The organism is Corynebacterium glutamicum ATCC 13032, from assembly GCF_000011325.1.
Lineage (GTDB): Bacteria > Actinomycetota > Actinomycetes > Mycobacteriales > Mycobacteriaceae > Corynebacterium > Corynebacterium glutamicum.
The window spans coordinates 1670147-2131519 of sequence record NC_003450.3; the positions used below are offsets into that span (position 1 = coordinate 1670147).

Consider the following 461373-nt stretch of genomic DNA (forward strand, 5'->3'; position numbering starts at 1 on the left):
TATCCAGCGCCTGGAGATCGTTCGCACCACCGGCTCGATCATCATCACCATCTATGACGCTCATACCCTTCAGGTAGAGATGCCGGAATCCGGCAATGCCCCATCGCTGGTGGCTATTGGTCGTCGAAGTGAGTCCGACTGCTTGTCTGAGGAGCTTCGCCACATGGATCCAGATTTGGGCTACCAGCACGCACTATCCGGCTTGTCCAGCGTCAAGCTGGAAACCGTCTAAGGAGAAATACAACACTATGGTTGATGTAGTACGCGCACGCGATACTGAAGATTTGGTTGCACAGGCTGCCTCCAAATTCATTGAGGTTGTTGAAGCAGCAACTGCCAATAATGGCACCGCACAGGTAGTGCTCACCGGTGGTGGCGCCGGCATCAAGTTGCTGGAAAAGCTCAGCGTTGATGCGGCTGACCTTGCCTGGGATCGCATTCATGTGTTCTTCGGCGATGAGCGCAATGTCCCTGTCAGTGATTCTGAGTCCAATGAGGGCCAGGCTCGTGAGGCACTGTTGTCCAAGGTTTCTATCCCTGAAGCCAACATTCACGGATATGGTCTCGGCGACGTAGATCTTGCAGAGGCAGCCCGCGCTTACGAAGCTGTGTTGGATGAATTCGCACCAAACGGCTTTGATCTTCACCTGCTCGGCATGGGTGGCGAAGGCCATATCAACTCCCTGTTCCCTCACACCGATGCAGTCAAGGAATCCTCCGCAAAGGTCATCGCGGTGTTTGATTCCCCTAAGCCTCCTTCAGAGCGTGCAACTCTAACCCTTCCTGCGGTTCACTCCGCAAAGCGCGTGTGGTTGCTGGTTTCTGGTGCGGAGAAGGCTGAGGCAGCTGCGGCGATCGTCAACGGTGAGCCTGCTGTTGAGTGGCCTGCTGCTGGAGCTACCGGATCTGAGGAAACGGTATTGTTCTTGGCTGATGATGCTGCAGGAAATCTCTAAGCAGCGCCAGCTCTAACAAGAAGCTTTAACAAGAAGCTCTAACGAAAAGCACTAACAAACTAATCCGGGTGCGAACCTTCATCTGAATCGATGGAGGTTCGCACCCGGATTTTTGGCTCAGCGTTAGATTCTCACCCTAAAACCGCGCACTTAAAAAGGTTAGCTTTCTATACGTGCACCGCCTCTTTGATTGGTTCATGCGAGGCGATCCGAAAGTCTTCGCTGTACAGCGGCGAGGTGTTTCCGACCGCTAGTTGTGCTGCGAGTTCGCCATAAGCTGGAGAGAGCTTGAAGGCGTGTCCGGATCCTCCGGTGAGCACAATGACATTGTCAACCGCGTCGATAATTGGAGATTTGTCTGCAGTGTAGGTGTCATAGTGGACGCTGAAACGGTTGGGCTCTGGGTTGACCCCGGGGAAGAGTTCGTGGGTTTTCCGACCAAATTCAGAGACTGCGTCCCGGTCGAGGCGGAGATCTTCATCTTCTACATGTGCGCTTAACCTGGATCCACCGATGTGATTCAGGTGTAACGGCGTGGGAAAATAGGAAATGCCCTCCTGAACTGGAAGAATCAAGCTTGCTTAGAGTCCTGATTCACCTGCCAGAAAGGCACCTCACAGGTGCAATTATTACACAACCCCACAGCGATGTCCGCATCCTTTGATGACCCCAACCTCATCTCGCTTGCTGGACTGGTTCCAACCATGCACTTAGCCGATGCTGCCAGCCTGTCCACCTTGGCCCAGGACCGGTTGAGCATCACCGGTGATAAAGGTGCCAATGCTGGTGCGAAGATCGCCTCCCTAGTCGCGGGCATGGTCGCCGGTGCTGATTCCATCGATGACATGGATGTACTCCGCCACGGAGGTATGCGCCGACTTTTCGACCGGATCTACGCCCCATCCACATTGGGGTCTTTTCTGCGGGCCTTCACTTTCGGCCACGTACGCCAACTCGATGCTGTGGCCTCCCGATTCCTGGTCAACCTGGCCAGGCAGGCACCACACCTGGTGCCACCACCACCGGCAGGCAGTGGCGGTAACGGGTATGTGTTCGTTGATGTTGATGACACCATCATTGAAGTCCACGGCCACACCAAACAAGGTGCCGGCTTTGGTTACTCCGGTATCCGTGGACTCAACGCCTTGCTGGCCACGGTCACCACCGCACAGTCCGCCCCCATCATTGTGGGCCAACGATTGCGGAAAGGATCGTGTGGTTCCCCACGAGGGGCCCACCGCCTGATCGCCGATGCGATGACCACCACCAGGCGCCTGCCCGGGATGGAGGATAAGAAAATCCTCGTCCGGGCAGATTCGGCGTATTATGGTCATCCCAGTGTCAGTGTGGCCCTAAGGTCCGGTGCGGATGTGTCCGTCACGGTGCGGATGACCCCGAACGTCAAGAAAGCGATCGTCGCGATCCCGGAAGATGCGTGGCAGACGATTCAGTACACCGATGCGATCTTCGATGAGGCATCACAATCGTGGATCTCCTTAGCCCAGGTCGCCGAAGTGCCTTTCACCGCGTTTACCTCCCGGAAGAAGGCCGACCATGTTCCCGGACGCTTGGTGGTACGCCGGATTCCTGAGCTGAATAAGAAGGATGTGTATCAGCCGGGCTTGTTTGATCTTCACCGCTTCCATGCGGTCTTCACCACCGCCGACCCAGGCGTGCTGGATACTGTTGCTGCGGATAAAACCCACCGTCAGCACGCGATCATTGAACAGGTCAACGCAGACTTGAAGGCAAGCGCGTTGGCGCATCTGCCGTCGGGGACGTTCACCGCCAACAGTGCCTGGCTCGTATGCGCGGTCATGGCGTTTAATCTCACCCGTGCCACCGGGGTTATCGCTGCAGGCGGGATGGCCAAGGCCACCACCGCGACGATCCGGCGGACACTGATGGCCGTTCCAGCCCGGGTCGCCCGCAGGTCCCGCCGACTGGTGCTCCACCTTCCCGAGGGGTGGACGTGGCAACCACAGTGGCAGAAACTGTTTGATCACGGCCATTCACCACCGTAACCGGTAGCTCCCTGACCACCCAGCCGAGCTTTCGGCGTGAGATGACAACAATTCGTGGAACAACCAGAACAAGACGTGATCTGGCGATCACCCCTACCCGAAAATTCCGGACCCGCCCGGAACCGGGATCAGGACATCACCGAGGGCACATCGGTGGATCGAGGCTTAATGGAACGCCCCACTCATCCAATCCGGCAATTTTGATGCTGTACCCATCGACGCATGGTGCTCCAAATACGTGGAAGCCATCACGGTCACGGATGAAGCATGGCAGGTTTTCCGGTTGGAAGTCCACTGGATTGTTGGGCAGGAACCAGGTGAGCACTAGGCGTCGCACTTCAAGCAGTGGCGCGATGGAGGGCACGAGCTCGCTTGTCCAGCTGCCGGTGGTGACGATAACGCGGTCCACGATTGTGGTTTCTTCGCCTGCTTGGATGACTACGTGATCGCCGTTGTCTTCGATGCTGGTGATTTTTTGGTGATCGCGTACTTGGGCACCATTTGCCTTGGCTGTTTCGATTGCACTGAACACTGCTAGTTCGGGGCGCAGGGCTCCACCTTGAAGATCAACAATTCCAGCTTCATCATCGCGGAAGTCTAGACCTGGGTAACGCTTGCGCATCTGCGCGGCGGTAAGTCGTTCATGTGGCAGCTCATAACGTTCCACTGATTCCACCAGGCGTTGGAAGGGTGCTTCGTCTTCCTTGCCGGTGCTTAAGACACCGAAGTTGTGGAAGAGTTCGCGTCCGGAAATCTCGCTCAGTGATGACCATAGTGCTCGTGCGCGTTTGAGCAACGGAACGTAGGTGCTGCCTTCGTGGTAGGCCATGCGAAACAGTCGGGACTCCCCTGTGAATGCGCCGTAGCCATGGGAGATGCCGAATTGTTCAAAGCCGATGGCCTCTACACCTGGGATGTTACTTAAGTGCCACAGTGCCATGGAGCCGGTTGATCCAAGGCCGATTACCGCAATTTTCATTGTTGTTTCTTCTCTCAAGCCAGTGCGGGTGATTCCCACAGGTTCAATGTGGTGCCGACGCCTTTTTCCAGGGCGTTTTCATACACTTGGGTTGCCCAGGCGACGTCTTCTACTGGCATGCCGCCGACGGAATAGAGGATGATTTCCTCATCGTTGGTGCGTCCGGGTAGCTTGCCGGAGCAGATATCGCCAATCTGGGAAATCTTTGCAAGGTCGAGTTTTCCTTGCAGCGCCAGGTCGTACCAGTGGGTTCCTGGAATGCCGAGTAGTTGGTAGGCCTGTGGGCCGTATTCTTCTGCCCAGGCTTCGTAGAGCCCCATGTAGTCAACAACGAGGCGGGCGTCGTCAAGCAAATAAGCGTCGTCGAAGCGACCGGCGGCTGGAAGCAGCAGCAATGCGCCCGGCTTGAGCCATTCTTTTTTGAAGTATGGGAAGGCGGAGGAGCCGGCGGCGTCCGTGGTGGTGGCGGCGATGACGATGTCGGCGTCTTTGACCACGTCTTCTTCAGATCCGACGGCGACCACTTCGATCTCGGGGAATTTTTCCAACGCCCATGTTGCAAAGGCGTTGATGCCGCGTTCGCTGCGTCCCTTGATCTTGATGGTGGTGATTCCTGGGCGCTCTGCGATGCACGCTTCGGTGATGGTTTTCGCCATGACACCAGGTCCGACGACAGCCAAGGTTGTCGCGTCGGCGACCGCTAAGTGCTTCACGCCCACGCCGGGAACCGCGCCGGTGCGGTAGGCGGACAGCAGGTTCGCGGACATGATGGCCTTCGGTGCACCGGTGACCGTGTCGTTGAGGACGAAGGTGTGGATCGAGCGAGGCAAGCCTGAGGCCTTGTTTTCCGCGTTGGATCCGTACCACTTCACGCCGGTGTTTTTGAATCGCCCGCCGAGGTATGCGGGCATCGCCATGAATCGGCGGTCGGGGCCGTCCTTGGGCATGCCTTCAAATTCTGGGTTTTCCGGGAAGGTGATCATCGCGCCATGCGAGTTGGAGTTCAAACCGGCCATTTTGTAGTCGCCCTGCGCCAAGAGCACGAGCGTTTCCTCCATGACATCGACGCATTGCGCGACGTCTTTGACTCCGGCCGCGATCATGTCCGGTTCGCTCAAGAACAAGAAATTGATGGCGGTTTCAGTGGTGTAGGTTGCGGTCATTTTGAGGCCTTTCGAGTATCAGCGATTTTTTGCTTATCGACGCCCACCTGCACGGCGTCGGGCACGGTTTCCTCGGGGATTTCAGGTCCGAAATTGGTGCGGGTTGCCATCCCAATTCCGTTGGAATTGAGGTGGTAGGCAGATTCTGCGTGTTCTGCGCGGTCAATGCCTTCATATTCGGCTTCGGAGGTGATGCGCAGAGTCATGAACTTGTTCAAGATCGTGGCAATCAACCAGGTCACGCCGAATGCGTATGTAAGGGTCACGATGATGGCCAGTGGTTCCCTCCACAGCAGGGAGAGTTCGCCACCGAAGAAGACTCCGGAAACTCCCGCTGGTGCTAGTGGATCGCCAAAGAGCATGACAAACAGTGCACCTGCAATGCCGGCCATTCCGTGGACTGCGAACACATCGAAGGAATCATCGACTCGGTGTCCCTTCTTCCAGCTAATTGCCCAGAAGGAGACAACTGCGCCGAGCGCTCCGACGGCGAATGCTCCGAGCGGGCTCACTGCATCCGCGGCCGGGGTGATAGCCACAAGGCCTGCGATTGTGCCGGTTGCCGAGCCAAAGAAAGTGGGTTTTCCGCTGAACACACGTTCAACGAGCATGAAGCCCATCATTCCGCCAGCTGCAGCAATGAGAGAGGTAACGACCACGTAGCTTGCGAGGAAGTTGGCACCACCTGCGGTACCACCATTGAATCCGAACCAGCCCGCAACGATCAGTCCTGCACCAATCAAAATCAGTGGAAGGTTGTGTGGACGCACAGCCATGGAGTGGCGGCGTCCCAGCACTATTGCCAGCGCGAGTCCAGACGCACCCGCATTCATGTGCACTGCCGTTCCACCAGCAAAGTCGTGGAACTCAAGCACATTTTTCATCCAGCCACCCACGTAGCCGGACTCAGGATCATCGATAGCGAAAACCCAGTGTGCCAGTGGCGCGTACACAAAGGTGAACCACAGGACACCGAAGACCAGCCACGCTCCAAAGCGCATGCGCCCCGCTGCACCAGATGAAACAAGTGCGAGTGAGATTGCAGCGAACAGAATGTAGAAGCCGGCCCACATGAGGTCTCCGGTGCCGTCATCTTCCATAATGTTGCGGAAGCCGAAGTATTCAAGGGGATTTCCGATAATTCCCCACCCACCGATGGAGTTTCCTAAGACAAGTCCGTGTCCATAAATGATGTACACAAGGCTGATGATTCCAAGTGAGCTCATAACCATCATGAACGTGTTAAGAACGTGTTGCCCACCCAGCATGCCGCCGTAGAGCAGGGACAATCCGGGGAACATCAGGCTTACCAACGCAAAAGCTGCGAGAATCCAGGCTAGATCTGAGGGGTCCATGTTAAAGGCCTTTCAGCTAAGTGATGCTGTCGAGCGGAGTATTTTCTATTCCGCTATAGATAAACCTAGTCCAGTTTTTACCTATCGTTCTATAGATTTCTGTTTTTATAACGAAGGTCACGTTTTTAACCCGCACTTACACCACGTCTCCCCAGCCGAAAAATCCCCTATGGCAGCGTTTTAACCTGCGGTTTTATAGACTCCACGTTCCGTCGGGAAACAGTTCCCCTTTAAAGATGTCCTTAGGGAAAATTGGAATGTATGTGAATTAGGCACCAAGATTTTCCAATTTTGACCACCACTTTGCCGAAATCTTGGTGTCGAAAGTGCACACCGAGGAACAGTGGGGAGACAACAGGTCGACAAAACCCAAAAAAGCGGCTCCCCTATGAAAAGGGAACCGCTCTTTTTAAGCTCGTGTCTTATGAATAAGTCTGGATGAGGTTGAGTGCGACAATGCACACAATCCAGATAACGGCAACCAAAATGGTGACGCGATCCAGGTTCTTTTCAACAACAGTGGAGCCCGAAAGATTGGACTGCACACCGCCACCGAAGAGGCTGGAGAGTCCGCCGCCTTTGCCCTTGTGCAGCAAGACGAAAACCGTCATGAGCAGGCTGGCGACGACGAGGATGATTTGAAGCGTCAATGCCATGTGGAAAATGTTCCTTTGCCGTTTGAGAACCCAGGTGAACCTTATGCCCACCTGATTTCGAATAACTTTAGACAGTATACACGAGTACTACCCAGCCGGCTGGACTAGCCGGAGTTGCGCAGCGCAGTGGAAAGACCGTTCATGGTCAGCTGAATGTTGCGGGACACTTGCTCGCTTTGGTCGCCTTTTCGGTAGCGTCGCATCATCTCTACCTGGATCACGTTGAGTGGAAGCAGGTAGGGGTATCGGCGCTGGACAGAGCGTGCGAGAAGTGGGTTGTCATCAAGCAGATCATCAGAGCCGGTGATTACGCAGAACATCTTCTTGGTCAGGAAGTACTCCTCGCGGATGACGGAATAGACTCGCTCGGCTACTTCCGTATCTGGGATCAGGTCTGCGTAGAGCTTTGCCAAACGCAGCTCTGCCTTGGACATCACCTGAGCCATGTTATCCAACACTGAGGTGAAAAATGGCCAGGACTCATTGAGTGTTTGCAGCTCGGCAATGCGTTGGGTGGCCTGCTCCCCTTCGCCAATCCACTGCTCTAATGCGGTTCCGACACCAAACCAGCCTGGCAGCATGACACGAGACTGTGACCAGCTGAGCACCCATGGGATGGCTCGCAAATCTTCCACCGAGGAGGTCTGCTTGCGTGAGGAAGGCCTGGATCCGATGTTGAGGGATCCAATCTCCTGCAGCGGCGTGGACTGGGTGAAGTAATCGATGAAGCCTTGATCCTCGTGCACCAAGGAGGCGTACTTCTTCAAGCTGAGCTCAGAGATCTCACTCATGATGTCGTACGCGCGTTGGTGATCGGTGAGTTCGGAGACGTCGAGAAGCGATGCCTCAAGCGTGGCTGAGACCAGGGCTTCGAGGTTTCGGCGCGCGGTTTCGGGGTTGCCGTACTTAGCGGAGATGATCTCGCCCTGCTCGGTGATGCGCACGGAACCTTGGACAGCCCCCCTGGGCTGGGCAAGAATCGCGTCGTAGGAAGGTCCGCCACCGCGGCCGACGGTGCCACCACGGCCGTGGAACAGGCGAAGCTTGACCCCGGCTGATCGGCATAGTTCGACGAGCTGCAGTTCCGCGTCGTAAAGCGCCCAGTTTGCGGAGAAATATCCGCCATCCTTGTTGGAATCGGAGTAACCGAGCATGACTTCCTGGACGTTGTCGCGCTGCAGGAGGTAGTTGCGGTAGAGATCAATTTTCCACAGTTCGTCGAGGATTCCGGCGCCGGCCTGGAGATCTTCGATGGTTTCGAACAGTGGGATGACATCGACGGTGCCGCGTGGGTTGTCGCCGTTGGCTGCGATGAGTCCGAATTCCTTGAGCAACACCATCGGCTCGAGCACATCGGTGACCGATGATGCCATGGAGATGATGCAGTGAGGCACCATCCGTGGCCCGAATTTCTTAACAGCCTCCGACGCGGTGCGGAAGATGCCGAGCTCGCGGTCGGTGACCTCGCTGTATTCATCTGAACCGTGCGGGATCAGCGGACGAGGGCTGCGCAGTTCCTTCAGCAGCACCTCAAGCTTCTCTGCTTCAGACAGCTCGCGGTAGTTTGCGGTGACTTGGGCGCGTTCGAAAAGCTCGGTGAGGACGTCCTCGTAGCTTTCGGAGTTTTGGCGCAGATCCAGTGCGTAAAGGTTGAATCCAAAGCTCTCGATGGCAGAAATCAGCACAGACAAACGATCATCGGCAATGAGAACGTCCTTGGATTCACGCAGAGAATGATCAATGGTCAACGCATCGTTTAAGAATTCTTCCGGAGATGCGTATGGAGTAAAGACCTTGAACCACACGCCCTCAACGGCGTCCTCGCCGATCAGCTCGGCCGTCGTCGCGAGGATACGTCCGCGAACGCCATGGACGGCGCGTCGATAAGGCTCATCCACGCGGCTTGGCACGTCGTTGTGCCCTGCATCTGCCAGCGCAAGCAGCTGCGGGGTGACCTTATTCATGCGGTCCGACAGGCTGAGCTCATGCTCGAGGGAATGCAGCTGGCGTGCATAGTACTTGAGCACGGTTTCCGCAGCGCGGTGAGTGGAATACTCAACTGTTTCCGCGGTGACATAAGGGTTACCGTCGTGGTCTCCACCAATCCAGGAACCTGGCTTGACCACGGGCTTCAAAGGAACACCCTCGCCGAAACGCTCACGAAGCTCAACAGCCACATCACGGTTGATACGTGGAATCTCTTCCAAAAGGCTCAGCTTGTAGTAGCGCAGCCCTACTTCGATCTCGTCCTCGATACGTGGGCGGGCCACACGAATCAACGCGGTCTGCCACAAAATGGTGATGCGACGGCGGATGTTCTTCTCGATCTCATCCAACTTGCTTTGCGTACGAGCGGTAGGCTCCGCAGACTGCAAAGCGTGGCGTTCACGCATGTGGGTGGTGATCCACTTTTGCGCATCAAAAACAGTGCGGCGGCGAGTCTCAGTTGGGTGCGCAGTCAGAACCGGCGCCACCTCAGCATTGCGCAGCACATCGGCCACAGCTTCTGCGCCAACATTGCCCTCATTGAGTTTCAGCCAGGTGGCATCAAGAGTGCTGTCCGGAGGGGTGTCGCCTGCATCGAGAGCCTGTTCACGAAGCTCTTCATCGTAGAGGTCTTCCGCCAGGTTAGCCAGCAGAGCGAAGTGGGAAAATGCGCGAGCAATCGGTGTTGCCTTGGCTGGAGTAATGCCGTCGAAAACCTGAACCAGGCTATCCATTTCGGCGTTGCCCTTGGCGATATCAAAAGAAGTCAGGCGCGCTTGTTCGACCAGTTCATAAACCTCCTGGCCTTCTTGTTCCGCAATTACCTCACCGAGGATTTGACCGAGGAACCTGATGTCATCGCGTAAAAAATCAGTCATAACTACTTTAAACACTCTTTCACATTGAGGGTGTTGGCGTGCATGAGATAAAAAATCACCCAGCAAAACAGGTGTTTAGCTGGGCGATTGATTTCGATGGCTTTCATGGGCTCATCAAAACCGCACTTCTACAGTGCTTGTGCTTTAAGGCTGTGCTTTAAGGCTGTGCTTTAAAGCTCTGTACTTTAAGCAACGCTCGCAGCGTTGGCAGCCAGCTTGGCGAATGCTTCACCGTCGAGGGAAGCGCCACCGACAAGTCCGCCGTCGACGTCAGGCTGACCGACGATCTCAGCGACGGTTTCTGCCTTAACAGAACCACCGTAAAGAATACGCAGGCCCTCAGCGACCTCGTCGCCTGCAAGCTCCACGATCAGACCGCGGATAGCCTTGCACACTTCCTGAGCGTCAGCTGCGGAAGCAACCTTACCGGTGCCGATAGCCCACACTGGCTCATACGCGATAACGGTGTTGGCCAGCTCAGCAGCATCCAGGCCAGCAAGGGACTTACGGGTCTGCTCGACGACGTACTCAACGTGGGTGCCAGCTTCACGGATTTCCAGTGGCTCACCAACGCAGACGATCGGGCTGATGCCGTTGGACAGAGCTGCCTTTGCCTTCGCAGCAACCAACTCATCAGACTCGTTGTGGTACTCGCGGCGCTCGGAGTGTCCAACGACAACCCAAGAGCAGTTCAACTTTGCCAGCATGCTTGCAGAAACTTCACCGGTGTACGCACCGGACTCGTGCTGGGAGACGTCCTGAGCACCGAAAGTGACCTCAAGCTTGTCGCCCTCAACGAGAGTCTGGACGGAGCGGATGTCAGTGAAAGGAACGGTGACTGCAACGTCAACCTTCTCGAAGTATTCCTTTGGAAGGGCGAATGCAAGCTTCTGAACAGTGCCGATTGCCTGCTGGTGATCCAGGTTCATCTTCCAGTTACCAGCGATAAGTGGCTTACGTGCCATGTGTGAAACACACCTTTCTTAAAAAAGTTTCCCGGTGGCCCTTTATGTTTTGTTTTCTAACAAAGGGCCGTGTCGGATTTACTGAGCGAGAATTGCAACGCCTGGGAGTTCCTTGCCTTCAAGGTACTCGAGGGATGCGCCACCACCGGTGGAGATGTGGGAGAAGCCGTCTTCGTTCAGGCCGAGCACGCGAACGGATGCTGCGGAGTCGCCACCGCCAACAACGGAGAATGCGTCGTTGCCTGCAGTTGCATCGATGATGGCCTGGGCGATGCCGCGGGTGCCTTCAGAGAATGCTGCGAACTCGAACACGCCCATTGGGCCGTTCCAGAAGATGGTCTTAGCGGTGCTGAGAACCTCACCGAAGTTCTTGACGGACTCTGGTCCGATGTCAAGAGACATCCAGCCTTCTGGGATGGAGTCCAGGTCAACGATCTGCTTCTCTGCGTCCTTGTTAAATTCGGATGCTGCAACCAGGTCAACTGGGAGAACGATCTTGTCACCGAAGCGTGCGAGCAGGTCGGTGCAGGTAGCCTTCATTTCTTCCTGCAGGAGGGACTGCTGAACGTTGTGTCCCTGAGCTGCGAGGAAGGTGTAGCACATGCCGCCACCGACGATGATCTTGTCAGCCTTGGCAGCCAGCGCCTCAATAACACCGATCTTGTCAGAGACCTTGGATCCACCGAGAACCACTACGTATGGTGCCTCTGGTGATTCTGCGATCTTTTCCAGAACGGAAATCTCGGTCTCTACCAGTCCGCCAGCGTAGTGTGGCAGCAACTTTGCAATGTCGTAGACGGAGGTCTGTGCGCGGTGGACAACACCGAAGCCGTCAGAAACGAATGCGCCGTTGTCTGCTGCAAGAGCTGCGAGCTCCTGAGCGAAAGCGGTGCGCTCTGCCTCGTCCTTGGAGGTTTCGCGTGGGTCGAAGCGCACGTTCTCCAGGAGCAGGATGTCGCCCTCGGTCAGGCCGTTTGCGCGCTCGTGTGCGTCTTCGCCAACAACGTCTGCGGCAAGTGCAACGTACTGGCCAAGCTCATCGGAGAGTGCCTCAGCGACAGGTGCGAGGGAGTACTTCTCGTTGACCTCGCCCTTTGGGCGGCCAAGGTGAGCCATGACGATGACCTTTGCGCCACCTTCGCTCAGTGCTTTAAGGGTTGGTAGGGAGGCAATGATTCGGCCCTTATCGGTGATCTCGCGGTCATCGTTGAGGGGAACATTGAAGTCAGATCGAACGATGACGTGGCGTCCGTCTACGCCTTCGTCGAGCAAGTCCTTGAGGGTCTTAACAGCCATGCCGTACTCCTTGGAGATTTGATTGTTTAAAAAATTCTTCTGGTGCAATGTGATGCACTGTCCCAGATTGCCACACATTGTGTGGCGCTGGCACCGGTATTCAATTGTATTGATTAAAGACACAAAATAGCCCGGGGTGCGCCGAGGCACACCCCGGGCTATTGGGATGACACATCACCGTGAGCATCGATCGCCCACGTTAGCGATGTGAACTAATTAGAGCTTGGAAGCTACGAGCTCGGTCAGACGCAGGAGCTGGCAGGTGTAGCCCCACTCGTTGTCGTACCAGGAAACAACCTTGACGGTGTTGCCGGAGACCTTGGTCAGGCCAGCGTCGAAGATGGAGCCGTGGGAATCGTGGACGATGTCGGTGGAAACCAGTGGCTCTTCGGAGTAAGCCAGGGTCTCGCCGAACTCGCCGACTGCAGCTTCCTTGATTGCAGCGTTGATGGACTCAACGGTGACCTCAGACTTGGTGTTGAAGGTCAGGTCGGTTGCGGAACCGGTGATAACTGGAACGCGAAGTGCGTAGCCGTCAAGCTTGCCCTTGAGCTCTGGGAGAACCAGAGCAACAGCCTTAGCTGCACCGGTGGAGGTAGGAACGATGTTGACTGCTGCTGCACGTGCACGACGCAGGTCGCGGTGAGGTGCATCGTGCAGGCGCTGGTCGCCAGTGTATGCGTGAACGGTGGTCATGAGGCCGTTCTCGATGCCGAACTTGTCGTTTAGGACCTTTGCCATTGGTGCGAGGCAGTTGGTGGTGCAAGATGCGCCGGAGATCACGTTGTGGTTCTCAGGATCGTAGGACTCGTGGTTCACACCGTAAACGAAGGTTGCGTCTTCGTTGCTTGCTGGTGCGGAGATGATGACCTTCTTGGCACCTGCTTCGATGTGAGCCTTAGCCGCGTTTGCATCGGTGAAGAAGCCGGTGGACTCGATCACGATGTCAACGTTGTGTGCAGCCCAGTCCAGGTTCTTTGGATCGCGCTCTGCGTAAACAGCGATGCGCTTGCCACCAACGGTGATGGAGTCATCGTCGTATTCAACTTCCTGGCCAAGGCGGCCCATGATGGAGTCGAACTTGAGAAGGGTGGAAAGGGTCTTGTTGTCGGTGAGGTCGTTGACTGCAACTACCTCGAGATCGTCGCTGCGCTCCAGAACTGCGCGGAAGAAGTTACGTCCGATACGGCCAAATCCGTTAATACCAACACGAATGGTCATGTTGTGTCTCCTCTAAAGATTGTAGGAAATGCAATGTGTCAAGCAGTTAGGTCAATCAGAGCATCGGTCACTCAAGAATTCTTGAGCTGACAGAACCCAAGGGCGAGTATGGCGAATTTTTCCAACTCACGCACCAAACCTACTCACATTGGATAATTCGTCGAGTCAACTCCGTGTCAACCTGTCCTCAACTTTAGCGGGGAAACAAAGATTTCGCAGCAGATGCAAAATCATACAGACACATTCAAAAATGGACATTGACCCCAAACGGGGGCATTTCCAACACTTGCGCTAAATAGTTTTTGCAGGGAACGAACCTGAAATCGTTCGCACTACGATCTGCTCCCCCGAATGGGGTTAATTATGAACTACATTACACCCCCGTGAATCCACAAATTAAAGTCTCAGATTTGAAGCCAATGTGATGCAACTCACACTGGCTTCAATGGTAATCCCAATAGGCTCGGTCGTTTTTAGGCTTCAATCATCTAAATTTCTTCCAACAAATCTTCCGTCACAACAGAATTTGTATCAGGAATCTTCAGATCTTCGGCGCGCTTATCTGCCATCGTCAAAAGACGACGAATACGACCGGCCACAGCATCCTTGGTCATTTGAGGATCAGCCAACCGGCCCAACTCCTCCAACGATGCCTGACGGTGCTGCACACGCAGCTGTCCAGCCTCAGCCAAATGCTCAGGAACATCATCACCAAGAATCTTCATGGCGCGTTCTACCCTCGCTGCAGCGGCAACTGCTGCTCGGGCTGACCTGCGCAGATTGGCATCGTCGAAGTTGGCCAACCGGTTTGCCGGAGTTCGACTTTCCCGCTTGATGCGTTTTTCTTCCCACAACATGCGAGTTTTCTGTGCACCCATTCGAGTGAGCAGTGCCCCAATTGCTTCCGCATCACGAACATTGACGCGATCAAATCCTCGAGAATCTTTCGTTTTCGCCGCGATCCCAATTCTTCGAGCACATCCAACCAGTGCCAATGCTGATTCTTGACCAGGACACAACACCTCCAACGAAGAGGAACGACCTGGATCACTTAAAGATCCATTGGCTAGAAACGCACCGCGCCATGCAGCTTCAGCGTCACTGATTGTTCCGCTGACCACAGAAGGCGCTAGACCTTTAACCACATGTCCAGACCTGGTGACCAGTCCGGTGCGTCGCGCAATTTCATCGGCATTGTCAATGATGCGCACCAAATACCGTGGCGTTTTCCTGCTCACAGTCGGGTTCACGGTGTGCACATCGACTCGAGAGTTGTACAAACCTTGGATAAACTCCTGAAGCCTCATACCGACTTGCATGCTGTCCAAATTTGCTTCGATGACCAGCTTGCCGCCGACAGCTTGCATCTCACCAGCAAACCTTAAAATTGCAGACACTTCCGCAGCACGAACACTGTTTTTGGCCACATGGACCTGCGCCAATTCTTGTTTGATATCACTCGTCAGTGACACGCCTACTCCTTAACGCTTTCGTGCTCCAGCAAAACTTGCCAGCAACGCTGCACACAGCTTTGCTGGATCGTGAATACTGGTGAATCGACCACGGCCATCTTCAGCCTGGACATCATGGAAGGAGACTTCTGCACCAAGGGTGCGAGCAGCTCGTTCTACATGATTGCGTTCGGTTTGTGAGGACAGTGTCTTGGCATCGACAATGACTTGGTCAACCTGAAGGTTTCGAGCATGCTGGCGGAGCACATGGATGTGTCGTTCTGCAGAGAATCCCGCGGTCTCCCCTGGCTCGGACGTCAGGTTTAACACCACGGTTTTGGTTGCTTTTGTCTGCGCCAAGGCATCAACGATCCCTGGGACCAAAATGTGTGGAATCACAGAGGAGAACCAGGAACCTGGGCCAAGGGTGACCAAATCTGCATCGAGAATGGCCTCGATGGCAGCGGGGTTCGGTTCTGGATTGTCCGGAATGATTCGAACGCGTCGCACCTGCCCGGGGGTTGCAGCTACCGCCACTTGACCACGAACTTGACGCATGACTCGAGCATCAGAGTCTAGACCTGATACTTCCGCTTCAAGATCCAAAGGTTCAGCACATACCGGGATGATGCGTCCTTTGGCTCCAGCGAGTTGAGCGATTTGATCAAGCGCATGCTGGGAGGTGCCCAAAATGTCGGTCAACGCCACGATCACGAGGTTTCCCAAGGCGTGACCAGCTAGCGCACCATGTCCACCGAAGCGGTGCTGCAGGAGGTTTTCCCACAATCCGCCTTCTTCGGCATCGGCGATCAAAGCTGCCAACGCCATGCGCAGATCTCCTGGAGGGATCTGCCCCAGCTCACGGCGAATACGGCCTGATGAGCCACCATCATCAGCAACTGTCACCACAGCGTTGATGGTTGTCGGTGAGCAGATTTGAGCTGCTCGAAGGGTCTGAAAAAGACCATGTCCACCGCCCAAGCTGGTGATTACACGTGGTCGCTCAAGTGGAGCTTCTTCTGGTGTGCCATTTGGGGCATCGAAGAAGGTTGTCAATTAGTTGGCCCCTTTCCTAGTGGCGGTTAATATCGCGGTGTACTACAGACACGTCGAGCGTGGTCTGATCTGCGATTCTTTTGGCTAGTTCTTCAGACACCGCAACTGATCTGTGGTGTCCACCGGTGCAGCCGACACCGATTGTGATGAAGTTTTTTCCTTCGTGGCGGTATCCCGGAAGCATGTCTTTGAGCATGTCCACAAAGTTGTTCAAAAATTCTTCTGCGCCTTTTTGGGAGAGCACATAGTCAGATACTGGCTTGTCCACTCCCCTAAATGGGCGCAGCTCTGGAACCCAGAATGGGTTCGGCAAGAAACGCACGTCCACAACAAAGTCGGCGTCGCGTGGTGAGCCGTGTTTGAAACCGAATGATTCAATGGTGACGTGCTGGGTGCGCGTGGCGATTGTCCTAAACGAGGATTCGATGGCGCGGCGCAAATCATGCACGGACAGATCCGAGGTATCGATGACCACTGAAGCGTCTTCCTTCACAGGAGACAGCACGGTTCGTTCACGTTCAATACCCACCTGAAGGGTTTGGCTGCCCTGCAAAGGATGGGTGCGGCGCACATTATCGAATCGCTTGATCAGCACCTCATCGCGTGCTTCCAGAAATAACACCGTGGGATCGAGCTGCTTATCACGCAGCTCTGAAACAACCTGGGTGAGGCTTCCGCGGAATTCACGGGAGCGCACATCGCACACGACTGCAACTTTGTCGACGGGAGAATCTTCCCGAGCGCACATATCAATTAATTCCAGGATGATCTGTGGTGGAATATTGTGCGCCACATACCAACCCAAGTCTTCGAGGACTCGGGCTGCTGTGCTCAGACCTGCGCCTGACATACCGGTGATGATGACAGGTGTGAAATTGTCCCTGTACTTCACAGGATTTTCTTGTGCAGACTTATCAGTGTGCGTGACCCCAGTGGATTGAATCATGGTTACATCCTAGCGATCTACTTATTTTGACGCGTGAAGACCTTCATAGACAGCCTCCGCAAGTTTCGGGCCGAAGCCTTTCACTTGGGAAATGTCCTCAACGCTTGCCTCTTTCAGTTTTGCCACGGATCCAAAGTGCTTGACTAGTTCAGTGCGACGGCTCTGGCCAAGGCCCTTGATGCTATCTAGCTCGGAAACACGCATGCGCTTGGATCGTTGCTGGCGGTGGTAGGTGATGGCAAAGCGGTGGGCTTCGTCACGGATTTGCTGGAGCAAAAACAGTGCTTGGGAGTTTCTCGGCAAGATGACGGGATCGGGGTCGCCGGGCAGCCAGATTTCTTCCAAGCGCTTGGCTAGGCCAATGAGCACCACGTCAACGATGCCTAATTCATCAAAGACTTCTTGGGCTGCAGCTACCTGCGGGGCACCACCATCGACGATAAAAATCTGAGGAGGGTATGCAAAACGCCTGGCGTCGGTGCTCATTTCCTCGACTTTTTCATCGCTGAAGGTCGAGCCGTCAAACTCTTCGGCTTCGGGAACAGCAAGTTTGTCTTGGTTGTGGCGCAGGAAGCGGCGCCTGGTGATTTCCGCAATGGATGCCACGTCGTTGGAATGTCCATCGCCTGCGGCTTCTTTGACTCGATAGCGTCGGTAGTCCGATTTTCGAGGCAAACCATCTTCAAAAACCACCAGGGATGCCACCACATCGGTGCCCTGAATATGGGAAATATCGGTACATTCGATGCGCAGCGGAGCCTGCTCCATGTCCAGCGCTTCCTGCAATTCCTGCAGTGCAGCTGAACGCGCGGTGAGATCACCGACACGCTTAAGCTTGTGTTGTTTCAGCAGCTCTTTGGCGTTGCGCTCCACAGTTTCCATGAGCGCACGCTTGTCACCGCGCTGTGGCACGCGGGCATCAACGCCAGCACCGCGCAATTCCTCCAGTACTTTCAGGGTTTGCTCAGCTTCATTGGGCGCAACTTGCACGAGGATTTCACGGGGCACGACCGAAGCGCGCGTCACTGGGGCTGCCTCTTCAAAAGAATGCTTATCGACGCCACGTCGCTCGATCACCGCAGCATCTTCCTTAGCCTCAGTTTCAGCACGCTCGACGGCGTCGCCATAAAACTGAACGAGGAAATCTTGCATCAAAAATGGCAGTGCGGGATCTGTTTCCGGGGCATCACCCTCAGGTTGGGTCGTAGCGTCGACAAGCAATCCGGCGTAGTCGCCGGGCTTTTCCACAACCCAGCCGCGCTGGCCGCGGATTCGGCCACCTCGGATGTTGAAGACTTGCACGGCGGCTTCTAGCTGATCGGTGGCGAATGCGATGATGTCGGCGTCGGTGCCATCGCCAAGGACGACGGCCTGTTTTTCCATGACCTTGTCAATGGCTTCCAGATCATCGCGCAGGCGGGCCGCGCGCTCGAAATCGAGTTCCTCGGCCGCAGCCATCATGTCGGCGTTGAGTTTGCGAGTGACTTTGTCGGTGTGACCAGCCATGAAAGAGGTGAAACCGTCAACGATTTCGCGGTGTTCCTCTTCGCTCACGCGGCCCACGCACGGGGCCGCACATTTATCGATATAGCCCAACAAACACGGCCGGCCGAGGCTTTCGTGGCGGTTAAACACACCCTTTGAACAGGTGCGCATGGGGAAAACGCGGGTGAGAAGATCAAGGGTTTCCCGCACTGCCCACGCGTGGGAATACGGTCCGAAATAGCGCACACCTTTGCGGCGCGGACCTCGGAAGAAGAACGCGCGCGGGAACCTCTCCCCTGTGGATACTGCCAGCATGGGATAGGTTTTATCGTCGCGGTATTTTACGTTAAACCGCGGATCAAAACGTTTAATCCAGGTGTATTCCAGCTGCAGCGCCTCGACTTCGCTGGACACCACGGTCCACTCCACAGACGACGCTGCGAACACCATTTGGCGGGTGCGCGGATGCAGTTGGGTGACATCCTGGAAATAGTTCGACAACCGCGAACGCAAGTTTTTGGCCTTGCCCACGTAGATCACGCGGCGGTTTTCGTCCCTGAATTTATAAACACCCGGCTCCGTTGGAATTGTTCCTGGAGCCGGGCGATAAGTTGTTGGATCAGCCACAGCTTAATTAGTCCTCTGGCATGTACTTGTTTTCGAGGTCGCGGAAGGTCGCAACCGCGCGCACCACATCTTCTCCATCGCGGGACTGGAAAGCCCACATGGGAACGAATTCAAAGTCTGGAAGCTCCAAACGTGCCACGCTGCTGCCCTTGGGGAAAGACATGCCGTAGATGACAACCCATGGGTAGAAACGAGTTCCGATGAAGTTACGCACCTCAACGCCGTCTTCGTTGGCACGCACGCGAGGGCGAGTCAGTCCCAAGAACACAAGAACGGAGAAGATGATGCCCAACGCTGGGAATGCCAGAGTGTCAACAAAGGTGACCGCTGCACCGGTGAAATCGACGTCCACCACGGCACCCATGAAGATGTGAACGGCCATGATGACAACCACGGCTACCCACGCGATCTTTTTCAGAAACTTTGTGGTCACCTCCAGCTCCCATGGCTTGGTTGTGGTGGTGCCAGCGAAAGCTGCGGTGTATTCCTGAATTTCCGCATCGCTGAGCTGTACCTTTGGCTTCCCGACAGCGCCCGAATGTGCGTTGTTGATGTTGTTCGTTGCTCCGTCGGGGGCGTTGGTTGTCACGATTTCACAAATCCTTAGAACTAATTAGCGGTGGCGCGCATCCTGCTAGGCATTAAACCGAGGCGTCAAACCTTTTAAAGAACAGTCTAACCCTCAGTTGCACGAATTTGAGAAAGCACGAGGGCAGTATCGAGTGCAGCGACCATTGCCTCTGCGCCTTTGTCCTCTACAGAGCCTTCTCCACCGGAGCGTTCCACGGCTTGCTCTTCGGTGTTGGTAGTCAACACACCGTTGCCGATTGGGGTGGAAGTATCAAGAGCAATGCGGGTGAGGCCTTCGGTGACAGAGTCGCACACGTAATCAAAGTGTGGGGTGCCGCCACGAACGACACAGCCCAAGGCAACTACTGCGTCATGGGTGCGTGCCAGTTCTTGCACTACGACTGGAAGTTCCAGGGCGCCGATGACGCGGTATTCGCTCACCGTTGCTCCTGCTGCACGTCCCGCATCTACTGCGTGCTTGTGCAGGCGGTCGCAGATTTCTGCGTTCCACCGTGCGGTGACTACGGCGACTTTTAATCCGCTGGCGTCGGGGAGTTCGACTGCCGGCAATCCTTCTTTAGCCATTGTTGTGCTCCTTAGTTTTCTGGGTGCTCTTGTTCCCACAGTGCGACATCTGGGAGGTCATGTCCCATGCGGTCACGCTTGGTTTTCAGGTATCGAACATTGTCTTCATGAACAGCAACAGGGATGGGGGTTCGGCTGGCAATGGAAATGCCGTGGCCTTCAAGTCCCACCTTCTTGGCTGGGTTGTTGCTGATCAAGTTGAGCGAGCGCACACCCAAGTCGTAGAGAATCTGGGCGCTGGTGCCAAATTCGCGGGCATCGGCTGGAAGACCAAGTGCGAGGTTGGCATCGACGGTGTCGGCACCTTCATCCTGGAGTTGGTAGGCGCGTAGCTTGGCGAGCAGACCAATGCCTCGTCCCTCATGCCCACGCATGTACACCACTACTCCCCGACCAGCTTCCTGGATCAGGCGCAAAGACTCGTGCAGCTGCTGTCCACAGTCGCAGCGCCGGGATCCAAAAACATCACCAGTCAAGCACTCAGAGTGGACTCGAACCAGGACGTTTTCGCCACCGTCGGATGCCACGTCGCCGGCAACAATGGCAACAAGCTCGGTGCCATCGATGATGGAACGGTAACCAACAGCCTTGAACGTGCCGAAATCGGTAGGCAGCACAGTTTCCACCTGGCGCTCCACCAAAATTTCATTCTTGCGACGCCACTCAATGAGCTGCTCAATAGAGATCAGCTTCAGATCGTGCTCATCGCAGAAGCGGCGCAGCTCAGGAACCCGAGCCATGCCGGTGGGGTCCTCTTCACTGACCACTTCGCAGATAACACCTGCTGGGCGCAGGCCTGCAGCGCGAGCCAAATCGACAGCTGCTTCGGTGTGTCCAGCGCGCACCAAGACGCCACCTTCACGAGCACGCAGTGGCACAACGTGTCCGGGACGGGTGAAATCCGTGCGGTCGGCTTCTGGATCAGCAAGCAAGCGCAAAGTGTGGGCGCGGTCTGTTGCAGAAATGCCTGTGGTGCCGGTGTTGGCATCAACGGTCACGGTGTAAGCGGTGCCGCGGGCATCCTGATTGTGCGCGGTCATCGGAGGCAGATCAAGACGATCTGCATCCTTTGCGGTTAATGGCGCACAGATGTATCCCGAGGAATAACGCACCATGAAAGCGACTAATTCTGGAGTGGCTAATTCGGCGGCAAAGATGATGTCGCCTTCATTTTCACGATCTTCATCATCTACCACCACGACGGCTTTACCCGCAGCGATGTCAGCGATGGCCTCTTCAACAGAATCTAATTGGCTGTGTGCCTGCTCATGTTCACTCACGTTGTCTAACCTAGTCTCTCGTGAAATCGGTGTAGTCATTGGGAGTGTTTCCAGCCACGCCGCGCGTCATCATGCGTTCGACGTACTTAGCGATCACATCAACCTCAATGTTTACGATATCCCCTACCGCCAGTTCGCCGTGGGTGGTGTCGCGCAAGGTGGTGGGAATCAGGGAAACCTCAAACCAATCATCACCCAAAGACGATACAGTCAAGGATGTGCCATTGAGTGCGATGGAGCCTTTTTCCACCACATAGCGAGCCAAATCAGCTGGCAGCTCAAAACGCAGAACATCCCAGTTCTCTGAGCTGGTGCGCTTGATCAGCGAGGTGGTGGCATCAACATGGCCTTGCATGATGTGTCCACCCAGACGGCCATCGGCTGCCATGGCGCGCTCAAGGTTGACTTTGCTACCGGTGGATAATGCGCCCAGGGAGCTGCGATCTAAGGTTTCCTGCATGAGGTCTGCAGTGAAATGTCCCTCGCCAAAGGACGCCACTGTCAAGCACACACCATTGACAGAAATGGAATCCCCCAAATGCACACCCTCTAAAACGGTGGACGCGGAAATCTGCATCCGGATGGAATCTCCCAGATGTTCCACGCCTGCAACGGAGCCAAGCTCCTCGACAATACCTGTGAACATTTAGTGTTCCTTTCTCATCATTTCTATCAATACATCTGAACCCAACTGTCTCACGGACGTGGTGTCAAAACGCATAATCTGATCCATCGTGGTTTCTTGTGGCCAGTTAATCACTGATCGTCCAGCGCCCAACAAAGCGGGGGCAACATAGGCCTGCACCTGATCAACAATGCCTAAGCGCAGCGCTGCCCCAGCTAACGTTGGGCCACCTTCGATTAAAATGTCTCGGCACCCTTTATCCCACAGCGCTGATAAAGCCTCTGGTATTCCCGCGTACTGCTCATATCCCAAGCGAGCCAAGTTGGAATCTGCTGGAACCTCGCGGGAGCCAATAACAACGCGCCTGGGTTGATTTTCATAAAGACCCGTATCGGTCCGCGCCGTCAAGGAGGGATTATCAGTCAACGCAGTACCGGTACCCACGATGATCGCATCTCTTTTACTTCGATCTTCGTGCACAAACGCCCGCGCATCCGGCCCGGTAATCCACTGGCTGGTGCCATCGGTGGCACCAGCAAAACCGTCCACGGTGGACGCAAACTTCAACGTGACATGGGGCCTGCCCAGACGCGTCGCAACCAGCCAGGGCTCCAGTGCCCTGATCCGCTCATCTAAAAAATGCGTATCGACGCCCGCCTCCGCCAAAAAGGCACCGCCCCCAGCGGCTGACGGGAAGGGATCCGCATTGGCGTAAAACACGTGTGCGATCCCGGCGTCGAGAAGCGCCTTGGAACATGGACCCGTGCGGCCGTAATGGTTGCACGGCTCGAGGGTGACCACCGCCGTGCCCCCGTTGGCACGCACTCCGGCAGCTGCAAGCGCCACCACTTCGGCGTGCGGGCCACCAGGAGGTGCCGTGGCGCCAACGCCAACGACCTCGCCGTCGGCGTCCAAAATGACAGCGCCGACTGGCGGATTAGGGCTGGTGGTGCCTCGGACTTGATCTGACACGTGGTGGGCCAGATCTAACGCGTGCGCAACATCCATTTACTGCGCGAGTGCTCGCAACTCCTGGATCGCCTTGTTGGGATCCTCAGCGCCGTACACAGCGGAACCTGCAACGAAGGCATCCACGCCAGCGTCGGCAGCCTGCTTGATGGTCTTGGCGCTAATGCCGCCGTCGATCTCGATGACGGTGTTCAGACCGCGCTCATCGATGACCTTGCGCAGGGTACGAACCTTTTCCAGTTGTTCAGGCATGAAGCTTTGGCCACCGAATCCAGGCTCGACGCTCATGACGATGACTTCATCGAAGTGCTCGAGGTCATCCAAGTAATCCTCGATGGGAGTTCCAGGGCGCAGGGAGAAACCTGCACGCACACCCTTGGAACGGATGTACTTAGCCAACTCAACGTGACCTTCGGTGGCTTCAACGTGGAAAACAATGCAGTCCGCGCCAGCGTCGATGTAGTTGTCCACCCACTTCTCTGGGTTTTCGATCATCAGGTGGACGTCTAGTTCTTTGTCCGTAACGCGGTTGACCGCAGCTGTGATATCCGCGCCAAAGCTCAAGTTTGGAACGAAGTGTCCGTCCATGATGTCGACGTGAATCCAGTCAGCATCAGGAACAGCCAACACCTGCTCCCCTAAGCGGGAGAAATCAGCAGCAAGAATGGATGGGGCGATTAGTGGAGTACGTTGTGCCATGCCCTAAATCATAGCCCTCTTGTCTACCCCACTTAGCTCACAGGTCTACTTCTTTCGCAGCACTGCCACAAACATCGCATCGGTGCCGTGGCGGTGTGGCCACATCTGCACTGATTTCTCATCGCCGGTATCGGTCATGCCTGGCATGAACTCCGCAGCCTCAAGCTCTTCGATCTCCAGAGCCCCCAGTGCCTTGTCCACGATTCCGCGGGTTTCACGCAGATCAGGTGAACATGTGGAGTACACAATCACGCCACCGGAACGCACCTTGTTCACAGCGGATTCAAGCAGCTCGTACTGCAGGGTGTTGAGCTCAACAATGTCGCTTTCCTGCTTGCGCCAACGCGCCTCAGGGCGACGACGCAGTGCACCCAAACCAGAACACGGCGCATCGACTAGCGCACGATCGTAACCACCGGTCAAGTTGATGGTGCGGCCATCGCCCACATGAACCTTGACGGGCAAACCACGCACGGACTTTTCAATCAGTCGGGCACGGTGATCAGAGACCTCCACGGCATCAACGGTGGCACGATCCATGCGAGCCAACGCACCAATGAGCGCCGCTTTACCGCCAGGACCTGCACACATATCCAGCCAACGGCCGGCATCGGTGCCCTCCACGGGGATTTCCACCAAGGCGCGAGCAATCAGCTGAGAACCCTCATCTTGCACTGCTGCAAGACCATCCTTCACTGGCTCAATATCACCCGGGTCGCCACCCTCGAGGTACACCGCGTATGGGGAATACTTGCCCTCGTCACCACCGGTGATCAGCGCCAATTCCTCTGCACTGATCTCACCTGGGCGAGCCACCAAGTGCACCACTGGGCGCTCAGAGTCCGCAGCAAGCGCTGCTTCCAACTCATCTGCCGGGAGCACCTGTGAGAAACTCTGCGCAATCCAGCGTGGGTGCGCAGTACGGAACGCAACGCGAGCCAACTCTTCCGCGGGCTCCAATTCCTTCAACCACTGCTCTGGTTCCTTGCGCGTGATGTTGCGCAAAATTGCATTGGCAAAACCAGTGGCCTGGAATTTCTTCAGCCCACCGACCATCTTTACTGAAGTATCGACCGCAGCGTGATCCTCCACGCGGGTAAACATCACCTGGTACGCGCCCAAACGCAGCACGTCCAAAACCTCTGGATCAATATCAGACAGTTCACGCCCAGATGCAGCCTTAATGACCTCATCCAGCAAGCCGACATTACGCAAGGTGCCGTAGGTAATTTCCGTAGCAAAGGCCGCGTCACGGCCAGAAAGATTGTGCTTGCTCAGCAGTCGTGGCAACACCAAGTTGGCATACGCCTCACCGGTACGCACACGATCAAGCACCTCAAACGCAATTTCTCTCGGCTTATCGACGCCCAGAGCCCTCACTTCCCTGGCCTGCGCAGGGGGCTTGCGGTTTCCGCCGCCTTTGCCACTGCTTTGGCCCTGGCGCTGCCCCTGACTCTGCCCCTGCCCCCGAGCCGGGGCCTTCTTTGACGGAGATTTACGCGCCTGCGGCTTCTGCTTAGCAGGTTCCTGCTGCGCTTTTGGAGTCCTGGAGCGGAATCCGCCGGATTTTTCTAGGCTCATTGGAATTTCGCTTCCTGATCAAGTTGGACACCACGCGCCCAGTCTGCTGCATTCATCATTTTCTTTCCCGGGGGTTGGATATTGCCCAGAACAATTGGTGTGGTGCCCGTTCCGACCACCACGGAGTTCTTTTGCGCCAGGATGGCGCCAGGCGCCAAGTCCGCTGCTACTTCGACCTCGCCTGAGTGGCTGATGGGCCCGACCTTGAGGCGGGCGTCGACAAGCGTGGTCCATGCGCCAGGTCCTGGGGTATGTGCCCTGATGTGGCGGTCGATGACCTCGGCGGGCTTCGACCAATCAATCTGCGCGTCCTGGGTGGTGATTTTTGAGGCGTACGTGGCCTCGCCTTCCTGGGCGCGCGGGGTGATTGTGCCCTGCTCCAGGCCAGTCATGGTCTCAACCAGCAGGTCACCGCCTGAATACGCCAGGCGAGTAAGAAGATCATCCGCAGTATCGGTGGGCTGAATTGTGTCCTCGATGGTGGACAAAATCACGCCGGTATCCAGGCCCTCATCAATGCGGAAGGTCGTGGCACCAGTGATCTGATCGCCTTCACGGATCGACGCCTGAACCGGCGCCGCCCCACGCCATGCAGGAAGCAAAGAAAAGTGCAGATTCACCCAACCGTGTGGCGCAACATCCAGCAAATCCTTGGTGATCAGCTGTCCGTATGCCACCACCGGCAAGCAATCGGGGGCAAGCTCAGCCAAGCGCTGACGGATTGCTTGGCCATCTTCCGTATCAGCCTTCAGGGAGGTGGGCTTTAACACCTCAATACCGTGCTGCTGTGCAAGCTCCGCGACAGCTGAAGGATGCAGCGTACGACCACGGCCGCGACGTGCATCTGGTTGCGTCAACACAGCGACGACCTCATGATCGGAATCAATGAGCTTTTGCAGTGCCACCACTGCAGGTTCCGGAGTTCCGGCAAAAACTAGGCGCATGAAGTGCCCTTTCCACTCATTATTTGTTAAACCATGCAGACGCGCGAATAACGCCCATGGCTGCTTTACGTTCAGCTGGATCAAGGCGCTTCAAAAACAGCACGCCATCAAGGTGATCAGTTTCGTGTTGGATGCACCTGGCCAACAATCCATTGGCCACAAACCCCACTGGATTGCCGTCGCGGTCCTGGCCAGACAGCCGAACCGTTTCATAGCGGGTGGTCTCAGCCGAGACATCAGGGATGGACAAACAGCCCTCTTTGCCAGTCTGGGTGTCCTCAGTGAGAGGCTCCCACACCGGGTTGATCACATGTCCGCGCAATCCACCCTCCTGGTGGGAGGTATCAAACACGAACACGCGCCTTAAAACACCCACCTGGTTTGCTGCTAGACCAACGCCACCGGCATCTTCCATGGTGTCAAACATGTCATCGATCAGGGTGGACAGTGATTCATCGAAGTCCACGACCTCATCTGCCCGACTCACAAGTACGGGATCTCCAAATAATCTGACTTCACGAACTGCCATGGTTGTGGGAAGGCTCCTTCAACAATAATTCCTATGGGTGGATGATCTTGTCTCCCCATCTTATATCCCACATGGGACACGACCCCATTAGGCCTTTCACCAGCAGTTTTATCCGATGTGAATCGGATCCATCTGAATACGCAACGGCAAATCATTCTTCCTCACCGCACGCGCCACCTGGGCTGAGCGCAGCGCTCTACCCAACTCAGACCGCGGTCCCAATGGAGTTCTGATGAGAAGGCGCTGCGGCGGACCAAAGCGCTGCTCATCATATTCACCAGGCAAACTCACACCCGGTGGCAGATCAACAGGGCCGAGGACTTCAGCATGATCGGGAAGCTCCGCCAAATCCAAGAAACTTTCCAATGCAGCGGTAGCCCCATCGATTGCTGCCATGTGTACAGAAGGCGGGAACATAACCTCGCGTCGGCTAGCCAACTCTTGCGCTGCAGCACCTGCCATATCCCACCGAATCAACGATTGCACAGCAGGAAACGATGGATCTGCAACCACGATGACTTGACCCTGGTGCAGATGAGAATGCACCAGCGTGGCCGCCGCTGCCCACTTGTGCAGCGCGTCCTCCATGGCGCGCAGATCTTGCCGACCCATCAACGCCCAGGTATCCAGCAATAACAAGGCACCGTAAGCGCCCTTGTGCTCTGGTTTCTCCGATTTCTCTGGTCTCTCCGGCGAGTTGGCCACAAAAGGTTCTGCACCTGGCGTGGACACCACAATGCTGGCTCGGTTTTCCACCGAATCCACCACCTTGTTGCCACCAGAGGTAATTACCCGCACAGACGGGAACGCGCGGCCCAGTTCTTCTGCTGTGCGTTCCGTTCCCAGCACCACAGCACGCAGTTTTGGAGAGCCGCAGTTTTGGCACTTAAACCGCGAATCAGGGCGTCCGCACCATCGGCAAGTGGGCACTCCCGCTAGATCAGAGCTTCCCTGGGGAAGTCCCACAGGCCCATTACAGTGCCGGCACCGCGCTGGGGTGCGGCAGTTTCCACACGCCAAGGTTGGCACGTAGCCTTTCCTTGGTACCTGGATAAGCGCTGGTTGATCACGTTCTAAGGCGCTGCGCACCGCATGAAACGCAATGCCAGGCAGCCGCGCTGATCGGGCCATTGGATCGCGTTCCATCTGGAAATCGGAATCGCCCACTGCCTGAATACGCGGCATCCTAGTGCGAATGGTATCCCTCGGTGCGATGAGATTGTGCATCCATCCCGATTCCACCAGCAATTGGGTTTCCGCGGTCCGCGCATGTCCCGCAATAATCAAGGAGCTTGCTTCCAAACTGGAACGCGTGGTCAGCACTTCCCTGGCGTGGGCATAGGGCGCTCTAGGATCAACGAGGTTGTCGTCGCCATCATTTAAAATGACGGCCAGTTTCAGATCCTTCACGGGTGCAAAAGCGGCACTTCTGGTTCCAATAATCAGTCGTCCCTGCCCACTGAGTACCGATAGGAAACGCCGATATCGTGCCTGCGGACCAAGACCTGAATTAAGCACAGTGATTTGTTTCGCCGCAACCAAACCTCGAAGCGCAGCTTCCAAGCGGTCGAGATCGCGCTGATCAGGCACTACGAGAAGCGCTCCGCCGCCGTCTTTGACAACCTTGACCGCCAAAGAAGCCAAAGCCAGCGCCCAATCATCTCCGGGAGCAATCTGCCATGACGCCCGCGCAGTTGTTCCCGCCAAGACGGCGTCAACAAATGATTGACCATGCTGATACGCAGACCACGACGATAAATCGGGTTCTTTAACCTCACCCAATGACTCCCACGACGTGGAGGTATCTGCCTCTTCTGCCCCAGCATGCCGCGCCGGTAGCGCCGAACGGATGAGATCCGAACGTACCCCGCCATAGCGATCACTGAGTTGCTCAATTAGCTTTGCTGTTTGAGGTGGATACACCACGATCGGCGAAATCACCCGATCCAGCCACATCAGCTTTCCCTCGTGCGAGGTTTGCGCGGTGCGTGACATCACGATGGCATCAACTAAACGTCCACCAAAACGCACGCGCACCCGCACGCCAGGTTGCACATCATCGTGTTGGTCTTCGCTGATGCGGTAATCAAACAGTCGATCCAGGTGAGGTAACCCCAAAAGAGGTAAAACCCGCGCCACCGACTTTTCAGGAGCGGGGACGCGGGTTTTTGCCATGAATCCGAAGATACTACATCAGATTTTTAGGCCAACTTGAGGGCTGCGCGAAGTTCATCAACGCGGTCGATAGCCTCCCAAGGAAGGTCCAAATCAGTGCGACCAAAGTGGCCGTAGGCAGCAGTGTCAGCGTAGATCGGACGAAGCAGATCAAGCTCACGGATAATTGCTGCTGGACGCAGGTCAAAGACCTCCAACACGGCAGCCTGAATCTGCTCGTCGCTCAGGCCTTCCTTGTTGGTGTCAAAGGTTTCAACGTAAAGTCCGACTGGCTTTGCGCGTCCAATGGCGTATGCAACCTGAACTTCAGCGCGATCAGCAAGGCCTGCTGCCACGATGTTCTTTGCTACCCAACGCATGGCGTATGCAGCAGAGCGGTCCACCTTGCTTGGATCCTTACCGGAGAATGCTCCACCACCATGGCGAGCCATGCCACCGTAGGTATCCACGATGATCTTGCGGCCGGTCAGACCCGCATCACCCATGGGGCCACCCAGAATGAAGGAACCTGAAGGGTTGATCAACACGGTGATCTCACCGGTTGCCAGATCCTCAATGCCTGCGTCTTTGATTACCCAATCAATGACGTGTTCGCGCAGTTGGGTTTCCAACCATGCACGGTCAACTTCTGGGTCGTGCTGGGTGGAGATGACAACGGTATCCAGGTGGCTAGGGCGGTCTTGCGCATCGTATGCGAAGGTGACCTGGGTTTTTCCGTCTGGACGCAGGTGAGGAACGATGCCCTCTTTACGAACCTGGGTCAGACGACGTGACAGTCGGTGCGCCAACGCGATAGGAAGAGGCATGTACTCTTCGGTTTCGTTGGTGGCGTAGCCGAACATCAGGCCCTGGTCGCCAGCACCTGCGCGGTCGTCTTCTTCAACGTCGCCGTTGGTGCGGGCTTCGTCGGAGTTATCCACGCCGTCAGCGATTTCCTGGGACTGCTCACCGATGGATACTGAGACGCCACAGGTGCGTCCGTCGAATCCAACCTCAGAGGAGTTGAATCCGATTTCGATGAGCTTGTTGCGGACTAATTGAGGGATCTCTACGTAAGCGCTGGTACGGACCTCGCCAACAACATGGACGATTCCGGTGGTGACCACAGTTTCCACTGCGACGCGCGACTGCGGATCTTTTTCGAGCAGCGCGTCCAAAATGGTATCGGAAATAGCATCACATATTTTGTCTGGATGTCCCTCAGTTACAGATTCACTGGTGAACAAACGGACGGCGGTTGGCTGAGCCACAAATACCCTTCTTTCGAAGAAGTTGAGAATAAATAGTCTTAAATACAAAAAACCAATATAGACCAAGCTGTCTAAAACTGCAATGTCAGTGGTCTAGCTGGATTTTTCTAGACTTCGCGATACGCCAGTGCCGCGTCCCAAATTTGCGCAGCAACCTCGATTTTGCTGCCGTGCTCCACATCGACTACCCCACCGTGAGCATCCAAAATCCAGCCCTCATTGTGCTTTTGCCCAAACACTTTGCCCATGCCCACCTCATTACACATGAGGAGGTCGCAGCCCTTCTTCTGCAGTTTCTTGCGCGCATACTCCAAGGCGGTGGTGTGCTCGTCTCCAGTTTCCGCAGCAAAACCCACGATGACAGGATTACTGTCCAGCTCTCCTGCTTCACGACGCTTCACCGTGGTAGCCAAAATATCCGGGTTTTCCACCAACGAGATGGTGCTCAATGCGTCTTCATCAGAATCTGAGCCCTTCTTCAACTTCGATGTCGCCTGCGATGCGGGCGTGAAATCAGCTACCGCTGCCGCCATGACGATGAAATCAGATTGGCCAGCTCGTTCCTGGACTGCATCAAACATGTCTTGTGTGGACACCACCGGCACGATCTCTGCGCCTGCCGGAGTGGGCAGCTCCGCAGCATTTCCCGCCACGATGCTGACATGAGCACCTCGCTGTGCTGCGATTTCACCCAACGCAAAACCTTGACGGCCCGAGGAACTATTGCCAATAAAGCGCACAGGATCAATATGCTCATGCGTGCCACCAGCAGTGATCAGCACTTTCTTGCCCGCCAAATCCTGAGGCAACCTCGCCCCGGCGTGCACCGCATTGGCTAAATCAACAATCTGCTCTGGATCCGGCAGCCGGCCAGGGCCTGTATCTTTACCGGTGAGTCGACCATGCGCAGGCTCAATCACGGTAATCCCCCGCTGCCTCAGCGTTGCCACATTGGCTACGGTAGCCGGATTAAACCACATCTCCGTATGCATGGCCGGCGCAATAACCACGGGGCACGTTGCCACCAGCAGCGTCGCCGCCAACAGATCGTCACCGCGACCTGCCACCACACGCGCCATCAAATCGGCTGTCGCCGGCGCAATCACGATCAAATCAGCCTCCTGGCCAACTTTCACATGCTGCACCGAATCCACCGCATCAAACACCGTTGTAGACACCGGATTGCCAGACAACGCTTCAAACGTCGCCTTCCCCACAAACTTCAACGCGGATTCCGTAGGAACCACCCGCACATTATCGCCCGCTTCTTTAAACGCGCGCACGATGTGACACGCCTTGTACGCTGCGATTCCGCCGGCAACACCAACAACCACGTTGCGGGGTGCGGAGGGGCTTGAAACATGAGTCATGGGCACAACAATCCTTCAAAGTAAGAGGCTGGCTGGGTTCCCACACACTCTACAAGATGCTTTTCGACGCCACCCCACGCTCTCCCTCGACCTCCGCTGTGCATAGGGCAGCAAGATTTCCTGATTTTGGCCACCTTTTTGCCGAAATCTTGTTGTCTTATGTACACACGGACAAACCTGCCGCCAAAAATGCAAAACACCCACCGCAAGTGACAACTCGCGGTAGGTGATTTTTACAACTGTGTGAAGTTATAAGGTCTTTTAACCTTCCTCGTGGTCCAACAGACCTGCATTGATCTCACGCAGAGCAATAGAAAGTGGCTTTTCGCCTGGCTGCGGAGTAACCAATGGTCCGATGAACTCGAATACTCCCTCATCTGCCTGATGGTAGAAGCTGTTGATCTGGCGCGCACGCTTGGCTGCGAAGATCACGAGGGCGTACTTGGAAGTGACCTTATCCAGCAGTTCATCGATCGGAGGAGCGGTAATGCCCACTGGCGGATCGAAGACGGCCTTGGTGGCGTTGGTCTCGTTGCTCACGTTGGTCACTGACACCTTTTCAAAAGTATATGGACAGTAGTGTTAAGAGCGGGAAAGGTTGCTCAATCGGATAAGCATACCCTACCGCTCTATGTTTTGGCTAAGCGCCGAGGAGAACATCCTCAATAGCCTTGACGGCTGTATCCACATCATCATTGATAATGACGTGCTTAAATTCGCTCTGAGCAGCCAATTCTTCGCGTGCGGTCTCGAGCCTGCGAGCAATAACGTCTTCGCTTTCGGTGCCACGTCCAGTGAGGCGTTCAACCAAAACTTCCCATGAAGGTGGAGCAAGGAAGATGGTTTCTGCATCTGGAATTAAGCTAGCGATGTTTCGGGCTCCTGCAAGATCAACCTCAACCAATACTGGCCGACCATTTTGGCGAGCCTCATTGACGGGACCTGCTGGAGTGCCTGAACGCTGCAAACCGCCGTGGATATCTGCCCATTCAAGCATCTCTCCACAGTCGATTTTGTCCTGAAATTCCTGTGCAGTGACATAGAAGTAGTCACGTCCATCGACTTCACCAGGACGAGGTGCCCTAGTGGTCATCGACACACTGAAATACAGGTTTGGAACGTCATTGCGGAGGCGATCAACCACAGTCGATTTACCGACCGCTGAGGGGCCCGCAAGAATTACGAGCCGTCCTAGTTGGTTATCGCCCGACACTGAAGAATTAATCCTCGAAGCCGAAACGCTCGAGAAGTGCGCGACGCTGACGGTCACCCAGTCCACGAAGACGACGGGTCTGAGCAATGCCCAGCTCGTCCATAATCTCCTTTGCCTTGACCTTGCCAACCTTAGGGAGAGCCTCGAGGAGAGCGGAGACCTTGGTCTTGCCGATGATCTCGTCAGACTCAGCCTTGTCCAGAACTTCCCTGAGGTTAGTGTTGCCGCGCTTCAGGTTCTCTTTGAGCTCTGCGCGTGCCTTGCGTGCCTCTGCTGCCTTAGCAAGCGCTGCCTTGCGCTGCTCATCAGTCAACTGTGGAAGGGCCACGGGGTTCCTCCGTTATCGTGTGGTTTTTAGTGACAAAAGGAATACCAAAGTATCCAGAAATCGAGGGTACACCTGGTTAATACCAAGGATGTCAGCCTGCGATTTTCGAATAGTCTAGCACTACTTTCGCAAACACAAAGGTGGCAGAACCCCTAAAAGCTAAACCTGCAGGTCACAGGCTTGCAATTAAGGGCCGTTTCCGCGACTATGACCTGGGGAAACCAGGAAAGTCTGCAGCATTTTTTGCCACAGAATTCTTCATTTCAGCGATATCTGGGCCTGTCGCCAAAATACTTCTAGAGACATTTGGGAATGCAAGATGAGCCATGTCTCCCGCAATCTCATCAACGTCGCTTGCCGTGCCGCCCTGGGCGCCGACGCCGGGCATCAAAATGGCGCCCCCGAGCGTCGATAAGCGTGGTGGTTTGGACAAGGTGGCGCCGATGACGACGCCAATGTTGCCAGCCTTGCCCTGGGCCATATAAGGCGCGTTAAGCGCCGCTGCCTGATCCACGATCTGCTGGGAAATGCTCACGCCGTCAGCGTTTTGCTGGTCCTGGAGTTCGCGGGCCTCAGGGTTTGAGGTCGCGGCCAAGACAAACACTCCCCTGCCGTGTTGCTCGGCAAGTTCGAACACTGGGTCCAAGGAATGAAAACCAAGGTAGGGAGAGACCGTCACAGCGTCGCTAGACAGCGGTGACGCTGGATCTAACCACGCTGAGGCATAGCCAGCCATGGTGGAGCCAATATCGCCGCGTTTGGCGTCAGAGACCACCAAACAGCCACGCTCACGCAGCGTCTGAATGGTTTCTTCCAAGATGGCAAAGCCAGCGGAACCGAAACGCTCATAGAACGCCACCTGAGGCTTCACCAATGCCACGGTGTCGGCGAAAGCCTCCACGCAGGCGCGGGAGAACTCCGCAAGTCCGTCTACGTTTACCGGCAGCCCCCAGGACGTCAGCAGGCTTTCGTGGGGATCAATGCCCACGCATAGCCTGCCACGGGTGGAGGCGGCGTTCAGAAGCTTCTCGCCGAATGTCATAGGGCTTAAGCCTTGACTGCGTGGTCGAGTTCCTGCAGCGCGCGGACGCTGACAACGCCCTCACGCAGGGCCTCTATGCCCTGGACAGCTGCGGTGACACCCTGAACAGTGGTGATCAGCGGAACACCCACGGTCACTGCTGCTGCGCGGATATCGTAGCCATCGTGGCGAGCGCCAGCAGAACCAGCTGGGGTGTTGAGGATGAGGTCAACTTCGCCTTCGCGGATACGATCCACGATGGACTTGCCCTCTACACCTTCGCGGATGTCGGAAGCCTTGAGCACAACTTCACACTCAATGCCGTTGCGGCGCAGCATGCCTGCGGTGCCTTCGGTGGCGAGGATCTTGTAGCCCATCAACGCCAGGCGCTGGATTGGCAGGATCAGGGTGCGCTTGTCGCGGTTAGCCACGGTCACGAAGACGGTGCCTTCGGTTGGCAATGCACCAAACGCGCCAGCTTCAGCCTTTGCATATGCAGCGCCGAAGTTGTTGGCCAAGCCCATGACCTCGCCAGTGGACTTCATCTCTGGGGAAAGCAGGGTGTCCAGGGTCTTTCCATCTGGGCGACGGAAGCGGTTGAACGGCAACACTGCTTCCTTCACAGCGATTGGAGCGTCCAGTGGCAAGGAGCCGCCGTCGTACTCGGTAGGAATCATGCCCTCATCTTGGAGATCCTTGATGGTGGCGCCCACTGCGATACGGGATGCTGCCTTGGCCAGGTTGACGCCCGTTGCCTTGGAGACGAACGGCACGGTGCGGGATGCACGTGGGTTTGCCTCGATGACGTAGAGGATGTCGTCCTTGAGTGCGTACTGGACGTTCATCAGGCCCTGTACACCGATGCCCAGAGCCAGCTTCTTGGTTGCTTCGCGGACCTTCTCGATGTCCTGTGCGCCCAAAGTCATTGGAGGAAGTGCACATGCGGAGTCACCGGAGTGAATGCCGGCTTCCTCGATGTGCTCCATGACGCCTGCCAGGTAGACCTCGTCGCCGTCGCACAGTGCGTCGACGTCGATCTCAATAGCGTTGTCTAGGAAGCGGTCAACCAGCACTGGGTGGTCAGAAGACAACTCAGTTGCGCGGTTGATGTAATCCTCGAGGGAAGCCTCATCGTAGACAATCTCCATGCCACGGCCACCCAAGACGTAGGAAGGGCGAACCAGCACTGGGTAGCTGATCTCATCGGCTACTGTGCGAGCCTCTTCGAAAGAGGTTGCGGTGCCGAATGCTGGAGCAGGAAGCTGCTCGCGGTTCAGCAGTGCACCGAACTCGCCACGGTCCTCAGCCATGTCGATTGCCTCTGGGGAGGTACCAATGACAGGGACGCCAGCCTTCTTCAAACGATCTGCCAAGCCCAGAGGAGTCTGGCCACCAAGCTGGACGATAACACCTGCGACGGTGCCGGACTGCGCCTCAGCGTGGTAGACCTCCATGACGTCTTCGAAGGTCAGTGGCTCGAAGTACAGGCGGTCAGCGGTGTCGTAGTCGGTGGACACGGTCTCTGGGTTGCAGTTGACCATGACAGTTTCGTAGCCGACGCGGGAGAGCTCAAGAGCTGCGTGAACACAGGAGTAGTCGAACTCGATGCCCTGGCCGATGCGGTTTGGACCGGAGCCCAAGATCAGGACCTTTTCACGCTCAGTCTGTGGTGCGACCTCAGACTCAGCTGCTGGATCCAGCTCGTATGCGGAGTAGTGGTACGGAGTCTTAGCTTCAAACTCTGCTGCACAGGTATCCACAGTCTTGAATACTGGGCGGATGCCTAGGGACAGACGCAAGGTGCGTACGCCGTCTTCGCCAGCGAACTCTGGGCGAAGGGCTGCGATCTGCAGGTCGGACAGACCCATGAACTTTGCTTCGCGCAGGAGATCTTCGTTTAGGAATGGTGCGTCAACGAGCTTCTGGCGGAACTGCACGAGAGCTTCAAGCTCGGCGAGGAACCAAGGATCAATAGAAGATGCTTCGTAGAGTTCTTCCACGCTTGCGCCAAGGCGCATTGCCAGCTCAACGTCGTAGAGGCGGCCTTCGGTTGGGCGCTTGAGATCTTCCAGAACAGCTGCCTTATCGGTAGCGCGCTCCCCTGCGAAGAACTCATCAGGCTTGGTCCAGAAACCCTGCTGCTTGGTTTCCAGGGAACGCAGTGCCTTGTTCAGTGCTGCAATGTAGTTGCGGCCCAGGGACATGACCTCACCGACGGACTTCATGGTGGTGGTCAAAGTGTCATCAGCGCCGACAAACTTCTCGAAAGCAAAGCGTGGGGCCTTGACCACGACGTAGTCGATGGTGGGCTCAAACGCAGCTGGGGTTTCACCAGTGATGTCGTTGGTGATCTCATCCAGGGTGTATCCGATAGCCAGCTTGGCAGCCATCTTGGCAATTGGGAAGCCCGTTGCCTTGGATGCCAGAGCGGAGGAACGAGACACACGTGGGTTCATCTCAATGGTGATGATGCGGCCATCAACTGGGTTGATGGCGAACTGGATGTTACATCCACCGGTGTCCACGCCGACCTCGCGGATGATGGCGATACCCTGATCGCGCATCTTCTGGAATTCACGGTCAGTCAGGGTCAGGGCAGGTGCCACGGTGACAGAGTCGCCGGTGTGCACGCCCAGTGCGTCGACGTTTTCAATGGAGCAGATAACCACAACGTTGTCTGCGGTATCGCGCATGAGCTCGAGCTCGAATTCCTTCCAACCAAGGATGGATTCTTCGATCAAGACGTTTGCTTCAGGAGATGCAGCAAGTCCGCCACCAGCGATGCGCTCAAGGTCTTCGGTGTTGTATGCAAGACCGGAGCCCAGGCCACCCATAGTGAAGGATGGACGCACGACTACTGGAAGGCCGAGTTCTGCGACAGTCTCGTGGACTTCTTCCATGTTGTGGCAGACGCGGGAACGCGCGGATTCGCCACCGATGGTGGTGACAATATCCTTGAACTTCTGGCGATCTTCGCCGCGCTCAATGGCATCGATGTCTGCACCGATGAGTTCAACGCCGTACTTTTCCAGGATGCCGAGGCGATCCAGCTGGATAGCTGCGTTAAGTGCAGTCTGGCCACCAAGGGTTGCCAGGACGGCGTCGATTGGGTGGCCCTGCTCGATTTCCTTAGCGAAAATCTTGTCGATGTATTCCGGCTCGATTGGCTCCACGTAGGTGTGGTCAGCCATTTCTGGGTCGGTCATGATCGTTGCTGGGTTGGAGTTGATGAGGGTGACGCGCAGTCCCTCTTCCTTCAGCACGCGGCAAGCCTGGGTGCCGGAGTAGTCGAATTCACATGCCTGGCCAATGACGATGGGGCCGGAACCGATGACGAGGACGTGGTTAATATCTGAACGCTTTGGCATGTTATTTATGCGCCTTTCTTCTGAGCGTCTGCATCCATCAGCTCAACAAACTGGTCAAACAGGGGGCTTGCATCATTTGGGCCGGCAGCGGCCTCTGGGTGGTACTGAACGGAGTATGCGCGTCCGGACTTCAGCGCAATACCTTCAACGACGCCGTCGTTGAGGCAGGTGTGGGTGACAATTGCAGTGCCGAAATCGGTCTCGAATTCCTGGCCTGCTTCACCCTTGAGTGCGAAGCCGTGGTTCTGGGCGGTGATGTCGATCTTGCCGGTGATGTGGTTCTTCACTGGAACGTTGATGCCGCGGTGGCCGAACTTCAGCTTGTAGGTCTCCATGCCGAATGCGCGGCCAAGAATCTGGTTGCCGAAGCAGATGCCAAAGAATGGAATGTCGGCTTCAAGAACTTCGCGGACGATATCAACCATGACGTCTGCTGCTGCAGGATCGCCAGGGCCGTTGGAGATGAACACGCCTGATGGGTTGTACTGCTTGATATCCTCGAATGGGGTTTCAGCAGGCACGATGACGGTGCGAACACCGCGTGCAGAGAAACGACGTGGGGTGTTTTGCTTAATGCCCAGGTCGTAGGCCACGACGGTGTGGCGCTCTTCGCCTTCAGCTTCGATGACGTAGGTTTCATCAGCAGAGACCTCAACGGAGAGGTTTGCGCCGGTCATTGCTGGCTGATTCTTGACGATCTCTACGAGTTCTTCAACTGGGCGCTGTGCGTCAGCGCCGGAGAAGATGCCCGCTGCAATGGAACCTTCATTGCGCAGGTGGCGAACCAGTGCGCGGGTGTCGATTCCGCCGATGCCGACGATGCCCTGGCCTGCCATTTCCTGCTGCAAGGAGGTGGTGGCGCGCCAGTTGGACACACGTGCTGCGAGGTCGCGGATAACAAGGCCTGCAACCCAAATCTTGCCGTCGCGGGACTCGTTGTCCTCATCGTTCCAGCCGGTGTTGCCGATCTGTGGTGCGGTAGCCACAACAATCTGGCGGTGATAGGAAGGATCGGTCATGGTTTCTTGGTAACCGGTCATGGCGGTAGTGAACACTGCCTCACCAAGGGTGGTGCCGATAGCTCCAAAGCCAAATCCGGTGAAGGTACGTCCGTCTGCAAGAACCAGGTATGCCGGAACGGATCCGATCTCGGTGACTCCCTGGTAGGTGGTGGTGTCTTTACTCACGGTGACTGTTGTCGCCTTTCGTGTGTCTGCCTTTTTAAAAGAAATTGGCTGGTTGATAACCCTGAATGTAGTTTATTCAATTCATTGCATTATATGCAATGTGGCGCGTGCATACTATGCACCCACCCGTTAAGCGTTTTGTGCAACTCCGTCTGCACAAGTCACCTTGCCACGAAGCACGGTGTGTGTGACCTTGGCACTGAATTCTTGGCCCTCAAATGGGGTATTTTCAGCCTTGGACGCAAAGTCTGCACCGGATGCTGTCCAGGTTTTTCCTGGATCAACAATCGCGAGGTTTGCTGGCTCACCTTCTGCGATTGGGCGACCCTGGCCTGGTAGACGGGTGATTTCTGCTGGGCGTTCACTCATCACGCGCGCAACAAAGCGCCAGTCTGCAAGTCCGGTGGCAACGAAGGTGTCCACGATGATGGACAGTGAGGTTTCCAATCCGAGCATGCCTGGCTTGGCGTTTTCGAATTCACAGCACTTATCTTCGGAACCGTGAGGAGCGTGGTCGGTTGCAACAACATCGATGGTGCCGTCGAGAAGCGCCTTCTTGAGCGCTTCGGCATCGCGGCTTTCGCGCAGTGGCGGATTGACTTTGTTGACCGCGTCGTAGGTTTCCAGGCGCTCATCGGTCAAGGTGAGGTGGTGCGGGGTGACTTCCGCGGTGATTGGAATGCCCTGGGACTTAGCCCAACGAAGCAACTCCACGGTGCCTTCAGTGGAGGCGTGGCAGATGTGCACGCGGTTGCCGTAGTCACGAGCCATGATGGCATCGCGCACCACGATGGATTCCTCAGCCACACGTGGCCAGCCGCGCAGACCCAGACGAGCTGCGTTTTCACCCTCGTGTGCTGAAGCGCCCTCAGTCAGGCGGTGATCCTCAGCGTGCTGGGCGATCAAAACGTCCATGCCCTTGGCGTATTCCAGCGCGCGGCGCATGACCTGAGGATCATCGACGCACTTGCCATCATCAGAGAACATGCGCACCTTGGCTTCAGAGCGAGCCATCATGCCGAACTCAGTAAGCTCCTTGCCCTCAAGACCCTTGGTGATGGATCCAACTGGATGCACGTCGCACAGGCCAATGTTTTGGCCCTTGAACCATACGGATTCCGCGATAACCGGCTGATCCATCACTGGAGTGGTGTTCGCCATGGTGAATACTGCGGTGAATCCGCCCTTGGCTGCGGCGGCAGAACCAGTGGCAATGGTTTCAGTGTCTTCGCGGCCTGGCTCACGCAGGTGAACGTGCATGTCCACGAAACCTGGAAGGAGAACTCCCCCATTGCCGTCGATGGTGCGGTCAGCCTCATGAGTGCCGCCGATAGCTGCGATCACACCATCTTTAACAAACACATTCGTTGGCTCGCCTTCGCCGTAGACCAAAACGTTGCTGATTAGGAGTGAGTCTGCAGGAGCCGGTGCCAGTGCGCCGGTTTCTGGATACTGGGTGTTGCTGTCAACCACTTCTTTAATCCCTCGTTACCTTTTCTAGAATTTCGCGATCAGATGGTCGCGATTAGATAGTCGCGTCAGAGCCTGCGACCAGGGCGAACAAAATGGCCATGCGCATGTGCACACCGTTGCTTACCTGCTGCAGTACCGCGGTGCGTGGTGCGTCTGCCACCTGGAAGTTAATTTCCATGCCACGAAGCATGGGGCCGGGGTGCATGATGATGGCGGAGTCCTTGAGGCGAGCTTCGCGCTCTTTGGACATGCCGTACAGCGTTGCGTACTCACGGTGTGAGGGGAAGAAACCACCCTGCATGCGTTCTTGCTGAACGCGCAGCATCATCACTACGTCGGCGTCGGCAATTTCTGCGTCCATGTCGTAGGAGAATCGGACTGGCCAGTTCTCCACACCAATAGGAAGCAGTGTCGGAGGAGCAACCAGCACTACCTCTGCGCCCAAAGTGGACAGCAGATCCACATTGGAGCGCACCACCCGGGAGTGCAAACAGTCGCCCACGATGACAACTTTGAGTCCCTCAATGCGGCCGGTGCGCTGCCGGATGGTTAAAGCGTCGAGAAGCGCCTGGGTGGGGTGCTGGTGCGAACCGTCACCCGCGTTGATCACGCTGGGGCCGTTGCCACCTGGTGCGACGAACTGCGCAAGCTGCTGCGCGGCGCCTGAGGCTGGGTGGCGCATGATGATCGCATCCGCGCCGATTGCCGACAAAGTCAAGCCGGTATCTTTCAGCGACTCGCCCTTCTTCACGCTGGATGATGAGGCCGAAATGTTAATCACATCGGCGCTCATCCACTTTCCTGCGGTTTCAAAGGACGAACGGGTGCGCGTGGAGTTCTCATAGAACAAGGTAAAAATGGTGCGACCACGCAGCGTGGGCAGCTTCTTTACTTCACGTCCTTCGAGCACCTCCTTAAAGCGATCCGCTTCATCCAGCAATCCAACAATCTCATCTTTGGAAAGATCGCTAATGGATAGGAGGTGCTTCATCTAGGAATCCCCTTCAGAGTCTTCTCGGGTGAGCGTGACTGCATCGCGGCCGTCGATTTCTGTAAGCATGACGGAAACGTCTTCCGCGCGTGCGGTGGGGAGATTTTTGCCCACATAGTCAGCGCGAATGGGCAGCTGGCGATGACCGCGGTCAACCAACACAGCTAACTGGATGTAGTTGGGGCGTCCAACGTCGCGCAAAGCATCAAGTGCAGCGCGGATGGTACGACCGGAAAACAGCACATCATCCACCAAAATCACGGTGGTGTTATCGATACCACCTGCTGGAATAGAGGTGGGCTGCAGTGCGCGGTGTGGTTTGTTTCGAAGATCATCCCTGTACAAGGTGATATCAACAGCGCCGGTATCTACCGAAACGCCGGAAAATTCTTCGATCTTTTCAGCGAGCCTACGGGCCAATGGGACTCCACCTGAGGGAATACCTAACAACATGACCCGATCCGCGTCTTTGGAATCAAGCGCGGTTTTCTCAATAATCTGGTGCGCGATGCGTGCGATGGTACGGCTGACGTCGTCCTCATTAAGGAGTTCTAGTACAGCACTATTACGTTCGCTCATCGTGACCTCCTTCCCCGCCTCTCTGTGCGGTCCGTTAAAGGATGTCCAATTTTGCAAAAACTCTGCAACGACCAGTTTCCTGGTTGTTGTCTGACACTATAGCGTACCGTGTCACATTCACCCCAAGATGCTGACTATGATCTTAAGGTAGTGCTCCACGGTGAAACACTGTTAACAACAGTGAAACACCAAAATGCTTAAAGCAGATGGTACAGCATGCCAGTCGAATCTGTGACAATTGATCGTTGTAGGACACCCGGTGTATACCCACTGGGACCTCATAAATCCACTGACTTGGAGAAGCCCCTGTGAGTCTGACCACAAGCCATTTTATTCCTTTTCCCCGAGAAATGGTCTGGGATTGGCATACCCGCAAGGGCGCTGTCGCACGTCTGACTCCCCCATTCATCCCACTTAACCCCATTACGCAGGCAGAACGCCTCGCCGACGGCACCACCATCTTCAGTCTCCCCGCGGGACTTAAATGGGTGGCACGCCACGATTTATCCGGGTTTTTGAACGGGTCACGCTTCACCGACGTCTGCCTCACCGCCCCTGTGAAGGCCCTCGCAAACTGGCGCCACGTGCATAATTTCGTCGACCAAGACGGCGGCACACTCATCACAGATTCCGTGAGCACCCGCCTACCGGCATCCACACTCACGGGCATGTTCGCCTATCGCCAAACTCAGCTCATCGAAGACCTAAAATTCTTAAGTAGAACAAGCACGCTTTTCGACGGCTCCCCCCTCACCGTAGCCATCACCGGCTCCAGGGGGCTCGTCGGCCGCGCGCTGACAGCGCAGCTGCAAACCGGCGGCCACGAAGTCATCCAACTCGTGCGCAAAGAACCCAAACCTGGCCAACGTTTCTGGGATCCACTCAACCCAGCATCCGATCTCCTCGACGGCGCGGATGTTTTGGTTCACCTTGCCGGCGAACCGATCTTCGGGCGATTCAACGACTCCCACAAAGAAGCCATCCGCGAGTCCCGCGTACTTCCCACCAAATTCCTCGCAGAATTAGTTGCCGAATCCACCCAGTGCACCACCATGATTTCCGCCTCTGCAGTTGGATTCTATGGTCACGACCGCGGCGACGAGATCCTGACCGAAGAATCCGAATCCGGCGATGATTTCCTCGCCGAGGTCTGTAGGGATTGGGAACACGCCACTGCTCCTGCCTCAGATGCAGGAAAGCGCGTAGCCTTCATTCGCACCGGCGTGGCCCTCAGTGGACGCGGTGGCATGCTTCCCCTGCTGAAAACCCTGTTCTCCACCGGACTAGGCGGAAAATTCGGCGATGGCACCTCCTGGTTCAGCTGGATCGCCATCGATGACCTCACCGACATCTACTACCGCGCCATCGTGGACGCCCAGATCTCCGGCCCCATCAACGCGGTAGCCCCCAATCCAGTCTCCAATGCGGACATGACCAAGATTCTGGCCACCAGCATGCACCGTCCCGCATTCATCCAAATTCCTTCCCTCGGCCCCAAAATTCTGCTCGGAAGCCAAGGCGCTGAAGAGCTAGCCCTGGCGTCCCAACGCACCGCCCCAGCAGCACTGGAAAACCTCAGCCACACCTTCCGCTACACCGACATCGGGGCCGCCATCGCACACGAACTTGGCTACGAACAACTCGCAGATTTCGCCCAACAGCAAGAAATCGAAGCCGAACGCAAACAGGAACGAGCCGAACTCAAAGCCGCCAAGAAGATCGCCAAGAAAGCCCCAGTCCTAGAGGAATCCCCCACCAACCTGGAAGATCCCGAAGAAGTAGAGCAAAGTATCCTTTCATCAATCCTCAATTTCCGCCGTAAGCGCAACGACTAAAACCACCATCTGTAGTGTGGTGGAAAAGTTACTTTTAAAAGGATTTTGGAAGGACTGAAACTCCCCAGTGCCTCAATCACCCACAGCACACGACCCCAACGACATCCAGGAATTTAACCTCGATGCCGTTGCAGGGATTCTCCAGGACGAAAAACTGGACTACCGCATCGATGAACACGACGGCGAAAAAGTAATCCGCACCGGATTCATCAACGCCGCCATCAGCTTCATCCTCTTAGACGGCAGCTTAACCATGGAAGCCATGTGGCGAGGAGCCCCCTCCACCGATGCTGCCGCACAAGTTCTCGCGGCCACCAACGAATGGAACCTCACCCAGTTCGCACCCACCATTCGATTCTTCGAACTCAACGAAGGCACCCTCGCCATCAATGCACTGCGACACGTCGTTGTTTCCGCAGGCATGAGCCACAACCAAGTCGGCTCCTACGTTATGAGCTCCATCGAATCCGCTGTTCAGTGCTTCGAATGGCTTGAGCAGCAATTCCCAGATCTAGTCACCTGGAAGGACGAACACCATGACCACTGATTCCAATTCTGCGACAATCCCAACCCCAAAGCCGATTCCAGTGACCATCGACCGAATCTCCCTCATCATGAAAGAATTCGGCATTGACCTATCCATCGCCGATGAACAAGGCACCGGATCCCAAGTAGCCAGCGCCAACCTCAACGGCCATCACGTCATGTTCGCTGTCATCGGTTCAGTCCTGATCGTTCGTGCCGATCGCGCCACCGAAATGCCAGTCTCCGACGGCAACCCCGCATGGCATCTCGCCTGCAACCAAGTCAACTGTTTCAACTTCGCTGCCAAGGCTGTCGTAGTTGATCGCACCGACAACATCGTGATCCGCGCCGAGAAGGATGTCCCCATCGCCGCTGGGCTCAACGATATTCAGCTTTCCGCAATGCTGAAAAACGCCATCGATCACGTCCTCGCGATTCAAGATGCCGTAGCCAATGCAGGCAAGGAAATCGGCTAACATGTCGGACGAGTCCATCGAAGAGCAGGAAAAAGAACTCGCGGCGCTGAAGGCTCAAATCGATGAACTGGAAAAGAAAGACAAGCAGAACAAGCTAATCATCGAGATTTTGTCCAAGGCCGTCGAAAAGAATGTGGCAGAGGCAGAAGCGAAAAGAGCCCGCAAATATCCGCCCAATCCCCTGTGGTGAATTCTAAGGCGTCGAACTTTCCGAATGAATGTTTGTATACCTCCATTGGTTCTAAGCCGTTGGAGGCGATTCTGTTGAGTCGACTTCTTTGGGCCCAGGCACCAGAAATTGGGGGAGACCAGACCACACTGCCCACGAACCTCAAAAGTGAGGTTTGTGGGCATCTGTGTCTGGTTTGACCCCCTCATAACCAGACACAGATGCCCACGTTCTAGAAACTCGCGACTGGTGGGCAGTGTGGTTTGGTCTCGGCTAGCCAATACCGAACCGGACCGGTTTTAAAGGCGATAAACCAAACGCACGTGCCAAAACTCCTGGAAATCGAAGAATCTTGTCACACCTGTCTAGTCCCCTCTCACAACGAAGCGCCACCCACCCCTAAATTTCTCCAGGGTGGGTGGCGCTTGGTGTTAGCCAGAAAAGATTTAGCTCTCGTCAGCCTTTTCTTCTGAAACCTTTGAAACTTCAGAGTCTTCTGCGACTTCGGAAACCTCTACAGTCTCTTCAGCCTCAAAAACCTCAGCAGCATCTACAGCCTCAAAATCTTCATCCGAGTCATCCAAAGCATCCGAGTCATCCCACGGCGCGACCGGAGCATCATCGAGAGATTCGGAAGCTTCCGCCAGAACTGCTTCTGGGTTGGCGGCGCGCTCGCGGAGGGTCTCCACCTTTGATGCCATGGCGTCAAGTGTCGCGTTGATGTAGGCACTGGATTTGTCTCCGGAGTATTCGGAGGCAATTTCCACGGCTTCAACGATTGCGGTGGTGACAGGAACGTCGGCGTTGTAGATCATTTCCCAGGAAGCGACGCGCAGGATTGCGCGGTCGACGGATGGGAGTCGTCCGAGAGTCCAGGTTTCTGCGATGTGTTCCGCGAGGAAGACATCGAGGGTATCGAGTTCAACGGCAACGCCATTGATGATGGTTTCGGTGTATTCCGCTACCGGTGCAACGATGGGGTTGGTATCGCGCGCCAACTTGTGGCGGTCATCGATGATGGCCACGGGATCAACATCGCGGGATTCCGCTTCAAATAGGATGTCTACGGCACGCATGCGCGCCTTGTAGCGGGATCCGTGTCGCTTGTAATCTTGTCGACGCTCGCTCACGTTTTGTTCTCTTTGTTCCTGTTCAATCAAAATGTTTCTGGCTGATTCTTAAAGGTTTTAAGAATCTTAGTTGTTAACGCGGGAGAGGTAGGAACCGTCGCGGGTGTCTACCTTGAGTACGTTTCCGGTCTCGATGAACAGTGGGACCTGGATTTCAGCGCCGGTCTCGAGGGTTGCTGGCTTGGTGCCGCCGGTGGAGCGGTCGCCCTGCAGGCCTGGATCGGTGTGCTCGACGCGGAGGTCGACAGATACTGGGAGTTCGCCGAAGAGTGCCTCGCCTTCGTGGAAGGAGACCTGAACGCGCATGTTTTCAAGTAGGAAGCGGCCAGCGTCGCCGAATGCGTCTGGGGACAGCTCGTACTGCTCGAAAGTCTTGTCATCCATGACGATGAAGGAAGTGCCGTCGTTGTACAAATAGGTGACATCGCGGCGGTCGACGGTTGCGGTTTCAACCTTGACGCCTGCGTTCCAGGTCTTGTCGATGGTCTTGCCGGTCACGACGTCCTTGAGTTTGGTTCGCACGAATGCTGGGCCCTTGCCTGGCTTGACGTGCTGGAACTCGATGATCTGCTGCAGCTTGCCTTCGTTCTTGAGAACTAGACCGTTCTTGAAATCAGCGGTAGTTGCCACGGATGTGATCTCCCTCGTGGATTACGTGGATGGGGGTCTGCGCAAAGTGCTTGAAAAACGCGCAGACCGATTAGCTCACCTAGATTACACCACGATGAGGTCCTTACTCACCTTGGTGATGATTTCCGGTGCTCCTGAGGTAATAATCAGGGTGTCTTCGATGCGTACGCCGCCCTTTCCGGGGACGTAAATTCCGGGTTCGATGGTCAGTGTGGAGCCGGTTTCTAGGACTCCTTGTGAGGTTTTGGATGCGCTTGGGGCTTCGTGGACTTCAAGTCCGATGCCGTGGCCGGTGGAGTGCACGAAGTATTCGCCGTAGCCTGCGTCTTCGATGATTTTGCGGCATGCTGCGTCGATGTCGAAGAGGTTGGCGCCTGAGTAGGCTGCTTCAACACCAGCGAGTTGGGAGCGCAGGACGATGTCGTAGATTTCTGCTTCGAACTCCCCTGCTTCGCCCATAACGAGGGTGCGGGTCATATCGGAGTTGAATCCGCGTGCGTGTGCGCCGAAATCGATGGTGACTAGATCGCCGCGCTGGAGGATGCGGTCGCCTGCGCCGTGGTGTGGTTTCGCGGAGTTAGGTCCAGAGGCCACGATGGTGTCGAAGCTGGGGCGTTCTGCTCCCAACAGGCGCATGCGGTATTCCAGATCGGCGGCGACTTGGCGCTCTGATCGGCCTTCGGCGAGTTCTCCTGCTGCGAGTAAATCTTCGAATGCTTGGGAAGCCAGCGCTGCGACATCGCGGAGGCGGTCGAGTTCGAAGCTGTCTTTGGTCAGGCGAATGGATTCCACAACACCTGACACGGGGATCAGCTCGACGTCTTCCTGGGTTGCTTCACGCAGGCTGTCTAGCTGGTCCAGGGTGGTTTGTGCGGCTTCGATTGCTATACGACGCGGCCCTTCGACCTGCGCTAGCAGCGTCGTTGCCGAGGCACGCTCAATCAGCGCCTCGATGTCCGGGACTTCTTCTGCGATCTGGGTGGTGTAGCGACCGTCGGTGCAGATCTGCGCGGAGAGATCTTTGTTCACGATCAGTGCGCCGTTGGAGCCGGTGAATCCGCTGAGATAGCGAACATGGATCGGGCTTGTCACCAAAATTGAGTCGATCCGTTGAGCTGCCAGTTTTGCGGCAAGTGCGCGACGACGAGTGGCAAATCGGGTATCAGCCAAAGCCATGTTCTCTCCTTAAAAATTCACTGAAAGTGGGTAACTTCTAGTCCAAACTAGTAGATTACTCAACACTTAGTGGCTGATTGCCTCATAAGCACTCTGTAAATCTTGTTTTGAGGGCCCCTCAATGCGGGTAACCTCGCCCACGGCGGTCAGTGCGACGAAGCGGATGTTGCCGTCGCGGTTTTTCTTGTCGCGGGTCATACCGTCGTAAAGCTCGTCGAAGGCTCCGCCTTCGTAGGAAGTGGGCAGACCGATGGCCGCCAGGATTGAGCGGTGGCGCTCGAGGAGGGGCGCGTCGATAAGCCCGAGCTTGTGGGAGAGGTTGGCGATGAACATCATGCCCACTGCAACGGCATTGCCGTGGCGCCAGCGGAAGTTTTCGCGGAGTTCGACGGCGTGGGCAAAGGTGTGTCCGTAGTTGAGGATTTCGCGCAGGCTAGATTCTTTGAGGTCTTGGCCGACCACGGAGCCCTTGACGGTGACGGAGCGCCAAATCAGTTCAGGTAGGTGGGAGCCTTCGACTTCTTTCTTCAGGCAGGCTGCGGGATCAGTTTCGTAAAGGCGCAGGATTTCTGGGTCGGCGATGAAACCAGTTTTGATGATTTCGGCGGATCCCGCGATGATTTCCGCGTCAGGCAGGGTGGCTAGGCGATCGGTGTCAATGAATACTGCGTCAGGCTCGTGGAACGCGCCCACAAGGTTCTTGCCTGCGGCGGTATTGATGCCAGTCTTGCCGCCCACCGCAGCGTCCACCATGGCCAACAAGGTGGTTGGAACCTGAATGACGCGCACGCCACGCATCCATGCAGCAGCGACGAATCCCGCGAGATCTGTGGCAGCACCGCCACCAAGTCCGATGACGATATCGCGGCGGCCGAATGCTGCGCCACCCAATTCATCCCAGCACTGCCCCGCTACTTCCAAGGACTTGCCGTTTTCCGCATCGGGAACATTAAGGTGCAGGACCTTCAAACCAGCAGCGACTAGTGCTGCATCCAACTCGGATGCAATGTCATCCATGCTGGGCTGGTGCAAAATCGCTACCTGCTCCGCGCCTGATTCCGCTGCGCGCTGAACAATGAGCTCGTTGAGGCCGGAACCAATGTGGACATCATAGGGGGAAGATCCATTGACGTGGACGGTGTTGAAAATCTGCACTGCGCTCATGGGGCACGTTGCCTTTCGCTTGTAATAGGAAGAAACCGGGCAGCCCAATGTTAATCAGGTGCCCGGTTTAATTAATCGATTTCTAGATGATGCAACACTGCTGCCACCACTTGCTGGGGGCTGCGGTTGTTGGTGCGAAGTCGGTAGGTTGCCACCTCTTCGTACAACGGGGTGCGCACTTTCACCAGGTTGCGGTAGTGCTCGGCGGGGTCGGCGGCTTGCAGCACGGGGCGGGAACGCTCGTTTGCGGTGCGCCTGATGCCTTCTTCTACTGGCACGTCGATCCAGACCACGTCCTGGCCTTTGAGCAGTTCACGGGTGGATTCTGTCAGCACAGATCCGCCTCCCAAGCTCACCACTCCGGAGGATTTCAGTGCTTCGGCCACGTGGATGGCCTCGAGCTCGCGGAAGGCTGGCTCGCCGAGCTCGCTGAACACGGCGCCACAGGCTTTTCCGGTGGCGCGCTCAATCAGTTCGTCGGAGTCGACGAGTTCAGTGTTTAAGGCGCGCGCTAATCGACGTCCAATGGTGGATTTTCCAGCTCCTGGCAAACCCACAAGAACCACGATCGGGCAGGAGCATTCAGAGGTGTCATCTGATTGATGATCTAAGTGAATTTGATCATTCACTTCATTACGCTCCATCCTCTAAACCTTCGAATTTCATTCGTTCCTCAATGTTTTTGAGGTAGGTGTCAATGTTGCTCTTGGTTTCGCTCAGGGAGTCACCGCCGAATTTCTGCAGGACTGCGCGGGCGAGAACCAGGGTGACCATTGCTTCTGCAACGACACCGGCGGCTGGAACAGCGCACACGTCGGAACGCTGGTGGATTCCGGTTGCTGCCTTGCCGTTTTCCATATCAATGGTTTTCAGGGCGCGAGGCACAGTAGAAATTGGCTTCATGCCAGCACGAACGCGCAGGGTTTCACCGTTGGTCATGCCGCCTTCGAGGCCACCTGCACGGTTGGTGTTGCGGTATACGCCGTTGTCATCCAGGAACACTTCATCGTGGGCTTCGGAGCCACGTCGACGAGCTTCTTCGAAACCGTCACCGATTTCCACGCCCTTGATGGCCTGAATGCCCATGAGTGCAGCTGCGATCTGCGCATCGAGGCGATCTTCGCCAGAAATGTGTGAGCCCAAACCGATGGGCAGGCCTTCAACAATCACTTCCACGATGCCACCGAGGGTATCGCCGGCTTTCTTTGCGGCCTCGATTTCCGCGATCATGGATTCTTCAGCGTCTTTACCGAATGCACGAACTGGGGAATCATCGATTGCTTGAATATCTGCAAAGGTTGGCTCCGCGCCAGTGTAAGGCTCGGACGCACCAATGGAAATTACGTGGGAAAGCACTTCCACGCCCAAGGTTTCACGCAGGAAGGAACGCGCAACGGTTGCTGCTGCCACGCGTGCTGCCGTCTCACGGGCTGAAGAACGCTCCAGCACGTTGCGGGCATCATCGAATCCGTACTTGAGCATGCCTGCGTAATCAGCGTGGCCTGGACGCGGACGAGTCAGTTTTGCGCCCCGACCCGAAGACATCGCCGCAACGTTATCTGGGTCTTCCATGTCCAAAGCGTCAGAGGACATGATGGTGGTCCACTTATCCCACTCAGTGTTGCCGATCATGATTGAGATGGGGCTACCCAAAGTGAGGCCGTGGCGGATGCCGGTGAGGAAGGTCAACGCGTCTTGCTCAAACTTCATGCGAGCGCCGCGACCATATCCAAGGCGTCGGCGCGCCAATTGATACGAGACCTCATCTTTAGTCACGGGCACGCCTGCTGGCATGTGTTCAACCGTGGCGATAAGCGCCTGGCCGTGGGATTCACCTGCTGTAGTCCATCGAAGCATGCCTAGCATTATCGCACGAAAGGCCGCAGAAGACGTATCCAGCCCACCCCAAGGGCTTTTTAAAATTGCTTTTCGACGTCAAAAAGCGACATAACTGCAGGCACTAGCGATAACCATACTTGGACCATGTGGAATAAATTTGGGCCTTTTCACCCCTTTAACAGCCGCAAAAATTCCACCCAGTAAGACAGAAATTAACGATGATCCCACAATTGCCACCATGAGAGCCTGCATTCCCAAGGCTGCTACGGCTGTCCCCAAACCGAGAGCCAACTTGATATCTCCCCCACCAATTCCTCCCACCAGCACTGCCGTGAGGAAATAAATCCCCGCCCACACAAGCCCGCCGAGCATCCACTGTGGATAAATAGTCAATGCCCATAAATTAATTAACAGTGCACCAGGAAGGGTGAGCACATCGGGCAGGCGCCGGTATTTTATATCGATGACAGCCAAGACTGCGCACCACAACCCAACTAGAAAAATCCCCATATCTTGGTTGGACTGCAGCGAACGCTATTTGGTTCCCTTTAATGTCGGTGGGTGCCCCCGAGGTGGTGAAGCAAGGTGTGGGTCGTGGCGTCGACAAGCTTATATCTTGTCACCCGCCCCTCCTTGAAGGACTCGACCACTCCGTTATCTGCGAGCAGTTGGAGCGCTGCGGAGGCCGTGGGCAGGGTGACGCCGACGATGTCCGCGAGTTCTGAGACGGTGGCTTCACCGGGGCCGTGATAATGCAGCGCGATGAGGAGGCGGAGGCGCGTGCGATCGCCGAGCATTTTGAATGTTGGCGCCCACTCATCGGCGAGCTTCAGGAGATGAGGTTGATGCTCCATTGATAATTTCTTTCGCTAATAGTCAAATGATCATTTGAGTGTTAGTGTTTTCTCATGCTTCTTTCCGCCCGCACACACACGAGTTTCCAAGAACTTGGACTCAATGCTAGTCGGCGCAAAGCAATCAACTGGACACTGGCACTCACTGTGGTGCTAATTGCCTCCATGTTTGTTGGCGTGCTCATCGGTGCATCCGGGACCTCAGTGTTTTCCACGTGGACCGTAATTAGCCACCATCTTTTTGGCACTGAGCTAGGTGGCTCCGACACTGCCGACGCCATCATTTGGTACATCCGCACCCCACGCGTCTTGCTCGCTGCCATTGTGGGCGCAGGCCTTGCCCTGGCAGGTGCCATCATGCAAGTACTGGTCCGAAACATGCTGGCAGACCCCTATATCCTCGGGGTGAACTCAGGTGCCAGTTGCGGTGCGGCCGCTGCCTTACTGTTCGGAGTGGGCGCTGGATTTGGCGATTACGCCCTCCAAGGCAGCGCGTTTCTCGGCGCAATGGCAGCTTCCGGATTGATCTTCTTCGTGGCGCGCGCAGCGGGGCGCATCTCCTCGACCCGCTTGTTGATGTCCGGCGTAGCGATCGGATACATGCTCTCTGCGGCAACAAGCTTTCTCATCTTCTCCTCCGACTCCGCCGAAGGCAGCCGCTCCGTGTTGTTCTGGCTGCTTGGATCCTTAGGACTTGCCGCATGGAATGGGCCGATGGCGATCATCTTCCTCATCGTGGGCATTGCCCTGGCGTTGCTCATGGTGTTGGGTCCGCAATTGGATGCCTTAAACTCCGGCGATGAAACCGCACTTACCTTGGGAGTATCCCCTGATCGCCTCCGCATTCTCCTCCTGGTGATCACCTGCCTGCTGGTGGGATCCATGGTTGCCATGGCCGGCAGCATCGGATTCATCGGCCTTGTCATCCCCCACCTGGCCAGGCGTTTTGTTAGTGGAAAACACCGACTCATGCTGCCTGTATCCGCGTTGATGGGCGCAATTTTGCTCATCTGGGCTGATATCGCCGCCCGCACCCTGCTTGCGCCCCAAGAGATTCCCATCGGCATCATCACCGCACTCATCGGAGCACCCTTCCTCCTGATTCTGGTTCGCCGGATGCACACCTACTGATTTTTAAGGAATTATGCGTAAATTAGCCCTTCCCCTGGTTGCCTTCCTGACAGGAGGTTTAGCTGCATGCTCCTCTAGTGATGTGGTGGAAAGTCAAGGGATAACCGTTGAAAACTGTGGCTCGGTGGTGAATTTTGATAGTCCACCATCACACATCGCCTTGATGAAAAGCGCCGCCGTACCCACGCTTGATGCTTTAGGTGTTTTGGATCGCGTGGTGACCAAAGCTGGTGCCTTCCCAGCTGGGTATTACGACGCCGATTTATCGGAAAGAGTCACGGACATCCCAACGCTGTCCAACAAGATCGACGCCAGCGGACACGTGTTGATCTCGAAAGAAGTCGTTGTTGCCGCCAACCCAGACATTGTTTTCGGCGAAACTGACACCATCAACCGCGCATCCATGGCATCCTCGAACATCCCGGTCGTGGAGGAACCAGCATTCTGTGGCAGCATCGACGGCGACGTGAGTTTTGATGATGTCTGGTCACAAATCTCCACCTATGGCACCATTTTTGATCGCTCGACAGAAGCAGACGCATACATTGCAACGTTGAAGGAACGTGTTTCTGAAGTATCCTCGCGGGTTACTGACTCCGGAAAAACTGTGGCGGTGCTCTACCCCACCATCGGCGGCGGAGTCACCTACGCATACGGCCGCGGATCCATGGCCAACCCACTTGTTGCCGAAGCAGGCCTGACCAACGTTTTCGCAGACCAATCCGAACGCGTCTTTGAGGTCACGGCAGAAGAACTGATCTCCCGAAACCCCGACTACATCATCGTTTTACACAGCGACGGTTCCCCTTCAGACATCGTCGCAGAGGTGGGCAATCTCCAAGGGTCCAGCGCACTCACTGCTCTGAGTGAGAACAAAGTGCTGCCCATACTCATGAACTTTGCCGAACCCCCAACCCCGCTGGCCGTCGATGGCCTAGAAAAAATCATCGACTTTGTGGAAACCCACCCATGATCGAGGCCACACACCTACGCCACAGTTTTGGCGACAACATCGTCATCGATGACGTCACCCTCCATCTACCTGCACACGGCACCGTCAGCTTGGTCGGCCCCAACGGCAGTGGCAAAACCACCCTGCTGCGTGCACTATACGGAGCACTGCAACCAAATGAAGGGCACATCCACGTAGATGGCGTTCCACTAATAAGCTTGCACCGCAAAGACATCGCAAAAACCATGGCCGTAGTCATCCAAGAACATGACTCCGACCTCCCCATGACCGTCGCTGACCTGGTCTTACTAGGCAGACTCCCCCACCAAAAGATGTTTGCCGGCAACTCTCAAGCTGATCAGTTACTCGTTAAGGAAGCACTCACCCGAGTCGGCGCCATTCACCTGGCCGACCGACAATTCGGCGCACTTTCAGGCGGTGAACGCCAACGCGTCCTCATCGCACGAGCACTCGTACAAAACGCCACACACATCCTGCTCGACGAACCCACCAACCACCTCGACATCCGCTACCAGCACGAAGTCCTCCACCTCGTCCGCGAACTCAGCTCAAGTTCCATCATCGTCCTCCACGACCTCAACCTCGCAGCTGCCTACAGCGACCACATCATCCTCCTTGACCAAGGACGTGTGGTTACTCAAGGAACGCCCTCAGAGGTATTGACCCCAGAGCATTTGGAACCTGTGTATGGCGTTCGTGTTGAGCGCTTTGACCTAGGCGATGAAGTCCACCTTCGGTTCAAGCGTCACTAGGAGTTTTGTTGAGGAGGTGGCGGGGACTTAGTGTTCTTCTGAGATGCCTAAAGACTCTTCCAAAGCCTCACGCATGGCATCGCGGGGTGCATCCATTCCGGTGAATTGTTCAAACTGTCCGTAGGACTGGTGTGCCAGCATGACGTGGCCTCCGACAGCTTTGAGGCCTTTGGCTCGTGTGACTTCTACGAGTGGTGTTGGCCAGGGGTCGTAGATGACGTCGAGGACTGGGGCGATCGCAAGGGTGTCTTCGAGGCCTGCGATTGCTGCGGAGGGCACTGTAGAGACTACGACGTCGGCTTCGATGTGGAGATGCTCGAGCGGGGCGTAGGCCAAGGTGGTGGGGGTTTCGTCGAAAAGCGTTTGCAGTTCGGCGGTGCGATCGGAGCGGTTGAGCACCGTGATCCGGGCGACCCCGGCTTCGATGAGTGCCCAGATGGCGGGGCGTGCGGTGCCGCCGGAGCCGATGACGATGGCGTGTTTGCCGGCCAGTGATGCGCCGCCGAGGAGTTCACCGAGAGCTCCCCTGATGCCGTCGACGTCGGTGTTGTCGGCGCGCCATCCGGTGGCCGTGCGCAGCAAGGTGTTTGCGGAGCCGATGGCGCAGGCGCGTTCGGTTACTTCGTCGGCGAATTCAAGAGCTGCGAATTTAGACGGCATGGTGACGGAGAATCCGCAGTAGGTTTCATCAGCGCCGGAGACGATGCCGGGGAGCATGTCGCCGGTGCACTCAAAGCGGTCGTATTCCCATTGGTCCAGTCCGAGGGCTTTATAGCCGGTGTTGTGGAGGACTGGGGATTTGGAATGCTCGATGGGTGAGCCGAGTACGGCCGCCCGGTGAGTGATGTGAGAACCCAATTTTATTCGCTGATCCTTATCGGTTGCTGTCTAGAACGCCACTGTTCAAAGCTTGCTCAATGTCGGCTTCGTGCTCTTCGAAGGTGTCGTTGAACACGGTGGTTCCATCGGTGTCGATGGTGACAAAGTACAGCCAGTTTCCTTCTGCAGGGTTTTCCATGGCTTGGAGTGCTTCGGTGGATACTGCGGCGATGGGGGTTTGTGGCAGGCCGTCCATGGCGTAAGTGTTCCATGGGGTGACGGTCTGACGGTCTTCGTCGGTGGTTGCTACTTCTTGTTCAGACAGACCGTAGTTGACGGTGGAGTCGAATTGCAGCTGCATTGGCTCGGCGAGACGGTTCAAGATGACGCGGGCGACCTTATCAAAATCTCCTGCTGGTGCTTCGCGCTCGATTAGAGATGCTGCGGTGAGCAGCTCATATGGAGTAAGTCCGATGGCATCTGCACGGCCCGTGATGTCGGTTTCTTGGAAATGGTTTGCTGATCGCGTGATCAGATCGGTGAGGATTCCCTGGGCGTCGTTGGATGGATCCACCACGTATTGGCCAGGCATGATCAGGCCTTCGAGGCGCTTTGGATCAGTTCCGCGAGCTTCCACAGCAGCGATTGCCCAATCTGGGACACCCAATTCTGCAGGCGACACGGTGGAGGCAACCTGCTGCAAATCCTCAGCGGTGATGCAGTTGGCGGAGCCTTCGGTGCAGGTCACGGCTGCGATCTGGGAGTAGATTCCCGCGCGGGTGTTTCCGCCGACAACAGTGACGTCCATCAAGGTGGCGCCGCCGTGAATGTCGAGGAGATCAACCTGGTTGTCTGGATCAAGCAGAGCCGACACTGCAGCTGCTGCGTTCATTTGTTCCTGCAGACGGTAGAAACCTGGCTGTACACTACCCGCGTTGGGGTTGTTGCTGGCCGCTGTTTGGAACGCTGAGTTGGTGGCCACGATATCTCGTTCTTCCAACTCTGGGCCGAGCTCTGATATGGAGGAACCTTCAGGGATTTCGACCAGCTGAACCACACCGTTTCCGGAGCCTTCATAGTCATGTGGCGTCCGGTTTGAGGTGGCTACACCGATATAGATGATGGCACCGATAATGAGGATGAGTGAAGCGATCGTCACGGCAATAAACCGTTGGCGGCGCTTTACGTAGACGGGCTCCATCCGGCGGTTTCGGATTTGGTTCATCCTGGGAAATTTCCCTTCTCGTCGAAATCTTGGGTGTCTGTGGATTGTGGTTCAAGGGCTCGGGTGCGAGCATCCAACCAGGTTTGAAGGATTTCTACTGCGGCAGCTTGATCAATAACTTTACGTCCCGCTTTTTCGCTGACTCCTGAGGCCCGCAAGGCTTGGGTGGCCACGACGGTGGTGAGGCGTTCGTCGCCAAGCCGTACCGGAATGTTCTTTCCAGCATTGGTGAGGCGCCGACGGACGCGGAAAGCAATTTCCTTTGCATGCTTCACACTGGCGGAGCCATTTCCCTGCAGATCTGTGGGTAGACCAACAATGACTTCCACGGCGTTGTATTCCTCAACGATGGCGACCAACCGATCAATATCGGCCAGGTCTGGCCCTTTGAATCCAGTTTCCCGCGGAACGGTTTCCACAGGCATGGCAAGCTTGGCATCGCGGTCAGAGGCTGCCACTCCGATGCGCACGGTGCCGACATCTAAGCCAAGGCGCCGGCCTGGGCCTGGATCATCGTGACCGGGTGTATCGGCGGAAACCTTCATAGAAAAACCCGCTTACCTTTCCATTGTTTAGTGTTAAGAAATTAATGTGTTGCAAGGCACAAAGACAAATTTAGCTTTTAAGCATAGCCGTACGGAAGAAGACCCGTCTGATCTGTCCCCAAAATAGGACCCAAACCCTTCTAAAACATGCAATGCCGGGGTTCTCGTCGTGAGAACCCCGGCGTTATTTTTTAGGGCCTAGACTGAAGGCTTAGAGTGCCTCGATCTCAGCGCGGACTGCGCCGAATGCGGATTCCAGGCCAGCAATGTTGGCGCCGGATCCTTGTGCGAGGTCAGCCTTGCCGCCACCGCGACCGTCGATGTAGGAACCAACGAGCTTAACCAGGTTGCCGGAGTGAGCTCCGCGAGCCACAGCGGCCTTGGTTGCAGCTACCACGAATGGAACCTTGCCGGCGTTGTCGGAGGCAATAACCAAGACGCCTTCGCGGTCGCCGAGCTTGTCCTTCAGGGTGGTTGCGATGGTGCGCAGGTCACCGGCGTTGGTGTTGTCCTTGACGCGCAGCAGCAAGGTGGTGACGCCACCGATCTCTTGAGCGTTGTTCAACAGGTCTGCGGTTTGTGCCATGAGCTGCTGACGGTGCAGGGCTTCGATTTCCTTCTCTGCTGCCTTCAGCTTGTCTACCAGCTGTGCGACGCGCTCTGGAAGTTCCTCGGATGGAGCCTTCAGGGAGCTTGCCAAACCCTCGGCGAGTGCGCGTTCCTTGGACAGGTAGTTGAAGGAGTTCAGGCCGGAGTAGGCCTCGATGCGGCGCACGCCGGAGCCGATGGATGATTCACCCAACAGTGCCACTGGGCCGATCTGTGAGGAGTGCGCAACGTGCGTACCGCCACAGAGTTCCATGGAGAAAGGTCCGCCGATTTCCACAACGCGCACGGTGCTTCCGTAGTTTTCGCCGAAGAGCGCCATCGCACCCATTGCCTTGGCTTCCTCGAGTGAGGTTTCCACGGTGTTGACAGCCCAGTCGGTGTCCACGGCTTCGTTGGTGATCGCCTGGATTTGCTCGACTTGTGCTGGGGTGAGCTGCTCGGTGTAGTTGAAGTCGAAGCGCAGGTAGCCTGGCTTGTTCATGGATCCTGCCTGGAGGGCAGTTGGTCCAAGAACCTGCCGCAGAGCGGCATGAATCAGGTGGGTTGCGGTGTGTGCCTGGCGTGCAGCATGGCGCCATTGCTTATCGACGCTTGCCACCACTTCATCACCTACCGCAAGTCCACCGTTTGCCACGAGTGCCTTGTGAACCCACAGTTTCTTACCGATCTTCTGCACGTCATGGACATCAAGCACGGTGTCTCCGAGCAGGATCTGACCACGATCGCCGAGCTGTCCACCTGATTCTGCGTACAGAGGTGACTGGTCGAGGATGACCTCAACTTCTTGACCTTCTGTGGCTTCAGAAATCTTGGCACCATCGGAAAGTAGTCCGAGGACCTTGGACTGGGAATCCAGTTCCTCAAAGCCGGTGAATACGGTTGGGTTGTTGTCGACCCATTCGCGGTAGATGCTCAAGTCGGTGTGGCCGTGCTTCTTTGCCTGGCTGTCAGCCTTTGCACGGGAGCGCTGCTCTGCCATGAGGGAATCAAAGCCTTCAACGTCAACCTCAAGGCCTGCTTCTGCAGCCATTTCGAGGGTGAGGTCGATGGGGAAACCGTAGGTGTCGTGCAGTGCGAATGCCTGAGCACCGGCAACCTTGGTGGATCCTGCAGCCTTGATGGAGGTTGCAGCCTCTTCGAAGAGGTGGGTTCCAGAGACCAGAGTCTTCAAGAAAGCGCGCTCTTCGGTGACAGCCACACGCATGATGCGCTCACGGTTGTCGGCGATTTCTGGGTAGGACGGGGTCATGGTGTCCATGATGGTGTTCATGAACTGCTCCATGGTCTCACCAGTAGCACCGAGCAGACGTGCGGAACGGATAATGCGGCGAAGCAGGCGGCGCAGGATGTATCCACGGCCTTCGTTGCCTGGGGTAACACCATCGAGGATGAGCATCATGCCGGTACGAGAGTGGTCGGCGATAACGCGGAAGCGAATGTCAGAGGTGTTGTCAGAACCATACTTGGTTCCGGTCAGGGTCTCTGCAACGTCGATGACTGGGCGCAGCAGGTCGGTTTCGTAGACGTTTTCAACATCCTGGAGGATGCAGGCAACGCGCTCGACGCCCATGCCGGTATCGATGTTCTTCTTTGGAAGATCGCCAAGGATGTCGAAGTTGTCCTTGCCAATACCCTGTCCGCGTTCCTTCTCCATGAAGACCAGGTTCCAGATCTCCATGTAGCGGTTGTCGTCAGCGACAGGGCCGCCTTCCTTGCCGTACTTCTCGCCGCGGTCGTAGTAGATCTCGGAGCAAGGGCCACAAGGTCCTGGTACACCCATGGACCAGTAGTTGTCAGCCATACCCAGGCGCTGGATGCGCTCTGATGGGACGCCGATCTTCTTTTCCCAGATCTCTGCAGCCTCGTCATCATCGAGGTACACAGTGACCCAGAGGCGCTCTGGATCAAGGCCAAAGCCTCCGTCTGCTACGGAACCAGTCAGAAGGCCCCATGCGTGGGTAATTGCGCCTTCTTTGAAGTACTGGCCGAAGGAGAAGTTACCTGCCATCTGGAAGAAGGTATTGTGGCGAGTGGTGATACCCACTTCTTCGATATCCAGGGTACGAACACACTTCTGAATGGAAGTCGCAGTGCCGTTTTCAAAAGGTGGGGTCTGCTGGCCCAGGAAGTACGGCTTGAATGGAACCATGCCTGCGTTAACGAACAGCAGGTTAGGGTCGTCGAGAATCAGTGACGCGCTAGGTACCGCCTGGTGACCGGCATTGACGAAGTGATTGGTAAAACGCTCCCTGATCTCATGGGTCTGCACAGCGGTATCCTGCCTTAGAACTTCTCGAAATGTTTTAGCGCATTCAAAAACACACGCCTAAAAATGGACTGGTGGTAACTTTACCCGTCTCCACTAGGTGTTGAGCAACCCGGGCTACTTGGTTCCACGGATTATACGACGAAGCCTGCCAATGTACTCGGCAATCCGCTTCTCTCCACCGTGTGTGGTGGGCTCGTAATAGACCCGATCGCGCAGGTTCTCCGGTAAATATTCTTGCCGGACCACTCCCCTGGGATCATCGTGAGGATAGGAATATCCCACTGCATTTCCGAGCTTTTTGGCGCCTTCATAGTGACCATCGCGAAGATGCGCAGGAACGGTACCGATGTGGCCTTGCTGAACATCAGTCAAAGCAGCATCCATGGCCATGATGACAGCATTGGATTTGGGAGCAAGAGCCAAATGAATGGTCGCTTGCGCCAAATTGATCCGCGCCTCTGGCATACCGATTAATTGGACAGCTTGAGCTGCAGCAATGGCCACTTGCATGGCCGAAGGATCAGCCATACCGATGTCTTCACTTGAGTGAACCACCAACCGGCGGGCAATAAACCGTGGGTCTTCACCGGCATCAATCATGCGCGCCAAGTAGTGCAAGGCTGCGTCTACATCGGAGCCTCTAATTGATTTGATCCAGGCACTGACCACGTCATAGTGCTGATCGCCATCGCGGTCATAGCGGACCACTGCGCGGTTCACGTTGGCCATGACGGTGTCAATATCTAAAACGCCGCCATCTTCTACGGCTTCTGCAGCGGCTTCAATGTAGGTCAGGCCTCGGCGGGCATCGCCACCGGCAAGAAGAACCAACTGGTCAACTGCTTCATCGGTGGCGGTGATTCGACCGGCAAGTCCACGCTCATCTTCAAGCGCTTTATTAAGGACTGTTTTAATATCCTCATCGCTTAAAGATTCCAACTGGAGCAGCAAGGACCTGGACAGCAGTGGAGACACCACTGAAAAGGAGGGGTTCTCAGTGGTCGCTGCAACGAGCAACACGGTGCGGTTTTCCACTGCAGAGAGCAACGCGTCCTGCTGAGTTTTGGAAAACCTATGAACCTCATCAATAAACAGCACGGTGCGCTGCCCTAATTGCAGATCCATCCTCGCACGTTCAATAACGGCGCGGACTTCTTTCACACCTGAGGACAGCGCCGACATCGCCACAAAGCGATCGCCTGCAGCTGCAGAAATCAATGAGGCAATGGTTGTTTTTCCAGTGCCGGGAGGCCCATACAAAATGACGGAGGCATCCCCTGAACCTTCAATGAGCCGGCGAAGTGGCCTGCCCTCCCCCAGCAAATGCTGTTGGCCAACCACTTCATCAAGCGTCCTTGGCCTCATGCGGGCAGCAAGGGGTGCGTGTCCGCCTGGGTGAAAATACTTCGAGGCGGCTTTGGAATTGCTCACGCTGCTTGTGTTGCCTGCGGATCCCGGTGTTTCGGGCGTTTCAAAAAGTGAATCCTGGGCCATAGTGCACAGGTTAGTCGCTTGGCTGAAACAACCAAGCAACCGGTGCTCTTCAGCTAGTCATTTTTGAGGAACAAACGCACCACGTCGTCTGCGAATCGTGCCACCTCAGGGAACCTGGAATCCAGCCCGCGCGCTGCAAATCGCTGAAGCGCGGAGAACGTGTCGTGGAGGTCTTGCTGGACCAGCTCGTCATCTTCGGCAGATCGTGGAATCAACAGTTCATCAAGGTTGGAGACATCCAAAGTGGTGTTTCCATCTTCGGTGACGTGCAGCAGGTTAAGCATGCCGCTGATGGAGCCGAGCTTCATGAAGGCAACACTCGATAGTGCCCAGCCGATGAGAGCGGTCACGATACGTGCTTGGAGGCGCTCTTCATTGTTCACATTGGGCCAGATTCCACGGACTTCTTGGACCCAGGATTCAATGAGTTCGTCTACCTCATCATCAGAGATGGGGCGGCTGAACACGAATTGCGGGAAACCTGCGATCACACAAGCAACATCAAAGGTGGCATCCCTGAAACCGGCAACTTCGTAGTCCAGGAAGTGGGTGCGTTCAGCCACGATGATGTTGTCGGGTGACAAGTCAAAAGGTGTGAAGGCACGGTGGCGTCCGGAAATCAGGCGTCGCCGAGCTACGCGGGCAAACTCCTCGACGACTTCTGGAACGGTGACCCCGGCGTCGACAAGTATCTTTTTACCCACCTCAATTGCTGCGGGCAGCAACCTATCGCGGTTTTTCTGCATCTCAGCTGTGGCTGGGTATTTGGCCAGCATACGGTTGAGCAGAATGTTGAAGTCTTCTTCGCGGTCTGCGGTGGCGGCGTGCAGGCTGCCCAGCGATTGGCCGAGGTTGCGCAGGATCTGCATGCGCTGATCACCGGTACGCTGATCGATCAGATCCGCAAAGGTGTCGCCGTTGCCGGAATCTGAAATGACCAGGATGCGCTTGTCAATGTCATAGGCCAAAATGACTGGCCCTGGGCGGACATCTTCCGACAAGGAGGTGGTGAACTGGTAGGAGACGATTTCACGCACCAGCGCAGAATCATCAAAGACGTCTCCGGTGCTGGGCACGTACTTCAGCACCACGGAGCGCTGTTGGAGGAATGGGGAGTTAGCCACCCTGGCACGCAGCACCGCGGAGGTGCCGGAACCGTTGAGCTGCTCCACGTCAGAAAGAGTTTGTACACCGCCGTAGCGTTTAGACAGCAAATCTTCTGCGATCGCAACAATTTCTTCGTGGCTCAGCATGGGCATTCTCCTTAATACATCCGCCAACAGGCACTGAACAGGTCCCCTAGCTTTACCTGTTCAAAAAACTTCCGATTAACAATCAATGAATTTGATCGGCGCGGAAGCGCATATTTCCTCATTCTATGGTACAGAGCACCATAGAAAATGGGGGTGAGTTAGATAACATCACCCCCATTTCATTCTTAATTACTTTTCAGCAGACTCTTCAGCCTGTGCCTCTGCCTGTGCTTCCGCCTTAGGCTTTGGCTTGGCATCGATGCCAGCTTCCTTACGCTGCTGCGGGGTGATTGCTGCAGGAGCATCAGTCAGTGGGTCGATTCCGCCACCGGACTTAGGGAACGCGATGACGTCGCGGATGGAGTCAAAGCCGCCCAGCAGGGACACGATGCGGTCCCAGCCGAATGCGATTCCGCCGTGTGGAGGTGCGCCGAATGCGAAGGCGTCAAGCAGGAAGCCGAACTTCTCGCGTGCTTCTTCACCGGTGATGCCCATAACCTCGAAAACGCGTTCCTGAACGTCGCGCTGGTGGATACGGATGGAACCGCCACCGATTTCATTGCCGTTGCACACGATGTCGTATGCATAAGCAAGTGCGTCACCTGGGTTGGTGTCAAAGTTGTCCAGGAACTCTGGCTTAGGTGAGGTGAAGGCGTGGTGGACTGCGGTCCACTTGGAGTTACCCAGTGCAACGTCACCGGATGCGGTGGCGTCTGCTGCTGGCTCGAACATTGGAGCGTCAACGATCCAGGTGAATGCCCAGTCGCCTTCCTTGATCAGGTCGAGCTTCTTAGCGATCTCGCCACGAGCTGCACCGAGCAGTGCGAGGGAAGACTTGGTGTCTCCTGCTGCGAAGAAGATGCAGTCGCCTGGCTGTGCGCCAACGTGAGCTGCGATTCCTGCGCGCTCAGCGTCGGTGATGTTCTTAGCCACAGGTCCGGACAGCTCGCCGTCTTCACCAACGAGGATGTAAGCAAGTCCCTTAGCACCGCGCTGCTTGGCCCATTCCTGCCATGCGTCGAGCTGACGGCGAGGCTGGGAAGCACCACCGGTCATGACAACTGCGCCGACATATTCGTTCTTGAACACACGGAATGTGGTGTCCTGGAAGAACTCGGTGCACTCGGTGATTTCGATGTCGAAGCGCAGGTCTGGCTTGTCGGAGCCGTAGCGACGCATTGCATCGGCGTAGGTCATGCGTGGGATTGGAGTCTTGATCTCATATCCGATCAACTTCCACACCTCAGAGATGATCTCCTCGCCCAGTGCGATGACATCATCCTGGTCCACGAAGGACATTTCAACGTCCAGCTGGGTGAACTCTGGCTGACGGTCTGCACGGAAATCCTCATCGCGGTAGCAACGAGCGATCTGGTAGTAGCGCTCCATGCCAGCAACCTGCAGCAGCTGCTTGAACAGCTGTGGGGACTGTGGCAATGCGTAGAAAGTGCCTGGGCGCAGACGAGCTGGCACCAGGAAGTCACGTGCGCCTTCTGGGGTGGAACGAGTCAAGGTTGGGGTCTCGATCTCGGTGAAATCGTGGCTGTCCAGCACGGTGCGTGCAGCCTTGTTGGCAGCAGAACGCAGACGCAGGGCGTTCGCCTGAACTGGGCGACGCAGGTCCAGGTAGCGGTACTTCAGACGGGTCTCTTCGCCGACTTCACCAGCAGAGGAGGAATCCTCGATCTGGAAAGGAAGTGGAGCGGACTCGTTGAGTACCTCAAATTCGGTGACGCTGACTTCAATGTCGCCGGATGCAAGGTTAGGGTTTTGAGAGCCTTCTGGGCGCTCTTCGACGACGCCGGTGACGCGTAGGACGAATTCGCTGCGCAGTGCGTGTGCACGCTCAGCAACGTCCTCATTGCGGAAAACAACCTGGGCAATGCCAGTACGGTCGCGAAGATCGATGAAGATCACGCCACCGTGGTCACGGCGACGATTGACCCAGCCGGTCAGAGTAACTGACTGGCCTGCGTTTTCTTTACGAAGCTCGCCTGAGAGATGAGTGCGCAGCACGTTGGTGGAAGTCCTTCCGCTTGGTTTTGATCAGTCGATGGTTTCTGGAGCCTTAAACAATAAGCTCAACCGCCCAAAAAGGGCGGGCATGCAGCCCAGAAACAGGCAACACACGCATTGTACCCGCCATCTGGTTTGCCTTGAACCTTGAGTGGTTTATTAGGTGCAGTCAGTTTTCGATTGCATCCATTTTGTTACACCCAAACCTGTCGGTTTCCCTATGTAATGTGCCATGATTTCTTTCATGACCTTTCGTGATGATGTAACTCGATCAGGTGGAAATGCCCGCAAAAGTGGCGGCGGTGGCCGAGGGATGGCCGTTGGTGGCGGCATCGGTGGCCTGCTACTAGTCGGGCTCTTCTTGCTCCTTGGCGGTAACCCTGCCGAGATCGACCAGGTTTTAGGTGGCGATCAAACCCAGATCGAGTCTGGAGAGTCCACCGGAGCCGGCGACTTTGATCACTGCCAAACCGGCGCAGATGCCAACGCCAGTGATGATTGTCGCCTTTACTACACCTCATTCTCCGTCAATGAAATGTGGCAGACTTTGCTTCCAGCTCAGGCTGGTATCGAATACACCGAGCCGACATTGACTCTTTTCAAAAACTCCACCCAAACCGGCTGCGGTTTCGCTTCTGCGTCCACTGGGCCGTTTTACTGTCCGTCAGACCAAGATGCTTATTTTGACTTGACTTTCTTCGATCAGATGCGTCAGTTCGGTGCAGAAAACGCCCCGCTTGCCCAGATGTACATCGTGGCGCACGAGTACGGCCACCACGTCCAAAACCTCGAGGGCACACTCGGACTGTCCAATTACAACGATCCGGGCGCTGATTCCAACGCCGTCAAGATCGAGTTGCAGGCCGATTGCTACGCAGGCATTTGGGCTAATCACTCCAGCGAAGGCCCGGATCCGCTACTCCAACCCATCACCGAATCTGAGCTAGATTCCGCTCTCCTTGCTGCAAGCGCCGTGGGCGACGACAATATCCAGCAACGATCCGGTGGCGATGTCAATCCTGAAAGCTGGACTCACGGCTCATCGCAGCAGCGCAAAGACGCGTTCCTCGCCGGCTACAACACCGGCCAGATGAGCGCCTGCGACTTCCTCGGCCGGGGCGTCTACAACGACGCTTAAAGCATTGCTTTTCGACGTCTCCCCACACCGATTAATTCCGGCCTTAGGCAACTAGCTTAAGGCCGTTTCTTCATCTTTAGGGCCAGTGGATTCAGTAAGCCCTAACCGTGCACGCTCCTCATCAATAACCCGTGCTGCCAGCTGTGATTCAGTGATATCCACAGCATCTGGAATCTCTGCGGTTTCAGATAGCCGGGCGTAGACGTCGAAGACGTGAGTTTTGCCTGCCAGGATTTCTAGCATGCGTTCGTCTGCGGTTTCGTCGCCGATGAGTCGGTGGACTTGGACGGTGGCGGTTTGGCCCATGCGGTGGACTCGGGCGACGGCCTGCTGTTCGATGGTTGGCTTTACTTGAGGTTCACAAATAATGCATAGGCTCGCGGATTGGATGTTTAGGCCTACTCCCCCGGCGGTGATTTGGGCAATGAGGGCGGATCCGGGTTTGGAGTGGGACAGGGCGTCGACAAGCAATTGGCGCTTGGTGGCTGGCACGTCGCCGGAAATGCGGCCGATGACGCGCTCGCCTAGATGCTTTTCCAGTTCGTCGAGGACGTCGAGGAAGTAGGTGAAGATGAGGGCTTTGCGGCCGTGTTCTTCTGCTTCTTCGAAGAGTTCTAGGATGCGTTGCATTTTTGCGGAAGTTAGGCGTGGTGTTGGTGAGAGCATGGCGGAGCGGCGCATGCCCATCCAGCTGCCTTGGCGGACTTGGTCGTCGTAGGCGCTGCGGTCTTCTGGGGTGAGGTCGATCCAGTCGATGGAGTCGGTGCGCTCTGGGAGTTCGTCAAGCACATCAGCTTGATTTCTGCGCAGATAGGCTGGTGCGATGCGCTCGCGGAAATTCTCGGCCTGCATTTTGGACATGCCACGGGTGATCAGCTCCGGTTGGATGTAGCGCACGAGATTTACAAACTCTTCCACTTTGTTTTCTAGTGGTGTGCCGGTCATCAGAAGGGTGTATGGGGCGGCGTCGATAAGTTTGCGCAGTGCTTGGGTGCGTTTGGTGGAGGGGTTTTTGATCAGGTGGGCTTCATCGGCAATGACCAGACCCGGCGCGGGGATGTCCATGGTGCGGACGCCGTCGTAGGTGCAGATTGCGATTCCGTTGGTGTTAGACCAGGCGTTGATGGCGTCTTGTTTGTTGTCTCCGTGGGCGATGAATACGGGGAGGTTGAGGAAGCGTTTGCATTCGCGGGTCCAGTTAACAATGACGGATGCGGGTACGACGACGAGGGTGCGGAAGTCTTTTTCGGTGGCGGCAAGGTGTGCAGCTGCGGAGAGGGCTTGGACTGTTTTGCCGAGTCCCATGTCGTCGCCGAGGAGGGTTTTCTTTTGGATGATGGCGAAGCGGGCGCCGAATGATTGGTATCCGCGGAGGTGGAGGTCGGTGAGATGAGTTTTGTCGAGGGTGAGGTCTCTGATTTTTTGGAGGGTGGTGGCGTCGAGGAGTTCGTCTGCGCCTTCGATGTCGCGGCCGAGCAGCGTGGCTAGCAGGCCTTGGTAGTGAGCGGGACGGGAGATGTAGTCGTCCCAGATGTCGGCGGGTGGGGTGGTGATTGTTTGTGGGTGGAAGAGGTTGGGGTTTGCGTCGATCCAGCGGAGGTCGTCGGTGAAGTTGTTGAACTCAGGCGTTGCTGGGTTGATGACGATGTAGGGGTCGAGGCTTGGGGGTATGTGTTCTACGTAGTCGATGACGCGGGTGCGGCGGGCGCGTTCTTCGGGCGTGATGGTTTCGGTTTGGTCGAAGCGGGCCAGCACGTTGATTAGACGCATGGCGGGTTGGGTAGGTTCGTCGCCGATGGAGGTGTTTTGGCGGCGTAGTGCTTCTTGTTTGAGTGTTTCTGCTGCGGCTTTCATCCGCCCCGCGGTTTGGGCGCCGATACCTTGCACGGTGGTGAGGATGGAGGTGTGTGTTTTTAGGACGTCGGCGACGGTTGCGACGTGGATGGAATCGAGGGATCCAAAGCGCAGGCGGTGGTCGGTAGCCATGCGTAGGGCATCAACGGGGAGTTGTTCGAGGAGTATCTGTACGCGGAGCTCGTTGATGGATGTGAGGTGTTTCTCGGCTTCGCTTTTCAGCCGGTATTCGGAGTTAGGATCTTGGGCGTAGCGTTGGACTACCCGGCGCGCTTGGGCAAGGGTATGTCCGTCCCAGGGTTCGGCACCGAATCCAGCGATACCGAGGGCTGAGGCGAGTACCTGTTGTGCGCGTTCGATGTAGCGCTCTCCCACTCCATGAATACCTGGGAAAAGTGCAACGCCTTGTTGTTGGCGGGTGCGGGCAGCGTGGACGCCCTCGAGCATGCGGGAGACTTCGTGGGTGGTAGATGAAATCTCGTCGAGTTTGACCATGAGGTCGAAGACAGCTTGGTCGCCGGCTTGGACCTTGGTGGGGTTGAATAGTCTGCGGAACATGCCGCCTTGGCCCTCGTTGATGATCTGGCATAGGCGTGGGATCGAAGCGACTGATGCGACGTAATCGGTAAGGGTGGCTTCTGCATTCATGCCGTCTAGAAAGACGTTGACATACAGGTTGTCAGGCCAGGTGATGTTGCGGGATGGGATCAGATAGGTATCGGTGCCGAGTGTCCCGTTGTCCCCTACTGTGGCCGTTCCGGGTGTTTTCAACAGTCGGAGCACGTTGTTTGCTTGTTCGGCAAGGTTGATTGTGTGCTGTGCTCTATCTAGCAGTGCAGAGATTTGTGCCCGGTCCATAGCGTTTGATTCTGCCATTAACGCTATTGAACCGGGCGGGAAAAGCTTTTAGACCTTCAGTTCTGGGTGGTAGTCCTTCATGCGAAGAACCTTGTTTGTTCTATTCGCCAGGGTGGAGATGGCGAGCATCAGTGCCCAGATGAAGAGCAGTACCCAGATTGCTTGTATGAAGCGTGGGTCGTTGGATGGGGTTTCGTTGAAGATCATTTGGCGCACGAGGTTGACTGCGTAGGTGATCGGGTCGTAGGTGTGGAACCAGTGGAAGAATGCTGGCTGGGTTTCTGGTGGGTATAGGCCACCGGAGGAGACTAGCTGGAAGGACATCATCACGATGGACAGCACACGGCCTGCGGAGGGTCCTGCCACGTTGTTGAACATATGGGTAATGGAGATGAATACCCATGAGATGGCGACCATCGCCATCCACAGTCCAGCTGGGTGAGCTGGATTGAGGTCGAGCAGGAAGTACAGTACTGCCCACATGATGGTTGCTTGGCCAAGGCCTAAGACTGTTGATGGAAGGTAGCTTGCCAGGGTGCCTCGGAAGCCTCCCATGCGGGAGTCGAGTGCGCGGCGACTGATTGGGTGCAGGATCATCCAGGCAACGGTTGCTCCCATGAACAGGCCGACAGCCATGAAGAATGGTGCGAGACCAATACCGAAGAGCGGTGTGGTGTCTCCTGCTTGTTCTGTTTCAACTGGGGTTGCGATGGTGGTGTCTGCGCCGTCAGCGAAGGTTGGTACTTGGCTTGCGCCGTCGGTGAGTTTGAGGGCGAGTTCGCTGGAGCCTTCATCAAGCTGGACGGTGCCGTCGCGCAGTGCTTGTGCGCCAACAACTAGCTGTTCGGAACCTGCGGCCAATTGGCTGGTGCCATCAGCGAGGGTGCGTGCACCGATGCTGAGTTGGCTGGATCCGTCTTTCAGGGTTTGCAGGCCGGCTGCTAGTTGCTGGGATGCGCTCACAGCGGAGTCCACGCCGGAGCGGTAGGTGCTGGAGGGATCAGATAGTTCAGAGGCAATGGTGGCTGCGCCGTCGCGCAGGGTGATCAACTGAGAGTTGATGTCTGGAACATAGGCGGTCAGTGGTGCTACTTGGTCGACAAGTTGGCCCACGCCATCTGAAACCTGGGTTGCGCCTTGGCCTAGTTGGGCGGTGCCCGCAGACAGGCTGGATAGACCGTCGGCGAGCGTTTGGCTGCCTGTAGCCGCGGAGCCGAGGCCGGTGTCGAGCTGGCTGGCGCCGTCGGCAAGCGATTGCGCACCCTCATTGGCACTTGCGATGCCGTCGCGCAGGGTGACCGCGCCGTCGGCAAGCTGAACTGCACCGTCGTTGGCGGAACCGACGCCATCGCTGAGCGTAGTGGCACCTTCGGCGGCTTGGTTCATGCCGTCGCCCAAGGTGGAGAAACCGACGAGCATGTTATCCACAATGCGGACGCCGAATTCCGTGTCCATGGTCTCCACAACAGTGTTGACCACCTGGTTGCCCAGCATGGAGGCAATGAAGCCGTTGCTGTTGTTGAATACCGCGTTGACGGTTGCTGGCGCGGGTGAATCGCTGGTCACGCTGGCAATAGAATCGCTGAAGTTCTTCGGAATTTCAATGCCGAAGTAGTAGGTGCCGTCGTTGATTCCCTCGCGGGCTTCCTCGGCGCTGACTTCAATGAATTTGATGTCGTCTTGCTCCAGGAGGTTCTCCACCACCTGGGCGCCGGCATCGAGTTCACCTTCGTCCTGATTGACCACGGCCACGGGAAGCTTGGACAAGCCACCGATGGGGTCATAGTAGGCAGAAACAAAGACGCCGCCGAAAAGCAACGGCAGCAACATGACCACAACAAACCCCAATGGTGGGAGTTTTCCGCGGCCAAATCGTTTCAGTTCTGAGCCAAAGTGTAAAAATGCCATTAGTTTCCAGCCCCCGTAATGGTCAAAGCGGTATCGGCCAAGGAATCAAAATCTGGGTTGGTGGATACCACGACCACAGGGAGATCCTCTGCAACGCCTTTCAATGCGTGCAACACCTCCGCACGCAATTCCATGCTGCGCACTTGATCGGGATCATCCACGACCAACAGTTGCGCCTCTGGCCGCGCCAGCAGCGCCAGCGCGATGCGCAGCTTAAAACGCTCGAGCACGCTGAGGTCGCCGATTAAGGTTTTAGGGTTCAGGTTCAGGCCAAGATGCTTTTCGACGTCAACCCACCGTCCCGAATCACTAATATCCCTGGGCACCATCAGGTACCAAGGGCTTGACCAAGCGAGTTGTTCACGGACAACGGTGCGCACAGTGACAAGTCGCTCGAGTGAATCGATTTCAGGGATGCCCGCCAAAGCCACATGCTTGGCCAGCTTGGTTGCCTTGATGGGTTCGCCGTTTAATTCGATGGTTCCGGTGGAGGCGCGCATGCGGCCGGAAAGTACCAAAGAAAAGGAACTGGATTGGGATTCGCGCCCGGTGCTCAGCAAAGTGAGTCCGCTGTCTGGAGCTATCTCAACATCGGCGAAGGGTGTGTCGCGGATGGAGAGCCCAGAGCTTCTCAAAAGAGGGGTATTCATGTATCTTCTTCCGTAAGTGGAGGAAACACTATCAGTTATCGTAGGCTATTTTAGGACCACCACCACCCCCGCTGTCAACTAGAGGACAACAACATGAGAGCAGACGCACTAAAACGCCGCGAACACATCATAACCACAACCTGCAATCTCTACCGCACACACCATCACGATTCGCTCACCATGGAAAACATTGCAGAACAGGCAGGAGTGGGTGTTGCAACTTTATACCGAAACTTCCCCGATCGCTTCACACTGGACATGGCATGCGCCCAATACCTTTTCAACGTGGTGATCTCCCTCCAACTCCAAGCCATCAGCACCTTCCCCACCGACCCAGAAGGCGTGTGGACCTCCTTCAACCAACTACTTTTCGACCGCGGCCTAGGCTCCCTCGTCCCAGCACTTGCCCCAGAATCCTTAGACGACCTCCCCGACGAGGTCTCCGCCCTGCGTCGCACCACAGAGAAAAACACCACAACACTCATCAACCTAGCCAAGCAGCACGGACTCGTACACCACGACATCGCGCCGGGCACCTACATCGTCGGTTTGATCACCATTTCCCGCCCACCTATCACCGCGCTGGCGACAATTTCAGAAAACTCCCACAAAGCACTGCTTGGCCTTTATTTGTCCGGTCTTAAACACGGCATGATGGCTAACATCGGAGAACATGACGGAAAGTCCTGATCTAGCAGTTTCCTTTTTAGCCGCCTTCAATGACATCGAAGCGCACCTTCGAACCCAGCTCCGCGCTAAACGCTCCGACAGTTTCAGATGGATGGTACGTATCGCCGAGAAACAGCATCTGATTTCCAAAGAACAAGCAGAAACCCTTGATGCTTTTGCGGAGCTGCGCAACGCAATTAGCCACGGCCAATACAACGATCTACGCCCGATTGCCGATCCCCGCCCCGACACCGTGGACACCATTGAGAAGATTCGCTCCCTCCTTCTCAATCCTCCAATTGCGTTAAACGTCCTCCCGGAGCAAAAGGTCCGCTCCTACTCACTTGAAGATCCAGTGAGTAGGGCCTTAGAAGTTGTGCACACCACGGAGATCTCCCAATTCCCCATATATAAGGGAACGGAATACGTGGCACTGCTAACTACCAACACAATCGCTCGCTGGGTTGCCTCCGATTTACATGACAATGCCCAGCTGGATGCACGTTCTATCAAAGAGGTTCTGGATTATGCAGAATCCTCTGACACTGCAGTTTTCTTGCCCCGCACCTCAACTGCTCAAGAAATTATCGACATCATGACCGGCCCTAAACTCCCCTGGTCCGTCATCCTGACCGAGCACGGTAAACCCCACCAAAAGCCCCTGCGTGTTGTCACTGGTCGAGACATGCGAACACTGATGGACATGCTCAAAATCTATTAGTCATACCTATTTAGAATTTTTGTTGACGCATCCATTAAAAACTGCTAGTTTGGTGACATATCAACAAACTTAGTTGGAAGGACACATTACCATGCAATTCGGCATCTTCACCATTGGCGACGTCACCGTAGACCCCACCACCGGCAAAGCCCCCACCGAAGGCGAACGCATCCACGCGATGACCCAAATCGCACTCAAGGCTGAAGAAGTAGGCCTCGATGTCTTTGCCACCGGCGAGCACCACAACCCACCATTTGTACCCTCCTCCCCAACCACACACTTAGCCTATATTGCAGCGAAAACCGAGAAGCTCCTGCTCTCTACCTCTACCACGCTGATCACCACCAACGACCCGGTAAAAATCGCCGAAGATTACACCTTCCTCCAGCACCTCTCCGGCGGCCGTGTTGACCTTATGATGGGCCGTGGCAACACCGGACCCGTTTACCCATGGTTTGGCAAAGACATCCACCAAGGCATCCCACTAGCGATTGAAAACTACCACCTCCTGCGCCGCCTCTGGCGCGAAGACGTAGTCAACTGGCAGGGCAAATTCCGCACACCGTTGCAGGGATACACCTCTACCCCAGCACCATTAGACGGCGTTGCACCATTCGTCTGGCACGGCTCCATCCGCTCCACCGAAATCGCAGAGCAAGCAGCCTTCTATGGCGACGGCTTCTTCCACAACAACATCTTCTGGAACAAAGAGCACACCGCCCAAATGGTCAACCTCTACCGCCAGCGTTTCGAACACTACGGACACGGCCAAGCAGACCAGGCCATCGTGGGACTCGGTGGCCAAGTCTTCATCGGCGATTCTGAAGAAGAAGCAAAGAAGACCTTCCGCCCCTACTTCGACAACGCCCCTGTCTACGGACACGGACCATCACTTGAAGATTTCTCCCGCCTGACCCCACTAACCGTCGGTACCGCTGAGCAAGTTATCGAACGCACCATGGAATTCGCCGACTGGGTAGGCGATTACCAGCGCCAGCTCTTCCTCATCGACCACGCCGGCCTGCCACTAGAAATGGTCCTTGATCAGATCGAACGCCTCGGCCACGATGTCGTCCCAGAGGTACGCCGCCGCATGGAGGAGCGTCGCCCAGACCACGTTCCCTCCAACCCACCAACCCACCAGAGCCTGAAGGCCAACCGAAACAGCCCTCACTTCCAGATCAACCCTGGTCAGCCAACTGAGTAGTTTTTCTGAAACTAAGGAGACACATTATGCGAAAGCTCACTGTTGTTACCGCAGGCCTTTCTAACCCGTCCACCACTCGCTCCGTGGCGGATCAACTCACCAAGGCAGTCCAAACCGCTGTTTCTGCTCGTGGCGAATCCTGGATATTGAAGTAATTGAAATCCGAGACCTGATCTTTGATCTCGCTACCTCATTCACAAGCGCCGGCATGAGCTCCCCAGCACTTGACGCTGCAAAACAGCGCCTTGCTGAATCCGATGGCCTGATCGCTGTTACCCCAGTATTTACCGCGAGCTACTCCGGCATCTTCAAGATGTTCTTTGATGTCCTGGACCCCAAGACCATTGTGGGTCTGCCCACCATCATTGCGGCATCTGCTGGAACGGCACGCCACTCATTGGTTCTCGACCACGCCATCCGACCACTGTTTACCTACTTGCGAGCAGTTGTCGTACCCACCGGCGTGTTCGCAGCCACGGAAGATTTCGGCACTGAAGCTGGCGCAGACATTGAACGTCGCGTGAACCGCGCAGCTGGCGAATTAGCGACACTCATGTTGCAGGATTACTCCAGTGTGCAAGGCCTTGGGGGCGCAACCGCGAACCAAGACGCTGACCTTTCCTTCCGTCGCACCACTGGCGTGACCCCGGGAGAGAACTTCAGCAGCTTTGCCGATCTTCTCAAAGGACACGACGGAAACGGCTAAATTCGCGGATCTCCGTTTAAGGCATTGAAGCATTTGGAGGCCCCAAGACATGACCCAGACCCTGTAAAGCGCTTAAACGGCGTTTTAGAGGGTCATAGTTTTGGGACAAGTGGGACAAGTGTGAATCCTGAAAGCTTCCAGGGCAAGGATCCACCACAAACCGGCCATCGCCCTTTGGAATCGGTCCGAAAATTGCAGGTACAGAGCCTTTTACCGAGAAAATCCACCACAGATTGCTGAAATTTCGTGATCTGTGGTGGATTCGTGCAACTTCAGACTCTTACGGAGGCGATGGACCAAAAACAACTACAATCAAGCAGATCACCTTGTACACCACCATAGAAAAGGCCCACCCTCAGCCATGGCTATCAGTGTTGTTGATCTATTTAGCATCGGTATCGGACCATCATCCTCACATACCGTCGGCCCCATGAGAGCCGCCCTCACGTATATCTCTGAATTTCCCAGCTCGCATGTCGATATCACGTTGCACGGATCCCTTGCCGCCACCGGTAAAGGCCACTGCACTGACCGGGCGGTATTACTGGGTCTGGTGGGATGGGAACCAACGATAGTTCCCATTGATGCTGCACCCTCACCCGGCGCGCCGATTCCTGCGAAAGGTTCTGTGAACGGGCCAAAGGGAACGGTGTCGTATTCCCTGACGTTTGATCCTCATCCTCTTCCAGAACACCCCAATGCCGTTACCTTTAAAGGATCAACCACAAGGACTTATTTGTCGGTGGGTGGTGGGTTCATTATGACGTTGGAGGATTTCCGGAAGCTGGACGATATCGGATCAGGTGTGTCAACCATTCATCCAGAGGCAGAGGTGCCTTGTCCTTTTCAGAAGAGTTCCCAATTACTCGCATATGGTCGCGATTTTGCGGAGGTCATGAAGGATAATGAGCGCTTAATCCACGGGGATCTTGGCACAGTGGATGCCCATTTGGATCGAGTGTGGCAGATTATGCAGGAGTGCGTGGCACAAGGCATCGCAACGCCGGGGATTTTACCGGGTGGGTTGAATGTGCAACGTCGGGCGCCGCAGGTACACGCGCTGATTAGCAACGGGGATACGTGTGAGCTGGGTGCTGATCTTGATGCTGTGGAGTGGGTGAATCTGTACGCCTTGGCGGTGAATGAAGAAAACGCCGCTGGTGGTCGTGTGGTTACTGCTCCGACTAATGGTGCTGCGGGGATTATTCCGGCGGTGATGCACTATGCGCGGGATTTTTTGACAGGTTTTGGGGCGGAGCAGGCGCGGACGTTTTTGTATACCGCGGGTGCGGTGGGCATCATCATTAAGGAAAATGCCTCGATCTCTGGCGCGGAGGTGGGGTGTCAGGGTGAGGTTGGTTCAGCGTCCGCGATGGCGGCTGCCGGGTTGTGTGCAGTCTTAGGTGGTTCTCCGCAACAGGTGGAAAACGCCGCGGAGATTGCGTTGGAGCACAATTTGGGATTGACGTGCGATCCGGTGGGCGGGTTAGTGCAGATTCCGTGTATTGAACGCAACGCTATTGCTGCCATGAAGTCCATCAATGCGGCAAGGCTTGCCCGGATTGGTGATGGCAACAATCGCGTGAGTTTGGATGATGTGGTGGTCACGATGGCTGCCACCGGCCGGGACATGCTGACCAAATATAAGGAAACGTCCCTTGGTGGTTTGGCAACCACCTTGGGCTTCCCGGTGTCGATGACGGAGTGTTAGCGGTACGGCTTTAACACGGCTTGGATTTTGTCTTGCTTGGCGAGGTAGGACTGGCACTGGGCGTCGATAAGCTCAGCTGACCACCCGGTGACCTGCGCCATTGCTTCGGCCGTCGCACGCACGGCAGCCGGTTGCACATAACCCAGCGTGCCGAGCACGATGCGACGATCCAGCACGTCCGCCAGGTCGACGGCCGCCTCCTCGGCGACAGCAAAAACGGCCTGCGCCGCGATATCAAGGTTGTCTGGGTCAAGTCGGCGCCCCAGGTCGGGTTGCTTTGCGACGAGATCCAGCACTTTTTCATGCTCAGTTCCATACAGTCTGGCCAGATGCACGCGGATTTCATCATCCACATCCAGCTCGGGGTGGCTGCGAAGCGCTGACTCAAAGGAATCAGCCACGGACTCATACGCGCCAAAAGAAGTACTCAACGGCATCTGCCTGGAGTCAAAGTGGCGCAGCGGAGGTAACACCGCAGCTTGGTGCTCCACCACATGCTCAATCACCTTGTACCCCATCACGCGCGAAGTGGTCCACTTGCCGCCAGAGACAGACACCAAACCATCAATGCCGACGTTGGCGTGATCGGAAATATCGAAACGGCGAGAGGACGTGTAGGTGTCGGTGCCGTCATCAACAAGCGGGCGCACACCCACCAGCGTGGAGATGATCTCTTTGCGATCAAGCGGTGTAGCGCGTACCGAATCGATGGTCTCAAGCAGCAAATCGATATCGCTTTCATCTGCAGCCGCATCATCAGCGTCACCGTCAATCATGGTGTCGGTTGGACCAATAAGGGTGCGCCCCATCCACGGATTCACGATCACATGCTTGCCGTTTTTGCCACGCACAAACACGCCACTCTGGCTGCCCAAATCACCAGTGAGCAAATGCACTCCCTTGGATTGGCGCACCTTCAACTTGGTTACCTCCGCCAAATCACCCAACGCCTGCGCAACCCACGGACCCGCAGCGTTGATCACCACAGGGGCATTCACCTCATGCGTGGTGTTGGTGACCTGATCAGTCACTTCTACACCCTTGACGCGGCCTTCTTCCACGTTCCGGAGAATGCGAGTGACTTTGGCGTGGTTGATCGCCGTTCCGCCATCTGCCGCAAAAGCTTTAATCACCGCGAGGAGGAGTCGTTCTGCATGGAGATTCAACGTATCATCGTGGCGCCACGCTCCCTTCAAGCCCTCCGGGTCAAGCCACGGGACTTCCTTGAGCAGTGCATTTTTAGGAATCCACCGGAAACGCGGCGAGTGGTTTTCCTTCGATTGCCCCTGGTTACGCTGCCACGCCATCGTTTCATACAACGCCACACCAGCACCCAACATAGGGGCTTTCGGCTCTGACCAATCAAACGCCGTGAGCATGAAACTGCGTGGAGCCACCAAATGCGGAGCGGCGATACCTAGGTACCGGCGTTCCTTCACGGCTTCCTGGACCACGCCGAAATCGTACTGCTCCAAATAGCGCAAACCACCATGAATCATCTTGGAGGTTGTCGATGATGTTCCAGAAGAATAATCTCTGGCCTCAAACATCACAGTGCGTAAACCGCGGCCTTGAGCATGTCGCGCAATCTGTACACCTGAGATACCACCGCCAATCACAATGACGTCATAATTATCGCGAAGCGGAGGGCCAATCCGGCGGGATTCAAAGTGTGCGCTCGTCATAAAAGTGAGCCTAATAGGAAAACCGCCAACCCACATCGTGAATTGACGGTTTTTTACTTATGAATTATTTAAATAAGTTTCCCCTGCAAAAAGGCCACAACCTCGTCCAATGCGACATCGTGCTGCTCATGCGCACGCATATCCTTCACCGCGATGGTGTTGTTCTCCAGCTCCTGCTCGCCCAGCACCAAGGTGTACAACGCGTTGGAGCGGTCAGCGCCCTTCATGGCACCCTTCAGGCCACGGTCGCCGTAAGACATATCGGTGGAAATACCCGCAGCGCGCAGCGTGTTCACGATTCCAGCAAGAGCCTTCTTAGCATCCTTGCCCAGTGGAACGCCGTACACATCAACGCGACGCTCAGCACCAACAGTCACACCTTCAGCTTCCAGAGCCAACATGGTGCGATCCACACCCAGGCCATAGCCGATGCCAGACAGATCCTGTCCGCCAAGCTGTGCCATCAGACCGTCGTAGCGTCCGCCGCCACCAATGCCAGACTGTGCGCCCAGGCCATCGTGAACGAACTCAAAACAAGTCTTGGTGTAGTAATCCAAACCACGAACCATGCGTGGGTTAATCACATATGGAACACCCATGTCATCGAGCAAACCAGTCACTGTTTCAAAGTGCTCACGGCACTCTGCATCAAGGTGATCCAGCATCAATGGTGCATCCGCAGTCATCTCTTGGACTTCAGGACGCTTATCATCCAACACCCGAAGTGGGTTGATCTCTGCGCGCTTGCGGGTTTCCTCATCCAAAGGAAGTGCAAACAAGAAATCCTGCAGCTTCTGACGATACTCGGGACGGCAGTGACGATCACCCAAGCTGGTGAGCTCCAGACGGAAATCCTGCAGCCCCAAGCTGCGGTAAGAACGATCAGCAAGCGCAATGATCTCCGCATCAAGCGCTGGATCATCCACACCAATTGCCTCTACGCCTACTTGCTGAAGCTGACGGTAACGCCCTGCCTGAGGACGCTCATAACGGAAGAATGGTCCGGCGTAGTTCAGCTTTACGGGAAGCTGTCCACGGTCCAGGCTGTGTTCAATAACTGCACGCATCACGCCTGCAGTGCCTTCTGGGCGCAGCGTGACAGAGCGCTCGCCACGATCAGCGAAGGTGTACATTTCCTTGCTCACTACGTCAGTGGACTCACCAACACCACGCGCAAACAAGCCGGTGTCTTCAAAGATCGGCAGCTCAATATGCTCAAACCCGGCCTTATGTGCTTGATTAACAAAGGCATCACGGACTGCTAAAAACGCTGCAGATTTTGGTGGGGCGTAATCAGGAACACCCTTGGGTGCAGCAAATGACTGAAGCTTTTCAGACTTGGACTTGTTTTGACTCACGATTATTAACGATACCTATTCGAAGAAGTAGTACGGAACTTAGCCCTACAGTGCCAGCAAGAAAGGGTTACCAGTGCGTTCTGCACGCATGGTGGTGGTTGGGCCATGCCCAGGAAGAATCTGCAATGCATCATCAAGTGGGAGCACTGCCGTGCGTAGTGACTCATTCATGGCATCTGCATCAGACCACTCAAAATCAGTGCGACCAATAGAGCCCTTGAACAACACATCACCGCTAAAGCAGTATTCCTTGCCGACGATCAGCGTACAACCAGGTGAATGCCCTGGTGCATGCTTCAACGTGAATTCTTCGCCAGCCAAAGTGATTGTCTCACCATCAACCAGATCACGCAGTGACTCAGGATCAGGGGACACCATGTTGTCGGCGTCGAAAAGCATGGCCGTCTTTGTTCCAGATCCCTTGTAGACCTCAAGGAAAAACGCATCATCAGGATGGATATAGACCGGCGCATTGAAACGCTTTGCCACAACACCAGCATCACGGGTGTGATCAATGTGTCCGTGGGTGAGCACAATCTTGTCCACGCTCAAATTATTCGTGGTGATGTATTCCACCAAATCATCGTGGGCATGCATGCCAGGATCAATGATCGCGACCTCATTCTCCCCGCGCACCACATAGCAATTTGTTTTATACGGACCAGCCGCGAATCCGAGGATCTCCATGAATAAACAGTGTAGTGCGTAAGCGGCGCTCCCCCATCATTCCCTCAAGGTGTGAAGATACGGTTAGGATAGAAAAGAATTTTTTTGACGTTGGACATTCTCAAAATCAAGTAGCAAGGGATCAAACTCTGTGAGTACTAATAAGGAACGACGCCAACAGGCGCTTTCCCAGCTGGAGAAAGAAATCAAAAGCCGGGACCGCAAAGAAAAGACCAAGCCACTAACCGTGGTCTTTGCTTCCCTGGCTGTCATCCTGGTTGTCGTTGGCGGTATCTGGTACGCAGCTACCCGCAGCACCGAAGACGAAGTCATCACCGCTGATGAAACATCCACCACCGCAGAGACCCCTGACTACCAGCCACTGGCGCTGACCCGCACCACCGCGCTCGGCGACTCCGTGACCTGTGAGTACCCAGATGCTGGCGAGGCTTCCAAGGATGTCTCCAAGCCTGCTACTGAAAACGTGCCAGCAACCGGCACCGTGACCGTCAACCTGACCACCGCCCAGGGCAACATCGGCATGGAACTTGATCGCTCCGTATCCCCTTGTACCGTCAACGCTGTTGAGCACATGGCTTCCGAGGGCTACTACAACGATACTGTCTGCCACCGCATCACCACCTCTGGCATTTACGTTCTCCAGTGCGGCGATCCAAGCAGCACCGGCGCAGGCGGCCCAGGGTTCAGCTTCGCCAACGAATACCCAACCGACGAAGCAACTGACCTAACCACCCCAGTCATCTACGAGCGCGGCACCATCGCCATGGCCAACGCTGGCGCTGACACCAACGGCTCCCAGTTCTTCCTCAACTACGAGGATTCCCCACTGGCACCGAACTACACCTACTTCGGCCAGATCACCGAAGAAGGCCTTGCAACCCTCGACGCCATCGCAGAAGTTGGCACTGAAGGTGGAACCGGCGACGGAGCACCAGCGCAAGAGGTTCGCATTGAATCCGCAGCTGTTGCGTAAGTTCTAAGCCCCTCTTCTTTCAACACCGTGTTTCTTGGCCAGCTGCCAAGAGGCACGGTGTTTTTGCTGTCTTTGACTACTATTTCTGCTGCTGGATCACAGATTGCTTTTACTGGATGCCTCTTCTGGATGCATCGCAGGGCAGTTCACTGGGCATTTCCAGGCCAGATCCCCAATCGTTTACATCCTGTTAAATCCATGTTAACCGGACTTTTATCTTTGTTTTCATCCGTTTTTACCCCTAAACACTCTCAGGTTTCTCAGTGAAAATTGAGAATTGGTGTCGTATGACGCTCCATTTGCGCAGGCAATAGGTAGTAAATGGTTAGATACTTTTAAAAAGGAGCCTGCCACCCCAAATAGGGGTAAAGGACTGGCATGTAATTTACAGGCGCCTGCAAGGAATAGTCCCAAGAAGTCGAAAACTAGTCACATTAGTCACAAAAATCACTTAAATAACATCTTGCTTGAGTTTTCATCACAAAAGGCTTGCACGACTATAAAGCCCCGGTTAAGGTGATCAGAGAAATTCAACCTCTCTGAAATGAAGGATCCAGGAAATGAAGCTTTTCTCCCGCACCTCACTGGTTGCACTTGGTACCGCTGCAGCTATCACTCTCTCCGGCGTAACCGCTCCTGCATTCGCTGATGAGGACTCCAACGCAGCTGTAAGTGCTCTTAAGACCGCTGAAGATAATACCCCTGAGGCGCCAGGGGCTTCTACTCCCCTGAAGCTTGAGCAGCCTGGCACCATCACCGGCGTCCCTGGCAAGGCGATCACCCCGGTCACTGTTAAGGTCGTCGCAGGCGAAGCAGAATCCTTCACCTCAGACAACCTTCCTTCTGGTCTCCTTATCGACAACACCGGAAAGATCACCGGTACTCCAAAGAAGGAATTCACTGGTTCCGCAAAGATCATTGCCAAGAACGAAGCAGGCGTTGAAGCAGAAGTTTACGTTAACTTTGATTTCAACGAAGAGCCTTCCAGCGAAGAGCCTTCCAGCGGTTCTTCCGACACTGACAACATCGAAAACTGGATCAAGATCATCACAGCAGTCATCGGTGCACTAACCACCATTTTAACCTTCAGTACCAAGCTGGATTCCTTCCTGAAGTAATTTCCGCCTTACGCGACTAATCCTTTGTGAATCACCATTCACAAAGGATTTTTTGACGATATGGGCTGCGCTCAGCTCGAATCGCTTTGCACTTTTCTTAGCAAAATATCAGCTTTGACCTGCACATATAGTTGCACAATGGTGAAAGTGCACATAAAGTAACTTTCGTATTCGAATATTTAAACCTAAGGGGTTTAGCAATGAAGCTATTTTCTCGTACTCCCCTCGTCGCACTCGGCACAGCTGCTGCAATGGCAGCAACCTCCATCTCCGTTCCTGCACAGGCTGAAGAAGTCGCACCAGCACAGGTTGTGTACGTGGCTGACACCGTAGAAGAAGAAACGGGTAGCTCCAACGGATCTTCTGACATTGACTCTGACACCATTTTGGATTACGTCGTCGTTATTACTGGCATCGTTGGCGTCCTCAGCGCTGGTTTGACCTTCGCTACTGCTTTCCAGCGTTCATTGCAGTAAATTTCAGCGTTAATCACCAAAGCCTTGGGCTTCAACCACACGGTGGTTGAAGCCCAAGGCTTTTTCACAATCTAAAGGCCTCTAGCCACCCGAGGTCACTCGGTAGACATCAAACACTCCTTCGGCATTGCGCAGCTGTGTCATCAGGGATCCCAACTGCTTGGTGTCAGAGACCGCAAAGGTGAAGCGCACGGTGGCTACGCGGTCTTCTGAGCAATGGGAGTTCATTGCGGTAACGGAGACCTTTTGTTCGTTGATTACGCGGGTGAGCTCAAAGAGCAGGCCTGCGCGATCAAGTGCTTCAAGCTGCAGTGTGGCAGAGAATACTGAACCTTGACCTTCCGAAGCCCAGGAGACGGAGACAATGCGTTCTGGCTCTTCTTTGAGCTTTTCCACATTCGTGCAGTCTGTTCGGTGTACGGAGACACCGCCACCACGGGTGACGAATCCAAAGATTTCATCTCCTGGCACTGGCATACAGCATTTAGCGAGCTTAGCCATGACATCTGGGCTGCCTTCGACCAGGATGCCGGTGCTGCTTTCCGTGGTGGCACGGGAGTTGACCAGCTCGCTGAATGGGGTGCGTGCAACCAATGCGTCTTCGGCATCTTCTTCGTCACCAAAGATAGCCATGAGACGGTTGACTACGTGTTGCGCAGATACAGAACCGGAGCCGATGGCTGTGTAGAGCGCATCTACATCTGGGTAGTGCAGCTCTGTTGCCACCGTCTTCATGGAGGACGCGGTGAACAAGCGGTGCATTGGCAGGCCGCCACGCTGAATAACTGCTGCCAGCGCATCGCGTCCGGCTTCTAGGTATTCTTCGCGTCGTTCCTTGGCAAACCACTGGCGAATCTTGGCCTTTGCACGAGGTGAGACAACAAATTCTTGCCATCCCCTACTTGGGCCAGCGTTTTGGTCCTTGGAGGTAAAGACTTCAACACGATCGCCGGATTTGAGTTTCGTTTCCAAAGCGACCAGTTTGCCGTTGATTTTGGCGCCGATGCAGCGGTGCCCCACTTCGGTGTGCACCGCGTAGGCGAAGTCCACCGGGGTGGAGTTCACCGGCAGGTTGACCACATCACCTTTGGGTGTGAACACGAAGATCTGCTTGGAAGTCAGATCGTAGCGCAGGCTGTCCAGGAACTCGTTGGGGTCGGCTGCTTCTTTTTGCCAGTCCAGAAGTTGGCGCATCCACGCCATTTGATCCACTTCGGCTTGCTCGCCACTGTGGCTGCCTTTGGTTTCTTTGTATCGCCAGTGCGCTGCAATGCCGAATTCGGCGTTGTAGTGCATGTCGTGGGTACGTGCCTGAACTTCCAGAGGCTTACCGCCAGGTCCCATCACGGTGGTGTGCAGGGATTGGTAGACACCGAAGCGCGGGGCTGAAATATAGTCTTTGAATCGGCCAGGCAGAGCATTGAACAGGGAGTGCACGACACCGATGGCGGCGTAACAGTTGTTCACGTTGTCTACCAGGATGCGGATGCCAACAAGATCAAAAATATCGTCAAAATCACGACCGCGAACGATCATCTTTTGATAGATAGACCAGTAGTGCTTTGGTCGACCAAGCACTTCTGCCGCGATGTTGTTTTCGCGCAAGCCACCGGTGACTTGATCAATAATTTCTTTGAGGTACCGGTCTCTAGAGGGCGCGCGGTCGGCAACAAGACGCACGATCTCTTCGTACTTCTTGGGGTACAAAATGGCAAAGGATAGATCTTCCAATTCCCATTTCACGCTGGCCATGCCCAGGCGGTGTGCCAAAGGAGCAATCACTTCAAGGGTTTGGCGTGCTTTTTTAGCTTGCTTTTCCGGCGGCAGGAACCGCATGGTGCGCATATTGTGCAAACGGTCGGCCACTTTAATCACCAGCACGCGGGGGTCCTGGCTCATGGCGACGATCATTTTGCGAATCGTTTCGGCCTCCGCGGCAGCACCTAGTGCGACTTTGTCGAGCTTGGTGACACCGTCGACAAGCCTGGCAACTTCTTCTCCGAAATCTCGGGTGAGATCGTCCAAAGAGTAGTCGGTGTCTTCCACCGTGTCATGCAACAAGGCTGCGACGAGCGTGGTGGTGTCCATGCCGATTTCCGCGGCGATGGTGGCGACAGCCAACGGGTGGGTAATATACGGATCGCCCGATTTTCGAATCACACCATCATGAAGACGTTCCGCGGTGTCATATGCACGTTCCAACACTTGTACGTCGGCGCGTGGGTGAAATTGCCGGTGGATGCTCAGCAGCGGATCCAGCACAGGGTTGGTGCGAACGCGGTTTCCTGTGAGGCTGCGGGCAAGCCTGGCTGACATGCTTCGCACACCCATGGAAGATTTTTGTGTGTTGCGCTCCAGACTCATTTTCCTGCCGCCTTTCTTTCGATCCTTCTACTGAGGATCTCTGACCACAATGACGGGCCTATCACCAAGATTATCCCTACCGCCGAGGCCTGGGACCTCAATGGCAAGAACATATCCGGAAACATGTCCGTCACACGATTCAATTAGTTTACGTGCAGCGCCCAAGGTGCCGCCGGTTGCCAGCACATCGTCGATCAAAACGATGTTTTTACCAGCAATGTCGATTCCTTCACTGGGCAGCTCGAGTGCTGCAGTGCCGTATTCAAGTTCATACTCCTGGGTCACCACAGGTGGGGGGAGCTTTCCCTTCTTGCGGATAGCCAGCACACCTAGGCCGAGTTTGTAAGCGACAGCAGATCCGAGGAGGAATCCTCGCGCATCCAAGCCACCGATGATTTCTGCATTCAGTTTTTCTGCAGCTTCAGCCATGGCGTCCACCACGGCCACAAATGATTCTGCATCGCCCAACACCGGGGTGAGGTCTTCAAAAAGCACACCCTTTTCTGGGAAATCCTGCACATATCGGGTTTTCTTGTCCAGGGCCTCACGTGCCCTGTCGAAGGTGCTTAGAGCTTGTTCGCTCACTACTTATTCCTCACTTCTGGACCAACGGTCCATGTTCCATCCGATACCGGCTAGGTCTGTATTAACAACAACGTTACCGACTGTGCGATCTATCACAAACACTCGGGGTTGCGCTGCTAGTGGAATTGATGGGACTTCAGCCCACAATTGTTCTTCAGTGCGCCTCGTCGACTCCGCATCAGTTCCAATGGTATTGGCATTTTCATACTCCCGATGTGGATCCACTGTACGCAGAACAGCGTCAAGTGTCCCTTCGAAGTACTGCTCATAGCCCCATTCACTGACTTCGGTTCGACTGAGATCATTAAGACTAACAGCCTCCTGCGACGCATCGATAACGGTGATACCGGCAGGCTCACAACTTTGGCGAATCGCCTCCACCATTGCAGCCTTGCGCTCATCGGGTCCGTCGTAGCCAATGCGGATGGATTGACCCGCCAACGCTGATGCGGCATTAATATCCACCGCCATGTGCTGTGCTGGCAGATCACCGATTTGGTGCACGACCGGATTTTGGTGACGCACCGAGTGCACACCTACGGCAGGCACATCGATTCCAGAGATGCTTGACGACGCCGCAGCCACCGCTTCCTGGTCAACGCAGGCCGCAAACGCCTGCCGGGCCTCCGCAGCGTAAAACACACCGGCACTGGCCAAGGTGAGCTGCTCAGTCAAAACACCGACCTCTTCCTTAATGTCATAAGGATTCAATGGGTCATCGCGATTTACCCACGGCTCGCTCTCCCACGCCACAACATCTGCGATCTGAAGGTTTCCATTATCCGCAATGGCGCTGAGATCCGAGCCTTTAGGCCACATCGTGATTTCTGCTTCAACCGCCTGGTCGCCACTGTAAAACTCATTGCGTACCAGCTTGACTTCGCCGAATTCACCCACAGAATCCACCTTGTACGGGCCAAAAGCCGTCTGCAGCTCTGGATCAAACTGGGACAGCTGGAAACCTTCGCTCCACACACGAGCAGGTTCAGTCAACGCTTCAGGATCCTTATCCTTCAACGCCTGATTAAGCTCCTCCAAGGTCATACCTGCTTTGGAAGCAACGGCATGGGCTGGCAACAAATCGCCCTGCTCAAAAAGATAACGCCAACGCTCACCGAGGTCTTCCTTGAACACCACGGTGGCTACTTTAGAACCAGATACACAGTCCACTCGCTCAATCTGCGAGGTCAATGGCACATGGGACTGGAACAGTTCCGGCATCTGCCCAGCTGTCGCAGAGAGCAGAAAATCATCACACACCACAGGCTGACCATCTGAGTAGGTGGCATCTTCATTGATAGTGTAAATCACCTGGCGGTTAATACCCGGCAATACCTGCGTGGAAGCAAGATCAGTGTTGGGAATCATCTGCCCAGAAGGACCCTGAACATACACACCCGGATACACTCTGGCAGCCAAAAGACCAGCATCATTAGCCACTCCCAACAGCGACGCCGCGTTGGTTGTAGCCAGCGAAGAGTTAACTGCGTAGCCGAAAAGGCTTGTTTGGTGGCTGGTTGGTTCCGGTTCCCCATCACCACAGCTTGTCATCACTAACGCTGCAACCAACATGATTACCGCGCTGCGTGACTTCCGAAACAACATGTGTGAAGTACCCAGCCTTTCCCCGAATCGTAATAGGACTGTAATTATACGGTTTTTGCCCCGGCGACAACCAAATCTGGCAATACCTATATAACGACGTCCCGTAGCCGAATGTCTCCCCCCGTTACTTAAGTTCGAGATCACATGTTCAATTTCTCGGGCTCAATACCTTGCGCTCAATTTCCCAAACTCAATTTCAGTCGGTTTTTGGTGCTTTTCCTAGCGGTCTCGAACATAAGAAATTGAGCGTGAGGTATCGAAGGTGAGAAATCGAACTTAAGGCGGCGACATCTCAACCTACGACACCGCAGATTACGAGACCTCAACCTACGACTTCGCGTGCTCAACTTCTCATGAGCCGACTTCACTGGATAAAAACGGCAAATCCGACTGAAGTCGACCACGTGAAGTCGTCGTTTGGGAACATCGTGAGTCATAGACGCACAAAAAAAATCCCGCAGAACGCGAGTCTGCGGGATTTTTCTTCGTTCTCCAATTGGTTTAGCTTCTGCCTGGTCGCCAGGTTCCGCTTGATCGGTGATCATCCACAATGGGTTTGCTTACTGTACGTTTTGCAGGTGCTTCGGGGGTCACACCGTCAGTGTCGCTTTCGGTGCCGTGCGCGGAGGCGTCGGCGTTGGTGTGTGGGGTGGCGTCGATAAGCGTGCTTTGGCCGTCGCGCAACTTCATAACGGAAGCGGTGTGCGCTTTGGTTTTGCTCAGGCGGTTTTTCAGGCTGACCAGCAGTGGGGTTGCCAGGAAGACGGAGGAGAAGGTGCCTTCGATGACGCCGATCAGCTGGATCAGTGCGAGGTCTTTGAGGGTGCCAACACCCATCATCCAGACGGCGACAACCATCAAAGCGATGATCGGAAGTGCAGAGATGATTGTCGTGGAGATCGAACGCATGAAGGTCTGGTTGACCGCCAGGTTGGCTTGTTCGGCGTAGGTTCGTCTGCGGCTGCCTTCGAAGCCTTCGGTGTTTTCTCTGACCTTGTCAAAGACCACGACGGTGTCGTAGATGGAGAAGGTCAGCACGGTGAGCAGACCGATGACGGTTGCTGGGGATACTTCGAGGCCGATGACGGCGTAGATGCCGGCGATGACGATGCCGTCAACAACCAATGCTGCCATGGCGGCGATGGCCATTTCACGCTCGAGGCGGAAAGCAATGTAGATCGCTGCAATAACCAGGAAGGCAATCAGAGCCAACACCATGCGTTGGGTGATGGTGGAACCCCATGATTCCGACACCGTGGAATTACCGATGGCATCTGGGCTTGGCTGGCCCTCAGAGTTTAGGGGTTGGTATTCCTCGTAGATCGCCAGGCGGGCTTTTTCTACATCCTCATCGCTGAGTCGCTCGGAGTAGATCTCCAGGGTGCGGGCGTCGCCGGAACCGACGATCTGCACGATTTCCGGAGTAATGCCGGTGGCTTCAGTAAAGGTTTCCTCCACCTGTTCGGTGGAGTAATCCGATGCTGGCATGCTCATCTTGGTACCGCCCTGGAAATCGATGCTCAGGGAGAAGCCACGGATGGCGATGAACAGGATCGAGATAACCAGCAAAATGCCGGTGATCCAGTACCACAGTTTGGTTTTGGCGATGAAGTCAATGCCGCCGTCACCGGTGTAGAGGCTGTTGAACCAACTGCGTTTTTTGGCTGGTTTTACGCTCTGAGTTGACAGTGATTCAGTCTGGGAATCAGTCATGGCTACTTCTCCTCCTCTTGGTTCGTATCGGTGCCAGGTGCTTCAGAATTGTCAGTGGAAGAATTGTCAGTGGAAGCCTTATCAGCTGCCGCATTCTTGGCATGGATCTTTTTCAGGTACTCAGGCTCATCCAATTCACCGTTGGCGCGGCGTTCTTCAACGAGCTTCATCACTCGTCCCATGCCGTTGACCGATGACTTGGCAAAGAATGGGTTGCGTGATGCCAGGATAACCAGTGGTGCCGTGATCAGGAAGGTGACAACGAGATCGAATACGGTGGTCAGACCCAGGGTGAAGGCAAAGCCCTTGACTTCGCCGACCGCGAGCAAGTAAATCACGATAGCGCCGAGCAAAGTGACCATGTTGCCTGTGACGATGGTGCGCTTGGCGCTTTCCCATGCACGAGGTACTGCAGATCTAAAGGATCTTCCTTCACGGATCTCATCCTTGATGCGCTCATAGAACACCACGAAGGAGTCGGCGGTGGTACCGATACCGATGATCAAACCGGCGATACCAGCAAGGTCTAGGGAATATCCGATCCAGCGTCCCAGCAGTACCAGAAGGCCGTAGACCAACACGCCTGCGGCAAACAGGGTGAACAGGGAAACGAATCCGAAGACGCGGTAGTAGGCGAACACGAAGATGGCGACCAGCGCGATGCCGACGATGCCTGCGATCAGTCCGGCCTTCAAGGATGCTGCGCCTAGTGATGGCGGAACGGTGGTGGTAGTTCCGCCGCGCTCGCCGTTTTCACCTGCGAAGCTCAGGGGCAATGCACCGTAGCGCAGGTTGTTCGCCAGATCTTGGGCTTCAGTTTGAGTGAAGTCACCGGTGATGGATGTTGCAGAACCCACAGGGGTTGCTGACTGAATCACGGGTGCAGAAATCACCTGAGAGTCCAGGGTGATGGCGATCTGCTGCTGCAGGTACTGGCTGGTCAGAGAGGACCAAGTTGCAGAGCCTTCTTCCCCATCGCCGGATTTGAAGGCAAAGCTGATTTCCATCTGGCCGGACTGGGCGTTGAATCCACCGGTGATGGGACGGTTGGTATCGATCTCATTACCGGTTAGGCGCGCACCATTTTCCTCATCGGTTTCGCCGTTGAGCAAAGGTGCAGGATCAAGTACATACACGCCACCTACAGCTGGATCACATGCCACCAATGGCAGGCGTGGATCATCGGTGCCGGCCAAAGGATCCATCTCATCAGTGGTGCACTGCATCAAAGAACTTGCAGCGATCTGGACAGTGGGATCGGTGGACTGGCGGTCGGTGCGCAGCATGTCCGTGATTTCCTGGCGTCGCTGTGTTGCCTCAATGGAGTTGGCTGGCTCATCCATAGGGGTCGCCGACACGGTGACGGGTTCTGGCTCAGTTGCTTCTTCGCCTTCCACCGCAGTGGTCGATGCAACAGCGGTGTTCATTTCCTCCAAGGAGGCATTTGCCTGCTCTTCGGTGATGACGCCGTATTCAACCCACCTGTTGGCCATCTCTTCCAGCTCTGGCATCAACGTGGTCATATCGGGCATTCCTGCCTGACCAACGGGACGGAACAGCAGCTGGGAGGTCTGTCCTAGGGATTGCGCCTGTGCGGTATTTTCCCCGGGAACAGTGATCACCAGCGTGTTACCGTCAGCGACCACGCTTGCACCTGAAACGCCCATGCCGTTCACACGGTTTTCCAGAATGGTGCGTGCCTGATTCAGCTGGTCCTGAGTTGGATCCTGCCCCTGCGGCACGAGGGTCACTCGGGTTCCGCCTTGCAGATCAATACCCAATTTTGGTGTGGCAGAACGATCGCCTGTCAACAGCACCAACGCATAAACACCAACGACGATGAGCACAAACAACGCTATTGCGCGTTTTGGCCATCGTTCCCAGGCGCTAGCGGCACTCTTTTTTTGCCGAGCCAAGAAAGTCTCCTTCAATTCCAATCAACCAGACAACCACGCTTGTCGACGCCCACCCACTCCATGCGCCACTCACCCACGCCAGGTGGCGTGGGTGAGTGCGACACGAGCGAGAAAGGCAAAGTAACGGTGCCTTCGGGATAGTGTTTAACCCAAAACATGCTACGCCATCTGCGTAGTTTTGCCTTCCCATACCCCTGTGAGTCTGGCTACCAATATGAGTAGATATATAAACAGCACCCTTGCCCACAGAAAGTAATGAGCAAAAGGGTGCTGAATTATTATTAATTTCTAACGATTCTCAGGATGTCCGTCAGTGCGTCCATCGAAACCATCGTTCGGCTGATCGTCTTCTGGCTGATCAAACAGCGTCGGCTCATCCAACATCTGAGGTTCATTGGCCTTGGACAGCACACGCACGATAGCAAGCTTTTCAAAAGTGCTGATCATACCCGGCGCGATCTCTAGATCAACGGTTTCTGCAGTGGTGGAAATGACCGTTGCGTGCTGTCCCGCGGTGGTGACGATGCGGTCGCCTGGGACGACAGAGTCCTGCAGCTTTTGGATTTCAGTCATCCGTGCGCGCTGGCGGCGGCTCATGAGGAAAGTGGGAACGATAAAAATGGCTAGAAGAATTATGAGGAAAACGATGTCCATGGTTAGTTAGTTTGCCAGACCATGGAACATCCTGGCCACCTAAGGTGGCTAATAATCGCCGATGGTGCCTTCTGGTGGTTCCAGCCCCAGGTGTCTCCATGCAGCTGCGGTTGCCACGCGTCCCCGTCCGGTTCGTGCAATCATGCCGGCACGCACCAAATAGGGCTCGCATACTTCTTCCACAGTGCCGGGTTCTTCACCAACTGCAACCGCGAGTGTGTTCACGCCAACAGGGCCTCCGCCATGTCCGCGGATCAAGGCATCAAGCACTGCCCTATCCAGGCGATCGAGTCCGACTTCATCGACATCGAATACAATCAGCGCAGCATTGGCAGCACCCATCGTGATGTGACCATCCGCATGAACTTCAGCGAAGTCACGGACTCGACGAAGCAGTCGGTTAGCAATACGAGGAGTACCACGAGACCGCGAGGCAATTTCCACGGCGGCATCGTTGTCGATTCCGACATCGAGGATCTTAGCTGTTCGTTTCACCACTTTGGTCAGATCAGGCACATCGTAGAATTCCATCTGCGCGGTAAAACCGAAACGGTCACGCAGTGGGCCGGTGAGCATGCCCGACCTGGTGGTTGCACCAACGAGGGTAAAGGGTGGGATCTCCAGCGGGATTGAGGTAGCGCCAGGACCCTTACCGACGATGACATCGATCCGGAAATCTTCCATCGCCATGTACAGCATTTCCTCGGCAGGACGTGCGATGCGGTGAATCTCATCAATAAACAGCACGTCCCCTTCCATGAGGTTGGACAGCATGGCAGCCAGATCGCCTGCGCGTTCCAAGGCTGGGCCTGAGGTCATACGCAAACTGGTGCCCAACTCCTGGGCGATAATCATCGCCATGGTGGTCTTACCCAGGCCAGGAGGGCCAGACAACAACACGTGATCGGGAACCACACCACGGTTTTTCGCACCGGTAAGCACCAAACTAAGCTGATCGCGCACCTTCGGCTGGCCGATAAACTCAGTCAAAGACTTCGGACGAAGTGTTACTTCCGCATCGTATTCATCAGGCTTCAGGTTCGCATCTACGTTGGTATCAGCTGCACGGCCTTGACCACCGTTTCGACGAGGTGGAATTCCTCCCGGAATTTCAAACTCTGTTCTTTCCACATCGGACATGAGGGTCTACTTTCCGCTGAGTTTTGCCAATGCGGCACGAAGCGCGCCACTGGTGTCCAAGGATGGATCCGCCGCCAGCACAAAGCTCACTGCATCATCTGATTGCTTCTCGCTAAAGCCCAACCCCACCAGCGCTTGAGAAACCTGCTCCACAACCACCTCAGAAGCAATGTTCGCGTTAGGCAAGGAAATTTGCTCCCCTCCCTCATCCACGACACCGGCAGCAAAAGCTGCGACCTTGCCTTTAAGCTCCACGATGAGACGATCTGCCATGCGCTTTCCCACACCCGGAACCCGCTGCAAAGTTTTGGCATCGGCATTGGTGATCGCCTGAGAAATCTCCAGTGGGCTCAACACCGATTCACATGCCAAGGCCAGGCGTGGACCCAATCCAGATACTGTTTGCAACACGGAAAACATCTCACGTGATTCATTGTCAATAAACCCATAGAGTTTCATCGCGTCTTCGCGGACCACCATGGTGGTCAACACCAGTGCTTCCTCACCGCGGACCAACTGTGACAAGGTGTTCGGTGTGGTGACAACCTCATAGCCCACGCCATTGCATTCAATGACAGCAGAGCTCAGACCAATGTTGATAACAGTGCCACGAAGTGAGGCAATCATGAAGACACTCCTGAAAAATGTACTAGAACTTTTTAAAAACTAATTGGTGTCAGTTCGTTGAAACTGACTGGGATGAGCCGCTTTAGCAGGATCGGATGCATGGGATTGAGCTTGTTCCGCATTGTAAGTTGATTTCGCTTTACCCAATTTTCCTTGCTGCACACGCCGTCGCTTTTCCAACTCTTGCTCGGAGTACTGCGATTGCGCCCGCATAAGCATTGGCGCCCGCCAGCAGTGACACACCGCCAACGATAAAGCATCAGCGGCGTCAGCAGGTTTGGGTGGCTCACCAAGGCCCAGAATTCGAGTGATCATGACCGTCATCTGTTTCTTATCAGCGCGACCATTACCGGAGATAGCCTTTTTCACCTCACTGGGGGTGTACATGTGAACTGGCAATCCGCGTTCAGCAGCAGCCAAGATCAACACACCCACCGCATGCGCAGTGTTCATCACGGTGGAAACATTTCCGCGCTCAAAGACACGCTCAATAGCAATGACATCTGGGGTGTACTCATCCATCCACTCACCCACTGCTTTGCTGAGCCGAAGCAACCGCTCCGCCAACTCCGCATCTGGTGGGGTGCGCACCACGCCCACCGACACTGGATACACGGTACGACCACGACCTGCTTGAACCACAGATAAGCCACAACGGGTAAGACCTGGGTCAATGCCCATTACCCGAAGCCCTTCGTGGTTCATATTCGTGTCCTCACTGATTCGTCGCTGATTCGTCGCTGTGCAGTTGCTATTCCATACTCATTTTTAGCACACAATTGCGATCACCCCGCTATCCTCTGCGTTTTAGCTGCAGGGATAGCGGGGTGAACGGAGTGCGGAAAATACGAACTAGTCGTTTTCCAGCTCTGTCAAAACCTCATCGCTCAAGTCGATGTTGGTGTAGACGTTTTGCACATCGTCGGAATCTTCCAACGCGTCCACAAGCTTGAAGATCTTGCGTGCACCGTCAGCGTCCAGGGGGACCTGAACAGATGCCCGGAAGTCTGATTCAGAATCTTCTACTTCAATGCCAGCTTCCACGAGTGCGTCGCGAACAGCCTGAATGTCAGTTGGTGCGCAGGTAACCTCGAACAGATCGCCGTTGTCGTTGACTTCTTCAGCACCAGCTTCAAGAACAGCCATGAGCACGTCATCTTCACTAAGATCGCCCTTTTGTACGGTGACGACACCGGTGCGGGTGAACATGTAGGACACGGAACCGGACTCGCCCAAGTTGCCACCGTTTTTGGTCATTGCGGTGCGAACTTCGGTAGCTGCGCGGTTACGGTTGTCGGTCAGACACTCGATAAGCATGGCAACGCCGTTGGGGCCGTATCCCTCGTACATGATGTTCATCCAGTCAGCGCCACCAGCTTCTTCGCCGGAGCCACGCTTGCGTGCACGTTCGATGTTATCGTTCGGCACAGAAGCCTTCTTGGCTTTCTTGATCATGTCATCAAGCGTTGGGTTCGCAGACGGATCTCCACCGCCTGTACGTGCCGCAACTTCGATGTTCTTGATCAGCTTGGCAAATTCCTTGCCTCGCTTGGCGTCGTTAGCAGCCTTCTTGTGCTTGGTAGTCGCCCATTTTGAGTGGCCAGACATATGCTCCCTTTCGTCGTCTAGCTTCCATCATCCACCGGAAAATGGTTTCTCACGCAGCCCAGAGATAGCTCAATACACCACCAAATGTGTGGTGCGCCGTGTGAAAATTTTAGACTCATGTTGCGGTGGCGAAAGCCGGGTAGCTTCCATGGAAACGGAGTTGGTAGTTGGAACTGATGAAACAGTATACGCCAAGGTCAAATGATGAAACTTAAAGGGCACCAATTTCTGTCGCGTTACCGGATTCAGATCTTCAAGTTCGCTGCATTTTAGTCTTTGCGCATCGGAATTGATTGCGCACCCTCGTGGAGTGTGCGGGTCATTCCCTCTTGATTGACAATAGCGACCAAATCTCCCTGCTGGTTGAAAAGCCGCCCGTGAGTCAAGGCTCGCCCACTTGAGGCCGATGGAGAGCGCTGATCATAAAGCAACCATTCATCGACGCGGAAGGGACGCAGGAACCACACAGCGTGATCAAGTGAGGCCATCTGCATTTTCTCACCTGGGTGTGGCACCAGGGCACTATGCAGCAAAGTCATATCGGACAGATAAGTCAGTGAGCACTGGTGGAAGGTGGGATTATCCGGAAGATCAGCGGTGCACCGAATCCACACAGCTTGCTCAGTAGCGGTGAAATCGCTGAGTTCTAATTGATCCTGCGGAATAACGCGGATATCCCATTCCGCCCATTCATCAAGCACTCGCCTACTTGAGATCGGCATACGTTCTACTGTTCCCTTGATCTCATCAGGAGCTGGAACTTTACGCATCTTGTCCATGTGCTCAATGCCTTCATCCCCACGATGAAAGCTGGCCTGCATGCTGAAGATTACTTCGCCGTCTTGGATGCCACGCACCGAGCGGGTGACGTAGCTTTTTCCGTCGCGAACTCGATCCACTAAATAAATTGCGGGTGCTGTTGGATCACCAGGAGCTATAAAGTAGCCATGCAAAGAATGCACAGTAAAGGCTTTATCAACAGTATGCGTTGCTGCTACTAAAGCTTGGGCAGCGACCTGGCCACCGAAAGTCCTGGCTAAATAAGATTCGATAACGGGACCACGGTAAATATCGCGGTCGATTTCTTCCAAGGTCAAAATATCTTCAATAGTTTTCACTGATCACTCCCAATTAATTTATGCACTTCGGTGAGGTTACTCACAAAGAGTAGCGTGCAAAGCCCAGCAATAAGGTGATGTTTCAACGATTAGGTTACGGTAGGGGCCATGACGCCACAGAAACTTCACCGTTTTGCAGCCCTTTTAGAAATGGGTACCTGGACCCTGCTGATCATCGGCATGATCTTAAAATACAGTGGAGTGACAGACGCCGTAACCCCTATTGCCGGCGGTATCCACGGCTTTGGCTTCCTCTGTTTTGCAGCCATCACCATCACCGTGTGGATCAATAATAAGTGGACATTCCCGCAGGGTATCGCAGGTTTGATCGTCTCTGTTATCCCGTGGGCTGCATTGCCATTTGCATTGTGGGCAGACAAGAAGGGCCTCGTTGCCGGCGGATGGCGCTTTTCAGATCCGTCCGAAAAGCCACACACTTTCTTTGACAAGATCTTGGCTCAATTGGTCAGGCACCCAATCCGATCCATTTTAATTCTGCTGGTGATTATCGCCGTCGTCTTCTCTATCTTGCTGGCGATGGGACCACCTTATGATCCAGATGCCATCGCAAACACTGTGGATTAAACAACAGCCTCCTTCACATGAAGGAGGCTTTTTTACATTTAAGTCAGCAGATCTGTATCGAGTAGTTCGAAGTACTCCGGCAAGGGTGCGGTGCCGCCGAGTCGGAAGGATCTGACCATCAATCGGGTTCGAAGATCGCGGGTGTCACTGACGGCTTCGTTGTAGAAGCGGTGGGCTAATTCCACGCGGGTGGCAGCGTCCACGATGGAATCTGGAAGGGTCTTCCCCTGTTTCAAGATGAGTTCAGAGATTTCTCGTTCGGCGCGGGCGCGTTGGGAGAAGCGGGAGTATTCCAGGGGAATTGCCTCAGCGCGTTTTGAGGCTTCTGCTGCATCGGGCAACAACGCACCTACTAGTGCTGCTCGGCGATCCAGTGCTGCTTGCAGGGCTTGTCTTGCTGAGTCGGTGCGGATGTGGAGCCGGTTGAGGCGTTGTGCTGTGAAATACGCCCACAGAACAGTTGCGGTGACAACGACAGCGATGAGGAGGTAAACAAGGGTCATCCAAGCCTCACTTTGTCGATCGCAATGGTTTCATAGACTGCCATGACCTGGGTGGATACTGTCGACCAGTCGTAGGCGTTTGCGCGCTTTAGCCCCGCGGCGATAAGCGTGGAACGGGAGGAGGGGTCGTCGATAAGCGCTTGAAGTTTTTTGGCTAGGTCGGCGTCTGAGCCGGTTTTAAATAGCACGCCCGCTGGCTGTGCGGCTTCAGAATCGGTGACCAGGGAGAACGCTTCTAGGTCGCTGGCGACGACAGCGCATCCCGCGGCCATCGCTTCAACTAGCACGATGCCGAAGCTTTCGCCGCCGGTGTTGGGTGCGACATAGATGTCTGCGCGACCTAAGATTGCTGCCTTTTCCTCATCGCTGACGCGGCCCACAAAGTTGATGCCGGCGACTTCTCGCGGGGTGCCGCCGCCAATGACGGTGCAGGTAAACGGGCGATCCAGCCTGGTCAGAGCGCGCAGGAGGATGTCGAGGCCTTTGCGGGACTCATCGAGGCGACCCAAAAAGACGATCTCTACAGGATCATTCGGTTCGATTTGGCGCGCGGCTTTGAACATGGAGGTCTCTACCCCGTTGGGGATCAGCACGGGATCGCCGCCGACTTGCTCCACCTGCCAGCGCCGAGCCATTTCAGACACGGCGATGCCTGCGCGCACTTTCTCCAGCATGGGCGAAAGCACTGGTAAGAAAGCCTTGAGCAGCTTCGATCCGCTACTGGAGGCGTGGTAAGTAGCAACGATGGGGCCTTCCGCAAAGCGTAGCGCCGCCATGGAAAAACTTGGTGAATTCGGTTCATGGATATGCAGCACATCGAAGTTGCCTTCGCGGAGGAACGTGCGCACGGCCTTGAACATTTTCGGCCCAAAGCTCAAGCGGGCAACCGAGCCATTGTACGGAATCGGGATGCTGCCACCACCGCGCACCACGAAATCGGGCACCTGCGTATCCGCACTACACGGACCAAGCACCTGAACCTCATGGCCTTGGGCAATGAAGGTTCGCGCTAAGTCAAGGATATGCGCTTGAACACCGCCCGGCTCATCGAAGGAGTACGGGCAGACCATTCCAATTCGCACCTAATTGTCCTCCTGTAATGCCACCGGTTTGTGAACATTTGTCTGCTCCCTAGAGCGCTTGAGACGCTCCGGATCCAAATCACCAAACCACAGGGGTTGGAGCATATGCCAATCAGCGGGGTGCGCCGTAATATTTGCCATAAAAAGATGTGCGATCCGCTGCACCGTGTCGGATAAATTATCCACGGTCACGGCATCGGATACGCTGAGACCCCAGCCGTCGTCATCGAACCATGGATGCACCACGTGCAGCGCCGCACCTGTTTCAATGGCCAGCTGCGCAGGTCCTGCTGGCATGGAGGTCTTCTCACCAAAAAAAGTGGTCTCCACGCCGGAATGCCGCAGGTCACGCTCCCCAAGAAGGCACACGATACCTCCAGATGTCAGGCGCTCTTTCAGCTTTTCAAACGGCGGACGCTCGCCACCGGTGAGAGGCAGCACCTCAAATCCAAGGCTTTCTCGAAACTCCACGAACGCTTCAAACAAGCGTTCCGGCTTGACCCTTTCTGCAACGGTGGTGAATTGCCCATGATGGCTAATCAGAAAAGCGCCAGCCATATCCCAGTTGCCGCTGTGTGGGAGCGTCAAAACTACGCCCTTGCCGGCAGCCAAAGATTCATCCAACAAATCTAGGCCAACAGTTCCCTTACGCAACCGCGCAAGCAGCTCAGGATCTCGCGCGATCGCCGGTAGCCGGAACGCTTCCAGCCAATACCGCGCATAGCTGCGCGTTGCTTGCTTCACCAGCGCCTGCGTAACGTTTTCCGCACCGACCACCCGCGCCAGATTAGCGCGTAGCTGCCCCATGCCTTTTCCGCTTTTCGACGCCAGATCCGCCCCAAGGTCAAACACCCGGCGAGCAATAGGCAAAGGGAGCATCCGGACAAAACGCCAACCAGCTAGATAGCCCAGTGCGCTTAAATTCTCCGCCCAATTTTCCGCTGTGCAGAAATCCTTCGGCTTCATGCGATGCTCCCTCGGCTAATTTTTATTTGGTGTTGCTGTAATCTGCCTTCGCACCTGCTGGTGCCTTGGTAAATTCCTTAGCCAATGGGGACTTTCCAGCCATGACCAAGCGCTGCACAACAGTGTAAATACTGCCAGCTGCAAGGGCCCACAGTGCCACATCGATGGCATATGGAACGCCCATTCCGGTCAGCCCCAAACCAACAAGGCTGACAATCAGACGCTCAGGGCGTTCCACGAGACCGCCGTCCATGGTGAATCCGGAGGCCTCTCCCCTGGCTTTCACGTAAGAGATCACCTGGGAGGCAACCAAACAAACCAAGGAGGCAGCGACCAATGCCTGTGGTGCATCGTAGGAATACACCAGCCACCAGGTAATCGCACCAAATAGTGCACCATCAGTGATGCGGTCACACGTGGCATCCAAGGTGGCACCAAATTTGGTGCCACCACCTTGCATGCGAGCAACCGTGCCATCAATCATGTCGAAAGCCGCAAACAGGCCCGTCAAAACTGCCGCCCAAATCAAATGCCCCGTAGGAATCAGCAGCAAAGCCACCCCAACGGTGAGGCCAGCGCTGACTAAGGTGAGCTGATTAGGCGTCACCTTCAACTTGATCATCAATTTGGCAACAGGCTCAACAATAACCTGCGCAGGCTTACGTCCATGAAGTCCCAGCATCAGTGCTCCTTCGGTGCTGCGGTACGGATCGCTGAAGTCAGCGTTGGGTCGACAGTGCCTGGTGCCCCATCAATGGTGCCCCATGCTTGCGCAAGCATGGCCCTGGTTTGACGCAGGGTCTGCGGTAGCACTTTGACACCGTCAATCACAGTCATGAAATTAGCATCACCCGACCACCTAGGCACCACATGGACATGAAGGTGATCTCCCACTGAGCCACCCGATGCTTTGCCAAGGTTTAAACCAACATTGACAGCATCAGGGTTTGACACCTGCTTCAGCGCCTTGATGGCCGTTTGGGTAAAGAGCATCAACTCCGCAGATTCTGCCAAGCTCAAATCCTCTAGATTCTTTTCCTTACGGAATGGGATCACCATCATGTGTCCAGCGTTGTAGGGATACAAGTTGAGTACGCAATACACCAGCTCACCCCGCGCAACGATCAGGCCGTCCTCATCACTCATTTTGGGAACCTCAATGAAGGGGTCCCGCTTGGCGGTAGTTGATTGCTTACCGCCAGATCGAGTGTTGATGTAGCTCATCCGGTAGGGCGCCCACAGACGTTCCAGTCTGTCGGGCTCCCCTAGACCTTGATCAACATATACATCCTGACCAACGTGGCTGTCAGATGAGTCCATCTCAGGGCTACCTGCGAGCTGCAATGGAGTCCTCGCTCGGCTGATCATTGATGCGGTCACCAATCCAGGAAGAAATCACAGCGATTGCCTCATCGACGGGCACGCCGTTGACCTGGGTGCCGTCCAAGAAACGGAAGCTCACTGCGTTTGCTTCCACATCGCGGGCACCGGCAAGCAGCATGAATGGAACCTTGCCGGTGGTGTGGTTGCGGATCTTCTTCTGCATGCGATCATCGGAGGTGTCCACGTCTGCGCGGATACCCTTTTCACGCAGCTGTGCGGTGATTGTCTCCAGGTGTGGAATGCAATCATCAGCAACTGGAATACCCATGACCTGGTGAGGTGCCAGCCATGCTGGGAAAGCACCAGCGTAGTGCTCCAACAACACGCCAAAGAAGCGCTCGATGGAACCAAACAGTGCGCGGTGGATCATGATGGGCTGCTGCTTGGAACCATCAGATGAGGTGTATTCCAAGTTGAAGCGCTCAGGCATGTTGAAGTCCAGCTGCACGGTGGACATCTGCCAGGTACGGCCAATCGCGTCGCGTGCCTGAACAGAAATCTTAGGGCCGTAGAATGCGGCACCTTCTGGGTCTGGAACAAGTTCCAGGCCAGAATTGGTGGCCACACGGTTCAAGATTTCAGTGGAACGCTCCCAGATCTCATCAGAACCGACTGACTTCTTAGGATCGCGGGTGGAGAGCTCCAGGTAGAAATCATCCAAACCGTAATCGCGCAGCAGCGACAGGATGAAGTCCAGCACAGAGGTGAGCTCTGCTTCCAGCTGATCCTCGGTGCAGTAGATGTGAGCATCGTCCTGGGTGAAGCCACGGGCACGGGTCAGGCCGTGGATCACACCGGACTTTTCGTAGCGGTAGACGTTGCCGAACTCAAAAAGACGCAGTGGAAGCTCACGGTAAGAACGTCCACGAGAATCGAAGATGAGGTTGTGCATTGGGCAGTTCATGGGCTTGAGGTAGTACTCTTGGCCCGGCTTGGTCACATTGCCGTCTTCGTCGAACTCCGCATCCACCTGCATTGGAGGGAACATGCCATCCTTGTAGAAACCAAGGTGACCGGAACGCTCAAAGAGATCCTGCTTGGTGATGTGCGGGGTGTTCACAAAGGAGTAGCCCGCTGCGATGTGGCGGCGACGGGAGTGATCTTCCATCTCATTGCGCACGATGCCACCGTTGGGATGGAATACTGGCAGACCAGAGCCCAGATCATCTGGGAAGGAGAACAAATCAAGTTCAGTGCCTAGACGGCGGTGATCGCGCTTTTCTGCCTCAGCGAGCATGGTCTGGTAAGCATCGAGGGATTCCTTATCCTCCCACGCGGTACCGTAGATGCGCTGCAGGCCAGCATTATCCTGATCGCCACGCCAATAAGCAGCGGATGATCGGGTCAATGCGAATGCTGGAATGTAGCGGGTGGTTGGGATGTGTGGTCCACGGCAAAGATCAGACCACTCCACCTCACTGGTGCGAGGGTTGACGTTGTCATACGCGGTCAGTTCGCCTGCGCCCACTTCGGTGGCTTCATCAGAGTTGGGATCAACGTTGCCCTTGTCCTGGATAAGTTCCAGCTTGTAAGGCTCGTTCTTCAACTCTTCCGCTGCAGCTTCAGCGGATTCATAGACGCGGCGCTCAAACTTCTGGCCGGTCTTGATGATCTTCTTCATCCGCTTTTCAATGGTCTTGAGATCTTCCGGAGTGAAAGGCTCAGCCGCATCGAAGTCGTAGTAGAAACCATTTTCAATGGCTGGGCCGATGCCCAACTTGGTTCCTGGGAATTCTGCCTGGACAGCCTGTGCCAGCACGTGAGCGCACGAGTGGCGGATTACTGCGCGGCCGTCATCAGTATTTGCAGGTACAGCGGTGAACGTAGCAGTGGTTTCTGGGACGTGTGAAAGATCCTTTAGTTGGCCTTCAGCGTCTTTTGCACAAACGATAGCCTCTGGACCCTTGTTGGGCAGATCTAGTTCGCGCATTGCTGCACCAATTGCGGTGCCTGCAGGGACCTCAAAAACAACAAGGTTTGCTACTGCGGTATCTGTGGTGTTCACGAAAATTGCGCTCCTTCGTGCGCTCACGTGGGCAAACGGCATACCTGGCCGCCCCCACTAGTTCAAGGTGCGCAGCTGACCTGGCGCTCCCGATACGTCCAAAAGAGGGAAATATCGGGATTCACCGCAGATATATTAGGCAATACCTGATGTGGTGCGTGAGCTTCTTTGGCTTTGTCTACTTCAGTCGTCCTACTGATGACGCATTAGCAGTTAAAGAAACTCACAGCCGGTGGCCAACTGTCGTTCCACATCCTACCGCGTGGCGGGTTATAGAAGGAGTCCGGCACCCCAAAAATCATCCCGAGATGAATCATTCGGGTCGGTGCCTGGCGGGATGAAGAATACAGCGGAGCCAATATGGGTAATCCACTGATTCAGGCGGTCTTGTTCATCCAGCCGTTGTTGAATGGGCGTGAACTGCAGATCGGGGTTTTTCTGGAAGCAGATAAACACCAAACCAGCATTGGACAGTTCCTCTGAAGTGGGATCTGGTGGCAGGTCATAGTTGAACACTCGTCGAAGAATCACCTGCTCCGGATTGCTTTCCGGTGCACGCGATCTAGCCATGTGGCTTGCCGGATCGATAAGCGGCAGACCATAGGAATCGCGGGCGGAGTAATCAGCCTCAGAAAACTCATCGCCACCACTAAGTGGCGCGCCGGTATCCAAGGTGCGCCCCACAGAAACTTCACGGGACGGGCGATCCAGAATTTCCCATTCATCCAAATTCATAGCAATGCGACGCACAACCATGCAGCTGCCATCAATCGCCCAGTCCGGACCCTCAGAAATCCAGGCTGTTTGCTGGATTTCATCATCGGTACGGGGATTCACAGTGCCATCTTTTTGGCCAAAGAGATTCCGCGGAGTCTCATCCGTCTCATTCACACCATGGGCATTCATGAAACCCTGCTGCACCCACCGCGTAGCCGCATAATCCACACCAGAGCGAATCATATGCCTAGTCGCATGACTCAACGTCACCGGATCATCACTACAAATCTGCAGCACAAGATCCGCCTCGCCCCATTCCGGACGCAACTGATCCCGCTCAAATTCAGGAATCGGCTTCAACCACTCGGGACGAAGATCAACCTGCTGGGTCACGTCGAAAAGCGAAGCACCGAAACCACATGTAATGGTGAGGTTTGCCGGCGACGTCACCATCTCCGGCTCCAGGCTGCCCAGCGGCGTCTCGCCAGCGCACAGCGCGCGGGCATCTTCGGTCCACACGCGCATCAACCGCGTCACGCCAGCGCGATCCACGCCCGCACGCAGCGTAAACGCAACCAGATTCAAATTCGCCTGATGCGGCGTCGCAATGCCGGCCTGATGGCGGCCATCAAACTCCACCACCTGGCCTTTTAAGCTTATCGACGCACCGTCCGGCTCATTTTCCCCCGCACTGCACCCCGCCAACGCGGACGCACCAGCAATCAAGCCGGCACCCCCTAGGAAACCCCTACGGGAAACCATGTCGCTCCTTATATATAGTGGCCGGTTTAGTGGCCCTCGTGGCCTTCAGTTCCCAGATCGCCATAATCCTCATCACCAGCAGCAATGGTGCGCGCCGGGATCGGATCAAGCTTAACTTCAGAACCATCAGCCAATTCAAGAGTGACCGTCACTTCATCGCCAGCCTCGATTGGGTTCGCAAGCCCCATGATCATCAAATGATCGCCACCTGGTGCCAGCTCGATGCTCTCCCCTGCAGGGATCACAAAACCACCTGGCTTTTCCTGCATGACGCCATCAACAACCTCATGGACCTCAAAGCTGGCAGCATCAACATCAGCAGTAAAGCCAGAAACGTTGATCTCATCATCAGAATTGTTCACCAACGTAGCGAACACTGCCGTCATGTCGCTGTCCTCCACAGACGCACGAACAACAGCGTTTTCCGTGGTGATCACAGCATCGCTTACCTGCGTGCTGCTGGAGGAAGTAGTCTCCACGCTCGTGGAGGTGGAATCACTTTGATTAGCAGGCGAACACGCCGCCATAACCAACGCACTGCTCAGTACAGCACCTGCGACAAAAAACTTCTTCATGGTGAATAAACCCTCTTATTTCTGGTTACGATTCTTTGCAATCATCATGACGATGGCACTTGCAACAACAAGCACCGCCACGATGCTCAAAACCCAATTCCACGGCGCAGGAATTCCAGAAGTTTCATCAGCAGTTTCAGTTGTCTCTGCTTCGGTGGTCTCTGAGGTGTCAGTGGTTGCTGCTGACTCAGTTGTCGTCTCTGCTGTTGTCTCTGTTGTCGTTTCAGCAGAGCCTGTCACCTCAAAAGAGATTGAACCTTTAGTAGCGTGACCATCAGAAGAAGTGATCTGGAAACCCAAAATGTAGTTACCAGCTCCCGTCTGCACATCAGATGGCACTTCATAGCTCAAGTGCTGCCCCTCAAGCTGAGGAGTTCCAGAAGTTAACACCTCTCCGGAATCCGCATTGCTCAATGCAACTGTTGTGAACAGATCCTGAGGAATACCGGAAAACTCCAACTCAATGGTCTCCGGGAACTCATCAACGACACTGCCATTTTCAGGATTAGAATCCACCACCACATCATGGGCAGCAGCCTGCGGAGCCACGAGCATCGACATCGCGCCAACGCCCAACACCCCAGCAGCTGCCGCCAAGGTACGCAATTTTAGATTCTTCTCTGAAGCCACATTCAACCTCTCATAGATGGGCGAAACTTCCTTTTCGCCGTGGTCGGACGCATTAGTTTCATCTTTGCGCCCGGTTAGTTGTCGAAATCTTCCCCCACTTAGTTCCCCAGAGGGAAATATCAAGCGGAGGTTACCAGTAGGTAAATAGAGTCTATCCAGCTTGGAGCCACTTTTCGAAGTCGTGTGATCTAGACTACGTTCCCATTCTGGGGGTGTCTTGCGCAGGTTTCGGGGTAGAACTCAAGGGCGGGAAGGCATTACCACATGCACCCATACACGAATAGAAAAAATGTGCGAATATTCACCACAAAAAGCGGATTTCCTGCTGGCTGTGGTGGATATTTCCGCTTTATCTGCCTGCGTGCGCAACTTTAGGACCGATTTCTAGAGTCCAGCCTGGTTTGTGGTGGATCCTTGCCCTGGAAGCTTTCAGGATTCACAACTGCCCCACCGGCCCCAAAAGTGAGGGCCCCTAAAATCGCGCCCAGCCGCCTGAATGACCTCAATCCATATATCGACCCATCTTGAGCACTTCGACCCCTTAAAACACTTTTTGGGAAGCACGCAAAAACACCTATGAGCGTTAACCCATAGGTGTTTTAAATTGAGCGGATGACGAGACTCGAACTCGCGACCCTCACCTTGGCAAGGTGATGCGCTACCAACTGCGCTACATCCGCATGAACATTGATTAAAGAGGTTGTTCGTCCTCTTGGTGCGCGATACTGGGATTGAACCAGTGACCTCTTCCGTGTCAGGGAAGCGCTCTCCCGCTGAGCTAAACGCGCCAGAACTGCGAGGTGGAAACGGGAATCGAACCCGTGTGCACGGTTTTGCAGACCGTTGCCTCACCACTCGGCCATTCCACCATGGCATAAATTTGCCTTTAGGTACGTGGTAAACATACCAGAGCGGATGACGAGACTCGAACTCGCGACCCTCACCTTGGCAAGGTGATGCGCTACCAACTGCGCTACATCCGCATGAACATTGATTAAAGAGGTTGTTCGTCCTCTTGGTGCGCGATACTGGGATTGAACCAGTGACCTCTTCCGTGTCAGGGAAGCGCTCTCCCGCTGAGCTAAACGCGCGGGACATTTCATCGATTGGCCCGGTGAAATGAGAGCGGATGACGAGACTCGAACTCGCGACCCTCACCTTGGCAAGGTGATGCGCTACCAACTGCGCTACATCCGCATGCACTACTTAGAACTTGTTCCTGCTTGTTCCGTTCTGTGCGGTGCTGGAATAACTTTAGACCGAACGCTCCCTCGAACACAAATCCCCAAGTCAATGCCACAAAAGCACAGGTAAAACCCCTAGTGAAAACCCACTTTCCAAATCACACGGATGTTATTTCGCAGGACAGCAAAGAAAACCTCGAATATTTGACCAATGCTCATCGCTCCAGATTCAGAAACGTGGTGACATCCGATTTCCATCTATTAGGTACAAGAATTTCTCTTCCATATAGAAGCTGGGTGAAAAATTGAACCGATTATGAATATTCAAAACTTCCGTGTTAACTTCTAAGCACACCGCAAGGTCCTATGGCTCAGTGGAAGAGCGTTCCGTTCACACCGGAAAGGTCGCTGGTTCGAACCCAGCTAGGACCACTTGTTTAGCCCCTGCTTGCAGGGGTTTTATTCATTTTTAGGGTTAAAAAACACGCGTTTGTGGGGTGAACGTGGGGTGAAAGAATTCATTACGAGTGCTTTTAAGCACCTCTCCGTCACTCCCGCTAGTTTTATTCACGATCCGCGTCCAGCTGCAACAAACCGCACTACAAGGCCACCTTCGACACGTCGCCGCTGTGCATAGTTTTCTGCAAGATGTCTCTCCGGGTCCTTTTCTGTCACGCATAATATGCAGAGGTTTTTTCCCACCCCACAAACCCAGCTAGGACACAGCACCCCTGAAATTGTGCACCCGCAAAGGGGCAATGCTGTGGGCTAAAACAATATGTGCAGACAGATGGATCTGTGATTGAACGTATCCATCTAACCCCGCCTCGCAACTCCCCCAGCTCACCTTTTTGACCCTCACCCCCAAGGCAAACCCTGAGTCGAAAACAGTTCACGCAGACCCAATGTGCACCCCAAAAACAGCGCTCTCACACCTTTCACTTATTGAATAAGTTTGTATAAAGTTATTCCTTAATGAACTAACAATAGTTCTGGGAAACTTTATAAAAGGCTTTTTGACATTCTTTATTAACGGTTTCTACAGTTCATATTCGAATAACGAGAAAGGTAGTGTCACCATGCCCCATCCCCCTATGAATCGCACTCATTCAGCTGCTCGGGGTCGAACCACAATCACAGCACAAACAACTGCATTACATAATCACGTTTCCAGAACGACTATTAAACCTGTTGTTAATATTGAATTACAGGACGCGGATCTTCGCGCCTACTCACGTGCTGAAGTTCAGGAGCGACTCGGCGGCATTTGTTCACGCTCGGTTGATCGACTCATCAACTCAGGCCAACTCAAAGCTGTGCCTGGTACCCGAGGTAAAGGGAAGCGGCCACTCATTACCGCCCGATCCCTTGCGCAATACATCTACTCTGGGGGCTAGAGCGCGCCAAAGAAAACACAGAGCAACCACCATTGCAGCAGTGCTGCAATGGTGGTTGTTTTTTTGGCACAGTCTCAGGCTGTGTTCGATGAGTGCAACATCAGCAGCAATCCCATTCGAGCAGTCAATGACCACGGGGACGAGCCCCGAGGTTTTCTCGCACATTATTCATAAAAAAAATTGCCAACCTGTGCTTAGATCAACCGCGAAAGAAAAGGAACACGGTAAAGCAACAGACTGGCAATCTTCCACACAGGTATTCGACGAGGGGTTTGGGGAACCAAGGGAACGAACATCTGCGAGATACTTAAGCTTGGGACGACACTCCCTCACTAGAGAACCTGTTACTAGTGTAACAAAGTTAAAACCAATACTCAATAAGATTCTCTAGTTTAAAATACCTAGTTCTTAGATGAAGTTTGAAACTTCATCTAAGAACTAGGTATTAATTACTTGCGTGCTTTCGCTGCAATCGAGCGTGCCGCAATCATAAGTCCTTCGCGATTGAGCTTGCGCGAATATGCTGAATCCAAATACAGCACCGGGAACGTATCTTCCGAACCCATCTCCGCTGCCTTAATCAGCAACGCTTCATGCAGTCGATCACGCAGCGGGCCGGAACCACCGCCGTAGACAAAGGCTACTTCGGTAAGAGCACCCACGTCGCTCAACACTCGTGCGAACTCTGCAGCCACATCCTGAACAAAGAACACTGCCTCCTGATCAACATGCTGTTCCACGCGGGTATAGAAATTCCGCTTGAGTGCACTCGGTGGTCGCTGCAAATAATCAGCCAACTGCTTACGCGAGTTAAAGTTGTGTGCCAACCCAGCATCGTCCATAGCCTGAATCGCCGACTCCAAGACGGTGCCATAACCCTTGTCATAGGCGCGTGAAGCATCATGATTAAACCGCCCATCCGTAAAGACTGGGAAATTCACAGTACCTTCACCCACATCCACACCGATTGTGTGGCGAGCTTGTAGCACATCACCTGCTGTCACGCCCTCTAGAGCAAGCCCTTTGGAGCGTACATCGGCGAGCATTCCGTTCATAAGTACTTCGCCACCTGCGGTAATGGCATACTGTGCCGATGCGCCCTCGGCAATGACCTCGACACGCTCAAAGATGAGCTGCACCGTTGCTGGGGTTTCAAAGTTGTTAACCGTCACCACATGCACAGCCGGGTTCGCTGCCCCATCACCCATAAACTGTGCCTTATACCCATGACGGTGACCCACATATTCATTAATCGGTAACGCAAGTGCAAGATACGTATGCACACGCAGCACACCGGGATCACCCTCAACAGCAACCTGTGGGATTCGACCATGTGCTGCCACAAAGTCTTTCACAGCCTTGGCCGCAAGTACTGCCATGACCAGCACCTTGCTCAGTTCTTGTTCCGCCTTGGAGCGGTTACCCACCAGATCAAATTCCTCCAAGCTACCTCGTGCAGACAAGCTGCGCGTGCCACAAAGGTAACGATAATTACCTTTCACCATAGGCGAATTGAAATTGGTATCAATGTGGTTGAAGAAATCCGCACCGGTGACAGCAACAGCGGTGTCATCTGGTTCGGGAACTTCCGTTGGCCGGCTCATGCGCGTTGCTGCAGAGGGCATATCAATAACATCAACAGACGTGCCAGTCGTATCACCGGTTGCCTCGATAATGCCCTTGACATAACCGTTTCCAATATCGAGTCCAGCGGTATAGGTGTAGACACCGATATTCGAGCCTAAAGCAGATCCGTGCTGGCCTGTCTGTACTGCATCTGTCGCAGAGTAATTCTTCGTATTAATGGGCTTAAGTACTTTCTGTGTGGTCTTCTTCTGCACATTCACAGCGCTGGTCATAATCTTCTTCCCTTAAAAAGTGTCGTTGTAACAAGGTATGAGCTAGCGACCGAACGCTTGGCCCATGACATCATCCATATCAAAGCCATCATCTGGCTCTGACTGTGCTGGTTGCGCCGACTTTTGTTCTGGTTTTTGCTCCGGCTTCTGTGCCGGCTGTGGTGCTACCTGCTGCTTGGGTACTTTGGCCTCAACAACTGACTCCTCAACCGGCTGACTCTCCGCCTCGGCAACAAACTCATTTACCTGATCAGGTGCACGGGTTGTGGTCGATGGCGGTGCTATCTGCTGCGGTGCCTTCTTGCGTGTAGTCACAGCGTCTACGTCAGCAACCCCGGCCGCGAGCTGAGCAAAAAGATCACTACCCTCAGCCCCTGCCTGCAGGCTTTCCACCAGCTTGAGGCCAATAACGGTAGCAACCTCTACATCACCGTATTCAGCGACAAACAAATAGATCAGCTGTCGCATCGCAAGCGAGATGCCACGAGCACCCTGTGTTTCCAAAAACCGCTCAACGATAGCGTCTGTTTCTGGGAAGCGCATACGCACATTACGCCACGGGGCATCGTCCTCTGATACATGTGTCGTGTCCTGTTTTTGAGCCATGTGTGACCCCCATTTCGTACATTGTGTCGGGAAGTTTCTCTTCAATAACTGCATTGTTTATGACTAACGTTATTGACTAATTTAATAGTAACATAGAAGTGTCTTTTAAAAGACAATTAAAAAGCAATTAACGTACTTTTAAAAGGCACTTATGTGTCAATTAATAATTAACCCGTAAAAAACAATTAATCGTTTCTTAAAGGGCTTTTAAACAACCACTAACAGCACAATCCCCTATGTACCGATAATCGACCGTTATCTGCCTTTTAAGGCACTTTTAACAAGCCCTTAAAACACGCCTAACGTGCACTTAAGCAGGCAGGTAATAAACCCCTAGCGGTCGATTAAATAACTATTTAATAGTTAACTAATGGAGCCCCACCATGACATCAACCTTTAATCTCCACCGCATTATTGAGTGCGATGCTGTAACCATCACCCCGAAAATGGCGCGCTCGAACATCGAGCTCGCTAGAAGAGGCGGCCTTACCTGCGACGGTGGAGCCGTAGCTATAACCAATCACAACTTTTCTTTGGTCTGGGTTGCGGGACTGTAGGGCTGTTTGAAACTTCTGAAGATCTTTCGCAGCGTGATTGGCCACTGCACCTGATACCGCAGTGGAGATAGAATTTGGTGCTTGATAACCCAACCACAGTACTGTTGCGGAATTGGTGGAAGTGGAAACCGTGCGGGCGCGATCAGCGTGAAAAGGCAAATTTACGCCACAAGTTGGCCTAAAGGTAACACTCGCACGGGTACGCGGGCGCGCGCATAGGTATGCAGGAGACAAAAAGAAACCCCGCGACTGAGAGTTAGATCAGTCGCGGGGTTTCCCGAATATAAACAATGAAGTTGCCGCTATGTCCGAACGGCAGGACGCAATATCAAAGCCGGGAAGAGCTACAGCTCCACTCCCATCGTGTAAACAACAGGGCCACCCGGAACCTCTGATCGATGGGAGACCTTGAAGCCATGACGCTCGTACAACGAAACATTGCTTTCAGCTGACGTCTCAAGCGATACCCGTCGATGATCAGACTCTGAAACACGCAGCAATGCTTCTTTGATGAGTGCAGAACCCAAGCCCCGCCCGGCAGATTCAGGTCGCACGCCAAGAGTCGCAAAATCCCAAGACGTATCGAGCCTTGGCGGAAGCACCAGACCGAATACCTCCTGGACACGATCGCCCATAATCTCAGCTATCTCAAGCTGAACACTTTCAGAAGGCTCAGGTGCATTAGGAGGAAGTAACGCAGCCACACCATCGCGATTTGGTGTTATCAAAATCATGCCGTGCTGTAAAGCATGAGAGAGATAGATCGATTGAAGCCTCAACAATCGCGAGTCGTAATCCGCCTCGGGAAGGCACCATCTAGTCCAAGGATAGGAAACAAAGGCTACGGCTAGGGTCGCAGCAGCCTCATCGATGTCGGCCTCCGTAGCCGACTGAACAACGTAATTCACAAGCAAACACTACCACAGCGACTCTAGGAACTCGGGATCTTTCTGCAGGAAGCAGCAGGTAGCGGACTCGTCGCGCGGAACTGCGAAGCAGGACGCAACGCCTAGAAGAAGAATGGCAGCAGCTCTTGTCGGAAGCCTTCAGACAGCACGTGTGGCTACGGACTGTGTGGCTCGCGAATCCACAAGGAGAAGCAAAGGAGTGTTTTTACTTTAACAAAAGGTTGAGGGGTATTTTTTATGCTTTAATCAACCACAGATGTACAAGCCTTGCTGTGTATATTGTTCTGCTGTACTCAACCCCCACTTATTCACCGATATTTTTCCAGAAGAGGGCACACTACCCTATGACTACACCGCAACCCAGCAAACCTGCGCCATGGTCGCTTGCCTATAAGTATCAAGCCATCAGCAATGATGATTTTGACAACCATATGGATGACCTCAGCAGTCGCCAAGACCATGAAGCCTACGGCACGTACAACCCCGATAACGGTGTCATGCCCGATCATGTCATCGTGCCTTCACCCTATGAACCATATGATGATGCTGCGCCGATTGATCCTTTCGACTACGACGAAGATCTTCTCGATGAGATTAAAGAAGAGCGCGCTGCACAAGCGGCTGACGCACAAGTAACAGAAACAACTAAAGCTGACGCAGACGTTGCAGAGCTCGCAGCCGCTATTGACGAACAGAACCGCACCCACAAAGAGCAGTTCCCTACGGCAGATCGCAAGGAACTATTCGCCTGGTTGGATAAGCGTCGCCCAGAATTAAGCGACGATTTCATCAAAGCTTTTGATGATTTCCTTCATTCTTTTGCGTGCCTGGACAAAACAACGATCACCCTATTGGCGCAATCACCGGTGCGCACATCCACTGGCTATACAGGTACTTTTATCGGCATCCCCAATAATGAACCACTGTCCGAAGAGCCCACCCCCACCATTTACATTGTGCACGATAATCACACAGGGATAATCCACAGTTACCCCGCACGAATGATTAATCTTAAATCTGAGCTCGGTTCCGCTGAGATGATTCACGAGGCAATCTGGGGGTCACCCCATCAACAGCAGTTAATCTCATGGTATGAGACTTACTACACCAACATCTACTATGGTTTTAACCCACCCACTGAACCACATAAGAGTCTTGAGATTTTTGCTCAAGACTTCTGTCTGACCCCACCAGAGAAACCTCCTTTTTTCTAAGGCAAGGCCCGTGGCACACATACACAACAACCCCTAGAGAATATCTCTAGGGGTTGTGTTCCGACTTTAATCAGTCATGGTCGTTGCTCTATGACCTTTAGTCAATAGTACCTTCGGCATCTGCACCGGTCTCTGCACCGGCCTCAGCATCATCTGGGAATCCAAGATCATCACCTGGGACCGTGATGCAGTCATTGCCGGTACCAGGGTTGCCGCCACCGCCAAAGGTTGTCGAAATACCAGTGTCCTTTTCGCCGATCCACCAGTTTCCGTTCTCACCGATGTGCGGGGTGAGACCATCCTTACCGTCAGTTCCGTTAGTACCGTTGGTGCCATCTCGTCCATGTGGAATGGTCACAGTGGAATGGTCACTGAATCGAATAGTGGTGAAACCAGGAGTCTCTTCAGTACCTATAACAGTGAGGCCCGATGCATTCGGTAGAGAATATGCCATTGGTGAACCTGTAGCGTAGAACACAACAGCACTATGTGGTGGAAGGGTGTAATCATATTCTTCACCATTGATCGTTGCAGTAATGGTCTTGGGTTCATCACTAGTGTTGAAGACCACATCAGTGACACCCGCTACCGCCTCACCAACGGGGGTCGGGCTTGCAGAGACACCTGTATCGGTATCACCGATCCACCAGTTACCGTTGTCGCCAATGTGTGGTGTGAGGCCATCCTCACCAGGTGTTCCAGTGCCACCCTGAGCTGGGATACCAGTATCCTTTTCACCGATGTACCAGTTACCGTTGTCACCAATAACAGTGTGCGGGATTTCATATTCAAATTGATCAAGAATGATGATGGTGGCCTGGCCACCACCTGGATAACTCGATTCTCGGATCTCAATGTCCACATTACCGGAACCCTCGCCCGGAGCGCCCGTGTCACCAGTGTCACCCTTATCGCCCTTTGGACCCTGCGCCTTGACACCGGTATTTTCACCATTGATGTACCAGTAGCCATTAATGATCTCAACGGTGTTAGCACCGTTGGTTCCATTTTCACCGTCTTGTCCATCGGCTCCGTTGGTGCCATTTTCACCAACTGCCTTGACACCGGTATTTTCACCATTGATGTACCAGTAGCCATTAATGATCTCAACGGTGTTAGCACCATCGGCTCCGTTGGCGCCATCCTGACCACGAGCAGGAACGCCGGTATCAACGATGCCGATCCACCAATTACCATTATCACCGATGCGTGGGGTGTCACCGTCTTTACCGTCATTGCCACGTGCAGCAGTACAGGTGTTGTTCTCACCGATCCACCAGTTACCATCTGGGCCGATGTACGGGGTCAGTCCGTCCTTACCGTCTTCGCCGGTATCTCCCTTGTCGCCCTTCTCACCCTTGTTGATGGTGATTTCAGTGCCGTTCGAGAACACCACAACAGTGTTGCCGTCCGCATCGAAACGGGTTTCGATGACCGTAATGGACTCGCCATCTGCGCCATTACTTCCATCTTCACCATCGGCGCCAGCGTCACCCTTATCACCCTTATTAATGGTAATAACAGTGCCATCGGAGAGCTCAACAAGAGTGTTGCCTTCAGCATCGTTGCTGGTGTTAACAACAGTAATTGATTCACCATCTGCGCCGTCTTCGCCATCGGCGCCAGCGTCACCCTTGTCGCCCTTCTCACCCTTGTTGATGGTCACATTGGAGCCATCGGAGAATTCGACAACAGTGTTGCCGTCCGCATCAACATAAGAGTTCTCCACAGTGATGCTGACTCCATCAGCACCGTCAGAGCCGTCAGCACCGTCCTTACCATCGGTACCCTTCTTTACAATGATCGTGGAACCATCGGAAAGCTCAACAACGGTGTCTCCATCATCGTTGATGTAGGTATCAGTTACGGTAAGGTCCTTACCGTCTTCGCCGTCCTTGCCGTCTTCTCCATCTTTACCGTCTTCACCCTTGTCGATAACAATGGTGGAACCGTCAGAGAACTCAACAACAGTATTACCTTCATCGTCGCGGTAAGTATTAACAATGGTGATAGCAGCGCCGTCTTTACCATTGGTGATGGTGATTTCAGAACCATCGGAAAAGACAACAATGGTATTGCCGTCATCATCAGTCTTAATCTCAGTAATGGTGATCGAGGTACCATCTTGACCATCAACACCATTTTCACCATCAGTGCCACTGGAGCCACCCGCGAAGTCGAAGCCTTCCAGCCAGCAGTAGTCAACCAGTGCGATCAGGCCGGCAGTACCAGCAACAGCGCCGATAGCAGGGCCTGCAGTCTGGCCCACCTGTGCCGCCAGGTCATTCCATCCAGCCATGGTTCGTGCTGCTTCAGTGAGATCAATACCCTGCACAGCGTTCTGCTGTGGGCCGTGCACGCCGTTACCGAGGCCAATGTTGAGCGATTCAAGAGAGTTGTTGAACTGATTGCTGAGATCCTGCCCAATGCGCTGTGCGTCAGACTGAATCTGGGACACCATATGCTGGAATTCTGGCTGCTGAGACAGCAGACCAACACCCACTGCTGCGCCTGCAACAAGCGGTGCAGCAGCACAAATGGCATCACGGGTGGAATCGGAGTTGGTAGTGTCATCCGCAACATCCTGTGCAGATGCCGCAGGAACAATAGACAGACCCAGACCAGCAACAGTCAGCGCGGTAATAGAACGCGCAGAATTCTTCTTCAAATTAAGAGACAAGGTGAAACGCCTTTCATAAAAGGTAATAACATGCTGTAACTAGTTAAAAGATGAAAACTTAATTATTATTTCCCATAAAGTAATTAATGACTTTTAAACTACTTTTAAAGATATACGTTATAGATAACTATATGCAACTAAACTATTATTTACTTATTAACTTCTTACATGTCCCCAGAAAACTAAAAAACCTTTAAGAAAATTTCTTAAAGGTTTTTCTTCATGCTGCTGTATTAATCCAGCATTACACTGGCGTTAACCTGCGTTAACAAGCTCAGGGTCTTCTTCTACTTCGAGATCTGCATCAGTTTCAGTGTCGATCACACTATCGTCGTCACCATCAACCTTTTCACTCTGTTCAGATGATCCAAGCCCAGAAGAGCCAGTTGGCTTTTCTGCCGCCACGTCACCATCTGCGTTGTCATCGGCATCAATGTCGCCACAGAAATCATCAGCGAGCACCGACAGCACAGCAAGGCCGGTAGCACCAGAGATCAACAACCCTGCATCAATATCCTTGGTCGCGTTGTAGAGCCACTGATCAAACTGGGGGTTGAGGCTTGGAAGATTGAACTGTGCACGCACATCTTCAACAACACGTGGGATCGCCGGTGCCACAGCGTTAGCAATAGCACCTGCAGCAGGAATTGCTGCCAGCAGCAACATCTTCGGGTTCAGCAGACACTGTGCCAGCTCATCGGTGGCACCCTTAGCTGGCGCTGGGATAGTGACCTCAGAACCATCGGAGAACACAATGGTAATGGAACCATCGTCATTGGCAATCTGATCGACAATGGTCGCGTTAGCGCCGTTCTCACCATCCTTGCCATTTTCACCATCAGCACCATCCTGGCCGTCTGAGCCATCGTTGCCGTCCTTACCGTTAGCAACAACAAGCACAGAGCCATCAGAGAACGTAATGACGATATTGCCGTTGGCGTCAGTCGCAGTAGACACCACAGTAGCGTCCTCGCCATCCTTGCCATCTTCACCATCCACACCGTCCTTAGCTGCAGGAATGGTGACGACGGTGCCATCAGAGAAGGTGAGCTTGACATCACCATTGGACTCCGTAGCGACATCAACAATGGTTGCGTCCTTGCCGATCACACCATCTTGGCCATCGGTACCATCCTTGCCATCAACACCCGCCTTGAGGGTGACAAAAGTGCCGTCGGTGAAGTGGAAGGTGATGTCACCAGTCACTGGATCAACAACGGTGCGATCAAGGTTGACAACGTGAATCGGGGTACCAGCACCTACCTGCTGAGCCGTAGCTGGTGCCGCACCAACAGCAGCAACACCAGAGACACCGACTGCAACAGCGACAGCAATGGATGCAAGACGACGAGAATTAAGCTTCAAAGACATGTGAATATTCCTTATCTATATAAAGGTGAGAAAAAAACTCAAAACAGGGAGTGAAAAAACTACTTACTGGAACTAATGACGGAGCCGCCACCAAGACCGAACAGATTAAACAGCGGGAGAAGCAAATCAAGCAGCTTGGACAGCCAGTTTGTCGGCGTTGGCTTCGTGGTGATCTGTGAACCGTCCTCGTAGGTAATGGTCACTGAGCCGTTGTCGTTGGTAACTCGGGACACCTCTACCAGACCTTTACCGTCTGACCCGTCTACGCCATCTGTGCCATTGACTCCATCTTTGCCGTCCTTACCGTCTGACCCATCAACACCGTTGCGCACAGTGAACTCAGTACCGTCAGAAAGAACATAGGTGATGTTGCCGTCCTCATCAGGGGTAGCAGATTCCAGCGTTAGGCCAGTACCATCAAGCCCGTCAAGACCATCTTTGCCGTCTTGACCAGCATCAAGAGTAAACGTAGTGCCATCGGACAAGGTGACAGTCACCGTGCCGTCAGCATTGTCAACAACATCAATGGCGACAACACCGTCTCGGCCGTCTGAGCCATCAGACCCATCGTCACCGTCCTTGCCGTCATCAACAGAGGGGAGGTTGCCATCGCCATCGGTGATGTTGGGGCCAAACAAGCCATCACCGGAAAGCAGATCGTCTGCGTGGCGATGTTTGTAGAGCTCACCCTCAGTGAAATAGTTATCCCTAGTGAACGCCCCCGCTGGTTCACCAACAGAACCTTGCACCTTATGTTCGAAGGTTTTACCAGGGCTAAATGGCTCTAGTGCTTCAATACCAGTCCAACTAAAGGAAATATCCGAAGGAATATTCTTAAACGTCGCTGTTGCTGTGGTCTTATCCGCTGAATACACAACGGTTGGTTCCCACGCAGCTACGTCGTACTCGGGAAATGCGGCAACAAATTCGTCATATTCAAATGAATTTTTGTAAGAATAGCTGATCCTCGTCGATGTTTCCTCTACCCGAGGAACTTCCGAGAAAACGTCGAAATCCTCAAATCCACCTCCGGAACGTTCGCGTAAAGTGGCTCCGTCTGCGGCTGTGAAATTAAGTATCACGTCGCGTGTGGTGGGTGTGGTATTGACAAGCGCACCCCGGAATCCAGCACCGTTGTTATTGCTAATGACAACATTGGCGTGCCCGACCACGACGCCAAGTGGAGCTGCGTATGCTAATGCGCCCATATCAACAGCTGGTGGTTGATTAATCTTCCAGTCTTGTTCACTTCGGAAATGCGACACGGTCTGCGTAGACTTAACCCACGTGTGCTGGACAGTACTGATAATCCACGGGTGTCCAGCAACGCCGTAGCGGACTACCTTGTTCTCAACCTGACCCTCAGTCTTACCCACAGTCCAGTCTTGAATTGGTCGCTCACCCGTCTGCTGGGCGCTACTCACCCACCCGTACAGTTCCATATCAAGAGCTGCGGTGCGAGAAGTAGTGCCAGCATCCGAACTAAAGTTTGTCAACGTACCGCGCGTACCACCGTTGCTCACCAAAAGATCTGCGACACGAATACCTGCATCATTGCGTACAGGGACGGTGCGATCGTTTGAATTGAAAAACCGAAGTCCATCGCCGGTGAGATTAAAGACGTACTCATCCTCGGCAGTTGCTGAATCCGGGATCGAAAACTCCATCTGCAATCGCAGTTCACCCTTGGTGATGTCTCCTAGAAGCTCTTCACGCTTGTCGTTGTCACTGATACCCAGCTCAACCGGGTCAGAAAATGACAGCCCGTTCAACGTATAAGAAACACTGGTCACAATACTGTCCGGCAACGTCGCAGCAGACGCAGTTGCCATACCAAACTGTGCCACATGATCAGATGTCGCCACTGCCACACCGCCAATCGCCACAGTGGTGGCGAGCGCCAACGCAATAGGACGAGCAATCCGAGATCCCAGTACAAACTGAGGACGAACCCCTACCTCTCGACCCTGTTTATTAAAAGTCATAAAAAACCACCTTCATAAATGTAGTTAATTTACTGTAATGAAACTAAAGAACGTTTCATAGTAATTAACATAACACATGTATGAAATAATTGTGAATACTAAAGTTAATAGTTTCTTTATTACTATTATTAACATAATGGCCCCAGGGAAGGTGCTGGTCATACCGCCAAAAGAGCACCGCAGCACAGCTGCGGTCGGACACTAGTGCGCAGTACTACCTCTTACCCACCCCATATATAAGGAGTAAAAAATGACTGCTCTACCCTGCCCACCAACACAGAAGCTGCTCTATGCACAGATGCGTGAAATTGCAGCCGAACTTACAGCCTGTGACGCTACTCGCGGACTCCATGCCGAAGTGGCTGCCGAATGGCTTAGTGACGCCATAACCGGCGAACCCACCTCTATCGAGATTGACCCCCACCGCAACCTGTTCTACGCACTTAATGTTGAGCACCCGCGACTCCATGAACTCTTTGCCGGTTACGCTACACGCCTTGATGAACTCGACCGCGCACCGCAGCAGTGTGAGTCGCGTCAATATTTTCTTGATTATGTCTGTGCTGACAACCCTTTTGGCTCAGACAAACCAGAGGGCATTATCGTGCTGCTCGCTGATCACGTGCTGGCAGCAGATCCAGTGACAAACAAGCCGGCACTCAAATCAGAGGCATTCCCTACTGTCACAGACTATTGCCGCACTCACTCTGCTAAACCAACAGACATTCTCATTTAAGGATTTTAGTCACCATGACGAAACACGACCATACTTACACAACCCCTGCAGAGCACTCAGATCCAGCTGATCAGCGCATTTTTCCGCTCGCTGAATCAGACATAGAAAAATTCGACATGCAGCTCGATCAGCCTGTCAACACCAAAGAGATGCAGGCTTTTCCGCACGCCCCCACCATCTTTGGCACTGAGATTGTGTTCGATTAACTACCACTGCTGCACACACACATACAACACCTCTCACACACAAACAAGAAAGGGTCACCCCATGACCACCGTTCAAGTATCCACCCGCACTGTGCGCGAACACCGTTTTACTGTGCCAGTGGACTACGCTGTCGGCGCCACCATTTCAGAAATCTATGCTGCCTGTGCCATGGCCGAAAAGAAAGCCAACAACCTTGGGCTTAACACTACTAAGGACGATTGGGCACGAGTCACTGTCACTGATAATGCTGTTGTGTTCATTGTCGAGAATGTTATCGGGAATACTTAGAATTGTGTGCTCCTTAACGGCTCACTGCGACCCAACCAGCCTTAATTAAGACACCTCTACAACTGTTAGCAGGGTCTTTCCCTATGTAGCGCACCCACAGTAGCTACCCTTATACCGATACACGCCAATCCAAGAATCGAGATCAATCTGCTGGCCTCATCGCTTGTACATCCACCGTACGGGCTGTGCAATGCCTCACCGTCACTAAAAAGGTGGGTGTCAGGACAAAAGCCAAAACCCTTAACCTGATATAGGTATAACAGGTTAAGGGTTTTTACGCAGATGAGAACTGTTAGAAAATCACTTGTACAAATTCTTTCAGATCAGCTCAGCGCTGATTAGAGGGGAAAAGGGCAGATAATGGACGAGGTAGTGTTTTTTCACTAACCATGCGAACTCAATTACCCACTACAGATAATCCTTCAGTGCCACCGGTGCCAAAAACCCCGAAAATCTCCAGCGATTCATCTTCATCATTTTTCTTTGAGATGTACGACGTCCACTCTCCACCGGCCTCCCTCACCAGGAGTTCGCCGATAAGCAAAGCCACATTATTGAGCTCTTGCTCATCGTCGGTGGGGAAAGTGTCACGCTCAATGAGATCTACGATACTCTGCAGTGAAAGATCATCACCGACATCACCAGCGGACTCGTTGTGCTTTTCCCACTGTTCAAAGGCACGGCTAGCCGCTTTCTTTACATCAACGAGAGACACCGTTCCTGCTTCAACAGGATAGAGCACCGAAGGTGTTTGATCATCGAATGAAGGATTATACAACTTGAATAGCCGTACCTGGCTCAAAACCTGAAGGGGCTGCCTCGGCTGCATTGCTAGGTGCTGCGATACCTACGAAAACACATGTCAAAGCTGCACCTGCAGCCAGTCTCTTAATCATCCCTAACCTTTCTGTCGTATGTATGGGACTGCGTTCGACTTTACGTATGGTGCATGTATTTTAATAGCACTGTCAGAAATATCTATCGGAATATTTAAATCAGGTGCCACACTGTTTTACCCAATCCCTTCCGTGAGGAATTGTGACGAGGAGTAAACCCCACGTTGAGGTCGATTTATTCAACAGCTTAAAAAACTGATCTCCGCATTGGTGCTCTCATACATGCCCTCACTCAGGGTCAACTGCCACCAGCTCCTCTAGAGCAAACTCACACCAAACTCAGCATGAATAACGCTATGACATTGCGTGCGGGTCCACGTGCGGTGACCCTCAACCATCCCTGATTCCCGGCCCGGTAGGAATGCACTGGCCAGAGTAGTACCCGCACCAATTGTCCAGGCATGCCCATTGGGACAACACTCAGGATGACGCTCCACCCACTCCTCGATATTGGAATGCATATTCCAATATTAGCTTACCCAGGTGACCATGGTGCAACGTTCGTGCTGCATGATTGTTTTTACATTCTATATATATACAATTATCGATTTTTAAAGTGATATTACGATTATAAAGAAACTCAATAGTTGCATATGTTGTTATGTTACAAAACATACAAAAGATCGCCTCAGATTCGCTAAGAAGCTCATCCGCAAGTCATGTCCAGCAGGAAGAATCGCCCATGACTAACATAACCATCATCTCCATCGTTAATCCACACCGAGCGTAGTAAGAAAATCTAAGTACTGTTAGGCTGAGGTTGGCCTCTTGATTAACCTCGCCTATGCCACATACCAATAAGTGACATCGGCTAAAACTAATAATTTTCGAAACTTCATGGTCGATTTCGATGGGTTAATACATGAACCTCAGATAGGATTCTAAATGCTTTCAATTTGCGCAAAAATTGGATATTCGACGACAATTGCAGAAGTGGAAATGAACTTCCGAAAGGGACAAACATATGGTATTTGCGGTGAAAACGGATCTGGAAAATCGACACTTCTTCGCACCCTGTGCGGGGAAATCCATCCAATTGACGGGTATGCAACTATAGATGACCAAAGTGTCACCGAACCAAGTTCTATCGGTAAAATTATAAAGATTTCTACCCCCGAATTCTATCCCGATATTTCAATTGGAGAGCACTTTAAGATACTGACTAAAACCACAAAGGTGGACTATGATGACGCCATTAAACGCTGGAATCTGGAAAAACTCCTTGAGAAATCACCTAATCGAGTATCGAGCGGGCAGCAACAACGCAGCTTTCTAGCTTTACAATTGGGGGTGAAATGCGATGTGATTGTCTTGGATGAGCCGGAGAGGCATTTAGATTCTTTCTGGATAAGAATCCTATCGGAGGAACTGAAAGACCGAGCCAAAAGTGGTACGACTGTGATTTTAGCCAGTCATTCACAAGAGATTCTTAAAGTTTGTGACGAGGTAATCTCACTCGAAAGATATTTAAATGCAAATAAATAAAGTGATCAAATTTGCAATACTGTTGGCTGTTGTCTTAGGTATTTCGTTTTCAACGGTGTCGTGGGTTTTTGATCAATACAAATTGAATGCAAATGATTACTCCCCGATATCTTCATTTGTCTGGAATCTGATATTCATCATAGGTTTATCGACTCTAGTAGAAAAATTTCTACCGCTCCTATCAATCTCAAAACTAGAGTGGATATATCATGTGAGACCCTTAGGCCAATTGTCTTTTGGTCGGTTTAGCCCAATCTTGCAACTGAGTGTATTCGCTCTCTTTGGACTTCTTGTTGGTGCTGCGAATGGGCATTTTTGGATATGGCTCATGATCAGCCTCTTAGCTAGACTAGTCACAGGCCTTTTTAAGAGAAAATCAATTCCAAATCTTCTTTCTGCAGGTAGAAGAAAAATTTTGTCGGAAGCCAGCCTTAACGTTTTGGATTCTGCACTAGTCGCAGATAGCACAACAGTCGCTCATCTAAAATGGATAGACCGACCCCCCACCGGAAACTACCTCATACTCACTTTTAGAAGATTTTTAAGAAGACCCCATATCGCTTTGACAATGCTAGTGGTCATCTCTTTCACATTCTCTTTTTCCAATGTTTTTGGAAATTTTACCCCTTGCTTATTTTTCCTACTGTGGTCCATTTTAGGTGCCGATGTGGCGCGGTGCGCAGACTTCTCTAAGCTAAAAGGACCAAACCACCTTAAAGTCGTGACTCTTATTGTGCATGGGTTATTCGCGCTAGCGATCATGCTAATAATCACAGGGACAATCCAAATGCTGCCCTACGGGATTTTAATACTGCCAAGCATTCTTTGGACAGGAATAGTCAGAAGTCGAGCGAGGAGAGTAGATCAAATCACCTATATAGACAGCGGCGTTATAGGCCCAATTTCCCCAGAAATCATCAAGTTCTATTTATCAGGTTTACTACCGACTGTAGTAGTGTCAATTATTATTGTTTCCCTACTAAATTAACCCCTAAAGGGGTAATCCACTACCAGTAATTTCTACTTTCAAATACAAATCCTTTGAGCCATGTTAATTTGATGATGCCAATACATGGCAACCCCAACTCAAGACAGGAAAACCAAAAATGGTTAATATCAATCGATACACATCTACTAACTCCATTGCATCAGACGCTGGGAAACCAGCAGACGGTCGCACCACACCAACTACTGTTTCTTCTGTAATTTGCACTGAAACTATCGCCTACACTGTCACTGCTACCATCACAATCGGTTGCTAGTAGGCTACAAATGAACCGCCCCCTTCAAAGTCAAAATTTTTCAATAACCAGCGAATGGGCAAATGCCACGTTCAACGATATCGAAGACTCTTTGGAGGGGTCTTTTGACATCGAACCAGGCCAATACATTGGACGCGGAGAATACTTCGTAGCTACTTCTGGAACGGGTTCCAAAAAGTTTATCAAGGTGGTTTTGGGTGACGGTATCGATAGCGAACTAAATCGTCGCATCGAAGGTGAAATTCTTGCAAGTAGTCTCCATCTTCCATCCACAGACCTAATCTCTCCTGTCGTAATTCAGTATGTGAAAGAGTCTTCTAATTTTCCCGGTGACTTCTACATCGTGTCCGACTTCAAAGACGACACAGAAACTTTAGAGCTATCTAAGGCTTCTCTACCCCTCACTGACTTAGCCAAGATCGGAGCGTTTCTCTTTCGTTTGGAATCTGTAACAGTTCCCCCTCAAAATCCTGCAAGGCGAGCAATGGATGTTTTGGATGGACTTTCTCTTCTTGCAAATAAAGGCAACATTGAAACAGGCGCACAATTAACAAAAGGAACTATACAAGCTCTTGAAATCATTAATCAAGAAGCGACCAACATCGAGAATGCACTTGAAAAAGTAACTAAAGTAGGATCACGGAAGTTTTTCTCGCATGGAGATCTTAAATTTTCTCAGTTCTTAATTAATGGTGAAACCGGAAAGATTTTCCTATGTGACTGGGAAGAATGCGGTAGTGCACATTTCGCAAATGACCTATGTTTTCTCGCAGGTGATTTGTTCTATAGCACAATTCGGGAACTGGTGGATACCAACATCAAAAACATTAAAGGCTCCTCGATCATTCAGGAAGCCTACGATAATGCAACGCTTGAGGCTGTATCAAAAGTAAATGCAATATTAACTGGCTATTCCTCAGAGAGGGGTTACTCTCTCACCTCGGACGAAAAACGAATCATTAGTATCAGAATCGGATTGGCTGGTCTATTTCGACTTTACACTGTGAGCGCTAAATCTAATGAGTTACGCCCGCGCGAATTAGCCTTAGCCTCCATCGGAATGCAAATTACTTTAGGTCAAGCACCCAATCTGGTGTTTACAGATAGCAAGGTGGTTTAAGTGAGGAATTTGCACGAAACGATAGACAAGATCAAAAACTCAATGGTCTTTTTAAATGATCAAACCTTTACGATACCACCGTATACAGGGCATCCAGAAACAGAAAACGTCCATGTAACTTCGCTGGAAGCCAATTCGGTACTGGCTAGTTATATTTATTCTCAATATCATGCCCGAGCAACAGAAGTAATTCCTCTTACAACCAAGCTTGACATAGTTCGCTTTCTCAGAGCTGATCCATATCTCATGGGCCTTTCGGGAGATCCGAATCAAGAACAAGCGATACCGAAAATGTCATTAGTCCGATCGCCTGGATTCGTCCACAGTTTTGGAAATCGTAAGTGGGTTCAACCAAAAAAATCAATAGGCAGAATTTACATGTCCGCGAAAAACGCGGTAGAGCGAACCGAAATATTTTTAGCTACTTTACAAATCGCTGAGAATAGCAATCTAATATTTCAGGGGAAAACTAGTTGGAACACATCCCTCCTGCGGACTGATGATATTGTATTCTACTTTCCGTTGGAATCTCATTTCTCGGAAGCACAAAGGCTGATCAAAAAATTTTTACCCTTTCGATCAGATGACGGCTTAGTTGAATCATTCTTTACTTCCTATTTGGCACCAGGTGTGAGTAAAGCTGTTGAAGTCCCAACTGCTAAGAACAATGGGCTCAGTTTTGGTATGGAATGGTCCACCATTTGCGCCCAACTAATAATCGAAGAATTTTCAGGAAAATCCGTCACGATCGCAGAAAAACTATCCGAATGGGGTATTCCTCAGAAGGAGGCCCACGCATAATGACCAAAGTTACGAATGTGTCTTGGTTAGTAACAGGTTCAATGTCGGCCCTATCAATACCGGGTCTAATTTTCTCACTTCGCTCATCACATCCTAACCTTAATTTCACTCCCTATCTAACACAAAGCGCAAGTCGAATCGTCACTATGACCAGTATGGCCACGCTAAGTGGAGTGACTCCTAGAAATAGTGACTGGGGGTCAGAACCAGAGGCTACACCCAGCCACATTCAAATCGAATCAGAGTCAGATGCATATCTGATTGCCCCAGCGACCCTTGATTTTCTAGCTCGCTTTGCGCGTTATGATTGTTCGACCCCTTTCTCCCTTGCTCTTCAATGTACGAAAAAGCCAATTCTCGTAGCACCGTCCTTGCCGCCTGGGGGGAAAGATTCAATAGCATATAAGTCACTAAGCATGGACCTCTTAAAGTGGGAGAATTTACGGTTATTGAGTCCTATCGAAACTAAAAGTGCTTCTTCCCCAAACGCATCGTCATCCGGCTTCGGATCTGCCACACGATTAATCGAATTCATGTTAGAAAACCTACAGGGTACTTAGAGTGAAAAAAGTTTTTCAAAATGAAATGCGCACAATTTGGCAAAGAGATTCGGCCAATGATCAAGAACCGTGGTCCGAGATCCGTCGGTACTCTCCTGCAAATGGAAAACTTCCTCGCTTACCCGAGCAACTTCCTCAAGAAAACAGTTCGATCTATTGGGGTCAATCGGAAGATTTCACATTTAAAATCGGCACTTTGATTGATGAATCATTCTGGAGTGGTATTAACAAAAAAGCAATCAGTATGACCGATGATGACAAGAGTAAGCTTATTTTGAACTACTCAGAGAAAGCTATTAGTGCTTTCTCTGAGTTCTCTACTAGCGCCCACTGTCGATATCTGCCGGTTTTTGCACAGTACATCCATCATCTACCAAGAGATCTTCGAGAATTAAAAGAACTCCTGTTGGATAGCCATGTGCGCTGTGTATTTGAGGACGCTAACCTATCAGTCTCCTCAATATTCAAAGACATCCAGTCTTTTGAAGATTACTCTAAAAAGTCTCATCGAATAGTTCATGGTTGTTTTCGATTTAGAAATATAGGTTTCTCAGGCAATGGCAAACTGCTCGTAATCTCCGGGGATGATCTAATCTACGGGTCTGAAATATTTATACAAGCTGCGATGCTGGCTGATCTATTTGAGCTAAGTTCCTCCAAAGTCGTTGCTGTAAACAAATCAATGTTCGTTATGTATCAAACCTTCACTCAAAACAAGGACAGTTTTTATGTAAATAAATTAAACAGATTTACCTTCCTCTACCTAATCTCCCACTATGTACAATTTCTTTTTACCTACAAAAAATCTTTTCCTAAGAGACTTCTCTCGGAGGCAACGCTACTGAGATTCAACGGGCCTGTCATTTAGCCTTTAGAAACTGGATCTTTTGTGCGCTCTAATAAACAGTAGTAAGAGTTTCTTCACAACAACGACAGCGCAGTTGCCTTCGAGATAGTGGCTGAACACTACTGTGTACATCATCATGAAGGTCATGCAATGTCTGAATACTTACCACTCGCGCAACACGTGCTCTCCCAGCGCACGCAGCCGTGGCCAGAAGGGTCTTTTCATGTGCCACTGACAGGACACAGATCACAGTCTTTGCCCGGTGGCTACGACAGCCATCCGTTTCAACATGGACTCTACCAACGCTAATACGGCATCATGGAGCGAGGCCTTAGCAAGCACAACCGCTTTGTGCTGCACTCGCATGGCACTGGGCGCCGACACAGTGTCGGTGCAGATGCGGTGTGGGCGTACGTCATTACAGCGTTGAAGCAAGCTTATCTGGGTCGGTTCTCTTTTGTTGCTGAGGCACTACTGTTAACACAGCCAAACCAGTGGCCGGCTCACGCGCAACAACAATGGCAGCAACTGGTACTACAAGCCGATCATGCCAATCTCTACAGCGAGATTTATCATCCCAGCGTGCTCATGAAGCGCAACACCGGCATAATTGCTGCTGCTGATCTCGTGCTTGCTGTGATTAACAAGAATGCCACCACCGGTGGCACGGCACACACTGTTCGGGAAGCAGAAACCATGAGAAAGCAGGTCTTTAGGATTCACCCAGCAGGTCTGGTCTAAAAGATAGTCAACACTCGCGCACACCCCAAGAGGATTTCCTCTTGGGGTATGTAGCTCTTTAACTCCACCGAATTCTATTTTTCCAACTTGTCGCTCTTACGTTTTTGCACCACTTTCACCAAAATTACAATGAGGCCGATCGAAATCAATAGCGCAACAGTAAAAAATAAAAGTGCAAAAAATAAAATAAACTCCAACGAAACCTCCTTCCAACAATAAATCCGAGCAACTCAAAAAATTTCACACATTAGTTTGCGCTAAAATGAGCGCCATTGGTATCGACATCAACCTGTATCCAGGCCATATTTTGTATAGGGAATCCCTGGAATAATAATGACAAAAGAGCACTCATGCGTACATTTCGATCACTAGTCTGCTCAAATGTTGGTGTTTCAAAACTCATTCCGATCCCAGTAACTGACGGATTGTAAAACTTCTGAATTTTCGCATCTTGTACTGTGTAATAGTAGTCAAAACGAAATGACATCGTAGCCAAAATAATAGTCTTTTGTGCCAAGCAATTAGTGTTAAAACGATGCCCTTGAGCAAAGAATTCCTCACAATCCCGAATAGAGCCAGGAACAATCGACCTCGGCTGGATCAGAGAATTATTTGCATCAATCGGGACTTGAAGTGTAGAAACTACGACTGACCCATCAGCAAAACGCTCAATAGTACCTTTCCCCTGTTCATTTTCAAAGTCCTCAATGTCCACCGGATGTTTTTGTGGGTCGATTGAATCCCACAGTTCACCCTGTTCGAGTTTTCCTATTAATCTATTAACTTGCTCTTCAGGGACGTTGTATGACCGAAGGCCATCACGAACTTCATCAATTTGCTCAGCCGTGTAATCAATAGTTAATTGATCGGTAATGTGTATTGGATCGACACCCTCTATTGCCTCAGAAGGCGAGGCAAAAGTCAGTGTGGAAATTAAGACGCTCAATGCAATTACCGTAGTAGACGCTCTTATTGAAGTAAGCACTTTAAAAATTATCCTCTTCTAGTAGTTCTTCAAATGCCAGATAAAAGCATAGTTTTGAACTATAACACGAATGTATTACCAGTAAATGGCCTTTCTCATTTCGCCACCCCCTCTGTGAAACAAAGCCATCACAGCTTTTCTTTGCAAAATGAATATAACAATTATAAACAGGGCTTAAATACTCATCTTAGGATTCTGCATATAAGAGCCCCGACATACACTGGCTACACCCTCAAGTATGTAAACGACAACACACCTGCATTCGGGGACATGCTCGATAAGTAGGCTACGTCTGCCTGCTACCGCTACCGTTCTTGCTGTTATCTCCGATTTCTGAGGTCAGTACGCGCTCCTGTCTAACTTCTACCACCCAGCCCAACCAATCGTTTTTCAAGGGTTCACCGAAGCAACTGTTGAGCACCTCATGCAGGTCATTGAGACGCTTGATCCCGATCAGCGCGCAGCGGTGCTCGCTGCAGCGATACCGCGCGAGGCTAAGATCCTGGGGCGAAAAGTAACTCTTCGCCCTGGTTGGGGCAATATGCGCGTACACGTCGTGATTGCAGTTATCTTTATCAAGTTTTTGCAACCGGATCTTCGCCAGGCGCTGCTAACAACAGGTGATGCCGTACTTGTCGAAGATGATACCTGAGGCGCCTTCTGGGGCGTCGATTCGCGCACCAGAAAAGGCGACAAACACCTCGATAAAGCACTCATGACTGTCTGTGAAATTCTGCACAACGTACATAATCCAAAGGACTTCCCCCTGAGGTTTCTTTTTCTCCCAAGGACAACGACAGCACAGCTGCGTTCGGAGACATGCTCGACCAACCACCCACCCGCATCCTCAAAGGAGACTGCACATCATGTTCCTCACCAAAGATATGCTCGCACGTTTTCCTGCAAGTTTGAATTTGCCAATGCACAGTGCTCAGAACCAGAAGAAATGGGCGAATACTTCCAGGTCGTTCAAAACATCGCCATGACACTGGGTGCTGGCGAAAGCGTTGATCTTGTTGTCCGCGAATACATCAACGATGTGGAAGGCAACCCGACCATCTATCACGGTATGCCGCTGCGTACTGAATACCGCGCATTCATCGACCTTGATCACTGTGATCCGTCCGCTGGTGAGCCTGAGCCTCGCTTATTGGGGGTTACTCCCTACTGGCACCCCTCCGTGATGGAGAAAGCTCTCGCCTTTGCTTCAAGCGATGTTGGTGCTGAATTCGGTCACATCAACGATGATTACCGCACCTACCGTGCCCACAAAGACAGCCTCATGTCCAAGTTCCATACACACCGTGATGATGTCATTTCACGTATCACTGCACTACTACCCCAGCTTCGTGCACAAGAGCTGCAAGGTCAATGGTCTGTGGACATCATGAAAAACGGGGAGGATTTCTACCTCATTGACATGGCTCTCATGTGCGAGTCCGCACTGTCTGAACTACTCACTGTTACAGATGAGTACGCCACAGTCGAGCCGAGTGTCATCAATGACTTCGCCAACCAGCTGGTCATTGATTATGACGAGCACGATATGGGCTTTGATCGAGACTTTCCAGCAGGTGTGTATAACACCCGACAAGCAAGTGCTATCAACTAAAAAATACACACAACCACACCCCAAGGGACTTCCCCTTGGGGTTTCTTTTTTACCACCTCTACTGCACCTGTTGCACCTACTGCACCTGTTGCACCTGTTGCACCTGTTGCACCTGTTGCACCTGTTGCACCTGTTGCACCTGTTGCACACCAGTGCCGGCAACAGTCCCAAAAACATAAAAGACAACGACAGCAAAGCTGCGTTCGGAAGAACTCATGAACAAAGATCTGGCCACCTCAATCCCTTAAAAGGAGATCATCATGAACTGCCCAAACTGCTCCGAAGACATGACTGTCGTTGATGTTGTTGGTCGTGGTGCCAGCCGAGGTCTGTTGCTTATTGACCCCACCACTCACGTCTGCAGCGACTGCGGATATATCGAAGTACTGTAAATCAGCACACTCTCACATACCTTTACACCACCCCATACCCTTTAACCCCTGCACTGCTCATCCACAAGCACTGTGCAGGGGTTGTGTTTTCTAACAAGAAAAGAGACCACCATGTTCACAGCTTTTAAAAGCAATCCTACGACCATTAAAAAGCTGGTTTCTGAGCTCATTAATGGCGACGATGCAGCGCTCAACGAACTAGAGCGACACGTCACTAATGAATCAGTCCGTGCTCGCGAACTCCCTAATGTCCAGTACAAAGCCACTGCGGGGCGCAACTTCGCCATATCCAAGCTGGTCCAAAATTTGCGTCGCATCAACAAGGCACAAAACAATCCACGTGGTGTGCCCACTCATGCCACCGTGATTCTGCTTAAGGAAGACGGCAGCTACGACGGTGAAGAACAGTGGCGCATTCCAGAAAAGGCGATCACTCCGTTCGACATGCTACGTTCGCCTGACTTCAACCACAACAGGCTGAAGAACCGGCCGCTCATGGTCGAGTCCCAATACCCCTGGGGCGTCCCCGGACTCATTAAAATGAACTGATCAATCCCTGACACAGCCATTGATTCCGAGGATATGAAAGACCCCCGGACTACCGCGAAATTAACACCGGTGTCGGTACCGGCAACTGCATCATTGTCGTTCCTGAACAAGCGCCGTGGTTTAAGCCAGCCATCATCAAACAGGCTTAAAAATACTCAATCGTCCCATTCAAGAAAAGAGCACATGACCATGTACAACGCCGCAAAGACCCTTGTTCCCCAGATTGTTGCTTTCGATGACACAGCAATCATCGCACTCGACCAAGCCGCGGAAGATGAATTCCGCAAGGCTAACTACCCCGAGGTTAAAGCCAACCAAGAAGCTGCCTATATCCTGGCGGAAGCTGCCCAAAACATTCAACGCATTGCAACAGCTCGTGCCACAGGCGATGTCCCAGCGACTGCTCGCGTGGTGCGCATTAAGGGCTCTGAGAAATACTACACCGAGGAGCAGTGGCGCATTCCAGAGAACGCCTACTACCCTCGCAGTATGGCTGAATCTCCTGATGCTCACCTTGATGACCGTGGCATCTATATCATCCCAGCTCAATATCCTTGGGGATACGAGGAAATCATTAACCTACCGGCACGCGCTACCTCTACACCTGCTGTTGCTCCTCGCACTGAGGCTGCTCCAGCTACAGTATCTGATGCTGAGGTCCAGAGCCTGCTTGAGTACTTGCGTACTAATGCTTTCGTAAGTCGTCACGACGGCGACACCACGAAGGCCGACATCTTCAACAAGCACGCGGATACTGTCAACAAGCTTGCAGCACTACGTGCACCCTAAACCCACACCGCATAACCCCCCTGCATAGGCTGATGTCCAGCCTGTGCGGGGGTTATTTTTTCAACTGAATCATCGGTATCTTGCCATTGTTAGCAATGGCTGCCACTACACCTAAGGTTGCAACCGCAACAGTCCCGATGAGCTCTGCTTTGTTTTTCGCTAACTTCTGCAACAAACCCTTGTTGTCTTTATCGTGCTCACGAGCGTACTCATCTATCCGCGCCATATTCTCCCGAGCTTCTTTCCTAGTTTCTTCAGATTGATTCGGATCGAGCGCAATTTTTGCCCACATCTCTCGACTGGCTTTAATATCCGCCAAATAAGCATCAGAGCCATGCTCGTTACTTTTAATGACTTGCTCATTAGTTTCGTCCATGGACCCTGTAGCCTGCGACGTTAAATTAGCCAGATTTGCTGCCACCTGCGCTGCTGCGGCGTTCTCGTTTGGTGTACCGGAATTCTTCGGCGAAATGCTCATTACATACTCCTTAGCCTCGTAACTGTATTACCTCAAGTGTATCCGGTGGACACGACGCAGTAGTAAAAAATTTAGACCACCCTTGCGAATAAAAACTAATAAATACTGTTCACTATATTTTCGATAATTTATTAAAACTATTCACCCAAAAGTTTTTGTATCAAAATACACATATTTTAATGACTTTAGCTATACTTCTATCTTGTGACTTAAATGAAAGTCACAAACTTTGTTGGGGTTTCTTTAAAGTAAAATACAGAAGTTTCTCTGGCAAAAAACCTCACTACTTTCTACAGAAAGGCGTCTTCCTCATGAAGGCTTCTCAGACCCTCACCCGCAACACTCGTGCACGCAAGCTCGGCATGGGTATTCTCGCAGCAACTATTATGGCTACCGGTGCACTTGCTGGCACTGCTCCACAGGCGACAGCAGCAGTAGATACCACTGCGCCATACGTGTCCTATGTCGTTGACATTCCTGGCAAGGTTGGTGAACCAATCAAGCCTCAGTACCTCACCATCTCCGATCAGTCCGCCTACACCGTGACCTTCAAGTACATGCCATCCTGGTTGAAGTACGACGCAAACAAGAAGATGCTGTACGGTACCCCAACCGAGGTTGATGTCTGGACTCCTGAGGTACATGTTGTTGATGCTCATGGCAACAAGACTGTCCGTTACTTCACCGTTGTAGCAGTCCCAGCAAACACTGCACCAACCACCACCACGCCATCTACTCCAAAGCCATCTACCCCGCAGGTGACCACCCCAACTACTCCGAAGGCGCCTACCTTGCCAAAGTCCACCTTCGACTGGACCTTGTGGGGCTCCATCTTTGGTTTCTAGTTCTCACTAGCACCTCAAAAAGCACCACCTTTTAAACAACCCTTGTACTGCACCTTGGTGCACTGCAGGGGTTGTTTTCTATGTGCCAACGAGTTCTTAAGAAACACAACGACAGCAAAGCTGCGTTCGGGAGCATGTGTGAACCCTCGCTGTGCCCGCACTTGCCTGCATACAGCTCACTCAACAACACAGAAAGAACCTTTTACCATGCTCAATGCACTCAACGCTGTCCTTGATGTTGTCGAATCTGCTCAAGGGCTGGTCTTTGTCGTCATCACTGCTAGCCTGCTCACTCTTGCTGTCATCTACATCAAGAACTATCCCCACGCGCCACAGCCTGCTACCCAACACACCACTGACCAACCAACTGTGCCAGAGCCGCTGCAGATTCTTGACAACCCTGCTCAGACAACTGCTGCTGGTCTACGCCATGACCTTCATAGCGATCTCTACGCCGAAGAAAAGAGCGCATAATCTGTGTCTCGATGTTGCCTGGGATGCTGATGAAAACCTCCCTGTTGTCGTTGAAGTCAATCCTGTAGCGATGCCTGGGTGTTGCGCCTCGGGCGCAGCTGGGTGCTAACTTAGCACCGCATCAACGCAGCGAAGCCGCGTTCGGGTAAACCCGTGACAATCGCACGGGGCTTGTTTACCTGACACTCAAGCCCCGTGCACCACAACAACCCACCTTAAAGAAAGGTTTTTCCACCCATGTCCGAATTCCCTACACCTACGACTTTTCACGTCGAACCAGAAACGCTTAGCTCCGCCACCGATCTCACTGTTGATGCACATAAAATCGCAGAACTGCTGCTCAGCACCACTGATTACCGTGTGTTCTACATGCCGCGTCTCGCCGGTGTGACTCCTATCGTGTCCTACCTCTATGTCTACGATGGTGAAAACTTCCTCATTGTTGGTCGCTCCACTCATGTGCCGTGGGAGTACTACGTTCACTACCCCATCAAGCCATCACGTGAATTTGGCTCTGCTATTGCTGTGCCTCTCGATGATTCTGATGACCCTTATGATGCAGCAGAAGTTGTTGCTCTAGTAAAGCAGTACATGACGCCCACGCTCACTCCTGGTGAGGGTTATATGCAGGGCTTTTACAAGGGTCTCACCTTCACCAACCACCTCGATATACATCGACCACTGACCCAGATTATCTCAGACTAACAGCTATATTCACCCACCTACTTCATCTTGTGCCTGAGCAACAACCCTGCTTATGCACTCGCTGTCCCTGCTGACACACTCGCTGTTAATCCCAACAGCACACTGCCAGCACAACTTGCCATCGTTGAACACACCACCTTAGGTGCTGTTGTTGCAGTACACACACCAGACGCCCGTACCGGACATCACCTCTATATCCGATCCAGCGTCACTGCTGAATCAGAGGTCCACACCGGCACGGCAACACCTGTTGAACTGGTCTTTTAAAACTACTTCACTTTTTCGCTTCGTTTTACCCACACCAGCACGTCACCCTCTTGCATCACGCCGAGAGGGTGACGTGCTTTTTTCCTACTTTTCCTCATAACTACAGAAGGGACGCCCTCATGTCTGCTTTTGATGAACTCCGCAAGAACTACCGCTACAAGTTCACTGACACCTGGCCGGCCAACGCTGTTACCGGCACCGGCTACTACGCCAACCCAGCTTTTATCATCATCTCCGCTGATGCCATGACGCAGAACACCCATGCCGATTCCAATCTCATCACGGTTAAAGAGCACCTTAACACCCTGTTTCCGTACAGCGTACAACGCAAGGATCGTGCCTTTGTCTCTGAGATCTACACCCCTATTAACCTGCTCGAAGATAATCCAGAACTAGCTCAAGAAATACTCGATGTGCTCGACACCCTGAGCAACAACGCTGTTTTTAACGATGCGCACTACAGCGAGCTTGAACTAGAGCGCCTCAATGAATATGTCATCGACACCTTGGCCTATGACATGAAGTCCGACATGATGCGCGCCCTCGTTAAGGCCCGACCAGAGGCCGATCTTGAGGCGATGGAAGAACTCGACATTGCCAATATCCAGAGCTGGATTAATCTCCACTCCTCCACTGTGAGCGAACACAACGATGGCAGCGTTGATGATGCACCGTTTAATTCTCTCGCATTAGCTGAGATTTATTTGCAACAGCTTGCAGACCACACTGTCTAAGCACGCTGTGTAACTACCACTGATTTTCATCCTCCGCTAGAGGACACCTCTGAGCACGACCGCCATATCGCGTTCATTGTTGATGGTATTTATGACTCAACCAGGCGCCCCTACGTCATGACGTTTGCGCCCGATCAACTCCACGACATCTGACACAGAAAGAAGATTCACCATGTCTAAGAACAACGCAGCTCACCCGCAGTCTGTCTTCCATATTCATATCCCAGCACATACCACTATGCACTCTGACCGCTTTGAGCACCCAGACAACGGCTATGGCTACACCATTCGTCAGGACACTGATGCAGAGAACCCGATGACCCATCACGATACGAAAGATGCAGCTCTCTGGGTTCACAACCGACCACGACGCGGAGATACCGTCGCCGATAAGCCAGAAGGCAATGAGATTCTCGACATCTTTGCCAAGTTCATCTGCGGCCAGCACGATAATGATGACAACCCGTTCGAAGTCTGGTCCGACGGTGACTCGGATGCATCACTCATCCGCACCAAGGCGTATGTTGCCGAGCACCACCCCGAACTTATATTCGACATCTCTGCGAAAACCATCACGGGTTATTCCCAAGGCGATTGGCTCGATGTGGTCTGTGTTACTACTGCCGCCACTTGCGACGAACTTATCCCTGCTGACAGTCTTATTGACATCTACCGCCAGTGGGCTTTTGGTGATGTGTGGACAGTGATTCCTGATTCTCAGCCAGGTCTCGCAGGTATTTATGCTGACGATCCAGCTGACGCCCTTGCGTACTATCAAGAGAATTTCGAAGATGAACCCATCTGGGATCTCTTAAGCCGCCACGACGCTGACAAAGACGCCGCAGCACTGGCAGCTGCCTCTGCTGCAGAAAACCACGCACTAGCGCGAGGTACTACCCCAGTCGTTATCCGTACCCAAGACATCATCACTAACGCGCGATACCTCATGTCTGATAGTGCTGATGACAATCCAGAATACGATCGCGCCTTGGTCGAACTTAGTGCTTATCTCTTAAGTATCGACCTCGATGATCGCGTTGCTGCAGAGATGACCATTTTAGGTCGCCCTGTGCCTAAAGAAGGATAACCACCACACCAGAAAAGAAGTACCTCATTATGGCTCGAACCACACCTCCACCAGCTGATGTACTCGACATCATCATTTACCACCGTGAAGCAGACCATCGGCATTGATCTTGCTGAACTGATTCAGGGCCGTGCACTCGGCCAGGCTCAAGGTGAGGCACAAGGCAAAGCTAGTGCAGCAGCCCTTGAGCAGGCACCTCATAATGAGCAGTAAATAACACACACCACATGTGCACAGATACAGTTAGTCGCATGTACGCATTCTATATTCTCGACACCATGCTTAATCGTTCGATCAAACAGATTGAGCAATGCCTGGATCGACAAGACACCACCATCAGCCACATCATCGCCGATAGCGTGCACGACAAGCTACATGAATATGCAACAACTAATCCACCCTGTGACAGCGACAAACAAGCACTTCTCGGTCATGTCGAGCTTGAGATAGCTAGTTTACAGATCATCATCACGAGCATCCATCCTGCAGAGGGCACAGATATGGTGGTGTGCGGCACAGTCTCAGCATCCGCATCAACATGGTTTTATACCGTTGATGAGGTCTTTACCCAAGGCTGGCGCAGTCACTTTGGGTCAGTGCTTGTCGAAGGCAGCTTCGCACTGTTGATAGACCCTGACACCTTTGACGTGCACAATCTTGATCTTGTCGGTCAACAACACGTGCACTGGGTGCCAGCTCGACAGCCGTAAAGAAGTTGTAGGTCTTTTTCGCTTGGGATACTGATGCTCTCCCAAGCGAACATGGGCGGGAGCCCATGTCGGGGTGTTGTGCGAATGGCTGTGTGTCAACTACCTCAGCCTGAGAAAACAACACTTATAAAGAAAGACCTTTTACTCATGACTTCTACAACTAACTCCACCGCCATGTTCAACGACCACCTTATCCCTATGGCAGAGCTTGATGAACAAGCTCTGCGCGACAGCGTTGGTTCTTGGGCACAGTACAAGCACCCGCTTGACCAGCGCAAAGAACCAGAGCTCGTCCTTATTCGTCGCGTCAACAGCTCAGAGCGTGTGTGGGTCTTAAGTTTCACTGACCTGCGTGCTGATGCAGGTCTTGTGCCTCGTAGCACACCGAATGCTGACCCCTCCAATATCCGCAATACCATTTTCTCTGTCGCTGTCCGCGATCTTGTCCTTGATCGCTCACTTCCCCGGCTGCTTAACCTCAACGGGCAACCACCAGCAGGTGAATGGGAAGAAGGCTTTGTCTACGTCGATTATGACCAGAGCGACACCGTAGATGGCTACCTCATTGAGCACAGCGAACCTGTCTCCATTGAAAGTCAAACCACCGGTGAAATGCACTATTTCGATAAGGTGCCAGGCGGTGTGGCTGTTACCAACAATCCCGATGGCACTGAACAAGGTGATGCACGCCGCTGGGTAAGCCACTGGGAATCATAAAAAAGAAAGTAGCACTAGCTATGCCTAATCACCCACCTATTTCCACCTTCGATGACCGTCGCTCTGCTATGCGCGAAGGCATTACTGATTACCTTGCCAATACAAATGCAAATGGGTTAGGCGGTTACAGCATCAGCGACACCCACCTCGACAATCTTGCTGAGAAATTCACCCGCACACATGGTGAAGCACAGTACGATGCCGGCTTTGATCCCAATGATCTTGAACCAGAGACTTTTGTTCGTGACATTGAGATGAGCTGGGATGAGCGTGCTATTGATCGTGCCCTGATCCACACACAACTGTGAAGAAAGAAGCCGCAATGTCCACCACATCCACCTATGAGAGCCGTAAGGCAGCTATTCGCGACGCTATTCTCGCCTATGTCAACAACAATCAAGGCTGCTGCACCCTACAGCCTTCATGCCCATGATCTCGAACAGCTTGCTGTAGATCTCACTTTAGTTACCACCTTTGATAGCAATGCTGCAGTTGATGTCACGCCAACACATACAGAAGCACCTGGTTTTACCCTGCATGAGGGCACCGATACTGCGCCTATGGCTCCAACCCTGGTCGTACCTATTTCCAGCGACATCTCCACAGCCGTTTCGGAAATATCTACATTAGTGCAGCAGGCTCGCACCGACGCAGCAAGCGCCATTCATGAAGCAGAAGCTGAATTTTACAACCAACTTGCTGCGGTCCTTGCTCAGTGATTTAATGTGGCCGACACACCCGATCGCGTGCCAGCTAAAAACGCCCTGTTTCACGGGTATTCGCCTGACTTTGAGTCAGCAAAAAGCGTGCATTCTCACAATAGCAACATCTCAAAAACTAGCCCTGACCTGCACAGTCTAGACTCACTCGCACTTTAACTTAAGCCTCACATACTTTCGTCACAGTGATGTTACGTAACCACCTCATAGGTCGCTTAAAAATACAGACCCTTGAGGGAGTGCCCTCAATTCTGCCAAAAAAGCACCACCGCTATCACCAGCCATCACCACTTCCTGTGCACGGGTTGAGGCGATCGTGTTCCTGTCTGGGCACTGGGCGGTTTATGCATGTTTGTTGCACGGTTACTGTACGGGCTCATCCACCACACCTACCCTTGCAGCAGTACATTCGTACTGCTACATTTTTTTAACGTGCCAACAAGTGCTAACTCACCGCCGTCCAACCACTACCCCACTGTCACCCGAGCGTCCAATACTCCAAGTGTCGGATTAGGGTAGACCCTGACACGACACTGCCCACAGCACTGTTTAGACTGTCGGACTAAGCGGTCCCCTGGCATTTCCCAACAGTGTCGGGTTAAGTCTAAGACTTATTCCGACAGTTTATTCGATAATTATGCACCTACTCCGCAATAATACACTCGGTATACTTTTACACTCAGTGTATATTGTTAGGTCTTTGCTTAGAGTGGGAATTGGCACAACACGCCTTAACAATACGCCCGTATCGTTTCGCAAAAGAACGTACTTTAGTTTTGTTAATAAAACCCGCGTATGCATATGTTGACATTGACAACTATTGTTTTAAACAAGTACATAGTTTTGTGTTTTCTACTTCCCTACTGCTGTAATAATGGAAAGTAGTTTTCATCACACAACACAAAACTATTAAAGGTAGTCTTAAATGTTTGGTAGTAGTTTTAAGGAACAAACAACTAACCCGAGAAGTCAACGAGTTTCTTATTTGCGTGTCTCTAGCACCGATCAGAATCTGGCTCGACAACGTGAAGCTGTTAACCATTCCGGTCATATTGATCGTGAGTTCACAGATGAGCTTTCCGGTGGCGCCAAATCACACAGACCTGGCTTGGAAGACTGCATTAATTATCTTCGCGAGGATGATGTTCTTGTCGTCGCATCCATTGACCGACTTGCACGCTCGCTGGTTGATTTACGCGTCATCATTGACCGCATCACAGACAAAGGCGCATCGGTCATTTTTCTCAAAGAGAATTTGACTTTCGCTGCAGGCCGCGATGATCCTCGAGCAAACCTCATGCTCGGTATTTTGGGCAGTTTCGCAGAATTTGAACGCTCAATTATTCGCGAGCGCCAAGCAGAAGGTATTGCCCTGGCAAAAAAGGCCGGCAAGTATGCAGGTCGCCCAAAAGCCCTCGACAAGGAACAAATACAAGAAGCAAAAGATATGATCGCTCAAGGTGAAACAAAATCTGCTGTCGCCAAGCATTTTGGTATTAATCGCTCGACCTTGTACGAATATCTCAAAAATCCTGACTAGATTGAGAATCAACTATGCGACAAGTCAACTTGCATACCAGTATCCGAGCACATCCACCCCCGAAAAAATTAGGTAAAGCTTGCCTATTTAAGAAGAACTGCTATAAGATCATCCATACATGCAGAGCACAGCTTTCACACATAGACATCACTGCACATTTATCTAATGGGAGACTCAATGACAGTTGCACACAAACGAAGTCTGACATGGATCAAGAGACTATCTGCGACTACATTTGCAGCTTTTCTTGGCATTCAGCTTGTGACCCCCGCTCACTCAATTGAAAACACGACGCAGATTCCAGAAAGCGAATTGCACAACCTCGGGCTCACAGACGAAGAAATTCAAGAATTCAATCAATATCTCATTGACGAGTCACTCTTTCAAGAGACTGTAGAAACCTCTCCGATCGTAGTCAGCGACAATGAAGATGCAGCCCAAGATCCCGGTTTCGGCCTTTTCACCACAAATCCTGTGAAACACACAGATGAGCACATTGGCGCTCTATACTTCTCCGACCTACCAGGTATTTCCAATCTTACGTGCACTGCCAACTACATCGGTGGAAAATTCTGGACCACAGCACATCATTGTGTTGAAGGCCGCAGTCGCTTCGTCGGCTTCATCGAGCAGTCGGACGGACAATATGCAGGCATTGAGCATGTTTACACAAAGTCAAGTGACTACGATATTGCCCTCATTAAAGTGGGATCTGGAATTGACGCAGAACAGTTCAGCCTCACTCGATCACGCCCTGCGGTTGGAAAAATGCTGGAAGTCGTTGGGTTTGCAGTTGTGAACCCATTCTCCTCTAGAGCAACAATGGAAGTCACCAACTCAAACACAGTCGCGAACTATCCTATGAGCAACCTGTACTACAAAGACGTATTCTCGGCTAAACCCGCAGGATCATTCCCTTATGTCATTTCCGGAGGTGATTCCGGCGCAGCTGTTTGGTCGGGTGAAACCATGTACGGCATTGCTAGTGGCTCTAACGGCAGCACTAAAAACCTAGCAGCAAATGTTGGACCGCACGTCTCTTGGATCGAACAAACGATGCAAAACAATAGCAATTCCTCTCCCTATGAAATTTTGCAAGCGTTCCGAGGCGGCCTTGCAACGTCTTACCCCAAATATAATCAAATTAGAGACCTAGTCGACTCAAGTAGTTAAGAGGAAACAACAATAATGTTACGAAAAGTATCCATTGCATTGGTCGCATCCGCCGCTATCTTGGTATCTGTACCTTTCGCACAGGCATCGACCTCAGTGGCACTGTCGTCAGAAAGCTCAGATTCTCTGGGAAGTATTCCAAACGATTTAATTGGGGGTCTAGCCGGTTACTTTAATAAAGATCTTACGGAGGAACAGCGCGATGCTATTCGCTTCGGCCCCACCACAGCACAAGAAGCAGAACAGTGCTTAGCAAAATACGGACTTGGCGGTGAAGGCCCGTGGCCTACTATCGCGGTGTACCCTAACTGCTCTTTCGAGACAATTGAACAAGATTTCTATGATCAAGCGGTAGCCGAGACTCTCGCAGCAATAGGCATCGGGAGCTCTTAAACAATCAAAGGTACAACCCAAAAAACAAATAGGAACCCTGTACAGAGATCTCTGTACAGGGTTCCTATTTATTACTTACACAACACGTAGTGCCCGAAAAACACAAGACAACAGTGGATGCAGTGGTGCCAGTTGTGCGCGAGAGTCATGTTGCACAGTACTGGAAAGAACGACCCTAAAAACAACGACAGCAAAGCTGCGTTCGGATATATTCTCGAACTGCTGTAGTGCATACGCTACAGCCCGCTACCACCGTAAAAGCGAGAACATATCATGACTGTTGATCTCTACCAGGCACGCATTCCTTTTCAGCGCGATGGCGTGCGCTTTGATCATACGATGATCACCCACATTCAAGCCGGCCTGCATCTTGGTGGCTGCCGCGCAGCAGGTTTACTGCCTATACCAGCACATATTGATCATATTGTGCGCCTGACAGCCGCAGATTTCTATGACACCCAGTCAGCACCGCAGCTGCTCAGCAACACTGTGCTTGATGTATTGGACACCACCACTCAAGACTTGAAGGCATTGTGGCCTGTTGCAGAACATATTGCTACAACCATTCCTGAATCTGAGAACGTGCTTATCCACTGCCAGATGGGTATCAACCGCTCAGCTGCACTCATGACACGGGTGTTGATGTTGCGCAACGATTGCACCGCCGATGAAGCAATTGCACTGCTGCGTGATCGACGCTCACCGTTTGTACTGTTCAATGAGCATTTTGTGGAACAACTTCGAGCACTGTAAGCGCTCAAAGACCCATTACCCCGTGAAGAGAACATTCTCTTCACGGGGTTCTTTTTTCTTGCACGGGTGATGGTTGATGTGGGTGTCTGCGCAAGAAGAGAAAAAACAACGACAGCGAAGCTGCGTTCGGGCGAATCGGCGATAATCACACACCACTCTTCCTGAGAGAATCCTGAGGTCATCACCATGTCACCGAACTTCCAAGCTCGCGGTACTACTGCGCCCACTGTTGCTTTGTCCATGCGCCAGATCGCGCACATCCGTGAAGAAATTAAGAAATCACCACTCGCTGCTTCCGTTTTCATCACACCCACCACCAAACAAATGGTTGTCCGAGATCTAGAATCACTGTTCCAGCAGCTCTACCACACAGATCTACCTGAACCATCCATCAAAGACAGTGGTCTTATCAGTGCTATCGGCTCTAGCGCCGGCAATACCAATAATCCAGCACTCGCCCTAGAAACTCAGATGGCTTACCACCTGGTGCTTGCTATGCACCACACCGATGTTGCTACCTGGCACAAGGTGGTGACCAAAAACATCACCGAATCTGCTGCTGCACAAGATGCTGCGGTCGAGCACAGTGCTAAATACGATGCTGTGTACGATGCCGCACAACTTATGGGCATCACTGTTGAGGAAGGTAATGTCGGTAGCATCGCTATTGCCTTTAGCACAGCACGTGCAGACGGTAAATCTGATTGGTGTGTTTCCGGCATCAGCCGCTACATCGAGGTCACCGAAGCCTTGGATGCTGCGCGAGCTGTCACTAAAAATACTGCTGCGCTCAATAAAACTGCTCTACCAGACGTGCAGCCGGCGCCGGTTGTGCATTCAGCACAGTTCATGAACAAGTCCGCACACGATCATGGGGTTAATACTGCGGAAAAAGATCAACCAACCCTGTTTTAAAAGACTGTCCATTTAACAACCACATCGTTACCCCCGAACAGTCTTTTAAAGGCTATTCAGGGGTAATTTTTTCGCCACACTCCCAATATCTACCAAAAATGGTGATCTATTATACATAATGGAATTACCAAAGCTTCATATCACTTTTCCACAGCCTGAAAGAACATACTATGTCCGCAGCTTTACCTCACACAGCAGCAGATCCCGTACACACCACCCCAGCGAAACCGCTGCTCGATCATGTCTTAGATTCACTAGGACGCAGCATCATCAGTGGTGAAATGGAAGCCGGTAGCACATTCAAACTGCAAGACATCGGTGAAAAATTCGGTATCTCCCGCACCGTCGCCAGAGAAGCCATGCGTGCCTTAGAGCAACTTGGGTTGGTGGCCTCATCGAGACGAATTGGTATTACAGTGCTCTCGCACGAGCACTGGGCTGTCTTTGACAAAGCCATTATTCGCTGGCGCCTCGAAGATGAGCGTCAACGTGAACAGCAACTGCAGTCACTCACCGAACTTCGTATTGCCATTGAACCAATTGCTGCACGCAGTGTTGCCCTTCATGCATCGAGCGCAGAGATTGCTATCATCGGTGATCTTGCTGCACGAATGCGTAACCTCGGTGAAGCTGGTCGTGGCGCATCACAAGAATTCCTAGACGCAGATGTGAAATTTCATGAGCTTATTTTGCAGTATTGCCATAATGAGATGTTCGCTGCCATGGCACCACCCATAAAAGCTGTACTAGTCGGGCGCACCACACTTGGCCTTCAACCCGATCGACCTGCCGAAGAAGTCTTGGACAATCATGATGCTCTCGCACACGCACTAAGTGTTCGTAATGCAGACCTCGCCGAAAAAGCATCCAGGAGCATTCTGAATGAGGTGCGCGACGCACTGACCTCGTAATTGCCACTAAACGAGTCACTACACAATTACATCGCTCATTGTTACTTAATTACCCTTTAATAGTCTTTTACAAGGCTGTTAAAGGGTAATTTTTTATTAGTTTGCTTAAAGCCTATTACATGACAATTACAGCACAATTGAAAAGTCACTTAAGCGCACGCTAAAAGCGAATTGTAGAGGGTTATTTTTTTCGCAATTAAAAGCCTTTTGCGACACAAATAGGACAACAAAACAAAGATGCATTAACTCTAAAAGAACAAAATTAATCAATCAGAAAAACATATTGAATACTTATAAATTTCTGACATACTCATTAATGAGATATTCGAAGTCTTTATCAAAATGATTAACAAAAGGAGTATGTTTATGTCGCTAAAAACTCGCCGAATATTCGGCGCACTTGCTGTTTCGCTATCAATCTCTTTCTCAGCCATTGCTACACCTGCAGCATCCGCACAAGAACTAGTGGTGAGCACATCAGCAGTAAACGAATTTGGTGTAGTTACCAGTGACATCACGGCTGAGCAAATTCTTCAGGCGCAAGATCTAATCGCTGAGATGAAACAGTCAGAGGACATATATGAGTATTTCGGTGCCTTGTCTGACGTTGAACAGAGATCCATCATTGCAGCTGTAAAGGAAAATCCATATCTCATTGAGAACGAATCACCCCGTATGAGAGTCCAAAGTGAAACACCCGACGAGGAAACACCTGATAAGAAAAAGCCGAGCAAAACCTACAAGCTCTATATGAGCATTCTCGAAATGATGTCATGTATCAATCTTGTTGATGTTCCGTCATGTGCCCAAGCCCTTAAAGCGGCAAATATAGCTGAACGCGAGGCCAAGGCCCGTTACCCCGATTCGGTCACTAATGGTAAAGGCGATGCCCTTCGTCATTGTGCATGGAGCGCTCTCATGACTATTCGAATCGGAAAAGATGCAGCCGAAAGAATTGGTAACGCTCATGAAACCGTTGTGAGAGGTGAACCCGAAGAAAGAGAAATGGATCTCATCAATAACGCGCTGGGTAGAGACATCGGCGAAAGATTCATCATCAATGGCGATGAAACGGGTGCGCTCAGTACTTGTGTATCCATGGCTAATATCGGGCTACTTCATACTCTGTTGTAAACAAAGGAAGTTTCTATCATGAAAATCAAGAAATTCAGCATCACAGCGCTAGCCTCAGTTCTAATGCTCACGGGTTGCGCGACCAATCACAGCTCACCTCTGTACAGTTATCTGAATGCGTCAACATCAACCACTGTTGAACAAGTACGTCTCAGCGATCTTTACGGTGAGCAGTGGACCGAGTTCGCTCTTGTCTGCCCCTACACCACAAAAGACGAGGTAAAAGAAGAGCTTGGTATAAAAATAAACACCTACCTCACCGATTCGACCGATGACAGTAGTAACGATATTGTGCTCAGGGATAAAGACGGTTCATATGATTGGATCTATTTCAACAGATTCGACATTGTGTACCTCTGCAACGGCTCAGCGGAAAATCTAAAAATCTACCCCATTGATTCAGTTCTAGAATTTGAGCATAGAGACGACTACGGTACCTGGAAACTGAGCGCTATCACAGAGCCGGGTAATCAATAATAACGCGGACACTTAAGTACCTTTTATCGGTCGATTAAGTGTCTACTGTTTATCCGCTACCAAACCACGCCGCTAATCGTTACTTAATTACCCTTTAATAGTCTTTTACAAGGCTGTTAAAGGGTAATTTTTTATTCGTTTGTTTTTGGGACCATTAAATGTCAATTACATGTCGAGTAAGTGACACTTACAGCGCAATTGAATAGTCACTTAAACGCACGCTAAAAGACAAATGACAGCGAAGCTGCATTCGGATACACACCTGAAGAACACTCTTCACCACTAGCATTCCACCAACGCCTCGGAAAGGGCTATCTCCATGTCTGTTGACGATCTTTACGCTGTTGCTCTCGATACTCACACCGGTAAGCCTATCCCCTGCGTACTCTGTGAAAATGCTCCACAGATTGTTATCTACGATGGTTGCTGCTCGCTTGCATATACCCAAGCACTTGGCGATCTCGCCGAAGCGGAATACTACGGCGCCGATCTTGCTGCAGCTGCCTAAACAAACTTCATAGAACGACAAAAACCCCGCCTCAGAATATTGCACAACGCAATAGCTGAAGCGGGGTTTTTGTTTTCTGACTCAAGGTGCCAGTTTCCATAGTCAAGATTCCCAATCAACATTTAAGTATATGTGAATTATTAAAGTTATACAACTTAATTAATCAATAACTTCTCACTTCACCAACGCAACAACCCCGCTATCAAGAGTTGCATCAAGGCAACAAATGAAGCGGGGTTGTGTTTTCTTGCAGGCTTCGTCTTAAGGAAACTAATTATTAGTATATACCAACACAAAACCATTAATCAACTTAGTTATTATATATCACCCTCCATATAACCCATTCTGGATTGCAGGATTACCACATACACGCCTATCGCGTTTCTCTATTTTAATTAATATAATTAATGTAGTTTATTAACCTATTATGCAATGACATTTTTTAATAATTAACCACGTCACAACATTCTCTCAGATCACAGAGGTTCGCTCATGCGCCACACCACGTCAGCCACATCAACTACATCTATTATTAAGCGTGCTATGACCATTAGTGCCGCTGTTCTTATTGCCAGCGCTGTTGGTCTCACAACCAGCGCAAGTTCGCTCAATACTCTCAGCGCTACATCACCTGAATCACCCGATCAGGCAGCCACTGTGTCACAGGCTGAATCAGATAGTGAATTAGATGACGGCATGAAAAAGCTTGCAACCAAGATCCTTAATCGCGCTGACAACGCTGAAAATAATGATGACACCGGCAAAAACCTCAACAATGATGATAAGAAGCTCAACACGAAGCAGCCGCAGCGCCCTGCTGAAAAAGTTGCCCAGGCGATCGAGCTAAGCCTTGATACCACCACGAATGCAGAAAAGCCTGATAAAAGTTTTCACCATGAAAAACCCGTAAACGCCTATGTCACAAGTGTCAGCTACAACAAAAGCAATGACACCTGGACTATCAAACCATCAGACAGCGCGGTGAATACACCGACCAATGATGCTGAGCGCATCAGCAATATCATCCAAGAAGCTCGCGACCTCGGTCTCAGCGACGATGAATCCTTGACGCAACAGATCGCATTTCACGCTCATGCTGCTAATTATTTAGTCACCGAATGGGTACTTCGCGGCTATCAGCTTGCTAACCCGAAGGTGCTTCCATGAGAAAACAACGACGCATGATGATGGCTGTAGGGTGTGCCGGAATCTTGAGTACCCTCGCTGTCGGCCTCACGGCGTGTAGCAATGACGCTGCGCTATCCGATTTCTTCGAGTCGGCATCGCTTCGAGATCATCTCGCTGCGCACACACCAGGTGAATCGTCTCGTGATACCGCAACTGTGAGTGTGTCTCTACATGAGTTCTACAGCGTGCAATGGACTGACTTCGCCATTGTATGCCCAGGAATCTCGCGTGATGACATTACTGCAGCTCTTGATAGTACCGTTGTTGGTGATAATTATGATGATATTCCCGCAACAGGTTTACCCGACACAGCAAGCGCACTCGTGACCAACACCCATCCAGGAGCGTACCGGCCAGACCCGCCTCTAATGCAGAGCTCACCGCTAGACAAGTAGTGCACTTTAAGCTTGCCGCGCCAACCGCCCCGTCATTCGCCCCACCAACTCTGTTCCCAATCGTAAGCAGGGATTGATGAGACAAGACAATGCCAAAACAGAGTAAAACGATATCATTCCTATAACAATTATGGGATTTTGTACAGTAAGTCACATTTCGTGAAAATATATGCAACAGTAGAAGTCAGGCGAGATCGTTCCGCAACTTGCCAACTCCACACACACCCATTTCACTGATTGGAATGTGACATGAGGAAACTAGCTTCGATTGGTATTGCAATAGCATTATCGCTTGCAATCACTCCTACTATTCAGGCGAATGAAATAATCACGCCTCAAGCCATGGATCGAATTGCAGTAAAGTGCAATGTCCACAAAATTTGGTCGGTTCCAAGCTTGAACAACTATGACGGTTGGGTCGTAGTTGGTCATGCCTATTCTAAGGTTGAGGCTGAAAAAAGGGCCAATACTTTCGTCCCATTTGGTCATACTAAACGTCATTGCCTTCCGGTACCTATTGACCGCTTTCCGTTTGAAGGACTTAACCGAAGTTAAGGTGCTAGGCGAATCAACTCATGCGAAAAACTTATGTCTTTCTAACTCAATTTATTGTAGAAAAAGGCAATGAAAGTAACGCCTACAACAGATATCGCGAACGAGTGCAGAATCTATTGGCTCTGGACGGTGTTGATGTAATTTCAGTTTCTAAAAACCTTCAGCAGGCTGAAAAAGCTTATGGATGGGAGTCGCTTTCCGACCAATATCAAATGGAGCACGACGGTAAATATCCAGAAAACCATATTCTGTGCGATGTTTACACTGTGGTCGTTCTAAATGACATAGAGAAATTTGAAGAAGCTGCTGAACTCTTGATCATGGATGACCGAGACGTGAGTGTTGATGCTTTCCCCAGTCGCGTCGACGCTTTCGAACAGGTGCTGTTTTAGAAGGGAAATAGACAGCATCAACGCTTCGCGGGTAAGCCAGCAGAGCAAGATTCATGGGCATGAGTCGTAAGACAGACCGTGACGGCACCGCATAGCCACTGTACAGTTGCTGTTAACTAGGACTATCTCTTTTCCTGCCCTGAATGGCGAGCAGAAGATCGTTGCGTAACCCATCAGAATTTTCTGCAACCAAAGACCGCACTTTGTATCAGCAAAGTGCGGTTAATACCAATTCCCGGAAAGTAGAACATGGGGAGATTTAATGAGGAAGCAGTACCGAACATGCATGAAAGAGAGACAGGCAAATAGCCGACCAGAGCGTATAAAGGTACCATACACACCCTGTCAACCGATGACATAGTCATTCCACCCGAATGAGTAGTCACACAACCAAGACAAATCACAACTGTATTACCCCACCGGATGGTGTAAAAAGCACGGAAGACTTGATTTAAAGGGTCCACTACCGATTAAGGCGATTGGGTACCGGAATTCCAGAAAGTCGGTACCCAATCACCTTAATCGGTTTCTTACTTACTCTGGAAAACAACTCCCTAGGAAGCTGTTACAAACAGTCACTCATCAAATCCTGAATCAGTCGCAGTACCTTCTGTGGATTGATCACTGTCAGCGATGGATACTTTCTGCCGACGTTTCTCCATCAGTTTTTTAGAACCTCCGACCAGCCCTACACCTGCTAACAGCACCAAAGATGCTCCTACAGAGCCCTGAACCCTGCCCTTGTGCAGTCCTTTATTAAAACCATGTCCCCACTGCGCACTCATATGTACTCCAAACTATTGACATCTACGGTAGATACGAGTCTAGTGCGATCTCGATGCAGTGCTTACCCGCACCACCAGCAGAGGTAGCGACAGTTGAAGGACACCTTTAGTACGATTACCGGATCCTCTATCATTTAATGCAGTCGCCGCTGATGGTGAAATTTATTCACCTGACTCCTTACACGCTATGCCAGAATTAATTGAAGTCATGACCTCAGCCTCATCAATCGACTATAGAATCTGCGATACTGTAGCCCCCTAATCGTTCTCGAGTGAAATCACTTCTTCCAGTCTCCAGTGCATATGCGACAACTTTTCGCTTCCCTTCCCAGCTAAAATCCGTGAACTGTATCTTACCTAGTTCTACATCTACTTCAGACTTGGTTATAGCCCGTAGAGAATCAGGTACGTACCGTGAAAACAGACTATGCTGAAAAGAATCTATCCATGCACCACCGCTTGGTCCCTGTCGCGAAGAATACACAGTCGTTAAGAAAAGCACTCCAATATCTATCACATCAAACTGATGTTCCTCTATACCACTTTGCAGAGACTTCAGCACTGAAGAAAAATTCGAGCTTTTCGCCAAAATACCAAGCGAATATGGACCTAAATCCCAATCTGAGGGGTCCTGATTCTTCAATACACTTAAAATTCTAGCTTCGGTCTTTATATTAACTTTACGAAAAAGCTCAAGGCCACTTACATCATTACCACAGGCTCTAGCCCTTTCCCCCACCTGGTTTAACCAGAAAGCAGCCTCATTAAGCGTCATCTCAGAAAAGAATTTCTCATAGAGTTGTTCCACTGGTAATTGAGGCAATGCACCAAGAATCGAGCACGCATGGGAATACAGGTCACTGAATATGCCGCTCATACGCACTTGACGACCTTTATCATGCATACCATTAGCAGCGGTGAATAACACCTCAACTGCCATGTGCCTAACACCCTCTCCATCAAGTCGATCAATTGCTAGAGGAAGCTTTTTCATCACTGATGCCACCATGTCATTGTCATCGGAGTTAATTAAATCGACGAAACCCATAGCATCGTCCGCATTAGATAGATACTTATCCAACTGTTCATCACTTATGACATGTCCAGGTCTTTGAAACATGAGGTACGTGTCAAAATAAACTTCCGTCGAGATCCCCCTCTCACGATGCATTCTCGTACTAGGGTGATCCGAAAGACGTGGGAAAAGGAACAAAAGCATGGTCTTTAAAAGATCCATCTGCTCGTTGTTCATCCCCTCACATAATTGCTTTTCCCAACCGGGTTTCTGCGAGCCTGTCGTTCGACCTCCTTGAAGCAATACTTCCTTCGCTCGAGAAAGACGTTTATACACAGACGGAAAAACAATTCGAATGGTCGCAAGTATTGTGAGATCAACGCCGTTAACTTCACCTGATCCATATATCCGAGTCCAGTTGGTTAGTAGAGCAGCAAAACGGTGCAACAGCCTCGGCGTGACCAGAGTCTTTTCCCAGACATCGAACATTCTCGACTTCACTAGTGCAAAGTCTTCAGGATCACCCGATAGCGAAACACCCTGGAAAAGCTTGTCAAATAATGCACTGAGCTCTTTCTCTATTTGAAATGATGTCAGAGGCGGAACATCGAAAGGATACTGCACGATTTTCTCCATGAAACGCAAAGCATCATCTTCGCTACCACCTACAGCTGTCGATCTGGCTAGCGTCGTTAACAGTGATTCTTCTTCATAAACCAAAAGATAATTCACCTGCGGGAATCGTCCAAGCAAGCGTATTACTTTCATTAACAGCGCCAATTCATCAGTATGGAGGCGATCAATATCATCGACGACAATGAGAATTCGCTTGTTCAGATCTTTAAAATGGTTCGCAGCACGTGTATACAGCGTTGGCCACGAATCTTGCTCCTGTTTCCATGTCTTATATACAGCGTTTGCAGCATCTACTCCTTTTGAGAGCGCAAGTGCTTCTAGGACACCAAACCCTCCGACCCCACCTGCAATTGACCCAATCGTGCTAAAGGTTTTCTGCAGAACAGTTTTGATCTTTTGGCCGGTCTTATCATCAGGTACCGTCCCAACGATTACTCGGTAAAACTCCTCAATCAAAGATTGCGGGTCAGAGGCCACCCACGGGTTGAAATCAACGATTGTCCATTTTTCGTTCGATAGAGATTCTTCCGAGCGAATCAAATTAACAAGAGATGTCTTACCACTGCCCCACTGACCAGTAAGACTGAAAACAGTGCTCGCTCCCCAAGGTGCCACATCGCAGATTATATTTGCCAGCTGGGCTGAATACGCAGAACGCTCGAAACGATCCTCAGAGATCTTAGTAATAGGCAAGTCTCGACCAGATACTGAATCTCCATCAGTTTTTACCGTGTTGTTTTTTGCCGCATCTGAAAATGGGGTAAACAGTCCGCTCATTTCTAGCACTGTACCGTGCTAAATCTTGGCACATGCAGCAATATCGGTGGGACACATCATCCATCGCTGTGTGCTAGAACCGCCGTATGTTAATAAGGCCTACTACGCCCCTGCAGAGATTCTAGTTCTCCTTCTTAAAACGGATATACCATCCAACTCTTAAGTCGCCGTATACATCGACTTTTCGGCTTCATATGAGATGCTATTTACCTACTTTTCCAGTGGTGTGTCATAAGATCCGAAGCATGACTGTTTTCCATGATTTTGAAATAGTAGTTACCCCAAATCCTGATGCCCCAGAAGCTTTGCAAAAAATAGGAGAACAATACTGGATAATCTCGGAGATTAACCCAGATCTGAAAACTGTTCAATGGGCGCAGAATGTCTCAGATATTGACCATCAACCCTGGTCATCTTCCGCCTACCTCGCTGCTGCAGCAGCAGTGGATGCTACAGTCCCTACCGCACATTGTAGTGCATGTGATTCTATCTTGACGTTAACGTCTCGTGCCGCAGTGAGCGAGGTACTACGAGAGCGACCTATAAAGTGCAAAAAGTGTACCCCCAAGATTGATGAACACATCAAAAAAATATTAGACCCAGCAGCCCAGGCGAGACAAAAAGAACGCGCTGCGCGAAAACGGGAAGAAGACTGCAAAAGGGCGCAACAGCGGCTTGCAGATCAGAAGGCGCGAGAGGCGCGACAGCTGCTAGATATTGAACGTCAGCAGGTGATTGCAGATCGCTATGGGCCGTTGGTGAATATGCATAGCGACGCTGTGCTAGCGGGTGCTTCAATAAGAGCAAAAATAGGTGCTCTCGCAACTATTTACGGTGCTCAAAACTTAGAGAATGTCATTCACTCAGTTAGTTTTACTGACAGACGTATTTCTCCCGATGGACAACTGTCGAAAGAATTATTTCGCGAAGCTTGGAGCGCAAACCTTCTTATCCCTGATCCATCTTCTGATGTGGAAGCGTTTGCGTGGAGCGAAAAGAATTCCACTGAGCTAGCGGGAGGCATATTCGTTGAGAAAATGCTATTTACTGTCCCGGACACAGGCCGCTCCAATAACCGTGTCCAGAGCTTCTCAGAAGAACTTCGTAACCACATTTCTTTGAAAGATATGTATTCTACACAACGTGAAGAGCTATTAGACCTTGCCTACGAGCTCATGGTGGGGGAAGCAGTACGTTTTGCTAACTTCCGCCTTTATGATCAGAATCTCCCACCACTTACTGAAGCAAATATAGACAAATTGAGAGCCCATCTACGTGAGGCCGCAGCTAGTGCGTCACTAGGAGTGTTATATCTAATGGTGTGGCGATCTGTAAAAGACGCAGCTGCAGCGCACACTAAACATACAAGAATGAGCAAAGAAAATGCGACAACGCATAGTGTTACAAAAGTTTCTATCTTTGTTGACCAATTATTAAGCGGAACATTCCCTTGTTCAAAGCCTTTTCACGAATCTTCACAAGTCCCACTGAGTGAAGCCACCAAGATAGTTTTTAATTTGATTATGGAGTCACCGCCGATGGAAACTGAGCCGAGTGTGCTGCGAAATTCCCTCCAAGAACACTCGGATTGGGAGCTATTGCAACAGTGTGATGAGAAGATTCCTGATCGGGAGTTTCTGATGGAGTGGTTATATCAAGAACAGACGTGGACTGCAGAGCAATTTTTTGATGCTCTAGCTATGGTTTCTTCTAGCGAGTTTCGTATATGTGCACCTGGATGTGCGCATCAAGTAAGTGCAGACATCGCTACACAAGTCTTAGAATTCCACGATCGAGTGTCTTTCCATGACGATCGTAAAAGCGCCATGCTTGCTGCTGAAGCAACTATTATTGGTAACAAAATTGGTTCACAAGCACGGGCCGGAGACTTTGTTTTAGGTGAAGTAATCACCAAGCTGCAGAACATACCTGGTGAGGTATAACTTCTGCGTCGTCCAATTAGTCTATGACTATTTTTCTCGACGCTGATGGAGAAGTCGTGGATTTTCGCCCGTAACCACCAAGAACTCGCCGAGGTACTCCTCGAACATCTCGACATCACCCATGACAGCGATCTCGTGCGCCTCGCAGCAGCGTGTCTCGACTGTGAGGTCGATGCCGTCATGTGGGTAGAAGACAAAGACAATGAACCACCACTCAACAGTTTTTTCACACTCAGTGCAGTGACACTACTCAACATCTATCTATAGAAAAGCCATCAACGCCCCTCACAGAAAAAGTGATGAGGTGTTGATGGCGTTGACAGAGTTGCCGCACATCCACAGGCGAGCGCAAACAACACACCTGCGACATCCGTGTGAATTTCTACCCGTCAATGACCACAAGGTGAACCCGTGGCTTACTCAAGTGAAGTGCCCCAGGTTTTGTTCCGTTTGAGTAGATGGGAAAATCTGAGGCACTTCATACCGGCACACTTGATCTCTGTGCACATAGCGATACTGATGTTCAGTTCCGGCCACTCAACACAGCGCTGACATTCCACTACAATGCAGACTCTGCAGTATGGGAACTCGCGCCATTTGACTAACACATCCACAAAAAATAACCCTCGTAGTAGCTTAAACAAGCTGCTGCGGGGGTTATTTTTTTACTTTTACATGCAAACCCATACAGTGACTCCTGCCGGCAACAAGCCCCATAAATCGACGTGATAAGCCGGTGCGACTTCCTCCGGGAGATTCCTGCGAACTCACTTTTTCGACCATGATCTCCCATCTTTTGATATCCTCTCCACCCTAAAGAGTGGAGATTCCGGCTCAAAGAGCGGTGGTTCAAGCTGCCTCTGAATTACGCTCCACGAAACCCTCAAGCCCCGGAGCTACCCACCCTACGGGGAGTGACCACAAGTGAGACAGATCAGGTCTAAATGATGTGCGCTCCTCTTCGAGCACAAGTGCAGCAAAGTCTTCTTCGAGTGTTGCACTCATGAGAGATTGACCTGGAAAAACAAAAGAAATTTCACCAGGCGTGGAAAGAGCCGTCACAAACACCAGATGGACCAATTGCCCTTTATATATTTCTTCACGAGCAACATCAGCCTTGTTAATATCTTCCCATTCAAGAAAATGGTTCTTCAGCTTCCTACCCTTCAGAAGCTTTTCAATATAATCACGTCCATCTGAGCCATCTAATAAACCTACGCAGCATTCATAGCTTGAATGCTGCTCAGAAAGGAACAAGAGAATCAGTTTGTCGGAATACATGCCTCAATTCTCCTATCCTATTCCTTATTTAACTACGGCCTATCGTACAGGGAAGATAAGTCGCCTTATTGATATCGCAGCCCAATACGCGCCCCTGCTTCAGCGGGTCCGACCCCCGGATGGTGGACACGGAGGATTTGATCAGGAAGCAGATCTCAGGATAGCAGGACCGCGCTCCTCAAACACGACCGGAGCCAGATATCTACACCAGGAATGCCGGCGAACCGTGTTGTAACGGGTACACCAGCGGAAGACGTCCCGGCGACAGCACAATTGATTTTCAAAGGTCTTGGAATCCTGCAGGACTTCCCGCTTCATCGCGGCATTGAAAGACTCCGCCAAAGCGTTGTCAGCACTGGTGCCAATTGATCCCATCGACTGCCTGATCCCTAGTTTCTTACACGTCTCCTGAAACGCATGAGACGTGTAAACGCTGCCGTGGTCGGAGTGAAAAATCGCACCTTTGAGGTTTCCACGCTGGTCTTTAGCCATGAGCAGCGCGTCCTGGACCAAGCTCGTGCGCATGTGATCTGCGATAGAAAAGCCCACCAACCTGCGGGAGTAACAGTCAATGACCGTGGCCAGGTACATATTCGACCCATCCTGAATTGGCAGATAGGTGATATCCCCGACATAGAGCTGGTTCGGCTTGTCAGCGGTGAACTTCCGGCCGACAAGGTCAGGGAACACTGTCTTGGTTTTGTCCGGCACGGTGGTGGTGACCTTGCGTTTCTTTGTGTATCCGAACAGCTTCAACGATCGCATGATCCGGGCAACCCGCTTGTGGTTCGCAAGGTCATGGCCGATCTGGTCTTTGAGTTCAGCCGCGATTCGTTTGGCCCCATAACAGCCACTGTGAGTGGTGAATACAGTCTTGACCTGGACCCCAAGAATAGCGTCGCTGAGCAGGCGTTTTTCACGCGTGAAGGCGGTGCTTTTCCATTTGTAATATGAGGAACGATTGAGCTTCAACACGTCACATATCCGCTTAACCGAGTAGGTCTTTCGAGCGTCATCAACGAATCGGAAGCGGATCACCAGTTCGTCTCTTCCGCGAAATATTTGGCCGCTTTCCGCAGGATGTCACGCTCTTCGCGGAGGAGTGCATTTTCCTTTTCAAGTTGGCGGATCCGTTCAGCTTCGGACAGCGCGGTGGCCGTGTTAGCGCCATGTGGAGTTGAGTTGGCCCCGTATTTAGTAATCCAGTTTTTAAGGGTCATTCGGTTGATTCCGAGATCATTGGCGATCTTCTGGATCGAGGTGCCGGCGGAGTTCTCGTAGAGCGCGACAGCGTCGCGCTTGAACTCCTCTGTGTAGGTCTTGCGTGGCATGGTGGCAGATTACCTTTCCCAGCATCATGCTTGTTTCAAGGTGTCCACCATCCGGGGGTCAGGTCCAGCTTCAGCTTTTGAACTTCTCCACATTGGATGACATCAACTAAGCGAGTGCGGACATACTGCAGAAACAAATGGTTTCCTCACTTCCTTCTATGAAATCCAGCTAGGTGCAGCCTCTGAGCTCCCTACTAGAAAATCGCGCATAAGTTCCAGTACACCGATCACGAATGGCGTTGCTTGACATCCTCCCCGCCCTCGACGTGCGGGGCTGGCGCGTATACCGAGAGGTCACTTCTGCATCAACAACGCAAAATACTGGATAACCACCAACATCAATGCCTGTATTAATAGTGCTGACATGCTGCAGCCTCTGCCTATAAAGCGCATCAACACGAGACTGCGCACTATCATGCGGTGAGCTGTGAAATTCTTTTGCTAAAGTGCGATACACCATAAGCTCTATTGTCCCCTACGTGCTCGTTTCTGGCCTTTTAGTAAGCACCAGGAATAAGCGCCGATGAAGACACAATCATACCGACAATTAATCGTGCCGATATGAGCTCTTAAAAGACAGCATAAAACGAGTTTTTCAAAAGCCTATTAAGTGTCAATTACGACGTGCATTAATAGATACTCAATCACCTTAAATTGTTGACACACTCCACTAAAACAGGTCTATTAAAAGACAATTGAATTACGCCCTAGTAGTACTTGTTTCAGGCCACCACTTAGAAGGCTTTTAAGTATCCACTATGTATCAATTATCTAGAACCTTTAGTGACTTTGAAACGGCAGTACTCTATTGGCTCTTAATGGTCAATTACATAACAATTATATTGAGCCTTTGAAACAACTCACTCTGCTGCATATTAAAAGGTCGATTAACTAACGATTGAATTGATCCTTAAAAAGCCTTTATCTATCGCATTATGAATAAATATTTAATCGACCTTTAATAGTGACCTAAAAGCCTTTTAAAAGCCAACGCATTCAGTGACTTTTAAAAGGCTATTAAGTGTCAATTGAATTGCCTTGTTACTGGCTTTTAAAAGGCTATTAAAGAACACTCCCCTATTGTCTTTTAATCGTCACTTAATCGACCTCTAAAAGGTAACTAATTGACTCTTGAGTGACACATATTTAATTGACCTTTAAGTAACGATTATAAGGCAATTAATGTGACCAAATAAAGACACGTAACTGACTAATCTTTATCTGACTATTACAAGGCTTTAAAAGAGCACTTATGTGTCGATTAAGTGTCTACGCAATAACTGTGCTTTAAGAGGCTTTAAAAACTACAATTGAATCGACCACTAATCGTTACTTAAATGACTATTAACAAAAGTCACTTTTAGAGCACCGCAAAAGCCTTTTAATGGTCACGCAATAAGCCTTTAAGTAACAATTAAATAAGTGGCTTTAAAATCACTACTGCAGCACGATTGAAAGGTAATTAGCGGTCGATTAAGTGTCAATTAATTAATAGTGATTCAAAATCTCATTAAAGCGCAATTCAATTGACAGCTAATAAGCCCTTAAGTAACAAATACTTTATCCGTACTTTAAGGGCACGCTAAAAGCCTTTTAATCGACATCTAATTGTCATAACGCTTCGATGCGCCCATGGGAATACACTTAGCGGTCGATTAAATGGATACTAAGTAGCAATTAGCCAGAGTCGCGTGACAGAGTTGTGGCGCACAGTAGCACATCACCCCTACCCCCGTGCATCTCTTAATTAGCACTAAAACAACATTTATCTACTTTATGCTGTTTAGTTTTAACGGACTACTACCCCCACCATTGCGGGACAGTGTAACGGTATTGTCCGCACTAAAAGTGACTGAAATATGGCTACAGAGCTGCCTGCAACGAGCATCCAATTCAAGCCGACAACGAGCTTGTAGAAACGCAGCTACAGCGGACACCAACGAGCCAGCAACGCATGATCTAGCGGCCTGAAACAGGCGCCTTGAAGCCCGCCACAATGTCGCAACAAGGTCGCAACAATAGCCCGGAAAACTCCCCAACGGACTGTTGAGGCAATCAGCTTGAGTCACCCAACAAGTGCCCCAGCGAGCCTGCTCTATCGGTTGCGAAATCGGCCTCAGCAGGCTCTCTCAAACACTTGAGAAAAACTCTGCAGCAAACCTTCCTCACGCCCCGCAACAAGACCTCACAAGACTGCAACGGCTGCTAGAAAAAGCTCCTATAATTCCTCGCAGCAAGCTCCCAGAAACACTGCCGCAGCACCGTTTAAAACCCGCCACAGAATTACAGCAAACCCCTCAGCGACACTGCTGAAGCACTGTCGCATGTCGCAGCCCTCCGTGAGCCCAGAACCCCTTAAAAATATCCATTCCAGGACCTCTTAAACGGTCTCTACAGGGGCTGAAAAAGCACTTATCAAGCTACAACGTCTGCTTCATCTCTATCACCGGTATATTCCAGTGGGACCCTCGTTCTCGTGCCTCGAACCCCACTGAAATACACCGGCGTCGCACTCGCTTCGCTCATATATACAGCAGACCTCTCCTACCTGGGAAAACGCAAAACCGTATACACGTATATACGGCTGAAATCGGCAAAAACCGCTGCCGTATACACGTGTATATGAACTTAATTTCCCCAGCTTAACAAGCATATTCGCCCCTTTTCTGGTCGCTAAAGCTCCCGCCACAGGGGAAAAAGAATGAAAGGGCATAAGGGGGTGTGACGCATTGAGCCTTTCGCTGCGCTCAATTCTCAATCCGATCGGCATAGCCGATACACCTGGTTTGCTGACGCAAACCCCCGTCCTTCGGACGGCCCTTATCACCCAGCTCCCAAGCCAAAGAGGGGTCAGTTGCTGCGCTGTCTTTCCTCCCCTCTTCGTCTTCCGCTGTGTGCCCCTTCGGGGTGCCCCTAACAACCACCGATGTGGCTGGCGCCACGATCTTTTCGGTGGTTGTCATTCAAGCCCTTGAGACACCAACCTGACTGCAGCTGTCGCTGCGTCATGCCTGTAGGTTCGCTGCGCTCACTGGTGTTACGGGCTTTCAAGACAGGCGTGCTGCGCGGCCCTCATAATCGTTGTGACGATTCTTCGTTGCCCGCTGCGCCCGCGACGCGCCTAAAAGCAATCACCTTTGCACGGCTGCTGCTCCGTTCTTCGAACTCCCACATCAGCTCGCACAGCCCGTTGAAGGCGCGCTAAAAGATGAAAAGATCCTGCAACAAAAACGGTTGCAAAAAACTCAAGGGAAGCTCGCTACGAAACCTCTCGTTTCTTCGCAAGCGGTGCGCGACGCACACTTAAAAAACACTCTCGCAACACTCGCTCAATTACTACGTTCAAGAGTCCAACCAACACAACAAACCAAGCTCTAAGAATCCGAAAATATCAGATAATTATGCACCCCTTTTAATATCAACAAAGGTACTCAGAAGTTCATTAATTACTCACCCACATAATTTATGAAAACTCTGTCCCCGTAGGCGCACAATGGATGCCGTGGATTAGTAGCAAAAAGTCTGACTCAAGGCAAGCGCTCGCAACCTACGGTTGCTTCTCGCGCTTGTGCACGTGTAGTGAGTTGGGTTCTTTTTTTGCCCGAGGTTGAGGTAAGCGATTCTCGGTTTCACCGATCATCGCGCCAGGCGGTGCCTGGCCGGATGAACTTGGGAGTGTTGGGTGCGCAGCCTCGCCGCCCGGTGGGTGGTTGCTATGAAAGAAAAGCAACCCGCCCCACAAACACATACAATTAACTTCTATATTTAGTAAATAAATAACTAGTATTTTTAATGACTTACAAATATCAAGAAAGAATCTATTCCTTATGTCCGCATTATCTAGACCGCACAAGATCGCCACCGGCGTTGCTGTCGCAACTCTTACCCTCACCTTGTGTACCTCTGCTGCCGGCGTTGTCCATGCAGCGCAACAATCCATCAGCGGTCCAGAATCCTCCTGTGCTTTTAATCAACAGCGTTGGGATGACAGCAAAGTTAAGCTTGACGACACCATCGCTACGGCCAAAAACTCATTGGTACAAACAGGCGAACTGCACCGCAACGAACAGGATCTACTTACTGGCTATCTTTTCCAGCAACCGCACAGCAGCAATTACCTTGCACTCAACAACGCTTATGCCGATGCCGTAGCAATCAAAGACAGCTTTGTCCGCCCAACATGTGACGGTTCTAAAGAGTCCAAGATTGCCAGCGAACACGCCGTGTCTGAGGTTGTGGGTGCAGTGAATGTACTCGCCCGAGCACAAAAAGCGCTGCAGATTAACTCCGACACCTACGAACAGCAACGTCGTTGTGATGCCCTTCGTCTAGCAAGCCGAGATGAATCAGATGTTCTTATGCGCATTGATCGCACCATGCTGCAGCTTCGTCGCACACTAGCTGACATTGACCAGGCGTCCACAGACATTCGCGATATTCGGGCTCAAACAACAAGCTTTGAACGTGATCTTGCCCGCGAGCAAAAAGAGGCCGACGCAGCAGCACGTGCTCAAGCTGTAGACACTTCGACCACACCAACATCAAGCACAGAAGATCGTGTCAACGACATTCTTAAAGAGTCCCGTACCGATCACAGTGGCGACAGTTACACGCGCTCAACGACAACGAGCGCACAAAGCACTGAGCCGGATTCTGCAACCAACACCTCATATCTGTCACGTCGTCTCGACAGCCTGGAACGCAGTGCGCAGCATATTGATCTCAATACCCAGTGCGACAACCTCGATGATCTTCGTGAACTCACCAACAATGACACGCGTGATCACACCGGCTCCGTCATTTCCATTGCCGATCAACTCACAGACATCACCAATGAAATCAATGAATTACGCGATAGCACTTTTGCCACCAGAGACAGTGCCCAACAAGCACAGGATCAGGTAATTGCTCAACGTGAAGAACTGCAACGAGCAAAGGAAGCACGACTAGAAGAACAGCGACTCGCCAAAGAAGCAGAAGAGGGCGCTCGCAACGCAGCAATTCAGGAACGTGACGCGGCCGAAGCAGCACTGCGTGAAGCACAAGACCTCCTCAGTCGCCTCGATGACACAGGCAACGCAACCAGTGATGACACAGCAGCGCTAGTAGACGGTCTTCTCAATAACTAACAATCAGCAACACCGCTCACCGGATACCTTATGAAACACCTGGTGAGCGGTGTGTTTCACCCCAACAACCGAGTAAAATATATCTAGTACTATTTTACGATTGAAAGTAGATTTTTCTATGACCGTTACCTCACCAGCAGCGCTCGCACTCAGCGACATGTCCTATGTGGACATCATTAAGAAGAAGCGCGGATGGACAACCGAGTTTTTCCACAGCACCATCAACACCGGTGAAACCACCACACCGCTACCAGACAGCGACCGTGCCACAGCACTAATCCATGACCACATCACCAAGGCTCAAGAGATAACCATCATCACCGACTTTGATATGGACGGTATTTCAGCCGGTGTCATTGCCTATGCAGGTCTTGCCGAACTGGGCGCACAGGTCAATATGGTGGTGCCCGACTATCGTGGCGAACGAAATGTCACAGCCAGCGATATTGATCGTGCGCTAGAGCTCTACCCTGCAACCTCACTCATCATCACCTGCGATGTCGGCATCGGCTCCCATGAAGGTATTGCCCGTGCTCACGAACGCAGTATCGCCGTCCTGGTCACAGATCACCACATGGAGGTCGAACCCTGCCAGGCCGATGTGGTTCTTAACCCCAACAGAATTGACTCTGACTACCCCAACAAAGATATTTGCGGTGCGCAGGTCATTTTCGCCACATTGAGTGACTATGCACGTCGTTATCGGGCGGACAAGATTATCGACATTAATTTGTTGGCTGTTTTCTCAGGCATTGGTGCACTCGCCGATGTCATGCCTCTCACCCGTGACACTCGACCAACAGTGAAGCAGGCTATTGCGTTGCTTCGGCTTGCTATCCCACAAGTAAGTAAAAACCGTTTCGGCGGTTGGGATACCTATGCTGCACGCTCTGTTAATCCTGATACGTCCACACTCATGCATATTGTCAATGCCAGCCAGCATGATCACCGCTTCATTGCAGCCTTCCAAGGCATCTCAATTCTTCTTGGTGAACTGATTGCGCAAAAGAAGCTAGTAAACATCGACAATATTTCTGAGTCATTCATTGGCTTCACTCTTGGTCCGATGTTTAACGCTACTCGTCGTGTTGGTGGCGACATGCACGATTCATTTCTCGTGTTTGCGCCCCATGCCGCACTAGCATCACAGCCGTCGATGAATCCAAATCGACATGCTGCGATCTCTCGCATCATTGATAACAACGAACGTCGCAAAGAGCTCTCCAAGTCCTCTTATGCTGCCGTACACAGCTCAGATCAGCCCTACGCGCCCTTTGTGTGGCTCTCTGAGGCACCAAGCGGCATTCTTGGTCTCATTGCCTCACAGCTCACTCGTGAGTCTGACGTGCCTGCCATTGTCATTAATCCAGATACCTTGTCCGGTTCAGCTCGCTCACCTGAGTGGGCACCGATCATCACCCAAGTAAACACCCTCAGCGCACAAGGTCACGGCGGTATTCATGCTGCAGGCCATGAGTACGCCTGTGGTATGCGTTTTGATAACCATGATGACATTGTGACCTTTGTTGCAACACTCGACGCACTCGATAAAAACACGCCACGGGAAGCACAGCCGGCAGATCTGCATTTGGTTGACATTGACCACGCGCGTCCTGTGCTTGATAACCCCTCACTCACCCAAGAGCTCAGTACGGTCGATGCTGCAGTGGATGCTGCACAGTTGCTTGTTCTCATTGATCAGCTTGATCAACTGCAGCCATTTGGACATGGTTTTACCTATCCGCGCATCGACGTGACGTTCAGGCCGGCAGAAACAGAATTCAAGGTTATGGGTCAGCACCATCAACATCTCAAGGTGATCACTCACTCAGGGTTGACCTTATTGTGGTGGAATAAGGCTCAGCAGCTCGATGAGATCGCACAGTCTGAATTAGTCACCATGTCTGTGGAGCTCGATGTCAATATGTTCCGTGGGTTTATTTCCCCGCAAGGCATTGTCTCTGCGTGCACAGTTATCTAGCTTGGTTGCATAAGCACCAAAAACAACCCCCAACAGCCTCTACACAGGCAGTTGGGGGTTGTTGCTATGTTTGTGGTCGTTAAGGTCTGAAAAAGTCTCTACACAGGCGCAGATGATGCGCGTAAACGGGTTGCCATAGAAAACGGTTGTCCTGATTTCATGCCAGGGATACGCCCCTCATCGACAGTGACCACCACATCACTAAAAACTGTCATGGCTGCCGTCACAGCATCACCGGTGAGTTCTTTCCCGAACACTGTGCCTTTAAGCAACCAACCGTGATGTGCAGTGGAATCCTCACCCGCACGTGCCTGGTGTCGCACATGGCGATCCTCTCGAAGTGCGTGACGACCATAACCGTCTTCAAAGCGGCACCCTGCAGCCCACATGACAAAATGCTCACGACCTTTAATGGTGTTGGCCTCCCCGGTGAGACCATCGCCCCATGGCGTGCCCATAATCGCCACGCTGTCATCCCCAAGACCGGAGACTGCATTAAGTGTGAGTAACTGCCCCCGCGTCTGCTCACGCAGCTCTCGTTGCCACAGATCGTCGTGCACAGTGTCAAAGGAGTTTCCATAATCAGCAAGAAGATTGAGACTAAGCTTCACAGGCTCAGAAAGCCCCTTCACTGGCACAGTGACTGTGCCCGTGGACGCAAGACCAGCCTTAGTGCGGTTGTGGCTGTACGTACTGCCTTCAGGCGCACAAATGATCAAAGAGTCAGTGTGAATCTCTACAGCCGTGCTGTGGCGTCGCCTGACCTTGGTGGTGTGCTCTAAATAGTCATCGCCTGCTGGTACTTCGCACAGATCCCACGGGCCGATACTAATGCCACGTTGAAATTCGTCAGCGATTCGTTGTGCGGTGGTCACAGTCATAGTTATTTAAAAGTCCCTTTACTTACATTACTTAGTTATTCATTAATTACTCTAACAAACTTAAAGCTAGGTAACACCAGCAAGAAAGGTAGTTCTCCTACATTCCAGAAAAAGACAAAAAGTAGAGCCACTGGGTCACTACTCCCAATGGCTCTACACTCTTCTCGCTCCGTTAAAGATTCCTACTGTTCACCATCCCTGCCGGACTATCTGCACACCAGGCAAGTAAAGGAAAACTGATCGCGGTCCTGGACAGGGCAGCAGTAAATGTTTAACTCACTTTTCAGTATAGACAAACTTTAAAGACAATGCAACTAGTTTATAAATCTATTTCAAAGTCAATTACTTACTCACTAAGAAGAATTATCCATATCCTGTCGCACCCATGCCCGAAACCATTTTTATGGGCCATAAAGTGTACGCAAACTTTTTAGATCACGCAGAAACTAAAAATTCCCATAAGTTTCAATTAATGAACACAGTAACTACTTGATTATTGAAATAGAACAAATGTGTGCATAACAGCCATATATATGAATTTAATTATGAACGTAACGTTACAAACGTTACGTATCGTTACACCTCAAAAACATGCCTTGAGCTGCTGTAAAGGTGAATCTGTAGCGCTACGGTGTAACGATACGAAAAAGCTAAAGTTACACCTAAAAGTACGCTTTAACCTGCTTCTATAGTTCTAAAATTGTGGTTTGTAACGTTGTAACGATACTTTTGCAACTTTAATATAGACAGAAGAGAAAGAGAGAAAACATATAAACATGATATAGGACACATAAGTGCATAAAAGCACATATGCGCGTCATGTCATGTCGTTTTACTACCTACGACCACATAAGCGTGCACATGAGCACTGCCACTCCGCACAGTGGTGATGATAGGTAAATAAGATAACCCTGTATGAGCTACTCCCGCGCGTATAGAAAACATGCACAGTATCGTTACAACGTTACACTTTTACATTCATGCAGTTCACAGTGTGTTTTTCATGTAACTTTGATGTAACGCTTATATTATTTTAAGAATTAACTTTAATATAATAAAAGGGTCTTTGACGTGCATCTTTAGTGCTGTAACACTGTGTAACGGAACGTAACGATACGTAACGTTACGCTCGAATTAAATTCACGTTTTTACGGTTTTTTAGCGTTCATCTCATTATGTGGAATTTCCGTCCCATAAATCGACCCCACCGCAGCACCCTTTAAATTGACTAAACCTATCAGTCGGCGTGCACCTGCAGCCTCTAAAACACTCCCCTCACTCCATTACGCACACAGTTATGGTTCGTAACGCTCGATCACGTGCAGCAGCACTCCCCTACCCACCACGCGCATATGTGTGCACGTGCAACTGTGCGCTAAATGCGTCTTAATAAACCGTTGAGTTTCTTTATTACTAAGCTTGTTTAAATTGAAACTTCGTTATATTCTGATTAAAGAAAGTAAGTAATTAAGTACTTCGGCTCCACGGCCACCCGCACCGTTGTTCACCCACAGTGCACAAGAAAAAGCAACTCACTTCGTGCTTTTTTCACCGACCCCGGCTGTGTGGATGCCACCCACTTACACCGCACAATCGAAAATAAAAGTAAAGGATGTTCACCTTATGTCTGACACCACAGACAGCCACGACCCAGCAACCTCCCCTACAGTCGATTCAGCCGCATCCGGTACTTCTGACCCCAACCAGCAACCCAAGAAGAAATTCACCATCATTAAGCAGGTGAACATGATTGCGCGTACTGCCATTGATGACTGCATTAATCGACTAGGCCCAGATGTTGTCACCATGTCCAGCGAAGACATTGCTGATCAAGTGGTCAACTCCATTAACGTTGCTATTGCCAGAGAAAACACACGTGCCCAAGATGCCAATGCTGCGGTGCGTTACACACCTATCTTTAAGCTCGATTTCTCCCATGTCGCTGTCCTTATGCGCAGACTGCATGTGATTATCAACATCGCGCCATCGCATAACTCTGATCCTGACAGCGATATGTTGGCTATTTACGACCCCAACCCACGCAGCGAGCATTACGGGATCTATCGCACCTCAGAGGCTGAAATACGCCGCGTAGCCCGTGAATACTGCCCTGACCTCACCTCAGCGCAGTTTAGAGAACTGCAGATGGCACTCTCAGATGCTGCACCTCGTAAAGTCCGCCACAAGCAGCGTGACTTGATTCCCGTGAAAAACGGCATCTTTAATTACTCGACTAAACAACTAGAACCGTTTTCTCAAGAGTTTGTCTTTCTTGCTAAATCTGCAGTGAACTACAACCCAAATGCACAAAACCCTGTCATCACTCATCCCCAGGATGGCTCTGTCTGGGATGTTGAATCATGGATGAACGATCTCTCCGATGACCCTGAAGTCGTTAACCTGCTGTGGGAGATTATCGGCGCTATCGTGCGCCCCTATGTGTCCTGGAACAAGTCTGCCTGGTTCTACTCAGAGGCCGGCAACAACGGTAAAGGCACGCTCGTTGAGCTCATGCGCAACATCTTGGGCGCAGAGGCCTATACCAGTATCCAGCTCTCGGACTTCTCTAAAGAGTTCCACCTTGAATCACTGACTCGTGCACAAGCAATCCTTGTTGATGAGAACGATGTCGGCGCCTTCTTAGAAAAGTCAGCAAACCTTAAAGCGATTGTCACCAATGACGTCATCTCCATTAACCGCAAGCACAAAACCATGCTCAGCTATCAGTTTTATGGCTTTATGGTGCAGTGTATTAACGGCTTCCCCAAGGTCAAAGACCAGTCGGAGTCATTTTTCAGGCGCCAACTCTTTGTGCCGTTTGAGAAAAGCTTCACCGGTGCCGAGCGCAAGTACATCAAAGACGACTACATGTCGCGCACTGATGTCCTCGAATATGTACTGCACCGCGTACTGCATATGAACTACGACAATCTCTCCACCCCTGCTGCAGCTCTCGCTGTGCTGGATGAATACAAAGAGTTTGTCGATCCTGTGCGCGCATTCTGGAATGAATTCAGCGATCAATTTGTCTGGGATCTTCTTCCCCTGCAATTCCTCTACGAGTTTTATCGCAAGTGGTTTGACCGTGACAGCCCATCCGGGTCTGTGCTCGGCAAACGCAGCTTCATTCAAAAAATCACCACCATCGCCGTTGATAGCGGTCAGTGGGAGTATCCGCTGACAGCACAGCGTCCCGGTGGCGATATGGCCGTTCCTGAGCCATTAGTCATTGATTATGACCTCACCGAGTGGCAAAACGCCACTGTACCTAAAGGTCACGTCAACAAGGGGCTCCCTCTACCACTCAAGGCTAATTATCGAGGACTGCTCCGCAAACCTCTAACAACACCTGCTACTCCCCCTGCAGCGCCGCTCAACCCCACACCACCCACCCCTTAACAACCACAAGAAAGATTTATCATGTCCGCTCCAACCATCTACCCCGGCACCAAAACATCTATTGATCCGATCACCATGGATGACGCTCGCATCATCTTTTTCGATATTGAGTCGCTCCACAATATTTTCACGGTAGCAACCTACGATTCTCTGTCCCACCACGTCGATGTCTTTTACCTGCTCGATCACACAACCAGCCCTCAGATCACGGTGCTGCCGCACTCAATGGATTATTTCGATCAAACGCGCAGCGATGCTGTTATGGCTGCCATCATTGAGCAAAACCCTGCGTTCGCAGAAATTAAAGGCTCACCCATTACAACCGCAGATGTAGCCCTCCACAATCTCGGTGACACCAACGCCAACCGACGCTGGCAGTCTAACGTGCTGCTTGCCCGGCTACTCGGGGGTATTAGTGTGCGCGGAGAGGTACCTGAGCACCAGAGCCACAACCATCTCGCCAAGCAGTTTGCCGAGGCAACCTTGGTCACCAGGGACTTCGATGTGAATTATGATCCAACAAGCGCTCACCCTTTTACTGCTGGCTTCAACTCGATCAACTATGACACCACCTTGCTCAGCCTGTACTTCGCAATGTTGACCTCAAATATCGGAAGTACACCGACGTATTTCCCGGTGATCACCGCACAGGAACTTCGTGCGCATAACGACAAGCTCTTTAGCCCTGAGTTCATCAAAAACATGCCAAAGTATCTCTGGGATCGCGACAGCGGTGCTGGACTCAGAGCTGCATCGGGTTTCCGCAACGCCATGCTCAAATCGGGTCGCCACATTGATATTCAACGCCTCAATGAAAAACAGCTCTTTGTTGGACTCAAGCGCCTGCTTGGTCTCCTCGGTCACCAGATTCTCGAATCTGATCGTCTCTCTGGTGATGATGCCCATGTTGATACTAACGAGGATGTACTTGATCTCATTGCCTACAACGTCTCAGACGTGGTGGGCACCAGACTGCTCGCTGAGGACCCGGTGTACTCCGGCTCTTTCGATCTGCGGGCAGGTCTACTGAGCACCTACCCAGAGACTGTTTTTGATCATGATGGTACTTTCCGTCAGCCATCCACGCAGATGCGTAAAGATCGCCTAACGATTAATACCTCATCAGCTCAGTTCGCAGCGCGTATTTTGGCGCCATATCGCCCACTCCGCGATGTCCCTGATGCGATTGGCGACATGCCGGTGGTGTCTTACTTGTACCCGGATGCAGCAGTCGCCGAAGCAACAGGTCAAAAACAAGTCAACGTGCTTGATGAGTCAAAGAAGTTCTTCTATGACAACATCACCGACCCGGAAGCACGTGCTGCCTTTGATGAGGTCTTTGCTTTTTACGCTGATATTGAGGGTCGCAACTTCAACAGTCACAATGAGGCTATTGATACCCAGATTAACCAATTACGTGCTTATCTCAACCAGGTTGTCGCATTCGATGCAGCTGGGTATGCGCTCTATGATGTACGTACACGTTTTGAGCAGATCTTCCCCAAGGATCGCAGCTACATCAACGATGCTACGGATATGACCCCTCGCGCAGTATCGAGCTTTGACGATCTGGTTGCACTCTGTGATGATATTCGCGGTGTACTTGATCGAGGTTTAGAGATCTCATCTCCGAATCATCATGAGATGGTGGATGCTATGCGCAAGCAGCTGCACTATATTCAGGCATTTTACCGTGCCTGGGGACCCATTCAACGCCGCTTCAATGACGCTGACCCAGCGGTGACCCATCCGCATCTCACAGTGATCTACCCACCGCTCACCCCTGCATCCGCAGAGAAATTCAACAAGATCACCTCAGTCGCTGCTGTGAGCAAGCGCCCAACCACCCTGCCGTATTTCCGTGCAGATGGTTCACCTACTCGTGGCTTTGCTAACTTCTCCACAGGAGGTATTCACGGTGCGGAATACAACGAAGATCGTTTTGACCATGATCAAGATCTACACACAGTGGCAACCCGTGAATTCTTCGCCATTCTTGATGCGACATTAGCGGCTCTCTACGCAGCCCACCAAGCCGAACCTGAATCGGCGGACTACCAGATTGCACAAGACGCACTCGCCTGGGCAAAGAATGTACTTAGCGATCAAAAACTCATCGCTAAGTCGCCTCAGTTATACAACCCCGAAACCGGGGTCACCTATGAGTGGGAGTTTGTCGCTCAAGCAGCATGGTGGATTCGCAACAAACCGGTTGAGGTTATTTTACCAACAGGTGAATCAATGACCGTAAAACACAAATCTGTATTGGCATCTGCGTCCTACCCACTCCGAGACAACGTGGCGTACTGGCGTAGCGAACCCAAAACACCACAGCTGTTTCCCGTAGCAAAATCTGGTGGTTCCTCGCTTGAGAAGAAGTACAACTACACCTCTGTGGGTACTGCTATTCACGAGGACTTTAGCAGTTACTATCCGCTCTTGCTCACCAATATGGCTGCATTTACCAATGCTGACTTAGGTATTGATGAGAAAACCGGGCGCCCTCGTGACCGCTACCGTGAAATCTACGAACAAAAAGAGATCTATGGCGCACAGCGCAAAGACCCCTCCATTGATGAAGAAACAAAGCAACGTCTAGGGATTTTGCGCGAAGGTACCAAGTTGATTCTTAACTCGGCCACCGGTGCTGCTGATGCTGGTCACGACACCCCGATCCTCATGAACAATCGCGTTATTGCCATGAGGATTATTGGGCAGCTATTTTCTTGGAGAATTGGGCAAGCTCAATCACTGGCTGGTGCAACGATTATTTCCACTAACACTGATGGCCTGTATTCCGTACTCGATATGGGGACTAACCAGCGCGTTCTTGATGAACACGCTACAGCCATCGGTGTGCAAATTGAGCCTGAAGAACTGGATATTGTCTCCAAGGATTCCAACTCACGTGCCGAATTTCTCGGCAATGGCTACATCAATGCGGCCGGTGACTTGGCGTGTTGGGATGGACCCAACTCTCGGAACTCACTAGATCACCCGGCCTTTGTTGACCATGTGCTGGTGAAGTATTTCCAGCTCGTCGTCAACAACACTGTGCCAGAGATTCCAGAAACACCTGAGCTTGAGGGTGTACCGCTGGCTCTTGATCAACCCATGAACCGCCACGAAGTCTCGAAGATTGTCGCCACTATGCACAAGGAATTCGAGCCGAAAAAGCTGCTGTCGTTTTACCAAAACATTTTGGCCTCTTCACGCGGTTCTAATACCTTCCTATTCTCTGTCCCCTATATCCCTGCAACAGAAGGAGAAGAAACCCACCCTGCAACAGATACCAGCACTATTGCGACACCAACCTTGAGCTTTGATGCTTATGGTAATAAGGCCGAGGTCATGCCGACTCAATCCACTGTGGATAAGCGCGTGCCCTCTTTGCTGCAGTATTACACGCGTACATTCCATGTGCGACAAGATACGCAGCAGGCTGTCTTTGATGTTATTGGCGCCAACCCCGTGCTCATCGCCGCAGCAAAAGCTGCATCCATATCACCGGCTTCTGCTGATTCACGTAGAAAGAAGGGCCTGGCCTCCACCAACGCTGACCCAGTAGCCAAGCATGTACTAGAAATTGCAGGAGCTGATGTGGAATCGCTGCGCCATGAAAAGGATCTCAAGGTCACCAAGCACACTGGCCAAGACCCAGCACTGCCTGTCGTGGTCTTTAACCAAACCATTTGGCATAACCCCAACGACGATGTGATTAATGCATTACTGGGCGCTATTGACCAGGATGCCTACATTGACATGGCGATCTCGTCCTACAACAAGTCCTGGCACAACATTATCCCGGCTTAACTACCGCTGGGTAGACCCCTTGATGACCTAAAAGACCTGGTAAAGCTGGTAAAATTCAGTACTACCAACGCTTTTACATCAAGGGGTTTTTGTCATGTCTACCACCACGTCCACCACCACAAAACACGCACCTGTTCGACCTTTAGAGACAGTCATCGAACAAGCCTTACAGGATGCTTGTGCAGTACACAACATCATGTACTTAAAGTTCACCTCAAGTGTCACCGGCGTGCCTGATCGCATCCTGCAGGGTATTAACGCAGCAGGACAACCATTAACCGTCTATGTGGAACTCAAGCGTCCAGGAACACACCCGCGTACTCGCCAAAAGGAGGTCATGAACAGACTTATAAATCATGGCGCATTAGTGTTCGTCGTCGATGCGAGAGACATCGACGTAACTCATTTCCGACACAACTATCACACTGTGGAATCACTCTTAGAGCTCACGTTTCTCAGCACTAAGATACCTGTTCCCGAGCGCTTTGACCTGTTTAATTCAAACACAAAAGCGAACACATATAGCGCTGTTCCAGCACTATAAATTGACATTTTTTACACAGATTTTTACATCAACAACCACCTACGAGCAGGTTTAATAGCCTCTCATGGGTGGTTGTCTTAATTAAGGGTGTTGCGTGAAACACGCAACCGGAGAGGAGGGTGAAGTGTGGGGTTCCTTGCGGGCGTATGTCCGGGGTGCTTGCTATGCTTCAAACGATTTCATTCAAGAAACTTAATTTATTAACAACTCTTAAAAGAAAAGGAGAGCTGGTCATCATGATCACTCGTCACGATGTTCCCTACATCATCGCTCCGCCTGTCTACGCGATCTTTGCGAGCCTGATGACCACGCCACCATGGTTTTATCGAACCACCTACACCATTGACGGTTTCGATTTTAAGATCAGCTGGGTCTACACCATCACCATCTACATCAGCCTCATGATCCTCATTATCGGGTTCTACCAAGCCAATATGCGCAAAGCGTGCCCTTATGAGGAAGATCCTTTGGTCGATATTTGGCACAAGGTGTGGAGCACTGCACTCTTTATCCTACCTATCGTTTTATCCATCGCGGTGTACTCACTGATCACACAGCGCGGGTTTGACTGGTATGTCATGGTGTTTATTCTCCCTGTAGGCTTGATGATCGCTTATGGATTCTTCAAGCCCTGTGATTGCGACAAACACCGTTAAGGTATACTTGTCCAAGACTTTCCCCACCGGCAGCCCAATAAGGGCTGCGCCTAACTTAAAACACGACACATAGAACCCCTCCCCGGCCACACGCCCCAGAGGGGTTCTTTTTCATCCTTTTTAAAATATACTTATATGTATTAATCCCCTCTTTGTGCAGCATAGGAGACTACTGCTATGACCTCAACAACCCAACCTGGCACAACACCTGAGCTCAGCGCAGACACTCATTCTGAGCCCTGGGATGTCGTCATCGAAAACACCCTTGAACCTTTTCAAAAAGTCGTTCGTCAATTTATTATTGACCGCCCCTATTCCGGCATTTTCCTCACCATGGGTGGCGGCAAAACACTCACTACCCTCTCCGCATTGACCTATATCCAGCCACCTGGACACATTCTGGTTGTCGCGCCTCTAAATATCTCTCGACTCACCTGGCCCGAAGAGGTTCGCAAGTGGAATATCCCTGTTAACGCAATCTCGCTGATCACCAATGAGCGCGGCACCAAACTCACCCGCGCCAAACGCCTCAAACTCTATGAGGAAACAGCGACCACACCACCAACGCTGTATTACATCACCATTAATCTGCTCGAAGATATTGTCAATTACTTTGGTGATAGGTGGCCGTTTTGGACAGTCATTATTGATGAGTCACAGACAATCTCTGATATATCCTCCAAGCGCACTAGAGCGCTCTTTTCTGTGCGACCCTATATCGGCAGACTAATTCTGCTCACCGGAACCCCCAGCGCCAACAAGTTCGACTCCATTTACGCCCAAGTCGCAGTGCTAGATTATGGTGCCAGCCTGGGTGACAACATCGACGTATTCCGAGCCAGATGGTGTGCGCCCGACATTATTACCGATAAACAAGTGCGTCGCTGGAAGCCGGCTAACAAGCAGGCTGAAGCAGAGGTGTACCGCACTATTAGCCACCTGGTCATGTCTGCCGTCAACACGGATATTAAGCTGCCACCGCTGCATTTTGTTGATCACGAGGTACACATGAGCGACGATGAGCACCGCGACTACGAGCTCTTCAAAAAGGACGCGGTGCTTGCTGCATTGCTCGATATGGCTGAAGAGAATGAGGGTGGCGAAGGCGCTGATGACACTGACGCTGCTGATTCAGCGACAACGACCCCACCTGCGTCATCACAGCCAACAAACCCTGCCATCCCCGCTGGACTGCTTCAGGCAATACAACAAACCCAGGACACCAATGGTCGCGCCATCGCGCCTGTGACCACAGCTGAACTTGATCATTTTGATGATCTGCCAGTACAGCGCCAAGAAGATCTTGGCACCTTAGTTGTTATCTCTGCTGTTCACGCAGCGACTCTGCGCATGAAACTGCTGCAATACGCAGGTGGTGCTGTCTATGTCGATCCAGAAGATTCTGCGCAGTCCCAAGACCTGGATGCCAGCACTGCACGTGATGTTATCGACGCTACCAACACCGCCATGACCACTATTACCTCTCGCCCCACCATGATTGTGCACCTGCACAAGGTGCGAAAAGTCATTGAGATTTTATGCAACCCTGCACTCGGCGGTGAACCTGTCAATATCGACCAGGACGAGACCGGAAAACAGGTGTACACACCCACCCCAACGCTTGTCGCCTATCGCTTTATCTCTGACAAAGAAATCCTGCTTCATTACCTGGCGCAGGCGGGTGTGCAGGGTGTGGAGGTTTTTGACGGGTCGCCTGACATGCTGAGCCGTTGGAATGCGGGACGCATTCCGGTCTTACTTTTGCAGCCTGCGTCTGCTGGTCACGGCTTGAATTTCCAGCACGGCGGGCATCGCTTGGTGTGGTACAACCTGCCCGATAATAACGAGCATTATATGCAAGCGAATGCTCGTCTACATCGCATTGGTCAAAAGAATCCCGTGACCATTCACCGCATTATTACCGCTGATACTTATGATGCGAATATGCCGGCGATTCTGGCCGGTAAAGCAAATAGACAGCAACGTCTCATCGACGCCGTGCGCCGTGATCCAGTCTAAGACCGGCACGATCGCACCGTTATAGCTAATCAGCACCACCTACAACACCACAAACACACCCCAATCAGCATGATCGTGCCGGTTGGGGTGTGTCTTATCCCCTAAGAAAGTGACACCTTTACCATGTCAGACCACGACGCCCCACAAACACCGATCCCCAAGGGGTTTTGGCAGCAGATCGACCACCAACTCGATCGCCTCGGCACGCAGCGCCCAGAGACCTTCGCAGCACTGCGTGACATTTTGCTTGATCCTGCCTACACCGCCATTGTTCATGACCGTAATCGCTACGGCGTTGTCACCTTTGACACCAACTCAGCCTTCTTCTCAGGCTCTGGCGGAGACAACGGCTTAGCCGACGTACTCATTAACTGTGATTGGCGCATGACTGACTACCGCGCCGAGTACTACTACGTCATGACACATAAATACACCAAGGAATCGTTTACCTATATCGAGGGCGACGTGAAACGCGGCGACCTCATCCCGCCTAATAATTAAGGACAACCGCCATGACTCAGATCGCCATGTATCTCGCAGGACCCATGACAGGTATCCCTGAATACAACTACCCCACCTTCCATGCAGCGGCTAATAAGTTCCGTGCAGCTGGCTACACCGTACTCTCCCCCGCTGAAGACGAATATGAATCCCAGCTCACTGCACCATTGCCTGAGAACGCTGAGCACAAATACGACCACTACTTGCGTCTCGGTATCGAAAAGCTGCTCAAGGCTGATGCTGTCCACATGCTTCAGGGATGGCAGAGTAGCGCCGGTGCCACTCTTGAGCACGATATTGCACAGAAATTGAGGCTTGCCATTACCTATGAAGAACCACCAGCATCCTAAGGCGCCTCCGGCATAGCGTAAACCCCCACTGAGCAACAATCTCAGCGGGGGCGATCATGAATTAATGTGCTGTCTCGATATTTACCTCTAGTGCCGTTCAACAATTCTCCACAGGGCTCTTATTCGAAAGGAATGCCTTCTTTTTCGCAGTACTCTTTGTACGCGTCGATGATTTCCTGTGGCACGATACCACGTTGACCAACGGCCATGTCATTGTCAATAGCCCACAAACGCGCCTTACGGTGCAGCTCTGCATCTACAGATCCACGACGGATCTGGCGTGCAGATTCCTCACGACCAATCTTGATGACTTCTTTGAGCGTGATCATATCGAGCTCAGTATCAATGTCGTCACCATTAAGGTCCACTACATACTGTTTACCCTCGTAGACCACGCCTACAGAGACGACATTGGTGATGCGCTCATGTGAGACATCAGATGTGTATTCGACCGACTGAATAATGGCCATGTCCATAGTCCTAACCAATCATGTAATAAATGTAATAACTTAGTGTCACATAATACTACATAATTTATTGTGTTTAGGTTATGTCAAAGTTATTGACATACTTTCTTAAAGCTCGTGATTGAACATCTAGCTAGATAAAAAACTTCTTTCATCAAGCCTTTTCTTCACTAGTTGCTCTTATTCTCCATTAAATCACTAAATTACCTAATAATGCAATCTAATCGACTCTTATTGGTCAATTAAGTGTCAATTAAAGGAATTTTCTTAGGCTTAATGAAAAGTACTGTCGCATATCTACTTTTAACTACGACACCAATACCTACAGCGAAACTGTTTAATAACCTAAATAACGACACCACTTCGACAAAAACAATAATAAAGTCATGTCATTTTTTAGTCGCAGCGTGCGCACACCATAGTGGGACCTGGTAGGGCTCCCACGTCTACGCTCAAACGCGCGCAAGTACGCTCACGCACACTGTAGCTACACAGACGACCAGTTAAAGCACAGTCAATCCGCGGATACCACCAGCATAGGCACACGCCGGCAGTGATGCACCGCACTTGAGAAAAATAAATCATCTCAAGAAACAAACTAATACGTTATTATTGTAATTTAATTAGAGAAAAGAAAGTGACTTTTAAAGTGCTTATTCGCATCGCCGAGCATCAAGGCCGGCTCCATGTCCATAGCCCCTACTCAAAGGCTTTTGCCGCCCGCGCTCGAAAGCTCAACGGTCTCTGGTCACCCGAAACGAAGACCTGGCATTTCAGCCCCGATAAAGAACAACCGGTGAGACGCGCACTCAAGGATGTCTACGGCTGGGATGAATTCACCACACCCGAGCTATGCACGGTGCAGCTCACTGTGACCCCAGAGGCAGTGCTCAACAAACACACACTCACCATCGCTGGTGTTACACTTCTGAGCCGTTTACGCAGAAATTACTCGGTGTGGTTGGGTGATAATGTCCGCATCATCAGTGGCAATTTCCCAGAAGCAGCAGGATCACCCCAGTACCCCCTCATCATGGGTGTGAAGGCTCAACCCGTTGTTATCCATGTGCAGGAATTCCCTGTAGATGCTGTTTCGACTATTCCCCCGCGATTTAATCCTATTGTTATCACTGCACCGCCGAGCATTGATATTGCTGCTCTTCGAGCTGAACGCGAACAGCTCACCCGACGCATCAGCGAAATTGACAAGAAAATCGCACGTGCTGTGCATCCAACCATTCAGACTGAGGCTGCCTAATAATGATGCAGACTCTCAAGCGGAAAATTCCGCTCATCTCATGCAATGACCTCAAAGAAGTGCAGTTACTTTTTCTTAAAGGTCAGATGCACACAGTCGGCTACAAGCTAGATACCGATCTTCGCAAGCTCACTAATACCGATGTGCTTGATCTTATTAACGCGCTCTTCGGCACCACTGTGACCAGCGCAGATGACGAAGCAGCAGATTTCATTGACTCTGATCCTCAGTTTGCAGTGCTCGTTGAGCTGGCCTACCACGACTGTGCACGCCGCGCTGCCATGGGTCTATCCAGGGTACAGCAGCTCATCTATGACAATGCGGCTAAATCAACCTACTACCGCAGCGTCGCAGCTAGACATCGCAAACACATCCGTGAACTCCACGAGCAAACACAGCGAGATGGTATTCACTTCGACAACCCGTTGTCTCGTGCAGTCATCAACGATCTCAGCATGTCCATGAACCGTGCTCGACTAAACCGCATCGCTTCATGGAAATCAGCCGGCGTACAGCGCTATCTCAACCCCACTATCTCTTAGAACCACACACAACCAAGAAAGCAGTCACTACATGACCACCTCATCACCCCTTAAGTCCAAAAATTCCCTTAACGGCGCGCAGACCACATTTGTCCGCAATTGTGTTGCAGACGGCCCAACCGAGGTAAAAGCCACCATTGATGCACGTGGCGGTATCGAACAGCTCCGTGACAATGAGATTTCACAGCTCCCCGACAAGCTGTGGTTCAATAGCGCAACCTCCGCATCCAATGACGAGTTCACCACCGATAACATCCGACTTGGGTTGCTCTACAACATGGCACTGAATAAGGCATCGGCTCATCGCTATGAGCTTGCTGCCCGCTGGTACGCCATTGTTAGCCCTCAGCCATCGCAAGAAGCTAGCCACAAGCGCATCGCGTCCTGGCACCTTACCCAGCTGCACGCACTGGTGACCCTATCTCGCACCCTAGGGGTCATCATTCCTGGTGATGAGATCGACGCTCTAGCGCAGTCTATGGAGAATGCTCGTCAAGTTGGCACCGAGAATTGGTCCACTGTCACCATGCGCACCTACGTGACCAACCGCAAGGCATCCTAATGACTCGCGATATTTTCCACGAGGCTGCAAAACTCATCGCACACCTGGGGTGGAGGGACGCTTTTCCAGCACTACAGCGCACTGACCCAGCGCCAACACATGCTGTGCCGATCAGGGCCTTTGATCTCAAGGCGGGCGCCGTCATCACCGATGAAAATCGAAGCAATGCTTATATCTATGACACCCTTGTCATCACGCAGCCATATAAGCACGAGTTACCTCATCAAAACACCCACCCTTTTGAGTGGGCCCTGGAACAAATTGCCACGCTTGATCCGGCGTTCTCGATCAAGCTCGATCGCTCAGTGACCGTCCCTGAAATTGGACTCTACGCCCGCACACTGCATGACCTTAATACTCGGCATCAAGACTTCTTGGCACAGCGCAACGCCATGTTGCTTGTTGTTGCCCGTCGTGGTGTTGATCCAAAAAATATCGCAGACGTACTTGGTTTAACCACCAATCAGATACATCGGATTCTCAGTGCTACTCCGGCTGATTCCCCTACTGATTTAGGCGTTAACCCCGCCACAACAATGGGTGATGTAGTGAGGTTTATCAAGAAACGTCGCACCACTATGCAACTACGCGGCACCGCTGTCCGTGCACTGCTCTATCACGGCCTTACGCCGGCAGTCATCTCCCGACTAAGCGGCATGTCGCGTGCGGGTGTCATCAACGCAGCCAAGGCATTCCCCACCACCATCAACCACAAGGTCAAGAAAAGAAAGCAGCACTTCCATGTCTAATCTCGGCACATACTATGCAGCACGACGTGCAGTTATTGGGCAATTGCTCAATGAAGGTCTTGATGCTGAGCAGATCGCAACACGATTGCAACTCAGCCCGGATCTCATTAACGCAGATTTTGAGGCTCTAGAAAAAGAGAAAGGTGAGGCCCAGAAAAAGTCTCAACAGCCTGGTTTCTGATCCCTCTAAACAAAACCACCAATTCGCACGCCACAACAGCCCAGCAGCATCATGTTGCTGGGCTGTTGTGCATTTCTACACACGCTTTGAAAGGAGAACCAACTATGACCACCCAACCACTTGTCATACTCTTCACCCTCCACGCCAATCCCTCCCATGACCACAAAGAACGCGCCACCACTATTACTGGCTCGCTGAGCTCCATCCGTCGCTGGTTGGTTTCGCAGGCAGATCTCTACGGCTGGAATCTCGGTAATTTCTCTGCTTGGAGTCTTGATCGACGCGATCATGACCCTGGTGAAATCATCCCTGAGCTCAATCAAAATACCCTGCTCGCCTGTGCATCCCTGGTCTGGGATATTCCACCAGCTCATATTGCACTGCAGGCTGTAATACCCAAGCCAGAAAATATCCCTCTGATGAGAGCAGCGACGCTCTAAGCACAAAAAACAGCCATCAACATAACGTTAATGGCTGTTTTTTTAACCCTCTACCACTACATTACTGTATCGCAGCAGCAAGTTCCTGCTCAGTCGGAATCGCCAATGGCGTGCCTGCATAGATCAGGTCTGGATCAACAAGCTTGTTGCGATCAATGATCAACCCAACCGGCACACCACTGTCCTGAGAAATAGAGGACAAGGTTTCGCCATTCTCAATGACGTGCACCGTACCTGGACGGGCAGGTCCTGCGACAGCATCAAGTGCTGATACTGGTGTGTCACCGTTGCCGGTAATGGTCAAGGTGGGGTCGGTCGGAGCCGTTGGCTCTTGAGCACTGTCGTGCTCACGGGGTTCTTTGTGATCTGAGTCTGCGCCTTCGGCGGTGCCTGTGTTGCTGTCAGCATCACTGGCGTCAGATGAAGAAGGATCGTGAACCTTCGTGACAATTTCGGTTTCTGTCACGACCTGATTTTTTACCTCGTCCTGTGGCTCGACGACGGCCACTGTATTGACATCACCACCGCCTTGGGCGAGAAAGGTCACGCCTGATCCACCTGCAATAACGGCAGCAGCAATAAACGCACCTGCTGCCACACCTGGTACTCGATTTTTCGGCATTGCGCCTTTAATCGCCATGTTCGTTTGTCCTTTACCTTTACCCGTTTAATGTTCCCTGGATACTACAAATTAAACTCTAGTATCTTATTAATTTCTGTTACTATTAACATATAGGTTTTTTAAAGTTTCGTCTACATAAACCTGCAACAGAAATCACTACACCCAGTTCTCGAAAGGCTTTTTCTCTCATGACCTACCCAGTTACCCCTCAACCTGTGCAGCCAGCACCAGTCGCCGAAAAGATCAAGGCATCAAGCCTCAAAGAAGGCACTCAGGTATTTATCAAAGGTCGGGTTAATTACTCCCGCATCGCAAGCTTTATTACTGGTACCGAGCGCGAAAACCGTAATCGCGACAGGCTTCACCCAATCGAATTCGACTACACCTCCCTGACTTTGAGCCACCCTGAAATCATCTACGGCAACCCGCAACAAAAGACCAATGAAGAACTCTTCCTTGAGCAGCGAATCTTTGTCGGCAAGAAGCGTCCTGAAGAGGGTCCAAAATTCTCCATTGACAACAAGAGCAACCGTCTACCACAGGTTTGGGTGCCATCCACCAATGCTGATGGTACTTATGAGCAGCTTGAAGGTCTCGAAGGTGAGCTCGACGCAGGGCTCAACGTCATTATTCTCATCGAGTTCTATAAGCCACGTACACAGGTTAATCGCGGCTCCCGCCTCAACGCCGTGTTCCTGCAGGAGCCCATTCGTTACTACACCCCTGGTTACAATGCAGATAAGCTCGCTGCCCTCGGAATCGTACTTAACGCACCGCCAAAGGACACTATTCAGCTCGTTCCTAATGAGGTCGCTGCAGGACAAGACCAGTCCACCACCGATGCATCCGGTCTCCCGCTTCCAGGCCAGGGATATAGCGCACCTGATCAGCCATATCAGGCGCAGCCTCAGTATCAGCAGGCAACCCCAGCGGCTGCACCTCAGCAGTACCAGGCCCCACAGCCCCAGTACCAGCAGTCAGCTCCACAGGCACAACCTGCACCGGCACCAGTTGCGCAGTTCCAGCAGGCAGCGCCTCAGGCACCTGCTCAGCCAGCACAGCAGCAGTATCAGGCACCACTTCCTGCCGGTAATCCTCTTGCAGCAGGTCAGCCAGTTGCACCACAGGCTCCACTCAACCAGCCAACTCCGGCAGTACAGCAGGCAATGCCTACCCAAGCCCCACAAACACCGGCACAACCAGTTCAGCCACCAGCACCACAAGCCGGTTCTGCATTTACCGATGCTCCGGGTGCTGTGCCACAGGCACCAGCAGTTCAGGCTGCTCCCGCTGTAGCTCAGGCGCCTGTCGCGCCAGTAGTTGATATGACCGAGCCAGCATCCCCATGGGATCTTCCAGCTGCACCTAGTCAGCCAGCGCAGCCAGCTCAGGGCATCACCTACCCGGCATAACAACCAGCACAACCCTTAGACCCCAGACTCGCATTTTGCAGGGTTTGGGGTCTTTTTTCACCAGGGTCGAGGCGCGGTCTGTGTGCCCACCTCGACCCACTTTTCGCCCACCACTTTTCGTCAACCTACCAACAACAAAGCCCAGGTCACTTATGGTCAACCCTTTTCACACGCTTGATAACTCACCGTTTGATCCGGTGGCACAGTTTCCTGCGTTTTATCACAACCCGCTTATCAATCACTTGGGCCGCCGTCGCGCCTGGACAATCTCAGACATCAACAAACGCCCCATCAATGTCCAACAGATGCTGACCACGGCCACCTACGGTAGCCCCGTTATTCATGGTGCCCGCATTGAAGACGCAGCAACCTCCCTACTTACCCTGGATGAACTGCGTACACAGATTCCCACCGCTGCCAACAATGCGTTTTATCTCGATGCTGTCCAAGATGGCTGTCTTATTTTAGATATTGAAAAAACCTGTCCCCCCGAGGTCGCAGCCACACTACTCACGCTCTCCCCCACCGCCTTTTACACAGAGGTGTCCATGAGTGGTCGTGGCTATCACCTCGTTATGCCGATACCAGAGAATTTTGCAGCGTTTCCTGCCGTACACAACAAACCCAGTATCAAACACCCCAAGCGCTGGTTCGAAATTCTTACCTCACAGTGGATCACCTTCACCCGACAACCAATCCCAGAGCATGTTCTCCATCACAGTGAATCTGCTAACACAAGTGCTGTGCCATGGTTGAATGATCAACCACTTACATGGGAAAACGTCTTTGCAGACTTAGCTAAAACTGTTGCACCCAACTTAAAAACCGGTGCCGGACTTACCATCACACCCAATGCACTGATGCCACCAGATCTCAGCGATGCTGAGCGCATTCGCGACGATGAAGTCATCGACTCGACCTGTCGATTATTTGCCGAACATTACTCGAAAACACTTGCGGACTTCTATGATGATGCATCCCGGTTCGAGTTCAGCCAAATTGGTGTCATTATCAATCTACTGCTCCCCACTATGAGGATGCATCCCACCACGATCAGTCTCGACAAACCCATCAACTCCGATCACATCATCAGACTTCTGTTCGCTGTCGCTACTCGCGTGATCACTCACCGCAGCAAACATGATGAGGAGCGATCTGGCGTTCCGTATCTGATGTATCAGGTTATTTCCTGCCTTGACATGCGAGAACACCCCGACAATGGCGACTACCGTGTCGTACCCTCCCGGCATAATAGAGACCAACACAGCAACAACCCCTCAGCTCATGTGGTCCACCAACAACCACAACCCCAGCCCAGCGCAGCAGATTCGCCACATCACTACCGTGCACTACCCCAAGAAAACACGGTGTCCGAACACAGTTTTAAAATCTATAACCCACCAGCCACACCCCCTCTAGGAGGTGAAAATTAGATTTATTATTAAAACACTTGTTCTAAACATAAGGAACGCGCTACCATTCATAGTTAGTGGGCATTCCGCCCCATAACAAACAGTAGAAAATTAAGTAGCACAGCATTGTAAATGTCGGGGAAACAAAATTATTCAACACTTTTCCAACTAATTGTTGATATGCACACTTTGTCGAACAATTACAGGAGCTACATGCACTTTTACATTTTCTATCAGCTTGTTATTAGTAATTATTTATCTGATTAAAATATCGGAGTTTATTTATGTGATTTGACCGGTAATTGCACAATAAAGTAATAGTTAATTACTAGGTATAGCAACGGATTAAATAATCACTATAATTAATTCTTTCCGTACTCATTTTAATCACTACCTATTCACCACTTGAACGGAGCGTTTTTCGCCATGTTGAAATTCCGCATCATCTCCACAGTCACTACTGGATCTCAGCCAACTCCACGAAAAAGCTGGAGCCACCCCGACACCACTCTCCTGGTCACCATGGTCACTGCACCATCGCTGTGCTCAGCCATCAACGTGTGGAACGCAACTGAGCGTATTCCCGCTCAAAAAATCCTTAATGTCGAAGAAGTACACGTTCTTGGTGAGTGCAGCGACGCCATCATCTCTACGTCACTAACCAAAAAGGACAATCCGCACGCACTTGTGCCCGATGATTTCGACCAAATCGGCGATGTGTTTGGCTATGCGCAAGACAATGTAGCTGTTTTTGATGTCATTGTCGCAGCACTGGGCGGTGCTGGTTATGGCCTGCTACCCGGACTGGTCATGCACCACATTGATGAGCACACCGTTGCACTTGTCTTTGATACTGATTCCCCTACTGGGACGCATATCCTCGGTGAGCGCTGCGTGTACTCCGACATCATTCACATGACTGACGATAAGTCTGCCCGTGGCTGGGGTGCAGTCATTGCCATAGCACGAGCCATCATCCTCAAAGTCGAACAGATCATGTAGTACCCCACCATGACTCACTTGATTCACCACAATCGACCGCCCGTACCAGCATCACTACCTGTGCACGTGCAGAACCAGACCTGCTCTCCGCCCATTATGAGCAGGTCTATGTCATATCTACCCACACTATTTTCTTGACCCAACGAAATGTGAATCACATTCTCTTCTCCACACACCTCGCATAAGAAAGAACACTTATTATGGCTAAAGAATTCGAATTCACCATCCCTGACCAACATAATCGTTTACCGCTTATTTACCTGGTCGCAGCACGCACAATCACCAGCGCTCGCACTCAGCTTCGTGCTGAACTCGATCAGGACGACCCCGATTTGCTCTCAAGTATCGACATTGATGCGCTCCCCTACGTCATCGTCGAGTAAAGGCGTTTCTTTTTCTCCCCCTGTGGTCTGACCTGTCAGGCAGTCAGGTTGGTTGATTTTTTCTGGCGGTGGCTGCATGGTGCAGCGTCAGTGAAAAGACAACACAGCGAAGCTGTGTTCGGGGGATTATGTGAGATCGCACCGGCACGTGTTGCGGTGCGGATCGCACGTTGTTCTCTTGTGGCCTGGCTCAGATAGCCACTACCTACACGCATCTGTTGTGCTGAAACAACAGCGCGACACTCACTCTTCTCATTACTCAACAACTTACTTTTAAGGACTACATAACTTATGTCTCTCTACCTTGACGACACTTTGTCTCGCATCGTTGAACTTGATCTCAAAGACACCCGCATTGTGCCGTTTCTTGCTGGTGAACCAGGTATCGGTAAAACCTCATTCATCTACGGCATCGGCGAACGTGCAGGCTACAAAGTCTTCAGTATCTCGGTTAACACCCTTGCCGATAAGGGTGACCTCACGGGCGCTCGCACCCTGCAGGACCCTGCCGATGGCAAGTGGAAGCAGATGTTTTTCCCGCACGCGACCTTCGTCGAAGCAAATGACTATGCACTAGCAAACCCAAACGAAACGGTCGTCATTCTTCTCGATGAGATTAACCGAACTGATTCGGATGTCACCTCTGCCTCGATGACTATCTCTACTGAGCGTCGCGTTGGTACCACCGATCTAGCACCCAATGTCCGCCTTGCTGTCACCGGAAACCTCACCGGTAATGTCACCCACCTTGATTCAGCATCTCTGACCAGGTTCTCCCTCTATGAGGTCAAGCCATCCGCAGAGACCTTCATGAACATCATGGGCGGCCGCCTCAACAAGTACATCCGTACCGTGCTGACCAAATACCCGGAATACATCTTCATGAAGCCAACTACTGCTACTGCTCTTATTACCACTGGCGATGATGATGACGACCATACAACCAATGCGAAGCAAATGATGGACTTCAACGCTGTGCTCGGTTCAGACCAAGACATGGTTCAATTTACCGCACCTAGAACTATCGAAGGTTTGTCCGTCTGGCTCAACAACGCCGATGATGACTTTCTTCGTCTACTTCTACAAGAAAAGGTGGATGGTCTTGCTCGATCCATGAGCTTGCTGCAGGCTACGCTCGAATCTCACACCGGCGATACCGCTTTTACCGCAGAAGTCCTCAGCGAAATGACCAATGATCTGCTGAGCTCCGCATCGCAAGCTCCTAGTGGTCCAATCAAACCATTTGTCTACGACCGACTCGCTGCTGCACCAAGCAATACTGTACTGGAACAAGAGGTTCACACACTCAGTCTCAATGACCGCGCCGATGTCTTGTTGTTTGCCCTCCATGACACTGTAAACAACGCTGCACCAAGCATCATCGCTCACCTTGCATCTGAAGGCGTACTTGATGAACTGCCCAAAGACAGAATCAGCAAAATTGTTTCACTCGGTCCTGTACCAACGGCAAACTATCACGCCTTGACCAGACAGGATACAACGTTGACTCGAAATCTCGGTCCCGCTGTCTTGGGCTTCTTGGAAAGTTAAAGCAATTTCCTAAGTACCTTTGGCAGCTGAGGTAGTCATCTGTCTACCTGCGTGGAGTAGACACTAAATCCTGTCCACGCACCCTTACCCTTCTTGACACTAGTAATTGAAAGCGATCCCCTCATGGTTACCTTCAGCGTCGCAAATCACGCGCCTCATACTTTTAGCCCATTCGATATTGAACCACCACTCACCGGTAACGCCACCACCGACGAACATGGTTACGAACACACCTCAGTGCTAGAAAAACTAGCCTCCAACCACCTGTTCAATCCAATCAATCCGCAACACCCAGTCACTATCACAGCCACCGAAAACGGATCAACCGTTGATCTTGATGCAGCAGCACTAGCACAACATCTTGCTCTAGCGATTACCCCAGACTCAATGCTGGCAAATCATCAAGGCTACAACCGTGACATGATGGGTCTACTTTCGCAGCTTACTAACCATGTTGGCTTTGATCGCCGATTCATTGTTGACCAACTCTTTATCTCCCAAGTGCTCAAAGCGAATCGTCTACCAGCACCGGCAAACAACGTTATTTACACCGTGCCCAATGACGTTATCCCATCTGCTAAAGACATCTTGTCCACCACTGCAAAAATGAACAATCCACTGACAGTTACTGCAAGTGCCCCAATTACTGTTGACGACATTCACACAGCCTATGAGGTATTTTTCGCTTCTCTTGCCTCAGTGTTTTTCCCTTATACCTACGGTGCGGTATTCCTTAACAACGCAGAATTCGTTGAGTTTGTTGATTACCTTATTAACGAAGCAACAACACTGCACTCGGCATCACTCATCTCCAACAACACCTTTAATAGGTTCCAATCAATGCGTAACATCTCCATTGATAATCTCACCGCCGAGTTTCTCTTACGCAAAAATGAAGCAGAGACAACTGATGATTATTCATTCCCCCGCGTACTTGTTTCCCTGCTGCATTCTTGGGTGAAACTCAATCACGATGATGCTCGTGCTAACAATGATGCACCCACCTGTGCACTAGCACCGTTTAGTGTGGCTCAATGGATCATGCCGGAGACCATTGTGTTTATTAATGCTGAAGCTCATGCTCATGCATCCTCCCAGGACATTGAGAAGAAATGGAAGGAAATTAATGCGGCGTTAACAGGGTCTATTCGTATTATGTCGCCAAATGCAATTTCCAAGCTGCAATCTGCTCAGCATCTCGGGATGCAAGCACAAATGCAGGCCATGCGTGCTCGAAAAGATCACCACAACATGCAGAAGCGTTCCTCACAAGAAAACGACTTTTCCAAGGCACTCCCCTCACCACAGACTATCGTGCTTTCTGTCGCAGAGGTTCTGCGCAAACTCACTCACGTACGCCAATCGCACAACCCTCAGAAATACCAGAAGAAGTCTCTGACCAGAGCTTCTCGCCGACACCCGGATAACCCTAATGTCCCTGGCACCATTAAGAGCAAGCTCTTCTACCCTGACCTGCATGTTTATGTAGATACTTCTGGTTCGATTAGTGAAGAAAGCTACCGCAACTCTGTGGTTCTGCTCATGCAGCTTGCCACCAAACTGGACATCAACCTCTATTTCTCCACCTTCTCTCACGTGCTCTCCGAAGAAGTACTATTGCCGACCAAGGGTAAAACACCACAGCAATTGGCAGCTCTTATTTCGGCCATCCCAAAGGTCTCTGGCGGTACTGACTATCACCAGATTTGGGATTACATCCAGATCAATCCGCAGCGCCAAGAACGCATGAATCTTGTGTTAACTGACTTCGGATTCATGCCGAATCGCGGCTTAAACATCGACCACCCAAGTTCTATTTTCTACGTCCCAATCCTGCCTGACTACGGCAGCTGGTCAATGGTTCGAAGAGATATGTCTCATTTCGCAAATGAAATGGTTGACTTCGACCCCTATATCCACAGCCGACTACTCGGCGTACACGGAAAATAGCAGCTGATCCATCTAGGGTCAGTGAACTCTCGCGGATTGCCACACACCACCAACCACTACAAGAAAGAACCCCCTACCGTGCCTTTTCACGATTTCACTGACCCTGATAGCGATCCTAGGCAAAATGCACCAGCTAACCCCACCGCTCAACCGCCATCTGCCCCCACCTCACACTCATCACAGCAGGGTCTCCCTCCGGGCGCCATTATGATCCCTTTTCCAGGGCAACCGCAGCAGCAAAGCGCACCCAATGACGAGACCCGTTTCATCGACCTTAACGAACGTCATAAAGATGATGAACCAGCCCTGTTTCGCGATGATGTTATTGATCAAACTCTCGCTATTTTGATCAGTAAAAATAAGCCCAATGCGCTACTCGTTGGGCCTGCCGGTACAGGTAAATCCCGTATCGCAGAAGATATTGCGCGCCGCCTTGCCAATGATGACGTATCTATTCCCGATCAGCTTGTCGGCCACCGTATTCTTGATGTCTCCATTGCAGAGCTTGTTGCTGGTGCTGGCGTTGTTGGTCAGCTCGAAGAACGCATTCTGGATCTCATCAAGTATGCGACCGACCCGAGTAACAAAGTCATTATCTTTATTGACGAGATTCACCAAATTGCTGGTGATCAGTCCAGTCACAGTGGATCGCAAGCCAAAGTTGCTCAGATTCTCAAACCCTATCTTGCCCGTGGTGACCTTCGTGTTATTGGTGCCACCACCACCCAGGAAGCTCGTGACTTCGATCATGATCCAGCCCTCAAACGCCGTTTTAGCAGAGTAAATGTCGATGAATTTGATCGAGATCAAACGCTCACTATTCTTCATGCTGCACGTGATGGTTACCTCAAACATTTCAACAACGCTGTCACGGTATCTGACGACGTACTGGGCTATGTCTACACCTACTCGCAGCAATTCAACCCAGGCAATACAGCACAACCTGATGCAGCACTGACGCTGTTTGATAAGGCGTTGGCTTCCCTAACTATGGAGAAACAGCGTCTGATCAACAACCATGTCATTGCGCCGTCGCTCAAGTTCCCTGTGTCAGAAAGGCACATCCATAACACCGCTCGCAAACTTGCCTTTGGCTCTCAAGTGCCAGCCTCCATCAATACTGATGATGCTCGTGACAAACTCGAAACGTTGTTTGGTCAAGATCATATTATTGAGCCAGTACTCACCGCTATCAAGCGTGAACAGCTTGGTATTTTCCCTCGCACCAAACCATTGAGCTGGGTGTTTGCTGGTTCATCTGGTGTGGGTAAAACAGAAATGGCGCGTATTCTCTCTCGCGCCATTAATGGCGGCGATCCCATCATTATCAATGGTCCCGAATACATTAGTCCTGAGTCCATTACTGGCCTTATCGGATCATCCGATGGCTATATCGGCTCTAATTCTAAGCGTGCTAAACCACTCGACCCGCTGATTTCTAATCCGCGTCAGGTGATTGTGCTCGATGAATTTGAGAAGTCTCACCCTCATTTCCAGCAATTGTTCATGGCAGCTCTTGATACAGGCACTATGGCGATGGCTAATGGCACGACATTGAATTTCTCTCAGGCCATTATCATTGCCACCACCAATGCAGCCCGCGACAAAATCGGTCGTGACAGCTTTGGATTCGATTCAGATAATTCAGGTGTCCTCGGTTCTGCTCAAGCAGCAACTGATCCGCGTGCACAGGAACGCCTCAAGTCACTGATGTCCAAGGATTTCCCTGTTGAACTGCTCAACCGTTTCCAGAATATCTTTGCCTTCAACCGCATTGATGCAGGCACCTACCGTGAGATTCTGGACAATCTCTACCAGCGTCGCCGTGACGCCGTGCTGCTTAGCCACCCGCATTACGCAGCACAGATCCCTGCAGATATTGATTCAGACACTCTTGATCAGCTGGTGGAAACCACCTTTATCTCAGATTTTGGTGCACGTCCTGCTGCACGCACCATCGAAGACCACATCGCATCCTTGCTGATGTGACCAACCTTTTAGGAGTACATCATGATTGATACCACTGCTAACAGCACCTCAGGCACCCTACCTACACTCACTGCTGACCAAGCTGCGTTTATCACCGGTTTTTGCGAGGCTGCTATCTTCACAGCCACCGTCACAATAGATAACGAACCTATATTTCTTGATGAAGCGTTCTTCTTAGGTCAAGAAACCTATACCGACATTCTCATGAATCAACTCCGCACCAATGAAGCCATTGTTAAAGACTGTCTCGACTTCTTCCTTGACAACTACACCACAATGAACAAGCTCATTGTTGATGGTCTATGCCCAGATTGGGAGCACCACGGCCATGATTTCCTACTCACCCGTGACCATCATGGTGCCGGATTCTGGGATCGTGGCTACGACGAATACGGTGCCCAACTCACCGACAATGCCGAAAAATATTCAGAAAACTGTCTCAATTTCTGGATTGAGCCTGATAGTGACCCTCTCATTATCAACTTCGAGTACCACTAACACCCCTTGACCTTATTTTTCTTTGGTTAAGGGGTGTTAGCCACCCCACCTACTCACTGTTATTTCCCACGACCAAAGAAAACTCACCCACATGTACGATTTTCAAACTATCCCGCAGCCACCTCGTGACGGCTACGACAACCCCTCACTTGATCCACGCAACCCTGGTTACCGCGAGCAAGAGTACGAGGATTACCTCAACGCCGTGCTCATGACAGGTAATTCAACGCGTTACCCTGCTGCAGCATAAAAGAACCTGCCTCAACACACCTCCACTTTTTCTACTTTTAAGAAAGCCACATTCTCATGCCAATTATCATTGATAACCTCAATTCTGACGACGACTCCACCATCGGCACTGCCACCGAATACAACCCTGACACTGACGCCGATTTACTTGATGCTATTAACGCTGATGCTGACCTTGATGGCGACGCCACCATCAGCACTAACGCGACAGAAGAAGGTGTAGACGCAGCAGCTGAAAAACCTAAGAAAAAGCGTAAAGCCCCTGCTCTGAAGCCTAAAGGACTCACGGCAAAGTTCTTCCACCGTGATCTTACTGGCGTAGGTGGTAGGACCGGTCGCCTCAACAAGAACGTACACCCGACCAACCCAGATCTGTCCTACCAGCCAGTCTCTGATGTCTACACCCCACAATCAGCAGATCACAAGGGTATTAAGACCCGCTACATCCTTACCCATCCAACCCCCGCTGTTGTTCTCAGTGAGTCCATCAGCAACGCGTTTCATGTCTCTACCCTGCGTCGCAACAATAATGTCAACAACTCTGATTCGGAATTGGCTGCCTGGCCGTACCTCTACCAACTCGATATTCCGCAGCTGGACCAGATGATTAATGTCGCTGACATCTGTGATTACCATTTCCACGGATATAACCTGTGGGTGGATTTTACCCCGCAGACTATCGCTCTACGATCCGGTAAGACGGTACTCGATGACGGTACCACCGCCTCTGATAACACCACTCATGTCTATTACCGCGTCACCGTTCACGTTATTGCCGGTCAAGATCATGGATCTACTCTGCTTGATGACCAGGGCAACCAGGTGCTTGATAGGGATGATAATCCTATTTCTACCCCAAGTATCAAGCGTATTGGCGCTGTCACTGATCTTTTCGATCACAATCCTTTTGGCTTCGCTAGTGTAAACTCTTTCGCATTTGTCGATTTCTCATGGGACCCAGCCACCACCTTGGTCGATATGCTCAACAACCTTGATTCATATCTCTCTAATCACATCAATATTGCCAGCTCCCCAACCCCCATTGCCCTCGATATGGTTGTGCTCAATGAATGGTCTGAAAAGTCCTATCAGCTGTGCGAACGCGTTGTTGCACAGGCAAAGCTCATCAACAGCAACAAGATCACCGCACATGTGAGTGATGTCATCAAGCAAAATGCCCACAATATCTTGTGGTTTACCGAACAGATGAACCCTGGCACCACCAACCTCAGCGAGGTACCTATCTCCAAGAAGTCTATGCTGCCGATGTCTCGCCAGCTACGTATTTTGGAGCACTACGATGTACCACTGACCGCGTACTCTGCTCTTTTCTGGACTGTCAGCGCCATTAAGAATGAATCTATGGTGCAGTACCTTGTGCGACAGAATATGCAGCTCACCTTGAGCTCAAATCTGGATGCACTCAACTCCATTGTCTCCCAGCTCCCTGTACCAGATAAGGACGTTGTGGCTGCTTCTGGCTACCAGATTCAGCCACACTTCTCCACGCAGCAGCGTGAAGCAATCACCACTGATAATCCTCTCGCGATTATTCAGGCCGGTGCTGGTACCGGTAAATCCACCGTGATTCTGGAACGCATTGAGTACTTGTGCGCTGCAGGCACCAACCCTGAAGAGATTGCTGTGCTGTCTTTTACTAATGCTGCCGCCGATAACATCACAGCAAAAAATGACAAGGTGACCTCTATGACCATCTCCAAGATGGTTCATGAGATTTACGCACACAATTTCCCTGATCATGAGATCTCCACCATCGACACCATTATCAATACGCTTGATATTGAATACGGCGATCAAATGGTGACCTCCGATTACATGATTCAGCTCCGTGACCTGCTCTATAAGGTCATGACGCAGGGTGGCAACGCCAACCTGACAGCGTTGAGCATCTTCATGGAATCCCATATCGAGGCGTTCATCTCGGTGTTGGATCAGATCAAGCAGACTTCTCTTGAGCTGGAAATCATCATCTGCTACCTGCTCTTGGATAAGCTGATCGAGCCTCATGCATCGCCGAAGTACCTCATTATTGATGAGGTGCAGGACAACTCGGTCTTCGAGTTCGTCTTTGCACTTCGTTTTGCGGCAAAGCACAATACGAGTCTGTACTTGGTGGGTGACTCGTCACAGACCTTGTATGAGTTCCGTTCTGCTAACCCTAAGGCTCTGAACTCCCTGGAAGCATCTGGTGTTTTCGGTACCTACCGTTTGACCACCAATTACCGTTCCAACCAGGAAATTCTTGACTTCGCTAATATCCACCTCTCGGATATTGAAGCTAACCAGTTCGCAGGTATTCAGCTCTACGCCAACTCTTTTGATGCACCTACTGCGGACAGCTTCAAAGAAAAGGTTGAACTGGACATGCACCATGTGTCTAAGCAGTCTGAGTTTACCGACAGCATTCCTTATTTCATGGAGTCCAATAAAGCTCGCTTTGATGCTGCGATCTTGAACAATGAGCAAACCATTGTGCTTGCTCATTCTGGTCGTGAAATTCGTGCAGCGCAGCAAGCGCTAGCCGAGATGTACCCCAGCATCACGGTGCGTAACTTGCAGTCCGATAAGGGTTTCAACAACACGGTATTTTCGACCTTTATTAAGGATTTCTGGTTTGAGGTCACCGCTGTAGACCCAGCTCATGCCGCATTTACCTTTACCAGCCAAGTCACCGCTCATCTAGATAAGTTGGTACGCGGAAAGCGTGAGCAGATGGAGGATCGCGTTATCCGGTCTATGGCTGCATGGTGGCGTGAAAATGAGCGTGACATCCAGGGTTGGGTGCAGCAAACTCAGTCCGGTGCGATCACCAACGAAGAGTTCTTCTACCGTCTTCGTCAGTGCATTCTTGACTATGAAATCAGGAATAACCGAGCACGTCAGTCCATGCTCAATGCGCGCAACAACGCTAACAAGGAGGCTGTCGCACAGGAGAAACCACTGCTCATGGTCTCCACCATTCACAGTGCAAAGGGTCTGGAATTCGATAATGTCATCGTGCTTCAAAAACCAAGCTCCGATGCAGAGATGACCGAAGAAGGTAAGCGCGCAACCTATGTGGCGCTGACCCGTGCAAAAAAGCGTGAACTCATTATTGCTGGTTCTACTCGCGCATACCCACGCATCGTCACCGATTATGAGCAAATCGTTGATCTTCTTGAAAAGCGCGATGAGGAGCGCAAAATTAAGGAGGAAGAGGCTGCAGCACTCGCCACCCTTGAAGCTGAACAGGAGACGCGCGCCCTTGCTGCTGCTGAGGCGCAGGCTCAGGCGTTGTTGCTTGAGCACAACCCGTGGTTGCGTGATCTCAGCGATGAAGAAGTCACTGCTCTAACTGAGCAAGAGATCATCAACAATGTTGAGGCAGCCCTACAGATTGAAGAAGAGGAGGAAGAGGCTCGTGCACTCGCTGCAGCAGAGCCAGCAATTCAGCAGTACTTGTCTCAGTTTGCTTTCGATGAGTTCCCGGACGACGACAATGTAGCCAACACTGTCGTACATGTAGCACCACAGCCTATTCTCCACCAGGCAGTGCCTGCAGATGTGACTGTACAATCAAGCACCGCCCCCGTAACACCTGTTGTTGCGGATCTTGAGGTAACCACTGTTGCAGCTGATCCAGTCGAACCGACTATCGTTGCTGCACAGCCTGAGGTGGACGACAACCTTGTCTACAGCACGTCCACCCCTAATAGTCACAGTGACGTTATTGCAGTGAACTCTGATACCTCAGAAAACGCTGCTGTTAATCCAGTTCTGTCCGATATTGAGGCACTCCGAGCAATTTTCAACAACCAGGACTAAAACACCTGCTGCTGTTGAGCGCTTCTCACACATCATCCTCACAACCCCGTTGCAGCACCAGCATAAATCTATATTCGCTGTGACGGGGTTGTTGGGGCGCGCCCCACATTCACTCTTTTTCCCGATTGGTTTCTACTACACACCCATGACCTCTATTACTACTACCGATACCCCGCTATATACAGCACTGCCCCATACCCGTATCTCTGATGCGGAATTGTTGACACCAACAACAACTGTGCACGAGATTCTCGTTTACGGACCGGCTGAGTGCCCAGGGTGTACAGCAACGCTTGACTTCTTTGCACGCAAAAACATGCCGGCCACCAAAGTCACTGTAGCTGCCGGTGATGTAGCACATACCTACATCACCCAAGACTTAGGTTATCTCCAAGCACCGATTGTCACTGTCCGTATCAGTTCCTCTGCTTCTAACCACGACAACGAACACAACACCCAGATCCTGCACTGGTCCGGCGTTAATCGCTACCTCATGCAGGCACTCTCCCGTACTCATTTCTAGAAAGGTTTTTCCCGTCATGTCTGAATCTACTTCTTCTGCTAACTCCACCACCATCCTCAACGACACCTTCAACCCGAAGCCTGGCGTACCTTATGCACGCGTCGATAATCTCGAATTTGCCACACGTGACGAATTCCGCGCTTGGGCTACCGCAGAGATGGAGGCCGGTAACGTTATCTCTGCAACCATCGCCAATGCCCCACGCGAAGACCGCATCAAGTCTTTTGTCATGGATCTTGTTCGAGACGGTATTGACGACGCTGCTGAGGAAATCGTCTCACGCATTGATAGCGGTGACTTCACTATGAAGGAAGCTCTCACCGCGATCGCGGCATCAATCAACGACCTCGATGCTGACGATGTAGTCAGCGACATCGTTGAAAACCACTTCAACTAGTCAACACACCAGCCCTCCACAAGAGCGTCGAAGCAATCTACGCTTCGACGCTCTTTTTTTCACTACCTACTCATCCCCCACATAAGAAAAAAAGACGACACCACCATGATTGACCATAAACTGTGGTTTAACACAGTAACCAACAACGCCTCTGTCCGAGAAGCTGCAGGAAAATGCGACATACCCATCAGAACGCTCAACGAGCAGCTTAACCGTCGAATACTCCCTGAAAAGACCGTCATCGCTCTAGCACGCGCTTATGATCTCTCACCTGTTGATGCGCTCGTTCGCACCGGACACCTCACCGAAGAAGAGGCTGGTAGTCGTGAAGAAGATGCCAGCCCAGATTCAGCTGACGACTACCCTACCTGGGCACTGAACTCGCACCTTGACTATGGCATTCTCGGAGCTTTTGGCGACATCGCTGAAGAAGTAAACAGCGAAAGAGTTAACCGCGACAACGCCATAGAGCAAATTCGCGCATGGCTCGACGAGCTTCCAGGCAGCCTATTCAACAACCTCCGCAGCACTAAAACAGGCTACATCGAACTATTCGAGACCTATCTCGATTAAACCCAACCAGCACAACAATAAGGAGAACCCTCACCAATGTCCTTTAAGCACCTCTACGACAAGACACCAGAAATGATCGTCCATGTGTACTGTTCCGGGCCACTGTGTGATGCAGAATTAGAGCATGACCGTGATGGGTGGACATGCCCTGAATGTGGCACTTTTTGGGTTGACCCCAGCGGCAAAGGCGAACGCGCCCAGGTTGATACACCCGATGATGAACTAGAGGGGTTACCTGTCTATAACCTCTCAGGTGAACACCTCTACAACCATCATGAGCATCCAGAAAGCGCGGAAATATAATGACCACACCTCACTCCCACCGCGCACCACGTCTGGCATCCACGGTCATTATTGCCCGCGAGTCTGCTGACTCAGGTACCTTAGAATTCTTTATCCAGCAGCGACAATCCACTATGGCTTATGCAGCAAACGCTGTTGTTTTCCCAGGCGGCGGTGTTGAGGACAGCGATTATCCCTTTATGCTCCCCCACCGCGATCAGCACATGTCGCCTGAACACATCAAGCATCATGCCAGCCGACTCCACATGGACTCAGAAACTATGGCAGCTCATATTTCCGCTGCACGCCGGGAAGTATGGGAAGAAACAGGCGTTGATCTCGGTAATTACAACCATGAACTCATCCCGATCGACCGCTGGATCACACCTGATATTCCTGCTTTTAGGCGCCGTTACGACACCGCCACCTTTGTACTTATTCTAAGCAAAGACAGCACTAACGCAGCTCTGCAGCACCAGCATCAAACCACCGAGGCCACCCATTCTTATTGGGCAACTGCAGAAGAACTGCTCACTCAATGGTCAACAGGTCATCTCAACCTGTTGTTACCAACGTGGTGGCATATCAACCAGCTCAATCACCTCCACACGCTAAACCAGCTGTATAGCTTTGCCCAGCGTACCCATAATCCGCAGCACACTCCACCCACAGTGTTTGCTAACTGGACTGCACCGGCTGATGAGGCCGCCATGCAGCACTATGGGTTCCCTGATCCCGATGCGTACTTTGACCATGCCACTATCGCAGGAAAACACCACACACTCATCACAAGAAAGTAGGTCTCACCATGACTTTTGCAGAACTTAGCTCACCGCGTACCATCATCGCTTTTAATGGCCGTGCCGAATCTGGCAAAGATACTGCAGCACAGTATCTCACCCATATGCACAGTTTTCACCGCATCGCCTTTGCCGATGGTGTCCGTGACGCACTCTATGCGCTTAACCCACTGGTCTGTGTGGAGCAGGCTATCACCACACATGGTGCCATTTATGACCGCGTGGCCACTGTTGTGGACACACTTGGTTGGGATACCGCAAAGCAAATCCCCGACATCCGCGCACTTATGCAGCGTATTGGTACCGAAGCTGGTTGGCGCATCCACGGCGAGCATCTGTGGGTCAATCTTGCTATCAAAAAGATCAATGAACTGCCCGCTGACCACGCCATTGTCATCACTGATTTGCGATTCCCCAATGAGATTGAGTGGTTGAACAGCCTCAAAGCCAACCCGATGAACACCATTCAGACCGTCAAAGTCATCCGACCAGATCATGAATCGACCTTGACTGCAGGATCATTCGGTACTACCTCACATATTTCCGAAAGCTTTAATCTCACTACCGACACTGTGCTCCGCAACGATGGCACCATTGACGATTTGCACTCAAAGCTGGCTGATTTTTTGAGCACTTCCCCGCAGCCCGTGCTCTCTCGTAACGCCCCTGTACCAAAACACAACGCACCGGCACCAACCACTGATGCCATGTAAATAACCCCCGTATCAAGATCACTGCCACACAGCAGCTCTTGATACGGGGGTTATTTTTTTGCTCAACAGCTCATACCTTAACCAAAGCTAAAGCCATCATTTTGCTGCTGAACTTGGGTTTCTTCCTGGATAACAGGTCGCTCTTCTTGGTTCATTGCCTGATAACGCTGACGCATCCGAAGCTGCTGGTCCACAGAGTTGAGCACACCGTTCGCGTCCATACCACCCTCTCCAAGTCGTACCTGCGTCTTAGGTACGCCCATAAGCTCTTGGGTGTCGCGGTTTGTCGGATCTGGGGTCGTCATAATAAATTCTTCTTTCTATCATTTTCTATTAATAACCGTACTGCGGATCATTGGTTTTCGCTTCAGTCTCACGAACATACGCTTCATAAGGATTCGCGGGTCGTTCCTCTGGCAGATTCGATTCACGGAAATCATGAACATTCATATCCAGCTGTGCTGCCTGATTGATTTGCGCTGCTTGTACACGACGACGAGCTGCCAGTTCTCGACCTGATCCACGATTTTCTTGAGGTCGAACCATAGCATCAGTGTACTCGCTGCTCGTGTCTTTTTCCATAGTTATGGATTTAACAAAAGCGTCCGCATCCTGCCCAAATGTCTGCCCATGTTTGCGCACAAACTTATCCAGAATCGCTGGATGATCACGCTGCATCACCTTCTCAGCCTGATCCATCGCCCATACCTGAACCTCCTTGACCTGCTCAGTCGTCATCGCGGTCTGATTACCATCATCCTGCAACACCTTGATCGCTGCCTGTGTGCGCTGTGCCATAGCAATCTGGCGCACCCGAGAAGCACTGCGACCACGTGTATCAAAGTCAGGTAACAGTTTCTTCGCAGAGGCGAGGCCACTTTCTGAGACATCAGTCGCTGTCATGAAGCCGGCAACTACATCACGAACGCCATCGGAACCGTACTGCTCACCAGCTACCCGCATTTCTGTCGCCAAAGTCGCAGCCAGGTTGTCAGCGAAGTTCTGCGCATTACCCATCGGCTCACGAACACTAAACCAGCCGGCGTTTTTACTCAAACCTGCACCATCAGGGAATTGCCATGTCGGGGTCTTTGAAATCACCATGCCACGTCGTTGTTCACCCAGGCGCACGGTGCCAAAAGCCGTCTCATTAAACCGGGCAGCATAGCCTGGATCGCGCTCCATGCGACGACCCACAATATCGCGGGCAGCGCCATAAATATCCTTCGACTTCAGGCCATGCTCTTCACCCTGCTTGACCACCATGTCAATATCTTCTGCCACCTGTGCAGAGACATCCTTCGCATCCACTATCGCTTGACCATCCGTATCTACTTCACGCATCGCCTCATACGCTTGATCAGACAACCGAACCACGGTCTGCGCGGCAGAAGCAACACTCATGGGGATTCGTTCACGGTTGCTGATGATCGCTGTTTTCTGCTGCATGAACGCATCAGAGAGCGACTTCGCTTCCTTCTCCGTCTTATCGCGCGTCAGCTTTGACTTCCAAAAATCTTTGGACACATACTTCGACAACTTAGTGTCTTTAGCCTGTTCCAGATCCTTGTTAAACTTGCGCTTCATATCCACGTTCACACCGGTCATACGTGGGCTCATGCACCACATCACCGCAGCAGTCGTACACGCGGCCATCACCGTTTGAGTGTTGACCCCTTTGCGCAGTGGTCCCATCGCAGCCTGTGCCATCTCTTGGGCAAAATTATCATGAGCTGCATTGATCTTCCGCTTACGAGCAGCTGCATCTTTGGCATCCCGTGCTAGGTACGGATTATCACTTTTTGGTGGCTTGGCATACTTCTTTTCCGCTGCTTTGCGTTCCTTTTTGGCAACGTCAATAGGGTCAAAACTCTGTGCATGGACTTCACGCATGTGCAGCTGCTCATCCACACCAGAAAGATTAGCCTCATTATCAGCTACATCTTGTGCGCCACTACGCGGTACACCAGCCTCATCAGCGAGTCGATCATCATCACTACGATCATCTTGTCCAGCACGCACCCAATGACTGGTATCAAATTCTTCGACATCACTGAGGTCATCAAAATCAGACGGAGCTGATTCACCAAAAATGCTGCGCTGTTCACCATCAGCAACCTCATAACTCGGTGTTATCTCAGATGGGTGAAGCTTTCGCCGAGGCAACACATCACGCAGTGTTTCTGGTTCCTCAGACTCACCATAAGCAACAGGCTGTTGCTCTACACCAATAATAGAAGCCAAGTCGCTGCTACTCATGACATTTTTCCTTGGGTCATGCAGCTGCCCCAACGTCTTAGGCTGGGTTAATGACTGGACAGAAGATACCTCGACACTAACCTCTTCTACCTGTTCATTTACATCAGGCGCCTCTGCTTGTTCACGCACCTGCTCACTTGCTTGTGCAGCAAGACTAATCTCCGCCTCTACGACTGCCTGGGCACGCCGAGCCACCCGCTCTTCTCGTATCTTATTCTTCTCATTCCCAGCCACTGTCACCACACTCCTTAAAAGTCCATATCGTCAAACTGATTATTCTGAGCTGCTGCACCTGTGCGTTCAAAACGACGCAACAATTCTGCGGCACCCAACCGTGCTGTTCGCACATGCGCCGGCACAACAGCCGCTAATTCTTTATCTGTTAAAGGTGACACAGGCTGCGCTGCAACCTCTACCACGGGGTCAGAGGCAACCACCTCACGTGCAACAGATCGACTCTGCTGTCGTGGTGTAGCTCTCATGCTCTGACCCCGCGTTCCTTTTCTGCTGAAATCTACTGCCATTATTTAGAGCTCAAACCCGCCATCCTGTCGTTGTGGTGGTTCCTGTTGGTTGTAACGGCTTGTATCAAATCGACCCATAAACTGATTGTTCGCACCACCATGAGTAAACGGGTTTCCTGTACCTGGCTTCGGCACAACCGGAGTAGGCGGAACAGAATTCTGTGGTACCGGATTATGCACAGGCGGAATATTCTGCTGCTGAGGCACAACTGGCTGTTGCGCCCCCATTGCAGGTCCCTGATGTCCATAATTCCCGATTTTTCCGCCCTGGTCGAGTGGCTGACCAACGCCCCGGAAGTCCGTCTGAGCAGGCGAAACAGGTTGCTGTGCCGGAGGTGTGACAGGCATAACTGGCGGGGTCGCAGGCACCTGCTGCTGAACATAATTCCCCTGTACACCTGCATCAGGTAACGGTGCTGGTGCAGCAATCCCTGTACCTACTTCTGCCGGCACACGACGCTCAATACGGAAACCAGAACGTTGTGGGACTCGCTCAAAGCTCGCCAATGACTGCTGTGCAGAAATCGACTGAATCTCCACATCAGGGATACCAAAACGCGCTGCATCCTCCATTGCCTTCATATTGGCGCGCACCACACGAGGGGCAAAGTCATAAGCATCACCGTCGTAGATGTTGACCTGCTGCTTTGCCATCTCGCACAACAAATCAAAGCGGTTCTTCTTATCGCCATAGGCAAGCTGATCAAGTGCTAGTGGCTTAATCTCAGTGGGTAGCTCATCATGGCTAAGCACACGCATATAACCCTGCTCATCAGAGAATTCTTCCGCGATCTTCTCCACCTGGTCAACGCCAACCGAGACACCCATACCCTTGTCATCGGCGTACATCTCCATGTACTGCTGTACCCATTCATCCTTGGTGGCCTGGATAGGCTGGTGGTTCTCGTCCCTAACGACTTCCCACTCATAGCGACCTTGCTCATTCTCACCACGACGCATCTTGCGACCTTGGTAGAGATCACCTACTGGTCCCATAAGAGTTTCTGCACGATAGAGCGCGTCAATCGGGTCGTGCTTCGCCTGCAGAATCGACTGCTGTGCCGGTGCTGATGCAGCCATAGCTTCCTTGGTCAGACCAAGATTGCGGCACAATGCCACCATTTCCTGCTCTTTTTTACCAGCCACACCGGTAAAGAGCACCTTAATTGCAGTCGCCTTCTGCGAACCCTCATAGTGGCTACGCAGCGCTTCTGGCGTTGGTTGACCTACGTCTTTAAAACCCTGCGCCGGATCAGCGCCGATATAGGTGGCATATTCCTTCAGCTTGCCAGGCGAACCTTTCGCACCCGTCTCGAAGCACTGCGCAACAGAAGCCATATGGTTTTCCATACCGTCAAAACGCAAGGTCACCAAACCATCGCGGTTGGCAAAAGCCTGTGCATAGTGCTCATTGAGATCATCCATGTGTGCACGGTTGACCTCTAGCAATTCTTCGCGGCTAATCTCGCCGGCCTCGTATTCACGCTGGTAGCGGTTAAGCTCAGAGACAATAACCTTCATGTTCTCGGCCATTGCCGGATCATGGTGCTGCGCTACCTGTACATCGAGGCTGTCATGCAGAGTTAGCCCATAAAACATAGTGCCGTCCTCCATACGCTTACCATCACCAAGATCAAGCATGTTTGCCTCAACTGTGAGCCTGGACAATGCCTCCTCATGCGCCTTTTTCGGCAGATTGCCGACCAGACCTACAGAGTCACCATCGAAGTCACCGTCAAAGCTCTTCACCGACACAGGGTTGACTGCCACACCGTGCAGATCATCATTAATAACCACACGCAAATAGCGCACACCACCATCGCGGATCACCGGATCACGCCACACCATTGCATAACCGTTATCGAGAACGCCGAGTTCACGTGCCATCGAAGAGTTCATGGCTACTTCATCAACTGACAGGCGTGGATCACCTGTCCACACAGCAGTAGCGGAGTGTGACTGTCGCGCCGACATAAAGCCGTCCTTGAACACATTGTTCTTGGTCTCGATCCGGCTGGCGACAATATCATTAGCAATTCCATCAAAGCTTGCCTGCACCTTTTTCTGTGCTTGATCAACAAACTTCTGTGACTCGCTCAGTCGCTTTTCCGCAGCACGAGGCAACGTGCCGTGCTGCGCTTCCTCCTGGCGCAATGCGTCAATCTTGGCTTGCTCTTCTGCCAGCTTGTAGCACGTATCAAAAATAGCCATATACCGCGTGGTGTACTCATGTCGAGAGGTACTACCGTCCGCTAAATCCTCATCACTGCGCAAATGCGGGCTCAGTAGTGGCAACTGATACATGTCTGGATTATTAGGTGACTCTTCTAGCTGTGCACCATTGCGCAACTGTAACTGGAAAGGAATCTCCATAACACCACCAGCGCGACTGATCTGCTCAACAAAAGCTTCGCGCACCTGTGCACGATTAACACGATTATTCAGCTCACCGTTCTCATCGTAAATGCTTGGCATCTCGATGATATTGCGCTGCTCATTGGACTCGCTGAACCCCTCGCGCAACTCACCATACGGGGTGACATCAAGCCCCGTGACGCGAAGATATTCCTGGAAGTTAGCCAATGCAGAGACGTTGTTGCCATAAAAGTGCTCCATAATCTCATGACATTCCTGGGCTTGGAGCACCCACGCCAGCTGAGAAGACGCTTTACGTCCTTGGCCCTCACGAACAGCTTCTTCATCATAGACATTGGTTTTCGCATCAACAGCCATATGCGTGACGATGAAGTTGAGATCACCAGAGGCACCTGGTTGAACACGAGTAGAACCATCATTATTCCTGAACACCACATCCTGCGGGTTGTTCATGAGCTCACGTGCCGTGCCACCATTAAAACGAGAAATGGCAGAAAACGGACTCATGACAACCTCTAGATCAGGGTTGTCTCGGAAAAACGCCACCTCTGATTCCAGCCCTGCTGCACGTGCATCAGCATCACTCATCGCTGGATCAACAACAAGAGCGATCACACCCTTATTACCGTGAAAATCAGACAGCTTATCGCCGGCAACCAAGGGGCGCATCTCATCTTCCGTATCGCGAATAACATGGGTATTCGCAAAATCGGCAGAGACAATAATGCCATCTTCAAAGTTCCAACCGCCCAGCTGTATCATCGCAGTGCGTGCACCACCAGTCACAGCGCTAGCCTGCATGATGTTCGAGAAAGTCATGTTCTGACGGTCATGTGGGTCAAAGCCCATCGCCCATGATTCTGGATGCGCTGCAACAGGTACTCGATCAGCCGGATCACCAGGGGTAATCATGCCATCAGCGCCCACCTTCGCAGAAGGCAACAAATAGCGAACAGAACCCTGGTTCGCCGCCATACCAGTCATCATGGGATCAAAGAAACCTTTACCCGCATCAACATCAAGTACAGAAATGTTACGCCCACCGGTAAGCACCAGCGCATCACGGGAGTTATCATTACGCGCATCAAAACCACGCTGCTGTGCTCGAATATCCTCCATCACATTCGCACCATCACGAATAGAGTTGTCGTAGCGCACACGCAAACTCGCAGTCTCAAGCAACGCAGCACGCCACTCATCGCTCAAACCTTCTTCGGCGCTGCGCTCGAAGAAGTCCACAGGGAAGCGATTGTCATACAGTCGCTTATATGCACTGTTGATGCTGGTTGTAGCACCCACTCGGGATCGCTCAGTGAACATCAAATCTTCTCGCACACGGTACACCAACGCCTCTGACATCACCTGCTCATAGCCTTTGAGCTTGGTACGCTCTTCTAAACTCTTTGTCTCACCAGGCTTTTGTGGTACCACAGACGCGGTGTAGCCAGGGGCAAACATATAGTTCTCGCCACCATTAAATTTGGTGACAATTTCACCATGCTCACCGCGAGTAAAAATCTGACCTATCTCACCCTGCACATGACGGGTGCGTTCACCGCGAACCTGCCCCTTACTATCTACTGCACGACTATCCTTCGCACCAACACGTCGCTGTGCGGTCCACCGCACCACACCGTTATCGTCAACAGCAATATCGACCACATCAGCACCATTGCGGGAAATAGTCTCGGCAATGACAGTGCCAAATCGAGCCAACTGCGGGTCAAGATCAGGGTTATTAACCATTTTCTGCGCGGTCTCAGGATTAAATTTGAGCAACTGTTGATTAATAACATCGTTATAGAATTCGTCACCGCGCAGTTCATCGCCAGTAATCGAAGTCGCTCGCAACGCGGCAATAATATCGTCATGGTTTGACCACAGGGATTTAGCACTCGGCATGTGCTGAGCAACTGTCACCGGATTAAAACGCAAGCCGGTAACAGGATCAGGCTCCACCGTGCCGACATAATCATCAAGAACAAGGGCCGCGTGCTGACGCACACGATCCTCCACGGTCACAGCATTCATTGCTGAGGTCATCGCAGCAATCTGCTCATGATCACCATCGCGGATAGCAGCCATATAATCATCGCGGTTAACCCCAGGGTTAAGCAGATCGGTTTCCTCACCTCGCAGCATCGCCCAATAGTCCTGCTTTATCGCCATGAGCTCATCCTCACCAGCAAAAGCCGGCATGAAGTCAGGATCATCGGCGTACTGTGCAGAAAGCGCAATCAGTTCTTCAACGCCGAGCTCTTCGGCCACACGCGCACGAGTAAGGGCGATATTGTTACCAAGCCACTCCGATGCTTTCGCTTCATTATCAAACCACTTTCCAGGACCAGCACTTCGATCACGTGCATCCTGAACGATCGAGAGCCCTTCACGCACCATGAATGCGGAACGATTCTTAGTGAAATATGCATCCTGTGCCTGCTCTAAAGCACGTGGGTGTCGAGCATTAGGCACACCAACAAGACCTTTGCCATCCTGTCGCTCAACCTCTCGACCGAGAGCAAATTTCACGAGATCGACAACTTCAGTTGGGCTTGGTTCATAATCAGTAGCCGGTGTCCACGTTCCATCACCGTTCTCCATGCGCTCACGAGCTCGTAGACGTTCTTCCGCTGTTTGTTCGGCGGAATACTTAATCACAGTGCCAGAATCATAGACACGACCCACCCACTGTTCATTGGCGCGAGTATCAGTGAGACGAATATCAATACGGGTGCCCTCAATACGCACTTTAAGCTGTCCCGGCTCACGATCTGGCTCGATCCTAAAATCCACACCCTCATCCGACAGATACGTCAAAATAGCTTCCGAGCGCGCGATACCCTCATCAGACATGACCTTGTTGGGGTCAATTTTCTGACTCGCAACATCTGCGGTATCAATGAGTCCAGCACGCAGCCATGACGCTGCGGCACGGTATTCTTTAGCCGTCATAAACTGACCAATATTGGGCAGTCGCATCTGGTCATTCTCGGTGATAGTGCGCCAGGCAATAGCTTCACCATTGACCCATTGAGTCAACGGTCGCACACCGCCTTTAGTGTCGTCTTCTCGATGAGTGCCCTCGTAAACATCATTATCTTGTAGGTGGATCGTTGCTAGATCAAGGTCCCTGATCATGCCAACACTCTCTTCGGACAGTGATAGCAGCTTGGTACCGTGCACACGGACTACTTCGCGGTCTGACCAGCGTGGATCATAAGGCGAAATAGGTAAACGACGACCACCCAGATCAGGTCCCTCAGGCAAACCATTAGGTCCAATTGCAGTGCCGACCATCTTGTCGAAACGGTGACGCAGCGCCTGGTACCCCTTTGAACCCTCACCCTCGCGAGCAATCGCACTAAACATGGGTGCTGCGTGAGGTGCCACCTCAGCAAAGGCAGCATTGACAGAGGCGAAGAATGCCTGAGTACTCCCCCGCTGCTCTACTGGTTCATAGGTTGCGAGATGCTCATCAACAAGCGCTCGGATCGCACGGCCATCAGAGGTGCTAAACTGCGACACACCAGCATCAACGTGCGTACCCCAGGTACCAAACATCTCGACACCTTCATAGAAGGCGTACTCCCGGAAATAGCTCTCCATCGGATCAATGACAGGTAAACCCACACCCTCTGATTGGCGAACGGACTCTTGCGCGAGCGTTTGTTCAGCCTGGAATGTTGCTTGATCACGTGCCTGGAAAATAGCTGCCTGCTCTTGCTCATAAGCAGCTTGCTGTAGCGCTTGTGCCTGCTGCTGTTGGGCCACGAGATCCTGCTGCACCAGCGCGTCATAAGATGACTTAATCGCCGTGTATTGCGGTGAATTAAGAATATTTCGCCTAGTTACCTTCGCGAACTGTGGTCGGTGTACACAGCCATGAGCTTCGGCATCAGCGGCGAAGGCATCATCGAAAGACGCAAACATGATGGCGCCATAGGTCGCTTCATCATTGAGGTCTAAGCCCTTATTGTTTGCTGCGCGCTGTTTCATCAAGGCTTCTGCTTGCCTATAGATACGCACAGCATCGTGATCACCCAGTGGAGCTTTGCCCCAGTGATCTTTTTGACCCCACTCTGAGCGCGCCATCTCAAGCGACCGTTCAAAAGCGTGTCGAAATAAAGTTTTGGACATACTAAAGTCCTCCCTTTTCTTTATTCTTTTGTCATATCACTAATGGACATGCGGATGTGTGTAGTTACATCCATAATCATACTCTAAAACTTAATCGTTTTTAAAGTACTTTTAGAACTAGAAATGAAAGTTAAAAAACTTAGGTCTTTAGAGCACCGACAACCCCTCATCCGAGCTCAAAAATTTGTACTCGGCTGCCCTTGCGCATTAGGATTCTCTCAACTAAGACATGTTCACCACGGCACCAAAAAGACACCATTTTATGCCGCACATTTGTTCACTACATTCACTGAAAAATCTTGTTGACCACTGACAACTAGCAAGAAGCGGCAAATATGTGCGGCTTGGCATAAACTGTGTCCATCGGTACCTGTGTAATAGACACACGGTAAACACGCACAAGATAAAACATTGCGAGATTTTTCATGAGTACAAAACCCACTATTGTGTCCACATTTTCTGGTTGCGGTGGCCTCGATCTTGGCCTCCAAGAGGTCGGATTCGACCCCATTTGGGCCAACGACTTCTCAGAAGAAGCAGTCCAAACCTATAAGCACAACATCGGTGACCACATTGTTCACGGCGACATCACTGAAATTGATCCGTTTACTGATGACACCATCCCTGACGGCGATCTCGTCACCGGCGGCTTCCCGTGCCAGGACTTCTCCATGATCTGGAAGCGTCCTGGACTCGACGGCAAGCGTGGCACCCTGTACCAAAACTTCCGTGACTTTGTTGCAGCAAAGAAGCCTAAAGCCTTTATCGCAGAAAACGTGAAGGGCCTACTCACTGCTAACCAGCACAAGGCTATTAAGACCATCATTGAAGACCTCGAAGCTGTTGAGCCTGGCTACATCGTCAAGCCTCGCCTGTACAACTTCGCTGAATACGGTGTCCCACAATTCCGCGAACGTGTGCTCATTGTTGGCATTCGCCGTGACACCGGCTTTGATTTCAAGCACCCAGCTCCTACCCATGGCCCTCGCGGTGACATGCCGTATAAGACTGCCGGCGAAGCGCTCAAAGGCGTGAAGGATGTCCCCACAAACAACAACCACATGAAGATCATGCCTCGCACCGTTGAAGTGCTTAAGCGCATCCCTGAGGGCGAAAACTTCACCGCGATCCCCAAAGATGACCCCTACTACGTCAAGGGCATGATTAGTCACGTTTACCGTCGCTTGCACCGTGATGAGCCATCCAAAACCCTTATCGCCGGTGGCGGCGGGGGTACATGGGGATACCATTATGAAGAAAATCGAGCATTGACCAACCGCGAGCGGGCTAGAATTCAATCGTTCCCCGATGACTTTGAGTTTTTGGGATCAAACACCGAAGTCCGCCGCCAAATCGGTAATGCTGTTCCTCCTGTAGGTATGCACGCTGTGGGTGAGCGACTGATGAACCTGTACACCGGGAATTACACTCCCGTCGATCTAGAGGAACAGCACGCGTACCTGCAGACGCTCTCCATTAAGGAACGTCTCGCGCTGGCTGATCAGGAAGCTGATTAAGTAGATATATGAAGCCCACCGTTAATGTTGTGTTCAATGCGCATCACCCCAAAGATACGCAGCCGTTGGATAAGTTCTTCGATAAAGAACTTAAAGACACACATCATCTCGATATAACGGTGGGTTATATCAGTGAGAAATCACTACAATATTTGCTTCTTATTGCAGGCACTCACCCCGACCTCACCATCACACTCACCTGTGGAATGCACGCTCGTGAAGGCATGACTGCTGCCCAACTGCATCATGCGCGAGTGCTCCATGACTACTTAAGCGACCATGATCGAGGCGGGGTGTTCGTTATTCCCCGATTGCGTTATCACGGCAAAATCTATCTTTTCCACAAGAACCAGCACACAGATCCTATTGCTTATATCGGTAGCGCTAACCTCTCAGCCATCGTTCCTGGGTACACCTCTACATTCGAGACCGGCGTCATCTTAGACCCCGCACCTGAAGATCTCGTGCTTCATCTCAACCGTGATGTCGTACCCCTATGTGTCCCCATTGACACCGCGCATGTCCCCATCATTAAAGATCAAGAATCCCCGATGAAGCACGTCGCTGAAGCAACAGCTGTGTCCACCTCTGATGTTGTTGCCATCATGTCCAGCCCATTTACTTATAGTTTTGACCTTAAACTCAAAGCCACTGCCAGCAGCAACCTCAATGCTCATAACTCAGGCGGTGGCGCGCGCAAACAGAAAAACGGTAGCTTCCTTGCACGCAATTGGTATGAGGGCGAAATCATTGTCGGTGTCGAGACAACAAGACTCCCAGGTTACCCACAAAACAAATCCGAATTCACTGCGGTCACTGATGACGGCTGGTCATTTGTTTGCAAAATCAGCGGAGGAAACGGAAAGAACCTACGCAGCAAAGGTGACCTGTCCATCCTCGGTACGTGGTTAAAGTCTCGATTCATTGAACAAGGTGCCCTGGAATACGGCGAGGATGCCACCCAAGAAAACATCGACCGTTTTGGGAGAACACATATGACCATGCGCTATCACCCAGATTTCGATGTGTGGTCATTCGATCTCAGCCAAACCCCGAAGCCTTCGACACAGATTGGGCAGGATTAATTTGTCACACCACACTCACCTCAATAACTACATCACGAGCTTGAGTGATAACGCTGATCTCCGTGAAAAAGTCACCGCAACCGTAGACGCTTTCCGCCATACCGTCATGGATGACTTCGACTACATCAGTGATCAACAAGTCCTGCTTTATGGCGATGTCCAAAGCGGTAAAACCTCACACATGCTGGGAATTATCGCAGATTGCCTCGACAGTACGTTTCACACCATTGTTATTCTGACCTCGCCTAACACACGGCTCGTGCAACAAACATACGACCGTGTTGCCCAAGCATTTCCAGATACTTTGGTGTGCGACCGTGACGGATACAATGATTTCCGTGCGAATCAAAAGAGCCTCACCCCGCGAAAATCTATCGTAGTCGTCGGAAAAATACCTGCAGTTCTTGGTAATTGGTTACGCGTCTTTAACGACAGTGGCGCACTTTCTGGACACCCTGTACTCATTATTGATGACGAAGCAGATGCGACAAGTCTCAACACCAAAGTAAATCAGTCTGATGTTTCGACCATTAACCACCAGCTCACTAGCATAAGAGACCTTGCCACAGGATGCATCTACCTTCAGGTCACAGGTACACCTCAAGCGGTGCTTCTTCAAAGCGACGATAGCAACTGGGCAGCGGAACATGTGCTTCACTTCGCACCTGGTGAGAGCTACATCGGTGGTCAACTTTTCTTTTCTGAGCTCAACAACCCTTATCTACGACTTTTCGCTAATACCCAATTTGACGAGGATTCTCGCTTCAGCGACGCCATTTACACCTATCTCTTAACCGCAGCACTGTTCAAACTTCGCGGTGAAAGCTTGTGTACCATGCTCATTCACCCCAGCCACACTGCATCCAGTCATAGAGACTTCGCGCAAGAAGCCCGCCTCCAACTCACTTTCGCCTTCGAGCGATTCTATGAACCAATGATTCAGCACAATTTCCAACGTGCTTATGAACAGCTCGCACAAACTGACAGCAACCTGCCACCCTTGAGAAAAATTCTTAACATTCTTGGTGGCATGGAAGATGACTTCTCCATCCACATCGTCAATAGCGACAACCCGACTGTTGAGGAAGATTGGGCTGATGGTTATAACATTATTGTCGGTGGCAACTCGCTTGGGCGCGGTTTAACATTCAACAACTTGCAAACCGTTTTCTACGTGCGCGAATCCAAGCGACCACAAGCAGACACCCTGTGGCAGCACGCCCGCATGTTTGGCTACAAACGCCACAAAGACACCATGCGTGTGTTCATGCCGGCCACTATTGCTCAAACCTTCCAAGAGGTCTATCTCGGCAACGAAGCTATTAAAAATCAGCTCGATCATGGCACGCATATCAACGACATTCGGGTCATTTTAGGTGATGGCGTCGCACCTACTCGTGCCAATGTTCTCGACAAACGCAAAGTTGGAAACCTCAGCGGTGGCGTCAACTACTTTGCCGCTGATCCTAGAATCAAGAATGTCGAAGCACTCGACAAAAAACTCTTGGCCTACTTAGACAAGCACGGTGAGGACTCCACCATCGGTATGCGCGCGATAATCACCATTCTCAACGCCTTTACTGTAGACCCCAACGATCTCGACCTCGCGACCTTCAAGGCTGCGCTCCTTGACTTTGAACGCAACCAACCTCATCTCACAGCACGTATGGTGCTGCGAACAAACCGCAAAGTCAATCAGGGTACAGGCGCCCTGCTCTCCCCTACTGATCAAGCTCTCAGCCGTGCAGAAGTCGCACACCCATTATTGATCCTATACCGCATTGAAGGTGTTAACGATGCTGCTGCGCAACGAGGTGAACCTACGTGGTCAAGCGACCCTATCTGGGTGCCTAATATTAAACTCCCTGGTCAACGTCAATTCTGGTGCGTAGACGGCTAAACCTCGCCACCACCAAAAAACATACAAACACCGCTGTTGATTACGTTCAACAGCGGTGTTTTTTATCGCTCACGACACTTAAGCATCTTCAATACGCCTAAAGGCTCGCGCGACTTCTTTATCAAAGTGACCCTGGGCGAGATCACGCCAATGCGGAAGCTCCACCAGCATGATGCGGAATGCTCGGGTGGTCTTATATTTACCCATAGCAGACAGCGGATCATCCTCTGTGCCAGATAGAGCTTCTTCACCCTCAGAGTAGACACGCGACTGCTCCACTCCTGCTTGCGCGCGCATAAGTGCAATATCTTCCTGCGACAACGCCTCAATCAACACAGTGCCATCGACAGCATTAACCAAGCCGTTGTTAGCAGTCACCCGGAAATTCGGATCTTGAGCAAAAGCGTGCAGGCTCTCATCATAGGCTGCAGTGAGCTCATCTTCGAGTGAGTCCTGCAGGATGTGGCCGAATTGATCAGCCAGCATATCTCGTGACACCTTGCCTTCGGCATAACGCTTCAACCGCATGTCAGCGAGCTTATGTTCTGCATTCTCCTGATCGTGAATGAATTCATCATTGACCTCTGCTTCTTCAGACAGAGATTTCTTTTTCACCTTCGTACCAGTAGCCACGGGGAAGCCCTGAGCACTGTCTTCGAACTCATCATCAAAAACGTCATATTCAGACTCCATGAAATCACGAGCATTCATGACAGACTCATCCCCCTCGTCATAATCCGGCGTGTCATCGTACTCATCTTTCGCGATCATCGTGTCCACGATGTCCATGATTTCTGCTGAATACACATCCATATCCAGGCGTGCAATATCAGAGTCATCGAGCCCAGTCGCCTTTTTATAAATATCGACGGCACGCTGAGTACGAATCGACTGCGCCATGCGCTTTTCCAGCATCGCCATAAAGTCCGGTGCATTTTGATTCACATCGAATTCATTAGCGCTCGACAGTGTTGGAATAGTCTGCAACGAGTATTCGCGACCCGGTTGGATAATCTGGTTAGCAAACAACATGAACGACATCGGCCAAATCGTTTCATTGCGTGACCACACCGGATACTGACCCGCACGGAAGACGATGGCGTTCTGCGATGGCAGAGTATTTAGGTCATTATAAGACACCACCGGCTCTTTTTCAGTTGCAGACGTGTACGACACTTTACCCTCGGTGCGCATAACTAACTGTGCCAAGTCACGGGTTACGGTCTTTGAATTTCTGCGTACAACATGTCGCTCACCTGACCAATCCACCAACGTCTTAATCATTGTTTCGTCTGTGGATTTCAAGAAGATAATGTTGGACGTGTTGTGGGTCGGGATCATATCGTCAGTGATGTAGAGATGGTCACGGTCGGCAATGCTGATGCATTGCACGGTATCGCGGCGGGAGAATTCTACAGAGACGATTTCATTGTCTGCTGCGGGCACGTCGAGACGTGCCCGATCTGCTGGATCGAAGTTGTCGAGGATCTCTGGCGCCCGCGCTGCGACACCAGGCAGAAACACCTTATCCCCTCGTGCCAGCATCGCTTTAAGCTCTGCCGTGGTGACGATTCTGCGCTCGCCAGCAAGTGTTTGCGTCATACTATAAACCCCTTCAATTAAATCAAGTAATTAATATACTAACTTAATTGAGTTTATTTTTACGGTTTAATTTACTCTAAGCGAAGACGCCCGGAATCACCATAAGCACCGTTTCCAGACGCAGAAACTAATTGAGCATATTGTAAAATATAGCTATGCTGACAATGATTCCGCCACGACCATCTACACAGCTGACAGATAGAAGCGTTGAGAAGTGTTTTAAGTGTTAGCGATTAAAGCGCCCACAAATATAACCAACAGCAAATCCAGCAAGAGCACTTGTTGTTGCGCTCTCGACAGGACGGGTGGCTATATCCTCGGCAGGACTATCGGGGCTATCAGCATTATCTTCGTCATAAAAATCAGTGAGTATGCCATCAATAAAGTCATCCATGATTGATGTGATGAAACTGGCGACTGCAATGAGCAGCAGCGATACGCACATAATCCATGCAGGTGCATCACTAAACGTATTAGGTGTGCTTGGGACGATGAATCCAAATGTAACAGAGTAGACAAGTCCGGGAATTAGTAGCGCATAAATAGCAATTAATACTACATAAGCAATAACAACACTGAACCTAGAAGAAGTCTTGTTGACGTAAAGCGCCATGCGACGTGCGATATGCGCGAACTCATGGCGACCGTGCACTACTCTATACATTGTTATCGCCATGTAGATCGCCAGGATTACTACGGATACAATCATTGCAGTCGAAGTTAGCCCTTCGACCAATGGAGTTGGCGCAATCATCAAAACCAGCAGCAGCGCTCTAATCTTGCGGACGAATAATGTGCGCAACATACTTCCTGCAATTTGCATATTGCTAGGATCGTCTGTGCCCCTGCCACGTCCGCCCTTGAGGTAGTGGTCTTCAATTCTATTGGTATTAGTCACTGGACTTTTTTCTCCTTGTGTAAATGTTCCTGAAAATAGTAGACTCATTCGACTTTTAGGAATGGCAATTAACTCTGTCGATGAAACTGTGAAGTAAAAGCAGTTTCAGTAAAAGCACATCTATACGTGCTCTCACTATCACTGTGCGCGCATCATAAAAACGCGCAAGCACTATATAAATATCAACAGTTTCTGCACAATAATCAGAAAACAATAAATAAGCTGGTCACCACAGCAACTCACCCCACCCGGTCCCCCTTTTTTCCTCACTGACACCGGAGCCGCCTCAAGCACCACGCTGCAATCACAGAAGCTAGTTGAGCATATTGTAGAATATAACTATGCCAACACTGCTTATTGACACCCATCCGCATCTTGCAGCGCAACTTCTTGACCCTGGTTTAGGTGAACTTCTTACAGCCGGTTCCAACAAAAAAGTGCAGTGGCAGTGCCCTAAGCACTCCAATCACATCTGGACGGCCTCGGTTAATAACCGCACCAATGCAAAGAACCCGCGCTGCCCCTATTGTGCCGGAACACGAGTGTTGGCAGGTTTTAATGATCTCGCCACCACTCACCCGCATCTTGCTGTACAGCTGGTTGACCAAGATATTGCCGTCACCATTTCCGCTGGTTCTGGCAAAAGACAACTGTGGCAGTGTGTAGTAAACCCAAAACACCAGTGGTTGGCTACGCCAAATAATCGCACGAGTACTAAATCTGCGAGTTCTGGTTGCCCCTACTGTGCCAACCGAGCGGTATTAGTCGGTGACAATGACTTTGCAACAACCTACCCCGAACTTGCAGCGCAATTAGTAGATCAATCTGCAGCGACAACCTTTACAGCCGGCCACAACAAGCCTGTTGAGTGGATCTGTTGCAAGCATGAACCACCATTTATCTGGAAAACCTCACCAATTTTGCGTGTACGACAGAACACCCAGTGCCCTGTGTGCTCAGAGCGAACTGTGGCGCCGGCGCTTAATGATCTTGCAACCACTCACCCTAAACTTGCCGAGCAAATTGCAGATCCTCAACCAAGTGGTGTGAGCGCCGCGGCCATTATCCCCACCATTAGCAGGGGTTCCCATACGCAATTAACATGGCAATGTTCTAAAAATCATGACCACCAATGGGTCGCCACAGTAAAGGATCGTGTTCGCGGAACAGACTGCCCCACCTGCGCAAATACAGGAACTTCACGCAAAGAGGCTGAACTTATTGAGGTCATCCGTGCATTATTCCCAAACACTGATGTCCAGCAAGGTGCGCTCATTAATGGACGTACCGGTAATCAAGGTGCATCGCCGTCAACCGATGTACTCATACCGTCCAAAAATCTCGCTATCGAGTTCAACGGCCTGTACTGGCACTCTGAGCTTTTCATCAAAGATAAGCATTATCATGCGAACAAATCAGCTCTCGCAGAACAAGCCGGTGTGCAGCTCATTCATGTGTGGGAGGACGACTGGAATCTTCGCCGCGACATTGTGATCCGCATGATCGCACACAAGCTTCATGCAACCCATAACCTCAGTGCTGTTTTGCCTACCGAAACTACTGACTCACGTGTGGCAACCACCGCTTTCGCCCGTACACTCACACTGTCGGTGGTCTCTGGTTCACGCGCTGCTGCATTCTTGAACAGCAACCATATTCAGGGTGCTGTCTCGGCCACTAAGCACTTTGCCCTGTGCGACAACAACGACGATATTCGAGCACTCCTGTCGGTGCGCTCACCAAAAAACAATGCCCGCATGTATCGCAAAAAAGGCACATGGGAAATCCAGCGCTATGCGACACTCGGTAACGTCCCTGGCGGTTTTACTAGGCTGCTGAAGTTTGCCGAGCACACACTCAACGAACACAGCACAGTACTCAAGCAATGGATCTCATTTTCTGCTGCTGATGTCTCTGACGGCAGCCTGTATCGAACTGCCGGTTTTACCGCCGAGCAACAGCTTGCACCGGATTATCGCTATGTCGGTGGCGCAACAGGTTGGCGCCGAACACCCAAAGAAAGCTTCCAGCGCAAACGCTTTAGAGACGACCCAGCGTTGCTATGGAACGAATCTTGGACAGAGCACGAAGCAGCGCTCAACAACGAGCTCTACAGAATCTACGATGCCGGCAAAACCCGGTGGGTTAAAAATGTTGCTTGATTCTGCAGATTAGTTACTGAAACTGAATTAATGTAGGCTGCGTATGGCCTATTTTTGCTGGTTGTACAGTGTTTTTCCGCATTCGTAAGGGATGAGTGACCTGTCAGGTTGCCACTTCTAACCAAATAATAAGTAATCAATTTTAAAGGAAAAGAATTAAAGCATGTCTAAAAATACAAATATTTCGCCATTGCTCTCCTAGCACCCATCCTCGGCTTAGTCGCTGCAGGTTGCTCCACTACAGCTGAAGAGCCAGCTGCAACTCAGGTAGAAGAAACAACAGTCGCCCGAGTTGAACACGATACTTACGACACTATTGCTAACCAGCTACAAGATGCCGGTGTCTATGACGATGTGGCCTTTGCCGAAGGCTACTACCAGGAAATGGCTGAGGTTGTATGTGAAGCACGCGAAGAGGGTATCACCCACGAGGACACCCTGCATATGCTCAATGACATGATGGCAATGAAACGATCTGGCGAAGTACTCAATACGCTCGCTGATGTTCTCTATGCAAATGAATGCCCTGAATATCGAATCTAAATTGTTGGTTCACTCTGCATAGACACAACACCACACAACAAAAAACAACCCCCTAAGGATAATCCTCAGGGGGTTGTTCTGTTTCGACTCATTATGCTGCGCTTGCTGCATCCTGCTCGGCAGGAACCACAATCACTTCCCACAAATGCTCATCACAAGCCTCTGTGGTTGAGCCATCTTTACGTGTCACAGTAAATACATCTCGCTCACCCTGTGGGAACACACCGTCAATCTCGCTGACTGTCCCCTTTGGGGTAAGCACCTTCATACCTGCTTCTGCTTCGCCCATCGTGACCCATCCATCAGGTGTTGCGATCTTCGCCGTCAACGGCTGCGCATTACCTTGGAGAATCTTGTCTGAGGCTTCGCCATACACCTGAGTCAACTGCTGCAGTGTCTGCAGAATCAATGATGTCAATAGGTAACGCTTTGATCTTATCTCCACGTTTTCCCCTGACCCACACCGTACGTGCGACTTTCACCGCATACGGCGCTCCATCACTAGAGTTCTTATCCCTCCGGTGACTTGTGACCATTACTCCTGCTCTCATTACAAGAGCTATCAACGCTTCGATCACTACTTTTCAACACTCGTTCGACTGCTTATTATTCTTCGTCAGTCTACGCAAAACCGCTATCCAAAAACTTCTTCCTGAAACGGACCACTTACTAATAACTCGCCAATTGATTCTGCTGTTCTCGCCGTATATGGGATCTCCAAAAGTGTTAGCTCTCGGACTACAGTAAACGCTCGTTTTCGTCTGTCGTGCTCTTGTTGGATCGCGAAACGACTCTCTCCACCGAAATACTCAACTGGTCTAAAATGCTGCTCACCTTGGCACTCAATCAACAACCAGGGCTCGGTATCCTTGAAAACCAAAAAATCATAACTCAGTGGTCCTCCACCAACCCCCACCAAACCATCGAAAGTCTTTTGAGATTCAAACTGAAAATCATTCTTTAAAAGAAAGTCCCTGACATGTGACTCTTGGATTGATCCGTGCAAACAACCACACGATTGGCTAATACCCTGCCTCAACATAATCCCAGCAACAGCATTTTCGGAGCCGCACATACATCGGCACAACCACATTTGAGACCGCCCACCACCAGGGTAAAACCTGTCATCCGTACGAGACAGCACAGTCCACTGGTTAAATACCTTGCCAGTCAAATCTTCAAAAACAGCAGTTTCTCGTCGCTGTTCTATGCGATAGCACCCGCACGATATTGACCGACCCCGCAACAAAGACTGTTCCAATACGTCCCTTGTCGCTCCACACTCGCACTCGCAAAACCACGCCTTAGATAAGCGACCCCACTGCAGCACGTCCTCACCACGTCGAACAACAGACCATCGACCAAATGTGGAACCAACTAAATCCCTATTCTTTGAAAGCGACTCGATTTTTAGACAACCACACGATTTCGAATCACCATTCTTCAGTGACCCCGCAGCAAGATCTTTCTCAACACCGCAAGTACATCTGCAATGCCACATGGTGGTTTTCCTTCCTGTGGAGGAAACCCTACTTTCCGCTCGATCTATGACAGTCCATCGCCCAAACACCTGACCTATGAGATCCTGTAAGTTCTTACCCTGCATCCTTTTACGAACAGTCTCATAACGACGACAACCGCACGATGCGGTTTCATCAGCGTTCTTAAATCTAGAGGCCGGTGCATCATACTCCCTGCCACAATCACAAAGACATTGATACCGAACCTCAATCTTGCCACTTTTGTTTACACGATCGTTAGTGCGATAAAGAACTTTTATATGCCCGAAAGTTTTACCGGATAAATCATTAAACTTTCGTCGCCGATGTTGTTGCGGTGCTCGTATTGTCATCTCAAACTACTTTCAAATATATACCTTTATTTGTATATATTACCCCTTTTAATTAATTAAACAAGCTTTCAGCCTTGATAACAAGTGGTCCATTTCACTATAAAGTTATTAAATATTGGCAGCTATTTCACGCCGAATATCTTTCCCAGTTCCGTTTCACCTATCCGTTACATGCTGCCCTTAGGTGCTCACTCTGACCCTGCTCGCCTCGGATGTGCCTGTAACACATCAGGGAGGTTCATAAATTCAAGTCTTACTTGTCCCCTACGAGCACTAACGCATTTCTACGCCGAACAATTCAAGAGCCGTACATTCGCAAGTTCGTCAGTTATCTCACTCGATAACATTCTCACCCTAGGCAGTTTCTGGACACCCGGCATATCAGCGGCACATCAGATCACTCTGACGCTTTCGTAGCTACTGTGATCAAATCCCAGCACCTTTACGACCGACCTTCTGCCGACTCTAACGGGCTTTATACAGTTCTATTTTGTTCAAACCGCATACCGTAGCTTGGTGTGCACATTTCAGGGCGTTACTCCGTCATTCTGTGTATCAATGAAACAGTTTCTTGCAACTTTAAGCTGCAAGAGCGTAGTTTTTCGCTACGCAACTGGTCGCACTAAATTGTTGTTCTTGTCCCAGACCGATCGAGAGCATGGTTTCAAATCCCGCAATACCATGACCCTCACTCTGAAGGTTTCCCAACTCGTCCAACATGAAACGAGTCTTATAATCCGGCTTCTGATTCTCACGCGTCATATACGAGGAATCGAAGTTCAGATCCACAAGCTGTTTGATGAGAATCAAAATCAACTTCGCATATTTCATAAGATGCGGAGGCGTTACGAAGAACACTGCCTTAGGCTTCTCCGAATACCGCACATTCAGAGCCGACACCGCATCAACCATCGCATCAACCTGCTTGATCATGTCATGACCCGGCATATTGATCTGTTCCTGCGTGAGTTGGTCAAGATTCAGTTTCTTCGTCTTAAACTGCACATGACCTGGAACAAAGTCACCAGCATCGTTTTTCACCAGCTCGATCAGCAGACCATTCTTAATGATCTTCTCATCGGTCACCGGATCAGTAATAAACGCACGGCCTTTAAGGTTCGTTTGGTAGCCCTTGGTGAACTTGAAGTACAGAGTCTTGATCAACGTGCCAGAAGTACCATTGAGAATCCGCAAACGCAGGTACGCAGTATTACTCGGGAACGAGTCTTTAATATAGAACCGCGCCCAACCCTCAACCGACAGCGTGTCATCATGAACAAAATTCTTACCCAACGGCTTGGTGAACTTGGCGTCACTATACGCATCCCATTTCACCTGTGATCCAACCAGGTTGTAGCGCTTCACATAGGGGGCCGCAAAACGAACACCCATGCGCCGTGGAAACGACAATCCGGCCAAGTCAACGTTCTGACTTAGTGTGCCTGAGGTTAACGTTGAAATTGTGGGGTCTGTAAAGAAGGACATCGCTGTAATCGCGATACCGTAGACCGACGCCATCATTTTTTCAGCGCCACCCATTGCTTTCAGGGCCTTATCTGCGTTGCCCACCAGAGTACGAACACTGGACTTTGGCAGACCGTCTGTGGCACTAAAGAACAAGGTGAGCATGTCTTTTTCTTTCTCACCCTCCCACAGAAACATTTCGTTCTCTTCGGCCTCTGTCACAGCATCCTGGAACATCATGGCTGCATTTTCATCAGTCTCTAAGTTACCGAATTCACCGGCACGTGCACGTTCATTGAGTCGCTCAACGGGATTCTTCAGCTTCTTTGCCGAAAGCTGCACAAAGAGCTGGTAGCAGTTGTAGAGCGTGACCTTACCCCACATCTGATCAATACGTGTATCAAGCACCTTGGCATCCCAATTCTCAGCTGCAGCCTGCTTGCGCATCTCGCGCTCCTCTTCCAAATAGAAGTCGATAAGACCATAGGCTGCACGCTTGAAGGCATTGTTGGCCGCATTCGGCCATACCGGATCATCGGCACCGTCCACCGGAAAGAACACCTCTGCGATATTTTCCACATAGGTTGCGCACTTCATCCCGTTACCTTCGCGAGCTGCTTCGGCTGCTAATCCCAACGGGTTATAAATATCAGTTTTCAGGTTGTTAATCAGGTTAAACTGAACAACCTGAAAACCGCGCTTAGACATCCGAACATAATTTTTCTTCAGCAACTCGCCTTTAGGGTCGTTGATACACATATTGTTCGGTCGAGTTTCCCTCGTCCACATGTCGATCATTGGCTCAATGTAGGTCTGACATGATCTTCAGGACTGTTCGCAACACAATCCTCGGGGGCGAACCCCTGCTCACGCTTTCACGTGAGATGAGATTATATGTTCATCTTAAGTGCTTAATAACTTAATAAGTTTGTCGAGAATCCCAATCAATTGAATCTAAACAACCACCATCAAACCACGCTCGCGCATCACTTAATCGAGGATGTCTTCCCTCACCATCAATAGAACTGCTGCCATCCCAAAAAACCAAATAATTCAACTTATTGATTCTTGCGGCCTCGCGCTTAGCCACATCAGTTTCGGTCCAGACACGAATGAAACTCCTATATCTAGATTGACCGCCAAACTCCGATTCAAGTTCATCTGCTCTACCCATCCAAAATCTAACAAGACTCTGGTCACGCTCGTCAGATGAATCAAACCAGTGGTCATTATGACTACGATCCCCATTCAATTCGATGAACATATCTCGGGATTTGATGTAGTAGTCAACATGAAAAGGATAACGATCATCCACAACCACATTTCGAAGTACATCGTCCATGCCAAAACGATTTTGAAGCAAAACTTCTAAGGCGTCCTCTGGTTTTGAATCATTTAATGTACCGTTCAATCTGCGAGCTTCGAAAATCTTCTCCCGAATTTCAGGTACCAAAACACTATCCGGCGCACCATAAAGCGATGTCATAGTTTCTTGTCTAGACTTTCGAACTTTTTCCGCAACTTCTGGGATTTGAGTCGGATAATCAACACCATGGCGATCATTCATCGTAGCCCTAAGGGTATTTTGCATTCTCAATAATATGTCTGGATCTTGATTCGGGTGCTCTACTCCATAACGTTCAACCAACGTGGCTGTTCTTTTCTCCCGCCCACGCTCAACAGCAACCTCATTGACAAACCGATCAAAGGTCGATTTATCAAAAACGTTATCGACTCCGTAGCGCTCCCTGACTGTAGCAATCTGCTTCAACTTCCAACACTCATCTCGCAAAACTCTATAGCGGGACTCACCCAGAATCGACCTGAATACCTTTGCGTAATCCCCGAATCCACAATCTAACGCCATAATTTTCTTCGATCTTCCAGCTTGGTATAGATCATCAAATTCACAACTCATCTCCCTATAGGCAGCTTCTACTTCATCATGGTTAAATCGTTTCTCAATAAAACTAATCTGATAATTTTGCACATCAGCTTTACTAAACCGAGTGCCCTTAACCAAATTCTGTTTCAATACCGATTGAATAGATAATCCGGTATGAGTTTTGATGTAGTCACCAGGGAAACCACGGAGGTACAAATCTGTTGCCTGTTGAAGAATTGTCATAAAAATATTCTACTAAATTAATGACATTACTATCGACAAACCTATTAAGTTATCAAACAACATAAGAGTTAGATTTTTCTTCTGCCATGAGCTTGCAGTTCTACTCCCCCACAAGGGGATAATCGTTGAACCTACCGCATGGTGTCACGCACTGTAGCGGTGTGGCTGCTAAAGACCCATTGTTACGTGATCTCTTAGGATTTAACCTTAAGACCATCTCTTCTTTTCTTTCCGCTTTCGCAACCATATCGGTATGAGTTTTCACTCTGCCGTTTCGGTAAGAAGAGCTTTAGGGATTCAAAGCAATTAACCTAAAAGTATGCGCTTGTCACCAAACGCACAGGGCCTTAGTTACCCTTACCTGCACGAGTCATAGCCAACACCAGCGTATTCACCGGAGCTTCATCAACCACATAAGCACCAGCTGGTCGCTGCGGCTCATAATCGGGAAACTCCCAATCCTCATTGATGTGCTGCGCGACAGTATCTTGCTTACCAGTCTTGTCACGATTACTACCACCAGGATTCCACTCAATCTTTGCTGGATTAAAGAACCGTCGCAGCTCGGGAAGATTCGGGACATCTGATTTGTCAAAAATCGCATGGCTAAATTCGTTGTCAATCATCGGCAAGCTCTTTGTGATCGGTTGTCCTGCACCGTCATAGAGCACTTCACCCTTTTCAGAGACAATTTCACCAGTGTCATTGTCGATAATTGTCTCCTGTGCAAACTGCGTTACATCCACCTTTTTCAAGCCCTTATTCGACAGCATCACATGGGAAATCATGCTTGAGGGCTGGACTGGTGAGTGTGCACCGACATCGGGGAACAGACTCAAATCGCGCACAATCTCCTGCGGAATCGCCAAACGTGCGTCATTGGTGTGCTGGTTAATATCGGTGGTGTCCACAGCGACGTTTTGTGTTTCTAGCTGACGCATCATTGCTGCGCGTGACATCGCATACACACCCGCTGCAACCGCAATCACAAACGTCACCCGAATAATGCCCACATGACCAAATAACAGCCAGCTACCCACCGAATTATCAATAGGTTCTGGTGCATCAAAGCCATGTTCTGCGAACACACTAGCTACATAATCGGCGTACCACACTGGCTCTTTAGGCACGCTACGCGTACAGTCGCCAAAATTATTGCCAAATTCATCAAGCGGTTGGTAGCACGTGGTGTGAGCACTACTGGTGCCGATTTGCTGTTCGACAGCAACATAATAGGGTCTCACACCAAGCTCATCAAAAAGCTCTTTGTCATTAGGTGAGCCAGTATTCATCATGGTCTGGATCAGCAGCCCGATACCGCCCCAGGCCAGCCACATCACAACCAGGACAAACACGCCCAGAATCGCAGCACCCACCTCAACCCACATCGGTGAGCGCATTTCTCCGATTTCACCGCGTGCCAGTTGCTGCTCATTGTGTACGTCACGGTTGCGGGCTTTATCCGTCACCCGCTGTTTTCGCAGCTGATCAAAGGTCCGATCAGTCTGCTTTAGATCTTTGGTGCCACCACCTTTGAAGGCTTTGCCACCAGACACATTGTCATAATCGCGTTTACTTGAACCGAATAATGCCATTGCCCTTACCTTTCTGTTGTTTTTTCTATACAAATGCCCGCCACACAATCACTTATGTGGCGGGCATCAACCCAATCGCCTATACAGCCCGCGCAACGATCTTTTAGAAGAAGGCTGCGCCAGCGACCATGCCGGCAATCAGCCCCACAATGAGGACGGCAATCAAAATGATGTTGTTGCTGCGATCCTGCTGCTTGACTGACTCAACAAACGTCATGGAGTTCGCCTCTGCTTGGGTGGCTCGATCGCGCTCAATAACAATCTCCGCCTCATGCGCCTCATTATTTACACGAATTTGCTCTTCCATGCGCTTGAGCGCCGCCTCAGCATCAAGACGTGCTGTGGTAATTTCCCGCTCAGCACGTTCCTCCGATGCAGCGACAATAGTGTCGCGACGCTTAAGCTCTGCTGCGAATTCCGCTTCCTGACGCTCAAGTGCCTTGCGCTGGGAGGCGATCATCTTATCGGTCTCGACGCGGATACCCTCGATGCGCTCTTCGGCTTCCTTGGTCAACTGTGCCACACGATTATCTGCAGCAAGCTTCTGCTCATTCACCGATGCCAAACGCAGGTCATCTTCGCGGTGATCAGCAATAAACTTGTCAAGATCAACAATGAAACCATCGAAAGCTGCTCGTTGCAGTTCTGCCTGGCGCTCCACAATCGGGCGCAATTCGTCAATAATGCGAGATTCTGCAGCGTTAGCCCGTTCACCAGCACGTGCACGACGCAGCGTGTTCATGCGTGCGGTGTAATCCTCAATGGTGCGATCCCGCAGGCTCGTCAGCTCTCGACCTACCGCTTCTAGTGATGCGGTATGGCGAGGCATATGACGGCGATCATACTCCACGCGCTGCTCCGCGATCTTTGCCATGACATATTCTTCACGGTTCGCCTCATACTCCTGCTGCAATTGCTGACGACGCTCTGACTCCACACGCTGTTGATCACCAGCCATAACATCGCGGTCACGCTCAATGGCACGGTAAACCTCGTAGAATTCGGAATCCTTATTATCCAGTCCAAGATCACGAGCGATCTCAAGATTAGAGCGATCATTAAGCGCAATGTACATCGCGCGCACTTCTTCGTAGTCACGCTGATGCTGATCAAGCAGCTGACCATTAAACACAGCCACCAATGTACGAAGCTGATCACCTAACCACGGTGTAGTCTCCTGGAATTGCGGCATCGCCACCTGGAACGGTGCCCTGGTCAAAGCATTATTGAAGTTTGCCTCATCGACATACAGCCCCAAGTCGTCATTAACATAACGTTTGGTGACAGCATCACCCACTTGATCGGCATCAAAGCTGCGGGCATCAGCTGCGTGCACCTGTGCCAATGCTGCCTGTGAATCCTGAACCGGATTGTAAGCCAGTGCTTGTGCAAGTTCTTCTCGCAAAGCATTAAGTTCTGAACCAGTCTTTGCTTGCACGGACTCAGACACACCACGAATCAGCGCCTGGATCTGCTCATCGGACATGCCGGCTACAGGTGCCGGTGCAGCAACAACATCGGATGCACCAAAATCTGGTTCATCATCACTGCCGAAAGGATCGTCTTCTGCTACATCACCAAAAGGATCTGCATCAGCTGTTGCTTCGACAACCTCCTCATCCTCTGGCTCAGTAACCTCGGCATCGTCAATACCAAATCCATCACTGAAATCCGGTACATCCACCTGTTCTGCTAGTGCGACATCATCAGGGCTCTCAATAACCACTGTGTCATGGGACTCCTGTGCATCAACATCCACTACGTCTGCGCTGTGAAGCACCGGCTGTGGTGCCACATGATGCTTGCCCTGCAACTTGGTGAACACATGCACAATATTGTCAATGATCTCTGCACTGCTCGGATAGGAATCCACATCAAGCTTCTCGCGAATGAGGTCATCCGTGATAACTCCCGCTGCATTGACACCCTCAAGACCATAAGGCACGTCGCCATCTTCGTCATCAATATCCACCTCAGAGGTCTCATTCAGCACCTCTAGGAAGGTGGCAATGACCTCAAAATCAACCACGTCTTCGAGGTCAGCAGCACCGCTAAGCACATCGCCGACCTCGGAAAAAATGTCACCGCGTGCCGAAGCGCTATTTTTCGCGGGCACCTTAAACACCACCAGCTCACCCGTGTCAGGTTCAATTGCAGCCACTCCGTAGTGCCAGCGTGCTTTGTTACGCAGTAAATCAAACTCATCCATGCGATCGAAAGAATCTGCATCAGGAATGACACCAAGCACATCGCTGTCAAGAAGTTCTGGAGTGACAACGGAATGAATATCATCGTTGACCACCAGGTTGATGATCGTGCCTTTATCCTCGCGGTTCTTTTCCTTAGCGTTGAGCCCACCGAATTGTGAATCGTGAGTTGGCAACAGCATGACTACCCAACCGGTCTCACCTGGCAAAGCGAATGCGTCATTGCGACGCATGACCTCGACTGCAGCACCTGGTTCGGTTTCCTGAATGACTGAGGCGAGTCGTTCTTCTTTGCGCAGTGGCTTTACTGCTGCATCGCCAGAAACAGCCCCCTCCCCCACTCCATGAGAACCTTTCGCTTTGGTGAAGCGATTTTTCAATGAATCGAGCATAACCCCTGCTTTCTGCTGTATTTCGAGAATCTACGTATTCGAAAACTATTAAAGTCGCGTAATTAATATAACACTAATTACGCGACTTTAATATTGAGTTTCTTTATGTTTAAAACTTATTTAAGCGACCCCAGAGTAATTAACCTTCGACACGCTTTATCACCACACGGGCCGTAGACACACGGTTAGTCTTATTACGCATCTGACCATCGACATCAACGTAAATGTCACGCACTTCTGGGTAGGTATTAATAAAGGTCGCCACTTCAGTGACCACTTCCCGCTGCAAAGACCGCACCGCACCACGGGCACCACCAGATTCAGCACTTTCCTCCACCTGATCCACAAGCAGAAACTCCATAACCTTTTGTGAACAGTGCAGTTTCACGCCGTGGCGTTCATAGACCTCAGTAGCCACATCCTGCAGCTTCTTGCTAATAATCCTGTCCTGTGTCGTCTCCGACAGCGGTTGAAAAGGCACAATTTCATCTACACGACCAAGAAGCTCAGGTGGAAAACCCTTATTCTTGATCGACGTGTGAATGTTTTTCACAAAGTCTTTGATCGCCCGACCATCGCCCGTGTCATCAGTGGCATAGTTCGAAATTGTCTCGAAAATCTCAGAACCAGCGTTAGTTGTCATGACGATATAGGTATTAAGAAAACTCACCTCACGGTTGTAATCGTCAGATAGTCGGCCATCATCAAGTACCTGCAGTAACAACCGCGCAATAGCTCGATCAGCTTTCTCAACCTCATCGAGCAGGACAATAGCGTTACCCTGGTCAGCGACACGACGAGTGAGCTCAGACCTGAAAAGGTCAAGACTTGATTCTAAGGCGAACTCTGACATGTCAAAACGAATCAATCGCCCAGTGTCATCACCAAAGAGCACCCGTGCTAGTTGCTTGACCAGCTCTGTTTTACCGACACCAGTAGGCCCGGTGAACAAGAAGTTCGACAGTGGCCGTGATTTATCATGAAGATCCGCCACCACCAGCTGCAAACGACGTGCTACCACAGTGGTGGCAAGACTTTGCGCCATTACCTTCTCATCAAGCTTGTCTTTAATGCTCGTACCATCGACCTTGAATGCAATATCGACACCAATAGCATCGTGGAGCACATCACCGAGCAGATCCATATCCATCGGCTTGCCGGAAAGTCGATGCCAACCAACCATCGCATCAAGGACACGAATGGATTTACGAGGCTGGACAGAACTCGGCATAAAACGCTCAGTGGTGGAGTAAATCTGCTCAAAAACGTGGTCGTCATAGAACTGATCACTTACGCCATAACGATCTGCCATACCACGCAAAATCGCCACAGTGGTCTTCTGATCGGTCGGCGTTAGTCGAATTTCCTGCAAACGCTCCGTCAATGCTTGGTTCGGCCTGATGTGTTCGTGAAATTCTTCGAGAGTTGTCGCAGCGATAACGCGCACACCAAGGACACCAGACATCGCCAAAATCGGCTTGATTGCCTCTACCGCAGCATTAGACAGCTGCACAATTTGGTGAAACTCATCAACGAACAGCACCAATTCATGACCTTCGTGCTTGCGATAGGCAATGGCGTCCTCAAACACACCTTTAATACGCGCAGCCATTTGCGCCGGGGTGCTCAAATCCGCAACCATTTTCGCTACATCGACCTCGATGTAGTTACGCTCTGGATCTTTCACCAGTGCTTGCTGTACCAACGTAGTTTTACCCGAACCAGCAGGACCCACAAGCATGACATTAGAAATCTCTGGACGCATCAGCGCGGCCATAATCTTATTGACTTCTTCTTCGCGCCCAATAATCTCACGCACCGGTACAGCAACAGGCGCTGCATACGAGCTCAAATAAGGGTACTTGTCTTCATCAATCTCACGATTAATCGACTCTCCCACCAACGTACCCGCCACAACCTGGGTCATCTTCCCACCTTTACAAAAAAGTTAATTGAATTTAATAATTAATTAAATACTACACTTTATTAACTAATTTGTTAATGCAGATTATCCCCGTAAATATTGTCCCAGTGCTCAACAAAAGACACCTCGGTCTGCTGTGCCGCACCCATAGCGGTGCGCCACTGCTCTTGTGACATATACACCCATGGACTGTCCATACATGGTGGATACGCCTTCATCCGCATAAGCCCAAAAGGGCCAACAATCATGGCTGCGGAAGTACCTAGACATAGACCAATAAGCACACCGATAAAACCACCGAGCATAAGCCCTAAAGCTGGCCCACCCACGATGAGTATGCACAAGCCAATAAACAACCCGACCATGAGCTTTTTCATCGCCTCAAAGGAATACACCCGCTTCATCACCCAGACGTAAGGCTGCGACTCATCTGGCTGATAATGCAAAAACTTCGTCGTGTCACCGCCCATGCCATCTGCACCATCACCGAAATTCACCAACATCACCTCGGCCTCAATCTGATGAATACCTGCCGGCACACCCAATAGCGACGCTGCATCATCAAGGGTAACTAGTTCAGTGTTGTTAAGACCAAGACTATGAAACTGTGCTTCAAGCTCTGCAATTTTTCGATCATCCTGCGATTTAGACATCGCGGACACCCGCTGCCATATCAACGTGCACAACGCTGTCGTCATCTCTACAGCCAGCTATACTGCGGGTTTTCTCCGCATACGCCAACACATCGTCCACAGCGGAATTATCAACGGCACCAACTTTGCGCCCTTGTGCTTTCTTCGCACGCTGCTTGTCCCGCTTACAGTGAGTTTTCTGCTCCTGAGCAGCCTGTTTCTGCGCCACCAGTTCATCTACACGCGCTTGCTTCGCAGCCTTTTTCTCGGCCCGCCGTTGTGCTGCAGCAGCTTTCCCTGACTGCTCCGCTACAAATTCTTGAGCCTTACGCTTACGCTCAATCTCTTTATCGCGCTCAGCTTGGGTTCGCTTGCGTTGTGCATCGCGCTCCAACTGCTTAGCCGCGCTCGTTTTACGTCGAGCTTCTTGGCGGTGGTTCCACCAGCCGGCCACATCAATACCATCGGCTCGCCCAATAATGACGCGATCTTTTTTACGTGCGCTCGCCTGCACCACACCATGAGCGTGCACCGTGACACCCAATTTCTGAGCCACCACACATGCCCGACACTCACAGTCACGCAGACCAGAGCCATAATCCTCTAGTTGCGCTGGATCATTATGCAGCTCACGACCAAGCTTGTGGTGATAACGTCGCTGGGTTTCTACCAACATATGCTGACGCAAGGACGCGATATAGTTACCAACAGCAACAGCATCTGACGCAACTGGCTTTTTCGCTTTTTTCGCTTCTGCTCGGGCTGCAATATCCGAGGCAATATCGCACTTGATGCCCTCCCAGATCACTGAATCCATTTCGACAGGATCTGCTTCCTCGTAGACTGTGCCTGACATGCGCTGCTCATAGCGCAATAGCGCATACACCACCATGACGATGACAGTCACAAAAATCGGCACGTACAACAGTGGCAAGCCGGCGCCAATAATAAACACCAGAACCGCGAGCGCACTAAGAATCCCGCTCACAATTATATGGATTACCCATCGAGACTCAGTGATCTCAGTAACGCTCACTCGGTGATCTGCGGCATCTCGGGTCACCTCACAACGAGTTGTGCGATTCCACGTGTGAAATATGATCTCATTCTCCGGCGTTCCCATTTTCATAACTGTCTACCTACTTTCCTGACGTGAAAAAATACTATATTTACCCCTCTGTAATATTAGTACTTTAAAAGTAGACTTTTATATAGCTAAAAATAAACAACAACCCCGCTCCCAGCACAGCTGAAAACGGGGTTGTTATAAAGCGCTTACGCTTCGTAGCCTTGGTCGTAGCTCTTATCTACAGACCGTGATTCTTGAGGTAGCGCTAATTGTTCAAGCTCGGATCGCTGTGGTTGACCAAGATTCGCAAACTGCGGAATCTCGGTGCTGATCTCACTATTAACCTGGTTGGCACTAAACCCCGATGCAGATGCCCCAGCGTTGCTGTAGTCATCGCCACCACCAAAGTAGTTTTGTGCTAGTCCTGCGAGACCGCCCGTCGCACCGCCAATACCAGCACCAGTGACACCGCCAAGCGTGGAGTAACCAAGACCACCTCCTTGAATAGCGCCCGACAAGGAATCAGCCAACCCCTCATGACCAGACTCAGCTAATTTATCGTGCACTTTATCCGCACCAAAACCGGCTGCACCGCTGGCCATCGCGGATTTAATCACACCCGGACCGCCGTCTTTGAGATACGATCCCAAGCCGCCTGCAATGGCAGAATAAGCACTAGCCTTCATCGAGCCACCCTCGGCCTGAATTGCATCATTGGCAAGCTTGGTGAACACACCAGCTCCGGCACCAGCGAGCCCTTTGCCGACCATGTTGCGGGCCTTCGAGGACAAACTTTGACCATCTTCAAAATCGCTATACGCAAGCCCTGCGCCTGTAGCAGCACCTGCCAAACCTGCACCCAGATTGCCGTATTGACCCATGAAACCGCTGTTTTCTGATCCAGAATTCTGTGCGCTGTTGTTGACCTGTCCAAAACTCATCTGCTGATTCTGGGCCTGCTGATTATTCTGAGAGTTGCTGAGAAACTTATCTTTTGCCCATCCTGCTGCAACGGGGGCAACTGTGCCAGCAACCGCTAGAAGCGGAAATGCCATATCAATCTTCTCCTACATTGTGCTGTTCATGATCTGAGACAAACACCCCAACAATCAAAAAGTTTGTTGGGGTGTGGTGTATTGCGCCTTTTAAAACGGTGGCTCGTTATCCATCTGAGGTTGTGCTGCCGGCTGCTGCGTCTGCGGTGCCAGAGCTGCTGCTACTGCTGGCGGCTGCGTCTGCGGTGCCAGAGCTGCTGCTACTGCTGGCGGCTGGTTAAACGGATTCCCAGCAGGTGCCTGCGGTGCCTGAGCTGCTGCTGCCTGCTGCTGCGCGGTTGCATGAGCTACCGCGTCTGCATAGACAGGGGCTCCTGCATATGCTGGCTGCTGGCCCTGTGGCACTGGTGCCTGGAATTGCTGATTCTGCATAACTGGCTGCGGTGCCACCTGTGGTGCTTGAGCCTGGGTCGCTTGGGCTTGTGCAGCCTTCTGCGCTTCTGCTGCTTGGCGATTCATTGCCACAGCCATAAACTGCTGCTGCTGAATATTCATCGCGTCCGAAATAGGAACCCCAGATGGCTGCAGAGACTTAGTGTTCATGACCGCAGGGAGAGACTTGCCGTCCTTGGTCTTCGGGAACATGACATCAGCCTTGACCAACATGGAGTAACCAACTGTCTCACCGTCTTTGCTCAAGAGCGGGGTCATATGGTTGCGCCCCTGTGCTGCCACCGTCTGCATCGCTTGAATCTGCGCATCAGAATACGCAACACCTGTGTTGCGCTGACCGTCCTTAGTGTCAAGATGCAGATGAGGCATAGTCTGTGGTGCAAGATTCGCATTCGCACGAGTGCCGTCAGCGTCAATCGGAATCTGCGCTACCTGAACATCCACAAAGTGGACAGTGTTACCCTTTTCGGTCACATGCTTGGCGCTGTCGTAGACGTTGACAACAAGATCTACACCTTTAGTAGACGCGTTCGGATTGATGACATTGCCATCTTTATCCTTGCTTCGAAAATTAGCCATGATACAAACCCTTTCACACTAATTTGTTCGGGACTTTTTATATTACTTCCCAGAACAATTCTTATTAAGTATTAATGTGAAGCATAATCACCTTGTCAAACAAATGCAATACTTTTCTTTAAAACTTATGAGATTCATTTACCATTGCTGAAATATACTTTTAAATTAATAAAAGAACACTTCGACTTAATTCATATCAAAGTGTTCTTTTTTTTTAATCAACCGCCTACCCCAATCCACCATCACGGGTACTCCGCAGCTGTGAATCCAGCACAGCTCGATCCACAGCATCACGAATCAGTGGCTGCACTCGCTTATCTAGCGCAACTGTTCTACCCCGCTTAATCTGCACCGACTCCGGTTGTACATGTCGTTGCACCACCTCGAACGCTGGTTGCGTGGTCTCCTGATCAATTTCTTGTTGTCGCTGTGCTACCAACTCACGCTCACGACGAGCCTGCTCTTCCGCTGCACGCTGAGCGCGTTGTCGCGCCTGCTCTCTAATTCTGGCAAGCATGGCACTACGCAAAATACCTGTACGGGATACCTCACTACTGGTTGCTTCCATGCGAGTTATGTCCGCGCCGGCATGATCAAGCTCTTCTGCCACTGCTTCTGGTTCCTGCTGCGAACTGATCATCCACTCCCGAGCGCGTTCAAAAGCATAACGTCGCTGGGTGACTAACTCACCGTAACTACGCACAATGGGCTGACTGACCTTCTGATCGCTAAACCAGTCATAGTGAAGATCGTGCAGGTCAGCGCCACGCACCTGCTCAAAATCATGCTCCGGTCGAAACACGACCTGAAACCTGCCACGCAAGGTGTGCACTGGATCATGAGCGCTCACATCACGACTATCACGTAACTCTTCGTCAAGGTATGTGCGCACAGAATCAGATACATCAGCGACCGGCAACTCAATTGTTTGCTGCTGTATCTGGCGTTCATCTGCACCCTCTCCCCCAGATTCACGTAGATCTGCTGCATCCATCAATACAGCATCACCTTCAACCTCTAAACGTGCACCGAGCTGTGCCCATTCTCGTCGCAAATCATCAATTTTTTGCTGATAGGTCACCATCATGCGCTCAATTCGGCCATCCAGGACCGCACGCCCAGCTTTACCCTCAGCGCCTGTTCGAGCCAATAACCCACCACCGGGTTGGTCATAAAGTTGCCGACCCAAAGCTTCAGCTGCACGTTCATCGCTCATGCGTGCCAAAGAACGATCTGCCCGCAGTGCACGCAGACCCACAACCCTTTTACCGTAATCAGCAACCTCAGCCCATTGCTTCTCCCACTGACCGACAGGTGGGGCAAAGGTCAAAAAGTGCTGGTACTTGGATTGGCACATCGCATGATACTGCTCCTCAGTGTCATAAAAACTCCACATTACCTGTGAGGTGGGATCAGCCAAACCTTGAGAGTTAGCGTCCTCCCACGAGCGTTTTTTCACGGCAAAGGCTTCTCGTTGTTCTCGGTGATGATTCAAGCGTGCTGAATACGACCGCAAACGCAGCCCAAATTCCTCAATACTTGGCTCAGGCTCTTCTTTCCCCACCTCTTGTGATCCACTACTACCCTGCTCGTCTAGATCCTTGCTCTTCTTCCGCGCAATACCATCGAGCAAATCCTCATAGTCTTGACGCATGACTGTCAACATGGCCGTAGAGACATCGCGTTGCTCATCGGAAATCGCGGATAGGACACTGTAGACACCGTTCATGGCCTGCTCAATGATCTTTTCGCGGCCATTATCAATCAAACGCTGGGTGTCCTGCTTGCTTAAACCTTCTTTAACGCGGCGTTTTTGCGCATACTGATAGACCTGCGACAGTGCTGCCGGCATCGGTGAATCAGTCTCACCAAGTCGCGCCTCCACCAACTCGCGCACTAATCTATTCGGCTTATCCATTTCCTTGGCATTGGTCGATGCACGCCACAGTCGCTTATCCTCTGGCAAACAAGCGACCACAAATTGCGCAGCACTTTCTTGGGTGAGCTGATGAAACGCCCAGCGCTTGACGTAGCTGGTGACATTGCGTTTTTCATACCCCACTGCTGCTGACAAGTGCGCCATATGCTGATGCTGATCAAGCCAGGCGTCAATACCACGCCGCAAAATAGCCTTACCTGGCTTATTGATTTTGCCTTTTTGCGTACCATCAGCAGCCCGGTGTCCATAACCAGCATCCACCATGGTCAAGTGGGCGTGCACATGCTTCGTATCAACCTGAATCACGCCGACATAGCGCAAATCATCATAATGACGCTGGGCTAGACGATCCACACCATGCATGACAGCCATGCGTAGCTTCATTTGGTCAACCTGGCCGCGATAATCACCAGCACGCTTAATATCGAGATCCTCTGGAATAAGGCCATGCGCGGTCAGGTAATCCTGGGTAAAAGATAGGACCACTTTCATCACGGTATGCCTATTTTCATAGAGCTCTTGGACGTTATTACTTGCTGCATGAAGATCATCATGTGACAGCGAGACATCGCCATACCCAAAGGCCACTCCCCCATTACCCTGAGCCCTCAGCATGAGATCATGAACGCGCTGCCCATCCTGGGTAGTAAATTCCGCGAGTTCCCTCGGGTGCACAGGTTGTGATGGGTTGGTGGTGTCGGAGTCTGTATTCACGCCCGCTCGCAATGCTGCTCGCCGGGCGCTGCGTTCTGCACGACGTTGTTTCAAGGTCGCGCGGCGACCTTGCCGGCCACGACGAGAGTTCATTTCAGGTTGCTGGTCATAGTCTGCGTTACTGTCCGTGGTGAGCTGCTCCACGGCACTATCACGTGCCATATACCGCATGATGAAATCATCTAATTTATTGCGCACAATAGGTGCTACTGCTTCTACCGCATCGCTGCGTGCCATATAGCCAGAGATATATTTACCTGGCGATGATCCTCGTGAACCTTTGCCATTTGCCTGCTTAATCGTATATTCATTGCGCACGATAATGGCTTGTTTCAAACTCATTTTCCCACCGCTCTTTCTTTAACTACAACAACAGCGCCCCCACCAAAAAAACGGTAACGACGCTGTTGCTTCTCTTGATGCCTCACCTTGGCTAAAGCACGACGTTGCGTGCCTCTTGCTCCACAAACCGGGATTCAACACCACGTCTAAACAGCACTCGTTCGGTGTCCGTAATCTTCACCTGTGCATTACCGCGTGCATCGTCAACGCCTGCATCCGCCATCATTATGTGCGCATAGACATAGCTCCGGCTCACCTCGATAGATGCGACATAACGCATATCCTCAAAAAACGTTCCCTCAAGCCCCAAGAGCCCATTCATCACGGCTAAACGCAATTCCATGAGATCAATCTCTGGATGGGTGTCCGCATAAATATCCTGACCAAAATAGTTCGGATCAAAGCTCATGATTCCATGCTCACTGAGATAGCTCTTATCAAAAACGACAATCGCTGAGATAACCGTATGCCCGCACGCAAACAAATCCTGAATATCTTCTGCAGCAGTTGCTACATCGTCATTACTCAGCGACGCATCCCCATAACCGAAGCACGAGCCTCCGTCATCGGCTCTCAACCCTCGGGCTGCAATATTGCGCTGGATATGCTCATAGGGTGCTAGTTGCGTCTTGGTTGCGCCGCGACCTTTGACCAGGCGCTGTTCGATCATGACCATAGCGTCGTCAAGTTTCACTGTATTTCTCCTGTTGCCTTATGTGTGTACAGCTATGAAAAAATCGGCGCCAACAGCACAAACATGCTTAAAGTAGCGCCGATCCTCGTTATAGATCTAGCCCGCGTTCTGCAATTTTCTCATCAAACTTGCGCCCCTCCGCAGGTGATGCGTCATAGCCATGCTTTTGCTCGCGAATATATGCCTCACGCACAGATTCTTGAGTCTGAATCTTCTGTGCAACACGTCGGCTGGCTTCTCGCTGCGCGGTCTTAGCCCGTGACTCGCGATCAAAATCAAGCTCTGTCGCAGAAATCTCTGCAGCACTGACACTTGCTGGCGCCTCTACCTCGGCGGTATTGACAACATCATCTGCATCAAGATCAATCACGTCATCGAATTCAAGCTCATCAAGATCATGAATAACATCGTTAATCTCTGCAGCACTGACAGTTGGTGCTGCATCAACCTCAGTCTCAATATCGCTATCCCGCTCAGCCTCCCGCTCCACCACAGGCTCCTGGGCGCGAATCTTCTCGTTGTAGAACTCGGTAACCTCGCGCTCCCACTCACTCATACCAGCGGTGTCATCAAGATCATGGGCGAGGAATTGCTCAGCATCAAAGCTCTCTTCCGCACCAACAAGCACGGGTTCAGTCTGGAAGGAAATGCCAGCAAGTTTCGCCATCAACTGTGCTGCGCTCAGCGCTCGCTCCTGCTCAAGGCGCTGTGCATGTGCACTGACACCGGTACGGGTGCGGTTAGCATCAGCGAAAATATCTTTGCCTTCAATCTCTGCACGAGAAATTGACTCAGAGAAATCCTTGTCCGCCTCGCCCGCTTCACGCTGGCTACGGTAGTCCTCAAACATGCTGGTGAGCTCATAGCCAGAGGATTCTTGACTAAAATCCACACCATGAATCTCAGATAAGCCCACAAGCACAATCGGTGGCGCATCCTGCGACTCTGGTGCCACGACAGTGACATCGGCATTCATGGGTAGTTCCCACGGCAGGCTCGTCATCATCTCGCGCGGTGGCTGGAAACCTTCTAGATACAGACCTTTATCAATGAGCTCTTTATGCTGCTGTGGACTGAATTTATAAAATCCACTAAAACGCTGTTGGTTTTCTGAATCAAACGTAATTTTTTGAATGTCGTACGGTAGCTGCGACAATGCAGTCACGCTGTCGATGGCACCCTCAACGTGCAATACCGGCTCATGCTGCGTGCCAATAAACTCAACTTCAACAACATCTGGGGTAAACACCGCGTACACCGGTGCATCGAGCTGTACCTTTTCACCCTGTTCGGCAACCCGCTGCGCTGCGGGTGAATTGGTGTTAAAACCTGCAAGCTTCATATCATTTCTCTTTTCTCTACGTATCGTGTGTCAGGCGTGGTAACTAGCTAGTTGCGAGCTGCTGCAACAGCGTCGTTGAGGGCGTCGTGTCGGTTCTTATCGTCTGACTCTTCTGGCTCAGACTGTGCCTGTTGCGCCAGAGTCTCTTCAGCCTGTTGAGCCGAGTAAATGGCATCAAGTTTGCGCTGCTTTTTGGCTTCTTTAGCCTGCTGCTTAGTCAGCTTCTTTTCTGCTCGTGCGCGCTTCGCGTCGTCGCGAGAAATCTTTTCACGACCTGCGTATAACCCCTGTCGCAAAGTCATGGTGAAGCGCCACAATGCACCAAAAATAAGATTGAGCACTTTCATGACCACCAGTGCCAGCACAATCATGAGAAACAGCACCGGGATGACCCAGCTAAAGAGGAACCCATCAGTAGTGGAGATAATCACACCAGCAGAAGCGCCGATGCTGGAAATAACCAGACTTGGCAGTACTGATACTCCCCACGTACCGATGATGGTGACCACAGTGCCAGCTGCAAGGATCGCTACCGGCCACACGGCGATGGCAAAAACCAGGAAAGCAAACCAACCACCAAGTGAACCAGTGAGCTTCCAGACCTTATCGACCCACGAAGGCCATCCACCGGTGCGTGCATTAATTGGTTCAACCGTGTTAACCGCTACCGCTTCTGCAATCTCAGCCTGTGCTGCATCATGAGCGTGCTGCAATTGACGCTGTTTCTTATTTTTCGCTCGTGCCATAGTGCCTATCTCAATTCCTTTTTAATGCAAGTATGTTTGTCACTTTCTTTTTATAATATTAAAAGACAAAACCCCCAATAGCTAGTCACCAACTAACTATTGGGGGTTGCCCCAGAAACTTTTAGCCCGAGTATTTCACACCACCGGGGACAGTACGTGCTTCGAGGTTACGAATTTTGCCGTCGATCACGTCATAGGCAAGGCGTGAGGTAGAGGTTGTTTCTGCCTCACCACCAGAGCGCTTCGACTTCATCGTCACCGTGGATACATAGCTGTACTCTGTACCATTAATGCGAGTAACCACGGATTCTAAGCTGCTAAAGCGGTTGGACAGATCTGCATCATAGGCATAGTGCACTTCGCCAGTTGGATCGGTGCGAGCAATGCCCGCCATTTCACCAGGCATAAACACCGACATAAACTGTGATTCTTCATCCAGGTCATAAACCCGCATCACTTGCTCGCGCACATCAAGGTAGTCGCGCACGCTGTCCCACGTCAGCGCCATGGACAAAAATTCTCGAACAACAGCATCATCTGCAGCCTTGTGTTCAATATCCATACCACCGGTAGCGTCACGCACCACCTGCTCAAGTTGGCCCTCAAGCTTACTGTTTAATGCATCACGTTCCTGTTGCAAGGCCATAATCTCACCAGTTTGACGCTTAAGTACAGCATGTCGATCCGCAGAGGTGCTGGTGGCAACAATAATGACCACCACTGCCAAGATCAACGCAATGATCATGACGATATTGCGAACAAAAAAGCGCTTGACCTGATCGAACATCGGCTCGTCCTCAGTTACACCACTCTGGTTATCTACATTTCGTGTCGTCATTATCTGTTCTCCTGTTTGTTCAGCTGAGCGATCTCTAGTGCCCGCTGCAGCTCATCAACGAAAATAGCCTCGCCCTCAAGCCCCCCGCCTTCACTGCCAGCACGTGCAGCGCTCGCCTCTGCATTTGTGCCGTGGGCACCAAATTCACTTGGTGAGGTGGTTGCACCAATACGCTGGTGTCCTTCATAGGTATGCGCCAACGCCAGCGAGCTAAACACGCCGGTGTTGATGTTGTAATCGGCTGTCACCCACGCCAACAGCGCACCGTCACGCTCACCTCCGGTCAAGCGGGCCTCCCACATCACCACAACGTGCTCGGTATCTGACATCGACAGTGTAGGGGTCACAGTCCATCCCCAGGACTCAGCCCCCATCGGCGCCCAGGTGGGTCGGTTGTTATCTCCGACAACAACTTCTTGTGGCTGGTACCAACGACCCGCCGCAGGAAATTCACCTGTCGTACCAGCAGAGACCGTGAATTTCGGTTTCAGCTCATCAACAATTGTCTTGAACTGCTCGGTCGCGGCATCATCATCAACACTGGTAATAATGCCGGCTAACTGATTCTGTAAGTCAGCCACATTCTGTGCACGTGAGGTTGCTGCGTCAAATTGACTAGCAAGAGTCTCTTTTTTGGGCATTGTCTCTGCAGTGTTTTTTAAGTCGTTGACTTCATTACGCAGAGTGACAATCTGCTCATTGTTTGCACTCACCTTGTCGTCAAAGCCGCCCGAGGTGGTACTGATCCACAACGTTGTACCAATAAATACGGCGCCAGCCAGTACTGTGACAGCGATACGACCCAAACCAAACAATGGCTTACGCTTACGTGCATCTTCTTGCGCTTTTGCTAAACGACGTTTACGGATTTGTTCTGCACGACGACGCAGATCATCACCGGTAATCTTCTCGAACGCCTGCTTTTCTTTGTCGCTGCGCACTTCCCCATTGACGACCCCATCGACAGAGATGGGCTTAAGGTCATCCGACCCGCCATTATTCTCAGCCATATTAAACCCCTTTTAAAGTTACTAAGTTATTGAAGTTTCTAGAATATAAGTTATTACACAAAAACGGGGTGCACAAGCGCCAACCAGCAGCTCGCACGCCCCGTCACACCAACCCAGCGATGAAAAAAACTTATCCTGCAGGAGTAGTTCGAGTTGGGTTAGTCATTTCGCCAATTTCTTTACCAGCCGGAATCTGTACACCAGAGAACACTGAGTTTGTCTCAGCCTGGGTGTTGCGGAACACCTTGAAGTTCACGCCCCATCCATCCAGACTCAAGGTATCCAGACCAGGTGAGCGGTCATTCAACGATGCATGACCAATAGCTGCATTAGGCTCTGCATTACCAGGGCCCAACATGTCCACAACAACCTCATTGCTGACATACATCGCAACGTGATTCGGTGCACCAAGAAGCACATCGCCAGGTAACAAATCGTTCTCTGACATGGTGGCAAGATTGCCGATTTCCTCCCAACGGCCCGATCCTGTGCCCACAACGTATTCATACTGTGCTGCTGTTGGACCTGCTGGGAACGTATCATCCGTGCCCGACCAGCGAATAGCGGTAGCAACGCCACGGTCACAGGATGCGTAATACGGATCACCGGTGAGCACTTCATCATGGATATAGCGGTAAATATCAGTACCGTCATTGCCACGAGAATCAGCCAGATAAGGATGTGAAATAGTCACCATTGCTTCTGCAGCGGACGTATTTCCACCTGAGGTGCGGTCCTCTTCAGGACAATCATTAAGAGCATCCTGCTCATCACGCGCCGTGGATTTTGCTGCTGCACCATCAGCCATAGCGATCACAGACTCACCCAAGGTTGAGTTCTTTTGCCAACCACCCATCTGCGCGTACCACTTAGATGCTTGCTCTGCACGAATGGGTGCATTACCTGCGACATCTGCCGGGCGCTCCCACTCACGCAGGAAGTACTCGGACGCTGCGGTGGGGCTATTGCTACTGGAGTTTTTATTATCAACCATTTCCAGAAAAACCTTGCGATCGCTTTCATTATCGCCACTAATAGCAAATGCAAGCTGCACGTCGATGTAATGCCAGTCTCGGTTTCTATCGGCGGCAAAATCTAGCAACATCTGTGTGCGCCCTGCTGTCCACTGCCCAAGCCCAATACCCATCGGCTGAGGTTCAAAGTTCTTATCCCACGCAGCTCTCTTCCGAGGACCGATGGTATTTGGTTCATCAAAAATACCCTCCACCGCAGTCGGGTCGATACCTGATTCTGTCTCAAAGTTGCCCAAGACACCGGCGATATTTTGATCATTCATCCCAAGATACGACAGCGCACCGTACACCAACTTCGCGTTCTCAGTCATATCACCTGCGTCAATGGTAAACGGGTTGGCCGTTACTGGCGGCTCACACAACTCGATAATGCCGTCTTTTCGACCTGCCGGCACCACAATCATCGACACAATCAACGCAATAGTCGTCACCGACGACAACACCGAGCCTGTACCTGCCAGCATTGCGCCTACACGTGCAGTGATCATGCCACCTGTGGCAGCAGAGATACCAGTACCGGCAGACAGGGCAAGCCCCATCATTCGTGTCCACAGGTTTTTAGCCAAATTACCCATAGAGCGAGCACCATTGGCTGCAAGTGCTGCAGTACCAAAACCTACACGTAGTGCGCCATAACCTAAGCCTTGTGCAGCTGAGCGGGTCTTATCTTTTGCTTCATCAACAAACCCCGAGCTTCCCGAGTCACCATTATCAGGTGCATCGGGGGCATCATTTGGTTCTATAAAATCATTAGCCACAATGCACTCTCACAATCAATAAAAAAAATCTAGAAACGGAATTCAACAGCATCGGAACCTTGGGCAACCTGAGTATTTTCCACTGCCTGATCAAGCTGTGTTTCCGAGATCAACAGTTGTTGCAGGAGTTGGCGCTGGTAGCGCTGCTTTTCATTGAAATAGTCCTGGTACGCCTGTGCCAGATTGTTTTTTAAATCAATAAGTGGCTTGGCACCTTCACTGAGCACATGATCTTCTAGGCGATCACCGTTGCTTAAGACCCACTCCATTTGATTGGCATTCCATGTCGCTTTAGTTTGATACGCGTGATCTGTAATCCAGGTCATAGCATCTTGATTCCCTGGGACAACATCCTTGAGGTAGCCATCAAGTGTGGTGCCTAAGCGCCAATCAAAGTCATAACCGCCACCAAAAATATGATCGGTGACCAGGCGGTATGAGTTGTATTGATAGCCCTCACTCATCAGATTATCCAGCGACGCAGCCATGAACGTCTTGTCCTCCCAACCTGGGACAGATTTCCCGGTGGGGTCCTCAGCGAGCTGCTTGGTAACATCGACACTTGCCAAACCTTCGATACGATCACCGCGAATTGACTCATGCGGAATAGGCTCAATCAGCGACACGCGCTCACCCATAATGGTCGCGCTCGTAACGCCGAGCGCCTCCTTGTAATTCTCGATGCGACCAAGCAGTGCGTTCATACGTGAAAGTGACGTATCTAGTGCCTGTCGGTGACCCACCTCCGTATCTGTCATAGAGGTCTGCCAATACAACGCACGGAGATCAATCTGTTCGTCATTTAATGCCGGCAACGTCGCCAAAGTCTCTGCCGCTGGATTGAGCATGATGCGCCACTGGTCGTGATCAATAAAGGAATCGTCATAGCCTTGAGCCTTCATATTCTCCGAGGTCAAGTTTGTACTATCGACTTCGACAAGCTCTTTCTTTGCACGCATTGTGATGTTGAGAACCTGCATATCAAAGCCCTCAGGGGCCTCAAGCATGAGCCCAATTCGACCATCACCAAAGCTATAAATGGAACCCACAGTTGCTTGAGAGACATCTGCTGCTTTGGGGCTGGTGCCAAGGTCTTTCACACCGGTGACATAGGCAAAATAATCCTCAGCATTAGTGGACATATTGGCGGGAACAGCAAACTTAATAACAGCAAAAGCCCGTGTGCCCTCTACATTTTTCCAAAAGCCTGCGAGCTCGCTGACCTGGTTGGTTCGTGATGATCGAAACTCGGCGTTGTACGTGGCTGTTTGAGAAAAATCAATGTTGCCGGCCTGCACTGCGTAAACAATTGTGCTGCCAAAAAGCAAAGACCCTGATACCACTGCTGCACCCGAAATAAGTGCTACCCGCTCGATCGTGTAGTGCTGGCCTAAACGAAAGCGGCTGACAATACGATCGACTTTCTTCTGCATACCCTCTTTATTTGATGATGACTTTTTCTGCTTTGCTTTTCTCTGCACAGTATTTGTCATAGCTCTACCCCATTTCTTTAATGACAAACTTATTTTAACTATTTAAAGACTAATTAAATTTAACACAATTAAATAAACAAACATACTGCATTATTTAACTCAACTAACGCCCCCAAAACATACAAAAAGCACACCCTCAGACATCTGAGAATGTGCTTTTTGTGCGGTGCTGAATCTTAGCCACCTGTACCGAAACCGGTAACCGTATCGCCTGCACCAGACGCAAAGTTCAGCGCAAGTGTGATACCACCAACTAGGAACGCACCACCGACAATGATGAGCAAAATAGTGGTGAACCACTGAATCTGCTGACCACTCTGACCACCGAAGAGCTTGCGCATCACGTTGACAAAGCCCCAAATCACAGCAGCACCACCAACAAGTGCCAGCAGCGAACCACCAATAATCATGAGGTAGTCAGTCGAGTTTTCAAGGAACGACTGTAGATCCCAACTCTCACCCGTGGTGTACTGATCAGCACCATCCCAACCGGTGCCACCCTGTGCAACATAACTAACATTTCCAGGAATTGACATATTCACCCTACTTTCCACACTATTCCCATAAGTAATAAACAACTTTTGTTATCACCTAGTAACTTAGTCTGTTTTTTAGTGGGTTTCAATTCCTAAATACATTTATTATTTGGTTAATTAATAAGGATTAATCACCCCAGAAGAGTATATTAAAGGCATAAAGAATCCCCATACACTTTGCGTGTATGGGGATTCTTTACGTCATCAACTAATCAAATACTAATTATCCTGTGCTGGTGGAGTTGATGAAGACGAAGTTTACTGGTTATACAACACAGTATCTAGCTTAAATACTCAGGAAAAACTCTATGGACGTGCAGTGAAATGCTCCCATTTTGAGCTAAAAATCATATACATAGCAACAGGAAGCATTTCCACGAGAGATCGCAACGCTACCGGTTGTCCTCGTAAAACGCATATCCCTCACGTGTTGTCGATTCATCGACAACACGTGCAACAATCGGCAACATTGGTGGCACGTGCCTATGACCCTTCCAACCGACATTCCTCGGATCATTTCTTGACGGCACCTCGTTCACCGGCACCCCTTCTTCAGAAACCGCCAATCTAGCAGAATTATGCGTCTTATTATATCTTGGCTGTTCCAGCTTAATATATAAAGCCTCCTTCTCTTTTGCCTCAGCCTGGGTAAAGCAAGATTCAAGATGAAATGTAGCCATCGTAGAAAACCACGGCGATACTAGCCTATGATGTGCGTGGTTAATAGACCCTAAGCCGGCATGCTCCCTCAACCGTACAAGAGGGTTTATTGTCTCCCCGATATACAAAAGCTGACCTTCGCGATCAAACGCCCTATAGATCCAATGTCGATTGACGAAAGATGAATCATCAAATTTCTTAAGAATCTCTGGATACAATGCCAAAACTTCCTTATAACATTCCACCTTCTGAGTAGCAATGCGCCTATGCTGCTGATAATAATCAGCAATGTTTACGCGTAAAACATCAGGGTGATTCGTCGCAAGTATCATTTTTCTCGTCATCGGCAAGGGCTCTGGCTCGTCTAGTCCTTCCGAAAACTTATGTAGAGGTGGGCGAAAACGACCATCCTCCCAATATTGCTCGTGTTCAATTAAAGAGCTGATCGCCTGAGTATCCTCCCACTCAACTGATTCAACAAGCTTTCTAATCCTTGCCTCTGCACCCCACCACTCTTGGTCAAGCATTAGACATCTGACCAACTCCTCCATTTCCCGGGAAAGATCTTGTACAGGGCGCCCACGGTGATCCTGTAAGTAGTAATCAGAATCTTCCAAAGGATTCCAATTTTCAGATACCTCGTCTAAAGCCTGCTGCACCTCTACTTCTTCACGCAGCTCCCCTTGTTCAATAGCTCCCAAAACATCTGTGACAACCGCTAGTGCATGGTCGATATAGTATGAATCCGGCTTTGGTATCCAAAACTCAGGAGACCATTGATAGTCACCCCGTTGCCTTGTCACTTCAGCTTGCAGATACTGCTCCACCTCATCAACATCAGCAGCCGACGGCTGAAAAGGAAGTTCCAGGTTCGTATACCATTCTTGGAGCTCACTAAACTTTAGATTCAGCTCTTCAAGCCCTTCAAATCCAGTTTCACTAGAAGAAAGATCCTCAAGATCTCGAAGAGCCCAAGAAAAGCTTTCCAAGGATCGCTCAGCGAAGGATATATTGCTGATTAGATCGCTAACGAACCAGTAGCTATTCATGTTCTTACCGCTCCACGAGGTCGCGTCAGCTTCTGAATCATAAGCAAAGAAAGACTCAATCATGAATTGATCTCGCCAACCATCATCCTTCTTGAGTATTGTATTTTCCCCAGTTACTTCATCAATGAGTAGCGAATATACTACTTCTTTCGCGGTGTTATAAAGTTCAAACAACCATACAGGTCGATCAATCACGTTTTACCTCCGTTGAGGTACACAGCCCTATCGAGCGTTCTTCGTTTACAGTAGACCCTTGTAGCTATTCCAACACTGAAATTGTCTGATTTTAAGAGGCAGGCAACTAAAAACTTAAAACCTGGAAAAACTCGCTTAAATTGGTTACGCTTCATCTGCCCTACTTAAAACAGCGGATCAGAAAGCAAAAGATTATGTCCAACCTGCCAACTGAGGTTTACCTATCAAACCAAAATCAAAATGAAACCATCTTAGCCCTCAAAACGTGGCTATCACCTAGCGTGGCAAAGGTGGAATATGGCGGATCCTCAATTTCTGTGGCAAAGCTACTGGACAATCCCTATGAGGCATTAAACATCGCCCGCCATGAAGAACCCAAATCCTGGCAAACGGTCGCAAGAATTCACTTCGATTCTTCTGAAGAGGCCACTGTCATTGTGACAATGAAAGGTTTAGGTGGAACAGATCGTATCCGACTCACTATTTCTCAGTCAGAAAGCTAGCATGCAAATGTAGTTACTAAGCCCGTTCCAATACCATTATGTAGCCCTTTAACTAACTAAGCTGCAGATTATTGAAATCGGCACTATTTTCAAAACAGGCCTAAATAGCACATATTTTCTATCATCGTGTATCACGTGTCGTACCGAAAGTTTATAATGGGCATTGTATCCACCACTGGATATCCGACATAAACAAGGAGGCACCTGATGACCAAGCGAAATATCACTACTGTCCGCACAGAAGACGGATGGGGCAACCGCCGAGACAATGCGTCCCGGCTATCAAAAAGCTTCGACACCCAATCAGAAGCGATTGCTGCCGCTAAAGTGACTGCTCAGCGAGAAAAGTTGGAGCATCGTATCCAGGGCCGGGATGGAAAAATCCGTGAAGCCAACTCTTATGGGAATGATCCACACCCACCTAAGGGCTGAGTTTCACAATCCACAATACGTTCCAACCTGCCCGATTAAAGGCTCAGTGGCCAATCAGCTTAGCTGATTGGCCACTGGAATTGGGGCAAGCACTAAGTCGTAAGCGAGTACAATGGACAGCACCTAATAAGAATTGTAGAAACCGTTGAACGCAGCTTTAGCTTGATTGCAGCAGCGTTTCCAAGTCATTCAGGACTTCTTGCGCCCCTTTAGAGCCAACTTCCGAAATCCAATAGGAGCTGTCAGCCGGGTACATCTTAGGAAAATTCTTACTTGCTTCGCCCAACATCTCAAGAACTTGAGGATTGTCAATGTCAGGTGAAGCAAAAAAATTTTCTATCAACATAAGAGTTTCAGTCGCCTTCTCAGAGAAAGAATTCTTGACGAGGATTCTAGGAATGTCCCTCTGATAGAGAATGGCGACTGAACCGCTTCGCCTCCATCCACTCATCAGTCTCCCAGTCAAGTACAAACCCTCTCCCCTGCCCCGCCACGGCGTGTCGTATGTTCAACTGATAGCTGCGGTAAGTATCCCCGTCCAACTTTGACCACGCGATTCTCGGTCGCTCGACTCCAAGTATTTCCCACGCACGCTCATACACGTCACGGTCAATCGGGGCATGAAGAAACACGTAGACTTCTTCCACAGCTGGATGTCCCAGCACAGATAGGTACTTGAGAGTCATATTCAACCACTTCTGCGCATGCCCGTAGTGGAACTGGAATGTCGGTCTCTCCGGGTGAGGGTTCTCCGCAAAAAAGGCAACTAGATCCTCGCACCAAACCTGGTGCTGCTGGTCGAATTCGTCTTGGGACCTGATACCACCGAAAGAGTGCACAAAACTGACAATCTTGTCGCAAGACGTGGCCTTCAGCTCCTTAGCTCTAGGGTGTGACCCCATCCCCCAGAGGGTCCGCTGCACATCTCGATAAGCTGGCCAACATACAGATCTGATGGTCTCGTCACTGTGAGGCGCCGAGGCAACCCTTCTTCCAAAATAGAAAGCAGTGAGTGAGGTGAGCCGACGTTCGGGATTCATGACTTCACTTTACCCATTTCGGCATCCCATCCCTGGCTGAAACCAAAAGATTCCAAGGTTAGTCAATAACCACCGCTGACGTGTTGATGCATCACATTAATGACCGGTCCTATGAGTTCTGGTTTCACTACAGCGACCTTGAGCATTAGGCGCACCTAATTGCATTAATCCCACTGAGGTTGAGATTGTCACTAGCAATAGGGGTGTTCTCACGTGCGAGTCGTACAGCGAGTTTACATGCAAAATCTTTGCGTTATCGAGCAATCTTGGCATGAATCTGAGCAACTTTACGGTGCTGTTTCTTCTAGCTGTCACTTACCTTTTAACGGTGCCTTTCATCAGCCTTTTGCTTACGTGAAAGATCACGTTGCGCACGCTTAAACTGACGAAGCAGAGATTATAAGTTCACGAGTGCCGTCGGAATCGACAACGGCTGCAAAAGAGTTGAACCCCATATCAAGAGCCGCATGATGATCATTATTATTCAAATCTTAACCGTCTTTTACAGCACCAATAAACTCTTCGCTAGTTACTGTGTTATACAACCAATAGACCCCCTCCGTGTTGGTTGCACCAGCGCAGGCTAATACAGGCGTATCTCTTGCTAAAGGTGCAGCTAAATGGACATCATCAAAAGTCGGTGAATCAATTTCACTTCTAACAGAGACTGTGGCAGTTAAGAATTGACCTGATTTATTTCGTGGAAGCTCTATGTATGGGCTTCCGGAACCTTGTTCTTGCGCTTGGCAAAACACATCTTCCTGATTGAAATAAAACGGATCATGATTAGAAAGTACTATGTCAAAATCTACCACTGAATATTCAGGTAGATTCTCATCAAATATATAAACTCGACAAGTATCTGACTTCAATTGACTCAAACGAATAGTCGCTGTTTCTCTAAATCTTTCGCGCTGCAAGTCCCACGAATATCGCAATCTAGCCACGTGAAACACTCCAGCGGAAAGTTCCTTTCCTCTAAACGGGGTGCCTTTTTTAAAAATATCATTGTGGAAAACAAGACGTTTTATGTCGGTAGGTTTTTTCTCACGTTTTACATGAAAGCGTTGTTCAGCATGCCTCTCAGTTTTATCATGCAATGACAAATGAATCGGTTGAGCACCATCGCTATAAGAAGGCGTAATATAAAAATCGGCCTTCTTCGAAGTAAAAAGAAATGGGATACCTAACACCCTATCTGTGCCCCCACTAAACGCAATACAAATTTCATCAATAGTATTATGCCGACTCATTTGATGCCCCTAGTTATTGTGACCTTACAGTCAATCAAAGATATAGTCTGTCGAGCGGTACCGCTTATAAACGCCACGCCAAGCTAGAATTACCATCCCCTAGCCTCAACTACGGAGCAGGACCAGTAGCATTGGTAAATCAGTAGTAAACTCGCTCGTTTATAAACTTGTTTGGATTTACTCACACAGGCTCAGATTCTGAGAACTCTCTAATCGCGGAGTCCAAAATACTGTTAGTGGCCTGTTCTAGCAATGGAAAGTTAATATAAGTAGCTGGGCGCACTTTCTGGCCACTATCAATCATCTCTTTTTGTCGCCAAGCTGAATTGTAAATTTCTCTCAGCAATTCTTTTATTTCTGAAAGACTTTCTCGGACAATTGGTGCCCAGAGGGACAGATCGAGTTCGTCTACCGCCATTTTAAATTTAACGTAAGTAGAAAAATCGTTGTCGCTTTGCCCCTCAGCATGTTTAACTAAATCTTCACGAAACTCTGCATCTAACCGATTCATCTCAATTGTATGCTCATGATTCGCTCTTTCAATAGCATGTAAAAATCTAATAACAGCCAAGCGCTGGCTTTCTCTAAACTCGCTGCGAGCAACCTTCAGGTTTACCTTCGCTTCTTTTCTAAAGTCCAAGTACCGGTCCACATATTTCAATACAGCTGTGAATACAGCAACAAGCAAACCGCCTGACACCCCTATTAATAAACTTTCTAAATTTATGGGCAACGCTGCTATCTTCTTTTCTCTAATTATGTGGATCAGATCAGTTAATTGTCATAATAGTGTTAATCTCAACCTCAAAGATGATTTCCAGACGCATTGATTGAAATCACAAACTCAGTTCCGCTGGATACATCTTCAAAAGTGTTATATGACTACGAAAGAAAATAACGCTCTTTAAACTCCGGCGAACAGGCTTCCATGACACTACTCATCATTGTTTTATTCTCTTGCCTCTTCGTTTTATTCTTCTCTCGAGCGAGGATTCGCTTCTCCCAGTACGGTTCTGCCTGAAGCATCTTTTGTGGTGAAAGCTTAAAATTCCCGTGCTCATTAGTCCAAATGAAAGAGTTGGGGGTAAAAATTTCTGAGTTGAACATATAGTTCGCTAAATCTACAGACCAAGAAAACTCTCGACTTTCAGAAAAATGGTACTGACAAAGACGACCCAAAAGAGCACAAATCCAGTCTGCAAACTGAACAGTTCCGTATAAATGACTGTCCGCCTGAAGCGGTATATCAACCACTCTGCTCAAATCTTTATCTGCATGGCGGCTAAAAATTGTGCTACCTAAAGTGGACACCGCTCTCGTTCGGTTATCAGCCTCAGTCGCATCCATGATGACCATAATCTCATCATCCTTTGAGGCACCAATCGACCCAACGCGCTTAATAGTTTGAATCAAACAATGCTTTTCTCGCTCCTGAGTCGATTCGCAGCTGATGCTCACTGGACCGAGTGGCTTCTCTTGCCCAAAGAAAAAAACGTTTCCTCTAGATCGCTTAAGCTCTCTCGATATTCGTTTCAAGGCGGGAATCATTTCACTCCCATACTTATTATAGTTTTTGGTAGTAAGGAGACTCGCCCCTTTCTTTTCCCATCGTCGCGGATGAACATTTGCTGCACGAATTTCTTCAGCTAAAAGACGCTCTTTAATATGTTCGAAGTAACCACCAAATCGACGAACCTCGACTTCAGGGATGACAAATCCGCCATAGCCAAAAACAGGGTTTTCATGATACTTTTTATGCTTTGGACTGATATAGGGGCCTACATGCCCAAATTCATCCAAGTATACAATCAACAAAATAAATACCTCCTTAAAGGCTCAGTGGCCAATCAGCTTTGCTGATTGGCCACCGGAATTGGCGCGTTACCCGTTTTTCAGAGCCGCCACCGTACTCCTTAATATTAAGGAGAATGTTGCACTTGCGCAACCTCAATTACTGTTGTCGCATCTATCTAGTGCAAAGAATACCCCTTTCCATCACCCCTTTGTCTAAAAAATACAATCAGACAAGAGCTAACACAACGACCGCAGAGATCCCTCTCCACGGTCATTGTGTTTTACACGCTATTTAACGCCTTTATCACCCTTCTCGGTTACGCCACTCCCCTGCTGTGGATCTGCTTCAGTGCCACCTACACTGTTGCCGTCCATGTTTGCCATGCGACCGCTTACCGCTGCTGAACGCATTGCTGCATTCATCGCCTGGCCGGTCACAGAAGGCTTCTGACCTCGCTGTGCACGGATACCGTTCTTAGCACTGACACCGCTGCGCTGTGCGCCTCGACCGCCTTGAGTTGCTCCACCACGGCCACCAGAGCGTCCGCTGCCACCCATCGCGTCGCGAACATTAGCACCCATCTGACCAGGCTGACCGATTCCTCGTACAGCCTGTGATGCCAGTGAGCCAGCAACGTTCGCGCCCATAATTTGAGCTGATGACGGTGCACGCGTGTTTGCTGTGTGCGCGGTGTTGGCCTGGTTGTTCTGCACAAATGCTTGTGCATGACCAGACTCTTGGTAGTGAGCCTGACCAGGCGCCACTGGTCCATGTGATGCATTGACCACATGTGCGGCACCTGTTGAGCCAGTAGCTCCACCGGAAACAGCGTTGTTGATCATTCCCGCACCAGCTGCAGCATTACCCATCGCACCCTGGACAGTACCTGCGCCTTGTGCTGCAGAGCTTGCTGCGCCCGCTGCACCGATCACACCTGCGACACCGGCAATACCAGCTGCCCCCTGTGCCATCTGACCAAAGCTTGCGCCAGAGGAACCAGCATCCGCATTGGTCACAGCATTCTGAATCTGACCTGGAACCTGAGACAAGTGCTGTGCTGCCTCGGTGACCTTGCCAGCCACATCAACACCACCCATACCGCCTGCAGCATAAGCGCTGTTCACACTGTCACCTACCTGCTGTCCCATGGACGCCAGCTGAGTATTGAGCGCTGAGCCAGAAAGATCGCCAAGCTGCTTGCCGGCCTTTCCAGCAGGTGCTTCAGTGGCTTGAGCACTAAGTTGCTCCATACCAGCTATGGAACCTGCTGGTGCAAGACCCTGAGACGCTGCAATCTGAAGAGCTGCGTCATTCATGGCCTGATCGGAACTCGACACAGATCCACCAGCGAGAGCGCCCATTGGGGTGCCACTCTGCAATGCAGCCTCGCTCATGTTCAGACCTGCGCTTGAATCGGTCGCACTGTAATCAGCACCGGTAGTTCCGACTGTGCCCGCAGCACCCGAGACATCTGCACCATAGGTGTCTGGAATCTTGGACAGACCAGACTCAGTGACACTGCTTGCCAGAGACTGATCGTCCATGACATCCGCTGCAGTGGTAATGCCACTCGATTTCACACCAGATTTCTCCATCATGGTTCCTGACGAGCTCAGACCAGCCATCTTCATTTCAGCTTCAGCAGCACTCATTGGTGTGCCATCAGCATGAAGCGGGTTACCCTGTGCATCAACGCTCGCACCCTCACCGTCGAGAGTGGTTCCATCGGAGCTATACGCAGCATTGCTAAATGACGCGCGACCAGCACCATCAACAACACCGTCTACAAAATCAGCGTTAGCATCAGCAGAAGCAATTGCATCTCCATCTGCTACATAGTCGCCATCAACGGTAGCGTCACCACCTGCTGCGAACGCACCATCACCGTCGCCGTTGATAACGCCATCTGCATAATTATCGAGCGCATCCGTAGCATACTTACCGACTAATCCGGCACCAGCCACAGTTGTGACAACCTTCGCCAGACCAGCAGCCTTCTCACCCAAGCCTGAATCGCTACCGCCACCTGATCCACCAGAGCCTGAATCAGATCCACCACCGTCACCATCACGGTTGAGTACCATATGTGTCGCACCAATACCAAGACCCGTTGCGGCTGCACGACGCATCATGCCGTCACCAGAGGTAGCACCTGCAGAAGAGACCTGTGTATCCAAGAAGCGGTTAATAACACTGGTCACGGCTTCATCGACACCTGATACCAAAGATCCGCGCACCTTCATCGCAATAATCGTGAAGATGATGACCCCCATGGATGAGGCCACTGTGATCACCATGCCGGCAATCGCCCAGTTGCCTGAGGTAGCTAGTGCCATACCGACTAGCCCCATACCAGCACCGGCAACCAGCTCAGCACTCTCGTTACTACTTAAGGAATCAGCCAAAGGTTGTTCAAAGAGTGCTGGTACAGCCATCAAGAACCGGGTAATGAGCTGGTACAAAATGATCGTTCCGATAACCTCTACGAGCATAGCGATGGTGTACACAATGACCTTGGCAACACCAGCAATAAAGCCCATCGCAGCAAAAGGAACGGCACCAATGAGCGACAGCGTGCGTCGAATCGTATTAAACAGCATGGCACCGGCGTAACCGATACCGATCACGATGAAGCTACCCATCAGGGACATTGCAGAGAACCAGTACACAAAGTTCATGGCACCAGAACCGATAAGACTCACTGCGCTATGCGATGCACGGGTGTAGCTTGACGCAGAAGTGGACGTAGAAAAGACACTTGCATCAGCTGGATGGAATGAGGTGTTGAGGAAGTTGTACATCGTCAAGGGCGACATATTGCAGTCACTTCGGTAGTCCCCGACCACAGCACGAGAACCTGTCACGACTGAGTTGTTGCATGACGCTGTCGCATCACCAGATTTAAATGACACCGCATTGCGGTCAATAGGTCGTCCCTGCAGACCAGCTGAGTCGCTGACCTCAAGCAATGGATTGTTCGCATCAGCTAATTCAGCAGCAGTGATCTCATTAAGACCAGAGGCTGTGTTGTAACCAGTAACCCAGGCCATTACATCACCACCGGCAACAGCTTCGCCACTTCCCTCTTTCGAGGTCAAAGATTCCATCGCACTTCGAATAGAGGTTTCGAAACTGCCAGAGGAGATACTGTCGTTGTCGATATAACGACTCAGTAGCGCGATGGTTCCCTGGAAAATAGTCGTCGCCGAACTTGATGAGGTCCCATCGGTGCCAGAATTGGCTGGATCCGCCATCTTTTCCATCCAGTCCATGCTATAGCCTAGATCCATGGAACCTGGATTCTTAAAAGTAGTAAAACTCTCATTTGATTGAGCATTAATTTCCAACGCCGAATTGCGTACCATCCGCATGGACTGCCCTGTTGGCGCCTGATCCTCCAGACTCCACGCCAGTGTTACTTTGTCAGGAACACGCATACGGGTGTTTTCTGCCCATGATTGGAAATCCACGTAGGTGGACAACACAATCTTTGTCGCATTTGATCCAGCACTTGTGGAACTACCGCTGTCGAGGAAGGAATCCAGCGCACCGGTATAAGAGACACCAAGCAGTGGCAGGCCAACGACACCGTACACGACGCGGATAACAACCTTTTTAAACGCTGATCCCTTGTCCATGCGTCGAAACATCAACGCACCCATCATAAACAGACCAATGGAGACAGGAATAACGATGAGCCAGCCCACAGTCACTGACCAGTTATAGATCAACCCGAAGAAATCAGTCATTCCTTCAAACGGTGTTCCTTCTGTGGTCTGCCCACCAGCCATATTCTCAGTGAATGTCTTGTTAGTATTCTGAGATACTGGTCCAACGAGCAGTCTAAATGGGTTTATGGTGCTCAAGATATTCAGCACAGTGTTAAAAACCAGATCAATGCCTCCGGAGATGATGTACGCGATCATCATCGCGTACCCCATGCCCTTACGCTGAGCAAAATCAGTCTGCGAATCCTCCGCCTTTGAGCTATCAAAGCCTAAGCCACTCAGTGTCGCGCCAAATAATGCAAAGTGATAAGGCCCTTGAAAGGCATGATCAGCTAGAGAATCATAGGAGTACGTTTTCTCGTTGTTGGCAACACCATTACCAAAGAACCAACCAGAGTCCTCGTTGTGTTTCGCGTCAGCATAACCAAGGACATTGCCTCCGTTGGCGGCCTTACTGAGAATGCCCTCCCACACCTTAAGACCGGCGTCCTCAGAATCGAGGAACTCGTTCGGTCCGCCTTCCTCTACACCGGCAGTAGCTGCCCGACCATTGCCATAGAACGATGCCATCGCAGAGGCCATACGGTACATGGAGTAATCAGGGGCTTTATCAAGGTTCTGTTCTTTACGTTGCTCTTCGTTTTTCGCATCGTAGAAGCACTTCAAGACATCTTCTGCTTCGAGACACTTCTCGATAATGTGCATTTCACCTAAGTTCTCGGTGATGCACTTAAGAAGCATCTCGGTGTCACCATCACTGGGACAAATCGCTTCAAAGGCAACCTCGCCCATAGCACCGACAACCTGGGCAATAATAGCGCTGGCGAAAGCATTAGCTTCACGTTCCTTGTTACCAAACGCACCAAAGCTCAAACCCACTGAGATCAAGAGCGTCATGACAACAGCCATCGTTCGGCGTCGCCACGTCTTGTGTCGGTTGTGTTTAAGCTCCATGCGCGCAATCTCAGCATCTACGTCCTGCTCACTAAGCTGTACAGGTTGCGGTTCTAAAACTGTCGCAGTCACTTGCCCGCCACCCCCTCAATATTCGTTTTAAACAATTGCTTAAAAAGTTTCATTAATCCCCAATTCAAAGTTATTTTAGAATGGAATATAGAAACTTTAACACATTAAAATTGAATATTAAATGTTGTTTAAAGTCGAAATTGTGAATCCAGATGGATGGGTATATCCAGCTCAAGACGTAAAAACCACCCTGTACACCATCAGGTACAGGGTGGTTAAAGCGGGGTGCTTTAAGTGAAATAGCTTTATTCAGTGGGCTTATACGAGTCAAGCTCCGTACCCATGTCATACAAGTCAGGAGATTCGCCATCAAAAAACAACTCACAATACTCAGGGACCCCATCACAGTAATCACCTAATGTAATACGAGATGCCGAGGATTCAGCCTCTAAATCTGTAAATCCCAATTCAGACAAATGAGCGATGACATCACTACGCACCTCGTCAAGCTTCTCGCTTCGCGCGCCACCAAAGTACCAAGATTCCAAATAGCCAACAGCCTGGTAATCCGCAGCGAATTGGAAACCATCACCCAAGCGCTCCGCAGCCGCCTGCGCATCAGCTTTATCAAAGCCCTTACCTACAGCGTTGTCCACAGCCACAGCAGCAGATGATCCATCAGCCACAGCAGAACGCATAAAGGTGTCTAATTGAGCATCCTTATCAACAGCTGCAGAATCTGTTGTGTCAGCCGATGCAGAAGATGAGCCAGTACTGCTACTACTAGCACCGCTACTGTCCGGGCCGTCAGCATCACTAGAGCAAGCAGATAAGCCAAACATCAGCGTACTGACAGCCAGCAGCGCAAGAGTTTTATTCTTCAACATGAGTTACGTCCTTAATATATACAGCAGTCGTGGTGTGGACCATGACTGCTGTAGAAGTCTCCCCCTGCACCCATGGTTAGCGTACTTTAATATTTATAACCCAAACCATATTATTTCGCAGAATTATGTGCAAAATGTAGCGACTGCGCTACTACCCCCGGTAGAACATGGGGGGATTTAAAGAGGAAATAGCGCCGAACATACGTGAAATAGAGACAAGCAAATAGTCTATCAGAGCACATAAAGGTGCCATACCCACTCTTTCAACTGATGACATAGGCATTCCACCCGAATGAGTAGTCGCACAACCAAGACAAATCAACGCTGTGTTACCCAACCGGATGGTGTAAGAAGCACTGAAGACTTGATTTAAAGTCATCCCCCGCTGACGGCCTTGAATTTCTCTAGCCACCTGAAACCAGTTGTGGGATGTTTTCGATTATCTGTTTACCTACAAGATTTAACATTGTAGTGAAGGCTTTATCGCCGGCTTTTATGCTGAGTTCCTTCAACTTTTCAAAAGCATTCTGGATAAAACCTTTATTCGGAGACTCCTTCTTCAACTCATCCGCGATGGATTGAATGCTTTCTTCGGCTTCAGCTCTAGCTTCCCCTAAGTCGAACTTTTCAGGATTAATGGTCTGCATAATCTTCAGTAGGTCATCCACGGACAATCCCTTCTGCACAGCTTTAGCGCTGTTACCAATGGCTACAGCTCCATTGGCTTGAGTGATTGTAGTTTCGTAGTTATTTTCAATGTGCTTCATGACCGTGGCATTAACCTTTTCGCTGCTTGGTAGTTCATCCAGAGGAGTTGCGTGTGTGAGGTCGGCAATCATGGAAGTCATTAGAGTTCGGATGCGGTCCACAATTCCCGAAAAATAAGAGTTATCTAAGTAAACATTTAAATTCAAAATTTGATTTAATGGCGCGTACTGATCATTATGAAGATCGCGGACCCGAAGTAAATTCGGGGGCGATAAATTAATCCCATCCTGCCTAGTCGACCATTCAATTAGCGTTTGAATCGGCTGATCAAAATGCAGCTCTTCAGGGAAATACTTACGAGCTCTTTCAGGAACATTATGTGGCCCCAGTACCATATTAGACATTATTGAATTACCAGCTTGAATTTTCGCGAATACAGGAGGTCCTTTCAATTTGCGATATTCCGGAATACCATCAATGGAGCCATAACCATTTAATTCATTTTTCGCCCACTCTTGTAAAGAGTCCGAGTTAGTATCACTTCCAAGGAAGATACACGCCCGAAGAAGCTCCGTTAATGGACGCTCTTCTATTAAGCCTTTTCTGATGGATACAAGCAGAGAATCAGTCATGCTAAATATCATAATCCATCAAACATTTGATCGGTGTCAATCAATGCGTTCTGGACTGAGGTGACCACCATGCAAGACGAGGTGGACCTAGTGATCACCAACCCGCCGTTTTCTCTGTTCCGTGAGTTCCTGAGTTGGCTATTACACGGTGACGTGTTGTTTTCTATCATCGGTAACGCGAACGTAATCACATATCTAGGTGCCTGAATCTAGATTAAAACTATAAACATTATTTAAAACCATTGCCTTATTGGAGCATGCTGCAAGCTTTTCGCGGTGGGCTTGCAACATCTTACATCAGAATGAATGATGTTAAACACCTAATAAGTTCAAGTAGTTAAAAGGAAATATCAACAATGTTACGAAAAGCATCTATCACGCTAATGATATCCGTTACGCTCTTAACATGTGCCTCTCCAGCACAGGCACTGTCATCACAAGCACTCTCGTCAGAAAGCTCCACTTCGCAGAGTGATTCTCCTACGCAATTTGTTGCGAGTATAGCTGCGCCCTTCAATAAGAACTTAACCTATGAGCAGCGCAAAGCCATTCGTTTCGGACCTACGACAGAACAAGAAGCAGAACAATGCTTGGCAAAGTATGGTCGCGATGGCGAGGGGCCATGGCCTGCTATTGCTATCTATCCTGACTGCTCCTTCGATACTATCGAACAAGATTTCTATGATCAAGCAATATCCAAAGCCCTCTCAGTAATCAGTCTGGGAAGCTCCTAGAAGACTCGTAACGACCAAAAGCACCGAGAACAGATGCAACTCAAGCCCATTTACATCTGTTCTCGGTGCACTCGTATTTATAGCCTCGCGCATAGCTTCCAAAATCCAGAATCAGATGGCGCAATTAAATCAAGATCTCAGAACTCATTTTTCAATCTCTTCTTTTAGGGCACCCGTCATCAATTGAGCTATCGGCCATTCATTAAAAACTGCGCGTCGATCAACCGAAAGCTGAGTAAGCAAAAAATTCGCCTCTTCTCTATCGTCAAGAAGCAAAGCGCAACCAATCATAATCTCGCTATAGTTGTCTGGGTGCATTGTTTGATCAAGATTATGCCTAAAAGATCGAATTTCTGTTCTTTGTGAATCCAGTAATCCAGTTTGGCGATACAAAATTTGCCAACCATTAAGCCTGTAAATTGGCGACTCTTCTCGATCTCGTTCCACGAGCCAATCATTGAGAGCTTGAGCTGCTATAAGAAATGCAGTTTTCCTGCTCTGCTCAGAATCAGCTGCCTTAATTAGGCGAAGCACCATCCATGTGGCGAGATTATCAACATCAACAGTTTCTTCAAGCGCTGAATAGAAATCAACAAGCTTATCCAAATGCAGATTCAATACTGATGGAAGCCATCGATTATCAATGAGCTCGTACGGCGTCACTCGCTCGATTGAGGAGTCGCTCCGATCCGTTGAAGGTGTCATAGCAAAATGATGACGCTTGGAAATTACTTCATGATAAGTCCACTCCCCTGCAACATCACCAGGGTGAGCTATCAACGCAAGATTCCAACGACCAAAAGGCTGCAATATAAGTCTAGTCTCATCTTTAACCTCTAAATTCTTTACGTATTCTCCCTTAACGGCTGTTCGATACACAATATCCAACTGCCAGAACTGTTTTTCTGTAATCTCACCAATTCGAATAAGGGACGGATCAATATTGAAATGGTTAGCTATTTCTACCAACTGACGAAGAACACCCGCTTCATCCTTAAGGTCAGCCACAGTCCGGTTCGAGTTAATCTTCAACACAACAGGTTCTTCATTAATAAAAAACGTATTCGCCTGAAGCACTCCTAGGAAGAACTCAATGTCTTTTAACCGTTCAGGAAGACTATCTTGAAACTCAACCGTAACGCTCCCCGGAGCATCAATGGCGAGCTTTTGTAGGCGGAGAGTAATCCCCTTTCCGATTTTCAATTCAATGTGCTCATCATCAATGTTTCGATGCAAAACATTGTCATAGACGACCCCATTACACGAAACATTATAATTGGCTTGATGAAACTGCATATTCGGGGGTATTATTTCTACGGTGGCATTGACGAACTGTTCAATTCCATCCCCAGTACGAATAATGATCGAATGGTCTGGCGAACTACCATCATATACAGCCAGCTTATCCCTATTAAGGGGTTCAGCCGATTTAACAGTAATTGATTCCATATTTTCATAGAGATAGTTACTGGGGTTCTCGACTATCTTTTCTTGCCTCGATGCGAGCGCTAATGCGATTATGGCTTCCATTCGATCTTCATCAGATGGTAACCGTTTTAAGCGGACGCTAATTGTCTTTTGGCCCGGCTTCGCTTTACTCAGTAGATCATGAATATAAAACGGTTTCAAAAGAACATACTTTGGATATTTCTTATTTGATTTCTTATCAATATCAACCACAAAAAATAAGAGACCAGCCAGTGTCACGAAGCCTCGTAGATCAACTACTGAGACCGGATAGCTATTTAAGTCGGCAGCCTTGGCATTAACCTTTCGCCCTTTAATCTGAACATTCACCCGACCCCCAAAGCTACGCTTAGCTCCAGAAGCATCATTACTAATATCTATGTGTCCATCTGTAAAAGTGGTTTTATCATTTTCACTAAAAAACCCCTCTAAATGCGCACATGAATCGATCATCTTGCCTATTTTTCGAACCGCAGTTTTCTCTGTTTTCGATGTACTCATTATGTATGAGACTTCCTTTTCTCGACTAACCGTTTCTCTCCTGATTCTATAATCTGGAACATGAAAGGTTTGACACGCTCACCTGGAATTAAAGGTGTCTCAGTCCATCAACTTGAGATATGAGTGACGAAAGACCCCCTCACAGAAAGCATCAATTTCGCTACCGAGTCAAACCACGACGCTGATTTAATTTCGTCAAAGAAAGTCATGCTTAACAACTCTGGTTTTTCAGCCTCAGCGACAACCAAACCGATAAAGTCCCCTTGATAAGTAAGCCTCAACGCCATAATTCGGCGGGACTTCATGGACATTGCTGTGGCTGTCTCCTCGGAAAGGCTATACAGGTCGACCCCGGAGCAGCAGCCAAAAGAAAGGCACTGAAAGACTTTCCTGAAGACGAGTTTGGTAGGAATGCTAGCCGGGCAGGGTTTAGCGTTGGTCTACTTTTCTTAGGAATTGTCGTCAGCTACATCGCCAATATCGATTTACTGACAAAACCCACTCTACCTAGTTACGCCTGCAACTATCAGGTAATTCTCTACCATTCTCGTGAGGCCGTCGATTTACTAAAAACCAAATCACCAGGACCTAACGCAGGCATGAGGATCTGCGTGTGGAATGCACGCTGCCCTAAATCAGACACGGCCTGTCGTGCATATGGCACCAGAGTAAAAATCGCATGGTTGTTAAAATAATCCACCATTGCATCAGATTCCGTTAAATAAACCTTATTCTCAGGAATCAAATAGATTGCTTCAGGCTCTACCGTTATCTTTCCGTCGGGAACCTCGATGGACACCCTCAATGAAACCTCAATGATTCGCGGCACACCTTCTTCGTCTTTACTCTTGTCGTTAACAGTAACTCCAAGTTTAAACTCAGGACGATCTGATGGTTCCTCAATTTTGACCGATAACGCACTGAGCTCCCGATACTTTACATCCGCAAGAACTAAGTGCTGCACTAACTCATCATGATGAGAAGGTAGATGCGCTGACATGATGTCCATCCTTGTCTTGGTATTTCAATCTCAACCTATAAAACCCGAAACACTACGCCAAAATGGGCTTTTCCCAATCAACGTAGGGCGGGGCAGCTTCCTGGCCGGACACGGATACGTGATTGTTTGTCCTCGACTCATACTCTTGATAGAGGGTGGCAGAAGAGCTAACCCTATAAGATATAGAAGCATCTACCGCTAGCGCATAGCGTCGGATCGTAGACAGAGTGGGATTTGCATCGTAGTGCTCAAATTGAGAAATAGCACTCTGGGAAACGCCCATCCGATTAGCCACCTCGTCTTGGCTAATGCCAGCTTTCTTTCTCAAAGCTACAAGTGAGTCAAGGAATTCACGCTGGGAAGCCAGAAGAGCTTTAGCTTTAGCTTTCATCGCTTTCTTACTGTGCGTCATGAGTTTTACCTTATATCCTCTCATTCAATTTTTTCTAAAAACTCGCCAATGGGGGTAGTTCGTTGATGTTAAGACGAATTAATCTACTGGTGATCCATCAGCACTTAATTCGTCCCACAGTTTCACAGCAATTTCAATCTCGGTGTTTTGACGGTGTTTGGTGATTGTGTCATCAGTATTGATTTCTTTCTCGTGCGCATGAAGACCCAGAAACCAGTCACAACCTGATTTTTCAACATAGTAGAGTCGCATCAATATTGAGTATCCATCACTGTATATCCCAGAAACTGGATCTTGATCTCTTACGAAAATGTCGTTCCATCTAATCTCAAACATATCCAGCTGCGGTTGACTGGAAATACTCTTAACATGCTCTTCGGGGGTCAATCGCCCCCTCTCCGCTAGCTCCAAACGATCTTCGATAAGAGCTTCCGCATCCGCTTCGGTCAACATATTGAAGACATACTTTCTCTTCAATATGTCCATTATTTTCTCTACAGTTTCTTCAATATGGTTATCAGAGCAGTTATAACGCCAGTGATAATGCACCGGTTTACCACCACTGCAGATGCTTTGCTTAATGACCATCTACGCATGGTAGCTAAATTGACATGGCCGTCCCGAGAAATAGTCTTTGCGTGACATAACTCATATATCATAAAACTACGGAACCTGAGCCGCAGCAGTTTTACCTGGAACAGTCGATTCGACGTCCTACTGGTGGTCCTATCGCACCCCCTCAGGGCACCATCTAGCTGCAGGTTCACCTCGCTTGGGTCCGAGACTACCTAGTGACTGGCAGCAGTGGAGATGGGATAGCTCAGAACCTCCGTCAGCTGCACCGTGGGAAGATGACCGTTGGATTCCGTATGACGGTAATATATCCACACCAAACTGGACGATTGGCCCTTCCCCTTCGCCTGACTAACCCAGCAACGCCAGCTTCAATCTGATACAACTATGGAATGCTACGAAAAATTCTTGAGCAGAAACTAGACGTATCCCTGCCTCAGACATAGCGCTCGGGGGGGGATGGCTACGAGGGCAGGGATACATACATGATCATACCTTCGACGCTGTTCGCGCGCATTTCCTACACTGAAATTGTGAACAGGTTATGCTCCAGCGCTCTGCTTCTGGAGCATAACTCACCATCTGAGGGAGTTTTTCCTTCCAATGTGTGCAAACACGAGTAAGTAGATTCAAATTTGCTGATAAACCTGTAATTTATGAACTCAAGGAAGACCCAAAGAAAGGTACGCTATCGTCCTGGACCGACTTATCTGTCACTTCGAACAAGTAATGCACCTCCGAATACGTGCCATCTGGATAAATTAATTCTGCAGCAAACCACATTTGCCCAGTACGATCTTCCGGTGCTGTGAAGGTAAGCTCACCGGTCTTCTCATCAATGACAATAGTTGCCCCCATGAGTTCCGCATCTTCAACTGACCCATAACGATCGCGAACCACCTTAGCTCCCTGCGGAACCCCGCCAATCGCTCCATCCCCAGCAATGACCGTCATCGGAACTTTAATACTCTGACCATTACGAACCCGTTGAGAATCTATGCTCTGAACACTGTAGTAAAAACTATCTGATACCTCGACTACTGAATGAGGTGTCACTATGTCAATAGAACTATCAGGGTAGACCACTCTTACAGTTACTCGATCTATATAAGATCGCGTCACTTCCCCAGGGTTGTAACTAATAGTTCCGGCGCCTCCAAAAGTATGCCGGATCACTCCTGTCTGTGAATCCAGCCGGGAGGTGACTACGCCATCGCTAACGGCGACTGCAAATGTGTCACTGTCAAGGACGAACCGAGTCCCCTCTGGTAATTCCGCAAAGTTTTCAACGGTCTGTGAGACCGAATTAGGCAAACCTGCATCATTATTTATCGAGCCGAGACGCGTTTCTAACGACTCGTAATCCGGCTCGTAAAGAGCCGCCATGGGTACATTTTCCTGTGCAATTGCAACACTCGCGCCATTAACCGTTGTCCCAAATACTAACGAACATGACAGAATGGCAGTAACCAAAGTGCGTGACTGTACCAACATCCCTCTACACCACTTTCTGAATTAGAAATCCTCTATTCTCCCTCATACTATAGGGACAGGGTGTCTCAATATCATTGTGGTATCGAACTGACCTCTTTTCAGAAACGTCTGTTGACCCGTCTTTTTTGTACTGCACAAGAAAGCACCGCCTCGACACTCCAACTCGAAGTCAGTGCTTTTCTACCATTAAAAGTGATAAGGCCCTTGAAAGGCATGATCGTCCATCAAGCAATATCCGAAGCCCTCTCAGTAATCAGTCTGGGAAGCTCCTAGACGACTCGTAACGACCAAAAAGCACCGAGAACAGATGCAACTCAATCTCATTTACATCTGTTCTCGGCGCACTCATTTCCATAGCCCCACTCGTAGCTTCCCAAATCCGGAATCAGATTTCAGCAACCCCACGACGAAGAATAACCGACACACCTGCGTAAACGGTCATCTGGAATACTGCCCTTTAGAGATGCCACTGCATGTCACTCCACTACGGCAAGATAGTGGAGTGACATGCAGTGGTTTTTAGCTGAGATTTCCACGTGCGGGATCGAAAGTGCCTTTGGCTCCACGGAGAAGGCGCCCGGCCACACGGTAGACTATTGCATCACTTAATTAGTTTTCATGCCCCTGCAGAAAAGTGCCACGGTTGTCATGATTGACGACAAACTTAATTAATGGTCCTCGTTGCGCAGCAATAACGGACAGGTGGTGAAGAGTAAGAACTAAATCTTGAAGCTTTGGATCGCTCTCAAGTTCTTTGATATTCAATCCCAGCTCAAGTGCTTTACTGACCGAAATGTGTCGATTATGCGCAAGAGTAACGGAATGATCAGCGAGCTCTTTGATAGCGCGAGTGGCTTTTTCTTCTTTGTCAGGCTCGTCTAAAAACATACCCTTTTCAAGCCACTGCTTAACCATCGAGTTGGACCACTGAATAGCTTTTTTAGCTTCACCCAACATCGTGGGGTTGTATTTATTCAAGATCACCTGCCATATATGAGCAGTCTGCGGATTCTCAGAGACCTCTTTCTTCGCTTGCTCAAATTCTTCCAATAACCCGTGTGCCGGTAGGCCGTTAAACTGAGGATCAATGGGGCCAAGACTAGAATGCTTCCCCATAACAATCTCTTTGGACGAAAGTGCGATCATTGTTCCTGCTGACATTGCGAGTTGGGGGACAATGACTCTGAAATCTTGACCAAAGAGTGCGTGAATGTAATCTACTAACGACTCTGTCGCAGCAACATCTCCACCCGGAGTGTGGAGGATAAGATCGAGACCTTTACTCTGATCCAACTTATGGAGCGCAGTCATAAAACTGTTTTTATCAGTATCATTTACCGAAAAATCCGTAGATTGCCCGGAAAATCGTCGACCATTTTCTAACCACGCTGAATAATAGACGATTACATTTCGACCAGTATGTTCAAACAGTGCTTGTAGCGCTTCTCTACGTTTATCGCTTACTGCGTCAACATCATTTATTTGTCTAATCTTGTACTGATTATCTTGGTAAATCTTAGAAATTTCATCAGTAATCTCTGCCCAGTTCCCCATGTAGCTATCCTCTACTCGACCACACTAACGTGGCTGGTCGCTGTTGCTCAAAAAAATCTAAGAAACTTAAGTCACTGGGTAATACTTCTACCGACTCAGATTCCAAATAGCGATAAAAGTCCTCTGCCGATTCAACGAATTCAGACGAAGAAGTCATGTTTCTACTCCCTACAGTAAGCATTAAACTATCATAAACCCTAAATTTAAATTTAGACTCAAATTCAATATAATCAATGAACCAACTATATAAAGACAAGTCGTACACGGATCATCTTTTATTTCAGTTCAGGAGACTGTCTCTAGAACCCTACTGTTGCGTGGGAAGCAGCGGGTCACCCTACTCCCACCAACAAAGACCCGGTGTGCTGGAATGGACAGTGTGAAAACGTTCCATGTCTCACCTCTTCAGTGCACAGTATTGCTTATTGCTCCATTTCTCGCGGTAACACTAACCGCATGCGCCGATAGCGCTGAGCACCCTGTATCCCAAGATCTACCAAGCATCATCACAAGCACGGTCACTACGACAGTGTCCCCTGAGCAGAATCTCGACGTCAATAACGACCAAAGCAGTGTCAACGACAATGACAATCAGAACCTACACGTCACGTCAGAGGGCGCCGGTGTACTCTTCTTGCGGTTAGACAACAACGTACCTTCCACAGATGCTGCTAACACAACGATTGAGGGAAAACTGATCTCCGGCCCTGGCGGTTGTCTTTCTGTTCAACCAGGTGGTCGACCAGAACTACTCATTTTTAACACCGACACCCGATTTAGTGACCATCCACCACAGGTAACCTTGGGTGAGAAAACAATCAAAATCGGAGAGCGATTTTCCTTAAACGCAATCGAAGTATCTTCTACGGACCTTACCGGAATCCCTGATAAATGCTCTAACGGTGCCGCCGACAGGGCTTGGATTGTCGGTACGAAGTAAAACAACAGCGCATTACCACTAATGCCTCAACGCGAAAAGCTCCTTGATGTTTTGTGGGAGAGAATGCCTGGATGCCTAGAGAAAATCACTCAGCCTCACCTCTCCGGCATTCTTGTGGACAGCTAACCGGGTAGTCCCACATCATCTCTAGAAAAAGTCATCGAACTGCGTGATGTAGTACACTATCGCTCGTATACACCATTCACCATCACGTAACCAAATTCTTGCAGTACTAAGAAACCACTATTCTTGCTTCGCACTTGAAACACGAAAGAATACGTAGTATTAATTAAGTTTTTCAAGAGCTGATAACACTAATCTTCAATGAAAGCACTTAAAGGGGAGAATCATGGGGTACCTGGGAATTGATAGAGACAACGAAGAACACAACATCCACATTTGTACCACTGCAGATGCACTCTATGAAGCACAGGTATCGGTTTACGAGATCCATAGAGTTTTAGCAAAATTTTGGAATTTGACATGCCATCAAATTGAAGAAATCCTCGACATTGTCGATGAAGCGCGGCGAGATCGTAGAGCGCTAGGAGTCGATATCTAACTTCGCCGAAAGTTGATGCATCTTGGTGGCATGACTCACTGAGCTCACGGTGTTAAAGAGCAGGAAAACTAGCCCATTGCATCGTCTGCATCGTCTGCATCGTCTGCACCGTCCGGCAAAAAATAGAATTCTGCTTCTAGCTCTTTCCGTAATTCGGACGGATCTTTTCCAGCGATGGCGGTACTACAGAAAACAGATAGATCATCTGTGTCGTTAGACTCATTAACCTGGGTGCATGTGAAATTGAGATCCACTAAAACACCATCAGCATCGCTGAGGGAAACCCCTCGATCCTGGACAAGGTATCTGCGCGCTTGAGACATACCTTGACGTATTTCTCCATGTTCAAAGCGCACGCGATATAACTCTTGTTGAGTCAACCCGTAAGCCAACTCGTATAGTGCCATTCGTTCTGGGTCTATATCAGGTGACTCACGTAGTGGGCTAGGTGTCAACGTTGTCCATTGCACATCAGATTCGTCGTCGTTCAAGGGTGAAACACTGTTTGGGGCATCGGAGGAAGCGCAACTCGCAACGCCCCACATTGACACGCTAACGGATAGAACCAACCAGGGCATCATCCTCATATCACTAAGCATTGACACAATGCACTGCCCTACCTCTCCTGATTTTTGACTACACCGCGGACAGCTATGAGCGCGTGATCCGCTCTAAAAATAGCCACACAGTTTAAGTTGATGAGCACCTGAAAATCAGCTCAGTCCACTACTTACATCAGTGAATACTTCTTTGATGTTACGTCACTAAAAAATGCTTGATGCGAATATCAAGAGAATATGACAGGCTTCATACACGCCCCACTAGTGTTATACCCATGGCTAATTCTGACTGCAGTGACTTATCTACGTTTACCACTCCGCAACACAGATTAAAGCACTCGATATTGAGAGCTTTTACAGCTGACCATGCGCTGTCGTTCTTTCAGTGGCACAACCCGACCTAAGTTCAATGTTTCATTTTACCGAGACACATGACGTCATTATCTAACTCTCAACCACCCTTACTTAGCGGGTATCATGTCTGCGTTGTCCAATCAGGCTATGACTTTTTCTTGGCGCTGCACATCAACAAACCCACCGCCAACCACGTCGCCTACCGCTTCGCCAGGTGTTTCTTCTCCACCGCAGCAAGACCTTCTTCCACAGTCTGCGGACCCTTCTTCGCAGCTAACTCTTTCGCCTCTACTGCAGCAAGCTCCTCTTTCTTGCGGGTAGATTTTTCTCCCAACCTTTCTTCCCGGTGCTCTGCCCGCGCCTGCATCGCCACCACATCCAAATCAGCAGTACCTGTGGTCACAGTGCCACCGCCGTAATGACTGTCTCGTTTAAAACGCTTCTTACCACGTTGTGCTTCTGTTGCTCGGCGTTTCTTCATATACGGATTCACACCGAGGGCAAGATTCGTTTCAAAAACTACGTTGGTAGCACCGCGGCGAAGATAACTTGCACCGGAATTATGCGTGGTTACAAGACGTGCCAAATCCATGGGAATCGTGCTGTTCAGTAGCTGTTGGTACACACCGACCGCGTCAGCATCCATAGGGCCAAGAATGGTGTACGACGCACGCGGAAACATATTAAAACCATCTGTATTAAGCATCCCATCGGCAGATCCGTACAGATAAGCCACTCGCCCACCGCGTTATCTGATGCGGAAAACAATGCTGAACTCACCACTGCACAGATTCTGCACATTGACCCCGTCACCGGTGTGGCCATCCCACGTCAAAACATTCTGCTGGGTGAGGATTTTCAGACTATGGCCAGCTCTTTTAGTCAAATCCGCCATGGATGGGGTATCACCCAGCTCATCGGACAAGACCCCAACAGAAACCAACCAATCCGCTCTGCTGATACGTGGACAGTGACTGGATCGACTGGACTCACCGGCTTTAATACTGCTACGCATAATACAGATGACACAGACGCCACTGCCGCATATACCATGCCGGCAAGCGATCCTGCCGTAGGACTATGCGCACTGGAATCCAACAAAGACGCACCGGTGGATGAATTTCGCGATCTCAGCCTCAGTGCTTTACGTACCGCTACGGTCATGTCAAGCTCTGGCTCCGCCGTGATTACTATGCATGATCCTATGGTCATGAGCACCACTGGCGCATTGGAAGCACGTGCATACGTTGACGGCGAAGTCATCAACCAGCACGATCTTGACTCACTGCGTGACCAGCTAGGTATTACTACAGACAGCGCAGATACCACCCCTGCCCTACCTGCTGATCCCTTGGCAGCATTGGGCTTGAGCACACCAACTACATCAGCTCTTGTCCCAGGTCTTGCCGAGCTGGACTGCCTCAACACTGATCAAGCTCGCACCTGGCATGACCGTGACAACAGCATTGGCACTGGTAAACCAGCTATTCTTGCCGTGATTAACGCCGAGCTCGCTGATGATTACACCCTGCAGATCCTCAAAAATAGCACTGCGACCCCCACCGACTCCACCGACTCCAGCGATACTGCTGAACGCTTCGTAGCGCAGCTACCTGCGGAAACAGCCTTTGTGCTTATTGATCCGGACATCGGCGCTGTGACCGATCTGTTCTTTATCAACAGCATAAATCAGGATCTCCCCGCACCGACAACCCAGATCAACTCAGTAGCGGTAGATCAACGTGACCCCAACATCATCTACGCGACCTTTGCCAATGATGACCGCGTGTACCAGCTCATGCTGGGTTAACCGCGACCCGTTTTTATCTGTGCTGATCCGCGCCGTGCCAACTCGCACTGGGTCGCACTGGGTCGCACAACCGCATACACATACACACAATTAATCACCCTCAACACGAAGATTTATCATGACATTTTTGCACCGTTCCGCCAGTTTCCACCCTCGTACCCACGATCACCTCAGCGAGCTCGGTCTTGATCCTTATAAGCTCTCTCAAGACATCCCCACTGTTATTTATGAAGTCCAGCCGCACAGTGTGTTCATTTTAAAATTCAACACTGCCGATGTTCGGGTCTATCAGGAACACTCCGATCTCTTTGTGCGACATGCTGTGCTTGTTGATCCAGAACAGCGTAAACATGAGCATGACCAGCTCCTTAAAGAGATTCTCGACCTCGATGCCCCTCGTGTCAACGATGATATTAGTGGTCGCACGACAGTGTTTCTCCACGATAAAACAGTTGTTACGCACAGTGGTGGCCCCATTGCGATTATTCCGCACAATCCCGATGTCGCCAGCGCCGCTGCGTCAGCTAATAAACACAAACAATCTGTGATGACAACATCCAGGCATCCTTATGCGCAGATGTCTCTCAGCGACATGCTGAAACAAGGCTTCACGCTCACACCTCTAGAGTTCCCCTACTGCGCTGTTGATGACCCCGACAGCTCACGCCACACAATGCACGTCATCAACGTTCGAGATCATACAGTGTGAACTACCGCGCCGCTAGAGATGGTGCAGCTGTGTTTATAAATAAAAGCGTAATAGTTGTAAACCAGTGACAAATAATTTATGTTTCTCCACTAATCAGTGACAATGGTCCTCCCCGTATTGCTGGCACTGGTTCTTCCACACTGATTGGTTTATCGTCAGAAGCCTTATTCTCCTCTTAACTACCATGAGGTAACCATCTAAAGTAGATGGTTGCAACAACTTTTCATTACATCAACATGTTTAAAAAAGGACACTGATTATGACTTACTTCGCACTCGTTGCTCGCAATTACGCTGAGACAGGTGTCTCTGTTGAATTCCATGAGGTCGATGATGACGCAGATAACTCAAATGGCCCCAACAACACAAGCAATTTACCTCTAAAACTTCTTCGAGATCACTCTTTTGATGCCACTGTTGTCTATGGTGACCTGGTGCTTCACACCTCAGCACATCTCAGAGATACGGCTATCGCCAACTCAGACAACCGTCCGCGAGTAGTGACCACAGCTCAAAAATTCTTTGATTACATCCGCTTAGCCACCAGACACGGTGCTATCCACGACATGATCAATAACGCGCCAGATACCGGCACTGACATCGTTGTTATTACGGCCACTAATGATGCTCTTATTAGTGATGAATCAGAATACTATGACGAGCTTTTTCATATTCTCGAATCCGCACAGGGTGTGATTCTTAAATGATTGATTAATTGATATGATTAACACTGAATCCCGAGCTATGCATGTTTACTAAAAAACTCCAAATTTCGGAATGAGCGCCAAGAATCACGTCCTTGACCGTTTAAGTCGTTAACCTTGTCCAGCCAACTAGAATGGCTAAACAAGGTTAACAACAGTGTTTCAAACTAAAAAACGATTAGTAGTAGACGTTAAGCACCACTGAATTCGGAAATGATCTAGCGACAACGCGGTGAGTTCCTGCAGAAGAACTAATTGGTCCCACCCATGGAATATTTGGAAAAGCAACAAGGTTAACATCACCATAGAAGGCCGCAAGACCACCCTCTATACCTCCACGTGGATTGCTTGTCGTCACTGCCAATCCTGGAGCACTGTTATACTTTACGTAACTGCGAGGATTGCTGACAGAAGTAGCGATTCCTACATTGGAGTAGTAGGTTCCACCAGTACAAACCTTTAGGACTTCAATTCCGTAGAGAGTATTCGTTAAACACCCCTCAATATAATCAGAACCCTGCCAGGCTGCTGGAGAAATGACATTTGGATCTTCGTCGCCTACGTTGTCCGTCTGAACCACTTCAACATTATCTGGGAGAATTTCTTCTCCAGAGACCGACCTCAGCACTGCATCACTAGCTAAAAGACTCTTGAAGCCCTCTAGTTCGCTCGGAGTGAAATTGGAAATTTTTTCTGCATTAGCTATAGCCTCTGGCACTCCATTGGCCACGTCCTCTGCAGTTGTACGTTCGAATTCTGCAAATGCGAGATCTACTGCTGAGACATCTCCGGATACCTCTTCAGCAGAAGAGACAGAATTCATGAGAGTGGCAGTCGCAATAAGAGCAACAATTCCACCGGTAACTGTTTTTCGTAACATCGGGATTCCTTTCTGTTTTGCCGATGACCACATCTGACTGTATGATTGACTCACCTTTATTTCCAGTCTTGTAATAAGAATGTTACAAATGATCGAAACGTATGACCACTACATTGTCGAAAAGCAGGGGAGTAAACCACAGGTGAATGTCGCTAACGAAATCAATACGTCAAACAATATCCCCCTTCCGGAAATGTATTCAGTTTTCCTTCTTGCTTTCGTGGTTTTAGTCATCGCAACCGCCCTGCTCACCGCGATTTTAGAGTGGCGAAACTCTCATTCTTTACCGTTAGCAACCCTATGGGGTCTCATCAGCTGCGCCTTACCTTTTGCGGGGCCACTTTTCTGGATTGTTATAAGCTACTTTAAGAATAGAAAAAAATAAAAGAATCAAAGCGAAGTGCTATTTACTTGATTCACCCGTTGATAAATATTTATTCATATATTGAAGTTCTCGGCATACATTCCCCATAAAGCTCATAAACTCTGTGTCGTGACCTCTCAGATTATTATGATGAGTTTTCCCTTTTCCACGTAATTGAATTAGCACGAAGGGCGATTCCCAAATGACCAATGGGTCGGATCGCCTTTTTGCTCATGCTCAGCTCACTGGCGTACAGCGCACAGTTACATTTCGACCAGATAGCGCACTGGATGCACTGTCGTGATTACTTACTTCTCAGCTATAGACATACTTTCGCTACTTATTCTCAGCGTCATTATGCTCATCTGCAGTGCGCCAGTCTTATTAGTCATCTTTCGCAGCAACAGTCCTGACGACCTCATCGCAGCACTCATCCTGACAGCGTTGTTGGGTTTTCTCGCTGTCAATTTTGTACTCCCCACACTCGCAGACATCGGCTGCACGCTGTGCGAGCTTTAAACCAGTACCCCAACCAGAAAGTGACTACGACATGAGCGCAAAATCCCCTACCCCACAGCCTCCGTACGAAATACCATCATTCCGGAAAAGACGCCTAATCACTACCGGATTATTAACAATCACAACATTGTGGTTCATCTACTTTTATGTGGATCTAGTAAGCGCCACTACGCTACTTACGCTGCCGGTGATTATCGCTGCACCATTGATCATGGTCTACATCTGGTACCACGAATTCACATACTATGCTCGTGTCCGCAAAAACAATAAGCTTTACAAGGCTCTCTATGGGCACCTCCAAAACCATCAACATCCTGAAAATACGGATACTCCACCCATGTAAATAGTCACTAAGATTTAGTCACAGTGACTGTAATGGCTCAAGCCTCTACAACACCTTCAACACAAAAAACACCCCGGTTGAAAACTCTTAACCGGGGTGTTGCTCATATCTCAAAAAAGAAAGGACCAACAATCATGCTTTATTATCTCGCTGCTGCTGTGGACACAACACCCCGTGACACCATGACCATGGGTGAAGTCTTCATTATGACCTGCCTAACATTTATTGTGATCATAAGCTTTTTCGGAATGGTATACGCCATAGCACGCCTAATTGAACATTTAATTTACCAACAATGGCGCTCGTTCATGACGTCTGCGTGTTGGCTCATAATTAGCTCGGTCGTTTCCCTCATCAGTTATGGTATAGCTTTAAACAAAAGCGATAACAATGAACCGATGGTGTCTACGACAGAACCGACTCCCCCACCCACTAACACCCCACCAGAAAATAACACCTCGACCGAACCTATGGACTGGTCGATCATTATTAATGTGCTTGCCGTTGCTACTGTCGTGATACTCACCCTTATCATCGCAGCTGCATTATATAGGGGTTTCACACGCAACAAAATAAAAAAACTTGAAGCTATACGAGAAGCCCAGCAACACGAACGCGACAATCCCACTATCCGCATTGCTGATCTTCGCGGCATCATGGATACTCACCACTACATCTACACCGACGTCATGGTTACACGTGCACATGAACTCATGATTACTGCACCCGCATTCTTTGATGTCACTCTCCCCGAAGCAGTGCTCTACGAAGATACTAAACGTGCTGCTCATGATGCCCTTAACGGCTATAAAGACACCACTGTCGCTAGTGCAGAGAAGATCATGCTTGTAGATGCAGTCACCGCAGCATGGACTCTCTATTCCACAAAAGCAAACACCGGATCCACGTGATCCGAGAGCCGAGTACCGCTTAAGTCTCAGGCATAAATCAAGAACTCAGAGACGATCCGGCAGGACGAATGACATCCACAGGTTCAGGCTGATCCGTCACCTCGATCACATATTGAACCTCTGAGTCCGAACCATCCGGGAAAGTCACTTCTGTACGAAACCACAGTTGACCGGTTCGATCATCAGGCGCCGTGAAGGTGAGATCGCCAGTCTTCTCATCTATGAGAATGATTGCACCCATCAACTCCGCATTCTCAATTGAGCCGTAACGATCTCGGACCACCTTCGATCCCTGTGGGACCCCACCAACCGCTCCTGTACCACCATCCGTCACCCTCAATGGGATCTTGACAGTCTGACCATTGCGGACTTTAGGATAACCCGTGCTTTCAATGCCGTAGTAAATACTGTCAGCCACATAAACCACTGAATGGGGTGTCACTCTATCAAATGACCCATCAGGGTAGACCACCTTGACAGTCACTCGATCTGTATAAGATCGTTTCATTTCACCAGGGGTGTAGCTGATCCCCGAAGCCCCAAGAGTATGTCGAATCTCCCCTGTATTTGGGTCCAATCGAGAAGCGAGCAGACCATCATCAATAATAATTGAAAACGAATCACCCTCAAGTAAAAATCGAGTCTCCTCTGGTAATTCAGCAAGGTTTTCAACAGACTGTTCAACCGACTTGGGAAAGACTCCACTAGAACCGAGACGCGTTTCTAAGGATTCATACCGTGGTTCATACTGAGCAGCCATAGACACATTTTCATATGCAATCGCAACACCCGTGCCATTTACCGTTGCTCCGAACAACAGTGAACATGACAGTGCAGCGGTAACCAACGTGCGTGAACGTACCAACATACTTCTACACCACTTTCTAAATTAGAGATACTCTATGCCACCTCACAGTATAGGTACAGGATGTGTGGCGTTCCCTGCCCTCATGGACGGGGTTGCTGCGTACCAACTGCCCTACACATTGCGAGAGCCGGATAACGCTTAAGTCTCAAGCAGAGATCAAGAACTCAGAGACGATCCTACGGGGCGAATATCATCCACAGGTTCAGGCTGATCCGTCACCTCGATGGAATAAGAGGCCGTCGCATATGTGCCATCTGGATAAATTAATTCTGCAGCAAACCACAGTTGACCAGTTCGATCTTCCCGTGCTGTGAAAGTAAGCTCACCGGTTTTCTCATCAATAACGACAATTGCACCCATCAACTCCGCATTGTCAATTGAGCCATAGCGATCTCGGACCACCTTCGATCCCTGTGGGACCCCGCCAATCACTCCTGTGCCGTCCATCACCCTCAATGGGTCAGGCCCTTCATACTTCTACCTTTACAGAACCAGACTATCTATTGACGAAGCTCAGCTACTCAGAAATATGCTGCCAACGGAAATATCAATGTGCAAAGCTAATGGCAGGCCGTCACCTGCTATAATTGCCCAGCTCGGGTCTAAGTTTTCAGGATCTACTATGAAAGGATCAGTACGACCGTCGGGATCACTCAATTGAAGATACACCGGGTTTGCTTGGGGTGGTTGATCCTGTGGCATTGGGCCGGCCATGTCTACTGTATCAATAGGCAACCCACATGGTTGTACACGAACAATGAGATCACCTGCTTCAGATACTGAAAAACCAGCGCGCCCTTTGACATTAATGTCTCCCAAATAATTGCCGCATCCTGAAACAGTCAGGCCGCAGATTACTAAGGCTGCCAAAGTCTTGATTCGTCGTTCCTTCATCATAACTCCGTCTTCGTTGCACCCATCAGCAAAAAAAGGTACAGCGTTGTTTGGCTTTCACCCTGGTAGATAAGATCCACTTCTAGCTCAAAATAGCATCTGATAACTACGAAAGTGCTATCAGGGATGCAGAGAGGTCTAAGCTTTATTAGCTCATACACTATGCACATCGTGAGATGGACTATCGCAACAGGTTGTAGATCTCTGAATTCAGCATGAATCAATTGTCTTTCGATGCCATTATCGCGTGAGGTTTCCGGCTCAGAAAGCGGTGGTTCAAGCTGCCTCGGAATTACGCTCCACGAAACCCTCAAGCCCCGGAGCTACCCACCCTACGGGGAGTGACCACAGGTGAGACAGTTCAGGTCTAAATGATGTGCGCTCCTCTTCGAGCACAAGCGCAGCAAAGTCTTCTTCGAGTGTTGCACTCATAAGAGATTGACCTGGAAAAACAAAAGAAATTTCACCAGGCGTGGAAAGAGCCGTCACAAACACCAGATGCACCAATTGCCCTTTATATATTTCTTCACGAGCAACATCAGCCTTGTTAATATCTTCCCATTCAAGAAAATGGTTCTTCAGCTTCCTACCCTTCAGAAGCTTTTCAATATAATCACGTCCATCTGAGCCATCTAATAAACCTACGCAGCATTCATAGCTTGAATCCTGCTCAGAAAGGAACAAGAGAATCAGCTTGTCGGAATACATGCCGCAATTCTCCTATTCCATTCCTTATGTTAACTACGGTCTATCGTACACGGAAGATAAGCGTAATTAGTTGCTGACTGACCGAAATACGGCTGACCTTCATAAGTCACCTGAAAATATGAAGTACCCCAAAATAATGTATTCTTCTCCCCGCTGCAACCCGCCTCTAAATTGGTTTGCACAACAGAATTCCTATTACCGAAGAATTGTTGTGCATATGCTGCTTGAGCCCATCGTCCCCAATAGTCGTAGTAAATCCATCCATACCCCACTACATCTGAGACAGTTCCAGGAAGGTCGCAATCCATCCTAGCCTTAAACCCAATCTTTGGAACCCTAATCCCGACTCCGTCACTCTTCGTTCTCACATGAATGTTAGCGGATTGCGATTGACATTGAATCGAATCTTTCTTGGCGTTAAGTGAATTCGCCTCTACACGAGAATTTGACAATCCGTTCTCAAAATACTCTATTGCTTCCTCAAGATTAGCAAAGGGTAAAAACTCAATAAAAGCCTCAAGAGGATTGGGGTATAGGTTAGCTGCAAGTTCGCCTTTTTCGAATACCTGATTAGCCATGTTTTCTGTATACTTTTCTGGATCGCCGATAGGGTAACCGAATTCCCCACTCTCAGCTCCTTCTTCTCTCCAGATGCTGTATATATCCCCTAATATAGGGTGAGCTCCGTGTTGCGGATGCCAGTAGACAACTCCGTTCTGGAAAACAGAAAATCTGCCCACACCGTCAGCTGTCACAGCCTCATCCGCAATGGGAAAACCAAGGTCACTATCAGGACCACCCAATTCAAGCCATTTATCCAAGATCAGCCCATTAATACTGGCCACCTGGAAACCGTCCAATACCGGACTGCGATACACTCGCCCACCTTGGAAAGTTTGCACCCACCCACTCAACTCACCATCAATCGGATTGGAACCATTCACAGGGACTTCACCACCAGTGGGATAACCCATCCACCCAGACTCCCACCCATTACGCTCCCACACCTGCGCACTGTAATTATTAACAGCATGCGCACCAGTTGTCGGATGCCAATAAACAAACCCATTCATAAACCGCTGACGATACCCCTGACCATCAGGATTTAACGTTTGGCCTTCACTCGGAAACAACATCCACCCAAACTGGGCACCCTGCTGAATATAGCGCTCTAAAATAGCACCACAAACCTGATGAGGTGACGGCCAAAACGTCTGACACGCCGCAGCCGCAGCAAGGCCTCGCGTCTGTGGCTGAGATTGTTGCTGTGCAATAGCTATCTCTGCCTCATCAGCGGCTGCTTTATCAATAGTTACTGGCAGCTCCACCTTATCTGACCACATCTCACCCGGAATGAGCTCTTCATTAGGTGCGCCAGATTCTTGGGCTTGTCGGATAGCCTCGTGGATCTCGGCGATTTCTTGCTCAGTGTAGCCACCCACCCCGTCTACCACAGGTGGGGTATTCCCTTCGTGGTGGAACTGTTGAACATACGCATCTTGGTCTTCAGGTGTGACCACCTGACTAGCTTGCCCCTGTGCCACAGGTGCTATACCACCTGCAACAAGAAGTGCTGCAGCAATGACGCCTGCAGCCTTGGAAAACAGTTTCATTCACATGATCCTTTCGTTACTAGTTGATGTGAACAAACTGACCCTAACCCGAAAAAATCATAAGTTCTGTGAATAAAATTGTTGTGCGCGTATTTCCACCCCCGTTATAGGCAGGGCAAACATCACATAAAAAAGGTAACTTTTGGCTACTGACTTTTATGCCCATTCACGGTATTTAAACGACTCCATCCACCAGCGCCAAAAATCGTCCGAAACATGAGGTGATAGCGGTTTTATGCGCCAATTAGTTCGCAGACACAGCCCTTACTCTGGATATTTCAAGGGTGCATACACCCCCAGCACTACACGTGCAAAGCACCATCTCAACACATCGAGATGGTGCTTATTTATTCACCACAGCCAACAACTACCGCTTCGCCAGGCGCTTCTTCTCCACCTGTGCAAGCGCATCATCAAGATTCTTCGGCCCAGTTTTCAAAGCTAGTTCTTTCGCTTCTACATCATCAAGCTCCTTCATCTTGCGCGCAGATTTCTCATCAAAGCGCTCTTCGCGGTGCTCGGCCTTCGCCTGAATTGCGACAACATCAAGATCCGCTGTGCCCACCATCGTCGTGCCACCACCGTAGTGCTTGTCTCGCTTGGATCGTCGCTGACCTCGCTGTGCTTCAATCTTGCGACGCTGCTCCATATAAGGATTAACGCCCAACGCAAGGTTGGTTTCAAACACCACATTGGTAGATCCTCGGCGCAAATAGCTCGCACCAGAATTCTGCGTTGTCACCAACCGTGCCAAGTCCATCGGGATCTGACTATTAATCAGAGATTGATAAGTATCCACCGAGTCAACGTTCATCGGGCCCAAAATGGTGTACGCAGCACGTTGGAATTGATTGAAGCCAACAGTGCCAAGCATCGCGTCCATCGAGCTGTAGAGATACGCCACTCGCCCACCACGCTCAGCCATATATGCGAACTGATTAGCCAAATAATCCTGAACATCAACATCGACAATGCCATCAGCACCGTGAATGATGACCACATCGCCTTGACCAAGCGTCTCCACAGCAAAACCAATCACGTTAACCAGCTGTGCCATCGCGACACCTGCGCCACGTCGCAGCACTCCAGAAAAATCATAGATCACGCGGCGTGCAGAGTTCACAGAATCAATGCCATCTGCCGTGTGCTGATTAAACAGATCGCCATGAGTATCGAGCAAATCCTTATAGGTCAGTCGCAGCACAGAAATGGCACGAAACATTTCAGGGTCTTTGGTTCCCTCATATTTCTGGCGCTCATATTCTTGATCCAAATAGGACACGAAGACAGAGAGCAACGGGATCTGCTCATGAGGCACACCAACAAGACGCAGCTTGTCACGGTTTTCACCGGCATTAAGAGCCCACATTTTCATATCCACATAAAAGGCTGTAATAATTTCTTTGAGCTTTCCGCGCAATAGCGCCAGCTCAGAGGTCTTATCGCCCAATGCCTGCTCGGTCATAAACACGATTTTGTCCATGTGTGTGGAATACAGCGACAGCTCATCTTCTTGCTTACCAAACAGCTCGAACATGTTGAGATCTCCGCTAGTCATATCCACATGAGCGGTCATGGATTCTAGCTTTGGTCCCATTTCATCGAGCTTGGCACCATTGAGCACCAGGTGCACTACGCGACGGTTATTCAGTAGCGCTGCCTGAGAAATCTTCGACCCCCACATGTCAACGACACGGGGACGCTTAAGTAGTGGTGATGTATTAATCGAGCTATCTGCGCATACGACATGTCCCGACCAGCGATCCACATCAAAAAGCACAGCGGAGTTGTTGACATCGCCACGCATGACACCGACGTATTCGCCAGCAACATCGTTAAGACCATTGGTGACCAAAGAATAAGAACCGGCAAACTCAGTCGAGGTGAAGTGGAATCCTTTACCTCGCTTTTTGCTATTTTTGCCAAAAATCTGTGACAGTTCTTGACGTTGCTCACCGTGGTGTGCAGCAATATCCATTCGCGATAAGTGCTCGATAAAACTGCGTCGAATTTTCTCAACAGTCGAATCCAAGATCTCAAGGTTTGGTCCACGCAGCAGCAGACGGTTGTGCACAGTCAAATATGATGCACCATCATCAAGCTCGGCGATCACCTCATCAAGATCAAGTCCACGCTTAACAGTCTTGCGGCGGTTGGACTTAGTGGAAGAATCAGCCAAGTCTGATTCTTCTGTCTTAGCTAGTCGGTCAGTATTTTTCAGATTGTCATCAATCCATGACTGCTTCATCCGCTCCACTTGCTCAAAAAGCACAGCTGAGACACCCTCAGGCAGATTGCGTGGAATGCGGTTGACGCCCCAGAAAGCACCGAATTCATCCTTGGCATCCTCATTGTGGAAAAACGACAAAATAGTGCCGATTTCATCATCCACCTCAAAATAATCCGAGTGGAAAACATAGTGCTCCCTCGGCTTAATCACCATGAGGTGACCGTGATTTTCCATGGTGCCCAGCGCTGCCTGAGCGTCCTTTTTCTGCTGACGAGTCATCGTCTCGTCATCGAGCTCATCACTAATTTCTTCCACGTCATGCGCATCGGTATCGGTGGCACGATCATCAAATTCACCAAAACCAAATGATCCACTCAGTGTGCGCGCGGTGCGCGCAGGTACAGGTGGGATCGGGTCTGATTCGGAGGTGCGACCAATGATGCGAGCTCCTAACGAAGGTGCTGGGAGCGGTGCTTCTACAGCAGTGGTAGTGGTTTCTTCAGCCTCCGTAGTAAGTGATGCAGCAGGTTCTTGTGCCCGTTTGTTCTTGAGCTTGTTAAAAAGTTTCATCTATCCCCAATTCAGTTTAAGAGAAATATATTAAAGAAACTTTAACACAAAGAAAGTAGCTATTAAATGTCATTTTAATAGCTTATCTGCACCCCAGTTGCTTACCCACAGACATGAAAAAACAGGCTGCTGGATCATCCAACAGCCTGCATCAAACTCCAGGTGCTACTTTTTCTTATGTCCGTAAATGCTGCGCAACAGGTCATTAACCTCAAAACCGTTGAGCTGGCGGCACTGTTTATACATCGCACTTGAGTTTTCTACCTCAGAGAGCAAAATCTCTTGCGCAGTATGCAGTGCAGCGTCATTGGGTGAATGCAGCGTCAAATACTGGTGAATTGAGCTGAATTTTCCACCTACGTCATAACGCAAAATATCAAGCGATTCCTCCATGAGTTTGGTGAGCTCAGGGTGTCGATACACTAAGTTCTGATTTTTACGCTCGACGTTGGCGACCTGGCTAAATACGGCTTGAGATTCTTTCGTCGTGATGAAATTCCACTGCGTATCTGTTTCCACCTTTTGCCAAAAAGAATCTACGCGGTCAACGATTTGGCCGCGATCACCAGAAAACAACAGTGCTGAGGCCGTGCCTACGACAGAGTAGAAATAACCGACGCTGCCGTCCAAATAACGCACATAGCCATCTTCATCAACACTTTTAATACCGACAAGCTGCATAAATGGGTATGGTGCGGTATCACGTCGTGTAGAAATTCTACGGTGTTGTTTCTGCAGATAGCCGAACAGAGCCGGCAGCTGCATAAACTTCATTTCCTTGGTCTTAGTCCACTGTCCGAAATACGCAGCAAAACCAATCACCCACAGCACGATAATGATTTTCAGCCACACCGGTGAGTGCTTGACCGGTGGTGTCATAATCACAGCTGCAGTGGAAATAAACACTACAAACCAAAACAGCAAGACTTTAACAGGGATAACACCAAGGCTAAACGACTTGGTAGTAATCGGAGTCTCATAATCCAGCACACTGCGTGCTAGAGACGGTGGAACTTTGTACTCTGCTTTTGCCATCTCACACCTTCTTTCTTCAACAAATGGTTTGTTTCTTCTAGTGCACGTACTTGTGCGTTAATCGCGTGGTGCGAGCTGGAAGCCGACGAACGAATTACCGTTGTACTCGCCGCGCTGCAGCGATCCCCGAGCGGTGTACGGCTTCTTGGCCTTCGACATGGCATCAAAAGCAATCTCGCGGCCCTCAAGCAGATCGGCGATCTCCTTGTCGGTGAACTTGTGACCACCCCATACGCGCTTGAAGCGAATCTTTTCACCCTCAACCTTCCACACACCCACCGCGTACACAGCTGGGTCTGCAGAGGCAATGCGATCAACCTGCCCCTTAAACCCAAAGAACTTAATGGTCTTGCCGTCTTTGTTAAAGCTTTGATGCGCCAGCTTGCCGGTGACTGTCGTGATCTGTCCACCAATCATGGCATCGGTAATGGTGAGCTCCTCACCGCGCAGCAACGCCTCGCATTCTGCATCGCTAAATTCATGCCCGCAGTAGACCTTCTTAAAGCTCACCTGCTCACCGTTCCAGGTGCCGGAGTGCTTGACAGAAGGGGTAAAAGTAGTAGTCATGAGTTTCTTTCCTAGTTCTTGGGGGATGTTTTTTGCGTTACGGGTCATGGTCGCAATATCTTCTTCGACCCACTGTTTAACTGGTTCCAGTGCCTGCTCTGCAGTCTTTTCACCAGCAGCAACCGCTGCCATATCGGCATAAACGCGCTCGGTAAGTTTGAGGTCGCCAATGTGGGTGCCAGGAAGCAGCAGATAATTCAGTTGCCCTGCGTCAGTCATAGTGACTTTGCCACGCGTTTCTTTGAGCAATGCTGACTTGCCGGCTGTGACCTCGGCATAGGTGCTCGTTCGTGTCGCACCGGTACCGACATCATGCTTATCGAGCTGTTTCATCAACCACGTCATTGACGGATGCGGTGGTCGCTGCGGAAAACCCTCAAACACTTCTGGCTCAGCACGAGTACCAATCCCCTGCTGTGCTGCATCACTGCCGGCAGCATCATCATCAGCCTCAGCGTCTACGTCGAAAATACCTTTCCAACCCAAGGACTTTGGCACATTTGCTGTACCGAGAAACGCTGGGTAATCCACGACGCGGCCTTTTTGGTGCTCATAGAGGTAATCCTCTGCCAGCATCGTGAGATAGCTCTTAGCGAGCACTTCATAAATGCGCTGTCCGAGCACACCGTAGGTGGTTTTCACCGCTGCAATACTGGTCGGCACATTCAAACCCGGACGGTTGGCGCCGTGTGCACCCTTGGGCTTAACATGCGTGGACCGTGGCTGTCGGTGCGTAAGGTCAGCCGGGTTCACACCAACCAGGCCGGCGATCTTATCGACCAACGGCGCTAGTTCCTTAAACTGCTCAGGGGTAATCGTCTTATCCTCGGTACGCGGATAAGACACGACCTGCGCCTCGTACATCTGCTGATAAGTCTTAAGCACGTTCTTTGCGCTAAAGCCCTCTTTAGACAGCAGGGCCGACAGGCTCGCCAGGTCAAGTAGACGTGGTGGCGCGGTCTTTTTCATGCTCTTCTCATAGCATTCGACCGCACTAGCCTTATAAAGCTGTGGTACCTCGTCGCAAGTCTTATAACGCGGTTCCTCGGGGTTGACGTAACTTACACCGTGATCATCAATGAAGCGGTTTTGATAAAAAGGAATCTTTTTATAATCGTTGTACGCATCTAAGCCCTGCCCCACAATCGCAACCATGGCAGATTTCAGGCGACCATTGCGCAACACTGCACGCCGACCAGTGGTCTCTAGCACTTTGGTGGCACCGCGAGTCCACTGCATCGACAGCAAATCAAAGCGTGATCGGAATTCCGCCTTAAGATAATTGGGCTCGTCATGCATGGAGGTCACATCGCGGCGGTTGATAAACGCCTGCTGAATCGAGGCCGGCGCCTCATCAACAAATTCCATACGCTGAATCTTCTTGGTGTCTAACCCCAGCTCAGCGATAATCTCCCACGCCAACAGATCACCTTCGCCCGTGGGATCAATATCTGATCCGATCACAATGGTGGTGCAGCTGCTCAAGGTTTTCTTAATGCGTGCAATCGTGTTAGCTGCACCGTGCTTTTGCTCGCGTGACCACAAAAACTGCGTCTCATCCCACGGCAGCTTAGCCAGATCCCAGTAGCCGCCGATCTTATCGGCATAGCTTGGTGGCACCATCTCTTCTGGCTCGACAAATTCATAAAGGTGCCCGCTGGCTGCAGCAATAACGTACTTCTCGCCGTTATAAGTGCCAGAGGGTCCACCGAGGGCTTTCGCAAAGTTTTTCGCAGCCGAAGCTTTCTCCGTCAAAATTCCAATTGTCAAAGTATTAACCTTTCTTACTTTTTTAATACTTTAACACGGTCAAGAAACTAATTGAATTAGTTATTTGAGTTATTCAACCGACCCAGCAATGCGGGTCGCACAGCCAACTCACCACATGAGTCACCACGACCGAAGATTCTGCTGTCGCAGAACGGACTTATTTATAGGATTTACACATAACTAGCACCTCTGCCAGTGCCCACAGGGTGAAACCTCACTCCCACACAGTGAGATAAACACTGAAAAACTGAACAAACGTGAATTTAATTCGAGCGTAAAGTTACGTATCGTTACACTCCGCTACACAGCGTTACAGCACCAAAGATGCACGTCAAAGAGCCTTTTATTATATTAAAGTGAATTATTAAAATAATATAAGCGTTACATCAAAGTTACATAAAAAACACGTTGTGACCTGCATGAATGCAAAAGTGTAACGTTGTAACGATACTTTGCATGTTTTACGTATACGCGAGGGGTCGTAATAATCCTTTATGGCCTTTACCTATCATCACGACTGTGCAGAGCCGTAGCGTTCACATGCTCGCTGATATGGCTGCAGGTAGTAAAACGACATAGCATCACGCTCATATGTGCCTTTAGGTACTTATGTGTCCTATTTCACGTTTATGAGTTTTTACTTTTACTCTTCCGTCTATATTAAAGTTGCAAAAGTATCGTTACAACGTTACAAACCACAACATTAAGTTTATAGTTGCTGGTTAAACGGTACTTTTGGGTGTAACTTTAGCTTTTTCGTATCGTTACACCGTAGCGCTACAAAACTACCGTTACAGCAGCTCAGAGCATGTTTTTGGGGTGTAACGATACGTAACGTTTGTAACGTTACGTTCATAATTAAATTCATATATGTGACTGTTATGCGTACTTCCGTTCTATTTCAATAGCCAAGTAGTTACTGTGTTGATAATTAAAAACTTATGGGAATTTTTAGTTTCTGCACAGCGTCACTTTTTCCGGTATGTTGGAAATCGTTGAAACTGTAGTCATACCGCTGTTATGAGAATGTCAAGAGTGCAATAACGGCCCCAGGGCATACACCAACCACTCCCCTACATCGTGCACAGCAGTATATTCTTGTGCGCTCAGAGGCAGCCTGCGACGCTTTTTTATGCCTCTGTGCTTGTTTAAGCGCCTCAACAATTGTGCACGAACACAAACCAGCACAGCACCACTCAAGCCGTTAAACAAGCGCGAAAATGCAGCAACACCCTCTTTATTTAGGCATGCAAAAAGCAGCTCGCTCCGGGGTACGAACACCCTCGAAACAAGCTGCTTTAATTCTTAGCGCTAATTACTCAGCGCCACCATCACGGCAGTGGCAACGACCACCACTACCCCACACATCAACACCATTTAGCGCGCACCTCCACCAGTGCTCGGCAGATCAAAGTTACCGACCCGGTAATCCTGCTTGGAGACACACAACACCACAGCATTAAGAAAACGCTTCGGGTCAGGAACACGCACCTGCCACGCCTCATCTGTCCGGGTGTTCCACAAAATACCGTCCTTCATCCCAGACATGACCAAATACATTGCGAGCTGCAAAAACATCGGATGTGTCAACTCAGAGACGAATTTCAATTCATAAAGCACACCCTTGTGCACCGCATCTGCGACACCTGCAAAAGACATTGGCGTGCGCACTACTTTGCTCTGTACTGCCTCGCCGTCAAGGATCAGTGGAATCTGATTACGTGAATCAGCATTCAGCCTCGTACTCAGCCGTGAGACCAATGCCTTCTCCGCAGCAACCGGGATAGAGCTGCGCACCTGATCGACATACCGCATCTGCTCTGTGGACGCTGCTGTGACAATAAGGCAGTTACGCCATACGCTATTGTTTTTCTTCACCAAACGTTTAAGATTTTTCGCGAACTGACTCGGGTACGCCGATAGTGCTGTATGAACGTTGTAGTCCTTGAAGAACACTGCTTCCTGAAAGTTTCCCACTGTGGGTGAGAGATCAATAAGCCCGTCACTGCGATTGACCTCAATGGCTGCACCCTTGCCGTTGTCGAGACGCTTGACATCAAGCAGGTCAAAACATGCTTCGACATTCTCTGCGTACTTAAAATCAAAGGCTTCAGTCACAGAGATCGGTCGCGCATATTCGCTCGGCGCCAACTCAGGTAGTTCTTTAAACACTGAAACAGGGATAAAACCCATCATGCGCTCAATCTGTGACTGAACCTCACCCACATCACCCTTACTTTCTTCTGCCGGCGTATGGGCATCTACCTCAGGTGCAACCTCAGTATTGTTGTCCACCACACCCACAGCGAGCCCTGCAGCCCAGTCCGCACCAGCCTCATACGCTGCTTGAAGAGAATCGCTACGTACAAAAACAACCTTGTTTTTACCGCGTGATGCTGCCACCAAAAACACATTGCGCATGACCACTGGATCAACATTGGGGTAACCAAGACGCATGTCCCAGAATTCTTCGTCATAGTCAAAGACCACGCAGGTATCGCGCTCTAGACCTTTACTGGAATCAAAGGTGGTAAACACCGCAGCGTCATTAGGGTGTGCAATCTGGGAATCACCATCGCGAATAGAGGCGAACACAGTTTTCTTATTGAACTTTGCCGGCGACTTCCTCTCCACGACATTAAGCGCATCTGACATCTGCCCATTGCGGCTACCCAAACACAACAGTTTGCTCGGCTCGGTGCTTTGGATCAACACCACTGCCTCAGCGAAAGACCTATATTCAATCTGCTGTGCGGTATTGGCACCCACAATCGGTTTATTCCAGGCATCAGCCAAACCCGCTGCCATAGCCTCGCCAATTCGAAACGACTGTGTAAACGGCGCGAAGACTGGATCTTCACACAATTGTGCTGCAAATTCTTGTGGATCTAACGTGGTGTCAGACCGGACTTTTTGTTCCAAATCACCCACCATGACAATCTGCATAAGCGGATTCACAGACTTAATGTTGCGCAGCAGTTCTGCATAGTCCTCATTGATGTCCTGGTACTCATCAATAACCAGCAGGTCGTAACTGGGGAACGTGCGAGAAATGTGTTTGAAGTTCTTGTTAAACTCCCGAATCGACTCGCTAATACCACACTTGATGCCGGCCTTGAGTAGATGCGGATAGACAATGCCGTGATAGTTCTGCACCTTGGCGCCACGAACGCGCTGCTGTGCATCGACCTTCAACAACTTCGAATACGTCAAATACAGCACGTCATGGTCTGCACCCATGATCGAACACAGTCGTTGAATAGCGGTAGTTTTGCCCGAGCCTACGGTGGCATCAACAATGACATCTTTGCCAGCAAGTACATAATCAATCATGGCTTGCTGTTCGCTACTGAGTTGAACTTCTCCAGCACGTGGTCCCAGCTGTGGCTGCGGTGCCACCTGCGTGCTGGTGTTGTACGCAGCGAGCATTGCTGCTGGATTACCCAACGACATCATATTTATCATAAACTTTCTCCGTAAGTTAATAAAATATTAATTAGAGAAAATTCTAACAATTATATTACAATTACCCCACACACTTAGACACAGCAAAACCCTTCCCGGAAGAAAACTTCCCGAGAAGGGTTTTGCACTCAACCAATCTGCGAAAGACCAGTGGCTTTACTATGGTTGATAGCGATTAGCAACAAATAGCACTTCGCCCCACTTGGTCGAAATATTCTGATAGTCATCGTAATGCTTTCGCTCGAGTGTGGACCCATCAGGAAACACAGTCTCATAATCTACAACTGCGTCGGACAGATCTATGGCATTATCTGAGCCGTGTAAATCTGCTCCTTTCAGACTGCACGCATAAAAACTAGCGCCAGTGGCTTTATTGAACACACACCGACTTGCTTGCAAATCGACATTCCCAAAGAATGCATTAGTGATGTCCGCAGAAATCTCCGCACAACTCATTACCGCTTCACGAAATCGACTATGCGATAAATCGCCCGAAATTACGGTATCGCCCAACTGAGCGCCAATAAAGTTGCAGTAGGAAAGATCGCAATTCGTTAATCGTGCATAATGCCACGAACACTCACTAAAATTAGCACCCGAAAAACAGCATTCCGACACACTCACCGAATCTGTTTCTAAGGCATATAGCCGAAGACTGACCTCAACTTCAAACGACGGGGTTTTGTCCAAAGGAGCATGGAAAACATGTGTTGATGGTACCGCCTGTGCCTCAAACCTTTCGGGGGATTCATCAGACGCGCGCCCTAACCTCCGCCCCAGTTGCTCAAATATTTGCCGTCCTACAGTAATCTCAGACCAACCGTATTTCCGTGGAAAATCTGATTCGACAAACATATGCGTAACAACAATGTCACACAGTGACTGAACGATACTCGCTCCATAAGTTGTACCCGTTGCTGCAGCGCGATCCATGGATCTAAACGCATGTTGAACTGTGGCAGAGCGGATCGCGCTGTTATCGCTACTTAAACCCGCAATCAAGGGAGCAAAAATATCGCCTTCAAGAAGGAAAGCTTCATCAGTCTTGTTCATCCCAGTCCATGCCTTTCTTCTGGTTCATGTGGGGAAGTGCTTTCCTCATACCTGCTTTCTAAAAGCCCTCAAGCTTCAAGCCTTAAGCCCTAAGAAAGAACTATTCTCAGGAGCTTTCCGTGTACTAACTCGCGTTGTTCATACCGCAGGAGCTTTCACAACAATACCGTGCCCAAAAACGCTAAAGTGTGTGACCAAAATTTTTGGAGTTCCTGCACTAAACGCTCATGTGCATGCAGTGAGACGTGATCGCCAATGAAATCTGGGCTGCGCTCAGCGCGTTGTTTCCTGCTATATAAACCTCAGATAGCCCACCGGCAGAACAGACCTAGGTTTACTAACGATGTCAGCAGTTCTTGCAGAAAACTTCCGGGGTCACAACATCGTCGCCACCCTACACTGGGGTGAGCACGACGTGATCTCAATACTCCTCGAATGCACTCGATTGTGCTCGCTGCATGGCCCTGGCCTGCGAATTGAGCCCTTCGCACCAGGAGGGGTAAACACGAAATCCACGTTTACCCGGCTGTCCGTCTGCTGCGGTAATCCCCAATTCTGCAAGATGACCAGCGGAAAACCTAAACAATCCGCGCCGAACATCGTTCCTCACAAAGACAAGAAGACCAGCATTCATCCCGTCGTCACTAAACGGCTGGGTCTGCCCTCCCACGCCTCGCTGCCAAAAGGCAACAAAGGCACCCGGCTTCGACGGCGTGTTCCGGCCAGTCCGGACATGCCACTCATGACCTTCAACCTGTGCTAATCCTGATTCATAATCACTGTTCTGTGGCTCAGGGGCGACCGAAACAGTTATGCCCAGCTCGGTCGACCACATCTCCAACGCGCTAAATCCCATGAGCTCAACTTATCAACTTCAGCCGCAGGAAGCCTACTGCCTCCTCTCGCCTCCTTCCGCAATACTCCCTAGATCTTGTTTAACCGTCAGGAGTTGGAGGGTATATCCGGCTACTGAACGACAACACTTTTAAACGACGGCGCTTGCGACTATTACCTTTGACCCGGCGCACTAATCAATTTTGAAAACGCGCACCATTAGGTAATCTCTCGATAAATAGTGTTTGGCCAGTAACAGACTCAAAAGCTTCTGCAAACTTGTTAAATCGTCAAAACAGCCGTTGACAAAGCTCTCCCACCACCGCAACTCTGCATCATGACTCCAATAAAATTCCTCAACCGGCATTTGATAGGCATAACGTTCAGCTGTAGAAGGCCCCAGCATCATCCAACTCGTCGCTAATGCTGACTCCCACAATTCAAGATCTGTCTTTTCGAAAACCGAGCTAATAGGACTAGGCGAACCAGGACTCAGTGCACAATATCCCACAAGCTCACAACGTCCAGCCGACTGCGCCCACTCCTGATCAGGATCAACAATCAGCGCACGCCCAACCTTGACATCAATTCCGGTGTGCTGCACAAAGAACTCTAACCATTCCTGTAACTCAGATACAGTGAGCACATCCGGTAGATCAGCTACTAAGGATCTTATATTGGACGAGAAAAGTGACCACTTTTCAGCAACGATCGCTTGAAAAAGACACTGCCGAACAGCTCCGGCTATGCGCTGATTAGTAAATACATTACCTGGGAATGGTAGTGAACTACCGTCCCTTTTTGTCACTCTAGAAAATGCATTCCACTTTCCCATGATGTTGATGAGTAGAAAATCTAGACTTAGCGATGGCCCGATAAAGCGAAATCCGGAAGTTTTATAGCCTCTAGTGTAGATGCACAGTTGATGGGGTTCTGTCATATGCGAAGCTTATTATAAAGATTCACATGATCAGGACATTGGGAAATTTCAGGCTCGTGTTCGATTCCACCAGGTGGGGTTGAATTACACCATGCTGAAATTACCCCCTTGGGTCTGTTCGAATTTGCTCCAGTGAAAGTATGAGGATTGTAAATAATAGTCACCCATTGCGGAGCGTGCATTTCTTTACATCCTGAGTTCTTATTGAATGTATAAGTTCTGCAATCTAGAAAGTACACCGTTTTCTCGAACTTGTAATAGCTGGTTCCTGGCGATGAGCCATAATCAATCACCGCTTTATCTACTACGGCCTCAGCCATAGCGTGGTTGGCGAAGTTGTGTTTGCAATAGTTTTTTAAATATCCCCAGCCTTCATTCCTGTAACGGTCATAATGCCCTTTTCTCACGACAAATCTGAACTCGGTGGGGAAACCTCGCGAACTATACTCTTTTTTGATCGGGCCACCATTCTTTTCAATGTTGTTTTCAGTTTTTCTCTGCTCATCTAAATCGGGAAGATTCTTGCAATCCACGTATTGTGCACGCTGGGAAAACAGGGTCATCTCTTGGCTCGATGAGGATGAGCCGCTACTTCCAATTGGGAGGAAATCCTCCAAACTTCTTTCTTCATCGTCAGGAATCCATGTCAGTGCATCACCTGAGCCTAAAACAACACCTCTGGTGAATTCTTGTTCGAGTGACTCATTTAATGATGTCAATGATGGTATCGGCCACCCTAAAGGAGTATCGGTATTTTGGTATTGCAGCCACAGGGAGTAAACATCACCATACAGCTCTCTGGCGCCTAGGATTCCATTCCACGCAATCACCCCGCGCTCCGCAAAATTCACCACATGGAATAGACCAGAAACCTCAGGTGTTTCATCTGCTTCAGGAAAACCTAAACGACCCGTCTCCCGACCCAACGCATCCCACACCCGCTGCGTAGCCAAATACATAAACCGTGTCTGACGATCATTTCGCCACGAAATTGTTCCATTGGAGAAATTATTGTAAAAATACTCAGTACCGCTAGGTAGCTCATTAGTGATCGGGATGCCAATGGCATGATTCGAGCCGCCAAGTTCTTCGTAGCGCTGTTTAATATCGCCCCACACAGCACCGCCAGTCAATGGGTTGTAATAGTTGTCACCACCTTGAAAAGTCTGTCGCTGAGTAAGGGGATAGTTTGTATCCATCGGACCAGAGGTTGGGTACCCCAATGGCCCTGATTCCCAGTTCAAGGTCCCCCACTGCCTCAAACCGTCCAGGGTCACTGCATAAGCGCCTGTGTCTGGATGCCAATAGATGGCACCCCCAACAAATTCACTTCTTTTGCCAACACCGTCGGGATTGGTCAACTCGTTTGACTTTGGTGGCCCAAGCCATGACAACTGACCTCCAACCTGCCGATAAGCGTCAAGAATCCGGCCACAAACTGAGAAACCTGTTGGCCACATAGCCTCACACCCAGTTGCAGCCATCAATCGTGCGCCCTCATTAAGTCGCGCTTCCGCAACCTCCACCTGATCAGCTTCGTCCTTGCTCACCCCCTCCGGTAACTCGATGACATCTGAGCGCATTTCCCCTGCAACGATGTCCCGCTTAGGTAGCGGAAGTTCCTCAACATTGTCTTTACTATCGTTGACGTGCTCGTGATACTCAATGACTACTTCTGGATGTGCTGATTCGAAATCCTCAAGTTGTTCCTTAACAGTCGGAGCATTCCTATTGGGAACATAGTCAACACCATCATCAGCAAACTGCTCATCACTGATTTCTTTTACAAGCTCAAATTGATCTTCCACTTGTGCTTGAGCTACCGGAGATGCAACCCCGATGGCCAGCAACATGACAGCAGAAACACCCACTAGTCTTCGTACCAACCGCTTATATCAAACCTTTACCTGTCGGAAAATATGTACAAACTGAGGATAGGTAAAGAATTAGTTAAAAGTTGGATGGGAGAGAAAATACATGCTCTTTACCCGAAAAGAGGGGTGAAAAGACTGTGTTGTACTTTAAGTGGGAATAGGCTCTCCGGTAGACGGATCGACACCATACACGGTCTTAAACATTTCTGGTGCCACCACTGCCTGATAGTTCAATGCAGCATTGAAGGATGCCTCATCGCCAGATTCACGAAAACGGTCAAGTCCATCTCCTAGTAGTGAAAACATGGCTTCATTAAGCACTCCTAGCTGCTGATCTCGTGCATCGTCACGCTCACGAAGACGCTTTACCTCAGCTGCCAAGTTATGAATCTGCTTCTGCTGATCTTTGATGATCTCGCCAGCAGTTCTCGTCTGTGCCATAATCTTTATTCCCCTTTTTAAGTCACTAACTTTATCTGTTTGATTCTTACTATATCTGCATCAGTATTAAGTCGAAAGCCTTCAGTCATCATTTCGCACCGCATGGAACTGTCTCCCGGCTACGTCTTTCCCCCGCTGCCACTCATGCTCCGATGACTTTTTCAATACAGCAAGCACTTTCTCATGCTTTTCACTGTGTAGATCAATGTCTTCTACTGCTGAACCAGTCGCAATATCACCGATCATGAGGCGTTCTGCGAAAAACGCACTGAGCAAATGCTCAAAAAAGAAATTGTCGCGTTCGTTTTGTACGCTGCGCTTGTGCAAAAAGCCCAGTGTCTTGTTGATCTGCGCCATCTGCTGCGCCTGTTCATCAAGCGCGTCATTGACACTTTCCTGCCAACCTACAGATCGGTGTTCATTGAGAATGTCGAGCACAAGCTGGTCATCGTCACTTAAAGACACTAATCCTTGGACATCTTCGTGATTCGCCAGCAGTGACACAATCCCGAGGTTCACCAAGATCCCGAAAGGAATAGGGCCTCGAAACGTCACACCCTGCTGTGCAAGCTTCTTGTGCACATGATCCTGCAGTAGATCGGTCAGCCTGGCACTCGTCCTGTGCACAGTACGCAGTTCATCCTCTAGATCCACACCATCGCCATCACGCAACGTAATGCTTGACTTAAAGGCCACCACACCTGCACGCGGTGTACACGCTGCTGCATCGGTGGTTGTGCGAGCGCTACGTTGTCGTCGCGGTGCCTGTTTCACAGATTTTTTGCCAGATCGCTTGGGCTCCTGTGCTAGTTGGTGCTCTTTCGCGGCGTCTAGATCCGCAACTACTTCAACAGCTGGCGCCCCCTGGGTCACCTCTGCAGATTCTGCAACCGCCTCATGCAACACAGGCGCCTGTGCTACCTCTGTCACAACCTTTATCTCTGATTGCACCCTCTCTCCACCTGACACTGCTGACTGCCCCAACCATGTCTGAGCATCAGTGACACCCTGGTAAATATCGCGCAATCCCAGCATCTGCTGAAAAAGCTGCTCCTGCGCTCTTGTCACCGTACCGGCAGCAACACCCTTGTTAATGCTCTCAGTTAAGGTCACCCATGAGCGCCCATAAGCCGGATGTGTGCTATCACCAAGAAGCAGATTCCTTAACTTATCTGAGCCTAAAGACAGCTTGTCCCACAGCTGTGACAGCACACTGTGTAGCCGTGCATTACCAGCGACAAGATCCACCTCATCAAAACGAACACCATCGGTCACCACAATTGGTGTCACGGCCTTAGTCATGATCACCACCACCCTCGCCCATCAACGCAGCACTAAGCTCTGCAGCGAGCGCATCAACTTCTTTTTTAAGCCGTTCATTTTCTGCTTCTAATTCATGCTGCTGCTGAGCATGGGATTCACCCTCGGCAAGTGCCTTAGCGTAGACCTCATCAAGTTCCTTATTATGTGCCACCTGAGTCATCAGCCCCAAGCGTCGCAACACCACGCTGTGCTCAATACCGTTGAGCTGCATAAAAGACCGAATTGCCTGATCAATCGGTGTAATAGTCTCACCCGCTAGATCGACACTCATCTCTACGTGCTCAACCTTGGGTACCGGCTCTGGCGTTGGTTCTGACGCAACGACCTGTTCAGCAACAACCGCTACGCTGTCAGCGTCATGAGCAGGTGTCACCACAACCTGTTCATCAACGTTGTCTACTACAGCTATATCCTGATCCATCTCTACGTTCTCCTTCTCTGTTTCCTCGGTGGTCTTTATCATTTCGGTGACATCATCATCATGGGGCTCGTTCTCCGGTGGGCGCTGGTAACGATTTTTAAGTTCTTCCAGCATGATCGCCCCATCAGCACCGACAAAGACGCTGAGATCCTGGTGTCCATCTCGCATAGCCTGCTCATGCCTTATGTGGCGGTGAACATCAACCTGCCCAAAAGCCAGCTCAAAATGCGTACCAAAAAACACTCCCGCCCCCACATCTGCGGCAGTCGCGCCAGCTGTATTCTCTTGCCCGCCATCATCTATGTCGGTGTTCACTGCCGGTTGTGTTCGGATGGGTGGTCCTGGTCGCAGTGCATTGGGTACGGGAAGTCTGGGTCGAAAAGATCGCACCGCTGTCGCAGTGCCGGTGAAATCACGGGGATTGTCTACCGACTCTTCGTGACTGCCCTCTTGTGCAGACTCTTCTGTACTTGTCCCAGTGTCTTCAGCAACAGCCTCAGAGACATGGTTATCACTGCTCAACTCACCTAGCGGACCAGCGTCACGGGGTTCATCCTGAGCAAAAGGGTCCTCATCAAACTCGTCCTCATCATCAAGGTCTGCTGCATAGTCATAAGGCTCGACTGACCCTTGTACGCCAGCTTCAGCCTCTAATGCAGCTAATTCATCGGCTAAGGCAGCTTCCTCAAGGGCAGCATCCTCTAAGGCTTCTCGTTCCTGCTCGTTCATCGGGTTTAACCCAGGTCATCGAGATCATCAGAGAGATACGAGTCGCCACGAGTCATACCGATAATGGTGTTGAAACCACTAGTTACAACTGTCGTGTTGTTCGCCAACTCACGACCAAACGAGCTGAGCTGATCAATGATTTGGTTCATGCGGTTATCCAACAGTGAATTCGGAATAACGTGCACACCGTTATCACGATCAATCTTCTCTCTGATCGCCTCTTCTGCATACGCGCTCAGCGAGATACCTTTTCGATCTGCCCAATAAATTGCCCGCTGGTGGGTGTCTGAATCAAAGCGCAGTGTGGCACGTACATGAACCTTTTTCTCGTCTGCCATGTCTATCCCTATTCTCCGAAAATCCATTAATGTTAATGATTAAGTTAGTCTATTTCATAGTTGATTAACTTATCCACTACCCAGACCTCTACAAGAAAGTTCCCCAGAATGTCACTATCTATTAGTTTTCATAAAATTGCACTCTCTGCCACCACCTTGCTTGGCGCTGTCGCAATCTCTGCCTGTGCGCTAGTAACTCAAGCACCTCCTATTAACGCAGCCCCGGTTACTGGCAGCAGCTCATTAAGCTCCACCCTCGACCTGGGCACCACCACCCCTACCAGCATCGACACAGTAAAACTCACTCAGCAAGCACAAAATCAAGCGGCACCACGCGTTGCAGCGAGCCTGGTGCGCGTGGTTGACGGCGACACCATTGTCGTGAACTATCAGGGTGCTCAGAAAACTGTTCGTATGATCGGTATTGATTCCCCCGAAACCAAACACCCCACCAAGCCTGTGGGCTTCTACGGACCAGAATCTTCACAGAATCTCACCACCATGCTGCGCGGTGCCACCATCACACTAGAATTTGATTCCACCCAAGCCCGCGAAGATCAATACGGACGCCTGCTTGCTTATGTCTGGTACACCAAGGGCGATAGCGGTCTTAAGCTTGCCAATTTGGAACAAATTGCCTCAGGCTCTGCTGCTGAATACAGCTTCGACACCCGCTACAACCACCGCAATATTTTCCTACGTGCACAAACCCTTGCCAAGGCAAGCAGTCTAGGTATGTGGGGTTAAAAGAAACCCACCTATACCAACCACAAACCCCCAGCAACGTGCACCGAAGTCACGGTGGTTGCTGGGGGTTTTACCCTGCCGGAGGCAGGGTCGGGTCAACATGCGCGAGAAGTTTAACAGCGCATGTTAGCCAATCGCGTTCATGAGCTTGACAAAAAAGTTGAGCAAGCCATTGGCGTTGTCCAAAAAGGTGCCGAGTCCATCGGAGCTAAGAACACCTTCGAGCTTTGAGCTGAGTCCATCCATTGTGTAACAACCTTTCTTGAGAATTTTTTAAGAGAGAAAAAGCAACGCCTGACTAGGCGCTAAATGCCTCGCCGTAGCCTTCGACACCAAGTTCAGTAGAGATCAAACCACCAAGGTCAAGCAGATCCCCAAAACCAAGCACCTGCGAGATCGCACTGGCGCTGAGCAGACCTTCCAGCACTGCACTAAGCATCATCACCACAAACTTTCACAGTAGTTTTTTCATTAACTTTGTTGATTAAGTTTCAATAAAGTTTACTATATACTAAAGTGGAAACCAAAGACGAGGAAAGTATGTCTATTTGTTTGTCCCCAGGTTGTCCACATTTGTTTTATTCCCCGAGAATGTCCTAGAAAGGAACTCGACCCCATGTCCTATTCACTCATTATTTCTAAAGCACCAACCCACTCCATGCCTTTTAATGAGGCTGAACTCCTAGAGCTTGTCGATGAACTGCACTCCGACAACACCGTGAAAAAGCCGGTTATTGTGCCACTCCCCGATGATTTCTCCTACACCGTAGATAGCGCCGTGCGACTACATGATTTGGGTGTTGACCAGGAACTGACTGACTGGATTACTGCACAAGTTGCTGCAGCCTATCCAAACCAGATCGTCTCAGAGATTGCTGCTGCCCCTGATCCGCAAGCCAAGACCTTATTCTCCGCCAATGCGTATAACACCAGGTCTTTTGGTACTTTTTGGACTGAGCACCCTATTACACAGCTCCAATACAAGCGCTGCTACCAAATTGTCATCGAGAACGTTACGGGTGTCTATCATCCGTTACCTGTTGATAACTACCGCTACGTACCCCCTGTCACGCCCTCATTGCCACAGCCGGTCTACCACGAAGCTATCGCCTTAAATGAGTCTGATGTCGCTGATCACGGTACTCGTGCAGCCAAGCACGCAATGATCAACCGCAACGTATAACCACACACGCCACAGATACTCAGCTATCTGTGGCGTGTTGTTTTACATCAACCTCTCACCCATCCCCCATCACTATTAAAGAAAATCACCATCATGACCCACACTGATACCCCAGCCCCTGCACACGGCGTAACACCGAGTGAATTCGCTGTTACCTCACACGAACTCACCACCTCACCAACACCTAGTCCGACACAGGTCGCTATTGCAGCCCAGGAAAAAATTCGCCAGCGCAAGCTCGAAGAGCTTAAAGCAAAAAAGCGCACAGACACGACAGCTCAACCACTTCTACCTGCACCTGTGCTGCATACACGCCCACTCCCCTCACCGAATCCACCGCGACCATCTCCACCGGCACCTACCACTGGACACTGGGAACTTCTTATTGTCAGGTCACAGCAGAAGAAAATGACCGCAGCCAATCCCTTTCTCAAATTCCTTCATCTCGGTAAAGCCTTCAACGTGAAAGACCTAGGGCTCACCTGCGATCGCACCACTGATGTTGACCTCTCACGGCTAGGCAAGCTCAATCCGCCCAGCTCACTTATCCTTGAACTAGCAACGGCACTTGACCTGCATCCATTCCTCTCAGTCGCACTCTCTTCGCACAGTGCGGTCAACGCCCGTCGCAACCAACTTGAATTAACCCTGCACAACCATGACACTCAGGGCACAGCATTAGGTCACAGCGTTACTATGGTCCAGCTACCCGAGGTCATTAATCGAGCTGCTGTAGAGCCCTATATCAAACCCAAGGGCTCGGGCAATGACCCGCTTGACCAAAGCCTGAACCACCGCGCACCCACCGTAAGTGACGTGCAAAAAGCCCTTGTGCAGGAAAACACAGGCACGGCAACAGACAGCAACAACTACCTGCTTCCTTTTGATCCTGATTCTGGTGCACCAAAAACCACCGCGCTTAATGCGCCTAATAAGGATCTCCTACAGGCCAGGCATGAGCTTGCCTATATTCCCGAGATCCCCGCCATTGCATCGTGGCTCGATCACCTTGACCCCATCATGCGTGTGCACCGTAGTCTTGCGCTTTCAATTTTCCCAGTGCAGCTTCTACGTGCTGCCGTTGAGAATCTCCCTCATAACGTAACCGATCTGCATAATCACCTTGATCCTGAGGATCTGCTCCCTGAGGAACTCACCACCTGGCTCGATCACCTCTTCGATGCAGACTTAACCGCTCTCGCTTCATGCCCACAGCTTGCACCACCTATCGTGCGCAGCCACAATCACGCCAAAGCGATCGCAGCTATCACCGTGACCTCTGTCATGGACGCTCTCATCGCCAAAACTCTTGATGCGCATGACGATCCACTGCCCTCACTACCGGAGTTTGTAGAACTACTGCGTGACGCTGTAGCCCAGCTCGCAGCGCATTTTAAGCAGCAGCGCGGCGAGGTACTACCGCAGCCCAATGGCTTGCGATACGCCACCGACTTTGGCCTGCTCTCTTATATTGCCGATGGCTTACATGAATATGCACTTGCCATCGACTTCGGGCTGATCTACCCGAATGAACTCATCACCGAGTAAACCCACTCCTAGAAAGGTCTTTACCCATGTCTCGTATCATCACTGCTCCCGTCCACAAGCCTTATATTATTGCTCGTGAAGTCAAGGGGGTCTCCCATGTCCACGACACTGTTGGCGGCAAGTGGCAGGCCACCTTGCACACACTTAAACCGGGGCCCTCCTGGCCGAAACCGTCACAGTTCACTGCGCCTAAATCCACGTCCATCTGGTTTATTGCGGTAGCAACCCACCCACGTAACCCACGGGCACGCAAAGGTACCCTACTTGGTCGCGGTGGTCTTTACGAACTCAAAGACACTGATCTGAACTTTCTCACAGAGCGACAGGATTTGCTCGCCACATCTACCTCTCGTGACCCAGAGGATTGCCGTTTACGCTTTAATTCGCGTCACGATGCAGCAGCATTTTTACATGCTAACGCCCGCCACATCAACAAGCTTTTTCATCCAGCACTAGGTCATGCTCGCTACGATCTCATAGATGTGTAAGCACAACGCTTAGCTTATGAGCCCAAAATAACTACTACCCCCTCCGGGTGTGGGGTAGCTGTAACAACTACCCCACAATCTCAGCCGGTCTTCCATACATAACTGCGAAATTGGTTAGAGTCTTTTTCATGATGCTCTACCAACACACCACACGCGGGCTGATCATTAGTGACGCGATCATCGCGAAAATCAGCCAAGTCAACCAACTGCTGCTACTAAGACCCACGCTGTTGCAAGACAAAGATATGCACCATGCGACATTGAGTAGCGACACCCCATCAATTCGCAGTCGCCGTCGCTCCTATCGCGAGAATAAAGCCGCCTATGCGACCACGAGCACCATCAGAAACCGTGAGACCTTTTTCAGCACATCTGATATTGATTTCGCCATACTCATGATTCAGGACGTACAAGAATCTCTCGTATCTTTTGACCCCACCTTGGCTCAAGATATGAAGCCAAGAACCAACGCAGTCATTTCTGCACTCAATGAGCTACGCGAGCCACTGGATACCTTCTACCGTGCCCATGAATACGGTGACATCATCAGCGATGGTGCTTATGAGTTCGATCATGCTGCCATTGATGCACAACACAGCCTTAGTGAACTCGTTGCCGGTCTGCATAATTATGACAACCTCATGTTTCCCCAGGAAACCGCTCCGTTGATGAGTGAATCCAATGGCATTCAGCTGGCTCAGTACTATAAGTCCACCAAACTCGATGAGTCACAATTGACGGTGGAACCTAATGAGCCTGGTATCAGCATTATGTGGCACGCCCATGATTTCACCTGGTCTTGCCTAGTGCGCTATGACGACATGAACCGTTACCCTGAGCATTTCAGCATTTCTTTTAAAGACATGCTGATCCCTGAACAGATCTATACTTTCCACTTCACCCCACGTGAGGCAATGCAACTGCGCAAGGTACTTTTTAATGCCATCGCTGCCTACAAGTCTCAGACATGGGGTGATGAGAACACTGATCTCACCAAGGCTGAACTCGAATTTGGTGGCACCTCCATGACCTTCCGCGCCGGCCTCTCACAGCTTAGCGTCACCGGACCTCCTGATCACCGCCAGGTGTTCTGCTTGTCGTCTTCTGGTCGTGAGGATCACAACACCCCGCCAAACATGCGAGACGGACATGTCATTGATATTGCGGTTACTCAATTGTCCACCCTGCGTAACCTCATTCGGGTACTGTGCACCACTCACCCGGATCATTCACCAGCACTGCTACCTTATGGTCAGCAGTACACCATCTAACATGCTCTAACTCGACCCCGAAACACCCTGTCGCCATCATTGCGACAGGGTGTTTTTGCATGTCCGGGGTCATGTGAAACTCAGACTAATTACTTTAGTATTTAGTCAATTAGCCAACTACGATAAAACTAGTGAATAAACATACTAGTTCACTTTGTCGCGCTTAAAATACTAGAAAGTAATATAAAAAACTCATGCGTTATACTCCCCGTACCCACCGCGCACTCGGACTTGCTGCACTTACCGCTACAGCTCTCCTACTGAGCTCATGCTCGACCACCGCTGACCTTCTCGGCGCCGATTCTGTGGCGCAGGCTGTCACCGATGGTGGCTCTGCCCTTGATCCCACTGCAGCTCATGTGCTCACCATCACCAATGCCACTGCAATGACTCTTGCTGAGCTACCAGAAAACACCGACCCTGACGCAGCCAATAACACGGAGCCAACAATGGCCCAAAGCGCCCTCAAGCGTATTTACGGTCTCGAAATTGCCGCCGATGGCACTCTGATTGCTGTCGCAGCGCCATTAACCTCGCGAAATAGTGGTTCTGAGCAGCCTACTGTCGCAGCAATGGCTGATCCAGAAAACAATGCTGAACTCACCACAGCACATATTCTTGAGATCGACCCAGCCACAGGAACTGCCACACCACGTCAAGATATTGCTCTGACTGAAGATTTTCAGACCATGGCTAGCTCTTTTAGCCAGATCCGTAATGGCTGGGGTACTACCCAACTCATCGGACAACACCCTGATGATCCCAAGCAACCTATTCGTTCAGCTGATACCTGGACTGTCACCGGCTCCACTCAGATCACCGGCTTTAACACCAACACCCCAACGGGAACCGAAGATGCTGCCTACACCATGCCGGCGACTGAGCCAGCTGTGGGACTGTGCGCTCTAGAATCAGGCTCCGATGCACCACTGGATGAACACCGTGAGCTCAGCACCAGTGCATTGCGTACCGCATCAGTATTGTCGAGCTCTGGATCTGCCACCCTCAAGCTGCATGATCCTATGGTCATGTCTGCTACTGGCATTGTCCAAGCACGCGCCTATGTCGATGGCGAAGTCATTAACCAGCACGAGATTGGCGATCTCCGCGAGCAGCTCGGTATCAACATCGAAGAATCTGAGGCTGCTCAAGCAGAATCGGATGCCCAAGCAGCCACCGATCACCCACTTGCAGCCCTGGGCTTAAGCAACCCCACCAGCTCAGCGTTGGTTCCAGGTCTTGCTGAGCTTGATTGTCTCAGTGCTGACCAGGCTGCCACCTGGCATAACCGCGACACCAGCATTGGCACCGGTAAGCCCAGCGTGCTTGCTGTCATCAACGCGGAAATGGCCGATGACTTTACCCTGCAGCTGTTGAGCTCAGGTGCCACCACTGCCGAAACGCAGCTTGCCCAGCTGCCGGATGAAACCGCGTTCGTGCTCATTGACCCATCATCTGGTGCTGTTACTGACCTGTTCTTTATCCAAAGTCTCAACACTGATCTGCCGGCACCAACAACCCAGATTAATTCTATTGCTGTTGATGAGCGCGACCCCAACATCATCTACGCCACTTTTAGCGGCGATGACCACCTGTACCAAATGATGCTGGGTTAGTTACACAACTAACTAACCAGGCACCAACATTTTCTTAAAGAAACACCCTTATCATGACTTTTCTCCACCCCAAGGCTGCGTTCTACCCTCTCACCATGGATCATCTTACCGATCTCGGTCTTGATCCTGAGCAACTCATTAATGAGTTGCCGACGATTACCTACGACGTTCAACCACACAATGTCTTTGTTCTACAGTTCAGCACCGCCGATGTGCGCGTCTACCAGGAAGGTAATACCCTTTTTATCCGCAGTGCTGAATTAATCAACCCTGAACTACGACAACGACAGCGCACACAGCTCAACGACGATCTCAACAACCCTGCTTCACTTCGCGTCTGTGATGAGATCAGTGGCCGCAGCACCGTGTTCCTCAAAGACAAAAGTGTTGTCACTCACGATCACGGACCAATTGCTGTGATTCCGCATAATCCTGATGAAGCCAGCGCCAAGGCTGTCGCTACCAAACATAAGCACACCTTGTCCGGCGCTACCTCTGATCACCCTTATGCCGGCATGACGCTTAAAGACATGATTGAACAGGGCTTTACGCTCACACCGCTGGAATTCCCGCTCTGTGCTGTCGATGATCCAACAGATTCTGATCGCACCATGCACGTGATCAATGTTCGCGAGCACAGTATGTAGATTCTAAAGTGCGGTACAACCTGTACCGCCCACACAATTCCACCCTTTAAGAAAAGGACTTAGCCATCATGACCACCTTCGCCCTTATTGCTAGCCCCAACAATGTTGATCCCACTGCTGAGTCCCCACTCGCCATTGAAATCCATACCGATGAGGACAGCAGCTATCCACTAGGGCTTATTGACTCAGACCACCTGGTTCCTGCTGTGATTTACGGCGATATGGTGATCTACACCAAAACACTGCTCGCACAGACCCCACCAGATGATGTGTCCACTGCTAGCGCCTTCTTCGACAAACTCACCGCACTTGACGCTCAGGGTCGCACCCGTGATCTGGTCTACAGCGCCACCTACAGCCAACTTGTTATTGCCGGCCACAACCGCACTGTATTAACTGACGACTCAGAGTTCTACGATGAGTTTTACCAGGTTATTGAGGCTGCTCCTGGGGTGATCTTGAAATGATGTTTATCGGGCAACACCTCACACTTAGGCTAGGTCTCTAACATGAAGCAGATAGCGCCATGATCAATCTTTTTGCTGCAGCCCTGCCCGCATTCGAGCCTTTGAGTATTACCTCCATACTCGTGCTCGGTGCTGTGGCATTGATCTGTGGCCTCCCTGTTTTTCTCGCACTGGAAAAAAGCGCTGAGCTCGATGATCTCTTCGCAGCACTCATCATCGCTGTACTTTTAGGTTTTGCTGCTTATACGTTTGTGCTCCCCAAGCTCGTTGAATTGGGCTGTACTATTTGCCAGCTCTGACTAGCGACACTTAACTTTCCCCAGCCTGGCTGACTTCAGCTGACTATGCGTACTTCTACATGAGCTTCGTGACCCCCGCCCTTACAGATGGGGGTTGCTGCGTAACAACCGCTCAACAAAAGAAAACAACGCATAGCTCGCCGCGAATACTACTATCACCTCGAAATTCTGGGGGGGGTTCCACCCATGTAAAGACCCACGGCAGTTCCGTCACAGTGACGGACAATCCCACCCTAACCCCACACCTTGTCGCACTCTGATGTGCCTTCGGTGCGGGTTTTTTCATAAGTACTGCTGTATGCACAGACTAAAAGACACAAGCAAAAGACCAATGACAGCGAAGCTGCATTCGGAAAAACAGGCGAAGCCCTAAAAGCTCCAAAAGATGGAAAAAACTCAACGACAGCATAGCTGCGTTCGGGGACAACCATGAGAGACGACAAAAAAACTCTCAACAATAAGAGCTCGGTCAAATACCTAGTTCTACAGGATCTAAAGAGTCAGAAGACTTCTAAAAGATCTAAAAGACTTTAAAAACCAACGACAGCATAGCTGCGTTCGGAAAAACTCTTGAAAGGCTACACAGCCAACAGCTTAAAAATAAGCACTGTGGGTCTTAAACACTCAATCCTTCATTCATCCATACCATTAAGGGGTATTTACCATGTCTGCTAATCCTTCCAATAACTTCAACGTCATCGGCCGTCTTGCTGCTGATCCAAAGATCTTCACCAACCCAGATGGCTCCCGCAACATCCAGATCGCCGTATACTCCACCAACAACTTTGCTAACCGCAATGGTGTCTATGAGGACTCCATCGTTCCGCTCACCCAGTTCTACTCCGCATCCAAGGAAGGTAACGGAATCTACTCCTACCTCAAGGAAGGTGACCAGGTTGCGGTCAACGGCTACATCCACCAGGATCAGTTCACTGACAAGTCCACTGGCGCTAAACGCTACGAGTTGAACCTATCTATCGACTCCATCCAGCCGCTTGAAACCAAGTCTGCTGCTGACGCTCGCCGTGCTCGCAAGCAGGTCGTTGAGGCAAACAAGGCGCAGGCTGCTGCACAGCAGGCACCTGCACCAGTTCAGCAGTTCGCTGCTCAGGACGCACCTCAGTACGCAGGTAACCCTTTCGCTGGTCTCTCTCAGACCCAGGCACCAGTTGCAGCCCAGGTTGCACCACAGCCACAGTACGTAAACGATCCTTACGCACAGCCACAGGCAGGTTTTGTTCCACCTGCACCAGTTGCTCCACAGGTTGATATTGACCCACGCTTCATCTAAGAAGCACCACTACTAAAGAAACCCCCACCACCCAGTATCTGCTGGTGGATGGGGGTTTCTTTTTCTCGCCTAACTCTATTCCTCTTTTTACCCACTGTTAATCCAGAAGGATTCCCACATGTCTACAACCACTATCAACATCATCATCACCAATGGCGCTGCACCACACCCAACTAATCTCAATCGCGCAGAAATTCATGATCACCTACCCCTCACTGCCTCTGATTCGGAGCTAACCCGCCCCTCCCAGGAATCAGTTCTCTATGACCATGAATCCGAAACTGTCTTGCGCACCATGGTCATCCCTGCAGACCTGCACGTCGCTATGAAGCATCTAGCTAAAAAACACAACCTCACGGTCACAGAGATCTCGCGCATCCTTCTGCAGCGCTACATCGACCGCAATATTAACCATGTAGAGCAAAACCAGGCTGAATCCGACATGGTGGAAGTCTTTGCCAGCCAACCAACCAATGCAACCGCAATGATCCCTGTACCTGGAACCAGCTTCAGGCAAATATTTATCAAGCACAGCACTGGTTTCTGGAAAAACATTGATCATGATCTTGTCGATCTCGACGCCTCTAAGACCCCGCGTGTACGCGACCGCAGTGTCTTACCACAACCTCAACTCCACAGAGCGTTGTTATCAGATGCTGATATGGCTCGCCTTGCAGCACAACTGACCGACAAACACTAAAACCTCCACAACAAGGACATCATCATGACTACTCGCACCGTATCTACTTCTGCACCCCATGTCACTGTCAACATCAATACCGCGCACAACAAAACACGCACTGTTACCAATGGCGCCAGAAAAACTAATGCAGAGCGTGGCAAGAGCTGCATCTCATTTCGTGTAGGGCCAGAATTGTTTGATGAATTCAAAGCGACCTGCATCGACAACGATATTTCCATGACCAAGGCGTTTGAGAAAGAGCTTCGCACCTGGGTTGATGAGCACAACGCTGGTGCAACAAAGAAAAGAAACACCCATCGCACCTACGTACAAGCACCCGTTGGTACTGTCGCCACCAGCTCTATTCCAGGTCTTGGGTTATTTACTGTGTTCAAGAAGAGCTCTGATCAGATGTGGTACGACCTGGAAAGCAGCCCGCTGATCGCACAAGAGCCCATGTCGAATATGGACATGCATCGTAACGGCTCTTTTGAGCTGCACCTGTAGATCTCTCTCTCGACCACACACAGCTCTCACCACCTCCTAGAAAGGACGGTTTCACCATGTCTAAAAAACGCGACCACCTCACCGTCATTCCTGACCTTGAGTCACGCACCCATCACAGCCGCAGTACACAACCGCCAACTACGCTGCCCGCACCACAGCTGACTATTATCACCGCACCAGACAAGCATCAACCACAGCTTCGGGTTGTTAAAAACACCACCACCCCATCTTCTGTGCAGCCCTCGCCGATCAACTACAGCTTTACTGATCCTGTACTTCGCGAGGCTCACTATGCATTCCAGCACAGCGAACTTGCCAGGCCAACAGTCCTGGACTCACACTGGGTTCGTCGCGCACAAGAAGAATTCGACACTGAGCATAATGCTGCCTATGTCCGTGCCGCTGACCAGCTCTTATCCCCTTTTGATGCCTACATGCTCGACAACGGCGATGTTTACACCAAGACCCCACGTGCCATCAGTGCTGCTGAACAAGAAGAAATACTTGAGCACTTGCACGAACACCATATCTGCTGGGACGAAGAAGCTGAATTCCTGCTGCGCTAAAGGTTGCCACTGGTTTCAGGTGTGTGGGTAGGCACAGCCCGCCTGGGCGGGACTTGAGCGGTGCACAACACAGCAAAGCTGTGTTCGGCTGAATGCTCGAACACAGCTTGTTTGTGTATCCCAACTACTATGCACAGCCCGTAACCATCGAGCCGGCTAAAATCTATCAACAGAAAAACCACTGCCTATTTGACCATTCTTGTGCAAGAAAGTACACCTATGCCCCACGACGTTTACGATGTCGAACACATCATTTCCAAGCAACCTTTCTGCTCCATCTTTTTCCAGCTCCCCGCTGCAGCGCTGAAACCTACTATTCAAAAAGCTGCCACCAACCGCGACCTTACTAAGCTCAACACCGAACAGATCGCTGAGAACCTACAGCGCTACCTCGACACCTACAGTGTCATGTCTCACCAGCGTGTCACCATTGAAGAGGTCACTCATGTGCGCAACCCTCATGAGCCTGATTATGAGTTTTCACCACAGTACGGTGCACATATCTCGCTCATCGGTGAGTCTTATGCTGTGAACACGGCCACCAACGAGCCTTATGCCACCGACTCCGAGGGCCATCCTCTCGCACTGTATTTTGAAATGAGTCTCGCGCCCGAGCTACATGGCGTCATCCATAAGTTCTTCCCTGGCTTTAATCTCGGTGGCGAGTATCTGCCGGCTGATTCTCGCGACATCTACACCGAGCTCAATGACCTGCTTGATTCTGATGATCTCGTCGGCACAGACATCACGATCCAGATTGATCGTGCCAACAAAGACTAAGCCACTCTAGCTAAACCAACTTACCCCACCCCAACACCCCATGAGGCATCTGCTTCATGGGGTGTTTTGCTATGCCGCAACACTTTTCTCAAGAAAACTACAGAAAGGCCCCCGTCATTATGTCTGCACCGCTCACCATTCATGATCTGCTGTCCACCAATTCGAAGCTTAACCTCAAGTGGCTGACCTGCACTGTCTTGAACAGCCCAAATCTCACCGAACCCTGCATCACGGTTTCTGTGAACCACACCGAAGGCATGTCCCTGGTCTCTTTCGAAGGTGGTCACGGGCTCACCGAGATTGCCAACACCCAGCTAGTGCCTGTGCTTGAGCTACCAAAGTTCAATCCTTTTGAGGCACTTGCTATCCACCTTGAAGCCGCCAACAACTAAGAAAGCATCCTTCATGACTGACAACGCTGACAACACCACAGATAACGTAACCAATAACTCAGACACCAATCTCGATTACAGCTTCGACCCGCTCCCTGACGAGCCCTATGCCTACGGCTTTGAACTGGTCGCTGCTGATGCACACTCTGACTCAACAACAACCAGCACCGATACCCCAGAGACTGTCGCTGTGGCACTTAAAACCCGCGAGGACACTATCAACTGGGTCAACACCCAGCGTGCCGAAGGTAAACCCGATGAAATTCGTATCAATAACCCAATTCGATCAGAGCGTATTGCTGAGTTTGTCCACGAAATGATCATGCATCACGGCCTCGTAGCCTGCATGGAAGATCTCGCAATACTTATCAAGCGCGACAAGCTCACCCAGCTGGAAGCCGAAAACGCTATCACAGCCTGGCACAACCTCACCAAAGAATCCCTTGGTCAGATCATGGGGCTCTTCTATCAGTACGTCGAAAACAACACAAAATAGGAAAGAAGAAACACCATCATGTCTGACAACACTCAGGACAACCCTTTCTCCATCCGCTACGCACACCCTGACCACCAGCTCGCTCTTAATGAGCTTGTTGATACTGCCGATCTACCTGCACCAACAAGCTATATGAAAAATCCCTGGTCCGGGGACAACACGCCTATCGCCGAGTGGCGACGCGAGCGCATCACCCAGTGGCAGCGCACCGAGATCATTGTCAATCAACGCGATGATGACGATCTCATTCACGTCAGCTTCCCGAAGCTCGGCCAGCACATTCAGCTCAACACCGACGATATTCTCGCATTGGTCGCAGCCTGCGTCACACCCACTGCTAACGACATTGAGGCAACTATCGAAGAAAATCTCCACTCATATCCGCACGATACGGTCATCATGTTTAACGCAGATGATCTAGATGATGCCCTTGGTCTCGTTGTTGCCGTCAAAGACGCGAGCGGGGAACACTCACCGCGCGCTGTCTGGCGCACCAACACCGATCATGGAGCTCTTGACGAGACTGAACTCGCGCGGCTCATTCTCAAATTCGGTGGCAGCTTCGATGACTACGGCGTGCTGCAACATTAAACCGACTCACTAAGCACCGCTTTCTCTATCCCCTCTCTCTTCGTACTCAACCCCAGTTCATACAGATTTTCTCTGTGTGAGCTGGGGTTTTCTGCATTTCCCACTTGTTTTTCTCCAACACTCCACACACACACCTTCAAAGAAGAAAGTTCGAAAGATTCTATGAAAAACCGTAAAAAAATCATGTCTACCCTCACCACTGTCTGCGCCGTACTGGGTATAGTTGCAGCTCATCCATTCCACGCCTCTGCTGTCATCGGCGGCTCTGTCCCATCAACTGATTCCGTTGCCAACGCTGTCGCAAAAATCGGACCAGGCGCATTGAACTGCAGCGGTGTCATGATCTCACCATCGTGGGCACTCACCGCACGCCACTGTGTCGATGACATCAACATACTCGGCGACATCGACACCATCACGCCTATTACTCCAGGTATTCATCGCAATGAAGGTAACTATATGGGTGAGGTTTACCGCGCACCGTCCGGTGATCTAGCGCTCATTAATATCAACGGCGTGCACAAGGGCACCATTGCGCAGCTCCCCACACAAGAATATCCACTGGGAACCGCTGCACAGTCAGTCGGTTTTGGTGGCGGTGGTGTCAATATCCGCACCGCTGAATCGGTCAACATGATTCTCACCGACATATATAGCGTGAGGTCAGGGAAATTCCATCACGGTGTCGGTCGATCACACTATCTCCTCTTTGATTATGACAGTGCTGAAACTGGTCGAATCCACAAAGGTGATTCTGGGGGCCCCATCTTCATTGGTGACGAGGTTGTGGGCATTATGTCTCACGGCACAATAAATAAGAACGACGGGTCTTTTGATGACGAATCCGGCGCTGATGTATTTGCCTCTCTTGAGTGGATTCTCGACACCACCGGCATCACAGTGACAGACACTGCCGAGGACAACAACGATAACTCTGACAACGACGATGTTGACTCAAAAGAAGGTCCTGCATCAAATACATCACTTGTACTCACTGATAACGGACCGTCACGCATTGGTAGCAACACTTCTTCAGCACTCATCGGATTATCCTCAGAAGCACTATTTTCTTCTTAACTCGCACCTCATCTGGTGTGGGTTTTTTTGCATTTTTTACACACCCCACTCCACACACACTCGCAAAGGATTCATCATGAGCAACAATGCTCTTTTAGTAGCAAACGAAGCCGACATCGGTCTCTACCTCCACTGGAATGGTGGTCGCGACTCGATTGAGGCGTTTCTCGCCTACGCCGCATACGCGCAGTTACCACCCATCAACGAAAATAACGATTGGTTGCCACCGTTTATTACTGTGCTGAAGAACTTCTTCGGCAATGATGGTTCTGGCGTCTACCTCGAACCTGTCAATCAGGATTATCTCGACGGCATCGACTATGACAACGGTGTTTACATGCTTGACGATTATGAGATCACTGAGCGTATTAATCCACCCGCTGTTGAGCAAGACTCCCACGATCTCCACGACATGTTGATCAAAATTGATAAAGCTCAACCACCTGTCGATCAACTCGGGAGTTTTCTCCATGGCCTAGAGACCTCTGTCGCAGATTTGGGGGTTGGTGATCGCGTATTTTTGCCACGTTTTAGCACCTTTGATAAGAAACTCGGTCGCTACCGCATCCACACTGTTCTCGGATTCGCTGAGAACGATCCGTTTAACCCTATGACCAGCAGCGAGCGATTTAAAGGTAAGCCCTATGTCGATATGTTCGACAATCAAGACAACGCCTTTAACCCAAATTCCTATATCACTACAGATACCGTGCGCATCGTTGTCGATCCTGTACCGGAAACTAATCCCGACGATGAGAAAGCAGGACGCTAGCCATGTCTCGCAGCTACCCCATCTACATCATTTCTTTTGCCCCAGCGGATGATCTCCACGGCGTTGGAGGATTCGAGTGGGTTCCAGCATCAACACCAGAAAACAAAGCTGCCGCCTTCACGACCTTTGATCGTCAATTCGATGATTCTCGTAACAATGGTGGCTCGCATATTGTGCGTCTACTCAATATCTCTGATCCCAATATCACAGCGGATATGACCCAAGACGATATTACCGCGTACCTCGACTCAAACATCGACCGCTGGGAATCCACGGAACATGCGCTCAAGCAGTTTGTCCCACTTAACGCGGGTGCTGATCGCGTACCTACCGGTGGTGCCGACGAGCACATTACCCACGCCTGCCGCTAATAACTGTGCAGCGTAGCTGCACACGGATTCACCTGCGCTGTGGATGCATCCCAACACCACAACACCGCCCCTAGTGCCATAAATGCTAGGGGTGTTTTTTTCATACCCACAACACCGTTCTTCTCTAGAAAGAGACTCGATACTATGCCTCATAACCCCATCGAACTTCACACTAATGATGTACTCGATGCTCTCGACATTGACGCCATCTGCGACGATGTGTTTCTCTACACCGACTTCGAGCACACCCCAGGTCAGCTTGATCGCTTCGAGCAACTCGCCTTCACAAAAATCTACGACATGCTGGAAACAGCTGCTGAAAAATTCCCAGATGTAGCAATTAATGACACTTTAAGCACTGGCAACCACGCTGCTGAACAGTACTTTCTTGCCAATCCCGGCAACATCATCGTGCTGACCAGCTTCGCGCTCAATCAGACCGATCTCCGCGACCTCATAATCTCACCGTGCATTAAGTACACAGCACATGCACGAGCACTCATGCGTGCGGTGACACGAACATTGTGCACTGCAAACAACCCTGTAGAACGCGCGACTATCTTCCCTGTGTCTGTCGCTAATGCCTTAAGCATCGAAGCGCTGTGTTCCGAATATCATGCGTTCCGCACCAAGCAGGTGCTCAACACTGCTGCACTCATCAATCCTGATAACACTCTTATACCCATGTTGTTGAGCAAAGCGTATGAGGCATACGCCTGGCACAAGGGTGTCGAATCCGCGCAACGAGGTAGCAACCTAGCTCGTGAGTACTACGCAGGACTTATCTGAAAATTCACTACTCAACTCTGGCCCCAACTAACCCGTTCACACACCTAGCCCAGAAAGGCTCGAACACCCATGATCGTTGAGGTAGCTCCGAGACCGAAGAGATCAGCCTCATTGATGATGATTCCCCTGATCTCGATGAGGACGATAACACCGTGCTCATCGCCGAAGACATCCGTGATATGGATGACTATGGCGAAGATCATCCTGATCTTTAAAGCTCACTGTTAAGCCCGCAGCGAGCTTATCGCTACACCCACCTTTTTAACCGCCTGTGCAACTAACCCTGTTGTGCAGGCGGTTTTCTCTATCTACACCAACAACTCCACAACACTATCCGGTCCAAATCTAGAAAAGAGACAACCCCCATGACCTCCCCCACCACGTTAAAGCCCTGGTCTATTCGCGGACCCATCGACGGTGAATACACCATGCTTGAGGCATATCCGTTTCAGTATGTAGCAAATACTCGCCCGGCCATCATGCTCTACGCACTCGATGAAAACGGTGTACCGGAACAATATGCCGACCTCACCATCAACCTTGCCGATGTGGAGCTCAAGCAACTTAACCACGTCATCATTAACCCAGATCTGCACGCTGATGTTACCGAACTGTGCATTAGCGCCGGCCTGCTGCGACCTGGTGTTCTGGGCCAGCACCAAGTCGGTAGCACCACCGCCAAGGTCTACCGACTCACTGAGCGTGCTGATGGCTGGCTACAGCTGTTTTAGCAGCTACCTGCGCCTAATCCCCCCACCCATACTCACTCCAAAACAAGAAAGTAGTCATCATGCCTCAGTACACCATCACAATCACCGACGAGCAGAAAGCTGTTCTACACAGCCTCACCAACCCCCATATCGCCACTGCTGAACACGGCGCTATCACCGCAATCGAGATTCATGACGACCACGATGTTGTTGTCTATCACGTTCAACCAGACGGCACACTAACTTACGAGCGCCTTGTTGAAGGCTTCCATTACGGCTGGACACGTTTTGACAGCGAAGGTTTTGAGATCGACTCCGACAATAACCGCGTTGTAGACGGACTCCGCGACGAATAGTTAACAACAACGACCGCACAGAAAGGTAGTCATGTCTACAACCAAGACACCTAGATCCACTATCACCGCCCCCATCGACCAGCTCAGCCCCATAATGCGGTGGGTGTTTCAAGCAACAAACTTTCTCGGTTCGCTCATCAAGCCACTACTTATTGTCACAGCACTAGTGCTGGTAGTAGCAGCACTTACCCCTGAGCGCTTCCATGAAACGCTGGTACTAAATATCCTCGCCTTCTCTGCAGGCTACGCAGTGCTGCGCCTAGTTCGCAGCCTGCGCCGACTTTTGCAGCGCCACTAAACACCCAAACACAACAAGAAAGAAACACCACTATGGCACAATACCGCGTCAGTTTTATCGCGCTCGCCGAGTCAACCATCGAGGTCGAAGCAGACAGTCCTGAAGAAGCACTCGACCTAGCCAATGCAGAATTTGACTACCCGGTCACCTTGGCCGGCGATCCCTATGAGCTGCACGACTGGGAAGCACGCGCTGAAATTGAATGGCTCGATACCAGCTCGACCCCGCAGCAACGCCTTGGAGAACATGTCGTCAAGATCGAAGATTAAACTCGATCATTAAACACACTCTTAAGATAAGGACACTAATTATGGCAACCCACCGCGTTCATTTTGTCGCAACCGCATCCGCCTACATCGACGTTGAGGCAGATTCCCCCGAAGATGCTATAGAAAAAGCGTATGATCTCGCCGGTGATCTGCCCGGCCTCATCGCCGACAACGAATTTGATCTCGGTGAATGGGAGGTACAGGCCGATGTCCAGTGGCCTGATAACTCTGTACCTCGCGAGCAACGCCTTGAAGAGGGCGTTGACCTGCTCGATTAAACAGAATTAACTCAAACCCCCTCGTGCTTCTGCGTTTTTCGCAGCTGCACGAGGGGGTTATTTTTTTAAGGACCGCACGACTGGTGGTGGTGCCAGATGAAAAAGAGATGAGTGCACACGCCAGGCGTGCACAAGGTGTCCAGTCCTTGCTGCTGTGTGGGACAGCAGCCGGGGTGGAGTGCGAAGATCAGGGGTACAGGTTATCTGTTCTGGTTAAGGCTTACAGTTAGCACTAACGTGCTAACACTGCTCAAGGTGCCAACACGTGCATGTCGTGCACCTTTGATACCTTAAACACAGTTAACAACCACAAGCTCAAGATCTATTAAAAAACACTCAACCACAAAGGAAACAATCACCATGTTCGTCGCATTTATGATCCCTATTGTTATGGCACTTGGTGCCATGGCTGTTATTACCCTCTTTGGGCAAAACCCATCCCAGCGCCGCAAGCGCGCCCAACAGCAATCCAAAGATCGCTACGAGGGCGCTATTCGCTCCGGTCAATTTATTGACCACTGCAACTGCCCACGTTGCCGACGCAACTGCCGTCGCCGGCACAAGAAGCTCAAAGGCTTCAGCGGATACCCCGATGAAATTCTGGGGAAGTATCCTGTTAAATACCTTTCCAGTTAACAACACCCAACAACAGCGCTAGAAAAAATGCCTGTGGTTGGGTGTTTTTTTTGAAACTCACTGCCGAGTGTTTAGCGCGCCATGCGCTTTGCTAGCTCTTCATCACGCTCGCCTGAGTGCTGATAACGCAGTGCTGCACTAGGTGTTGAGTGCCCCAGCCGCGCCATCACCTCCTTGAGTGTCGCCCCAACCTGTGCATACTTCGTACCCGAATAATGCCTCATCGAGTGAACGGTCGCTTTACTGTGGACACTTTCCCGCGCCCTATCCCAGTTGTGCTTAAAGGTGTGATACGGCATGGGTTCATCAGGATCTCTCATCGAGCTCCATAGTCGCAAACCCACATCAATCGTGTCCACATGCTTGGCAATTTCTGCTGCATCTTTGCCATAGATATAGAGGCTACGAACACCAGCTTCAGTTTTAGGCGGACCTTCAACTCGGCCATGGTATCTCGTGTGCCTAATGCTCCGAGAAATCCTTATTCGAACACAATCTACAAATCCGCTGCGATCAAAATAAACATCCACATCAGTGGTACGCAGCGCAACGATTTCACCGAATCGAAGTGCACCAGCGGCAGCAACAATAGCCAAACAAAAGTACTTACTCGGCAGTGCACCAATGATCGCCTCAAGCTCGGCATCGGTTGGGACATCAACCTTTTTGCCTGTTTTCGTATTACCCCCGCCACGGACTTTGCACGGATTCATCGGGATAATGCCATCCTCCACTGCAGTCTCCATGACAGACTTCATCATGCTGTAACTCCGCGCCATTGAGGTCAATTTACCGTCCTGAATAGTATCGCTATACCACTCACGGACATCAGCGACAGTGATTTCACAGAGCGCATAATCAGCCCAATAACTTAGTCGATCTGATTTTATATAACGAAAGTAATCATCTTTCACCCCTTGGCTGAGTTTCTTTCCTTGGGCATTTGTCCGGGTTTCTATCCACCTCGATGCATAACTGAAGAAGGTCTCCATCATGCGTTCTTCGGCTTCGCGCTGTGCCTGCTCGAACCTCTCCCGCATCTCAAAATCCATCCATGTGCCATTGATGATGGCCGTGCGTTCAGAGGCCAAGAACTCCTGCGCCTCACCCTTGGTACCGAAGGTATACGGGGCAGAGTATCGCCTACCCTCGTGCATGAAGCGTGCCCTGTACCTCCCCGAGCGCAACTTCTCGATCTCTCCCCAATTCCTCGATCGTGACATATATCACAAACCCTCTTCCACTTTTCCGCATAGTTTTCAGGTTGAGAAATGTCATTCAGTGAAGGTGTCAAAGTAGTCACTTAGTGTCATTACCAGTCACTTTAGACATTTTCCCCTGCTGGTCGAGGGTGATTTTAGCATCCTTGTTCACATTTGTCATTGTCATTTATGCGTATAAAAGGCAAACAGAAGCCATCGCTCATCCCCTCTCCCGCGTGGGGTGAGCGTGGGGTGAGTGGATTCATTTCTGGTCACTCTTGGGCGCTTTCTGCTGAAATGAAGCCATCGCGACCTCGCGTTTTGTAAAGGCACCAGGTCGCTACAGCTGGTTCGAACCCAGCTAGGACCACTTGTTTAGCACCTGCTTGCAGGGGTTTTATTCATTTATAGGGTCAAAAAACATGCGTTTGTGGGGTGAAAGGATTCATTACAGGTACTTTTAAGCACCTCCTGGTCACTCCCGCTAGTTTTATTCACGATCCGCGTCCAGCTGCGACAAACCGCACTATAGGGGCACCTTTGATGCGTCTCCGCTGTGCATAATTTTTTGCAAGATGCCCCTCCTGGCCCTTTTCTGTCATGCATAATATGCAGAGGTTTTTTCCCACCCCACAAACCCAGCTATGAGGTTTACCCCTGGAAATGTGTACCTACAAAGGGGCAATGCCGCGGGCTAAAACAACATTTGTGCACACATATATCTGTGATTAATAGCGCCCGCTCACCCCTGCCCCACAGGTCCCCCGGCTCACTTTTTTGACCCTCACCCCAAGGCAAACCCTGAGTCAAAAAACAGTTCCCACAGATCCACTACGCGCCCCAAAACAGCACTCTCACACGGGCCCGACCCCTTGAAAGTAGACACAGGGGATTTAATCAGGAAGCAGACTTCAGAATAGCAGAACCCTGGACCTCAAACACCGCAGGCGCCACATAGCCACACCAAGAATGTCTGCGCACCGTGTTGTACTAGGTCACACCACCGAAATACCTCCCGACGGCACACCAACTGATTAGCAAACGTCTTGGAATCCTGCAGCACTTCCCGCTTGAGCGCGGCATTAAACGACTCCGCTAGCGAATTATCCGCACTGGTACCAACAGCACCCATCGACTGACGAACACCCAACTTTTTACAAGTGTCCTGAAACGCCTGCGAGGTGTACACACTGCCGTGATCCGAATGAAAAACAGCACCCTGTAGACTGCCTCGCTGACTCTTCGCCATCATCAACGCCTCCTGCACCAATGACGTGCGCATATGATCCGCAAAGGCAAAACCCACCAACCGTGCTAAGAATAGCAATCAATGACCGTCGTCAAATACATATTCGACCCATCAGCAATCGGCAGATAAGTAATATCCCCGACGTAAACTTCATTGGCAGCCAAAGCGTTGAATTGACGCTTCACCAAGTCCGGGAACACCGGCTTGACAGCTGCTGGGATTGTGGTGATGACCTTGCGTTTCTTCGTAAAACCAACAAGCTTCATCGAAGACATCACTCGAGCGACTCGCTTGTGGTTAACCGGAGTTGTTGTACCTGGCCCGTCATTAAGCTCGGCCGTAATACGTTTCGCACCATAACAGCCGCGTTCTTTAGTGAAGATGGACTTGATCTTCGCTCCCAGGACTGCGTCGCTGAGCAGGAGTTTCTTCCTCGTCAGAGCAGTCTTTTTCCATTTGTAATACGAGGAACGGTTAATTTTCAACACTTCGCATAACCGCTTAACTTCAGTAGGTTTTTCGCACGTCGTCAACAAACCAGAAGCGGGTCATAAGTCTTGCCTCTTGCCGGGAAAATATTTAGCAGCCTTGCGCAAAATGTCGCGTTCTTCACGCAGTAGTGCGTTTTCCTTCTTTAGCTGTCTGATTTGTTCAGCTTCCGACATTGCTGTTGCTTCTTTGGTGTTGGTTGAGGCATGCGCACCGTATTTATTGATCGAAGTTTTTCAGGGTTACTCGGTTGATGCCGAGATCGTTGGCGATCTGTTGGAGTGAGGCCCCATCGGAGTTCTCGTACAAAGCAACGGCGTCGCGTTTGAACTCCTCGGAGTAGGTCTTGGTTGGCATGATAGGTAGGTTACCTTTCTGTCCCAGAATGTTGGGATGTTAGGTGTCTACCAAACAGGGGTCAGGTCCTATTTGTCATAAACTTTCTCCTTAGAGATTGCGCGGATAGATTAAGGTCTGTGGCCCGGTCGGGTGTCCCAGCGGTAACTAGTCCAGGCCTGTTTGATAAGCCGACGCAGAATAATCACCGCGTTGGCTAAAGCGATAAACGCTTCCACAACCCGGGTACAACGTTCGGTGCAGATACTAAGTTTCTTAAAACCCCGGTTATGCCAAGAGTTAGTACGCTCCACCACCCACCGAGTCCCAGCCTGCAGCGGCTCACCTTTAATGCTGATCACCCAGCTATAACCAAATTCGCTGAGTAGCCTGCGGGTTTTCTTCGAGTCATACCCAGCATCGAGATGCACCGTGATCTGATCGGGAAGAGAGCCCCCAAACCGGCCGAGCGTGTCCAAGGTTGCAGCTAACAACGGTAAATCATGCCGATTGGCTCCGGCGACCACGCACCCGATCGGGATTCCATGTCCATCGACCATTAACGAGCGTTTGGTGCCTTTTTCCCGGTCAACCGGGAATCTGCCGGCTACCTCTCCGCCGCAGGGAGCTTTAACAATGCAGCCATCAACATTTAAGTTTTCTAGGTCTAACCCGATGAAACGGTCGTAGGACTCCAGACAGATCTGTTCTAAATTCTTGAAAATCCCGGCAGTGATCCACTCGTCTCGGCGGGTGCGTATCGTGGTGGCTGAGCAGGTGGAATCGGAAATCTTGATATAGGAGACACCGAGGACAAGCACTGCGATGAGTTTGTCGACGATGATCCGGTCAGCAATGCGTGCACGGTGGCACCCTAGTGGGTGGGTGATGATAACCGGTGGGATTAAGGCGGAGAACTGGCGCCAGAGGGGGTCGATGATAGATGATGGAAGGGCAGGCACGAGTACTCCTGGGGTGTTTACGTTTTCTTGGTCGAATTCGTATTTACCAGGCCTCGTGCTTGTTCTATTTCATGACCCCTATGTTTTCCCTTTTATCCACCTATCCGCGCAATCTCTTAAATTTAATCACCTATTAATTAGAGAAAATTCTAGCAATCAAATTCGCATTTCTATACAGGTGCGAACACGACAAAGCCCTCCCCGGAACTTAGTCCGAGAAGGGCTTTGTCGTGTTCTCAAATGCTGTCAAAACTGAATGATTATGCTACGAACAATAGCGATCGGCAACAAACTGCACCTCACCCCACTTCGTCGAAATAGTCTCATAATCACTGTAACGTTTTCGCTCTAAAAGCGACCCATCTGGAAACACAGTCTCATGATCTACAACCGCCTCGGAGAGATTAATAGCATCATCGGACCCCTCCAAATTCGCCCCTTTTAGATTACATCCCCGGAAGATGGCGTCCGAAGCGTTCTTAAACACACACCGACTCCCTTGTAAATCAGCATTCCCAAAGAAGGCATTAGTGATGTCCGCAGAAATATCAGCAAAATTTATCACCGCTTCACGAAACCGACTATGCGACAAATCACCCGAAATTACAGTATCGCCCAACTGAGCGCCAATAAAGCTGCAGTAGGAAAGATCGCAATTCGTTAATCGTGCATATTGCCATGAACACTCACCAAAATTTGCACCAGAAAAACAACAATCCGACACATTCACCGAATCTGTTTTTAAGGCATATAGCCGAAGACTGACCTCAACTTCAAACGACGGGGTCTTGTCCAAAGGAGCATGGAAAACATGTGTTGATGGTACCGCCTGTGCCTCAAACCTTTCGGGGGATTCATCAGACGCGCGCCCTAACCTCCGCCCCAGTTGCTCAAATATTTGCCGTCCTACAGTAATCTCAGACCAACCGTATTTCCGTGGAAAATCTGATTCGACAAACATATGCGTAACAACAATGTCACACAGTGACTGAACGATACTCGCTCCATAAGTTGTACCCGTTGCTGCAGCGCGATCCATGGATCTAAACGCATGTTGAACTGTGGCAGAGCGGATCGCGCTGTTAACGCTACTTAAACCCGCAATCAAGGGAGCAAAAATATCGCCTTCAAGAAGGAAAGCTTCATCAGTCTTGTTCATCCCAGTCCATGCCTTTCTTCTGGTTCATGTGGGGAAGTGCTTTCCTCATACCTGCTTTCTAAAAGCCCTCAAGCTTCAAGCCTTAAGCCCTAAGAAAGAACTATTCTCAGGAGCTTTCCGTGTACTAACTCGCGTTGTTCATACCGCAGGAGCTTTCACAACAATACCGTGCCCAAAAACGCTAAAGTGTGTGACCAAAATTTTTGGAGTTCCTGCACTAAACGCTCATGTGCATGCAGTGAGACGTGATCGCCAATGAAATCTGGGCTGCGCTCAGCGCGTTGTTTCCTGCTATATAAACCTCAGATAGCCCACCGGCAGAACAGACCTAGGTTTACTAACGATGTCAGCAGTTCTTGCAGAAAACTTCCGGGGTCACAACATCGTCGCCACCCTACACTGGGGTGAGCACGACGTGATCTCAATACTCCTCGAATGCACTCGATTGTGCTCGCTGCATGGCCCTGGCCTGCGAATTGAGCCCTTCGCACCAGGAGGGGTAAACACGAAATCCACGTTTACCCGGCTGTCCGTCTGCTGCGGTAATCCCCAATTCTGCAAGATGACCAGCGGAAAACCTAAACACTCCGCGCCGAACATCGTTCCTCACAAAGACAAGAAGACCAGCATTCATCCCGTCGTCACTAAACGGCTGGGTCTGCCCTCCCACGCCTCGCTGCCAAAAGGCAACAAAGGCACCCGGCTTCGACGGCGTGTTCCGGCCAGTCCGGACATGCCACTCATGACCTTCAACCTGTGCTAATCCTGATTCATAATCACTGTTCTGTGGCTCAGGGGCGACCGAAACAGTTATGCCCAGCTCGGTCGACCACATCTCCAACGCGCTAAATCCCATGAGCTCAACTTATCAACTTCAGCCGCAGGAAGCCTACTGCCTCCTCTCGCCTCCTTCCGCAATACTCCCTAGATCTTGTTTAACCGTCAGGAGTTGGAGGGTATATCCGGCTACTGAACGACAACACTTTTAAACGACGGCGCTTGCGACTATTACCTTTGACCCGGCGCACTAATCAATTTTGAAAACGCGCACCATTAGGTAATCTCTCGATAAATAGTGTTTGGCCAGTAACAGACTCAAAAGCTTCTGCAAACTTGTTAAATCGTCAAAACAGCCGTTGACAAAGCTCTCCCACCACCGCAACTCTGCATCATGACTCCAATAAAATTCCTCAACCGGCATTTGATAGGCATAACGTTCAGCTGTAGAAGGCCCCAGCATCATCCAACTCGTCGCTAATGCTGACTCCCACAATTCAAGATCTGTCTTTTCGAAAACCGAGCTAATAGGACTAGGCGAACCAGGACTCAGTGCACAATATCCCACAAGCTCACAACGTCCAGCCGACTGCGCCCACTCCTGATCAGGATCAACAATCAGCGCACGCCCAACCTTGACATCAATTCCGGTGTGCTGCACAAAGAACTCTAACCATTCCTGTAACTCAGATACAGTGAGCACATCCGGTAGATCAGCTACTAAGGATCTTATATTGGACGAGAAAAGTGACCACTTTTCAGCAACGATCGCTTGAAAAAGACACTGCCGAACAGCTCCGGCTATGCGCTGATTAGTAAATACATTACCTGGGAATGGTAGTGAACTACCGTCCCTTTTTGTCACTCTAGAAAATGCATTCCACTTTCCCATGATGTTGATGAGTAGAAAATCTAGACTTAGCGATGGCCCGATAAAGCGAAATCCGGAAGTTTTATAGCCTCTAGTGTAGATGCACAGTTGATGGGGTTCTGTCATATGCGAAGCTTATTATAAAGATTCACATGATCAGGACATTGGGAAATTTCCGGCTCGTGTTCGATTCCACCAGGTGGGGTTGAATTACACCATGCTGAAATTACCCCCTTGGGTCTGTTCGAATTTGCTCCAGTGAAAGTATGAGGATTGTAAATAATAGTCACCCATTGCGGAGCGTGCATTTCTTTACATCCTGAGTTCTTATTGAATGTATAAGTTCTGCAATCTAGAAAGTACACCGTTTTCTCGAACTTGTAATAGCTGGTTCCTGGCGATGAGCCATAATCAATCACCGCTTTATCTACTACGGCCTCAGCCATAGCGTGGTTGGCGAAGTTGTGTTTGCAATAGTTTTTTAAATATCCCCAGCCTTCATTCCTGTAACGGTCATAATGCCCTTTTCTCACCACAAATCTGAACTCGGTGGGGAAACCTCGCGAACTATACTCTTTTTTGATCGGGCCACCATTCTTTTCAATGTTGTTTTCAGTTTTTCTCTGCTCATCTAAATCGGGAAGATTCTTGCAATCCACGTATTGTGCACGCTGGGAAAACAGGGTCATCTCTTGGCTCGATGAGGATGAGCCGCTACTTCCAATTGGGAGGAAATCCTCCAAACTTCTTTCTTCATCGTCAGGAATCCATGTCAGTGCATCACCTGAGCCTAAAACAACACCTCTGGTGAATTCTTGTTCGAGTGACTCATTTAATGATGTCAATGATGGTATCGGCCACCCTAAAGGAGTATCGGTATTTTGGTATTGCAGCCACAGGGAGTAAACATCACCATACAGCTCTCTGGCGCCTAGGATTCCATTCCACGCAATCACCCCGCGCTCCGCAAAATTCACCACATGGAATAGACCAGAAACCTCAGGTGTTTCATCTGCTTCAGGAAAACCTAAACGACCCGTCTCCCGACCCAACGCATCCCACACCCGCTGCGTAGCCAAATACATAAACCGTGTCTGACGATCATTTCGCCACGAAATTGTTCCATTGGAGAAATTATTGTAAAAATACTCAGTACCGCTAGGTAGCTCATTAGTGATCGGGATGCCAATGGCATGATTCGAGCCGCCAAGTTCTTCGTAGCGCTGTTTAATATCGCCCCACACAGCACCGCCAGTCAATGGGTTGTAGTAGTTGTCACCACCTTGAAAAGTCTGTCGCTGAGTAAGGGGATAGTTTGTATCCATCGGACCAGAGGTTGGGTACCCCAATGGCCCTGATTCCCAGTTCAAGGTCCCCCACTGTCGCAAACCGTCCAAGGTCACTGCATAAGCGCCTGTGTCTGGGTGCCAATAGATGGCTCCACCAAAAAATTCACTTCTTTTGCCAACACCGTCGGGATTGGTCAACTCGTTTGACTTCGGTGGCCCAAGCCATGACAACTGACCTCCAACCTGGCGATAGGTGTCAAGAATTCGGCCACAAACTGAGAAGCCCGTTGGCCACATAACCTCACACCCGGTGGTTGCCATCAGTCGTGCACCCTCGTTAAGTCGCGCTTCCGCAACTTCTAGCTGGTCAGCTTTCTCCTTGCTTACCCCCTCCGGTAACTCGATAACATCTGAACGCATGTCCCCTGCAACTATGTCCCGCTTAGGCAGCGGGAGTTCCTCGACATTATCTTTACTATCGTTGACTTGCTCGTGATACTCAACGACTACTTCTGGATGTGCTGTTTCGTAATCCTCAAGTTGTTCCTCAACTGTTGGAGCATTCCTATTGGGAACATAATCAACACCGTCATCAGCAAACTACTCATCAGTGATTTCTTCTACAAGCTCAAATTGATCTTCCACCTGTGCTTGAGCCACCGGAGATGCAACCCCGATGGCCAGCAACATAACAGCAGAAACCCCCACTAGTCTTCGTACCAACCGCATATATCAAACCTTTACCTGTCGGAAAAATGTGTACAAGCTGAGGATAAGCATAAATTCGCTTAAGAGCTGGATGAAAGAGGAAACGCTCCTCTTTTCTACCCGAAAAAGGGTGTAAGGATTGCACTGCTTAAGTGACATTAGGCCCTCCCGGGCAAATCCTTATTCGAACACAGTCTACAAATCCGCTGCGATCAAAATAAACATCGACATCGGTGGTTCGTAGCGCAACGATTTCACCGAATCGAAGTGCGCCGGCAGCAGCAACAATAGCCAAACAAAAGTACTTACTCGGCAGTGCACCAATGTTCGCTTCAAGCTCGGCATCGGTTGGGGGATCAACCTTTTTCCTGTTTTGGTATTACCCCCGCCACGTACTTTGCACGGATTCGTCGGAATGATGCCATCCTCTACCGCAGTCTCCATGACAGACTTCATCATGCTGTAACTCCGTGCCATTGAGGTCAATTTCCCATCCTGAATGGTGTCGCTATACCACTCACGGACATCAGCGACGGTGATTGCGCAGAGCGCATAATCAGCCCAATAACTTAGTCGATCTGATTTTATATAACGAAAGTAATCATCTTTCACCCCTTGGCTAAGTTTCTTTCCTTGGGCATTTGTCCGGGTTTCTATCCACCTCGATGCATAACTAAAGAAGGTCTCCATCATGCGTTCTTCAGCCTCAAGCTGTGCCCGCTCAAACCTCTCCCGCATCTCAAAATCCATCCATGTGCCATTGATGATGGCTGTGCGTTCAGAGGCCAAGAACTCATTAGCCTCACCCTTGGTACCGAAAGTGTACGGGGCAGAGTATCGCCTACCCTCGTGCATGAAGCGTGCCCTGTACCTCTCCGAGCGCAACTTTTCGATCTCTCCTCAATTCCTCGATCGTGACATATATCACAAACCCTCTTCCATTTTTCCGCATAGTTTTCAGGTTGAGAAATGTCATTCAGTGAAGGTGTCAAAGTAGTCACTTAATGTCACTACCAGTCACTTTAGACATTTTTCCCTGCTGGTCGAGGGTGATTTTAGCATCCTTGTTCACATTTGTCATTGTCGTTTATGCGTATAAAAGACAAACAGAAGCCATCGCTCACCCTCTCGCCCGCGTGGGGTGAACGTGGGGTGAGTGGATTCATTTCTGGTCATTCTTGGGCGCTTCCTGCTAAAATGAAGCCATCGCGACCTCGCGTTTTATGAAGGCACCAGGGCGCTACGGCTGGTTCGAACCCAGCTAGGACCACAACTAAACCCCCTGTAAACAGGGGGTTTTCGTCGTTTCATGACTATCTATAGCTTCTTCAGCTTTTCAAGGGATGAAGGTTCCAGCTCCTCGATTAACGTCAGCCAATTCCAACCATGGTTGCCACAGTTGGGAGGAAAAATACGATGAGCGCTCCCCCGATGATGTCAAAGCTAATTCCAGTGCGGATCATTCGAGCAATGGATACGCAGCCCGAACCGTAGACGATGGCGTTCTGCGGTGTGGAAATCGGAAGCATGAACCCAAATGAAGCACCGAATGCAGCCGCCATAGCCGGGATAACTGGATCAATACCGGCCGCTATGGCAAGTGGAACCACGATGGGAACGGTAACTGCTGCCGCTGCGGTATTACTCGTAGTTTCAGAAATTAGGTGTCGATGCAGCAATACGGAACTTTGCCAATGTGTTTGAACAAGCTCTCGGGCTCACCACCCTTGCACAAACAGCTGGAGCGGGCGCAGCGGGGGGCTTGGGTTTCATGGCAATGGCGTTGTTGTCTGCAGGGATGCGCTCCGGCGTGGACATGATTCTTAATGAAACCGGGGGTGAAAAGATGCTTGCACAGGCAGATTTAGTCATCACTGGAGAAGGACGCATTGATGCACAGACCCTCAGCGGGAAAGCTCCTACTGGAATCGCCAAACGGGCACGTGCGAAAGGAATTCCAGTACTGGCGGTTTGTGGGCAGAGCCTATTGGGTCCAGCAATCTCAAATGAGCTATTTGAAGACATCTACAGCTTTACCGATTTCGAATCTGACATCAATGAATGCATTCGAAACCCGCTCCCAATTTTGGAAGGTATCGGTTTTAACATCGCCAAACATCATCTGAGTTAGCGATATTTCAGCAAACCGATGCTATTCGATGAGCCAGACAGCGCTCTGATCTTTCATCCGAGAGATCAGAGCGCTGTCTTATTCCTAAGAAATGGCCTGCAGCGGGGAGTACTCCCCGCTTTTGCGGTACTTCAATTTTGCCTGCTTTACGGTGAAGTTCATCAGCTACAAAGCACATGCCAGCTAGCTGAAAAGGAAACCACTCCCCTCCTCGGAAAGTAGGAACCATGTCTTCATTCACACGTCGTCTCAATATCACTGCGGTAACCGTTGCAATAGCCGCTACTTCTCTCCTCGCAGCCACAACACCAGCATCAGCCGCCTGCCTCGATGCAAATGGTCAGCAGATTGGACCACTCCGAGTACATGCTTCAAGTGAAAATACCAGCCGCGTAAATGATTGCGAGAAAGTTTATCTCGGTACCTTCTGGGAAGGGACCAACGGCGAGCCGGGGAACTTCGGCATCTTCAATTTCAAATATGCCAACAACAAATACTTCGTCGTAGGAATCAATGACATCACTGGTCTTGGTCTTGGATCCTCTGATCAGAATCCCCTAGGAACCTTCGGATAGTCGAAATAGAAGCCTCACCCTTTTCAAATCCCCTCCTCGGAAAGCAGGAACCATGTCTTCATTCACACGTCGTCTCCCTGTCACCGCAGTTACTGCAGTACTTGCCTCGTCCACCCTTCTCGCTGCGGCAACACCTGCTTCAGTTAAATGCGTGCACCCTCACTCAGAACACGTGGGCCCATTGCATGTTTATGGATCTAGTGAAAACTCAGATCGATTTGATGTGTGCGGGAAGATTGATTTCGGAACCCATTGGGAAGGCACTGGAATCCACACTGGCCAGTTTGGGTTATTTAATGTTAAGTATGCAGACAATAAGTTTTTCGTTGTCACCATTGATGATGCCGGCCTAGGCTCCTCCGACCAGAACCCCACTGGCACCTTTGGATAACACCATTCCGTGTGAACAAGCTGGCCTAGACTTGAAACATGGTCGATATCTTGGAACTCATCGGTCCCCTACCTTCTGTGTCTACGCCAGAGTTAAGGGCAATTGTCGTGACTGCCATTAATGGTTCCACCACTATTAATGGCACGTCTGGTCAGCTTGGAAATTCCACGGATACGGAACTTCTGTTGGCGCTTCGCAGGTGGTCGGACGTGGTGTTGGTTGGGTCGAGCACGGTGAAGGCTGAAAATTATGGTGGCGTGGAGGTTTCGCCTGAAATCCAGAAGCAACGCCAGGAGTTGGGTCAGGAAGCGATTCCGCCGATTGCGGTGATGTCAGGGTCGTTGAATTTTGATGTGGATACTCGCTTTTTCCTTGAGGCCGAAGTGCCGCCGATCATCATCACGGATAATTCCGATCAAGCAAAGCAGCAGCGGCTTGTGGATGCTGGGGCTCAGGTTATTGAGGTGGAGACGTTGACGGCGGAGGTTGGCGTCGAAAAGCTTAGGTCTTTGGGTTACGCCCGCATTGATTGTGAGGGCGGTGCAACGTTGTATGGGCAGATGTTGGCCGCCGATCTTGTTGATGTGTGGCATCACACGATTGATCCGACGTTGTCGGGCAGCGTGGAGCGCCCCACGGTGAAGGGCGGCGATGATGCGCCGCGCCGATTCGCGTTGGAGCACGTCTTTGTCGATGATGACAGCACCCTATTCTTGCGGTATAAGCGCGCCAAGTGAGTGTTGGACTCTCCGGATCTGCTGGGGATTCGCTAGATTAGTCTCGTGAGTTTCTCCCCGGTAGCACCTTCTATATCAGCCCCCACGCCGCGTCGGAGCAGGTGGGATAGCATCGGCAACGCGGTTGCATGGCCGTTGGCCATGTTGTTGATGGCGCATCGCTTCTTCGTGCTTGCGATTAACGGCGCAGTCACCGACGATTTCACGACGGTTTATAGTGCTTTACGACGTTTCGTTGAAGGTATTCCGGTCTACAACGAGGTCTACCACTTCGTCGATCCGCACTACCTCTATAACCCGGGCGCCACCCTCCTATTGGCACCATTGGGATATATCACCCATTTCACGTTGGCTCGGTGGATGTTCATCGCGGTGAACCTCCTTGCCATTGTTTTAGCGTTCGGGCTGCTGACCAGACTCTCCGGTTGGGCGCTGCGCAGCATGGTGTGGCCGATTGCGATCGCCTTGGCGATGCTGACAGAAACCGTGCAAAACACCCTCATTTTCTCCAACATCAACGGCATCCTGCTGCTCATGTTGGCGATTTTCCTGTGGTGCGTGGTGCACAAAAAATCCTGGTTGGGCGGACTAGTCATTGGTTTGGCCATTTTGATCAAACCCATGTTCCTGCCACTTCTCTTCCTACCTTTGGTGAAAAAGCAATGGGGATCGCTCATCCTCGGCATTTTAACCCCAGTGATTTTCAATGCAGTGGCCTGGTTCTTAGTTCCGGGAGCATCTGAATACGTCACCCGCACGATGCCCTACCTTGGTGAAACTCGAGATTTTGCCAACAGCTCACTCCCAGGCTTGGCCATCTATTTCGGAATGCCCACCTGGATGGAAATCACCTGGTTCCTCATCTTCGGCGCAATGGTCGGCCTCGCAGTGCTGGCACTCCTGAGATTCCGTAACACCGAGCCATACTTCTGGGCAGCAACCACCACCGGTGTACTCCTGACTGGCGTATTCTTCCTGTCCTCACTGGGACAGATGTACTACTCCATGATGATCTTCCCTATGATCTTCACCCTGCTCGGAAGCCGATCCGTATTCCACAACTGGGTTGCCTGGGTCGCCGCCTACTTCTTCCTCTCCCCTGACACTTTCACCTCCCAGCGACTACCCGATGTAGCCCGCTGGATGGAATTTTTCAGCGCGACCGTTGGTTGGGGACTATTGATAGTGGTTACATTTGTCTCGGCGCTAATCTGGTTTATTGGTGATATCCGAGCCAAGGGAACTCCGAGCTCACCCATTACCACTGATCCAACGCACGACCATCTTGAGAGGACAGCATGACAGACTTCAAACTCATCAGCGATACCGAGTGGCGCGAACGCCTCACCCCGCAGGAATTCCATGTCCTCCGCGAAGCCGGCACCGAACCACCTCACGTCGGTGAATACACCAACACCACCACCGAAGGTGTGTACTCCTGTCGCGCCTGTGGTGAAGAGTTATTCCGCTCCACCGAGAAGTTTGAATCCCACTGCGGTTGGCCTTCCTTCTTCTCCCCACTTGCTGGCGACAAAATCATTGAGAAGGAAGATCTTTCCCTCGGTATGCGTCGCGTTGAGATTCTGTGCGCTAACTGCGGCTCTCACATGGGTCACGTCTTCGAAGGCGAAGGCTACGACACCCCCACCGATCTTCGTTACTGCATTAACTCCATCAGCTTGAAGCTGGAAGAAAAGCCAGTTTCCTAAGCTTCCGAGCACGAAACGAGCCTTGGCCTTATGGCTGAGGCTTTTTCTCATTCTGGCGCTATTTAAGAGGCCCAATTTTTGGGATGGGTTCTTGTATGGATTCAGTGCGTTCAGGCGCTTAGACGCGATTCTGAGAGGGCACTTTTCATGGGCACCGGGGCAGGATTTGGGGCGGACCAAACGAGAGTGCCCACGGAACTGCTTTTTGGCGATCGTGGGCAGATGTGACCGGTTTTTACGACCTCACACCAAACAGGAGTGCCCACGAACTTCATTTCTAGGATTCGTGGGCATTGTGGTTTGGTCTGGGCCGATGAGGGGCCACTTTCTTCGGGTTCAAACGCCGTTTCTGTGCCGCCCAAGGCTGGCCTAGGGAAGGAAACCAAAACTCTCCCCTGCCGAATCGGTCCTTGGTCTAATACGAACGCTTATTCAGGCCTTGAACCGTGCATTTCAGACCAAACCTCCCCCAGAAACTGACTTCCTTGGTCTCCAGCGCACGCCTCCCCAACCAAAAGAGCCCTGGACCATTAGTCCAAGGCTCAATCGTTTAGAAAAGCAGCTTTTAAGGAAGAACCTTAATCAGATCTGCAATGTCGACGCGCTGTCCAGAAATAAATGGCAGCTCCTCACGGACGTGGAGGCGAGCCTCGGTGTAACGCATCTTGTGCATCAAATCGACAATGCGGTGCAACTCATCAGCCTCGAAAGCCAGCACCCATTCGTAGTCACCCAGTGCGAAAGCCGGCACAGTGTTGGCACGAACATCTGGGAATTCCACAGCAGCTTGTCCGTGCTCGCGGAGAATGCGGGAACGCTTCAAGGGCTCCATGATGTACCAGTCGTAGCTGCGCACGAACGGGTAAACAGTGATCCAGTCCTTTGCTTCTTCACCCATGATGAATGAAGGCAAGTGAGCCTTGTTGAACTCAGATGGACGGTGGAGAGCGTTTCCGATCCAGAAGACCTCAGAAACCTGACCCAAAATGGTGGTGCGGCGGAAATCAGCGAAGGCCTTCTGAATGTCTTCGAATTCTTCTGCGTGCCACCAGATCATGTAGTCAGCGTCTGCGCGCAGGCCGGAGGCGTTGTAAATGCCACGGACAGTGACTTTGCCTTCTGCTTCAAGGTCGGCAAAGAACTTGGCTGCTTGGTCAGTGACTTCTGTGCGATCATCATCGAGCGCTCCAGGAATAGCACGGAACACCGCCCACTGAGAGTAGCGCTGCAGTTTGTTGAGCTGTTTAATATCGAGCTCGCTCACAGGGTAACTTCCTTTCGTGGATCTTTGCCAGTGTCAGTGGCCAGACCCTTTAGCGAATGAATCGTAGTGTCGGCTCTGCCGGCATGTTCCAACAACATGTTCCAACAAAACGCACACCCAGTTATCCATCATAAGTTTGATTGCAAAGTTTTGGGTAAACACCCCTCGTTAAGTCCCCCTGCATTGGATAATTAGCAGGAGTGAAGTTGCATCAAAGGACAAACATAAAATAAACGGCGCGCCTCCCCAGAGTTACCCCAATAATTAGTAAATTGCAGATTGTGATCGATTCCGAAGCGACCTCTCAGCACAAGACCTCAGCTACCCCGGCAGAGAGCACTCCCGCGGAGTTTTCCGAAGCGGTTGAGTCTATGCACAGAGCGCGCCTGCGCCCAGAACTTACTTTGGGCACGATTAGGCCGCCTCAGCGCCTGGCGCCGTTTTCGCACGCCATTGGACTCGAAGTCGGAAATCAAGAAGAGTCAGACGATGTCTCCACCAACAGCGAAGGTGATTCCTTTGGTCGTTTGATTCTGCTCCACGATCCGGGTGCCGAAGAAACCTGGGAAGGAGCAATGCGCCTTGTCGCCTATATTCAAGCTGACATGGATCACGCTGTTGCTTCCGACCCGCTATTGCCGGAAGTAGCGTGGCAATGGCTTAACGAAGGTTTGGAACAAGCCGGCGCAGGATTTACCAACCTAGGCGGAACCGTAACCTCCACAACCTCGGTGCGCTTTGGTGAAATCGGTGGACCGCCAAGTGCCTACCAAGTGGAAATGCGTGCGTCCTGGACCGCGACTGGCACCGACCTCACCGCGCATGTTGAAGCGTTCGCAGCAGTGCTTGCCTCTGTTGCTGGACTTCCCCCAGAGGGCGTCACCGAACTACGAAGGTAGATTGGACACCATGGTTTCCGATCTCCTTCAACCCCGCGACGGCATTCCGCCTTTGCTATCTACCCCTGGTGAGTTCACTGCTGCGGCAGATCTCTTGGCTAGCGGAACTGGGCCCTTCGCCATTGATACGGAACGCGCGTCCGGTTTTAGATACGATGACCGCGCATTTTTGATTCAGATCCGGCGCCGTGGCAGCGGAACTCTCCTATTCGACCCGGAGCAGTTCCGTCCTGAATTAACTCAGGCGTTAAAGCCGGTGCTCAATGGTCAAGAGTGGATCATTCACGCAGCAAGCACCGATTTGCCGAGCCTTGCGTGGCTTGATCTTCACCCCGGATTACTCTTTGATACAGAACTTGCTGGCCGCTTAGCCGGATTTGATCACGTTAATCTCGCTGCCATGGTGGAACAGATTTTTGATCTCCACTTGCTCAAAGGCCACGGTTCGGAAGATTGGTCCAAGCGTCCTCTGCCGGAATCTTGGCTCAACTACGCAGCACTCGATGTGGAGATGCTGCTGGAGCTTGCCGATGTCATGGCTGAAATCCTGGATCAGCAGGGAAAACTCCCCTGGGCTGAACAGGAATTTGTCCATATTGTGGATCAATTCGCCACGATGACCGAACCTTCCGAAACGTCCTGGCAGGACCTTAAAGGGCTGTCCACTCTCAAACGACCAGACCAATTAGTTGTGGCCCGTGAAATGTGGTTGGAACGCGACTCTTTCGCAGCCTCCCGCGACCTGGCGCCCGGTAAAGTGCTGTCCAACAAAGTCATCGTGGAAGTCGCCCGTGTTCTCCCCCGCACCCCGGCAGAATTAGCGCAGGTCAAGGGATTCCCCGGTCGATCCCAGGGTGCCACCAAACGCTGGTTCCGCATCATCACCCGGGCGCTCAAATCCCCTCGCAGGAACTGGCCAAAGCCTCAGCAGCGCAAGGACGGCATCCCCGATCGTCGCGCGTGGGCGTCCTACTACCCAGAAGAGCACGAAGTGCTCCAAGAGATTAGAGCGCTTATCGACGACCTCGCCGCCGATATCAACGTTCCCGGCGAGAATATCCTTCAGCCTTCAACTCTGCGAGTAGCTGTGTGGATGGCTAAACACACCGGCGAGATCCATAATGCTGAAACACTCAACGCTGTACTTCGCGATTATGGTGCCCGCCAGTGGCAAATTGACCAGACTTTTCCGATTCTGTCCGCCAACTTGCTGAAGCTCTAAACCTAAAGCCCGCGGCTAAGGCTGCGGGCTTCGGTGGAGGGCGGCGTCGATAAGCAGGGTTTTATTCCCCGAACAGGGAATCCAGCCATCCAACAACAGTGGTTTCAATGCCGTCGGCGTCGAGGCCATAATCGGCGAGCACTTCATTGCGGGACGCGTGATCCAGGTACTTCTGGGGCACGGCGATTTGTCGGCGAGGGGTATCCACCTCAGAGGCGTTAAGCGCATCAGAGAGCAAGGATCCCACGCCGCCGTGGATGACGCCGTCTTCGATGGTGATCACGAGGTCATGATCATCAGACAGCGCGACCAAGGACTGCGGGATGGGGACAATCCAGCGGGGGTCAACAACCGTGACGTTCACGCCGTGCTGTTTAATCCTGGAAGCAACGTCAAGTGCAACAGTTGCGCGCTCGCCTACCGCAATGATGAGAACTGATGGCGCATCGTCGGTTGATTCAACGTCAGTGGCGTCTTCATATGCGAGGACATCCACGCCGTCTTCCAAGGTGTCGATAGCAACAATTGGAGTTGGCAAGTCGCCCTTGGGGAAACGCACAACTGTGGGGCCATCATCGATGGAAATAGCCTCATTGAGCAGCTCACGCAAGGAATCCTCATCACGTGGTGCCGCCACCTGCACGCCTGGAACGATCGAGGTCAGCGCCATATCCCAGACGCCATTGTGGCTCGCTCCATCCGAACCCGTGACACCTGAGCGATCAAGCACCAAAGTAACAGGCTGGTTGAGCATGCCCACATCCATGAGCAGCTGATCAAAAGCGCGGTTCAAGAACGTGGAGTAAATAGCCACCACAGGGTGTTTTCCACCCAATGCGAGGCCTGCGGCAGAAGTTACCGCGTGCTGCTCAGCAATGCCGACATCAAAGAATCGGTTGGGGAAATTGGCTTCGAACTTGGACAGACCGGTAGGACCTGCCATCGCGGCGGTGATGGCAACAACGTTTTCATTCTGCGCACCAATCTTGACCAGCTCATCGCTGAACACAGAGGTCCAACCGGGCTTTGATGCAGATTTAGGAGCTCCTGTGAGCGGATCGATGACGCCCGTGGAGTGCATCAATTCGTCCAAATCCTGCTCAGCAGGCGCGTAACCACGACCCTTTTCGGTGACCATGTGCACGATGATGGGGCCATCATAATCATGAGCGTATTTCAGCGCATTGTCGACAGCTTTTTGGTTATGTCCATCAACCGGACCCACGTATTTCATGCCCAGTTCAGGGAACATTTCGGTGGGAATGACGGTGCTCTTCACACCTTCTTTAAATGCATGGAGCGCTTCAAAAGTACGCTCCCCTACCCACCCCATGGATTTCAGGGACGTCTTGCCCTTTTCCATGAAGCGATCATAGAAAGGCTGCATGCGAAGGCCCGCAAGGTTTTCCGCAAATCCGCCAATGGTTGGAGAATAACTCCGGCCATTGTCATTGACTACGACAACAACTTTGCGGTCTTTACCAGCAGCAATATTGTTCAGTGCTTCCCAACACATGCCGCCAGTTAGAGCGCCATCACCAACGACAGCAACCACACTATGCGTGGTATCGCCATCCAACTGCTTGGCTTTAGACAAACCATCCGCATAAGACAAGGCCGCCGAAGCATGCGAAGACTCAGTCCAATCGTGCTCACTTTCAGCACGGCAGGTGTAACCAGAAAGGCCATCTTTTTGACGCAAAGAATCAAAATCTTTAGCGCGACCCGTCAGGATCTTATGCACATAGGACTGGTGAGAAGTATCAAAGATGATCGGGTCTTGAGGCGAATCGAAAACTCGATGAAGACCGATGGTTAATTCCACTACGCCCAAATTTGGACCTAAGTGGCCACCAGTTGCTGCGACTTTATCGACCAGGAAAGTTCGGATTTCTTTGGCAAGAGCGTCCAAATCCTCATCATTAAGGGCCTTTAAGTCAGCAGGTGTTGAAATACTGTTCAGAATTCCCATTGGCGCGAGTCAGACACCTTTGCTTCTCGGATGCGGACGGTTGTACAAGTATCGGGCTGGCGACACTTTTGTGCAGGTGACAAAACAAATGTGCACCTGCGGTGTTGGAGCTATATTACTCTGTCTCGATAGCCAAGGCTTAATCCGCCTTAGGAAACGCGGACAAATACACCAATCGTCTCAAAGTGGTGAGTTCCAGGGAACGCGTTAAAAACAGCCAATTGATCCATTTCGTAGCCGTTGAGCTTCCAATCGGCAACGTCGCGAGCGAAAGTCGCCGGGTCACAACCAATGTGGATAACCAGCTGAGGCTTAGCCTCCGCGATGCTCTTCAACACGTCACTGCCTGCACCGGTGCGAGGAGGATCCAAAACAACCACGTTTGGCGAAGGCAGCTGGGACGCCATGCCCTCTACCCGACCAGTGTGGAAAGTGACAGGCAAACCAGCCAACGCCTCTTCGCCAGCCTCCGCTGAACCTGGGGACAGCTCCACAGAGTGGACAGCTGCCTGCAGCTTGCTGGTGATAATCGGCGCGAACAGGCCGACGCCGCCATAAAGGTCCCACGCAACAGGGCCACGCTTATCGACGTCAACCAGTTCCAATCCGGTTAACGCTTCGGCGATGAACTCTGAATACGCCGCAGGGGCCTTGGTGTGCGCCTGCCAGAAGGAAGAAACTGGGAACTTCCAGGTGTAATCGCCTACCTTCTGCTCCACCTCGCCAGTGCCTTCCAGCACCTTCAACACAGTTTCAGTACGACGACCACGAGGAGCCTTACGGGATTCCACAACGTGGCGCTGACCCGCATCATCAATAGCTGCAATGATCTCCACGCCAGGGGTGAAACGACGAGCGCCCTCACCCACAAGGCCCTCAAGAAGCTCTGGCACAACCTGAGAACACGCAACCTCAGTAACCAACTCATTGGACTTCAGCTTGCGGAACCCGGCACGACCAGACGCATCAACGCCGAGGCGAACGCGGGTACGCCAACCAGCTGTTGGCTCCAGATCTTGAAGCTCAAATTCAGGAAGCTCATCGATTCCACCGATGCGCTCCAACTGATCACGAAGCACGCGGGACTTGATCTCAAGCTCCACAGTTGGGTTGAGTTCTGCATAGTCACAGCAACCAGCACCTGCTGCCGCTGCTGGGCAACGGGAATCGACACGATCAGCAGACGCGGTGGTTACCTTAACCACTTCACCGCGTGCCCATTTCTTCTTCAACTGTGCGATTTCTACATCCACGACATCCCCGGGAATGCCACCTTTCACGAAGATGACGCGGCCATCGTGGTGTCCGATGCCTTCGCCGCCGTGAGCCGGCCTGAGCACCTCAACGGAGATGATGTCGCCTTTGGCGAGTTCGACGGTGTCAGTCATGTGAGTGTAGTCCTCGTTTCACTTGAAAAAGTTTCTGTCCCGTTACTTGGAGCGGGACAGCGCAAAGAGTTTAACCCTACTCTGCGTTGGGGGTATTTCCCTGATCGGGGTTCTGATCTGGGGTTCCGTTACCTGCTGCAGGTTGCTGTGTTGCATTTTGCTGCGCTGCTCGCTGAGCCATGGCCTGCTGAACCTGCTCCGCCAGCTGCTTTGGAAGTGCCACTGGAAGTGGGCTGCCAGCCAGGATTGGGGCGTCGCCACGGTTCACAAAGGTACGAGCAATAACTTCCCGACCAAGATCGCGCATATCGTCGGCGCGATCGGATGGGCTGATCATGGTCATGCGCAGCATCCATCGTGGTCCATCTACACCTGCGATGCGGATCTTGCGGTCGTTCGCCTCACCGACGACTTCCCTGCCCCATGGGCCTTTTTCCACATGCACGGTCAGGCCGTCGCGACGCATGCCTTCTGCGATTTCCTTGGTGGCTTCGCGCCACTGTCCTGCGGAAGTTGGTGCTGCGAAAGCCACTGGGGTGATGCGACCAAATTGGGTGACCACGTGGAGCATGCGGGGGCCTTGCTCGCCCATTTCCACTTGTACTTCAGAGTTTTGTGGAAGTGGAACCTGAATGGAACCAAGATCTAGGACGCCTTTGGAAAAGTCCGAGAAATCAAAATCTTGGATGTTGACGGAACCAGCATCAAAAGGTCCCATATCGCCGTTGATGGCGTCATGTACTGGATCGGGTTCACCTGCTGATGGATCTTCATCCAAGACAGGCTGCTCGCCCAGGGAGCGCAGAGCTTCAGGCACGGACGCCTCAGCGCTGTCTGCTTCTACCGGAGCCTCAGGAGCGGCAGGTACCTCAGATACCTCAGGCGCTGCCGGGGTCTCGTCGACTACTTCTTTTTTCTTACCAAAAGGCCACAGAGCCATGAGATTCTTTTCCGTCCTTTGCTTTCGCGTTTCTAATCCGTTCCAGTGTAGGAGGATTGTGTATTCCTGCCACCCGATTTAAGCAGTTAGGGTGGATTTAGGCTGTTTTTCCGGTGGAACCGTATCCCTGGTCACCGCGCACGGTGTCGTCTAATTCTTCGACTTCTTCGAAATCCACAAGTTCCACCTTTTGGATCACAAGCTGCGCGATGCGGTCGCCACGAGTAATCATGATGGGCTTTTCTGGATCAAGATTGATCAGGCAGACCTTGATCTCTCCGCGGTAATCAGCATCAATGGTTCCCGGCGCGTTGACAATGCTGAGGCCTTCGCGTGCAGCAAGACCCGAACGGGGGTGAACCAATCCGACGGTTCCCAAGGGCAAAGCAATTGCAATGCCAGTGCCGACGATTTCGCGATGTCCCGGAGCAATCACAGCATCTGTGGTGGCATGAAGATCAACGCCAGCATCGCCACGGTGAGCGCGCTTAGGCAGTGGAAGTTCTTTATCGAGTCGGACAATTTTAATAGCTGCTAAATCAGTCACAGTTTTTAGCGTACCTACCCTGCGGGAAATGACCTTAAATGACCCGTGGGATAGGATTGCCTATTGTGACTGATTCCCGACAATCTGATTCTGCATCTTCTGCTCCCTCCAGCAATAGCGCTGATGGAGTAACCACAATTTACAGGGAACGGCAGTGGGTGCCTTGGTACTGGTGGCTAGCAATGGCGTTTGTGGTCGCCCTGCTCACCGCCCAATTTGGTCTCAACCGAAACGAATATTGGATCTATATTCCAGCTGTGTTGTTGTCCATTGTTGGCGTGTGGGTGCTGGTCTCAATGTCCAATACGGTGATCACCGTCGAGCAAGACGCCGATGGCACCAGGTGGCTGATCGCAGGCCAAGCAAACTTACCGTCCGATGTGGTGTCACGCTCTCTAGCGGTGCCTGCAACGGCAAAGCGCAACGCGATGGGTCGGCAGCTTGACCCGGCAGCCTTTGTGGTTTCCCACGGTTGGGTGCCAGAAATGGTGATGTTAGTACTTGACGATCCTGAGGATTCCACACCTTACTGGCTCATCGGTTGCAAGGACCCAGAAGCGCTGTTGCGTGCTTTTGTTCCTGAACAAGCCGATGCTGCGCTAGCGGATTTCCGCTAGTCGCTCTTCTTCATCTCGCGGTTGCCCTTAAATCGGCGATCGCGAGTTTTTTCTTTGTTGAGCAGTTCTGATTAGAGGTTTCTTCCAACCGAAGTCGGAATCTGCTCCCCTGTCTGCTTCATATCGTCGAGTACTTCAGCGACTAAGTTCCGCAGACCAGCCTCAGCTTCCTGCTGATCAGAAAACAGCCAAGACAGTGAAGGAAATTCGGCCACCGTAGCGAGAAACTCCTGATCATCTTCAGACCAGGACACTTGGTAGGTGTGGTTGTTGATGTTCATGAAGGCCAGACCATTTCTCTCACTCGGATTTTCGGGTCACCTGGACTTAACCCGACTATAGCGACCTAACTACCGCCTCTGGTTGCTTTCAATGAAGTCTTACATCAGAACCCAAGCTCTCGAACAAGAAACCCCGTTTACCTCAACTGGTAGACGGGGTTAGTTAATTTCCAAAGCCACATGCGTGACCGGAATTATGCACAGTCAAGGCAGATGATGGATCCATCTGGCTCGACGTGTGATTTGCGGTTGTTGCGCTGTACAAGGAAGCAGCTTGCACAGGTGAATTCATCCGCGCGGCGTGGAACAACGTCTACGTTGAGTTCTTCGCCGGAGAGATCAACGTTGGGGATCTCAAAAGACTCGACGATTTCGCCATCGTCGTCCATGTCGCTGTTCGCGTTTTCTACTGCCTTCAAACCTTCGAGAGAGTCAGTCTCTAGTTCGTCTTCTACACGTCGACGGGGTGCGTCGTAATCGGTAGCCATCTTTTGTTCCTCCCGAGTGGGTGTCGTTCACTAGCCGTGCACGAACGCTTTTGCGTTGTGCAGCTTCATGCGCGCATAGTAAAGGAGTTTTTCCCTCTTGTCATACTGCCAGGTCAGAGGGGCAAAATTCGGGGTTAGTTTGAAGATGGTTTAACGGTCTAAAGCCTTAAATGCGCCGACTACATCAAAATGGGCGTTGGCGTCGTCGAAAACTCCGGGGGCAGCGCCGAAGCAAATCTCTCCAGAGGAGCCTGGAATGGAGAGCCCTGGGGCCCGCACAAAGGCGCCCGCTTCAGCGGCGATAAGGCTGCCAGCTGCGAAGTCCCAGCAGTTCAGGCCATGTTCGTAGTAAATATCTACTTGTCCATCAGCGAGGTGGCACAGGTCCAAAGCGGCGCTTCCCATGCGGCGAATGTCGCGCACAGTAGGCAAGATTTTTGTTAATAAATCGGCTTGGAGGGAACGTCGTAAAGCGGAATAGCTGAACCCCGTAGCAACCAGCGACTCACTGACCACGGTGGCTGCTGAGGCCTTGAGCGGCACGATTTCATCGCGCTCGGGCAGATATTTGGTGGCACCTTCGTGGCGCGCGGCGGTGTACAGCACCCCGGTGACCACATTGATCACAGCACCTGCCACGACCTCGCCGTCGATCGCCGCAGCGATCGAGACGGCGTATTGGGGCAGGTCATAAAGGAAGTTGACGGTGCCGTCAATGGGGTCGACGATCCAGGTAACTCCGCTTATCGACGCCGTCCCCGTCCCTTCCTCGCCTATCAGCCCGTCTTTAGGCCGAAGTTCCTGCAACCTATTGGCGATAAAATCTTCAGCCAAAGTATCTACTATCGTCACCGGATCGACTGTCGAACTTTTGGTGTTGGTGTAGTCCCACAAATTGGTGAGTTCAGCACGCTTATCCCTGATACGTACAGCGGTAAGCGTGGCAGTTTCCGCGGCGATGGCACGCAACTCATTAAACGATTGTTGTTCCATAAGACCATCATCGTTGTTTTTTTAGAAAATTGCCTGCCAAAAGCCGAAGTAATTTGTACACTTGGGCGCATGACTGAGACTGGATTTGGAATTGATATCGGTGGCTCCGGCATCAAAGGCGCCCGCGTTAACCTTAAGACCGGTGAGTTTATTGATGAACGCATAAAAATCGCCACCCCTAAGCCAGCAACCCCAGAGGCTGTCGCCGAAGTAGTCGCAGAGATTATTTCTCAAGCCGAATGGGAGGGTCCGGTCGGAATTACCCTGCCGTCGGTCGTTCGCGGGCAGATCGCGCTATCCGCAGCCAACATTGACAAGTCCTGGATCGGCACCGATGTGCACGAACTTTTTGACCGCCACCTAAATGGCCGAGAGATCACCGTTCTCAATGACGCAGACGCCGCCGGCATCGCCGAAGCAACCTTTGGCAACCCTGCCGCACGCGAAGGCGCAGTCATCCTGCTGACCCTTGGTACAGGTATTGGATCCGCATTCCTTGTGGATGGCCAACTGTTCCCCAACACAGAACTCGGTCACATGATCGTTGACGGCGAGGAAGCAGAACACCTTGCAGCAGCATCCGTCAAAGAAAACGAAGATCTGTCATGGAAGAAATGGGCGAAGCACCTGAACAAGGTGCTGAGCGAATACGAGAAACTTTTCTCCCCATCCGTCTTCATCATCGGTGGCGGAATTTCCAGAAAGCACGAAAAGTGGCTTCCATTGATGGAGCTAGACACTGACATTGTCCCAGCTGAGCTGCGCAATCGAGCCGGAATCGTAGGAGCTGCCATGGCAGTAAACCAACACCTCACCCCATAAGTTATCGAAAGGTGATTTTTGCCCAGGGCCTTGATTCACAACGCACCTTGCTGTAGGAAAAACAGGCCCCTTTGTGACATCGGCGTAGTTGTTCAACTATAATGGAACGCTGATCGTGGACAAGAGTTAACCATGAGATTGATTCACCCCTTTAAGCCTCCAAAGAAGTAGTTGACTCAACGCATTTCGGCATTTAAAAAAGCCGAGAGCAAATGAGACTTTCCAGGAGAAGGCACCAGGGACATGAACAATTGATCGGCTGACCAACTCTATAAGAGATGCACCTCAAGTTTGGGGATACTTATTCGGCGTTTCTGGGGAACAAATACGTTTCCCTATTGTTGTATATAGGTATTCGCACTTAAGAAACATCTCTCATGGAAAGAAGCTAGGCGGAAAGGGCGTTAAGTACTTGCCATTTAATCCTCAGCATCACTCGGATCAGTCGGAGATGTCGATGAAAATGCACCAGGAGCCGTGGAGAGCAGCATGGTAGAAAACAACGTAGCAAAAAAGACGGTCGCTAAAAAGACCGCACGCAAGACCGCACGCAAAGCAGCCCCGCGCGTGGCAACCCCATTGGGAGTCGCATCTGAGTCTCCCATTTCGGCCACCCCTGCGCGCAGCATCGATGGAACCTCAACCCCTGTTGAAGCTGCTGACACCATAGAGACCACCGCCCCTGCAGCGAAGGCTCCTGCGGCCAAGGCTCCCGCTAAAAAGGTTGCCAAGAAGACAGCTCGCAAGGCACCTGCGAAAAAGACTGTCGCCAAGAAAGCCACAACCGCCAAGGCTGCACCTGCAACTGCCAAGGACGAAAACGCACCTGTTGATGACGACGAGGAGAACCTCGCTCAGGATGAACAGGACTTCGACGGCGATGACTTCGTAGACGGCATCGAAGACGAAGAAGATGAAGACGGCGTCGAAGCCCTCGGTGAAGAAAGCGAAGACGACGAAGAGGACGGCTCATCCGTTTGGGATGAAGACGAATCCGCAACCCTGCGTCAGGCACGTAAAGATGCCGAGCTCACCGCTTCCGCCGACTCTGTTCGCGCTTACCTGAAGCAAATCGGTAAAGTTGCCCTGCTGAACGCTGAACAGGAAGTCTCCCTGGCAAAGCGCATCGAAGCAGGCCTTTACGCCACCCACCGCATGGAGGAAATGGAAGAAGCTTTCGCAGCCGGTGACAAGGACGCGAAACTCACCCCAGCCGTCAAGCGTGACCTCCGCGCCATCGCTCGTGACGGCCGCAAGGCGAAAAACCACCTCCTGGAAGCCAACCTTCGTCTGGTTGTCTCCCTGGCAAAGCGCTACACCGGCCGTGGCATGGCATTCCTGGACCTCATCCAGGAAGGCAACCTCGGTCTGATTCGTGCCGTAGAGAAGTTCGACTACTCCAAGGGCTACAAGTTCTCCACCTACGCAACCTGGTGGATCCGTCAGGCAATCACCCGCGCCATGGCCGACCAAGCACGAACCATCCGTATCCCAGTCCACATGGTTGAAGTGATCAACAAACTTGGTCGCATCCAACGTGAACTCCTTCAGGAACTCGGCCGCGAACCAACCCCACAGGAACTGTCCAAAGAAATGGACATCTCCGAGGAAAAGGTACTGGAAATCCAGCAGTACGCCCGCGAACCAATCTCCCTGGACCAAACCATCGGCGACGAAGGCGACAGCCAGCTCGGCGACTTCATCGAAGACTCCGAAGCCGTCGTCGCAGTCGACGCCGTCTCATTCACCCTGCTGCAAGACCAGCTACAGGACGTCCTAGAGACCCTCTCCGAACGTGAAGCCGGCGTGGTTAAACTCCGCTTCGGACTCACCGACGGAATGCCACGCACTTTAGACGAAATCGGCCAAGTTTACGGTGTCACCCGTGAGCGCATCCGCCAGATTGAGTCCAAGACCATGTCTAAGCTGCGCCACCCATCACGCTCCCAGGTCCTTCGCGACTACCTGGACTAAAACCCCAGTCGGGCTCAAGACCGGGCCGCCACTGTTTTCCTCTGCGGGGAACGGTGGTGGCCCGGTTTTTCTGTTGCTTTGGTTCGGCTGGTCACAGTTCGGCTGGGGTGTTTTAAGTTTGATTTCACATTGCCGATTTCTAAACGCCGAGTTCTCGGATTCGAGACCTTACCTGCAATTTCACGGTTACAATTTCTCGTTAGCACTTTCGCGTACTCAATTTCTTATGTTCAATTTCGGTCGGAAAAGTGCCATTTTCCGACATCGCCTTGAGAAATTGAATACAAGAAATTGAGCGCAAGGTATCGAACTTGAGAAATTGAGCTTTAGCACTCACTCCCCTGTTTGATGAAGTCAGCAAAGCCAAAAGACGACTTCACATCTCCGACTTCTTAACAGCGACTTCTCGTGGCTGACTTCGCTACCTAAACCTGAGTTTCCTTAGCGAAGTCGTGTGATGAGAAGTCGTGTGATGAGAAGTTGGGTATGAGAAGTCAGCACACGTGAAGTCGCCTTTTCTCCCCGGCACGCTCGGAGTAGCGTGAAAGGTGGAATGGAGCGAGGTGGAACGGCGCATCCCTTGGACTTTTCCCTCACTCATCTGGAGGCGCCGATGTGGAAAGGAGAAGGCTAGCCATGTTTATCAACGTCATGCCGGAACCAGGCCTTGGTGGACTTATCCAGCGATTCATGCAGTGGATTAGTTGCATGAGTTTCGGCGAGTGCATGGTCATCCAGTAGTTAGAAAAGGCGCTCACCTCCAAAGCTTTGGAGGTGAGCGCTTTCTTGTTCGACTCGGCTAGTTGCCTTGAGTGTATTTGTCGGAGGCTTTGTCTAGTGGAGTTGTGCCAGGAATCTGTGGATATGCAGCTGGGGTTGGGAGTTGTTTAGGTACGTAGGGATCTTGGAGTCCTTTTTTGCCGTAGGCGATGTAGCGGTGCATCGATTCGAATGGGCCTCGTTTGCCAGCTAGTTCGAGACCGTATGCTCCGATGAGGGTGAGAAGCCATACGCAGGTGGCTACGCCGGCTTCGGCAAGTATTCCTCCACCTTGGCCGAGTCCTAAGGTGTAGGTTTGCGTGAGGATCAGGAACAGGATGGATTGTCCGACGTAACCGCTCATGGATCGGGCACCGAGGGCTGCGATCATTTTGATGGGAAGTGGGAGGTGCCCATTTCCTTTATTGATTTTTCTTTGTAGTGGCTGGACGAGCAGTGCCACTGCTGCAACGATGCCTGGTCCTGTCAAAGAGCCAACAGCTTGATTGAGACCGCTAAAGACCGTGGCTGTCTGTGCAGAAAATACTCCAATTTCGGCTAGTCCCCAGGGGACGCCAACCAGGACTGCGATTGCGATAAAGATCCACGTTGCAATCCATAGGGGTTTTCTAAATTCATCGACCCGAGAGAGGACTCGGTGGCGTGCTGCGATGTAGCCAACAATCATCACTGGCATGAGCATGAGGATTTCCACAGGAACTGATCCGATTTGAATTGGAACAGAGAGCAGACCCATGCCTAGGTATTCCAGGTAGGAATCAAAGGTCAGGTCAAGGCTAGCCATGGTATCAGTGGACACACCGAAGTACAGAGGTAGAACAACTCCGAGTGTGATGCCAACGATGACATAGATTGCTGACATGGAACCTGCGATCCACCACAGTGTTTTGTCTTTGAGGGTCATGAGCATGGCAAAAATCATGCCTGCGACACCGTAGAAGAACATGATGTCACCCCAGAAGAGAAACACCATGTGGATAACGCCGAAGAGTGCGAGAAATCCGTATCGCCGAAGCAGCACTCCCCTGGCTGCTGTGTCGGGGTATTGACGTCGCCAGAGGCTGTACACGATCATTCCGACGCCATATCCTAGAAGCGTGGAGAACATCGGTAGGCCTCGGACATGGATGAACATGGCGGAAAAGACAGCGTAGATCTTTTCAAAGATGGAGTCATGAACAATGCCACCAAGTGAGGCCGCTGTGGATCCCGCAGGAGCAGCAATCCATGCTGTGGAAACGTTGGCCAGCGCAATGCCGAGCAGTGCGATACCTCGGGCAATATCTGGTGAGAGGATTCTGGTTTTCTGTGCAGTGCGCACGGCTTTGGTGTGTGTCGTTGGCGCTGAGTCAGACATACTTTCCTTAATACAAACGCTGGTTATCTCAAATGGAGAAAAGAAAACCCTATGACTTTTAGCTGTCACAGGGTTTCCAATCAAATTAAGCGAAGAGCTCTTGAATGCATTGTTCTTGAGCCGCGGGATCCGTGAGCGTTGCACACTCAGAAAGTCCAGAACTGCTGAAAACAACGAGTATCAATATGACGCCAATCGCAAGGAGGATCAAGGTCAGAATCGACAGGATCAGACCGGTAATGGCAAAGCCCTTGCGCCTGTTTGCTGGCACGAAGTTCTTTGCTTTCACCAGCGCGATAATGGCCACGATGACGCCTGCGAGAGCGAGGAATGGAGAGAGGAAAGCACCAAATACAGTCACCAGAGTTACGATGGAGGCAATACCTAAGCCGAGTGCCCACGCTGCTGCGGTGTTCTTTGGTGCATTCAGAGGTGAGTTTTCAAAGCCTCCGGTATAGCCCGATCCGTAAGGATCTTGATATCCAGACTGCTGTGCTCCAGAAGAAGGCCCAAACGATTCCCCGTAAGGCGCTCCGTAGGGTTCCCCCTGGTTGGCGTTGAACGGATCATTCGAGTTTCCGCCATTGTTGTTGGGTTCACCATAGGGGTAATTCGGAGTGGTCATCAGCTGGCCTTTCCATCGACGTGGTTCAATAAATGCTGCACAAAGCTATGTATTTTTATGCCCAGACAAGGATACCCTCAACACCTTGAGCAGATGTTGAGGGTATGGATATTGCAACAAAAATGTTATGTGTTACCACTTTCGCAGGTAGTCAATGCGTGCCCGGAGTTGTTCGGCGCTACAAAGTGCCGTTGGTGGGCCACCGCAGTGTTTACGTGCTTCGGTGTGGATTGCGCCGTGTGGGCGGCCGGTGCGTCCAGAGGTGATAGACACGATGGTGTTGAGTTCTTTGCGCAGACGCGGGATCTCATCACTGGCTACTTCTTCCACGGGTTTTTCGTGGATTTCGGCTTCGCGTTGCTGTTGTTTTTCCAATTCCTTGCGGCGTTTTTCGGCAGCGTCGCGGGCGTCGAGTTGTTCTTCTTGGCGTTTGCGGAGAAGCTCACGCATTTGTTCTGCGTCCAACAGTCCTGGGAGTCCCAGGTAGTCGGCTTCTTCGGCGGAGCCAGAGAAAGTGCCGGTGCCGTAGGTGGAACCGTCATAGATGAGGGAATCTAGTTCGGCTTCGGCGCCCAAGGATTCGTACTTCGGCATGTCATCCGGTTCGGATTCCTTGCGGTTGGCTTCTTGGAGGAGTTCATCGTCCCATCCTTCTTTGGGGCGGTGTGGTTTTCCAAGGACGTGGTCGCGGGAGACTTCCAGCTTTTCTGCGAGTTCCAGGAGTACTGGTACCGAAGGCAGGAACACGGATGCAGTTTCACCGGGCATGCGTGATCGCACGAAGCGGCCAATTGCCTGAGCGAAGAACAGTGGTGTGGAGGCGGATGTGGCGTACACACCAACTGCGAGACGCGGGACGTCCACGCCTTCTGACACCATGCGCACGGCGACCATCCACTCGTCGGTGGAGGCAGAGAATTCATCGATGCGCTCGGAAGCTCCGGCTTCATCGGACAAAATCACGGCCACGGGAGTAGATGATAAGGTGCCCAAGATTTTGGCGTAGGCACGCGCTGTCTTGGTGTCTGAGGCGATCACCAGACCACCTGCATCGGGAATGTTTTGGCGCAGCTGCATCAACCGGGTGTGGGCAGCTGACAACACGGCTGGGATCCAGTCACCTTTGGGGTCTAGTGCGGTACGCCAAGCTTTGGCTGTTTGTTCCGCATTGAGCGGTTCGCCCAACCGGGCTGCGTACTCTTCACCTGCACTGTCTCTCCAGCGTGCTTCACCCGAGTAGGCCAGGAAGACAACTGGGCGGACGACGCCGTCGGCAAGCGCTTCCGAATAACCGTAAGTGTGGTCGGACTTGGAAACCAGATGGCCTTCGTCGTCTTCCTGATAGCGCACAAATGGAATTTGTGAATCATCAGAACGAAACGGTGTACCGGTCAGCGCGAGGCGGTGCTCTGCATCGCGGTAAGCCTGGCTGATGCCGTCGCCCCAGCTCTTGGCGTCGCCGCCGTGGTGGATCTCATCCAAGATCACTAAACTGCGGCGTGCCATGGTCAACTGATAGTGCTTGAACGGGTGCATGGACACCTGCGCATAGGTCACACAGATGCCGTCGTATGCGGGATTAATGCTGCCGGAGTTTTTAAACTCTGGGTCCAGCGCCAACCCCACTCGGGCGGCCGCCTGCGACCACTGCACTTTCAGGTGCTCGGTGGGGACCACAACGATGATGCGGTCAACAGTGCGGGATGCTTTTAGTTCCGTGGCTACGCGCAACGCAAACGTAGTTTTACCTGCGCCGGGGGTTGCCACGGCGAGGAAGTCACGGGGTTTGTTTGCTAGAAAATTATCCAGAGCTGCGCGCTGCCACGCTCTTAGATTAGAACTCACTTCTTACGCATGCCCTTAAAGATTCGCTCACAGTCCGGGCACACTGGGGAGCCTGGCTTTGCTTGTTTGGTAACTGGGAAGGTTTCACCGCATAGGGCAACAACCATGCGACCACTAACGGCGGACTCCACGATTTGGTCCTTCTTCACGTAGTGGAAGAACTTCGGGGTGTCGTCGCTTGTCGCGTTATCTTCCCTGACATCGGGACGTTCAATGGTCTTTGTTGTTGTTCTCACTTAACCCATCATGCCCCAGATTCCTCCGTTGTCACTAAACGGACTACCCTGTTCGGTATGAACCAGCGAAAAGACCGACCCGACGGAACGTCCGACGAGTCGGAGCATTCGCCAAAGAAGCGACTACGGAAGTTGTTTCACCGCAACGAAGTGCTTCTGATTACCGACAAGAAGCGCACGCCCATGCAAGATATGCGCCATCGGCGGCGTATTTACAACGTGATTCAGGCGTTGCGTATCCCCTTGCTTATTTTGGCGGGTGTGTCGTGGGTTATGTGGCATGCGTGGGTTTTGTCGATCATCATATTTATTATCTCAATACCCCTTCCGTGGGTGGCTGTGGTGATCGCCAATGGGCATGGGTCTCCGCGTGATCCGCGTGAGAAAAATGTTTATAAGCCGGGGCTGGTGCGTGAGATGAATGAACGCGCGCAACTGGAGGCTCAACAGGCGCAGCAGCTAGAAAATCGCTCGACCGAGGTAGATATCAGGCGCACTTTTGATGGAATCATCATCGATGCTCAGGAAGAAAAAGACACCAATGACAATGACTAGAACTCCGCTCACTCAGGCTGCAGCGACGCTGAAGGCACGGTTCCGTGAGATCGGCTACACCACTTCGGGCATCAATAATGTGCTGGGCCCGGATTTCGTGGCTGCCATGCACGCCGGTCAGCCGGCCGCAGTGCGCTTTCACCTCGATTCCTTGCCGGAATCAGACCTCAACCTCGCCCTACGGGCGTTCGTGTTGAGGGACCAGGTGCGCGTCGAAAAGCTTGCTGCTTTGCTCGGGGAAGCACTCAAGACGCTTGTCGACGCCTCTCTCGTTGAAATTTCCGGTGAGTACGCCCAATTCTTAATTGATATTCGTCCGCATTTGATTGCTGGGCGTCAGCAGTGGGTATTTTCTGATGCTGATGCGTCCATGACTCAACATGTTCCAGGCCCTGATCATGTGTTGGGTGTCGGTGCGGCCAGCCTGTCGTTGTTGCAAGCAACGCCGACCTCCCCCACTGGTTCCGTGTTGGATTTGGGTACTGGTTCGGGTATTCAGGTGCTTGGTCAGGCAGGTGCCGCGCAGGAAATCATCGCCACCGATGTGCATCCGCGCGCTCTCGATTTCGCTGAAGCCACGCTTGTTGATTCCGGCATTCCCACGCAGTTGGTGGAGGGCAGCTGGTTTGAACCGGTTCGCGGGCGCACCTTTGACCGCATCATCGCCAACCCGCCGTTCGTGGTGGGACCACCGGAAATTGGGCATGTGTACCGCGATTCCGGCATGGATCTAGACGGCGCGACCGCGTTGGTGGTCAAAGAAGCCTGCGCGCATCTCAACCCTGGTGGCACCGCTCACCTGCTCGGCGCATGGGTGCATTCCGCGGATCAATCGTGGCAGCAGCGCGTTGCAGAATGGTTGCCGGATAACGGTTATGTTGCTTGGGTTATTGAGCGCGACGCCGTGAGCCCCGCGCAGTATGTGGGCACGTGGCTTAGTGATGAGTCCCTCGATCTGCGTAGCCCCGAGGCAGCAGCACGCACCACCGCGTGGCTTAACCACTTTGAAAAAGCCAAGGTTCAAGGCGTTGGTTTTGGTTTCATCGCCATCCAACGTCTGGAGGAAGACGAGGCGGATGAGAAATCCGATATCTTGGCTGAATCCATGACCCAGTACTTCGAGGATCCTCTCGGCCCTGAAATTGAGGAGTACTTCACCCGCACCGCATGGCTTCGTGAACAAACTCGCGATTCCATTCTGAGCTCCCGCTTCAAAGTTCGCCCTGGCGTGGCCCGGGAACAAATCAGCCTGGCCGATGCGGAAGAAGGCATGGGCTTTAGTCCTGTCACGTTGAGGCTCACCCGCACCGATGGTCCTCGTTGGTCCCATGATGTTGATGAGCATGTGGCTTCCATCGTCGCAGGACTTAACCCACATGGACTCCCCTTTGAAGAAATCCTGGAAATGTACGCGATGGCTCAAGGTATCGAGGGAGAATCCCTGCACAACGGCGCCATTGCGGCGTTGGTGGATCTCATCCGCCACGGATTGGTGTTGCCCGCTGATCTTCTCGATTCTTAAATAAGGACTGATTGTGAAAGCCGTTTTAACCCGTGTGAGTTCCGCCAGCGTCAGCGTGGATGATGAAATTGTTGGAGCCATCGATTGCCCCGACACCGGAGGCATTTTGGCGCTGGTTGGAGTCGGCGCTGCTGATAGCGACGACGCCTGGGAAACCATGGTGCGAAAAATTGCTGAGCTGCGCATCTTGGATGGCGAACAATCCGTCAGTGATGTCAATGCTCCCGTACTGCTTGTTAGCCAATTCACCCTGCATGGTCGCACCGCAAAAGGCCGGCGCCCATCGTGGTCTGATGCAGCACCTGGTGAGGTGGCTGAGCCGGTGATTGAAAAGATTGCACAAGGTTTACGTGAGCGCGGAATCACCGTGGAACAAGGACGATTCGGCGCAATGATGAAGGTCACATCGGTTAACGAAGGCCCCTTCACCGTTTTGGTCGAGTGCTAGCCAGTCAATCCTAAGAGCTTGAAACGCCCCAATGTGGGGGTGTTAAGAACTCCATAAAAGCGCTTGGGAACTTTTTGTGGAAGCAGTCCGTTGAACCTCTTGAACCGCGAATTTAGGAGGCCAGTTATGACAGCACCGTCCACGCAGGATCTCGCAACGACTGAACGTGAGGTAGATCCCGGCAGCAGAAGGGGCCAAACCAACGACAATCCCTCGCAGGACCTTGTTCGCGTTTACCTCAACGGCATCGGCAAAACTGCCTTGCTTACCGCGGAGGATGAAGTTGAGCTCGCACAGACCATTGAGGTTGGCCTTTATGCAGAGCACCTTCTGAAAAACTCTGAAGAGCCACTCACCCGCGCCATGAAGCGCGATCTAAAGGTTCTTGCCAAGGACGGCAAGAAGGCTCGTTCCCACCTCCTCGAGGCAAACCTGCGCCTGGTGGTGTCCCTTGCTAAGCGCTACACCGGCCGCGGCATGCCACTGCTGGATCTTATCCAGGAGGGCAACCTCGGACTGATCCGCGCGATGGAAAAGTTTGATTACTCCAAGGGCTTTAAGTTCTCCACCTACGCAACCTGGTGGATCCGCCAGGCAATCACCCGCGGCATGGCAGATCAGTCCCGCACCATCCGCCTCCCAGTCCACCTTGTGGAGCAGGTGAACAAGCTTTCCCGCATCAAGCGCGAGTTGTACCAGCACTTGGGCCGTGAAGCCACCAATGAGGAACTCGCAGAAGAGTCCGGCATTGAAGAGTCCAAGATTGAAATGCTGCTTCGTCAGTCTCGCGATCCAGTGAGCTTGGACATGCCAGTCGGCGCCGATGAAGAAGCTCCTTTGGGTGACTTCATTGAGGATTCTGAGGCCACCGATGCAGAATCCGCAGTGGTTGCTTCCATGCGCCACTCCGATATCCGCGCGGTCCTTAACACTCTCGAGCCACGCGAGCAGGATGTCATCCGTTTGCGCTACGGCCTCGATGACGGTGTGCCACGCACCCTTGATCAGATTGGTCGCCGCTTCGGACTGTCCCGTGAGCGCGTCCGCCAGATAGAGCGTGAAGTCATGAGTAAGCTCCGCGATGGAGAGCGCGCATCACGTCTTCGTGAGTACGCCCAGTAAAAGCGTGAACTAACAATCGAAGCGTCGGGGCCCACCTACCGTGGCCTCGGCGTTTTAGTGGTTCCTGGACCATATTTTACCGGCGAGTCCCAAGGCGTGAGATGACAGATCAGGTAACTTTAGTTATTATTCGCTAGACTTTAATACGTTCAACTGAAGTAAAACCACGGATACGGGGAAGTTTTCTTTCCTATTAACAACATGCGCCAGCATCACTACTGTCGATGGAGATCCCTCATCAGTCGATCGATAGAAAAATCAGTAGACTATGTGGAAGTGTGTTCTCTGTCGAGCTCATTCTCCTTGAACATTTCACGTGTTTTAAGAAGTGTTTTTAAGAGAATACGCATTGAAGTAGTTTTCCCTGCTGGCAGCGGCATAAATTGAGTTTGGAAAAACAAGGAAGGCAGCCTCCTGTGAAGGATCTGGTCGATACCACCGAAATGTATCTGCGCACTATTTACGAGCTGGAAGAAGAGGGCATTGTTCCTCTGCGTGCTCGTATCGCAGAACGCCTTGAGCAGTCCGGCCCAACTGTCAGCCAGACTGTCGCCCGTATGGAACGCGACGGTCTTGTGCACGTCAGCCCCGACCGCAGCCTCGAAATGACTCCAGAGGGACGTTCCCTCGCCATCGCCGTGATGCGTAAGCACCGCCTAGCAGAACGCCTCCTTACCGACATCATCGGCTTGGACATCCACAAAGTCCACGACGAAGCATGCCGCTGGGAGCACGTGATGAGTGATGAGGTTGAACGTCGCCTCGTTGAAGTTCTTGACGATGTGCATCGCTCCCCTTTCGGTAACCCAATTCCTGGCCTCGGCGAAATCGGTTTGGATCAAGCAGATGAGCCTGATTCCGGCGTTCGTGCCATCGATCTGCCTCTCGGTGAGAACCTGAAGGCTCGCATCGTACAGCTCAACGAGATCCTGCAGGTAGATCTTGAGCAGTTCCAGGCACTCACCGACGCGGGTGTTGAAATCGGTACCGAAGTAGACATCATCAATGAGCAGGGCCGGGTCGTGATCACCCACAACGGCTCCAGCGTAGAACTGATTGACGATCTTGCACATGCAGTCCGCGTAGAAAAGGTTGAGGGCTAACACACGATGAAGCTTCTGGTTACCGGTGGCGCTGGCTATGTTGGCAGCGTTGCTGCCGCTGTTCTTCTAGAACATGGGCACGATGTCACAATCATTGACAATTTCAGTACCGGCAACCGTGAAGCAGTCCCTGCTGACGCTCGCCTGATAGAAGGTGACGTCAACGATGTCGTTGAGGAAGTCCTTTCTGAAGGCGGATTCGAGGGTGTCGTCCACTTCGCTGCTCGCTCATTGGTAGGCGAATCAGTGGAAAAGCCCAATGAATACTGGCACGACAATGTGGTCACGGCGCTCACCTTGCTCGATGCAATGCGTGCCCATGGGGTGAACAACCTTGTGTTCTCCTCCACTGCTGCTACCTACGGTGAACCAGACGTTGTTCCCATCACCGAGGACATGCCCACCCAGCCCACCAATGCTTATGGCGCAACGAAGCTGTCCATCGACTACGCAATTACGTCCTACGCTGCTGCCTTTGGTCTGGCTGCAACCAGCTTGCGCTACTTCAACGTTGCTGGCGCATACGGAAACATCGGTGAAAATCGTGAAGTTGAAACTCACCTCATTCCACTAGTGCTGCAGGTAGCAACCGGTCACCGCGAGAAAACCTTCATGTTCGGCGATGACTGGCCAACTCCCGATGGAACCGCGGTCCGCGATTACATCCACATTCTTGATCTTGCCAAAGCACACGTGTTGGCTTTGGAATCCAACGAAGCCGGTAAGCACCGCATTTTCAACCTTGGTTCCGGAGATGGCTACAGCGTGAAACAGGTTGTGGAGATGTGCCGTGAAGTAACCGGACATCCCATCCCGGCAGAGGTCGCACCCAGGCGTGCAGGAGATCCAGCAACACTAATTGCATCTTCTGAGAAGGCAAAGCAAGAACTGGGTTGGACCCCTGAGCACACTGATCTGCGCACCATCGTTGAGGACGCTTGGGCGTTTACATCCGCACTGGGCGATCGTTCCCATGCTGCAAAGAAGAAAGCTTAAGCTTTCGGATCGGGGACGTGAAAGTCCCGCAATTGCTGGTTGCCGCGGAGGCAGGCGTCGATAAGCTTTGTTGTTTCGCCGTTGAACAACCCTTCGCGCAGCAGATTGCTCAAGTTGTGCCGCGGCGTGGCTTCGATGGCTGCTTCCAGCGCCGGTGAGGCCTTCATGCTCAGCCCCATGGCGATGACCGACAATGCGTAAAGGCACAGAGCATTAGATCGGAACTCGCCTGTGAAGGTACATGCCGCAGCGCGCAGGAGCAGCGTGGCTTCCCGAGGGAAGTCGACGCACAGGTGAAGGACGGCGTCGCGGAGAAAACTCCCTGCCATATAGGTGGCTACCGTCTGTAAAATATCCACCTCCCCCAAAAGGCCATCAAAATTTTCGGCGCCAGATGATGAATCAATGTAGTTGGCTTTGACGAATTCGAGCGCACGGGTAAGTACATCAAGCGAAGTGAGGTAGTAATAGCCCGAATCATCGGCATTAATCTGGTGCTGAATGTCCTCGGCCAGCGTGCGGGCGTCTTTTTCAAGCTTTTTGCGTTTCGACGCCGACACATGCGGATTATTTTGCTCAAACAGGGCGTACGCTTCATGTCGATTAAGCTCCGGCAATTGCCCTTCCTGAAGCATCCTCTTTGTTGCAGCGGCAGAACTAATCGGTGCAATCCGCCCAAATTCCCATTCAGAGATTCCGTGATCATCTGCTGCTAGTGCCTCTGGCTCCGGACCGAAGCACAGCATGTATGGCTCACTGCTGATCACTTCCTTGGTGTACCAGCAACCAGTGATGTTGACGATCCCCTGCTCAGCGGTGGCTAAAAGCTGCTCGAGGGTGTCATCGAGTGCATTGGGCGGAAGCTCTTTGGTAATAAGGAAAGCGAAAATCCGAGTTGGATTGAAAGAATCTACTGCTTGACCCACATCGGGCAACAATCTGGTGTCTCCCACATCAAGTCGGATCACAGGACCCAGCGTTAAAGTTGTGGCATCATCTTCCTGCATCATGCAGGCCAACACGATGGATTCAGAAGGGTAGAAACCGAGGATTCCAGGAATATTGGCCAGCAATTGGCCGGGGGTTTGAAGGACGGTTGTTGGTTCGTTTCGGTGTGCTTTAGCGGTCATGCTGCACAGTATGTCCGGACTTTGTGGAGATGTCTCCCCTGCTTCCTGCGGCGAGCGCGAAAACTGTGGATAACTGAAGTTATCCACAGGCACCTTTTCGATTTCCACCAAACCCGCACGTAGATCGAGTTCCCGTTTCATGAAATTGGTGGACGAAAACCAGGTTTGGAGTTTAGACTTGGCGAAATTCACGAAAACTATTTATTGCCGGGCTACCTGGATGAACATCGGTGTAATTTTAGGGATTATTTTCGAGGGTCCCCACGTTGTACTGAGCAGTTGCCAATACGGTTGCCAGTCCGAAATTTAAAAAATGGTGGCTTAGAGCTATAAAAGGAGGAAAAATGTCGGATAACAATGATCGTATGTACGAGCTTGAGTACCCGTCACCGGAGGTGAGTGGACAAACGGCCGGTGGCCCGACGCTCATCGTTGCCCTCCAAGGCTATGCCGATGCCGGACACGCCGTGGAGTCCAGCTCATCACACTTAATGGACGCTCTAGACCACCGCTTGATCGCATCGTTTAACAATGATGAACTTATTGATTACCGTTCCCGCCGCCCCGTGGTTGTCATTGAACACAATGAAGTGACCAGCATGGATGAGCTCAACCTGGGTTTGCATGTGGTGCGCGACAATGACAATAAGCCGTTCCTCATGCTTTCTGGCCCTGAACCAGACTTAAGATGGGGTGACTTTAGCAATGCTGTTGTCGATCTGGTGGAGAAATTCGGTGTGGAAAACACCATTTGTCTCTACGCAGCTCCCATGACGGTTCCTCACACTCGCCCCACCGTGGTGACCGCACACGGTAATTCAACTGACCGCTTGAAAGACCAGGTGTCGTTGGATACGCGGATGACTGTGCCTGGTTCAGCCTCGCTGATGTTAGAGAAGCTGCTAAAGGATAAGGGTAAGAATGTCTCCGGTTACACGGTGCATGTCCCCCATTATGTTTCTGCTTCTCCTTATCCTGCGGCTACCTTGAAGTTGCTGCAGTCCATTGCGGATTCAGCCGACCTCAACCTTCCTCTGTTGGCTTTGGAACGCGACGCAGAAAAGGTGCACCGCCAGTTGATGGAGCAAACCGAGGAGTCTTCAGAGATTCAGCGTGTGGTTGGCGCATTAGAACAGCAATATGACAGTGAACTGGAGCGTTACCGCAACAGGCACCCTCAGGCAGTGATGCCTGGTGAATCTGAGCTTCCAAGCGGTGATGAGATTGGTGCGGAGTTTGAAAAATTCCTCGCTGATCTAGATGATCAAGGCGGATCGGATCACAAAGAAACTCCGGAAGCTTAACTTAGAACCGGCCTCCTTATAAACCTCAGCGCGTCTCGTGTTTTCCACAGATGTGCTGAGGTTTTACCGTTTTTTAATGCTGGTTACCCCCGGTGTCCCAGGCGTTAGCTAGTGTGGTTGATTGTGAACCTTTCTGAGATGCTTCCTGATCTTTCCGATGTCCCCGAGAGCTTGATGGATGAGTCCATTTTTGACAGCTTTTTAAGTTGGACCCGTGAGCGGGGAATTTCGCTGTACCCGGCTCAGGAAGAAGCAGCTTTAGGAATCTTGGCCGGGGACAATGTCATCCTGGCAACGCCTACTGGCTCGGGTAAGTCCATGGTGGCTATCGCCGCCCACTTTATTGCCATGGCCAGAGGCCAGCGCAGTTTTTACACCGCCCCCATCAAGGCGTTGGTGAGCGAGAAGTTCTTTGCGCTGTGTGAGATCTTTGGTGCGGAAAACGTCGGCATGATGACTGGTGATGCAACAGTCAACGGCAAGGCGCCGATTATTTGTGCAACGGCGGAGATTGTCGCCAATATTGCCTTGCGTGATGGCTCTGGCGCTGCGATTGATCAAGTAGTGATGGATGAATTCCACTACTACTCAGAGCCAGACCGCGGTTGGGCATGGCAGGTACCACTGCTGGAACTATCACGCGCGCAATTCCTGCTGATGTCAGCCACCTTGGGTGATACCGAATGGTTGGAAAAGGACCTGCAGCAACGCACTGGCCGCACAGCAAACTTTGTTGGAGGCACCGAGCGTCCTGTTCCCTTGGAGTTTTCCTATGTGTACACCCCAGTGCACGAAACCATCGAGGAGCTGCTGAAAGATTCCAAGGCACCCATCTATGTTGTGCACTTCACCCAGCGTGATGCGATTGAACGAGCCCAAGCATTAACGTCCCTCACGGTGGTGAACAAGGAAGAAAAAGAGCGCATCGCTGAAGAGATCGGCGATTTCCGCTTCAGCACCACCTTTGGAAAAACGCTATCCAAGCTCCTGCGCCGAGGCATCGGAGTCCACCACGCTGGCATGCTTCCCAAGTACCGTCGTTTGGTGGAAAAGCTCTCCCAAACGGGTCTGCTGAAGGTTATTTGCGGTACTGACACCTTGGGTGTGGGCATCAACGTGCCTATTCGCACCGTGCTCATGACCGGCTTGGTCAAGTTTGATGGGTCGCGGGAACGTGTATTGAAGTCCCGTGAATTCCACCAGATCGCTGGCCGTGCGGGACGCGCTGGCTATGACACGATCGGCACCGTAGTTATCCAAGCCCCGGAGCATGAGATTGAGAACCACCGCCTGCGTGAAAAGGCTGGACAAGACCCCAAGAAGCTCAAGAAGCTACGTCTTAAAGCCACTCGCCCCGGTGAGGTGACGTGGACCAAGAAGACCTATGAACGCCTCACCACTGCAGAACCAGAGCAACTGACCAGCTACTTCAAGGTCAGTAACTCCATGCTGCTCAATGTTATTGCCCGACCTGGCGATGGCTACCAGCACATGAAGCACTTGTTGCGGACCAACCATGACACCCGCACCAAGCAGAACAAGGACATCCTCACTGCTGTTGAGCTATTCAAGGGCTTGATCAATGCGGGCATCGTGGAAAAAGTCCCAGATGGACCCGACGCTACGGGTCGCATCTATGCCCTCACGGAAGAACTTCAGCGAGATTTCGCGCTCAACCAGCCCCTTGCGCCTTTCGCTTTGGCTGCACTGACTCTGCTGGACAAAGAATCTGAAACCTACACCCTCGACGTGATCAGTGTGTTTGAAGCAATCCTGGAAGATCCCCGACAGATCCTCCTTGCGCAGCAAAAAGCACAGCGCGGTGAAGAGATTGAAGCTCTTAAAGCCGAAGGCGTTGATTACAACGAACGCATGGCCATCATTGAGGATGTCACCTGGCCAAAGCCACTGGAAGAGGAACTGGAAAGCGCCTTCGAGACCTTCCGTGAAGGACACCCGTGGGCAAAGGAATTTGAGCTCAAACCCAAATCCGTTGTGCGCGACATGATCGAACACGGCATGACCTTCTCTGATTTGGTGGCTACCTACGGTGTGGCCAGGTCAGAGGGTGTTGCGCTGCGCTACCTCACCGATGCCTGGCGTACTCTCCAACACTCACTGCCTACGGAAGCTCGCACCGAGGAACTTGATGATGTTGTGGTGTGGTTGGGCGAACTGATCAAACAGGTCGACTCCTCCCTGGTGGATGAGTGGGCTCAGATGGCGGATCCAGAAGCACCGATCAGCAAGGAAGCGCTGGAACGAGAGCTCGCCTTCGGCGTGGAAGACCCAACAGCACTTACCGCCAACCGCAGGGCATTTACCATCATGGTGCGCAACGCCATGTTCCGCCTTGTGGAGCTATTTGCTTATGAAAAGGAAGATCAGCTTAGTCAGATGACTGAATACCTGGATGAGGCTCCTGATTTCGGTGCTGCGATGGATGCGTACTTTGATGAATATGCGGATCTTGATACCGGCCCGGCAGCTCGTGGACCAGAGTTCTTCAAGGTAGAGCACACGGGAAGAATGTGGGAGGTGCGTCAGGTGGTGAAGGATCCAGAAGGTGATAATTCCTTCGCGTTTGTTGCCACCATTGATCTTGATGCCTCTGATGATGCAGGTGAGGTGCGTTTTGGATCGCTGTCGATTGACCACAACTAGGGGTTTGCGTCGAAAAGCAAGCACGCCTGGTGCCTGATTTGAGCGGTTTTACCTATGGCGCTTTGGCGCCGTCAAACTGTCCCAGCGATTTCATTATTATTTTCGTGCATTCACCGTTATAGTTATAGGCATGAGCAATAAAGAGTACCGGCCCACACTCGCCCAGCTTCGCACCTTTGTCACCATCGCAGAATGCAAGCACTTTGGTACTGCTGCCACCAAGCTGTCCATTTCGCAGCCATCCCTCTCCCAGGCACTTGTCGCATTAGAAACAGGCCTGGGAGTTCAGCTGATTGAACGCTCCACCCGCAAGGTCATTGTCACCCCAGCGGGCGAGAAGTTGCTGCCATTCGCCAAATCCACCCTTGACGCGGCGGAGTCTTTCCTCTCCCACGCCAAGGGCGCCAACGGTTCGCTCACTGGACCGTTGACCGTAGGCATCATCCCCACGGCGGCTCCTTACATTTTGCCGTCAATGCTGTCCATCGTGGATGAAGAATATCCAGATCTGGAACCTCACATCGTCGAGGACCAAACCAAGCATCTTCTCGCGTTGCTGCGCGACGGCGCCATCGACGTCGCCATGATGGCCCTGCCTTCTGAGGCACCAGGCATGAAGGAAATCCCCCTCTACGACGAAGACTTTATCGTCGTTACAGCTAGCGATCACCCCTTCGCCGGCCGCCAAGACTTAGAACTATCCGCCTTAGAAGACCTCGATCTGCTGCTTCTCGACGACGGACACTGCCTCCACGACCAAATTGTGGACCTGTGCCGCCGCGGAGACATCAACCCCATTAGCTCCACTACTGCTGTCACCCGCGCATCCAGCCTTACCACCGTCATGCAGCTCGTCGTCGCCGGCCTTGGATCCACCTTGGTCCCAATCAGCGCAATCCCATGGGAATGCACCCGACCAGGACTGGCAACAGCCAACTTCAACTCTGATGTCACCGCAAACCGCCGCATTGGATTGGTGTACCGTTCCTCTTCTTCTCGCGCCGAAGAGTTCGAACAGTTTGCACTCATTTTGCAGCGCGCTTTCCAAGAAGCCGTCGCGCTTGCTGCCTCAACTGGCATCACCTTGAAGCAAAATGTCGCGGTAGCGCAGTAAGTTTTTCTAGAGGTTTTCCAGAGTCAGCTACAAGCAAAAAGCCCTTTCCATTGATGCACACCAACGTGAGATTCAAGGGAAAGGGCTTTATTGATTGCAGAATGCCTACTGCATTAGCGGCGCTCCACCGGAATATTTCCACCACTGATCTGGCGGTAAATATGAACGGTAGACAGCATCATTACTGGCAGCACGATGATCAGGCCGAAACCGATCGTGAAAATACCGATGATGAGTGTGGCAAACCCGCCAACCAGGGAGAACAGCAACAACATTGGGTAGTTGCGCAGCGAGTCCTTGAAACCAGTTTGAACAGCGCTTCCTGCAGTGTGGTGACCATCAGCTGTGTAGTACACCCAGTAGGAGTACAGAGGATTGATGAAGAACAACACCAGGTAGACGATGAAGAACATGCCTAAACCGCTGTTATTGACCTCAACGGTACCGGCAGCGTCATTAAACGACACCAGATTTTGAGTGAGAAAAGTGGTGAAGGTGCCCAGGATGATGCCGAAGATACCCAGCCCCACCATCAGAATCACTGTTTGACCAACATTGATGGGTTTAAAGAAATCACCGAAGCGAACTTTGTGTCCATCAACAGAAAGCAGTGCACCGCGCATGACGCAAATGGTTATTGCGAAGGTGATGATTCCGATAGCTACGTTCAACAGGGTCTCGGAAACCGAAAAACCAGAAGTCGTCGTGCCCGCATTAGGGTCGATCAAAAATGATAAGTAGCCAAGCAACCCACTCACAATCATGAACGCAAGGCCAAGACCGACGGTGCCCAAAATCCACACTGCTGGATTGGCAAACGTGGCTTTGAATCCGAAGCGAATCGCCCGCATGATGTCGACTTTGCCGTTGCTCGCTTCCAGCGCCACGTCGTTCTGCGGTGAAGTAGCGCCATAACCTTGGTAGGAATTCTGGTACGGAGTCTGCGGGTATGGCTGACCGTAGCCTCCATATCCCGAAGCATTACCCGGGCCAAAGCCCTGACCATTGCCCTGACCATTGCCCTGAGCGTTGCCCCGGCTGTTACCCTGGCCGTTTCCCTGGAATCCTCCCGGCGCGTCCTCCGGATGCGAGGTCGGACCGTACTGGGAATCCTTATTTAGGTTCTGCCAGGATTGATCCCAGGACTGCTCGCGCGATGTGTCGTCGCCCTCACCGTTGTTGTTCGTCTGGTCGTCGCGGCTCATTGTTTTTCGTCGCCCTCCCTATAGTGATTAGTTCACCTCCAGACTACCTGGCACCGCGTGGGCTGCTTTCACTTGGACTTTCGGCAAAGACAAGTAGAATTAGCCCCTAGTCATGACTACTTCTGAAACTGCCCCATCAAAGGCTTCCCTGTATGAACTTTTAGAGGGCGTATCCCTCTCCGACGAGCGCACGTTTAGGCGCCGACTGTCCAAAGCCCGCGCGCCCAAGGCGCTTGGTGCGATTAAGGCTGATATCGATAAGGCACGCTTGCTTATCGACGAAAAGAGCCAGTTAATTCCGTCTATCACCTACCCAGAAAACCTTCCGGTGAGTTCCCGGCGCGATGATATCGCCGAGGCTATCCGTGATAATCAGGTGGTTATTATCGCCGGTGAGACTGGTTCGGGTAAGACGACTCAGATTCCTAAGATTTGTTTGGACCTAGGCCGTGGCCGGCGTGGGCTCATTGGCCACACACAGCCACGTCGATTAGCAGCTAGGACCGTCGCCGAGCGCATCGCCGATGAATTGGGGCAAGACATCGGCGAATCGGTGGGTTATGCGATTCGTTTTGATGATCGAGTTTCCTCGCATACATCCGTGAAGTTGATGACGGATGGTATTTTGCTTGCTGAAATGCAGCGGGATCGTTTCCTCAATGCGTATGACACCATCATCATCGATGAGGCGCATGAACGTTCCCTCAACATTGACTTCATTCTGGGTTATTTGCGCCAGTTGTTGCCTAAGCGCCCTGATCTTAAAGTCATTATTACCTCCGCAACGATTGACCCTGAGCGTTTCGCGGAGCACTTTGCTGATGCTTCTGGAAAACCAGCACCAATTATCGAGGTCTCCGGCCGCACCTTCCCGGTAGAGATCCGTTATCGCCCACTTGAGGTATTAGACGGCGATAAAATTATCGATACCGATCCCCTTGACGGCTTGTGTTCTGCTTTGGAAGAGCTCATGGCTGAAGGCGACGGCGATATCCTCTGCTTCTTTGCCGGTGAGCGTGATATCCGCGATGCCATGGAGGCAATCGAGGCCCGACGCTGGAAAGGTGTGGAAGTCACTCCCCTGTTTGGCCGCCTGTCCAACCAGGAGCAGCACCGTGTATTTAGCCCGCACTCTGGTCGACGCATTGTGCTTTCCACCAATATCGCAGAGACATCCCTGACGGTTCCGGGCATTCACTACGTGGTTGATACCGGTACGGCGCGTATCTCTCGTTATTCAGTGCGCACCAAGGTGCAGCGCCTTCCGATTGAGAACATTTCCCAGGCCAGCGCAAACCAGCGTTCTGGTCGTTGTGGTCGTGTCGCAGACGGTATTGCGATTCGTTTGTATTCCGAAGATGATTTCAACTCTCGCCCAGAGTTCACCGATCCGGAAATTCTGCGCACCAACTTGGCGAGCGTTATTTTGCGCATGGCGTCGCTGCGTCTTGGCGATATTAATGATTTCCCCTTCGTCCAAGCCCCAGAGCAACGCTCCATCAGGGATGGTATTTTGCTGCTCCACGAGTTGGGCGCACTCACCGACGACACCCAAGCCGATGGTTCACCGCAGCTCACCCAGATCGGTAAAGACTTAGCCAACATCCCAGTCGATCCCCGCATGGCCCGCATGCTCGTAGAAGCCAACACTCTAGGCTGCCTGCATTCTGTCATGGTCATTGTGTCCGCTCTGACGATTCAAGATGTTCGCGAACGCCCCCTGGAATTCCAAGCCCAAGCTGATCAAGCCCACGCTAGGTTCAAGGACACCACCTCAGATTTCTTAGGCTTTTTGAAACTGTGGGAGTACATCGCCGATCAGCGCAATCAAAGCAGCGGCAATTCCTTCCGCAAGCAGATGAAAAAAGAATTCCTCCACTACATGCGTATCCGCGAGTGGTGGGATTTGGTGCGCCAATTAGAGCAGATTGGCCAGCAACTTGGTTGGGCAAAGAAGGAGCAGGTTGCAGGCACCGCCAGCCCTGACATCATTCACCAATCCTTGCTCACCGGTCTGCTCTCGCAAATCGGTTCCCGTGATGGTGAGAGCAAAGAATTCACTGGAGCCAGAGGTACCAAATTCTTGGTCTTTCCTGGTTCTGCGCTAACCAAGAAGCCGCCACAGTTCATCATGGCTGGCCAATTGGTAGAAACCTCACGTTTGTGGGCTCGCGATGTAGCCAAGATTGAACCAGAGTGGGTGGAAAAAGCAGCCGGCCCATTGCTCAAGCACCAATACTCTGAACCGTATTGGTCCTCAAAGCGTGGCGCTGCCATGGTGCACCGCAAATCAACGCTCTACGGTGTGACAATTGTTGCCGACAAGGTAGTTCCCTACCACACGGTTGATCCCGTGGCTGCGCGCGATATGTTCATCCGCCATGCCCTCATCGAAGGCGATTGGTCCACTCACCACCGCTTCTACCACGACAACGTGGCCAAATTGGAGGCAATCGGAGAACTTGAAGCCAAGGCGCGTCGCCGCGACATCGTCGTAGATGAAGACACCCTGTTTGATTTCTACGATGCCAAGCTTCCAAGCAACGCCACCACCACCCGCAATTTCGATTCCTGGTGGAAGAAAACATCACGCGTCACACCAGATCTTCTCGATTTCGACCCAGATAGTCTGATCAACGAAGACGCTGACGGCGTTAACGAAGAAGCCTTCCCCGACAAGTGGATTAAAGGCAGCCTGATCTTCGATCTCAGCTACCACTTCGAACCCGGCCACCGCGATGACGGCGTCACAGTCCTCATCCCCATTCCAGTGCTGGGTGGACTTGATACCGAAGGCTTCGATTGGCTAGTTCCAGGCTTAAGGCTTGATTTGGTGACCGAGTTAATCCGCACCATGCCTAAGGCTTTACGACGCACCGTTGTCCCTGCCCCGGATTTCGCCGAGCGGGTCTTGCCGTTACTGCGTCCCTACATGACACCACTGACCACCCAACTTGCCGATGCACTCCATACCCTGGGCGGCCAAGGAATCAACGCCTCTGATTTCGATCCTGCCAAACTCCCCGATCACCTGCGCATTTCCTATGCAGCAGTAGATCGTCGTGGCAAGATCATCGACCGCGACCGTGACCTCGAAGCACTAAAGAAACGCCGCGCGAACCAAATCAGGGCATCTGTTTCTAGCGTTGCTAAGGCATCCGAACAAGATGAAACTACGCAGTGGACCACAGATACCTTGGGCACCATCGATGAAGAAATCGAGACCACTGTCGATGGACAGTCCGTCACCGCGTACCCCGCCTTGGTTGTCACCCCGACTGGCGTATCCGTCAAGGTCATGCCCACCAAGGCTGCTGCTGATGCCTCGATGATCACCGCAACATTGACACTGTTGATGCGTGAGATTGAAGTATCCACAAAGCAAATGGTCAAGGGACTACCCTTGCAACAACGAGTCGCAGTGGACAACTATCCCCACGGCGGTGCCGAAGGACTGGTTTCTGATGCCCGTATCGCCGCAATTCGCGATTTGATGTTTGAACACGGCGGAGCTGTGCGTTCACCGGAAGAGTTCGACGTTCTTCTAGCCAAGGTGAAGCCGGAAACACCAGGAGTTGTTCGTCGAACTGTCGTTGAGCTAGCCCCAGCATTGGTTCACTATGCATCCGTTGTGTCAGAGCTGGAGTCCTGGTCTGGACCTGCCATTGACGATATGACCGCCCAGTTGGATTTCCTCTTGCCAAAGCAGGCCATCAGCATTCACGGCATCAGTAGGTTGAGGCACCTTCCGAGGTATCTGCAGGCGTTGACGATTCGCCTAGAAGAGATGAACCAAAATCCGGATCGTGACGCCGACCGTCAAGATGAAGTGAACTTCGTTGAAGAGCAGCTGGAGAAACAGCTCAGTAAGCTACCCGCTGCGCGAGCCAACACCAAGGAAGCCAAGGATATTGCCTGGCAGATTCAGGAACTAAGGATCAGCCTCTTTGCACAGCGGTTAGGCACTCCCCGACCTGTATCGGCGCAGAGAATCCAGAAGGCTATTGCCAAGCTTCGATAAGCACTGCTTGAGATGAGGGACTAGTTAAGACTTTGTGTCTGCTAGTCCCTTCCGCGTCTGCGCATGAGGCGGATTTCTTTTTCAAAGTCGTCAGCACTGTCAAAAGACTTATACACAGAGGCAAAGCGTAGGTACGCTACCTCGTCGAGTTCTCTCAGTGGATCGAGAATGGCTAAACCAATATCGTTAGCGCGTACTTGAGAGCTTCCGTTGCTGCGGACTGTTTCTTCCACTTGCTGAGCTAGGCGTTTCAACGCGTCATCTGATACGTCGCGGCCTTGGCATGCACGACGGACACCGGTGACTACTTTTTCTCGACTGAACGGTTCAGTGACGCCGTTTCTTTTAACAACGAGGAGAACAGCTTTTTCGATGGTGGTGAAACGGCCTTCGCATTTGCTGCACTCGCGGCGCCTGCGAATGGCGCTTCCGGCGTCAATGACGCGGGAGTCAATGACTTTTGAATGATCATGTTGGCAAAATGGGCAGTACACTAACGGATCCTCTCCCCCTCACTTACTTCGACTTCAAGCATTCGCCTAAAAATAAGTGAATCGGCTGTTGTGCCTTTAGTTTATGCCAGCATTGATCTATTCCCGATTAGCGCCCGAGACTGACACCCACCATCTGGGTTTCGTAGTAGTTCTGGCTCACTTCTTCTTCCCCTGATTGGGAGAGCAAAATTCCGGCGAAAATAACCAGCCCAAACAGTCCTCCGCCCGCCCATTGTTTGAGGGATTCTTTAATCGAACGCGCGTCACTATTGCCACCTGTGGTGTTTTCTGGGTCTTGTTCACGCACCTGTTGCTGTGATGTTCGATAATTTCTTTCACCGTGTGGAAGAATGCGAAGACTTGATGGCTGATGAAAACGATCTCCATTCGAACAGTCAATCGTTCGAACATGCCTCTTATTAGCTGATTTAAGACCGGCGCCTTCCCCCATCCAGACAGCAGCGGAAGGTACGACCACACCTTGACGCAGCTTACGTGAATCTAGCTCTTTACCCGCATAAACAGTCATTTCAAAACTCCCGCCTCAATTGTTTGCCCACATCTTAACTTTTAGCCACGACACGTTCGAACACCAATACCGTTCACATGTTCGACTAAGTTTCTATGTTCGATTTATAGCACCCCGTTCGAACGTTGTCTAGAGAAGATTTAAAAATCTCGAACACTCGTACCATTTCCGCAGGAAAACCTGTATGGTTGGAAACTAGAAATACTGACAGAGGTTCGAATAGCTCAGCATTCAGCTTCAGAAGTTCACACTGGATGAACCCTCATCAAGAGTGAACATGGAAGCGAACAGAGTTTTTAGTGCTTTAACGGGCAAACAATGAGAGGAAGGGAACGGAAGATGGCAATCGAAAAGAAGCCAGCAGGTGCACGAGGCAGTCGCGGTAGCCGCACAGTTAAGACCTTGCCCAACGGAAAACCAGATCCAGCAAGTTTGTCAGATAGGCAGCGCAGGATTTTAGAGGTTATCCGAGATGCTGTGGTTTTGAGGGGTTATCCACCAAGCATTAGGGAAATTGGTGATGCTGCAGGACTTCAATCCACTTCTTCCGTTGCTTACCAGCTTAAAGAGCTAGAGAAGAAGGGCTTCCTGCGCAGGGACCCTAATAAGCCTCGCGCGGTGGATGTTCGCCACCTTCCAGAAACTGAAAGCCGTTCCTCCAAGGCTGCTACACAGGCAAAGAGCAAGGCCCCTCAGGCCGGGGTCCATGATCCTGAGTTAGCTGGCCAGACCTCATTTGTCCCAGTGGTGGGCAAAATTGCCGCTGGTAGCCCGATCACCGCTGAGCAGAACATCGAAGAGTACTACCCACTCCCCGCAGAAATCGTCGGAGACGGTGACTTGTTCATGCTCCAGGTTGTTGGCGAGTCCATGAGGGATGCTGGCATCCTCACCGGCGACTGGGTTGTTGTTCGTTCCCAGCCGGTCGCTGAGCAGGGCGAGTTCGTCGCGGCAATGATTGACGGTGAAGCCACCGTGAAGGAATTCCACAAGGATTCATCTGGCATCTGGCTCCTGCCACACAACGATACGTTTGCCCCAATTCCTGCTGAGAATGCAGAAATCATGGGCAAGGTTGTTTCCGTGATGCGCAAGCTTTAAGTCGCTTTTCAGGTTCCCGCCACAGTATGTGTTCTCACATATCGTGGCGGGTTTTGCTTTATATAGCCACATTCGGGGGTAATCGGGCAAATAAGTTTTTGCTGATCTAGAAAGTGAGTTTACCTGTGGGTTTTCGAAAATTCTGGGCCGGACAATAGAAAAACGCTGCCCGGTTTTTTTGATTGACTCCCGATTTCACCCCTCCGCCGGCAACCAAATGAGGCTTTTGGGCGTTGGACAGTGAGACAATGGGTAAGAAATTCGGACATATTTAGTAAATTGGCTTTTTGCTTTAAGGAGTGACATGTACGCAGAGGAGCGCCGTCGACAGATTGCCTCATTAACGGCAGTTGAGGGACGTGTAAATGTCACAGAATTAGCGGGCCGATTCGATGTCACTGCAGAGACGATTCGACGAGACCTTGCGGTGCTAGACCGCGAGGGAATTGTTCACCGCGTTCACGGTGGCGCAGTAGCCACCCAATCTTTCCAAACCACAGAGTTGAGCTTGGATACTCGTTTCAGGTCTGCATCGTCAGCAAAGTACTCCATTGCCAAGGCAGCGATGCAGTTCCTGCCCGCTGAGCATGGCGGACTGTTCCTCGATGCGGGAACTACTGTTACTGCTTTGGCCGATCTCATTTCTGAGCATCCTAGCTCCAAGCAGTGGTCGATCGTGACCAACTGCCTCCCCATCGCACTTAATCTGGCCAACGCCGGGCTTGATGATGTCCAGCTGCTTGGAGGAAGCGTTCGCGCGATCACCCAGGCTGTTGTGGGTGACACTGCGCTTCGTACTCTCGCGCTGATGCGTGCGGATGTAGTGTTCATCGGCACCAACGCGTTGACGTTGGATCACGGATTGTCTACGGCCGATTCCCAAGAGGCTGCCATGAAATCTGCGATGATCACCAACGCCCACAAGGTGGTGGTGTTGTGTGACTCCACCAAGATGGGCACCGACTACCTCGTGAGCTTTGGCGCAATCAGCGATATCGATGTGGTGGTCACCGATGCGGGTGCACCAGCAAGTTTCGTTGAGCAGTTGCGAGAACGCGATGTAGAAGTTGTGATTGCAGAATGATTCTTACAGTCACTGCAAGTCCGTATCTGTTGAGCACCAATGAGCTTGACGGCACCATCGAAATTGGCGAAGCAAACAAAATCCGGCAGGTTTCCACTGTTGCCGGTGGTTTTGGCACCGGTGTGGCTGCCACCTTGTTTTATGGCGGCAATGAAACTTTTGCAGTTTTTCCCGCTCCAGAAATCTCTCATTACATGCGCCTGGTGACGTTTGCTGGGTTGCCTCATGAAATTATTCCGGTGGCAGGTCCCATCCCCATGCATTTGACCATGCGTGATGCAGAGGGCAATGAGACTAAGTTCAAAGACTCCCCCATGCCTTTGGATGTGTCCCAGTTGGCAATTCTTCGTGATCTAGTGGTGCGTCGAGCCGAAGATGCCGCGTGGGTGTTGTTGGGTGGCAATTTGCCGTCTATCGCGCCTGCTGCGTGGTTTGTGGATGTGGTGAGATCACTTCGCTTGTACCACCCTCATGTGAAGGTAGCTATCGCAGCAACTGGTGCTGCGTTGCGTGCGGTTATTCGACAGCTTGCAGCTACGTCCCCGGATGCGCTGATTGTGGCTGCGGAAGAAATCGAAATTGCCACTGGATTAGAACCCAAAACCTTGAGAGGTCCATGGGTAGAGGGAGATCTCTCCCCGACTGTGGCGGCAGCGCGCGCTTTAATTGATAGCGGTGTCACCGAGGTGTTGGTTACCAACAAGCGGACGGAATCTTTGTATGTTTCCGAGTCTGAATCACTGTTAGCCAGCTACGACAGCACCCCTGGTAAGCAGGGCGTGAATTGGCGGGAATCTTTTACTGCAGGATTCTTGGCAGCATCCAATGATGGAAAATCCACTGAGGACAGCGTGATCAACGCGGTTGCTTACGCCAACGCTGAAGGCAGTGAGTGGGACAACTACATTCCCACACCCGATAAGCTTCGGGCGGAGCACGTGGTCATCAAATCGCTTTAGACCACGCAAAAAGCCTCAAATTCCCACACAGGAATTTGAGGCTTTTTAGCTCAACAGTGGTTTAGACTGCTGCGTCGATCACTGCGCGTACAGCATCGCGTGCTTCAGTTGCACCTTCAGCGTCAAGTGCTGCTTCTGCTGCCTTCTTACAGGTTTCCAGGGTGACCTCTGACAGCTTTGCACCGACTGCTGCGAGAGCAGTGGATGCTGCGGACAGGGAGTTCACGCCAAGACCGGTGAGGACAGTTGCCAACAGTGGGTCTGCTGCTGCTTCACCACAAACACCGACCGGGGTGTTAAAGCGAGCACCTTCGTCACAGGTGTGCTTGATCAGGCGCAGGACTGCTGGCTGCCAAGGATCGGTCAGGTAGGCAAGCTCAGGAGACATGCGGTCCGCTGCCATGGTGTACTGGGTCAGGTCGTTGGTACCGATGGAAACAAAGTCCAGGTGAGGCATGATCTTGTCTGCCATCAGGGATGCTGCTGGAACTTCGATCATGGCGCCGGCGATTAGGCCACGCTCACGGCACATGTCAGCAAACCACTTTGCTTCATAAGCGGTAGCCACCATTGGAGCCATAACCCAGGTTGGGGCGTCGTCGCCACGGCCGAGTTCTTCGCTGGCCTTCGCAATTGCGTCGAGCTGGCGAGTCAGCAGATCAACCTGTCCACGTGCGATACGCAGGCCACGAACACCCAGTGCTGGGTTCATCTCATCAGCCATCGATGCGAATGGAACTGGCTTGTCAGAACCTGCGTCGAGGGAGCGGACAACGACCTTGGACTCTGGGAATGCTTCAAGCACCTTTGAGTAGACCGCAGCCTGCTCATCAACGCTTGGCTCTTCGGTGGCGGAAAGGAAGCACAGTTCGGTGCGGAACAGGCCGATGCCTTCTGCTTCGGTCTGTGCAGCCTGCTGTGCAGAGTTGCCGTCTTGGACGTTGGCCAACAGCTGAACGCGGTAGCCGTCCTTGGTTTGTGCAGGACCCTTCCACTCGGCGATGCGAGCAGCGCGCTCGAGGGACTCGGAGACGAGCTTGGTTGCTTCAGCTTCGTCCGCGTTGCGGTCAATGGTGCCGAGGCTGCCGTCGATAAGCACCTTTTCGCCGGACTTGATGTCCTTGATGCCGGCGCCGGATGCGACGATGCAAGGCACGTTGAGCTGGCGTGCGATGATCGCGGTGTGGCTCGTTGGGCCACCCAGCTCAGTGACAAGTCCCACAAAGAGATCTGTGTCTAGTGCCGCGGTGTCTGCTGGGGAGAGGTCATCTGCAAAGAGAATGACCTGTCCGGAAACAGCTGGCAGACCTGGCTCTTCATCGCCACGAAGTTCTGCGATGACGCGGTCGCGGATGTCGCGCAAGTCTGTGGTGCGCTCCGCGATCAGGCCGCCTGCGGCTTCGAACATGGAGATGAACTTGGTTGTTGCTGCAACCACGGCGTATTCCGCAGGGTGACCACCCTTGACACCCTTGATGACAGCCTTACGCCAGCCACGGTCATTGACCATGCCAGCAGTAGCTTTAAGCACCTCAGCTGCTGGTCCTTCAGCAGCTTCGGAGCGCTCAAGCAAACGAGAAGAGACTGTGGCTGCAGCGGCGTCGAAACGCTCCTGCTCTGCTTCACGGTTTTCTTCGGCGACGACTTCGCCTGCTTGGGGTAGTTCGGGGCGTGGGGTAATCCACACCGCGCTTGCATAACGGACTCCACCGACAACGCCGGTGCCCTTCAGTACAGTGTCTTGATTCACATCAGCCACAGTAGCCACCCATCCTCACAATCATTGAGTTAATTTCCTCAAGATCACCACAAAACCAACAGTTGTGCAACTATTCAAACATTTGGATATTGACAAACAAACACATATCAACATAGCGTGTTGTTAAGCGATCACCATATTTCATACGTTGAGACCATCGTCACAAGTTGATATTCCACCAGCTTATCAATGCATTTGAAGGAGATTTAACACCTTCTCCATCATAGTGACTGAGGCCACATCATGTGTTTTCCGCTCGATTTATTTTAGATTTTCCGCTTTAACCAGCACTTTTAATAACTTCATACGGTTCTTCCACAATCGGAACCAAAACAACACTGGTCAAAAACCAGTTTCCCGCTTGAACAAAATTTCTTCCACGTCAACACCAACTCCAACATCAGCGAGGTTAAGCATGGTCAGCCAAACGGAAAGACAGCATGCAATTGCTTCTTTACTGGCACCAACTGGTGCGGTGTCTGTAGGAGATTTAGCCGAGCATTTCCATGTGACAACCGAAACAGTGCGACGTGATCTTCGGATCATGGAGTCACTGGGTTTGTTGCAACGAGTTCACGGTGGCGCCATTAGCCCAGAGCCCATGGGTACGTCTCCCCCTCGGCTGAAACCTGCCTTGGGTAAAGGAATGCCACCGGAACCCCGTGTTTTAGAACTTGCAGAAACTGCAGTTTCCCTCATCACACCTCTAGCACGCAGCATTTTCCTGGATTCAGGTTTAGCGTGCACGGCGATTGCCACGGTGTTGGGGGATCCTCCAGAAGATGCCAGGTGGACTGTTGTTACAAGTTCCCCCGGCGCTGTGATTGCCTTGTCCGCGACAGATGCCACCTCCACGGTGGTGCTGCACGGGCAGGTTCACGGTAATTGTTCTTCAATCATTGGGTCCACGGCAGTAGACATGATTTCGCAGTTGCGCGCTGATATCGCCTTCGTGGAGGTTGATGCGATTCAATCCGATACAAGTCTGTGCACGTTTTTCCCGGAGACGATTCCCATCAAGCAAGCCATGATCAAAAACGCGGCTTTCACAGTTGCTGTTCTCAGCCCGAGATCTCCCCAAGATCAAGAACTTCAACTTTTGAAGCACCCTTTTTCCACCTTGGCTGATTTTGATGCCCTTGTTACCGATGACCACACGCTAGATTTTCCAGTTTTGCCCGACCACAACTTTCAGGTGGTAACCCCATGATCATCACATTCACCCCAAACCCGAGTATTGATTCCACGCTGTCGCTCGGCGAAGAGCTCTCCCGTGGATCCGTCCAACGACTTGATTCCGTCACCGCTGTCGCAGGTGGTAAAGGCATCAATGTCGCCCACGCTGTCTTGCTTGCGGGCTTTGAAACCTTGGCTGTGTTCCCAGCCGGCAAGCTCGACCCCTTCGTCCCACTGGTCCGCGACATCGGCTTGCCCGTGGAAACTGTTGTGATCAACAAGAACGTCCGCACCAACACCACAGTCACCGAACCGGACGGCACCACCACCAAGCTCAACGGCCCCGGCGCGCCGCTCAGCGAGCAGAAGCTCCGTAGCTTGGAAAAGGTGCTTATCGACGCGCTCCGCCCCGAAGTCACCTGGGTTGTCCTGGCGGGCTCGCTGCCACCAGGGGCACCAGTTGACTGGTACGCGCGTCTCACCGCGTTGATCCATTCAGCACGCCCTGACGTTCGCGTGGCTGTCGATACCTCAGACAAGCCACTGATGGCGTTGGGCGAGAGCTTGGATACACCTGGCGCTGCTCCGAACCTGATTAAGCCAAATGGTCTGGAACTGGGCCAGCTGGCTAACACTGATGGTGAAGAGCTGGAGGCGCGTGCTGCGCAAGGCGATTACGACGCCATCATCGCAGCTGCGGACGTACTGGTTAACCGTGGCATCGAACAGGTGCTTGTCACCTTGGGTGCCGCAGGAGCGGTGTTGGTCAACGCAGAAGGTGCGTGGACTGCTACTTCTCCAAAGATTGATGTTGTATCCACCGTTGGAGCTGGAGACTGTGCTCTTGCAGGTTTTGTTATGGCACGTTCCCAGAAGAAAACACTGGAGGAATCTCTGCTGAATGCCGTGTCTTACGGCTCGACTGCGGCGTCTCTTCCTGGCACTACCATTCCTCGTCCTGACCAACTCGCCACAGCTGGTGCAACGGTCACCCAAGTCAAAGGATTGAAAGAATCAGCATGAATAGCGTAAATAATTCCTCGCTTGTCCGGCTGGATGTCGATTTCGGCGACTCCACCACGGATGTCATCAACAACCTTGCCACTGTTATTTTCGACGCTGGCCGAGCTTCCTCCGCCGACGCCCTTGCCAAAGACGCGCTGGATCGTGAAGCAAAGTCCGGCACCGGCGTTCCTGGTCAAGTTGCTATCCCCCACTGCCGTTCCGAAGCCGTATCTGTCCCTACCTTGGGCTTTGCTCGCCTGAGCAAGGGTGTGGACTTCAGCGGACCTGATGGCGATGCCAACTTGGTGTTCCTCATTGCAGCACCTGCTGGCGGCGGCAAAGAGCACCTGAAGATCCTGTCCAAGCTTGCTCGCTCCTTGGTGAAGAAGGATTTCATCAAGGCTCTGCAGGAAGCCACCACCGAGCAGGAAATCGTCGACGTTGTCGATGCCGTGCTCAACCCAGCACCAAAAACCACCGAGCCAGCTGCAGCTCCGGCTGCGGCGGCGGTTGCTGAGAGTGGGGCGGCGTCGACAAGCGTTACTCGTATCGTGGCAATCACCGCATGCCCAACCGGTATCGCACACACCTACATGGCTGCGGATTCCCTGACGCAAAACGCGGAAGGCCGCGATGATGTGGAACTCGTTGTGGAGACTCAGGGCTCTTCCGCTGTCACCCCAGTCGATCCGAAGATCATCGAAGCTGCCGACGCCGTCATCTTCGCCACCGACGTGGGAGTTAAAGACCGCGAGCGTTTCGCTGGCAAGCCAGTCATTGAATCCGGCGTCAAGCGCGCGATCAATGAGCCAGCCAAGATGATCGACGAGGCCATCGCAGCCTCCAAGAACCCAAACGCCCGCAAGGTTTCCGGTTCCGGTGTCGCGGCATCTGCTGAAACCACCGGCGAGAAGCTCGGCTGGGGCAAGCGCATCCAGCAGGCAGTCATGACCGGCGTGTCCTACATGGTTCCATTCGTAGCTGCCGGCGGCCTCCTGTTGGCTCTCGGCTTCGCATTCGGTGGATACGACATGGCGAACGGCTGGCAAGCAATCGCCACCCAGTTCTCTCTGACCAACCTGCCAGGCAACACCGTCGATGTTGACGGCGTGGCCATGACCTTCGAGCGTTCAGGCTTCCTGTTGTACTTCGGCGCAGTCCTGTTCGCCACCGGCCAAGCAGCCATGGGCTTCATCGTGGCAGCCCTGTCTGGCTACACCGCATACGCACTTGCTGGACGCCCAGGCATCGCGCCGGGCTTCGTCGGTGGCGCCATCTCCGTCACCATCGGCGCTGGCTTCATTGGTGGTCTGGTTACCGGTATCTTGGCTGGTCTCATTGCCCTGTGGATTGGCTCCTGGAAGGTGCCACGCGTGGTGCAGTCACTGATGCCTGTGGTCATCATCCCGCTACTTACCTCAGTGGTTGTTGGTCTCGTCATGTACCTCCTGCTGGGTCGCCCACTCGCATCCATCATGACTGGTTTGCAGGACTGGCTATCGTCAATGTCCGGAAGCTCCGCCATCTTGCTGGGTATCATCTTGGGCCTCATGATGTGTTTCGACCTCGGCGGACCAGTAAACAAGGCAGCCTACCTCTTTGGTACCGCAGGCCTGTCTACCGGCGACCAAGCTTCCATGGAAATCATGGCCGCGATCATGGCAGCTGGCATGGTCCCACCAATCGCGTTGTCCATTGCTACCCTGCTGCGCAAGAAGCTGTTCACCCCAGCAGAGCAAGAAAACGGCAAGTCTTCCTGGCTGCTTGGCCTGGCATTCGTCTCCGAAGGTGCCATCCCATTCGCCGCAGCTGACCCATTCCGTGTGATCCCAGCAATGATGGCTGGCGGTGCAACCACTGGTGCAATCTCCATGGCACTGGGCGTCGGCTCTCGGGCTCCACACGGCGGTATCTTCGTGGTCTGGGCAATCGAACCATGGTGGGGCTGGCTCATCGCACTTGCAGCAGGCACCATCGTGTCCACCATCGTTGTCATCGCACTGAAGCAGTTCTGGCCAAACAAGGCCGTCGCTGCAGAAGTCGCGAAGCAAGAAGCACAACAAGCAGCTGTAAACGCATAATCGGACCTTGACCCGATGTCTGGTCGGACATTGTTTTTGCTTCCGGTAACGTGGCAAAACGAACAATGTCTCACTAGACTAAAGTGAGATCGACATTAAATCCCCTCCCTTGGGGGGTTTAACTAACAAATCGCTGCGCCCTAATCCGTTCGGATTAACGGCGTAGCAACACGAAAGGACACTTTCCATGGCTTCCAAGACTGTAACCGTCGGTTCCTCCGTTGGCCTGCACGCACGTCCAGCATCCATCATCGCTGAAGCGGCTGCTGAGTACGACGACGAAATCTTGCTGACCCTGGTTGGCTCCGATGATGACGAAGAGACCGACGCGTCCTCTTCCCTCATGATCATGGCGCTGGGCGCAGAGCACGGCAACGAAGTTACCGTCACCTCCGACAACGCTGAAGCTGTTGAGAAGATCGCTGCGCTTATCGCACAGGACCTTGACGCTGAGTAAACAACGCTCTGCTTGTTAAAAGCTCGTTAGAAGCTTGTTAAAAGCGGTGCCGCATCCGATTTGGATGTGGTACCGCCTTTTGCTTTTGTGGGTTTGATTGTTTTTAGTTGTTTTTGTGTGCCCGATAGTGTGATTGATGCATGATGCTCTGTGTGCCGATTTGCGGGCCTAGAAATCCCCGATGGGTAACATGTGAGGGATTCGTGCATTCAAGGCCTGAGAAGCGATTCTGAGCGGGCTAAATTTCCGGGCTTTGAGGCAGGTTGCTACAGCAACCAAACGAGAGTGCCCACGGATCTCGAAATCGAGTTTCGTGGGCAGCTGTGACCGGTTTTGAGGCCTGTAAACCAGACAGGAATGCCCACGGGTCCTCTTTTCGAGGTCCGTGGGCAGTGTGGGCTGGTTTTGCCCAGTCTCCAGGGTCGAAGTGCTTCGACCACCCCTCATGTTGGCAGCTCACCGTTAGATCTGGGCCCTCGGGTTAATTCCCTTAACCTCGTTGTACTTTCGACACCAAGATTTCCTGGTTTTGGCCATCATTTTGCCGAAATCTTGGTGCCGAAAGTACAGAAGTAAGTACAGCCTCCAAAAAAGGACCCACCCACTCCCCCAAATAAGAAAAATCCCCTACCCCAACGCGGATCAAAGCGTAGGGATAGGGGAAATTCCGGGTGAATCTTTATGCAGACTTCACCGGTGCTTGGCACACCTGAACATAAACTTCAGAGGCCAGTTGGTCGCAGGTATCAGCGGTGGCTGGGCCCTCGATGTATTCTTCCCAACCGATGCTGCTGGATGGCAGAGTGCATCCGAGGTCTTCGACTTCATCGAGGATTTCGTCCCAGACGCGCTCGACTCCATCGAAGGGGCCGGAGTGGCGGCTGTGCATGGTTTTCATGTCGCGGAAGTGGTGGAGGACAACGTCATCGATGTCGCCACCGGATTGGCTCAATGCGCCGCGGCGCAGGGATTCTGCTTGCGCGGGGCTGACGGGGAAACCAATCAGGATGTCTACGGTGTCAGAGACATCGCCAAAGTAGTAGGCGCGGGCAGGACCTTTAGGTTCGATGCCTTCTAGGCGGAGGAATTTCTTTACTTCCGCGTAGCCGCGTTTAAAGAGCTCAGGGAGATCCTCAGAGGAAAGGATTACCCGGATGCCCACGACGTCGTGAGCAGGGATCTTCTCAAACTGGGTATCAACGATCAAGGTAGTTTTCCTATACAGAAATGAACACGTCCCGCACGCGGAAACCGTGCGGGCCAAGCTGCATACTTTAGCAGCGTACTAGAACTTTGCGTTCTTGCCTTCCCCAATGGAAAGGTACAGGCGCTTCATGATTGGGTACAGCACAATGATGCCTACAGAGCCCCATGCGATGCCTTCAAGAGTGACTCCGAAAACGGTGAGGGTGAGGTTACCAATGCCTGCAACCAAAGCAACGGCAGCCATGGTCAGATTCACTGGATTGTTGAAGTTGACCTTGTTGTCTTGCCAGATACGAATGCCGAGCATACCGATTAGGCCGTAAAGAACCAAACATGCCCCACCCAGCACGCCGGCGGGGATGGTGAAGATCAGTGCACCGAATTTGGGGATGAAGGCAAGGGCGATGGCAGTGCACGCGGCAACCCAGTACGCAGCGGTGGAATATACGCGGGTGGCCGCCATGACGCCGATGTTTTCTGCGTAGGTGGTGGTGCCGGATCCGCCGAAGGCACCTGCGAGGGTGGTGCCGAATCCGTCTGCGATAAGTGCGTCGCCGGCGAGGTCGTCGAGGTCCTCCCCTGTCATCTCTGAGACTGCTTTGACGTGGCCGACGTTTTCAGCGATGAGCACGATGATGACTGGCAGTGTCACCAAAATGGCAGAGAGCTGGAATTCCGGCTTGTGGAACTGTGGCAGTCCGAACCATGCTGCTTCACGGATGGTGTCTGCTGCGCCTTCTGAGAGGTTGCCGGTGATAGCTGCGAAAACCCAGCCGATCACCACACCGATCAAAATGCCCAGGCGAGCAATCATTCCGCGGCCTGCAACGGTAGCGATCAAAATGGCAAAGAGGGTCGCCGTGGCAACCAGTGGTTGGCTGGAGAAGTTTCCTGCCGCGGTTGGTGCCAGGTTCAGGCCGATGAGTGCCACGATCGCACCGGTGACAGCGGGTGGCATGACAGCATCAATAACGCGTTTGCCCGCTGCTTTCACCACAAATCCAATGGCGACGAGCACGAGACCTGCGACAAGAATGCCACCGATCTGCACGCCAATGCCATGGACTTGGGTTGCGGTTAAAGGTGCAATGAAAGCAAAAGAACTACCCAGGTACGAGGGTAGTCGGTTTCTGGTGATCAACAGGAACAGGATTGTTCCCAGACCAGAGAATAAAAGTGTGGTGTTGACCGGAAATCCGGTGAGTGTGGGAACCAGGAGCGTGGCGCCGAACATGGCGATCACGTGCTGCATACCGATTCCAATTGTGCGCCCCCAGCTCAGGCGCTCTTTAGGAGCGACAACTGCGCCGGGTTCGATCTTTTTGCCGTCTCCGTGGACGGTCCATCCCCATGTTGAAGTCACGAGCACTAATTATCGACTCCCAAGGGGGCTCTTGGGAAATCGACAGTTAGGCAGAGGTGGGTTCTACAACGTAACTCTGCAGCTCTTGGGCCAATTGGGTGGGGATACGCACATCCATCAAGGTGCCGTCTTCGGCGTAGTCTTCGCTGAGAACGGTGCCATGCTGGTGCAGGCGGGACACAATATCGCCACGGGTGAACGGGATTTTCAGCAGTAGGTGCGCGTCCCTGGAGTTGAGGAATAGTTCGATGCGAGCTTCCAGCTCCTTAATTCCCTCCCCTGTCAGCGCAGAGACAAACACCACATCGTCGACGGCGTGGCGTAGTTCTGCCAGCGTCAGCGGATCAGCTTGGTCAATTTTGTTCACCACGATGATCTCTGGTGGTGGCACCGCACCGGTGGATCGCACAATATCGCTAATCACGGTGTTCACAGCGTCGATCTGCTTCAGCGGGAACGGATCGGATCCATCCACCACGTGCAGCATGAGGTCCGCCTCCACGACTTCTTCCAGCGTAGATTTGAACGCCTCAACCAGAGAGGTCGGCAGGTGTCGCACAAAGCCGACGGTGTCCGTGAACACGACGTGTCGGCCGTCGGCAAGCTCGGCTTTTCTGGTTGTTGGATCAAGCGTGGCGAACAGCGCGTTCTCCACCAGCACACCCGCGCCGGTCATCGCGTTAATCAGCGAAGATTTGCCGGCGTTCGTGTAGCCAGCGATGGCGATCTGCGGCACCAGGGAGGCTGCGCGTTGCGCTCTTTTAATGCTTCTCGACGTATCCAGCCCCGAAAGTTCCCTGCGCAGGCGAGCCATATCCGATCGAAGACGACGGCGGTCTGCTTCAATTTTGGTTTCACCTGGACCACGCAGACCCACACCACCATTAGAACCTGCACGACCACCGGCCTGCCTGGAGAGGTTTCCACCCCAACCACGCACACGGCTAATCAGGTATTCCATCTGCGCCAACGCGACTTGGGCTTTACCTTCGCGCGATTTAGCGTGCTGGGCGAAGATATCCAGAATCAGCATGGTGCGGTCAATGACCTTGATATCAAGTTCGCGCTCTAATGCCACGAGCTGGGAAGGGCTAAGTTCACCATCGCACACCACGGTATCTGCACTAGTGGCTTCGATGATCTCCTTTAACTCCCGAACCTTGCCGGAACCAATGTAGGTTCCAGGATCTGGTTTATCGCGCTTTTGGTACAGCGTTTCAATAACCTCAGCGCCGGCGGTATCAGCCAACGCTGCAAGTTCCGCAAGGCTGGCGTCAATTTCTGCGGTGGTACCTTCGGTCCACACGCCCACTAAGATAACGCGCTCAAGTCGCAGCTTTCGGTACTCAACCTCGTAGCCATCTGCTGCTTCATCAGCGTGGATTTCGGTGTCCCGGCGACGTTGGGCATCGCGGGCCTCTAGGTCGAGATCACCAGTTGATGGTTCTTCAGCTCGGATAAAACCACTGAGATCAAAACCTGAGGTCTCGTCAGATCCTGGGCGCACGGTATTTTTGTGACCGCGGAAGGCCTGAGCGAGAAGTTCATCATGACTTAAGTTTTTCTTTTCATCCATTGTTTATCTATTGTTTCACGTCTGCTGTCGCCAAGGCTAGGTGTCGGGCAACGCCGTGAGCGATCAAGCCACCATAAACACCTAAATTGAGCGCTCTATTCCATCAACGCGGGGGCAATTTCTCACGTGTAGGAAAAGTGACTATTGCCTGTTAAGGGAGTTAGACTAATCGCCATGACTAGCGATCTGAAGACAATCGGTATGGATTTCGCCAAGTGGCAAGATGCAGTGGAAGCAGCAATTGCTTCACAGCGTCTCGAGGTAACAGGCGAGGTCCGTGGCGGCCAGCTCATCCAGTTCTCGGATGATTCCGGCGCCCAAATTAACATTCTGGCTGTCGAGCCTTTTGCCACCTTCGCCGGCTTTAACTCCGCAACAGTCGCTTACGGCCACGTCAGCATGATCAATGATGTGCTGTCCCTGGTCGATATCATCGATCCTTTCGGCACCCCTGTTGCCACCATTACCTGCAACCTTGCTCAAGGCCCACTGCTTGTTGATGAACCAGTGCAGCGCTGGCAGCAGATCCGCATTACTGCCCTGGGCATTGATGTTGAGGTCCACGACAATGCAGATGCTTACATCCGCAATGGTGGCGAAACTGTCGGCATGCTGGTTTCTGAAGGTGCAGAGAAGATTGCCAGCGGCAGCGGCGCTGTCATCCCGGACGCATCCGCAGAGTTTTCCGCACGCGTGTTGTCTGCGGAGTACCGCACCAACACTCTTACCGGCCAGCGTTTTATCCACGCAACAGTTGATGGCCTCTTCGCTTTTGATGTGTGCCTTCCTGATGCACCAGAACTACCTGCCCGTGACAGCGTGTTGTCTGGCAAAGTCATGCTGACTGCTGCCGTTATCCCCACTGAGGTCACCGGCTGCGGTGGCTCCGGTGGCGGCTGTGGCTCAGGTAGCTGTGGCTGCGGCGGACACTAAAATTCTGCACAATTTTTTAAGAGGACCCCAGTTCCCGGGGTCCTTTTCCATTTTTTACCCAGTACTTGAAACGTGATATATGTCTATTCTGAAAATCATCGCATAGAATACTGGTGCAATCGTTTACGTTCGCTATTAATGTGACACGTATAAGCCGACACTTTTAACGAAGCGCAGAAGGAGTGAGAGCAAGAAAATGGGAGAACAACTTCCGTTTGCTAATGGTTCACGCTCCAACAAACTGCCGCTCATCGTCATCGGTTTGTGCTGCATAATGCTGATCCTGTGGCTTAAACTTCCCGGCGTACTGCTTGCCACCATCATTGGGGTTGCCACGATGAGTGTGATGCGGATGCGCACCTCCACCCCAGAAACTGCCTCGCTGGTTACTTCTATTCGGCTGTCTGCGGAAGATATTTCCGATGTGCAACATGAGTGGCAGCAGTTTTTGACCTCCCCCGAGGCCGATGCGCTGGCTGATCGCACGCTTGTCCGTCCCGCACTGGCGGATCCAGATTGTGGCGATAAGGCTATCGAGAAATTTCATTATGAAATCAGCAATGCCAATCGCTTCTTGGGCAGGTTGGACGCTCGTCTGCAACAAAACCTCGTGGTCAGTGAGCTAGAAACACTTCTCAAAGTAACGGACGAGCGCGCACTAGAGCTGCGGGAAACGTGGCTGGATGCGCGTAAAGCGGCCCAGAAACTTGGGCCGAACTACAATCGCGAATCTTAGATCTGCACCTCACCGAGTGCGATGATGGCGCTTGGGCCGGTGAGTGTGGAGCCGTCGTCAAAGATCTGGACTTCTACTTCCCCACCTGGAACGCACACTTTAACTGTGCCTTCTCCCAATCCAGCATCAGCTAAAGCAGCACACGCTGCAGCAACGGTTCCCGTGCCACAGGAGCGGGTTTCGCCCACTCCGCGTTCCCACACGCGCATCGATACTGCGTCATCTTCTAATTCTGTGACGATTTCTACGTTCACACCGTGGGGGAAGAATTCCTGATCAAACGTAGGTGCGCGCAGTTCCATATCGGCAAGAGCCGACGCACTTAAGCCCGGCACAACGCACGCTAGGTGTGGGTTACCCATATCAACGCCAAGGCCAGCGAATACTTGGCCGTTGATGTCGCAGGTGGATAATCCCGTGACGTCAGGGATGCCCATATCAACGCGGACCTGCGCAGAATGTTGATCTGCCTGCAAAATATCAACGTGGCGGACACCGGCGCGGGTACCGATATCAAAGCTCGTATTATCAACAAGACCGCGGGAGTACAGCCAGTGCGCGAACAGGCGCACACCATTGCCGCACATTTCAGCCAAAGATCCATCGGCGTTGCGGTAATCCATGAACCACAGCGATGGGTCGACCGTGGAGCCTTCTACGTCTGCAGCTTTAACCACGCGGAGGATACCATCAGCACCGATCCCGGCGCGGCGGTCACACAGCGTGACCACCATTTCTGGAGTTAAATCTAGGCGCGCATCCTCATCGGGGATGATGATGAAGTCGTTTTCGGTGGCGTGGCCTTTGGCAAAGGGGATGGTCAAATTCACCCTCGCTATTGTAGACCCAAAATCTCCAAGGCTTGTGCGGTGGGATCGCCAGAGGCGTCGACCCAGGACACGCGGTGGTCTCTGTTGAACCAGCTGCGTTGGCGCCTGACATAGCGTCTGGTTCCGGTGACCGTGCGTTCGAAGGCGTCTTCCCAGGTCATCTCCCCTGCCATGGCTGCCAGTACTTGGGAGTAGCCGATTGCTCGTCCCGCGGTGGAGTCAGCGATGAGTCCTTGCTGCACAAGGTGTTCCACTTCGGCGACAAAGCCTTGTTCAAACATCCTGGCGGTGCGCTGCTCGATGCGTGGATTTAGCCATTCTGGAGTGGTTTTCAGGCCAATGATTCGAGTTCCCCAGCGAGGTGGCGCGTCTTTGGGCGGTTGGCTTGCTTGGAAGGGCTGGCCGGTTAGTTCAATGACTTCTAATGCTCGGACGGTGCGTCGGGGATCATTGCTTTCGATGACGGCTGCTGCTTCTGGGTCAAGCTGAGTAAGTTCAGCGTGTAGTGCTTCGACACCGATGTCTGCCAAGCGGGCCTCAAAGCGTGCGCGAACAGCGCTGTCGGTAGGTGGGAATTGCCAATCATCGACCAAAGATTGGACGTACAACATGGAGCCGCCAACCAAGATGGGGGTTTTGCCACGGGACATAATATCTTCCACATCGGCAACGGCGTCGGATTGAAACCTCGCCACTGACGCAGTTTCGGTAACGTCCCAGACATCGAGCTGATGATGCGCAATGCCTTCGCGTTCTTCGACAGTCAGCTTTGCCGTGCCGATGTCCATGCCTTTGTACAGCTGCATGGAATCCACATTGACTACTTCACCGTCAAGCTTGTGGGCTAGAGCAATTCCCAAAGCTGATTTTCCAGATGCAGTGGGTCCAACCACTGCGATCGGTGTTACCACGATCTAGATCTCCCTTAAGTTAAAAAGTCCAGCGAGCAACGTAGCGTCCCACGCCGTGTGTGTCGTCGCTGTCGAGAAGTTGAGCAGTTGACGCTTCTGTTGCCACGGCGGATAAGTCGAGCCAGAGCTGTGGTTCGCGGAGGGAGGCGTCGATAAGCGTGCTGGTGCTGGGCACTTCCCCGGGCTTTCCAGACAGCAATGAGCGGCACCAGGCGTCGATGTTGGACGCGCCGGGCACGAGTGCGGACGGCGCGCGGGTGGTCAAGCCCGTGGGGCCGTCAAGGGCAAGCACCGTAACCGTGTTGTCGTTGACGCTACCCAACCGATCGCGCACATGAGTTACACGCGATTCGAAACCACCCAGCGCGACACGCTGCAAAATTTCCGGCAAATAATGTCCGTCAGAAACCTGCACGCTCGGTGCACCCCAGGCCCGCAGATTTCCCGCATGCTTGGTAAACCACGCCTCATCCCGGGAGCCAACCAACTCGATCGGGCGATCATCATTAGCCAGTTCCGCATCAAAAACTGCACGTAACGACGCCAACAAGCGCGCCCCCGCAGCATCCGCTGGTGCCAGTTCAGGTACCAGCGCCGGACTTCCAGGCATGATAATCAGCGTTGCATTCACGTCTTCCACCCTATCCTGCCCACCGAAATTGCTGGGCAAACACCTCTCCTGAGCGCGGTTTTTCAAGATAGTGCACCCTATCTGGCTGACACCTCCTATGGCACGCGGTATGTTTAATAAACGTAATTCGAGTTTCGGCGGCCGTGTCGCGCGGCCAGGACGACCCTAGCTTTTAAGGACCCACCATGACTGAGAACCAGACTCCCAGCTCCACCTCTGCACCGAAGCCGGGACCTCGCCCGGGCCCACGGCCAGGCCCCCGACCTGGGGCTCAGGTTGCTGCAAAGAAAGCTGCGGTTGCTACACCTGCGCCGATCGCCAAAACTTCTAACGATCCTGCAAAGTTTGGTCGCGTTGAGGCAGACGGATCTGCATATGTCACCACCTCTGCTGGCGAGCGTCTGATTGGTTCTTGGCAGGCCGGCACCCCTGAGGAAGGTCTTGCTCACTACGGCGCCCGTTTTGATGATCTGGCCACCGAAGTTGAGCTCATGGAACAGCGCCTAATCTCCCACCCTGATGATGCGACCTCCATCCGCACGAAGGCTGAAGAACTCAAGGCAACCCTGCCCACCATCGCTGCGATCGGTGACCTTGATGGCGTTGAAGCTCGCCTGTCCAAGATCATCAACAACTCCGAGGAAGCCAACGAGCGCGCCAAGGAACAAAAGGCTAAAAACCGTGAGCGCGCAGTAGCTCGCAAGGAAGAGCTCGCTGTTGAGGCTGAAACCTTGGCAGAAAACTCCTCCGACTGGAAGGTTGCTGGCGACCGCATCCGCGCCATCCTGGATGAGTGGAAGTCCATCCACGGCATCGACCGCAAGACCGATGATGAACTGTGGAAACGCTACTCCCGTGCGCGTGACTCCTTCAACCGTCGCCGCGGCGCACACTTCGCAGAGCTGGATCGCACCCGCGCATCTGCACGCAAACTCAAGGAAGAACTCGTTGAGCGCGCCAATGCTCTCAAGGAATCCACTGAGTGGAACGACACCGCCCGCGCATTCCGCGATCTCATGACCGAATGGAAAGCCGCCGGCCGCGCACCACGCGAAATCGACGACAAGCTGTGGGCAGCATTCAAGGGCGCCCAGGACTACTTCTTTGATAAGCGCAACGCCGTAGCCAAGGAACGCGACCAGGAATTCGAAGCCAACGCAACCGCAAAGCAGCAGCTCATCGACGAATACGACGCACAGATCAACCCCGAGCAGGGCCTCGATGGAGCGCGCAGCAAGCTCCGCGAACTGCAGGAAAAGTGGGAAGAAATCGGCTTCGTTCCACGTGGCGTTGTCCGCGAATTCGAAGAGAAGATCGCCGTGCTGGAAAAGCGCGTCTCCGCTGCTGAGGAATCCCAGTGGCGCCGCACCGACCCAGAAGCACAGGCACGCGCAGACCAGTTCTCCGCGAAGGTCGCCGAGTTCAACGCTCAAGCAGACGCCGCCGAAGCCAAGGGCAACTCCAAGAAGGCTGAGAAGCTGCGCGCACAGGCTGCACAGTGGGCAGAATGGTCCCGCGCCGCACATGAGGCAGTTGACCAGCTGTAAATGAAGTTCTCCAAATTAGCGGACCAGGTCTGGGGCGAAGAACCCGATGATCAGGTCCGCTCCTTTGTGTTCATGTCCAACCTGGATGCCCAAGAAACCGCCAACACCATGGACGTGTCCGTCTCCGTGGAGCGCATCCACGCCGATCTTTGCGGCAACACTGAGCTCGCCTCCGAACTGCACTACACGCCCGATGAATGGGACGAGGCCCAAGGCTGGGTAAAAATCAACTACCCGCTTATCGACGACACCGCCTCAGCCAGCCTCGACGTCGTCCTCGACGCCACCTTCCAGCCCCTACCGGGCCAGCCCTTTGAGGGCGAGGCTTTAACGCTTATCGACGCCCTCCTCCACCACGCCGAAAACGTCGCAGCCTCCAACCCCTGGAAGCGCACCACCTTCCACACCGCTCACATGCACCCTCCAGGGAGTAATGCGGATTGTGACTACTGCCTGGTGCTGCAACGCCGCGGATACGTTAAAGCCCACGAAGAAATCCAACAAACCATCCCGCTTCCTTCAGGTGACTGGTCCGCTGGAGAATTCACCGTGGTGGACGTTGAAGGCACCGCCTTCCCAAGCGCGCTGATCCCCAGCATCGTGGAACTCCAACACCGCGCAGCCCTCGATGTGCCCCACGGAAACTTAAGTGTTGCGCCTGCACAGTGGGATGAACACCGCTTGGCGCAGCAATCTGAAAGAATCCTTAAAACAGGAACGAAACTGTTCACCGTACTGTTTGCCGAAGGATCCACAGTCGCTGCCATGTCCTCCATCGCGATTCCCCCAGGCTCCAACCCTGACATCGCCGAACAGGGACTGACCATCGTGCACCCAGATTTCAGAGGCCGTGGTCTTGGAACCGCTGTGAAATTAGCGGGACTGTCACTACTTTCGAGGTGCCACCCAGAAATTCAACGCGTAGCCACCTCAAATGCAGTAGACAACCATGCGATGCTGGCGATTAACCGCTCCATAGGGGCAACAGAGATCGCCCGAACCACCCTGTGGGAGAAGAAACTCTAGGTGATGGAATTCGAGACCAAGGACGCGGTTTTCTAGACTTCCTTTGGTCTCAAATGCACATTTCGAGAGCCGATTAGTGTCTTTTTAGGCCAAAAGCTCAGCGCCAGTAAGTGCGCTTGGTTTATTTCGACAGTTCGCAGCGAAGAGAGGGTAAAACTTGACCCCAACCTGAAAAAAGCGACCTCACAGAATGGCTTCTAAGCGCCTAAACACCTCAAGGCGATACAAACACTCATTCGAGAAAAACGAGCCTTTAAATCGCATCCCAGGCGGGCACGGAAAAGCGGTTGACCACTTGTATCGTGATCAACCGCTTGAACTAGAACTTAAGCCTGCTCCCCTTGTGCATCCTGTTCACGCTCGCGGCGGCGGGCGATGCGGGCGCGACGATCGTCGACAAGCAAAGGATTATCTTCTGGGTTGCTTTGCTGCTGCTCAAGAAGTGCGCGCTGGGTAGCTGCAACACCATCAAGGTCTGGGTTCTCGGCGCGCATTTCAGCGATCTCCATTTGGCGATCACTGCGGGCCAAAATCACCGAAGATAGACCCCACACAGCAAGGATCGCTGCAATCACAGCAAGCATCATGCCAATGTTGACGAAATTCACTTGGGTGCTGGTGGTTGTTTGGCGCATCCAGATGGCAAACACAGCGAACACAAGAGTGACGCAGGAGAAAATCCATGAAATCCACGCCATCCACGTGCGCTTAAACACGACAGTGCCCAAAGAAAGCAGGAATACACCGATGGTGCCCAACCAGTAGAAACCGTACTCACCAAGGGTAATGCCGGCATCCTCCGCGACATTCGACAGCGTCAGAACCTGCCAGCCCATCACTCCACGGATATGTGGGAGGACGAGTGCGATGGCGAAAAGCACGACTCCCGCGATGAGATACCACTTCTTATCACCAAGTTCGAGAGTTTTTGCGGCTTGTTTCTCTAGTGCCGCAAGCTCTTTACCACTTAGCTTTTGATCACTCACGTTGTTGTTCATCTCCTCGTTGGCGCCGACTTTTTCATCGACTCCTAATCGACCCTCTATTCTAGCCTGCAATTTTTAGTTAATGGAGCAGCAGGCAGATTCTGTGGCAGGAGCCACCTTTGGTGCGCCGATTTGTGGCAGTCCCAAGCCCACACCGATCGGTGCTGTGGTTGGAACTTGACCAACTGCAGAGTTGTCACCAGCTTTGGTGCGGCGGTGGGTCTGCACACCGGAGTCTGCGATGAGGAAGAAAGGCTTGGCCTCAGTCACCGTGACAGTGACAAAATCGCCGGGGCGGATCTCACCATCAATGTCGCCCTCTGGCGCAAAGTGCACGAGGCGTCCATCGCGTGCGCGACCACTCATGCGCTTGGTGGCATCGTTCTTGCGGCCTCCGCCAGCCTGGACCAGCAATTCGACGGTGGTGCCGATGAGCTTTTGGTTTTCTTCTTCGCAGACTTGTTCCTGAACGACCATGAGGCGCTCGTAGCGTTCCTGCACAACTTCTTTTGGAAGCTGGTTTTCATATTCCGCTGCAGGGGTGCCAGGGCGTGGGCTGTATTGGAAGGTGTAAGCAGAAGTAAAGCGTGCCTTCTTGACAACGTCGAGGGTTGCTTGGAAATCCTCCTCTGTTTCGCCAGGGAATCCGACAATAATATCGGTGGTGATAGAGGCGTGAGGGATCTTCGCACGGACCTCATCCAAGATGGAGAGGAACTTCTTGGATCGGTAGGAACGGCGCATCTCTTTGAGCACCTTGTCAGATCCGGACTGCAGTGGCATGTGCAGCTGCGGGCAGATGTTTGGGGTCTCTGCCATGGCGTCAATGACATCAGAGGTGAATTCTGCAGGGTGAGGGCTGGTGAAGCGAACCCGCTCGAGGCCTTCGATCTCACCACAGGCACGAAGCAGCTTGGAAAATGCACTGCGATCGCGCTCTAGCTCAGGATCAACAAAGTTCACGCCGTAAGCATTTACGTTTTGGCCAAGTAGAGTTACCTCGGTAACTCCCTGATCCACCAGTGCTTGTACCTCTGCGAGGATGTCTCCTGGTCGACGGTCCTGCTCTTTACCGCGCAGCGACGGAACGATGCAGAAAGTACAGGTGTTGTTACATCCGACTGATACGGACACCCAACCAGCGTAAGCAGACTCGCGCTTTGCAGAAAGTACTGACGGGAACTGCTCGAGGGAATCGACAATTTCGACTTCCGCTTGGGCATTGTGCTCCGCGCGCTGAAGCAAGGTTGGCAAGGAACCAATGTTGTGGGTACCAAACACCACGTCCACCCACGGTGCTTTTTTCACCACGGTATCTTTGTCTTTTTGAGCCAAACAACCACCGACAGCGATTTGCATGCCTGGGTTCTTTTCTTTCACGCTGCGCAGGTTGCCCAAAGTGCCATAGAGGCGCATATCGGCGTTTTCACGCACGGCGCACGTATTAAATACGACAAGATCCGGAGTGGTGTCCTCCGGAGCAGCAACGTATCCAGCCTCCTCGAGCAGGCCCGAAAGGCGCTCAGAATCGTGCACATTCATCTGACAGCCGTAGGTTTTTACCTCGTAGGTGCGAACCTGCCCCTCTGCGGTTTCTGGGAGGGTGGCTTGACCGGGATGTTGATTTACCTTTGCGTGGTTCAATTGCTGCGTCACGGTTGCTCATTGTATCCCTGTTGCGCGAGCTGACATAAACGCCTATTTAGGACTCTGAACTAACAAGGCTCGTCTCCGACCTTGCCTTGAGAATTCCTAGGCTTAGCGAAGTTTAACTTGGCCACATTCGCACGCTTATTTAACACGCAATATCTATCATGTGATAGGTAAATTTCGGACAGGATCGGAGACTACCCCCAAACCTTGCCCCCTACCGACCTGCGAAAATGCTGGTAAATGTAGTGCTATTTGTTTCAAAATGGACTCATTCACACAATTGCGAACATTCTCGGCACAAACTGCTTTAAGCTACCCTTATGACGCAGACCACAGAATCCCCGATGATCAAGATGACGGGAGTGCAAAAATACTTCGGCGACTTTCATGCCCTTACGGATATTGATCTTGAAATTCCCAGAGGACAAGTTGTCGTCGTACTTGGACCATCCGGATCCGGCAAGTCAACCCTTTGCCGCACGATCAACCGTCTCGAAACCATCGAGGAAGGCACCATCGAAATCGATGGAAAGGTTCTCCCAGAAGAAGGTAAAGGCTTAGCCAATCTCCGCGCCGATGTCGGAATGGTATTCCAGTCCTTCAACCTCTTCCCCCACCTCACCATCAAAGACAACGTCACTCTTGCACCCATCAAAGTGCGAAAGATGAAAAAGTCTGAAGCCGAAAAGCTTGCGATGAGCCTGTTGGAACGCGTCGGCATCGCAAACCAAGCTGATAAATATCCGGCGCAACTGTCCGGCGGTCAGCAACAGCGTGTGGCCATCGCGCGCGCACTTGCGATGAACCCAAAGATCATGCTTTTCGACGAGCCCACCTCCGCCCTTGACCCTGAAATGGTCAACGAAGTGTTGGACGTCATGGCAAGCCTTGCCAAGGAAGGCATGACGATGGTGTGTGTTACCCACGAGATGGGATTCGCACGCAAAGCAGCCGATCGTGTGTTGTTCATGGCGGATGGGCTCATTGTGGAAGATACGGAACCAGATTCCTTCTTCACCAACCCTAAGTCTGATCGTGCAAAAGACTTCCTCGGCAAGATCCTTGCCCACTAGTTTTCGGCTGCGCCTCTATCTTCAGAGTCACTTCTTTCAGTGTCATTTTTCTCGGCCCTAATCCCCCGCTGGAGTTCAATCAGCGATTGCAACCTTTTAGATATATAAGGAGACAACATGTCTGCAAAGCGTACTTTTACCCGTATCGGTGCGATTCTTGGAGCAACTGCACTTGCCGGAGTTACCCTCACCGCCTGTGGTGATTCAAGCGGTGGCGACGGATTCCTCGCAGCCATTGAAAATGGTTCTGTCAATGTCGGCACCAAATACGATCAGCCTGGTCTTGGCCTCCGCAACCCAGACAACTCCATGAGCGGTCTCGACGTGGATGTTGCTGAATACGTAGTCAACTCCATCGCTGATGACAAGGGCTGGGATCACCCCACCATCGAATGGCGTGAATCCCCTTCTGCGCAGCGTGAAACCCTCATTCAAAACGGTGAGGTAGACATGATCGCAGCAACCTACTCCATCAACGCTGGCCGTTCAGAGTCCGTCAACTTCGGTGGCCCATACCTGCTTACCCACCAGGCTCTGCTTGTTCGCCAAGATGACGATCGCATTGAAACCCTCGAGGACTTGGATAACGGTTTGATCCTGTGCTCCGTTTCCGGATCCACTCCAGCTCAGAAGGTCAAGGATGTCCTCCCAGGCGTTCAGCTCCAAGAATACGACACCTACTCTTCCTGTGTTGAGGCACTGTCCCAGGGCAACGTTGACGCCCTGACCACTGACGCCACCATCCTCTTCGGCTACTCCCAGCAGTACGAAGGCGACTTCCGCGTTGTGGAAATGGAAAAGGACGGCGAGCCATTCACCGACGAGTACTACGGCATTGGCCTGAAGAAGGATGACCAGGAAGGCACCGACGCTATCAACGCCGCACTTGAGCGCATGTACGCTGACGGCACCTTCCAGCGACTGCTCACCGAGAACCTCGGTGAAGACTCCGTGGTTGTTGAAGAAGGCACCCCAGGTGACCTCTCCTTCCTCGACGCAAGCTAGTGTGACGGCTTTTAAAAGCCAGCTTTAAGAAATGTGCGTGGCGCTTAAAACCCCGAAAGCGCCACGCACAACCCATTTAAGTTCATGATTTATTTCCATCCTTAACAAGGAGCACCACCACATGAGCACTTTGTGGGCGGATCTGGGTCCGTCTCTACTTCCAGCTTTTTGGGTGACCATCAAACTCACCATTTATTCCGCCATCGGCGCCATGATTTTCGGAACCATCCTCACCACAATGAGGGTCTCGCCCGTTAAAATCCTCCGCACGTTGTCCACGGCGTACATCAACACAGTCCGAAATACCCCACTTACTCTTGTGGTGCTGTTTTGCTCCTTTGGCCTTTACCAAAACCTCGGGTTGACTTTGGCGGGCCGTGAAAGCTCCACATTCTTGGTGGATAATAACTTCCGCTTGGCCGTACTTGGCTTCATTTTGTACACCTCAACCTTCGTTGCCGAGTCCCTGCGTTCGGGTATTAACACCGTGCACTTTGGGCAAGCAGAAGCTGCGCGTTCCCTAGGACTGGGCTTTGGCGCGACTTTCCGTTCCATTATTTTCCCGCAGGCTGTGCGCGCCGCGATCGTCCCTTTGGGCAACACACTGATCGCACTGACTAAGAACACCACCATCGCCTCTGTCATTGGAGTTGGCGAAGCCTCCCTGCTGATGAAAGCCACCATCGAAAATCACGCCAACATGCTATTTGTCGTGTTCGCGATCTTCGCCGTTGGCTTCATGATTCTGACCCTGCCTATGGGCCTTGGCTTGGGCAAACTCTCTGAGCGTTTGGCGGTGAAGAAGTAATGGCTAATACAGTTCGCGCAACAGTCCTCTACGATGCTCCTGGACCAAAGGGCCGTCGATTCAACCTCATAATCACCATTCTCACGGTGGTTCTGGGATTGGCGCTCCTCTTCTGGATTGGCTCCATGCTTTCAGGCAACGGCCAACTCGATGCCAACAAATGGACTCCGTTCATCAATTCCCAAACCTGGACCACCTACATTCTTCCTGGTTTGTGGGGCACGCTGAAATCTGCCGTGTTCTCGGTGATCTTGGCTCTGGTCATGGGTACCGCACTGGGTCTTGGCCGTATCTCTGAAATCAGGATTCTCCGCTGGTTCTGCGCCGTCATCATCGAGACTTTCCGAGCCATTCCGGTTCTGATCCTCATGATTTTCGCCTACCAGATGTTCGCCCAGTACAACATCGTGCCGTCGAGCCAGCTCGCGTTCGCCGCCGTGGTATTCGGTCTGACCATGTACAACGGTTCTGTGATCGCAGAGATTCTGCGTTCTGGTATCGCTTCCCTGCCTAAGGGGCAGAAGGAAGCAGCGATTGCGTTGGGTATGTCTTCTAGGCAAACCACCTGGTCAATCTTGTTGCCTCAGGCCGTGGCTGCAATGCTCCCAGCGTTGATCTCTCAGATGGTTATTGCACTGAAGGACTCCGCACTTGGTTACCAGATCGGCTACATTGAAGTGGTTCGTTCCGGTATTCAGTCCGCGTCTGTCAACCGCAACTACCTTGCAGCGCTGTTTGTTGTTGCGCTGATCATGATTGTTCTGAACTTCTCCCTCACCGCTCTGGCTTCTCGCATCGAGCGCCAGTTGCGTGCAGGTAGGGCTCGTAAGAACATTGTTGCCAAGGTCCCTGAGCAGCCAGATCAAGGTCTGGAGACCAAGGACAATGTCAATGTCGACTGGCAGGATCCTGATTATAAGGATCTGAAAACCCCTGGAGTTCAGTAACTCCCTTACCCCGGATGATTCCCATCCGGGGTTTAGTTTTTCAAATCCTCGATTCGCGCGTCTAGCGCTTCCCGCGCAAGGTCCATGGACATTCCAGCCGGAAATCCCCGCCGTGCCAGCGCACCAACCACGCGCCGAAGCGCTTTGTCGTAGTCGGCGCGGTCCTGCGGAATCTTGGTCTCTGAGCGCGCCTTTTTCACGGCCACCGCCCGCGCCGTGTCCCGCTCATCGGCCTGGTCGATTTGCTCAAGCGCCGCAGCACGCGTTTGCTTGTCGACGCCTTTTTCCTGCAGTTCGCGGTCCAGCGCACGCGAAGATTTTCCTCGCCTGGCAGCACGTTGCCGAACCCACTCAGTGGCAAAAACTTCATCATCAAGCAGTTTGGATCTGGTGAGATCGCCAATGACCTCATTGATGATGTCTTCCTCAAACTCCAGTGCTTTAAGTCTGGTGCTTAGTTCGTTGACTGATCGTGCGCGTTGGTTAAGCAGCAGCAGGGCACGTCTGCGTACGTTGGCTTTCTTTTCTTCTTTTTCATGGTCAAAGAAGTCTGATTCGCCTCGCGCATGAGCGCGTTCAAAGTTGTCGAGTGCTTTTCTGAGCTTTTCAATCTTTTCGGCTTGGATATCCATCGCGTTGTTGCCCTTCGTTGACGAAAAAGCAGGAACAAGCCACATCATGGTTTAAGTGTGTGGATTGTCCCTGCTTTGTTAAAACTGGTGCTTAGTCTTCAGCGTCTGCTTCGGTGTCGGCTTCATCATCGAAGTCAACGTTAGGCACGAGCTCTACTGGATCGTCGGTGAGTTCATCTGAGGCTGCAGCGTACTTGCCTACTCCCAGCTTCTTGAAGATCTTATCTTCCAGCTCATCGGTGAGTTCAGGGTTCTCCTTGAGGGAAAGACGCACCTTTTCCTTACCTTGACCAAGCTGTTCGCCCTCGTAGGTGAACCAGGAACCTGACTTCTTCACAATGCCGTTGTCCACTGCCAAGTCAATGACGGAGGATTCACGGGAGATGCCTTCGCCGTACATGATGTCGAATTCAGCGATCTTGAACGGTGGGGAGACCTTGTTCTTAACGACCTTCAAGCGGGTGCGGTTACCAATGGCATCCTGTCCGTCCTTCAGAGTCTGGATTCGTCGAATGTCACAACGAACAGATGCGTAGAACTTCAGGGCCTTACCACCGGTGGTGGTTTCTGGGGAACCGAACATCACACCGATCTTTTCACGCAGCTGGTTAATGAAGATCGCGGTGGTACCCGAGTTGTACAGCGCACCTGTCATCTTACGAAGCGCCTGGCTCATGAGGCGGGCCTGAAGACCAACGTGGCTATCGCCCATTTCGCCTTCAATTTCAGCCTTTGGTGTCAGCGCAGCCACCGAGTCAATCACGATGATGTCGATTGCGCCGGAACGAACCAGCATGTCGGCGATTTCTAGTGCTTGCTCACCAGTGTCTGGCTGCGAAACCAGAAGCGCATCAGTATCTACACCAAGCTTGCGAGCATAATCTGGATCCAACGCGTGCTCGGCGTCAATGAATGCAGCGATGCCGCCGGCCTTTTGTGCCTGCGCAATTGCGTGCAGTGCAACGGTGGTTTTACCTGATGATTCTGGGCCATACACCTCAACGATTCGACCACGTGGGAATCCACCGATACCCAAGGCAATATCAATCGCGGTGTTACCAGATGAGATGGTCTGGATTGGCGGACGATTCTCATCACCCAGACGCATGACAGCGCCTTTACCGAAATCCTTCTCAATCAGGGCTAGTGCGGCATCAAGTGCCTTCTGACGATCATTCCCCTTGGCGGCAGTTGCCTTTGTTGCTGTCTTCTTGGGAGCCATTTTTAATTCCTCTTAGTTTTATTGACGTTGATGTGGACGAAAATTCCTACGGTTGCATCACTTCAGCACTGACTAAAACAGCACTGCAGCAGTGACCCCTACTTACTTAGACTTGAAGTTCAAGGATTTGGATCCCGACTTCACTGTGTTTTCATCTGTTCTTTTGTTTATGCCCGTTACTGTAGATGAACCCTAGGACACAACGTGCTCAAAAAACAGTATACACGCACAACTGTTCGAAATTCGAATTTTCATGCGAACCCCCTCGAACAAGCTAGAACCCTGGTTCATCTTTACCAAGTCGTCGCTCTTCGGGAACACTGAAATCAATGCACAGTTGTTCCCATACATCGCGCAGATCAACCCCGGTATCTACTGCAACATCTGCAGTGACGCCGAGGGCACCAATCACATGCGAGTGTGCAATCCACTCCCCTTTGGCTTCTCCGAATTCATCTTCAATGAGTTGCCGAAACTCCGATAAACGCATGGGGACGATAATACAGCGCAAGCACAGAAGTTACGTGTCCAATCTCCGACAGCGACCCTAAGAAGGGTCCCCGTCATGACCGTCTTCCAGGGCGGATGAATCCACACGCGTTAGTTCACCGACGTCATTTCTCTCAAACTCATGAAAACTAGTTTCCCCCGAAAAAAGTACATGGACGGAGGATACTACCGTTTCTTTAAACATCGTGTGTTCTTCGACGTACTGGCAATAATACAAAGCGCAATCGGTTTCAAGGTCAACAAAAAGACCCCAACCAGCATCCTCATCTGTGAGATCTTGAGTAATCTTCAGGTACCGAAGATTATGCATGGTCATCGAAAATCCATTTGGAGGTGGCGGAGAGTAAAGCTCGTGCATTACAAAGTCCTTCCACATCACCATCAAGCCAGGAGCACCTCTCGGACGAATAATGAACTGATCTGATTCAAACCAGCCTTCAGAAGTGAGTTTGGGAGTATCGAAGGATTCTCTCGATTCACCATTGGCATAGGTTGTGACCTTGTGCTGTGCACCTGTCTGTGGATTACATCGAAAACTAAACCTAGTAGATTCTTCTCCAAAGTCTTCAACAGAACCCGAAATGCGATACTCCAACTTCGGCTTTCCACTCCTGAGCTTCATGCATATTCCCAGAACCTCATCCCGCGTGACTGGCGATTCGTCCACATCACAGCGAATGTTGGCTGCTACCCATTTTCCCACTGGATCAAAATTCATATTTCTTGCCGATCGTTTATAAGATTTAAGTAAATTCACAAAGATACTCCACTGACACATCTGCCATATGCAACAATATCTACATATCTGACAGTTGGATCCAGTTGAGAAATTTCAGCCCCCATCCCCCACATGAACGCTGTTCAAAACATCCAGCTTGCTTGTTGAACACTGTTCAGGTGTATGATTTTTTCATGCCTACATCCTCTTCTCCTGCAACTGTGACTCCGCTAAAGAAGCAGTCTTCACGTAAACAGCTCCAAGACATCGCGCTTATTGCAGTTTTTGCAGCACTGATCATTGTGCTTGCTTTTGTTTCCATCCCAGTTGGCACAGCGGGAGTGCCTATTGTTTTGCAGAATGCCTCCATCGTTTTGGCTGGCCTGATTCTTGGTGGTCGACGTGGTTTTCTCACTGCTTTGCTGTTCCTGGCACTCGGCCTGATTGGCCTGCCTGTCCTTGCAGGTGGTCGTACCACTTTGGCCGCACTTGCTGGCCCAACAGCTGGCTACATCGTGGGTTACCTCATTTCCCCACTTGTTGCAGGCATCATCGCTTACCTCGCACCTAAAAAGCGTGGCGCTGGAATGTTCATCGTTTTAGGCCTGGCGGGTCTCGCGGGTCTGATCACCCAATACGCTTGCGGCATCGTGGGTCTCGTCCTTCGTGCGGGTCTAAGCTTGAGTGAAGCAACAATTGCTCAAGGTGCCTTTGTGCTGCCAGATTTGGCCAAGATCACCGTCATGGTCATAATCGCCGCTGGAGTTCATGCAGCATTCCCTGACATCCGTAAGAAATAGTTCCAACCCACTTTTCCTCAGAATTGCAGTTCATGCCCGAGATCATTTTTGACAACACTGAAGTACGCTACGATGACTCGCTCATTTTAGAGCCCCTATCGTTAAAACTGACAGAACAACGCATTGGCATCATCGGGGCTAACGGCGGTGGAAAATCCACGCTCATCAGAATGATCAATGGTCTCGGCGAACCAACCACAGGGCGTGTTCTAGTTGATGGCCTTGACGTCTCGCATTCCGGACGGGAAGTTCGCAAGAAGGTTGGATTTGTCTTCTCTGACGCTGAAAACCAGATCGTGATGCCAACTGTGCGTGAGGATATTGCCTTCTCGCTTCGCCGGCACAAAATGCCACGCGCTGAAAAGGCGCAACGTGTCGACGAGATGATGGCGCGATTCAACTTGAGCGAGCATGCAGATCAATCACCGCACACCCTATCCGGTGGTCAAAAGCAGTTGTTAGCGCTGGCTGCAGTACTGATTTTGGAGCCAGAAGTGATCATCGCTGATGAGCCCACTACCCTGCTGGATCTGCGCAATAGGCTGATGATCAAAGACGTGTTCAATAAACTCGAGCAGCAATTAATCGTTGTCAGCCATGATTTAGATTTCCTCAGCGATTTTGAGCGGGTCATTTGCATCAATGATCATAAAATCGCTGCTGATGGCCCTCCGCAAAAGTCCATTGACCTGTACGTATCGCTTATGGCGGAACCTGCGAAATGAACAGTATTCCTTTAGGTTTTTACGTCGATAAGCAATCTGTTGTTCATTCTTTTCCTGCTTTGTGGAAATTCCCACTTCTGCTGTTTTTCATCATCGGCGGCTCCATCGCGGCTTCTACCCCGGTTCATGGGTTGATTTTGGTGGGGATTGCAGTGGTGTTTTACGTGCTGGCGAAGATTCCGCTGAAGGTCGCGTGGGAGCAGTTGTGGCCAGTGCTGCCGATTTTGATCATGCTCGGTGCGTTTCAGTGGTGGCAGCGCGGCTTTGATTTCGCGGCAACCACAGTGCTCACGCTGTTTTCCGCGGTGATGGCCGCCATGTTGTTGACGTTGACCACGCGGTTGGAAGCGCTCATGAATGCAGTTGAGCGGATGTTGCAGCCTTTTGCACGTTTTGGCCTGCCAGTAGAGACGATCACCTTGGCTATTTCTCTCACGATTCGGCTCATTCCGCTGCAATTAGCCACGGTGAAGGAAGTCCTCGATGCCCGTAAAGCTCGTGGTGCCGGTTTTTCTATCGCCGCGTTTGGCACGCCTGTGATCATCAGATCAATAAAGAGGGCCCGCAATATCGGCGATGCTCTTCTCGCACGTGGTGCCGGCGATTAATTTCTTTCAACACATAGCAAAGGGGGCTCGTACTAACGAAAGTACGAGCCCCGCTTTTAGTCTGCTGTGGCAGGTTTAAGCCTCGCCGCGCAGCTCACGCATGCGCTGTGCAACTGCGTCATCAGTGACGTTGTTGCCCGCTGCAGGAGCCTCAATGGACTCCTGCTTGTTACCAGCGGTCAGGGAACCACCAGCCATCTCAGCGCGGATCTGCTCAAGGCGGGAGTGTCCAGCCATCTGAACGCCAGCCTGCTCAACCTCAGCCATGCGGCCCTCAACAGAGTTGGACGCAAGCTCAGCCTGGCCAAGCGCGTTAGCGTAACGACGCTCAATCTTCTCACGAACTTGATCCAGGTTAGGAGTGCTGCCGGAGGTCAAAGAATCCATGGACTTCAGGGACTCGGAAACCTTTTCCTGCATCTTCGCCTGCTCCAGCTGGCTCAGAAGCTTGGTGCGCTCAGCAACCTTCTGCTGCAAAGCCATGGAGTTACGCTCCACAGCCTTCTTAGCCTGATCAGCCTGCTGCAGAGCCTGGTCGTGGAGCTGCTTGGTATCTTCAACGGACTGCTCAGCAGTAACCAGCTGTGCAGCGAAAGCCTCAGCGGCGTTTTCGTACTCAGTAGCCTTCTTGACATCACCGTCAGCGCGAGCCTTGTCAGCCAGCTGGATAGCCTGGCGGGTGTTGCCCTGCAGCTTCTCAATTTCAGCCAGACGGCGGTTCAGCTGCATTTCAAGCTGACGCTGGTTACCAATAACAGCTGCTGCCTGCTGGGAGAGCTCCTGATGCTGGCGCTGAGCATCTTCGATGGCTTGCTGGATCTGTACCTTAGGATCCGCGTTCTCCTCAATCTTGGAGTCGAACAACGCCATGAGGTACTTCCATGCCTTGGAGAATGGATTAGCCATGTTGAAAAGTGAGCCTTCCTAAATATCTGAAACAGGTAATTTCGCTGTATTCATTTATGCGATCATTATCCATGACGCCACGTATACCGGCACAACTGCCTTCACGCCACATGTAATTTTAGCGGTATGAAGTTAGCGGAACCTCGACGCCGTCCATATTAGCGCTATGAAGCCAACAATGGGCGTCGAAAAGCAATCTTTTACTGCTTTTCGACGCCCACCCATGCGCTTAGACGCGAGCGAGGTCTTCCTGCGCTGCTTGCAGCGCCATGGAACCTGCAGCTTCGATCAACACATCCGCAACGCTGGCCCCCAAAGCGTGGCACACGGAGGCAAGAAGCTCAGAGGACACCTCTTTGCGGCCGCGTTCCAATTCTGAAAGATAACCAGGTGACACACGTGAAGCTTCCGCCAGCTCACGCAAAGTAACGCCCTTGTCAGCACGGAAAGAACGAAGAGCTGCACCCAGAGCTTCGCGGAGAAGTGGCTCTGGAGCTTTCCGTGGGGCAGATTCTGAAATCGGCTTGTCTAGAAGGGTTGTATAAGTAACCATCGTTAGGTTCAACTCCCTTTCCCTAAAATTTGTTCCCAGTTTACCTGGAAACTTGAGTCACTGCGACTCAATATGGTCAATCAGCAGGCGAAAGCTTTGCTGCACAGCAGACTCTCTAATATGATGCCGTCCCAATTCAGCCAATATTACCTGTTGTTCACTTTCAAACGCACGATACGCGTCAATTGTTCCCGACGCCCCAAAATGCGCAGGACCAGCCACTCCGATCCACACTTCCCCCACCGGATGACCATCTTGTTTGCTGGGGCCAGCAACGCCCGTGAGCGAAACCGCCCAATCTGCCTGGCATCTGTGTGCGGCCCCCGTTGCCATCGCACGGGCGCACTGCGGGGAAACAACGCCGTGCGCGTCGATAAGCTCCTGCGGCACACCGGCAAGCGCAACCTTAAGCTCGGTGGCATAGGTGACCAGCCCGCCTTTAAGTACCACTGAGGCGCCGGGGATCTCTGCGATCGTCGCACTGGCAAGGCCGGCGGTGAGGGATTCACAAAACGCCAGCGTTTCACCGCGCGATTTCAACAGCTCCACCACTCGCCCCGCCAGATTCTCCGACATGGTCTAGCTTTCTGCGGACTTTCGTGAATCCCACAGGTACTGCAGACCCGTGACCACGGTGACGATCAGCGCTGCATACATGACGATCTGGCTTGGAATATCCATCCAACTTGGGAAAGGGCACAGATACAGAGCAACGGCAACAGTCTGCAGAGCAGTCTTAAGCTTGCCCCCCTTTGATGCAGGCACAACATTTCCAGCGCGCAGTTGGAAGAAACGCCAGATGGTAATGCCGAACTCTCGAAGCACAATCAACGCAGTGACCCACCAGGGCAAAATGCCGATGATGTTGAAACAGACAAATGCTGTGGTCATCAACGCCTTATCGGCAATCGGATCCGCGATCTTGCCAAAGTCAGTGACCAGGCCACGTGCTCGCGCAATATCGCCGTCAAGCTTGTCGGTGATCATGAGCAAAATGAAAACAACCAACGCCCACCAGGCAAAAGCATTGTTTTCCGTCTCACCTTTAAGCGTAAGCCACGCAAACAAAGGGATGACAATGATACGCAAGCTGGTCAAGAAGTTCGGAAGGTTCCAGTTGGAAGGCTTGACCGCTTGATTGCTTGGATCTTGTGCGCCATTTACGCCTGCTGATACATCACTCACGGTGTTCCACCCTACCTGCACCCAAATTGAAGACTACGACTAGTAATGATTTCTCCAAAAAACTTGTCACAAAGCTTGAGCCCACTCTATTCCTAAAAACCTCTCGACGGACGAAGCGCCACAAAAGCAAGAGAAGAATATAAGTGAACCAAATTCCGTTTAGTGTACGTCTAGACGCCTAAACTTACCTGTTATGACTTATTTTGCCGTGCTTTACACATACAACCCAGACAGCGAGAAAGTCGCTGAAGTTCGTACCGTCCACCGCGAGTTCATTGCCAACCTTCATGCGGAGGGCAAAATCGTTGGCTCCGGTCCTTTCGTGGACGGCGACGGTGGCGCGCTGATTGTCATCAAGTTGGAAGAAGGCTCCAACCTTGTTGATGCTGAAACCCTGATGAACAATGATCCATTCCACGTAGAAAACGTGCTGGACAACCGCGTCATCCGTAGCTGGAACCCTGTGACCAAAGATTTCTAGGCAACTTTTTCTTTAACAATTTTGGCGCTTGGCTTGTATGAAAGTCAGGTGCCTTCTCGCTTGCCTAAACCAGCGTTGCTGCCTAAACCAGCGTTGCTGCCTAAACCAGCGTTGCTGCCTAAACCAGCGTCGTATGGCTAAAGGGCCAGCACCGAAACTCCTCGGTGCTGGCCCTTTATTTTAAGTAATGCTGTTACTTCTTCTCTGAGGAGATATCGGTAACGGTGGCGGATCCGGTTTCAGGCTCCTCACCGGTCTCCCAGTTGTCGCCCTCATACTTTGCAGCGTTCCACTTTGGTGGAATACCGCCCTGGTTTTCGTCGCGTTTGTTCTTGATGATGGATGCGATGACGGTGATTGTCAGGACACCAATGATGAAGACCAAGGAGAACACGGTGGAAACCTCAGGTACGGAGACGTTTTCACCACCGTTGATGAATGGCAGGTTGTTTTCGTGCAGTGCATGCAGACCAAGCTTTGCACCAATGAACAGCAGGATAAGACCCAAGCCATAAGGCAGGTAGACCAGGCGGTCAAGCAGGCCGTCAAGCAGGAAGTACATTTGGCGCAGACCCAGCAGGGCGAATGCGTTAGTGGTGAACACGATGTAAGGCTCCGTGGTGATGCCGTAAATCGCTGGGATAGAGTCCAGTGCGAACATCAGGTCAACCATGCCGATGGATACAAGTGCAACGAACAGTGGGGTCAGGTGCAGCTTGCCTCCGAAGCGGTGAGTGAGCTTGTCGCCGTGGTAGCCCTCAGTAACCGGAATGACCTTGCGCAGCGCCTTAATGATGAACATGTCGTTCGGGTCGGTCTCAGGGGTGTCTCGAACTTCGTCCCACAGGAGCTTCACAGCGGTGTAGATCAGCCAGATGGAGAAGATGTAGAAGACATCGGACCAGGCTTCGATAACTGCAGCACCTGCGAGGATGAATGCCAGGCGGAAGACCAGTGCCAGCGCGATACCGATGAGCAGAACCTTCTGCTGGTACTTGCGAGGAATCTTGAAAGAACCCATGATCAGCGCGAAGATGAAGAGGTTATCAACACTCAACGCCTTCTCTGTCACGTAACCGGTGAAGAACTCAATGCCGTGCTGGTGTGGGTTACCTGGCTCGCCCCAAGCAAACCAGAGGAACACGCCGAAAACACAGGCGAGGGCTACGTAGAAGAGGCTCCACCATGCGGATTCTTTGATAGTGGGCTCGTGTGGGGTGCGGACGTGGGAATAGAAATCGAAAATGAAGAAGCCAGCAATCACTGCGATAGTGATTAGCCATGTGGCTAAGTTTACTTCCATGACAAAAAGAACCTCCGGTTCTTGGTTAGACAATTTAAGAACCGGAGGTCTCCCCCACCCTTGTCCCTCAACGCATCTAACATGCATCTGAAAAACAAAATGGGCCAGTGTGACCGGGAATTCACAACCTAAAATTCTTTAAAGTTTGATTTCCGTGTTGACGATCAACGCTGCTTGTGGGGTACTCCCCTCCAATACGGGAAAACTATAACCCAGATGGTGGGAAATTGCTACCCCGTCACCGCCCCGAAGCTAAAACCGCAGAAACTCAACCCGACTTAAGCAAAAAGAATCGGACATGCTCCCACAGTTCAAAGCAGTCTAAAACCGCAAACTGTGCGAACACGCCCGACTCAACATCCAGAGCCACTAGGCTCCTAAAGCCTTAACACACTCCCTTGGAAGGATCAGCCTGCACGACGGTGGTGTTAGCCGCTTCTTCAGCTTCCGCTGCCACCTCGTCATCCCAGGTCTCTTCCTTCGGTGCGTCGGCGGGGTCTGCACCTTTAAGCATCCACAAAATGGTTTCCAGCTCTTCTGGCTTGACCAAAACTTCACGAGCCTTAGAGCCTTCGGATGGGCCCACCACACCGCGGGTTTCCATGAGGTCCATGAGGCGTCCGGCCTTGGCAAAACCGATGCGCAGTTTGCGCTGCAGCATGGAGGTGGATCCCATTTGTGAGGTCACCACGAGTTCGACTGCTTCGAGGAGATCTTCCAGATCGTTTCCGATATCGGCATCGATCTTCTTAGCTTCGGAAGCCTTATCTTCGGTGACACCGTCGGTGTATTCAGGCTGGCGCTGAGCCTTGGCCATGTCCACGACCGCTTGGATTTCTTCATCGGTGACAAAGGCACCCTGGATACGTTGTGGCTTGCCGGCACCCTGTGGGATGAACAGCGCGTCGCCCATGCCGATCAGCTTTTCAGCGCCACCCTGGTCCAAAATAACGCGGGAGTCAGTTAGCGATGAGGTTGCGAAAGCCAAACGTGAAGGAACGTTGGTCTTGATCAGACCGGTCACAACGTCCACGGATGGGCGCTGCGTTGCCAGCACGAGGTGGATACCGGCGGCACGTGCCTTCTGGGTGATGCGCACGATGGACTCTTCGATTTCCTTCGGTGCGGTCATCATCAGGTCAGCGAGCTCGTCGACCACACACACGATGTATGGGTACGCACGGTATTCGCGCTTGGATCCTGGAGGGGTCTCAATTTCGCCAGATTTAATCTTGCGGTTGAAGTCCTTGATGTGGCGCACACGGGTTTGTTTCATGTCCATGTAGCGCTGTTCCATTTCCTCAACCAGCCACTGCAGTGCTGCCGCGGCCTTCTTTGGTTGGGTAATGATCGGCGTAATCAGGTGTGGAATGCCCTCGTATGGTGTGAGTTCCACCATCTTTGGGTCCACCAGAATCAGACGGACTTCTTCTGGCTTTGCACGCGTGAGCAGTGACACCAGCAGCGAGTTCACGAACGCCGACTTACCAGAACCGGTGGAACCAGCCACAAGAAGGTGAGGCATTTTCTGCACGGAGTAGGACACGAAGTCGCCTTCAATATCCTTACCCAAACCAATGAGCATGGAGTCTTTGTTTTCCACGGTGGCACGCGCATTGAGCACATCACCCAGGCGAACCATCTCACGGTCAGAGTTTGGCACCTCAATACCGACTGCTGATTTACCTGGAATTGGGGTCAGCAGACGAACATTCTCAGTCGCCACAGCGTAGGCAATATTGGATTGCAGGTTGGTGATTTTAGAAACCTTCACACCAGGTCCCAGCTCAATTTCATAGCGCGTGACTGTCGGGCCACGGGAGAAACCAGTCACGGTCGCATCAACATTGAACTCACTGAACACGTCAGTAATGGCCTCGATCATGCGATCGTTGGTCTCTGAGTGAAGCTTCGCTGGCTCGCCTGGAATCAGCAGATCGGCACTCGGCAACACATAAGTGCTGTCGCCATCGCTGACAATGTCGGCAGGGGTCGGCGCTACAGGAGCAGGTGCCGCAGGCTTCTTCTCCACGACGGGATCCTTGCCCGATCGCGCAATAATCGCCTGACGCATGCTTTCCCTCGACGCTGCCACCGCATCCGACGCCGGCGCCGGCGCCAGATCTTCCTCGGTCACCGCTGGGAACTCATCAGTTTCGGTGACGCTGGGCTTCTTCAAGATGCTTGTCGACGCCTCCCTCTGCTTCACCTGCGGTTCCGCGGGGGCCTCGGCCTTCGCGTCATCCACGGGATACTTATCCAGCGAGGCCGCTGGGCGGCGCGCAGGTGTTGGGGCTGGCGCAGGAACTGGTGCCGGTGGCGGAGTCAGAGGTGGGGTGCGACGTGGCGCAGCCTTAGGCAGCGCTCGGCTAGGGGTTCTACTTGGTGCACGACCGCTCGCGCGGGATTCCAGCTCGCGTTCCACGTGTCCGTAGAGATCATCGTCTTCCTCGTCGAATTCATCTTCATCGCGGTTAAATCCTGCGAAGCCAAAGAAGCCACCCGCAAATTCGATGAACTCACGAATCGAAATTCCCGTGGTTTTCAACGCTCCCCAGAACAGCAGCAGAAGCAGGATCGGCACCGCCAAGAACACGGAGAATCCCAGTTCCAACGGGGTTCCAATCCACGCACCGATGGCACCGCCAGCAGTCTTTCGGCCCTCCCACTCAGCTGGGTTACCAGCAAAGAGGTGAATCAAGGCCAGCATGCACACGATGATCACACCGATGCCCAACATCACCCTGCCCTGAGCTTGACGCTCTGGAGTGTAACGAAGCATGAGCGCGACAGCCCACCCAATGAGGCCGACCGGCAAGATCCAAGCACCAGCGCCAATAGCGAGGTGAACGATATCGGCGATGAACGTGCCAATCGGTCCACCAATGCCCAGCCACACCGCAGCGCCCAAGACAATTGCAATTCCAACCAGGCTTAATGCAATGCCGTCTGCGTGCTCTTCCACGTAGGCAGAAGTGCGGTTTCCTGATTGCTCATCAAAATCCTCATCGAATTCCGGCTCAGGTTCAACAGCCTTGCTCCGCGATTTTCGTGTGGCGGGTTTCGTTGCGATCTCCTCCTCGAAATCATCAAAATCGTCGAGTACATCTTCGTTTCGACGACGACCAAGTTCACCAATGGAACGGGTCATCTTACCCAAGCCACTCGCGGTGGCACCAAATAGCGTTCCGATACCGGATCCCACAGCGCGAAATGCGCTGCCGGTCCGTTCTTCAGAAGTATCAGCAGCGCGTCGAGCGGTCATCGATGTTGTAAACGCAGCAGTCTCTGACCGGCCACCCCGAGAGGTGCTGGTTGTTGGTTTGCTTCGCCTGGTCGTCGCGGTGGTTTTTGGCCCCGTCGACTTTCCCGATGATCGTGAGCTTCCCCGCTTGGGTGCGCCGTTTCTGACAGTCATGGCCTTAACTCTAGTCGCTCAAACAACTCTATTCACAGAAGCACCACGCGATTCGTCCAAGTTTTCTATAAACTTCCCCGAACAACACCCTCTTGATTGCCTTCAAATGTTAGTTTCACAACATCACGGCCAGACAGCCACAACAGCAGCTCCCCTACCCCACCGCTAATCCGACAGACGTTTTCACCATCGGCCGACACTCCCCGACCTTCATGAAGAACAATCCGCGGAAAACCCACCGGAGCTAGAACCACTGGACGCGGTGATTTAATCATGCGTGGAGCAAGAAGTTTTAAAATGCGGTGCAGCTCTTTGCCATGTGCGTGCTCCATGGGGCGTACTTCTACCTCATCACCTGGCTGCAACGCGCCACGCAGGACATCTTCATGATGGATGAAATGCTCCATGCTATTGCCAATAGAGTCAAGGGCTCGCCATGGATTCAGCCCCTGCGGGCCTTCAGCCCACGCGTTGACAACATCCTCATATGGTCGGGTAAGCGCTTCTTCAAACTCTTCCTTTGCAGGATCCTGCTTTCCAGGAAGCATGCTGCGCAGCGCTGCTCCTGGCTTTTGCTCACGGACATAAAGGTGTGCCGCAAGATCTTTGGTGGTCCATTCGCCGCACAAGGTTGGTGCGTCTGGCCCCTTTTCCAACAGTGATGCTTGAAGTGCTGCTCGTTCTGTTTGTGCGAGATTCATGCAACCAAGACTAGATCAATGTGTAGAAACGCGTTGAGCCCGCGGCACCCAGGTTGGGTGCTGCGGGCTCGCGACGTCGAAAAGCGAAATGCTTTTACAGGGACTCGCGTGAAGCGCGAACCTCATCGTCACCGATGTGCGTGGTTTCCGCAGTCATCGGAATGACGGTTGGCATGATGACCGGCTGGCGCTTCCACTTCTGCTCGACGAAGCGAGAGAGCTTGCGGCGCAGCTGCTGAACCATGCGGTAAGGATCGTTTTCACCTTCAGCTGCAAGATCATTCATGGTGGTTTCGGACAGCTCAGTGACCTCACCCATCATGGACTTTGCATCCTCAGAGAAACCGCTGGTCTGAACGGTTGGGCGCTCCAACAGACGGCCAGTGCGGTTGTCGATGACAGCAGTGATCGAGATCAAGCCACCCTCACCAAGCGAGGTACGGTCTGCAAGGATGTCCGCGTCAATATCACCCATGGTGACACCGTCGACGTAAAGGTTACCAACTGGAATCTGACCAACAACCTGTGCGCGACCGTTGACCATATCAACCACAACACCGTTTTGTGCAAGCACAACGTTGTCGCGGTTAACACCAGTGGAGATAGCCAGTTCCTTGTTGGCGCGCAGGTGGCGCCACTCGCCGTGGACAGGCATAGCGTTCTTCGGACGAGCGGCGTTGTACAAGAACAACAGCTCTCCGGAGTAGCCGTGGCCCGAGGTGTGCACCTTGGCGTCGCGACCGGTAACAACAGTTGCACCGATCTGAGCCAGCATGTTGATGACACCGAACACTGCTTCTTCGTTACCTGGAACCAGGGAGGAAGAAAGGATAATCAAGTCTCCATCACGGACAGTGATCTGTCGGTGCTCACGACGCGCCATGCGAGACAGCGCAGCCATAGGCTCACCCTGAGTACCAGTGGTAATCAGCATGACCTTGTGAGGAGCCATACGAGAAGCATCATCCATGGAAATAATGGTTCCGCGAGGTGCCTTCAGGTAACCAAGCTTCTCCGCAATCTCCATGTTGCGAATCATGGAACGACCGTTGAATGCAACCTTACGGTTGGACGCAACGGCAGCATCCACAGCTGCCTGAACGCGGTACACGTTGGAAGCAAACGACGCCAAAATGACGCGCTGCTTAGCATCGCCGACCAAACGCTTCAGGGTTGGAGCAACATCAGCTTCAGATCCAGAAACACCAGGGGTGGTGGCGTTGGTGGAGTCACACAGCATCAAGTCCACGCCCTCGTCACCGAAACGGGACAATGCAGGCAGGTCAGTTGGGCGTCCATCAGGAGGAGTCTGATCCAGCTTGATGTCACCGGTGTGGATGACCAAACCAGCAGGAGTCTTGATAGCAAGACCAAGGCAGTCTGGGATGGAGTGGTTAACAGCCCAGAAGCGAATGTTGAACGGTCCGCGGTCCTCATTGGACTGCTCGTTGACCTCGATCAGCTTCGGACGCTGACGGTGTTCCTTACACTTAGCTGCAATCAGAGCCAAGGTGAAACGGGATGCCAAGATTGGGATATCGTTGCGCAGCTTCAGCAGCCAGGGAATAGCACCAATGTGGTCTTCGTGTCCGTGAGTAACCACCAATGCATCGACGCGGTGCAGGTGATCCTCAATTGGGCCGAAGTCAGGAAGAATCAGGTCAACGCCTGGCTCACCTGAAGATGGGAAGAGCACACCACAGTCCACGATGAGCAGACGGTTGTTGTACTCAAACACGGTCATGTTGCGACCGATTTCGGAAATGCCACCAAGTGCGTAAATACGCAGACCGTTTGCCGGTGCCTTTGGTGGCTCTGGCAGGCGCTGGGTCAGATCCGCACCCTGCATCGACTTAACAACGTTTCGGCGTCCGCCACCGCGGTTGCCACGGTTTCCGCCCTGACGGTTCTGGTTACCGCTGTTGTTGTTCGCGCCCTCATTGGCGTTTCCGGATCCACGACGTCCACGACCACCGCGACGGTTGTTGTTGGAACGGTTGCGGTTGTTGTTTCCGGACTCGCGGTTCTGGGAACCTTGAGCGTTCTGGGAACCCTGAGAATCTTGGGATCCTTGAGCACCTTGCGCAGCATCCCGATTGTCGTTTCCGGCGGTCTCAGCTTTTACAGCGCTCTGGTTAGAGGAAGCATCTGGTGCCTGAAAGACAGGGGTATCCAGATGGTTTTCCTGACCAGCTTCTGGTGGGCCCGCCTTGCGGGTAACCTTCCGGCCGCGATTTCGGGAATCATTCATATTTATAGAACTCCAGCTTTTTTCATGTCTTCTCGGAGAGCCTCAAGTTCCTGCTCATTTGGAGCCATAATTGGAAGTCGAGGATCTCCTACGTTGATGCCCTGCAGACGCAGAGCAGCTTTTGCCAAGCTGACTCCACCCAAGCGACCTTGGGCAGCTACCAGCGGTGATAGTTTGGCGTTGATTTCCCGCGCACGGACGAGGTCGCCTTCCTCGAAGCTTGTGTACAACTCACGTAATGCTGTGGGGGCTGCATGTCCAATTACGGAAATGAAACCTGATCCGCCCAAAGCAAGCCAAACAAGGTTTAGTGGGTCATCGCCTGAATACCAGGCAAGTCCCGTTTCTTTGATCAATGACGTGGCTGCAACGAGGTCACCCTTGGCGTCCTTGACCGCCAAAATCGTAGGTAATTCACTCAGGCGTCTCATGGTATCAGACTCAATTGGAATACCTGACCGACCAGGAATGTCATAGAGACAAATTGGAACCTCTGTTGCTGCAGCAATTGCACCGAAGTGCGCCAGCAATCCCTCTTGGCTCGGCTTGGAGTAATAAGGAGTTACAACTAAAAGGCCGTCTGCGCCAGCAGAAGCAGCAGCTTCCGCAAGTTCCACAGATGTCCGCGTGTTGTTGGTTCCGACACCGGCGATGAGCTTCGCCCGATCCCCAACTTCCTCACGAACGGCCTTGAGCAGTTCTAGTTTTTCAGCGGCGGTTGTCGTTGGGGATTCACCAGTGGTGCCCGCGAGAACCAAAGAATCCAAGCCCTTATCAACCAAATAAGCCGCGACTTCGCGGCCAGCAGCGATATCGATGTCTCCGGATTCCGTGAATGGAGTAACCATTGCTACTCCAACGGTGCCGAAGTGCTCTACTCCGGTCTTAGCTGTTAAACCTGTGCTCATAGAGTTCAAGGTTACCTTCTTCCCTCATTTGGGGGTTAAACAACCCCGCAAAAAACCTAACAACTTTTGCATAACAATCGCCCAAGCCACATTCCGATAAGAACAATTGACACGAGCAAGAGGTTTTTACGGCTGTCTTTTACAGCCAAAAATGTTGTCTTAACTATATGAATTTTTAGCTCGTGGGTGTGAGCTTTGCGTTAAAAGTCCATGACATACGGGCTTGTTGCCATTTGCGATCCGTCTGCCAAAGTTTCAATCTCAAAATCACCGAAAACAGTTGGCGCTGCTACCTGCAGCTTTCTTAAACATTCTACCGCTACTTCGCGGATTTCGACGTCTGCATGTTCACTGGCTCGCATGCCAATGAAATGCCTCCAGGTGCGGAAGTTTCCAGACACCACGATTCTGGACTCTGTAGCGTTGGGCAGCACAGCGCGAGCTGCTTGACGAGCCTGCTTTTTCCTTAAAAGTGCATTCGGTTCATCGCCAAGTTTTTCTTCCAGCGCATTAAGCAGCTCATTGAAAGCGAACCGAGACTCATCCATGGCGTGCATGAAAAGTTCACGCAACTGCGGATCTTCATCGATGAGAGTGGGCACCACTACTTCCGATTCTCCGCTGTGCACGAAACGCTGAGACAGTTGAGAGAAGGAAAAATGGCGGTGTCGGACCAATTCATGGGTCGCGGACCGAGAAATGCCTCGGATATACATCGTGGCATTGGCATGCTCAAGCAAAGCAGTGTGCCCCACTTCCATGATGTGGCGCAGATACGCAGCATTGGAAGCAGTTCGAGGGTTCGGCTTATCAAAAGTTTCGTAGCAGGCACGACCCGCAAACTCGACGAGTGCTTCCGCGCCCTCAACATCAGTTGACCACTCAACATCAGCGGGTGGAGTAAAAGAACTGCACGCTATCAACTCCACGCTCAATTTAACTTGTTCGGCCACAGCCTTTAAACGCTCCTTTTAAAAAATTCCACCCGCTGCTGAAATGAGCCTTTACAGGCCTAGGTAATGCTCAAGTCCTACGACTAGGCCTGGGTGCTGTGCAATGTTGCGCACACCCACCAAGACACCTGGTGCAAATGAGTTGCGATCATAGGAGTCCTGCTTGATGGTCAAGGTCTGACCCTGGGTGCCAAAGATAACTTGCTCGTGAGCAACCATGCCGGACATGCGGACTGCATGAACCGGGATTCCATCTACGCTTGCGCCACGGGAACCCTCAAGTGCCTGCTCGGTCGCATCTGGCTGTGCGTCCATGCCTGCTTCTTTGCGTGCCGCAGCAATGCCCTGAGCAGTGTGGATCGCGGTGCCTGAAGGTGCATCCAGCTTGTTGGGGTGGTGCAGCTCAATAACTTCAGCTGATTCGAAGAAGCGGGCAGCCTGCTTGGAAAAGACCATGGTCAACACCGCAGAGATAGCAAAGTTAGGTGCGATCAGAACACCGACATTGTCTTTTCCTTCAAGCCAGTCGCGAACCTGCTCCAAACGAGCATCATCGAAGCCCGTGGTTCCAACAACCGCAGAAATGCCGTTGTTGATGCAGAACTCCAGGTTGCCCATCACAGCGTTAGGAGTGGTGAAGTCAACGACAACTTCAGCGCCGTTGTCTACCAGAAGGCTCAAATCATCGTCGACGCCGATCTCTGCAACAAGCTCCAGATCGTCGGACTCATTGACTGCTGCCACAATAGTTTGACCAACACGGCCTTTGGCTCCGAGAACGCCAACCTTGATTCCCATTATGCTCCTTCATTTTCGTGGGGCGAAGAGTTTTTCAAACGCCCACCAGTCTAGACGTACCCGTTCAGAAGGTGCTGATATCCATACCTAACTGACCGTTTTGGTCTGTGTTGTTAACGATTGTTCATCAGTTTGTTCCGTTCTAGGGATTAATCACACAGGTGGAACTATGTTTGAAATATGAGACTTAAGTTGCCCTTCACCGCCCGTTCCGCAGGTAGTTCCTTGGCGCTTGTGGTTTCCGCCTCTTTACTTTTAAGTGCTTGTGATGGAAGCGGCTCAACGCCTACAACCTCTGCTAGTCCTGCTCCAGTTGTGACAGAAACTGAAACCGCTAACCCGGTCACCACAACTCGCACGCCTTCAGATGCTGCCCCGTCGCCTACCACTTCAGAGCCCACTGGTTCAGAGTCCACCAACTCCCCTTCCCCCACTGCTTTGCCGCCGTTGGGTTCCCCGTCGATGGATCAGAAGCAGCAGGCTCAAGTTGGTGACTCCGATATGTCGATCGCTGGCATCCGCGTTGCCGAGCACGAAACGTTCACACGAGTTGTTTTTGATATCGCCGGTAATGGCCAACCTGGTTGGTGGGTCGATTGGGCCACTGATCCAATTCAGCAGGCGTCAGGTCTTCCAGTTGAGATGGCTGGTGATTCCTTCCTCAACGTCAATATTCAAGGCACTGGATATCCTGATCAGGTTGTCGTTCCAGGTATCGATACCGGATCATATCCTGGTGCAGGCATTGTTGAAGACATCAACTTCACCAGTATTTTTGAAGCCCGTTCCCAAGTTCTCATTGGTGTATCTGGTCAACCCCGAAATTACTCGGTCTCATTGCTGCAGGAACCAACCAGGCTTGTGGTGGACATCGTTCACTAGCGCTGGAACGCCGTCAACTACAGATAGAAAAATGTGGCGCTAAAACCTCGCAATAAGGTTTTAGCGCCACATTTATTTTTAGCCCGATCTAGCCCGATCTAGCCAGAACTAATTAGTCCTCTTCAACAACTGGGACCAAGGAGATCTTGCCGCGGTTGTCGATGTCAGCGATTTCGACCTGAATCTTCTCGCCAACCTTCACCACATCGTCGACCTTTTCTACTCGCTTGCCGTTACCCAGCTTGGAGATGTGAACAAGGCCGTCGCGGCCTGGGAGCAAGGAAACGAATGCTCCGAATGCGGTGGTCTTGACGACGGTTCCGAGGAAGCGCTCGCCAACCTTTGGCAGCTGTGGGTTCGCCAGAGCGTTGATCTTTTCGATCGCCGCTTCAGCAGATGCGCCGTCAGCTGCAGAGATGAACACGGTGCCGTCATCTTCGATGGAGATGTTTGCGCCGGTCTCTTCGGTAAGAGCGTTGATGTTCTTACCCTTTGGTCCGATCAGCTCACCGATCTTTGCCACTGGGATCTTCACGGTGGTGATGCGAGGAGCGAACTTGCTCATCTCATCAGGTCCGTTGATGACATCAGCCATGGTGTTCAGGATGGTCAGTCGGGCATCGCGTGCCTGCTCAAGCGCATCGGAGAGCACCTTGGAAGGAATGCCGTCCAGCTTGGTGTCCAGCTGAAGTGCGGTGATGAAGTCTGCGGTGCCGGCAACCTTGAAGTCCATGTCGCCGAATGCGTCTTCTGCGCCGAGGATGTCGGTCAGTGCAACGTACTCGGTCTTGCCGTCGATTTCACCGGAAACAAGTCCCATGGCGATACCTGCAACAGGTGCCTTCAGTGGAACACCAGCGTTGTACAGGGACAGAGTGGATGCACAGACAGAGCCCATGGAGGTGGAGCCGTTGGAGCCCAGAGCTTCAGAGACCTGACGGATTGCGTATGGGAATTCCTCACGGGATGGGATTACTGGCAAAACTGCGCGTTCTGCAAGTGCACCGTGGCCGATTTCGCGGCGCTTTGGTGAGCCCACACGTCCGGTTTCACCGGTGGAGTATGGAGGGAAGTTGTAGTGGTGCATGTAGCGCTTCGCATCGCCTGGTGCCAGGGAGTCGATTTGCTGTTCCATCTTGAGCATGTCCAGGGTGGTGACACCAAGGATCTGGGTCTCGCCACGCTCGAAGAGGGAGGAACCGTGCGCACGTGGGATGAGCTCAACTTCTACTGCCAGGTCACGGATGTCGGTGACTCCGCGGCCGTCGATGCGGAAGTGATCGGTGAGGATCATGCGGCGCACGATGGCCTTCATGACAGCGTTGTATCCTGCACGGATTTCCTTGGACGCTTCAGCTGCTGAGCTGTAGGAAGCCTCGAACTTTGGAAGCAGTTCGGCTTCGATTTCTTCCATGTAGGCGTTGGTAGCGTCGTCGCGCTCTTGCTTTGCCTTCAGGGTCAGCAAAGAAGCTAGCTTCTTGGATACCTTGCGCTCCACTGCGGAGTACACCTCGTCGGTGTATGGAGGGAACAGTGGGAATTCCTTGGCTGCGTTTCCAACGCGCTGTGCCAGACCTTCCTGTGCGCGGCACAGGATGTCGATGAATGGCTTAGCTGCTTCAAGGCCGTCGGAGACGATCTTTTCGGTTGGTGCTGGTGCACCGTCCTTGACGCGGTTGACAACGTTTTCGGAAGCGCCAGCTTCCACCATCATCACTGCGACGTCGGAGAAGGTCTTGTTGCCGCGCTTGCGCTCGACGAGGCGACCAGCCACAACGATTTCAAATACGGACTGCTCATGTTGAGCGTGGGTTGGGAATGCAACCCATTGGCCTTCTGGGTGCTTTTCATCAACAACCAGTGCCATGCGAACGCCACCGACAGCGCCGGAGACAGGAAGTCCGGAGATGCGGGTTGCTGCGGAAGCTCCGTTGATTGCTACGACATCGTAGTAATCCTCAGGGTTCATGGACATGACGGTGACAACGATCTGAACCTCATTGCGCAGGCCCTTAACAAAGGTTGGGCGCAGTGGGCGGTCGATGAGACGGCAAGCCAGGATAGCTTCGGTGGATGGGCGACCCTCCCGACGGAAGAAAGAGCCAGGGATGCGACCAGCTGCGTACATACGCTCTTCAACGTCCACGGTCAGTGGGAAGAAGTCAAAGCCCTCGCGTGGCTGGTTGGATGCGGTGGTGGTTGCCAGCAGCATCGTGTCATCGTCGAGGTAGGTGGTCACTGCACCATCTGCCTGGCGGGCAAGTTGGCCGGTTTCAAAACGGATGGTGCGGGTTCCGAAGTCACCGTTGTCGATGGTTGCGACGGCCTCGATCAGGCCAAATTCGGTGTCTTCGAAGTACTTTACATCGCTCATATGCGAGTAGGTCTCCTCATGTTTAGTTCTGCTCGGCGATCATCGGTGTCGCCGCGAAGATTTCTGCGGTCTAGAACGGTAAAAACCTTACCAGTTCTCTCCAGTTTTCCCCACTATCAGTTTTAGCGCTACTCGACACGAGTTTTATTCACCAAAACCGGTGGCAGGAAACGCGAGAAAACCCGCTTCCCCACCACTTTAAGAGGCAAGGAAACGGGTTTAAAAGACTGGAAAAACCAGGCTTATCGACGCAGGCCGAGGCGTGCGATCAGATCACGGTAGCGATCAACGTTGTTGTCAGCCAGGTACTTCAGCAGACCACGACGACGACCAACGAGCAGCAGCAGACCACGACGGGAGTGGTGATCGTGCTTGTGGAACTTGAGGTGCTCGGTGAGGTTGTTGATGCGGTTGGTCAGAAGCGCGATCTGTGCTTCTGGGGAACCGGTGTCGGTCTCGTGGAGGCCGAACTCGGAAAGGATGGACTTCTTCTGCTCAGAAGTAAGAGCCATGGTGTCTCCTAAAAGTTATTTCAGTCCGCATGAAAAATTTTCACTCATTCATCCAAGATAAACCCGGATGATGTGTGTACTTTTCACAACTGCTGCGGACCGCAGTCGCAAAACCACCTTGGAAGCTTAACAGCTTGGTGGTACTTCTCCAAAAACCTTCACCAGAGCTGCTTTTACTGCTGTGCTGCGACTCGGCCGATGCGGGTCATGAATTCAGAAAGGAAACGATCCACGTCTACGGCGACAGCTGCGCGGGAGGTGCGCACTGGATCGTTGAGGCGGACTTCATCGCCAATGGTGCGTCCACGGGTCTCGCCCTCAATGTCTACCTTGAGGTTGATGGGGAGCAAAGTGACCAGGCTTGGGTCCACTGCAACGCCTACTGCCAGTGGGTCGTGCAGGCCGCAACCGCCCAGGTGTGGTGCGGTGGTCTCATATGCCTTGATGTAGTAATCAGTCATGTCGGCCAGTGCGATAGCAGCTGGAGTGCCCAGTTCGCGCCACTGCGCAGTGTGCTTCTTGGTAAGAAGGGTCTGCAGGGTGACATCAAGACCGATCATGGTGACATCTGCACCGGAACGGAACAGATCGTTTGCTGCATCTGGGTCCTGGTTGATGTTTGCTTCTGCCCATGTGCTGACGTTGCCTGGGACAGTCAAGGCGCCACCCATGATGACCACGTGAGCCTTGGAAGCAAAGCTTGGATCCTTTGCGATTGCCGCAGACAGGTTGGTCATGGGACCAGTTGCGATGATCACCAGGTCATCGCCGTGGGTGTTGACGGAATCAATGAGGAAATCCACTGCGCCGGGGAGTGCCTTTGACTCGCTTGCTGGCAGCTCGACTTCGCCGATGCCGTTTTGTCCGTGAATGAACGCGGAGATCTCAAGAACTTCAAAGCCATCCTTGGTCTGTGCGTGTGGCTCACCCAAGTACACAGGTACTTCTGGTGCACCGAACAGATCAAGCAGTGCCAGGTCATTGACTGCACCGGTTTCGAGTAGCACGTTACCGTAGGTGGTGGTGACACCAATGAGCTCTAGTTCAGGTGAGCCCAGTGCGTAGGCAAGTGCGAGGGCATCATCGATGCCGGTGTCGATATCAAGGATGGCTTTTTTGCTCATGCGTTTTTAACCTTTCAGGTTTTTATTTTTAAGGTCGGGCACCATCATAAGGCACCCGATGTGACAAGCTTGATGGCCGGTGACCGGCCTTAAGCGCTGGGCTGGGTGTCGGCGTCGAGAAGCAATTTGTCTTTGGCAAGGATGTCGCGGGCGTTGGTGACATCTCGGGCCATGGCGTCTAGTAGCTCGTCGACGCCGTTGAATTTGACCATGTCGCGCAAGTGTCCCACGAATTCCACCATGACATGGTGACCGTACAGGTCGGCTTCCTGGTCGAGGATGAATGCCTCGACGCTGCGTCGCTCATCGCCGAAGGTGGGATTGGTGCCCACGGAAATGGCAGTTTGGTAACGCACGCCTGGAACCATGGTGCCGTCGATATCGCGGGAGATTTCCTTGTCGATTTCGCGGTCATCGGTGATGGTGAACCAGCCTGCATACACGCCATCGGCGGGCAGCGCCACAGAGGTCGGCAGGTAGAGATTCGCGGTGGGATAGCCCAATTCTTTGCCGCCACGGCCAGCACCACGGACAACTTCGCCGCGCACGGCATAGCGTCGACCAAGCGCCCAGTTCGCGCGCTCAACCTCGCCCTGATCCAAGTAATCGCGCACCAAGGTGGAGCAAATACGCTGGTCATCATCATGCAGCAGCGGAGCAATCGTGACATTCACGCCAAACTTTTGTCCCAATTCCCGCATCGTGGACTCAGTGCCAGCGCCATTGACACCGAAGGTGAAGTTCTCCCCCACCACAACTGAACGCGCATGCAGCGTATCCACGATCATGGTTGTGAAATACTCTTCAGCGCTCAGACCTGCGAGTTCTTTAGTGAAATCAATAACCAACGCAGCATCGACGCCACATTCCGCAGCCAAATTAAGGCGATAATCCAAAGGAGCCAAACGGGTTGGCTCTTTACCTGGCAAAAACACAGCGATCGGATGCGGGTCAAAGGTCACCATGACACAAGGCACACCCAGCTCCTCGGCCTGCTTCTTGGCCTCGCCGATTAAACTTTGATGCCCCCGGTGGAGCCCATCAAACACACCAATGGTGACTACTGATCCTTGAAGATCAGCCGGAACGCTGTCTAGTCCACTCCAAATATCCACTGTTTTAGACTACGGCATAGACTCAACAGACATGAATGCTCCTGCCCCTAAACCTGGACTCGTGATCGTCGACAAGCCCGCCGGAATGACATCCCATGACGTGGTGTCCAAATTGCGCCGCGCATTTTCCACCCGCAAAGTAGGCCACGCAGGCACCCTCGACCCCATGGCAACCGGCGTGTTAGTCGTCGGAATTGAGCGCGGAACCCGCTTCCTGGCACACATGGTGGCCTCCACCAAAGCCTACGACGCCACCATTCGACTCGGCGCCGCCACCAGCACCGATGATGCAGAAGGCGAGGTTATCTCCACAACAGACGCATCCGGCCTCGACCACAGCACCATCCTTGCTGAAATCGTCAACCTCACCGGCGACATCATGCAAAAACCCACCAAAGTCTCCGCCATCAAAATCGACGGCAAACGCGCCCACGAACGCGTCCGCGACGGCGAAGAAGTAGACATTCCCGCACGTCCCGTCACCGTCAGCGTCTTTGACGTGCTCGACTACCACGTCGACGGTGAATTTTATGACTTAGATGTGCGCGTCCACTGCTCCTCCGGCACCTACATCCGCGCGCTCGCCCGCGACCTCGGCAACGCTTTGCAGGTCGGCGGCCACCTGACCGCGCTTAGGCGCACAGAGGTCGGCCCTTTTACGCTTAACGACGCGACCCCCCTCTCCAAACTCCAAGAGAATCCAGAACTCTCCCTCAACCTCGACCAGGCACTCACCCGCAGTTACCCAGTCCTTGACATCACCGAAGACGAAGGCGTTGACCTGTCCATGGGCAAATGGTTGGAACCTCGCGGACTGAAAGGCGTCCACGCTGCAGTAACACCATCAGGAAAAGCCGTGGCGCTCATCGAAGAAAAGGGCAAACGCCTGGCCACCGTGTTTGTTGCTCACCCCAACACTCTTTAGTTGGTCTGCCAGAAGCCGATTTAAGAGGTCGAATTTCGCTAGATAGGTGTGAGTGTGGAAAGAGCGGTTTGGAGGGCTTAAACGCGATTCTGAGAGGGCACTATTTCAGGTGGGCTGTGGAAATAAACCAAAACCAACTCCGCCAATCCAAGCCTTGGTTTCAAACGCACATTTCCAGACCAGCAAAGTGTCATTGCAGACCAAAGACGCCCCGAAAAAGGGGCCTCTTGGTCTAATATTCACGGTTGCTGTACGTGTTGAAAGCTAGAAGCGCTTCTTAAACGCCGTGCCGTGCGAGGCATCCACCAACCTGGCTTTCAGCTCACCCAGGTATCCTCTCCATCCAGTTCAAGTCACTGCAGTCGCAGCTATGACATAACCATCACGCAGTACCCATTTACCTGAAATAAACGGCACTGGAGTTGGTCGAACCAGCAAATAGGACACAAAAGTGCCATCATCACGCAAGTCGATCTCAGCTTGTTCAAAACCAAGCCACCTATGCGTCAGCGGGAACCACGCTTTGTATGTTGCTTCCTTGGCACAAAACAGCAGGCGATCCGCGCAGTGCACACCTTGTTCCTCCAAGCGCTTAAGTTGAGGAATCTCCCCCACCCGAGCGATTGAACCCAAAACATCCTTGGGCAACGGCTCCGCAGGTTCGGCATCCAATCCCATAGAACGCACCAACAATCGTGGCGCCACAACAGCAGCTCGGAATCCGTCAGTGTGGGTCAATGAACCAGACACCGAAGAAGGCCACAATGGCATTCCTCGTTCCCCACGCAAAATGGGATCACCGCTATCTCGTCCCAAAGCTTGGAGTGCCTGATGTGCACACCACCTGGCATCTCCAAACTCTGCTTTTCTAATATCAACCGAGTGCGCTACCAGTGCCTTTTCCAACGGATGCAACTGATGGAAATGGTCTAAATTAACAGCATCGCCAGTTTTAATGAAAGAAAACTTTGCCGAATTTGGAAACAAAGACTCATCCAGCATTGTCCACCTCCATCACTGGATATGGCCACACATGCTGCCCAGACCAATGCTCCCATTCGCGCGGATAACCCAACGACACTTCAATGTGTTTCACACCGTTGACGTTGGTTATTCCGGGCATATGCAGATGACCGTAAATAACGGCTTCCGCGTTGTAGCGTTCGGCCCATCCCCTGGTGTGGCGAGTACCGCACCACAATGCAAGTTCCTGCCAGCGCATCTGATAAGTCGGTTCCACCACCAGCGGCCAGTGGTTAATCAAAATTGTTGGCCCGTTGATCTTGCTCAAACGCTTAATGGAATAGGCTAAGCGATCCCAGCACCACGCTCGGATATCAACAAAAGGCGCAATAGAAAACTCATCAGTCATCATCACTTGACGATCCCGCGCCGCTTGCACAGCCTGCTCCACGGTGAAACCAGGTCGACGGAACGAGTAGTCATAGAGTGTAAACAACGGAACGATAGTAACCCCACCAAAGGTTAAGTAAGGGTCCTCCGGAGTCAACACATCAATCTTGCGGCAGCCTTCAACGAGTTCAGAGTACTTATCGCGCCCCTGATAGCGGTCCGCGGAGCGAGAAAACAACTCATGGTTACCCGGAACCCAGATCACCTTGGCAAAGCGCCTGCGCAAACGTGCCAAAATTTCCAGCACCAATTCGGTACGTTCCGCCACGTCACCTGCAACAATCAACCAGTCAGACGGATCCTTAGGCTGAATATTCTCAATTGGATCAGCGTTAGCTTTCACCGCTGCATGGAGGTCAGAAACCGCCCACAGAGTTGTGGTCACCTGTCACCTCCACATAGTTGTTGCTAAAAGTCTTTGTCCATTATGCCTGCAGTCCAGCAAATGTGGTTTGCCACGCGCCGAAGCTAACGCGCCCACTTCATAGACTTAAACCGCCAAATCACCGCAAATAGTCGGATCAGAATAAACGCCAGCAAACCACACCACACGCCTGTCAGCCCTGCATCTAATGCATAGGAAATCCAGACGCCTGGTAAGAATCCGACCACAACCGCCAAGATAGAGGCATTTCGGAGGAACACCGCGTCAGCAGCACCCAACAGCACACCATCAATAGCAAAGACAATGCCACCCAAAATGATCATCGCGACCATGATCCACCACGGGGAAGCAATCGCATCTAAAACGTCGGCGTCCTGAGTGAAAATACGCGGAATCCACGAGTGTAAGACCACGAACACCAAACCTAAGCCACCAGCGAAAATCAGAGAGTACTTAATCACCTGATTACCCACCCTGCGGGCGACCTTCGCAGTTCCAGCGCCCAGGGCTGCACCAGTTAAGGTCTGCGCCGCGATAGCTAGAGAATCCAGCACCAATGTGATGAAATTCCACAGCTGAAGCAACACCTGGTGGGCCGCCAAGGATGCCGTGCCAAATCGTGCAGCCACAGCGGCCGCGGAAAGAAAAGCAACCTGGAACGACATTGACCGCATGATCAAATCACGTCCAAGAACCAACTGATTTTTCATCACCGTCCAGCTCGGCTTCCACGAACCTTCGTGGTGCTTGATCAATGCACCCAAAAACAGCGAAGCAGTAATTGCTTCTGCAATGAGGTTTGCCCAGGCAGAGCCCACAAGTCCAAACTTAGCCACGAATATCGGAATCAAGATCGCGCCGGGGATGACTCCCGCCAAGGTGAAATAGAGTGGCAGCTTGGTGTTTTGAATACCTCTTAACCAACCGTTGCCAGCCATGATCATGAGAATTAGTGGCACCGCAAAAGCAGCGACCCGGAGCCAATGCCCTGCTTCTTGGGCTAGAGCTTCATCACCACTGAGCCACAACGCGAAAGTCGGGGCTCCAATGAGCATCAGCGTTAAGATGCCCAAGCCTACAAAGAGTGCCACCCAGGTTGCTTGCACACCTTCGGCAATTGCTCCCCGGCGATCACCCATTCCGAAAATTCTCGATGATCTCGCGGTAGTTCCATAGGACAAGAATGTCAGCTGTGTTGTCACTTGAGCTTGAATTGTTGTTGCTGCGCCCAACGCAGCCAATTCGAAGCCACCCAAAGTGCCAACAACCGCTGTATCCAACAAGAGATACAGCGGCATCGCAGCTAGAACACCCAGTGCGGGGAACGCGAGCCCGAAGATCTGCTTTGCAGAAACATCATGGGACTCATGCTCAAAGTCGTTGTTAGACATCGACATGCGCCGAGCTTCGCAAAGACTCCCCCAAGGTAACGGTTGCTTCAATCAACGTATCGAGGGCTTCGATTTCCGTACCACGAGCGGTATAGCCTGCAGCAGGAATGTGTCCGCCACCGCCAAGATGCACTGCCAAGGAAGCGACACTCAAATTGGAGGAACGCAGTGACACGGTATAGACGCCACGTTCATATTCTTTGAATACTGCTCCGAAGTCTGCGCCTTCCACAGCGCGAACCATTTCGATCAAGCCTTCCACAACGGCGCGTGAACGGCCGTTGATGGTATCGAAGTCTGCCACGAGAACAGCAAGAGTATATGGCCCTGCTTCCCGCAGCTCGATCCGAGAGACAATCTGGCCAACAAGACGCAAATCATCCACGGAGGTTTGATCAAGCAATGCTGATGAAATGGCACGAATGTCTAGACCGAACTCCATGAGTTCTTTAGCCATGTCATGCATGACTGGTCGACCCCACCTGAAGCACCCGGTATCGGTGAGCAGTCCAGCATAAAGGCCGTGGGCGATATCGGGAGTAATTTGCACCGACATCGCATCAAACCAGTCATATAAAATCGTGGTGGTGGATTCTGCCTCCACATCGATTAAGTTGACGGCACCAAACCCAGGATTGGTGGCGTGGTGATCAACCACCAATACTTTGTCAGGATTGTTGACGATGATGCTTTCAAACGCACCGGTGCGTTCGATTGACCCACAATCAACAACAATGATGAGGTCAGATTCCGGCAGTGAATCGCCAAACTTAATGTTTGATGCCCCAGGAATGGTGTACAAGTTCTCGGGCATCGAATCTAGCTGGCCGATTGCACCTACGGCGTCTTTACCAAGTTGCTGTAGTGCCGCCACTGTGGCAGCTACACTGCCGATTGCATCAGCATCGGGTCGCAGATGCCCCACAACGCTAACCGTGTGAGCTGCCTGGACTAATGCTGAAGCAGCATGAAACTGACTATTATCCGTCACTGGTGTTATTCCTCAGATTCAGACTTGGATGAAGTCTTGTAAGGATCTGCATCACCTGCAGGCGCTGCACCTTCGCGCAATTTAGCCAGCTCCTCATCGCGCTTGCGAGCACGATCCAACAAAGCTTCCATGTGTGCGGATGCCTCTGGGACGGTATCGATGCTGTAAGTCAGGGTCGGGGTAAACCGAACACCCAGCTGCTGGCCAACGATCTTCCTCAGCTGGCCGCGTGCTCGGTGAAGAGCCTCTGCTGCTGCCTCAAGATCTGGTTCTTCTTCAATGGAAGCTCCACGAACGGTGTAAAACACCTTTGCATCGTGCAGGTCACCGGTCATGGTCACATCAGTAATTGTGACGAACTCAAGTCGGCGGTCCTTGATATCGCGTTCAATGGCGCTGGCCACGATAGTTTGAATGCGCTTTGCCATACGAGCCGCGCGGGCGTTGTCAGCCATGGTGGACCACTCCTCATCTTCACAGAGTCGAAATAATTCTTTTGGAATTCTACCCTGAATTGGAAAAATTTTAATAAGTTTATCTACCCTGCTATTCCTAGCTTAAAAGGTAGGAACAAAACAGGTGTGCAAAGGGGCTGGCCTTCCGTTGGAAAGCCAGCCCCACGTGCATGACCCCGGGCTAGTTATGCCCCGAGCCGGAAATGCTTAAGCTTCGCGTGGAACCTCAACCATTTCGTAGACCTCGATCTTGTCGTCGACGGAGATGTCTGGGTAAGACAGAACCATACCGCACTCGTAGCCTGCAGAGACTTCGGTGGCATCGTCCTTCTCACGGCGAAGGGACACGATCTTTGCATTCTCGGCGATGACGTTGCCGTCGCGAATAATGCGGACTGTGGCGTTTCGGCGCACCTTGCCGTCTTCAACCATGCAACCTGCGATGAGGCCGACAGAGGAAGCCTTGAAGATCGCACGGATCTCAGCATGTCCGATAACGCGCTCTTCGTAGATTGGCTTGAGCATGCCCTTGAGGGCCGCCTCGACCTCTTCGATAGCACGGTAGATGATCGTGTAGTAACGAACATCGACGCCTTCTGCGTTTGCTTCCTCAGTTGCCTTACCTTCAGCGCGAACGTTGAAGGCGATGATGACAGCGTCGGATGCAGCTGCAAGGGTGACGTTGGTCTGGGTAACTGCACCCACACCGCGGTCGATGATGTTGAGCTGGACTTCATCGTCCATCTCAATCTTTAGCAATGCTTCTTCCAGTGCTTCCACGGAACCTGCGTTGTCGCCCTTAAGAATGAGGTTAAGGGTGCTATGTTCCTTAAGAACTGAATCCAGATCCTCGAGGGAGACGCGCTTACGGGAGCGTGCTGCCAGAGCGTTACGCTTGCGGGCGTTGCGCTGGTTAGCAATCTGACGTGCAATGCGGTCATCTTCAACAACCAGAAGGTTGTCGCCGGCGCCTGGGACACCGTTAAGACCCTGAACCTGAACAGGACGGGAAGGTCCGGCCTCTTCAACGTCGCGTCCGTATTCGTCCACCATGCGGCGAACACGTCCGTAGGTATCGCCTGCAACGATGGAGTCACCGACGCGCAGGGTACCGCGCTGGACGATAACGGTTGCCACTGGTCCACGACCACGGTCGAGGTGAGCTTCAATTGCAACACCCTGTGCGTCCATTTCTGGGTTAGCAACAAGGTCAAGCTCAGCGTCTGCGGTCAGGCAGACAGAAGCGAGCAGCTCATCGATGTTCAGTCCCTGCTTTGCAGAGATGTCAACGAAGATGGTGTCGCCACCGTACTCTTCAGGGATCAATCCGTATTCGGTCAGCTGACCACGGATCTTCTCTGGAGAAGCTTCTGGCTTATCAATCTTGTTCACTGCAACCACGATTGGTACATCTGCAGCCTTAGCGTGGTTGATTGCTTCCACAGTCTGAGGCATAACGCCGTCGTCTGCTGCAACAACCAGAACCGCGATATCTGTGGACTTTGCACCACGGGCACGCATTGCGGTGAAGGCCTCGTGACCTGGGGTATCCAGGAAGGTGATCGTGCGCTCAGTGTCCTCGACATTTACCTTGACCTGGTATGCACCAATGCCCTGGGTAATGCCGCCGGCTTCGTCGGAGCCCACATTTGCCTTACGGATAGTATCCAGCAAACGAGTCTTACCGTGGTCAACGTGACCCATGACGGTAACCACTGGAGGACGCTTAGCAAGGTCAGCCTCGCCACCTTCGTCCTCACCGAACTGAAGGTCGAAGCTTTCGAGCAGCTCACGGTCTTCATCTTCTGGGGAAACAACCTGAACCTTGTAGTTCATTTCCTCACCGAGCAGCTGCAAGGTTTCATCAGAAACCGATGCAGTTGCGGTGACCATTTCACCCAAGTTGAACAGAGCCTGAACCAATGCTGCTGCGTCTGCGCCGATCTTGTCAGCGAAGTCAGCCAAAGATGCACCGCGCGCGAGGCGGATGGTTGCACCCTTGCCGTCTGGCAAACGAACGCCACCAATGACGTTCGGTGCCTGCATTGATTCGTACTCGTTGCGCTTCTGACGCTTCGACTTACGTCCCCTGCGTGGAGCACCACCTGGACGGCCGAATGCACCTGCGGTACCGCCACGACGACCGCCACGGCCTGCGCCGCCACCGGTTCCGCCACCACGGTTGAATCCGCCACCAGCGCCACCGCCGGCTTGGCCACCACGACCACCCTTGCCAGGTGCCTTAGCAGGCATCTGACCTGGGGTTGGAGGCATCATTGCTGGGGATGGACGACGTCCGCCACCTTGACGCTCCTGGGAAGGTGCTCCCTGAGCACCCTGAGCGGAGCCACCCTGTGGGCGTGAACCGCCCTGAGGGCGTGGTCCACCCTGTGGGCGTGGTCCACCTGCGCCAGCGCCTTGACGCTGACCGCCGCGGTTACCCTGACCATCACGCTGTCCGTCGCGCTGACCATCTCGCTGGCCACCTGGACGACCCTGGCCCTGTGGACGTGGTCCACCGCCTGGGCGAGGTCCGCCACCAGGACGTGGGCCGCCACCTGGGCGAGGAGCTGGACGCTCGCCACCACCGGTGGAGAATGGGTTGTTAGCTACACGTGGTGCACGTGCGCCTGGCTTTGGAGCAGGCTTGCCCATTGGACGTGGCATGCCGCCTGGGCGAGGTGCTTCCGCGCCTGGCTTAGCTGCTGGCTCTGCCTTCTTAGCTGCATCGCCTGGAGTTGGGCCAGAAAATGCTGGCTTAGCTGCTGCTGCAGGCTTTGGAGCTGAACCTGACTTAGCGGCAGAAGGAGCTGCAGGTGCTGCTGGCTTTGCTGGAGCGCCTGGCTTAGCGGCTGCTGCAGGCTTTGCCTGAACGCCTGGCTTAGGTGCTGCGCCTGGCTTTGCTGCAGAAGCTGCAGAAGGAGCAGCTGGGGCAGGCTTTGCTGCAGGTGCTGCAGGTTTTGCTGGAGCACCTGGCTTTGGAGCTGCTGACGCAGCTGGTTTTGGCGCAGCAGGCTTTGCCGCTGCAGGCTTCGCAGCGGTGTCGGACTTATCCGAACCGCTCGAACCGTAGTGCTCCTGCATCCTCTTCACAACTGGGGGTTCAATTGTGGATGATGCGGTTTTAACAAACTCGCCTTTATCCTTAAGGGTGGCAAGTAGTTCCTTGCTGGTAATACCGAGTTGCTTAGCAAGCTCATGTACACGTAGCTTTCCGGGCACTTCTCTCCTCTAGTTCTTGCCAGAGGTTCGAAGGCCCTTAAAAGGTAAGGGACCTTTGACCTCTAGCGTTAATTATTGACGTTCATCGCTGATGCTTCATCGTGTGCTCATCAGTGTTCAGTCTTCCTTACAAAAATCGGGTCCGGCGTTTTCCGCCAGGTACGTGCGTACGTGACCTGTATCCACGGTTGTGGACACCCTCAGCGCTCGGCCAAAGGCGCGACGCTGTTCAGCAAGGTCCAGTGCGTCGATGGAAGGGGTCAACCATGCTCCCCTGCCAGGCATCCGACGTTTCGGATCTGGAAGGATAACTCCCGGAAGCTCCGGGGATTGAACTACGCGGAGCAGTTCAGAATCAGGTTTACGTTCCCTGGTGGCAATGCAAGTACGGATCCGAATTGGGTTGAAGCGAGACAGTTGTCCAGATGAAGCTTTTAATGCATCGTCATGGAACATCTGCTGCGTTCAATCCCTTTCACCGTTTTTCATTTGACCAGAACGTGAATGCACGTCCTCCACAGCCCGCACATGGGCCTTGAACAATATTACGCTACATTGACCCAAAATTGGAACCTGCAACTAATTACAAAGTTCCTATATGGCCTTGTGAGCCCAAAACCGGTACGAGATTTTCATGCCGGTTCAAGCGACTTTTAATCGATGTCAGAGTGGATGTCGATCTTCCAGCCGGTCAGGCGGGCAGCCAAGCGGGCGTTTTGACCTTCTTTACCGATTGCTAGTGAAAGCTGGTAGTCAGGGACAGTTACGCGCGCGGTTTGAGCTTCAAGATCGGTGACCTCTACGTTGACAACCTTGGATGGTGCCAGTGCATTTCCAACGAAGGTTGCTGGATCTTCGGAGTAATCGATGATGTCGATTTTTTCTCCACCGAGTTCACGCATGATGTTGGACACACGCTGTCCACGTGGGCCAATGCAAGCGCCCTTGGCGTTGAGGTTCTTCACCTTGGCTTGAACAGCAACCTTGGAGCGGTGTCCGGCTTCGCGGGAGATAGCAACAATTTCCACGGATCCGTCAGCAACTTCTGGGATTTCCAGTTCAAACAGTCGGCGCACCAGCTCAGGGTGAGTACGAGACAGGTTGATCTGGATGTCAGTGTTGCCCTTGCCCACGCCAACGACGAAGCACTTGACGCGGTCGCCGTGCTTGAGCTTTTCGCCAGGGATCTGCTCGGCTGGGAGCAAAACGCCGTCTTGGTTGTCCGCTTCGGTACCCAGCTGCACGATGATGATTCCGCGTTCAGCTGCGCGGGCATCTGCTTGAACGATGCCGGACACAACGGTGCCTTCATAATCTGCGTACGCATCGAATGCTCGGCTTGCTTCTGCTTCGCGCAGGGACTTAACGATCGCGTCGCGAACAGCGCGGGCGCTGACTCGTCCGAAGTTGGATGGGGTGTCGTCGTATTCGGAAGCGAGCTCTCCGTTTTCGTCGAATTCTGAGACGATGACGTTGACCGTGCCAGTTGTGGAATCGATGTCCACGCGTGGTTTCAGGTTCGCAGACGCAACAGTTTCGCGATTATCCATGTACGAATGCAAAAGTGCAGAGGCGATGGTGCGCAGCAAGTCTGGAACTGGGATTCCTTTTTCAGACTCGATGGCTTTTAAAGCCTGGACATCAATATTCACTTGTCTTCCTCTCAAGCTTCCACCACGTACTGTTTACGCGGTGGCTTCGTCGAATGTGCTTTCTGCGAGGGCAGTCTCATCCTGCGCAGGTTTAGCGAATTCAATTTCTACCACTGCTCGAGGGGAATGTGCTAATTCAAGGGTTGTGACCTCGAGCAACTTTTTATTCCGCTCGATCAAAACAACGTGAGTTTCGGCGTCGTTAAGCGCCCCGATGCGTGCTACGCGCTTTTTGCCATCCTGATCAAGCGCAACCAGGCGACCGCGGTTTCTGCGCCAATGGCGCGGCAGCGTCAGTGGGTTGTCCACGCCCGGCGTGGACACTTCGAGCGTGTAACCCGCTCCGAAGTTGAGCTCTCCGCGCTGCTCGGCGGCGTCGAAAAGCTCTCCGATTTCTTGGCTGAATACTTCCAGCTGGTCGAGATCGGGGCGGGAATCCGAATCTACCTTGATGGCGACGGCGGATTTTGGACCTGCTTTGGTCACTTTCAGGCCCTCGAGGTCGAATTTGTGGGATGCGGCGAGCGGCTCGATGAGCGCAGACAGAATTTCAGTGGTTGGAAAAGCCATAAAGACAAGGATAACCTGCCGGCAAAAATCATCGGGCTATTACACTGTGAAGCCATGCGTAGGCGTATCCCCTCTGTCCTTGGTGTTTCTCTTCTGGCTGCCTTTTTGGTGGCGTGCACCCCCTCCCCCAATCCGAATGCGGCGTTGGCCCAGATGTATCAGGATGCGCTTTTTGATTCCCAGGCGATGTCAGAGGCCGAGCCTGAGCTTGCCACTTTGCGCAGTCAGCACGCAGATGAATTATTGGCCGAGATTCGGCGTATTTGTGGCTTTGATGAAGGCCAGGTTCCGGAATCGTGCCAGGTAACGGTTCCTGCGATCGCTATTCTGCCCACCGATGATCCAGAGAAGTATGTCAACGACAGTCAGGCGTTGATCCTTGATAATTTGGATGACATTCCGGAAGATTCCGTGGCTTTAGTGGTTGAGCAATACATCGCGCAGGCGGAATTTGCTGAAGGATCTGAGGTGTCCGTTCCTGTTGATTTGGAGCTCACCGAGGCAGAATTAGCTGCTGCGAAGGACTTGGCGGACCGCGAGTTTTCCGCCGCGTGGTCTTTGGGCGTGGCTTTGGCTCAGCTTCCGGAAACCGACCGCGAGGAGGTGGAAACGGCGATCAGCAACCACCATGACCGCGCGTCGCAGCTGCAAATTATTACCTCCGGCACTACCCCAGCGCCAGGTTACGTGAGCGAGCTGCCCGACCCCACCGACGAGACTTCAGCGCGAAGCAACATTGAAACCGTCGAAAACAACGTCACCCAGGCCTGGCATGCAGCTGCAAGCGCCGCAACCACCGACGCCTGGCGTGTCTTCTGCGCGCACATCGCCGGCGATACCGCACGCGAATTAACGCTTATCGACGTCTCCTAGCAGTTTCACTGCCAATTTTTTAAGCCTAACCCTCTGCATAATTTTCTTTAAGCCGTGTAATATACACGGCTTTTCTGCTTTCAGGCCAAGTTTTCCTCCGCAAATTCACGAAAGTTTGCGCAATCGTTTTCGCCCACGCCTTCCCCAGTACACATTCCGTTCACACTATTTCGGGGGTAGGGCAAATAACGATTCATCTCACAAATTTCTATCAAACTATAGAAAGATATTTGCAAAATTGGCACAAACTCCCAGCTCGCTCCGAAAAACCTAGCAACTTAGTTAATTTTCCCTCACAAAAATTTAGGACACAGATCTCCATTCAAGTTTGGCTGTGACTCATGTCGCACATAGTATTTCAATCACCGGATCCGCACGATTGCAAAATCCTGGGGAATATTCATAACAACGGAGGTCACTCATGACTTTGAAGAAGTCTCTCGCTGTAACCACGGCGGCTGCACTTGCTTTGAGCCTTGCCGCTTGCTCGTCCGACTCCTCGTCCGACAGCTCCTCATCCTCATCAGGCAGCGAAGGCGGCGACAACTACGTCCTCGTCAACGGCACTGAGCCACAGAACCCGCTCGTCCCAGGCAACACCAACGAAGTAGGTGGCGGTCGCATCGTCGACAGCATCTTCTCCGGCCTGGTCTACTACGACGTCGACGGCTCCCCTGTCAACGATGTTGCAGAGTCCATCGAACTCGAAGGTGACAAGACCTACCGCATCACCATCAAAGACGGCCAGACCTTCACCGATGGCACCCCAGTTACCGCTGAGAGCTTTGTCAACGCATGGAACTACAACGTAGCTAACAGCACGCTGTCCTCCTACTTCTTTGAGTCCATCCTCGGCTACGAAGAAGGCGTCGAGTCCATGGAAGGCCTCCAGGTCGTCGACGACACCACCTTCACCGTCGAGCTCACCCAGCCTGAGTCCGACTTCCCACTGCGCCTGGGATACTCCGCATTCTTCCCGCTTCCTGAATCCGCATTTGACGACATGGACGCATTCGGTGAGAACCCAATCGGCAACGGTCCATACAAGCTCCAAGAGTGGAACCACAACCAGGACGCCACCATCGTTCCTAACGCGGACTACACCGGTGGACGCCAGGCTCAGAACGACGGCGTGAAGTTCATCTTCTACCCAACCTTCGACTCCGCTTACGCGGACCTGCTCTCCGACAACTTGGATGTGCTGGACGCTATCCCAGACTCCGCGTTCTCCTCCTTCGAGGACGAGCTCTCTGGCCGTTCCATCAACCAGCCTTCCGCTGTGTTCCAGTCCTTCACCATCCCGGAGAGCCTTGAGCACTTCTCCGGCGAAGAAGGCGTGCTGCGTCGCCAGGCCATCTCCTTGGCCGTCAACCGCGACGAGATCACCCAAACCATCTTCGAAGGCACCCGCACCCCAGCGACGGACTTCACCTCCCCTGTCATCGACGGACACTCTGATTCCCTCCAGGGCGCAGATGTCTTGACCTACGATCCAGAGCGCGCTCAGGAACTGTGGGCACAGGCAGACGAGATCAGCCCTTGGTCCGGCGAGTTCTCCATCTCCTACAACGCAGACGGTGGACACCAGGCATGGGTGGACGCAACCGCCAATTCCATCCGCAACACCCTGGGTATCGACGCCATCGGCAACCCATACCCAGACTTCAAGTCCCTGCGTGACGATGTCACCAACCGCACCATCAACGGCGCATTCCGCACCGGCTGGCAGGCAGACTACCCGTCCTTGGGCAACTTCCTCGGACCTTTGTACGGCACCGGTGCAGGCTCCAACGATGGTGACTACTCCAACCCAGATTTCGATGCCAAGCTCGCCGAAGCAGCAAACGCGGCCGATGTTGACGCATCAACCCCGCTATACAACGAAGCACAGGAAATCCTGCTCCAGGATCTCCCAGCGATCCCAACTTGGTACTCCAACGCAGTTGGTGGATACTCCACCAACGTGGACAACGTGGAATTCCAGTGGAACTCGCAACCTGCGTACTACCAGATCACCAAGAACTAGTAGCTTCGCACCACCCGCTCATCTTGTGTGAGCTCTAGAAGAAAGGCCCAGGTTAATGTTCACCCCGACCTGGGCCTTTCACCTTGAACACTTAAAACATAACTTCATCCGGCGCTTTATTAGCTTGAAGCGCCCCGCACCATAATCCATTCCCCAGCAAGCAAGGACACCCACGCTCATGCTTCGTTACGTCGGGCGACGTTTGCTCCAAATGATTCCGGTCTTTTTCGGAGCGACCTTACTGATTTACGCCCTCGTGTTCCTCATGCCTGGTGACCCAGTCCAGGCATTGGGAGGTGACCGCGGCCTAACCGAGGCTGCGGCCGAGAAAATCCGTCAAGAATACAATCTTGATAAACCCTTCATCGTTCAATACCTCCTGTACATCAAGGGCATCTTCGTCTTAGATTTTGGAACAACCTTCTCTGGTCAGCCAGTTATTGATGTGATGGCCAGGGCCTTCCCCGTCACCATCAAACTCGCCATCATGGCCCTGCTGTTTGAATCAATCCTCGGCATTATCTTTGGTGTCATCGCAGGTATTCGCCGCGGAGGAATCTTCGACTCCACCGTGCTGGTCCTTTCTCTGATAGTCATCGCAGTCCCCACCTTCGTCATTGGTTTCGTGCTGCAGTTCTTAGTCGGCGTGAAATGGGGCTTACTGCCCGTCACCGTAGGTTCCAACACATCAATAACGGCGCTGATCATGCCGGCTGTCGTACTGGGTGCAGTATCGTTCGCCTACGTTCTTCGCCTCACCAGACAATCCGTGAGCGAAAACCTCCGCGCTGATTACGTTCGAACCGCTCGAGCAAAAGGCATGTCCGGATTCAACGTGATGAACCGCCATGTGCTTCGAAACTCACTGATTCCCGTTGCCACCTTCCTGGGCGCCGATCTCGGTGCACTGATGGGTGGAGCGATTGTCACCGAAGGTATCTTCGGCATCAACGGTGTCGGTGGAACGCTCTACCAGGCCATTTTGAAAGGTGAACCCACCACGGTTGTCTCCATTGTCACTGTGCTGGTCATCGTCTACATCATCGCCAACCTTCTCGTGGACTTGATCTACGCCGTTCTCGATCCGAGGATCCGCTATGCCTAATAATGAATTCCACACAAACCACTCGTTGGGCCAAGATGATCAAACCCCAGATCAGGCTCATTTCTTCCCACAAGGACGAGGCGAGGCTCTAGTTCGACCAGGTCAAGAGCACTTCATCGCAGCCACTGATGAAACCGGACTTGGTGCCGTCGATGCTGTTGCTGATGACTCTGCACCAACCTCCATGTGGGGCGAAGCGTGGCGAGACCTTCGTCGTCGACCACTGTTCTGGGTCTCTGCGGTGTTGATTATTTTGGCGCTTCTCCTGGCCGCAGTTCCGCAGCTGTTTACCTCAACGGATCCCCAGTTCTGTGTGCTGGCAAACTCTCTTGATGGTCCACAGTCTGGACATCCCTTCGGATTCGACCGTCAAGGTTGCGATATTTTTGCTCGTACCGTCTACGGTGCTCGTGCCTCGGTCGCCGTCGGTGTGTTGACCACGTTACTGGTCGCCCTCATCGGTACTGTATTTGGTGCTTTGGCTGGCTTCTTTGGTGGCATCATGGATACCATCCTCTCCCGCATCACCGACATGTTCTTCGCCATTCCACTGGTTCTGGCAGCCATCGTTGTGATGCAGATGTTCAAGGAACACCGCACCATCGTCACCGTGGTTTTGGTGCTTGGGCTTTTCGGCTGGACCAACATTGCGCGTATTACCCGTGGAGCGGTGATGACCGCAAAGAATGAAGAGTATGTCACCTCCGCACGTGCGCTTGGTGCATCAAAAGCCAAGATACTGCTGTCTCACATCATGCCAAACGCCGCAGCACCCATCATTGTGTATGCAACTGTGGCACTGGGAACATTCATCGTGGCAGAGGCGACGCTCTCCTTCCTGGGCATTGGCCTTCCACCATCAATTGTCTCCTGGGGTGCTGATATCGCGAAGGCACAAACCTCCCTTCGTACCCAACCCATGGTGCTGTTCTACCCCGCAATGGCACTTGCACTAACCGTTTTGAGCTTCATCATGATGGGCGATGTCGTCCGCGACGCTCTGGATCCTAAGTCGAGGAAGCGATGACCACCAACATCCCACAAACCCCCAACCACGAGGGTGAACAGCCACTGCTCGAGCTGAAGGATCTAAAGATTTCCTTCACCTCCTCCACCGGTGTTGTCGACGCTGTCCGTGGCGCAAACCTCACCATTTATCCTGGCCAATCTGTTGCCATCGTGGGTGAATCCGGTTCAGGTAAATCGACCACGGCAATGTCGATCATCGGTCTGCTTCCAGGCACCGGCAAAGTGACCGAAGGTTCCATCATGTTTGATGGCCAAGACATCACAGGCTTGAGTAACAAGCAGATGGAAAAGTACCGCGGTTCAGAAATCGGACTGGTCCCCCAGGATCCGATGACCAACTTGAACCCGGTGTGGCGCATCGGCACCCAGGTCAAGGAATCCCTCCGAGCCAACCACGTGGTTCCAGGCTCAGAGATGGACAAGCGCGTGGCAGAAGTTCTGGCCGAGGCAGGTCTTCCTGATGCTGAGCGTCGCGCAAAGCAGTACCCACATGAGTTCTCTGGCGGTATGCGCCAGCGCGCACTGATCGCCATTGGTTTGGCGGCACGCCCGAAGCTCTTGATCGCCGACGAGCCCACCTCTGCGCTGGATGTCACCGTGCAGCGCCAAATCCTTGATCACCTTGAAACACTGACCAAGGATCTCGGCACCGCAGTGCTATTTATTACCCACGACTTGGGCCTTGCCGCTGAGCGCGCGGAGCACCTCGTGGTGATGCACCGCGGACGCATCGTGGAGTCCGGGCCATCATTGAAGATTCTGCGCAATCCACAGCACCCATATACCCAACGCTTGGTTAAGGCTGCGCCGTCTCTGGCTTCTGCACGTATTCAAAGTGCGCAGGAACAAGGCATTGAATCTGCAGAACTGCTCTCTGCAACGGCCGTTGCTGAGGGCACTATTCCAGAGATGGAAGAAAAAGTTATCGAGGTGAAAAACCTCACCCGCGAATTTGATATCCGCGGTGCCCGTGGCGATAAGAAGAAGCTGAAGGCCGTTGATGATGTGTCCTTCTTCGTACGTAAAGGCACCACCACCGCACTTGTGGGTGAATCCGGTTCGGGTAAATCCACCGTGGCCAACATGGTGCTCAACCTTCTCGAGCCAACCAGCGGAGAGGTGCTCTACAACGGCACCGATCTTACGTCCTTGAGCCACAAGGAAATCTTCCAAATGCGACGCAAACTGCAGGTGGTGTTCCAGAACCCCTACGGCTCGCTTGATCCGATGTACTCCATCTACCGGTGTATTGAGGAACCGCTGACCATCCACAAGGTTGGTGGAGACCGCAAGGCACGCGAAGCTCGCGTCGCTGAACTTCTCGATATGGTGTCCATGCCCAGGTCCACCATGCGCCGCTACCCCAACGAGCTTTCCGGTGGCCAACGTCAGCGCATCGCCATCGCCCGTGCATTGGCACTGAATCCAGAAGTGATCGTGTTGGATGAAGCGGTTTCCGCTTTGGACGTGTTGGTTCAGAACCAGATCCTCACCCTGCTTGCAGAACTTCAGCAGGAACTGAAGCTCACCTATTTGTTCATCACCCACGACTTGGCCGTTGTTCGACAAACCGCCGACGATGTTGTGGTGATGCAAAAGGGACGAATCGTTGAAAAGGGTCGTACCGACGACATCTTCAACGATCCTCAGCAGCACTACACCCGCGATTTGATCAATGCGGTACCTGGTCTGGGAATCGAGTTGGGTACTGGAGAAAACCTGGTTTAACCCGCACAGCCTCACTAAACCCAAAAACACTTCTGCCCCGGTTCAAGAAATTCGATCTTGAACCGGGGCAGAGCTTTATTGTTCAGAAGAACTAGTTGCGGGCTTGAGCAACCATCTCGACGATCTGGGCGACAGCCTGATCTGCGTCGAGTTCGGACTTCTCGCCACCGCGGACACGGAGTTCAACCTTGCCTTCGGCGTAGCCACGGCCAAGAATCAAGGCGAATGGCATGCCAAGAAGTTCGGCGTCTTTGAACTTTACGCCAGGGCTAACCTTGGGTCGGTCGTCGAAAAGCACGTCCAAGCCTGCGGCAGACAGCTCAGCCGCAAAGCGCTCTGCTGCCTCGATGGCTGCGGCGTCTTTGTTAGCTGCGACGACATGGACCTGGTACGGAGCGACTTCGACGGACCAGTTGAGGCCAGCGTCATCGTGGCGCTGTTCTGCCAGGACGGCGAGCAGGCGGGTGACACCGAGGCCGTAGGAGCCCATGGTTGGGATGGCGCGCTTGCCGTTTTCGTCCAGGATTTGGACGTCGAAGGCTTCGGTGTACTTGCGGCCGAGCTGGAAGATATGGCCAATTTCGATGCCGCGAGCAAGGGTGAGGGTGCCCTCGCCTGCTGGCGCTGGGTCGCCTTCCTTGATTTCTGCAGCTTCGATGAAGCCGTCTGGGGTGAAATCGCGTCCGGCGACGAGGCCTACGACGTGGCGTTCCTTTTCATCGGCGCCGGTGATCCAGGAGGTACCGGTGACAACGCGAGGATCGGCAAGGACCTTCACGCCGTTCTTGGCCAGGCCAACTGGTCCGACGTAGCCCTTGACCAGGAATGGGTTGTCGGCAAAGTCGGATTCCACTGCGAGTTCAACTTCTGCTGGCTCAAGTGATGCCTCGAGGCGCTTCATGTCTACTTCGCGGTCACCTGGAAGCAAGATTCCAGTGAGTTCTGCTTCTTCGGCACCTGGCTCGCGGACCTTCACCACGATGCACTTGAGGGTGTCAGCTGCGGTGACCTCGCGGCCCTCGATCTGCACGTCGATGGAGTTAGCCCAATCAACCAAAGCATCGATGGTTTCAGAAACAGGAGTTTCGTAGGTGACTGCTTCTGGCAGGCCTTCGATGTCACGCTCAACGCCTGGCTGGGTAACAACAGCTTCCACGTTTGCGGCGTAATTGCCGGAGGTAGAGCGCACGAAGGTATCTTCGCCGTTTTCAGATACTGCAAGGAATTCCTCGGAAGCGGATCCGCCCATGGCACCAGAGGTTGCCTGGCAGATGGCGTATTCCAAGCCAAGGCGGTCAAAGATGCGCTGATACGCTGCGCGGTGCTTTGCGTAGGACTCGTCCAAACCAGCATCCGAGATGTCGAAGGAGTAAGAATCCTTCATCACAAATTCGCGTCCGCGGAGCACGCCTGCGCGTGGGCGTTCCTCATCGCGGTACTTGGTCTGGATCTGGTACAAGGTGACTGGGAAGTCCTTGTAGGAGTTGTACAGATCCTTCACCGTGGCGGCGAACATTTCCTCGTGGGTTGGTCCGAGCAGGTAGTCGGCACCCTTGCGGTCCTTCAGACGGAACAGCGAATCGCCGTATTCTGTCCAACGCTGTGTGGTTTCATAAGGCTCACGTGGCAGGAGTGCTGGGAAGAGCAGCTCCTGTCCTCCGATCGCATCCATTTCCTCGCGTACGACAGCTTCAATGTTGCGCACTGCGCGCAAACCCAGTGGCAACCAGGAGTAGATACCTGGGGCAACTCGGCGGATATATCCTGCACGGACAAGCAGCTTGTGGCTTGGAACTTCTGCATCTGCAGGGTCTTCGCGCAGGGTGCGCAAAAACAGCGTGGAAAGACGTGTGATCATAGGTGACAAATATACCCTCTCAACTTGGCTTCGACTGCCCTGCCCCCTCGATTTAAGAGGCAAGGCTTTTACAGTATCCTCTCATGCATGCTTATTGTGTTGCCTCCCTCAGAAACTAAGACCCACGGCGGTTCAGGAAAACCTCTGGATTTTCACCATTTGAGTTTCCCGTCGCTCACCAAGGCACGCCAAACAATACTCGCTGACCTGCAAGCTTTGGAGGTAGATGAGGCGCTGAAAGTTTTGGGCATTTCTGAAAAGCTCCGCCCTGAGGCCGAATCCAATCGCGCGCTGGAGACCAGCCCTACGATGCCTGCGATTTTTCGGTATTCCGGAGTGCTTTATGATGCGCTCGACGCTGCAACGCTGCCGGAGAAAGCACTGGAACGCCTCGCCATCGGCTCGGCACTTTTCGGCGTCATCCACGCCACCGATCCGATCCCGCATTACCGCCTGTCCGGCGGCACAAAACTGCCCACCAAAAGCGGCGAGCTGCCCACCATGAAGGCGCGTTGGGGCACAAGCATCAGCGAAGCGCTTATCGACGTCAACCAGCTGGTGATTGATCTTCGCAGCGGGACCTACCAACAGTTGGGTCGCGTAAAAGACGCCGTCACGGTACGCGTGGAATCAGTCATGGAGGATGGCTCCCGCAAAGTAGTCAGCCACTTTAACAAACACTACAAAGGTGAACTCGCCCGCGTGCTCGCGCTCTCTGAAAAAGAAGCACACAACGCAGAGGACGTAATGAGCATTGCGCAGGCTGCGGGCCTTGTGGTGGAGGAAAACCCCAACCACAAGGAAACCCTCACTCTGGTTGTCTAGGCGTTAATCACCATTTTGATGTGCTCGGAGTTAAGATCACGCAATCTCACGCACACACCACCGAGCATTTCAGCCAACACCCCGGCGCGCTCTTTGCGCACTTTGAGTCGGCCTTCGCAGTCGATGACCACGTTGCCGGACAGTCGTGATTTCACCACTGTTTCCGCCGCGGTGGCAATGCCTGCTTCGCCGGCATCGGAGGTGTCTTGGCCATCGGTCATCACCATGAGGATCGCGCGTCGGCCGGGTTCCTTTCGGAGTTCCCTTGCCATGAGATCCTTGGCCATGAGCAGCCCCTCTGCCAGTGGAGTGCGACCACCCATCGGCATATCCTTTAATTTCTGCTGAGCTTGCTCCACAGAATTTGTTGGATTCAACACCAGTGTCGGCTTGTTGCCGTTGACCGCGATAACCGCAACCTTGTCGCGGCGCTGGTAGGCGTCGTTAAGCATAGAGGTAATAGTCCCGGTGACCGCACGCACCCTGGAACGCGCAGCCATCGACCCCGATGTGTCGACGACGAACACGATGAGGTTGGCTTCGCGCCCACGGCGCAGCGAACCCCGCAGGTCCGTGGGCCGGAAATCGACCACGCCTTCAACAATGTTGGCGCCGCGTTCCGTAGCCGCCATGAGCGTGCCCACTAAGTTGATGCCGTGTCCACCCTTCATGGGGCGGACATCAGCGCCCTGGCGCGAATACGCCTTGGAACGCCTACCTGGGGTGGAGTCCTCCTCCCCCATGGACGCCAGGCGCAAATGCCTAGGAGCGAAAGGGGTCGCCGGATCCGGCAGTACCTACCTTTCCAGTAGTCTGCGCCTTCGCCTGCGCAGTTCCTTGCAGACCGTCTTCCTCGGTGGGATTGTCGGTATCGGTAAAGGCCTCTGCACCGGTTTCCTCATCGGTGATCTTGGCGGCAGGTCCTTTATCTTCATTGTCTTTGAAGAAGTCCCGAGCTTCCTGCAGGGTTTCCTGAAGCTTGCGCTCCTCCATTTCTGGAGCATCGAAAGGATTACGGCGACGGCGGTGCGGCAACGCTAGGCGAGCTGCGATCTCCACGTCTTCTTCCGTAACCACAGTGCGTCCAGCCCACGCGGCGTGAGCAAGTGCGGTACGCGTGATCACCAGGTCAGCGCGCATACCGTCGACTTCAATACGTGCACACAACCACGCAATCTGCGACAAGATCAGATCCGGCAGCTCCACACCAGGCAGCAAATCCTTAGCCGCCAAAATACGGTTGGAGGTGTCCGCATCTTGCTCAGCCCACTTAGCCATGAACTGCTCAGGAGCGTTTTCAAAATCAAGCCGGCGGCGAATGATCTCCACGCGCACCTCAGGGTTCGTAGACGCAGCAACGTCCACAGCCAAACCGAAACGGTCCAGCAGCTGCGGGCGCAGCTCGCCTTCCTCCGGATTCATGGTGCCCACCAACACAAAGTTTGCTGGTGAAGAATGCGAAATACCGTCACGCTCAATGCTGACGCGACCGCTTGCAGCTGCATCGAGCAGAGCATCCACCAGGTGATCCGCCAAGAGGTTGACCTCATCGACATACAGCACACCGCCATCAGCCTGCGCGAGCAAACCTGGCTGATATTCCGCACGGCCGGTGGTCAACACAGTTTCCATGTTGAGGGAACCCACCACACGATCCTCCGTGGATCCGAGAGGCAAGTTCACCAAAGGGGCATCACCTAAAAGACCAGCAAAAGCACGCACAGTGGTAGTTTTCGCTGTACCCTTCTCACCTCGAATCACCACGCCACCAATGCGTGGGGAAATCGCAGTGAGGATCAACGCAAGCCGAAGCTCGTCTTGTCCCACAACCGCGGAGAATGGATAGCGGATCTGTTGTGACGCCATTACTGTCCTTTAATGTGAGTTTTCTTGAGATTTTTTGGTGTGACCTGGCACATCCATAAAGTGAGACCTTAGTGGGTTTAACCACCCAACTTAAGGTTTTCACAAAACCAACAACAAATCCCTGGACAAGTGTCTATAAAAGGGAGGAAACTACCCCCATTCTTAGGCGATCTGCTTAGAGGCCAGCAACTTGTCCAATGACATACACAGCTGGAGGCTTAATCTCTTCCTCCACCATGACTGCACCCAATGTGCCCAAGGTGCACCGAACTGAGCGTTGTGCATCAGTAGTGCCTTCCTGAATAACAGCTGCTGGAGTATCTGCATCAAGCCCGCCGTCCATGAGCGCCTCGGCAATCGCACCCGCATTTTTCACACCCATGATGATGGACAAGGTGCCACCCGATTTGGCCAACGCAGCCCAATCAACCAGTGACTTCGGATGGCCTGGAGGCAAATGTCCAGACACCACGGTAAAGGAATGCACCACTCCCCGATTAGTAATAGGAATACCTGCCGCCGCTGGAACGGACACCGCACTGGTCACACCCGGAATGACCTCGCATTCAATTCCATGCTCGCCCAAAAACTCCAACTCTTCAAAACCCCGACCGAAGACATAAGGGTCACCACCTTTAAGGCGAACCACCTTTAGTCCCTGCTGTGCGTATTCAACAAGCATCTCATTAGTACGCTCCTGAGTGACCTGCCGCCCATACGGAAGCTTGGACACATCAACAACAGTCTTCGAGCTGATGTCGCACAATTTTTCCAACTCATCAGTGGGCCCCAAGTGATCAGCCAAAATGACATCAGCCTCCTGAAGGCGATTCATCCCACGCACCGTAATTAAGTCCCATGCACCAGGACCTCCACCAATTAAGGAGACTGGCTGGATTATTGGCTGGTTTTCTTGGGAAATCGTCATGGGCATTAATCCTAGTCCCAACAATTGCCAGAACCCGAACACTAGGCTTGAACCATGAATACTGCACCTTTCAAACTCGAAGCTGACTTCGCATCAGCCCTGCCCACCATGGCAGCCCCCTGGCAAGGTGAGGAAGCCCCCAACCCTGAGCTCGTGATTTTAAATGACGACCTCGCCTACAGCCTCGGGCTTGATCCGACATGGCTTCGCACACCTGAGGGCGTTCAATTTCTTCTCGGACTCAACCCCGAGCCCTTAACAAAAGCAGTTGCGCAGGCCTATTCCGGCCACCAATTCGGACAGTTTGTGGCAAGCCTTGGTGATGGCCGAGCGCTTCTTCTCGGCGAAGCCCGCTCAGCTGACGGCGTACTGCATGATATCCACCTCAAAGGATCTGGACGAACCCAATTCTCCCGAGGAGCCGATGGACGCGCCGTCCTTGGCCCCGTCTTACGCGAATACATCATCTCCGAAGCGATGCATGCACTTGGTGTTCCCACCACCAGGTCACTTGCAGTAATTAGCACCGGTAGGAAAATCCAACGAGGAAGCGTAGCCCCAGGCGCAGTCCTTGTTCGAGTAGCAACCAGCCTCATTCGAGTCGGATCCTTCCAATACTCCAACATCTCTGGTGGCATCGAACTATCTCAACACCTGGCGAACTATACGATCACCAGGCATTTCCCTTCGTTGGTAGCTGAACTATCCGCACCAACCCCCGCAACTTATGTATCACTGTTTAAAGCGATTCTTCAGCGCCAAGCAGACACCGTTGGAAAATGGACCAGGCTGGGTTTCGTTCACGGAGCCCTCAACACAGACAACACGTTGATATCCGGAGAAACTGTTGACTACGGCCCATGCGCTTTCATGGAGCGCTACCGTGGCGACGCGAAATTTAGCTCCATCGACACTTATGGTCGCTACAAATTTGAAAACCAACCTATGATCCTCGGATGGAACATGGCCCGCCTCGTAGAAACCCTCCTCCCACTCCTGGGCGCCACACCAGACGAAGGCATGACAGCAGCCCAAGAAGCTCTCGTAGAATTCGATGACCTCTGCGAACAAGCAATCCGAAAAGAATTCGCCACTGCACTGGGCCTTGACGAGTCAGACACCGGCACGGTAGAGCAGTTCCGTGAACTGCTCTACCTCCATAACCCCGACATCACCACGCTGCTGCGCGCACTCACCGACAACACCGCACCACCGAGTGGCTTTGAAGCATTCGTTCACGACTGGAAAACCCAAGACCCAGATATCGAAGCAATGCGAGCAGTAAATCCACTTTTCATTCCACGCAATCACCTCGTGGAAGCTGCTCTCGCAGACGCAGTTGAAGGGAATCTAGAAAAGTTCCACGAACTCCTCGCTGCTGTCACCAATCCTTTTGATCCAACTGCGGGCCCCGATGAACTACGCCTGCCAAGCGAAGAAGGATTTGAAGAAGACTACATGACCTTCTGCGGTACCTAGGACAGATGGTGGGGCAGACGTCGGGGTCGCTGCGTGGAGCGCTTAGAACTGCTAGAACTCCGCGATATTGATCTTCTTCATCGCAAGAAGCTTTTCATACGCGCCGGGTTTAGCCATGAGCTCCTCCATGTTGTCGGGAACAATCTGCCAGCTCACGCCGAACTTGTCCTTCAACCAACCACAAGCCTCAGCTTCTGGAACTGCCGAGAGTGCATTCCAGATGGCATCGAGTTCTTCTTGACCATGAGCTTCATACATCAATGAGACACCCTCACTGAAGGTGAAATCTTGCTCAACTCCGGAATCCATCGCGAAAATCCACTGACCGTCGAGTTGGAACTGGGAAAACATGAGGGCCTCAGGAGTGGCAGGACCTGTTTGCTGTCCATAAGGTGCACGATCACCAAGTTGGGAGTTCGGGAACACCTCAACGTAGTTTTCTTGAGCTGGGCCTGCCTGATTTTGAGCTGCCCCACCAAATAAGAGCGTTGGGATTACTGCGGGACCTGGCTTTTCTTCTGGGCGGCTGAGCATCAATTGCCAGCTCACACCATATTTGTCTTGTACCCACCCGTAGTATTCCGAAAATGGGTAAGTATCGACTGGCATCAGTGTGCTGCCGCCTTCATGGAGTTTTTCCCACACCGCATCAAGGTGCTCTTTGGCATTTTCATCACGCACCGCATCAAAATTCACCATGAAGCTGATCGATGGGTTGGGAGTGAACTCTTCACCAGCATTGATCAAGATGATCTTAAAGCCTGAGATAGCGAGTTCCACCGTCAAGGTTTTTCCTGCGAAAGGCTCCTGGAAGTCCAGCAAGCCAGCTTCGGGATACTTAACTGTGGTGAGTACTTCTGCGCCACCCGGAAACTCAGAAAACGCATTGACGTAGAATTCGGCTGCTTCGTCTGCGGTGCCTTGGCACCAGATGTTTGGGGTGATTTTTTGCATGCCGCCAGGATAGAACACGTGGTGGACATGGCTTTTCGAATACGTAATTTGCAGTGCTCACAGCGGTAATTGGTGGATACCCAATAAATTATTGGTGTCGCCTAAATCACACTGGCAAAGAATACGCAAAGCACCCGACATGCCTTCAACTGTGTCAGTTCCAACCCATGAAGGCGGAGATTGTCTCCGCAGGTGAAACCTCAACAGACATGTGCGGGTGCTTTAAAGAAAGCAGTTAGAAGATTTAGGCTTCCTCAAGCTTCAGGGTCTTCTGGGTGCGTGCCCACTGCTGCTCAAACAGTGCTGGCTCGGAAGCAAGCTTCTTGCCGTAGGAAGGGATCATGTCCTTCAGCTTGTCGCCCCACTCGATCATGCGGTCACCGAAGCAACGCTCAAGCAGCTCGATCATTGCGGAAGGTGCGATGGATGCTCCAGGGGAAGCACCGAGCAATCCGGCGATGGTGCCTTCGGAGTTGTTGATCAAGGTGGTGCCGAATTCCAGGGAACCGAACTTAGGGAATCCTGCAGGCTTAATAACCTGAACACGCTGTCCGGCAACGATGGTCTCCCAATCGCCGTTTTGTGCCTCTGGCATGTACTCGCGAAGAGCATCCATACGCTTGTCCTGGTCCTTGAGAACTTCAGTGACAAGGTACTTGGTCAGATCAAATTCCTGAGCAGCAACGCCAAGGTAGGAAGGAATGTTGTCTGGGCGGATGGACTTGAACAGGTCCAGGTAGGAGCCTTCCTTCAAGAACTTAGGGGTCCAGCCACCGTAAGGTCCAAAGAGCAGACCCTTTTCACCCTCGATAACGCGGGTGTCAAGGTGAGGAACAGACATTGGAGGAGCGCCAACAGATGCCTTGCCATATACCTTGGCTGCGTGCTGCTCGATCAGTTCCTCGTTGGTGCAACGAAGCCACAGGCCGGATACTGGGAATCCAGCGAAGCCCTTGACCTGTGGGATGCCTGCGCTGCGAAGCAGATCCAGTGCGTATCCGCCTGCGCCGACGAACACGAAGTTTGCCTTGATGGTCTTGGTGTCGCCAGTGTGTACGTTCTTGACGGTCACGATCCACTTTGCGCCATCAGCCTTGATGCTCTTGACTTCGTGGCCATAGCGGATTTCAGTGCCTTCAACTTCAGCTGCATCCAGGTACTGCTTGGTCTGAGCACCGTAGTTGATGTCGGTGCCTTCATCGATCCAAGAGATTGCTACTGGATCAGAGAAGTCACGGCCCTTTGCCATCAAAGGCAGCTTCTCGGTGAAGGTAGCTTCATCGTCAGCGTAGGTCATGCCCTGGAAGAGTGGGTGATCCTTCAAAGCTTCGTAGCGAGCCTTGATGTATGCAACCTGATCTGCGCCCTGGCCGAAAGATACGTGAGGAACAGGGTTGATGAATTCCTTAGGATCAGACAGCACTCCCTCTTCAACGAGGTGAGACCAGAACTGACGGGAAACCTGGAACTTCTCGTTGATTCCTACAGCCTTGGCAATTTCAACCTTGCCCTTAACCTCTGGGGTGTAGTTCAGCTCGCATAGAGCAGAGTGGCCGGTTCCTGCATTGTTCCACGGGGAGGACGACTCTTGTGCCGGTCCATCCAAACGCTCGAAGACGATCTGAGTCCAGCTTGGCTCCAGCTGACGCAGCATTGCACCCAGCGTGGAGCTCATGATACCGGCACCAATGAGAACTACATCTGCCTCATCGGTAATCCTCGGTGCGTTCTTCGGGGAATCTGACATGTTCAACTTCCTTTTATCTCCGCGAGTTCTCTGCCGAACACCAACACAAGGCGTCATCTCATAAATGATCGCCAGCACCCGAATGCAAGTGTTGGCCATATTTTTGACTGACGCGTGGGGCGTTACCCTTCTTGTTTCTTACAAGAAAGCGTGGGTACACATTGTCCGTGAATATAGAGTGTACGCCTGCCACCTCGAGCTGAATAAACAAGCACGGGATATTCCCCTTTCTCATGCGAATTCCTCCCCCGCGCTACCCCCTCCCCCAATTTGCAAAGTTAGTAAATGTGCAATTCGCAAACATGAGTAGTATCGCGGAAGTTTCACCACGTGAACATTTCAGTCGACTCGCGCACACCACACCAACAATCGACCTATCGTTATACGTATGAATCAGATGCAGCAGTGGAAACCAGACTTCCTGGGAGAGGGCTACCAAAACCTCACCATCGAGCTCGGCGACGACCCGGATAATGAAACAGATGTTGTGACAACGGTTGTGCGCTACAACCCAGACAATCACGCGGACGAGTCTTTTGCTGCCCGCCCAGCGTTGCTGTGGGTTCACGGCATGACGGACTACTTCTTCCACACTGAATTCGCGGAGTTTTTCCACAATGCCGGTTTTGCTGTGTACGGCATTGATCTTAGAAAATGTGGACGCTCCTACCGTCCAGGACAGCAGTGGCACTACACCTCTGATCTTGCCCATTACTTCCCTGACTTAACAGCTGCTGCCGAGGTCATCTCTTCCACCCACCCTGAGCTAGTCCCCGTCGCCCATTCCACTGGTGGACTCATCGTTCCTCTGTGGATGTCCCAGATGCGCACAAGCAATCCAGCTGCCATTGAGAAGATTCCAGCGCTGGTCCTCAACAGTCCGTGGCTGGACATGATGTATCCACCACTGTTCATCAAGCTGATCACCCCTATGGTGAGGGTGTTGGGCAAACGCTCCCCCACAACCATCATCCCAGGCGGAGGTTTGGGAGCATACGGAAAATCGATCCATAAGAACTTTTACGGCGAATGGGACTTTGACACCACCATCAAGCCTGTAGAAGGACATAAAAAGAGCATCGGATGGCTTCGGGCAGTCATGGCTGGCCAAGCAGAAATCCATCACGACCACGTGAATGTCGGAGTGGACGTGCTCACGCTGTGTTCAAATAAGTCCTGGTTGAAGTCTGAATACACAGAGGACACCAACACTTCAGACGCGGTTTTGGATGTGAAACACATTCAAAAGTGGGCTCCTCATTTGAGCTCGCCATCGTCCAGGGTTGATGTTGAGATCATCGACAACGCTCGCCACGATATTTTCCTCTCAAGGAAACCCGCCAGAGATCACGCCTCTGAAGTACTCAACAACTGGCTGCAATCGAAGCTTTCCAGCCTCAAACCATCTCAATAACACCGCGAATTATAGACTGAACTGGTACTTGGGAAGCTTTTTATAGTCATATGCGTTGAGATACGTGGACGACAAAGCACCAGTTAGTTGCCTTCCCAGTCCAGCCCACATCCGATTTCTAAATTAGGAGCACATCTTATGTCTGAGCAGCCAGCTTCCATTAAGCATTATGACCTCATCATCATTGGTACCGGCTCTGGAAACTCCATTCCTGGACCAGAGTTTGATGATAAATCAATTGCCATCGTGGAAAAGGGTGCTTTCGGCGGAACTTGCCTCAATGTGGGCTGCATCCCTACCAAGATGTACGTTTACGCTGCGGATATCGCTCAAGAAATTCAGGAGTCTGCTCGCCTGGGTATCGATGCGACGGTCAACAGCGTGGATTGGCCTTCCATCGTCAGCCGCGTTTTCGACAAGCGCATCGACCTCATCGCGCAAGGCGGCGAGGCTTATCGACGTGGCCCCGAAACTCCAAACATCGATGTGTATGACATGCACGCATCGTTTGTTGATTCCAAGACAATCTCCACTGGTATTGCCGGCCAAGAACAGCTGATCAGCGGTACTGACATTGTAATCGCAACCGGCTCCCGCCCTTACATCCCTGAAGCTATTGCAGAGTCCGGCGCACGCTACTACACCAACGAAGACATCATGCGCCTGGCACAGCAGCCTGAATCTTTGGTGATTGTTGGTGGCGGTTTCATCGCTTTGGAATTTGCTCACGTTTTTGAAGCGCTTGGCACCAAGGTCACCATCCTCAACCGCTCTGACGTGCTGCTGCGCGAGGCAGATGCAGACATCTCCGCGAAAATCCTCGAGCTTTCCAAAAAGCGTTTCGACGTCCGCCTCAGCACTGCGGTCACCGCAGTACACAACAAGGCCGACGGCGGCGTGAAGATCTCCACCGACACCGGCGACGACATCGAGGCAGATATTTTGCTCGTTGCCACTGGTCGCACCCCTAACGGCAACCAAATGAACTTGGACGCCGCAGGCATCGAGATGAACGGTCGTTCCATCAAGGTTGATGAATTCGGTCGCACCAGTGTTGAAGGCGTGTGGGCGCTTGGCGATGTCTCCTCCCCTTACAAGCTCAAGCACGTAGCCAATGCGGAAATGCGAGCAATCAAGCACAACCTTGCCAACCCTAATGACCTGCAGAAGATGCCACATGATTTCGTGCCATCAGCTGTTTTCACCAACCCTCAGATCTCGCAGGTCGGCATGACTGAGCAGGAGGCGCGTGAAGCTGGCCTCGACATCACTGTGAAGATCCAGAACTACTCTGATGTGGCTTATGGCTGGGCCATGGAAGATAAGGATGGATTCGTTAAGCTCATTGCCGATAAGGACACCGGCAAGTTGGTCGGCGCGCACATCATTGGTGCTCAAGCCTCAACACTGATCCAGCAACTGATCACTGTCATGGCATTTGGAATCGATGCACGAGAAGCTGCAACCAAGCAGTACTGGATTCACCCTGCTCTTCCAGAAGTCATCGAAAACGCTCTTCTGGGGCTAGAGTTTTAGAAGCTTACGCAGCCGTAAGTTTTGAGTATCGAAAAATTTCCACGTCAAGTTAACTGCGTTAATAAAGGTGGAGAATAAGTTGTTTCCAAGATCAATTCAAGGAAAGTTGCATTTTCGCAGGTCAGTGTTACCCCCTAAGACTACCCCTTTCCATTGCATACAAAGGAAATACATATAGACTTTTGGGCATTAGATTACCTCGATAAAAGTTTAGGGAATCTAAATTCATTGATCAAGACTTGCTGTCGCCTAGCTCTAATTCACTTGAGCCCGGCTGCTAAAGGTCAAGATCATTGAATGCACTACTTGCTAGCAGTCATCTGAAAAAACGACGTTGGTTCGTAGTCGCTGGAAATTTAATAATTCCTCCGTCCCCTTCAACTAGGGGGTGGAAACCCGACTATTTCCGAAGGACTATTCTCATGCGTTCTTTCCGTACCGCGGCAGTTGCAGGCCTTACTGCAGTTGCACTTTCCGTAGGTTCCGCCACCGTGGCAACTGCGGAAGAATCTGATCAAAACCTCTCATCCGGCTTCTCAGCACTTTCTTCCGGTGGCGCAGCGGCCGTAGGTGAGGACTGGGATGCAGACCAGCCCGTCACAGGTGAAGACATCTTTGGTGAAGAGCACGAGCGCGATAACGAAAACACCCCAGCGTGGGCTAAGAACATGTACGATCTAACCGTCTTGGGTGGCATTGCTTCCCTTCTCGGTGTCATCGTATTCCCCGCTTACAACTACTTGGTTTACACCGGTGTTATCAAGGGCTAAATCGCCTAACCTCTATCTTCATCTATAGCTTAGCTTTACTGAAAGGCTTTTCATCATGCGTAAATTCCGCAACACTGCAATTGCACTAGTTTCTGCAGCTGCAATCACCTTGGGTGGCGTTACCGCTGCTACCGCTCAGGAAGACGAAACTCCTCCTGCAGCAGAGACCGAGACCACTTCTCCTTCCGGTTCCTCAGGCTCTTCCTGGAACGACTACAACGAAGAGTACGAAGGCGACCAAGAGGGCTACGGAATCGACGGCTTTGGTTCTTCCCGCGATGACTCCGGAGAAGAAGTTCCACGTTGGTTGGAGACCTGGGGCAAGGTATTTGACGCTTTGACCATTACCTCCGTTCTTGGTCTTGTTGTCTTCCCTGTTGTTAACTTCCTGAAGTACAACGGCCTCATTAAGTAATCTGCAATTTCCTGTCAAATTGCTAAAGGCATTAATCACATGTGGTTAATGCCTTTTTTGATTGCGTAGACTAGGAAGGTACGTCAACTTCCATATCTTTAGTTTGCGAAAGCGATCAACTTAAAACACGTGTCCGGTTTTCTTACTCCCCCAGCTACACCCCATATTCGGACGGCAACTGCCAGTATTGCTACCGCAGTTGCCGTAGCACTGTCAGTGTTCGCTGCTGCACTCATTCCAGGAAGCGCTCTGTATTCTGTGCTGACCGCTGGAGGGGTGGCACTTGGAGCAGCATCAGGCGTTGCCGCGTTACGCCATCGCGGAGGGCTTCGCATTTTTCAATGGCTGTCTGCGCTTGGTGGAATCGTCATTTTGCTGATCGGTATCGTAGTGGCAGTTGCAAAGTTTGGGGCCTCGGCAAAACTTGCCACGTTAGGCCTGGTGACCTCGTATTATCTCATGCCGTCTGCGGCATTGGCCTGTTATATCGGAGGGCTTGGCCAGCTACCAGCCAAATGGATTGCGCCAGCGTTTATGGCTACGGCTGGTGCAGGTGCTGCGGGATGGTTTTCATTGGGGGCAGGCACCGGTTTTGAACGGTTCCTCATTGCTGTTGCAGCGGTGTTTTCACTGATGGGATGTGTATACCCAGTGTGGGGATGCGTCGTAAAGCGTCCACGTCAAGTGGCTGCATGGCTGGTCGCGCTGGCGGCCCTGGTGCTTGGGGCGCTCATGCTTTTTATGGTGAGCATGGTGGTGGCGCCGGGTTTGCTGTGGCTGCAGCCCACGACGGTCGCATGGGGTTTTATGATTGCCGGGGTTCTTGCGACGGTCGCAGGCTTGTGGCCTAGGCGTTTTTAGACGGAATCGTCTGGGAGGGTGAGGATCTCATTGCCGTCTTCGGTGATGACAATGGTGTGCTCGAACTGCGCGCTGAACTTACGGTCAACGTTTTGGACAGTCCAATCATCTTCCCAGATCTCGTAGTCGAGGGAACCAAGGTTGATCATTGGCTCGATGGTCAAGGTCATGCCTGGCACGAGCAGATCGCGGTACTGAGTGTTGTCGTAGTGCAGCACCACAAGGCCGTTGTGGAAAGTTGGGCCGATGCCGTGTCCGGTGAAATCGCGGACCACGTTGTAGCCAAAACGCTTGGCGTAAGACTCAATGACACGCCCAATGACGTTGATTTCACGTCCAGGCTTTGCTGCACGGATGGAACGCATCATGGCTTCTTCGGTGCGCTCAACCAGCAGGCGGTGTTCTTCAGAAACATCACCCGCTAAGAAGGTGGCATTGCAGTCGCCGTGGACGCCGTGCTTGAACGCGGTGACATCGATGTTAACAATATCGCCCTCTTCAATGACGGTGGAATCAGGAATACCGTGGCACACGATCTCATTGAGGGAAATGCATGAGGACTTGGTGAATCCCCGGTAACCAAGATCTGAAGGGTATGCGCCCATATCGCAGGTGTACTCATGCACAATGCGATCAAGTTCATCAGTGGTCACGCCTGGCTTGACGGCTTCGCCCGCGATTTTCAGTGAGTTTGCAGCGATGCGAGATGTCTCACGCATCTTCTCGATGACCTCAGGGGCCTGCACAAAAGGCTCACCGATTGCTTCTTGGACTTCGTCCTTCCACACATATTCTGGACGTTCAATATGTGCAGGTACTTCCCTGATTGGGGTAGGAATTCCGGGTACAAGTGGTGCGCGCATTTTAGACATGGTCACCATGCTAGTCGCCTGAAGCGATGACAGGTAAAGCGGGTTGGATGGAGGCTATTTTTTAGCCGACTGGCTGCTCTTCAGCTTCACTGACTGCAACTTCTCCCCCTGCGCGAAGCTCATCGAGTTTCACAAAGAACTGATCTGTCACAGCGGCAGCCGCTTCGGAGCCTCCGCCCAACACCACGAGGGTGGCAAAAGCGATGTCATCTTCGCGGTAGCCGGTGAACCACGCATGGGAGCCTTCGTTGATTTCGGCTTCACCTGTCTTTGCGTAGATCTGGCCACCGGTTTGGCGCATGCCACGAGCGGTACCGTCATTGACCACGGATTTCATCATCCGCTGCACATTGGCAAGGACTTCTGGATCAAGCGCCAGAACTTCTTCACTGGCAACAGTTTCATGTCCAGAAATCAGCGTTGGCGTGGGAACTGAACCGGTGGCTGCAGTGGAGGCGACCAACGCCATGCCAAAGGGACTTGCTAGGTCAAGACCCTGGCCGTAACCAGATTCGGTACGGTCCAACACGATGTCACCTTCAGGCACCGATCCCGTCATGGTGTCAAGGCCTGGGATTTGATAATCAATTCCGAGGCCAAACTGCTTAGCCACATTTTTCAGTTGGCCTGGCTCCAAGTTGGTGGAAATATCCGCGAAAGTGGTGTTGCATGAATTGGCAAAAGCATCATCCAATGAGGTGTTGCCCAAGGAGAAGCTGTTGTAGTTGGTGACAATTCGGCCGTAGATATTCATGGTGCCAGGGCATGGCACAATGCTGTCTGGAGTTAATCCTTCATGCGCCAACCCCGCGGCTGCAGTGATGATCTTGAATGTCGATCCCGGTGGGTATTGTCCCATCAGCGCAACATCGCCGTCTTTGTCAGCTTCATCTGTTTGGGCCACTGCGAGGATTTCACCAGTGGATGGCCTCATGACCACCATCATGGCTTTCATCTCAGCGCGCAGGTCTACGGCTTCTTCCGCTGCTCGTTGAACGTTGTGATCCAGGCTGATCCTCACGCTGGGGGCAAGCTCTGGGGCGTCGTAGGCGATATCATCAATCACCGCACCATTGGAAGTGACAATGGAGGCGCGCCAACCATTGGATCCTTCTAATTCATCTTCCACAATGCGCGCAACGCGAGACACAATATCCGGAGCAAAACCTGGGTCGGTGGCTACCATGGATGCTTCCTCATTGAACGTCAGCCCCGGAATCCCCGCTAGATCCTGTTCCATGCGGGCACCCAAATTGGCATCAACTGTGGTGAGTGAATAGGTGGAATCGCCAAGATTGCTCATAATGTCTTCGACATCAAGGGTGTTCACATTCTCATCAGTCGCATGGGCTTCATTCAAATAATCTGCCACCCTCTTGACCACCACATCGGCATCCCCTGCGCTGGGATCAACCAAAACTCGGTAGATACTTCCCGGCGCGAGAACCGGAGCTCCATCGGAGGAAATTACGTTGGCTCGCTGCGCTTCAATGGCGCGCAATTCCAGGTGCTGGTTGGCGCCCAGTTTGGGGTGCACGAGGGAAGGTTCCCAACGCACTGTCCATTCGTTGCGCATCTTGGTCAGCGTCATCGATGAGTCGTAGGAAACTTCTCTGTCTCGGGGAAGCTTCCACACCACGGAGAAATTGGCGGTGGCGATGGTGTCCCGGGAATCCACGGAATCCAAAGTCAGTTCAACGCTGTCTGCTTGCAGACCATCGAAACTGGTGCTGAGCATTTCTGTGGCAAGGTCAGCTTGGTCGGTGATGTCCGCAATAGTGTCGAAATCTTGCGATGCCCAAGCTTGAAGGAATTCCTCTGCGATGGGGTCTGCGGTATCAGGACGAGGTGTGCACGCGGTCAGGCTTCCTCCAGCAAATGCCACCGTCATGCACAACGCCATCAGTGACCTGCGCTGCACCTTGTTCATGGAGTGAAGATTAGCAGCGTGCGCTGGTGTGATCGGTTACCAACACGTGTGCGTCTAGATAATTCCGCGCTGTCTGGCTTCAGCTACCGCAGCTGTTCTAGAGGTGACATCCAGCTTGTTGAACACATGCCCCATGTGACTTTTCACCGTGGCCTCAGTGAGGAAAAGTTTCTTGCCGATTTCTCTATTGCTTTGCCCTTGCGCCACCAAGGACAGCACTTCAATTTCTCTGGCACTGAGAGCAGTCATGGGGTTGTTCATCCGCCCCATGATCTTGCTGGCGACCTGCTTTGAAAGCACTGATTCTCCCCGCGCGGCATCGCGAACACCGGCAATGAGATCTTCTGGGGAGCTATCTTTGAGCAAATACCCCACGGCACCAGCAGATACTGCGCCCACCACATCGCCGTCTGTGGAGTAGTTGGTCACCACCAGTACCTGTGGCGGGTTGTCCAGCGCACGGATGCGACGCGTTGCCTCTACCCCGCCGGCGACCTCGATGCCTGGTTGATCACCAAAACGCAGATCCATCAACACCACATCCACCCCGCCTTCCGCGGCGCGCGCAACGGCATCATCTGGGGTGCCCACCATGTCCACTATCTCAAAATCATCTTCACTCACCAGCAAGGAGGCAAGGCCTGCGCGAACAACGGGATGATCATCAGCCAACAGAATACGGATCACTTATCTTGGTCCTTTTGTGGATAGGGAAAACGGGCGGAAATTCCAGTTCCCGATCCGATTGTAGATTCAATAATTATTGTTCCGCCCAGCCCTTCAGCCCGGCGTTGCGCTGTGGGCAGTCCAATGGATTTTTTACGGATCACTTCTGCCACATCAAATCCCTGCCCATTATCGATGACATCTAGAAGTATTTGATCATCTTGATATGTCAGGGTCATTTTTGCAGAATCTGCCTGTGCATGCCGCACCACATTTCCCAGCAGCGTTTGGGCAATTCGTACGATCTCTGCCTCCATCGCATCAGGTAATACCCGTGGGGATCCGTCGACTTCAAACGTGATGTTCTGTCCCATCGGGGTGGTCGACGACAGTCTGGCCAACGCCACCGGCAGATCCGCCCCAATGAGTGGAGTCGGTTGCAGCGCAGCAATGATCTGCCTGGTCTCCGCCAAATTATCAGCTGTCGTTTGCCTGGCCAACCGTATATGGCTTAACGCCTGCGGATCATCCACCCGTTTTTCCGCCGCATGCAACAACATCTGAATCGAGGACAACCCCTGCGCCACAGTGTCATGTATTTCGCCCGCTATGCGGGCTCGTTCTGCCTGCTCGCCAGCGCTTTTCGACGCCCGGATCGCCGACGCACGTGCGTCGACAAGCTCCTTTAAGGCTTGTGCCAATAACTGAAAACACGTACCCATTACCCACGCCACCAACGCGCCAAGGATCGGACCGGTGACAACGCCAACAGAAAACCCCAGGTGCATAGCCAACGTAACCACCGCGATCGCCGTCAGTATTGCAATGATGATCGCGGATTTCAGCGGTGTCGTGATCAACACTGCGAGGAAAAACATCGGAAACACCAAATACGCAGGCTCCGGTCCATCCCAAATCAGGCTCGCCCACAACAAACTCAGCACAAGAAACCACGCCATAGGGTGATTCTTAAACGGCGAATTCGGGACCACACCCGCCACATAAACCACGCCATAGCCAAAAGCGAGCACCCACACACCCCAATGGCTGGCACGCCAACACACCAACACCAACAAAACGGCAATGAGTAAATGCAATCCCCAAATGAGAACTCTCTCAATTCGGGCGATGGTCGCTTGGCTAGTTTTCACGCCACCACGATAGATCAACTAAGTATGAACGCGAATCCGACTTTGGTCGTACTGCAAGAATCGACCAGAGCCCGATTAAAAAATGCCCCCGCGCAACGAAACTAGTAATCATGTTTCAAGGACTAAAAGAACTCACCGCAGCAAAAGGCCGCACGCTGCTGATCACCGTCACCGTCGGGCTGATCGCCGTGCTGGTTACTTTCCTCTCTGCCCTCACCGCCGGGCTTGGCCACCAATCAGTATCCGCACTGAAATACCTAGCGGGTGATAATGAACTTATCCTCGCCGATTCCGGATCCACCACGCTTTCCGCGTCCACGCTTTCTGATCAAGCAGTTGCCCAACTCGAAGACGAAGGCGCACAGATGCTGTGGCAGGTCCGCGACCGAGTAGCAGACACCCCCACCATGCTCCTCAACTCCCCTGACCTTGCGCCTGGTGAAGTATCCCTTCCTGCCGAACTCGCTGATTCGGAACTCGCTACTGCGCATGATGTAGTGGATTCTTCCAACGATCTGTACCTCGATCACCTGCCCGTGGTATTGATGAACACCTCCGATTTAGCCTCACTCGCGCAAGTCCGAGGCGTGACAGGACCAGCAGGCGCATTCGCCTCTGACGTTGCGCTCCCCTCCGACACCGTTGCGCTCTCTGGATCCGAACGGTGGAACGCATCCGCCTCCTACCAGGGCGAACAGATGTCACTCAACCTCATGATCGTCATGCTGTATGTCATCTCCGCACTCGTGCTCGGCGCATTCTTCACCGTCTGGACCATCCAACGCCTCCGCGGCATCGCCATCTCTAGTGCTTTGGGAGCAGCCCGCCGAGTACTTATCGCCGACGCTCTCGGCCAAGCCATCATCGTCTTAGGAATCGGCATCACCGCAGGCACATTGATCACAGTCATCTCCGCATTCGGCATGGGAGACGCAATGCCCGTGGTCATCTCCTCCTCCACCACGCTCTTCCCCGCACTTATCCTCGCCGCAGCAGGACTCATCGGTGCCGCCATTTCACTCGGCCCCATCCTTCGCGTCGAACCACGCTCCGCACTCATGAACGCATAAGAAAAGGAACCTCACATGACTCTCCACGTTTCAAATCTCAATCTGACCGTCGCCGACGGATCCACCTCACGCACCCTGCTCAACAACATCACTTTTGATGTCCAACCAGGCGAAGTCGTCGGTATCACCGGCCCATCCGGCTCCGGAAAATCCACCCTACTCGCCGTCCTCGGCTGCCTCCAAAGCGCCGATTCCGGCACCGCGACGCTCGGCGACATCGACCTGCTCAACCCCCAAAACCGAGCTGCTTTACGACGCAACCACCTAGGAATTGTCTTCCAACAGCCAAACCTGCTCCCCTCGTTGACTGTCCTCGACCAACTGCTGCTCATTCCCCGGCTCGGCAGGATCCTCCCGCCCAGCCGCAGCGCACGCACCCAACACAAAGACAAAGCCCTTTCACTTCTGAACTCCATCGGACTCGGCGACTTAGCAAAACGCAAGGTCAGCGAACTATCCGGTGGACAACAAGCCCGCGTCAACTTGGCCCGCGCGCTGATGAACTCCCCCAAGCTCCTGCTTGTCGATGAACCCACCGCCGCCCTCGATCAACATTCCGCCAGCGAAGTCACCGAACTAATCGTCTCGATGGCCCACCAATACAACGCCCCCACACTGTTTGTCAGCCACGACATGGATGCAGTCAACACCCTTGACCGCAGCATCGAACTTGTCGACGGTCACCTCCTCACACCCCACACCCTGTAGCCAAACTAAACTGGTGTGCCCGCGGATCTCATTTTTTAGATCCGTGGGCACTCCTGTCTGGTGTTTTTCTTGATGAGTCCTAATCCGCCATTTAAGAGGTCGAAAATCTGAATGGGTCAAAGTATGGTTCCGACCGTTTGAGTCGCTCAGAGGCGATTCTGAGCGGTCACTTTTTCCAGGCTCCGGTGCAGTTTTTCTGAAGTCCCGCCACAGACCAAACCAGGTGACCGAAAAACTTCCGCCGATCGATTTTCGGCCATATAGGACGGTATTGCTCAGCCAAAACCAAACCAGGTGACCAAGAATTCCCTCGGGAACTTTTCTTGGTCACCTGGTTTGGTTTCCCTCTGCCGCTTCAGGGGGGAACTGTCGAAATAGGCCAAAACCGCCTCCGCAGTCCTAGCTTTTGGTCTCCAATACACATTTCCCGACCGACAAAGTGTCATTGCAGACCAAAGACGCCTCGAAAAAGGCGCCTCTTGGTTTAATACTCACGTTCCCCACCAGTCATCTGGTTTAGTTTACGGAATTTACCCATCAAAAAAGCACCCGACTAACCAAACCAGTCGGGTGCCTTAATTAACCAAAACTTACTTGGTTACCTTCACTTCAGCCTTCATACCGGAAGCACTTGCTGCAGCGAGGACTTCTGGGTCCATTTCCTCTGCGATACGCATTGCTTCTTCGATGAGGGTTTCCACGATCTGGGATTCTGGGACAGTCTTGATGACTTCGCCCTTGACAAAGATCTGGCCCTTGCCGTTACCGGATGCAACACCGAGGTCAGCGTCGCGAGCCTCACCTGGGCCGTTAACAACGCAACCCATGACAGCGACGCGCAGTGGAACTTCCATGCCGTCGAGTGCTTCGGTGACTTCTTCAGCAAGTGAGTACACATCGACCTGTGCGCGGCCACATGATGGGCAGGACACGATTTCCAGCTTGCGTGGGCGCAGGTTGAGGGACTGCAGAATCTGGTCGCCAACCTTGATTTCTTCCACTGGGTCAGCAGAAAGAGACACACGGATAGTGTCGCCGATGCCCTGGGACAGCAGAGCGCCGAATGCTACGGAAGACTTGATTGTTCCCATGAACTTGGGACCAGCTTCAGTAACACCGAGGTGCAGTGGGTAGTCGCTTTGTTCAGCGAGCTGGCGGTAGGCCTCCACCATGAGTACTGGGTCGGAGTGCTTCACAGAGATTGCGATGTCGCCGAAGCCGTGCTCTTCAAACAGGCCGGCTTCCCACATTGCGGATTCCACGAGAGCTTCTGGGGTGGCTTTGCCGTGGTATTTGTCCAGGATGCGCTTATCCAGGGATCCGCCGTTGACACCAATACGAATTGGAATTCCGGCATCGCCTGCAGCTTTTGCTACTTCTTTAACGCGACCATCGAATTCCTTGATGTTGCCTGGGTTCACACGAACGGCGGCGCAACCTGCATCGATTGCCGCGAAGATGTACTTGGGCTGGAAGTGGATATCTGCGATCACTGGGATCGGAGACTTCTTTGCGATGATCGGCAGTGCTTCCGCATCAACAGTCTTTGGGCAGGCAACGCGGACGATGTCACAACCGGTGGCTGTCAACTGTGCGATCTGTTGCAGGGTGCCGTTGATGTCGTGGGTTTTGGTGGTGGTCATCGACTGGACGGAAATCGGGTGATCCGAACCAACGCCCACTTTGCCGACCATGAGTTGGCGTGTTTTACGACGTGGCGCCAACACTGGAGGTGGGGTCGGAGGAAGGCCAAGGCCGATTGGGGTAGACAAGTTACATGCTCCTAGAAAAGGAAGCCGCACAAAGGTCTGTGTGCTTCCGGACAACGTTCTGGGTTAAGTCAGTTATGGCAAAATTGTATCACCGTCACCTCTTTTAACATCGGTGCCGGCAGTTCAATTCCGTATCGTTAGCCAAAGAGTCGGATGGGATTGACCACATCGGCGACAATGACCAGGCCTCCCACTGTCATCAGCAAGGCTGCGACAGCTACGGTGACGGGCATTAGTTTGGTGTAATCCGCTGGGCCGCCCGCTGGTTTTCCGCGCAGTTTGCGGAAGAAGTCGCGGATTTTTTCATAGATCACCACGGCAATGTGTCCGCCATCAAGTGGTGGCAGCGGCACGAGGTTAAACAGCGCGAGGAAGAAGTTCAGGCTGGCCAGCATCATCATGAACATGTCCCACATGGAACGTTCGACAAATTCGCCGCCGATGCGTGACGCGCCCACCACACTCATGGGGCTTTCTACATCTCGTTCTGCACCGAAGATGGATGCGACGACCCCTGGGATTTTCGCCGGGAAGGCTTTGAGGCCATCCCACGTGGCGCTGATCATGTCGCCGGTGAAACGTGCAGTTGCTCCCACACCCTCGATTGGGCCGTATTTTTTGTACACATCGGTCGGTGGAAGGCTCGACATGCCCACCGCGCCGACGGTAATTTCTGAACCGTCAGAGGCGAGACGGGTGACAGAGGCAACCTGGAGGTCGACGTCGAAAAGCGTTCCCTCCCGTTCAATCGTCAGCGTTGCCGTTTCGCCTGGGAGCTCGAGGATCGCATCGCGGATGGCGGTGAAGCTTGCCATCTCTTGGCCGTTGACGGCCAAAATCTTATCGCCGTGCTCAATGCCGGCGTCGCCCGCTGGGCCTGAACCTACGCAGGAGGACAGTTCAGTTGCGGAAATTTGGGTTTCCGGCACGCACTGAACGGTGTCGACTGTCGCGGTGGTATCCACATCCGGATTCGGGATTCCGGAGCTCACCGCCACGCCGTAAAGCACCAAAAAGCCGACGATCAGATTCATGATCACGCCGCCGGAAAGCACAATTATGCGCTGCCACCAGGGCTTTAGATACATGGCGCGCGGCAGGTCTTCCGGATCAAGTTCATCTTGGGCAGTCATCCCCGCGATGTCACAAAAACCGCCGACCGGAATCGCTTTAAGGCCGTACACGGTTTCGCCGCGTCTTTTGGCAAACACCGTCGGGCCGAAACCGATGAAGAAACGCCGCACTTTCATTCCGAAAATGCGCGCTGTGATGAAGTGCCCCCACTCGTGAAGCGCGATGGTTACTGCGATGCCGAGGAAAAATAATACGACACCAAGAAGATAGGCTGCCACGAGGCGGAAGCTCCTTAGCTTACAAGTTGGTTGCCAACCGGTTGATCAAAGCATTCGCACGCGCGCGTGCCTCAGATTCGGTTGCCAAAATATCATCGACGTGTGATGCTACACCAGCAAACTGAGAAGCTCCTTGGAGGACCTCGTCCACCACGTCCACGATCTGCGGAAACTTGATTCGCCCGCGCAAAAACGCCTCAGCCGCCTCCTCGTTGGCGGCGTTATACACCGCGGGGTACGTGCCTTTTTGCTTTGCGACGTGCCTAGCCAGCTGCACCGCAGGGAATGCGGCATCATCCACCGGCTCAAAAGCCCAGGTATGAGCAGCGGTGAAATCCAGCGCCGGCTGAGCCTTCGGCACCCGATGTGGCCAATCAAGCGCCAACGCGATCGGCAGTTTCATCGATGGTGGCGACGCCTGCGCGATGGTCGCACCATCCGTAAACGTGATCATGGAGTGGATGATCGACTGCGGATGCACCGTCACATCAATGAGATCCGCATCCGTTTCAAACAGCAGGGTCGCCTCGATGAGTTCGAGGCCTTTATTAATAAGGGTGGCGGAGTTCAACGTGTTCATCTGCCCCATCGCCCACGTTGGGTGCGCTGCTGCCTGCTCGGGAGTCACCTCCCACATCTTCTCCCTGGTCCAGCCCCTGAAAGGTCCGCCCGAAGCTGTCAGCACAATCCGCGCAACCTCATCACGAGTACCCGAACGCAAACACTGCGCCATGGCAGAGTGCTCCGAATCGACCGGAATGATCTGCCCCAGCTTTGCCTTTGAGGTAACAAACTCACCACCGGCAACCAGCGATTCTTTGTTAGCCAAGGCAAGATGCGCACCAGATTCCAGAGTGGCCAGCGTTGCCGCAAGCCCCAAAGAACCAACCAGAGCATTAAGCACAGTGTCGGCCTTTGTGGTTTCCACCAGAATCTTCGCAGCATCGGTTCCAGAGATGATCTCGCCGCCGAGAGCCTTCGAAATTACTGCGGCAGCCTGTGCATCAGCAACCGCAACCTTGTCTGCAGCCAGCCCCAACTGCTGCGCCTGCGAAATAACGAGGTCTGGCTGAGAACCGCCCGCAGCGATACCCACCACCTCAAACTTGTCTGAATTATCAGCAATAACGTCCAGCGCCTGAGTTCCAATCGAACCAGTGCTTCCCAAAATAAGGATCTTTTTAGTCACGACTCCCATTCTTGCACTTGTTGGGTAAACGCACCCACTACACCCATTTGGGGCAATCCAAACGGATGGGTTTCAGGTTATGCCTGCATGATGACTGCGAAAGCGCAGTTGGAAACCTCACAACACCACTGGTTTTTTCGCTTGACCGCGCAAAATATGAGAACATAGTGAGAGTTAAACCAAGTTCTGTAGGTGCTTGTTGCAGCGGGCGCGAAGGCGTACCACTGCAACTTGCGAATAAAGGAGTAAAACGTGGCTGGTTCCTCCCACACGATTGAGCCTGAGATCTACCGCGGTGTATCCACCCTTGATGAGCCTTCGGCTGCATGGGGATGGCACGGTCTCAAGCGCAACACCATCCAACTCGCTGGCTGGATTTCCGTTCTGTTCATGCTTGGATACAACTTCGGTAACCACAAGGGCCACGTTGAAACCATCTGGCTTCTCGTC

General features: G+C 51.9%; 416 protein-coding genes, 7 tRNA genes and 6 pseudogenes (2 of these 429 only partly in view). 193 read left to right on the forward strand and 236 right to left on the reverse strand.

The annotated features are described in order from the left end of the window. Window positions 1–232, forward strand: the final stretch of a protein-coding gene (locus CGL_RS07885) for a glucose-6-phosphate dehydrogenase assembly protein OpcA (RefSeq protein ID WP_011014458.1). 728 nt of this gene lie to the left of the window's left edge; the window shows 232 of its 960 coding nt (coding positions 729–960); the start codon falls outside the window, past its left edge; its stop codon occupies window positions 230–232. 16 nt (window positions 233–248) lie between these two features. After that, window positions 249–956 carry a 6-phosphogluconolactonase gene (pgl, locus tag CGL_RS07890; RefSeq protein WP_003862263.1) on the forward strand — a complete coding sequence of 236 codons (708 nt, stop codon included), beginning with the start codon at window positions 249–251 and terminating at the stop codon, window positions 954–956. A 167-nt stretch (window positions 957–1123) separates the two neighbouring features. Here the strand turns inward: pgl and CGL_RS07895 are convergent. Next, window positions 1124–1465, reverse strand: a pseudogene (locus CGL_RS07895) (FAD-dependent oxidoreductase); the annotation flags it as partial. Window positions 1466–1576: 111 nt separating this feature from the next. Here CGL_RS07895 and CGL_RS07900 point away from each other — a divergent pair. Continuing rightward, window positions 1577–2980: an IS1380-like element IS1677 family transposase gene (locus CGL_RS07900; protein WP_010991835.1), complete on the forward strand. Its 1404-nt coding sequence runs from the start codon at window positions 1577–1579 to the stop codon at window positions 2978–2980. 163 nt (window positions 2981–3143) lie between these two features. Here CGL_RS07900 and CGL_RS07905 read toward each other — a convergent pair. The 33 genes and pseudogenes from CGL_RS07905 to pyrR form a co-directional block, all read right to left on the reverse strand. Next, a pseudogene (locus CGL_RS07905) lies at window positions 3144–3959 on the reverse strand (FAD-dependent oxidoreductase); the annotation flags it as partial. 14 nt (window positions 3960–3973) lie between these two features. Beyond that, the gene (locus CGL_RS07910; protein WP_011014462.1) at window positions 3974–5122 is read right to left on the reverse strand and encodes a tyramine oxidase subunit B; all 1149 of its coding nucleotides are present in this window, start codon (window positions 5120–5122) and stop codon (window positions 3974–3976) included. Beyond that, window positions 5119–6477, reverse strand: coding sequence for an ammonium transporter (locus CGL_RS07915; protein WP_011014463.1), 1359 nt, complete (start codon window positions 6475–6477; stop codon window positions 5119–5121). The genes CGL_RS07910 and CGL_RS07915 overlap by 4 nt, the downstream gene beginning before the upstream one ends. Window positions 6478–6899: 422 nt before the next feature. After that, the gene (gene secG, locus CGL_RS07920) at window positions 6900–7133 is read right to left on the reverse strand and encodes a preprotein translocase subunit SecG (RefSeq protein ID WP_011014464.1); all 234 of its coding nucleotides are present in this window, start codon (window positions 7131–7133) and stop codon (window positions 6900–6902) included. A 104-nt stretch (window positions 7134–7237) separates the two neighbouring features. After that, window positions 7238–9997, reverse strand: a complete 2760-nt coding sequence (gene ppc / locus CGL_RS07925; protein WP_011014465.1) for a phosphoenolpyruvate carboxylase — start codon at window positions 9995–9997, stop codon at window positions 7238–7240. A gap of 185 nt (window positions 9998–10182) precedes the next feature. After that, the gene (gene tpiA, locus CGL_RS07930; RefSeq protein ID WP_011014466.1) at window positions 10183–10962 is read right to left on the reverse strand and encodes a triose-phosphate isomerase; all 780 of its coding nucleotides are present in this window, start codon (window positions 10960–10962) and stop codon (window positions 10183–10185) included. Window positions 10963–11040: 78 nt separating this feature from the next. Next, on the reverse strand, window positions 11041–12258 hold the full coding sequence (gene pgk, locus CGL_RS07935) for a phosphoglycerate kinase (protein ID WP_003862252.1): 1218 nt from the start codon (window positions 12256–12258) through the stop codon (window positions 11041–11043). A 216-nt stretch (window positions 12259–12474) separates the two neighbouring features. Further along, window positions 12475–13479 (reverse strand): type I glyceraldehyde-3-phosphate dehydrogenase, encoded by a 1005-nt coding sequence (gene gap / locus CGL_RS07940; protein ID WP_003862250.1) that lies wholly within the window; start codon window positions 13477–13479, stop codon window positions 12475–12477. A gap of 488 nt (window positions 13480–13967) precedes the next feature. Next, window positions 13968–14951 (reverse strand): DNA-binding protein WhiA, encoded by a 984-nt coding sequence (whiA, locus tag CGL_RS07945; RefSeq protein ID WP_003862248.1) that lies wholly within the window; start codon window positions 14949–14951, stop codon window positions 13968–13970. Between the two features lie 9 nt (window positions 14952–14960). Next, window positions 14961–15986 (reverse strand): gluconeogenesis factor YvcK family protein, encoded by a 1026-nt coding sequence (gene yvcK / locus CGL_RS07950; RefSeq protein ID WP_011014467.1) that lies wholly within the window; start codon window positions 15984–15986, stop codon window positions 14961–14963. 16 nt (window positions 15987–16002) lie between these two features. Next, window positions 16003–16932, reverse strand: a complete 930-nt coding sequence (rapZ, locus tag CGL_RS07955) for an RNase adapter RapZ (RefSeq protein ID WP_003856023.1) — start codon at window positions 16930–16932, stop codon at window positions 16003–16005. Between the two features lie 21 nt (window positions 16933–16953). Further along, window positions 16954–19044, reverse strand: coding sequence for an excinuclease ABC subunit UvrC (gene uvrC / locus CGL_RS07960; RefSeq protein WP_011014468.1), 2091 nt, complete (start codon window positions 19042–19044; stop codon window positions 16954–16956). A 7-nt stretch (window positions 19045–19051) separates the two neighbouring features. Then, window positions 19052–19633: a PH domain-containing protein gene (locus CGL_RS07965; RefSeq protein WP_011014469.1), complete on the reverse strand. Its 582-nt coding sequence runs from the start codon at window positions 19631–19633 to the stop codon at window positions 19052–19054. Window positions 19634–19719: 86 nt separating this feature from the next. Further along, window positions 19720–20199, reverse strand: coding sequence for a 6,7-dimethyl-8-ribityllumazine synthase (ribH, locus tag CGL_RS07970; protein WP_003856018.1), 480 nt, complete (start codon window positions 20197–20199; stop codon window positions 19720–19722). Between the two features lie 11 nt (window positions 20200–20210). Continuing rightward, window positions 20211–21479 (reverse strand): bifunctional 3,4-dihydroxy-2-butanone-4-phosphate synthase/GTP cyclohydrolase II, encoded by a 1269-nt coding sequence (locus CGL_RS07975; protein ID WP_003856016.1) that lies wholly within the window; start codon window positions 21477–21479, stop codon window positions 20211–20213. Window positions 21480–21489: 10 nt separating this feature from the next. Beyond that, a complete protein-coding gene (locus tag CGL_RS07980; protein ID WP_011014470.1) occupies window positions 21490–22125 on the reverse strand; it encodes a riboflavin synthase in 636 nt (211 codons plus the stop codon). Further along, complete coding sequence (ribD, locus tag CGL_RS07985; RefSeq protein ID WP_011014471.1) at window positions 22126–23112, reverse strand: bifunctional diaminohydroxyphosphoribosylaminopyrimidine deaminase/5-amino-6-(5-phosphoribosylamino)uracil reductase RibD; 987 nt, start codon at window positions 23110–23112, stop codon at window positions 22126–22128. Further along, window positions 23113–23772 (reverse strand): ribulose-phosphate 3-epimerase, encoded by a 660-nt coding sequence (rpe, locus tag CGL_RS07990; protein WP_011014472.1) that lies wholly within the window; start codon window positions 23770–23772, stop codon window positions 23113–23115. A 45-nt stretch (window positions 23773–23817) separates the two neighbouring features. Beyond that, window positions 23818–25353, reverse strand: a complete 1536-nt coding sequence (locus tag CGL_RS07995) for an RsmB/NOP family class I SAM-dependent RNA methyltransferase (RefSeq protein ID WP_011265767.1) — start codon at window positions 25351–25353, stop codon at window positions 23818–23820. Continuing rightward, window positions 25350–26297 (reverse strand): methionyl-tRNA formyltransferase, encoded by a 948-nt coding sequence (gene fmt, locus CGL_RS08000; protein ID WP_003862229.1) that lies wholly within the window; start codon window positions 26295–26297, stop codon window positions 25350–25352. Before fmt ends, CGL_RS07995 begins: the two co-directional genes overlap by 4 nt. 19 nt (window positions 26298–26316) lie before the next feature. Next, window positions 26317–26826, reverse strand: a complete 510-nt coding sequence (gene def / locus CGL_RS08005) for a peptide deformylase (RefSeq protein WP_003856004.1) — start codon at window positions 26824–26826, stop codon at window positions 26317–26319. A gap of 108 nt (window positions 26827–26934) precedes the next feature. After that, window positions 26935–29001 carry a primosomal protein N' gene (locus CGL_RS08010; RefSeq protein WP_011014474.1) on the reverse strand — a complete coding sequence of 689 codons (2067 nt, stop codon included), beginning with the start codon at window positions 28999–29001 and terminating at the stop codon, window positions 26935–26937. A gap of 26 nt (window positions 29002–29027) precedes the next feature. After that, a complete protein-coding gene (metK, locus tag CGL_RS08015; RefSeq protein WP_003856000.1) occupies window positions 29028–30251 on the reverse strand; it encodes a methionine adenosyltransferase in 1224 nt (407 codons plus the stop codon). A gap of 107 nt (window positions 30252–30358) precedes the next feature. Further along, window positions 30359–31621, reverse strand: a complete 1263-nt coding sequence (coaBC, locus tag CGL_RS08020; protein ID WP_011014475.1) for a bifunctional phosphopantothenoylcysteine decarboxylase/phosphopantothenate--cysteine ligase CoaBC — start codon at window positions 31619–31621, stop codon at window positions 30359–30361. 261 nt (window positions 31622–31882) lie between these two features. Next, window positions 31883–32170 carry a DNA-directed RNA polymerase subunit omega gene (rpoZ, locus tag CGL_RS08025; RefSeq protein ID WP_003855993.1) on the reverse strand — a complete coding sequence of 96 codons (288 nt, stop codon included), beginning with the start codon at window positions 32168–32170 and terminating at the stop codon, window positions 31883–31885. A gap of 91 nt (window positions 32171–32261) precedes the next feature. Then, entirely contained in the window at window positions 32262–32834 is a 573-nt protein-coding gene (gene gmk, locus CGL_RS08030) for a guanylate kinase (protein ID WP_003855988.1), read from the reverse strand. 7 nt (window positions 32835–32841) lie between these two features. Beyond that, window positions 32842–33162: an integration host factor, actinobacterial type gene (mihF, locus tag CGL_RS08035; RefSeq protein WP_003862221.1), complete on the reverse strand. Its 321-nt coding sequence runs from the start codon at window positions 33160–33162 to the stop codon at window positions 32842–32844. Window positions 33163–33367: 205 nt separating this feature from the next. Continuing rightward, window positions 33368–34204, reverse strand: a complete 837-nt coding sequence (pyrF, locus tag CGL_RS08040) for an orotidine-5'-phosphate decarboxylase (RefSeq protein WP_011014477.1) — start codon at window positions 34202–34204, stop codon at window positions 33368–33370. 5 nt (window positions 34205–34209) lie between these two features. Beyond that, window positions 34210–37551 (reverse strand): carbamoyl-phosphate synthase large subunit, encoded by a 3342-nt coding sequence (carB, locus tag CGL_RS08045; protein WP_003862217.1) that lies wholly within the window; start codon window positions 37549–37551, stop codon window positions 34210–34212. A gap of 5 nt (window positions 37552–37556) precedes the next feature. Next, window positions 37557–38738, reverse strand: coding sequence for a glutamine-hydrolyzing carbamoyl-phosphate synthase small subunit (gene carA, locus CGL_RS08050; RefSeq protein ID WP_011014478.1), 1182 nt, complete (start codon window positions 38736–38738; stop codon window positions 37557–37559). Between the two features lie 129 nt (window positions 38739–38867). Then, a complete protein-coding gene (locus CGL_RS08055) occupies window positions 38868–40211 on the reverse strand; it encodes a dihydroorotase (protein WP_011014479.1) in 1344 nt (447 codons plus the stop codon). A 52-nt stretch (window positions 40212–40263) separates the two neighbouring features. Further along, window positions 40264–41202, reverse strand: a complete 939-nt coding sequence (locus tag CGL_RS08060; RefSeq protein ID WP_003862210.1) for an aspartate carbamoyltransferase catalytic subunit — start codon at window positions 41200–41202, stop codon at window positions 40264–40266. Next, window positions 41203–41781, reverse strand: coding sequence for a bifunctional pyr operon transcriptional regulator/uracil phosphoribosyltransferase PyrR (gene pyrR / locus CGL_RS08065; protein WP_003862208.1), 579 nt, complete (start codon window positions 41779–41781; stop codon window positions 41203–41205). Between the two features lie 308 nt (window positions 41782–42089). Between pyrR and CGL_RS08070 the strand changes: the two genes are divergently transcribed. The 4 genes from CGL_RS08070 (at window position 42090) to CGL_RS08085 (ending at window position 44807) form a co-directional block, all read left to right on the forward strand. Beyond that, window positions 42090–43616 carry a TIGR01777 family oxidoreductase gene (locus CGL_RS08070; RefSeq protein ID WP_020948589.1) on the forward strand — a complete coding sequence of 509 codons (1527 nt, stop codon included), beginning with the start codon at window positions 42090–42092 and terminating at the stop codon, window positions 43614–43616. 67 nt (window positions 43617–43683) lie between these two features. After that, window positions 43684–44163, forward strand: coding sequence for a YbjN domain-containing protein (locus CGL_RS08075; RefSeq protein WP_011014481.1), 480 nt, complete (start codon window positions 43684–43686; stop codon window positions 44161–44163). Then, window positions 44153–44617, forward strand: coding sequence for a YbjN domain-containing protein (locus tag CGL_RS08080; protein ID WP_011014482.1), 465 nt, complete (start codon window positions 44153–44155; stop codon window positions 44615–44617). Before CGL_RS08075 ends, CGL_RS08080 begins: the two co-directional genes overlap by 11 nt. A 1-nt stretch (window position 44618) precedes the next feature. Next, window positions 44619–44807, forward strand: coding sequence for a hypothetical protein (locus tag CGL_RS08085; RefSeq protein WP_011265771.1), 189 nt, complete (start codon window positions 44619–44621; stop codon window positions 44805–44807). A 425-nt stretch (window positions 44808–45232) separates the two neighbouring features. Here the strand turns inward: CGL_RS08085 and nusB are convergent, their stop codons facing one another. The 8 genes from nusB to CGL_RS08125 all read right to left on the reverse strand — a co-directional run bounded on the left by nusB (window position 45233) and on the right by CGL_RS08125 (window position 51579). Further along, window positions 45233–45916, reverse strand: coding sequence for a transcription antitermination factor NusB (gene nusB / locus CGL_RS08090; RefSeq protein ID WP_011014484.1), 684 nt, complete (start codon window positions 45914–45916; stop codon window positions 45233–45235). 66 nt (window positions 45917–45982) lie between these two features. Next, entirely contained in the window at window positions 45983–46546 is a 564-nt protein-coding gene (gene efp / locus CGL_RS08095; protein WP_003855973.1) for an elongation factor P, read from the reverse strand. A gap of 84 nt (window positions 46547–46630) precedes the next feature. Beyond that, window positions 46631–47722, reverse strand: a complete 1092-nt coding sequence (locus tag CGL_RS08100; protein ID WP_011014485.1) for an aminopeptidase P family protein — start codon at window positions 47720–47722, stop codon at window positions 46631–46633. A gap of 66 nt (window positions 47723–47788) precedes the next feature. Further along, window positions 47789–48886 (reverse strand): 3-dehydroquinate synthase, encoded by a 1098-nt coding sequence (gene aroB, locus CGL_RS08105; protein ID WP_011014486.1) that lies wholly within the window; start codon window positions 48884–48886, stop codon window positions 47789–47791. Window positions 48887–48957: 71 nt separating this feature from the next. Continuing rightward, on the reverse strand, window positions 48958–49530 hold the full coding sequence (locus tag CGL_RS08110) for a shikimate kinase (protein WP_011014487.1): 573 nt from the start codon (window positions 49528–49530) through the stop codon (window positions 48958–48960). Then, the gene (gene aroC, locus CGL_RS08115; protein ID WP_020948590.1) at window positions 49520–50743 is read right to left on the reverse strand and encodes a chorismate synthase; all 1224 of its coding nucleotides are present in this window, start codon (window positions 50741–50743) and stop codon (window positions 49520–49522) included. Before aroC ends, CGL_RS08110 begins: the two co-directional genes overlap by 11 nt. A 78-nt stretch (window positions 50744–50821) precedes the next feature. Continuing rightward, on the reverse strand, window positions 50822–51235 hold the full coding sequence (locus tag CGL_RS08120) for a prepilin peptidase (RefSeq protein ID WP_011014489.1): 414 nt from the start codon (window positions 51233–51235) through the stop codon (window positions 50822–50824). A gap of 38 nt (window positions 51236–51273) precedes the next feature. Then, on the reverse strand, window positions 51274–51579 hold the full coding sequence (locus CGL_RS08125) for an ArsR/SmtB family transcription factor (protein WP_003855958.1): 306 nt from the start codon (window positions 51577–51579) through the stop codon (window positions 51274–51276). 54 nt (window positions 51580–51633) lie between these two features. Here CGL_RS08125 and CGL_RS08130 point away from each other — a divergent pair, with 54 nt between their 5' ends. Genes CGL_RS08130 through CGL_RS08140 form a run of 3 tightly spaced genes read left to right on the forward strand, consistent with a single transcriptional unit; the run spans window position 51634 to window position 54435 of the window. Continuing rightward, on the forward strand, window positions 51634–52710 hold the full coding sequence (locus CGL_RS08130) for a FecCD family ABC transporter permease (RefSeq protein ID WP_011014490.1): 1077 nt from the start codon (window positions 51634–51636) through the stop codon (window positions 52708–52710). Window positions 52711–52723: 13 nt separating this feature from the next. Next, window positions 52724–53683, forward strand: coding sequence for an ABC transporter substrate-binding protein (locus CGL_RS08135; RefSeq protein WP_011014491.1), 960 nt, complete (start codon window positions 52724–52726; stop codon window positions 53681–53683). Beyond that, window positions 53680–54435, forward strand: a complete 756-nt coding sequence (locus CGL_RS08140; RefSeq protein WP_011014492.1) for an ABC transporter ATP-binding protein — start codon at window positions 53680–53682, stop codon at window positions 54433–54435. Before CGL_RS08135 ends, CGL_RS08140 begins: the two co-directional genes overlap by 4 nt. A 27-nt stretch (window positions 54436–54462) precedes the next feature. Here CGL_RS08140 and CGL_RS08145 read toward each other — a convergent pair whose 3' ends face one another. The 7 genes from CGL_RS08145 to aspS all read right to left on the reverse strand — a co-directional run bounded on the left by CGL_RS08145 (window position 54463) and on the right by aspS (window position 64665). Then, window positions 54463–55293, reverse strand: a complete 831-nt coding sequence (locus CGL_RS08145) for a shikimate dehydrogenase (protein ID WP_011014493.1) — start codon at window positions 55291–55293, stop codon at window positions 54463–54465. 16 nt (window positions 55294–55309) lie between these two features. Next, window positions 55310–56479 carry an endolytic transglycosylase MltG gene (gene mltG, locus CGL_RS08150; RefSeq protein WP_011014494.1) on the reverse strand — a complete coding sequence of 390 codons (1170 nt, stop codon included), beginning with the start codon at window positions 56477–56479 and terminating at the stop codon, window positions 55310–55312. Then, complete coding sequence (gene ruvX / locus CGL_RS08155) at window positions 56476–57024, reverse strand: Holliday junction resolvase RuvX (RefSeq protein ID WP_011014495.1); 549 nt, start codon at window positions 57022–57024, stop codon at window positions 56476–56478. Before ruvX ends, mltG begins: the two co-directional genes overlap by 4 nt. Before the next feature lie 211 nt (window positions 57025–57235). After that, window positions 57236–59902 carry an alanine--tRNA ligase gene (alaS, locus tag CGL_RS08160; RefSeq protein ID WP_011014496.1) on the reverse strand — a complete coding sequence of 889 codons (2667 nt, stop codon included), beginning with the start codon at window positions 59900–59902 and terminating at the stop codon, window positions 57236–57238. A 114-nt stretch (window positions 59903–60016) separates the two neighbouring features. Next, entirely contained in the window at window positions 60017–61396 is a 1380-nt protein-coding gene (locus tag CGL_RS08165; protein WP_003855936.1) for a replication-associated recombination protein A, read from the reverse strand. 53 nt (window positions 61397–61449) lie between these two features. Next, window positions 61450–62649, reverse strand: a complete 1200-nt coding sequence (locus CGL_RS08170) for a phosphotransferase family protein (protein ID WP_011014497.1) — start codon at window positions 62647–62649, stop codon at window positions 61450–61452. Between the two features lie 189 nt (window positions 62650–62838). Further along, entirely contained in the window at window positions 62839–64665 is a 1827-nt protein-coding gene (gene aspS, locus CGL_RS08175) for an aspartate--tRNA ligase (protein WP_011014498.1), read from the reverse strand. Window positions 64666–64978: 313 nt separating this feature from the next. Here aspS and CGL_RS08180 point away from each other — a divergent pair, with 313 nt between their 5' ends. After that, entirely contained in the window at window positions 64979–65803 is an 825-nt protein-coding gene (locus tag CGL_RS08180; protein ID WP_011265774.1) for a KPN_02809 family neutral zinc metallopeptidase, read from the forward strand. A gap of 51 nt (window positions 65804–65854) precedes the next feature. Here CGL_RS08180 and CGL_RS08185 read toward each other — a convergent pair whose 3' ends face one another. The 3 genes from CGL_RS08185 to CGL_RS08195 are packed head-to-tail and all read right to left on the reverse strand — an operon-like array spanning window position 65855 to window position 71073. After that, complete coding sequence (locus tag CGL_RS08185) at window positions 65855–68533, reverse strand: DEAD/DEAH box helicase (RefSeq protein ID WP_011014500.1); 2679 nt, start codon at window positions 68531–68533, stop codon at window positions 65855–65857. Between the two features lie 30 nt (window positions 68534–68563). Further along, window positions 68564–70423, reverse strand: a complete 1860-nt coding sequence (locus CGL_RS08190; protein WP_011014501.1) for a YhgE/Pip domain-containing protein — start codon at window positions 70421–70423, stop codon at window positions 68564–68566. Continuing rightward, window positions 70423–71073, reverse strand: a complete 651-nt coding sequence (locus tag CGL_RS08195; protein WP_003855924.1) for a hypothetical protein — start codon at window positions 71071–71073, stop codon at window positions 70423–70425. Before CGL_RS08195 ends, CGL_RS08190 begins: the two co-directional genes overlap by 1 nt. 93 nt (window positions 71074–71166) lie before the next feature. On the opposite strand from CGL_RS08195, the gene CGL_RS08200 reads away from it, so the two are divergent. The 5 genes and pseudogenes from CGL_RS08200 (at window position 71167) to CGL_RS08220 (ending at window position 76087) form a co-directional block, all read left to right on the forward strand. After that, window positions 71167–71763 carry a TetR/AcrR family transcriptional regulator gene (locus CGL_RS08200; RefSeq protein WP_011014502.1) on the forward strand — a complete coding sequence of 199 codons (597 nt, stop codon included), beginning with the start codon at window positions 71167–71169 and terminating at the stop codon, window positions 71761–71763. Continuing rightward, a complete protein-coding gene (locus CGL_RS08205) occupies window positions 71747–72463 on the forward strand; it encodes a hypothetical protein (protein ID WP_011014503.1) in 717 nt (238 codons plus the stop codon). The genes CGL_RS08200 and CGL_RS08205 overlap by 17 nt, the downstream gene beginning before the upstream one ends. Before the next feature lie 91 nt (window positions 72464–72554). Further along, window positions 72555–73670: a CE1758 family FMN-dependent luciferase-like monooxygenase gene (locus tag CGL_RS08210; RefSeq protein WP_011014504.1), complete on the forward strand. Its 1116-nt coding sequence runs from the start codon at window positions 72555–72557 to the stop codon at window positions 73668–73670. 26 nt (window positions 73671–73696) lie between these two features. Next, a pseudogene (locus tag CGL_RS08215) lies at window positions 73697–74376 on the forward strand (FMN reductase). A 361-nt stretch (window positions 74377–74737) separates the two neighbouring features. Continuing rightward, window positions 74738–76087: an L-serine ammonia-lyase gene (locus CGL_RS08220; RefSeq protein ID WP_011014507.1), complete on the forward strand. Its 1350-nt coding sequence runs from the start codon at window positions 74738–74740 to the stop codon at window positions 76085–76087. Here the strand turns inward: CGL_RS08220 and CGL_RS08225 are convergent. From CGL_RS08225 to CGL_RS08235, 3 genes are all read right to left on the reverse strand, one after another. Continuing rightward, window positions 76084–77772 (reverse strand): glycerol-3-phosphate dehydrogenase/oxidase, encoded by a 1689-nt coding sequence (locus CGL_RS08225; protein WP_020948593.1) that lies wholly within the window; start codon window positions 77770–77772, stop codon window positions 76084–76086. The two genes, CGL_RS08220 and CGL_RS08225, sit on opposite strands and share 4 nt — an antisense overlap. A gap of 68 nt (window positions 77773–77840) precedes the next feature. Further along, window positions 77841–79130 carry a histidine--tRNA ligase gene (gene hisS, locus CGL_RS08230; protein WP_011014509.1) on the reverse strand — a complete coding sequence of 430 codons (1290 nt, stop codon included), beginning with the start codon at window positions 79128–79130 and terminating at the stop codon, window positions 77841–77843. 45 nt (window positions 79131–79175) lie between these two features. Further along, entirely contained in the window at window positions 79176–79817 is a 642-nt protein-coding gene (locus CGL_RS08235; RefSeq protein WP_011014510.1) for an MBL fold metallo-hydrolase, read from the reverse strand. Between the two features lie 130 nt (window positions 79818–79947). On the opposite strand from CGL_RS08235, the gene CGL_RS08240 reads away from it, so the two are divergent. The 3 genes from CGL_RS08240 (at window position 79948) to CGL_RS08250 (ending at window position 82384) form a co-directional block, all read left to right on the forward strand. Then, the gene (locus CGL_RS08240; RefSeq protein WP_011014511.1) at window positions 79948–80790 is read left to right on the forward strand and encodes a peptidylprolyl isomerase; all 843 of its coding nucleotides are present in this window, start codon (window positions 79948–79950) and stop codon (window positions 80788–80790) included. A gap of 560 nt (window positions 80791–81350) precedes the next feature. After that, a complete protein-coding gene (locus CGL_RS08245; protein ID WP_011014512.1) occupies window positions 81351–81908 on the forward strand; it encodes a putative Ig domain-containing protein in 558 nt (185 codons plus the stop codon). 200 nt (window positions 81909–82108) lie between these two features. Continuing rightward, complete coding sequence (locus tag CGL_RS08250) at window positions 82109–82384, forward strand: hypothetical protein (protein ID WP_011014513.1); 276 nt, start codon at window positions 82109–82111, stop codon at window positions 82382–82384. An 81-nt stretch (window positions 82385–82465) separates the two neighbouring features. Here CGL_RS08250 and CGL_RS08255 read toward each other — a convergent pair whose 3' ends face one another. The 11 genes from CGL_RS08255 to CGL_RS08305 form a co-directional block, all read right to left on the reverse strand. Beyond that, window positions 82466–84748: a RelA/SpoT family protein gene (locus CGL_RS08255; RefSeq protein WP_003855910.1), complete on the reverse strand. Its 2283-nt coding sequence runs from the start codon at window positions 84746–84748 to the stop codon at window positions 82466–82468. A gap of 27 nt (window positions 84749–84775) precedes the next feature. Continuing rightward, complete coding sequence (locus tag CGL_RS08260) at window positions 84776–85333, reverse strand: adenine phosphoribosyltransferase (protein WP_011014514.1); 558 nt, start codon at window positions 85331–85333, stop codon at window positions 84776–84778. A gap of 3 nt (window positions 85334–85336) precedes the next feature. Next, window positions 85337–86938 (reverse strand): ABC transporter substrate-binding protein, encoded by a 1602-nt coding sequence (locus CGL_RS08265; protein WP_011014515.1) that lies wholly within the window; start codon window positions 86936–86938, stop codon window positions 85337–85339. A 501-nt stretch (window positions 86939–87439) separates the two neighbouring features. Then, window positions 87440–88651, reverse strand: a complete 1212-nt coding sequence (secF, locus tag CGL_RS08270; RefSeq protein ID WP_011014516.1) for a protein translocase subunit SecF — start codon at window positions 88649–88651, stop codon at window positions 87440–87442. Window positions 88652–88653: 2 nt separating this feature from the next. Next, the gene (secD, locus tag CGL_RS08275; RefSeq protein WP_011265778.1) at window positions 88654–90567 is read right to left on the reverse strand and encodes a protein translocase subunit SecD; all 1914 of its coding nucleotides are present in this window, start codon (window positions 90565–90567) and stop codon (window positions 88654–88656) included. 288 nt (window positions 90568–90855) lie between these two features. Then, window positions 90856–91221, reverse strand: coding sequence for a preprotein translocase subunit YajC (yajC, locus tag CGL_RS08280; RefSeq protein ID WP_011014518.1), 366 nt, complete (start codon window positions 91219–91221; stop codon window positions 90856–90858). A 48-nt stretch (window positions 91222–91269) separates the two neighbouring features. Beyond that, complete coding sequence (gene ruvB, locus CGL_RS08285) at window positions 91270–92361, reverse strand: Holliday junction branch migration DNA helicase RuvB (protein WP_003855899.1); 1092 nt, start codon at window positions 92359–92361, stop codon at window positions 91270–91272. Window positions 92362–92367: 6 nt separating this feature from the next. Continuing rightward, on the reverse strand, window positions 92368–92988 hold the full coding sequence (gene ruvA / locus CGL_RS08290; protein WP_003859897.1) for a Holliday junction branch migration protein RuvA: 621 nt from the start codon (window positions 92986–92988) through the stop codon (window positions 92368–92370). Window positions 92989–93027: 39 nt separating this feature from the next. Beyond that, window positions 93028–93693, reverse strand: a complete 666-nt coding sequence (gene ruvC, locus CGL_RS08295) for a crossover junction endodeoxyribonuclease RuvC (protein WP_011014519.1) — start codon at window positions 93691–93693, stop codon at window positions 93028–93030. A 147-nt stretch (window positions 93694–93840) separates the two neighbouring features. Then, a complete protein-coding gene (locus CGL_RS08300; protein WP_011014520.1) occupies window positions 93841–94596 on the reverse strand; it encodes a YebC/PmpR family DNA-binding transcriptional regulator in 756 nt (251 codons plus the stop codon). Window positions 94597–94865: 269 nt separating this feature from the next. Next, a complete protein-coding gene (locus CGL_RS08305) occupies window positions 94866–95714 on the reverse strand; it encodes an acyl-CoA thioesterase (RefSeq protein WP_011014521.1) in 849 nt (282 codons plus the stop codon). A gap of 108 nt (window positions 95715–95822) precedes the next feature. Between CGL_RS08305 and CGL_RS08310 the strand changes: the two genes are divergently transcribed. After that, complete coding sequence (locus CGL_RS08310; RefSeq protein ID WP_011014522.1) at window positions 95823–96299, forward strand: DUF3817 domain-containing protein; 477 nt, start codon at window positions 95823–95825, stop codon at window positions 96297–96299. Window positions 96300–96337: 38 nt separating this feature from the next. On the opposite strand, the gene CGL_RS08315 is transcribed toward CGL_RS08310, so the two are convergent. The 15 genes from CGL_RS08315 to CGL_RS08385 form a co-directional block, all read right to left on the reverse strand. Next, window positions 96338–96802, reverse strand: coding sequence for a hypothetical protein (locus tag CGL_RS08315; protein ID WP_003855892.1), 465 nt, complete (start codon window positions 96800–96802; stop codon window positions 96338–96340). Then, window positions 96799–97884: a glycosyltransferase family 4 protein gene (locus CGL_RS08320; RefSeq protein ID WP_003859886.1), complete on the reverse strand. Its 1086-nt coding sequence runs from the start codon at window positions 97882–97884 to the stop codon at window positions 96799–96801. The genes CGL_RS08315 and CGL_RS08320 overlap by 4 nt, the downstream gene beginning before the upstream one ends. Beyond that, the gene (locus tag CGL_RS08325; protein WP_011014523.1) at window positions 97885–98850 is read right to left on the reverse strand and encodes a phosphatidylinositol mannoside acyltransferase; all 966 of its coding nucleotides are present in this window, start codon (window positions 98848–98850) and stop codon (window positions 97885–97887) included. Between the two features lie 22 nt (window positions 98851–98872). Further along, a complete protein-coding gene (pgsA, locus tag CGL_RS08330) occupies window positions 98873–99532 on the reverse strand; it encodes a phosphatidylinositol phosphate synthase (protein ID WP_003859882.1) in 660 nt (219 codons plus the stop codon). After that, on the reverse strand, window positions 99532–100170 hold the full coding sequence (locus CGL_RS08335; RefSeq protein WP_003859881.1) for an HIT family protein: 639 nt from the start codon (window positions 100168–100170) through the stop codon (window positions 99532–99534). The genes pgsA (CGL_RS08330) and CGL_RS08335 overlap by 1 nt, the downstream gene beginning before the upstream one ends. 7 nt (window positions 100171–100177) lie before the next feature. Then, window positions 100178–102238 carry a threonine--tRNA ligase gene (thrS, locus tag CGL_RS08340; protein WP_011014525.1) on the reverse strand — a complete coding sequence of 687 codons (2061 nt, stop codon included), beginning with the start codon at window positions 102236–102238 and terminating at the stop codon, window positions 100178–100180. 270 nt (window positions 102239–102508) lie between these two features. After that, complete coding sequence (locus CGL_RS08345) at window positions 102509–103717, reverse strand: Dyp-type peroxidase (RefSeq protein ID WP_003859878.1); 1209 nt, start codon at window positions 103715–103717, stop codon at window positions 102509–102511. 26 nt (window positions 103718–103743) lie between these two features. Further along, window positions 103744–104292, reverse strand: coding sequence for a copper chaperone PCu(A)C (locus tag CGL_RS08350; protein ID WP_011014526.1), 549 nt, complete (start codon window positions 104290–104292; stop codon window positions 103744–103746). 15 nt (window positions 104293–104307) lie between these two features. Continuing rightward, window positions 104308–104928 carry a copper resistance CopC family protein gene (locus CGL_RS08355; protein ID WP_041625472.1) on the reverse strand — a complete coding sequence of 207 codons (621 nt, stop codon included), beginning with the start codon at window positions 104926–104928 and terminating at the stop codon, window positions 104308–104310. 601 nt (window positions 104929–105529) lie between these two features. Then, window positions 105530–105602, reverse strand: a tRNA-Gly gene (locus tag CGL_RS08360). Window positions 105603–105635: 33 nt separating this feature from the next. Then, window positions 105636–105710: transfer RNA gene (locus tag CGL_RS08365), tRNA-Val, on the reverse strand. Between the two features lie 10 nt (window positions 105711–105720). Further along, window positions 105721–105791, reverse strand: a tRNA-Cys gene (locus tag CGL_RS08370). A gap of 41 nt (window positions 105792–105832) precedes the next feature. Next, window positions 105833–105905: transfer RNA gene (locus CGL_RS08375), tRNA-Gly, on the reverse strand. A 33-nt stretch (window positions 105906–105938) separates the two neighbouring features. Beyond that, window positions 105939–106013 (reverse strand) — tRNA-Val (locus tag CGL_RS08380). A gap of 33 nt (window positions 106014–106046) precedes the next feature. Beyond that, window positions 106047–106119, reverse strand: a tRNA-Gly gene (locus tag CGL_RS08385). Window positions 106120–106466: 347 nt separating this feature from the next. Here CGL_RS08385 and CGL_RS08390 point away from each other — a divergent pair. Next, window positions 106467–106538, forward strand: a tRNA-Val gene (locus CGL_RS08390). A 1414-nt stretch (window positions 106539–107952) separates the two neighbouring features. On the opposite strand, the gene CGL_RS08395 is transcribed toward CGL_RS08390, so the two are convergent. The 4 genes from CGL_RS08395 to CGL_RS08410 all read right to left on the reverse strand — a co-directional run bounded on the left by CGL_RS08395 (window position 107953) and on the right by CGL_RS08410 (window position 111433). Beyond that, entirely contained in the window at window positions 107953–109362 is a 1410-nt protein-coding gene (locus tag CGL_RS08395; protein WP_011014528.1) for a hypothetical protein, read from the reverse strand. Window positions 109363–109404: 42 nt separating this feature from the next. Continuing rightward, window positions 109405–109968 carry a hypothetical protein gene (locus tag CGL_RS08400; RefSeq protein ID WP_011265782.1) on the reverse strand — a complete coding sequence of 188 codons (564 nt, stop codon included), beginning with the start codon at window positions 109966–109968 and terminating at the stop codon, window positions 109405–109407. A gap of 389 nt (window positions 109969–110357) precedes the next feature. Continuing rightward, on the reverse strand, window positions 110358–110684 hold the full coding sequence (locus CGL_RS08405; protein WP_011014530.1) for an alpha/beta hydrolase: 327 nt from the start codon (window positions 110682–110684) through the stop codon (window positions 110358–110360). 185 nt (window positions 110685–110869) lie between these two features. Beyond that, window positions 110870–111433: a GNAT family N-acetyltransferase gene (locus tag CGL_RS08410; protein WP_041625669.1), complete on the reverse strand. Its 564-nt coding sequence runs from the start codon at window positions 111431–111433 to the stop codon at window positions 110870–110872. Window positions 111434–111777: 344 nt separating this feature from the next. On the opposite strand from CGL_RS08410, the gene CGL_RS08415 reads away from it, so the two are divergent. After that, the gene (locus tag CGL_RS08415; protein ID WP_011014532.1) at window positions 111778–112647 is read left to right on the forward strand and encodes a hypothetical protein; all 870 of its coding nucleotides are present in this window, start codon (window positions 111778–111780) and stop codon (window positions 112645–112647) included. Window positions 112648–112744: 97 nt separating this feature from the next. On the opposite strand, the gene CGL_RS08420 is transcribed toward CGL_RS08415, so the two are convergent. From CGL_RS08420 to CGL_RS08430, 3 genes are all read right to left on the reverse strand, one after another. Further along, on the reverse strand, window positions 112745–115327 hold the full coding sequence (locus tag CGL_RS08420; RefSeq protein ID WP_011014533.1) for a hypothetical protein: 2583 nt from the start codon (window positions 115325–115327) through the stop codon (window positions 112745–112747). Between the two features lie 255 nt (window positions 115328–115582). Beyond that, the gene (locus CGL_RS08425) at window positions 115583–116698 is read right to left on the reverse strand and encodes a hypothetical protein (protein WP_011014534.1); all 1116 of its coding nucleotides are present in this window, start codon (window positions 116696–116698) and stop codon (window positions 115583–115585) included. Between the two features lie 59 nt (window positions 116699–116757). Then, window positions 116758–118683, reverse strand: coding sequence for a hypothetical protein (locus tag CGL_RS08430; protein ID WP_011014535.1), 1926 nt, complete (start codon window positions 118681–118683; stop codon window positions 116758–116760). Window positions 118684–118933: 250 nt separating this feature from the next. Here CGL_RS08430 and CGL_RS08435 point away from each other — a divergent pair, with 250 nt between their 5' ends. The 3 genes from CGL_RS08435 to CGL_RS08445 all read left to right on the forward strand — a co-directional run bounded on the left by CGL_RS08435 (window position 118934) and on the right by CGL_RS08445 (window position 119914). Beyond that, window positions 118934–119419: a hypothetical protein gene (locus tag CGL_RS08435; RefSeq protein ID WP_011014536.1), complete on the forward strand. Its 486-nt coding sequence runs from the start codon at window positions 118934–118936 to the stop codon at window positions 119417–119419. Between the two features lie 14 nt (window positions 119420–119433). Beyond that, entirely contained in the window at window positions 119434–119625 is a 192-nt protein-coding gene (locus CGL_RS08440) for a hypothetical protein (protein WP_011014537.1), read from the forward strand. A gap of 61 nt (window positions 119626–119686) precedes the next feature. Continuing rightward, the gene (locus CGL_RS08445; protein WP_011014538.1) at window positions 119687–119914 is read left to right on the forward strand and encodes a hypothetical protein; all 228 of its coding nucleotides are present in this window, start codon (window positions 119687–119689) and stop codon (window positions 119912–119914) included. 397 nt (window positions 119915–120311) lie between these two features. On the opposite strand, the gene CGL_RS08450 is transcribed toward CGL_RS08445, so the two are convergent. Then, window positions 120312–120692, reverse strand: coding sequence for a hypothetical protein (locus CGL_RS08450; RefSeq protein ID WP_011265784.1), 381 nt, complete (start codon window positions 120690–120692; stop codon window positions 120312–120314). 1003 nt (window positions 120693–121695) lie between these two features. Here CGL_RS08450 and CGL_RS08455 point away from each other — a divergent pair. The 8 genes from CGL_RS08455 to CGL_RS08490 all read left to right on the forward strand — a co-directional run bounded on the left by CGL_RS08455 (window position 121696) and on the right by CGL_RS08490 (window position 127626). Then, window positions 121696–122295, forward strand: coding sequence for an ATP-binding cassette domain-containing protein (locus CGL_RS08455; RefSeq protein WP_011014540.1), 600 nt, complete (start codon window positions 121696–121698; stop codon window positions 122293–122295). Between the two features lies 1 nt (window position 122296). Further along, complete coding sequence (locus CGL_RS08460; protein WP_231838265.1) at window positions 122297–123283, forward strand: ABC transporter permease; 987 nt, start codon at window positions 122297–122299, stop codon at window positions 123281–123283. 284 nt (window positions 123284–123567) lie between these two features. Further along, on the forward strand, window positions 123568–124677 hold the full coding sequence (locus tag CGL_RS08465) for a hypothetical protein (protein ID WP_011014542.1): 1110 nt from the start codon (window positions 123568–123570) through the stop codon (window positions 124675–124677). Then, window positions 124678–125478: a T3SS effector HopA1 family protein gene (locus CGL_RS08470; RefSeq protein WP_011265786.1), complete on the forward strand. Its 801-nt coding sequence runs from the start codon at window positions 124678–124680 to the stop codon at window positions 125476–125478. 41 nt (window positions 125479–125519) lie between these two features. Continuing rightward, window positions 125520–126038: a flavoprotein gene (locus tag CGL_RS08475; protein ID WP_231838295.1), complete on the forward strand. Its 519-nt coding sequence runs from the start codon at window positions 125520–125522 to the stop codon at window positions 126036–126038. Between the two features lies 1 nt (window position 126039). Further along, window positions 126040–126906 carry a hypothetical protein gene (locus CGL_RS08480; RefSeq protein ID WP_011265788.1) on the forward strand — a complete coding sequence of 289 codons (867 nt, stop codon included), beginning with the start codon at window positions 126040–126042 and terminating at the stop codon, window positions 126904–126906. A gap of 129 nt (window positions 126907–127035) precedes the next feature. Continuing rightward, window positions 127036–127194, forward strand: coding sequence for a hypothetical protein (locus CGL_RS08485; protein ID WP_157665529.1), 159 nt, complete (start codon window positions 127036–127038; stop codon window positions 127192–127194). Between the two features lie 9 nt (window positions 127195–127203). Further along, window positions 127204–127626, forward strand: coding sequence for a hypothetical protein (locus tag CGL_RS08490; RefSeq protein WP_011014545.1), 423 nt, complete (start codon window positions 127204–127206; stop codon window positions 127624–127626). 247 nt (window positions 127627–127873) lie between these two features. Here the strand turns inward: CGL_RS08490 and CGL_RS08495 are convergent, their stop codons facing one another. Then, window positions 127874–128611, reverse strand: coding sequence for a hypothetical protein (locus CGL_RS08495; RefSeq protein ID WP_011014546.1), 738 nt, complete (start codon window positions 128609–128611; stop codon window positions 127874–127876). A 382-nt stretch (window positions 128612–128993) separates the two neighbouring features. Between CGL_RS08495 and CGL_RS08500 the strand changes: the two genes are divergently transcribed. Then, the gene (locus CGL_RS08500; RefSeq protein WP_231838296.1) at window positions 128994–129263 is read left to right on the forward strand and encodes an NADAR domain-containing protein; all 270 of its coding nucleotides are present in this window, start codon (window positions 128994–128996) and stop codon (window positions 129261–129263) included. 294 nt (window positions 129264–129557) lie between these two features. After that, window positions 129558–130223 carry a hypothetical protein gene (locus tag CGL_RS08505; RefSeq protein ID WP_011014548.1) on the forward strand — a complete coding sequence of 222 codons (666 nt, stop codon included), beginning with the start codon at window positions 129558–129560 and terminating at the stop codon, window positions 130221–130223. A 76-nt stretch (window positions 130224–130299) separates the two neighbouring features. Here the strand turns inward: CGL_RS08505 and CGL_RS08510 are convergent, their stop codons facing one another. Beyond that, window positions 130300–130440, reverse strand: coding sequence for a hypothetical protein (locus tag CGL_RS08510; protein WP_157665528.1), 141 nt, complete (start codon window positions 130438–130440; stop codon window positions 130300–130302). Between the two features lie 43 nt (window positions 130441–130483). Between CGL_RS08510 and CGL_RS15820 the strand changes: the two genes are divergently transcribed. The 3 genes from CGL_RS15820 to CGL_RS08520 all read left to right on the forward strand — a co-directional run bounded on the left by CGL_RS15820 (window position 130484) and on the right by CGL_RS08520 (window position 131953). After that, complete coding sequence (locus CGL_RS15820; RefSeq protein WP_011265791.1) at window positions 130484–130615, forward strand: hypothetical protein; 132 nt, start codon at window positions 130484–130486, stop codon at window positions 130613–130615. A 111-nt stretch (window positions 130616–130726) separates the two neighbouring features. Continuing rightward, window positions 130727–131164, forward strand: coding sequence for a hypothetical protein (locus CGL_RS08515; RefSeq protein ID WP_011014549.1), 438 nt, complete (start codon window positions 130727–130729; stop codon window positions 131162–131164). A 183-nt stretch (window positions 131165–131347) separates the two neighbouring features. Then, a complete protein-coding gene (locus CGL_RS08520) occupies window positions 131348–131953 on the forward strand; it encodes a hypothetical protein (RefSeq protein WP_011014550.1) in 606 nt (201 codons plus the stop codon). A 52-nt stretch (window positions 131954–132005) separates the two neighbouring features. Here CGL_RS08520 and CGL_RS08525 read toward each other — a convergent pair whose 3' ends face one another. Continuing rightward, the gene (locus CGL_RS08525) at window positions 132006–132431 is read right to left on the reverse strand and encodes a hypothetical protein (protein ID WP_011014551.1); all 426 of its coding nucleotides are present in this window, start codon (window positions 132429–132431) and stop codon (window positions 132006–132008) included. Between the two features lie 311 nt (window positions 132432–132742). On the opposite strand from CGL_RS08525, the gene CGL_RS08530 reads away from it, so the two are divergent. From CGL_RS08530 to CGL_RS08640, 24 genes are all read left to right on the forward strand, one after another. Then, complete coding sequence (locus CGL_RS08530; protein WP_011014552.1) at window positions 132743–133276, forward strand: putative Ig domain-containing protein; 534 nt, start codon at window positions 132743–132745, stop codon at window positions 133274–133276. A gap of 207 nt (window positions 133277–133483) precedes the next feature. Then, entirely contained in the window at window positions 133484–133750 is a 267-nt protein-coding gene (locus tag CGL_RS08535) for a hypothetical protein (protein ID WP_011014553.1), read from the forward strand. Window positions 133751–133987: 237 nt separating this feature from the next. Next, entirely contained in the window at window positions 133988–134455 is a 468-nt protein-coding gene (locus CGL_RS08540; protein ID WP_011014554.1) for a hypothetical protein, read from the forward strand. A gap of 27 nt (window positions 134456–134482) precedes the next feature. Further along, window positions 134483–134722 carry a hypothetical protein gene (locus CGL_RS08545; RefSeq protein WP_011014555.1) on the forward strand — a complete coding sequence of 80 codons (240 nt, stop codon included), beginning with the start codon at window positions 134483–134485 and terminating at the stop codon, window positions 134720–134722. Window positions 134723–134841: 119 nt separating this feature from the next. Next, on the forward strand, window positions 134842–135456 hold the full coding sequence (locus tag CGL_RS08550) for a hypothetical protein (RefSeq protein ID WP_011014556.1): 615 nt from the start codon (window positions 134842–134844) through the stop codon (window positions 135454–135456). Between the two features lie 172 nt (window positions 135457–135628). Then, entirely contained in the window at window positions 135629–136543 is a 915-nt protein-coding gene (locus tag CGL_RS08555) for a hypothetical protein (protein ID WP_011014557.1), read from the forward strand. Window positions 136544–136627: 84 nt separating this feature from the next. Beyond that, window positions 136628–136756, forward strand: a complete 129-nt coding sequence (locus tag CGL_RS15825; RefSeq protein ID WP_257151957.1) for a hypothetical protein — start codon at window positions 136628–136630, stop codon at window positions 136754–136756. A 38-nt stretch (window positions 136757–136794) separates the two neighbouring features. Continuing rightward, window positions 136795–137253, forward strand: a complete 459-nt coding sequence (locus tag CGL_RS08560) for a hypothetical protein (protein WP_011014558.1) — start codon at window positions 136795–136797, stop codon at window positions 137251–137253. A 147-nt stretch (window positions 137254–137400) separates the two neighbouring features. Next, window positions 137401–137970, forward strand: coding sequence for a hypothetical protein (locus CGL_RS08565; protein ID WP_011014559.1), 570 nt, complete (start codon window positions 137401–137403; stop codon window positions 137968–137970). A gap of 20 nt (window positions 137971–137990) precedes the next feature. Further along, window positions 137991–138278, forward strand: coding sequence for a hypothetical protein (locus CGL_RS08570; RefSeq protein WP_011014560.1), 288 nt, complete (start codon window positions 137991–137993; stop codon window positions 138276–138278). A 75-nt stretch (window positions 138279–138353) separates the two neighbouring features. After that, a complete protein-coding gene (locus tag CGL_RS08575) occupies window positions 138354–138689 on the forward strand; it encodes a hypothetical protein (RefSeq protein ID WP_011014561.1) in 336 nt (111 codons plus the stop codon). A gap of 925 nt (window positions 138690–139614) precedes the next feature. Further along, window positions 139615–140229, forward strand: coding sequence for a recombinase family protein (locus tag CGL_RS08580; protein WP_011014562.1), 615 nt, complete (start codon window positions 139615–139617; stop codon window positions 140227–140229). A 177-nt stretch (window positions 140230–140406) separates the two neighbouring features. Further along, window positions 140407–141402 carry a trypsin-like serine protease gene (locus tag CGL_RS08585; RefSeq protein ID WP_011265796.1) on the forward strand — a complete coding sequence of 332 codons (996 nt, stop codon included), beginning with the start codon at window positions 140407–140409 and terminating at the stop codon, window positions 141400–141402. 15 nt (window positions 141403–141417) lie between these two features. Further along, on the forward strand, window positions 141418–141795 hold the full coding sequence (locus CGL_RS08590; RefSeq protein ID WP_011014564.1) for a hypothetical protein: 378 nt from the start codon (window positions 141418–141420) through the stop codon (window positions 141793–141795). Between the two features lie 273 nt (window positions 141796–142068). Next, window positions 142069–142548: a dual specificity protein phosphatase family protein gene (locus CGL_RS08595; protein WP_011014565.1), complete on the forward strand. Its 480-nt coding sequence runs from the start codon at window positions 142069–142071 to the stop codon at window positions 142546–142548. Window positions 142549–142734: 186 nt separating this feature from the next. Next, the gene (locus tag CGL_RS08600) at window positions 142735–143463 is read left to right on the forward strand and encodes a hypothetical protein (protein WP_011014566.1); all 729 of its coding nucleotides are present in this window, start codon (window positions 142735–142737) and stop codon (window positions 143461–143463) included. A gap of 170 nt (window positions 143464–143633) precedes the next feature. After that, the gene (locus CGL_RS08605; RefSeq protein WP_011014567.1) at window positions 143634–144374 is read left to right on the forward strand and encodes a FadR/GntR family transcriptional regulator; all 741 of its coding nucleotides are present in this window, start codon (window positions 143634–143636) and stop codon (window positions 144372–144374) included. Window positions 144375–144740: 366 nt separating this feature from the next. Beyond that, window positions 144741–145508, forward strand: coding sequence for a DUF6973 domain-containing protein (locus CGL_RS08610; protein WP_011014568.1), 768 nt, complete (start codon window positions 144741–144743; stop codon window positions 145506–145508). 18 nt (window positions 145509–145526) lie between these two features. Next, window positions 145527–145985 carry a hypothetical protein gene (locus CGL_RS08615; RefSeq protein ID WP_011014569.1) on the forward strand — a complete coding sequence of 153 codons (459 nt, stop codon included), beginning with the start codon at window positions 145527–145529 and terminating at the stop codon, window positions 145983–145985. Window positions 145986–146304: 319 nt separating this feature from the next. Further along, a complete protein-coding gene (locus tag CGL_RS08620; protein WP_011014570.1) occupies window positions 146305–146493 on the forward strand; it encodes a hypothetical protein in 189 nt (62 codons plus the stop codon). Between the two features lie 543 nt (window positions 146494–147036). Then, window positions 147037–147660: a hypothetical protein gene (locus tag CGL_RS08625; protein WP_227747663.1), complete on the forward strand. Its 624-nt coding sequence runs from the start codon at window positions 147037–147039 to the stop codon at window positions 147658–147660. Next, window positions 147657–148076 (forward strand): hypothetical protein, encoded by a 420-nt coding sequence (locus CGL_RS08630; RefSeq protein WP_011265797.1) that lies wholly within the window; start codon window positions 147657–147659, stop codon window positions 148074–148076. Before CGL_RS08625 ends, CGL_RS08630 begins: the two co-directional genes overlap by 4 nt. Window positions 148077–148325: 249 nt before the next feature. Then, window positions 148326–148631: a hypothetical protein gene (locus tag CGL_RS15535; protein WP_011265798.1), complete on the forward strand. Its 306-nt coding sequence runs from the start codon at window positions 148326–148328 to the stop codon at window positions 148629–148631. A gap of 20 nt (window positions 148632–148651) precedes the next feature. Next, the gene (locus CGL_RS08640; RefSeq protein ID WP_011265799.1) at window positions 148652–149023 is read left to right on the forward strand and encodes a hypothetical protein; all 372 of its coding nucleotides are present in this window, start codon (window positions 148652–148654) and stop codon (window positions 149021–149023) included. Window positions 149024–149598: 575 nt separating this feature from the next. Here the strand turns inward: CGL_RS08640 and CGL_RS08645 are convergent. Next, window positions 149599–149808 carry a hypothetical protein gene (locus CGL_RS08645; RefSeq protein WP_011265800.1) on the reverse strand — a complete coding sequence of 70 codons (210 nt, stop codon included), beginning with the start codon at window positions 149806–149808 and terminating at the stop codon, window positions 149599–149601. Between the two features lie 223 nt (window positions 149809–150031). Continuing rightward, on the reverse strand, window positions 150032–152236 hold the full coding sequence (locus CGL_RS08650; RefSeq protein ID WP_208400643.1) for a KAP family NTPase: 2205 nt from the start codon (window positions 152234–152236) through the stop codon (window positions 150032–150034). A gap of 245 nt (window positions 152237–152481) precedes the next feature. Between CGL_RS08650 and CGL_RS08655 the strand changes: the two genes are divergently transcribed. Together CGL_RS08655 and CGL_RS08660 are read left to right on the forward strand one after the other, a co-directional pair. Continuing rightward, window positions 152482–154179 (forward strand): hypothetical protein, encoded by a 1698-nt coding sequence (locus CGL_RS08655; RefSeq protein WP_011014576.1) that lies wholly within the window; start codon window positions 152482–152484, stop codon window positions 154177–154179. 45 nt (window positions 154180–154224) lie between these two features. Further along, on the forward strand, window positions 154225–154446 hold the full coding sequence (locus CGL_RS08660) for a hypothetical protein (protein WP_011014577.1): 222 nt from the start codon (window positions 154225–154227) through the stop codon (window positions 154444–154446). A 582-nt stretch (window positions 154447–155028) separates the two neighbouring features. On the opposite strand, the gene CGL_RS08665 is transcribed toward CGL_RS08660, so the two are convergent. Both CGL_RS08665 and CGL_RS08670 read right to left on the reverse strand, forming a co-directional pair. Further along, the gene (locus tag CGL_RS08665) at window positions 155029–155460 is read right to left on the reverse strand and encodes a hypothetical protein (RefSeq protein ID WP_011014578.1); all 432 of its coding nucleotides are present in this window, start codon (window positions 155458–155460) and stop codon (window positions 155029–155031) included. Window positions 155461–155601: 141 nt separating this feature from the next. Beyond that, a protein-coding gene (locus tag CGL_RS08670) for an IS3 family transposase (RefSeq protein WP_101677571.1) occupies window positions 155602–156791 on the reverse strand; the annotation gives its coding sequence in 2 pieces (ribosomal slippage) (window positions 155602–156509 and window positions 156509–156791; 1191 coding nt in all). Between the two features lie 3827 nt (window positions 156792–160618). On the opposite strand from CGL_RS08670, the gene CGL_RS08680 reads away from it, so the two are divergent. Together CGL_RS08680 and CGL_RS08685 are read left to right on the forward strand one after the other, a co-directional pair. Beyond that, window positions 160619–161920, forward strand: a complete 1302-nt coding sequence (locus tag CGL_RS08680; protein WP_011014583.1) for a hypothetical protein — start codon at window positions 160619–160621, stop codon at window positions 161918–161920. Between the two features lie 118 nt (window positions 161921–162038). Next, a complete protein-coding gene (locus tag CGL_RS08685; RefSeq protein ID WP_011014584.1) occupies window positions 162039–163901 on the forward strand; it encodes a DHH family phosphoesterase in 1863 nt (620 codons plus the stop codon). A gap of 98 nt (window positions 163902–163999) precedes the next feature. On the opposite strand, the gene CGL_RS08690 is transcribed toward CGL_RS08685, so the two are convergent. Then, window positions 164000–164782, reverse strand: coding sequence for a hypothetical protein (locus CGL_RS08690; protein ID WP_011014585.1), 783 nt, complete (start codon window positions 164780–164782; stop codon window positions 164000–164002). A 1623-nt stretch (window positions 164783–166405) separates the two neighbouring features. Here CGL_RS08690 and CGL_RS08695 point away from each other — a divergent pair. From CGL_RS08695 to CGL_RS08725, 7 genes are all read left to right on the forward strand, one after another. After that, window positions 166406–168181: a DNA primase family protein gene (locus CGL_RS08695; RefSeq protein WP_011014586.1), complete on the forward strand. Its 1776-nt coding sequence runs from the start codon at window positions 166406–166408 to the stop codon at window positions 168179–168181. Window positions 168182–168202: 21 nt separating this feature from the next. Next, the gene (locus CGL_RS08700; RefSeq protein WP_011014587.1) at window positions 168203–171994 is read left to right on the forward strand and encodes a hypothetical protein; all 3792 of its coding nucleotides are present in this window, start codon (window positions 168203–168205) and stop codon (window positions 171992–171994) included. A gap of 94 nt (window positions 171995–172088) precedes the next feature. Next, complete coding sequence (locus tag CGL_RS08705; RefSeq protein ID WP_011014588.1) at window positions 172089–172538, forward strand: VRR-NUC domain-containing protein; 450 nt, start codon at window positions 172089–172091, stop codon at window positions 172536–172538. Window positions 172539–172774: 236 nt separating this feature from the next. Continuing rightward, window positions 172775–173194 (forward strand): hypothetical protein, encoded by a 420-nt coding sequence (locus CGL_RS08710; RefSeq protein ID WP_011014589.1) that lies wholly within the window; start codon window positions 172775–172777, stop codon window positions 173192–173194. A 177-nt stretch (window positions 173195–173371) separates the two neighbouring features. After that, complete coding sequence (locus tag CGL_RS08715; RefSeq protein WP_011014590.1) at window positions 173372–175213, forward strand: DEAD/DEAH box helicase; 1842 nt, start codon at window positions 173372–173374, stop codon at window positions 175211–175213. A gap of 123 nt (window positions 175214–175336) precedes the next feature. After that, window positions 175337–175714 (forward strand): hypothetical protein, encoded by a 378-nt coding sequence (locus CGL_RS08720; protein ID WP_011014591.1) that lies wholly within the window; start codon window positions 175337–175339, stop codon window positions 175712–175714. 11 nt (window positions 175715–175725) lie between these two features. Continuing rightward, on the forward strand, window positions 175726–176064 hold the full coding sequence (locus CGL_RS08725; RefSeq protein WP_011014592.1) for a DUF4406 domain-containing protein: 339 nt from the start codon (window positions 175726–175728) through the stop codon (window positions 176062–176064). Between the two features lie 119 nt (window positions 176065–176183). Here the strand turns inward: CGL_RS08725 and CGL_RS08730 are convergent, their stop codons facing one another. Further along, on the reverse strand, window positions 176184–176534 hold the full coding sequence (locus CGL_RS08730) for a histone-like nucleoid-structuring protein Lsr2 (RefSeq protein ID WP_011014593.1): 351 nt from the start codon (window positions 176532–176534) through the stop codon (window positions 176184–176186). Between the two features lie 634 nt (window positions 176535–177168). Between CGL_RS08730 and CGL_RS08735 the strand changes: the two genes are divergently transcribed. From CGL_RS08735 to CGL_RS08760, 6 genes are all read left to right on the forward strand, one after another. Continuing rightward, the gene (locus CGL_RS08735) at window positions 177169–177789 is read left to right on the forward strand and encodes a hypothetical protein (protein ID WP_011265805.1); all 621 of its coding nucleotides are present in this window, start codon (window positions 177169–177171) and stop codon (window positions 177787–177789) included. A 2-nt stretch (window positions 177790–177791) separates the two neighbouring features. Then, window positions 177792–178331 carry a hypothetical protein gene (locus tag CGL_RS08740; RefSeq protein ID WP_011014595.1) on the forward strand — a complete coding sequence of 180 codons (540 nt, stop codon included), beginning with the start codon at window positions 177792–177794 and terminating at the stop codon, window positions 178329–178331. A 31-nt stretch (window positions 178332–178362) separates the two neighbouring features. Beyond that, the gene (locus tag CGL_RS08745; protein ID WP_011014596.1) at window positions 178363–178893 is read left to right on the forward strand and encodes a hypothetical protein; all 531 of its coding nucleotides are present in this window, start codon (window positions 178363–178365) and stop codon (window positions 178891–178893) included. Beyond that, window positions 178893–179642 (forward strand): hypothetical protein, encoded by a 750-nt coding sequence (locus CGL_RS08750; protein ID WP_011014597.1) that lies wholly within the window; start codon window positions 178893–178895, stop codon window positions 179640–179642. The genes CGL_RS08745 and CGL_RS08750 overlap by 1 nt, the downstream gene beginning before the upstream one ends. Further along, window positions 179635–179823 carry a hypothetical protein gene (locus tag CGL_RS08755; protein WP_011014598.1) on the forward strand — a complete coding sequence of 63 codons (189 nt, stop codon included), beginning with the start codon at window positions 179635–179637 and terminating at the stop codon, window positions 179821–179823. The genes CGL_RS08750 and CGL_RS08755 overlap by 8 nt, the downstream gene beginning before the upstream one ends. Window positions 179824–179927: 104 nt before the next feature. Then, window positions 179928–180263 (forward strand): hypothetical protein, encoded by a 336-nt coding sequence (locus tag CGL_RS08760; RefSeq protein ID WP_011265806.1) that lies wholly within the window; start codon window positions 179928–179930, stop codon window positions 180261–180263. 61 nt (window positions 180264–180324) lie between these two features. Here CGL_RS08760 and CGL_RS08765 read toward each other — a convergent pair whose 3' ends face one another. Then, entirely contained in the window at window positions 180325–180903 is a 579-nt protein-coding gene (locus CGL_RS08765) for a LysM peptidoglycan-binding domain-containing protein (protein WP_011014599.1), read from the reverse strand. A gap of 170 nt (window positions 180904–181073) precedes the next feature. Between CGL_RS08765 and CGL_RS08770 the strand changes: the two genes are divergently transcribed. From CGL_RS08770 to CGL_RS08840, 16 genes are all read left to right on the forward strand, one after another. Continuing rightward, a complete protein-coding gene (locus tag CGL_RS08770; RefSeq protein WP_011014600.1) occupies window positions 181074–182297 on the forward strand; it encodes a hypothetical protein in 1224 nt (407 codons plus the stop codon). 152 nt (window positions 182298–182449) lie between these two features. Further along, window positions 182450–183730 (forward strand): hypothetical protein, encoded by a 1281-nt coding sequence (locus CGL_RS08775; RefSeq protein WP_011014601.1) that lies wholly within the window; start codon window positions 182450–182452, stop codon window positions 183728–183730. 405 nt (window positions 183731–184135) lie between these two features. Further along, window positions 184136–184711 (forward strand): hypothetical protein, encoded by a 576-nt coding sequence (locus CGL_RS08780; protein WP_011014602.1) that lies wholly within the window; start codon window positions 184136–184138, stop codon window positions 184709–184711. Between the two features lie 200 nt (window positions 184712–184911). Further along, window positions 184912–185094, forward strand: coding sequence for a gyrase inhibitor Gip (gip, locus tag CGL_RS08785; protein ID WP_011014603.1), 183 nt, complete (start codon window positions 184912–184914; stop codon window positions 185092–185094). Between the two features lie 291 nt (window positions 185095–185385). After that, window positions 185386–186645 (forward strand): AAA family ATPase, encoded by a 1260-nt coding sequence (locus CGL_RS08790; RefSeq protein WP_011014604.1) that lies wholly within the window; start codon window positions 185386–185388, stop codon window positions 186643–186645. A 93-nt stretch (window positions 186646–186738) separates the two neighbouring features. Next, a complete protein-coding gene (locus tag CGL_RS08795) occupies window positions 186739–188595 on the forward strand; it encodes a hypothetical protein (protein WP_227747664.1) in 1857 nt (618 codons plus the stop codon). 207 nt (window positions 188596–188802) lie between these two features. Further along, window positions 188803–190584, forward strand: coding sequence for an ATP-dependent Clp protease ATP-binding subunit (locus CGL_RS08800; RefSeq protein WP_227747665.1), 1782 nt, complete (start codon window positions 188803–188805; stop codon window positions 190582–190584). A 21-nt stretch (window positions 190585–190605) separates the two neighbouring features. Further along, window positions 190606–191082 (forward strand): hypothetical protein, encoded by a 477-nt coding sequence (locus CGL_RS08805; protein WP_011014607.1) that lies wholly within the window; start codon window positions 190606–190608, stop codon window positions 191080–191082. 91 nt (window positions 191083–191173) lie between these two features. Continuing rightward, a complete protein-coding gene (locus tag CGL_RS15445; RefSeq protein WP_011014608.1) occupies window positions 191174–191332 on the forward strand; it encodes a hypothetical protein in 159 nt (52 codons plus the stop codon). A 56-nt stretch (window positions 191333–191388) separates the two neighbouring features. Further along, a complete protein-coding gene (locus CGL_RS15660; RefSeq protein WP_011265807.1) occupies window positions 191389–195156 on the forward strand; it encodes a UvrD-helicase domain-containing protein in 3768 nt (1255 codons plus the stop codon). 145 nt (window positions 195157–195301) lie between these two features. Then, window positions 195302–195679, forward strand: coding sequence for a hypothetical protein (locus tag CGL_RS15665; protein ID WP_227747666.1), 378 nt, complete (start codon window positions 195302–195304; stop codon window positions 195677–195679). Between the two features lie 16 nt (window positions 195680–195695). Next, window positions 195696–196076 (forward strand): hypothetical protein, encoded by a 381-nt coding sequence (locus CGL_RS08820; RefSeq protein WP_011014611.1) that lies wholly within the window; start codon window positions 195696–195698, stop codon window positions 196074–196076. 105 nt (window positions 196077–196181) lie between these two features. Continuing rightward, complete coding sequence (locus tag CGL_RS08825) at window positions 196182–196649, forward strand: hypothetical protein (protein WP_011014612.1); 468 nt, start codon at window positions 196182–196184, stop codon at window positions 196647–196649. A gap of 36 nt (window positions 196650–196685) precedes the next feature. Continuing rightward, window positions 196686–196952, forward strand: a complete 267-nt coding sequence (locus CGL_RS08830) for a hypothetical protein (protein ID WP_011014613.1) — start codon at window positions 196686–196688, stop codon at window positions 196950–196952. Then, window positions 196952–197731: an NUDIX hydrolase gene (locus CGL_RS08835; RefSeq protein WP_011014614.1), complete on the forward strand. Its 780-nt coding sequence runs from the start codon at window positions 196952–196954 to the stop codon at window positions 197729–197731. Before CGL_RS08830 ends, CGL_RS08835 begins: the two co-directional genes overlap by 1 nt. A gap of 8 nt (window positions 197732–197739) precedes the next feature. After that, window positions 197740–198444: a hypothetical protein gene (locus CGL_RS08840; RefSeq protein WP_011014615.1), complete on the forward strand. Its 705-nt coding sequence runs from the start codon at window positions 197740–197742 to the stop codon at window positions 198442–198444. A 77-nt stretch (window positions 198445–198521) separates the two neighbouring features. On the opposite strand, the gene CGL_RS08845 is transcribed toward CGL_RS08840, so the two are convergent. From CGL_RS08845 to CGL_RS08860, 4 genes are read right to left on the reverse strand one after another with little or no spacing between them, the layout of a single operon-like run. Beyond that, on the reverse strand, window positions 198522–198749 hold the full coding sequence (locus CGL_RS08845; RefSeq protein WP_011014616.1) for a hypothetical protein: 228 nt from the start codon (window positions 198747–198749) through the stop codon (window positions 198522–198524). 28 nt (window positions 198750–198777) lie between these two features. Further along, window positions 198778–200898, reverse strand: a complete 2121-nt coding sequence (locus CGL_RS08850) for a hypothetical protein (RefSeq protein WP_011014617.1) — start codon at window positions 200896–200898, stop codon at window positions 198778–198780. A 53-nt stretch (window positions 200899–200951) separates the two neighbouring features. Continuing rightward, window positions 200952–201185, reverse strand: coding sequence for a hypothetical protein (locus CGL_RS08855; RefSeq protein ID WP_011014618.1), 234 nt, complete (start codon window positions 201183–201185; stop codon window positions 200952–200954). 45 nt (window positions 201186–201230) lie between these two features. Further along, on the reverse strand, window positions 201231–207740 hold the full coding sequence (locus tag CGL_RS08860; protein ID WP_011014619.1) for a hypothetical protein: 6510 nt from the start codon (window positions 207738–207740) through the stop codon (window positions 201231–201233). Window positions 207741–208165: 425 nt separating this feature from the next. Between CGL_RS08860 and CGL_RS08865 the strand changes: the two genes are divergently transcribed. From CGL_RS08865 to CGL_RS08875, 3 genes are read left to right on the forward strand one after another with little or no spacing between them, the layout of a single operon-like run. Then, the gene (locus tag CGL_RS08865; protein ID WP_011265811.1) at window positions 208166–209257 is read left to right on the forward strand and encodes a DNA cytosine methyltransferase; all 1092 of its coding nucleotides are present in this window, start codon (window positions 208166–208168) and stop codon (window positions 209255–209257) included. 8 nt (window positions 209258–209265) lie between these two features. Beyond that, window positions 209266–210342, forward strand: a complete 1077-nt coding sequence (locus CGL_RS08870) for a restriction endonuclease PLD domain-containing protein (RefSeq protein WP_011014621.1) — start codon at window positions 209266–209268, stop codon at window positions 210340–210342. Between the two features lie 40 nt (window positions 210343–210382). After that, window positions 210383–212242, forward strand: a complete 1860-nt coding sequence (locus tag CGL_RS08875) for a Z1 domain-containing protein (RefSeq protein WP_227747667.1) — start codon at window positions 210383–210385, stop codon at window positions 212240–212242. A gap of 78 nt (window positions 212243–212320) precedes the next feature. On the opposite strand, the gene CGL_RS08880 is transcribed toward CGL_RS08875, so the two are convergent. Both CGL_RS08880 and CGL_RS08885 read right to left on the reverse strand, forming a co-directional pair. Beyond that, window positions 212321–213844: a hypothetical protein gene (locus CGL_RS08880; RefSeq protein WP_011014623.1), complete on the reverse strand. Its 1524-nt coding sequence runs from the start codon at window positions 213842–213844 to the stop codon at window positions 212321–212323. A 226-nt stretch (window positions 213845–214070) separates the two neighbouring features. Further along, window positions 214071–214742: a hypothetical protein gene (locus CGL_RS08885; RefSeq protein ID WP_011014624.1), complete on the reverse strand. Its 672-nt coding sequence runs from the start codon at window positions 214740–214742 to the stop codon at window positions 214071–214073. A gap of 341 nt (window positions 214743–215083) precedes the next feature. Between CGL_RS08885 and CGL_RS08890 the strand changes: the two genes are divergently transcribed. Further along, window positions 215084–216904: a zinc-ribbon domain-containing protein gene (locus CGL_RS08890; protein WP_011014625.1), complete on the forward strand. Its 1821-nt coding sequence runs from the start codon at window positions 215084–215086 to the stop codon at window positions 216902–216904. A 354-nt stretch (window positions 216905–217258) separates the two neighbouring features. Next, the gene (locus tag CGL_RS08895; protein WP_011014626.1) at window positions 217259–217447 is read left to right on the forward strand and encodes a hypothetical protein; all 189 of its coding nucleotides are present in this window, start codon (window positions 217259–217261) and stop codon (window positions 217445–217447) included. Between the two features lie 91 nt (window positions 217448–217538). Here the strand turns inward: CGL_RS08895 and CGL_RS08900 are convergent, their stop codons facing one another. From CGL_RS08900 to CGL_RS09000, 21 genes are all read right to left on the reverse strand, one after another. Further along, entirely contained in the window at window positions 217539–217865 is a 327-nt protein-coding gene (locus CGL_RS08900; RefSeq protein WP_227747668.1) for a helicase, read from the reverse strand. 216 nt (window positions 217866–218081) lie between these two features. Next, on the reverse strand, window positions 218082–218453 hold the full coding sequence (locus CGL_RS15670; RefSeq protein WP_227747669.1) for a hypothetical protein: 372 nt from the start codon (window positions 218451–218453) through the stop codon (window positions 218082–218084). Window positions 218454–219878: 1425 nt separating this feature from the next. Beyond that, window positions 219879–221561: a type IV secretory system conjugative DNA transfer family protein gene (locus tag CGL_RS08910; RefSeq protein WP_011265814.1), complete on the reverse strand. Its 1683-nt coding sequence runs from the start codon at window positions 221559–221561 to the stop codon at window positions 219879–219881. 121 nt (window positions 221562–221682) lie between these two features. Continuing rightward, window positions 221683–222891: a DUF7487 domain-containing protein gene (locus tag CGL_RS08915; RefSeq protein ID WP_011014630.1), complete on the reverse strand. Its 1209-nt coding sequence runs from the start codon at window positions 222889–222891 to the stop codon at window positions 221683–221685. 347 nt (window positions 222892–223238) lie between these two features. Continuing rightward, window positions 223239–224486: a hypothetical protein gene (locus CGL_RS08920; protein ID WP_011014631.1), complete on the reverse strand. Its 1248-nt coding sequence runs from the start codon at window positions 224484–224486 to the stop codon at window positions 223239–223241. A gap of 103 nt (window positions 224487–224589) precedes the next feature. Continuing rightward, complete coding sequence (locus CGL_RS08925) at window positions 224590–227085, reverse strand: hypothetical protein (RefSeq protein ID WP_011014632.1); 2496 nt, start codon at window positions 227083–227085, stop codon at window positions 224590–224592. Window positions 227086–227224: 139 nt separating this feature from the next. Next, window positions 227225–229012 (reverse strand): AAA family ATPase, encoded by a 1788-nt coding sequence (locus tag CGL_RS08930; protein WP_011014633.1) that lies wholly within the window; start codon window positions 229010–229012, stop codon window positions 227225–227227. Window positions 229013–229083: 71 nt separating this feature from the next. Further along, window positions 229084–229662 carry a DUF456 domain-containing protein gene (locus tag CGL_RS08935; protein WP_011014634.1) on the reverse strand — a complete coding sequence of 193 codons (579 nt, stop codon included), beginning with the start codon at window positions 229660–229662 and terminating at the stop codon, window positions 229084–229086. After that, complete coding sequence (locus CGL_RS08940) at window positions 229655–230629, reverse strand: hypothetical protein (protein WP_011014635.1); 975 nt, start codon at window positions 230627–230629, stop codon at window positions 229655–229657. Before CGL_RS08940 ends, CGL_RS08935 begins: the two co-directional genes overlap by 8 nt. A 287-nt stretch (window positions 230630–230916) precedes the next feature. Further along, window positions 230917–231765 (reverse strand): hypothetical protein, encoded by an 849-nt coding sequence (locus CGL_RS08945; RefSeq protein WP_011014636.1) that lies wholly within the window; start codon window positions 231763–231765, stop codon window positions 230917–230919. A 90-nt stretch (window positions 231766–231855) separates the two neighbouring features. Then, window positions 231856–232737, reverse strand: a complete 882-nt coding sequence (locus CGL_RS08950) for a hypothetical protein (protein ID WP_011014637.1) — start codon at window positions 232735–232737, stop codon at window positions 231856–231858. 226 nt (window positions 232738–232963) lie between these two features. After that, entirely contained in the window at window positions 232964–235732 is a 2769-nt protein-coding gene (gene mobL, locus CGL_RS08955; protein ID WP_011014638.1) for a relaxase MobL, read from the reverse strand. Window positions 235733–235823: 91 nt separating this feature from the next. Further along, window positions 235824–236426 carry a relaxase MobL gene (mobL, locus tag CGL_RS08960; protein ID WP_011014639.1) on the reverse strand — a complete coding sequence of 201 codons (603 nt, stop codon included), beginning with the start codon at window positions 236424–236426 and terminating at the stop codon, window positions 235824–235826. An 88-nt stretch (window positions 236427–236514) separates the two neighbouring features. Further along, window positions 236515–237768, reverse strand: coding sequence for a hypothetical protein (locus tag CGL_RS08965; protein WP_011014640.1), 1254 nt, complete (start codon window positions 237766–237768; stop codon window positions 236515–236517). Between the two features lie 47 nt (window positions 237769–237815). Further along, window positions 237816–238514: a hypothetical protein gene (locus CGL_RS08970; RefSeq protein WP_011014641.1), complete on the reverse strand. Its 699-nt coding sequence runs from the start codon at window positions 238512–238514 to the stop codon at window positions 237816–237818. Window positions 238515–238635: 121 nt separating this feature from the next. Continuing rightward, a complete protein-coding gene (locus CGL_RS08975) occupies window positions 238636–239352 on the reverse strand; it encodes a hypothetical protein (RefSeq protein ID WP_011014642.1) in 717 nt (238 codons plus the stop codon). Beyond that, window positions 239352–240362 carry a hypothetical protein gene (locus CGL_RS08980; RefSeq protein WP_011014643.1) on the reverse strand — a complete coding sequence of 337 codons (1011 nt, stop codon included), beginning with the start codon at window positions 240360–240362 and terminating at the stop codon, window positions 239352–239354. Before CGL_RS08980 ends, CGL_RS08975 begins: the two co-directional genes overlap by 1 nt. A 130-nt stretch (window positions 240363–240492) precedes the next feature. Then, window positions 240493–242154 (reverse strand): phage tail tip lysozyme, encoded by a 1662-nt coding sequence (locus tag CGL_RS08985; RefSeq protein WP_011014644.1) that lies wholly within the window; start codon window positions 242152–242154, stop codon window positions 240493–240495. 29 nt (window positions 242155–242183) lie between these two features. After that, window positions 242184–243674: a hypothetical protein gene (locus CGL_RS08990; protein ID WP_231838266.1), complete on the reverse strand. Its 1491-nt coding sequence runs from the start codon at window positions 243672–243674 to the stop codon at window positions 242184–242186. Window positions 243675–243823: 149 nt separating this feature from the next. Then, complete coding sequence (locus tag CGL_RS08995; protein WP_011014646.1) at window positions 243824–244183, reverse strand: hypothetical protein; 360 nt, start codon at window positions 244181–244183, stop codon at window positions 243824–243826. Window positions 244184–244575: 392 nt separating this feature from the next. After that, entirely contained in the window at window positions 244576–246087 is a 1512-nt protein-coding gene (locus CGL_RS09000; RefSeq protein ID WP_011014647.1) for a GIY-YIG nuclease family protein, read from the reverse strand. 140 nt (window positions 246088–246227) lie between these two features. On the opposite strand from CGL_RS09000, the gene CGL_RS09005 reads away from it, so the two are divergent. Further along, complete coding sequence (locus CGL_RS09005) at window positions 246228–246590, forward strand: hypothetical protein (RefSeq protein WP_227747670.1); 363 nt, start codon at window positions 246228–246230, stop codon at window positions 246588–246590. Between the two features lie 207 nt (window positions 246591–246797). Then, window positions 246798–247022: a DUF2188 domain-containing protein gene (locus tag CGL_RS09010; RefSeq protein ID WP_011014649.1), complete on the forward strand. Its 225-nt coding sequence runs from the start codon at window positions 246798–246800 to the stop codon at window positions 247020–247022. 157 nt (window positions 247023–247179) lie between these two features. Here CGL_RS09010 and CGL_RS09015 read toward each other — a convergent pair whose 3' ends face one another. From CGL_RS09015 to CGL_RS09045, 7 genes are all read right to left on the reverse strand, one after another. Further along, window positions 247180–247368, reverse strand: coding sequence for a hypothetical protein (locus CGL_RS09015; protein WP_011014650.1), 189 nt, complete (start codon window positions 247366–247368; stop codon window positions 247180–247182). A 1185-nt stretch (window positions 247369–248553) separates the two neighbouring features. Further along, the gene (locus tag CGL_RS09020) at window positions 248554–249315 is read right to left on the reverse strand and encodes a hypothetical protein (protein ID WP_011265818.1); all 762 of its coding nucleotides are present in this window, start codon (window positions 249313–249315) and stop codon (window positions 248554–248556) included. Between the two features lie 181 nt (window positions 249316–249496). Then, window positions 249497–250015, reverse strand: a complete 519-nt coding sequence (locus CGL_RS09025; protein WP_011014652.1) for a hypothetical protein — start codon at window positions 250013–250015, stop codon at window positions 249497–249499. A 182-nt stretch (window positions 250016–250197) separates the two neighbouring features. Then, entirely contained in the window at window positions 250198–251130 is a 933-nt protein-coding gene (locus CGL_RS09030) for a DUF3800 domain-containing protein (protein ID WP_011014653.1), read from the reverse strand. Window positions 251131–251397: 267 nt separating this feature from the next. Beyond that, window positions 251398–255864, reverse strand: coding sequence for an ABC transporter permease (locus CGL_RS09035; protein WP_011014654.1), 4467 nt, complete (start codon window positions 255862–255864; stop codon window positions 251398–251400). 245 nt (window positions 255865–256109) lie between these two features. Further along, window positions 256110–256691, reverse strand: coding sequence for a hypothetical protein (locus CGL_RS09040; protein ID WP_011014655.1), 582 nt, complete (start codon window positions 256689–256691; stop codon window positions 256110–256112). 404 nt (window positions 256692–257095) lie between these two features. Further along, complete coding sequence (locus CGL_RS09045; RefSeq protein ID WP_227747672.1) at window positions 257096–258031, reverse strand: hypothetical protein; 936 nt, start codon at window positions 258029–258031, stop codon at window positions 257096–257098. Between the two features lie 69 nt (window positions 258032–258100). Here CGL_RS09045 and CGL_RS09050 point away from each other — a divergent pair, with 69 nt between their 5' ends. Further along, window positions 258101–258238, forward strand: a complete 138-nt coding sequence (locus tag CGL_RS09050; protein WP_208400985.1) for an adenine-specific methyltransferase EcoRI family protein — start codon at window positions 258101–258103, stop codon at window positions 258236–258238. Window positions 258239–258909: 671 nt separating this feature from the next. On the opposite strand, the gene CGL_RS09055 is transcribed toward CGL_RS09050, so the two are convergent. From CGL_RS09055 to CGL_RS09085, 6 genes are all read right to left on the reverse strand, one after another. Beyond that, window positions 258910–260733 carry a hypothetical protein gene (locus CGL_RS09055; protein WP_011014659.1) on the reverse strand — a complete coding sequence of 608 codons (1824 nt, stop codon included), beginning with the start codon at window positions 260731–260733 and terminating at the stop codon, window positions 258910–258912. Between the two features lie 538 nt (window positions 260734–261271). Next, entirely contained in the window at window positions 261272–261733 is a 462-nt protein-coding gene (locus CGL_RS09065; RefSeq protein WP_011265820.1) for a hypothetical protein, read from the reverse strand. Window positions 261734–261785: 52 nt separating this feature from the next. Next, window positions 261786–262145 carry a helix-turn-helix domain-containing protein gene (locus CGL_RS09070; RefSeq protein ID WP_227747673.1) on the reverse strand — a complete coding sequence of 120 codons (360 nt, stop codon included), beginning with the start codon at window positions 262143–262145 and terminating at the stop codon, window positions 261786–261788. Window positions 262146–262223: 78 nt separating this feature from the next. Beyond that, window positions 262224–262733 (reverse strand): hypothetical protein, encoded by a 510-nt coding sequence (locus CGL_RS09075; RefSeq protein WP_011265821.1) that lies wholly within the window; start codon window positions 262731–262733, stop codon window positions 262224–262226. A gap of 639 nt (window positions 262734–263372) precedes the next feature. Further along, window positions 263373–264212 carry a Cgl1822 family protein gene (locus CGL_RS09080; RefSeq protein ID WP_011265822.1) on the reverse strand — a complete coding sequence of 280 codons (840 nt, stop codon included), beginning with the start codon at window positions 264210–264212 and terminating at the stop codon, window positions 263373–263375. 609 nt (window positions 264213–264821) lie between these two features. Then, window positions 264822–265766 (reverse strand): S49 family peptidase, encoded by a 945-nt coding sequence (locus CGL_RS09085; protein ID WP_011014665.1) that lies wholly within the window; start codon window positions 265764–265766, stop codon window positions 264822–264824. Between the two features lie 370 nt (window positions 265767–266136). Here CGL_RS09085 and CGL_RS09090 point away from each other — a divergent pair, with 370 nt between their 5' ends. Continuing rightward, on the forward strand, window positions 266137–266706 hold the full coding sequence (locus CGL_RS09090) for a hypothetical protein (RefSeq protein ID WP_011014666.1): 570 nt from the start codon (window positions 266137–266139) through the stop codon (window positions 266704–266706). 630 nt (window positions 266707–267336) lie between these two features. Here the strand turns inward: CGL_RS09090 and CGL_RS15675 are convergent. Both CGL_RS15675 and CGL_RS09105 read right to left on the reverse strand, forming a co-directional pair. Next, the gene (locus CGL_RS15675; protein ID WP_227747674.1) at window positions 267337–267759 is read right to left on the reverse strand and encodes a hypothetical protein; all 423 of its coding nucleotides are present in this window, start codon (window positions 267757–267759) and stop codon (window positions 267337–267339) included. 622 nt (window positions 267760–268381) lie between these two features. Continuing rightward, window positions 268382–268828: a hypothetical protein gene (locus tag CGL_RS09105; RefSeq protein WP_227747675.1), complete on the reverse strand. Its 447-nt coding sequence runs from the start codon at window positions 268826–268828 to the stop codon at window positions 268382–268384. On the opposite strand from CGL_RS09105, the gene CGL_RS09110 reads away from it, so the two are divergent. The 3 genes from CGL_RS09110 to CGL_RS09120 all read left to right on the forward strand — a co-directional run bounded on the left by CGL_RS09110 (window position 268799) and on the right by CGL_RS09120 (window position 271407). Next, window positions 268799–269992, forward strand: a complete 1194-nt coding sequence (locus tag CGL_RS09110; protein WP_227747676.1) for a hypothetical protein — start codon at window positions 268799–268801, stop codon at window positions 269990–269992. The genes CGL_RS09105 and CGL_RS09110 overlap by 30 nt on opposite strands. Before the next feature lie 118 nt (window positions 269993–270110). Then, window positions 270111–270701: a hypothetical protein gene (locus tag CGL_RS09115; protein ID WP_011014671.1), complete on the forward strand. Its 591-nt coding sequence runs from the start codon at window positions 270111–270113 to the stop codon at window positions 270699–270701. 259 nt (window positions 270702–270960) lie between these two features. After that, window positions 270961–271407 (forward strand): hypothetical protein, encoded by a 447-nt coding sequence (locus CGL_RS09120; RefSeq protein WP_011014672.1) that lies wholly within the window; start codon window positions 270961–270963, stop codon window positions 271405–271407. Between the two features lie 175 nt (window positions 271408–271582). On the opposite strand, the gene CGL_RS09125 is transcribed toward CGL_RS09120, so the two are convergent. Then, complete coding sequence (locus tag CGL_RS09125; protein WP_011014673.1) at window positions 271583–272284, reverse strand: hypothetical protein; 702 nt, start codon at window positions 272282–272284, stop codon at window positions 271583–271585. Between the two features lie 88 nt (window positions 272285–272372). On the opposite strand from CGL_RS09125, the gene CGL_RS09130 reads away from it, so the two are divergent. Beyond that, complete coding sequence (locus CGL_RS09130) at window positions 272373–272669, forward strand: hypothetical protein (RefSeq protein ID WP_011014674.1); 297 nt, start codon at window positions 272373–272375, stop codon at window positions 272667–272669. Window positions 272670–273542: 873 nt separating this feature from the next. After that, window positions 273543–274421 (forward strand): hypothetical protein, encoded by an 879-nt coding sequence (locus CGL_RS15680; RefSeq protein ID WP_227747677.1) that lies wholly within the window; start codon window positions 273543–273545, stop codon window positions 274419–274421. A 37-nt stretch (window positions 274422–274458) separates the two neighbouring features. Here the strand turns inward: CGL_RS15680 and CGL_RS09145 are convergent, their stop codons facing one another. From CGL_RS09145 to CGL_RS09225, 17 genes and pseudogenes are all read right to left on the reverse strand, one after another. After that, window positions 274459–275289: a Cgl1822 family protein gene (locus tag CGL_RS09145; RefSeq protein ID WP_011014678.1), complete on the reverse strand. Its 831-nt coding sequence runs from the start codon at window positions 275287–275289 to the stop codon at window positions 274459–274461. Window positions 275290–275445: 156 nt separating this feature from the next. Beyond that, a pseudogene (locus CGL_RS09150) lies at window positions 275446–275748 on the reverse strand (YPDG domain-containing protein); the annotation flags it as partial. 54 nt (window positions 275749–275802) lie between these two features. Next, window positions 275803–276186 (reverse strand): hypothetical protein, encoded by a 384-nt coding sequence (locus CGL_RS09155; RefSeq protein WP_011014680.1) that lies wholly within the window; start codon window positions 276184–276186, stop codon window positions 275803–275805. Between the two features lie 273 nt (window positions 276187–276459). Beyond that, window positions 276460–276891: a hypothetical protein gene (locus tag CGL_RS09160; protein ID WP_011014682.1), complete on the reverse strand. Its 432-nt coding sequence runs from the start codon at window positions 276889–276891 to the stop codon at window positions 276460–276462. A 29-nt stretch (window positions 276892–276920) separates the two neighbouring features. Next, window positions 276921–278504 (reverse strand): LGFP repeat-containing protein, encoded by a 1584-nt coding sequence (locus CGL_RS09165; protein WP_011014683.1) that lies wholly within the window; start codon window positions 278502–278504, stop codon window positions 276921–276923. Window positions 278505–278871: 367 nt separating this feature from the next. After that, window positions 278872–281304 carry a hypothetical protein gene (locus CGL_RS09170; protein ID WP_011014684.1) on the reverse strand — a complete coding sequence of 811 codons (2433 nt, stop codon included), beginning with the start codon at window positions 281302–281304 and terminating at the stop codon, window positions 278872–278874. Between the two features lie 165 nt (window positions 281305–281469). Continuing rightward, window positions 281470–282339, reverse strand: a complete 870-nt coding sequence (locus tag CGL_RS09175; RefSeq protein WP_011014685.1) for a hypothetical protein — start codon at window positions 282337–282339, stop codon at window positions 281470–281472. Window positions 282340–282396: 57 nt separating this feature from the next. Then, window positions 282397–284676, reverse strand: a complete 2280-nt coding sequence (locus tag CGL_RS09180) for a DNA topoisomerase (RefSeq protein ID WP_011014686.1) — start codon at window positions 284674–284676, stop codon at window positions 282397–282399. Window positions 284677–286053: 1377 nt separating this feature from the next. Next, window positions 286054–288141 (reverse strand): DEAD/DEAH box helicase family protein, encoded by a 2088-nt coding sequence (locus tag CGL_RS09185; protein ID WP_231838267.1) that lies wholly within the window; start codon window positions 288139–288141, stop codon window positions 286054–286056. Window positions 288142–288300: 159 nt separating this feature from the next. Then, on the reverse strand, window positions 288301–289194 hold the full coding sequence (locus CGL_RS09190) for a pentapeptide repeat-containing protein (RefSeq protein ID WP_011014688.1): 894 nt from the start codon (window positions 289192–289194) through the stop codon (window positions 288301–288303). A 421-nt stretch (window positions 289195–289615) separates the two neighbouring features. After that, window positions 289616–290050 (reverse strand): MepB family protein, encoded by a 435-nt coding sequence (locus CGL_RS09195; RefSeq protein ID WP_011014689.1) that lies wholly within the window; start codon window positions 290048–290050, stop codon window positions 289616–289618. Window positions 290051–290221: 171 nt separating this feature from the next. Continuing rightward, window positions 290222–290968 (reverse strand): hypothetical protein, encoded by a 747-nt coding sequence (locus CGL_RS09200; protein ID WP_011014690.1) that lies wholly within the window; start codon window positions 290966–290968, stop codon window positions 290222–290224. After that, a complete protein-coding gene (locus tag CGL_RS09205; protein ID WP_011014691.1) occupies window positions 290965–292821 on the reverse strand; it encodes an LGFP repeat-containing protein in 1857 nt (618 codons plus the stop codon). The genes CGL_RS09200 and CGL_RS09205 overlap by 4 nt, the downstream gene beginning before the upstream one ends. 168 nt (window positions 292822–292989) lie before the next feature. Then, window positions 292990–293283: a hypothetical protein gene (locus CGL_RS09210; protein ID WP_011014692.1), complete on the reverse strand. Its 294-nt coding sequence runs from the start codon at window positions 293281–293283 to the stop codon at window positions 292990–292992. 81 nt (window positions 293284–293364) lie between these two features. Next, window positions 293365–294585: a hypothetical protein gene (locus CGL_RS09215; protein ID WP_208400638.1), complete on the reverse strand. Its 1221-nt coding sequence runs from the start codon at window positions 294583–294585 to the stop codon at window positions 293365–293367. Continuing rightward, complete coding sequence (locus CGL_RS09220) at window positions 294578–295756, reverse strand: hypothetical protein (RefSeq protein WP_011014694.1); 1179 nt, start codon at window positions 295754–295756, stop codon at window positions 294578–294580. The genes CGL_RS09215 and CGL_RS09220 overlap by 8 nt, the downstream gene beginning before the upstream one ends. 5 nt (window positions 295757–295761) lie before the next feature. Continuing rightward, window positions 295762–296094, reverse strand: a complete 333-nt coding sequence (locus CGL_RS09225) for a hypothetical protein (RefSeq protein ID WP_011014695.1) — start codon at window positions 296092–296094, stop codon at window positions 295762–295764. Between the two features lie 108 nt (window positions 296095–296202). On the opposite strand from CGL_RS09225, the gene CGL_RS09230 reads away from it, so the two are divergent. Beyond that, window positions 296203–296841, forward strand: coding sequence for a thermonuclease family protein (locus CGL_RS09230; protein WP_011014696.1), 639 nt, complete (start codon window positions 296203–296205; stop codon window positions 296839–296841). Window positions 296842–297139: 298 nt separating this feature from the next. Here the strand turns inward: CGL_RS09230 and CGL_RS09235 are convergent, their stop codons facing one another. Next, on the reverse strand, window positions 297140–297283 hold the full coding sequence (locus tag CGL_RS09235) for a hypothetical protein (RefSeq protein ID WP_158295297.1): 144 nt from the start codon (window positions 297281–297283) through the stop codon (window positions 297140–297142). 174 nt (window positions 297284–297457) lie between these two features. On the opposite strand from CGL_RS09235, the gene CGL_RS09240 reads away from it, so the two are divergent. The 20 genes from CGL_RS09240 (at window position 297458) to CGL_RS09335 (ending at window position 312674) form a co-directional block, all read left to right on the forward strand. Continuing rightward, window positions 297458–298024, forward strand: a complete 567-nt coding sequence (locus CGL_RS09240; protein ID WP_011014697.1) for a hypothetical protein — start codon at window positions 297458–297460, stop codon at window positions 298022–298024. 93 nt (window positions 298025–298117) lie between these two features. Then, a complete protein-coding gene (locus CGL_RS09245) occupies window positions 298118–299572 on the forward strand; it encodes a hypothetical protein (RefSeq protein WP_011014698.1) in 1455 nt (484 codons plus the stop codon). A 26-nt stretch (window positions 299573–299598) separates the two neighbouring features. Further along, the gene (locus CGL_RS09250) at window positions 299599–300060 is read left to right on the forward strand and encodes a hypothetical protein (protein WP_011014699.1); all 462 of its coding nucleotides are present in this window, start codon (window positions 299599–299601) and stop codon (window positions 300058–300060) included. Window positions 300061–300188: 128 nt separating this feature from the next. After that, a complete protein-coding gene (locus tag CGL_RS09255; RefSeq protein ID WP_011014700.1) occupies window positions 300189–301331 on the forward strand; it encodes a hypothetical protein in 1143 nt (380 codons plus the stop codon). 194 nt (window positions 301332–301525) lie between these two features. Continuing rightward, window positions 301526–302947 (forward strand): hypothetical protein, encoded by a 1422-nt coding sequence (locus CGL_RS09260; protein ID WP_011014701.1) that lies wholly within the window; start codon window positions 301526–301528, stop codon window positions 302945–302947. A gap of 53 nt (window positions 302948–303000) precedes the next feature. Further along, window positions 303001–303594: a hypothetical protein gene (locus tag CGL_RS09265; RefSeq protein WP_011014702.1), complete on the forward strand. Its 594-nt coding sequence runs from the start codon at window positions 303001–303003 to the stop codon at window positions 303592–303594. Between the two features lie 68 nt (window positions 303595–303662). Beyond that, window positions 303663–304061, forward strand: a complete 399-nt coding sequence (locus tag CGL_RS09270; RefSeq protein ID WP_011014703.1) for a hypothetical protein — start codon at window positions 303663–303665, stop codon at window positions 304059–304061. A gap of 59 nt (window positions 304062–304120) precedes the next feature. Continuing rightward, entirely contained in the window at window positions 304121–304360 is a 240-nt protein-coding gene (locus CGL_RS09275; protein ID WP_011014704.1) for a hypothetical protein, read from the forward strand. 664 nt (window positions 304361–305024) lie between these two features. Then, the gene (locus CGL_RS09280) at window positions 305025–305651 is read left to right on the forward strand and encodes a single-stranded DNA-binding protein (RefSeq protein WP_011014705.1); all 627 of its coding nucleotides are present in this window, start codon (window positions 305025–305027) and stop codon (window positions 305649–305651) included. A 118-nt stretch (window positions 305652–305769) separates the two neighbouring features. Next, entirely contained in the window at window positions 305770–306351 is a 582-nt protein-coding gene (locus CGL_RS09285) for a hypothetical protein (protein ID WP_011014706.1), read from the forward strand. A 24-nt stretch (window positions 306352–306375) separates the two neighbouring features. Beyond that, on the forward strand, window positions 306376–306840 hold the full coding sequence (locus tag CGL_RS09290) for a hypothetical protein (protein ID WP_011014707.1): 465 nt from the start codon (window positions 306376–306378) through the stop codon (window positions 306838–306840). A 56-nt stretch (window positions 306841–306896) separates the two neighbouring features. Beyond that, a complete protein-coding gene (locus tag CGL_RS09295) occupies window positions 306897–307406 on the forward strand; it encodes a hypothetical protein (RefSeq protein WP_011014708.1) in 510 nt (169 codons plus the stop codon). A 219-nt stretch (window positions 307407–307625) separates the two neighbouring features. Next, a complete protein-coding gene (locus tag CGL_RS09300) occupies window positions 307626–308186 on the forward strand; it encodes a hypothetical protein (RefSeq protein WP_011014709.1) in 561 nt (186 codons plus the stop codon). Between the two features lie 119 nt (window positions 308187–308305). After that, complete coding sequence (locus CGL_RS09305) at window positions 308306–308578, forward strand: hypothetical protein (RefSeq protein ID WP_011014710.1); 273 nt, start codon at window positions 308306–308308, stop codon at window positions 308576–308578. Between the two features lie 13 nt (window positions 308579–308591). Beyond that, window positions 308592–309074 carry a hypothetical protein gene (locus CGL_RS09310; protein ID WP_011014711.1) on the forward strand — a complete coding sequence of 161 codons (483 nt, stop codon included), beginning with the start codon at window positions 308592–308594 and terminating at the stop codon, window positions 309072–309074. Window positions 309075–309092: 18 nt separating this feature from the next. Continuing rightward, window positions 309093–309665, forward strand: a complete 573-nt coding sequence (locus CGL_RS09315) for a hypothetical protein (RefSeq protein ID WP_011014712.1) — start codon at window positions 309093–309095, stop codon at window positions 309663–309665. A gap of 183 nt (window positions 309666–309848) precedes the next feature. Continuing rightward, a complete protein-coding gene (locus CGL_RS09320; RefSeq protein WP_231838268.1) occupies window positions 309849–310742 on the forward strand; it encodes a trypsin-like serine protease in 894 nt (297 codons plus the stop codon). Between the two features lie 76 nt (window positions 310743–310818). Then, window positions 310819–311514, forward strand: coding sequence for a hypothetical protein (locus CGL_RS09325; RefSeq protein WP_011014714.1), 696 nt, complete (start codon window positions 310819–310821; stop codon window positions 311512–311514). A 2-nt stretch (window positions 311515–311516) separates the two neighbouring features. Continuing rightward, window positions 311517–311885, forward strand: a complete 369-nt coding sequence (locus tag CGL_RS09330) for a hypothetical protein (RefSeq protein WP_011014715.1) — start codon at window positions 311517–311519, stop codon at window positions 311883–311885. A gap of 144 nt (window positions 311886–312029) precedes the next feature. Then, complete coding sequence (locus tag CGL_RS09335; protein WP_011014716.1) at window positions 312030–312674, forward strand: hypothetical protein; 645 nt, start codon at window positions 312030–312032, stop codon at window positions 312672–312674. A gap of 44 nt (window positions 312675–312718) precedes the next feature. On the opposite strand, the gene CGL_RS09340 is transcribed toward CGL_RS09335, so the two are convergent. Beyond that, window positions 312719–312877 (reverse strand): hypothetical protein, encoded by a 159-nt coding sequence (locus CGL_RS09340; RefSeq protein WP_158295298.1) that lies wholly within the window; start codon window positions 312875–312877, stop codon window positions 312719–312721. A 162-nt stretch (window positions 312878–313039) separates the two neighbouring features. Here CGL_RS09340 and CGL_RS09345 point away from each other — a divergent pair, with 162 nt between their 5' ends. The 6 genes from CGL_RS09345 to CGL_RS09370 all read left to right on the forward strand — a co-directional run bounded on the left by CGL_RS09345 (window position 313040) and on the right by CGL_RS09370 (window position 315221). After that, window positions 313040–313405 (forward strand): hypothetical protein, encoded by a 366-nt coding sequence (locus CGL_RS09345; protein WP_011014717.1) that lies wholly within the window; start codon window positions 313040–313042, stop codon window positions 313403–313405. A gap of 59 nt (window positions 313406–313464) precedes the next feature. After that, window positions 313465–313740, forward strand: coding sequence for a hypothetical protein (locus tag CGL_RS09350; protein WP_011014718.1), 276 nt, complete (start codon window positions 313465–313467; stop codon window positions 313738–313740). Window positions 313741–313771: 31 nt separating this feature from the next. After that, window positions 313772–314038 carry a hypothetical protein gene (locus CGL_RS09355; RefSeq protein WP_231838269.1) on the forward strand — a complete coding sequence of 89 codons (267 nt, stop codon included), beginning with the start codon at window positions 313772–313774 and terminating at the stop codon, window positions 314036–314038. A 32-nt stretch (window positions 314039–314070) separates the two neighbouring features. Next, a complete protein-coding gene (locus CGL_RS09360) occupies window positions 314071–314307 on the forward strand; it encodes a hypothetical protein (protein ID WP_011014720.1) in 237 nt (78 codons plus the stop codon). A 41-nt stretch (window positions 314308–314348) separates the two neighbouring features. After that, a complete protein-coding gene (locus tag CGL_RS09365) occupies window positions 314349–314585 on the forward strand; it encodes a hypothetical protein (protein WP_011014721.1) in 237 nt (78 codons plus the stop codon). A 360-nt stretch (window positions 314586–314945) separates the two neighbouring features. Further along, entirely contained in the window at window positions 314946–315221 is a 276-nt protein-coding gene (locus CGL_RS09370) for a hypothetical protein (RefSeq protein ID WP_011014722.1), read from the forward strand. Window positions 315222–315292: 71 nt separating this feature from the next. Here CGL_RS09370 and CGL_RS09375 read toward each other — a convergent pair whose 3' ends face one another. The 9 genes and pseudogenes from CGL_RS09375 to CGL_RS09415 form a co-directional block, all read right to left on the reverse strand. Continuing rightward, entirely contained in the window at window positions 315293–316312 is a 1020-nt protein-coding gene (locus CGL_RS09375) for a tyrosine-type recombinase/integrase (RefSeq protein ID WP_231838270.1), read from the reverse strand. Between the two features lie 1008 nt (window positions 316313–317320). Further along, window positions 317321–318518 (reverse strand): annotated as a pseudogene (locus CGL_RS09380) (IS3 family transposase). A 110-nt stretch (window positions 318519–318628) separates the two neighbouring features. Next, window positions 318629–319459, reverse strand: coding sequence for an IS5-like element ISCgl6 family transposase (locus CGL_RS09385; RefSeq protein WP_011014728.1), 831 nt, complete (start codon window positions 319457–319459; stop codon window positions 318629–318631). A gap of 265 nt (window positions 319460–319724) precedes the next feature. Then, a complete protein-coding gene (locus CGL_RS09390) occupies window positions 319725–320618 on the reverse strand; it encodes a pentapeptide repeat-containing protein (RefSeq protein ID WP_011014729.1) in 894 nt (297 codons plus the stop codon). Between the two features lie 421 nt (window positions 320619–321039). Continuing rightward, window positions 321040–321474, reverse strand: coding sequence for a MepB family protein (locus tag CGL_RS09395; protein ID WP_011014730.1), 435 nt, complete (start codon window positions 321472–321474; stop codon window positions 321040–321042). Window positions 321475–321645: 171 nt separating this feature from the next. Beyond that, window positions 321646–322392 (reverse strand): hypothetical protein, encoded by a 747-nt coding sequence (locus tag CGL_RS09400; protein ID WP_011014690.1) that lies wholly within the window; start codon window positions 322390–322392, stop codon window positions 321646–321648. Then, the gene (locus tag CGL_RS09405) at window positions 322389–323975 is read right to left on the reverse strand and encodes an LGFP repeat-containing protein (RefSeq protein ID WP_011014731.1); all 1587 of its coding nucleotides are present in this window, start codon (window positions 323973–323975) and stop codon (window positions 322389–322391) included. Before CGL_RS09405 ends, CGL_RS09400 begins: the two co-directional genes overlap by 4 nt. A gap of 483 nt (window positions 323976–324458) precedes the next feature. Beyond that, window positions 324459–325052 carry a hypothetical protein gene (locus CGL_RS09410; RefSeq protein ID WP_227747653.1) on the reverse strand — a complete coding sequence of 198 codons (594 nt, stop codon included), beginning with the start codon at window positions 325050–325052 and terminating at the stop codon, window positions 324459–324461. A gap of 581 nt (window positions 325053–325633) precedes the next feature. Continuing rightward, window positions 325634–325927 (reverse strand): annotated as a pseudogene (locus CGL_RS09415) (anion permease); the annotation flags it as partial. 32 nt (window positions 325928–325959) lie between these two features. Between CGL_RS09415 and CGL_RS09420 the strand changes: the two are divergent. The 6 genes from CGL_RS09420 to msrB all read left to right on the forward strand — a co-directional run bounded on the left by CGL_RS09420 (window position 325960) and on the right by msrB (window position 329806). Beyond that, window positions 325960–326394, forward strand: a complete 435-nt coding sequence (locus CGL_RS09420; RefSeq protein ID WP_011014734.1) for a glycerate kinase — start codon at window positions 325960–325962, stop codon at window positions 326392–326394. Between the two features lie 227 nt (window positions 326395–326621). Then, a complete protein-coding gene (locus CGL_RS09425) occupies window positions 326622–326969 on the forward strand; it encodes a hypothetical protein (protein ID WP_011014735.1) in 348 nt (115 codons plus the stop codon). 52 nt (window positions 326970–327021) lie between these two features. Next, a complete protein-coding gene (locus CGL_RS09430) occupies window positions 327022–327360 on the forward strand; it encodes a hypothetical protein (RefSeq protein WP_003857322.1) in 339 nt (112 codons plus the stop codon). 38 nt (window positions 327361–327398) lie between these two features. Next, entirely contained in the window at window positions 327399–328097 is a 699-nt protein-coding gene (locus CGL_RS09435) for a pyrimidine reductase family protein (protein ID WP_011014736.1), read from the forward strand. Window positions 328098–328142: 45 nt separating this feature from the next. Next, a complete protein-coding gene (gene aftC, locus CGL_RS09440) occupies window positions 328143–329399 on the forward strand; it encodes an arabinofuranan 3-O-arabinosyltransferase (RefSeq protein WP_011265835.1) in 1257 nt (418 codons plus the stop codon). After that, window positions 329396–329806 carry a peptide-methionine (R)-S-oxide reductase MsrB gene (gene msrB, locus CGL_RS09445; protein ID WP_003857328.1) on the forward strand — a complete coding sequence of 137 codons (411 nt, stop codon included), beginning with the start codon at window positions 329396–329398 and terminating at the stop codon, window positions 329804–329806. The genes aftC and msrB overlap by 4 nt, the downstream gene beginning before the upstream one ends. 565 nt (window positions 329807–330371) lie before the next feature. Here the strand turns inward: msrB and hemQ are convergent. Beyond that, window positions 330372–331070, reverse strand: a complete 699-nt coding sequence (hemQ, locus tag CGL_RS09450) for a hydrogen peroxide-dependent heme synthase (protein ID WP_011014738.1) — start codon at window positions 331068–331070, stop codon at window positions 330372–330374. A gap of 281 nt (window positions 331071–331351) precedes the next feature. Between hemQ and CGL_RS09455 the strand changes: the two genes are divergently transcribed. Together CGL_RS09455 and CGL_RS09460 are read left to right on the forward strand one after the other, a co-directional pair. Then, window positions 331352–331969, forward strand: a complete 618-nt coding sequence (locus CGL_RS09455; protein WP_003859862.1) for a DUF3000 domain-containing protein — start codon at window positions 331352–331354, stop codon at window positions 331967–331969. 10 nt (window positions 331970–331979) lie between these two features. Further along, window positions 331980–333191 carry a ribonuclease D gene (locus CGL_RS09460; RefSeq protein WP_011014740.1) on the forward strand — a complete coding sequence of 404 codons (1212 nt, stop codon included), beginning with the start codon at window positions 331980–331982 and terminating at the stop codon, window positions 333189–333191. Window positions 333192–333252: 61 nt separating this feature from the next. On the opposite strand, the gene dxs is transcribed toward CGL_RS09460, so the two are convergent. The 4 genes from dxs to dut all read right to left on the reverse strand — a co-directional run bounded on the left by dxs (window position 333253) and on the right by dut (window position 338038). Continuing rightward, window positions 333253–335163 carry a 1-deoxy-D-xylulose-5-phosphate synthase gene (gene dxs, locus CGL_RS09465; protein WP_011014741.1) on the reverse strand — a complete coding sequence of 637 codons (1911 nt, stop codon included), beginning with the start codon at window positions 335161–335163 and terminating at the stop codon, window positions 333253–333255. 149 nt (window positions 335164–335312) lie between these two features. Continuing rightward, window positions 335313–336551, reverse strand: a complete 1239-nt coding sequence (locus tag CGL_RS09470; RefSeq protein ID WP_011014742.1) for a class I SAM-dependent RNA methyltransferase — start codon at window positions 336549–336551, stop codon at window positions 335313–335315. A 76-nt stretch (window positions 336552–336627) separates the two neighbouring features. Then, window positions 336628–337491, reverse strand: coding sequence for a DUF3710 domain-containing protein (locus tag CGL_RS09475; protein ID WP_011014743.1), 864 nt, complete (start codon window positions 337489–337491; stop codon window positions 336628–336630). A 97-nt stretch (window positions 337492–337588) separates the two neighbouring features. Next, window positions 337589–338038, reverse strand: coding sequence for a dUTP diphosphatase (gene dut, locus CGL_RS09480; protein WP_011014744.1), 450 nt, complete (start codon window positions 338036–338038; stop codon window positions 337589–337591). A 65-nt stretch (window positions 338039–338103) separates the two neighbouring features. Between dut and CGL_RS09485 the strand changes: the two genes are divergently transcribed. Continuing rightward, the gene (locus CGL_RS09485) at window positions 338104–338655 is read left to right on the forward strand and encodes a DUF3093 domain-containing protein (protein ID WP_003859852.1); all 552 of its coding nucleotides are present in this window, start codon (window positions 338104–338106) and stop codon (window positions 338653–338655) included. Window positions 338656–338726: 71 nt separating this feature from the next. On the opposite strand, the gene CGL_RS09490 is transcribed toward CGL_RS09485, so the two are convergent. The 3 genes from CGL_RS09490 to CGL_RS09500 form a co-directional block, all read right to left on the reverse strand. Beyond that, window positions 338727–338936: a hypothetical protein gene (locus CGL_RS09490; protein ID WP_011014745.1), complete on the reverse strand. Its 210-nt coding sequence runs from the start codon at window positions 338934–338936 to the stop codon at window positions 338727–338729. 194 nt (window positions 338937–339130) lie between these two features. After that, a complete protein-coding gene (locus tag CGL_RS09495) occupies window positions 339131–339424 on the reverse strand; it encodes a DUF4193 domain-containing protein (protein ID WP_003857344.1) in 294 nt (97 codons plus the stop codon). A 150-nt stretch (window positions 339425–339574) separates the two neighbouring features. Beyond that, window positions 339575–340417, reverse strand: coding sequence for an inositol monophosphatase family protein (locus CGL_RS09500; protein ID WP_011014746.1), 843 nt, complete (start codon window positions 340415–340417; stop codon window positions 339575–339577). Window positions 340418–340486: 69 nt separating this feature from the next. On the opposite strand from CGL_RS09500, the gene ppgK reads away from it, so the two are divergent. Together ppgK and CGL_RS09510 are read left to right on the forward strand one after the other, a co-directional pair. Beyond that, the gene (gene ppgK / locus CGL_RS09505; protein ID WP_011014747.1) at window positions 340487–341239 is read left to right on the forward strand and encodes a polyphosphate--glucose phosphotransferase; all 753 of its coding nucleotides are present in this window, start codon (window positions 340487–340489) and stop codon (window positions 341237–341239) included. Window positions 341240–341728: 489 nt separating this feature from the next. Next, entirely contained in the window at window positions 341729–343213 is a 1485-nt protein-coding gene (locus CGL_RS09510; RefSeq protein WP_011265837.1) for an RNA polymerase sigma factor, read from the forward strand. A gap of 799 nt (window positions 343214–344012) precedes the next feature. Here CGL_RS09510 and CGL_RS09515 read toward each other — a convergent pair. The 4 genes from CGL_RS09515 to CGL_RS09530 all read right to left on the reverse strand — a co-directional run bounded on the left by CGL_RS09515 (window position 344013) and on the right by CGL_RS09530 (window position 348056). Continuing rightward, window positions 344013–345350, reverse strand: a complete 1338-nt coding sequence (locus tag CGL_RS09515; protein ID WP_011014749.1) for a DUF418 domain-containing protein — start codon at window positions 345348–345350, stop codon at window positions 344013–344015. Between the two features lie 85 nt (window positions 345351–345435). Further along, window positions 345436–345975, reverse strand: a complete 540-nt coding sequence (locus tag CGL_RS09520) for a hypothetical protein (protein ID WP_003857354.1) — start codon at window positions 345973–345975, stop codon at window positions 345436–345438. 132 nt (window positions 345976–346107) lie between these two features. Further along, window positions 346108–347820 carry a DEAD/DEAH box helicase gene (locus CGL_RS09525; RefSeq protein WP_003859837.1) on the reverse strand — a complete coding sequence of 571 codons (1713 nt, stop codon included), beginning with the start codon at window positions 347818–347820 and terminating at the stop codon, window positions 346108–346110. After that, window positions 347817–348056, reverse strand: coding sequence for a DUF3039 domain-containing protein (locus tag CGL_RS09530; protein WP_003857359.1), 240 nt, complete (start codon window positions 348054–348056; stop codon window positions 347817–347819). The genes CGL_RS09525 and CGL_RS09530 overlap by 4 nt, the downstream gene beginning before the upstream one ends. A gap of 57 nt (window positions 348057–348113) precedes the next feature. Here CGL_RS09530 and CGL_RS09535 point away from each other — a divergent pair, with 57 nt between their 5' ends. From CGL_RS09535 to galE, 6 genes are all read left to right on the forward strand, one after another. Further along, the gene (locus CGL_RS09535) at window positions 348114–348611 is read left to right on the forward strand and encodes a DUF3099 domain-containing protein (protein WP_011014750.1); all 498 of its coding nucleotides are present in this window, start codon (window positions 348114–348116) and stop codon (window positions 348609–348611) included. Next, a complete protein-coding gene (locus CGL_RS09540) occupies window positions 348604–350133 on the forward strand; it encodes a DUF7059 domain-containing protein (RefSeq protein ID WP_011014751.1) in 1530 nt (509 codons plus the stop codon). The genes CGL_RS09535 and CGL_RS09540 overlap by 8 nt, the downstream gene beginning before the upstream one ends. Window positions 350134–350146: 13 nt before the next feature. Continuing rightward, on the forward strand, window positions 350147–350581 hold the full coding sequence (gene dtd, locus CGL_RS09545; RefSeq protein ID WP_003859832.1) for a D-aminoacyl-tRNA deacylase: 435 nt from the start codon (window positions 350147–350149) through the stop codon (window positions 350579–350581). A 126-nt stretch (window positions 350582–350707) separates the two neighbouring features. Then, on the forward strand, window positions 350708–351703 hold the full coding sequence (locus CGL_RS09550; protein ID WP_011014752.1) for a sigma-70 family RNA polymerase sigma factor: 996 nt from the start codon (window positions 350708–350710) through the stop codon (window positions 351701–351703). 416 nt (window positions 351704–352119) lie between these two features. Beyond that, complete coding sequence (locus tag CGL_RS09555; protein WP_011014753.1) at window positions 352120–352806, forward strand: iron dependent repressor, metal binding and dimerization domain protein; 687 nt, start codon at window positions 352120–352122, stop codon at window positions 352804–352806. A gap of 6 nt (window positions 352807–352812) precedes the next feature. Continuing rightward, window positions 352813–353802, forward strand: coding sequence for a UDP-glucose 4-epimerase GalE (galE, locus tag CGL_RS09560; RefSeq protein WP_011014754.1), 990 nt, complete (start codon window positions 352813–352815; stop codon window positions 353800–353802). On the opposite strand, the gene CGL_RS09565 is transcribed toward galE, so the two are convergent. Further along, entirely contained in the window at window positions 353799–354932 is a 1134-nt protein-coding gene (locus tag CGL_RS09565; RefSeq protein ID WP_020948595.1) for a DUF4192 domain-containing protein, read from the reverse strand. The two genes, galE and CGL_RS09565, sit on opposite strands and share 4 nt — an antisense overlap. A gap of 344 nt (window positions 354933–355276) precedes the next feature. On the opposite strand from CGL_RS09565, the gene CGL_RS09570 reads away from it, so the two are divergent. From CGL_RS09570 to CGL_RS09580, 3 genes are all read left to right on the forward strand, one after another. Continuing rightward, window positions 355277–356236 (forward strand): proteasome assembly chaperone family protein, encoded by a 960-nt coding sequence (locus CGL_RS09570; RefSeq protein WP_003859825.1) that lies wholly within the window; start codon window positions 355277–355279, stop codon window positions 356234–356236. 123 nt (window positions 356237–356359) lie between these two features. Further along, window positions 356360–358900 (forward strand): DEAD/DEAH box helicase, encoded by a 2541-nt coding sequence (locus tag CGL_RS09575; protein WP_020948596.1) that lies wholly within the window; start codon window positions 356360–356362, stop codon window positions 358898–358900. A gap of 130 nt (window positions 358901–359030) precedes the next feature. After that, the gene (locus CGL_RS09580; protein ID WP_011014757.1) at window positions 359031–360014 is read left to right on the forward strand and encodes a hydrogen peroxide-inducible genes activator; all 984 of its coding nucleotides are present in this window, start codon (window positions 359031–359033) and stop codon (window positions 360012–360014) included. Window positions 360015–360127: 113 nt separating this feature from the next. On the opposite strand, the gene CGL_RS09585 is transcribed toward CGL_RS09580, so the two are convergent. Then, window positions 360128–361219 carry a DUF2189 domain-containing protein gene (locus tag CGL_RS09585; RefSeq protein WP_011014758.1) on the reverse strand — a complete coding sequence of 364 codons (1092 nt, stop codon included), beginning with the start codon at window positions 361217–361219 and terminating at the stop codon, window positions 360128–360130. Between the two features lie 112 nt (window positions 361220–361331). Between CGL_RS09585 and hrpA the strand changes: the two genes are divergently transcribed. Beyond that, on the forward strand, window positions 361332–365240 hold the full coding sequence (gene hrpA / locus CGL_RS09590; RefSeq protein WP_011014759.1) for an ATP-dependent RNA helicase HrpA: 3909 nt from the start codon (window positions 361332–361334) through the stop codon (window positions 365238–365240). A 41-nt stretch (window positions 365241–365281) separates the two neighbouring features. On the opposite strand, the gene nrdR is transcribed toward hrpA, so the two are convergent. Both nrdR and CGL_RS15685 read right to left on the reverse strand, forming a co-directional pair. Then, complete coding sequence (gene nrdR / locus CGL_RS09595; RefSeq protein WP_003857385.1) at window positions 365282–365734, reverse strand: transcriptional regulator NrdR; 453 nt, start codon at window positions 365732–365734, stop codon at window positions 365282–365284. 106 nt (window positions 365735–365840) lie between these two features. Beyond that, window positions 365841–366263, reverse strand: a complete 423-nt coding sequence (locus CGL_RS15685; RefSeq protein WP_011265842.1) for a hypothetical protein — start codon at window positions 366261–366263, stop codon at window positions 365841–365843. 339 nt (window positions 366264–366602) lie between these two features. On the opposite strand from CGL_RS15685, the gene lexA reads away from it, so the two are divergent. From lexA to CGL_RS09615, 3 genes are all read left to right on the forward strand, one after another. Beyond that, window positions 366603–367364: a transcriptional repressor LexA gene (lexA, locus tag CGL_RS09605; RefSeq protein ID WP_003857389.1), complete on the forward strand. Its 762-nt coding sequence runs from the start codon at window positions 366603–366605 to the stop codon at window positions 367362–367364. A gap of 304 nt (window positions 367365–367668) precedes the next feature. Continuing rightward, window positions 367669–368448, forward strand: a complete 780-nt coding sequence (locus CGL_RS09610) for a DeoR/GlpR family DNA-binding transcription regulator (protein ID WP_011014761.1) — start codon at window positions 367669–367671, stop codon at window positions 368446–368448. After that, window positions 368445–369407, forward strand: a complete 963-nt coding sequence (locus CGL_RS09615) for a 1-phosphofructokinase family hexose kinase (RefSeq protein WP_011014762.1) — start codon at window positions 368445–368447, stop codon at window positions 369405–369407. Before CGL_RS09610 ends, CGL_RS09615 begins: the two co-directional genes overlap by 4 nt. Before the next feature lie 61 nt (window positions 369408–369468). Here CGL_RS09615 and ptsP read toward each other — a convergent pair whose 3' ends face one another. After that, window positions 369469–371166 carry a phosphoenolpyruvate--protein phosphotransferase gene (ptsP, locus tag CGL_RS09620; protein WP_374057885.1) on the reverse strand — a complete coding sequence of 566 codons (1698 nt, stop codon included), beginning with the start codon at window positions 371164–371166 and terminating at the stop codon, window positions 369469–369471. A 415-nt stretch (window positions 371167–371581) separates the two neighbouring features. On the opposite strand from ptsP, the gene CGL_RS09625 reads away from it, so the two are divergent. The 4 genes from CGL_RS09625 to CGL_RS09640 all read left to right on the forward strand — a co-directional run bounded on the left by CGL_RS09625 (window position 371582) and on the right by CGL_RS09640 (window position 375885). Then, entirely contained in the window at window positions 371582–372376 is a 795-nt protein-coding gene (locus CGL_RS09625) for a DeoR/GlpR family DNA-binding transcription regulator (protein ID WP_011014764.1), read from the forward strand. Then, on the forward strand, window positions 372373–373365 hold the full coding sequence (locus CGL_RS09630; protein WP_011014765.1) for a 1-phosphofructokinase: 993 nt from the start codon (window positions 372373–372375) through the stop codon (window positions 373363–373365). The genes CGL_RS09625 and CGL_RS09630 overlap by 4 nt, the downstream gene beginning before the upstream one ends. After that, a complete protein-coding gene (locus CGL_RS09635; protein WP_011014766.1) occupies window positions 373362–375428 on the forward strand; it encodes a fructose-specific PTS transporter subunit EIIC in 2067 nt (688 codons plus the stop codon). Before CGL_RS09630 ends, CGL_RS09635 begins: the two co-directional genes overlap by 4 nt. A gap of 187 nt (window positions 375429–375615) precedes the next feature. After that, window positions 375616–375885: an HPr family phosphocarrier protein gene (locus CGL_RS09640; protein WP_003857409.1), complete on the forward strand. Its 270-nt coding sequence runs from the start codon at window positions 375616–375618 to the stop codon at window positions 375883–375885. A 679-nt stretch (window positions 375886–376564) separates the two neighbouring features. Here CGL_RS09640 and CGL_RS09645 read toward each other — a convergent pair. The 3 genes from CGL_RS09645 to hflX all read right to left on the reverse strand — a co-directional run bounded on the left by CGL_RS09645 (window position 376565) and on the right by hflX (window position 380030). Continuing rightward, window positions 376565–377092 carry a hypothetical protein gene (locus tag CGL_RS09645; protein ID WP_011014767.1) on the reverse strand — a complete coding sequence of 176 codons (528 nt, stop codon included), beginning with the start codon at window positions 377090–377092 and terminating at the stop codon, window positions 376565–376567. 78 nt (window positions 377093–377170) lie between these two features. Beyond that, the gene (locus CGL_RS09650) at window positions 377171–378460 is read right to left on the reverse strand and encodes a uracil-xanthine permease family protein (RefSeq protein WP_011014768.1); all 1290 of its coding nucleotides are present in this window, start codon (window positions 378458–378460) and stop codon (window positions 377171–377173) included. Between the two features lie 40 nt (window positions 378461–378500). Beyond that, the gene (gene hflX, locus CGL_RS09655) at window positions 378501–380030 is read right to left on the reverse strand and encodes a GTPase HflX (protein WP_011265844.1); all 1530 of its coding nucleotides are present in this window, start codon (window positions 380028–380030) and stop codon (window positions 378501–378503) included. 174 nt (window positions 380031–380204) lie between these two features. On the opposite strand from hflX, the gene CGL_RS09660 reads away from it, so the two are divergent. After that, window positions 380205–380963: a hypothetical protein gene (locus CGL_RS09660; protein ID WP_011014770.1), complete on the forward strand. Its 759-nt coding sequence runs from the start codon at window positions 380205–380207 to the stop codon at window positions 380961–380963. Window positions 380964–381159: 196 nt separating this feature from the next. After that, window positions 381160–381699: a hypothetical protein gene (locus CGL_RS09665; protein WP_011014771.1), complete on the forward strand. Its 540-nt coding sequence runs from the start codon at window positions 381160–381162 to the stop codon at window positions 381697–381699. Here the strand turns inward: CGL_RS09665 and dapF are convergent. Genes dapF through CGL_RS09680 form a run of 3 tightly spaced genes read right to left on the reverse strand, consistent with a single transcriptional unit; the run spans window position 381696 to window position 384080 of the window. After that, on the reverse strand, window positions 381696–382529 hold the full coding sequence (gene dapF / locus CGL_RS09670) for a diaminopimelate epimerase (RefSeq protein ID WP_011014772.1): 834 nt from the start codon (window positions 382527–382529) through the stop codon (window positions 381696–381698). The two genes, CGL_RS09665 and dapF, sit on opposite strands and share 4 nt — an antisense overlap. A 5-nt stretch (window positions 382530–382534) precedes the next feature. Continuing rightward, window positions 382535–383440, reverse strand: a complete 906-nt coding sequence (miaA, locus tag CGL_RS09675) for a tRNA (adenosine(37)-N6)-dimethylallyltransferase MiaA (RefSeq protein ID WP_011014773.1) — start codon at window positions 383438–383440, stop codon at window positions 382535–382537. Between the two features lie 19 nt (window positions 383441–383459). After that, window positions 383460–384080 (reverse strand): hypothetical protein, encoded by a 621-nt coding sequence (locus tag CGL_RS09680; protein WP_011014774.1) that lies wholly within the window; start codon window positions 384078–384080, stop codon window positions 383460–383462. Window positions 384081–384256: 176 nt separating this feature from the next. Here CGL_RS09680 and CGL_RS09685 point away from each other — a divergent pair, with 176 nt between their 5' ends. Both CGL_RS09685 and CGL_RS09690 read left to right on the forward strand, forming a co-directional pair. After that, on the forward strand, window positions 384257–385618 hold the full coding sequence (locus CGL_RS09685) for a DUF349 domain-containing protein (protein ID WP_011014775.1): 1362 nt from the start codon (window positions 384257–384259) through the stop codon (window positions 385616–385618). Then, a complete protein-coding gene (locus tag CGL_RS09690) occupies window positions 385619–386644 on the forward strand; it encodes a GNAT family N-acetyltransferase (RefSeq protein WP_011014776.1) in 1026 nt (341 codons plus the stop codon). 326 nt (window positions 386645–386970) lie between these two features. Here CGL_RS09690 and CGL_RS09695 read toward each other — a convergent pair whose 3' ends face one another. Together CGL_RS09695 and miaB are read right to left on the reverse strand one after the other, a co-directional pair. After that, the gene (locus CGL_RS09695; RefSeq protein ID WP_003861637.1) at window positions 386971–387642 is read right to left on the reverse strand and encodes an Rv2732c family membrane protein; all 672 of its coding nucleotides are present in this window, start codon (window positions 387640–387642) and stop codon (window positions 386971–386973) included. A gap of 63 nt (window positions 387643–387705) precedes the next feature. Continuing rightward, window positions 387706–389286, reverse strand: coding sequence for a tRNA (N6-isopentenyl adenosine(37)-C2)-methylthiotransferase MiaB (gene miaB / locus CGL_RS09700; RefSeq protein WP_011014777.1), 1581 nt, complete (start codon window positions 389284–389286; stop codon window positions 387706–387708). A 341-nt stretch (window positions 389287–389627) separates the two neighbouring features. On the opposite strand from miaB, the gene gluA reads away from it, so the two are divergent. The 4 genes from gluA to CGL_RS09720 all read left to right on the forward strand — a co-directional run bounded on the left by gluA (window position 389628) and on the right by CGL_RS09720 (window position 393116). Continuing rightward, window positions 389628–390356, forward strand: coding sequence for a glutamate ABC transporter ATP-binding protein GluA (gene gluA / locus CGL_RS09705; protein WP_003857431.1), 729 nt, complete (start codon window positions 389628–389630; stop codon window positions 390354–390356). A gap of 117 nt (window positions 390357–390473) precedes the next feature. Then, window positions 390474–391361: a glutamate ABC transporter substrate-binding protein GluB gene (gene gluB, locus CGL_RS09710; RefSeq protein ID WP_011014779.1), complete on the forward strand. Its 888-nt coding sequence runs from the start codon at window positions 390474–390476 to the stop codon at window positions 391359–391361. Between the two features lie 121 nt (window positions 391362–391482). Next, the gene (gene gluC, locus CGL_RS09715; protein ID WP_011014780.1) at window positions 391483–392169 is read left to right on the forward strand and encodes a glutamate ABC transporter permease GluC; all 687 of its coding nucleotides are present in this window, start codon (window positions 391483–391485) and stop codon (window positions 392167–392169) included. A gap of 125 nt (window positions 392170–392294) precedes the next feature. Further along, complete coding sequence (locus tag CGL_RS09720) at window positions 392295–393116, forward strand: amino acid ABC transporter permease (RefSeq protein WP_011014781.1); 822 nt, start codon at window positions 392295–392297, stop codon at window positions 393114–393116. A 32-nt stretch (window positions 393117–393148) separates the two neighbouring features. Here the strand turns inward: CGL_RS09720 and recX are convergent, their stop codons facing one another. From recX to CGL_RS09740, 4 genes are all read right to left on the reverse strand, one after another. Next, window positions 393149–393796: a recombination regulator RecX gene (recX, locus tag CGL_RS09725; RefSeq protein ID WP_011014782.1), complete on the reverse strand. Its 648-nt coding sequence runs from the start codon at window positions 393794–393796 to the stop codon at window positions 393149–393151. A 43-nt stretch (window positions 393797–393839) separates the two neighbouring features. Continuing rightward, entirely contained in the window at window positions 393840–394970 is a 1131-nt protein-coding gene (recA, locus tag CGL_RS09730; RefSeq protein ID WP_003857444.1) for a recombinase RecA, read from the reverse strand. Window positions 394971–395244: 274 nt separating this feature from the next. Continuing rightward, window positions 395245–395460 (reverse strand): DUF3046 domain-containing protein, encoded by a 216-nt coding sequence (locus tag CGL_RS09735; protein ID WP_003857447.1) that lies wholly within the window; start codon window positions 395458–395460, stop codon window positions 395245–395247. A 57-nt stretch (window positions 395461–395517) separates the two neighbouring features. Continuing rightward, on the reverse strand, window positions 395518–396237 hold the full coding sequence (locus CGL_RS09740; protein ID WP_231838271.1) for a hypothetical protein: 720 nt from the start codon (window positions 396235–396237) through the stop codon (window positions 395518–395520). Between the two features lie 155 nt (window positions 396238–396392). Between CGL_RS09740 and bioY the strand changes: the two genes are divergently transcribed. Genes bioY through CGL_RS09755 form a run of 3 tightly spaced genes read left to right on the forward strand, consistent with a single transcriptional unit; the run spans window position 396393 to window position 398331 of the window. Further along, window positions 396393–396998 (forward strand): biotin transporter BioY, encoded by a 606-nt coding sequence (bioY, locus tag CGL_RS09745; protein WP_003857452.1) that lies wholly within the window; start codon window positions 396393–396395, stop codon window positions 396996–396998. 32 nt (window positions 396999–397030) lie between these two features. Beyond that, complete coding sequence (locus tag CGL_RS09750; RefSeq protein ID WP_011014785.1) at window positions 397031–397723, forward strand: energy-coupling factor ABC transporter ATP-binding protein; 693 nt, start codon at window positions 397031–397033, stop codon at window positions 397721–397723. Further along, complete coding sequence (locus CGL_RS09755) at window positions 397720–398331, forward strand: energy-coupling factor transporter transmembrane component T family protein (protein ID WP_003857456.1); 612 nt, start codon at window positions 397720–397722, stop codon at window positions 398329–398331. The genes CGL_RS09750 and CGL_RS09755 overlap by 4 nt, the downstream gene beginning before the upstream one ends. Before the next feature lie 75 nt (window positions 398332–398406). Here the strand turns inward: CGL_RS09755 and CGL_RS09760 are convergent, their stop codons facing one another. The 4 genes from CGL_RS09760 to pgsA (CGL_RS09775) all read right to left on the reverse strand — a co-directional run bounded on the left by CGL_RS09760 (window position 398407) and on the right by pgsA (CGL_RS09775) (window position 400975). After that, window positions 398407–399237, reverse strand: a complete 831-nt coding sequence (locus CGL_RS09760) for a PspA/IM30 family protein (protein ID WP_003857458.1) — start codon at window positions 399235–399237, stop codon at window positions 398407–398409. A 229-nt stretch (window positions 399238–399466) separates the two neighbouring features. Further along, the gene (locus tag CGL_RS09765; RefSeq protein ID WP_003861658.1) at window positions 399467–399790 is read right to left on the reverse strand and encodes a helix-turn-helix domain-containing protein; all 324 of its coding nucleotides are present in this window, start codon (window positions 399788–399790) and stop codon (window positions 399467–399469) included. Window positions 399791–399847: 57 nt separating this feature from the next. After that, the gene (locus tag CGL_RS09770; protein WP_011014786.1) at window positions 399848–400366 is read right to left on the reverse strand and encodes a CinA family protein; all 519 of its coding nucleotides are present in this window, start codon (window positions 400364–400366) and stop codon (window positions 399848–399850) included. Between the two features lie 3 nt (window positions 400367–400369). Then, complete coding sequence (pgsA, locus tag CGL_RS09775; protein WP_003861660.1) at window positions 400370–400975, reverse strand: CDP-diacylglycerol--glycerol-3-phosphate 3-phosphatidyltransferase; 606 nt, start codon at window positions 400973–400975, stop codon at window positions 400370–400372. Between the two features lie 193 nt (window positions 400976–401168). On the opposite strand from pgsA (CGL_RS09775), the gene CGL_RS09780 reads away from it, so the two are divergent. Beyond that, complete coding sequence (locus tag CGL_RS09780; RefSeq protein WP_003857466.1) at window positions 401169–401456, forward strand: YciI family protein; 288 nt, start codon at window positions 401169–401171, stop codon at window positions 401454–401456. 193 nt (window positions 401457–401649) lie between these two features. Here the strand turns inward: CGL_RS09780 and CGL_RS09785 are convergent, their stop codons facing one another. From CGL_RS09785 to dapB, 7 genes are all read right to left on the reverse strand, one after another. Beyond that, window positions 401650–402759: a TerC family protein gene (locus CGL_RS09785; protein ID WP_011014789.1), complete on the reverse strand. Its 1110-nt coding sequence runs from the start codon at window positions 402757–402759 to the stop codon at window positions 401650–401652. A 385-nt stretch (window positions 402760–403144) separates the two neighbouring features. Next, window positions 403145–406024, reverse strand: a complete 2880-nt coding sequence (locus CGL_RS09790) for an FtsK/SpoIIIE family DNA translocase (protein WP_011014790.1) — start codon at window positions 406022–406024, stop codon at window positions 403145–403147. 218 nt (window positions 406025–406242) lie between these two features. Then, the gene (locus CGL_RS09795) at window positions 406243–406878 is read right to left on the reverse strand and encodes a TIGR03085 family metal-binding protein (protein WP_003857475.1); all 636 of its coding nucleotides are present in this window, start codon (window positions 406876–406878) and stop codon (window positions 406243–406245) included. A 94-nt stretch (window positions 406879–406972) separates the two neighbouring features. After that, window positions 406973–409129 (reverse strand): ribonuclease J, encoded by a 2157-nt coding sequence (locus tag CGL_RS09800; RefSeq protein WP_011014791.1) that lies wholly within the window; start codon window positions 409127–409129, stop codon window positions 406973–406975. A gap of 2 nt (window positions 409130–409131) precedes the next feature. Continuing rightward, window positions 409132–410037 (reverse strand): 4-hydroxy-tetrahydrodipicolinate synthase, encoded by a 906-nt coding sequence (dapA, locus tag CGL_RS09805; RefSeq protein ID WP_011014792.1) that lies wholly within the window; start codon window positions 410035–410037, stop codon window positions 409132–409134. 200 nt (window positions 410038–410237) lie between these two features. After that, on the reverse strand, window positions 410238–410990 hold the full coding sequence (thyX, locus tag CGL_RS09810) for an FAD-dependent thymidylate synthase (protein ID WP_011014793.1): 753 nt from the start codon (window positions 410988–410990) through the stop codon (window positions 410238–410240). Between the two features lie 51 nt (window positions 410991–411041). Further along, window positions 411042–411788 carry a 4-hydroxy-tetrahydrodipicolinate reductase gene (dapB, locus tag CGL_RS09815; protein ID WP_011014794.1) on the reverse strand — a complete coding sequence of 249 codons (747 nt, stop codon included), beginning with the start codon at window positions 411786–411788 and terminating at the stop codon, window positions 411042–411044. A gap of 180 nt (window positions 411789–411968) precedes the next feature. On the opposite strand from dapB, the gene CGL_RS09820 reads away from it, so the two are divergent. Further along, complete coding sequence (locus tag CGL_RS09820) at window positions 411969–412670, forward strand: AMIN-like domain-containing (lipo)protein (protein ID WP_011897393.1); 702 nt, start codon at window positions 411969–411971, stop codon at window positions 412668–412670. A gap of 112 nt (window positions 412671–412782) precedes the next feature. Here the strand turns inward: CGL_RS09820 and CGL_RS09825 are convergent, their stop codons facing one another. The 4 genes from CGL_RS09825 to CGL_RS09840 form a co-directional block, all read right to left on the reverse strand. After that, window positions 412783–415044, reverse strand: a complete 2262-nt coding sequence (locus CGL_RS09825) for a polyribonucleotide nucleotidyltransferase (protein ID WP_011014796.1) — start codon at window positions 415042–415044, stop codon at window positions 412783–412785. Window positions 415045–415286: 242 nt separating this feature from the next. Further along, window positions 415287–415556: a 30S ribosomal protein S15 gene (rpsO, locus tag CGL_RS09830; protein WP_003857482.1), complete on the reverse strand. Its 270-nt coding sequence runs from the start codon at window positions 415554–415556 to the stop codon at window positions 415287–415289. Window positions 415557–415729: 173 nt separating this feature from the next. Beyond that, the gene (locus tag CGL_RS09835; protein WP_011014797.1) at window positions 415730–416680 is read right to left on the reverse strand and encodes a nucleoside hydrolase; all 951 of its coding nucleotides are present in this window, start codon (window positions 416678–416680) and stop codon (window positions 415730–415732) included. A gap of 89 nt (window positions 416681–416769) precedes the next feature. Further along, window positions 416770–417795, reverse strand: a complete 1026-nt coding sequence (locus CGL_RS09840) for a bifunctional riboflavin kinase/FAD synthetase (protein ID WP_011014798.1) — start codon at window positions 417793–417795, stop codon at window positions 416770–416772. Between the two features lie 31 nt (window positions 417796–417826). Between CGL_RS09840 and truB the strand changes: the two genes are divergently transcribed. Then, a complete protein-coding gene (truB, locus tag CGL_RS09845; protein ID WP_011014799.1) occupies window positions 417827–418720 on the forward strand; it encodes a tRNA pseudouridine(55) synthase TruB in 894 nt (297 codons plus the stop codon). 348 nt (window positions 418721–419068) lie between these two features. Here the strand turns inward: truB and CGL_RS09850 are convergent, their stop codons facing one another. The 9 genes from CGL_RS09850 to rimP form a co-directional block, all read right to left on the reverse strand. Next, window positions 419069–419722, reverse strand: a complete 654-nt coding sequence (locus tag CGL_RS09850; RefSeq protein WP_003857486.1) for a 4'-phosphopantetheinyl transferase family protein — start codon at window positions 419720–419722, stop codon at window positions 419069–419071. Further along, on the reverse strand, window positions 419712–420518 hold the full coding sequence (locus CGL_RS09855; protein WP_003857487.1) for a metallophosphoesterase family protein: 807 nt from the start codon (window positions 420516–420518) through the stop codon (window positions 419712–419714). Before CGL_RS09855 ends, CGL_RS09850 begins: the two co-directional genes overlap by 11 nt. 83 nt (window positions 420519–420601) lie before the next feature. Further along, complete coding sequence (locus CGL_RS09860; protein WP_011265854.1) at window positions 420602–421915, reverse strand: MATE family efflux transporter; 1314 nt, start codon at window positions 421913–421915, stop codon at window positions 420602–420604. Next, on the reverse strand, window positions 421902–422900 hold the full coding sequence (locus CGL_RS09865) for a DHH family phosphoesterase (RefSeq protein WP_011014801.1): 999 nt from the start codon (window positions 422898–422900) through the stop codon (window positions 421902–421904). The genes CGL_RS09860 and CGL_RS09865 overlap by 14 nt, the downstream gene beginning before the upstream one ends. Window positions 422901–422905: 5 nt before the next feature. Further along, the gene (gene rbfA, locus CGL_RS09870; protein WP_003861694.1) at window positions 422906–423355 is read right to left on the reverse strand and encodes a 30S ribosome-binding factor RbfA; all 450 of its coding nucleotides are present in this window, start codon (window positions 423353–423355) and stop codon (window positions 422906–422908) included. 207 nt (window positions 423356–423562) lie between these two features. After that, window positions 423563–426577, reverse strand: a complete 3015-nt coding sequence (gene infB / locus CGL_RS09875; protein WP_011014802.1) for a translation initiation factor IF-2 — start codon at window positions 426575–426577, stop codon at window positions 423563–423565. Window positions 426578–426694: 117 nt separating this feature from the next. Further along, entirely contained in the window at window positions 426695–427033 is a 339-nt protein-coding gene (locus CGL_RS09880; protein WP_011014803.1) for a YlxR family protein, read from the reverse strand. 197 nt (window positions 427034–427230) lie between these two features. Continuing rightward, window positions 427231–428229, reverse strand: a complete 999-nt coding sequence (gene nusA / locus CGL_RS09885) for a transcription termination factor NusA (RefSeq protein ID WP_003861701.1) — start codon at window positions 428227–428229, stop codon at window positions 427231–427233. Between the two features lie 33 nt (window positions 428230–428262). Further along, a complete protein-coding gene (rimP, locus tag CGL_RS09890) occupies window positions 428263–428799 on the reverse strand; it encodes a ribosome maturation factor RimP (RefSeq protein WP_011014804.1) in 537 nt (178 codons plus the stop codon). A gap of 54 nt (window positions 428800–428853) precedes the next feature. Between rimP and CGL_RS09895 the strand changes: the two genes are divergently transcribed. The 5 genes from CGL_RS09895 (at window position 428854) to CGL_RS09915 (ending at window position 435560) form a co-directional block, all read left to right on the forward strand. Further along, the gene (locus tag CGL_RS09895) at window positions 428854–429672 is read left to right on the forward strand and encodes a DUF4439 domain-containing protein (RefSeq protein WP_011014805.1); all 819 of its coding nucleotides are present in this window, start codon (window positions 428854–428856) and stop codon (window positions 429670–429672) included. 421 nt (window positions 429673–430093) lie between these two features. Then, window positions 430094–431698, forward strand: coding sequence for a peptide ABC transporter substrate-binding protein (locus tag CGL_RS09900; protein ID WP_011014806.1), 1605 nt, complete (start codon window positions 430094–430096; stop codon window positions 431696–431698). Between the two features lie 178 nt (window positions 431699–431876). Next, the gene (locus CGL_RS09905) at window positions 431877–432803 is read left to right on the forward strand and encodes an ABC transporter permease (protein WP_003857497.1); all 927 of its coding nucleotides are present in this window, start codon (window positions 431877–431879) and stop codon (window positions 432801–432803) included. Beyond that, a complete protein-coding gene (locus tag CGL_RS09910) occupies window positions 432796–433830 on the forward strand; it encodes an ABC transporter permease (protein ID WP_006284211.1) in 1035 nt (344 codons plus the stop codon). Before CGL_RS09905 ends, CGL_RS09910 begins: the two co-directional genes overlap by 8 nt. Next, window positions 433827–435560, forward strand: a complete 1734-nt coding sequence (locus CGL_RS09915; protein ID WP_011014807.1) for an ABC transporter ATP-binding protein — start codon at window positions 433827–433829, stop codon at window positions 435558–435560. Before CGL_RS09910 ends, CGL_RS09915 begins: the two co-directional genes overlap by 4 nt. A gap of 91 nt (window positions 435561–435651) precedes the next feature. On the opposite strand, the gene CGL_RS09920 is transcribed toward CGL_RS09915, so the two are convergent. Beyond that, the gene (locus CGL_RS09920; RefSeq protein WP_003857500.1) at window positions 435652–437418 is read right to left on the reverse strand and encodes a proline--tRNA ligase; all 1767 of its coding nucleotides are present in this window, start codon (window positions 437416–437418) and stop codon (window positions 435652–435654) included. 87 nt (window positions 437419–437505) lie between these two features. Here CGL_RS09920 and yaaA point away from each other — a divergent pair, with 87 nt between their 5' ends. Beyond that, window positions 437506–438243, forward strand: coding sequence for a peroxide stress protein YaaA (yaaA, locus tag CGL_RS09925; protein ID WP_011014808.1), 738 nt, complete (start codon window positions 437506–437508; stop codon window positions 438241–438243). On the opposite strand, the gene CGL_RS09930 is transcribed toward yaaA, so the two are convergent. From CGL_RS09930 to cobA, 3 genes are all read right to left on the reverse strand, one after another. Then, window positions 438240–438986: a vWA domain-containing protein gene (locus CGL_RS09930; RefSeq protein ID WP_041625498.1), complete on the reverse strand. Its 747-nt coding sequence runs from the start codon at window positions 438984–438986 to the stop codon at window positions 438240–438242. The two genes, yaaA and CGL_RS09930, sit on opposite strands and share 4 nt — an antisense overlap. 19 nt (window positions 438987–439005) lie before the next feature. Beyond that, window positions 439006–440109 carry an ATP-binding protein gene (locus tag CGL_RS09935; protein ID WP_011014810.1) on the reverse strand — a complete coding sequence of 368 codons (1104 nt, stop codon included), beginning with the start codon at window positions 440107–440109 and terminating at the stop codon, window positions 439006–439008. Window positions 440110–440284: 175 nt separating this feature from the next. Continuing rightward, complete coding sequence (gene cobA, locus CGL_RS09940) at window positions 440285–441037, reverse strand: uroporphyrinogen-III C-methyltransferase (RefSeq protein ID WP_011014811.1); 753 nt, start codon at window positions 441035–441037, stop codon at window positions 440285–440287. Window positions 441038–441091: 54 nt separating this feature from the next. Here cobA and CGL_RS09945 point away from each other — a divergent pair, with 54 nt between their 5' ends. Next, entirely contained in the window at window positions 441092–442516 is a 1425-nt protein-coding gene (locus CGL_RS09945; RefSeq protein WP_011014812.1) for a protein adenylyltransferase SelO, read from the forward strand. 51 nt (window positions 442517–442567) lie between these two features. On the opposite strand, the gene CGL_RS09950 is transcribed toward CGL_RS09945, so the two are convergent. After that, on the reverse strand, window positions 442568–443488 hold the full coding sequence (locus CGL_RS09950) for a VOC family protein (RefSeq protein WP_011014813.1): 921 nt from the start codon (window positions 443486–443488) through the stop codon (window positions 442568–442570). A 226-nt stretch (window positions 443489–443714) separates the two neighbouring features. Then, complete coding sequence (gene mqo / locus CGL_RS09955; protein WP_011014814.1) at window positions 443715–445217, reverse strand: malate dehydrogenase (quinone); 1503 nt, start codon at window positions 445215–445217, stop codon at window positions 443715–443717. Between the two features lie 397 nt (window positions 445218–445614). Here mqo and CGL_RS09960 point away from each other — a divergent pair, with 397 nt between their 5' ends. The 5 genes from CGL_RS09960 (at window position 445615) to CGL_RS09980 (ending at window position 450213) form a co-directional block, all read left to right on the forward strand. Continuing rightward, window positions 445615–446631 carry an alpha/beta hydrolase gene (locus CGL_RS09960; protein WP_003861718.1) on the forward strand — a complete coding sequence of 339 codons (1017 nt, stop codon included), beginning with the start codon at window positions 445615–445617 and terminating at the stop codon, window positions 446629–446631. A gap of 138 nt (window positions 446632–446769) precedes the next feature. Beyond that, entirely contained in the window at window positions 446770–448167 is a 1398-nt protein-coding gene (gene mtr / locus CGL_RS09965) for a mycothione reductase (protein WP_011014816.1), read from the forward strand. A gap of 422 nt (window positions 448168–448589) precedes the next feature. Continuing rightward, window positions 448590–448937 carry a hypothetical protein gene (locus CGL_RS09970; RefSeq protein WP_011014817.1) on the forward strand — a complete coding sequence of 116 codons (348 nt, stop codon included), beginning with the start codon at window positions 448590–448592 and terminating at the stop codon, window positions 448935–448937. Window positions 448938–448992: 55 nt separating this feature from the next. Then, window positions 448993–449352 (forward strand): hypothetical protein, encoded by a 360-nt coding sequence (locus CGL_RS09975; protein WP_011014818.1) that lies wholly within the window; start codon window positions 448993–448995, stop codon window positions 449350–449352. Between the two features lie 129 nt (window positions 449353–449481). Next, entirely contained in the window at window positions 449482–450213 is a 732-nt protein-coding gene (locus CGL_RS09980) for a hypothetical protein (protein WP_011265857.1), read from the forward strand. Here the strand turns inward: CGL_RS09980 and map are convergent. The 4 genes from map to CGL_RS10000 all read right to left on the reverse strand — a co-directional run bounded on the left by map (window position 450210) and on the right by CGL_RS10000 (window position 454832). Then, on the reverse strand, window positions 450210–451085 hold the full coding sequence (gene map, locus CGL_RS09985; RefSeq protein WP_020948601.1) for a type I methionyl aminopeptidase: 876 nt from the start codon (window positions 451083–451085) through the stop codon (window positions 450210–450212). The genes CGL_RS09980 and map overlap by 4 nt on opposite strands. Before the next feature lie 61 nt (window positions 451086–451146). After that, window positions 451147–453015: a penicillin-binding transpeptidase domain-containing protein gene (locus CGL_RS09990; protein ID WP_011014821.1), complete on the reverse strand. Its 1869-nt coding sequence runs from the start codon at window positions 453013–453015 to the stop codon at window positions 451147–451149. Between the two features lie 54 nt (window positions 453016–453069). Continuing rightward, window positions 453070–453702, reverse strand: coding sequence for a response regulator (locus CGL_RS09995; protein ID WP_011014822.1), 633 nt, complete (start codon window positions 453700–453702; stop codon window positions 453070–453072). Further along, complete coding sequence (locus tag CGL_RS10000) at window positions 453699–454832, reverse strand: sensor histidine kinase (RefSeq protein ID WP_003857531.1); 1134 nt, start codon at window positions 454830–454832, stop codon at window positions 453699–453701. Before CGL_RS10000 ends, CGL_RS09995 begins: the two co-directional genes overlap by 4 nt. A gap of 110 nt (window positions 454833–454942) precedes the next feature. On the opposite strand from CGL_RS10000, the gene CGL_RS10005 reads away from it, so the two are divergent. Together CGL_RS10005 and CGL_RS10010 are read left to right on the forward strand one after the other, a co-directional pair. After that, window positions 454943–455902 carry an ABC transporter permease gene (locus CGL_RS10005; protein ID WP_011014823.1) on the forward strand — a complete coding sequence of 320 codons (960 nt, stop codon included), beginning with the start codon at window positions 454943–454945 and terminating at the stop codon, window positions 455900–455902. A 15-nt stretch (window positions 455903–455917) separates the two neighbouring features. Then, window positions 455918–456610 (forward strand): ABC transporter ATP-binding protein, encoded by a 693-nt coding sequence (locus CGL_RS10010; RefSeq protein WP_003857536.1) that lies wholly within the window; start codon window positions 455918–455920, stop codon window positions 456608–456610. 590 nt (window positions 456611–457200) lie between these two features. Here CGL_RS10010 and ispG read toward each other — a convergent pair. The 3 genes from ispG to dxr form a co-directional block, all read right to left on the reverse strand. Beyond that, window positions 457201–458382, reverse strand: a complete 1182-nt coding sequence (ispG, locus tag CGL_RS10015) for a flavodoxin-dependent (E)-4-hydroxy-3-methylbut-2-enyl-diphosphate synthase (RefSeq protein ID WP_003857537.1) — start codon at window positions 458380–458382, stop codon at window positions 457201–457203. A 137-nt stretch (window positions 458383–458519) separates the two neighbouring features. After that, window positions 458520–459734 (reverse strand): M50 family metallopeptidase, encoded by a 1215-nt coding sequence (locus CGL_RS10020; RefSeq protein ID WP_011014824.1) that lies wholly within the window; start codon window positions 459732–459734, stop codon window positions 458520–458522. A 19-nt stretch (window positions 459735–459753) separates the two neighbouring features. Further along, window positions 459754–460932 (reverse strand): 1-deoxy-D-xylulose-5-phosphate reductoisomerase, encoded by a 1179-nt coding sequence (gene dxr, locus CGL_RS10025; protein ID WP_011014825.1) that lies wholly within the window; start codon window positions 460930–460932, stop codon window positions 459754–459756. 243 nt (window positions 460933–461175) lie between these two features. On the opposite strand from dxr, the gene CGL_RS10030 reads away from it, so the two are divergent. Then, window positions 461176–461373, forward strand: the beginning of a protein-coding gene (locus CGL_RS10030) for a DUF2631 domain-containing protein (RefSeq protein WP_003857542.1). 246 nt of this gene lie beyond the right edge of the window; only the first 198 of its 444 coding nucleotides appear in the window; its start codon is at window positions 461176–461178; its stop codon lies beyond the right edge, outside the window.

Excerpts from the sequence above, each read along its gene's own strand:
- pgl (WP_003862263.1), top strand. The coding sequence starts at position 249 with ATGGTTGATGTAGTACGCGCACGCGATACTGAAGATTTGGTTGCACAG.
- CGL_RS07910 (WP_011014462.1), bottom strand. The coding sequence starts at position 5,122 with ATGACCGCAACCTACACCACTGAAACCGCCATCAATTTCTTGTTCTTG.
- CGL_RS07915 (WP_011014463.1), bottom strand. The coding sequence starts at position 6,477 with ATGGACCCCTCAGATCTAGCCTGGATTCTCGCAGCTTTTGCGTTGGTA.
- secG (WP_011014464.1), bottom strand. The coding sequence starts at position 7,133 with ATGGCATTGACGCTTCAAATCATCCTCGTCGTCGCCAGCCTGCTCATG.
- ppc (WP_011014465.1), bottom strand. The coding sequence starts at position 9,997 with ATGACTGATTTTTTACGCGATGACATCAGGTTCCTCGGTCAAATCCTC.
- tpiA (WP_011014466.1), bottom strand. The coding sequence starts at position 10,962 with ATGGCACGTAAGCCACTTATCGCTGGTAACTGGAAGATGAACCTGGAT.
- pgk (WP_003862252.1), bottom strand. The coding sequence starts at position 12,258 with ATGGCTGTTAAGACCCTCAAGGACTTGCTCGACGAAGGCGTAGACGGA.
- gap (WP_003862250.1), bottom strand. The coding sequence starts at position 13,479 with ATGACCATTCGTGTTGGTATTAACGGATTTGGCCGTATCGGACGTAAC.
- rapZ (WP_003856023.1), bottom strand. The coding sequence starts at position 16,932 with ATGATTCAATCCACTGGGGTCACGCACACTGATAAGTCTGCACAAGAA.
- ribH (WP_003856018.1), bottom strand. The coding sequence starts at position 20,199 with ATGGCTAAAGAAGGATTGCCGGCAGTCGAACTCCCCGACGCCAGCGGA.
- CGL_RS07980 (WP_011014470.1), bottom strand. The coding sequence starts at position 22,125 with ATGTTCACAGGTATTGTCGAGGAGCTTGGCTCCGTTGCAGGCGTGGAA.
- ribD (WP_011014471.1), bottom strand. The coding sequence starts at position 23,112 with ATGGATGTTGCGCACGCGTTAGATCTGGCCCACCACGTGTCAGATCAA.
- rpe (WP_011014472.1), bottom strand. The coding sequence starts at position 23,772 with ATGGCACAACGTACTCCACTAATCGCCCCATCCATTCTTGCTGCTGAT.
- CGL_RS07995 (WP_011265767.1), bottom strand. The coding sequence starts at position 25,353 with ATGAGCCTAGAAAAATCCGGCGGATTCCGCTCCAGGACTCCAAAAGCG.
- fmt (WP_003862229.1), bottom strand. The coding sequence starts at position 26,297 with ATGCGCCTAGTTTTTGCCGGAACTCCGGAACCTGCAGTGGTGGCACTG.
- def (WP_003856004.1), bottom strand. The coding sequence starts at position 26,826 with ATGGCAGTTCGTGAAGTCAGATTATTTGGAGATCCCGTACTTGTGAGT.
- CGL_RS08010 (WP_011014474.1), bottom strand. The coding sequence starts at position 29,001 with ATGGCAAAAACCCGCGTCCCCGCTCCTGAAAAGTCGGTGGCGCGGGTT.
- coaBC (WP_011014475.1), bottom strand. The coding sequence starts at position 31,621 with ATGACTCATGTTTCAAGCCCCTCCGCACCCCGCAACGTGGTTGTTGGT.
- pyrF (WP_011014477.1), bottom strand. The coding sequence starts at position 34,204 with ATGACATTCGGCGAGAAGCTTCTGAACGCCGCCTCCACCCGTGGCAGG.
- carB (WP_003862217.1), bottom strand. The coding sequence starts at position 37,551 with ATGCCAAAGCGTTCAGATATTAACCACGTCCTCGTCATCGGTTCCGGC.
- CGL_RS08060 (WP_003862210.1), bottom strand. The coding sequence starts at position 41,202 with ATGAAGCACCTCCTATCCATTAGCGATCTTTCCAAAGATGAGATTGTT.
- pyrR (WP_003862208.1), bottom strand. The coding sequence starts at position 41,781 with ATGAGCGAACGTAATAGTGCTGTACTAGAACTCCTTAATGAGGACGAC.
- CGL_RS08080 (WP_011014482.1), top strand. The coding sequence starts at position 44,153 with ATGACCACTGATTCCAATTCTGCGACAATCCCAACCCCAAAGCCGATT.
- CGL_RS08085 (WP_011265771.1), top strand. The coding sequence starts at position 44,619 with ATGTCGGACGAGTCCATCGAAGAGCAGGAAAAAGAACTCGCGGCGCTG.
- CGL_RS08100 (WP_011014485.1), bottom strand. The coding sequence starts at position 47,722 with ATGGCTTTGGCTGATACCCGATTTGCCACTCGTCGTCGCGCACTTGCC.
- aroB (WP_011014486.1), bottom strand. The coding sequence starts at position 48,886 with ATGAGCGCAGTGCAGATTTTCAACACCGTCCACGTCAATGGATCTTCC.
- CGL_RS08110 (WP_011014487.1), bottom strand. The coding sequence starts at position 49,530 with ATGGAGCGTAATGAAGTGAATGATCAAATTCACTTAGATCATCAATCA.
- aroC (WP_020948590.1), bottom strand. The coding sequence starts at position 50,743 with ATGCTTCGATGGACTACAGCAGGTGAATCCCACGGCCAGGCGCTTATC.
- CGL_RS08120 (WP_011014489.1), bottom strand. The coding sequence starts at position 51,235 with ATGGGGATTTTTCTAGTTGGGTTGTGGTGCGCAGTCTTGGCTGTCATC.
- CGL_RS08125 (WP_003855958.1), bottom strand. The coding sequence starts at position 51,579 with ATGGAGCATCAACCTCATCTCCTGAAGCTCGCCGATGAGTGGGCGCCA.
- CGL_RS08130 (WP_011014490.1), top strand. The coding sequence starts at position 51,634 with ATGCTTCTTTCCGCCCGCACACACACGAGTTTCCAAGAACTTGGACTC.
- CGL_RS08135 (WP_011014491.1), top strand. The coding sequence starts at position 52,724 with ATGCGTAAATTAGCCCTTCCCCTGGTTGCCTTCCTGACAGGAGGTTTA.
- CGL_RS08140 (WP_011014492.1), top strand. The coding sequence starts at position 53,680 with ATGATCGAGGCCACACACCTACGCCACAGTTTTGGCGACAACATCGTC.
- mltG (WP_011014494.1), bottom strand. The coding sequence starts at position 56,479 with ATGAACCAAATCCGAAACCGCCGGATGGAGCCCGTCTACGTAAAGCGC.
- ruvX (WP_011014495.1), bottom strand. The coding sequence starts at position 57,024 with ATGAAGGTTTCCGCCGATACACCCGGTCACGATGATCCAGGCCCAGGC.
- CGL_RS08165 (WP_003855936.1), bottom strand. The coding sequence starts at position 61,396 with ATGGCCCAGGATTCACTTTTTGAAACGCCCGAAACACCGGGATCCGCA.
- CGL_RS08170 (WP_011014497.1), bottom strand. The coding sequence starts at position 62,649 with ATGCTGAGCCACGAAGAAATTGTTGCGATCGCAGAAGATTTGCTGTCT.
- CGL_RS08180 (WP_011265774.1), top strand. The coding sequence starts at position 64,979 with ATGGCCGTTGGTGGCGGCATCGGTGGCCTGCTACTAGTCGGGCTCTTC.
- CGL_RS08185 (WP_011014500.1), bottom strand. The coding sequence starts at position 68,533 with ATGGCAGAATCAAACGCTATGGACCGGGCACAAATCTCTGCACTGCTA.
- CGL_RS08190 (WP_011014501.1), bottom strand. The coding sequence starts at position 70,423 with ATGGCATTTTTACACTTTGGCTCAGAACTGAAACGATTTGGCCGCGGA.
- CGL_RS08195 (WP_003855924.1), bottom strand. The coding sequence starts at position 71,073 with ATGAATACCCCTCTTTTGAGAAGCTCTGGGCTCTCCATCCGCGACACA.
- CGL_RS08200 (WP_011014502.1), top strand. The coding sequence starts at position 71,167 with ATGAGAGCAGACGCACTAAAACGCCGCGAACACATCATAACCACAACC.
- CGL_RS08205 (WP_011014503.1), top strand. The coding sequence starts at position 71,747 with ATGACGGAAAGTCCTGATCTAGCAGTTTCCTTTTTAGCCGCCTTCAAT.
- CGL_RS08210 (WP_011014504.1), top strand. The coding sequence starts at position 72,555 with ATGCAATTCGGCATCTTCACCATTGGCGACGTCACCGTAGACCCCACC.
- CGL_RS08220 (WP_011014507.1), top strand. The coding sequence starts at position 74,738 with ATGGCTATCAGTGTTGTTGATCTATTTAGCATCGGTATCGGACCATCA.
- CGL_RS08225 (WP_020948593.1), bottom strand. The coding sequence starts at position 77,772 with ATGACGAGCGCACACTTTGAATCCCGCCGGATTGGCCCTCCGCTTCGC.
- CGL_RS08235 (WP_011014510.1), bottom strand. The coding sequence starts at position 79,817 with ATGGAGATCCTCGGATTCGCGGCTGGTCCGTATAAAACAAATTGCTAT.
- CGL_RS08245 (WP_011014512.1), top strand. The coding sequence starts at position 81,351 with ATGAAGCTTTTCTCCCGCACCTCACTGGTTGCACTTGGTACCGCTGCA.
- CGL_RS08250 (WP_011014513.1), top strand. The coding sequence starts at position 82,109 with ATGAAGCTATTTTCTCGTACTCCCCTCGTCGCACTCGGCACAGCTGCT.
- CGL_RS08255 (WP_003855910.1), bottom strand. The coding sequence starts at position 84,748 with ATGAGTCTGGAGCGCAACACACAAAAATCTTCCATGGGTGTGCGAAGC.
- CGL_RS08265 (WP_011014515.1), bottom strand. The coding sequence starts at position 86,938 with ATGTTGTTTCGGAAGTCACGCAGCGCGGTAATCATGTTGGTTGCAGCG.
- secF (WP_011014516.1), bottom strand. The coding sequence starts at position 88,651 with ATGACTGATTCCCAGACTGAATCACTGTCAACTCAGAGCGTAAAACCA.
- yajC (WP_011014518.1), bottom strand. The coding sequence starts at position 91,221 with ATGGACATCGTTTTCCTCATAATTCTTCTAGCCATTTTTATCGTTCCC.
- ruvB (WP_003855899.1), bottom strand. The coding sequence starts at position 92,361 with ATGTCCGATGTGGAAAGAACAGAGTTTGAAATTCCGGGAGGAATTCCA.
- ruvA (WP_003859897.1), bottom strand. The coding sequence starts at position 92,988 with ATGATTGCCTCACTTCGTGGCACTGTTATCAACATTGGTCTGAGCTCT.
- ruvC (WP_011014519.1), bottom strand. The coding sequence starts at position 93,693 with ATGAACCACGAAGGGCTTCGGGTAATGGGCATTGACCCAGGTCTTACC.
- CGL_RS08300 (WP_011014520.1), bottom strand. The coding sequence starts at position 94,596 with ATGTCTGGCCACTCAAAATGGGCGACTACCAAGCACAAGAAGGCTGCT.
- CGL_RS08310 (WP_011014522.1), top strand. The coding sequence starts at position 95,823 with ATGACGCCACAGAAACTTCACCGTTTTGCAGCCCTTTTAGAAATGGGT.
- CGL_RS08315 (WP_003855892.1), bottom strand. The coding sequence starts at position 96,802 with ATGACCCTTGTTTACCTCCTCATCGCTGTCGTTGTCACCGCAACTGTT.
- CGL_RS08325 (WP_011014523.1), bottom strand. The coding sequence starts at position 98,850 with ATGAAGCCGAAGGATTTCTGCACAGCGGAAAATTGGGCGGAGAATTTA.
- pgsA (WP_003859882.1), bottom strand. The coding sequence starts at position 99,532 with ATGCTGGGACTTCATGGACGTAAGCCTGCGCAGGTTATTGTTGAGCCT.
- CGL_RS08335 (WP_003859881.1), bottom strand. The coding sequence starts at position 100,170 with ATGGACTCATCTGACAGCCACGTTGGTCAGGATGTATATGTTGATCAA.
- CGL_RS08345 (WP_003859878.1), bottom strand. The coding sequence starts at position 103,717 with ATGGTTTCCCGTAGGGGTTTCCTAGGGGGTGCCGGCTTGATTGCTGGT.
- CGL_RS08350 (WP_011014526.1), bottom strand. The coding sequence starts at position 104,292 with ATGAAGAAGTTTTTTGTCGCAGGTGCTGTACTGAGCAGTGCGTTGGTT.
- CGL_RS08395 (WP_011014528.1), bottom strand. The coding sequence starts at position 109,362 with ATGACCAGCGCTGTGAATGTGCAGAAGAAGACCACACAGAAAGTACTT.
- CGL_RS08400 (WP_011265782.1), bottom strand. The coding sequence starts at position 109,968 with ATGGCTCAAAAACAGGACACGACACATGTATCAGAGGACGATGCCCCG.
- CGL_RS08415 (WP_011014532.1), top strand. The coding sequence starts at position 111,778 with ATGACTACACCGCAACCCAGCAAACCTGCGCCATGGTCGCTTGCCTAT.
- CGL_RS08425 (WP_011014534.1), bottom strand. The coding sequence starts at position 116,698 with ATGTCTTTGAAGCTTAATTCTCGTCGTCTTGCATCCATTGCTGTCGCT.
- CGL_RS08430 (WP_011014535.1), bottom strand. The coding sequence starts at position 118,683 with ATGACTTTTAATAAACAGGGTCGAGAGGTAGGGGTTCGTCCTCAGTTT.
- CGL_RS08435 (WP_011014536.1), top strand. The coding sequence starts at position 118,934 with ATGACTGCTCTACCCTGCCCACCAACACAGAAGCTGCTCTATGCACAG.
- CGL_RS08440 (WP_011014537.1), top strand. The coding sequence starts at position 119,434 with ATGACGAAACACGACCATACTTACACAACCCCTGCAGAGCACTCAGAT.
- CGL_RS08445 (WP_011014538.1), top strand. The coding sequence starts at position 119,687 with ATGACCACCGTTCAAGTATCCACCCGCACTGTGCGCGAACACCGTTTT.
- CGL_RS08455 (WP_011014540.1), top strand. The coding sequence starts at position 121,696 with ATGCTTTCAATTTGCGCAAAAATTGGATATTCGACGACAATTGCAGAA.
- CGL_RS08465 (WP_011014542.1), top strand. The coding sequence starts at position 123,568 with ATGAACCGCCCCCTTCAAAGTCAAAATTTTTCAATAACCAGCGAATGG.
- CGL_RS08475 (WP_231838295.1), top strand. The coding sequence starts at position 125,520 with ATGTCGGCCCTATCAATACCGGGTCTAATTTTCTCACTTCGCTCATCA.
- CGL_RS08485 (WP_157665529.1), top strand. The coding sequence starts at position 127,036 with ATGTCTGAATACTTACCACTCGCGCAACACGTGCTCTCCCAGCGCACG.
- CGL_RS08490 (WP_011014545.1), top strand. The coding sequence starts at position 127,204 with ATGGAGCGAGGCCTTAGCAAGCACAACCGCTTTGTGCTGCACTCGCAT.
- CGL_RS08505 (WP_011014548.1), top strand. The coding sequence starts at position 129,558 with ATGGGCGAATACTTCCAGGTCGTTCAAAACATCGCCATGACACTGGGT.
- CGL_RS08510 (WP_157665528.1), bottom strand. The coding sequence starts at position 130,440 with ATGAGTTCTTCCGAACGCAGCTTTGCTGTCGTTGTCTTTTATGTTTTT.
- CGL_RS15820 (WP_011265791.1), top strand. The coding sequence starts at position 130,484 with ATGAACTGCCCAAACTGCTCCGAAGACATGACTGTCGTTGATGTTGTT.
- CGL_RS08515 (WP_011014549.1), top strand. The coding sequence starts at position 130,727 with ATGTTCACAGCTTTTAAAAGCAATCCTACGACCATTAAAAAGCTGGTT.
- CGL_RS08520 (WP_011014550.1), top strand. The coding sequence starts at position 131,348 with ATGACCATGTACAACGCCGCAAAGACCCTTGTTCCCCAGATTGTTGCT.
- CGL_RS08525 (WP_011014551.1), bottom strand. The coding sequence starts at position 132,431 with ATGAGCATTTCGCCGAAGAATTCCGGTACACCAAACGAGAACGCCGCA.
- CGL_RS08530 (WP_011014552.1), top strand. The coding sequence starts at position 132,743 with ATGAAGGCTTCTCAGACCCTCACCCGCAACACTCGTGCACGCAAGCTC.
- CGL_RS08535 (WP_011014553.1), top strand. The coding sequence starts at position 133,484 with ATGCTCAATGCACTCAACGCTGTCCTTGATGTTGTCGAATCTGCTCAA.
- CGL_RS08540 (WP_011014554.1), top strand. The coding sequence starts at position 133,988 with ATGTCCGAATTCCCTACACCTACGACTTTTCACGTCGAACCAGAAACG.
- CGL_RS08550 (WP_011014556.1), top strand. The coding sequence starts at position 134,842 with ATGTCTGCTTTTGATGAACTCCGCAAGAACTACCGCTACAAGTTCACT.
- CGL_RS08555 (WP_011014557.1), top strand. The coding sequence starts at position 135,629 with ATGTCTAAGAACAACGCAGCTCACCCGCAGTCTGTCTTCCATATTCAT.
- CGL_RS08560 (WP_011014558.1), top strand. The coding sequence starts at position 136,795 with ATGTACGCATTCTATATTCTCGACACCATGCTTAATCGTTCGATCAAA.
- CGL_RS08565 (WP_011014559.1), top strand. The coding sequence starts at position 137,401 with ATGACTTCTACAACTAACTCCACCGCCATGTTCAACGACCACCTTATC.
- CGL_RS08570 (WP_011014560.1), top strand. The coding sequence starts at position 137,991 with ATGCCTAATCACCCACCTATTTCCACCTTCGATGACCGTCGCTCTGCT.
- CGL_RS08575 (WP_011014561.1), top strand. The coding sequence starts at position 138,354 with ATGTCAACAACAATCAAGGCTGCTGCACCCTACAGCCTTCATGCCCAT.
- CGL_RS08580 (WP_011014562.1), top strand. The coding sequence starts at position 139,615 with ATGTTTGGTAGTAGTTTTAAGGAACAAACAACTAACCCGAGAAGTCAA.
- CGL_RS08585 (WP_011265796.1), top strand. The coding sequence starts at position 140,407 with ATGACAGTTGCACACAAACGAAGTCTGACATGGATCAAGAGACTATCT.
- CGL_RS08590 (WP_011014564.1), top strand. The coding sequence starts at position 141,418 with ATGTTACGAAAAGTATCCATTGCATTGGTCGCATCCGCCGCTATCTTG.
- CGL_RS08595 (WP_011014565.1), top strand. The coding sequence starts at position 142,069 with ATGACTGTTGATCTCTACCAGGCACGCATTCCTTTTCAGCGCGATGGC.
- CGL_RS08600 (WP_011014566.1), top strand. The coding sequence starts at position 142,735 with ATGTCACCGAACTTCCAAGCTCGCGGTACTACTGCGCCCACTGTTGCT.
- CGL_RS08605 (WP_011014567.1), top strand. The coding sequence starts at position 143,634 with ATGTCCGCAGCTTTACCTCACACAGCAGCAGATCCCGTACACACCACC.
- CGL_RS08610 (WP_011014568.1), top strand. The coding sequence starts at position 144,741 with ATGTCGCTAAAAACTCGCCGAATATTCGGCGCACTTGCTGTTTCGCTA.
- CGL_RS08615 (WP_011014569.1), top strand. The coding sequence starts at position 145,527 with ATGAAAATCAAGAAATTCAGCATCACAGCGCTAGCCTCAGTTCTAATG.
- CGL_RS08620 (WP_011014570.1), top strand. The coding sequence starts at position 146,305 with ATGTCTGTTGACGATCTTTACGCTGTTGCTCTCGATACTCACACCGGT.
- CGL_RS08625 (WP_227747663.1), top strand. The coding sequence starts at position 147,037 with ATGACCATTAGTGCCGCTGTTCTTATTGCCAGCGCTGTTGGTCTCACA.
- CGL_RS08630 (WP_011265797.1), top strand. The coding sequence starts at position 147,657 with ATGAGAAAACAACGACGCATGATGATGGCTGTAGGGTGTGCCGGAATC.
- CGL_RS15535 (WP_011265798.1), top strand. The coding sequence starts at position 148,326 with ATGAGGAAACTAGCTTCGATTGGTATTGCAATAGCATTATCGCTTGCA.
- CGL_RS08640 (WP_011265799.1), top strand. The coding sequence starts at position 148,652 with ATGCGAAAAACTTATGTCTTTCTAACTCAATTTATTGTAGAAAAAGGC.
- CGL_RS08645 (WP_011265800.1), bottom strand. The coding sequence starts at position 149,808 with ATGAGTGCGCAGTGGGGACATGGTTTTAATAAAGGACTGCACAAGGGC.
- CGL_RS08650 (WP_208400643.1), bottom strand. The coding sequence starts at position 152,236 with ATGAGCGGACTGTTTACCCCATTTTCAGATGCGGCAAAAAACAACACG.
- CGL_RS08655 (WP_011014576.1), top strand. The coding sequence starts at position 152,482 with ATGACTGTTTTCCATGATTTTGAAATAGTAGTTACCCCAAATCCTGAT.
- CGL_RS08660 (WP_011014577.1), top strand. The coding sequence starts at position 154,225 with ATGGAGAAGTCGTGGATTTTCGCCCGTAACCACCAAGAACTCGCCGAG.
- CGL_RS08665 (WP_011014578.1), bottom strand. The coding sequence starts at position 155,460 with ATGTATTCCGACAAACTGATTCTCTTGTTCCTTTCTGAGCAGCATTCA.
- CGL_RS08680 (WP_011014583.1), top strand. The coding sequence starts at position 160,619 with ATGTCCGCATTATCTAGACCGCACAAGATCGCCACCGGCGTTGCTGTC.
- CGL_RS08685 (WP_011014584.1), top strand. The coding sequence starts at position 162,039 with ATGACCGTTACCTCACCAGCAGCGCTCGCACTCAGCGACATGTCCTAT.
- CGL_RS08690 (WP_011014585.1), bottom strand. The coding sequence starts at position 164,782 with ATGACTGTGACCACCGCACAACGAATCGCTGACGAATTTCAACGTGGC.
- CGL_RS08695 (WP_011014586.1), top strand. The coding sequence starts at position 166,406 with ATGTCTGACACCACAGACAGCCACGACCCAGCAACCTCCCCTACAGTC.
- CGL_RS08700 (WP_011014587.1), top strand. The coding sequence starts at position 168,203 with ATGTCCGCTCCAACCATCTACCCCGGCACCAAAACATCTATTGATCCG.
- CGL_RS08705 (WP_011014588.1), top strand. The coding sequence starts at position 172,089 with ATGTCTACCACCACGTCCACCACCACAAAACACGCACCTGTTCGACCT.
- CGL_RS08710 (WP_011014589.1), top strand. The coding sequence starts at position 172,775 with ATGATCACTCGTCACGATGTTCCCTACATCATCGCTCCGCCTGTCTAC.
- CGL_RS08715 (WP_011014590.1), top strand. The coding sequence starts at position 173,372 with ATGACCTCAACAACCCAACCTGGCACAACACCTGAGCTCAGCGCAGAC.
- CGL_RS08720 (WP_011014591.1), top strand. The coding sequence starts at position 175,337 with ATGTCAGACCACGACGCCCCACAAACACCGATCCCCAAGGGGTTTTGG.
- CGL_RS08725 (WP_011014592.1), top strand. The coding sequence starts at position 175,726 with ATGACTCAGATCGCCATGTATCTCGCAGGACCCATGACAGGTATCCCT.
- CGL_RS08730 (WP_011014593.1), bottom strand. The coding sequence starts at position 176,534 with ATGGCCATTATTCAGTCGGTCGAATACACATCTGATGTCTCACATGAG.
- CGL_RS08740 (WP_011014595.1), top strand. The coding sequence starts at position 177,792 with ATGATGCAGACTCTCAAGCGGAAAATTCCGCTCATCTCATGCAATGAC.
- CGL_RS08745 (WP_011014596.1), top strand. The coding sequence starts at position 178,363 with ATGACCACCTCATCACCCCTTAAGTCCAAAAATTCCCTTAACGGCGCG.
- CGL_RS08750 (WP_011014597.1), top strand. The coding sequence starts at position 178,893 with ATGACTCGCGATATTTTCCACGAGGCTGCAAAACTCATCGCACACCTG.
- CGL_RS08755 (WP_011014598.1), top strand. The coding sequence starts at position 179,635 with ATGTCTAATCTCGGCACATACTATGCAGCACGACGTGCAGTTATTGGG.
- CGL_RS08760 (WP_011265806.1), top strand. The coding sequence starts at position 179,928 with ATGACCACCCAACCACTTGTCATACTCTTCACCCTCCACGCCAATCCC.
- CGL_RS08765 (WP_011014599.1), bottom strand. The coding sequence starts at position 180,903 with ATGGCGATTAAAGGCGCAATGCCGAAAAATCGAGTACCAGGTGTGGCA.
- CGL_RS08770 (WP_011014600.1), top strand. The coding sequence starts at position 181,074 with ATGACCTACCCAGTTACCCCTCAACCTGTGCAGCCAGCACCAGTCGCC.
- CGL_RS08775 (WP_011014601.1), top strand. The coding sequence starts at position 182,450 with ATGGTCAACCCTTTTCACACGCTTGATAACTCACCGTTTGATCCGGTG.
- CGL_RS08780 (WP_011014602.1), top strand. The coding sequence starts at position 184,136 with ATGTTGAAATTCCGCATCATCTCCACAGTCACTACTGGATCTCAGCCA.
- gip (WP_011014603.1), top strand. The coding sequence starts at position 184,912 with ATGGCTAAAGAATTCGAATTCACCATCCCTGACCAACATAATCGTTTA.
- CGL_RS08790 (WP_011014604.1), top strand. The coding sequence starts at position 185,386 with ATGTCTCTCTACCTTGACGACACTTTGTCTCGCATCGTTGAACTTGAT.
- CGL_RS08800 (WP_227747665.1), top strand. The coding sequence starts at position 188,803 with ATGATCCCTTTTCCAGGGCAACCGCAGCAGCAAAGCGCACCCAATGAC.
- CGL_RS08805 (WP_011014607.1), top strand. The coding sequence starts at position 190,606 with ATGATTGATACCACTGCTAACAGCACCTCAGGCACCCTACCTACACTC.
- CGL_RS15445 (WP_011014608.1), top strand. The coding sequence starts at position 191,174 with ATGTACGATTTTCAAACTATCCCGCAGCCACCTCGTGACGGCTACGAC.
- CGL_RS15660 (WP_011265807.1), top strand. The coding sequence starts at position 191,389 with ATGCCAATTATCATTGATAACCTCAATTCTGACGACGACTCCACCATC.
- CGL_RS15665 (WP_227747666.1), top strand. The coding sequence starts at position 195,302 with ATGACCTCTATTACTACTACCGATACCCCGCTATATACAGCACTGCCC.
- CGL_RS08820 (WP_011014611.1), top strand. The coding sequence starts at position 195,696 with ATGTCTGAATCTACTTCTTCTGCTAACTCCACCACCATCCTCAACGAC.
- CGL_RS08825 (WP_011014612.1), top strand. The coding sequence starts at position 196,182 with ATGATTGACCATAAACTGTGGTTTAACACAGTAACCAACAACGCCTCT.
- CGL_RS08830 (WP_011014613.1), top strand. The coding sequence starts at position 196,686 with ATGTCCTTTAAGCACCTCTACGACAAGACACCAGAAATGATCGTCCAT.
- CGL_RS08835 (WP_011014614.1), top strand. The coding sequence starts at position 196,952 with ATGACCACACCTCACTCCCACCGCGCACCACGTCTGGCATCCACGGTC.
- CGL_RS08840 (WP_011014615.1), top strand. The coding sequence starts at position 197,740 with ATGACTTTTGCAGAACTTAGCTCACCGCGTACCATCATCGCTTTTAAT.
- CGL_RS08845 (WP_011014616.1), bottom strand. The coding sequence starts at position 198,749 with ATGACGACCCCAGATCCGACAAACCGCGACACCCAAGAGCTTATGGGC.
- CGL_RS08855 (WP_011014618.1), bottom strand. The coding sequence starts at position 201,185 with ATGAGAGCTACACCACGACAGCAGAGTCGATCTGTTGCACGTGAGGTG.
- CGL_RS08860 (WP_011014619.1), bottom strand. The coding sequence starts at position 207,740 with ATGTCCAAAACTTTATTTCGACACGCTTTTGAACGGTCGCTTGAGATG.
- CGL_RS08865 (WP_011265811.1), top strand. The coding sequence starts at position 208,166 with ATGAGTACAAAACCCACTATTGTGTCCACATTTTCTGGTTGCGGTGGC.
- CGL_RS08870 (WP_011014621.1), top strand. The coding sequence starts at position 209,266 with ATGAAGCCCACCGTTAATGTTGTGTTCAATGCGCATCACCCCAAAGAT.
- CGL_RS08880 (WP_011014623.1), bottom strand. The coding sequence starts at position 213,844 with ATGACGCAAACACTTGCTGGCGAGCGCAGAATCGTCACCACGGCAGAG.
- CGL_RS08890 (WP_011014625.1), top strand. The coding sequence starts at position 215,084 with ATGCCAACACTGCTTATTGACACCCATCCGCATCTTGCAGCGCAACTT.
- CGL_RS08910 (WP_011265814.1), bottom strand. The coding sequence starts at position 221,561 with ATGATCGACATGTGGACGAGGGAAACTCGACCGAACAATATGTGTATC.
- CGL_RS08915 (WP_011014630.1), bottom strand. The coding sequence starts at position 222,891 with ATGACAATTCTTCAACAGGCAACAGATTTGTACCTCCGTGGTTTCCCT.
- CGL_RS08920 (WP_011014631.1), bottom strand. The coding sequence starts at position 224,486 with ATGGCATTATTCGGTTCAAGTAAACGCGATTATGACAATGTGTCTGGT.
- CGL_RS08925 (WP_011014632.1), bottom strand. The coding sequence starts at position 227,085 with ATGCTCGATTCATTGAAAAATCGCTTCACCAAAGCGAAAGGTTCTCAT.
- CGL_RS08930 (WP_011014633.1), bottom strand. The coding sequence starts at position 229,012 with ATGACCCAGGTTGTGGCGGGTACGTTGGTGGGAGAGTCGATTAATCGT.
- CGL_RS08935 (WP_011014634.1), bottom strand. The coding sequence starts at position 229,662 with ATGTCTAAATCGCAGGATGATCGAAAAATTGCAGAGCTTGAAGCACAG.
- CGL_RS08945 (WP_011014636.1), bottom strand. The coding sequence starts at position 231,765 with ATGGCATTTCCGCTTCTAGCGGTTGCTGGCACAGTTGCCCCCGTTGCA.
- CGL_RS08950 (WP_011014637.1), bottom strand. The coding sequence starts at position 232,737 with ATGGCTAATTTTCGAAGCAAGGATAAAGATGGCAATGTCATCAATCCG.
- mobL (WP_011014638.1), bottom strand. The coding sequence starts at position 235,732 with ATGAGTTTGAAACAAGCCATTATCGTGCGCAATGAATATACGATTAAG.
- CGL_RS08965 (WP_011014640.1), bottom strand. The coding sequence starts at position 237,768 with ATGAAGCTTGCAGGTTTTAACACCAATTCACCCGCAGCGCAGCGGGTT.
- CGL_RS08970 (WP_011014641.1), bottom strand. The coding sequence starts at position 238,514 with ATGGCACGAGCGAAAAATAAGAAACAGCGTCAATTGCAGCACGCTCAT.
- CGL_RS08975 (WP_011014642.1), bottom strand. The coding sequence starts at position 239,352 with ATGACGACACGAAATGTAGATAACCAGAGTGGTGTAACTGAGGACGAG.
- CGL_RS08980 (WP_011014643.1), bottom strand. The coding sequence starts at position 240,362 with ATGGCTGAGAATAATGGCGGGTCGGATGACCTTAAGCCCATCTCTGTC.
- CGL_RS08995 (WP_011014646.1), bottom strand. The coding sequence starts at position 244,183 with ATGTCAATTCCTGGAAATGTTAGTTATGTTGCACAGGGTGGCACCGGT.
- CGL_RS09010 (WP_011014649.1), top strand. The coding sequence starts at position 246,798 with ATGACCAAGCGAAATATCACTACTGTCCGCACAGAAGACGGATGGGGC.
- CGL_RS09015 (WP_011014650.1), bottom strand. The coding sequence starts at position 247,368 with ATGTTGATAGAAAATTTTTTTGCTTCACCTGACATTGACAATCCTCAA.
- CGL_RS09020 (WP_011265818.1), bottom strand. The coding sequence starts at position 249,315 with ATGAGTCGGCATAATACTATTGATGAAATTTGTATTGCGTTTAGTGGG.
- CGL_RS09040 (WP_011014655.1), bottom strand. The coding sequence starts at position 256,691 with ATGTTGAAGAATAAAACTCTTGCGCTGCTGGCTGTCAGTACGCTGATG.
- CGL_RS09045 (WP_227747672.1), bottom strand. The coding sequence starts at position 258,031 with ATGACTGATTCTCTGCTTGTATCCATCAGAAAAGGCTTAATAGAAGAG.
- CGL_RS09050 (WP_208400985.1), top strand. The coding sequence starts at position 258,101 with ATGCAAGACGAGGTGGACCTAGTGATCACCAACCCGCCGTTTTCTCTG.
- CGL_RS09055 (WP_011014659.1), bottom strand. The coding sequence starts at position 260,733 with ATGAGTACATCGAAAACAGAGAAAACTGCGGTTCGAAAAATAGGCAAG.
- CGL_RS09065 (WP_011265820.1), bottom strand. The coding sequence starts at position 261,733 with ATGTCAGCGCATCTACCTTCTCATCATGATGAGTTAGTGCAGCACTTA.
- CGL_RS09070 (WP_227747673.1), bottom strand. The coding sequence starts at position 262,145 with ATGACGCACAGTAAGAAAGCGATGAAAGCTAAAGCTAAAGCTCTTCTG.
- CGL_RS09075 (WP_011265821.1), bottom strand. The coding sequence starts at position 262,733 with ATGGTCATTAAGCAAAGCATCTGCAGTGGTGGTAAACCGGTGCATTAT.
- CGL_RS09080 (WP_011265822.1), bottom strand. The coding sequence starts at position 264,212 with ATGTTGGTACAGTCACGCACTTTGGTTACTGCCATTCTGTCATGTTCG.
- CGL_RS09085 (WP_011014665.1), bottom strand. The coding sequence starts at position 265,766 with ATGGGGAACTGGGCAGAGATTACTGATGAAATTTCTAAGATTTACCAA.
- CGL_RS09090 (WP_011014666.1), top strand. The coding sequence starts at position 266,137 with ATGGACAGTGTGAAAACGTTCCATGTCTCACCTCTTCAGTGCACAGTA.
- CGL_RS09105 (WP_227747675.1), bottom strand. The coding sequence starts at position 268,828 with ATGGATGCTGACGCGGTCGGTGTGTACCAACAGCTACTGAACAGCACG.
- CGL_RS09115 (WP_011014671.1), top strand. The coding sequence starts at position 270,111 with ATGACATTTTTGCACCGTTCCGCCAGTTTCCACCCTCGTACCCACGAT.
- CGL_RS09120 (WP_011014672.1), top strand. The coding sequence starts at position 270,961 with ATGACTTACTTCGCACTCGTTGCTCGCAATTACGCTGAGACAGGTGTC.
- CGL_RS09125 (WP_011014673.1), bottom strand. The coding sequence starts at position 272,284 with ATGTTACGAAAAACAGTTACCGGTGGAATTGTTGCTCTTATTGCGACT.
- CGL_RS09130 (WP_011014674.1), top strand. The coding sequence starts at position 272,373 with ATGATCGAAACGTATGACCACTACATTGTCGAAAAGCAGGGGAGTAAA.
- CGL_RS15680 (WP_227747677.1), top strand. The coding sequence starts at position 273,543 with ATGGCTCAAGCCTCTACAACACCTTCAACACAAAAAACACCCCGGTTG.
- CGL_RS09145 (WP_011014678.1), bottom strand. The coding sequence starts at position 275,289 with ATGTTGGTACGTTCACGCACGTTGGTTACCGCTGCACTGTCATGTTCA.
- CGL_RS09155 (WP_011014680.1), bottom strand. The coding sequence starts at position 276,186 with ATGATGAAGGAACGACGAATCAAGACTTTGGCAGCCTTAGTAATCTGC.
- CGL_RS09160 (WP_011014682.1), bottom strand. The coding sequence starts at position 276,891 with ATGTATTCCGACAAGCTGATTCTCTTGTTCCTTTCTGAGCAGGATTCA.
- CGL_RS09165 (WP_011014683.1), bottom strand. The coding sequence starts at position 278,504 with ATGAAACTGTTTTCCAAGGCTGCAGGCGTCATTGCTGCAGCACTTCTT.
- CGL_RS09170 (WP_011014684.1), bottom strand. The coding sequence starts at position 281,304 with ATGAAACTTTTTAACAAGCTCAAGAACAAACGGGCACAAGAACCTGCT.
- CGL_RS09175 (WP_011014685.1), bottom strand. The coding sequence starts at position 282,339 with ATGGCAAAAGCAGAGTACAAAGTTCCACCGTCTCTAGCACGCAGTGTG.
- CGL_RS09185 (WP_231838267.1), bottom strand. The coding sequence starts at position 288,141 with ATGATAAATATGATGTCGTTGGGTAATCCAGCAGCAATGCTCGCTGCG.
- CGL_RS09190 (WP_011014688.1), bottom strand. The coding sequence starts at position 289,194 with ATGAACAAGACTGATGAAGCTTTCCTTCTTGAAGGCGATATTTTTGCT.
- CGL_RS09195 (WP_011014689.1), bottom strand. The coding sequence starts at position 290,050 with ATGGGATTTAGCGCGTTGGAGATGTGGTCGACCGAGCTGGGCATAACT.
- CGL_RS09200 (WP_011014690.1), bottom strand. The coding sequence starts at position 290,968 with ATGACAGAACCCCATCAACTGTGCATCTACACTAGAGGCTATAAAACT.
- CGL_RS09205 (WP_011014691.1), bottom strand. The coding sequence starts at position 292,821 with ATGTTGCTGGCCATCGGGGTTGCATCTCCGGTAGCTCAAGCACAAGTG.
- CGL_RS09210 (WP_011014692.1), bottom strand. The coding sequence starts at position 293,283 with ATGGCACAGACGAGAACTGCTGGCGAGATCATCAAAGATCAGCAGAAG.
- CGL_RS09215 (WP_208400638.1), bottom strand. The coding sequence starts at position 294,585 with ATGACTAAGGCCGTGACACCAATTGTGGTGACCGATGGTGTTCGTTTT.
- CGL_RS09220 (WP_011014694.1), bottom strand. The coding sequence starts at position 295,756 with ATGAACGAGCAGGAACGAGAAGCCTTAGAGGATGCTGCCCTTGAGGAA.
- CGL_RS09225 (WP_011014695.1), bottom strand. The coding sequence starts at position 296,094 with ATGGCAGACGAGAAAAAGGTTCATGTACGTGCCACACTGCGCTTTGAT.
- CGL_RS09230 (WP_011014696.1), top strand. The coding sequence starts at position 296,203 with ATGTCACTATCTATTAGTTTTCATAAAATTGCACTCTCTGCCACCACC.
- CGL_RS09235 (WP_158295297.1), bottom strand. The coding sequence starts at position 297,283 with ATGATGCTTAGTGCAGTGCTGGAAGGTCTGCTCAGCGCCAGTGCGATC.
- CGL_RS09240 (WP_011014697.1), top strand. The coding sequence starts at position 297,458 with ATGTCCTATTCACTCATTATTTCTAAAGCACCAACCCACTCCATGCCT.
- CGL_RS09245 (WP_011014698.1), top strand. The coding sequence starts at position 298,118 with ATGACCCACACTGATACCCCAGCCCCTGCACACGGCGTAACACCGAGT.
- CGL_RS09250 (WP_011014699.1), top strand. The coding sequence starts at position 299,599 with ATGTCTCGTATCATCACTGCTCCCGTCCACAAGCCTTATATTATTGCT.
- CGL_RS09255 (WP_011014700.1), top strand. The coding sequence starts at position 300,189 with ATGATGCTCTACCAACACACCACACGCGGGCTGATCATTAGTGACGCG.
- CGL_RS09260 (WP_011014701.1), top strand. The coding sequence starts at position 301,526 with ATGCGTTATACTCCCCGTACCCACCGCGCACTCGGACTTGCTGCACTT.
- CGL_RS09265 (WP_011014702.1), top strand. The coding sequence starts at position 303,001 with ATGACTTTTCTCCACCCCAAGGCTGCGTTCTACCCTCTCACCATGGAT.
- CGL_RS09270 (WP_011014703.1), top strand. The coding sequence starts at position 303,663 with ATGACCACCTTCGCCCTTATTGCTAGCCCCAACAATGTTGATCCCACT.
- CGL_RS09275 (WP_011014704.1), top strand. The coding sequence starts at position 304,121 with ATGATCAATCTTTTTGCTGCAGCCCTGCCCGCATTCGAGCCTTTGAGT.
- CGL_RS09280 (WP_011014705.1), top strand. The coding sequence starts at position 305,025 with ATGTCTGCTAATCCTTCCAATAACTTCAACGTCATCGGCCGTCTTGCT.
- CGL_RS09285 (WP_011014706.1), top strand. The coding sequence starts at position 305,770 with ATGTCTACAACCACTATCAACATCATCATCACCAATGGCGCTGCACCA.
- CGL_RS09290 (WP_011014707.1), top strand. The coding sequence starts at position 306,376 with ATGACTACTCGCACCGTATCTACTTCTGCACCCCATGTCACTGTCAAC.
- CGL_RS09295 (WP_011014708.1), top strand. The coding sequence starts at position 306,897 with ATGTCTAAAAAACGCGACCACCTCACCGTCATTCCTGACCTTGAGTCA.
- CGL_RS09300 (WP_011014709.1), top strand. The coding sequence starts at position 307,626 with ATGCCCCACGACGTTTACGATGTCGAACACATCATTTCCAAGCAACCT.
- CGL_RS09305 (WP_011014710.1), top strand. The coding sequence starts at position 308,306 with ATGTCTGCACCGCTCACCATTCATGATCTGCTGTCCACCAATTCGAAG.
- CGL_RS09310 (WP_011014711.1), top strand. The coding sequence starts at position 308,592 with ATGACTGACAACGCTGACAACACCACAGATAACGTAACCAATAACTCA.
- CGL_RS09315 (WP_011014712.1), top strand. The coding sequence starts at position 309,093 with ATGTCTGACAACACTCAGGACAACCCTTTCTCCATCCGCTACGCACAC.
- CGL_RS09320 (WP_231838268.1), top strand. The coding sequence starts at position 309,849 with ATGTCTACCCTCACCACTGTCTGCGCCGTACTGGGTATAGTTGCAGCT.
- CGL_RS09325 (WP_011014714.1), top strand. The coding sequence starts at position 310,819 with ATGAGCAACAATGCTCTTTTAGTAGCAAACGAAGCCGACATCGGTCTC.
- CGL_RS09330 (WP_011014715.1), top strand. The coding sequence starts at position 311,517 with ATGTCTCGCAGCTACCCCATCTACATCATTTCTTTTGCCCCAGCGGAT.
- CGL_RS09335 (WP_011014716.1), top strand. The coding sequence starts at position 312,030 with ATGCCTCATAACCCCATCGAACTTCACACTAATGATGTACTCGATGCT.
- CGL_RS09340 (WP_158295298.1), bottom strand. The coding sequence starts at position 312,877 with ATGATCTTCGCCATAGTCATCCATATCACGGATGTCTTCGGCGATGAG.
- CGL_RS09345 (WP_011014717.1), top strand. The coding sequence starts at position 313,040 with ATGACCTCCCCCACCACGTTAAAGCCCTGGTCTATTCGCGGACCCATC.
- CGL_RS09350 (WP_011014718.1), top strand. The coding sequence starts at position 313,465 with ATGCCTCAGTACACCATCACAATCACCGACGAGCAGAAAGCTGTTCTA.
- CGL_RS09355 (WP_231838269.1), top strand. The coding sequence starts at position 313,772 with ATGTCTACAACCAAGACACCTAGATCCACTATCACCGCCCCCATCGAC.
- CGL_RS09360 (WP_011014720.1), top strand. The coding sequence starts at position 314,071 with ATGGCACAATACCGCGTCAGTTTTATCGCGCTCGCCGAGTCAACCATC.
- CGL_RS09365 (WP_011014721.1), top strand. The coding sequence starts at position 314,349 with ATGGCAACCCACCGCGTTCATTTTGTCGCAACCGCATCCGCCTACATC.
- CGL_RS09370 (WP_011014722.1), top strand. The coding sequence starts at position 314,946 with ATGTTCGTCGCATTTATGATCCCTATTGTTATGGCACTTGGTGCCATG.
- CGL_RS09390 (WP_011014729.1), bottom strand. The coding sequence starts at position 320,618 with ATGAACAAGACTGATGAAGCTTTCCTTCTTGAAGGCGATATTTTTGCT.
- CGL_RS09395 (WP_011014730.1), bottom strand. The coding sequence starts at position 321,474 with ATGGGATTTAGCGCGTTGGAGATGTGGTCGACCGAGCTGGGCATAACT.
- CGL_RS09400 (WP_011014690.1), bottom strand. The coding sequence starts at position 322,392 with ATGACAGAACCCCATCAACTGTGCATCTACACTAGAGGCTATAAAACT.
- CGL_RS09405 (WP_011014731.1), bottom strand. The coding sequence starts at position 323,975 with ATGCGTTCAGATGTTATCGAGTTACCGGAGGGGGTAAGCAAGGAGAAA.
- CGL_RS09425 (WP_011014735.1), top strand. The coding sequence starts at position 326,622 with ATGTCTTCATTCACACGTCGTCTCAATATCACTGCGGTAACCGTTGCA.
- CGL_RS09430 (WP_003857322.1), top strand. The coding sequence starts at position 327,022 with ATGTCTTCATTCACACGTCGTCTCCCTGTCACCGCAGTTACTGCAGTA.
- CGL_RS09435 (WP_011014736.1), top strand. The coding sequence starts at position 327,399 with ATGGTCGATATCTTGGAACTCATCGGTCCCCTACCTTCTGTGTCTACG.
- msrB (WP_003857328.1), top strand. The coding sequence starts at position 329,396 with ATGACAGACTTCAAACTCATCAGCGATACCGAGTGGCGCGAACGCCTC.
- CGL_RS09460 (WP_011014740.1), top strand. The coding sequence starts at position 331,980 with ATGGTTTCCGATCTCCTTCAACCCCGCGACGGCATTCCGCCTTTGCTA.
- dxs (WP_011014741.1), bottom strand. The coding sequence starts at position 335,163 with ATGGGAATTCTGAACAGTATTTCAACACCTGCTGACTTAAAGGCCCTT.
- CGL_RS09470 (WP_011014742.1), bottom strand. The coding sequence starts at position 336,551 with ATGACTGACACCGTCGAACTCGCCAAAGGCGACATCATCTCCGTTGAG.
- CGL_RS09475 (WP_011014743.1), bottom strand. The coding sequence starts at position 337,491 with ATGGCTCTGTGGCCTTTTGGTAAGAAAAAAGAAGTAGTCGACGAGACC.
- CGL_RS09490 (WP_011014745.1), bottom strand. The coding sequence starts at position 338,936 with ATGAACATCAACAACCACACCTACCAAGTGTCCTGGTCTGAAGATGAT.
- CGL_RS09495 (WP_003857344.1), bottom strand. The coding sequence starts at position 339,424 with ATGGCTACCGATTACGACGCACCCCGTCGACGTGTAGAAGACGAACTA.
- CGL_RS09500 (WP_011014746.1), bottom strand. The coding sequence starts at position 340,417 with ATGGAACAACAATCGTTTAATGAGTTGCGTGCCATCGCCGCGGAAACT.
- ppgK (WP_011014747.1), top strand. The coding sequence starts at position 340,487 with ATGACTGAGACTGGATTTGGAATTGATATCGGTGGCTCCGGCATCAAA.
- CGL_RS09510 (WP_011265837.1), top strand. The coding sequence starts at position 341,729 with ATGGTAGAAAACAACGTAGCAAAAAAGACGGTCGCTAAAAAGACCGCA.
- CGL_RS09515 (WP_011014749.1), bottom strand. The coding sequence starts at position 345,350 with ATGTCTGACTCAGCGCCAACGACACACACCAAAGCCGTGCGCACTGCA.
- CGL_RS09520 (WP_003857354.1), bottom strand. The coding sequence starts at position 345,975 with ATGACCACTCCGAATTACCCCTATGGTGAACCCAACAACAATGGCGGA.
- CGL_RS09535 (WP_011014750.1), top strand. The coding sequence starts at position 348,114 with ATGAACCAGCGAAAAGACCGACCCGACGGAACGTCCGACGAGTCGGAG.
- CGL_RS09540 (WP_011014751.1), top strand. The coding sequence starts at position 348,604 with ATGACTAGAACTCCGCTCACTCAGGCTGCAGCGACGCTGAAGGCACGG.
- CGL_RS09550 (WP_011014752.1), top strand. The coding sequence starts at position 350,708 with ATGACAGCACCGTCCACGCAGGATCTCGCAACGACTGAACGTGAGGTA.
- galE (WP_011014754.1), top strand. The coding sequence starts at position 352,813 with ATGAAGCTTCTGGTTACCGGTGGCGCTGGCTATGTTGGCAGCGTTGCT.
- CGL_RS09565 (WP_020948595.1), bottom strand. The coding sequence starts at position 354,932 with ATGACCGCTAAAGCACACCGAAACGAACCAACAACCGTCCTTCAAACC.
- CGL_RS09570 (WP_003859825.1), top strand. The coding sequence starts at position 355,277 with ATGTCGGATAACAATGATCGTATGTACGAGCTTGAGTACCCGTCACCG.
- CGL_RS09580 (WP_011014757.1), top strand. The coding sequence starts at position 359,031 with ATGAGCAATAAAGAGTACCGGCCCACACTCGCCCAGCTTCGCACCTTT.
- CGL_RS09585 (WP_011014758.1), bottom strand. The coding sequence starts at position 361,219 with ATGAGCCGCGACGACCAGACGAACAACAACGGTGAGGGCGACGACACA.
- hrpA (WP_011014759.1), top strand. The coding sequence starts at position 361,332 with ATGACTACTTCTGAAACTGCCCCATCAAAGGCTTCCCTGTATGAACTT.
- CGL_RS15685 (WP_011265842.1), bottom strand. The coding sequence starts at position 366,263 with ATGACTGTTTATGCGGGTAAAGAGCTAGATTCACGTAAGCTGCGTCAA.
- lexA (WP_003857389.1), top strand. The coding sequence starts at position 366,603 with ATGGCAATCGAAAAGAAGCCAGCAGGTGCACGAGGCAGTCGCGGTAGC.
- CGL_RS09610 (WP_011014761.1), top strand. The coding sequence starts at position 367,669 with ATGTACGCAGAGGAGCGCCGTCGACAGATTGCCTCATTAACGGCAGTT.
- CGL_RS09615 (WP_011014762.1), top strand. The coding sequence starts at position 368,445 with ATGATTCTTACAGTCACTGCAAGTCCGTATCTGTTGAGCACCAATGAG.
- CGL_RS09625 (WP_011014764.1), top strand. The coding sequence starts at position 371,582 with ATGGTCAGCCAAACGGAAAGACAGCATGCAATTGCTTCTTTACTGGCA.
- CGL_RS09630 (WP_011014765.1), top strand. The coding sequence starts at position 372,373 with ATGATCATCACATTCACCCCAAACCCGAGTATTGATTCCACGCTGTCG.
- CGL_RS09635 (WP_011014766.1), top strand. The coding sequence starts at position 373,362 with ATGAATAGCGTAAATAATTCCTCGCTTGTCCGGCTGGATGTCGATTTC.
- CGL_RS09640 (WP_003857409.1), top strand. The coding sequence starts at position 375,616 with ATGGCTTCCAAGACTGTAACCGTCGGTTCCTCCGTTGGCCTGCACGCA.
- hflX (WP_011265844.1), bottom strand. The coding sequence starts at position 380,030 with ATGGATGAAAAGAAAAACTTAAGTCATGATGAACTTCTCGCTCAGGCC.
- CGL_RS09660 (WP_011014770.1), top strand. The coding sequence starts at position 380,205 with ATGACTAGCGATCTGAAGACAATCGGTATGGATTTCGCCAAGTGGCAA.
- CGL_RS09665 (WP_011014771.1), top strand. The coding sequence starts at position 381,160 with ATGGGAGAACAACTTCCGTTTGCTAATGGTTCACGCTCCAACAAACTG.
- CGL_RS09685 (WP_011014775.1), top strand. The coding sequence starts at position 384,257 with ATGACTGAGAACCAGACTCCCAGCTCCACCTCTGCACCGAAGCCGGGA.
- CGL_RS09690 (WP_011014776.1), top strand. The coding sequence starts at position 385,619 with ATGAAGTTCTCCAAATTAGCGGACCAGGTCTGGGGCGAAGAACCCGAT.
- CGL_RS09695 (WP_003861637.1), bottom strand. The coding sequence starts at position 387,642 with ATGAACAACAACGTGAGTGATCAAAAGCTAAGTGGTAAAGAGCTTGCG.
- gluA (WP_003857431.1), top strand. The coding sequence starts at position 389,628 with ATGATCAAGATGACGGGAGTGCAAAAATACTTCGGCGACTTTCATGCC.
- gluB (WP_011014779.1), top strand. The coding sequence starts at position 390,474 with ATGTCTGCAAAGCGTACTTTTACCCGTATCGGTGCGATTCTTGGAGCA.
- gluC (WP_011014780.1), top strand. The coding sequence starts at position 391,483 with ATGAGCACTTTGTGGGCGGATCTGGGTCCGTCTCTACTTCCAGCTTTT.
- CGL_RS09720 (WP_011014781.1), top strand. The coding sequence starts at position 392,295 with ATGCTTTCAGGCAACGGCCAACTCGATGCCAACAAATGGACTCCGTTC.
- recX (WP_011014782.1), bottom strand. The coding sequence starts at position 393,796 with ATGATGTGGCTTGTTCCTGCTTTTTCGTCAACGAAGGGCAACAACGCG.
- recA (WP_003857444.1), bottom strand. The coding sequence starts at position 394,970 with ATGGCTCCCAAGAAGACAGCAACAAAGGCAACTGCCGCCAAGGGGAAT.
- CGL_RS09735 (WP_003857447.1), bottom strand. The coding sequence starts at position 395,460 with ATGCGTTTATCGGAGTTTCGGCAACTCATTGAAGATGAATTCGGAGAA.
- bioY (WP_003857452.1), top strand. The coding sequence starts at position 396,393 with ATGCCTACATCCTCTTCTCCTGCAACTGTGACTCCGCTAAAGAAGCAG.
- CGL_RS09750 (WP_011014785.1), top strand. The coding sequence starts at position 397,031 with ATGCCCGAGATCATTTTTGACAACACTGAAGTACGCTACGATGACTCG.
- CGL_RS09755 (WP_003857456.1), top strand. The coding sequence starts at position 397,720 with ATGAACAGTATTCCTTTAGGTTTTTACGTCGATAAGCAATCTGTTGTT.
- CGL_RS09760 (WP_003857458.1), bottom strand. The coding sequence starts at position 399,237 with ATGGCTAATCCATTCTCCAAGGCATGGAAGTACCTCATGGCGTTGTTC.
- CGL_RS09765 (WP_003861658.1), bottom strand. The coding sequence starts at position 399,790 with ATGGTTACTTATACAACCCTTCTAGACAAGCCGATTTCAGAATCTGCC.
- CGL_RS09770 (WP_011014786.1), bottom strand. The coding sequence starts at position 400,366 with ATGTCGGAGAATCTGGCGGGGCGAGTGGTGGAGCTGTTGAAATCGCGC.
- CGL_RS09780 (WP_003857466.1), top strand. The coding sequence starts at position 401,169 with ATGACTTATTTTGCCGTGCTTTACACATACAACCCAGACAGCGAGAAA.
- CGL_RS09785 (WP_011014789.1), bottom strand. The coding sequence starts at position 402,759 with ATGGAAGTAAACTTAGCCACATGGCTAATCACTATCGCAGTGATTGCT.
- CGL_RS09790 (WP_011014790.1), bottom strand. The coding sequence starts at position 406,024 with ATGACCGCTCGACGCGCTGCTGATACTTCTGAAGAACGGACCGGCAGC.
- CGL_RS09795 (WP_003857475.1), bottom strand. The coding sequence starts at position 406,878 with ATGAATCTCGCACAAACAGAACGAGCAGCACTTCAAGCATCACTGTTG.
- CGL_RS09800 (WP_011014791.1), bottom strand. The coding sequence starts at position 409,129 with ATGAATGATTCCCGAAATCGCGGCCGGAAGGTTACCCGCAAGGCGGGC.
- dapA (WP_011014792.1), bottom strand. The coding sequence starts at position 410,037 with ATGAGCACAGGTTTAACAGCTAAGACCGGAGTAGAGCACTTCGGCACC.
- dapB (WP_011014794.1), bottom strand. The coding sequence starts at position 411,788 with ATGGGAATCAAGGTTGGCGTTCTCGGAGCCAAAGGCCGTGTTGGTCAA.
- CGL_RS09820 (WP_011897393.1), top strand. The coding sequence starts at position 411,969 with ATGAGACTTAAGTTGCCCTTCACCGCCCGTTCCGCAGGTAGTTCCTTG.
- CGL_RS09825 (WP_011014796.1), bottom strand. The coding sequence starts at position 415,044 with ATGAGCGATGTAAAGTACTTCGAAGACACCGAATTTGGCCTGATCGAG.
- rpsO (WP_003857482.1), bottom strand. The coding sequence starts at position 415,556 with ATGGCTCTTACTTCTGAGCAGAAGAAGTCCATCCTTTCCGAGTTCGGC.
- CGL_RS09835 (WP_011014797.1), bottom strand. The coding sequence starts at position 416,680 with ATGAGCAAAAAAGCCATCCTTGATATCGACACCGGCATCGATGATGCC.
- truB (WP_011014799.1), top strand. The coding sequence starts at position 417,827 with ATGAATGCTCCTGCCCCTAAACCTGGACTCGTGATCGTCGACAAGCCC.
- CGL_RS09850 (WP_003857486.1), bottom strand. The coding sequence starts at position 419,722 with ATGCTGGATGAGTCTTTGTTTCCAAATTCGGCAAAGTTTTCTTTCATT.
- CGL_RS09860 (WP_011265854.1), bottom strand. The coding sequence starts at position 421,915 with ATGTCGATGTCTAACAACGACTTTGAGCATGAGTCCCATGATGTTTCT.
- rbfA (WP_003861694.1), bottom strand. The coding sequence starts at position 423,355 with ATGGCTGACAACGCCCGCGCGGCTCGTATGGCAAAGCGCATTCAAACT.
- CGL_RS09880 (WP_011014803.1), bottom strand. The coding sequence starts at position 427,033 with ATGTTCCATGACGATGCATTAAAAGCTTCATCTGGACAACTGTCTCGC.
- rimP (WP_011014804.1), bottom strand. The coding sequence starts at position 428,799 with ATGGCTTTTCCAACCACTGAAATTCTGTCTGCGCTCATCGAGCCGCTC.
- CGL_RS09895 (WP_011014805.1), top strand. The coding sequence starts at position 428,854 with ATGCGTAGGCGTATCCCCTCTGTCCTTGGTGTTTCTCTTCTGGCTGCC.
- CGL_RS09900 (WP_011014806.1), top strand. The coding sequence starts at position 430,094 with ATGACTTTGAAGAAGTCTCTCGCTGTAACCACGGCGGCTGCACTTGCT.
- CGL_RS09905 (WP_003857497.1), top strand. The coding sequence starts at position 431,877 with ATGCTTCGTTACGTCGGGCGACGTTTGCTCCAAATGATTCCGGTCTTT.
- CGL_RS09910 (WP_006284211.1), top strand. The coding sequence starts at position 432,796 with ATGCCTAATAATGAATTCCACACAAACCACTCGTTGGGCCAAGATGAT.
- CGL_RS09915 (WP_011014807.1), top strand. The coding sequence starts at position 433,827 with ATGACCACCAACATCCCACAAACCCCCAACCACGAGGGTGAACAGCCA.
- CGL_RS09920 (WP_003857500.1), bottom strand. The coding sequence starts at position 437,418 with ATGATCACACGTCTTTCCACGCTGTTTTTGCGCACCCTGCGCGAAGAC.
- yaaA (WP_011014808.1), top strand. The coding sequence starts at position 437,506 with ATGCTTATTGTGTTGCCTCCCTCAGAAACTAAGACCCACGGCGGTTCA.
- CGL_RS09930 (WP_041625498.1), bottom strand. The coding sequence starts at position 438,986 with ATGGGGGAGGAGGACTCCACCCCAGGTAGGCGTTCCAAGGCGTATTCG.
- CGL_RS09935 (WP_011014810.1), bottom strand. The coding sequence starts at position 440,109 with ATGGCGTCACAACAGATCCGCTATCCATTCTCCGCGGTTGTGGGACAA.
- cobA (WP_011014811.1), bottom strand. The coding sequence starts at position 441,037 with ATGACGATTTCCCAAGAAAACCAGCCAATAATCCAGCCAGTCTCCTTA.
- CGL_RS09945 (WP_011014812.1), top strand. The coding sequence starts at position 441,092 with ATGAATACTGCACCTTTCAAACTCGAAGCTGACTTCGCATCAGCCCTG.
- mqo (WP_011014814.1), bottom strand. The coding sequence starts at position 445,217 with ATGTCAGATTCCCCGAAGAACGCACCGAGGATTACCGATGAGGCAGAT.
- CGL_RS09960 (WP_003861718.1), top strand. The coding sequence starts at position 445,615 with ATGCAGCAGTGGAAACCAGACTTCCTGGGAGAGGGCTACCAAAACCTC.
- mtr (WP_011014816.1), top strand. The coding sequence starts at position 446,770 with ATGTCTGAGCAGCCAGCTTCCATTAAGCATTATGACCTCATCATCATT.
- CGL_RS09970 (WP_011014817.1), top strand. The coding sequence starts at position 448,590 with ATGCGTTCTTTCCGTACCGCGGCAGTTGCAGGCCTTACTGCAGTTGCA.
- CGL_RS09975 (WP_011014818.1), top strand. The coding sequence starts at position 448,993 with ATGCGTAAATTCCGCAACACTGCAATTGCACTAGTTTCTGCAGCTGCA.
- map (WP_020948601.1), bottom strand. The coding sequence starts at position 451,085 with ATGTCTAAAATGCGCGCACCACTTGTACCCGGAATTCCTACCCCAATC.
- CGL_RS09990 (WP_011014821.1), bottom strand. The coding sequence starts at position 453,015 with ATGAACAAGGTGCAGCGCAGGTCACTGATGGCGTTGTGCATGACGGTG.
- CGL_RS10005 (WP_011014823.1), top strand. The coding sequence starts at position 454,943 with ATGTTTCAAGGACTAAAAGAACTCACCGCAGCAAAAGGCCGCACGCTG.
- CGL_RS10010 (WP_003857536.1), top strand. The coding sequence starts at position 455,918 with ATGACTCTCCACGTTTCAAATCTCAATCTGACCGTCGCCGACGGATCC.
- dxr (WP_011014825.1), bottom strand. The coding sequence starts at position 460,932 with ATGGGAGTCGTGACTAAAAAGATCCTTATTTTGGGAAGCACTGGTTCG.